Source organism: Parapedobacter composti, assembly GCF_900112315.1.
GTDB classification, from domain to species: Bacteria; Bacteroidota; Bacteroidia; order Sphingobacteriales; family Sphingobacteriaceae; genus Parapedobacter; species Parapedobacter composti.
Genome location: NZ_FOLL01000001.1, coordinates 173,014 through 634,386 on the forward strand (window position 1 = coordinate 173,014; position 461,373 = coordinate 634,386).

At 50.1% G+C, this 461,373-nt stretch carries 333 protein-coding genes (1 of these 333 only partly in view); 212 read left to right on the forward strand and 121 right to left on the reverse strand.

Annotated elements, in window-relative coordinates; all coding sequences use genetic code 11:
• The 5 genes from BM030_RS00670 to BM030_RS00690 all read left to right on the forward strand — a co-directional run.
• Positions 1–45: the final stretch of a DUF5007 domain-containing protein gene (locus BM030_RS00670; protein WP_090970065.1), read on the forward strand. It extends 927 nt beyond the left edge of the window; the window shows 45 of its 972 coding nt (coding positions 928–972); its start codon lies beyond the left edge, outside the window; its stop codon occupies positions 43–45.
• Positions 42–1,898: a DUF4859 domain-containing protein gene (locus tag BM030_RS00675; protein WP_090970067.1), complete on the forward strand. Its 1,857-nt coding sequence runs from the start codon at positions 42–44 to the stop codon at positions 1,896–1,898. The genes BM030_RS00670 and BM030_RS00675 overlap by 4 nt, the downstream gene beginning before the upstream one ends.
• Before the next feature lie 493 nt (positions 1,899–2,391).
• On the forward strand, positions 2,392–5,457 hold the full coding sequence (locus BM030_RS00680; RefSeq protein WP_244518579.1) for a beta-L-arabinofuranosidase domain-containing protein: 3,066 nt from the start codon (positions 2,392–2,394) through the stop codon (positions 5,455–5,457).
• 87 nt (positions 5,458–5,544) lie between these two features.
• Positions 5,545–5,757 carry a DUF2683 family protein gene (locus BM030_RS00685; protein WP_090970071.1) on the forward strand — a complete coding sequence of 71 codons (213 nt, stop codon included), beginning with the start codon at positions 5,545–5,547 and terminating at the stop codon, positions 5,755–5,757.
• A gap of 7 nt (positions 5,758–5,764) precedes the next feature.
• The gene (locus tag BM030_RS00690) at positions 5,765–6,052 is read left to right on the forward strand and encodes a hypothetical protein (RefSeq protein WP_090970073.1); all 288 of its coding nucleotides are present in this window, start codon (positions 5,765–5,767) and stop codon (positions 6,050–6,052) included.
• Between the two features lie 168 nt (positions 6,053–6,220).
• Here the strand turns inward: BM030_RS00690 and BM030_RS00695 are convergent, their stop codons facing one another.
• Entirely contained in the window at positions 6,221–8,953 is a 2,733-nt protein-coding gene (locus BM030_RS00695) for a DUF5695 domain-containing protein (protein ID WP_090970075.1), read from the reverse strand.
• Between the two features lie 107 nt (positions 8,954–9,060).
• Here BM030_RS00695 and BM030_RS00700 point away from each other — a divergent pair, with 107 nt between their 5' ends.
• The gene (locus BM030_RS00700) at positions 9,061–11,418 is read left to right on the forward strand and encodes a TonB-dependent receptor (RefSeq protein WP_090970078.1); all 2,358 of its coding nucleotides are present in this window, start codon (positions 9,061–9,063) and stop codon (positions 11,416–11,418) included.
• On the opposite strand, the gene BM030_RS00705 is transcribed toward BM030_RS00700, so the two are convergent.
• Positions 11,413–12,300: an AraC family transcriptional regulator gene (locus BM030_RS00705; RefSeq protein ID WP_090970080.1), complete on the reverse strand. Its 888-nt coding sequence runs from the start codon at positions 12,298–12,300 to the stop codon at positions 11,413–11,415. The two genes, BM030_RS00700 and BM030_RS00705, sit on opposite strands and share 6 nt — an antisense overlap.
• Before the next feature lie 233 nt (positions 12,301–12,533).
• Between BM030_RS00705 and BM030_RS00710 the strand changes: the two genes are divergently transcribed.
• From BM030_RS00710 to BM030_RS00730, 5 genes are all read left to right on the forward strand, one after another.
• Entirely contained in the window at positions 12,534–14,078 is a 1,545-nt protein-coding gene (locus BM030_RS00710) for an MFS transporter (protein ID WP_170845587.1), read from the forward strand.
• 19 nt (positions 14,079–14,097) lie between these two features.
• Complete coding sequence (locus BM030_RS00715; protein ID WP_090970082.1) at positions 14,098–14,958, forward strand: sugar phosphate isomerase/epimerase family protein; 861 nt, start codon at positions 14,098–14,100, stop codon at positions 14,956–14,958.
• A gap of 45 nt (positions 14,959–15,003) precedes the next feature.
• Positions 15,004–16,134 carry a Gfo/Idh/MocA family oxidoreductase gene (locus BM030_RS00720; protein WP_090970084.1) on the forward strand — a complete coding sequence of 377 codons (1,131 nt, stop codon included), beginning with the start codon at positions 15,004–15,006 and terminating at the stop codon, positions 16,132–16,134.
• 80 nt (positions 16,135–16,214) lie between these two features.
• Entirely contained in the window at positions 16,215–19,730 is a 3,516-nt protein-coding gene (locus BM030_RS00725; RefSeq protein WP_090970086.1) for a PVC-type heme-binding CxxCH protein, read from the forward strand.
• A 145-nt stretch (positions 19,731–19,875) separates the two neighbouring features.
• Complete coding sequence (locus BM030_RS00730) at positions 19,876–21,024, forward strand: aldose epimerase family protein (RefSeq protein WP_090970089.1); 1,149 nt, start codon at positions 19,876–19,878, stop codon at positions 21,022–21,024.
• A gap of 77 nt (positions 21,025–21,101) precedes the next feature.
• Here BM030_RS00730 and BM030_RS00735 read toward each other — a convergent pair whose 3' ends face one another.
• From BM030_RS00735 to BM030_RS00760, 6 genes are all read right to left on the reverse strand, one after another.
• Positions 21,102–22,082: a sugar phosphate isomerase/epimerase family protein gene (locus BM030_RS00735; RefSeq protein WP_090970091.1), complete on the reverse strand. Its 981-nt coding sequence runs from the start codon at positions 22,080–22,082 to the stop codon at positions 21,102–21,104.
• A 38-nt stretch (positions 22,083–22,120) separates the two neighbouring features.
• Positions 22,121–23,875, reverse strand: a complete 1,755-nt coding sequence (locus tag BM030_RS00740) for a sodium:solute symporter (RefSeq protein WP_090970093.1) — start codon at positions 23,873–23,875, stop codon at positions 22,121–22,123.
• A 24-nt stretch (positions 23,876–23,899) separates the two neighbouring features.
• Positions 23,900–25,399 (reverse strand): L-arabinose isomerase, encoded by a 1,500-nt coding sequence (gene araA / locus BM030_RS00745; protein ID WP_090970095.1) that lies wholly within the window; start codon positions 25,397–25,399, stop codon positions 23,900–23,902.
• A gap of 35 nt (positions 25,400–25,434) precedes the next feature.
• The gene (locus BM030_RS00750) at positions 25,435–26,142 is read right to left on the reverse strand and encodes an L-ribulose-5-phosphate 4-epimerase (protein WP_090970097.1); all 708 of its coding nucleotides are present in this window, start codon (positions 26,140–26,142) and stop codon (positions 25,435–25,437) included.
• A complete protein-coding gene (locus BM030_RS00755) occupies positions 26,135–27,805 on the reverse strand; it encodes a ribulokinase (RefSeq protein WP_090970099.1) in 1,671 nt (556 codons plus the stop codon). The genes BM030_RS00750 and BM030_RS00755 overlap by 8 nt, the downstream gene beginning before the upstream one ends.
• Positions 27,806–27,909: 104 nt before the next feature.
• Positions 27,910–28,608 (reverse strand): NUDIX hydrolase, encoded by a 699-nt coding sequence (locus tag BM030_RS00760; RefSeq protein ID WP_090970101.1) that lies wholly within the window; start codon positions 28,606–28,608, stop codon positions 27,910–27,912.
• A 281-nt stretch (positions 28,609–28,889) separates the two neighbouring features.
• Between BM030_RS00760 and BM030_RS00765 the strand changes: the two genes are divergently transcribed.
• The 17 genes from BM030_RS00765 to BM030_RS20120 all read left to right on the forward strand — a co-directional run bounded on the left by BM030_RS00765 (position 28,890) and on the right by BM030_RS20120 (position 61,042).
• Positions 28,890–30,836, forward strand: a complete 1,947-nt coding sequence (locus BM030_RS00765) for a glycoside hydrolase family 97 protein (RefSeq protein WP_211657481.1) — start codon at positions 28,890–28,892, stop codon at positions 30,834–30,836.
• 9 nt (positions 30,837–30,845) lie between these two features.
• Entirely contained in the window at positions 30,846–32,423 is a 1,578-nt protein-coding gene (locus BM030_RS00770; RefSeq protein ID WP_244518580.1) for an alpha-N-arabinofuranosidase, read from the forward strand.
• A gap of 25 nt (positions 32,424–32,448) precedes the next feature.
• Positions 32,449–34,428: an alpha-L-arabinofuranosidase C-terminal domain-containing protein gene (locus BM030_RS00775; RefSeq protein WP_244518581.1), complete on the forward strand. Its 1,980-nt coding sequence runs from the start codon at positions 32,449–32,451 to the stop codon at positions 34,426–34,428.
• Positions 34,429–34,432: 4 nt separating this feature from the next.
• Positions 34,433–35,248, forward strand: coding sequence for a family 43 glycosylhydrolase (locus BM030_RS00780; protein ID WP_211657482.1), 816 nt, complete (start codon positions 34,433–34,435; stop codon positions 35,246–35,248).
• A gap of 29 nt (positions 35,249–35,277) precedes the next feature.
• Positions 35,278–35,400, forward strand: a complete 123-nt coding sequence (locus BM030_RS20310) for a hypothetical protein (RefSeq protein WP_262987336.1) — start codon at positions 35,278–35,280, stop codon at positions 35,398–35,400.
• Positions 35,401–35,529: 129 nt separating this feature from the next.
• Positions 35,530–39,627 (forward strand): hybrid sensor histidine kinase/response regulator, encoded by a 4,098-nt coding sequence (locus BM030_RS00785; RefSeq protein WP_170845588.1) that lies wholly within the window; start codon positions 35,530–35,532, stop codon positions 39,625–39,627.
• Positions 39,628–39,858: 231 nt separating this feature from the next.
• Positions 39,859–43,062, forward strand: coding sequence for a SusC/RagA family TonB-linked outer membrane protein (locus tag BM030_RS00790; RefSeq protein ID WP_090970105.1), 3,204 nt, complete (start codon positions 39,859–39,861; stop codon positions 43,060–43,062).
• A 39-nt stretch (positions 43,063–43,101) separates the two neighbouring features.
• The gene (locus tag BM030_RS00795; RefSeq protein WP_090970109.1) at positions 43,102–45,021 is read left to right on the forward strand and encodes a RagB/SusD family nutrient uptake outer membrane protein; all 1,920 of its coding nucleotides are present in this window, start codon (positions 43,102–43,104) and stop codon (positions 45,019–45,021) included.
• 27 nt (positions 45,022–45,048) lie between these two features.
• The gene (locus BM030_RS00800) at positions 45,049–46,260 is read left to right on the forward strand and encodes a DUF5000 domain-containing lipoprotein (protein ID WP_090970111.1); all 1,212 of its coding nucleotides are present in this window, start codon (positions 45,049–45,051) and stop codon (positions 46,258–46,260) included.
• A 25-nt stretch (positions 46,261–46,285) separates the two neighbouring features.
• The gene (locus BM030_RS00805) at positions 46,286–47,488 is read left to right on the forward strand and encodes a DUF4998 domain-containing protein (protein ID WP_090970113.1); all 1,203 of its coding nucleotides are present in this window, start codon (positions 46,286–46,288) and stop codon (positions 47,486–47,488) included.
• Between the two features lie 17 nt (positions 47,489–47,505).
• On the forward strand, positions 47,506–48,762 hold the full coding sequence (locus BM030_RS00810) for a fibronectin type III domain-containing protein (protein WP_139215773.1): 1,257 nt from the start codon (positions 47,506–47,508) through the stop codon (positions 48,760–48,762).
• 36 nt (positions 48,763–48,798) lie between these two features.
• Positions 48,799–49,644, forward strand: a complete 846-nt coding sequence (locus tag BM030_RS00815; RefSeq protein WP_090970117.1) for a glycoside hydrolase family 16 protein — start codon at positions 48,799–48,801, stop codon at positions 49,642–49,644.
• 2 nt (positions 49,645–49,646) lie between these two features.
• Entirely contained in the window at positions 49,647–52,124 is a 2,478-nt protein-coding gene (locus BM030_RS00820) for a glycoside hydrolase family 2 TIM barrel-domain containing protein (protein WP_090970119.1), read from the forward strand.
• Between the two features lie 23 nt (positions 52,125–52,147).
• Complete coding sequence (locus tag BM030_RS20020; protein WP_211657483.1) at positions 52,148–56,365, forward strand: beta-L-arabinofuranosidase domain-containing protein; 4,218 nt, start codon at positions 52,148–52,150, stop codon at positions 56,363–56,365.
• Positions 56,366–56,440: 75 nt separating this feature from the next.
• Positions 56,441–57,712 (forward strand): Gfo/Idh/MocA family protein, encoded by a 1,272-nt coding sequence (locus BM030_RS00835; protein WP_244518582.1) that lies wholly within the window; start codon positions 56,441–56,443, stop codon positions 57,710–57,712.
• Positions 57,713–57,794: 82 nt separating this feature from the next.
• Positions 57,795–59,024, forward strand: a complete 1,230-nt coding sequence (locus BM030_RS00840; RefSeq protein WP_090970123.1) for a DUF2264 domain-containing protein — start codon at positions 57,795–57,797, stop codon at positions 59,022–59,024.
• A gap of 65 nt (positions 59,025–59,089) precedes the next feature.
• On the forward strand, positions 59,090–61,042 hold the full coding sequence (locus BM030_RS20120; protein WP_244518583.1) for a glycoside hydrolase family 88 protein: 1,953 nt from the start codon (positions 59,090–59,092) through the stop codon (positions 61,040–61,042).
• 5 nt (positions 61,043–61,047) lie between these two features.
• On the opposite strand, the gene purE is transcribed toward BM030_RS20120, so the two are convergent.
• The 9 genes from purE to bshA form a co-directional block, all read right to left on the reverse strand.
• Positions 61,048–61,560: a 5-(carboxyamino)imidazole ribonucleotide mutase gene (gene purE, locus BM030_RS00850; RefSeq protein WP_090970127.1), complete on the reverse strand. Its 513-nt coding sequence runs from the start codon at positions 61,558–61,560 to the stop codon at positions 61,048–61,050.
• A 125-nt stretch (positions 61,561–61,685) separates the two neighbouring features.
• Positions 61,686–62,828, reverse strand: a complete 1,143-nt coding sequence (locus BM030_RS00855) for a 5-(carboxyamino)imidazole ribonucleotide synthase (RefSeq protein WP_090970129.1) — start codon at positions 62,826–62,828, stop codon at positions 61,686–61,688.
• 25 nt (positions 62,829–62,853) lie between these two features.
• The gene (locus BM030_RS00860; RefSeq protein WP_090970131.1) at positions 62,854–63,357 is read right to left on the reverse strand and encodes an NADH-quinone oxidoreductase subunit B; all 504 of its coding nucleotides are present in this window, start codon (positions 63,355–63,357) and stop codon (positions 62,854–62,856) included.
• Complete coding sequence (locus BM030_RS00865) at positions 63,354–63,953, reverse strand: NADH-quinone oxidoreductase subunit A (RefSeq protein ID WP_090970133.1); 600 nt, start codon at positions 63,951–63,953, stop codon at positions 63,354–63,356. Before BM030_RS00865 ends, BM030_RS00860 begins: the two co-directional genes overlap by 4 nt.
• Before the next feature lie 104 nt (positions 63,954–64,057).
• Positions 64,058–65,398, reverse strand: coding sequence for a signal recognition particle protein (gene ffh, locus BM030_RS00870; protein WP_090970135.1), 1,341 nt, complete (start codon positions 65,396–65,398; stop codon positions 64,058–64,060).
• A gap of 116 nt (positions 65,399–65,514) precedes the next feature.
• Positions 65,515–66,204, reverse strand: a complete 690-nt coding sequence (locus BM030_RS00875; RefSeq protein WP_090970138.1) for a zinc metallopeptidase — start codon at positions 66,202–66,204, stop codon at positions 65,515–65,517.
• Positions 66,205–66,412: 208 nt separating this feature from the next.
• On the reverse strand, positions 66,413–66,976 hold the full coding sequence (gene frr, locus BM030_RS00880; protein ID WP_090970140.1) for a ribosome recycling factor: 564 nt from the start codon (positions 66,974–66,976) through the stop codon (positions 66,413–66,415).
• A 31-nt stretch (positions 66,977–67,007) separates the two neighbouring features.
• Positions 67,008–67,715 carry a UMP kinase gene (gene pyrH, locus BM030_RS00885; protein WP_090970142.1) on the reverse strand — a complete coding sequence of 236 codons (708 nt, stop codon included), beginning with the start codon at positions 67,713–67,715 and terminating at the stop codon, positions 67,008–67,010.
• Positions 67,716–67,781: 66 nt separating this feature from the next.
• Positions 67,782–68,915, reverse strand: coding sequence for an N-acetyl-alpha-D-glucosaminyl L-malate synthase BshA (gene bshA, locus BM030_RS00890; RefSeq protein ID WP_090970143.1), 1,134 nt, complete (start codon positions 68,913–68,915; stop codon positions 67,782–67,784).
• Between the two features lie 147 nt (positions 68,916–69,062).
• On the opposite strand from bshA, the gene BM030_RS00895 reads away from it, so the two are divergent.
• Positions 69,063–70,310 carry a DUF819 family protein gene (locus tag BM030_RS00895; RefSeq protein ID WP_090970145.1) on the forward strand — a complete coding sequence of 416 codons (1,248 nt, stop codon included), beginning with the start codon at positions 69,063–69,065 and terminating at the stop codon, positions 70,308–70,310.
• Between the two features lie 9 nt (positions 70,311–70,319).
• On the opposite strand, the gene BM030_RS00900 is transcribed toward BM030_RS00895, so the two are convergent.
• Positions 70,320–71,600 (reverse strand): replication-associated recombination protein A, encoded by a 1,281-nt coding sequence (locus BM030_RS00900; protein WP_090970147.1) that lies wholly within the window; start codon positions 71,598–71,600, stop codon positions 70,320–70,322.
• A 160-nt stretch (positions 71,601–71,760) separates the two neighbouring features.
• On the opposite strand from BM030_RS00900, the gene BM030_RS00905 reads away from it, so the two are divergent.
• Together BM030_RS00905 and BM030_RS00910 are read left to right on the forward strand one after the other, a co-directional pair.
• Positions 71,761–72,897, forward strand: a complete 1,137-nt coding sequence (locus BM030_RS00905) for a tetratricopeptide repeat protein (RefSeq protein WP_139215774.1) — start codon at positions 71,761–71,763, stop codon at positions 72,895–72,897.
• 122 nt (positions 72,898–73,019) lie between these two features.
• Positions 73,020–75,155, forward strand: a complete 2,136-nt coding sequence (locus BM030_RS00910; RefSeq protein ID WP_317615084.1) for a carboxy terminal-processing peptidase — start codon at positions 73,020–73,022, stop codon at positions 75,153–75,155.
• Positions 75,156–75,189: 34 nt separating this feature from the next.
• Here the strand turns inward: BM030_RS00910 and purL are convergent, their stop codons facing one another.
• Positions 75,190–78,849 (reverse strand): phosphoribosylformylglycinamidine synthase, encoded by a 3,660-nt coding sequence (purL, locus tag BM030_RS00915; RefSeq protein WP_090970922.1) that lies wholly within the window; start codon positions 78,847–78,849, stop codon positions 75,190–75,192.
• A 146-nt stretch (positions 78,850–78,995) separates the two neighbouring features.
• On the opposite strand from purL, the gene tpx reads away from it, so the two are divergent.
• Positions 78,996–79,493 carry a thiol peroxidase gene (gene tpx / locus BM030_RS00920; protein ID WP_090970151.1) on the forward strand — a complete coding sequence of 166 codons (498 nt, stop codon included), beginning with the start codon at positions 78,996–78,998 and terminating at the stop codon, positions 79,491–79,493.
• Positions 79,494–79,544: 51 nt separating this feature from the next.
• Here the strand turns inward: tpx and pgi are convergent, their stop codons facing one another.
• Complete coding sequence (gene pgi, locus BM030_RS00925) at positions 79,545–81,191, reverse strand: glucose-6-phosphate isomerase (protein WP_090970153.1); 1,647 nt, start codon at positions 81,189–81,191, stop codon at positions 79,545–79,547.
• Positions 81,192–81,271: 80 nt separating this feature from the next.
• On the opposite strand from pgi, the gene prfB reads away from it, so the two are divergent.
• Positions 81,272–82,361 (forward strand): peptide chain release factor 2 gene (gene prfB / locus BM030_RS00930; RefSeq protein ID WP_139215775.1). Its coding sequence is split into 2 segments (ribosomal slippage): positions 81,272–81,331 and positions 81,333–82,361, totalling 1,089 coding nucleotides; the frame shifts between segments, so codons are not numbered across the junction.
• A gap of 6 nt (positions 82,362–82,367) precedes the next feature.
• On the opposite strand, the gene dcd is transcribed toward prfB, so the two are convergent.
• On the reverse strand, positions 82,368–82,904 hold the full coding sequence (gene dcd, locus BM030_RS00935) for a dCTP deaminase (protein WP_090970155.1): 537 nt from the start codon (positions 82,902–82,904) through the stop codon (positions 82,368–82,370).
• Positions 82,905–83,007: 103 nt separating this feature from the next.
• Here dcd and BM030_RS00940 point away from each other — a divergent pair, with 103 nt between their 5' ends.
• Positions 83,008–83,652, forward strand: coding sequence for a 4'-phosphopantetheinyl transferase family protein (locus BM030_RS00940; protein ID WP_090970157.1), 645 nt, complete (start codon positions 83,008–83,010; stop codon positions 83,650–83,652).
• Here the strand turns inward: BM030_RS00940 and bcp are convergent.
• From bcp to BM030_RS00955, 3 genes are read right to left on the reverse strand one after another with little or no spacing between them, the layout of a single operon-like run.
• Positions 83,647–84,105 carry a thioredoxin-dependent thiol peroxidase gene (gene bcp / locus BM030_RS00945; protein WP_090970159.1) on the reverse strand — a complete coding sequence of 153 codons (459 nt, stop codon included), beginning with the start codon at positions 84,103–84,105 and terminating at the stop codon, positions 83,647–83,649. The genes BM030_RS00940 and bcp overlap by 6 nt on opposite strands.
• Positions 84,106–84,109: 4 nt before the next feature.
• Positions 84,110–85,810 (reverse strand): M23 family metallopeptidase, encoded by a 1,701-nt coding sequence (locus BM030_RS00950; RefSeq protein WP_090970162.1) that lies wholly within the window; start codon positions 85,808–85,810, stop codon positions 84,110–84,112.
• Between the two features lie 8 nt (positions 85,811–85,818).
• Positions 85,819–86,430, reverse strand: coding sequence for a fumarylacetoacetate hydrolase family protein (locus tag BM030_RS00955; RefSeq protein ID WP_090970164.1), 612 nt, complete (start codon positions 86,428–86,430; stop codon positions 85,819–85,821).
• A gap of 147 nt (positions 86,431–86,577) precedes the next feature.
• Here BM030_RS00955 and BM030_RS00960 point away from each other — a divergent pair, with 147 nt between their 5' ends.
• From BM030_RS00960 to BM030_RS00975, 4 genes are all read left to right on the forward strand, one after another.
• A complete protein-coding gene (locus BM030_RS00960; protein WP_090970167.1) occupies positions 86,578–87,297 on the forward strand; it encodes a hypothetical protein in 720 nt (239 codons plus the stop codon).
• A 344-nt stretch (positions 87,298–87,641) separates the two neighbouring features.
• Positions 87,642–90,713, forward strand: a complete 3,072-nt coding sequence (locus tag BM030_RS00965; RefSeq protein WP_090970924.1) for a SusC/RagA family TonB-linked outer membrane protein — start codon at positions 87,642–87,644, stop codon at positions 90,711–90,713.
• A gap of 48 nt (positions 90,714–90,761) precedes the next feature.
• Positions 90,762–92,354, forward strand: coding sequence for a RagB/SusD family nutrient uptake outer membrane protein (locus BM030_RS00970; RefSeq protein ID WP_244518584.1), 1,593 nt, complete (start codon positions 90,762–90,764; stop codon positions 92,352–92,354).
• A gap of 134 nt (positions 92,355–92,488) precedes the next feature.
• Entirely contained in the window at positions 92,489–93,934 is a 1,446-nt protein-coding gene (locus BM030_RS00975; protein ID WP_090970172.1) for a Gfo/Idh/MocA family protein, read from the forward strand.
• Positions 93,935–94,111: 177 nt separating this feature from the next.
• Here the strand turns inward: BM030_RS00975 and nrdF are convergent, their stop codons facing one another.
• The 19 genes from nrdF to BM030_RS01070 all read right to left on the reverse strand — a co-directional run bounded on the left by nrdF (position 94,112) and on the right by BM030_RS01070 (position 115,396).
• Positions 94,112–95,095, reverse strand: coding sequence for a class 1b ribonucleoside-diphosphate reductase subunit beta (gene nrdF / locus BM030_RS00980; protein WP_090970174.1), 984 nt, complete (start codon positions 95,093–95,095; stop codon positions 94,112–94,114).
• A gap of 39 nt (positions 95,096–95,134) precedes the next feature.
• Positions 95,135–97,240, reverse strand: a complete 2,106-nt coding sequence (gene nrdE, locus BM030_RS00985; protein WP_090970176.1) for a class 1b ribonucleoside-diphosphate reductase subunit alpha — start codon at positions 97,238–97,240, stop codon at positions 95,135–95,137.
• Entirely contained in the window at positions 97,197–97,610 is a 414-nt protein-coding gene (nrdI, locus tag BM030_RS00990; RefSeq protein ID WP_090970178.1) for a class Ib ribonucleoside-diphosphate reductase assembly flavoprotein NrdI, read from the reverse strand. Before nrdI ends, nrdE begins: the two co-directional genes overlap by 44 nt.
• Before the next feature lie 117 nt (positions 97,611–97,727).
• On the reverse strand, positions 97,728–97,964 hold the full coding sequence (locus BM030_RS00995; RefSeq protein ID WP_090970179.1) for a thioredoxin family protein: 237 nt from the start codon (positions 97,962–97,964) through the stop codon (positions 97,728–97,730).
• 324 nt (positions 97,965–98,288) lie between these two features.
• Entirely contained in the window at positions 98,289–99,521 is a 1,233-nt protein-coding gene (ilvA, locus tag BM030_RS01000) for a threonine ammonia-lyase IlvA (protein ID WP_090970181.1), read from the reverse strand.
• Positions 99,518–100,609: a 3-isopropylmalate dehydrogenase gene (gene leuB, locus BM030_RS01005; protein ID WP_090970183.1), complete on the reverse strand. Its 1,092-nt coding sequence runs from the start codon at positions 100,607–100,609 to the stop codon at positions 99,518–99,520. Before leuB ends, ilvA begins: the two co-directional genes overlap by 4 nt.
• 47 nt (positions 100,610–100,656) lie before the next feature.
• On the reverse strand, positions 100,657–102,207 hold the full coding sequence (locus BM030_RS01010) for an alpha-isopropylmalate synthase regulatory domain-containing protein (RefSeq protein WP_090970185.1): 1,551 nt from the start codon (positions 102,205–102,207) through the stop codon (positions 100,657–100,659).
• A gap of 3 nt (positions 102,208–102,210) precedes the next feature.
• Positions 102,211–102,807 (reverse strand): 3-isopropylmalate dehydratase small subunit, encoded by a 597-nt coding sequence (gene leuD, locus BM030_RS01015; protein WP_090970187.1) that lies wholly within the window; start codon positions 102,805–102,807, stop codon positions 102,211–102,213.
• A 3-nt stretch (positions 102,808–102,810) separates the two neighbouring features.
• Positions 102,811–104,211 (reverse strand): 3-isopropylmalate dehydratase large subunit, encoded by a 1,401-nt coding sequence (gene leuC / locus BM030_RS01020; RefSeq protein ID WP_090970189.1) that lies wholly within the window; start codon positions 104,209–104,211, stop codon positions 102,811–102,813.
• A gap of 69 nt (positions 104,212–104,280) precedes the next feature.
• Positions 104,281–105,789 (reverse strand): 2-isopropylmalate synthase, encoded by a 1,509-nt coding sequence (locus tag BM030_RS01025; protein WP_090970191.1) that lies wholly within the window; start codon positions 105,787–105,789, stop codon positions 104,281–104,283.
• A 73-nt stretch (positions 105,790–105,862) separates the two neighbouring features.
• On the reverse strand, positions 105,863–106,921 hold the full coding sequence (ilvC, locus tag BM030_RS01030; protein WP_090970193.1) for a ketol-acid reductoisomerase: 1,059 nt from the start codon (positions 106,919–106,921) through the stop codon (positions 105,863–105,865).
• A gap of 84 nt (positions 106,922–107,005) precedes the next feature.
• Positions 107,006–107,485 carry a DinB family protein gene (locus tag BM030_RS01035; RefSeq protein WP_244518585.1) on the reverse strand — a complete coding sequence of 160 codons (480 nt, stop codon included), beginning with the start codon at positions 107,483–107,485 and terminating at the stop codon, positions 107,006–107,008.
• 19 nt (positions 107,486–107,504) lie between these two features.
• Positions 107,505–108,095 carry an acetolactate synthase small subunit gene (ilvN, locus tag BM030_RS01040; protein ID WP_090970929.1) on the reverse strand — a complete coding sequence of 197 codons (591 nt, stop codon included), beginning with the start codon at positions 108,093–108,095 and terminating at the stop codon, positions 107,505–107,507.
• A gap of 18 nt (positions 108,096–108,113) precedes the next feature.
• A complete protein-coding gene (ilvB, locus tag BM030_RS01045; protein WP_090970931.1) occupies positions 108,114–109,856 on the reverse strand; it encodes a biosynthetic-type acetolactate synthase large subunit in 1,743 nt (580 codons plus the stop codon).
• Positions 109,857–109,912: 56 nt separating this feature from the next.
• Entirely contained in the window at positions 109,913–111,610 is a 1,698-nt protein-coding gene (ilvD, locus tag BM030_RS01050) for a dihydroxy-acid dehydratase (RefSeq protein WP_090970195.1), read from the reverse strand.
• Positions 111,611–111,612: 2 nt separating this feature from the next.
• Positions 111,613–112,503 (reverse strand): branched-chain-amino-acid transaminase, encoded by an 891-nt coding sequence (gene ilvE, locus BM030_RS01055; protein ID WP_090970198.1) that lies wholly within the window; start codon positions 112,501–112,503, stop codon positions 111,613–111,615.
• Positions 112,504–112,894: 391 nt separating this feature from the next.
• Positions 112,895–113,143 carry an ATP synthase F1 subunit epsilon gene (gene atpC / locus BM030_RS01060; protein ID WP_090970200.1) on the reverse strand — a complete coding sequence of 83 codons (249 nt, stop codon included), beginning with the start codon at positions 113,141–113,143 and terminating at the stop codon, positions 112,895–112,897.
• Positions 113,144–113,156: 13 nt separating this feature from the next.
• Entirely contained in the window at positions 113,157–114,659 is a 1,503-nt protein-coding gene (gene atpD, locus BM030_RS01065) for a F0F1 ATP synthase subunit beta (protein WP_090970202.1), read from the reverse strand.
• 125 nt (positions 114,660–114,784) lie between these two features.
• On the reverse strand, positions 114,785–115,396 hold the full coding sequence (locus BM030_RS01070; RefSeq protein WP_090970204.1) for a hypothetical protein: 612 nt from the start codon (positions 115,394–115,396) through the stop codon (positions 114,785–114,787).
• Between the two features lie 183 nt (positions 115,397–115,579).
• On the opposite strand from BM030_RS01070, the gene rhaT reads away from it, so the two are divergent.
• The 9 genes from rhaT (at position 115,580) to BM030_RS01115 (ending at position 128,476) form a co-directional block, all read left to right on the forward strand.
• A complete protein-coding gene (gene rhaT, locus BM030_RS01075) occupies positions 115,580–116,656 on the forward strand; it encodes an L-rhamnose/proton symporter RhaT (RefSeq protein ID WP_090970206.1) in 1,077 nt (358 codons plus the stop codon).
• A gap of 44 nt (positions 116,657–116,700) precedes the next feature.
• Positions 116,701–118,827 carry a bifunctional aldolase/short-chain dehydrogenase gene (locus BM030_RS01080; protein ID WP_090970208.1) on the forward strand — a complete coding sequence of 709 codons (2,127 nt, stop codon included), beginning with the start codon at positions 116,701–116,703 and terminating at the stop codon, positions 118,825–118,827.
• An 89-nt stretch (positions 118,828–118,916) separates the two neighbouring features.
• Positions 118,917–120,191: a sugar isomerase gene (locus BM030_RS01085; protein WP_090970210.1), complete on the forward strand. Its 1,275-nt coding sequence runs from the start codon at positions 118,917–118,919 to the stop codon at positions 120,189–120,191.
• Positions 120,191–121,582: an FGGY-family carbohydrate kinase gene (locus BM030_RS01090; RefSeq protein WP_170845611.1), complete on the forward strand. Its 1,392-nt coding sequence runs from the start codon at positions 120,191–120,193 to the stop codon at positions 121,580–121,582. The genes BM030_RS01085 and BM030_RS01090 overlap by 1 nt, the downstream gene beginning before the upstream one ends.
• On the forward strand, positions 121,572–122,738 hold the full coding sequence (locus tag BM030_RS01095) for an alpha-hydroxy acid oxidase (RefSeq protein WP_170845589.1): 1,167 nt from the start codon (positions 121,572–121,574) through the stop codon (positions 122,736–122,738). The genes BM030_RS01090 and BM030_RS01095 overlap by 11 nt, the downstream gene beginning before the upstream one ends.
• A 46-nt stretch (positions 122,739–122,784) precedes the next feature.
• Positions 122,785–124,077: a Gfo/Idh/MocA family protein gene (locus tag BM030_RS01100; protein ID WP_244518586.1), complete on the forward strand. Its 1,293-nt coding sequence runs from the start codon at positions 122,785–122,787 to the stop codon at positions 124,075–124,077.
• A 70-nt stretch (positions 124,078–124,147) separates the two neighbouring features.
• Positions 124,148–126,772 carry a glycoside hydrolase family 78 protein gene (locus BM030_RS01105; protein ID WP_090970214.1) on the forward strand — a complete coding sequence of 875 codons (2,625 nt, stop codon included), beginning with the start codon at positions 124,148–124,150 and terminating at the stop codon, positions 126,770–126,772.
• Positions 126,760–127,239, forward strand: a complete 480-nt coding sequence (locus BM030_RS19775) for a hypothetical protein (protein WP_170845590.1) — start codon at positions 126,760–126,762, stop codon at positions 127,237–127,239. Before BM030_RS01105 ends, BM030_RS19775 begins: the two co-directional genes overlap by 13 nt.
• A 130-nt stretch (positions 127,240–127,369) precedes the next feature.
• Positions 127,370–128,476, forward strand: a complete 1,107-nt coding sequence (locus BM030_RS01115; RefSeq protein WP_244518589.1) for an SGNH/GDSL hydrolase family protein — start codon at positions 127,370–127,372, stop codon at positions 128,474–128,476.
• Positions 128,477–128,486: 10 nt separating this feature from the next.
• Here BM030_RS01115 and BM030_RS01120 read toward each other — a convergent pair whose 3' ends face one another.
• Positions 128,487–128,867, reverse strand: a complete 381-nt coding sequence (locus BM030_RS01120; protein ID WP_211657484.1) for a co-chaperone GroES — start codon at positions 128,865–128,867, stop codon at positions 128,487–128,489.
• Positions 128,868–129,180: 313 nt separating this feature from the next.
• Between BM030_RS01120 and BM030_RS01130 the strand changes: the two genes are divergently transcribed.
• The 7 genes from BM030_RS01130 to BM030_RS01160 all read left to right on the forward strand — a co-directional run bounded on the left by BM030_RS01130 (position 129,181) and on the right by BM030_RS01160 (position 143,738).
• A complete protein-coding gene (locus BM030_RS01130) occupies positions 129,181–131,976 on the forward strand; it encodes a family 78 glycoside hydrolase catalytic domain (RefSeq protein WP_090970218.1) in 2,796 nt (931 codons plus the stop codon).
• An 80-nt stretch (positions 131,977–132,056) separates the two neighbouring features.
• Positions 132,057–134,312, forward strand: a complete 2,256-nt coding sequence (locus tag BM030_RS01135) for an alpha-L-rhamnosidase-related protein (protein ID WP_090970220.1) — start codon at positions 132,057–132,059, stop codon at positions 134,310–134,312.
• Positions 134,313–134,418: 106 nt separating this feature from the next.
• Positions 134,419–136,140: an alpha-L-rhamnosidase-related protein gene (locus BM030_RS01140; protein WP_244518592.1), complete on the forward strand. Its 1,722-nt coding sequence runs from the start codon at positions 134,419–134,421 to the stop codon at positions 136,138–136,140.
• 148 nt (positions 136,141–136,288) lie between these two features.
• The gene (locus BM030_RS01145) at positions 136,289–136,897 is read left to right on the forward strand and encodes an RNA polymerase sigma-70 factor (RefSeq protein WP_090970224.1); all 609 of its coding nucleotides are present in this window, start codon (positions 136,289–136,291) and stop codon (positions 136,895–136,897) included.
• Positions 136,898–136,997: 100 nt separating this feature from the next.
• On the forward strand, positions 136,998–138,191 hold the full coding sequence (locus BM030_RS01150) for a FecR family protein (protein ID WP_211657485.1): 1,194 nt from the start codon (positions 136,998–137,000) through the stop codon (positions 138,189–138,191).
• 235 nt (positions 138,192–138,426) lie between these two features.
• Positions 138,427–141,738, forward strand: coding sequence for a TonB-dependent receptor (locus tag BM030_RS01155; protein WP_211657486.1), 3,312 nt, complete (start codon positions 138,427–138,429; stop codon positions 141,736–141,738).
• A gap of 32 nt (positions 141,739–141,770) precedes the next feature.
• On the forward strand, positions 141,771–143,738 hold the full coding sequence (locus tag BM030_RS01160) for a RagB/SusD family nutrient uptake outer membrane protein (protein ID WP_090970230.1): 1,968 nt from the start codon (positions 141,771–141,773) through the stop codon (positions 143,736–143,738).
• A 143-nt stretch (positions 143,739–143,881) separates the two neighbouring features.
• On the opposite strand, the gene BM030_RS01165 is transcribed toward BM030_RS01160, so the two are convergent.
• A complete protein-coding gene (locus tag BM030_RS01165) occupies positions 143,882–144,580 on the reverse strand; it encodes a DUF6250 domain-containing protein (protein WP_090970232.1) in 699 nt (232 codons plus the stop codon).
• A 21-nt stretch (positions 144,581–144,601) separates the two neighbouring features.
• On the opposite strand from BM030_RS01165, the gene BM030_RS01170 reads away from it, so the two are divergent.
• The 3 genes from BM030_RS01170 to BM030_RS01180 are packed head-to-tail and all read left to right on the forward strand — an operon-like array spanning position 144,602 to position 151,675.
• Positions 144,602–147,328 (forward strand): exo-rhamnogalacturonan lyase family protein, encoded by a 2,727-nt coding sequence (locus BM030_RS01170; RefSeq protein ID WP_090970234.1) that lies wholly within the window; start codon positions 144,602–144,604, stop codon positions 147,326–147,328.
• Between the two features lie 45 nt (positions 147,329–147,373).
• Positions 147,374–148,756, forward strand: a complete 1,383-nt coding sequence (locus tag BM030_RS01175; protein ID WP_211657487.1) for a glycoside hydrolase family 88/105 protein — start codon at positions 147,374–147,376, stop codon at positions 148,754–148,756.
• 3 nt (positions 148,757–148,759) lie between these two features.
• On the forward strand, positions 148,760–151,675 hold the full coding sequence (locus BM030_RS01180) for a glycoside hydrolase family 2 protein (protein ID WP_244518593.1): 2,916 nt from the start codon (positions 148,760–148,762) through the stop codon (positions 151,673–151,675).
• On the opposite strand, the gene BM030_RS01185 is transcribed toward BM030_RS01180, so the two are convergent.
• On the reverse strand, positions 151,672–155,400 hold the full coding sequence (locus BM030_RS01185; RefSeq protein WP_090970236.1) for a hybrid sensor histidine kinase/response regulator transcription factor: 3,729 nt from the start codon (positions 155,398–155,400) through the stop codon (positions 151,672–151,674). The genes BM030_RS01180 and BM030_RS01185 overlap by 4 nt on opposite strands.
• Before the next feature lie 580 nt (positions 155,401–155,980).
• Between BM030_RS01185 and BM030_RS01190 the strand changes: the two genes are divergently transcribed.
• The 18 genes from BM030_RS01190 to BM030_RS01280 all read left to right on the forward strand — a co-directional run bounded on the left by BM030_RS01190 (position 155,981) and on the right by BM030_RS01280 (position 192,783).
• Entirely contained in the window at positions 155,981–158,185 is a 2,205-nt protein-coding gene (locus BM030_RS01190; protein WP_090970238.1) for a fasciclin domain-containing protein, read from the forward strand.
• Between the two features lie 12 nt (positions 158,186–158,197).
• Entirely contained in the window at positions 158,198–161,461 is a 3,264-nt protein-coding gene (locus BM030_RS01195) for a SusC/RagA family TonB-linked outer membrane protein (RefSeq protein ID WP_090970240.1), read from the forward strand.
• Positions 161,462–161,478: 17 nt separating this feature from the next.
• On the forward strand, positions 161,479–162,972 hold the full coding sequence (locus BM030_RS01200; protein WP_211657488.1) for a RagB/SusD family nutrient uptake outer membrane protein: 1,494 nt from the start codon (positions 161,479–161,481) through the stop codon (positions 162,970–162,972).
• Between the two features lie 29 nt (positions 162,973–163,001).
• Positions 163,002–164,693, forward strand: coding sequence for a fasciclin domain-containing protein (locus tag BM030_RS01205; protein ID WP_090970244.1), 1,692 nt, complete (start codon positions 163,002–163,004; stop codon positions 164,691–164,693).
• Positions 164,694–164,719: 26 nt separating this feature from the next.
• Positions 164,720–166,216, forward strand: a complete 1,497-nt coding sequence (locus BM030_RS01210) for a fasciclin domain-containing protein (protein ID WP_090970246.1) — start codon at positions 164,720–164,722, stop codon at positions 166,214–166,216.
• 20 nt (positions 166,217–166,236) lie between these two features.
• Positions 166,237–169,440, forward strand: coding sequence for a SusC/RagA family TonB-linked outer membrane protein (locus BM030_RS01215; protein WP_090970248.1), 3,204 nt, complete (start codon positions 166,237–166,239; stop codon positions 169,438–169,440).
• Between the two features lie 26 nt (positions 169,441–169,466).
• Positions 169,467–171,224, forward strand: coding sequence for a RagB/SusD family protein (locus tag BM030_RS01220; protein WP_139215776.1), 1,758 nt, complete (start codon positions 169,467–169,469; stop codon positions 171,222–171,224).
• 62 nt (positions 171,225–171,286) lie between these two features.
• Entirely contained in the window at positions 171,287–176,497 is a 5,211-nt protein-coding gene (locus BM030_RS20390) for a rhamnogalacturonan lyase family protein (protein WP_170845591.1), read from the forward strand.
• 14 nt (positions 176,498–176,511) lie between these two features.
• Entirely contained in the window at positions 176,512–177,426 is a 915-nt protein-coding gene (locus BM030_RS01230) for a PorP/SprF family type IX secretion system membrane protein (RefSeq protein WP_170845592.1), read from the forward strand.
• Between the two features lie 19 nt (positions 177,427–177,445).
• Positions 177,446–178,189, forward strand: a complete 744-nt coding sequence (locus tag BM030_RS01235; protein ID WP_090970253.1) for an alpha/beta fold hydrolase — start codon at positions 177,446–177,448, stop codon at positions 178,187–178,189.
• A gap of 528 nt (positions 178,190–178,717) precedes the next feature.
• Positions 178,718–181,669 (forward strand): DUF4982 domain-containing protein, encoded by a 2,952-nt coding sequence (locus BM030_RS01245; RefSeq protein WP_244518594.1) that lies wholly within the window; start codon positions 178,718–178,720, stop codon positions 181,667–181,669.
• Complete coding sequence (locus tag BM030_RS01250; protein ID WP_170845593.1) at positions 181,656–183,479, forward strand: rhamnogalacturonan lyase; 1,824 nt, start codon at positions 181,656–181,658, stop codon at positions 183,477–183,479. Before BM030_RS01245 ends, BM030_RS01250 begins: the two co-directional genes overlap by 14 nt.
• A gap of 22 nt (positions 183,480–183,501) precedes the next feature.
• Positions 183,502–184,662 carry a glycoside hydrolase family 88/105 protein gene (locus tag BM030_RS01255; protein ID WP_170845594.1) on the forward strand — a complete coding sequence of 387 codons (1,161 nt, stop codon included), beginning with the start codon at positions 183,502–183,504 and terminating at the stop codon, positions 184,660–184,662.
• A 282-nt stretch (positions 184,663–184,944) separates the two neighbouring features.
• On the forward strand, positions 184,945–186,165 hold the full coding sequence (locus BM030_RS01260; protein ID WP_211657489.1) for a glycoside hydrolase family 88/105 protein: 1,221 nt from the start codon (positions 184,945–184,947) through the stop codon (positions 186,163–186,165).
• On the forward strand, positions 186,162–188,591 hold the full coding sequence (locus BM030_RS01265) for a glycoside hydrolase family 31 protein (protein WP_244518595.1): 2,430 nt from the start codon (positions 186,162–186,164) through the stop codon (positions 188,589–188,591). The genes BM030_RS01260 and BM030_RS01265 overlap by 4 nt, the downstream gene beginning before the upstream one ends.
• Before the next feature lie 19 nt (positions 188,592–188,610).
• A complete protein-coding gene (rhaM, locus tag BM030_RS01270; protein WP_090970261.1) occupies positions 188,611–188,928 on the forward strand; it encodes an L-rhamnose mutarotase in 318 nt (105 codons plus the stop codon).
• 21 nt (positions 188,929–188,949) lie between these two features.
• Positions 188,950–191,688 carry a glycosyl hydrolase gene (locus BM030_RS01275; RefSeq protein ID WP_244518597.1) on the forward strand — a complete coding sequence of 913 codons (2,739 nt, stop codon included), beginning with the start codon at positions 188,950–188,952 and terminating at the stop codon, positions 191,686–191,688.
• A 63-nt stretch (positions 191,689–191,751) separates the two neighbouring features.
• The gene (locus tag BM030_RS01280; RefSeq protein ID WP_090970263.1) at positions 191,752–192,783 is read left to right on the forward strand and encodes a GntR family transcriptional regulator; all 1,032 of its coding nucleotides are present in this window, start codon (positions 191,752–191,754) and stop codon (positions 192,781–192,783) included.
• A gap of 16 nt (positions 192,784–192,799) precedes the next feature.
• On the opposite strand, the gene BM030_RS01285 is transcribed toward BM030_RS01280, so the two are convergent.
• From BM030_RS01285 to BM030_RS01295, 3 genes are all read right to left on the reverse strand, one after another.
• Complete coding sequence (locus BM030_RS01285; protein WP_090970266.1) at positions 192,800–193,381, reverse strand: DUF4136 domain-containing protein; 582 nt, start codon at positions 193,379–193,381, stop codon at positions 192,800–192,802.
• Between the two features lie 74 nt (positions 193,382–193,455).
• Positions 193,456–195,099: an NAD+ synthase gene (locus BM030_RS01290; RefSeq protein WP_090970268.1), complete on the reverse strand. Its 1,644-nt coding sequence runs from the start codon at positions 195,097–195,099 to the stop codon at positions 193,456–193,458.
• A 27-nt stretch (positions 195,100–195,126) separates the two neighbouring features.
• A complete protein-coding gene (locus BM030_RS01295; RefSeq protein WP_090970270.1) occupies positions 195,127–195,798 on the reverse strand; it encodes an outer membrane beta-barrel protein in 672 nt (223 codons plus the stop codon).
• A 74-nt stretch (positions 195,799–195,872) separates the two neighbouring features.
• Between BM030_RS01295 and gldB the strand changes: the two genes are divergently transcribed.
• A complete protein-coding gene (gldB, locus tag BM030_RS01300; protein WP_090970957.1) occupies positions 195,873–196,907 on the forward strand; it encodes a gliding motility lipoprotein GldB in 1,035 nt (344 codons plus the stop codon).
• Positions 196,908–196,922: 15 nt separating this feature from the next.
• Here gldB and BM030_RS01305 read toward each other — a convergent pair whose 3' ends face one another.
• Positions 196,923–197,840: an FKBP-type peptidyl-prolyl cis-trans isomerase gene (locus tag BM030_RS01305; RefSeq protein ID WP_090970272.1), complete on the reverse strand. Its 918-nt coding sequence runs from the start codon at positions 197,838–197,840 to the stop codon at positions 196,923–196,925.
• Between the two features lie 24 nt (positions 197,841–197,864).
• The gene (locus BM030_RS01310) at positions 197,865–198,488 is read right to left on the reverse strand and encodes an FKBP-type peptidyl-prolyl cis-trans isomerase (protein WP_090970274.1); all 624 of its coding nucleotides are present in this window, start codon (positions 198,486–198,488) and stop codon (positions 197,865–197,867) included.
• 421 nt (positions 198,489–198,909) lie between these two features.
• Here BM030_RS01310 and BM030_RS01315 point away from each other — a divergent pair, with 421 nt between their 5' ends.
• Positions 198,910–199,188 (forward strand): Rdx family protein, encoded by a 279-nt coding sequence (locus tag BM030_RS01315; protein WP_090970277.1) that lies wholly within the window; start codon positions 198,910–198,912, stop codon positions 199,186–199,188.
• A 294-nt stretch (positions 199,189–199,482) separates the two neighbouring features.
• Here BM030_RS01315 and BM030_RS01320 read toward each other — a convergent pair whose 3' ends face one another.
• The 3 genes from BM030_RS01320 to panC form a co-directional block, all read right to left on the reverse strand.
• A complete protein-coding gene (locus BM030_RS01320; protein ID WP_090970278.1) occupies positions 199,483–201,789 on the reverse strand; it encodes a TonB-dependent receptor in 2,307 nt (768 codons plus the stop codon).
• A gap of 691 nt (positions 201,790–202,480) precedes the next feature.
• On the reverse strand, positions 202,481–202,831 hold the full coding sequence (panD, locus tag BM030_RS01330; RefSeq protein ID WP_090970282.1) for an aspartate 1-decarboxylase: 351 nt from the start codon (positions 202,829–202,831) through the stop codon (positions 202,481–202,483).
• A gap of 129 nt (positions 202,832–202,960) precedes the next feature.
• Positions 202,961–203,824, reverse strand: a complete 864-nt coding sequence (gene panC, locus BM030_RS01335; protein WP_244518598.1) for a pantoate--beta-alanine ligase — start codon at positions 203,822–203,824, stop codon at positions 202,961–202,963.
• Positions 203,825–203,948: 124 nt separating this feature from the next.
• Here panC and BM030_RS01340 point away from each other — a divergent pair, with 124 nt between their 5' ends.
• On the forward strand, positions 203,949–204,782 hold the full coding sequence (locus tag BM030_RS01340) for a glycogen/starch synthase (RefSeq protein ID WP_090970959.1): 834 nt from the start codon (positions 203,949–203,951) through the stop codon (positions 204,780–204,782).
• A gap of 23 nt (positions 204,783–204,805) precedes the next feature.
• Complete coding sequence (locus BM030_RS01345) at positions 204,806–206,284, forward strand: DUF4270 family protein (protein ID WP_170845595.1); 1,479 nt, start codon at positions 204,806–204,808, stop codon at positions 206,282–206,284.
• A gap of 100 nt (positions 206,285–206,384) precedes the next feature.
• Here the strand turns inward: BM030_RS01345 and BM030_RS01350 are convergent, their stop codons facing one another.
• On the reverse strand, positions 206,385–207,953 hold the full coding sequence (locus BM030_RS01350; RefSeq protein ID WP_090970288.1) for an SUMF1/EgtB/PvdO family nonheme iron enzyme: 1,569 nt from the start codon (positions 207,951–207,953) through the stop codon (positions 206,385–206,387).
• Positions 207,954–208,123: 170 nt separating this feature from the next.
• Here BM030_RS01350 and ispF point away from each other — a divergent pair, with 170 nt between their 5' ends.
• Complete coding sequence (gene ispF / locus BM030_RS01355; RefSeq protein ID WP_090970290.1) at positions 208,124–208,603, forward strand: 2-C-methyl-D-erythritol 2,4-cyclodiphosphate synthase; 480 nt, start codon at positions 208,124–208,126, stop codon at positions 208,601–208,603.
• A 97-nt stretch (positions 208,604–208,700) separates the two neighbouring features.
• Complete coding sequence (locus BM030_RS01360; RefSeq protein ID WP_090970292.1) at positions 208,701–211,124, forward strand: S9 family peptidase; 2,424 nt, start codon at positions 208,701–208,703, stop codon at positions 211,122–211,124.
• A 6-nt stretch (positions 211,125–211,130) separates the two neighbouring features.
• Here the strand turns inward: BM030_RS01360 and BM030_RS01365 are convergent, their stop codons facing one another.
• Positions 211,131–212,267 carry a porin family protein gene (locus tag BM030_RS01365; RefSeq protein ID WP_090970294.1) on the reverse strand — a complete coding sequence of 379 codons (1,137 nt, stop codon included), beginning with the start codon at positions 212,265–212,267 and terminating at the stop codon, positions 211,131–211,133.
• A 6-nt stretch (positions 212,268–212,273) separates the two neighbouring features.
• A complete protein-coding gene (locus BM030_RS01370) occupies positions 212,274–212,864 on the reverse strand; it encodes an RNA polymerase sigma factor (protein WP_211657490.1) in 591 nt (196 codons plus the stop codon).
• A 176-nt stretch (positions 212,865–213,040) separates the two neighbouring features.
• Here BM030_RS01370 and BM030_RS01375 point away from each other — a divergent pair, with 176 nt between their 5' ends.
• From BM030_RS01375 to BM030_RS01390, 4 genes are read left to right on the forward strand one after another with little or no spacing between them, the layout of a single operon-like run.
• Positions 213,041–213,418: a hypothetical protein gene (locus BM030_RS01375; protein WP_139215777.1), complete on the forward strand. Its 378-nt coding sequence runs from the start codon at positions 213,041–213,043 to the stop codon at positions 213,416–213,418.
• A complete protein-coding gene (locus BM030_RS01380; protein ID WP_211657491.1) occupies positions 213,388–213,966 on the forward strand; it encodes a YceI family protein in 579 nt (192 codons plus the stop codon). The genes BM030_RS01375 and BM030_RS01380 overlap by 31 nt, the downstream gene beginning before the upstream one ends.
• Before the next feature lie 10 nt (positions 213,967–213,976).
• Entirely contained in the window at positions 213,977–214,945 is a 969-nt protein-coding gene (locus BM030_RS01385; RefSeq protein WP_211657492.1) for a DUF5777 family beta-barrel protein, read from the forward strand.
• Positions 214,946–214,987: 42 nt separating this feature from the next.
• Complete coding sequence (locus BM030_RS01390; protein WP_090970969.1) at positions 214,988–215,365, forward strand: DUF2784 domain-containing protein; 378 nt, start codon at positions 214,988–214,990, stop codon at positions 215,363–215,365.
• 22 nt (positions 215,366–215,387) lie between these two features.
• Here BM030_RS01390 and BM030_RS01395 read toward each other — a convergent pair whose 3' ends face one another.
• From BM030_RS01395 to BM030_RS01405, 3 genes are read right to left on the reverse strand one after another with little or no spacing between them, the layout of a single operon-like run.
• On the reverse strand, positions 215,388–215,612 hold the full coding sequence (locus BM030_RS01395; RefSeq protein WP_090970297.1) for an AtpZ/AtpI family protein: 225 nt from the start codon (positions 215,610–215,612) through the stop codon (positions 215,388–215,390).
• Positions 215,584–216,009 carry a bactofilin family protein gene (locus BM030_RS01400; protein WP_090970299.1) on the reverse strand — a complete coding sequence of 142 codons (426 nt, stop codon included), beginning with the start codon at positions 216,007–216,009 and terminating at the stop codon, positions 215,584–215,586. The genes BM030_RS01395 and BM030_RS01400 overlap by 29 nt, the downstream gene beginning before the upstream one ends.
• Before the next feature lie 35 nt (positions 216,010–216,044).
• Positions 216,045–216,923, reverse strand: coding sequence for a M23 family metallopeptidase (locus BM030_RS01405; protein ID WP_090970302.1), 879 nt, complete (start codon positions 216,921–216,923; stop codon positions 216,045–216,047).
• 66 nt (positions 216,924–216,989) lie between these two features.
• On the opposite strand from BM030_RS01405, the gene porW reads away from it, so the two are divergent.
• From porW to BM030_RS01425, 4 genes are all read left to right on the forward strand, one after another.
• On the forward strand, positions 216,990–219,833 hold the full coding sequence (gene porW / locus BM030_RS01410) for a type IX secretion system periplasmic lipoprotein PorW/SprE (protein ID WP_090970304.1): 2,844 nt from the start codon (positions 216,990–216,992) through the stop codon (positions 219,831–219,833).
• A 75-nt stretch (positions 219,834–219,908) separates the two neighbouring features.
• A complete protein-coding gene (locus BM030_RS01415) occupies positions 219,909–222,152 on the forward strand; it encodes a penicillin-binding protein 1A (RefSeq protein WP_090970306.1) in 2,244 nt (747 codons plus the stop codon).
• 24 nt (positions 222,153–222,176) lie between these two features.
• Positions 222,177–223,976 (forward strand): excinuclease ABC subunit UvrC, encoded by a 1,800-nt coding sequence (uvrC, locus tag BM030_RS01420; protein ID WP_090970308.1) that lies wholly within the window; start codon positions 222,177–222,179, stop codon positions 223,974–223,976.
• Between the two features lie 121 nt (positions 223,977–224,097).
• Positions 224,098–224,292 carry a hypothetical protein gene (locus BM030_RS01425; RefSeq protein ID WP_090970309.1) on the forward strand — a complete coding sequence of 65 codons (195 nt, stop codon included), beginning with the start codon at positions 224,098–224,100 and terminating at the stop codon, positions 224,290–224,292.
• A gap of 89 nt (positions 224,293–224,381) precedes the next feature.
• Here the strand turns inward: BM030_RS01425 and BM030_RS01430 are convergent, their stop codons facing one another.
• Both BM030_RS01430 and BM030_RS01435 read right to left on the reverse strand, forming a co-directional pair.
• Positions 224,382–224,639, reverse strand: coding sequence for a DUF4260 family protein (locus tag BM030_RS01430; protein WP_244518599.1), 258 nt, complete (start codon positions 224,637–224,639; stop codon positions 224,382–224,384).
• Between the two features lie 96 nt (positions 224,640–224,735).
• Positions 224,736–226,226 (reverse strand): NAD(P)H-hydrate dehydratase, encoded by a 1,491-nt coding sequence (locus BM030_RS01435; protein WP_090970311.1) that lies wholly within the window; start codon positions 226,224–226,226, stop codon positions 224,736–224,738.
• A gap of 94 nt (positions 226,227–226,320) precedes the next feature.
• Between BM030_RS01435 and BM030_RS01440 the strand changes: the two genes are divergently transcribed.
• The gene (locus BM030_RS01440) at positions 226,321–226,641 is read left to right on the forward strand and encodes a metal-sulfur cluster assembly factor (RefSeq protein ID WP_090970314.1); all 321 of its coding nucleotides are present in this window, start codon (positions 226,321–226,323) and stop codon (positions 226,639–226,641) included.
• 11 nt (positions 226,642–226,652) lie between these two features.
• Here BM030_RS01440 and BM030_RS01445 read toward each other — a convergent pair whose 3' ends face one another.
• The 3 genes from BM030_RS01445 to BM030_RS01455 are packed head-to-tail and all read right to left on the reverse strand — an operon-like array spanning position 226,653 to position 229,001.
• Positions 226,653–227,264, reverse strand: coding sequence for a hypothetical protein (locus BM030_RS01445; protein WP_090970317.1), 612 nt, complete (start codon positions 227,262–227,264; stop codon positions 226,653–226,655).
• 4 nt (positions 227,265–227,268) lie between these two features.
• The gene (locus BM030_RS01450) at positions 227,269–228,513 is read right to left on the reverse strand and encodes a cation:proton antiporter (RefSeq protein WP_090970318.1); all 1,245 of its coding nucleotides are present in this window, start codon (positions 228,511–228,513) and stop codon (positions 227,269–227,271) included.
• Positions 228,514–228,524: 11 nt separating this feature from the next.
• A complete protein-coding gene (locus tag BM030_RS01455; protein WP_090970320.1) occupies positions 228,525–229,001 on the reverse strand; it encodes a cation:proton antiporter regulatory subunit in 477 nt (158 codons plus the stop codon).
• A 197-nt stretch (positions 229,002–229,198) separates the two neighbouring features.
• On the opposite strand from BM030_RS01455, the gene BM030_RS01460 reads away from it, so the two are divergent.
• The 3 genes from BM030_RS01460 to BM030_RS01470 all read left to right on the forward strand — a co-directional run bounded on the left by BM030_RS01460 (position 229,199) and on the right by BM030_RS01470 (position 234,340).
• Positions 229,199–229,801 carry a YceI family protein gene (locus BM030_RS01460; protein ID WP_090970322.1) on the forward strand — a complete coding sequence of 201 codons (603 nt, stop codon included), beginning with the start codon at positions 229,199–229,201 and terminating at the stop codon, positions 229,799–229,801.
• A gap of 108 nt (positions 229,802–229,909) precedes the next feature.
• A complete protein-coding gene (locus BM030_RS01465; RefSeq protein ID WP_244518600.1) occupies positions 229,910–231,322 on the forward strand; it encodes a sugar MFS transporter in 1,413 nt (470 codons plus the stop codon).
• A gap of 66 nt (positions 231,323–231,388) precedes the next feature.
• Complete coding sequence (locus BM030_RS01470; protein ID WP_244518601.1) at positions 231,389–234,340, forward strand: FAD-binding and (Fe-S)-binding domain-containing protein; 2,952 nt, start codon at positions 231,389–231,391, stop codon at positions 234,338–234,340.
• A 35-nt stretch (positions 234,341–234,375) separates the two neighbouring features.
• Here the strand turns inward: BM030_RS01470 and BM030_RS01475 are convergent, their stop codons facing one another.
• From BM030_RS01475 to BM030_RS01510, 8 genes are all read right to left on the reverse strand, one after another.
• Complete coding sequence (locus tag BM030_RS01475; RefSeq protein ID WP_170845596.1) at positions 234,376–235,812, reverse strand: Glu/Leu/Phe/Val family dehydrogenase; 1,437 nt, start codon at positions 235,810–235,812, stop codon at positions 234,376–234,378.
• 76 nt (positions 235,813–235,888) lie between these two features.
• The gene (locus BM030_RS01480) at positions 235,889–236,107 is read right to left on the reverse strand and encodes a CcmD family protein (protein ID WP_090970326.1); all 219 of its coding nucleotides are present in this window, start codon (positions 236,105–236,107) and stop codon (positions 235,889–235,891) included.
• Between the two features lie 68 nt (positions 236,108–236,175).
• A complete protein-coding gene (ccsA, locus tag BM030_RS01485; protein ID WP_090970328.1) occupies positions 236,176–236,844 on the reverse strand; it encodes a cytochrome c biogenesis protein in 669 nt (222 codons plus the stop codon).
• Between the two features lie 13 nt (positions 236,845–236,857).
• Positions 236,858–237,517, reverse strand: a complete 660-nt coding sequence (locus BM030_RS01490) for a heme exporter protein CcmB (RefSeq protein WP_090970330.1) — start codon at positions 237,515–237,517, stop codon at positions 236,858–236,860.
• 36 nt (positions 237,518–237,553) lie between these two features.
• Positions 237,554–237,898, reverse strand: coding sequence for a hypothetical protein (locus BM030_RS01495; protein ID WP_090970331.1), 345 nt, complete (start codon positions 237,896–237,898; stop codon positions 237,554–237,556).
• 77 nt (positions 237,899–237,975) lie between these two features.
• Positions 237,976–239,802, reverse strand: a complete 1,827-nt coding sequence (locus tag BM030_RS01500; RefSeq protein WP_090970334.1) for an ABC transporter ATP-binding protein — start codon at positions 239,800–239,802, stop codon at positions 237,976–237,978.
• 55 nt (positions 239,803–239,857) lie between these two features.
• Positions 239,858–240,436, reverse strand: coding sequence for a hypothetical protein (locus BM030_RS01505; RefSeq protein WP_090970336.1), 579 nt, complete (start codon positions 240,434–240,436; stop codon positions 239,858–239,860).
• 5 nt (positions 240,437–240,441) lie between these two features.
• Positions 240,442–241,221, reverse strand: a complete 780-nt coding sequence (locus tag BM030_RS01510; RefSeq protein ID WP_090970338.1) for an SAM hydrolase/SAM-dependent halogenase family protein — start codon at positions 241,219–241,221, stop codon at positions 240,442–240,444.
• A gap of 195 nt (positions 241,222–241,416) precedes the next feature.
• Here BM030_RS01510 and BM030_RS01515 point away from each other — a divergent pair, with 195 nt between their 5' ends.
• From BM030_RS01515 to BM030_RS01565, 11 genes are all read left to right on the forward strand, one after another.
• The gene (locus BM030_RS01515; RefSeq protein ID WP_090970340.1) at positions 241,417–242,379 is read left to right on the forward strand and encodes a PhoH family protein; all 963 of its coding nucleotides are present in this window, start codon (positions 241,417–241,419) and stop codon (positions 242,377–242,379) included.
• Between the two features lie 49 nt (positions 242,380–242,428).
• On the forward strand, positions 242,429–243,379 hold the full coding sequence (locus tag BM030_RS01520) for a phosphoribosylaminoimidazolesuccinocarboxamide synthase (protein WP_090970977.1): 951 nt from the start codon (positions 242,429–242,431) through the stop codon (positions 243,377–243,379).
• 32 nt (positions 243,380–243,411) lie between these two features.
• Positions 243,412–243,795 (forward strand): STAS domain-containing protein, encoded by a 384-nt coding sequence (locus BM030_RS01525; protein WP_090970342.1) that lies wholly within the window; start codon positions 243,412–243,414, stop codon positions 243,793–243,795.
• Positions 243,792–244,703, forward strand: coding sequence for a ribonuclease Z (locus BM030_RS01530; protein WP_090970344.1), 912 nt, complete (start codon positions 243,792–243,794; stop codon positions 244,701–244,703). The genes BM030_RS01525 and BM030_RS01530 overlap by 4 nt, the downstream gene beginning before the upstream one ends.
• A gap of 14 nt (positions 244,704–244,717) precedes the next feature.
• Entirely contained in the window at positions 244,718–245,782 is a 1,065-nt protein-coding gene (gene hisC, locus BM030_RS01535; protein ID WP_090970346.1) for a histidinol-phosphate transaminase, read from the forward strand.
• Between the two features lie 77 nt (positions 245,783–245,859).
• A complete protein-coding gene (gene hisB / locus BM030_RS01540; protein WP_090970348.1) occupies positions 245,860–246,999 on the forward strand; it encodes a bifunctional histidinol-phosphatase/imidazoleglycerol-phosphate dehydratase HisB in 1,140 nt (379 codons plus the stop codon).
• Positions 246,996–247,589 (forward strand): imidazole glycerol phosphate synthase subunit HisH, encoded by a 594-nt coding sequence (hisH, locus tag BM030_RS01545; RefSeq protein ID WP_090970350.1) that lies wholly within the window; start codon positions 246,996–246,998, stop codon positions 247,587–247,589. Before hisB ends, hisH begins: the two co-directional genes overlap by 4 nt.
• A gap of 22 nt (positions 247,590–247,611) precedes the next feature.
• A complete protein-coding gene (locus tag BM030_RS01550; RefSeq protein ID WP_090970353.1) occupies positions 247,612–248,361 on the forward strand; it encodes a 1-(5-phosphoribosyl)-5-[(5-phosphoribosylamino)methylideneamino]imidazole-4-carboxamide isomerase in 750 nt (249 codons plus the stop codon).
• A 2-nt stretch (positions 248,362–248,363) separates the two neighbouring features.
• Positions 248,364–249,116 (forward strand): imidazole glycerol phosphate synthase subunit HisF, encoded by a 753-nt coding sequence (gene hisF / locus BM030_RS01555; RefSeq protein ID WP_090970355.1) that lies wholly within the window; start codon positions 248,364–248,366, stop codon positions 249,114–249,116.
• Positions 249,117–249,121: 5 nt separating this feature from the next.
• On the forward strand, positions 249,122–249,706 hold the full coding sequence (gene hisIE / locus BM030_RS01560; protein ID WP_090970356.1) for a bifunctional phosphoribosyl-AMP cyclohydrolase/phosphoribosyl-ATP diphosphatase HisIE: 585 nt from the start codon (positions 249,122–249,124) through the stop codon (positions 249,704–249,706).
• Positions 249,707–249,711: 5 nt separating this feature from the next.
• Positions 249,712–250,632 carry a WD40 repeat domain-containing protein gene (locus BM030_RS01565; RefSeq protein WP_090970359.1) on the forward strand — a complete coding sequence of 307 codons (921 nt, stop codon included), beginning with the start codon at positions 249,712–249,714 and terminating at the stop codon, positions 250,630–250,632.
• Here the strand turns inward: BM030_RS01565 and BM030_RS01570 are convergent.
• Complete coding sequence (locus BM030_RS01570) at positions 250,619–251,095, reverse strand: GAF domain-containing protein (RefSeq protein WP_090970361.1); 477 nt, start codon at positions 251,093–251,095, stop codon at positions 250,619–250,621. The genes BM030_RS01565 and BM030_RS01570 overlap by 14 nt on opposite strands.
• A gap of 2 nt (positions 251,096–251,097) precedes the next feature.
• Complete coding sequence (locus BM030_RS01575) at positions 251,098–252,981, reverse strand: beta-N-acetylhexosaminidase (RefSeq protein WP_139215778.1); 1,884 nt, start codon at positions 252,979–252,981, stop codon at positions 251,098–251,100.
• A 246-nt stretch (positions 252,982–253,227) separates the two neighbouring features.
• On the opposite strand from BM030_RS01575, the gene BM030_RS01580 reads away from it, so the two are divergent.
• The 26 genes from BM030_RS01580 (at position 253,228) to BM030_RS01705 (ending at position 294,790) form a co-directional block, all read left to right on the forward strand.
• Positions 253,228–254,292, forward strand: coding sequence for a LacI family DNA-binding transcriptional regulator (locus BM030_RS01580; protein WP_090970365.1), 1,065 nt, complete (start codon positions 253,228–253,230; stop codon positions 254,290–254,292).
• Positions 254,293–254,651: 359 nt separating this feature from the next.
• Positions 254,652–257,738: a SusC/RagA family TonB-linked outer membrane protein gene (locus BM030_RS01585; RefSeq protein ID WP_170845597.1), complete on the forward strand. Its 3,087-nt coding sequence runs from the start codon at positions 254,652–254,654 to the stop codon at positions 257,736–257,738.
• Positions 257,739–257,742: 4 nt separating this feature from the next.
• On the forward strand, positions 257,743–259,239 hold the full coding sequence (locus BM030_RS01590; RefSeq protein WP_090970369.1) for a RagB/SusD family nutrient uptake outer membrane protein: 1,497 nt from the start codon (positions 257,743–257,745) through the stop codon (positions 259,237–259,239).
• Between the two features lie 55 nt (positions 259,240–259,294).
• Entirely contained in the window at positions 259,295–260,017 is a 723-nt protein-coding gene (locus tag BM030_RS01595; protein WP_090970371.1) for a fasciclin domain-containing protein, read from the forward strand.
• 4 nt (positions 260,018–260,021) lie between these two features.
• Positions 260,022–262,673 (forward strand): sulfatase-like hydrolase/transferase, encoded by a 2,652-nt coding sequence (locus tag BM030_RS01600; protein ID WP_170845598.1) that lies wholly within the window; start codon positions 260,022–260,024, stop codon positions 262,671–262,673.
• Positions 262,670–265,051 carry a hypothetical protein gene (locus BM030_RS01605; protein WP_090970375.1) on the forward strand — a complete coding sequence of 794 codons (2,382 nt, stop codon included), beginning with the start codon at positions 262,670–262,672 and terminating at the stop codon, positions 265,049–265,051. The genes BM030_RS01600 and BM030_RS01605 overlap by 4 nt, the downstream gene beginning before the upstream one ends.
• A gap of 6 nt (positions 265,052–265,057) precedes the next feature.
• On the forward strand, positions 265,058–266,275 hold the full coding sequence (locus BM030_RS01610; RefSeq protein WP_090970377.1) for an Nramp family divalent metal transporter: 1,218 nt from the start codon (positions 265,058–265,060) through the stop codon (positions 266,273–266,275).
• The gene (locus tag BM030_RS01615; RefSeq protein WP_244518602.1) at positions 266,256–267,293 is read left to right on the forward strand and encodes an NAD-dependent epimerase/dehydratase family protein; all 1,038 of its coding nucleotides are present in this window, start codon (positions 266,256–266,258) and stop codon (positions 267,291–267,293) included. The genes BM030_RS01610 and BM030_RS01615 overlap by 20 nt, the downstream gene beginning before the upstream one ends.
• 6 nt (positions 267,294–267,299) lie before the next feature.
• Positions 267,300–268,361 carry a dihydrodipicolinate synthase family protein gene (locus BM030_RS01620; RefSeq protein ID WP_090970380.1) on the forward strand — a complete coding sequence of 354 codons (1,062 nt, stop codon included), beginning with the start codon at positions 267,300–267,302 and terminating at the stop codon, positions 268,359–268,361.
• 197 nt (positions 268,362–268,558) lie between these two features.
• Entirely contained in the window at positions 268,559–269,569 is a 1,011-nt protein-coding gene (locus BM030_RS01625; protein WP_170845599.1) for a Gfo/Idh/MocA family protein, read from the forward strand.
• 10 nt (positions 269,570–269,579) lie between these two features.
• Positions 269,580–270,764, forward strand: a complete 1,185-nt coding sequence (locus BM030_RS01630) for a Gfo/Idh/MocA family protein (protein ID WP_090970382.1) — start codon at positions 269,580–269,582, stop codon at positions 270,762–270,764.
• A gap of 125 nt (positions 270,765–270,889) precedes the next feature.
• Positions 270,890–271,954 carry a prolyl oligopeptidase family serine peptidase gene (locus BM030_RS01635; RefSeq protein WP_244518603.1) on the forward strand — a complete coding sequence of 355 codons (1,065 nt, stop codon included), beginning with the start codon at positions 270,890–270,892 and terminating at the stop codon, positions 271,952–271,954.
• A 107-nt stretch (positions 271,955–272,061) separates the two neighbouring features.
• Positions 272,062–275,256 (forward strand): SusC/RagA family TonB-linked outer membrane protein, encoded by a 3,195-nt coding sequence (locus BM030_RS01640; protein ID WP_244518604.1) that lies wholly within the window; start codon positions 272,062–272,064, stop codon positions 275,254–275,256.
• Between the two features lie 10 nt (positions 275,257–275,266).
• Positions 275,267–277,165, forward strand: coding sequence for a RagB/SusD family nutrient uptake outer membrane protein (locus tag BM030_RS01645; protein WP_090970386.1), 1,899 nt, complete (start codon positions 275,267–275,269; stop codon positions 277,163–277,165).
• A gap of 11 nt (positions 277,166–277,176) precedes the next feature.
• Complete coding sequence (locus BM030_RS01650; protein WP_090970388.1) at positions 277,177–278,364, forward strand: DUF5000 domain-containing lipoprotein; 1,188 nt, start codon at positions 277,177–277,179, stop codon at positions 278,362–278,364.
• Positions 278,365–278,398: 34 nt separating this feature from the next.
• Positions 278,399–279,577, forward strand: coding sequence for a DUF4998 domain-containing protein (locus BM030_RS01655; RefSeq protein ID WP_170845600.1), 1,179 nt, complete (start codon positions 278,399–278,401; stop codon positions 279,575–279,577).
• Between the two features lie 45 nt (positions 279,578–279,622).
• On the forward strand, positions 279,623–282,529 hold the full coding sequence (locus BM030_RS01660) for an alpha/beta hydrolase (RefSeq protein ID WP_090970392.1): 2,907 nt from the start codon (positions 279,623–279,625) through the stop codon (positions 282,527–282,529).
• Between the two features lie 130 nt (positions 282,530–282,659).
• On the forward strand, positions 282,660–285,038 hold the full coding sequence (locus BM030_RS01665; protein WP_090970394.1) for an alpha/beta fold hydrolase: 2,379 nt from the start codon (positions 282,660–282,662) through the stop codon (positions 285,036–285,038).
• 11 nt (positions 285,039–285,049) lie between these two features.
• A complete protein-coding gene (locus BM030_RS01670) occupies positions 285,050–286,525 on the forward strand; it encodes a sialate O-acetylesterase (RefSeq protein ID WP_170845601.1) in 1,476 nt (491 codons plus the stop codon).
• Positions 286,526–286,739: 214 nt separating this feature from the next.
• Complete coding sequence (locus tag BM030_RS01675; protein ID WP_090970398.1) at positions 286,740–288,092, forward strand: Gfo/Idh/MocA family oxidoreductase; 1,353 nt, start codon at positions 286,740–286,742, stop codon at positions 288,090–288,092.
• A gap of 18 nt (positions 288,093–288,110) precedes the next feature.
• Positions 288,111–289,427: a sugar MFS transporter gene (locus BM030_RS01680; RefSeq protein ID WP_090970400.1), complete on the forward strand. Its 1,317-nt coding sequence runs from the start codon at positions 288,111–288,113 to the stop codon at positions 289,425–289,427.
• Between the two features lie 26 nt (positions 289,428–289,453).
• Positions 289,454–290,662: an N-acetylglucosamine-6-phosphate deacetylase gene (gene nagA / locus BM030_RS01685; protein WP_090970402.1), complete on the forward strand. Its 1,209-nt coding sequence runs from the start codon at positions 289,454–289,456 to the stop codon at positions 290,660–290,662.
• A complete protein-coding gene (locus BM030_RS01690) occupies positions 290,659–291,423 on the forward strand; it encodes a glucosamine-6-phosphate deaminase (protein ID WP_211657494.1) in 765 nt (254 codons plus the stop codon). Before nagA ends, BM030_RS01690 begins: the two co-directional genes overlap by 4 nt.
• Before the next feature lie 83 nt (positions 291,424–291,506).
• A complete protein-coding gene (locus BM030_RS01695) occupies positions 291,507–293,006 on the forward strand; it encodes an MFS transporter (protein ID WP_244518605.1) in 1,500 nt (499 codons plus the stop codon).
• 24 nt (positions 293,007–293,030) lie between these two features.
• On the forward strand, positions 293,031–293,255 hold the full coding sequence (locus BM030_RS01700) for a DUF6814 family protein (RefSeq protein WP_090970404.1): 225 nt from the start codon (positions 293,031–293,033) through the stop codon (positions 293,253–293,255).
• Between the two features lie 23 nt (positions 293,256–293,278).
• A complete protein-coding gene (locus BM030_RS01705) occupies positions 293,279–294,790 on the forward strand; it encodes a carbon-nitrogen hydrolase family protein (RefSeq protein ID WP_090970406.1) in 1,512 nt (503 codons plus the stop codon).
• Between the two features lie 16 nt (positions 294,791–294,806).
• On the opposite strand, the gene sov is transcribed toward BM030_RS01705, so the two are convergent.
• The 4 genes from sov to dacB all read right to left on the reverse strand — a co-directional run bounded on the left by sov (position 294,807) and on the right by dacB (position 306,285).
• Complete coding sequence (gene sov, locus BM030_RS01710) at positions 294,807–301,850, reverse strand: T9SS outer membrane translocon Sov/SprA (protein WP_090970408.1); 7,044 nt, start codon at positions 301,848–301,850, stop codon at positions 294,807–294,809.
• A 65-nt stretch (positions 301,851–301,915) separates the two neighbouring features.
• Positions 301,916–302,497, reverse strand: a complete 582-nt coding sequence (gene ruvA / locus BM030_RS01715) for a Holliday junction branch migration protein RuvA (protein WP_090970988.1) — start codon at positions 302,495–302,497, stop codon at positions 301,916–301,918.
• A 10-nt stretch (positions 302,498–302,507) separates the two neighbouring features.
• A complete protein-coding gene (locus BM030_RS01720; protein ID WP_090970410.1) occupies positions 302,508–304,799 on the reverse strand; it encodes an NADP-dependent malic enzyme in 2,292 nt (763 codons plus the stop codon).
• 73 nt (positions 304,800–304,872) lie between these two features.
• A complete protein-coding gene (gene dacB, locus BM030_RS01725; RefSeq protein ID WP_170845602.1) occupies positions 304,873–306,285 on the reverse strand; it encodes a D-alanyl-D-alanine carboxypeptidase/D-alanyl-D-alanine endopeptidase in 1,413 nt (470 codons plus the stop codon).
• A gap of 103 nt (positions 306,286–306,388) precedes the next feature.
• Between dacB and BM030_RS01730 the strand changes: the two genes are divergently transcribed.
• Positions 306,389–307,909, forward strand: coding sequence for a GH3 family acyl-acid amido synthetase (locus tag BM030_RS01730; protein WP_090970990.1), 1,521 nt, complete (start codon positions 306,389–306,391; stop codon positions 307,907–307,909).
• A gap of 2 nt (positions 307,910–307,911) precedes the next feature.
• Here the strand turns inward: BM030_RS01730 and BM030_RS01735 are convergent, their stop codons facing one another.
• Entirely contained in the window at positions 307,912–308,637 is a 726-nt protein-coding gene (locus BM030_RS01735) for a hypothetical protein (RefSeq protein ID WP_211657495.1), read from the reverse strand.
• 107 nt (positions 308,638–308,744) lie between these two features.
• Here BM030_RS01735 and BM030_RS01740 point away from each other — a divergent pair, with 107 nt between their 5' ends.
• Positions 308,745–310,523: an aminopeptidase P family protein gene (locus BM030_RS01740; protein WP_090970414.1), complete on the forward strand. Its 1,779-nt coding sequence runs from the start codon at positions 308,745–308,747 to the stop codon at positions 310,521–310,523.
• Positions 310,524–311,074: 551 nt separating this feature from the next.
• On the forward strand, positions 311,075–311,290 hold the full coding sequence (locus BM030_RS01745; RefSeq protein WP_139215779.1) for a hypothetical protein: 216 nt from the start codon (positions 311,075–311,077) through the stop codon (positions 311,288–311,290).
• Positions 311,291–311,756: 466 nt separating this feature from the next.
• Here the strand turns inward: BM030_RS01745 and BM030_RS01750 are convergent, their stop codons facing one another.
• The 10 genes from BM030_RS01750 to BM030_RS01795 all read right to left on the reverse strand — a co-directional run bounded on the left by BM030_RS01750 (position 311,757) and on the right by BM030_RS01795 (position 326,977).
• Positions 311,757–312,833 (reverse strand): glycoside hydrolase family 18 protein, encoded by a 1,077-nt coding sequence (locus BM030_RS01750; RefSeq protein WP_090970992.1) that lies wholly within the window; start codon positions 312,831–312,833, stop codon positions 311,757–311,759.
• A gap of 17 nt (positions 312,834–312,850) precedes the next feature.
• Positions 312,851–314,188, reverse strand: a complete 1,338-nt coding sequence (locus BM030_RS01755; RefSeq protein WP_090970419.1) for an alpha-L-fucosidase — start codon at positions 314,186–314,188, stop codon at positions 312,851–312,853.
• A complete protein-coding gene (locus BM030_RS01760; RefSeq protein WP_139215780.1) occupies positions 314,185–316,710 on the reverse strand; it encodes a prolyl oligopeptidase family serine peptidase in 2,526 nt (841 codons plus the stop codon). The genes BM030_RS01755 and BM030_RS01760 overlap by 4 nt, the downstream gene beginning before the upstream one ends.
• A 20-nt stretch (positions 316,711–316,730) precedes the next feature.
• Positions 316,731–318,179 carry an alpha-L-fucosidase gene (locus BM030_RS01765; protein WP_090970421.1) on the reverse strand — a complete coding sequence of 483 codons (1,449 nt, stop codon included), beginning with the start codon at positions 318,177–318,179 and terminating at the stop codon, positions 316,731–316,733.
• A gap of 91 nt (positions 318,180–318,270) precedes the next feature.
• Positions 318,271–318,672 carry a hypothetical protein gene (locus tag BM030_RS01770; RefSeq protein ID WP_090970423.1) on the reverse strand — a complete coding sequence of 134 codons (402 nt, stop codon included), beginning with the start codon at positions 318,670–318,672 and terminating at the stop codon, positions 318,271–318,273.
• Positions 318,669–320,054 (reverse strand): monooxygenase, encoded by a 1,386-nt coding sequence (locus tag BM030_RS01775; protein WP_211657496.1) that lies wholly within the window; start codon positions 320,052–320,054, stop codon positions 318,669–318,671. The genes BM030_RS01770 and BM030_RS01775 overlap by 4 nt, the downstream gene beginning before the upstream one ends.
• On the reverse strand, positions 320,044–320,718 hold the full coding sequence (locus BM030_RS01780; protein ID WP_090970425.1) for a thioredoxin fold domain-containing protein: 675 nt from the start codon (positions 320,716–320,718) through the stop codon (positions 320,044–320,046). Before BM030_RS01780 ends, BM030_RS01775 begins: the two co-directional genes overlap by 11 nt.
• Positions 320,663–322,297, reverse strand: a complete 1,635-nt coding sequence (locus BM030_RS01785; protein WP_090970428.1) for a SusD/RagB family nutrient-binding outer membrane lipoprotein — start codon at positions 322,295–322,297, stop codon at positions 320,663–320,665. The genes BM030_RS01780 and BM030_RS01785 overlap by 56 nt, the downstream gene beginning before the upstream one ends.
• Before the next feature lie 20 nt (positions 322,298–322,317).
• Positions 322,318–325,692, reverse strand: a complete 3,375-nt coding sequence (locus BM030_RS01790; RefSeq protein WP_211657497.1) for a SusC/RagA family TonB-linked outer membrane protein — start codon at positions 325,690–325,692, stop codon at positions 322,318–322,320.
• Between the two features lie 28 nt (positions 325,693–325,720).
• On the reverse strand, positions 325,721–326,977 hold the full coding sequence (locus tag BM030_RS01795) for an ROK family protein (RefSeq protein ID WP_244518606.1): 1,257 nt from the start codon (positions 326,975–326,977) through the stop codon (positions 325,721–325,723).
• Between the two features lie 215 nt (positions 326,978–327,192).
• On the opposite strand from BM030_RS01795, the gene BM030_RS01800 reads away from it, so the two are divergent.
• The 4 genes from BM030_RS01800 (at position 327,193) to pnp (ending at position 331,854) form a co-directional block, all read left to right on the forward strand.
• Entirely contained in the window at positions 327,193–327,951 is a 759-nt protein-coding gene (locus BM030_RS01800) for a class I SAM-dependent methyltransferase (RefSeq protein WP_090970434.1), read from the forward strand.
• Positions 327,948–329,159 carry an acyltransferase family protein gene (locus BM030_RS01805; RefSeq protein WP_090970436.1) on the forward strand — a complete coding sequence of 404 codons (1,212 nt, stop codon included), beginning with the start codon at positions 327,948–327,950 and terminating at the stop codon, positions 329,157–329,159. The genes BM030_RS01800 and BM030_RS01805 overlap by 4 nt, the downstream gene beginning before the upstream one ends.
• Positions 329,160–329,306: 147 nt before the next feature.
• Complete coding sequence (gene rpsO / locus BM030_RS01810; RefSeq protein WP_090970438.1) at positions 329,307–329,585, forward strand: 30S ribosomal protein S15; 279 nt, start codon at positions 329,307–329,309, stop codon at positions 329,583–329,585.
• A gap of 133 nt (positions 329,586–329,718) precedes the next feature.
• On the forward strand, positions 329,719–331,854 hold the full coding sequence (gene pnp / locus BM030_RS01815; RefSeq protein ID WP_090970998.1) for a polyribonucleotide nucleotidyltransferase: 2,136 nt from the start codon (positions 329,719–329,721) through the stop codon (positions 331,852–331,854).
• 69 nt (positions 331,855–331,923) lie between these two features.
• Here the strand turns inward: pnp and BM030_RS01820 are convergent, their stop codons facing one another.
• A complete protein-coding gene (locus BM030_RS01820) occupies positions 331,924–334,167 on the reverse strand; it encodes a GH92 family glycosyl hydrolase (RefSeq protein WP_211657508.1) in 2,244 nt (747 codons plus the stop codon).
• A 124-nt stretch (positions 334,168–334,291) separates the two neighbouring features.
• Here BM030_RS01820 and BM030_RS01825 point away from each other — a divergent pair, with 124 nt between their 5' ends.
• A complete protein-coding gene (locus tag BM030_RS01825) occupies positions 334,292–335,311 on the forward strand; it encodes a LacI family DNA-binding transcriptional regulator (RefSeq protein ID WP_090970443.1) in 1,020 nt (339 codons plus the stop codon).
• Here the strand turns inward: BM030_RS01825 and BM030_RS01830 are convergent.
• Positions 335,268–335,768: a methionine-R-sulfoxide reductase gene (locus BM030_RS01830; RefSeq protein WP_090971000.1), complete on the reverse strand. Its 501-nt coding sequence runs from the start codon at positions 335,766–335,768 to the stop codon at positions 335,268–335,270. The two genes, BM030_RS01825 and BM030_RS01830, sit on opposite strands and share 44 nt — an antisense overlap.
• 382 nt (positions 335,769–336,150) lie before the next feature.
• Here BM030_RS01830 and BM030_RS01835 point away from each other — a divergent pair, with 382 nt between their 5' ends.
• The 16 genes from BM030_RS01835 to BM030_RS01910 all read left to right on the forward strand — a co-directional run bounded on the left by BM030_RS01835 (position 336,151) and on the right by BM030_RS01910 (position 353,342).
• Positions 336,151–337,437, forward strand: coding sequence for a c-type cytochrome (locus BM030_RS01835; RefSeq protein WP_090970445.1), 1,287 nt, complete (start codon positions 336,151–336,153; stop codon positions 337,435–337,437).
• A gap of 47 nt (positions 337,438–337,484) precedes the next feature.
• Entirely contained in the window at positions 337,485–340,499 is a 3,015-nt protein-coding gene (locus BM030_RS01840) for a TAT-variant-translocated molybdopterin oxidoreductase (protein WP_090970447.1), read from the forward strand.
• 28 nt (positions 340,500–340,527) lie between these two features.
• Positions 340,528–342,009 (forward strand): NrfD/PsrC family molybdoenzyme membrane anchor subunit, encoded by a 1,482-nt coding sequence (nrfD, locus tag BM030_RS01845; protein WP_090970449.1) that lies wholly within the window; start codon positions 340,528–340,530, stop codon positions 342,007–342,009.
• A 2-nt stretch (positions 342,010–342,011) separates the two neighbouring features.
• The gene (locus tag BM030_RS01850; protein ID WP_090970451.1) at positions 342,012–342,548 is read left to right on the forward strand and encodes a DUF3341 domain-containing protein; all 537 of its coding nucleotides are present in this window, start codon (positions 342,012–342,014) and stop codon (positions 342,546–342,548) included.
• The gene (locus BM030_RS01855) at positions 342,532–343,170 is read left to right on the forward strand and encodes a c-type cytochrome (RefSeq protein ID WP_090970453.1); all 639 of its coding nucleotides are present in this window, start codon (positions 342,532–342,534) and stop codon (positions 343,168–343,170) included. Before BM030_RS01850 ends, BM030_RS01855 begins: the two co-directional genes overlap by 17 nt.
• 20 nt (positions 343,171–343,190) lie before the next feature.
• On the forward strand, positions 343,191–344,426 hold the full coding sequence (locus BM030_RS01860) for a quinol:cytochrome C oxidoreductase (protein WP_090970456.1): 1,236 nt from the start codon (positions 343,191–343,193) through the stop codon (positions 344,424–344,426).
• A 75-nt stretch (positions 344,427–344,501) separates the two neighbouring features.
• A complete protein-coding gene (locus BM030_RS01865; RefSeq protein WP_090970458.1) occupies positions 344,502–345,854 on the forward strand; it encodes a cytochrome c oxidase subunit II in 1,353 nt (450 codons plus the stop codon).
• 31 nt (positions 345,855–345,885) lie between these two features.
• Entirely contained in the window at positions 345,886–347,775 is a 1,890-nt protein-coding gene (locus BM030_RS01870) for a cytochrome c oxidase subunit I (protein ID WP_090970459.1), read from the forward strand.
• Positions 347,776–347,781: 6 nt separating this feature from the next.
• Entirely contained in the window at positions 347,782–348,840 is a 1,059-nt protein-coding gene (locus BM030_RS01875; RefSeq protein WP_090970461.1) for a COX15/CtaA family protein, read from the forward strand.
• 96 nt (positions 348,841–348,936) lie between these two features.
• Positions 348,937–349,839 (forward strand): heme o synthase, encoded by a 903-nt coding sequence (cyoE, locus tag BM030_RS01880; RefSeq protein WP_397235052.1) that lies wholly within the window; start codon positions 348,937–348,939, stop codon positions 349,837–349,839.
• A gap of 5 nt (positions 349,840–349,844) precedes the next feature.
• A complete protein-coding gene (locus BM030_RS01885) occupies positions 349,845–350,426 on the forward strand; it encodes a cytochrome c oxidase subunit 3 (RefSeq protein WP_090971004.1) in 582 nt (193 codons plus the stop codon).
• A 9-nt stretch (positions 350,427–350,435) separates the two neighbouring features.
• A complete protein-coding gene (locus tag BM030_RS01890; RefSeq protein WP_090970463.1) occupies positions 350,436–351,164 on the forward strand; it encodes a cytochrome c oxidase subunit 3 in 729 nt (242 codons plus the stop codon).
• 24 nt (positions 351,165–351,188) lie between these two features.
• A complete protein-coding gene (locus BM030_RS01895) occupies positions 351,189–351,566 on the forward strand; it encodes a cytochrome C oxidase subunit IV family protein (protein ID WP_090970465.1) in 378 nt (125 codons plus the stop codon).
• Positions 351,567–351,575: 9 nt separating this feature from the next.
• Positions 351,576–352,280: an SCO family protein gene (locus BM030_RS01900; RefSeq protein WP_170845605.1), complete on the forward strand. Its 705-nt coding sequence runs from the start codon at positions 351,576–351,578 to the stop codon at positions 352,278–352,280.
• Positions 352,281–352,299: 19 nt separating this feature from the next.
• Entirely contained in the window at positions 352,300–352,839 is a 540-nt protein-coding gene (locus BM030_RS01905; RefSeq protein WP_090970469.1) for a DUF420 domain-containing protein, read from the forward strand.
• Positions 352,840–352,877: 38 nt separating this feature from the next.
• A complete protein-coding gene (locus tag BM030_RS01910; RefSeq protein ID WP_090970471.1) occupies positions 352,878–353,342 on the forward strand; it encodes an ABC transporter ATPase in 465 nt (154 codons plus the stop codon).
• A 41-nt stretch (positions 353,343–353,383) separates the two neighbouring features.
• On the opposite strand, the gene mtgA is transcribed toward BM030_RS01910, so the two are convergent.
• Positions 353,384–354,118, reverse strand: coding sequence for a monofunctional biosynthetic peptidoglycan transglycosylase (gene mtgA / locus BM030_RS01915; RefSeq protein WP_090970472.1), 735 nt, complete (start codon positions 354,116–354,118; stop codon positions 353,384–353,386).
• Between the two features lie 91 nt (positions 354,119–354,209).
• Here mtgA and mutS point away from each other — a divergent pair, with 91 nt between their 5' ends.
• The 20 genes from mutS to BM030_RS02015 all read left to right on the forward strand — a co-directional run bounded on the left by mutS (position 354,210) and on the right by BM030_RS02015 (position 381,615).
• Positions 354,210–356,819, forward strand: coding sequence for a DNA mismatch repair protein MutS (mutS, locus tag BM030_RS01920; protein WP_090970474.1), 2,610 nt, complete (start codon positions 354,210–354,212; stop codon positions 356,817–356,819).
• A gap of 284 nt (positions 356,820–357,103) precedes the next feature.
• Complete coding sequence (locus BM030_RS01925) at positions 357,104–357,679, forward strand: RNA polymerase sigma factor (RefSeq protein ID WP_244518608.1); 576 nt, start codon at positions 357,104–357,106, stop codon at positions 357,677–357,679.
• 89 nt (positions 357,680–357,768) lie between these two features.
• Complete coding sequence (locus tag BM030_RS01930; RefSeq protein WP_090970479.1) at positions 357,769–358,935, forward strand: FecR family protein; 1,167 nt, start codon at positions 357,769–357,771, stop codon at positions 358,933–358,935.
• Between the two features lie 247 nt (positions 358,936–359,182).
• The gene (locus BM030_RS01935; RefSeq protein WP_090970481.1) at positions 359,183–362,596 is read left to right on the forward strand and encodes a TonB-dependent receptor; all 3,414 of its coding nucleotides are present in this window, start codon (positions 359,183–359,185) and stop codon (positions 362,594–362,596) included.
• A gap of 1 nt (position 362,597) precedes the next feature.
• The gene (locus tag BM030_RS01940) at positions 362,598–364,022 is read left to right on the forward strand and encodes a RagB/SusD family nutrient uptake outer membrane protein (RefSeq protein WP_090970483.1); all 1,425 of its coding nucleotides are present in this window, start codon (positions 362,598–362,600) and stop codon (positions 364,020–364,022) included.
• 12 nt (positions 364,023–364,034) lie between these two features.
• Positions 364,035–365,093, forward strand: a complete 1,059-nt coding sequence (locus BM030_RS01945) for a DUF4843 domain-containing protein (protein ID WP_090970485.1) — start codon at positions 364,035–364,037, stop codon at positions 365,091–365,093.
• Positions 365,094–365,129: 36 nt separating this feature from the next.
• On the forward strand, positions 365,130–366,911 hold the full coding sequence (locus BM030_RS01950; RefSeq protein ID WP_139215781.1) for a hypothetical protein: 1,782 nt from the start codon (positions 365,130–365,132) through the stop codon (positions 366,909–366,911).
• A gap of 40 nt (positions 366,912–366,951) precedes the next feature.
• Positions 366,952–367,557 (forward strand): hypothetical protein, encoded by a 606-nt coding sequence (locus BM030_RS01955; RefSeq protein ID WP_090970488.1) that lies wholly within the window; start codon positions 366,952–366,954, stop codon positions 367,555–367,557.
• Positions 367,558–367,571: 14 nt separating this feature from the next.
• Positions 367,572–368,645 (forward strand): serine hydrolase domain-containing protein, encoded by a 1,074-nt coding sequence (locus tag BM030_RS01960; RefSeq protein ID WP_211657498.1) that lies wholly within the window; start codon positions 367,572–367,574, stop codon positions 368,643–368,645.
• A gap of 29 nt (positions 368,646–368,674) precedes the next feature.
• The gene (locus tag BM030_RS01965) at positions 368,675–370,252 is read left to right on the forward strand and encodes an N-acyl-D-amino-acid deacylase family protein (protein ID WP_211657499.1); all 1,578 of its coding nucleotides are present in this window, start codon (positions 368,675–368,677) and stop codon (positions 370,250–370,252) included.
• Positions 370,249–371,319 (forward strand): serine hydrolase domain-containing protein, encoded by a 1,071-nt coding sequence (locus BM030_RS01970; protein ID WP_090970493.1) that lies wholly within the window; start codon positions 370,249–370,251, stop codon positions 371,317–371,319. The genes BM030_RS01965 and BM030_RS01970 overlap by 4 nt, the downstream gene beginning before the upstream one ends.
• 15 nt (positions 371,320–371,334) lie before the next feature.
• Positions 371,335–372,279: an N-formylglutamate amidohydrolase gene (locus BM030_RS01975; RefSeq protein WP_139215782.1), complete on the forward strand. Its 945-nt coding sequence runs from the start codon at positions 371,335–371,337 to the stop codon at positions 372,277–372,279.
• Between the two features lie 50 nt (positions 372,280–372,329).
• Complete coding sequence (locus tag BM030_RS01980; protein ID WP_090970497.1) at positions 372,330–373,292, forward strand: N-formylglutamate amidohydrolase; 963 nt, start codon at positions 372,330–372,332, stop codon at positions 373,290–373,292.
• A 47-nt stretch (positions 373,293–373,339) separates the two neighbouring features.
• Positions 373,340–375,040: a gamma-glutamyltransferase gene (ggt, locus tag BM030_RS01985; RefSeq protein WP_090970499.1), complete on the forward strand. Its 1,701-nt coding sequence runs from the start codon at positions 373,340–373,342 to the stop codon at positions 375,038–375,040.
• A 72-nt stretch (positions 375,041–375,112) separates the two neighbouring features.
• Positions 375,113–375,862 (forward strand): aspartate/glutamate racemase family protein, encoded by a 750-nt coding sequence (locus BM030_RS01990; protein WP_090970501.1) that lies wholly within the window; start codon positions 375,113–375,115, stop codon positions 375,860–375,862.
• Position 375,863: 1 nt separating this feature from the next.
• Positions 375,864–377,033, forward strand: a complete 1,170-nt coding sequence (locus BM030_RS01995; protein WP_090970503.1) for a DmpA family aminopeptidase — start codon at positions 375,864–375,866, stop codon at positions 377,031–377,033.
• A gap of 120 nt (positions 377,034–377,153) precedes the next feature.
• Positions 377,154–377,615, forward strand: a complete 462-nt coding sequence (locus tag BM030_RS02000; RefSeq protein WP_090970505.1) for a hypothetical protein — start codon at positions 377,154–377,156, stop codon at positions 377,613–377,615.
• 152 nt (positions 377,616–377,767) lie between these two features.
• On the forward strand, positions 377,768–379,102 hold the full coding sequence (locus BM030_RS02005) for a dihydroorotase (protein WP_090970507.1): 1,335 nt from the start codon (positions 377,768–377,770) through the stop codon (positions 379,100–379,102).
• A gap of 18 nt (positions 379,103–379,120) precedes the next feature.
• Positions 379,121–380,137, forward strand: a complete 1,017-nt coding sequence (locus tag BM030_RS02010) for a S66 peptidase family protein (RefSeq protein ID WP_090970509.1) — start codon at positions 379,121–379,123, stop codon at positions 380,135–380,137.
• A 2-nt stretch (positions 380,138–380,139) separates the two neighbouring features.
• Positions 380,140–381,615: a M14 family zinc carboxypeptidase gene (locus tag BM030_RS02015; RefSeq protein ID WP_090970511.1), complete on the forward strand. Its 1,476-nt coding sequence runs from the start codon at positions 380,140–380,142 to the stop codon at positions 381,613–381,615.
• Here BM030_RS02015 and BM030_RS02020 read toward each other — a convergent pair.
• Positions 381,596–383,104 carry a serine hydrolase domain-containing protein gene (locus tag BM030_RS02020; RefSeq protein WP_211657500.1) on the reverse strand — a complete coding sequence of 503 codons (1,509 nt, stop codon included), beginning with the start codon at positions 383,102–383,104 and terminating at the stop codon, positions 381,596–381,598. The two genes, BM030_RS02015 and BM030_RS02020, sit on opposite strands and share 20 nt — an antisense overlap.
• Positions 383,105–383,340: 236 nt before the next feature.
• Between BM030_RS02020 and BM030_RS02025 the strand changes: the two genes are divergently transcribed.
• Genes BM030_RS02025 through BM030_RS02040 form a run of 4 tightly spaced genes read left to right on the forward strand, consistent with a single transcriptional unit; the run spans position 383,341 to position 388,036 of the window.
• On the forward strand, positions 383,341–384,312 hold the full coding sequence (locus tag BM030_RS02025; protein ID WP_090970513.1) for a DUF6807 domain-containing protein: 972 nt from the start codon (positions 383,341–383,343) through the stop codon (positions 384,310–384,312).
• Positions 384,309–385,163 (forward strand): ThuA domain-containing protein, encoded by an 855-nt coding sequence (locus BM030_RS02030; protein WP_090970516.1) that lies wholly within the window; start codon positions 384,309–384,311, stop codon positions 385,161–385,163. Before BM030_RS02025 ends, BM030_RS02030 begins: the two co-directional genes overlap by 4 nt.
• Positions 385,164–385,190: 27 nt before the next feature.
• On the forward strand, positions 385,191–386,606 hold the full coding sequence (locus BM030_RS02035; protein WP_090970518.1) for a Gfo/Idh/MocA family protein: 1,416 nt from the start codon (positions 385,191–385,193) through the stop codon (positions 386,604–386,606).
• 38 nt (positions 386,607–386,644) lie between these two features.
• Positions 386,645–388,036: a putative oxidoreductase C-terminal domain-containing protein gene (locus BM030_RS02040; protein ID WP_090970520.1), complete on the forward strand. Its 1,392-nt coding sequence runs from the start codon at positions 386,645–386,647 to the stop codon at positions 388,034–388,036.
• 87 nt (positions 388,037–388,123) lie between these two features.
• Here BM030_RS02040 and BM030_RS02045 read toward each other — a convergent pair whose 3' ends face one another.
• Positions 388,124–389,161, reverse strand: coding sequence for a dipeptide epimerase (locus BM030_RS02045; RefSeq protein ID WP_090970523.1), 1,038 nt, complete (start codon positions 389,159–389,161; stop codon positions 388,124–388,126).
• A gap of 14 nt (positions 389,162–389,175) precedes the next feature.
• Positions 389,176–390,306: a C40 family peptidase gene (locus BM030_RS02050; protein ID WP_244518609.1), complete on the reverse strand. Its 1,131-nt coding sequence runs from the start codon at positions 390,304–390,306 to the stop codon at positions 389,176–389,178.
• Positions 390,307–390,502: 196 nt separating this feature from the next.
• Between BM030_RS02050 and BM030_RS02055 the strand changes: the two genes are divergently transcribed.
• The gene (locus tag BM030_RS02055) at positions 390,503–391,531 is read left to right on the forward strand and encodes a glycosylasparaginase (protein ID WP_090970527.1); all 1,029 of its coding nucleotides are present in this window, start codon (positions 390,503–390,505) and stop codon (positions 391,529–391,531) included.
• A 61-nt stretch (positions 391,532–391,592) separates the two neighbouring features.
• Positions 391,593–392,102 carry a peptide-methionine (S)-S-oxide reductase MsrA gene (gene msrA / locus BM030_RS02060; protein WP_090970529.1) on the forward strand — a complete coding sequence of 170 codons (510 nt, stop codon included), beginning with the start codon at positions 391,593–391,595 and terminating at the stop codon, positions 392,100–392,102.
• A 12-nt stretch (positions 392,103–392,114) separates the two neighbouring features.
• Here the strand turns inward: msrA and BM030_RS02065 are convergent, their stop codons facing one another.
• The 8 genes from BM030_RS02065 to BM030_RS02100 form a co-directional block, all read right to left on the reverse strand.
• A complete protein-coding gene (locus BM030_RS02065) occupies positions 392,115–392,666 on the reverse strand; it encodes a hypothetical protein (RefSeq protein WP_090970531.1) in 552 nt (183 codons plus the stop codon).
• A 62-nt stretch (positions 392,667–392,728) separates the two neighbouring features.
• Entirely contained in the window at positions 392,729–395,488 is a 2,760-nt protein-coding gene (locus BM030_RS02070) for a DNA gyrase/topoisomerase IV subunit A (RefSeq protein ID WP_090970533.1), read from the reverse strand.
• Between the two features lie 73 nt (positions 395,489–395,561).
• Positions 395,562–396,611 (reverse strand): mechanosensitive ion channel family protein, encoded by a 1,050-nt coding sequence (locus BM030_RS02075; RefSeq protein WP_244518610.1) that lies wholly within the window; start codon positions 396,609–396,611, stop codon positions 395,562–395,564.
• A gap of 67 nt (positions 396,612–396,678) precedes the next feature.
• On the reverse strand, positions 396,679–396,894 hold the full coding sequence (locus BM030_RS02080; RefSeq protein ID WP_090970539.1) for a hypothetical protein: 216 nt from the start codon (positions 396,892–396,894) through the stop codon (positions 396,679–396,681).
• A 4-nt stretch (positions 396,895–396,898) separates the two neighbouring features.
• Entirely contained in the window at positions 396,899–398,170 is a 1,272-nt protein-coding gene (locus BM030_RS02085) for a sialidase family protein (protein WP_090970543.1), read from the reverse strand.
• Between the two features lie 5 nt (positions 398,171–398,175).
• Complete coding sequence (locus BM030_RS02090) at positions 398,176–400,485, reverse strand: TonB-dependent receptor domain-containing protein (RefSeq protein WP_090970546.1); 2,310 nt, start codon at positions 400,483–400,485, stop codon at positions 398,176–398,178.
• Between the two features lie 73 nt (positions 400,486–400,558).
• Positions 400,559–400,927, reverse strand: coding sequence for a hypothetical protein (locus tag BM030_RS02095; protein ID WP_139215783.1), 369 nt, complete (start codon positions 400,925–400,927; stop codon positions 400,559–400,561).
• A 252-nt stretch (positions 400,928–401,179) separates the two neighbouring features.
• Positions 401,180–401,704, reverse strand: coding sequence for a hypothetical protein (locus tag BM030_RS02100; protein ID WP_090970550.1), 525 nt, complete (start codon positions 401,702–401,704; stop codon positions 401,180–401,182).
• A 103-nt stretch (positions 401,705–401,807) separates the two neighbouring features.
• On the opposite strand from BM030_RS02100, the gene ku reads away from it, so the two are divergent.
• Positions 401,808–402,563, forward strand: a complete 756-nt coding sequence (gene ku, locus BM030_RS02105; RefSeq protein WP_090971008.1) for a non-homologous end joining protein Ku — start codon at positions 401,808–401,810, stop codon at positions 402,561–402,563.
• Positions 402,564–402,582: 19 nt separating this feature from the next.
• Here the strand turns inward: ku and BM030_RS02110 are convergent, their stop codons facing one another.
• The 3 genes from BM030_RS02110 to BM030_RS02120 all read right to left on the reverse strand — a co-directional run bounded on the left by BM030_RS02110 (position 402,583) and on the right by BM030_RS02120 (position 405,173).
• The gene (locus BM030_RS02110) at positions 402,583–403,560 is read right to left on the reverse strand and encodes an NAD-dependent epimerase/dehydratase family protein (protein ID WP_090970552.1); all 978 of its coding nucleotides are present in this window, start codon (positions 403,558–403,560) and stop codon (positions 402,583–402,585) included.
• Complete coding sequence (locus BM030_RS02115) at positions 403,557–404,348, reverse strand: SDR family NAD(P)-dependent oxidoreductase (RefSeq protein WP_090970554.1); 792 nt, start codon at positions 404,346–404,348, stop codon at positions 403,557–403,559. Before BM030_RS02115 ends, BM030_RS02110 begins: the two co-directional genes overlap by 4 nt.
• Positions 404,349–404,414: 66 nt before the next feature.
• A complete protein-coding gene (locus BM030_RS02120; RefSeq protein ID WP_090970556.1) occupies positions 404,415–405,173 on the reverse strand; it encodes a TrmH family RNA methyltransferase in 759 nt (252 codons plus the stop codon).
• Positions 405,174–405,178: 5 nt separating this feature from the next.
• Between BM030_RS02120 and tamL the strand changes: the two genes are divergently transcribed.
• The gene (tamL, locus tag BM030_RS02125) at positions 405,179–407,527 is read left to right on the forward strand and encodes a translocation and assembly module lipoprotein TamL (protein ID WP_090970558.1); all 2,349 of its coding nucleotides are present in this window, start codon (positions 405,179–405,181) and stop codon (positions 407,525–407,527) included.
• Here the strand turns inward: tamL and BM030_RS02130 are convergent.
• Positions 407,524–408,063, reverse strand: coding sequence for a hypothetical protein (locus tag BM030_RS02130; protein WP_090970560.1), 540 nt, complete (start codon positions 408,061–408,063; stop codon positions 407,524–407,526). The two genes, tamL and BM030_RS02130, sit on opposite strands and share 4 nt — an antisense overlap.
• Positions 408,064–408,179: 116 nt before the next feature.
• Between BM030_RS02130 and BM030_RS02135 the strand changes: the two genes are divergently transcribed.
• The 4 genes from BM030_RS02135 (at position 408,180) to BM030_RS02150 (ending at position 412,068) form a co-directional block, all read left to right on the forward strand.
• A complete protein-coding gene (locus BM030_RS02135) occupies positions 408,180–409,673 on the forward strand; it encodes a gluconokinase (protein ID WP_090970562.1) in 1,494 nt (497 codons plus the stop codon).
• Between the two features lie 15 nt (positions 409,674–409,688).
• Entirely contained in the window at positions 409,689–411,008 is a 1,320-nt protein-coding gene (locus BM030_RS02140) for a gluconate:H+ symporter (RefSeq protein WP_244518611.1), read from the forward strand.
• A gap of 79 nt (positions 411,009–411,087) precedes the next feature.
• The gene (locus BM030_RS02145) at positions 411,088–411,306 is read left to right on the forward strand and encodes a hypothetical protein (RefSeq protein WP_090971013.1); all 219 of its coding nucleotides are present in this window, start codon (positions 411,088–411,090) and stop codon (positions 411,304–411,306) included.
• A 90-nt stretch (positions 411,307–411,396) separates the two neighbouring features.
• Positions 411,397–412,068 carry a GDSL-type esterase/lipase family protein gene (locus BM030_RS02150; protein ID WP_090970564.1) on the forward strand — a complete coding sequence of 224 codons (672 nt, stop codon included), beginning with the start codon at positions 411,397–411,399 and terminating at the stop codon, positions 412,066–412,068.
• On the opposite strand, the gene BM030_RS02155 is transcribed toward BM030_RS02150, so the two are convergent.
• From BM030_RS02155 to BM030_RS02165, 3 genes are all read right to left on the reverse strand, one after another.
• Entirely contained in the window at positions 412,065–412,493 is a 429-nt protein-coding gene (locus BM030_RS02155) for a CBS domain-containing protein (RefSeq protein WP_090970566.1), read from the reverse strand. The genes BM030_RS02150 and BM030_RS02155 overlap by 4 nt on opposite strands.
• 85 nt (positions 412,494–412,578) lie before the next feature.
• A complete protein-coding gene (locus BM030_RS02160; RefSeq protein ID WP_170845606.1) occupies positions 412,579–413,004 on the reverse strand; it encodes a hypothetical protein in 426 nt (141 codons plus the stop codon).
• Positions 413,005–413,097: 93 nt separating this feature from the next.
• Complete coding sequence (locus BM030_RS02165) at positions 413,098–413,724, reverse strand: SprT family zinc-dependent metalloprotease (RefSeq protein ID WP_090970568.1); 627 nt, start codon at positions 413,722–413,724, stop codon at positions 413,098–413,100.
• A 103-nt stretch (positions 413,725–413,827) separates the two neighbouring features.
• Here BM030_RS02165 and porD point away from each other — a divergent pair, with 103 nt between their 5' ends.
• The 3 genes from porD to BM030_RS02180 are packed head-to-tail and all read left to right on the forward strand — an operon-like array spanning position 413,828 to position 417,253.
• Complete coding sequence (porD, locus tag BM030_RS02170) at positions 413,828–414,706, forward strand: type IX secretion system protein PorD (RefSeq protein ID WP_090971017.1); 879 nt, start codon at positions 413,828–413,830, stop codon at positions 414,704–414,706.
• Positions 414,707–414,715: 9 nt separating this feature from the next.
• Entirely contained in the window at positions 414,716–416,380 is a 1,665-nt protein-coding gene (gene recN, locus BM030_RS02175; protein ID WP_090970571.1) for a DNA repair protein RecN, read from the forward strand.
• 54 nt (positions 416,381–416,434) lie between these two features.
• A complete protein-coding gene (locus BM030_RS02180; protein WP_090970573.1) occupies positions 416,435–417,253 on the forward strand; it encodes an enoyl-ACP reductase FabI in 819 nt (272 codons plus the stop codon).
• A gap of 64 nt (positions 417,254–417,317) precedes the next feature.
• Here the strand turns inward: BM030_RS02180 and BM030_RS02185 are convergent, their stop codons facing one another.
• Positions 417,318–417,737: a hypothetical protein gene (locus BM030_RS02185; protein WP_090970575.1), complete on the reverse strand. Its 420-nt coding sequence runs from the start codon at positions 417,735–417,737 to the stop codon at positions 417,318–417,320.
• Positions 417,738–418,286: 549 nt separating this feature from the next.
• Positions 418,287–420,836, reverse strand: a complete 2,550-nt coding sequence (locus tag BM030_RS02195) for an ATP-dependent Clp protease ATP-binding subunit (RefSeq protein ID WP_090970581.1) — start codon at positions 420,834–420,836, stop codon at positions 418,287–418,289.
• A gap of 269 nt (positions 420,837–421,105) precedes the next feature.
• Between BM030_RS02195 and ettA the strand changes: the two genes are divergently transcribed.
• The 7 genes from ettA (at position 421,106) to ccoS (ending at position 429,507) form a co-directional block, all read left to right on the forward strand.
• Positions 421,106–422,791, forward strand: a complete 1,686-nt coding sequence (gene ettA / locus BM030_RS02200) for an energy-dependent translational throttle protein EttA (protein WP_090970583.1) — start codon at positions 421,106–421,108, stop codon at positions 422,789–422,791.
• Positions 422,791–423,984: a PAS domain-containing sensor histidine kinase gene (locus BM030_RS02205; RefSeq protein ID WP_090970585.1), complete on the forward strand. Its 1,194-nt coding sequence runs from the start codon at positions 422,791–422,793 to the stop codon at positions 423,982–423,984. The genes ettA and BM030_RS02205 overlap by 1 nt, the downstream gene beginning before the upstream one ends.
• A 2-nt stretch (positions 423,985–423,986) precedes the next feature.
• On the forward strand, positions 423,987–425,051 hold the full coding sequence (locus tag BM030_RS02210; protein WP_090970587.1) for a response regulator: 1,065 nt from the start codon (positions 423,987–423,989) through the stop codon (positions 425,049–425,051).
• Positions 425,052–425,178: 127 nt separating this feature from the next.
• Complete coding sequence (locus BM030_RS02215; RefSeq protein WP_090971019.1) at positions 425,179–425,586, forward strand: Rossmann-fold NAD(P)-binding domain-containing protein; 408 nt, start codon at positions 425,179–425,181, stop codon at positions 425,584–425,586.
• Positions 425,583–426,947, forward strand: coding sequence for an oxygen-independent coproporphyrinogen III oxidase (gene hemN, locus BM030_RS02220; RefSeq protein ID WP_090970589.1), 1,365 nt, complete (start codon positions 425,583–425,585; stop codon positions 426,945–426,947). Before BM030_RS02215 ends, hemN begins: the two co-directional genes overlap by 4 nt.
• Positions 426,944–429,343 (forward strand): heavy metal translocating P-type ATPase, encoded by a 2,400-nt coding sequence (locus BM030_RS02225; RefSeq protein ID WP_090970591.1) that lies wholly within the window; start codon positions 426,944–426,946, stop codon positions 429,341–429,343. Before hemN ends, BM030_RS02225 begins: the two co-directional genes overlap by 4 nt.
• Positions 429,340–429,507, forward strand: a complete 168-nt coding sequence (gene ccoS / locus BM030_RS02230; protein WP_090970594.1) for a cbb3-type cytochrome oxidase assembly protein CcoS — start codon at positions 429,340–429,342, stop codon at positions 429,505–429,507. Before BM030_RS02225 ends, ccoS begins: the two co-directional genes overlap by 4 nt.
• Here ccoS and BM030_RS02235 read toward each other — a convergent pair.
• Positions 429,496–429,783, reverse strand: a complete 288-nt coding sequence (locus BM030_RS02235) for a hypothetical protein (RefSeq protein WP_090971021.1) — start codon at positions 429,781–429,783, stop codon at positions 429,496–429,498. The two genes, ccoS and BM030_RS02235, sit on opposite strands and share 12 nt — an antisense overlap.
• A gap of 237 nt (positions 429,784–430,020) precedes the next feature.
• Between BM030_RS02235 and ccoN the strand changes: the two genes are divergently transcribed.
• The 6 genes from ccoN to BM030_RS02265 are packed head-to-tail and all read left to right on the forward strand — an operon-like array spanning position 430,021 to position 435,508.
• Positions 430,021–432,153 (forward strand): cytochrome-c oxidase, cbb3-type subunit I, encoded by a 2,133-nt coding sequence (ccoN, locus tag BM030_RS02240; RefSeq protein WP_090970596.1) that lies wholly within the window; start codon positions 430,021–430,023, stop codon positions 432,151–432,153.
• 19 nt (positions 432,154–432,172) lie between these two features.
• The gene (locus tag BM030_RS02245) at positions 432,173–432,373 is read left to right on the forward strand and encodes a hypothetical protein (RefSeq protein WP_090970598.1); all 201 of its coding nucleotides are present in this window, start codon (positions 432,173–432,175) and stop codon (positions 432,371–432,373) included.
• Positions 432,370–433,200 carry a cbb3-type cytochrome c oxidase N-terminal domain-containing protein gene (locus BM030_RS02250; protein WP_090970600.1) on the forward strand — a complete coding sequence of 277 codons (831 nt, stop codon included), beginning with the start codon at positions 432,370–432,372 and terminating at the stop codon, positions 433,198–433,200. Before BM030_RS02245 ends, BM030_RS02250 begins: the two co-directional genes overlap by 4 nt.
• Positions 433,133–434,602 (forward strand): cytochrome c oxidase accessory protein CcoG, encoded by a 1,470-nt coding sequence (gene ccoG, locus BM030_RS02255; RefSeq protein ID WP_244518612.1) that lies wholly within the window; start codon positions 433,133–433,135, stop codon positions 434,600–434,602. The genes BM030_RS02250 and ccoG overlap by 68 nt, the downstream gene beginning before the upstream one ends.
• A 16-nt stretch (positions 434,603–434,618) precedes the next feature.
• Entirely contained in the window at positions 434,619–434,819 is a 201-nt protein-coding gene (locus BM030_RS02260) for a FixH family protein (RefSeq protein WP_090970604.1), read from the forward strand.
• Positions 434,816–435,508 (forward strand): sulfite exporter TauE/SafE family protein, encoded by a 693-nt coding sequence (locus BM030_RS02265; RefSeq protein WP_090970606.1) that lies wholly within the window; start codon positions 434,816–434,818, stop codon positions 435,506–435,508. Before BM030_RS02260 ends, BM030_RS02265 begins: the two co-directional genes overlap by 4 nt.
• 242 nt (positions 435,509–435,750) lie before the next feature.
• On the opposite strand, the gene BM030_RS02270 is transcribed toward BM030_RS02265, so the two are convergent.
• The 3 genes from BM030_RS02270 to BM030_RS02280 all read right to left on the reverse strand — a co-directional run bounded on the left by BM030_RS02270 (position 435,751) and on the right by BM030_RS02280 (position 441,654).
• Positions 435,751–437,181: an efflux transporter outer membrane subunit gene (locus tag BM030_RS02270; protein WP_244518613.1), complete on the reverse strand. Its 1,431-nt coding sequence runs from the start codon at positions 437,179–437,181 to the stop codon at positions 435,751–435,753.
• Between the two features lie 35 nt (positions 437,182–437,216).
• Positions 437,217–440,387 (reverse strand): efflux RND transporter permease subunit, encoded by a 3,171-nt coding sequence (locus BM030_RS02275; protein WP_090971023.1) that lies wholly within the window; start codon positions 440,385–440,387, stop codon positions 437,217–437,219.
• Positions 440,388–440,475: 88 nt separating this feature from the next.
• Positions 440,476–441,654, reverse strand: coding sequence for an efflux RND transporter periplasmic adaptor subunit (locus tag BM030_RS02280; RefSeq protein ID WP_090970611.1), 1,179 nt, complete (start codon positions 441,652–441,654; stop codon positions 440,476–440,478).
• Between the two features lie 150 nt (positions 441,655–441,804).
• Between BM030_RS02280 and BM030_RS02285 the strand changes: the two genes are divergently transcribed.
• The 4 genes from BM030_RS02285 to BM030_RS02300 all read left to right on the forward strand — a co-directional run bounded on the left by BM030_RS02285 (position 441,805) and on the right by BM030_RS02300 (position 448,344).
• Complete coding sequence (locus BM030_RS02285; protein WP_090970613.1) at positions 441,805–442,599, forward strand: N-formylglutamate amidohydrolase; 795 nt, start codon at positions 441,805–441,807, stop codon at positions 442,597–442,599.
• A complete protein-coding gene (locus BM030_RS02290) occupies positions 442,596–444,446 on the forward strand; it encodes a flavohemoglobin expression-modulating QEGLA motif protein (protein ID WP_090970615.1) in 1,851 nt (616 codons plus the stop codon). Before BM030_RS02285 ends, BM030_RS02290 begins: the two co-directional genes overlap by 4 nt.
• Before the next feature lie 10 nt (positions 444,447–444,456).
• Complete coding sequence (locus tag BM030_RS02295; protein WP_090970617.1) at positions 444,457–445,455, forward strand: ATP-grasp domain-containing protein; 999 nt, start codon at positions 444,457–444,459, stop codon at positions 445,453–445,455.
• Between the two features lie 279 nt (positions 445,456–445,734).
• Positions 445,735–448,344, forward strand: a complete 2,610-nt coding sequence (locus BM030_RS02300) for a carboxypeptidase-like regulatory domain-containing protein (RefSeq protein ID WP_139215784.1) — start codon at positions 445,735–445,737, stop codon at positions 448,342–448,344.
• 14 nt (positions 448,345–448,358) lie between these two features.
• Here the strand turns inward: BM030_RS02300 and BM030_RS02305 are convergent, their stop codons facing one another.
• Positions 448,359–449,306, reverse strand: a complete 948-nt coding sequence (locus BM030_RS02305; protein WP_090970621.1) for a YihY/virulence factor BrkB family protein — start codon at positions 449,304–449,306, stop codon at positions 448,359–448,361.
• Positions 449,307–449,326: 20 nt separating this feature from the next.
• The gene (locus BM030_RS02310; RefSeq protein WP_090970623.1) at positions 449,327–451,087 is read right to left on the reverse strand and encodes an AMP-dependent synthetase/ligase; all 1,761 of its coding nucleotides are present in this window, start codon (positions 451,085–451,087) and stop codon (positions 449,327–449,329) included.
• A 204-nt stretch (positions 451,088–451,291) separates the two neighbouring features.
• Between BM030_RS02310 and BM030_RS02315 the strand changes: the two genes are divergently transcribed.
• Complete coding sequence (locus tag BM030_RS02315) at positions 451,292–451,786, forward strand: hypothetical protein (RefSeq protein ID WP_244518614.1); 495 nt, start codon at positions 451,292–451,294, stop codon at positions 451,784–451,786.
• Here BM030_RS02315 and BM030_RS02320 read toward each other — a convergent pair.
• Positions 451,783–453,579 (reverse strand): M61 family metallopeptidase, encoded by a 1,797-nt coding sequence (locus BM030_RS02320; protein WP_090970625.1) that lies wholly within the window; start codon positions 453,577–453,579, stop codon positions 451,783–451,785. The genes BM030_RS02315 and BM030_RS02320 overlap by 4 nt on opposite strands.
• A gap of 234 nt (positions 453,580–453,813) precedes the next feature.
• Here BM030_RS02320 and BM030_RS02325 point away from each other — a divergent pair, with 234 nt between their 5' ends.
• The 5 genes from BM030_RS02325 to BM030_RS02345 all read left to right on the forward strand — a co-directional run bounded on the left by BM030_RS02325 (position 453,814) and on the right by BM030_RS02345 (position 460,769).
• On the forward strand, positions 453,814–454,878 hold the full coding sequence (locus BM030_RS02325; protein WP_090970626.1) for an efflux RND transporter periplasmic adaptor subunit: 1,065 nt from the start codon (positions 453,814–453,816) through the stop codon (positions 454,876–454,878).
• Between the two features lie 11 nt (positions 454,879–454,889).
• Positions 454,890–457,997, forward strand: coding sequence for an efflux RND transporter permease subunit (locus BM030_RS02330; protein WP_090970628.1), 3,108 nt, complete (start codon positions 454,890–454,892; stop codon positions 457,995–457,997).
• A gap of 3 nt (positions 457,998–458,000) precedes the next feature.
• Positions 458,001–459,302, forward strand: a complete 1,302-nt coding sequence (locus tag BM030_RS02335; RefSeq protein WP_090970630.1) for a TolC family protein — start codon at positions 458,001–458,003, stop codon at positions 459,300–459,302.
• Between the two features lie 65 nt (positions 459,303–459,367).
• Positions 459,368–460,234 carry an N-acetylglucosamine kinase gene (locus tag BM030_RS02340; RefSeq protein ID WP_090970632.1) on the forward strand — a complete coding sequence of 289 codons (867 nt, stop codon included), beginning with the start codon at positions 459,368–459,370 and terminating at the stop codon, positions 460,232–460,234.
• Positions 460,235–460,253: 19 nt separating this feature from the next.
• Positions 460,254–460,769, forward strand: coding sequence for a glutathione peroxidase (locus BM030_RS02345; protein ID WP_090970634.1), 516 nt, complete (start codon positions 460,254–460,256; stop codon positions 460,767–460,769).
• Between the two features lies 1 nt (position 460,770).
• On the opposite strand, the gene BM030_RS02350 is transcribed toward BM030_RS02345, so the two are convergent.
• Entirely contained in the window at positions 460,771–461,355 is a 585-nt protein-coding gene (locus tag BM030_RS02350) for a thymidine kinase (RefSeq protein WP_090970636.1), read from the reverse strand.
• Positions 461,356–461,373 lie beyond the last annotated feature (18 nt).

A 461,373-nucleotide genomic window follows, 5' to 3' on the forward strand; every position in this document is an offset into this window, starting at 1 on the left:
ACGGTAATTTATCATTTGAAAAACGTAGTCCGAACAGTCCGATGAATATCAGTTTGAGTTTGCTTAGGTGGATTTACCTTGTCATAGCCGTGCTGTTGCTGGCAGGCGCCTGCAAAAAGAAAGGCATCGCGCCGGAAATATTGCCCGAGGAGGAAGAGGGGCCGCAGGCCGGTACGCTGGGTGTCTATATCCCCAAGGAGTTTGCGCAGATGGATCTGAACAGCAGCTTAAGCACATGGTCTTACGCCAGAAGCCGGCAGTCTGAACATTTTATCGTCTTCTGGGGGTTTGGCTATGGAAGTCATGATCCTAACTCGCCTGACGTTCCGCAGGCTTATCGTGTAGACATCGATGACCTGCTGGATAAGGCCGAAGAATTTTATGAGCTGAATATCAATACGCTGAAATTCGCCGAACGGGGCATCGGCCAATCCAATCTGGATCGGTATAAAATGATGATTTTCCTTCACTATACTACCGAATGGATGGCCTACGGTGGTGGGTATGACGATGTCATCGGTGCCTTATGGATCAGTCCAAGCACAGCGCAACCCGTGGGGGCGACCATTGCACATGAAATCGGACACAGCTTCCAATACCAGGTGCGTTGTGATTTGGGGGCCGCCCACGGCTTTCGGTACGGCTTCGGCGGCAATGGTGGAAACGGCTTCTGGGAACAGACCGCTCAATGGCAGGCTCACCAGAGTTATCCTGGCGAGAATTTTGGATCACATCATTTTTCGGTATACGCCGAAAACTATCATCGACATCAAATTCACGAATGGTACCGTTATGCCAACTATTTTATTCACCACTATTGGGCGGATAAGCATGGGTTGGATATCATCGGCAGGATTTGGCGGGAAGCGATCCAGCCTGAAGACCCCATTCAAGCGTACAAACGTATAACGGGCATCACTGACGCACAATTGAATGACGAGATCTACGATATGGCTACCAAGTTTGCCACTTGGGATATTGGGGCACTACGCGATTTGGGTGCAAATCATATTGGGGCGTTGACCTATAAGTTTACCATGCTTGCAGACGGAACCCTGCGTGTTGCGTACGATCGTACCCCCGGCACGACAGGATATAACGTCATCCCCCTGGAAGTACCGGATGCCGGCACCGAGGTTTCCATTGCCTTTACTGGCTTAATTAATAAGGCGGGGTACAACCCCATTGCTGTTCCTTCCCGTGCCGGCTGGCGGTATGGCTATGTTGCACTGCTTGGAAATGGCAACCGCGTATATGGGGATATGCAAAGTGGTACAAGCGGTACAGCCACCTTTACGGTTCCGCCCGGAACAGAGCGGCTGTTTTTCGTTGTTACCGGCGCCCCTGCCTCATATGCGCCACATGCCTGGGATGACGATGAGTCCAACGACGAACAGTGGCCCTACGAGATAAAGGTTACGAATACCAATGTCATCGGATACCTGACGTTCGATGACGACGATGAACCGGAAGATATCACCTTTACCTATAATATCAGTTTTCCTTATGACGCCCAAAATTATTCGGGAACAACTGTGAGCGTTGACCAAGGGCAGCTTGGCTCTGCATTTGTCTTCCAGCCCAGTGACATTGCTGCCCGGCTGTCCAGCGGAACGGTCTCGTTCTATGCGGTTGAACCGACGGGCACCTTAAATGGAACTACCACGGCAAATGGTTATGGACATTGGTTTGGCGCCAGTGGAAATGTGGTTCCATGGGGTGCTGACGCCCGTATTTTCTCGGAGTTTAACGCGTCGAATTTGGTGTTTACGATCGGACAGTATCCCGGGCAGACGACGGCAGGTGCCACGTATACCATCAGACAGGCCCTGGTATATGAGTACGAGCCGGGGCGAACCGTTCAGGCGACTTTTGTCTTTAACGTGAACATCCAATAGGCAGTCAGGGCCGCATCATTTGTGGTGCGGCTTTTTTTTGCTCCGGCCTGTTGCCGCATTTTTGCAATATCGGTCTAATTTTTGTCTGCCCGACCTCTTTCTACCCATCCCTTTTCCCTATACGATCCCGATAGGTATCCGATGAAATACGGTCAAATGGCCTTTTTACCGAAGTATTATTGGATATCTATAGGATATCACACGGGAGAAGCACGGGAGAAGCACAGGTGAGGGTGCTACCGGGCACCGACCGGCGCTGAACTTGATTACGGGTTACAGTTTTTGGATACCTGTTAATATCAGGTTATGATTAACTAAAATAGAATTATCGCTTAACACGGATTCTTTATAGTTTTAGACAGAATTATCCATCGTGTATCGCTTGTTTAATGTATTAAATTAACAGGGTTTATTGAAAATCCTGCATAGGCTGTCTTTAAAAAGAAATAGAATAGTAGCGTAACGCAAGCTGCAATCTTTAAACAATATTCGAATGAACATGTATAACGTATTCTTGTATGCCGTCTTTTTCGTTGCTGTTTTTGTTCAGGGTGTTAACACCGCTCACGCACAAAACGGGGACCAGATACTGGATGGGATTGGTGAAACCGGAATGATTGCCCGTTATGTGTTTGATGGCGACACCAAAGACTGGTCCCGGAATAATTTGCACGCCCAAATTCAAGGCGCTGGGGTCAAATTTGTCAATGACAACCGGTTTGGGAAGGTCTTGTCGCTCACTGGCGATAGCAGCGCGTTTGTTGCGATACCCGAAGAGGCATTGGCCGACCTGGAGTCGCTTAGTATATCCGGATGGATATACCTGCGTTCGGCCCAGCCCGGCCAGCGTTTTTTTGATTTTGGAAAGGATACCGCCAAGCATTTCTTTGCAGCCCCGGTAGGGACAAAAGCCCAGGCGGGCTTCCAGGCGCTGATAACGGCGGAAGGAAACAATGCCAAGGGGGCGGTTTCTCCGGCTATAGAAACGGATAAGTGGATTCATCTTGCCGTCGTAATTGATGTTCCCTCCAAATCTGTCATGACTTACGTTGATGGCATGCCGGTGGGCGAAGCCAAGGAGGTTCCACTGGAGTTGACAGCAGTATTCGATCCGCAATCTGGCGGGAAGAATCAGCTTTATATCGGAAAATCGCTGCTGCCTGAGGATCCTTATCTTGATGCCATGATACATGATTTTCGTATTTACCGTATTCCCTTAAGTGGAAGTCAGGTTAATAGAATCTATAACAATTCACAGCGGGGAGCCAATCGGCGTGCGGTAAACGAGGGTAAGCCGGAGGAAGATCTGCCGACTTTCCTGTTGTCCCAGTCACAGCTTTATCATGCGTATCTGGTGGATGTCTCCGATGTAGAAGTGGAGACGGAAGTAGGGCATTTGCCCCGATTGCCGAGTTATGTACAGGGAACTTACAAGGACGGGATGAACGGCCCGAAAGTACGCGTGCTGTGGCCTGCTCCGACAGACAACAGCGACGTGATGAGTGCCGGCCGCTATACCGTTACGGGGCGCGTACCCGGAACGGATTTTCAGCCCAGGGCTTTCGTTACCATCAGCGGGGATAAAAAATCAACTGCACCGGATCTAAAGCTGGAAGCGTTTGATTTGGATCGGGTTTCGTTGGAAACCGATACGTATGAGCACGAAACTAAATTTATTGAAAATCGTGATAAGTTTATCACCACGTTGGCCAAGACTGATCCGAACTCCTTTCTTTATATGTTCCGCCATGCGTTCGGCCAACCGCAGCCCGAAGGAGCAAAACCCCTGGGGGTCTGGGACAGCCAGGATACCAAATTAAGGGGGCATGCCACGGGACATTACCTCACGGCCATTGCGCAGGCCTACGCCAGTACGGGATATGACAAAGCACTTCAGGCCAATTTCGCCGAAAAAATGGCATATATGGTCAATACCCTATATGACTTATCCCAATTATCCGGAAGACCGAAAGAAGCAGGGGGTACCGCTGTGTCCGACCCCACGGCGGTACCGCCAGGCCCGGGAAAGTCAGACTATGATTCCGATCTTAGCGAGACGGGCATCCGTACGGATTATTGGAACTGGGGAGAAGGTTTCATCAGTGCTTATCCCCCGGATCAATTTATCATGCTGGAAAACGGAGCGACGTACGGAGGCCAGAAAAATCAGGTTTGGGCGCCTTATTACACGTTGCATAAAATTCTGGCCGGCTTAATGGATGTGTATGAGGTGAGTGGCAATGAAAAAGCGCTGGAAATAGCGAAGGGCATGAGCGATTGGGTATATGCTCGTTTGAGCAAGCTGCCGACGGAGACACTTATAAAAATGTGGAATACATACATTGCCGGTGAATTTGGGGGCATGAATGAGGCAATGGCGCGCCTGTACCGGATCACAGGGGAGGCGAATTACCTGAAGACCGCACAGTTGTTTGACAATATCGACATGTTTTTTGGCGATGCCAAACGCTCGCATGGGCTCGCTAAAAATGTCGATACCTTCCGCGGATTGCATGCCAACCAGCATATTCCGCAAATCGTGGGAAGTATCGAAATGTACCGGGTTTCCAATAATCCGGAATATTACAAAGTGGCTGATAACTTCTGGTATAAGGCGGTTAATGATTATATGTATAGCATTGGTGGCGTTGCCGGTGCACGTAACCCGGCCAATGCGGAGTGTTTTATTGCCCAGCCGGCAACATTGTACGAAAACGGCTTTGCTGCGGGAGGGCAAAATGAAACCTGCGCCACCTACAATATGCTAAAGCTGACAGGCAATTTGTTCCTCTTCGATCAGCGGGCGGAGTTGATGGACTATTATGAGCGTGGGCTGTACAACCACATCCTGGCTTCGGTAGCCGAGGATAGCCCGGCCAACACCTATCATGTGCCGCTTCGGCCAGGGGCTATCAAGCGATTCGGTAATCCGAATATGACAGGCTTTACGTGCTGCAACGGCACCGCAATAGAGAGCAGTACCAAGCTGCAGAATTCCATCTACTTTAAAAGCAAGGATGATCAGGCGCTTTATGTCAACCTATACATCCCCTCAACATTAAATTGGACTGAGCGCGGAATAACGGTGGAACAGGCAACAAATTTTCCCAGGGAAGACCATACCCGGCTGACAATTAAGGGTAGTGGGAAGTTTGCTATGCACGTACGTGTACCCGGGTGGGCAACCAAAGGGTTCTTTGTGACGATCAATGGTAAAGCACAAAAGGTGGAGGCGAAGCCGGGCAGCTATCTGCCATTACGCCGCAACTGGAAAGATGGCGATGTCATCGAATTGAAAATGCCTTTTCAATTTCGCCTGGATCCGGTCATGGATCAGCAGAACATCGCCAGCCTGTTTTACGGACCGATATTGCTGGCTGCCCAGGAACCTGAAGCAAGAAATGAGTGGCGTAAGGTAACCCTGGATGCGAACGATATCAGCAGATCAATCAAAGGGAACCCGCAGCAGTTGCAATTTGAGATTGACGGGGTGGTTTTTAAACCGTTCTATGAAACATACGGACGTCATTCTGTGTACTTGGATGTGACGTTGAAATAGGTCTTGAGATCAACATTTAGGTAAGAATATAAGATTTAATAGCCGTGAAAATTGAAATGAAAAAAGAAATACGCTATATTTGTTTTCATGGAAGCGTACGTAGTATATCCTGAAAATAAAGAACAACTCTCCGCATTGAAGGCTGTGTTGAAGGCGCTTAAGATCAACTTTGAGCCGCAGGTGTCCGCTCCCCTGCCCCACCATGCCATCAAAGGAATGAAACACGGAATCGAGGACTTGGACAATGGGCGGAAAATCCCATTTAGCGAGTTTGAAGAATTACTGACCCGCAACCCCTAATTCCGTAATGGCGGACTATAACCTGTACTTCTCCCAAGAAGCGAAAGACAGTTTTGAAGCCTTGTTGGAGCAAGTGAAGAAACGTCAGGGCGTTAAAACTGCCAAACAGTTTCAGAAAGATACCCGGCGGGTACTGGGTGTCGTTGCCAAATACCCATTTGCTTTTCAGACTATAAGAGGATGTGCATGTAAGGCGCGCTATCGTGCATCGCACCATTTCGTTTTGTTCCGTGTCGTGGGTGATGAGGTTCAGCTTATCGTTTTCTTTGATAATCGGCAGGAACCGATTCTATAGGTGGCAGCTTAATTGGATTGTGGAAGATGCCGCAGCTCAGGATTTGGTGACCAGGCAGGAACGGTTTTCGCGGGCGGATACCCTTCGCGGAAGCAACACCCCTGAACGGCCTTGGTGGGATGTGCAGCGGTACGATTAACCATCGTGTTGCAAATAGTAAGAAGAAACCTATTTGCTTCGTACACGGATGGCACGGGCACCGGATCCGTTCGGTACCACGTATTGGCCCTGCCCGTTCTTTTCAAACCCGGCAAGCGCAACGTCGCCACCGTCCTTGGTGCCTTGCCGTTCAAGACGCAGCAGTGTATTCGGCGTATGCTCATCTGCTCCGGCCAGCGTGAGTGTGACCTCGCCGGTCTTGATGTTATAGGACACTTCGTCAATTTTGCCCGCATCGGCAATTATCCAAAGGCCAATGGGAGCCAGATAGACCCGCGACCGTGCAGCCGAGGTAATTTTTGTGTTGACCAAATCGCCTTTTTCGGAGAGGCTTCCACTGAATGCCAGCCAGCCGAATTCGGGGTGATTTACGATGTATGTGCCCGAGTTGATTGCATAGCCATAAAACCCACATCCATAATCGCCGGCATAGCCATCAATAGCGAGCGTGGAGGGATAGGAGTGAAAGGCAGCCGGTCCAAAACCGTCTTCGGTAATATTGGCTAACGCCCCCATGGCACCGGCGTGACCTACGCGAAGCAGGTAAAAGTCGTCCGGGTTATCGCGGTAATGGGTAAGCACGGGGATGGCGTTCAGTCCAGATCCATAGTGGTGCAGCTGACGCTCAATGCGGGAAAGCTTCCCGCCATATACGAAATCCCAATACCGGCGGGCACTGCCGTTATAGCCCCAATGCGGCACAGTGGGCATATAGGCCAGGATGGCATTAAGCGTGACCATCGCTTTTTCATCCATGCCGAAGTAGCGCGACCATAGGTATACTTCTTCCTGGCCGGTGGAGTCCCATGGCATCTCGCTGCCGAAAGGGTACGCCTGCTGCTTCCAATGATCGGCCCGCTTGCGCATGGCTGCTTCCATTTCACTGGCCATTTCGGTAAGCCCTTCGGCCTTCAGGTCGTTGAGTACCAGTAAAAAGACCGAGCCTTCCATGAGACCAAACCGCGTGTAATAGGGCGCATGCTTCATCATCGCCATAGTGGTGTGGAACGCGTATTCAAGCGATTGCTTCCAGGGGATATCATCGGCGTAGCCCACATGGTATCTGCCCAGGCGATACATCGTCCAGTAAGCCGCAACCACGTGCGGATAGTTATACGAGCGGCCCGGATCGTCGGCTTCCTTTTTCTTCCAGGCCGACCACCCACGGAAGGGGATGCTGTCTACGTAGGTGCCTTTCGGCATGGAGTCGGGCTCATAATAGAACATGCTTTTCTTTACCGCATATTTTAGTGGCCCATCCTTGTACTGGATGCCGCCCCAAAGCGTCTCATTAACAAAGCGCTTCAGTTTTTCGACTTCCGCCTTGTTCGGCCGCAACACTTGCTTCATCATCGCAGCCAGCCAGCTGCCTGCACCGGCCTCGTCGCTCAGTCCGACAAACCAGGCGCGATTTTCCTGCGTAAGCTTCCGTTTGACGTCATAGTCGTAGTTGATGATCGAAGGGGCGCGTCCAAAGGGGTCGCGTTGGTCGTCAAACCATTGCTCAGTGGTAAGGAAATGTCCGAGCTTATCTACCGTTTCCTTTTCGGGGCTAATGACCTTGTAGTTGATGGTTTGCGTCAACCCATCGGCATACGTGACCGTGAGCCGGGAACGGCCCCAGGTATTGCCCGCAATCTCATAGGTTTCCCATCCATGTTTGGTTTTCTTGCCGCGTTTGATGGTTAGGGAGCCGGCAGGATAGGCTGCAACCGATTTTACCCTGCTGCCGTAATTCAGGAATAGCTTGGCCGTTATATCTTTCGGGACGACATAGCCAGGCACGCCGACAGCGACGGGGCGCTTTTGACTAATCAGCTCGTCTTCGATTTGGCGGATACTTGGCGCCGTGGCGAATTTCAGTGCGAATGATTTGCTTTGTCCCGCCTTGAGCAGCGTAGAAGTCGGCTCGTTCCACTGCGCTACGCCTTTCCATTCGTCGTCTGCATACGCTTTACTGTGGATCATCCATTCGTGGAAGCCCTCGAAAACGATGCCGCGCGGTGTTGGATCGTCATTCAGCGGGTGGTACGCTTCAAATGGTGCATTTTCATGGGGAAGAACAAGCAATACAGGTCCTTTGCCATGAAGCCTGTTTACTTGTAGATAGCCCGCATCCATACCGATGTAAGGATCAAAAAACACATTGTCTGCATGCGCTTCATCGAGGTGCTTTCCTTCCAGGATATTATTAAAAATCAAGGGTATACCCAATGCGCCGATTTCAATGTCATGTGTCGTCTTGTTGGTCAGTTCGAAACGCAATATCAAATGGCCATCATCGTTTTGCCAAAAACGTTTTACGGTTAAGGGCACATCGTTTGGGAGTGTAGGAGCCAGATCGGCGGCAGCCAGCGTGCTGCCACGTACAGGCAGGGGGATGACGGGCGCTCGTTTAGCAGCGCTCGAAAATGATCGCCAATCGCCACTGGCACCGGTGCGGATGCGGAAATTGATGTCGCCTAAGTGATAGAGTCCATCTTTGGCGCGGGCTTCGAGCCGTTCATCCGGCGTATAGTCAAACACGGTATCGGCAAGAAGGGTTAAGCGTGCCACCGTTTGGGATGCATTAACCAATTTTAGTTTGAAAGGCGCAACAGTGAATTCCGTGATTCCATGTTCCAATCCAAGCGTAGCCGGACGGGCCGTTATCCGATCCCACGGCGATTGCGCACGCGTGGGGACATATCCGGCGTAAATCATGGAGAGCAGCAGGGGTATAAGGTAACGTATATTCATCATTCAGTTCATCAGGAACAAATGTAAGGATACAGGGTATAACGTCTTTATCAATATTTGCTGGATATTGCCCGTATCTTAGCGAAAAATAGCTAATTTAACCGCCGTTTATGAAATCTCTACTGACCATTTTATTGGCCGTTGGGTCAACCGCGGCGTTGGCGCAATCGGTGGTGCGCGGTAACATACAAACTGAAAACGCTACCGCAGTTCAAAGTGCTACGATACAGGTGTTAAACTCCAATCGGGTAGCGAATACCGATGAGGGAGGCTATTTTATCATTCAAGGAATTCCCAATGGTATCCACACCATCCGGATAAGCGCCCTGGGATATGCCACGGAAAACCGCAAATTGTCTGTGCAGGGCGATACTACAATAACCGTTTCGCTGGCCCCCGTCAGTACCCGGCTGGATGAGGCGGTCGTGACGGCTCGGAAAATGGAAAACGATCCGCATGATGTGCCGGCCAGCTTGTCGGTGGTTACCGCCAGAGCGGTGGAACAGCAATATATCTGGAATGTGATGGACATCACTGCGGTGGTGCCTAACCTGAATATGGCCAATCCGGGCGATAACCGTAACGTCACGTCTATCCGTGGCATTACCACCACATCCTATAACCAGGCTGTGGCTACATACGTAGACGGGGTTAACCAGTTCGGGCTGGATACATATATCCCTTATTTGCTGGATGTGGAGCGTATAGAAGTGCTCCGCGGGCCGCAGGGCACCCTTTACGGTCGCAATGCTATGGCCGGCGTGATTAACGTGGTGACTAAACAACCCACCAATAACGTTAGCGGATTAGTGGAAGCCAATTGGGGAAGCCACAGGCAGCAACGTTACTTGCTGGGGCTCCGCGCACCGATTGTAAAGGACAGATTGTTTTTCGGGGTGTCGGGTATGTTCAATGGACTGGAGGGCTTTTATACCAACGACTTCGATGGCTCACCTTACGACAGGCAGCACACGGTATTCGGTAATTATTTCCTGAAATACCTGCCCGGTGCGCAGTGGGCGGTAACACTGAATGCGAAGCATGTATCAAACCGTAACAATGGCGCGTTTGCACTGATTATGGGACTCGACGACGCATTCGCTAATCCGTTTCACCTGAACCAGAATGCGAAAACGACGATGGTGGATGAGTCGCGCAATGCATCGCTATCGGTCAATCATTTCGGCAACGCCATCCATTTCAGTTCGCAGACCGCGTTTCAATCCAACTACCGGTATTACCGTGATCCTATTGATGCGGATTTTATGCCGCTGGACGGTATGTCGATTGTCAACAACTACGGCAACGACTGGAATCATGTGAAAGTATTCACCCAAGAGCTTAAGTTTTCGTCCGCCCCCGCTAAAGATGCACCGGTGCATTGGACGGCCGGCGCGTTTTTATTCCATCAGGATGCGCCGACCAAGCAAGGTACGCACTTCGGCGCGGATGCTGCGATGTTGGGCGACGGGTATCCGGCCAACGCTACGGGTATACTGACCAATGCCGCTGTTAACCAGGGGGCAGCTGCCTTTGGCCAACTGGGGCTGCGGTTTGGCAATGGATGGGAAGTCCAGGCAGGGCTGCGGTATGATTATGAGCAGGCCCGGCTGAATGCCCGCGGGGAATTCAAGCCGGATGGGGGCGACGTCATGGTTACCCAGCCCGACACTTCGGCTTCGGCTGATTTCCACGCATTCACGCCAAGCTTGACTGCGAAATATGCATTTAACGAGGGGTACCACATGTACGGAAGCTATACCCGGGGATTCCGTGCGGGCGGCATCTCCCAGCTATCGCTGGGCGACGGGGAAGCCCCGCTGCGGCCGTTCAAGCCGGAATACAGTGACAATATCGAGCTCGGCAGTAAACTGATGTCTTGGAATCAGCGTTTACTGCTCAATGTAGCGGCATTCTATTCGCGCGTGCATGACGCACAGGTGCCGGTTTTGCTGCTTCCCGATGCCATTACCGTAACGCAGAATACCGGTCGGATGGAAAGCATGGGCGTGGAGCTGGAAACTGAAGCTCGTGTAGCGCCTAACCTGAGTCTCCGGGGAAGCGCTGCCTTTACCCATGCCCGTTATCTAAATCTGCATACAGCGGGGCAGGACGGCAATGTGCAGCTCCGAGGCAACCGTCCGGTGTTTACGCCGGAGTGGACGGGTTTCCTGGGCGCGCAGTATGCTATTCCGCTGTGGGGAGACCAGCAGTTGCAACTGGGCGTATATGGGAAGTTCATCGGGCATCAATATTTTGTGGTGGAAAATACCATCGGTCAGGAGGCCTACAGTTTACTGAATGCCAATATCGGTTATACCGTACAGGGATATGAATTGATGCTGTGGGGGCAGAACTTGGCGGATACGCGTTATGTCGATTACGCCTATGATTTCGGTTTCGCCGCAGCGCATCTTGGAAGGCCCCTCACTTTCGGTTTAACCGTCCGGAAACGGTTCGAGCTATAGTGTCAGCAAAAACTTCTGCCGGTATTCTGTCGGGGTCATCCCGATGAACGTCTTGAATTGCTTGTTGAAATTCGATAAGGTGTTGAATCCCGATTCGTAGCAGATTTGGGCTATATTTTTGGCCTCATCGGTAGACAGAAGCTTGCATGCGTTGCGGATACGGAGCTCGGTGAGGAAATAGGAAAATGATTTGCTGGTTTTCATAGTGAAGTACCGACTGAACGATGTAGGGGTCATATTGAGCAAAGTTGATACCTCTTCCAACGTGATTTTATGCCTAAATCGTTGCGCAGCATAATTATATACCGTATTTATCCGATTGGTTTCCATGTCTTTAGGCTGATAAAACACCACGTCGTCATGCAATAAATGATATTCTTTGCTTTTAGCCAACAGGTCAAATATCCGCAGCAAGTGAATGACACGTTCCATGCCGTGCAGGTACAGCAATTCATGCATTAACAACGCGGTTTCCTTTGCACTTTTGCCGTAAATTTCCATCCCATGGCGCACTTTTTCCAGCAACGTCCTAAGCTGTGTAAACTCTTCTTTTTCCATCAGCTGGCCAAGGGCTGCACCATTGAAATAGATAACCAGTCCCCGGCTGGTTTTCGCTGATTGCTGTTCAAAATAGCTTTCGTCGCTCCGCCAAAGGTGGGGAATGTTGGGGCCGAGGAACGTCAGGTCGCCTTTGTCGAAGGGTTTAACGGTATTGCCGATGAATTTGGTTCCGGTGCCTTCCATCACCAGAAAAAGCTGATATTCCAGATGCGCGTGCCATGTCGTATCAAAGTGCTTGTCTTGTAGTTCGCGGATTGCAAAAATGTTGCCTTCCGGAATCCGGGTTTTTTGAATGGCCTTTTTCTTTAAGCTGACTTGCATGGTTGTTTATGACTGGTTTCCGGACAATAACCGTTATCCACATGTAAATAAACGGTATGCAGCGCTGTTTATTGTAATGAAAATGTTATCCGATTATCCATTTATGATAGATGTTTGATAGTAAGTGGATAAAATACAGTCAGCATTTGTTAATTAAAAGGTGTGTACAAAAGGATAAAGCAATTATCTTAGCTGCTATAACAACCAAATTATTAAACTATTATAACGGAATTATGACAGAAGAAACGAAAACAACCGGAGATGTGCCCGTCGGCAAGCCGGATATGCTATTGTTTTATGCATGCGTTATCTCCCTGGTGGCTACTTCTTTCGGTTTTGTCTTGCGGGCTTTTGTGCTCAATGACTGGGGTGCGGAATTTCAGTTGACCCAAACTCAACTGGGTGAAATATCCGGGGTTGGGCTTTGGCCGTTTGCCATTAGCATCGTGTTGTTCAGCCTGATTGTCGACAAAGTGGGGTATAAAACGTCCATGGTGTTTGCCTTCCTTTTTCACGTTGCCTCAGCGGTGGTCACGATCTTCGCCACGGGCTATTGGATGCTGTATGTGGGTACATTTATGATGGCATTAGGTAACGGAATCGTAGAAGCAGTGGTAAATCCTGTGGTAGCCACCATGTTTCCCAAGCAAAAGACCAAATGGTTGGCCATTCTGCATGCAGGTTGGCCGGGAGGCCTGGTGCTTGGCGGCCTATTGGCACTTGCCTGGGGACCGGAAACCTCCTGGAAACTAAAGATTGCGCTGATACTGATCCCTACGCTACTGTATGGCATAATGATGGCCACCCGTAGGTTTGCCGCCAATGAGCGAGTGCAGGCGGGCGTATCTTATCTGGAGATGTTGAAGGAACTGGGAGGCGTGGGTGCATTGCTGATTACTGCGTTGATCGTATTCCAGTTGGGACAGGTATTCGGCTGGGGCACTTGGGTGAGCGTAGCGGTCACGCTGGTGATTGCGCTCGGTTTCGGACTATATGTAAAAAGTTGGGGGCGACCCTTGTTTATCGTGCTGCTATTAGTGATGGTACCCTTGGCTATCACAGAATTGGGTACGGATAGCTGGATCAGTAGCCTGATGGAGACCGAAATGGAAAAGCTCGGTCTTCAGGGAGGCTGGGTATTGGTTTATACATCGGCCATAATGCTGGTGCTGAGGTTGTTTGCCGGGTCCATCATTCATCGGATGTCGCCGCTGGGGTTACTGGCGGTCAGCTCGTTTATAGCTGCCATCGGCCTGTACTATTTATCCTATTCCGTTGGTGTTACCATCCTGATAGCGGCGACCATCTATGCGTTCGGCAAGTCGTACCTATGGCCGCTGATGCTGGGGGTGGTATCCGAGCAATTCCCGAAAGGCGGCGCACTGACACTGAATGTGATTGCCGGGCTCGGCATGATCAGTGCGGGCGTCATCGGAGCGGGAGTGCTGGGGTTCCTGCAGGATAAACGTGCTGACGGCAATATTGCGAAATACGACGCGGAAAATAATACTTCACTCTATAACACGTACCTCACGGAAGAAAAGACCAGTTTGTTCGGCGAATACCAGGCACTTGACTTTGAAAAGTTCCAGCGTGCGCCGCAGGAAGACAAGGAGACAATTTCGGCCCTGCAGGAGGACGCGAAGAAAGTTGCCCTGCGCGACATCGTGGTGTTTCCGGTTATCATGCTGGTATCTTACCTGCTGCTGATGTTGTATTTCAGACGGAGGGGCGGATATAAAGTGAAGGTGCTGGACACTGGGGCATCAACGGCATAAGCAATTAAAAGATTTCCATATGGCACTGAACGTTAAACTGGGGGTGAGCACCTGGCTATGGGTATCTCCGTTCCGTACGGAAGAAGCGGAGGCATTATTTAAACGGGTTTCGTCGCTCGGCTATGATACGGTGGAGATTGCCGTGGAAGATCCGGCGCTGATTGATGTCGCCCGGATTGGCGATGCACTGGCCGGCAATAACCTGGGGGTTGTGGTATGCGGGGCATTTGGTAGTACGAGAGACCTGACCAGTGATGATGAACGCCTTCAGGCCAATGCGCTGGAATACATTGAGCAGTGTCTGGCGATTGCCAAGGCGCTGGGAGCCGGGTTTTTTGCAGGACCGATGTACTCGGCCGTCGGCAAAGCGCGGATGGTACCACCCGAACAGCGGGCTGTAGAATGGGAGCGGGCCGTAGCGAACCTTCGTAAGGTCTGCGCGATGGCGGCATCCCTGGGGCTGGATATCGCGCTGGAGCCGTTGAACCGGTTTGAGTCGGATCTGATTAACAATGTAGACGATGTACTCCGGTTGATAGCTGCTATCGACCATCCCGCCGCGAAAGTATGCCTGGATATGTTCCATATGAATATTGAGGAACCAGATCCCGAAGAGGCTATCTACAAGGCAGGCGATAAGCTCATCCACATGCAGGTGTCCGAAAACTACCGTGGCACGCCAGGTACGGGAAATGCCAATTGGGATGCCTATCGCCGCGGGCTTGCTGCAATCGGGTACAGCGGCGTAGTGTCAATAGAAAGCTTCACACCGGAAAACAAGGAACTGGCAGGCGCGGTATGCATCTGGCGCAACTTGGCGGAAAGCCAGGATGCTTTCGCCCGTGAGGGGCATCGATTTTTGCGTGAGTGGATTGGATGAACAAATAGCGATATACACGATAACTAACAACAGAAGTAATATACCATGAACAAGAAACCAATCAATGTGGCAATTATCGGGCTGGGGTTCGGGGCAGAGTTTATTCCCATATACCAAAGGCATCCCCATGCCCATATGTATGCTATCTGCCAGCGCAATGAGGAGAACCTGAATAAAATAGGCGATACGTTCGGTATTGAAAAGCGGTATCGGGATTATGATGAGCTGCTGAAAGATGAGGAGGTGGATGCTGTACACATTAATACGCCGATACCTAACCATGCAGAGCAGTCGCTGAAAGCGCTCCGGGCGGGCAAGCATGTGGCCTGTACCGTGCCGATGGCTACTACGGTGGAGGAATGCCGGCAGTTAGTGGAAGCAGCAGAGGAAACCGGGCTCACTTATATGATGATGGAAACGGTGGTGTATGCCCGGGAATTTCTGTTTATGAAAGAATTGTATGAAAAGGGAGAACTGGGAAAAATCCAGTTCCTGAAGGCCAGTCACCAACAGGATATGGACGGATGGCCCGATTACTGGCCCGGATTGCCGCCCATGCATTACGCCACCCATTGTGTCGGACCGGTGCTGGGGCTTACCCGCAGCGAGGCGGAATACGTGTCGTGTTTCGGGTCGGGTACCATCCGGGAATCGCTGCACCGCCATTACCACTCGCCGTTTGCCGTAGAGAGTGCCCATATTAAATTCCGGGATTCGGATTTGAGCGCCCACGTTTACCGGTCGCTCTTCGATACGGCGCGGCAGTACCGGGAGAGTTTTGAAGTGTACGGATCAAAGAAGGCTGTGGAATGGCCATTGATTGAGGGCCGACCGTTGGTGCTGCATACCGCTAAGCGGCCGGAGCCCGAAATTGCGGAAGAGGTGGAGTGTCCGGACTATGCCCACCTGCTGCCTGCATCCATACAACGCTTTACCACCGGCGGTGTATATGACGAGGACGAAAATCAGCACCTATCGTTCACCCAGGGTGCCGGCCATGGCGGCTCACATCCGCACCTGGTGCATGAGTTTATCAGCGCGTTGGTTGAAGGCCGCCAGCCGTTCCCGAATGTCAGGCAATCGGCCAACATCACCGCCGTGGGTATTCTTGCACACGAGTCGGCCATGAAGGGGGGCGAAATCATCCGGCTTCCGGAATTTACATGGTCATCCTGAATGATGCAATAGTGCGATGATGGTATACGCTCCCATACATCACGTTATAGAAGTCGAATAAATGTCAATTAAACAATAAAATGAATACATTATTCAGAATAATTCCGCTGCTATTGGGCACGCTGTTCTTTTTAGGTTGCAACACACAGCGCGGCGAAGACAACGGGCCAAGGCGGCTGGAACTGTTTTTCCTCGGTCATGCGAGCAAGCATCACGACTCGGAATTGTTAGCCGATATACTGGCGCAGGAGTATTTTCCGGAAGGAATAAATATCACGTATTCCACTGACCCGGAAGACCTGACGCGTGACGATCTTCACCGGTACGATGGGCTGATTGTGTATGCCAACCATGACTCTATCACGCCCGCGCAGGAGCAGGCCTTGCTGGCTTACGTAGCCTCTGGCAAGGGGTTTATCCCGCTTCATTCGGCGTCTTTCTGTTTCCGTAACTCGCCCGAGGTGGTGGCACTCATCGGGGGGCAATTCAAAAGCCATGGCGGCGGCGCTTTTTCAGCAGAAATTGTCAAGCCCGACCACCCGGCTATGGCCGGGGTGGAACCGTTTGAAACGGAATGGGATGAAACCTATGTGCATGATAAAATAGCCGATGATATCGTGGTCTTGATGGAGCGCGTAGACAGTACTCACCGTGAACCCTATACCTGGGTAAAAGAGTACGGTAAGGGAAGGGTGTTCTATACCGCGTTCGGACATGACGAGCGGACTTTCCGCAATCCCGGTTTTCTACAACTGGTCAAAAGTGGTATCCTATGGGCCGTGGGCGGCGATGCGGTGAACCGGATGAGGGCGTTCAGCATCGCTCAGCCCCAATATGAAACGGGCCGTATGCCCAACTATGAACGGCGTAACCCTCCACCACGTTACCAACTTCCCCTCAGTCCTGAAGAATCGCAGACGCTGATCCAGGTGCCCGTCGGTTTCCGGCTGGAACTGTTTGCCAGCGAACCGGACATCAAAAAGCCTATTGCCATGGACTGGGATGAAAAGGGGAGGCTATGGATCGTAGAGACCGTGGATTATCCCAACACCGTGCGCGACGATAAAAGCGAGGGCGACGACCGGATCATTATCTGTGAGGACACCGACGGCGATGGCAAAGCGGACAAGTTTACCGTTTTTGCTGAAGGGTTGAATATCCCGACGGCATTTACGTTTGCCAACGGCGGCATTATCGTGGCTCAGGCACCACATTTCCTCTTTCTCAAGGATACCGATGGCGACGATAGAGCGGATGTCCGTGAAGTGCTTATCGACGGTTGGGGCACCTATGACACGCATGCAGGACCGTCAAACCTCCGGTATGGCATGGACAATAAAATCTGGGGCACGGTGGGATATTCGGGCTTTGAAGGTACCATTGCGGGTAAACCGTTCAAGTTCGGCCAAGGAATCTATCGGTTTGATGCCGGGGCGAAGGACTTTGAGGTGCTGGGTAATACATCCAACAATACCTGGGGGCTCGGTTTTTCGGAGGAGTTCGACGTGTTCATTTCTACGGCAAACAATGAGCATAGCGATTTCTTTGCCATCCCCTCACGTTACTACGAAAGTGCCGATCTGCGGGAGCGGGGCATTGAAAAAATTGATGGGCATTATCACATGCACGTGCTCACGAAAGAGCTGCGCCAGGTGGATGTGCATGGCGGCTTTACCGCAGCGGCCGGCCATAGCTTGTATACGGCAAGGGCATTTCCGAAGGAATATTGGAACAGGGTCGCATTCATTGCCGAGCCAACGGGACGGCTGGTGCACCGGCATATCCTGCAACAGCAGGGATCTGGGTTCGTGGAGAAAGGTGATGGCTGGAACATGGTGGCCAGTTCGGACAACTGGTTCGGTCCGGTGGAAGCTAAGGTCGGCCCCGACGGGGCTTTATGGGTATTGGATTGGTATAACTTCGTTATCCAGCACAATCCTACACCTGAGGGATTTGAAAACGGGAAAGGTAACGCGTATATCGACCCTCTCCGTGATAACACCCGCGGCCGCATTTACCGGTTGGTGCATGAAGATGCGAAGCCCTCAAAATACTACCGGCTGAATCCCAGGCGTCCGGGTAGTTTGATAGCTGCATTGGAAAGTGACAATATGTTCTGGAGGCTTACTGCCCAGCGTCTGCTGGTAGAACGGGGAAACCCGGATGTAGCAGATGATTTACACAAACTGATAAAGGATACCTCGCTGGATGAGGCGAACGTAAATGGCCCGGCTATGCATGCTATCTGGACGTTGCATGGGTTGCGATTGCTGGACGGTAAAAACGAAAAGAGCCTGTCTGCAGTAATCGGGGCACTCAAGCATCCGGCCCCTGGCGTGCGACGTGCGGCAACCCAAGCGTTGCCTGTGCATGACCCAACGGTGGTGCAGCAGTTACTTGCTTCAGGTGTGCTGCAAGATCCCGATCTGCGCGTGCGGCTTGCTGCCTTTCTGGCGCTCGCGGATGCGTCTCCGTCTGATGCTGTGGGGCAAGCCATTTTTGATGCGGTGCAGCAGGCCGATAATGTCGCGGATAAGTGGGTGTCGCATGCCTTGTTAATAGCAGGCACTGTACATAGACAGCCGTTTTTGGCGCAATATCATCAACGGATAGGGCATCCCGATCTGTCTGATACCGATGGCTCGCTGGCTGAGCGCATCGTTGCGGGTAAACGGATGACCGTACTTCCGTTAAGTACCGAAAGAGGCGGCACGGTTGGCGGAAGGCAGGTGCCGGATTTTTCCGGACGCGAGGTTAGCTTCGTCGCCGATGTGCGGCCACCTGAGATGCGCCGCCTGTTGCTTGAAGGCGTGTTAATCTCGCACGGCGATAACCGCGACGGCTATGCGGTATACCTGAAAGATGGCAACGTGTATTTCCAGGTGAACCAAAAAGGGCGCCGGGCGACGATCAACTCGACAGCCGAATTGCCACAGGCATTTCAAGTGAAAGCATCCTTGCTCACCGACGGAAAAATGACATTGGCTGTAGACGGGCAACAGGTGGCGGCAGGAAAGGCTTCCGGCTTGTTTACCGAGGTACCTGATGGTATCATCCGCATTGGGCACAACCGGCAGCGCCGTTGGGGAGATGATAGCCCCCGTATACCCAATGTAGGCGATTATCCGGATGATTTTCATTTTACAGGGCGGCTGGAAAATGCCCGCTTGGTGGTGGTTGATACCCGTGGAGCGGAAGCGGAGACCACGGCGGTGGCAGATGAATCCATTACCATAAAAGCCATCGTCGGCGAGATGAAGTACGACATAACCAATTTTACGGCCAAGGCGGGGCAGACACTGAAAATCGTGTTTGAAAACCCGGACCATATGCAGCACAATCTGCTTATACTGAAACCCGGCACGTTGGACAAAGTTGGGCAGGCCGCAGACGAATTGGCCAAACAGCCCAACGGCGTGGAGATGCAATACATTCCCAATACGCCGGATGTGCTGTTCAGCACGCCGCTGGTTGATCCGGAAGGGCGTTATGAGCTCAGCATCAAGGTGCCAGCCACACCGGGTGATTATCCGTATGTGTGCACATTCCCGGGGCATTGGCGTATTATGCACGGTGTGATGCGGGTAGCGAGGTAGCGGATAGACCAGTTGCCCCGATTTTGCTTGGATTTTGTGTCACCTGCATGACGATTTGTGGATTTAACTATTATCTTTGCCAAAATAGCATGTATGCGAACATACGGCATCCGTTGTTGCCAATTGATGGACCTATTTTAGAACAATGAAGAACAAAATAAGCAAATCACTCACCTTTGTGCTGGCCGTAACCTGCGCGGCAGCCTGTAACCCTTCAGAACAGTCATCCCGCGGCAACGACGCCATTGCCGTGTTAACCGTATCGCCTGCTGATTTCGAGGCCGAAATAAACGGAGACTCCGTTAAGCTATATACGCTTACTAACGGAACGGCAGTGGCTGCTATCACCAATTACGGGGCTCGCGTGGTAAGCCTTCATGTACCGGATAAAGCTGGTGAACTGGTGGATGTGGTTTTGGGTTACAATGATTTGGCGTCATATCGGAAGCCGGGAGAGGGGTTTTATGGTGCCGTAGTGGGCCGCTTCGGCAACCGTATTGCGAACGGTCAGTTTGAGCTTAATGGACAGCAATATCAGCTGGAACTGAACGATGGGCCGAATACCCTGCACGGCGGAACCAACGGGTTTTTCGCCAAAGTTTGGGAAGTGAAACATGTGACGGACAGCAGCCTGGAGCTGCAATACATATCGCCGGATGGCGATGCTGGCTATCCGGGCAAGCTGGAGGCTACCGTGGTATACACGCTTACCGCAGACCATGCACTGGATATTACTTACCGTGCCGCCACGGATAAAGCTACTGTGGTGAATTTGACAAACCACGCTTATTTTAACCTTAGCGGAGAGGGCGATAGCACCATCCTCGATCACCTGCTGACTATCCGTGCCGACGGCTATACGCCTGTGGATGAAACGCTTATTCCCACCGGGGAAATCACTCCGGTGGACAATACACCGTTTGATTTCCGTCAGCCTACAGCTATCGGTGCACGTATCGATACAGTGGATGCCCAACTGGTACTGGGAAAGGGATACGATCATAATTTTGTGTTGAAGAAAGAAGAAGGCCTGCAACTGGTAGCGACAGTAGAAAGCCCTAAAACCGGTATTGTGATGGATATCTTAACCGAAGAACCCGGACTGCAGTTCTATAGCGGCAATTTCATGGATAATGTGCAGAATGCTAAGGGTGGGAAAACCTACGGATATCGTTCGGCGTTCTGTCTGGAGACCCAGCATTTCCCCGATTCGCCGAACAAACCGGATTTCCCTTCTACCGTATTGGAACCGGGAGCCGAGTACCGTACGCGAACGGTGTACCGGTTCAGGTAATGCTTCACTCTCCCTAATGCAGTTATTTTTTCGGTAACAAGGAAGGTATCGGACAATGGTCGATTTCACCAAGCCTGTTAAGGTAGCAATTCCTGTTTTACATACCCGTAACTTTTGGCCACGCTGTCAAACGGATCGATGGTGATGACGTCCTGTTCAACGAATGCGTAGCGCAGTCCGGCAGTACCGGACTCCGCCATCAGTTTTTTGAAGTCTATGCTTCCGGTGCCTACTTCGGCATAACTGATGGACGTAACGATGTCCATCACCGGTTTGTCGTCATAACCCGGGCCGGTAACGGGTTCGGTATTATCCGTGTCCATATCCTTGATATGCCAGAGCGGGAAGCGACCAGGATACCGTCCGAAATAAGCGGTACTGTCCGAACCTGATTTTTCGCTCCAGAACAGGTCCAGCTCGAATACCACCAGATCCTTATCCGTGTGTTCAATGAGTATATCCAGCCCTTTGCGACCGTCTTCCAGCATGCGGAACTCCCAGAAATGATTGTGGTAACCGATTTTAACGCCCGATTTGGCGGCCAGCTCGCCGCCCCTGTTCAGTTGTTCGGCTATAAACAAGTAATCATCGGCCGTGAGTTGGTCTACCAGTTGCATGGGGGGTACGGGAGCAATCAGGTACTGTTGCCCCAGCTGTGCGGCCACGTCGATGGCGTTCTTGAGCACGGATTCGTCGCCGTTACCCGGTGCAAGGAATTCCGTGAGATCATAATGACCGCTATGGGTATTCAGCCCACTTTTGTCCAACAACGCTGTTAAGTCGGCCACATTCATCCCCCAAAAAGAAGCCTTGCCCTTGGCATCAAATTCGGGGCCGAAGGTTTCCACGTGGTTATAGCCAATCTCAGCGACGCGCGTGATGGTTTGCTGTACGTGCGCTGCCAGTTGGTCACGCAAGGTATAAAGCTGCAAGCCGATTCCTGTGCCTGCCTGCGAAGAGGTTCGCCGCGGAGCACAGGAAAACAGCGAGGGCGCAAGGTAAGCGGCCGCCATTCCTACGCCCGTTTGTTTCAAAAAAGCTCGTCTATTTGTGTTCATACCACTACTACTTAACCGAAGATAGCACCATCCTTGCGCTAACCGCTGAAATAAACATACGCAGCTACAATGAGCACGATAATCCCTGCCGAGGTAATGACATCCCACTTATTCCAGCTTGTCCGGCTTGCTTTTTTATGTTCATCGGTAACCGTGCCAAAGGTAAGCCCCTCTATTTTGTCGTAAGACGGTGCCGCTGTGGCATAACTGACAATGAACATGACAGCCAAGCTGATCAAGAAGATGACCAGGCTGTAGTACTGGAAAAACATATTGTTCAAGATCCAGAGAAAAGATCCCTCCGGATAAGCGAACCCCTCGGTTAATTTAACAGGGGTATCCACAGCGAGGCGCAGCAGGCCCAAAAAGAACCCGGTATAAAGGGCTGCCAGGCATCCTTGGGCGTTCAGCCGTTTATGGAATATCCCGGCAAAAAACACCACCGCAATGGGCGGGGCGAGATAGGCCTGAACACCTTGCAGGTAATCATACAACCCCCTGCCGCCACGGATGACGGGAATCCACAGCAGGCCGATGACGATCATCGTTACGGTAGCAATCCTGCCCACCCAAACCAGTGTCTGCTGGCTTACATTCGGCCGGATTTTCGAATAGAAGTCCATGGTAAATAACGTCGAAGACGCGTTGAACGCACCGGCCAGGGAGCTCATCAGTGCCGCCAACAGTCCGGAAACGACCAATCCGCGGATGCCCACCGGAAGGATGTTGGCCACCATCAAGGGGAAGGCCTGTTGGGCATTGTTTCGGATGATTTCGCCATCGGGTCCAATGAGCTGCTCCGTCAGTGCGGGTATCTTTCCGCTGCTGGCCAGGGCGTAGCAGATGATTCCCGGGATGATGAAGATGAATACCGGAAACAGTTTGAAGAAGGCTGCCGCAATGGCACCGCGCCGGGCTTCCGTCTCGTTGGGCGCCCCAAGTACACGCTGTACGATGTATTGGTCGGTTGTCCAATACCAGAGCCCGATGATGGGAGCACAGAAGAGCATACCCACCCACGGATAGTTGTCGTTGAAATACCACGCCATCCTCCCCGGCTCTTTAACGGGGCTCCACGTGCCTTCTACTCCTTCAGGAACCAAGGGTTTCCAGAGGTTAAACATATCGTCGCCGACCGTTGCACGCAATTCAGACCAGCCACCAATTGCTTGGAGGCCTAAAATCGTCACCAATGCCGATCCAATCACCAGTACGACGGTTTGGAACGCTTCCGTATACGCCACCGCTTTCATGCCTCCCAATGCGGTATAAATGCCCGTCAGCACGATGGTTAGGACAGAGCCCACCCAAAAGGAGTCGAGGCCCATAACACTGATTTCGGGGATTAATGCCGAAAAGACCATCCCACCGGCGTAGACGCCTACCGCAAGTTTGGTGAGTACATAAGCCACCAGCGATATGGCGGAAAGCAGCGTTCGGGCACGGGGCGAAAAGCGTTTTTCCAGAAATTCAGGCATGGTGAACACTTTAGATCGCATGTAAAATGGCACCAGTATCCAAGCCAGCACGAGCAGGCACCATGCGTGAAGTTCGTAATGAGCCATCGCTACGCCATCAGTTGCTCCCGACCCTGCCAGGCCCACCAGGTGCTCTGATCCAATATTGGAGGCAAAAATGGAAGCGCCGATGACAAACCATCCCAAACTTTTACCGGCTAAAAAGTAATCCTGGGCAGAACCGCTTTTTTTGCGCATAGTCCACGCAGCAATCCCCGCGATTATCATAAAGTAGACGGCAATAACCAGCCAGTCAAAGGTTTCTAAAAGTTGCATAACAGGGTTTACAATTGGGTAAAGTTAATATTTATTTCGATAATATCCTTCGTTCCACAGGATTTCCTTCCGGAAATCTTCGAGCCGGGTATCCTGGCCGATATGGAGCAATTCGATGCCGGCTATGGTGGCGAAATCCCTGAAGTGTTCGATGGTCAGGTTCTGGCTGTAGACAGTATGGTGTGCGCCGCCAGCATAAATCCACGCTGAACATGCGGTTTTCATGTCGGGCAGCGGTTTCCACAGTACCCGTGCCACGGGCAGTCGGGGCAATTGATGTTGGGGCTCCTGAGCTTCCACATCGTTGACCACCAGCCGGAACCGGTCGCCCATATCCACGAGGCTCGCATTGAGGCTCCGGCCACCAGCTACATCGAATACCAGCCGGGCGGGATCGTCTTTACCGCCGATGCCCAGGGGATGCACCTCCAACGCCGGTTTAGCCATCGCCAGGGAAGGATCTACCTCCAGCATGTGCGCACCGAGTACCATCGGGTTGGCAGCAGACAAATGGTAAGTGTAGTCCTCCATGAACGCATTGCCTCCGGGCAAACCTGCAGCCATCACCTTGGCCGCGCGGACCAACGCCGCGGTTTTCCAGTCGCCCTCGCCCGCATAACCGAAGCCCTGTTGCATAAGCCGTTGGGTAGCGACGCCTGGCAATTGCTTTAGGCCGTGTAAGTCTTCAAATGTGTTTGAAAAGCCCTTGAACTTTCCATCAACCAGAAATTGGCGGAGGCCGATTTCTATTTGGGCAGCATCGCGCAGGTTTTGCCTGCGGTCGCCATCAGGCTGTACGCCGGGATCCAGCGTGTAGGCCTGTTCATACTCCGCCACCAGCGCATCGATCTGCGATGCAGTCACGGCATTGACCACGGTAACCAGGTCGCCCACGGCAAACGTGTTCACCGAAAAGCCGAAGCAGGCTTCGGCAGCCACCTTGTCTCCATCGGTAACCGCAACATAGCGCATGTTATCGCCAAATCGTGCAAACCGGGCGCCCTGCCAATCGTGCCACGCCGCGGCTGCCCGGATCCAGGTGCCAACCTCGCGGGCGACCTCTTCATCCCGCCAATAGCCGGTGACCACCTTACGGTTGATTCGCAATTTGGAGACGATATGGCCAAATTCTCTATCGCCATGCGCACTTTGGTTGAGGTTCATGAAGTCCATGTCTATGGTGTCCCAAGGGATGTCCCGGTTGTACTGCGTGTGGAGGTGCAATAGCGGTTTGTTGAGGATATTAAGCCCACGTATCCACATTTTGGCGGGAGAGAACGTATGCATCCACGTGATGATGCCGATGCAGTTGGAAGCATGGTTGGCATCTGCAATGGTCGTATAGATCTCTTCCGGCGTGGTGACAATTGGCTTGAATATAACCTGCGTGGGGATGTGATCCGACTGAGTTAAGAAGCGCGCAATTTCCGTCGCGTGGACGGTTACCTGTTTCAGTGTTTCTTCGCCATAAAGGTGCTGGCTCCCCGTAAGAAACCATATTTCTAAATCCTTGATATCAATCATGTTGTGTTTGTTGCGTTTTTTGTTCTGGTTATCGGTTACCGCGCTGCCTGCCCGTAGTATGAGCCTGGTCCGTGCTTCCGTTCGAAATGCTTTTTAATGAGTGAATCTTTCAGTCGTGGCGCTTCCGGGTTAATTTGCTCGGTCAGCGTCGCCATCTTAGCCACATATTCCAGTACCGCACTATTATACACCGCTTTGTCAACTGTTTTTCCCCAGGTAAAAGGAGCATGGTTTCCAATCAGTATCATCTCTACCTCTTCGTAATCCAAGTTATGTTGTTTAAAATAGTCGAGTATCTGGAGTCCGGTCTCGTATTCGTAGTTACCGGCAATCCGTTCGTCGGCCATCGGTGGCGCACAGGGAATATCAATAGTCAGGTGATCGGCGTGTGTAGTGCCATATATCGGGATGTCACGTTGGCTTTGCGCCCAAGCGGTGGCATAAGTAGCGTGGGTATGCACGATGCCGCCGATTCCAGGCCAATGTTTATATAACACAGCATGGGTTTTCGTATCAGAAGAAGGTCGCAGGTTACCGTCCACCACATTTCCGTCAAAATCAACGACAACCATCATCTCCGGAGTAAGTTCAGGATAAGCTACGCCGCTCGGTTTGATGGCGAATACGCCAGACGCATGATCTGCGGCGCTGGCGTTTCCGAAGGTAAAGAGCACTAAGCCCAGATCGGGCAACTGCATATTAGCACGGTAGGCAGCCTCTTTGATAGCTTTGAATTTATTCATGGTGTTTGATAGGTGTTTCTATAAAATTTCCCAGTTGTCGGTACCGTTCAAATCGTTTAGCATAACGGGCGGTATTCGTGGGATTAGGCAGGTATTCCATATCAAAACCCTGTCCCATCTGTTGCATGGCGTCTTCCACCTTGCTGAACACTCCGGCCGCAGTGGCAGCAAACATGGCGGCACCGATTGCGCAGGTCTGTTCGGATCGATGAACTTTGATAGGCATGCCGATAATGTCGGCCATGAGTTGCATGACGAAGGGCGATTTGCGGGGTATGCCCCCCAACGCTATCAGTCCTTTCACCGGAATACCTTGATCGATAAATCGGTCAACAATGCTTTTGGCACCGAATACCGTAGCTTCAGCAAGCGCGCGGAAAAGCCGGGGGGCGTCAGAGGCCAGGTTGAGCCCCACGATTGCCCCCGTAAGCAACTGATTGGCGTCGGGTGTACGTCGGCCGTTAAGCCAATCAACGGCCAGCTCGCTGTTTTCCGTTGGCGGCAGCAGGGCGGCCTGTTTACTTAATTCGGCAAGTAACTGCGATTCCAGCAGTTGAATTTGGTAGCGGGCCGTTTCATCGGTCGTGCCGGCCGATAGCATTTGTAGCGGCCATGCCAGCAGGGCTTTGAACCAGGCATACACATCGCCAAAAGCCGACTGGCCGGCTTCGAGGCCAACCATGCCCGGAATGACGGAGCCATCCACCTGTCCGCATATCCCTTTGACCAATTTCCCGTCCATTTCCTGTTTAGGGGCCACCAAGATATCGCACGTGGATGTGCCGATGATTTTGCTCAGGTGATAAGGCTCAATCTGACCGCCCACAGCGCCCATGTGGCAATCGAAAGCACCGATACCCACTACCACGCGGGTAGACAGTCCCAATCGCTCTGCCCATAACGGGCTCAGGGTGCCCGCCGCTTGGTCGGCCGTATACGTTTCCTGGGGCAGTCTAGCAGTAAATCCGTCCAGCAGCGGGTCAAGCGTAGCGAAGAAGTCATTTGGCGGGAACCCACCAAAGGCTTCGGCCCAGAGGGATTTATGGCCGGCAGCGCATACCCCGCGCTTAATGCCGGACGCGTGTTCTCCGCCACACAACAGAAACGGTATCCAGTCGCAGTGCTCTACCCAGGAATACGTAGCCCGGCGCACGCCATCATCGGTGCGGAAAATGTGCAATAGTTTTGCCCAGAACCATTCAGCAGAATAGACTCCACCGACATATTGGAGGTAATCGGTGTCAAATCGGCGGGCGTGGGCATTGATTTCCGCGGCTTCATTTACCGCGGTATGGTCTTTCCACAGCACGAACATGGCATTGGGATTGTCGGCAAAATCGGGAAGCAACGCCAGCGGCGTGCCATGCTGATTGACAGCCACCGGTGTAGAACCGGTGGTATCCACAGCAATGCCTACCACCTGCTTTGCAACGGTGCCACCCGCCTGTTCCACACACGAACGCACCGTGTGCTCCAGCCCTTCTATATAATCCAGCGGATGCTGCCTGAACTGGCTGGATGCAGGGTGGCAGTACAAGCCTGCTTTCCATCGCGGATATTCGAAAACGGATGTAGCCAGTTCTTCGCCGGTGGCGGTGCTCACCAACACCGAGCGAACTGAGTCTGTTCCGAAATCTACACCTATAACATATCTGTTGTCCATCAAATAACGCTATAATTGATTAGTCGTGTCAAAATAACATTTAATTTATCAAAATTGCAAAGCAAAGTCTGAACAATTTTTTATTTGCGGATTATGCTATCCGTTTAAAAAGCCGGGTTAGATACAAAATTCAGGAACTTGGTAAATTTCTCCTTATAGGTAGCCTTGTCTAACTTATAATAGAAGGCGCCCTTTTTGGAATTTTCTTTGTCTTTATCCAGTTGTTTGATGAGCAGGCCGGTTGAGCGCAATTTACGCGTGAAATTACGTTTGTCCAGTTCTTCCTCATATACCTGTTCGTAAAGCGAAATAATTTGCGGGATGGTGAATTTTTCGGGCAACAGTTCAAACAGGATGGGGTGCAGGGCAGCCTTGTAGCGCAGTTTTTTCCTGGCATGATCCACCATCTGGTCGTGGTCGAAAATTAGTTTAGGCACGCGGTCCAAAGCAAACCATTCCGCATGATAATCATCGCTAATTTGCTTTTCGTATTTCTTGATATCAATAAGCGCAAAATAGGTGATACTGATAGTTCGCTCGATGGGATCGCGGTTGGGCGCTCCGAACACCAATAACTGCTCCATATAAACATTTTCCAGCCCGGTAAGCTGCCTAAGAACACGCGATGCCGCGTCTTCTGGCTTTTCGTCCGACTGGACAAATCCGCCCATTAGGCTCCACTTGTTTTTTTCAGGCTCGAACCCGCGCTTTATCAGCAGCAATTTCAGTTCATAGCCATCAAATCCAAAAATGATACAGTCTACGGCTACCAGGATACGGTTTTGTTTGGCATATCTCGTCATACAATACAATGATAGTGGATAAATGCAAATTTTACAATTTTAACCCTTATATATTCACCACGGTTTGATCGTTATGTTCACACGCGAACAAGTTAATGGTCTGTTTATTTATCGTTTTTTTGACATTTAATAATAATTAGCTTTACTTTGTACTAACCAGTTAATTAAATCGTACACTGTCATGTCGAAAAATATAATGCCGGCGACGAACGCAAGCTCATGAGATAACTGCGGCCATGCAGATCGTACCTTAATGCTTCACTGATACAAAAAGTTACACAATGAACAGGGGTTATCATTATCGGTTATTCCATATGCTGGTGGCTTTAGGCGCTGCAACGATGGCTAACGCGCATGACGCAACGATATCCAGTCCTGACGGCCATATCACCGTTCAGGTATGGGTGGATGACAACGGAAGTGCCCTATATTCGGTATTGGTTGACGGTAACCAACTGATTGATAGTGCATCATTGGGCGTTGAGATGCAGGATGTCAATTTCAAGTCAGGGCTTTATTTTGCAGGGGAGGCGGCCAAAACAACTATAAACGATCGTTATGAGCTAAAGACCGGCAAGCGAAAGTGGAATCATTACCTTGCTCATCAATGCCAATTTAAGTTCCGGGACAGACAAGGCAAAGGATTTGATGTGGTTTTCCGGGTTTCGGATGATGGAGTGGCGTTCCGTTATTACTTTCCATATGCCGGGCCGGATACGGTCCGGATTGTTGAGGAACATACCTCTTTCCGTTTTCCCGGCCACGCAAAGGGATGGCTGCAGCCCATGGCGGTAGCCAAGTCGGGCTGGGAACAGACCAATCCGTCATACGAAGAGCATTATCAGCAGGGTCTGCCGGTGGGAACACCGGAATCCACGGGGACGGGTTGGGTGTATCCCGCGTTATTTCAGGTTGATAGCCTTTGGGTATTGATTACCGAAGCCGGCTTAGATGGTCGTTACTGTGCTACCCGCCTCGGACCCGAATCGCCGCAGGGCGAATATCGTATCGGTTTCCCCGATCCGCGTGAGGTAATGCCAGGTGGCGAACTGCTGCCGGCGTCAGACCAGCCCTTCTACTCGCCTTGGCGTGTAATGACCATTGGGTCGTTGGCGACCCTCGTGGAATCCAATTTAGGTATCAATGTTGCCGATCCGGCGATCCCGCTGTGGGAAGGGACGATAAGGCCCGGTAAATCGTCATGGAGCTGGATTAACTCGAAAGACGATTTCATCACGTATGAGGAGCAGAAAAAGTATATCGACTTTGCGGCCGACATGCAATGGCAATATTGTCTGGTGGATGTCAATTGGGACCGGAAAATCGGTTATGAGCGAATTGCTGAACTGGCATCATATGCCGCAGCGAAAGGCGTTGGCCTGTTGCTGTGGTATAACTCGGCAGGAAGCTGGAATACCGTGGAATATACGCCCAAGGATAAGCTGCTCACCCCCGAAAGCAGGGAAAGCGAATTTGCACGGCTCAATGCCATGGGTATCAAAGGGATTAAAATCGATTTCTTCGGCGGAGACGGGCAATCTGTTGTCCGTTATTATATTGATATCCTAAAAGATGCCGCCAGACATGGATTGCTGGTTAATTTCCACGGGGCAACATTACCACGTGGATGGTCGCGGACATACCCGAACCTGATGACCGTGGAGGCGGTGCGCGGATTTGAAATGGTTACATTTTCCCAGGAAGACGCCGATAAGCAAGCTACGCATTGCACGATTTTGCCATTTACGCGCAATGCGTTTGACCCAATGGATTATACACCGATGAACCTGCATAAGGTGCAAACTCCGGTGCAGCGGCGCACTACGGCGGCGTTTGAGCTGGCTACCAGTATACTGTTCGTCTCGGGTATCCAGCACTATGCGGAATCGCCTGAAGGCATGGCAACAGTACCCGGGCTGGTGCGGGATTTCCTGCGGGAGCTGCCCGATTCGTGGGATGACGTGAAGTTCATCGGCGGTTTTCCCGGCAAGGATGTGGTAATCGCCCGCCGTGCAGGACACCGATGGTATGTCGCAGGTATTAACGGTGAGCAGCAAGAGAAGGACATCCATTTGGATTTGACGTTGTTTGGCGAGGTGGAAAACGTCAGTTTAATCACCGATGGAGTAAGCCCGGGGGGCCTTCTGCACCAGGAGTTAGGTCCAGCAAATAATTATAGGGTAACCATGAAATCCAATGGCGGCTTTGTGATGGTATTGAACCAATAATACAACTATATGATAATGTATTTATTTCGGAAACACGCACGGAAACGGACCGGATGTATCGCAGCCATGCTCTTGGCGGCCGGTTTTTCAGCAAATGCTCAAGAGGCTAATACGGTACGGCTTTCGCCGGAACGGTCGGCAACACGCATCAGCCGGCATATTTACGGGCATTTTGCTGAACACCTGGGCCGGTGTATTTACGATGGTTTTTATGTAGGCGAAGGGAATACCACGGTATCCCATACCAACGGCGTGCGCAATGATGTGGTGGATGCACTGAGACGGCTTAACATTCCCAACCTGCGATGGCCGGGCGGCTGTTTCGCGGATACTTACCATTGGAAAGACGGTATCGGACCAAAAGAAAGCCGGCCCACCATCGTGAATACCTGGTGGGGGGGCGTAACGGAAGATAACAGCTTCGGTACCCATGATTTTCTTAACATGTGCGAGCTGCTGGGCACGGAACCTTACCTTGCAGGTAATGTAGCCAGCGGCGAGGTGCAGGAGCTGGCCGACTGGGTACAGTATGTTAATCACGACGGTAAGAGCCCGATGGCCGACCTGCGCCGGAAAAACGGTCGTGAAAAGCCTTGGGGGGTCAAGTATTGGGGCGTGGGTAATGAGGCCTGGGGATGCGGCGGCAACATGAGGCCGGAATACTATGCCGATGTCTATCGCCGTTATGCCACATTCATGAGCGACTGGAACAACTCCGGCGGGGTATTCCGTATCGCTTCGGGTGCCAACAGTGCGGATTACCACTGGACGGAAACACTGATGAAGAACATTCCGCACCACCTGCTGGAAGGGGTAGCGCTGCACCATTACGCCGTCATCGACTGGAGCAACAAAGGGCCGTCTACCGCCTATTCGGATAAGCAATATTTCCAGACCATGCAATCGGCTTGGAAAATGGAGGAACTGGTGAGCAAACATGCAGCCATCATGGATAAATACGACCCGAAGAAAAGGGTTGCCCTGGTGGTGGACGAATGGGGAGGCTGGTATGAGGTGGAGCCGGGTACCAATCCGGGATTTCTGTACCAGCAGAATACCATGCGTGATGCCATGATTGCCGGCGTAACGCTCAATATTTTCAATAACCATGCTGAACGGGTGCGTATGGCCAATCTGGCTCAAACCATTAACGTACTGCAGGCCGTTATCCTGACGGAAGGCGATAGGATGATTCTGACGCCCACTTATCATGTTATGGAGATGTATAAGATACATCAGGAGGCCACACTGATTCCGGTTACAGTGGAATCGGTGACATTGACGATGGACGGGGAGGAACTGCCGGCGATTTCGGCGTCTGCCTCGGCAGATAGCCTCGGCAACACGCACCTGTCGCTGGTAAATGTCCACCCCAGGGAAACACAGCGGGTTACCGTTAGCCTGGACCGGATATACAACAAGGTGGAGGGGCGTATGCTGACGAGCCGCGATTTGCGTGATCATAATACGTTTGACAATCCGGATGTTATCGCGCCGACGGTGTTTGACGGCGCCCGTGTGAATGGCGATAAGCTGACGGTAACCTTGCCTCCTTTTTCGGTGGTCGTATTGCGCTTGGCAGAGTAATGGTTGGATATTAATTTATTTACTGATGATGAATATACGGAAGACGGCGGTCTTGGCGAGTTTGATCGTGTTATGCGTGGCCATGGCTGCAGGACAACCCACCGTGCTCAGGGTAGACATCAACCAGATCAAGGGGAAGGTAAACCCGGCGATGTGGGGGCTTTTTTTTGAAGACATCAACATGGGAGCCGATGGCGGGCTTTATGCCGAACTTATAAAGAACCGTTCGTTTGAATTTTTCCGGCCACTCATGGGCTGGAATGTACTGGGCAAGGCTCAAGAAGGCGCGTTATTGGTACTCAACCGGCAAGAACAGCAGGCGGCAAATCCACGCTTCCTCAGGGTGAATACAGAAAGATCCGGTGCAGAGGGCATGGGACTAAGTAATGAAGGCTTCCGTGGAATGGGTATCAAGGAGGGACTGCGGTATGATTTTTCCGTGATGTACCGGCAGCGGAAACCGGGCATCACCCTGAAACTGGAGTTGGTCGATAGTGCGGGCCGTGTCATCGGCCAAGGGAGATGGCAGCCCCGAGGCGATGGCCAAGGGTGGCAGAAGCAATCAGCCAGTTTTCAGGCAACCGCAACCCATCCGCGTGCACGGCTGAACATCTGGTTTGAAGGAGCAGGCGAAATTGATCTGGATATGATTTCGCTCTTTCCTGCAGATACGTGGAAAGGCCGCCCTGGTGGTTTGCGGGCGGATATGGTACAGTTGCTGGCTGACATGCAGCCGGGATTTCTCCGGTTTCCGGGTGGCTGCATTGTTGAGGGCTTCGACCTTTCCCAGCGTTTCCAATGGAAAAAAACCGTAGGGCCCATTGAAGATAGGCAGCAGCTTATCAACCGCTGGAATTTTGAATTCCGCCACCGGCCCACGCCGGACTATTTCCAGACGTTCGGGCTCGGTTTCTTCGAGTATTTCCAACTGGCCGAAGATATCGGTGCTGAACCACTTCCCATTCTCAACTGCGGCATGGCCTGCCAGTTTAATTCGGCCGAAGTGGTGCCTATGGATCGGCTGGATGAATATGTGCAGGACGCGCTGGATCTTATCGCGTTTGCCAATGGTGACATCAGCTCCCCATGGGGTAAGCTAAGGGCGGAGATGGGCCACCCCGAGCCGTTCAACCTGAAAATGCTTGGCGTGGGCAATGAAAACTGGGGACCGCAGTACATCGAACGGCTGGCGGTATTCCAAAAAGCCATCAACGAACAGTATCCGGAGATTGCTATTGTGGCCAGTTCGGGTACCGATCCCAGTGGCGAGCGTTTCGATTATCTGAATAGCGAACTGCGAAAAATGCAGGTAGACATCATTGATGAACATTATTACCGCCATCCCGACTGGTTCTTTGAAAACGCATCGCGGTATGATGATTATGACCGCAACGGCCCGAAGATATTCGCGGGGGAATATGCCGCGCAGAGCGTTCGGATAGCCAGCCCCGATAACAAAAACAACTGGTTGACGGCACTTGCCGAAGCGGCCTTCCTTACCGGCGTTGAACGGAATGCCGACGTGGTGACGCTGGCATCTTATGCGCCCCTGTTCGGTCATATAGACGGGTGGCAATGGACCCCTGACCTGATCTGGGTGGATAACTTGCAGGCGTACGGCACACCGAATTATTACGTCCAAAAGTTGTATGCTACAAATAAGGGAACCCACATCGTGCCCGTTACTGCCGGCGGGAAGCCACTTACGGGCCATCAGGGGCTGTACGCTTCGGCCGTGGTGGACGGAAATGCCGGCGAAGTGATCGTCAAAGTTGTTAACCGCAACGGAGATTCGGAGACGGTCGTGTTGGATGTGCCAGGGATACGGCGCATGCCCGCTACAGCAACGTGCATTGTGCTGCAAAGTGACAACCTTGACCGGATGAATACCATTGACCAGCCTCTGGCGGTAAGCCCGAAAACGGAGACCGTGGAGATCAACGGGAAACGTCCGCAGTTTGAGTTGAAGCCTTATTCGTTTACGGTGATAAAAATCAAGCGGTAATATCATGAAGCGGCTGATTTTCGTGCTGTTCGTCGGATGGTGTAGCCACTTAAATGCCCAAGGGCGGGATACCAGTATACGGGTACATGACCCCGTTATGGCGCACCATAACGGGATTTACTATCTATTTGCGACAGGCAGGGGCATAGCCGTATGGTCGTCAGCCGATATGCGGTATTGGAAAAGGGAACAGCCGGTATTTGCTGTTCCGCCCGCGTGGACCGCGGCGGCTGTGCCGAGCTTTAAGGGGCATTTCTGGGCACCGGATATCAGTTACCATAATGGCCGGTATTACCTCTACTATTCCGTATCTGCATTTGGAAAAAACACCTCCTGTATCGGTTTGGCCACCAATGAGACCCTCGATCCGGAAGATCCTCGCTTCGCATGGGTAGATCACGGCAAGATCATCCAGTCTTATCCGGGTGTCACCAACTGGAATGCCATTGATCCGAATATTGTGGAAGACGCCGATGGGCAGGCGTACATGGCGTTTGGTTCGTTTTGGGAAGGTCTTAAGCTGGCCAGACTCTCAACAGACCGGGAATCAGTGATTGGCGATACATTGCACCTGCCCACGATTGCCAGCCGGATGACCCATCCGAATGCCGTGGAGGCACCGTTCATTTTCAGAAAAGACCGTTATTACTACCTGTTCGCTTCCATCGATTACTGCTGCAAAGGCGTGGCGAGCACTTATAAGATGATAGTGGGACGATCGTTGCAGTTGACGGGGCCATATGTCGATGATCAGGGCAATGTCTTGCCCAGGGGGGCGGTAAGCTACTGCTTGCCGGCGACGACCGTTGGCACGGCGTAGGGCATAATGCCGTATATACTGTGGACGATGTGGATTACCTGATTTTCCACGGATACGATGGACATGACGGCGGCGTTGCAAAGCTGCGAGTAGAGAAGTTGGCGTGGGATGAACAGCATTGGCCTTACGTGTTGGGAGCAGGCGATAATTAACCGGCCAATGTTCCTGGCCTCGGCCACTCATGACTTGTTCCGGATGCTTATAGAAAGTGACATAAGCCGTCGTGTATACGGGATAATGATTATCTTTGTTATAATTATAAAACTAAATACCTAATGCCAATGAACGCGAAGCTACTGATATTCTGGCTGATAGTTTTTTTGAGCTTCAAAATAAATGTCGTTTCAACACCTAAAGAAAAAGTGAAGTATCTGGGTATTGAGCAGGGGCTCTCCAATAATTATGTGACGGCTATTTTCCAGGATAATCAGGGTTTTATGTGGTTTGGCACACAAAACGGATTAAACCGTTATGACGGTTATCAATTCAAGGTATACAATCACCAGCCGGGGAACCGCTTCTCGCTGGCTGATAACCGGATTACCGAGATTATTTCCGACAGCGCAGGCCGCATCTGGGTGGCCCTTAAAAAGGGCGTGTCGATATTGGACGGGAGGGGCAACGTATGCGGACATTTAGCCTACAGCCGTCAGCGGGGAGACGCTTCCAAGGTGATTGACTTTGCCGTCTATGGATTGGCTGTGGACGCCAAAGGGACCATTTTCGCGGCGAGCGAGCGGGCGGGTTTACTCCGTGTGGATGCTCCAGCCCATCCATTTACGGAGGCGCTGCAGGTGCCACTCCAGGTTGATGGCGAAGTGCGCTTCGAGTACTATGTACATACCCTTGATTTGGACAGGAATGGGAATGTATGGCTGGTTGTTCATGGTATCGGGCTGTGCCGCTATATGCCGGAGACACAGCAGGTGCACCCCGTTTCGAATACCGTTCATACGGCCACCTGTATGGTGGCCACCGACGACGGCGATATTTGGATGGGAACGGACAATGGCCTGTTCAGGTATCGGATTGCAACCCGCGAAACACGTTTCTATGGTTTGAAAGACGGATTGTCCAGCGTAAATATCGCTACACTCTACCACGACGGTGCAAGAGAGCTGTGGGTAGGTACCGATGGCGGGGGGATAACCATCATCGATACGCCGACCGACAAGTGCACTTATCTCACGGCAGGCAATCATGGCGGGCAGTTAACCAGCGGCGCTGTTTTTTCCGTGTTTCGCGATGCGGCGTCGCGCTATTGGATTGGTACCTTGCGCGGCGGCATCAATGTGTTGGATCCAAAAGGCAGTCATTTTCAGGTTGTGCGGCATAGTCAGGCGGAATACAGTTCTTCTGCCCGGGATTTTATTCTTTCCTTTGCCGAGGACCGATCCGGCAATGTATGGATAGGCACTGACGGTGCGGGCTTGACCTATTGGAACAGGCGGCAGCACACTTTTACCCACTACCAGCATGTCGGCGGTGCACCCGCATCGTTAAGCAATGATTTTATCACCAACCTATTGGTTGATCGCCAGGGATGGCTGTGGGTGGCCACCTACGGCGGGGGCATAAATAAATTTGATGAGCGTTCGGGTACATTCGCGCGGTATCCTTGTTACAACACCCAGCAGCATTACGAAAATGGAAGGGTATGGCGGTTGTATGAAGATCGGGAAGGCATTATTTGGGCAGGCACATTGGCCGGAGGAGGGTTATATCAGTTCAACCGCGTCGCCAATCGGTTTGACTTGTATGATCCGGCTATTCAAAATGTGTTGACCATCTGGGAAGACAGCAACAGTGACCTGTGGTTCGGTACATTCACTGATCTCATCCGGCTTGACCGTAAAACCCAGCATGTAGCCCGCTTTAACATCGGGCATTCCATCCGGTTTATCCGGCAAGGTGGGCAGGACAGCCTATGGATTGGCACGGAAGGGGGAGGGCTGCTGCATTTCGCCAAGGAAACCGGCGTGTATACCAGTTATACCGTGGGGAACGGGCTGCCCGACAATGTGATGTTGAATGTTCTTGAAGACGACAGCGGCAATTTTTGGATAGCTACATTCAACGGTATCGCCAAATTTAACCCGCAAACCAAAGCCGTGCGCAATTTTTATCAGTCTGACGGCCTGCAAAGCAATCAATTCAATTACAATGCCGCACTGCGTTTACAAACCGGAGAATTTCTCTTTGGCGGGATCCACGGCTTCAACCGCTTCTTTCCAGATAGCATTAACGCAGCGAGTGCCATGCCCCGCCTGGTGCTTACGGACCTTCGCATCAATAACCAACCGTATAACCTTTCATCGCGCATAGCCGATACGATAAGTCTGCGCAACCTGGAAAGGCTGGTGCTCCCGTACGATGAAGCCGTTATTTCCATCGGTTTTTCGGCCTTGGAATACTCATCGCCTGATAAAATTAGGTATGCATATTTCCTGGAAGGATGGGATAAGAGCTGGAACGAGGTGGGCACCCAACGCACAGCGCATTATTCCCGGCTCGAGCCCGGCGGTTATACCCTGCATATCCGATCGACCAATGCCGATGGCGAATGGAATACCGAGGGGCGGATGGTAGCCATCGAGGTGTTGCCTCCGTGGTGGCGTACTACCTGGGCTTACGGATTGTATTTATTGATTGTGCTGGGGATGGGCTACACCTATCTCTATTACGTCCGCCGGCAGACTGCCTTGCGTTACGACATAAAAATTGCGCGGTTAGAAATCGAAAAGGAAAAGGAACTCAATGAGAAAAAGCTGGCCTTCTTTACCCATATTTCACACGAGCTCAGGGCGCCGCTCACGCTCATCATCAATCCCGTCAAGGAGATGTTGTACAATAAAGACAATGTCGTGGATAGCCGGGAGCTGGTTACAGTTTACAACAATTCCCGACGGTTATTGAGCTTGGTAGACCAATTACTGCTTTTCCGTCAGGCGGATAAGGAAACCGGCAGCCTTAAACTGGCTAGGCTGGACATGGTGGCGCTTTGCCGGGAAGTTTTCCTCTGCTTCCGCCAATATGCCGCTTCTAAAGGCATTGATTACAGCTTCTCATGCGGCGTTGAGCAGATTGAGATTTATGCTGACCGGGAGAAAATTGAAATCGTGCTCTTTAATTTGATCAGCAACGCCCTTAAATTCACGCCGAAGGGAGGACGGGTTACCATCGAAGCACGCGATGAGACAGGCTGCGTTGCTATTCAGGTGGCTGACACCGGTGCGGGTATTCCGGATCACGTAGGCGATGCGGTATTCAACCGGTTTTATCGGGACTTCTCTAACCCCGGCAACACCATATCTGGATTTGGTATCGGGCTGTTCCTGGTCAAAAAAATTGTTGAATCGCACCACGGTTCGGTTTCTTATACCAGTAAAGAGGGCTCGGGTACTTGCTTTACCGTCAAACTGCTGAAAGGCAAACAGCATTTGGGCAACAGCTATATTTTTGAAGATATCGGCGAGCATTCTGTTTTTCTGGAAGAACTTTTGGGCACCGAAGCGGAATATATACCTTCAGTGCCTGAACCAACCCAAGCGCTTGAAAAGGTAACGCAGGTGATGTCGCAACGGCCACTGTTGCTCGTTATAGACGACAACGAGCAGATCCGTCATTATGTACGGCAACTTTTTGAATCCGACTGCGAAGTGCAAGAAGCCGCCTCCGGCGAGGCCGGACTACAGTTGATAAAAACAATGCAGCCCGATATCGTCATCAGCGACGTGATCATGTCCGGATGCAGTGGCATCGAGCTTTGTAGCGCTGTTAAGCAAGACCCCAGCATCAGCCATATCCCCATTATCCTGCTTACGGCAAGTTCAACGGCAGAAATCAAGCTGAAAGGCATAGAAAGCGGTGCCGACGACTATATTACCAAACCGTTTGACAAAGGTATTTTGCAGGCCAGGGTACATAACATACTCAAAAGCAGGAACCAGCTTCAGCAATATTTTTATAACGAGGTGACGTTGCGGTCCAGCGATTTCAAAGTAGCAACGGAATACCGGGATTTCCTGGATCGTTGCATAACCGTGGTAGAACAGCACCTTGATAATCCCGAATTCAACGTGGGAACATTAGCCGATGAAATGGGGATGAGCCAATCCAATCTATATAAGCGTGTGAAATCCATATCTGGCCGATCTACCAACGAGTTTATCCGTTTCATCCGGTTACGTAAGGTAGCCCAATTGCTCATCAGTACTGACTATAACGTCAGTGAAGCCGCATTTACTGCCGGATTCAACGATATGAAGTATTTCAGGGAGCAGTTTCATAAGCTGTTTGGGATTAAACCGTCAGCCTATAAAAAGAAGTTCCAAGCTACGATGGCACCCAAAAATTACCGATTTCCCCCTACTATTTGAAAGAAACCACCCTGTTTCGATACGTCTGTTTATGCATTTTTGTGTAGACTAAAATACGCTACAACGGCCCGTCGGCCACGGTGGCGGAGTGATGCATAACCAAATTGATAACCGAATAATGATAGACTATGATTTGACATGTACGAATTGACCGATGAAGGCCACTCAGGCGAGTAGGCTGATTAAGCTTAAACTCCTTAACCAAGATTAACTAAAATCAACATTAGTAAAATGAGAAGTAATGTTTTGTTCAGCGCAGCAGCGACTGCGTGTATGCTGCTTCTATTGATGGTCTCCGCGGCGCATGCCCAGGATATACAGGTGCAGGGTGTGGTGAAAGATCAAAGCGGACCGGTATCTGGCGTTACTGTGTCTGTTAAAGGTGGCGGCTCCCAATTGCTGACGGATGAGAATGGCCGTTATCGGGTAAATGTTTCTCCCAACGCCATACTGGTATTTTCTTCTATTGGCTATAAGCCGCAAGAAGTGCCATTGTTAGGTAGGAAACCCAATACGGCAGGTATATATGTGATTGATATTGACCTGACACAAGATGAGAGCGTATTGGATGAAGCGGTGGTTGTGGGTTTCGGTACACAGAAGAAAGCCAGTTTGGTAAGTTCCATCACCACGGTAAATCCCGGGGAATTGAGAGGACCAACGAATAACTTAACGCAGATGATTGCCGGACGTATTGCGGGGGTCATCGCTTACCAGCAAAGCGGCGAACCTGGCGCCGATAATGCCGAATTTTTTATCCGAGGGTTAGGATCGTTCGGTGCGGGCAAGGTAGACCCCCTGATTTTGATTGACGGAGCGGAGTCTTCACCTACCGATCTCGCCCGGCTTCAACCCGATGATATTGCTGCGTTTTCGGTACTGAAAGATGCGACGGCTGCAGCGGTATACGGCGCCCGCGGCGCCAACGGGGTTATTTTGGTAAATACCAAGTCGGGTGCGATAGGCAAGACTGTATTCAGGTTCCGTGCTGAAAACAGGATGTCTTCCAATACGCGTAATTTTCAATTTGCAGATAATATTACCTATATGAAATTGGCCAATGAGGCTGCTCTTACGCGTAATCCGCATGCTTTGCTGCCTTATACGCAGACGAAAATCGACCGCACCGCGGCGGGCGAAAATCCCTTACTTTATCCGAACAATAACTGGATAGATCAATTGATTAAAGACTATACGTTCAATCAGGGATACAACATCAGTGCCAGCGGTGGCGGAGAACGGGCACGCTATTATGTGGCGGGTACTTATAACGTAGACAATGGTGTGCTGAAAGTAGACGGATTAAATAATTTCAACAACAATATAAAGCTCCTCAACTATTCGCTAAGGACCAAGTTTGACATTAAACTTACGCCCAGTACGGACGTCACCGTAAACGTATATGGCCAGTTTGACGACTACAACGGCCCGGTGGGTGGCGTAGATGGCGATGGCAACCGCCTGCACGGCGGGCAGTTTATTTTCCAGCGGGCTATCTGGTCCAATCCGGTGAAGTTCCCTGCTGTTTATCCGGCTTCTTTTTCGCCCTATACGGAGCATCCGTTGTTCGGTGGCGCGGAAACCGGTTTCGGAAGTACTACGCTACTCTCCAATCCCTATGCCGAGATGGTGCGGGGCTATGAGGTTTATAAAACATCCACGATACAGCCTCAGCTTGAAATCAAGCAAGATTTGGGATCGCTACTTGAAGGGCTTTCGGCGCGGGCAATGGCTTATCTGCGACGGTACTCGCATTTCAATGTAGCGCGGCAATACAACCCCTTCTACTACTCCTCATATCTCAATCCGGTGACCGGAGAGATTGAGCTAAGGGTGCTGAATGACGGGGGGCCAACCTCTATTGGTACACCCGGATCGGAATACCTGAACTATGGCGAGGGTGATAAGACACTTGATTCGCGTATGTATATGGAGGCGGCGGTCAACTATTCCCAGCGGTTTGGCGACAAACACGATGTGTCCGGAATGCTCATCACGATCCTCTCGTCCTACCAGACGGGCAACGCAGGAAGCGTTCAATCGTCGTTGGAACAACGTAACCAAGGGTTGTCAGGGCGTTTTACCTATGGGTATGACGACCGCTATCTGGCGGAGTTCAACTTCGGCTACAATGGTTCAGAGCGTTTCGCCAGTGGCTACCGGTTCGGCTTCTTCCCTTCGTTCGGTTTGGCATATCGCATTGTCAACGAGAAATACTTTGAACCCCTGCGCAGCGTGGTAGATGATTTCAAGCTGAGGGCCACGTTCGGTTGGGTGGGCAATGATCAAATCGGCCGCAGAGAGGACCGCTTTTTCTACCTTTCTAATGTGAATCTCAACAATGGGTCTTATGGTGCTGCATTCGGCGAGAATGGGCTATATTATCGCCCCGGCATTTCCATTTCCCGTTATGCCAATGAACGAATCACGTGGGAAAAGTCGCGGCAGATCAACTTAGGGTTGGATTTGACGCTGTTTAACCGTTCTACGGAAATCGTGTTGGATGCGTTCCATCAGCGTCGCTACAACATCCTTGAAACGCGCTCTTATCTCAGTGCCACCATGGGGCTTATGGGCGAATATCCCCAAGCCAATACCGGAGAGGCCGAGAGCCGCGGGTTTGATGCGTTGATCAATTACAATAAGAGTTTTTCTCCGAACTGGTGGGCGAGTTTACGTGGCAATTTTACCTATGCCACCAGCAATGTGGTGAAACGTGATGAATTGGACTATCCAGAGCACATGAGCTACCTCTACCGCGTGGGACATCCTATTAATCAAACATGGGGATACATCGCCGAGCGCTTGTTTGTGGACGATACCGAAGTGGCCAACGCCCCGCGGCAGTTCGGGACATATATGGGCGGCGATATCAAATATCGCGATATGAATGGGGACGGCCAAATCACATCGACCGATATGGTGCCTATTGGGCATCCCACTGTACCCGAAATCATCTATGGATTCGGGGGTACGGTAGGCTGGAAAAACTTTGATTTAAGCCTGATGTTTCAGGGGTCTGCCCGTTCGTCATTTTTTATTAATGCTGAAAATCTTTCGCCTTTTGTCATCAATGGCAGCGCCCAGAACGGACTACTTAAGGTCATTGCTGACAGCCATTGGTCTGAGGAAAATCGCGATCTATATGCGTTTTGGCCACGGTTAAGCGAGCAATTTGTGCCCAATAATAACGTCACTTCTACTTGGTGGATGCGTGATGGTACATTCCTGCGGCTTAAGAACGCTGAGTTTGGCTATAATGTGCCCCAGGAAACACTCTCGCGGTGGCGGCTGGGTGTACTCCGTGTGTACTTGAGCGGTACCAACCTGTGGGTGTGGAGCAAATTCAAGATGTGGGATCCGGAGATGGGGGGCAAAGGGCTGGGGTATCCCATACAGCAGGTGTATAATATTGGATTACGTGTTGATTTTTGATGCATGGCTATCCTAATTAAAATATAAGGAGAATACAAGATGAGACCAACGAGATATATCAGACTAAAATTCATGGCTCTTGCAATGGCCGCTACCCTCGTACTGGGGCAATCCTGCGATAGTTTCCTTGACGTTGTGCCTGACAATGTATCGACTATTGATCATGCCTTCAAACTGCGTAACGAGGCGGAAAAATACCTGTTCACGCTGTATAGCTACCTTCCCAGTGACGGCAGCGTAGAAGGGTGGACCAGCAATGTGGCAATGCTGGCAGGCGATGAGATCTGGATACCTTATCAGACCAGCCTGATGAGCGACGCTTTTGAAATCGCGAGAGGTAACCAACAGGTCTCCGGACCTTATGTGTCTATGTGGGCGAGGCTGTATGAGGCGATCCGGCATTGTAATATCTTTTTAGAAAATGTAAGCGATCTGACTAAGGTGCGCGACATCCGCGATGCTGAACGGCAACGTTGGTTGGGCGAAGCGGAGTTTCTGAAAGCCTATTACCATTACCTGTTGCTGCGGATGTATGGTCCTGTGCCGATTATCCGGCAGAACCTGGATATTGATGCCAGTAAAGAACAAGTGGCCGTGCCCCGTAATCCGGTGGATGAGTGCGTAGACTATATCGTTGAGCTGTTGGATGCGTCAGTAGAAAAACTGCCCAATATCATTACAGATCGTACCCTGGAATTGGGTCGCCTCACAAGCCCGATAGCTCTGGCGGTAAAAGCAAAGGTATTACTCATGGCGGCCAGCCCCTTGTTCAACGGCAATCCTGATTATAGCAATTATCGCAATCACGATGGTACCCAACTGTTCAATCCGGCGGTAGACGGCAGCAAATGGGAGCGTGCGGCAGTAGCTGCCAAGGAAGCCATTGATGCGGCCGAACAGGCAGGCCATTTACTATTTAAAATGCCTCCTACTTCGTTCAGCTTGTCTGATACCACCATGCTGCAACTTGACCTCCGGCAAGCCGTAAGCGAACGGTGGAGTGTTGAACATGTATGGGCTAATCCCAACTCGCAGACAGCTAATCTGCAGATGCAGGCTATGCCGCCATTGAATGTGAATCATAACCACAACAATGCGCGCAAAATTCTATCGCCACCACTGAAGATAGCCAGGCAGTTTTATACCCACAATGGTGTGCCTATCAATGAAGATAAAACATTGAGCTTCCTTGATGATACGGAATTACGAACGGCAACGCACGAAGAGCGTTTCTATATTGCCGAAGGTTTTCAGACGTCGCGTCTGCACTTCGACCGCGAACCCCGGTTTTATGCTAGTCTGGCTTTTGACGGTGCAGTGTGGTATAAATACGACAGTCCCAGCAATTCGGATGAAAATACGTTTGTGGTACGGAGTAAACGTACGGACTATGCAGGAAGTACGCATGCATTTCATTTTAACATGACTGGCTATTTCATTAAGAAGTTAGTTGACTGGAACCAAACGATGAGTAGTTCAGGCGCATCCTACCGGGGTTATCCCTGGCCGCAGATCCGCCTGGCTGATCTGTATCTGATGTATGCCGAGGCGCTCAATGAAGCCTATGGGCCAGACCATACGGATGTGTTTGTATACTTAGATAAGGTGCGCGAACGGGCAGGCTTAAAAGGTGTGAAAGAATCGTGGACTGATTACTCCAATAATCCCTCGAAATTTACCACGCGCGACGGGTTGCGCGAAATCATTCATCAGGAAAGACTTATCGAGTTAGCTTTTGAAGGGCACCGTTTCTGGGATTTGCGGCGCTGGAAAAAGGCTGCGGCCTACTTAAATGCGCCCATTACGGGATGGAACATGCAGGGCGAGAACGCCAATTCGTATTATCAAGTTAACACGGTATGGCAGCAGCGTTTCATCGCGCCACGCGACTATTTTTGGCCACTTTCTGAAACCGCGGTTATCCAAAATGCAAAGTTGGTACAATCGCCGGGATGGTAATCAAGGTAAACTATAAATGTTAACGCAATGAAAAAGCTATATATCCTATTTCTCTGCAGTACTTTGGCGGCTGGTATGATAAGCTGCGGCGAAGATGGCCTACGCACGCCGCTGGAAAAGAACAGCCAAGCGCCGGATCCGGTCACAAACGTGCATGTGGAAAATTTACCAGGCAAGGCTCGCATATCGTATACCGTGCCTGTACAGCAAGACCTGTTGTATGTTAAGGCCGTGTATAAGCTGGCAACGGGCAGGGCTATGGAGGTTAAGGCATCTTATTATGAAAATTCCCTGCTGGTGGAGGGGTTTGCTGATGAGGGGGAACACGAAGTGACCCTTTATGCTGTAAACCGGAGCGAAAAAGCATCAGCTCCAGTGCCGGTCACTATCCGGCCCTTGGAAGCACCTATTTGGGAGGTGTACCGCAGCATGGAGGTTGGTCCGGCTTTCGGCGGAATACGTGTCACGGCAGACAATCCCGAGCGGAGTGACTTGGCTATTTTAGTGATGCAGAAAAATGAGTACGGGGAATGGGATATCCACCCCAACAGTATTTACACGGCGACCGATTCCATTGCCCATACATTGCGGGATGCAGCGCTCGATACCGTGGATCAGGCCTTCGCCTTCACCATCCGCGATAGGTGGCTCAACTATACGGATACGTTGTATGCGACCATAAAGCCGCTTTATGAGGTGGCGATCCCCAAATCGGGATATGCTGGGATGAACTTGCCCGGAGATGCGCCGCACCATCCATCTACTTCCATGCAAGGCATGTGGGATGGTAATATCATCGACTGGCCGAGCATATACATGACGCAGAACGCGCACCCCGGTATCCATGTCATTACCTTTGATATCGGGCGTTTGGCTAAACTGAGCCGGATCGTCATTTGGGATTATCCGGAGTATTTCAGTAGTGGCGGCTTCGGGCGGACGTACTACTATCTTGGAAACCTTAAAGAATTTGAGATCTGGGGTTCGGATAGTCCACCGTCAGACGGCAGTTTTGACAATTGGCACTTGCTGGGTCGTTACAATGCAGTAAAGCCGTCTGGATTACCTTTCGGGCAACAGAACAACGAAGATTACCAGACGGCAAATGCCGGGTTCAGTTGGGATTTTGATGTAGCGGCCCCCAAAGTGCGGTATTTACGAATCCGCAGTACACGGAATTGGGGCGGAACCTCCTACATGGCGATTGCCGAGATACAGGTCTACGGTGATCCAAGATAAGTTTTACAGTTAGCATGGCAAAATCATGAAGAACATAACGATGATTGACCGCATAAAACAACTAACAGTTTTGTTGCTGGTGGCTGCAGGTACCTTGGCCTGCTCCAAGATGGACGAATATAAAAAATACGTAGCGGATGGAGAGATCTCCTATACGGGCAAACTGGATTCCCTGAAAATCTATTCGGGTAGAAACCGTGTATTGGTGCAGGGCGTGCTACGCTCAGACCCCAAAGTAAAGGAATGTCGTATCTATTGGAACGGGCGCAATGATTCGGTATCTGTACCGATAACCCGGACGCAAAGCGTCGACACCTTGCGTGTGCTTATTGAAAACATGGAGGAAAACGTGCATAATTTTGAGGTGGTTACTTTTGATGATGTGGGTAATAAGTCAATTACCGTATTTGGAACGGGTATTGTATACGGAGCGCGTTTCCAAAACTCCCTGCTCAATAGACCCATCAATTTCTACGAGCTGTTTGCAGGAGATCTTTCCTTAACGCTTAATTACGGTAGGATGGATTTAACCAGTGGCGCCTTTGCCACAGAGATCCAGTATGAGGATCAGCAGGGCTTAAGTCACGAATACATGCTTTCAATTGATGAAAACGATTTGATATTGGAAAACTATCAGGTGGGCAGCAGTTTCCGCTACCGAACTAAGTTTTTGCCGGATACGTTATGTCTGGATACCTTTTATACGGCATTTACTGAAATAGCACCGAATGTGGTGTATTTTAAAAACATGACTTTTCCCTATCAGCGCGGCGCATGGGATGGCAGCCGCTGGGGGGTTCCGGCCGATTGGGTAACCAACGCACAGGTTCGGAATGCCGGAAATAACACCTATGGTGGGTATGAATTGCGGAACGGCAATGGTGTACTCTCCTTGGAAGGTGGCTGGGGGCTTCGTGCGGTAGTTGACGGAAAGATTATGCAGACATCCAATCTGCCCCCGGGTGATTATCGCATTACCATATACGGTATTGAACGCGGTGCTGCCGGAAGTGTCCATTTTGCTGTGGCAGAAGGTACCGAACTGCCCAATGAGCAAAACTTAGCCACCCAAGCTATTACCTATGTTAACTGTGCCGCCAGTGGAACGTACAGTGTGGATTTTTCACTTACGGAAATCACTCAGGTCACCGTTGGCTTCATAGGCAACATGCCTGATACCGGTTCTTGGTTTAAGGTAGCGGGCAATGTGGTTTTTGAAGTACTATAAAATACCGTAGTTAGAAAATGATAAGAGTTTGTTCTTTCTATCTGGTTAATCGTTGTGCGTTACTGCTACTGTCGTTGGGAACGTATATCGTCGGCTGCACCAATAAAGTATCCCAAAGCCCGACGGATGATGGGGAAGCGCCAGGTACAGTGGTAGCTGTACCGACATTGGCGAATCTTGGTTTCACGAATATTACAACAACATCTGCCCGAGTTACATCAAACGTAACAGCGTCTGGAGGGAGTGGGGTTACAGCAAGGGGCGTTTGCTGGGCCTCCCATCCTGATCCGACCACGGATGACGCCAAGGCCGAAGCTGTTACGGTTTCGGGGTCAGGCGCATTCACGGTGCATCTGGAAGGGCTTACGCAGGCAACAACCTATTACGTCAGGGCTTACGCCGTAAATTCCGCTGGTGTGGGGTACAGCGAAGAAGCTACGTTTACTACGGAAGCGGTGCAATCAGTTTCCTTCAAGAATAACCCGATGTTCATTATTGGCTCGTCACGTGCTGCTTATGATGCCGAAATCATCAGCAACGGCGGGGGAACGATCACTGAGCGGGGCATTTGTTGGGCGGCAAATCCAGATCCAACGGTAGATGGCCATAAGGTAGTTCACAGCAGTACGGGCGAAGGCCGGTACCGATGTGTCATTACCGGCCTAACTGAGCGCACCGACTATTACCTCCGTGCCTACGCGGTCAATGAAGACGGGGTAAGTTATGGGGAGAATATCCCGTTCCGGACCATTGCCAGGGGTAACATTACTTACACGTTCAATAAAGCTGCCAACCCGACGGCAGAGCAGGTGGCAGCTTATGAGCGGTTGCAGGTAGCCATAGACAGTGCAGTATGGTATGCAAACAACTACACATCGGCCACGAAGCATGTTTGGGTTAACTACGATCCCAATGTGCCAACGGCTGACGCTAATAACGAAGGATGGATGCGCTTCGGCGCCAACGCGGGTTTCCAGAACCTGCGGACTATGCTGCATGAGATGAACCATACTTTTGGAACGGGTACTACCAACTGGTGGCGAAATACGGCTATTTCGGGAGGGAAGTACCAACTCCCACACGCCAATGCCGTGCTGAAACTTATTACGGGCAACGAAGATGCCCAGCTTAATGCAGACAACCAGCATTGGTGGCCTTACGGGCTGAACCAAAATTCAGAGGTCACCTCCAGTTGGGACTATGTGTACAATTGTTTGATTATAGAAGCTATGCGTAAAGACGGGTTGACCCATAGCGGTACATATCTGCCTTGATGAAGTTCTCAAGTATTTACTTTGCAGATTATAAAAATGAATAATGTTATATACACTGTAGTGGCAGGCTTATTCTTGGCGGCCAGCTACGGAGCTGGGGCCTTGACCAAGCAACACAACGATGGCTATCAACTTGTCTGGTCAGATGAGTTTGATGGCGATGGTCCGGTAGATACTTCCCATTGGCGCTTTGAGAAAGGTTTTGTCAGGAACCAGGAAGATCAATGGTATCAGGAAGAAAACGCATATCGTAAAGATGGCCTGCTCATTATCGAAGCACGCAAGGAAAGCAAGCCTAATCCCACATACAAAGCCGGCAGTACGCACTGGGGCCAGGCGCGCAAGACGATTGCGTATACCGGGGCTTCCATCAATACGCGCGGCAAACATAGCTGGCAATACGGCCGGTTCGAAATGCGGGCTCGCATTCCCATTGGCGGTGGGCTATGGCCTGCATTCTGGACGCTCGGTGTTAAAGGTGAATGGCCTTCCAACGGCGAAATTGATATCATGGAATACTACCGGGGGATGATCCTGGCCAATATCGCCTGCGGCACGAGGGAGCGGTGGAAGGCAGAATGGTACAGCAAAACAATGCCGGTGGACTCGCTCGGTGGCGAGGCCTGGGCGGATGAGTTCCATGTTTGGCGGATGGATTGGGATGAAACGGAAATTGCCTTGTACGTGGATGATATGCTGATGAATCGTGTGCCCCTGGACCAATTGGTCAACAAGGATGGTACAGGATTCAACCCGTTCAAACAACCACATTATATCCTGTTGAATTTTGCGCTGGGCGGTATGAACGGAGGTAAGATAGACGACAGCCTCCTGCCCGCGAAATACGAAATCGATTACGTAAGGGTTTACCAGAGAAAATAATCATGCGTGTAGTTTGTTTATTGTGCTTCGTATGGACATGTTGTGAAGTATCTTTCGCCCAGCCAGGGTTTGGCCAAGCCGGACGTATCAACGGCGATTGGCTGTTTACCTTGGGTGATGTCGCCAACGGTCCGGCAGCCGATTTGGACGATCGGTCATGGCAACGGATACAACTGCCCCACGACTGGAGCGTCAAAGGGCACCTGAGCCCAACGTTGGCCAGCGCAACAGGCTATCTGCCGGGCGGGATTGGCTGGTACCGGAAAAAGGTTATTGTTCCGTTGGAAAAACAGGGCGATCGGGTATACCTGTACTTTGAAGGGGTGTACAACCGCAGCGAAGTGTTTATTAACGGTCATTCGTTGGGTTACCGGCCCAACGGCTATATCTCCTTTATGTATGACGCTACGCCTTATATCCGGTATGGAACGGAAAACACGATAGCTGTGCGGGTAGACCATAGCCAGCACGCCGATTCGCGCTGGTATACTGGGTCGGGCATTTACCGAGACGTGTGGCTGGTAACGGCTCCTCAAGTGCACTTAGCGCAGTGGGGCGTGTATGCCTATCCTGAGCTGTCGAAAGACCGCGGTGTCTTGCATGTGGAAGTAAACCTGGAAAACCATACGGATAATGCTGCAGCGGTTTCGGTCATCAACGAGCTGGTAGGGCCGGATGGCCAGGTAGTGGCTAAAAAAACCAACCATGCCCGTATACGTGCGGGTGGTGGAGACAAATTACAATTGGCACTGCATGTAAAGAACCCGCAGTTGTGGGGCCTTGACCATCCGGTGCTCTATCAGCTTCGGACTACTGTCCTGCAGGATGGCAGGGAGATTGACCGCAACCTCATCCGGACGGGCTTCCGGACCTTCACCTTTGATCCGGATAAAGGGTTCGCCCTTAACGGGGAATGGATGAAGGTAAAGGGAGTGTGCCTTCACCATGACTCCGGGGTGCTGGGAGCGGAGGTCTATCCGGAAGTCTGGCGGCGCCGGCTGCTGACGTTAAAGGAACTGGGATGTAATGCCATCCGCACGAGCCATAACCCTCAGGCTCCCGGGCTTTACGCGCTCTGTGACGAACTGGGCCTGTTGGTGCTCAACGAGGCCTTTGATGAGTGGGAGTTCCCGAAGCGCAAATGGCTGGAAGGCTGGAATGTCGGTACGCCGGGGTTTCAGGGAAGCTTTGACTTTTTTGAGGAATGGGGAGAGCGGGATCTGGCCGATATGGTCAGGCGTGACCGCAATCACCTCTCCATATTTGCGTGGAGCATCGGCAATGAGGTTGATTACCCCAACGACCCGTATTCGCACCCGGTACTGGACGGAAGCCGTGAAGGCGGCTTTACCCAGCCGATCTTCGGCGGCTATAAACCGGATGCGCCGGATGCCATGCGCTTGGGAGGCATCGCCAAGCGGCTGGCCGCGGTCGTGAAGCAGTATGACAAAAGCCGTCCCGTTACCGCCGGACTGGCCGGCGTGGCTATGTCTAACGAGACGGAGTATCCCGCTGCGCTGGACATCACAGGATATAATTATACCGAAAGCCGCTACCAGCAAGATCATGAACGGTACCCGGACCGGGTCATTTACGGCAGCGAAAACCGGCATGACCTGGCCGCGTGGAAGGCGGTCCGTGATAATGAGCATATCTTCGGGCAGTTTCTTTGGACCGGCATCGACTATCTCGGCGAATCGGGCAGATGGCCATCCCGTGGTTTTTACTCCGGCCTGCTGGATTTCGGTGGCTTTGTCAAGCCACGGGGCCGTTTTCGTCAGGCCCTATGGTCTGACAGACCTGTGGCTTATCTGGGCACCTATCCCACGCCCGGCAAAGGAAGTGCAGCGGGCAATCAGGACGTCTGGTCCGCCCTTGAGGCTGAACAGCGCGGCCGCCGCGAGGAGCGCGTGCCTTCAATGGATGCCTGGCCGGTCTGGAACTATCAGGAAGAGCAGTCCATCCGCGTGGTCTGTTATACCAATGTGGCCCAGGCCCGGCTGGAGCTGAACGGAAATCCGGTCGGGGAGGTCAAGTCCTATAACGATGAACACGGCATTATCCACTGGGACATCCCTTATCGTCCCGGAAAACTTGAAGTCATCGGCATGGACACCGACGGCAGGGAAACGTGCCGCTACAGTATCCAGACATCCAGGCGTCCGCATGCGCTGCGCATTGTCTCAGCGGAAAGGAGTGAGGATAGTACGGGCGTCGCGCAGGTTACCGTGCAAGTGGTCGATGAAGAGGGGGTTCCGGTAATGCTGGCAGACGATGAGGTAACCTGTGAAGTGGCCGGCCCCGCACGGTTGCTGGGGCTGGAAGCGGGCAACAATACTGATATGTCCGATTACACGGACAACAGGCACCGTGTATATCGTGGGAAGCTGATCGCTTATATTCAGATGACCGGGACGGATGAACCTGTGCGTGTGCGTTTCAAATCACCCTGGCTTGAGTCCTGTTCATTATCTTTGTAAGACGATCTGCGAAATGACCGGCTATGAAACTACTTATTAAGATATTCTTTTTATGTCTTCTGTTCCTGTCGTTGGTTTTTACGCGTGGTGTGACGCAGACTGGGCAACCACACTATTCCGCTTACCTTTTTGCTTACTTTACCGGCAATAGCGGAGATGAAGAAGCCGTGCGCTTTGCGATCAGCCGCGATGGTTTCAATTACCGTGCGCTGAATGCGAACCAGCCGGTGCTGGACCCCAAGGCCATCAGCAGTACCGGAGGCGTGCGCGATCCCCATATTCTCCGGGGTGAGGATGGCAAGACGTTTTACATGGTGTTGACTGATATGGTGTCTGCCAGAGGGTGGAGTTCCAACCGTGCGCTGGTATTGCTGAAGTCCGGTAACCTGATTGATTGGGAATCTACCGTAGTGAACATCCAGGAAACCTATCCGGGGCAGGAAGACCTGCTGCGGGTCTGGGCGCCCCAGACGATTTTTGAAGCGGAGGCGGGAAAGTACATGGTATATTGGTCGATGAAACATGGGGACGGGCCGGATATCATCTATTATGCGTATGCAAATGCGGATTTTACAGGCTTTGAGGACACTCCCAAGCCATTATTCCTGCCGGAGAATCGGCGCTCGTGCATTGACGGGGATATTGTGATCAAGGATGGCGTGTACCACCTGTTCTATAAGACAGAGGGCCATGGAAATGGCATCAAGGTGGCCACGACCACCTCCTTGACGTCCGGTAACTGGACGGAGCAACCGGATTACAAGCAACAGACCACCGAGGCGGTTGAAGGATCCTGCACGTTCAGGCTGATTGACAGTGATACTTATATTCTAATGTACGATGTGTACATGAAAGGCCGGTATCAGTTTACAAAGAGCACGGACCTGCAACACTTTGAGGTTATTGACCAGCAGGTATCCATGGATTTCAAGCCGCGTCACGGTACGGTGATTCCCATTACTGAGGAAGAGCTTCAGCGGCTCATGGAGCGATGGGGAACACCAACGACCCGGCGCAATCCCGTGCTCAAGGGCAGCTACGCCGACCCTGAAATCCTCTATTCCCGCAAAACGGAAAAGTTCTATATCTATCCCACCAGTGACGGTTTTGATCATTGGGGCGGTTACTACTTCAAGGCATTTTCATCAACCGACCTGGTCAACTGGAAGGACGAGGGAGTCATCCTCGATCTGAAAAAGGATGTGCCATGGGCGGGACGGAATGCGTGGGCGCCATGCATTGAAGAAAAGGAGATTGACGGCGTTTACCGCTATTTCTATTACTTCACGGGTGCCCAGAAAATCGGCGTGGCTGTGGCGGATAGTCCTACCGGCCCCTTCCGGGACACGGGCAAGCCGTTGATCGATTTCAAACCCGCAGGGGTAGAGGGCGGCCAGGAAATTGACCCGGATGTATTTACGGATCCTGTAAGTGGAAAAAGCTTCCTTTATTGGGGTAATGGGTACCTGGCGGTGGCGGAGCTCAATGAAGATATGGTTTCCATCAAGCGGGAAACCATCCGGGTGATTACCCCTGACCGCACATACCGCGAAGGCGCGTATGTAATTTTCCGGAACGGGACTTATTATTTCCTTTGGTCGGAAGATGATACCCGCAGTCCTGATTACCGGGTACGGTATGGGACTTCCGATTCACCGCTTGGGCCGATCCAGGTACCTGCGGACAACCTCATATTGGCCAAGGATACCGCGCGCGGCATCTACGGCACTGGACACAACTCGGTGCTCCAGCTCCCGGGAATCGATGAGTGGTATATCGTGTATCACCGATTCCGTTATCCTGACGGCATTCACATGGGGGATGCTGCGGGTTACAATCGCGAGGTATGCATGGACAGATTGGCTTTTGACGCGGAAGGGCGTATTCTGCCGGTCAACCCCTCGCATGAAGGCGTACAGCTGCCACACAATATGGACGGAAATGCAGCCCGTCTTTTCCCGCTGAGGGATGTGCGTTTGCTGGACGGACCGTTCAAGCAGGCGCAGGACCGCAACCGGGAATACCTGATGGCGTTGGATATGGATCGCCTGCTGGCACCCTTCCTGCGGGAAGCGGGGCTTCAACCAAAGGCGGCAAGCTACGGGAACTGGGAAAACAGTGGCCTCGATGGGCATATCGGGGGCCATTACCTCACAGCGCTGTCATTGATGTATGCTGCAAGCGGGGACAGCACGGTCAAACGGAGGCTGGACTATATGATTGCCGAACTGAAGCGCTGCCAGGATCACGCGGGAACGGGCTACATAGGCGGCGTGCCGGGAGGCGCGGCCCTTTGGGAGGAGATCCGCGGCGGGAAGATCGAGGCCGGCGCGTTTGACCTGAATAAAAAGTGGGTTCCCTTATACAACATCCATAAGACCTTTGCCGGACTCCGGGACGCCTACCTCATCGGTGGCTGTGCCGAGGCCAGGAGCATGCTGGTCGGGCTGAGCGACTGGATGCTGGAGCTGACCGGGGGGCTTTCAGACGCCCAGGTGCAGGATATGCTCCGCAGTGAGCACGGCGGGTTGAATGAGGTGTTTGCTGACGTTGCGGCCATTACCGGCGATGACCGTTACCTGCAATTGGCGAAGCGTTTCTCGCATAGGACTATCCTGGATCCTTTGCTGAAAGGACAGGACCGGTTGACGGGCTTGCATGCAAACACGCAAATCCCGAAGGTGATCGGCTATAATCGGATAGCCGATATAGAGGGGAATCCCGGCTGGCACGATGCGGCCAGGTTTTTCTGGGAAACCGTGGTGGGAAACCGTTCCGTAGTGATCGGCGGCAACAGCGCACACGAACACTTCCATCCGGCCAACGACTTCTCGCGGATGATCCGGAGTGTGGAAGGGCCGGAAACCTGCAACACTTACAATATGCTGAAACTGACCGAACAACTCTTCCAGTCCGCGCCGGATGTCCGGTATGCCGATTACTATGAGCGCGCACTGTATAACCATATCCTTTCTACGCAGCATCCTGAAACCGGCGGATTGGTTTATTTCACGCCCATGCGCCCCGGTCATTACCGCGTCTATTCCCAGCCCCATACCAGCTTCTGGTGCTGCGTGGGATCGGGCATGGAAAACCATGGTAAGTATGGGCAGTTCATTTACGCCCATAAGGACGAGAACCTGTACGTGAACCTGTTTATTGCCTCCCGCCTGGACTGGAAGGAAAAAAGAGTGGAGCTGGTGCAGCAGACACGCTTCCCGGACCAGGCCGGAACGGTGATAACCGTCACTCCGGAGCAATCGACCACATTTACGCTGCAGCTGCGTTACCCCGGCTGGGTGCCGGAAGGTGAGTTGGAAATTTCGGTCAACGGCAAGCCTTATCCGGTATCACAGCGCCCCGGCACGTTTGTGCCCATCCGGCGGGAATGGCAGACCGGAGACCGGGTTGAGGTGTCCTTCGCGATGCATACAGCCGTGGAGCAGCTGCCGGATTCGTCCAATTACTATGCGTTCCGGTATGGACCGATCGTACTGGCGGCCAGGACAGATACAACTTCGATGGACGGCTTGTTTGCTGATGATAGCCGCGGAGGCCATATCGCCCACGGCCCCCAGGTGCCGCTGCGGGACATTCCGGTGGTTGTTGGGCGACCGGAGACGCTGACCGCTTCCCTGCGTCCGGTTAAGGGGAAACCGTTACATTTTACGATGAACCGCGTATACGCACCCTCGTTCCGCGGTAAAATGGAGTTGATGCCGTTCTTCCGGTTGCATGATTCGCGATATATCCTGTATTGGCCGCAAGCCACGCGGGAGGAGGTGACCGCGCTGCAGCGGCGCATGGAAGCGGAAGAAAGGGAAAGCCGTGTACTGGAGGAAAGGACCGTGGATCATGTATACGCCGGGCAGCAACAAACGGAGTCGGACCATGCAGTCGCTTTTGAAGCATCCGTCACCGGCCAGTATGAGGGTATGCAGTGGCGGGAGGCAAAGGGTTGGTTCAGTTACCGGTTCATCAACCCGGAAGGGACGGCCAGGGCGCTTTTTATCCGTTACCTGAACATGGATCGTCCCAGCGCCTTTGATGTGCTGGTCAACGGACAGGTGCTGACAACAATCCGCCTGGACGGGCGGGACGGCGGCAACGATCCGCTCTGCGCGACATATCCCTTGCCAGATGAGCTTACCGATAATGGCCAGCTGACGGTTGAGTTCCGCGCCCATGATGGCTCGTATACCGCACGGCTCACAGAGGTGCGGATACTACGTGAATTTTAGTATCTTGGGCGGGAAATACCGATTATCGAAAACTGTAGTACAATGAAAACCACCAGAAGAAAATTTCTAGGCACAATGACAACGTTGGCAGCGAGTGTGAGCGCCGCCTCAGCATTCCCAGGAGCCTTTACCATTGGCAGTCGCAAACAGGACGCTGTACGGGTTGGGGTGATCGGCGTGAACGGCATGGGGTGGGCCAACCTCAATTCCATGCTGAAAGTACCGGGCGTGCGGTGCACGGCGCTGTGCGACGTGGATGCCAATGTGCTGAATAACCGGGCGGAGGAGCTGCGGAGGCGTGGTATTACCCCAAAGTTGTACAGCCGGCATGAAGATTTGCTGGCCGATGCGGAGGTAGACGCGGTTATCGTTGCTACGCCCGATCATTGGCATTGCCTGCACATGATCGATGCCTGTGCGGCGGGGAAAGATGTGTATGTGGAAAAGCCACTTGGCAATTCCATTGCCGAATGCAACGCCATGGTGACGGCAGCTGCCCGATACGGCAGAGCGGTGCAGGTAGGGCAGTGGCAGCGCAGCCAGCAGCATTTCCGCGACGCGATGGATTTCGTGCACTCCGGAAAACTGGGTAAGATAAGGCTGGTCAAGGCATGGGCCTATCAGGGATGGATGAAGAGCATCCCAGTGAAACCGGACGGACCGGCCCCTGATGGCGTAGATTATATGCGTTGGCTTGGCCCTGCGCGCACGCGTCCCTTCAATCCCAACCGGTTCCATTTTGAGTTCCGCTGGTTCTGGGATTATGCCGGCGGCTTGATGACCGACTGGGGCGTGCACATGCTCGACTTTGCACTGATGGGTATGAAGGCCACTACGCCGAAATCGGTGATGGCCATCGGGGGCAAATTTGCTTATCCGGACGACGCGGCTGAGACGCCGGATACCTTGACCACGGTCTATGAATTTGACGATTTTACCGTGCAGTGGGAACATGCCAACGGCATAGATGGAGGCCCGTATGGACGCAACCACGGCGTAGCTTTTATCGGCAACTACGGTACTTTGGTATTGGACAGGCGTGGCTGGGAGGTGATTCCTGAAGGTGACCGGATGCAGGCCGTACCGTTCCGCAAAAGCGAGGATAACGGACTGGACAAACATACCGCCAACTTTATCGATGTTGTGCGTTCACGGAAGCTGGAAGCATTGCATGCACCGGTAACGGCCGGAGCACATATTGCTGTGTTCGCGCAGATGGGAAACATCGCGTACCGCACGGGGGAAAAAATCTTCTGGAATGAACAGCGAGGACGGTTTACCAGCAGGGCGGCCAACAGGCTGCTGGCAGCCGAATACCATAACGGCTATAAAATTCCGCCCCTTTAATGTACCGATTTGCCCCCGTATGGGCGGTGATGGTTGTATTAATTTTGCCGGTGAACGGTAGCATCTTAAAGAATAATTGACCATGATCAGATGGACGTATAGTAGTGTATACCTCATAATAGTGGCGCTGGGGGCGGTTTGTTTCCCGGCTCAGGGGCAGTTGCCCGACCGTGTGCAATGGCTGGCTCACTTGGATAGGCTGGCTCGGCCGGTCATCCAGCATTTGGCTGAAGACCGGCTGAAGGAGCGCATGACGGTGGATTTGGCCCCCCGTATTGATAATTCTTCACACCGTACCAACGTGGCCTACCTCGAAGCGTTTGGACGTACGCTCTGCGGCATTGCGCCCTGGCTTCAACTGGAAGGCGGTACCGACGCTGAGGTTGAACTGCGCAGGCAGTACCGCACATGGGTGCTTCGGGCGGTGCGCAATGCGGTGAATCCGCAAGCAGCGGACTATCTGCTGTGGAAAGGGGGGCAGCCGCTGGTAGATGCTTCGTTCTTTGCACTGGGCCTCATCCGCGCACCATGGGTTTGGGAACACCTTCCGGAAAGCGACCGGCAGCGCGTGGTAGAGGTGCTGCTGCAAACCCGTGACGTGGTGCCGGTATACAGCAACTGGATACTGTTTTCGGCGATGATAGAGGCTTTCTTCTGCCGCTTCGACCTGCCGTACGATCCGGTTCGGATTGAATATGCGCTGCGCACATTTTCCCAGCATTGGTACACAGGGGACGGCATGTATGCAGATGGTATGGACTTCCGCATGGATTACTACAATAGTTACGTAATCCAGCCATATATCCACGCCATATTGGCCGTGATGGAGGGGAAAGGTAAAAGATATGACTATGCATCGCGGAGCTTTGACCGCATCAGTAGACGCTATGCGGAGCTGCAGGAACGTATGATAAACGCGGATGGCACATTCCCAGTGGTCGGCCGTTCTGTGGTATACCGCGGCGGGGCTTTCCAGCACCTGGCTGATATGGCGTTGCGGGGCAAGCTGCCGGAGTCGCTGCATCCCGCGCAAGTGCGGGGAGCGCTTACGGCTGTGTTGAATAAGACACTCGAATCGCCGCAGACGTTTAATGAGGGTGGCTGGCTTACCATCGGCCTGTATGGGCGCCAGCCGGCCATGAGCGATTTTTACATTACCACGGGCAGCCTTTATTTGTGTACGACCATCCTCTTGCCGCTCGGCTTGCCCGAAACGGATGTGTTCTGGCGCGGGGAAAGCAGGCCCTGGACGGCGGTGATGGTATGGAGGGGTGATAATGTGGAGGCTGACCATGCGCTGGATATCCGTTAACCAATACTGAACATGATATGATACGTTTTGTTAGTCGTCTGACAAGTGTGGCTTTGCTTAGCTTAATGGCAGGGCTTGCTGTAGCCCATGCAGTGCCGCCAAGAGATAGTATCCTGCAAATAATCCATCGGGTTAATGAACACTGGCAAGCGGGTCATCCGCCGCAGCAATGGGCATTCTGGGATGTGGCTGCCTACCATACGGGCAATATGGCGGCTTATTCGGTAACGCGCCGGGAGGACTACCGCCGCTATTCCGAGGCGTGGGCTGAGCACAACCAATGGAAAGGGGCAAAGTCTGACGACCGCTCCCGATGGAAATACCATTATGGCGAAACGGATGAACACGTGCTTTTTGGCGACTGGCAGATTTGCTTCCAGACGTATATTGACCTGTTTGCGCTGGAACCCGACAGTGTGAAGATACGACGGGCCGTCGAGGTGATGGAATATCAGATGAGCACACCCAATAATGACTATTGGTGGTGGGCCGATGGTTTGTACATGGTGATGCCGGTGATGACCAAGCTGTATCAGGTAACGGGCAATCCGCAGTACCTCGAAAAATTGTATGCATATTTCAGTTACGCAAAGGATTTGATGTATGATGAGCAGGAACACCTGTTTTATCGCGACGCGAAATATGTGTATCCTAAGCATAAAAGTGTCAATGGCAAGAAAGATTTCTGGGCGCGGGGCGATGGATGGGTGTTTGCGGGGCTGGCCAAGGTGCTGGGCGACCTGCCGGAGGATGCGTCCCAACGGGAAGCGTTTGAGCGCGTTTACCGGGATATGGCCGGAGCCATCGTCCGCTGCCAGCAACCGGAGGGCTATTGGACGCGTAGCCTGCTGGATCCGGCACATGCACCGGGGCCGGAGACTAGCGGAACGGCGTTCTTTACCTATGGCCTCCTGTGGGGCATCAATCAAGGATATTTTGTAGAGCCGGAATACGTCGAAGCCGCATTGAAGGGATGGCAATACCTTTCGCAATCCGCCCTGCAGCCCGATGGAAGGGTAGGGTACGTACAGCCTATCGGTGAACGGGCCATTCCCGGCCAGACGGTGGATGCACAATCGACTTCCAATTTCGGGGTGGGGGCGTTCCTGTTGGCGGCAACGGAGCTGGTACGGTATGCGGATCGGCAGCAGGATAGTGTATATGCATTTTCTTATTTCAAAGGGAACGGCGAAGATGGTTTACATCTGGCTTATAGCTACGACGGTTTTACGTGGACGGCCCTGAAGGGTGATAGTTCGTTTTTGATGCCTGAACTCAGTAAGGACAGGCTGATGCGCGATCCGTGTATCATCCGCGGGGGCGACGGCCGCTTCCACATGGTGTGGACAGTCAGCTGGACCGACCAGGGCATTGGCTATGCGTCATCGGACGACTTGATTCACTGGTCAGCGCAACAGTATATTCCTGTGATGGCACATGAGCCGGAAGCCCGCAATTGCTGGGCACCTGAAATCACTTACGACGCGGCACATCGGGTATACCTCATTTATTGGGCAACCACCATCCGTGGCCGTTTCCCCGAGACACAGATCGATGCAGACGATGGTTATAACCACCGGATGTATTATGTGACGACCAAAGACTTCAAGACGTTCAGTGATACCAGGTTGCTGTATGAACCCGGATTCAATGTGATTGATGCAACGATTGTGAAGGATAACGGCCGATGGGTGATGTTCCTGAAAGATGAAACGCGCGAACCGGCGCAGAAGAACATAAAGGTGGCCTATGCCGACCACATGGAAGGGCCTTACAGCGCGGCTAGCGAGCCCATCACCGGAGCGTACTGGGCGGAAGGCCCCACGGCCATGCAAATCAACGGGGAATGGGTCGTGTATTTCGACAAATATATTGAGCACAAGTATGGAGCGGTTGTTTCCAAAGACTTGAGAACCTGGCGGGAAGTATCGCATCATTTGCGGATGCCCAACGGTATCCGGCACGGTACCGTTTTCAAAATCAGCAAGGAAGAACTAGAAAGGCTGCTGGAACACTGAATTAGTTATCCCAGCCCTTCTTCCATTTCTTTGGCGCTTTCCTCCACCTTTCTGGCCAGTTCAGCCTTGTAATTAAGCAGGTTTGCCGCAATCTGCTCATCAGAAACTGCCAGAATCTGAGCCGCAAGGATACCGGCATTCTTAGCGGCATTGAGTGCCACGGTGGCCACCGGGATGCCGTTGGGCATCTGCAGGATGGAAAGCACGGAGTCCCACCCGTCAATGGAGTTGGACGACTTTACAGGAACACCGATAACCGGAAGGTGCGTAATGGACGCTACCATGCCCGGCAGGTGAGCTGCGCCACCGGCGCCGGCGACGATAACCTTAAGACCCCGGGAAGCGGCATTTTTGGCATAGTCGAACATGCGTTCCGGCGTACGGTGTGCCGATACGATGGTTACTTCAACCCGGGCCCCTAATGATTTCAGTATTTCAACGGCATCCTGCATTACGGGCAGGTCAGACTTACTGCCCATGATGACGCCTACTTCCGGTATAGCTGGTTTTGCTGTCATTTATCTATTATCGTTATTATTATTATCACCGATCACCCATTACCGACCACCGACCACCCATTACCGACCACCGACCACCGACCACCCATCACCGACCACCGACCACCGACCACCCACTACCCCCATCACGTAATCACCCGAAGGGTCTGCTGCACTTTCCTTGCTGTACTGATAGCCTGCTCACGGTCTTCATTAATGATACACACATGGCCCATCTTTCGGAACGGCTTGGTGAACTTCTTTCCGTACAGGTGCAAATATACGCCTTCCAGCGCCAATATTTCTTCGATACCCTCGTAACGGGCCAACCCATCATAACCCGCTTCGCCCAGTAAGTTTACCATCACGGCATTGGTGCGGGCGGCGGTGTTGCCCGGAGGCAGATTGAAAATGGCCCGCAGGTGCTGGGCAAACTGTGAGGTGAAATTGCCTTCGATACTCTGGTGCCCACTATTGTGTGGACGTGGAGCCAGCTCATTGACCAACAATTGGCCATCTTTGGTGAGGAAGAGCTCAACAGCCAGCAGCCCCACAATCTGCAGGTCTTCTGCGATTTTTTTGGCTAACTGTTCTGCACGTTGCTGAATCTCAAGCGGCAGGTTGGAGGGTGATATGAGAAACTCCACGAGATTCGCTTCGGGGTTAAACTCCATCTCCACGCAAGGGAACGTGGCCACATCGCCGTCGTCGTTGCGGGAAACGATTACAGCCAGCTCTTTGTCAAAATCTATCCACTGCTCGATGAGGCTGGGCGCCTCGAAAGCGTCATCGATATCGGTTTCGCTAATGATTTTCTTTACACCCCGGCCGTCGTACCCGTCTTTACGCAACTTCTGGATATAGGGTAGGCTGATGGTAGCCTGCCGGAGGTTTTCTTTTGATGATATGAGCTGAAACGGGGCCGTGGGAATATCATTTTGCTTGAAGAACTGCTTCTGGAGGCCTTTATCCTGTATCAAGCGGATGATGCGCGATTGCGGATAGACCACTACACCTTCTTCTTCCAGCTTTTCAAGCGCGTCTACATTGACTTTTTCGATTTCAATGGTGATCATGTCGAGCCCTTTGCCGAAGGTATATACGGTATCGAAATCATTCAGGGGTCCGCATACAAAACTATTACACAAGTTGCGACACGGGGCGTTTTTGTCGGGGTCAAGAACGTGGACATTTACGTTGAGATTGATGGCTTCCTGGATAAGCATGCGGCCCAGTTGTCCGCCCCCCAGGATACCCAATTGCAATTCGCCATAAAAATCTTTTGCCATATACAAAGGTTGGTTAACGTTTGAGTTATACGCGTGCCGATTGCAGCTTATCGGCTGCGATATGTTCAGTTTCTATTTTTTTCTGCAATTCAAGGAACGCCCCTATCAGGGCCTCCGGCCGCGGGGGGCAGCCCTGCACATAGATGTCTACCGGAATGATGCGGTCCACGCCTTTGACCACATGGTAGCCATGCTGCCAGTAGGGCCCGCCGCAATTGGCGCATGAGCCCATGGAGATCACATATTTCGGCGCTGGCATTTGCTCATACAGCCGCCGGATGCGATCAGCCATCTTAAAAGTGACCGTGCCGGCAATGATCATCACGTCCGATTGCCGTGGTGAGGGGCGGGGGAACACGCCGAAGCGATCGAGATCATACGTGGCAGCCATGGCTCCCATCATCTCTATTGCGCAACAGGCAATGCCGAAGCTCATAGGCCACATGGATGACAGCCGGGCCCAGTTCAGTAGGTCGTCAAGTTTGGCGATCACCACACCATTGCTTTCCATCGCTTTATCCATGCTCATGACGTTGTCTTTCCGGGTTTTCTGAATACGGGTTTAAATGCTGGTTTCTTATTGCCACTAACGGCACCGGACACTTTCGGATCCGCCTCCGGCTGGGGCTGTGGATCGAATTTCCGAACAGCATATTGTTCGCGGTTCAGCCGATCATAGGCAGACGGCGGGATGTTTATGGACACGTGCGGAAGCACCGCCCGCGGCTTGACCCAGTCAAGATCGCCCTTTTTCCATACATATACCAGTCCGACGATGAGTATACCCACGAATAAAGCCATCTCTGCCAACGTAAACCACCCCCAGCGTGCATCGGCCGCCATTAAGGCCGTATTGCCGAACACTGTTGCCCAAGGAAAGATGAACACCAACTCGACATCAAACAATAAAAATACCAGCGCGATGACATAAAAGCGGGAATTGAACGAAACCCAAGAACTTCCCATGGGCTCTTCGCCGCATTCGTAGGTAGTAAGTTTTTCGGCGGTTGGTTTTTTGGGTGATAAAAGCTTGCCCAGCATTAAGGTGAGCAACACCAGTACCACGCCCGACACCCCGATGAGGAGTATTTTGCCGAATTCGGTAAGTTGCGCCGGGTCGTCCATACCCTACAAAGATAAAGAAATTATTTTACTTGGTTTATCGGATGTTTTTTCATGGCTCTTTGTCAAAACAGCGCAGAAGTTAAGTAATCTACGTCGCGGTAAGACTACCGGCCCATGGGCATCTTAGGCATACCACGCATCATCTTGGCCATGGCAGCAGGATTAGACATTTGCTTCATCACTTTACGCATGTCGTTGAATTGCTTCATCAGCTTATTGACCTCCACCAGGTCGGTGCCGGACCCCTTGGCAATGCGTGCACGCCGCTTTTGGTCAATTATATCCGGGTTTTCCCGTTCATAGGGCGTCATGGAATTGATGATAGCCTCGATGGGTTTGAACGCATCGTCATCGATATCTACGTCTTTAAGGGCTTTGCCTACCCCTGGAATCATACCCATGAGGTCTTTCATGTTGCCCATCTTCTTGATTTGCTGGATCTGGCTGCGGAAATCGTTGAAATCAAATTTGTTCTTGCGGATTTTGCGGTGCAATTCGGCCGCTTGTTTCTCATCGAACTGTTGCTGCGCCCGCTCGACAAGTGACACCACGTCGCCCATGCCGAGGATACGCGAAGCCATCCGGTCGGGATGGAACACGTCAAGGGCATCCATCTTTTCACCGGTACCGATAAATTTGATGGGCTTGTTGACCACCGACTTGATGGAAAGGGCCGCACCGCCACGGGTATCGCCATCCAGCTTGGTGAGTACAACACCCGTAAAATCGAGCCGATCGTTAAAGGCTTTGGCGGTATTCACCGCGTCCTGACCAGTCATGGCATCCACCACGAACAGAATCTCATGCGGCTGGGTGGCGTCCTTTACGGCAGCGATTTCGTTCATCAGCGCCTCGTCGATGGCCAGGCGGCCGGCGGTATCCACGATAACCACGTTGTGACCATTCCGCTTGGCTTCGGCAACGCCGGCCTGGGCAATACCGATGGGATCGTTGGATTCCCGGTTGGCATACACAGGTACATCCACCTGTTGCCCCAACACCTCAAGCTGATCGATAGCCGCGGGGCGGTATACGTCACCCGCTACGAGCAGGGGCTTGCGTCCTTTTTTTTCCTTGAGGTATTTGGCCAGTTTACCGGTGAACGTTGTTTTGCCGGCACCGTTGAGTCCGGCGATGAGGATAACCGTCGGGCTTTTTGTAAGATCAAGTTCTGAGGCTGTTCCACCCATGAGGGCAGTGAGCTCATCGTTCATGATTTTGGTGAGCAACTGCCCCGGAGAAATGCTCGTAAGTACGTTCTGGCCCAGCGCTTTTTGCTTCACTTCATCAGTGAACGCTTTGGCCGTTTTGTAATTCACGTCGGCATCGAGCAACGCTTTGCGGATTTCCTTCATGGTCTCCGCTACGTTGATTTCGGTAATATTTCCCTGGCCTTTTAATACCTTGAAGGCTCTGTCTAATTTATCTTGTAGGTTCTGAAACATCGTCAGTTGCTATAATAAATGAACGAATTGCAAAGGTACAAAATCTCTGCATTAAAAAAGCCCGCCCCGATTTCTCGGGGCGGGGACCCACCTAAACTTAAACTATGAAAAGATCGTCATTCCCTTCTGCCGAGCAACATGCTGGCATAATAAAGCAGCATGGCTAAGGACGATAACGCTGCAACCACATAGGTCATTGCGGCCCACCAGAGTGCATCTTTGGCGCCTTCATGCTCCACCGTGCTGTGGGTGATACCCTTGTTGTCTAGCCAAGCCAATGCACGTTTCGAGGCGTCGAATTCCACGGGTAATGTCACGAAAGCAAACAGTGTGGTAATAGCCAAAGCGGCAACGCCGATTGCAAGTATATACGGGTTGCCGGAGAAGGCGAATAGCAGCACACCGATCATCAGCACCCATTGCACTAAGTTGGATGCTATGCTGACGATGGGCACCATAGCCGAGCGGAATTGCAGCCAAGAGTAAGCTTTGGCATGTTGCACCGCGTGGCCGCACTCGTGCGCAGCAACAGCGGCGGCAGCGACACTGCGCCCGCTGTAAACCTCAGGACTGAGATTTACTGTGCGGTTGGCGGGGTTATAATGGTCGCTCAATTGGCCCTGGGATGAAACAATCTGTACATCGTAGATGCCGTTGTCATGCAACATCTTTTCAGCCACGTCGCGCCCGGTCATTCCGGTGCTGAGTGGCATTTCCGAATATTTTTTGAATTTACTCTTGAAGCGCCACTGCACGATGAGGCTCGCAATCATTATACCGCCGAAAAGAATCCAATAGATCATCATATATCAATTTAATTTTTATGTTTTTCTTACTTCCAAAAAGTAATCAGCAAAGAACATACCGCGCAAATCTTTGCTGACGATATGGCTTGCAGCTGCTCACGAAGATACGAAAAATTAGGCATATAATGACAAAGTAACATATCCAGACAAACAAAAAAGCCACCTGTTCAGACAAGTGGCTTTACCTTTAACTCGTTGTTAAGAACGGTTAGACCGTCATGATGTCTTTTTCCTTGGCTTCAGCCAGCTTGTCTACTTCGGCAATATATTTGTCGGTCAGCTTTTGTACCTCACCCTCACCCACTTTAATTTCGTCTTCTGATACGCCTTCGTTTTTCAATTTTTTGATGCCGTCGTTGGCGTCTTTACGGATGTTCCGGATAGCCACACGGCCTCGTTCAGCTTCCTCTTTTACCTTCTTTACCAAATCGCGGCGGCGTTCTTCGGTAAGCGGGGGAATGTTAAGCCGGATAACGCTTCCGTCGTTTTGGGGGGTAAGGCCGATGTTGGCATCAAGAATGGCCTTTTCGATGGTAGTTAACATGTTCTTCTCCCAGGGCTGTATCACCAACGTCCGGGCATCGGGAGTATTGATGTTGCTGACTTGTGAAAGCGGTGTTGAGGATCCATAATAATCAACATGGATGCCGTCAAGCATGGAAGGCATGGCCTTGCCTGCGCGGATTTTGGTGAGTTCAGATGCGGTATGTGCTACGGCTTTTTGCATCTGTTCAGCGCTATCGTCCAATTGTAAGGTTATAAGTTCGTCCATGGCTATGCATTTATGGTTTGGTCAAAAATAATCATTCTCGTACTAAAGTTCCAATGCGTTCCCCATTTGCGAGCCGGGTAAGATTTCCGGGTTTATTCATGTCGAACACAATGATGGGCAATTTGTTTTCTTGGCATAACGTGAAGGCGGTCATGTCCATTACGCTGAGGCCACGGTTATATACATCCTGAAAGGTAATTTCGTCAAACCGCGTAGCGGTGGGATCCTTGAGCGGGTCTGCCGTGTAGATGCCGTCTACACGTGTACCCTTAAGCACAACATCTGCGTTTATTTCAATAGCCCGCAATGAAGCGGCGGTATCGGTGGTGAAATAAGGGTTCCCCGTTCCGGCGCCGAAGATTACCACACGGCCTTTTTCCAGGTGGCGCACGGCACGACGGCGGATAAACGGCTCACAGATCTGTTCCATCTTGATGGCGGTGAGCAACCGTGTTTTGATACCCAGCTTTTCCAGTGCATCCTGTAACGCCATGCTGTTGATAACGGTTGCCAACATGCCCATGTAATCGGCCTGCACACGATCCATGCCGGCTTTTTCTGCACTCAGGCCACGGTAGATATTACCACCGCCGATGACGAGGGCTACTTGCATGCCTTTGTCATGGATTTCCTTAATGTCTTTTGCGTATTGTACTACGCGGTTGATATCGATGCCGTATTGCTGATCGCCCATAAGGGCTTCTCCGCTGAGCTTGAGTAGGATGCGTTTATATTTCATAAAATCATTGTCCTGGACTGGGGACTTCCAGCCGCCAAAGATAAAAGTTTTTTTTAAGAACTACCGTCAGGCATTTACATGTGCGGCAACTTCCCGGTAGTACTGCTCATACAGAGGCATGATGTTGGCCAATTGAAAATCCTTGGCCCGTGCCAGAGCAGCTTCTTTGAACTGTGCCAACCGCTCGCCGTCTTCGAGGATATGGATAGCGTTGGCGGCCATCGCATCGACGTCGCCGACGTCGCTGAGAAACCCCGTCACCCCGTTTACATTCAGTTCGGGCAGTCCGCCCGTATTGGAGGATATGACGGGTACCTTGCAGGCCATCGCTTCCAGTGCTGCCAGACCGAAACTTTCTGATCCGGAAGGGATGAGGAATAGGTCTGACACCGAAAGGATTTCTTCAATGGCATCCTGCTTGCCGAGAAAGCGGATGTCGTTGGCTACCCCCAACTCGCGCGACAGCTGCTCGGCAGCGGTCCGTTCAGGTCCGTCGCCCACCATAAGCAGTTTGCTGGGTACTTTTTCTTGTACTTTTTTAAAAATGCGGATAACGTCTGTGGTGCGTTTTACCTTGCGGAAGTTTGATGTGTGCACCAAGATGCGTTCGTCTCCCGGAGCAATTGCCTGTTTGAAATGTTGCCGGGGTTTAAGGCTGAAGCGGCTTAAATCGATAAAATTGGGAATGACACGGATTTCTTGTTTGACGTCGAAATAGTTCAACGTTTCTTCTTTCAGGTTGTTCGAGACGGCCGTTACCCCGTCTGATTGGTTAATGGAAAACGTAACCACGGGACTATAGCTGGCATCCTTGCCAACCAGCGTGATGTCTGTGCCGTGCAAGGTGGTTACTATCGGAATGCGGATATCATAGGTGGCCAGGATCTGCTTGGCCATAAATGCTGCGGATGCATGAGGAATGGCGTAATGTACGTGTAAGATATCCAACTTTTCGAAGCGGACGACATCCACCAACTTGCTGGCCAAAGCCAATTCGTAAGGGGGGAAGTCGAACAATGGATATTTGGAGATCGTAACCTCATGGTAATACAGGTTTTCCGAAAAAAAGTCCAGACGGGCCGGCTGGCTATAGGTAATAAAATGGATTTGGTGGCCATTCGCCGCAAGGGCCTTACCCAGTTCGGTCGCCACCACGCCACTTCCACCGAAGGTGGGATAACAAACGATGCCTATTTTCATGCGCTCCCTTCAATTTATGTTGCTTGCAAAGTACGGATAAATTTCTTTTCGGCTGATTCATCTGAACGTAAAAAAATTGGTAAGGTAGTCTTCCTTTTATTACCTTTGGCGGAGCCGCCAATAATGGTAGCTTTCTAACCGCCAACTATGGATAAAACTGCGCAAACGGAGGCTTGGGTTACAAACGATGCCGTGGTATTCGGATTGTTGATGGTCATCCTGGCCGTGGTTTTTTACACGTCGAACATCAAGCATCGTTTCTTCCGGAAATTTTATGCGGTATTACCCCCGTTGTTGCTTTGTTATTTCGTACCGGGGTTATTCAATTCATTCGGAGTTATATCGGGCGAAAATTCTGGGCTATACAAGATGAGTTCTAATTATTTGCTTCCCGCCTGCTTGGTGTTGTTTATCCTGAACGTCAACTTCAGGGAAGTATGGGGGCTGCGCAAGAAAGCGGGTTTGCTTTTCTTTACGGGTATGGCCGGTATTGTGTTGGGTGGCCCGCTGGCGGTATGGCTGTTTTCGCTGGTTGCACCGGATGTAGTGGGGGGTGAAGTATGGAAAGGGCTGGCTACATTGGCGGGATCATGGATTGGTGGAGGGGCTAACCAAGCGGCTCTTTACCGGATTTTCGAACCTTCGCCGCAGATATTTGCGGCGACTGTCGCTGTTGACGTATTTGTGGCATACGGCTGGATGGCCCTGTTGTTATACGGAGCGGGCAAGCAGGAGCGGCTCGATCGTTTCTTCAAAGCTGACACAACGGAGGTAAAAGCACTGATGCAACGGATGGAAGCCTACCACGGCGAAGGGACCAAGGCGGCTGAAGCCAAGGATTATTTCGTGATGCTGGGCATTGCCTTTGGTGTTACGGGAGTGGCCCATCTGCTCTCCGGCGCCATTGCGGATTATATCGGTACTCATGCGCCGCAACTGGATAAATTCAGCCTGACTTCCGGTTTTTTCTGGCTAATTGTATTGGCGACCTTCATGGGCATCGGATTGTCATTCACTAAGGCCAAGCGGTTGGAGGCATTGGGCGCTTCACGGTTGGCAACGGTGTTCCTGTATGTTTTGGTTGCAACCATCGGAATGCAGATGGATATTTTTGCTATTCTTGATAACCCTGCTTTATTTTTGGTCGGGTTCATCTGGCTGTTGTTCCATGCATTATTGCTTTTTGCGGTGGCAAAGCTCATTAAAGCACCGTTTTTCTACTTGGCCATCGGTAGCATGAGTAACATCGGGGGGGTGGCTTCAGCATCGGTTACCGCCGGGACGTTCCATCCGTCATTGGTACCGGTAGGGGTATTCCTGTCGGTGTTCAGTTATGCCATAGGTACTTACGCGGGTTATCTCTGTGGGATACTGATGCAATGGTTGGCACCCTAATCGCGCCATTCAATAGCCATATTTGTCTTTCCAGTTTTGCCGCAGTTTCTCGCGCATTTTCTCTTCGGCTGGATTCTTTCCCGGATCATACAGTTTGGTGCCAACCAAGGCGTCGGGCATGAACTCCTGCTCCACAAAGTTACCTTCATAAGCGTGTGCGTACCGATAATCCTGACCGTAATTCAGTTGCTTCATCAGCTTGGTGGGCGCGTTTCGGATGTGTAAGGGTACGGATAGATCACCGGTTTGGCGGACCAGTGCTTGCGCCTTGTTGATGGCATCGTAGGACGCATTGCTTTTGGCGGATGACGCAAGGTAAGTAACCGTTTGGGACAGGATAATGCGGGCTTCCGGCCAACCGATGACATTGACGGCCTGAAAGCAGCTGTTGGCCAGCAACAGGGCGTTAGGATTGGCATTGCCAATGTCTTCCGAGGCGAGAATGAGCAGCCGCCGAGCAATGAAGAGTGGATCTTCCCCGCCTTCGATCATCCGGGCGAGCCAGTACACCGCTGCGTTGGGATCGCTGCCCCGGATGGATTTTATGAATGCGGATATGATGTCGTAATGCTGGTCACCCGTTTTATCGTAGCGTGCCATGTTTTGCTGTACCTGGTGGAGGACGAAATCATTGGTGATGTCCAGCGGCTTCCCTCCGGCTGCATTTACCACCAGTTCCAGAACATTAAGCAGCTTCCGGGCGTCGCCGCCCGAAAGTCGCAGCAATGCGTCGTACTCCTTTACCGTGACCTGTTGAGCGCGGAGGTAGTCATCCTCGCTGAGTGCTTTGTCAACGAGGCCGATCAGTTCCTCTTCAGAAAGGGGCTCCAGTACGTATACTTGACAACGCGACAGCAACGCTGATATTACCTCAAAAGAGGGGTTTTCTGTGGTTGCCCCGATTAGCGTAACCAAACCCCGCTCAACGGCCCCGAGCAATGAGTCTTGCTGTGATTTGGAAAACCGGTGGATTTCATCGATAAAAAGGATGGGCTGCTCTTGCTGGAAGTTCCGCAGTTTTTCTGCTTTATCAATAACTTCCCGTACGTCTTTTACGCCTGAATTGATAGCACTGAGGCTGAAAAAAGGCCGGTTAAGCTGTTTGGAAATGATAAATGCCAGCGTGGTTTTGCCCACACCGGGCGGTCCCCACAGGATCATTGAGGGGATGCTTTCCTGTTGGATAGCATTGCGTAAAACCGCGCCTTTGCCGATGATATGCTGCTGGCCGACATAGCCGTCTATGGATGCGGGCCGCATCCGTTCTGCCAATGGAATACGTGTTGCCATGTTTTTTAGCAAAAATACATGGAATAACGGATAACCCGAAATCCATGGTTCATTTTGTATAATTATTCAGGCGCACCGCTTGATGCATGGTGGCGCTGCACCGGTATTCGTTGCGGTTCCTAAACATTTTTCGTACCTTAGTGGCAGATTGGATAATTGTATGAAGGTGAAACAAGGGCTGCATAGTTATGCAGTATGGCTTTGCTTCTTTTTTTGCGGTAGTTCGTTAGGTCTTGTAGCGCAACCGAATGCGGATTTCTCCGGCCAAATCACCAAATTTGATAGTACCTTTGCGGGAATAGGCCCTCCGGTGTATTTCTTGCCACCGCCGAAATCGGAGGAGGAGTTGCTGGACGACCGGTATGCCGCAAAGGAAGTGGATTCAGCCGTGGTGGAGGAATATGTAGACCGTATGAAGTACTACCATCGCCTTAAGATAACGGGCGACCGAGCTGTCATGGCGAAATACCTTCCGGTAACGGTGTCACAAGCATCGAGCGTGGAAGGCAGGCTGCTCACAGAAATAGGACAGATGGAACGGCGGGGTGGAACGGACGCACTTGCGGACCTGCAGAACCGCCTAGCTATGGAGTACGTGGCCGTGGGAGCATGTGACTTTGCCATGGAATTTTTCAATAAGGCTATGGCGACCAAGGCACAGGTAAATCGCGTGGCCGACCGTGATGCAATAGCGCATAATCTTGCTGTTATATATGAATATACGGGGGAGCTGGCCAAAGCCCGTAACCTGCGGCAGGAAATGTATGATCGGGCAATGAGGTCAGGCAATAATGCTCAGCAGGCTTATGCCCTGATGGAGCTGGCCTTAGTGAAGGCCAAGGAAGGGTTTTCATTAGAAGCAGAGCGCGACATTATCCGCAAGGTGGTTCCCCTGTTTCGCCGGGCACGGGATGAGGTAGGGCGTGCCACGGCATACCGGACGTTGGCGGATATTTATACGCTGCAGCGCAGGTATCCTGAGGCACAGTGGTTTTTGGTACAAGCCAAGTCTATCGTCGATAAGGAAGGATTAAGCGAACTTCTGCCCGAGATTATTTTTAATCTTGCGGAAACTAAAAAACATTCCGGTAATCCGCGCGTGGCTATTGAAGAATATAAAGTAGCCGATGATCTGGCGCGGAAAGATAACATGATAGGCATGCAATTGGCTATTCAGGATGCACTGGGGAATCTGTACCACCAGGCTGGCGATTACGAGGGGGCGGCTTTGGCCCTGAACCGATATGATACGCTGAAGAATATCCTGTTCAGGGGGACAGGTGCTGTAGCCAATTAATACCAAACAAACGGCATTTCATTTGTGTATAAAAAATAGCGGTTTTTTGATTAAATTTATCGGCTTAAACGGAAGGATTGTGGGCTGATCACAATCGAACTAAGAAGAGGAATAACAGTAGTATGGAGAATATGTTGAAGAAAGTGTTTTTTGGGTTGTTTGTGGTAGCCATCGCGGCCTGCGGTTCGACACCCCGGGTGAATCTGGACGCTGAAGCAGGGGCATTGCAACCAACACCGCATCATGCGGTAATTGCCAAGGATGTGGTTGGGTTGTTTGAATCGGTAAGCTATAAAAAGGTGCCGCTGAACGATTCCATTTCATCGATTATCTTTGATAACCTGATAGCATCGATAGACAAAGGGAAGAATTACCTGATGCAAGCCGACATTGACGGGTTTGAACAATACCGGAATACCTTGGCAGGGGATTTCCGCAACGGGGATCTCAGTGCAGCGTATCATATCTTTAATGTGTATATGAAGCGCTATCTGGATAGGTTGGATTATGCCTTGGATCAGGTTGATGCGCCGCATGATTTCACGATAGACGAGGTCTATGTGTACAACCGTGAAAAAGCAGGTTGGTTTGTGTCTGAAGCGGAGGCCAACGAACAGTGGCGCAAGCGTGTGAAATATGATCTGCTGAACCTAAAACTCAGTGGAGATGGCAGCGACTCTGCTGCGGTAAAGCAGCGGGAAACATTACGGAACCGCTATAAAAATTTGATTTCGATGGCCAAAAAAACCGACAGTAATGAGGCGTTTCAGGTTATCATGGCTGCATTGACTGACGCCATCGATCCGCATACGAGCTATTTTAACCCTTACTTTGCCCAACGGTTTAATGAGGAGATGGCCAATACATTTGAAGGTATCGGGGCGAGGCTCACCATGGAGAATGAGGTGGTGAAGGTAGCCGATATCATTGTGGGCGGACCCGTATACCGGGAAAAGGCGCTTAATATCGACGATCGCATCATTGGCGTGGCCCAAGGTGAAGACGGTGAGTTCGAAGATATTATTGGTTGGAAGCTTGACCACGCTGTTGCCAAGATAAAGGGGCCAAAGGGCACGGTGGTCAGGCTGAAAGTGATTCCGGTAGGACAGGAACTGACCGCTGAGCCGAAAATCGTGTCGCTGACGCGTGACAAAGTGGTCATTGAAGAAGAATCGGCTAAGCGTGAAGTCAAAGAGGTTATCGGTGATGACGGTAAGACCTACCGGGTGGGTATTATCAGCCTTCCGAAGTTTTATATCGATTTTGAGGCGTACCGCCGGAATGACCCCAATTACAAGAGTACGACAAGGGATGTACGCCTGCTGCTCGACAGTTTGAAGCAAGAGGAGGTGGACGCTGTGGTGATGGATCTCCGTTTCAATGGCGGGGGCTCATTGCAGGAATCAATTGAGCTTACCGGTTTGTTTATCGATAAAGGGCCGGTTGTGCAGGTGCGGGATACGCGCAACCGCGTTGAAGTGAATAGTGATGAAGACGGAGGCGTAGCTTGGGACGGCCCCCTTGGCGTTATTATCAACCGGTTCAGCGCTTCTGCGTCGGAGATTTTCGCAGGGGCTATACAGGATTACGGACGGGGTGTTGTTTTGGGATCCCAGTCTTACGGTAAAGGCACGGTGCAATCCGCTATTGACATGAGCCGTGTTATCAGCCCTACCGATCGCCTGTTGCTGAAGGCACAGTCGGCCAATAAAGATGGTGCTGTTCCTGTAGGTGCTCCTCAATTTGGCCAAATTAACATTACGTTAGCGAAGTTTTACAGGGTGACGGGTAGTAGTACCCAACACCGAGGGGTAGAGCCCGATATTGTATTCCCTTCAATGTATTCCGCAGAGAAGTATGGCGAAAGTTCCGAGCCGTCTGCTCTTCCCTGGGATCAGATAAGCGCCACGGATTATGCACCCGTTGCTGACCTGAAGCCATTGATCGCAGAGCTGGCAAAGAAGCATGAGGTGCGGATGGAAAAATCGCCGGCCTATAAATTCTTGCTGGAAGACATCGAGTTGGTGGCTAAACAAGAATCGGAAACGTCAGTTACACTCCATGAAGATAAGCTGAAGAAAGAACGGGAAGCCAATCGTTTGAAAAGCAAGACCCGTACCGACGCACTGGAGCAGATGCGTATTAATCTTCCCGGAGGTGGCGGTGCTGCTACAAACGTGGAAGAAGGGCTCGATTTTATTCAGGAAGAGAGCTTAGCCGTGATGGCCGATTATGTTGCGTTATTGAACAAGAAATAGAACAGCGGTGAAAAAAGCAGGGAAGCGCTGCCGATCAGCGCTTCCCAGTTAACCACTTCCGTGCATTTACAAAGGCTTCCATCCACGGCGAAACTTCGTCCCGCCGTCCTGCGGGATAATACGCCCATTGCCATTGGAAAACCGAACGTTCGATATGTGGCATCGTCACTACATGTCGCCCCGTTATATCGCTTAACACCGCCGTGTTGAAGCCTGATCCGTTTGGATTGGCGGGGTAATGTTCATAGCCATATTTGGCCACGATATGATAAGCGCTTTCTTCGTAAGGCAGGTAGAACTTCCCTTCGCCATGTGATATCCAGACGCCTATGGTGCTGCCTGCAAGTGAACCGAACATGACTGTATTATTTTCCTGTACCCGCATCGACGTGAAGCCGCTTTCATGCTTATGGCTGTCGTTGTGCAACATTTTGGGCTGTTGTTCGTGTTGGGGATACATTAAGCCCAGTTCGACGAACAGCTGGCAGCCGTTGCATATACCTATCGAGAGTGTGTCTTCCCGTTTAAAAAAATTGTCGATGGCTGTTTTTGCTTTTTCGTTGTATCTGAACGCGCCGGCCCAGCCTTTTGCCGATCCCAGAACGTCAGAGTTGGAAAAACCGCCGACGGCTCCAAGGAACTGGATATCTTCAAGGTTTTCCCGCCCGGAGACCAAATCGGTCATATGGATGTCTTTAACTTCAAACCCGGCCAGGTATAGTGCCTGTGCCAGTTCCCGTTCTGAGTTGCTTCCTTTTTCGCGCAGGATAGCCGCTTTTGGTCGCGGAGCCGCGGAATCGATGTTTGGCTTTTTACCGTCGAACTGTTTGGGAAAATCAAAAACCAAGGGCTGATTTTTGTAATTTTCAAAACGCTCTTTAGCTTTTTGGCGGCCGCTTTGGTGCTGATCCAGCAGATAGGATGTCCTGTACCAGGTGTCGCGCAATGCATCTACGTCGAACGCGAAAGAATCGCTGCCGTTTTTGATAGTGACCAGGGGTTTGTTGCTTACGCTACCGATTTTGGTGAATGCCACGTCTGCATCGGCCAATATTGTAGCGGCACTGTCGTCTGCTTGGAAAACCAAGGCGGCATTTTCAGCAAACAGCAACTTAACCGGATCTGCCTCGCCCAACGCGGTTAAATCCAGATCGGCCCCAAGGTTGCGGTCGGCAAAACACAATTCGAGCAGTGTGGTAATGAGTCCGCCGCTGCCAACATCATGGCCTGCCTGTATTTTCCCAGCTTTGATTAATGTCTGTAGGGTGTCGAATGCCTTACGGAACGCCGTGGCGTCCGTGACGTCCGGCGCTTCGCTGCCCAGCCCGTTAATGACCTGGGCTAATGATGAGCCGCCCAGCTTATAGCTGTCGTTCGAAAGATTGATGTAGTAGATAGCGCCGCCGTCTTTTTGCAGCAGCGGCTCCACTACGCCTGTGATATCATCGCACAGCGCGCCGGCCGAGATAATGACCGTGCCGGGAGCGATAACTTCGCCGTCCGGGTATTTCTGTTTCATGGAAAGGGAATCTTTACCCGTGGGAATGTTGATGCCCAGATCGATGGCAAAATCAGAACAGGCTTTAACAGCATTGTACAATCGGGCATCTTCACCCTCGTTTTTGCACGCCCACATCCAGTTGGCTGAAAGGGAGACGCTTTTCAGGTTGTCGGCAAGGGGCGCCCATACGATGTTAGACAACGCTTCGGCGATGGCGTGGCGGCTACCGGCCCGTTCGTCGATGAGTGCGATCCCTGGGGCATGGCCTATGGAAGTGGCCACCCCGTATTTTCCTTTATAATCGAGGGCCATCACGCCTACATTGTTCAACGGCAGCTGCAGGGGGCCCACGCACTGCTGTTTGGCTACGCGGCCGCCTACACACCGGTCTACCTTGTTGGTTAACCAGTCTTTGCAGGCCACAGCTTCCAGTTGCAGCACATCGTTGAGGTACTCATGCACCTTGTTGGTATCATAACTCAGCGGCGTATATTCATAGGCCACGGTTTTGTCTTCCATCACCGTCTTGGGTGAACTGCCGAACATGTCGGATAACGCCAAGTCCATGGGAGCCTGGCCCGTGGTTTCGGAAACAATGGTGAAGCGATAATCGCCCGTTACTTCACCTACCACAAACATGGGAGCACGTTCACGTTCTGCGATTTCGCGGAGGGTGTCGAGGTGTTCATCGGCAACAACCAATCCCATGCGTTCCTGGGACTCGTTCCCGATGATTTCCTTGGCCGATAATGTTGGATCACCCACAGGAAGTTTATCGAGATCGATTTTCCCGCCGGTGCTTTCCACCAGTTCGGAAAGGCAATTCAAGTGGCCTCCGGCGCCGTGGTCGTGAATAGATGTAATGAAGTTGTCGTCACTTTCCACTACGCTACGGATGGCGTTGGCCACGCGCTTCTGCATTTCGGGATTGGAACGCTGTACAGCATTGAGCTCAATGCCCGAGCCGAACTCACCCGTGTCCGCGGAAGAGACCGCTGCGCCGCCCATCCCGATGCGGTAATTGTCGCCCCCCATGACCACGATTTTGTCTCCGGGCTGCGGGGTAAGTTTCTTGGATTGGTCGCGCTTGCCGTAACCAACCCCCCCTGCCAGCATAATTACCTTGTCATAAGCCAGCTTCCGGCGTTGCTCTTCATGTTCAAAGGTAAGTACTGAGCCGGCAATAAGCGGTTGGCCAAATTTATTGCCAAAATCGGAAGCTCCGTTGGACGCTTTGATGAGAATGTCTTTCGGGGTCTGGTAAAGCCAATTGCGCTCGGGCATACCGTTTTCCCAAGTTCTTGTAGGTTCCAGACGGGAGTAGGCGGTCATGTAGACGGCTGTGCCCGCCAAGGGCAATGAGCCCTGTCCGCCGGCGAGGCGGTCCCGGATTTCGCCGCCGGATCCGGTCGCGGCACCGTTAAAAGGTTCTACGGTGGTTGGGAAATTGTGGGTTTCGGCCTTGAGGGAAATGACCGATTCAAATTCTTTTTCTTCGTAATAAGAAGGTTTGGCGGCCATCCGTGGGGCAAACTGGGTCAGTTTTGGCCCTTCCAGGAATGCCACGTTGTCTTTGTATGCTGATACAATGTGATTGGGATGCTCGCTGGACGTTTTTTTAATCAGTTTAAAAAGCGACTCAGGCTTTTCCTCGCCATCAATAACAAATGTGCCATTAAATATCTTGTGACGGCAATGTTCGGAATTAACCTGTGAAAAACCGAACACTTCTGAGTCGGTCAGTTTACGGCCAAGCCGCTGTGACAGCTCATTGAGGTATGCGACTTCCTCGTCGCTCAGGGCGAGTCCTTCTTTCGCGTTGTATGCAGCGATATCATCAACCTCCAATACCGGTTCCGGTGAGACATCAACGGTAAACAGGTCCTGGCCGAGTTTGCTGAAGCGTTGGAACAGCATTGGGTCAAAGGCATTGCCCGCAGCGGCTACCTCTTGGAACTCCTCGATGCGCGTAATGCCATCGACGCCCATGTTCTGCGTCATTTCAACCGCATTGGTGCTCCATGGCGTAATCATGGCGGCCCTAGGGCCGATAAATGCCTGTTGGATGGTCTGTTCTGCTATCAAAGCTGCCCCGCCAAATAGCCAACTCAATTTGTCAATATCGTTGTCTGGAAGATGTTTGGTGGCCTGTACAGCGAAAACCGATTGGTTTTTCCCGAAAAAATAAATCATGACTTCAATCAAAGTGCGAAGGTACGAATTTAACGGTAATTAGTAAAGCAAGAAATTGTCCGCCCGTTTATTTAAGCAATACCTGTGGCATGCACTTTTCCATATGTTGTGTTAATTTGTTATTATTACCTCCAAAATAAGAAACTATGGCAACAATCACTTTCAAAGGAACAGAAGTACATACAGCGGGAGATCTTCCTGCCGTGGGGAGCCCGGCTCCCGATTTCAAGCTGACAGCTGGCAACCTTGCCGACAAAACACTGGCTGATTATGCCGGGAAAAGAATCATTCTCAATATTTTTCCGAGCATAGATACCGGCACATGTGCAGCATCGGTAAGGGCTTTCAACGAAAAAGCTGCAGGCTTGAATGACACCGTAGTTCTTTGCGTCTCACGGGATTTGCCGTTTGCGCAGGGGCGGTTTTGTGCGGCAGAGGGCATCAGCAACGTGGAAACCCTATCGGAATATAAAGACAGCAATTTCTCGGATGCCTATCGGTTGCGGATTGTCGATGGCCCATTGGCAGGCCTGCTCAGCCGTGCAGTGGTCGTGATCGGTGAAGACGGCACTGTTAAATATACTGAACAGGTTACAGAGATAGCCAATGAGCCTGACTATGATCAAGCATTGGCTGCTCTGTAGGCTGCTGCCCCCGTACAGTTATTATGCGCTGGCGTCGACAGGATTTTTCCGTCAACGCCAGCGTTTGAATTGGTTGATCAAGCCGTTTGTGGATGCGTCGTGCGACTGAACTTCGTCATCGTGTCTTAGTTCTGGCAATATTTTTCCGGCAAGTTGTTTACCCAGTTCTACACCCCATTGATCGAAGCTGAAGATGTTCCAGATAATGCCCTGCACAAATATCTTATGCTCGTATAACGCAATCAGCGATCCTAACGTATAAGGGGTTACTTTCTTAAGTAGAAACGAATTACTGGGGCGATTACCTTCAAACACCTTAAATGGCGCCAGGTGTTTGATTTTTTCTGCCGGCACGTTTGCCGCTTCCAATTCTGCTGTCACTTCATCCTCGTCCTTTCCGTTCATCAGGGCTTCCGTTTGTGCAAAAAAGTTGGATAACAACAGGGTGTGGTGCTCGCCGACTGCATTATGGGTTTGTGCGGGCGCAATGAAATCGCATGGTATCAACTTGGTGCCCTGGTGAATAAGCTGGTAGAAGGCATGCTGACCATTGGTTCCGGGTTCACCCCAGATGATGGGACCGGTTTGGTAATCTACGGGCATCCCGTTGCGGTCGACATACTTGCCGTTACTTTCCATGTCGCCTTGCTGGAAATATGCGGCAAACCGGTGCAGGTACTGGTCATACGGAAGAATGGCGTGGGTTTCGGCTTCGAAGAAATTGTTGTACCAGATACCCATCAGTGCCATGATGACGGGTATGTTTTCTTCGAATGGGGTGTTCCGGAAATGGTCATCCGCGGCGTGTGCACCCTTGAGCAGTTGTTCAAAATGGTCAAAACCGATACTTAATACAATGGATAGGCCAATAGCACTCCACAGGGAGTAACGGCCACCCACCCAATCCCAAAACTCAAACATATTCTGGGTGTCGATACCGAATTCGGCTACAGCTTTGCCGTTGGTGGAGAGGGCCACGAAGTGCTTGGCAATATCGGCGGGTGAAGCGCCGCTATCCAGCAGCCATTGCCGGGCCGTATGCGCGTTAGCCATGGTTTCCTGCGTGGTAAACGTTTTTGACGCCACCAGGAACAATGTGGTTTCAGGATTCACCCGTTTTAGCGTTTCGGTGATATGAGTGCCGTCTACATTGGATACAAAGTGTACATTGAGGTGGTTCTTGTAGGGCCTGAGGGCCTCGGTAACCATCACCGGGCCAAGGTCTGACCCTCCGATACCGATATTCACCACGTCGCTGATGGCTTTTCCGGTGTAACCTTTCCATTCACCGCCGATGACCTTTCGGGAAAATGCCTGCATCTTGGCCAAGACGGCTTTGACTTCAGTCATTACATCTTTCCCTCCCACAGTGATGGGCTCGCCGCCTTGATTGCGCAGGGCAGTATGCAGTACAGCGCGGCCTTCGGTTTCATTGATGGCCTCACCCGTAAACATTGCCTTGATAGCATCATTCAACTGACACTCCCGTGCTAGCTGTACCAATAAGGCTTTGGTGGTATCATTGATGCGGTTTTTGCTGTAATCAAACAGGATATCGCCGAACGTAATTGAAAATTTCGAGAACCGATCGGGGTCGTCCCGGAACATCTCTTTAAGATGACGGGGAGCGACGTCGATATAGTGATTGCTGAGGTATTTGTACGCTTGCGTTTCAGTGAAATTGATACGGGGTAGCATGTCTCTATTTTGTTTGTGCGAATTTAAGGTTTTCGGCGTTTAAGCGAAAATAAAACGACGAAAACCGTACCTTTGTCCGCATGACCAAAGAACAAATACAGGACTTGAGGGATAGAACAGCTTCCCTGAGGAGGCATCTTTGACATCGATGCGAGGAAAGAAGAGATAACCAAAGAACAGGAAATTACGCTGCAGCCGGGTTTTTGGGATCATCCTAAGGAGGCTGAAAAGACGCTGCAATCCATCAAGAGCAAGAAGATATGGACCGACCACTTCGATGAAGTGGCCGCTGCCGTGGATGATGCCCTGGTTATGTTTGATTTTTTCCAAGCTGGTGATGCTACAGAATCGGATTTGAAGGAGCAGTACGACACGGCCCTGGCCAAGGTGGAAGAACTGGAGTTCAAAAACATGCTGAGCGCCGAGGAAGACCAACTGGATGCAGTGCTGCAAATCACTGCCGGTGCAGGAGGTACGGAAAGCTGCGACTGGGCAAGCATGTTGATGCGGATGTATATCATGTGGGGGGAGAGTAACGGTTATAAGGTGACCGAGCAGGATTACCAGGAAGGTGATGTGGCAGGCATTAAAACCGTAACCCTGCAGTTCTCTGGCGATTTTGCTTACGGCTATCTAAAGGGAGAGAATGGTGTGCACCGATTGGTGCGTATTTCGCCTTTTGATTCAAATGCTAAGCGGCATACCTCATTTGCTTCTGTGTATGTTTATCCGTTGGTCGACGATAATATTGAGATTGCGGTTAAAGAGTCGGATATTGAGTGGGATACTTTCCGTTCGGGAGGGGCAGGCGGACAGAACGTCAACAAGGTGGAAACTGCCGTACGTTTGCACCACAAACCGACAGGCATCATCATTAAGAACCAGGAATCGCGTTCGCAACTGCAAAACAAGGAGAATGCGCTGCGCCTTTTGAAATCGCAGCTTTATGAAATCGAAATGCGTAAGCGGCAGGAAGCCGCGGCGGCTATCGAAGGAAGCAAGAAGAAAATAGAGTGGGGTTCGCAGATTCGGAATTATGTGCTACACCCCTATAAACTAGTCAAAGACTTGCGTACCAACGTGGAGACTTCAAACACCCAAGCCGTGCTCGATGGGGAAATAGACGAATTTTTAAAAGCTTACCTGATGGAGTTCGGCGGCGGAAATTAATCAATCCTAAAATTCGTTTTTCCACATCATGCTTTCAACCGGGCGGGTGGTTTTGTTATTGTATTTGGCGTTCGATTTGCTGTTATAAAACGTTTCGATATCCCCTTCAACGGCAAAGTAGATAAGCTGGCCTATGGGCATGCCCACATAAACGCGGACGGGCTGTGCAACGGATATCTCCAGCGTCCATGTGTTACAGAAGCCCACGTCGCCTTTGCCGGCCGTAGCGTGAATATCGATGCCGAGGCGCCCGGTACTTGACTTCCCTTCGAGGAATGGTACATGGTTGTGAGTTTCGGTATATTCCAAGGTAACGCCGAGGTACAGCGTATTGGGCTCCAGTACATAACCTGTTTTCGGGATCTCGAAATGTACAATCTCATTATGTTTCTTGGCATCCAATACCCGGTCTTTGTAGGTAGCCAGGTACTTGCCCAGATGCACATCATATGAGTTGGTACCTAAGCATTCACGGCGGAACGGTTCGATTATAATGGATCCTCGCTCAATTTCTTCCAATATGCGTTTGTCGGATAAGATCATCTTTCTTCTTTAAAAACCGCCCAATCATTGGCCAGTGGGCAAAAATACATTAATGAATCAGATTTTAAGGACTAATTCGCAATAAATAGCTAATTTTGAGTGCATGGCGTTGGTATATTTACGGGAGTTAGACAGTAACGTACGGTTTGCCATCTGGCGCATTGAGGAAACCGCCGACGAACTGATTGGCAGGCTGCAATTGAATGTCCGTGAACGGACTACTTTAAGCCGTTTGAATAAAGGCAAGCGTACGTTGCACTGGTTGGCAACGCGGGTTTTGCTGCGCGAAATGCTGGACACCACAGGTTATATCGATTGCCCCTCTGATGAAAACGGCAAGCCGTATCTGGCTAACTTTCCGCAGCGCATCTCGTTAACCCATTCTTTTGACTACGCTGCGGTGATGATGAGCAATAATGGGGAAGTGGGTATCGACCTCGAATTGGTGAAACCGAAGATTCTCCGCATAGCGGATAAATTCATGAAACCAGGCGAATTGGACGCTATCGGTAACGATCATGTCGAAAAGCTATACGCTTGCTGGTGTGCCAAGGAAGCCGTATATAAATTGCAAGGCAACAAAGGTGTGTCGTTCAAAGATAACATGACTGTGTTGCCGTTTGATTATCAAGAACAGGGAGTGCTACACTTGGACCTGAAAGCCCCCAACCGGAGTGAGCAGTTCAAGGTCTATTATGAACGGTTTCAGGACTACATGCTGGGATATGTAGTGGAAAACGCGCTATAATAATGCCCTGACCTGTTGAGCGGCATTCTCATTGTCTACCCTGTCGATAACGTGCATAATTTTTCCATGCTCGTCGATTACGAAAGTGGTGCGCAGGGTACCCATATATTTGCGGCCGAACAGCGTTTTCTCTCCCCATACACCGTATGTTGAAGCAATGTGATGATCGGCGTCGACCAGCAGGTGAAACGGGAGGGCAAATTTTTGAGCAAAATTGCGGTGCGAACGTTCGGTATTGATACTCACGCCGATAACCTCAAATCCATCGGCTTGCAAGGATTGGTAATGATCGCGGAAACTGCAGGCTTCCGCCGTGCATCCCGGAGTGTTGTCTTTGGGATAGAAGTAAAGAATCACCTTTTTTCCCCTGAAATCATGCAGGGATATGGTTTCTCCATGTTGGTTTTTGGCCGTAAAGGCCGGGGCCTGATCACCTACTTTTAATGCTGACATATAATTATCGGATAAAATTAGCTTCAAAAACCTGTTTGTTGTCTTTCCAGTCAATAACCTCCAGCCGGAATTGATGGCGGCCTTTTGGCAGGTCATGTTCAAAGTTGTGCCATAGCGACCGCGTTTTGGGGTCATATTCCATGAGTACCCAGTTACCGTTGATATAGCCGTTGAACGACTGTATGCCCGATCGATCGTCGGAAATCCTGAAATTGATCCGGCTGGTACTGCCTAAATCTCTGCCCTCACTGATGTTTTGAGGCTGGATGGTTGGAGGCAGGGTATCCACAGCGATGAAAAAACTGCCGAATTCGCGGGTTTTGGTGCGTACCCAGCCATTATCGAAATTACCGCCGTGGGATCGCCCTTCCATATCAACGATAATGGCTTTTGGTTTTAGGGCTTCTGTCAGCGTTTCGTCGGGTTTAATTTTCAATTCATAGCTTTGAAATAGCGGTGTGAACCGGTTGTGTACGTGCTGAACCAGAGAAAAGCCGCCTTTTGGCCGCGTACCTTGGTGATAGTTGAAATGCAGCCGGTCATAGAGGGCATCCGGCGGCATGATAATCTCGATATTTTCTGCGGTAAAACGGTTTTCCGTGCCGTAATGGAACATAGCCGTACCCGTGGTGCGCGGCCAAGGCGGTGTATAGGAAGGGTCGTTACGTACCTTGAAAGAATGCGTGCTGGTGTTGCCATGCACATCGCGTACCCGGTAAGTAAGTGTGTGTTCCCTGTTGTCTGTTAAGGTAATGCTTCCATCACCTTCCAGAAAATGATAGATATTGATGGGATTGTTGGGATCCTTAAAGCTTTTCTGTATCCGGTTTTTTTTTAATATATAATAGGGATAATCGATGTAAGCGTGGATGCTGCGCGACGTGGCAAAAGAGAGTTCTTCAAACAGGACGGTACTGATGGGTTTGCCATCGAGCAGCAATTCGATGGAATAGACACCATTGTTGAAGGATGTGCCGTTGTGGCGGTCTACGGTATTAATACCCACGCCAAAGCGGCCATTAACGGGAAGCACCTGGCTGCCTTGCAGGGACAGGTGCCTTCTTGGGGTGTGCTCACTGAATGGTTCGTCTGCCAAATCATAGAGCGTGATACCCCGGATAAGCGGCGGCAAATTATCGGGAAATTTCAACCCGAACAGCTGTGGATTCAATGGTGCTTCGGTTTTGGTGTCGCGGATTTCGAAATGTAAATGTGGCCCCTGTGAGCTGCCCGTATTGCCCGAAAGCCCTATCTGATCGCCTTTATTCACGGGGACGGCTTTTTCATCAAGCGGAAGATCGATATCAAAACGTTGTAGCTCGTATTGCTTGGCCTTGACAATAGCCGCCAGCGCCGGACTGAATTCGTGCATATGCAGGTATACACTGGTGAATCCATTGGGGTGGTTGATGTAAACTGAGTTTCCTCCGCCGCCAATCTGAACACGTACGCGAGACACATACCCTTCGGCCACCGCAAAAAGTGGCAGCCCGATCCGTTGTTGCGTGCGGTAGTCATCGCCGGCATGGAAATGGGTAGCACGCAGTTCGCCGAATGTGCCCGAGGCTTGCGGAGGAATGGCTAATGGGTTTCTGAAATACCCCTGCGGATAATCCCTTGTTTTAATGATTGGACTTTGCGCCTTTACGTAAAACTGCGTGAAAAAAACAAAAAAAGTGAGAAAAACAATATGGTTAATCTTCATGTATGGTACTACTTCACGTGAAAATGAAACATCCGTTGGTCGCCGATAAACCCTTCCAGGTAATCGCCTATGGCCACGGGGCCCACGCCTGCAGGCGTTCCGGTAAAAATAAGGTCGCCTTTGCGCAGCGTGATGTATTGGGAAACAAATACAAGGATGTCTTCAAATGAAAATATTAAATCCCCCGTGTTGCCGCGCTGCACGGTTTCCCCATTTTTATCTAACCGGAAGTCCAACGCATACAAATCGTTATAGGCCGTTTTCGGCAAAAGGTCGCTTACCGATGCTGAACCGTCAAATGCCTTTGCCAGTTCCCAGGGTAACCCTTTCTCTTTGTGGTGCTGCTGGATATCCCGCGCCGTAAAATCAATGCCTAAGCCAATGGCATCGTAATAGTTATGTGCAAATTTCGCGCCGATATGTTTCCCTTCCTTACACACCCGTAACACGATTTCCACTTCATAGTGGATGTTTTTCGAAAAATCAGGGTAATAGAAATCACGGTTGTCCTTCAGCAGGGCCGTGTCTGGCTTGAGGAATATCACCGGCTTTTCTGGTATGGGGTTGTTTAGCTCCTTGGCATGTTCGATATAATTGCGGCCGATGGCGATAATTTTCATAGAGACAAGGTATTTAACGCGAAGCGAAAATACAAAGATTAAGGGGATTGCTTGATTTTTTCGTATTGTTTAAGCTTTTTTTTACAAACATATTGGCTTAATTGGTGATTGTTTTTGTATATTCACCGATAGAGAAGGAGGTAAACTATGCAAACGTTAAATGCCAACTGGTTTATCGAAGTGCCCATTGATTTCGAACATAAGCAATATCAGTTACTGGCGTACTTGCAGCAGATTAACGCGCACTTTAACAAGACACAGCTTTATCCGAACCTGAACGACCTGATTTTCCATTACAATAACCTGAAAAAATTCAAGAAAGACAAGACCACGTTGGAGGCAGGTTTCCCTGTACGGCTGAGCAGCATCGATGTGGCGGCCGTGAAGATGACGTATGAAAAGATAGTCAACGACGATGCGATGATGCAAGAGATTGAACAGATCATCGCATATGCGGCCAATAAAATTAAACCGGCCATAAAAGAAGGGCAGGAGATACACGACTTTGTGGAGAGCCACCTCGCCATTTCTGAAGTAGGGGTTCGGCCATTGTATCCATTCCATGGTTACCTGTTATTGCGTAACGGCGATGAGAAAGGTATAGGGGTATATGAATACCAGGTGACCCTCTTTGAAAACCAACATGAAAAGTACAGGGGAATCCATACTACTTACATTACCCGATACGAGCGGCATTTCATATACAACACACCGGAGTTCATCCGAAAAGACTTGATTCACACGCGCCGGGAGTTGCCCAATCCGGCTGTGTATCACGTAGAAAGTGACATTACGTTTCCGGTGGAGAATACGCTGCTGCCCCTGGCGAAGAAAGCGCTGGTTAGAACGATTTCAGTATTGAGCTGATTGAATAACGCGTTTCCTTTTAGACGGGCTTTTCTATGCACAATAGGCCATTATCACTGATAGTGGCTTTTTTGTGCAAACCAGGGTATGTGGTAAAACATTTCTGCACAAGCGTTGTTTACCTCATACTACTAAAACACACAGCTAATTAATTATTCATAAATGAAGCGTTACAAGCGTCCTCCGCCATTGCTTGAACGTTAAAACGTTTTAGTAATAGCTATTTGGCTTTTGATTGCCATTGTTATACCGATAGGCTGGTCTTTAAATGGACCGGAATTGCTGGTTATTGCCGTGGCTTCGAAGAACAGATCACAATAGAAATATTAAAAACACACATTACCATGAACTACCTATTTTATATCCCATTGGGGCGCTTTGCGCCGACCTTACTGGCTGCAATTTCCGCGGCAGTTTTCATTCTTGGGGCCGTTGCGACTACAAAAGCGGAGGGCTTGTCATATAGTGGCCTTACTGTATCTGCTATCCAAAGAACCATTACAGGAAAAGTTGTCGGTGCGACAGACAGTTTACCGCTCACGGGGGTGAGCGTAGCGGTGAAGGAGACATCGAGGGGGACAACCACCGACGAAAACGGCCACTTCTCAATTGAAGCCTCGGAAGGTGAAGTACTCGTTTTCTCCTATTTAGGCTATAAGCGCCAAGAAATTAATGTTGGTAACCAACCCGTACTTGATGTAGTCCTCGCGTCTGATGACGCTGAAACGTTGGATGAAGTAGTGGTGGTTGGGTATGGCACGCAGCGGCGAAAGGAGGTGACCTCTGCCGTTGCCACCGTACGTGCTGAGGATTTCAATGCCGGCGGTGCACGGTCGCCGCTTGATCTTATTCAAGGAAAAGTAGCCGGATTAAGCATCACCCGCACACAAGGGAATAATCCCAATTCCAGTGCGGCTATCCAACTTCGAGGGATCACATCGATTACTGGTTCCCGCGCGCCGCTCATCGTCATTGATGGCATCCCGGGAGGAAGCCTGGATCTTTTACAGCAAGACGACATCGAATCATTTGACGTCCTGAAAGATGGATCTGCAGCGGCCATTTATGGAACGCGGGCAAATGCTGGCGTTATTCTTATCACGACCAAGAAAGGGAGAGAGGGACCTCCTCGTTTCGATTACTCGACATACATGCAACGGGAAGTGGTAGACCGCAAGCCCGATTTCCTGACTGCCGCTGATTTCCGGGACCTCATTGCACAGGGGTTGATCAATAGTGATCAAGACTTTGGTGCTTCTACTGATCTATACGAAGAATTGATCGACAGGCAAAATATGAGCCACTATCATAACTTTGCTGCTTCAGGCGGGTCGGCTAACACAAATTATCGGGCGTCTATCTTCTTCAATGACGCAAAAGGCATTGCAAAGCAGAGTAATCGGGAGCAATGGGGAGGGCGGATAAACATCAACCAACGCGGGCTGCAGGATCGGTTGAGTCTGCAGGTAAACCTCGCAGCAAACCTTAGTAAATCCAACTTGTTGGGTGGCGGGTTCAATAATTCAGATGACCCCAATGCGCGCATCACCAGCACGGGTGCTGACTTCGAACAGGCGGTGCAGCGGAATCCGACGGCTCCCATCTATAATGAGGACGGCACATTCCTAGAAACGCAAGGGTATAACAACTATAATCCGGTATCGCGGTTGGCAAACCGGATCGCTGAACGTAACCAGCAAGTTTTTTCAGGTGACGCAAGGTTGACACTCGATATCGTCGAGGGATTATCTGCCACGGCCTTTGGCTCTTACGTGCGCAATAATTTCAATGATCGCTTCTATCGATCGACAAACGACTGGGAACAACGCGAAGCGTCTGAATGGCAGGGCATGGCCTATGCTGCCAAGTGGAATGACCTTTCCTGGATCCAAACATTCGAGTCGACCATCGATTACAATACCACATTCGCCAGCGATCATTCATTTACCGCTTTGCTTGGCTACAGTTATCAATATGGAACCACTGAACGGTTTAACGTGAATAACAATGGCTTTACTACCGACGGTTTTCTGGATTGGAACTTGGGCGCGGGCAGCGCAATACAAAACACGGCCTTACCGAGGCCCGGAATGGGAAGTTTTAAAGACGATAATACATTGGTTGCTTTTTTTGGCCGTGTAAACTATGCCTATCAGGGAAAATATATGGTACAGGCCATTCTTAGGCGGGAAGGGTCTTCCCGTTTCGGTGCTAACCATAAGTGGGGGAATTTTCCATCGGTTTCGGCAGGTTGGACGTTAAGCGAAGAACCCTTCCTGCAGGATGTTCCGCAAATCAACGAACTCAAATTACGGGTAGGTTATGGTGTTACGGGTAATCAGGGAATACCCAATTACCAATCGCTTCTAACGCTGGGCACCGGAGGTGTTTATCCACAGGAAGGCGTTTATTACCAAACTTACGGTCCATCGCGTAACCCTAACCCCAATTTGCGGTGGGAACAAAAGGCTGAATGGAATTTCGGGTTGGACTTTGCATTGTTCAATAACCGGATTAGCGGTGCGCTGGATGTCTATGATCGGGAAACGAAGGATCTCTTATACAACTATAACGCTCAGCAACCTGCGTTTGTAAGGGATCTCATTTATACCAACGTGGGCTCTATCCGTAATTATGGCGTGGAGTTGCAGCTGTCGGCAGTAGCAATTCAACGAGACGATTTCAGGTGGAATATAGATTTTGCAGGAAACACGAATGCCAATAAACTAACCAAGTTGTCCAGCGAGCTTTTCCAAGCTAATTGGTTGGAGTTTGGAGGATTGCCTTCGCCGGGAAACTTAGGTAACGCTATCCGGTTGGAGGAAGGCGGCGCCATTGGGAACTTTTACGGCAAACGGTTTGCGGGATTCACCGATGATGGAGAATGGCTGTTTTTCAAGGCTGATGGGAGCACCGGGTCCGCGAGTGATATGAACGAAAACGACCTCACCGTTATCGGCAACGGTGTGCCTAAGTACAATGCTTCGCTGAGCAATACGTTTGTATACAAAAACTTTGATCTAACAATATTCTTCAGGGGAAAATTTGGGTTTGACATCCTCAATACGCAGGATCTGTATTTCGGAAATAAGCGGTGGTTGCCGAATAATCTGCTGCGTAGTGCCATTACCACGCATAACCAACTGAATGACGACCCACAGTACTCGGACTATTATATAGAACGGGGCGATTTTGTGAAGTTGGATAACCTCACGTTGGGCTATACATTCCCATTTAACTCTTCTTACGTCAGGAATATGCGGATTTACATTACCGGAAGAAATATCGCTACGATTACCGGATACAGTGGTATTGACCCGGAGTTACAGGATACCGGTTTCGAAACAGGGATAGATACCAGGGGTTTTTATCCCCGTACGCAGTCGTGGGCACTTGGGCTAATTGTTGGATTTTAAAAGGATACGGAAATGAAAAGTTATTTTAAAAACACGCGATACACAATCATGGCAGGCCTGATAGCAGTAACGAATGCCTGTACGAATTTAGATGAGACCTTATATAGTGAACTGAATAAGGAGAGCTTTTATAGTTCACGGCTTGAGGTCATGCAAGCGGCCCTTAGGCCGTTTACCCATATGCAAGCTTGGTTGGCGCCAACGGGGGGGAACGGGTACTATTACCACGCCGAATTATCGGCCGATCAGTTAGCATGGCCCCAGAAAGGGCGTCACGGGTATGACGGTGGTGACCATTTCAGGCAGCATTACCATACTTGGACATCCAATGAAGGGCGCATGCGGACGGCTTGGGTATTAATGTGGACCGGCGTGGGTTATGTTAATTCAGCGTTGGCAGATCTTAATGATGTGGATTATGCGGCCTTGGGTATCAGTGATGAGGAGATGGCGGCTATTTTAGCGGAACTGCACGTGTTGCGCGCCTTCCATTATATGAAAATCATGGAGCTTTGGGGCAATGTACCGATCGCTACAGAGGTGGCCGATGAACCTCACAATTTACCGACACGACCCCGGGAAGAAGTGTTTGAGTTTATTCAAACGGAATTGGAAACGTATGTGCCCCAGCTTTTGCCGTATTCAACGGAATTAACCGGTCGCGTATCGGCTGCGGCAGGTTATGCCATGTTGGCTGAGCTGTATCTTAATGCCGAGTACTTTGTGGGTAGGCCAATGTGGGATGAGTGTATAGCGGCTTGCGATAAAATCATCAACGGAGAAGCCGGCGGGCTGGGCGGGACGCCACGGTTAGCCGATAACCTGACGGAAACGTTCAGCAATACGAATCAGCAAGCGTCCGAATCGCTTTTTCAGTTTGCCTACAGCCGCCAAGGTGGGTTTGTGTTCGATTGGGGGGGCTTTTTCATGGGCTATGACTATATGCGCGAGGTACTGGACGTGGGATATGGCGGGTGGAACGCCTTTGTAGTTATCCCGACGGCGTTTGACGCTTATGCCGACAATGACCTGCGGAAGGCGGAATGGTTTCTGTTCGGACCGCAGTATAAGTACGGGACAAACGAACCGGTGCTGGGAACCGAAGAATGGGCGGATCAACCAATTGTATTTGTCAATTCCATACGGCGTGAGAGCGAGGGCGATTTAACCAGCGACGGCAGTATGGCCGAAGGCGAAGAGAATAGCGGTGCGCGATTTCATAAATATAAAAGCGGACGGCTGAGTGATCCCAATTACCGAGAGAACCACTACATTATCTATCGTCTCACGGAAATCTATTTCAATAAGGCAGAAGCCATCATGCGTAGGAATGGTGGTACGGCAACGCAGGAAGCGGTTGATTTGGTCAATGCTTGCCGGGAGCGAGCATTTGTCCCTGAAGACTGGCCTGAGGCCCAATATACGACGGCTACGCTGACCATGGACGAATTGCTGGCGGAGCGCGGAAGGGAGTTTATCTTTGAAGGCAAGCGTCGTACGGATATTATCCGTTTCGGCCGGTTTACAGATGGCTCGTGGTGGGATCATGAACCAACAAATGATCCGAATAAAGAAATCTACCCGATTCCGCATACCCAGATTGCTATGAACCCTAATCTTGAGCAGAACCCGGGTTATTAGATTTCTGATGATTTTAGCCGGTAAGTGTTAACCACTTACCGGCATTTTTATTATATTAGCACCGTACAGCGGAGTACGGTAATTTTGCTGGCCAACTAGAATAAACATAACATACGCTAAAACAATTTATTTAAATGAAAAAGAACAGCGAATCAAAAGCAGGCACATCCCGCAGGGACTTCATTAAGGCGGGCACTGCGGCTGCGGCGGGTTTCATGGTTGTACCACGGCATGTGTTGGGAGGCGCAGGTTTTGTGGCCCCCAGTGACAAATTGGTGATAGCAGGCATCGGCGTAGGTGGCAAAGGCGAATCGGATCTGAAAAGTTTTCATGATAGCGGAAAGGCTGAGATTGCATACCTATGCGATGTGGATGACCGCCGGGCGGCAGGTTCGGTACAGCGTTTTCCGAAAGCTAAGTACTATAAGGATTTCCGGGAAATGCTGGATAAAGAACACAAGCACATTGACGCGGTTTCAGTGTCGGGCCCTGACCACAACCATGCTATTCACGCACTGCCCGCCATGCAGTTGGGCAAGCATGTATATGTGCAAAAACCATTAACCCATGATGTTTACGAAGCGCGTGTGCTGACAGAGGCAGCGAAGAAATATAAGGTGGTTACCCAAATGGGGAACCAAGGGGCATCCGGCGATGGTGTACGGATTATGCGTGAGTGGTTTGATGCCGGGCTGATTGGTGATGTGCACACCATTTATACTTGGACAGACAGGCCGGTATGGCCGCAAGGTATACAGTGGCCTGCCCAAAAGGCAGAAGTTCCCAAAGAACTGGATTGGGACCTTTGGTTGGGTACGGCACCCTATAAAGATTACGTAGATAAACTTGTGCCGTTCAATTGGCGCGGATGGTGGGATTACGGCACGGGTGCATTGGGTGATATGGGCTGCCATATCATGGAAGCCCCTTTTAGTATATTGGGGCTTCAGTATGTGAAAGATGTGCAGGCCAGCGTTGGCACGGTATACGTTGATGAATTTAAAAGGGGCTACTTCCCTGAAAGCTGCCCGCCTTCGAGCTATGCGGTGTTGACTTTTCCCAAAACGGACAAAACTCCGGGCGACGTGAAAATCCATTGGATGGATGGAGGTATCCAACCGGAGCGGCCGGAGGAACTAGGGCCGAATGAGGTGTTCGGTGATGGGGGCAACGGTATTCTGTTTGTCGGCACCAAAGGAAAAATGATGGCTGGATGCTATGCGGAAAACCCTAGGTTGCTACCCACTTCGCTAACTGAACAGCATAAATTGCCTGTGAAATACGAAAGGGTACCGGGCGGTGCTTCCGGGCATTATGCACAATGGGTGGAAGCCTGTATCGCGGGGCATGGCAAGAAGGAGGTTAGCTCACCGTTCTCCATTGCAGGACCGTTGACCGAGGCGCTATTGATGGCAAACTTGGCTATCCGCGGATCTGATTTGCGTATAGACAACCGCTATCCCGGCAGGAACCTCAAGCTCATCTGGGATAACCAAAATATGAAAGTGGTTAACTTTGATGAAGTAAACCAATTCGTTAAACGAGAATATCGCCAAGGCTGGGAGTTGCCGACGGTATAACTTTTTTCTTGGCCGGGCTTTACCGGGAAGGTTAATAAGCAGGATTCTCTATGGGAATCCTGCTTATTTTTTGCATCAGTAGTCTCCTGCTTTTTAGCAAAAAGCCCATACAGGCGCGAGATATGTCGCTGACTGTATGGGCAGTCCCCTCAGGGGCAATAGTCTTCTTTTGGCTGTTTAGATAGCGATAGAAGTATCCAACGCGAAATCCTCGTCACGCAGGTGCACGATTTCCATGGCCTTTTCGTAGTTGGTGGACTTTTTGGAAAAGAAATCATGTTGGGTGGTTTCTACGTTGAGACCGTTCAACACGATAGGGTTTACCCGCTTGACTTCAAAAACTGGTTCGAAGCCTAAGTTCATCAGCGCCTTATTGGCATTGTAACGGACATATTCCTTTACTTCCGCTGTAAGGCCCACATCCGTATAAATTTCTTCGGTATATTTCAGTTCATTCTCATAGAGGTCGTTGAGCAAAGCCAGAAGCTTTTCCTTGGATTTCTGTGGGTCGGGTAATTTTTTATAGACGTCTTGTGCCAGCAGCCCCACAAATACGCCATGAATGGACTCATCAGCAACGATTTTCTTAATGATATCAGCGCTTGCCACCATATGGCCCTGTCCGCATAACCATAAGGGGATAAAGAAACCGCTGTAGAATAAAAATGATTCCAGCAGTACAGAGGCGCACAGCCCCATAAATAAGTCTTCTTTGCTGATATCCGTTTCGGCCAGTTTGCGGTAATACTTGTCGATGGTAGCTGCCTTGAATTGGAGATATTTGTTGTTCTGTACCCAATTGAAGATGTCCTCGATATCTTGAGAAGTGGCTACTGTTGTAAAAATGGTAGAATACGATTTGGCGTGAATCGCTTCCATCATACCCATGTAAGCCAGTACGGCCTTGTTCTGTAATGACTCTACGTGATCGATGATTTTGGGCATGCCGGTATGGCTTTGAAGCGTGTCAAGCAGGGTGAGACCACCCAGGGCCTTTTTGTAACATTCACGCATTTCAGGTGATAATGCCTTCCAACTGTCGATATCTTTGGAGGGGATATATTCCGTGTCTATCCAGAATTGCTTGATGTTCTGCTCCCAAAACATCAGTGCATAATCATTTTCAGGCGCGTTCCAATTGACGGCTTTATATTGTTTCATATTCCGTTTTGGTTAAGTGGTATATGTTTGATTCCGTTCCTATGCTGAACACGACACGCATTCGTCAATGGTCGATTTGCGTGTACGGGTATAGTACAGTGATTTCAATCCAATTTTGTGGGCATAAATGTAGTACCTTGCCAAGTCGCGTGTCGTATCTTTTGAATTGGTATGTAAAATAGTAGAGATGCCTTGGTCGACATGCCGCTGGATCACCGATATGAGTCGCAGCACTTTCATCTGATCCATATCGTACGCCGATTTATAATAGAAGTAGTTTTCATTTGTTAGGTACGGCATGGGGTAATACGTGGTGCTGTCGCCATATTCGCGTACTTCGATAGTATCTACGATAGGCATTACCGATGCGGTGGCATTCATAATGTACGAGGTCGACTGGTTGGGTGCAATGGCGATGCGGTAGGCGTGGTAGACGCCGTGTTCCATGACCTGTTGTTTCAATACCTTCCAGTCTTCTTTGGTAGGAATGTCAATGCCGGCGAAGAGCTCGCTTACTTTGATGGTGGTAGGGAAGTAATCTTGTTTAGCATACTTATCGAAGTAGGAGCCGTCCGCGTAAGCTGTCTTTTCAAAGCCTTTGAATGTGGTTTTGCGTTCGCGGGCTATTTCCATGGAAGCTTGAAGCGAATAGTAGTTGACCATCATGAAAAAGACGTTGGCAAAGTCCATGGCTTCTTCGCTCTCGTACATGATGAAGTTCTTCGCAAGGTATCCGTGCAGGTTCATCGCGCCCAAGCCCACGCTGTGCAATTCGCGGTTGGCCTTTTGGATAGACGGCACCATGGCAATGTCTGTTACGTCAGATACCATGGTGAGTGCGCGCATGGCGGTTTTGACTGCCTGTTCAATGCGCTTGTTGTCCATTACTGTTGCAATGTTGAGCGATCCTAAGTTACACGAGATGCCATAACGGATGGTGTCTTCCTGTCCATATATGTTAATATCTGACACCTCTGAAACTTGCATGATTTCTGTGCATAGGTTGGAAAATTTCACTTTTCCGATGCCATTCAGTGCATGCTGGCGGTTGGCGTTTTCCTTAAAAAAGATATAAGGATAGCCGCTTTCCTTTTGGATCTGAGCGATTTTAACCAGTAAGTGCCGGGCATTTACCTTCCGTTTCTTGATTTTCGGGTTGGTGATAAGTTCGTCATACATTTTATCCATATCCAGTTCATCAAGATACTGGCCATATTCCTGCATTACCGTGTGCGGGGAGATGAGGTAACATGGTTCGTCTTTGGCGGCCAGTTCCATGAACTTATCTGGCACGATAACACCGATGGAAAGCGACTTGATGCGGACTTTTTCATCCACATTGATTTTTTTGCAATCCAGGAATTCCTCGATATCAGAGTGGAAGATGTTGAGGTATACAGCCCCCGCACCCGGGCGTTGGCCAAGCTGGTTGGCGTAAGAAAAAGTGTCTTCCAGGATCTTCATGATGGGCAGTACCCCGCCGGCACGCCCTTCAACCCCTTTGATGGCTTCGCCCCGGGCCCTGATTTTGGAAATGTTAAACGATACCCCGCCTCCAATGGACGACAGTTTCATCGCAGAATCCACAGCATAACCGATGCCATTGAGGTTGTCTCCAATTTCGTCAAGGAAACATGAGACCAATTCGCCGGAACGCTTTTTTCCCGCATTGAGAAAGGTAGGTGTAGCGGGCTGGTATTCTTGGTTGATGAGCAGTTCGGCATATTGCAAGGCACGGTCTACGCCTTCGTGGCGTGCGAGGAAGAGGGAAACGGCCGCCACGCGATCCTCGTAGCGCTCCAAAAACTTCTCGCCGGAGTCGTCACGCAAGGCATAGCTCTGGAAGAACTTGAATGCACTCATGAACGAAGGAAACCGGAACTTCTTGGCGTTTATGAAGTTGTACACCCGCTCCATCTCTTCGAAGGTAAACCACTCATAGAAATTGATGTAGTAATTATGTTCGATGAGGTAATCTATCTTTTCCTTTAGCGTATAAAAGAATACCGTATTTTTATTGACGTATTCCAGAAAGTAAGCGCGTACGGCTTCCTTGTCCTTATGCAGGCTGAACTCGTCATCATGCTTGACCATGATTTCGTTATTGAGCAAAATCCAGCTCTTGGCTACCTCGTTTGTTACCATAATGTTTCCTTGCTTTAATAATACCGATAAATTCGTTAACGTCTTCGTTGGTTCCCGATAGCTCGAATTTAAACGCCAGCGGTATACCGTATTCGTTTGCAATCTTGTCCCCCGCCAGTGCAAAGTTGCTTCCCCAGTTCCGGTTTCCGCTTGAGGATACGGAGCGTAGATACGGGCTTGCATACTGCAGGAACGCTTTGGTAGTTTCCGGCACTTCCCCGAACCGTGTGGTGAACGTTACCAAATGCCCTTCATGCGTTACTTCTATATCCGGATGGATTTTTTGGATCATCCAGCCCGTCAATTCAGCCACTTTTTGCATGAACCGCTCCACGTTGCCCGTTTTGCTATCGTAATATATCCACTCCATGTTGCAAACCTTTTAGATGGTAAACCCCCACGTGTCGAGGGGGCTTTTGTTGCTGTAAAACAGCCTATTGCTGACAACGGCCTGCATAGCAGGCCGCAACTACTGGGATTGGGCTGTTTACTGCATCATGATAGCAGATAGTTCCTCCGGCTTGAACCCGATGATTCGCTGGGTTTCTTGACCTTGGTCCAGCACAATAACCGTAGGTACGGTGCGTACCTTGTATTGAATGGCCAATTCCGGTTTGTCAAACGGATTTACTTTTTCGTAAGTGATACCCTTGCGGTCAAGAAATTCGGACACTTGATTGCAAGGTGCACAGTCGTTTTTTTCAAATTTAATAATCCGTGTCATAGCGATAAGTTTTATATTCAACACCAAACCGGTTTCCGAGAGTCTTTCGGACAGCCGGTAATTTTACCCGTAGTGGTTGGTAAGTTGAAGCCTTGAACAAATATCAGCTATTTAAATCGGGCGCGGTAGCAATTGTTATCAACAGATGTTGAATTATTCACATTGTGGATAATTTTTGTGAGGTTGATTTTCGTTAAGTTTTTGGTAATGAGTCGTTTGTTTTGATGCTTTGATTTCTTTTGTCGCGTGACGTGGATAACTGTCCGGCTATTTCGGTATATTTATTGCATCAATTACAGGTTATGCTAAGGAGTCGATTTTGGCTTAAATAAGATATTCAAATAACGTTGGATCTTTGTTCACTTCCTTGAAATCAAAACGGTGTTCACGCATCCGTTCAACTAATTGAGGATAGTCTTCAGCCTTTTGCAGTTCAACACCCACTAAAGCCGGTCCGCGCTCACGCTGGGTTTTCTTGATGAACTCGAATCGGGTGATGTCGTCATGTGGTCCGAGCACTTCATTAACAAACAGCTTGAGCGCACCAGGACGCTGTGGAAAGCGGACAATAAAATAATGCTTTAACCCTTCATAGAGCAGCGAAAGTTCCTTGATTTCGCCCATCCTATCAATGTCGTTGTTGCCGCCGCTCAAGATACATACCACTGTTTTGCCCCTGATTTCATCTTGGTAGCCATCCAACGCAGCGATGGCGAGTGCACCTGCTGGTTCGGCTACGATGGCGTCTTTATTATATAGTTCGAGAATAGTTGTGCATATTTTCCCTTCCGGGACGAGATGGACACCATCTAACAATTGACTGCAGTATTGATAAGTGAGGTTACCGATACGTTTTACTGCGGCGCCATCAACGAAACGGTTGATTTCATCGAGTGTTATCGGGCCGCCGTGTGCCAACGCGGCCTTTAACGATGGGGCGCCCTCGGGTTCCACTCCGAACAATCGGATGCGGGACTTTGCATTGCGCAGATAGGTGCCGGTTCCGGAGGCCAGTCCGCCACCCCCAATAGGGATAATTACGATGTCGGTATCCGGTTGGTCACGCAGGATTTCTACCCCTACCGTGCCCTGTCCTTCAATGATGTCCAGGTCATCAAACGGGTGGATGAAAGTCAGTTCATGTTTGGCGCAATATGCCAAGGCTGTTTGCTGGCAGTCGTCAAACGTATCGCCTGTAAGTACAATTTCAATATAGCCATTGCCAAACATTTCGGTTTGATTGATTTTCTGCTTTGGGGTAGGGCTCGGCATAAAGATAACGCCTTTGATACCCAGTTTTTTGCATGAGAAAGCCACGCCTTGGGCGTGATTTCCAGCGCTGGCGCAAACTACTCCCTTGGAACGTTCGGCATCGGTCAGTTTACTGATTTTGTTGTAAGCACCCCGCAGTTTATATGAACGTACGAGTTGGAGATCCTCTCGCTTGATGTATACCGATGCACTATACTTTTCCGATAGCCGCTGGCTGAATTGCAAAGGGGTAGGATTAATTACCCCTTTTAAGCGGTCAGCTGCCGATTCGATGGCTTGGTTCATTGCACGGATGCTGCAATTCCTGTAGCGAGGCTTACTTGTGCAGCCAGCCAATCACCGACTTCGCTGGTTTTATAGGCTTTATTATTGCCAGCCAGATCCTCGGTAACTAGTCCTTCAGCCAGTGATTGGTTGACCACGTCGCGGATGAGTGCGGCCTCTTTTTTAAGCCCGAACGCATCTTCAAACATCATGGCTGCAGAAAGCACGGTGGCCAGCGGATTGGCAATGTCTTTACCAGCGGCTTGCGGGTAAGAGCCATGGATGGGTTCAAATAGGGAAGTATGGATGCCGATAGAGGCCGAAGGCATTAAACCCATGGAACCAGAAATTACCGACGCTTCATCTGTGAGAATATCGCCGAACAGGTTTTCGGTAATCAACACATCATACGATGACGGCCATTGTACAAGACGCATAGCCACCGCATCGACAAATTCGTAGCTGACCGTTACTTCGGGGAATTCTCTTTCCATATCCTGCACTGTTTCCCGCCATAGGCGTGAACTCTCCAGCACGTTTGCTTTATCTACACAGCATAGCTTTTTGCGCCTGTTCATTGCCATTTCAAAGCCCAGTTTGGCCAATCGCCGTACCTCATCGCGCGTATAAGTACACGTGTCGAAGGCGGTTTCGCCGCCATCTTTACGGCCGCGTTCACCGAAGTAAATACCGCCGGTCAGTTCACGGAGGATAATCAAATCTGTTCCTTCGATACGCTCGCGTTTCAAAGGCGAATTATCGATTAGGGAAGGGAACGTGAAGGTAGGTCGTACGTTGGCAAACAAGCCAAGTTTTTTGCGCATTTTCAGCAGTCCCTGCTCGGGGCGCACGGGAGCTTTAGGGTCGTTGTCGTAACGGGGATGGCCGATTGCACCAAACAATACCGCATCCGCAGCCATACATATTTCGTGTGTCGATTCGGGGTACGGATCACCAACTTCATCTATGGCCGCAGCTCCTGTTAATCCGAAGGTCCAGTTTACTTGGTGGCCGAACTTGACGGCCACTGCATCCACTACTTTTACCGCCTGTTCAACCACTTCCGGTCCGATTCCATCGCCAGGCAACAGCGCTATATTCAATTTCATTGTGTAAAGTTAAAAGTCAATGTAAAAAAAAACAAAAGTATCTTTGTTTATGCATGCGTAGCTTCCAGTTGCTCTACGTGCAGGATGATGTTAAGCATTTTCTGGGTGGCCTTTATGGCCGACACAGTTTGATCGGAATCCAATCCCCGTGTTGAAAATGTCCGGTCGCCCGCCTCCCAGGTGATAGTCGTTTCGCAGAGCGCGTCCGAGCTACTTCCGGGGGCAATGCGTACGTTATAATCCACCAAGCTGGGCAGCCGGATGTTGTTTTTTGAATATGCCATCGTCAGCGCGTTCATGAAGGCGTCGAACTGTCCGTCGCCTTGGGCATGTTCTTCAAAAAGCTGGTCATTGATGCGCACGGCAATGGTTGCTGAAGGGCGGAGGCCTTTGGCGTGAGTCAACACATAGGACTCTATCAGAATTTTTTCTTCATGCGCCTTTGTAGCCAATACGTCGGAAATAATATAAGGCAAATCTTCCGTAGTGACCGTTTCCTTTTTGTCACCGAGTTCGATGACCCGTTGCGTTACTTTCTTCAGATCGTCTTCATTCAGCTTAAGGCCGAGTTCCTGCAAGTTTTTTTCTATGTTGGCCTTTCCGGAAGTCTTCCCCAGCGCATATTTGCGTTTGCGGCCAAATCGCTCGGGCAATAGGTCATTGAAGTACAGGTTCTTTTTATTGTCGCCATCGGCATGGATACCCGCCGTTTGGGTAAATACGTTATCGCCAACGATGGGCTTGTTTGCAGGTATCCTTACACCGGAAAAGTTTTCCACCAATTTGCTAACGGTATAGATGGCCGATTCATTCACGCCGATGACAGTGCTGGCGAGAAAATCATTGATAACAGCTACTGTGCTGGCTAAAGGAGCGTTGCCGGCCCGTTCGCCCATGCCGTTGACGGTAAGGTGCAGGCCGTTGACACCGGCTTTGACTGCTTCAAGCACATTCGCAGTACCGAGATCGTAGTCGTTGTGCGCATGGAAATCGAAGTGCACCTGCGGATAGCGAGCCCGTAAGTCTGTAATATACTCGAACGTTTGGGCAGGGGTAAGTACGCCAAGCGTGTCGGGTAGCATAATGCGTTTAACGGGTTGTGTTACAAGGAAATCCAGGTACTGTAATACATAATCTGGAGAATGACGCATCCCGTTGCTCCAATCCTCCAGGTATACGTTGGTGGCCATTCCGTGTTTCACCGCCTGCTCGATGACGTCTGCTACCTCCTCGAAATGTTGCTGAGGCGTTTTCCGTAGCTGGTACTTTAGGTGGTTCAGCGATCCTTTGGTCAGCAGATTCTGTACCTTTACTCCTGTTTGTTGCATCCACTCGATGGATATTCCACCATCCACAAAGGAAAGGACCTCGATGCGATCCAAACAGCCGTTTCGGGCCGCCCATTGGGCGATGAGCTTTACGGCCTCAAATTCCCCCTGTGACACGCGGGCGGAGGCCACCTCTACGCGGTCGACCCGGAGTTCTTCCAGCAGTAACTGGGCTATTGTGAGTTTTTCAGAAACCGAGAACGACACGCCCGAGGTTTGTTCACCGTCGCGCAGTGTCGTATCCATGATTTCGATTTTCCTGCTTTCCATGTGTTATAAGGGAAGGGTTTCCGCAAAGCGCTGTATATCGGATTTGATGTTAAGCAAGTAGTCGATATCATCGAATCCATTCATCATGTTACCCTTTTTGTAGCTGTTGATATCAAACGATTCTTTTTCACCGGTAGCCAACAGGGTAACGGTCTGTTCGGGCAGGTTTACCTCCAATTCGGTATCCGGATTGGCATAAATTGCCGCGAATATCCTTTCAAGGAATTCAGGGCTTATCTGCACAGGCAGCACACCGATGTTGAGGCAGTTGCCACGGAAAATGTCGGCGAAAAAGCTGGATATCACGCACCGGAAGCCATAGTCATAAATAGCCCATGCAGCGTGTTCACGGGAGGAACCCGAGCCGAAATTTTTTCCGCCGACAAGGATTTTTCCCTTGAATGTGGGATCATTCAATACAAAATCCTGCTTAGGGGTATTGTCGGGATTATACCTCCAATCGCGGAAGAGGTTGTCGCCAAAGCCTTTGCGTTCGGTGGCTTTCAGGAAACGTGCTGGGATGATTTGGTCAGTATCTACGTTCTCTATAGGAAGCGGTACCGCCGTGCTTTTCAATATGGTGAAACTATCGTATGCCATTTTCTATTGTTGTAAAAGGGTTCTCGGATCGGTTACTTTTCCAGTTACGGCTGCCGCAGCGGCTACCAGCGGGCTGGCCAGCAATGTGCGTGCTCCCGGCCCTTGGCGGCCTTCAAAGTTGCGGTTTGAGGTGCTTACAGCGTATTTCCCGGCGGGAATTTTATCTTCGTTCATTGCCAGGCAGGCCGAACATCCGGGTTGGCGTAGCGTAAAACCCGCCTCGGTCAGAACCTCAAGGATACCCTCTTTCTTAATTTGTTCTTCCACCACGTGTGAACCCGGCACAAGCCATACGGTGACATCATCAGCCTTGCGCTTGCCCTTTACGAGTGAAGCGAATGCACGGAAATCTTCTATGCGGCCATTGGTGCAGCTTCCCACGAACACGTAATCTACTTTCTTGCCCATCATCGGTTCACCTTCATGAAAGCCCATGTAGCCCAACGACTTTTCAAAGGTCGCTTTTGCTTCTGTTACTTGTTCAGCTTTTGGAATTTCCCGTGTAATACCAATGCCCATACCCGGATTAGTGCCGTAGGTGATCATGGGCTCGATTTCTGATGCGTCAAAGGTGAATTCTTTATCAAATGTGGCGTCGTTGTCCGTTTTCAGGGTTTTCCAATATTCCATGGCTTTGTCCCAGTCGGCACCTTTCGGGCTGAACTCCCTGTCTTTGATGTAATTGAACGTGGTCTCATCCGGAGCAATCATTCCACCACGGGCGCCCATCTCGATGCTTAGGTTGCAGACTGTCATCCGGCCCTCCATGCTCATCTGTTCAAATACGTCGCCCGCATATTCCACGAAATGCCCGGTAGCCCCCGAGGTGGTCAGTTTAGCGATGATAAACAGCGCTACATCTTTAGGCAATACTCCTTTGCCTAGCGTTCCGTTGATGGTGATACGCATTTTCTTGGGTTTAGGCTGCATGATGCATTGAGTTGCAAGCACCATTTCCACTTCCGATGTGCCGATACCAAAGGCTATGGCGCCGAAAGCACCGTGCGTAGACGTATGGGAATCGCCGCACACAATGGTGGCTCCCGGTTGGGTAATGCCATTTTCCGGCCCTATCACGTGTACAATGCCATTTTTATAGTGGCCTAATCCCCAATGCCTGATTCCGTGTTCGCGCGTGTTTTCTTCGAGCGCTTTCAGTTGATTAGCAGATAAGGGGTCCTGCACTGGCAGGTGTTGATTGAGCGTTGGTGTATTGTGGTCGGCTGTGGCGAAGGTACGTTCGGGGTACAGCACCTTAATGCCGCGTTTTTTTAGTCCAAGGAACGCCACGGGGCTGGTCACTTCATGAATCAAGTGACGGTCAATGAACAATACATCTGGCCCCCCTTCGATCTTGCGCACCACATGTGCATCCCATACCTTATCAAATAATGTCTTACTCATTTTGTATAGTTGTTGTTTTCGTTTTTTTAGCTTTATATACGTTTAAGCGTTATGCTATAATGCCCGCAGCTAAATAAATTTATTCAGTGCATCCAGGTAGGCATTGGCAGATGCACGCACGATATCGGTGCTAAAACCATATCCCATATAAGATTTATCATCGTATATCACCCGCATGTCCACCTTGCTTACATCATCGCTGCCACCGTGGATGGAGTGTATGTTAAACTCTTTGATTTCAATGTGTTTTCCGATAATATCTTCAATGGCTTTGATAGTTGCGCTCACGGGGCCATTACCCGAGGCTGTAGCTTCATGTTCAACGCCTTTGTAGCTGAGCCTGATGGTTGCTTCCGGAACCTCCTGATCGCCTGTTTTTACCTGGAGTGCATTAATGGCCAGTCCGTTTTTGAAGCTTTCCTCGGTTTTGTCTCCCATCAGTTGCAGGAGGTCGTCATCCTTCAGTTCCTTTTTTTCATCGGCCATTTCGAGGAAACGTTGGTATACCTGGTCAAGATCGATGCGGTCTATGGTATAGCCTAACCGCTCCAAGTGGTGTTTCAACGCATGACGGCCGCTACGGGCAGTCAATATGATTTCCGATTGGTCAATCCCTACATCTTCGGGATTGATGATTTCATAATTCTCGCGGTGTTTAAGTACGCCGTCCTGATGAATGCCAGAGCTGTGTGCGAAGGCGTTTCTGCCAACGATAGCTTTGTTGGGTTGCACAGGCATACGCATCATGCGGCTTACCATCCCGCTAAGCGGATACAATTGCTTGGTATTGATGTCGGTATGGAGGTTGAGCGATTGGTGTGTCTTGAGGATCATGACCACCTCCTCCAGTGAGGTGTTGCCGGCACGCTCACCAATGCCGTTAATGGTGCATTCTACCTGTCTCGCACCGTTCTGCAATCCAGCAATACTGTTTGCAGTAGCCAAACCAAGGTCATTGTGACAATGTACAGAGATGATGGCTTTATCGATGTTTTTAACGTTTTCTTTCAGGAACCTAATTTTAGCACCATACTGCTCAGGCAAACAGTAACCGTTGGTGTCTGGAATGTTTACTACCGTTGCTCCGGCTGCAATAACAGCTTCAATCATCTTAGCTAAGTACTCATTGTCAGCCCTTCCGGCATCCTCCGCATAGAATTCGATGTCTTCTACAAAAGACTTGGCATATTTCACTGCTTCAACGGCCCGTTCGAGGATAGCCTCGCGTGTGCTATTGAATTTATACTGTATATGGGTGTCGGATGCACCGATACCGGTATGTATACGGGGCCTTTTGGCGTATTTCAGCGCTTCAGCCGCACGGTCTATGTCGCCTTTATTGGCCCGGGTAAGTGCACACACGGTAGGGTGTTTGACGAGTTTGGATATCTCTACGACACTGTTGAAGTCGCCCGGGCTGGATATCGGGAAGCCTGCTTCGATGATGTCTACGCCCAGCGCTTCCAACGCTTCGGCGATAATGAGTTTCTCCGGCGTGGTCAGCTGTGAGCCGGGCACCTGTTCGCCATCGCGAAGCGTCGTGTCAAATACATAAATGCGGTTTGGATCGTGTAACATGTTTTCCAATGTTTTTTAATGAGCGGTGCCGTCCGAACGGAAGGCACCGCCATTGAATGATATGAGAACGTGATTAAACCTCTGTCGGCTGATTTTCTGGGCGCAGGCTTCTTACAGCTGCACCAGCCTGCCACATTTCACTTTCACGCAGTTCTTTCAGTTCCTCCTCCAGTTTCACCCGGTAGTCAGGTTGGCTATTGCTGTCAATGGAGCGCTGCGATTCCTTGCCGGTAGCCACGCTTTCGTACAGTTCTTTGAATACGGGAGCAGTTGCATCCCGGAATTTCTTCCACCAGTCCAGTGCACCGCGCTGTGCAGTGGTTGAGCAGTTGGCATACATCCAGTCCATGCCATTTTCGGCAACCAACGGCATGAGTGATTGGGTGAGTTCTTCTACCGTTTCATTGAAGGCTTCGGAAGGCGAATGGCCATTGTCGCGCAACACTTGGTATTGGGCAGCAAAGATCCCCTGAATGGCTCCCATCAATGTGCCCCGCTCGCCAGTCAGGTCGGAATAAACTTCTTTCTTAAAATCCGTTTCAAACAGGTAACCACTGCCCACCGCGATGCCCAGTGCAATTACGCGGTCGCGCGCCTTGCCGGTTGCATTCTGGTAAATAGCAAAGCTGGAGTTAAGTCCGCGTCCTTCCAGAAACATCCGGCGCAGTGATGTGCCTGATCCTTTCGGTGCCACAAGGAATACGTCAACGTCTTCCGGAGGGATAATGCCGGTTTGTTCGTTGAATGTAATGCCGAAGCCATGCGAGAAATATAATGCCTTACCTGGAGTAAGGTGTTTCTTCACGGTAGGCCACAACGCTATCTGCGCCGCATCGCTGAGCAAATAGCAGATAATCGTACCCCGCTCAAGCGCTTCCTCGATTTCAAACAACGTTTCGCCGGGTACCCAGCCATCTGCGATAGCTTTATCCCAGGTTTTTGAATCCTTGCGTTGGCCCACGATAACGTTGATGCCGTTGTCTTTTTGGTTTAATGCTTGTCCGGGACCCTGAACGCCATATCCGATCACAGCGACTGTTTCATGCTTCAGTACTTCCTGAGCTTTTTCCAAAGGAAACTCTTCGCGGGTCACTACGTCTTCCTCGACTCCCCCAAAATTGATTTTTGCCATTTTCTGCTTTTGTTTTTTAAACGTGTAAAATTAACTTATTGGTTTGTAGTTAGCGGTTAATGCAGCTAAAAAGCTACCGCTAAGTTACGATTTTAATTTGTTTCCTTCCAATGCTTTTCGGATGCCTTGGGCATACCCGAAATGGAGATTATCGTGCGCCAGCGATGCAGTAAGAACTTCTTCAATGGTATTCATCGTCAGACTGTAAGTCGACGTAGCAAACGGGCTGATGTTTGCGAACAGCCCATTCCGGTAATCCTGTATCAGTTGGTCGATGCTCGCCGTAGCCTGTGTCTTCAGGATGTCGATTTCCTCCCGGTTAATCCATTTCTCAGGTATTGTGCCTTTGGTATAACCGTCTAAAAAGGGGATTTCCCTATTGGGCTGCACGCCCGTACGCCGGTAACATAATCCCTGCGTACTGACCACGATATGCCCAAAATTCCAACCGATGTTATTCCGGAAACCGGATGGCACGGTATTAATGGCCTCAATATCCAGTCTATCGACCAATTCTGCAAATACCTCGCGCGTACGTTTAATGTATGTAAAGATTAAATCCACGATGTCCGTTACCTCATCATTACATGGTAAACACTTTGTCTTGTTTATCAAGATACCGGTTTTCCACTACTTCAGCGGCAGGCTCGGCTTCTTCAAACTCTTTTAGCTTTTTGTGGAATCCCTCACTATGTTTGATGATCGCTATCCGGGCACTGCGCACAAACTCAATCAGGTTATATTCGGCGAGCGCCTCCGTAAGTGCATCGATTTCTTCGCGGTGACCGGCCGTTTCAAATACCGTATAGTCATTGCGGATTACCACGGCACTGGCACCGTATTGCCGGAGCAGGCGTTCTACCGGAGCTTTTTCGGTAACGACACTGGTCGGCACCTTATATAGAGCCTGCTCTTGCCAGATGACCTCATCATTGGTGTTATAATAAGCCTTCAGCACTTCTACCTGTTTCTCGATTTGCCGGCAGAGTTTGCGCACCACATCTTCCGTTTCCTGAATGACAATGGTAAACCTGTGAATGCCTTCGGCCTCTGACGGCGACGTGTTGAGACTTTCGATATTGATTTTGCGTCGCGAGAAAATTGTAGAGATGCGTCCGATCATTCCGATGGAATTCTCCGTATAAAGGGTGATGGTATATTCTTGCTTTTCCATGCTATAATCCTCCATATTTTATTTCAGCCGGATTTCCGCTACACTGCTTCCTTGAGGAACCATGGGAAATACGTTGTTTTCCTTGCCTACCATCACTTCCAGAAGGTAAGCGCCGTCGTGGGCGAGCATATCGCTGAGCGCTTGTTTGAGGTCTTTGCGCTCACGGATACTTCTGCCCGGTATGCCATATCCTTGGGCAACGGTGACAAAATCGGGACTGGTAATATTAACAAATGAATACCGCTTGTCGTGGAAGAGCTGCTGCCATTGGCGCACCATACCGAGGAACTCATTGTTAAGAATCAAAATCTTCACCTTGGCACCAAATTGCATAATGGTTCCCAGTTCTTGGATGGTCATCTGGATGCCACCATCGCCGATGATGGCGACCACGGTCCTGTCCGGAGCACCGTACCATGCCCCTATGGCTGCGGGCAAGCCGAAACCCATGGTGCCCAACCCACCGGAAGTCACGTTGCTTTTGGACCGGTTGAATTTCGCATAGCGGCAGGCAACCATCTGGTGCTGGCCTACATCTGTTACAACAACAGCCTCTCCACCGGTGAGGTCGTTAAGGATCTTGACCACTTCGCCCATGGTCATGATGTCTGTCGTAGGATTAAGCTCTTCTTGGATGACTTCTTTGATTTCTTCCTGCTCCAGCTTACGGAAATGTGCTAACCATTCTGTATGTTCCCGGGATTCGACCAATTCGGTAAGCAGGGGCAGCGTTTCTTTGCAGTCGCCCCATACCGGTACGGCGGTTTTCACGTTTTTATCTATTTCAGCTGGGTCGATGTCGAGGTGAACAATCTGCGCTTGTTTAGCGTATTTATCCAGGCGGCCCGTTACACGGTCATCGAAGCGCATGCCAATGGCGATAAGCACATCGCATTCGTTGGTCAGCACGTTAGGTGCATAATTGCCGTGCATGCCCAGCATACCAACATGAAGGTGGTGGTCTGTTTCGAGGGCGCTTAAGCCCATCACGGTCGCCGCGGCGGGGATGCCGGCTTTTTCTATAAACGCCTTAAACTCGGCTTCTGCCTTGCCCAAAATAACACCTTGACCAAACAATACAAAGGGGCGTTTCGCCTGGTTGATTAGTGCTGATGCCTGTTCGATGTATTCCTTGCGCACAATGGGTTTGGGGCGATAGCTGCGGATATGATGGCAAGGTTTATAACCTTCATATGCAAACAACTGCAACTGCGCATTTTTTGTGATGTCTATCAGTACCGGGCCCGGTCTGCCGGTCCGCGCAATATGGAAAGCCTTGGCCAGGGCCATGGGTATTTCGCAGGCATCGGTTACCTGATAGTTCCACTTTGTTACAGGAGAGGTAATGTTAATCACGTCAGTCTCCTGAAATGCATCGGTGCCGAGCAGGTGCGCGAACACCTGGCCGGTTACGCAGACAATCGGATTGCTATCAATCATGGCGTCGGCCAAACCGGTGACCAAATTGGTCGCTCCGGGTCCGCTGGTGGCAAAAACCACGCCCACGCGCCCGGACGTACGGGCATAGCCCTGTGCGGCGTGGATTCCTCCCTGCTCATGGCGGACGAGGATATGCCTCAGCTTGTCGTTATAATCATACAGCGCATCGTATATAGGCATAATAGCGCCGCCCGGATAACCAAATACCGTATCCACACCTTCGCCCAACAGGGCTTCAAGCACTGCTTGGGAGCCACTGATTTGTGTTGTCGGCCTGTTTCCTTGCTGTGTGGTGTCTTTTGCGATTTCCAGCGTATTCATCATGTTCGCTTTTTTGTTTTTCAATTTTCTTGATGTTTCCTATCCAGAATCCCGGTTCAGCATTCATCCGTAACGCAGCCGGCCGATGCATCGGCTACGGTTTTTGCGTATTTGTAAAGTACTCCTTTCGTAACCTTCAACTCCGGTTTTTTCCATTTGGCTCGGCGTTCGGCAATGACGTCATCCGGCACTTGGAGCGTAATTGTGTTATTGACTGCGTCGATAACAATCGTGTCGTTATCTTCCACGAGGCCAATGAGTCCACCTTCATAAGCTTCTGGGGTGATGTGTCCGACCACAAAACCATGGGTGCCGCCGCTGAAGCGGCCATCGGTGATTAACGCTACTCGTTTGCCAAGTCCGGCCCCGATGATAGCAGAAGTAGGCTTCAGCATTTCGGGCATGCCGGGAGCGCCTTTGGGTCCTTCGTTTTTAATGACCACTACATCACCCGGTTTCACCCGGCCGGATGCGATGCCGGCAATCAGTTCTTTTTCGCCATCGAATACCCGTGCAGGCCCTTCAAAACGTTCACCCTCTTTGCCGGAGATCTTGGCCACACTACCTTTTTCGGCAAGGTTACCGTAAAGAATCTGCAGGTGCCCGGTTGGCTTTATCGGGTTTTCTAAAGGTTGAACGATGGGTTGTTCGATTTCGTTGATAGGGGTTACGTTGGCCAAGTTTTCTGCTAATGTTTTTCCCGTCACGGTGAGGCAATTGCCATGCAGCAGTCCCTCGTTAAGCAGGTATTTCATCACTGCGGGCACACCGCCGTATTGATGCAGGTCTTGCATGAGGTACTTACCACTCGGTTTGAAGTCGGCCAGAACGGGAGTAGTATCGCTCATCTGTTGGAAGTCGTCCTGTGTAATATCAATACCCACACTTTTACCGATGGCAATGAAATGGAGCACGGCGTTTGTGCTTCCGCCCAGGACGATGATGACACGCAATGCGTTTTCGAATGCTTCGCGGGTCATGATATCCGACGGTTTGATATCGCGTTCCAGCAATATGCGGATGTATTTTCCTGCGTCACGGCATTCCTGCCTTTTTTCTTCGCTCATGGCGGGGTTTGAAGAAGAGTAGGGAAGGCTCATACCTAACGCCTCTATGGCAGCCGCCATGGTATTGGCCGTATACATGCCGCCACATGCTCCGGCTCCCGGGCAGCTGTGCTTCACAATCCCTATAAAATCCTCTTCTGATAGGTTTCCCGCAATTTTTTGCCCCAATGCTTCGAACGATGAAATGATGTTGAGATCTTGGCCTTTGTAATGGCCGGGAGCAATGGTACCACCATACACCATGATGGACGGCCGGTTAAGACGGCCCATGGCCATTACTGATCCGGGCATGTTCTTATCGCATCCCGGAATGGCGATAAGGCCGTCGTAGTACTGTCCGCCACAAATTGCTTCAATACTATCAGCGATGATATCCCGGCTGACCAGCGAGTACCGCATGCCATCGGTACCGTTACTCATGCCGTCACTCACGCCGATGGTATTGAAGATAAGTCCTACCAAATCATTGCCCCATACGCCCTCCTTGACAACCTTGGCCAAGTCATTCAGGTGCATATTGCAGGTGTTTCCATCATATCCCATGCTGGCGATGCCCACTTGGGCCTTTTGCATATCATCGTCGGTTAAGCCAATGCCGTATAGCATGGCCTGAGCTGCGGGCTGAGTTTTGTCTTGGGTAAGTACCCGGCTGTATTTGTTCAGTACTGTCGTTTGTTTAGTTAGCATGGTTATATAATCACTTCGTAATTTTCTTTTTCCAATGTAAGGTTTTTGTACGCCCGCTGTATGGTGGCTCCCACCGTATCGGCCCATTCTTCGGGGAAGTGTGTTCCGTCTATCGCGGCTATCCCCACAATACCTGTTGCTGTACCGGTAAGGAATGCGCTATCCGCATTTTTCAGCTCTTCAGGCGAAATCTGTTTTTCAATCACGTCGACGTTAAGCGCTTTGGCGATTTCAAGTACCGTTTGCCGTGTTATGCCCGGAAAAACATGTCCCAAGGCGGGAGTATAGAGTCTGCCGTCTTTTTCAATGAATAGGTTGTTGCTTGACGCTTGAGCCACGTGTCCTTCGCTGTCCATGAGGATAGCCTCGTCGTACCCGCGTTTGGTTGCTTCGGTCGTAGCCAGAATAGAGGCCACGTACTGCCCAGCGATTTTGGCATCGGGCGGAATAGCATGCGGATTGGGTCTTTGGTAAGGCGAACAGGTTACATGGATTAAATCGGTGCCTAAAAATGGCCCCCACTCCCACGCCAGAATCACGATGCTGGAATCCTCAGATGGCGTTAAATACATGTTATGTCCGGTAAGCACCATTGGGCGAACGTAGGCGCTCCTTAGATTATTTTTTTCGAGCAGTTGATAAGTCTTTTCTATCAGTAGGTCTGTTTCCCAGGGGAACGGAATGCCGACGCGATCACAGGAGAGGCGGAGCCGTTCATAGTGTTGTTCTCCTTTGAACAGCCGGATGCCGTTGTGCGTATTGTAGGCACGGATGCCTTCGATGGCAGCATACCCATAATGAAGCGACTGGCCGAATACGTCAATGCGCGTGTTATCTGCCTTGACAAATTCCCCGTCTAAATAGACCCATGTATTCTTACCAAAATACTTCATAATTGCTTACCTAAAATGAGCCCGATTGGGTATGCCGAGGATTATACATAACCCTCTTTTTTCCACCATAGACACGTGTCATTTTTTTGACTTCATTAAGGTAGGGTGTTTATCGATAACAAGCAATACCCATCCGTTAATTTTTTCAATCAGCATATTATTTTGTATTTTAAATTATTATAGATTATCGTGTCTTAAATAAATAAAATTGCAAAATTTAATTTTCAAACGTATATACCAAAACCAATTCTGGTATTCGGTATGCTTTTCGCTGCGCGATGGCGACTGGTACAGAATTCTGCGTAAAATGCCGGTGATCACCAAAAAAATTGTCAAAAAGAAAGCCCCCCGGATGTACTTACCGGGGGGCTTTCTTTGGCGTTATTTTTCCTTATTTTTCGTCAATCCCTTCGGCAAGTACGGTTACGGTGTTGTGAATGACTTCCACAACACCGCCAATAATGTTAATAATATCTTCGTCCTTGCCGGTGCGGATAATCACTTTGCCGTCTTCCAGCGTCGAAACAATGGGAGCGTGGTTTTCCAGTACCTCAAAAGAGCCTGCGGTACCCGGCACGGTCACCGAAGTTACTTCACCGTCGAAAATGGGCTTATCTGGTGTGATAATCGTCAGCTTCATCTTTAAATCGTTGTTATACCGCCTCAGCCAATAGTTTTTTGCCTTTCTCGATGGCATCTTCAATGGTGCCTACCAAGTTAAAAGCAGCTTCGGGGTACTCGTCCACTTCACCGTCAATGATCATATTGAACCCTTTGATGGTGTCTTTAATATCTACCAGCACACCTTTAAGGCCTGTAAACTGTTCGGCAACGTGGAATGGCTGCGACAGGAAACGTTGTACGCGCCGTGCGCGGGCTACTACCAGTTTATCTTCTTCGGAAAGTTCATCCATGCCCAAAATGGCGATGATATCCTGGAGCTCTTTATACCGTTGGAGGATTTCCTTCACCCGTTGGGCAGTATTGTAGTGCTCTTCACCCAAAACAACGGGGCTCAAGATACGGGAAGTAGAATCCAGCGGATCCACCGCTGGATAAATACCCAGTTCCGCGATTTTACGTGATAATACCGTAGTAGCATCCAAGTGGGCAAACGTTGTTGCCGGAGCCGGGTCCGTCAAGTCGTCAGCCGGCACGTATACAGCCTGTACGGAAGTGATGGATCCGCGTTTCGTGGAAGTAATCCGTTCTTGCATAAGTCCCATCTCCGTGGCCAATGTAGGCTGGTAGCCCACGGCTGAAGGCATCCGTCCCAACAACGCTGATACCTCTGAGCCCGCTTGGGTAAAGCGGAAGATGTTGTCAATGAAGAACAGGATATCCCGGCCTGCGCCTTCGCCGTCACCGTCGCGGAAGTACTCAGCGATGGTTAACCCTGACAGGGCTACGCGTGCACGCGCACCGGGGGGCTCATTCATCTGCCCGAATACAAACGTGGCTTTGGAATCTTTTAACTCCTCGGTATCTACTTTGTCCAAAGGCCATTCGCCTTTTTCCATACCTTCCATGAATTCTTCACCGTATTTAATAATGCCTGATTCCAGCATCTCGCGGAGCAGGTCATTACCTTCACGGGTACGTTCGCCTACACCTGCAAAGACCGAAAGCCCAGAATAGGCCTTGGCGATATTGTTGATGAGTTCCTGGATCAATACGGTTTTACCGACCCCTGCACCACCGAAAAGGCCGATTTTTCCACCTTTGGCATAAGGCTCCAATAAGTCGATTACCTTGATGCCGGTATAAAGTACTTCGGTTTCGGTAGAAAGGTCTTCAAATTTCGGGGGAGTGTTGTGGATGCTGCGTCCGCTAGACTTATCAAGGTCCTTAATACCATCAATCGCATCGCCGACAACGTTGAATACCCGTCCCTTGATTCCATCACCCACCGGCATCTTAATCGGCGCTCCCGTGTCAACCACTTTCATGCCTCGCGTTAAACCTTCCGTTCCGTCCATGGCAATGGTGCGGACACGCTCTTCGCCCAAGTGCTGCTGAACCTCTAAAACAATCCGCTGACCATTTTCTTTTTCGATTTCCAATGCGTCATAAATCTTAGGAAGTTTGGCATTCTCAGCGAAGCTTACATCGACTACAGGGCCGATGATTTGGGCTATTTTTCCAATATTGGACATACTATCAGGAACTAAAATTTTATAAACCAATGTAATAAAGGCAAAATACAGGCCTTAATTTCGGACTGCAAAAATACGCTTTAAAGAATTAAAAGCAAATTTAAATGCAAAGAATCAGATTTATGCTAACCCATACGTCTGTTGAGCTCATCCTGCAATTGCCGTTTAAGCTTCTGCTCTTTTTCCATGGCCTTTTTTCGGTGCTGATCGAACTCCTCTTGGAGTTCCGATATGGCTTTTTGGGTATTGCGGGTTACGATGTGGCTCTGATTATACCGATAGATGTAGAAGGCCAAAGCCAGGGCCAGCAGCAACACCAATCCCCACATGATTAAATGGTACAGGTTTTTTTGTAACGGAATGCCCAAAAAAGAAAAGCTGTCTTTTTCTTGTTTAGCAGTTTGAAGTTCCTGTTTCAGTCGGTTGACTGAGTCGGTCATCGCGTCCACCGCCGCTTGCTGGTCTCCGTCTTTCGCTTTGAGGTTGGCAATTTCCGCGGTCAATGCGCGGATGCTATCGGCTACGTTTTTCCGGATGCGCTCGAGGTTTGCTTGACGAACATGCTCAATGCCATCCTGGGTCTTCGAAATTGCATAGAGGTAGATGAATTGGCTGTCAATCGTACCGCTGGTGAGCGACCCTTTGGGGGGCTCACGGCGACTGGAGGTTTGGCCAAAGACGTTTGCAAAAAAAGCGATTGAAGCAACCAGTAAAATCAAGCACGTAGTGTTTTTCATGTTTCGTCAACGTTTCAGTTAAGTTTTTAAATATAACAACACGATATTACAGGATTTATTGTTTAAATCGGAATTAGTGATACAAAATTAGAAATACTAGGCAAACATGACAGCTCATAACAGTTCATTTTTTCGGCTTGACTATCTTGCGTCGATTTTTATGACCAGTTTAACCATATTGTTATGCAAGTATTAGCAGGTGTTATTTTCCACTTCATCGGTGGATTTGCTTCAGGTAGTTTTTATGTGCCTTATAAACGTGTGAAAGGATGGGCTTGGGAAACGTTCTGGATAATCGGAGGACTTTTTTCTTGGCTCATTGTGCCACCGTTGGCCGCTTACCTGACCATTCCGGGGTTTGATGAAATTATCAGGAATGCCGATCGCAGCACGTTAGGGTATTCCTATCTATTTGGATTGTTGTGGGGTATCGGAGGGTTAACCTATGGACTGGGGGTTCGGTATCTTGGCGTATCATTGGGAAGCAGCATCATTTTGGGGCTAACGATGGTATTTGGCTCTTTGGTACCGTCCATATTCTATTATTTCAATGGTAGCGAAGGTAAAGAAACCATTGACTTGTTCTTCACAACCGCATCGGGGCTGACCATGTTACTCGGGCTGGTGGTGTGTATATCGGGAATCTGGCTTTGTGGTAAGGCAGGTGTGCTGAAGGAGCGGGAACTTGCAGGGGCGACCGCTGATGCCAGTGGCAATAAGGACTACCGGTTTGGTTTGGGCTTATTGGTAGGTATAATATCCGGTGTTCTTAGCGCATGTTTCAATTTCGGACTGGAAGCGGGTAAGCCGATGGCCAACGTCGCCAATGCACTTTGGAAGGCTGAAAACCCGGGACAAGGTGAGTTTTTGTTCCAGAATAATGTTACCTATGTGGTGGTGCTCTGGGGAGGACTTACTACCAATTTCTTATGGTGTATGTTTTTAAATGCCCGTAACCGAACCTTCGGTGACTACGTGAATACGAAAGTTCCTATTACGCGTAATATCCTGTTCTGCGCACTTGCCGGAACGACCTGGTACATGCAATTTTTCTTTTACGGAATGGGTGAAAGCCGGCTCGGAAATGGCGCAAGTTCATGGATTCTGCATATGGCATTCATTATTTTAATCGCAAACGCTTGGGGGGTGATATTGAAAGAATGGAAGGGCGTAAGCAAAAAGACATATGCCACTATCATCAGCGGTATCGCTGTCATCATCTTATCCATCATCTTGGTGGGTTTGGCTAGGGCGCTTTGATGAGGATATGGGTTTAATCATAACATATAAAAATCAAAATAAAAATGGCTGAGATTATTGGAAAAGCATCTTTTAAGCATGTGAGTTATCTGTGGGATGAAGCTAAAGCTGCCGAACTGGAAGGCGATGAGGTTGCATTGTTGCTCTATCGTTCCAATTTATTGGGTGCAGATTTGCGCCTTACCAACTACGGGGGGGGGAACACGTCGTGCAAAGCCATCGCAAAAGATCCGCTAACAGGGCAAAATACCGAAGTAATGTGGATTAAAGGTTCCGGCGGCGACATCGGTACGTTGACCCGGAGCGGTCTGGCAGCATTGTATGTTGACCGTTTACGGAGCCTTGAACACATATATAAAGGCATCGAACATGAAGATGAGATGGTGGAGCTATTTAACCACTGCATCTATGATCTGAATTCCAAAGCGCCTTCCATTGATACGCCCTTGCACGGCTTTTTGCCGTTTAAGCACATCGATCACCTACACCCGGATGCGGCGATAGCTATCGCCGCGGCAAAGGATGGCAAACGCATCACTCAAGAGCTGTTCGGAGGTGAAATCGGCTGGGTCGAGTGGCAGCGACCAGGATTTGACCTTGGTCTTAAATTACGGAAGTGCCTGGATGAAAATCCAGGCATCCGGGGTATTATGCTGGGATCGCACGGATTGTTTACGTGGGGCGACACAGCCTATGAGAGCTATGTTAATACGCTCACCGTTATCGAGCGTTGTGCAGAATACCTCGAAGCGAATTATGGTAAGCGGCGCCCCGTATTCGGTGGGCAGAGAATGACCGCCCTTCCGGCTGAAGACCGAAGAAAACAGGCCGCTGCTTTGGCACCGGTGCTACGCGGTTTCTGCTCGTCGCAACGCCACATGGTAGGGCATTTTTCTGATGATGAGCGGGTGTTGGAGTTTATCAATTCAAACGATTTGGATCGCTTGGCGCCGATGGGAACAAGTTGTCCCGACCATTTTCTGCGAACCAAAATCAGTCCGCTGGTCCTTGACATCGCGCCGGATGCCGATTTAACGGATTTGGAGACACTGAAAGCTTCGTTGACTCCGGCTTTTGAGGCTTACCGGGCAATGTATAAGGACTATTATAACGCCTGCAAACATCCCAATAGTCCGGCCATGCGCGATCCGAACCCGGTGATTATCCTTTATCCCGGTGTAGGACTATTCTCCTTTTCCAAGGATAAGCAAACAGCGCGGGTGGCTGCCGAATTCTACATCAATGCCATTAATGTGATGAAGGGTGCCGAGGCCATATCGGAATACACATCGTTACCACGGCAAGAAGCGTTTGATATTGAATATTGGCTGTTGGAAGAAGCGAAGTTGCAGCGTATGCCCAAGCCCAAACCACTTTCAGGAAAAATTGCCCTGGTTACCGGCAGTGCTGGAGGGATCGGAAAGGCCATTGCCAAGAAGTTGGTTCAGGAAGGGGCGGTGGTTCTCCTCAACGACCTGAATGGTGACCGGTTGGAAGGGGCGGCCGGTGACTTCCATCAAGCATTTGGAAAGGATGCTTATGCGACCGCTCGGCTGGATGTTACCGATGCCCGCCAAATCCAACAGGCATTTGATACGGCCGCACTGGCATTCGGAGGTGTAGATATTGTGGTGAACAATGCGGGACTTTCCATTTCCAAGTCAATTGAAGACCACACGGAAAAGGATTGGAACTTGCTGTATGACGTATTGGTAAAGGGACAGTTTTTTGTAACCCAAGCTGCCGTTACCGTGCTGAAAAAACAAGCCATTGGAGGCGATATTGTAAACATTGTAAGTAAAAATGCGTTGGTAAGCGGCCCCAACAATGCTGGCTATGGCTCGGCCAAGGCTGCGCAGTTGCACCTGAGCCGGTTAAACGCCGCGGAGTTAGGAGCTGATAAAATCCGGGTTAATGTGGTAAACCCCGATGCCGTCATCAGCGACAGCAATATTTGGTCTGGGGGCTGGGCTGAAGGGCGGGCCAAGGCTTATGGCATCACGGTAGAAGAGCTACCGGCCTATTACGCCAAACGTACTTTGCTCAATGAGGTCATCCTTCCGGAAGACATTGCTAATGCCTGTTTCGCACTCGTGGGAGGTTTGATGAACAAGTCTACTGGCAACGTCCTGAATGTAGACGGCGGGGTAGCCATGGCATTCGTACGTTAAATTATGTTTTATTAGCAGAATTGTCAATTTAATATCCCTAACGGTTATTGATTGGCAATTCTCTGTTAGTTTTGATTAATAGACCTATTATGAACATTGATAAAAATCAGATAGCTGAGCATAATCAGCAGTTAATGGCAGCGCATCAGCGCAGGCTTTCGCAGGTGATAGACTACCTGCCGAACGCGGTAAACATTGTACAGAAGTTGGTCGATTTCCAAGTTGCGATTCCCAGTTGGGCGTTGGGCACTGGCGGTACGCGCTTCGGACGTTTTTCAGGCGGGGGCGAACCCCGTAACCTGGAGGAAAAGATTGCCGATATTGGTATTTTGCATGCGCTTAACCGATCCAGCGGAGCGATATCATTGCATATCCCTTGGGACATTCCGAAAGACTATGCTGCAATACGAGCGTTGGCTGAAGAGCATGGTTTGGCGTTCGATGCCATGAATTCAAACACCTTCCAGGATCAGCCCGATCAGGCGCTCAGCTATAAGTTCGGATCCATGCAGCATGTGGATAAGGCGGTACGCAGGCAGGCTGTTGAGCATAATATTGAGGTGATTAAACATGGTGTTGAACTGGGGTCTAAATCGCTGACGGTTTGGCTGGCAGACGGATCGAGCTTTCCCGGTCAACTCAATTTCCGGAAGGCATTCCAAAACACATTAGAAAGTTTACAGGAAGTGTATGAGGCATTGCCGGACGACTGGAAAATGTTTGTGGAATATAAGGCGTTTGAACCAAATTTTTATTCAACTACTGTGGGCGATTGGGGTCAATCATTGCTGTATGCAAGCAAGTTGGGCGAAAAAGCGTATACCCTGGTGGACCTTGGGCACCACTTACCCAACGCCAATATTGAGCAGATCGTCGCGCTTCTGTTAATGGAAGGCAAGCTTGGAGGCTTCCATTTCAATGATTCAAAGTACGGAGATGACGACCTGACCACCGGAAGCATCAAACCTTATCAATTGTTCTTGATATTCAGCGAACTTGTGGAAGGCATGGACGCCCGGGGAATGGAACATGCCAAGGATTTAGGGTGGATGATTGATGCGTCCCATAACCTGAAAGATCCCTTGGAAGACTTGTTGCAATCTGTTGAAGCGATTCTCATTGCCTATGCCCAAGCTCTGTTGGTAGACCGCGCAGCGCTTCAGCAAGCTCAGGCGGCCAATGATGTGGTGCGTGCCCAAGAAGTGCTTCAGGAAGCCTTCCGTACGGACGTGCGGCCATTGGTTGCCGAAGCCCGGCTACGTGCAGGGGCAGCATTGAATCCTATTCAACTGTTTAGGCAGCAAGATATCAGGGGAAAGTTGATTCGTGAACGTGGAACCAAAACGGTGGCAACAGGGTTGTGATGAGGACACCAGTTATAGCAATATTTGATGTAGGCAAGACCAATAAGAAACTGTTTCTTTTCAATGAACAGTACCAAATAGTCTTTGAGCGTTCGGCTCGGTTTACCGAAACCATAGATGAAGACGGTGATCCATGTGAAAATCTGGAAAGCCTCCGGCTTTCAGTATTCGATTCGCTGCACGAGGTGTTCCGGAAGCCGGAGTTTGAGGTAAGGGCCATCAATTTTGCAGCATATGGGGCAAGTTTGGTATACGTGGATGCGGATGGTAAACCACTGGCTCCATTGTACAACTACTTAAAGCCCTATCCGGTGAATTTGCAACGCAAGTTTTATGAGTCTTACGGGGGCGAAGAGCAGTTGGCTTACACGACAGCTTCCCCCGTATTGGGTAGTCTCAATTCGGGGTTACAGCTATACCGGATAAAGTACGAAAAGCCTGCGCTTTTCGAGCGCATCCATTATGCCCTGCATCTGCCGCAATACCTCAGCTTTCTCATATCGGGCGGCATGTATTCCGATATGACCAGCATCGGCTGCCATACACACCTATGGGACTTTTCGAGAAACGATTATCACGAATGGGTGCGACAAGAAGGAATTATCGAAAAACTGGCGCCGTTGGCACCTGGAGATGAGGTGTTCCCGGCTTCTTTCCCTGGGAATGGATACGGTGTGGGCGTGGGACTACACGACAGCTCTGCCGCGTTGATCCCGTACTTGGTGAGTTTCCACGAACCTTTCGTGCTTATCTCAACAGGCACCTGGTGCATTACATTAAATCCCTTTAACCATACGCCACTTACCAAGGCCGAACTGGACGCCGATTGCCTCTGCTATATGCACTACAAAGGTGCTCCTGTGAAAGCATCGCGTCTCTTTGCCGGATATGAGCATGAGCAACAAGTCAAGCGCATTGCAGCACATTTCGGGCAACCGACCAGCCGCTACAGAAATATGGCTTATAATGCAGGAATAGTGCATAAATTGCGGCAGCAGACTGAAGGCCCTCAGTCCATTGGAGGCAAAGTGTCGGCCTTTAATCAACGTAATCTTTCAGATTACCAGTCATTTGAAGAAGCGTACCATAGACTGATGATGGACCTGGTGGATCTGCAGCAACAATCTACCCGACTCGTCATTAAAGGCTCACAGGTAGGACGTATATTTGTTGATGGCGGTTTTAGCAAAAATGCCATTTACATGAACCTGTTGGCCGATGCGTTCCCCGAGATGGAGGTATTCGCAGCCTCCATGGCGCAGGCCACAGCGGTAGGTGCCGCATTGGCTATCCACCATGTCTGGAATAAACGGACGCTGCCCAACGACTTGATAGCGCTGCGTTTTTATGCTCACGCACATCAGCAAGAAGGAACAAATAATGAATTCTGAATTACTAAAATACAACCCGCAATACCCCTCCGTGGGAGATTTAAAAAAGAAGGCTAAGCGGCGCATCCCCAAGTTTGCTTTTGACTACCTTGAAGGCGGATGCAATGAAGAAATAAACCTGTTGCGCAATGAGGCTGATTTCCGGGATGTCCAATTGATGCCACGGTACCTCAAAAAGCATAATGGGGTGGATATGCGCACGGAACTGTTCGGCCATGTCTATGATGCGCCATTTGGTATATCGCCTATCGGGCTGCAGGGGCTGATGTGGCCCAATGCACCGGAGATATTGGCAAAAGCGGCATTGAAACACAATATACCGTATACCTTGAGTACGGTGTCTACCAGCAGTATTGAACGCATTGCGGAACTTACCGAGTCGCGGTTTTGGTTTCAGTTGTACCATCCTACTGAAAATAAGCTGCGCGACGATATTCTACATAGGCTCGAAGCTGTGCAGTGCCCTGTATTGGTTGTGTTGGTAGACGTGCCTTCCTTCGGGTTGAGGTATCGTGAAATTAAAGCAGGCCTATCCATGCCGCCCAAGATGAATATCCGTAACTTCCTCCAAGCGGCCATGCGTCCGGCTTGGGCGTTCGAAACGCTAAGGGTAGGTATACCCGAATTTGCCACATTGAAGCCTTATATGGGCGCCGACATGAATTTGAGCCAATTGGGTAAATTTATGAACGCCACGTTTACAGGGCGAGTGGATTCCGATAAAGTGAAAGCGATACGCGACCTATGGAAAGGCAAGCTGGTTATCAAAGGTGTTGTATGTGCCGAAGACATGGAAGAAAGCATCCGTTTAGGTGCAGATGGCATTATCGTCTCTAACCATGGTGGTCGGCAGATCGATGCCGGAGAGTCGACCATCAAGCCCCTGAAAGGACTGGCGGACAGCTATGGCGATAAAATTAAAGTGATGATTGATAGTGGTCTGCGATCGGGGCCAGACATCGGACGGGCACTGGCCTGCGGGGCACATTTCACCTTTATGGGGCGCCCGTTTATGTATGGCGTAGCCGCGTTGGGCCAGCATGGAGGTGATCATACCGTGGCAATGTTTAAAGCACAGTTGAAGCAGGTAATGGAACAAGTGTGTTGCGAGCGGGTAGGAGACTTTCCCGGCACGTTGATCACGCCAGCCAAATAACCATTTCTTTATCAACTTTAGGTACCATTGGTTATATTTGGCCCCCATGAGCGATATGCCAAAATGGACCGTTAATCGACGACAGTTTCTTAAAACTTCAGGTATTGGTGCGGCAGCTATGGCCGCGCCGGCATTTCTTTTTTCCAAACAACCGGTTTCAAACAGCATCAAGGTGGGCCTGGTTGGCTGCGGGGGGCGCGGCACGGGCGCGGCTGTCCAAGCGTTGCGCGCAGATCCAAATGTAGAGATCACTGCATTGGCCGATATCTTTGAAGATCGGCTTTCAGGCGCTTTGCATGCCCTGCAACAAGTGGATGCAAAACGGGTAAAGGTAGACAGCCAGCACCGGTTCGTTGGCTTTGACAGCTATCAGCAACTTATTGATTCCGGTGTGGATGTTGTATTATTGGCCAGTCCCCCATATTTTCGCCCCATGCATTTAGCTGCGGCCGTAGAGGCAGGGAAGCACGTGTTTTTTGAAAAGCCCGTAGCGGTAGATATACCGGGAATCAGGCGGGTGCTTGAGGCGGTAAAGGTTTCCAAGGAAAAAAACATCGCCCTTGTTTCCGGCTTTTGTTTCCGGTATGATTACCGGAAGCGGGCCCTGTTTGAAAAAATCAAACAACGTGCCGTTGGTGAAGTGCTATCGTTGTCATCATTCCGGTTTGGCGGGGAACTGCCGTTCCAGTCCCGACAGCCCAGCTGGAGCGACTTGGTCTATCGGTTACGTAATTGGCATTACTACAATTGGCTTTCGGGGGATATCATTGTTGAGCAATCCATCCACAGCCTGGATATGATGCTTTGGGCTATGGGCGGGCGGCTGCCTTATAAAGCGATAGGTACCGGTGGACGGCAGGTCCGTGTGGACGAAAAATACGGTAATATATATGACCATTTTGCGGTAGAGTTTGAGTTTCAAAACGGTGTCAAGGGATATCATTTTACCCGTCAGCAACCGGGCTGTACCAACCGAAACAGCGTGGATATCATTGGCTCGGAAGGAACCGCGTCCATAGAAGTAGGCCGTAAGTATGTAATAACTGGGGCGAAGCCATGGTCGTATGATGGCCCAACAAACAACATGTACCAGACGCAACATAATGAACTTTTTGCATCCATCAAGGCCGGAAAGCCGATTAACGATGGCCTGTGGGCGGCAAACAGTACCATACTGGCCATCTTAAGCACTATGGCGGGATATAGTGGAAAAGAAATTACCTGGGAACAGGCAATGGCTTCAGACGTGACATTCGGCCCCCCATTGGATGCTTTCGATTGGGATACGCAATGGCCGACTCCGGCGGTCGCTACGCCCGGACTTACCAAAGTGCTGTAATCACAGGACAGTGCAGTATGACCGTTCAGCAATAGTAACGTATATTTGAGTTATTTAAACCGTTGAAATTATGCGCAGCACGTTTTTCTTGGCTTGTTTCCTGACCTTTTGCTGTACTGCTGCATCTGCTGCCGATAGGCTTTTATACGATCTTCGTTGTGAGTATCTTACCAATCCGCTCGGAATTGATACAAATACACCGCGTTTTACTTGGAGAATGGCCGATGATCGGCAAGGTATCGCCCAACACACATATCGTATAGTGGTAGGCACCGATTCTTCTGCTGTTGCAGAAAGCAGAGGTGAATGCTGGGATACTGGCGAAGTGATGGCCGACGTAAATCTCGTGGTTTATGAAGGAATTCGGCTAAAACCGTTTACTCGGTATTACTGGAAAATCGAAGCTAAAAGCACACTGGGCGAGCTATATAGACCAGCGGACATAGCTTTTTTCGAGACAGGAATGATGGATGCCGGGCAATGGCAGGGCGCATGGATTTCGGATAGACATGATATCCATTATCGGCCGGCACCCTATTTCCGGAAAACATTCGATGCTCCGAAAAGGATAACGAGTGCGAGAGCCTATATTGCCGTGGCAGGACTCTATGAGTTATATTTGAATGGCCAACGCGTGGGCGATCAACGCCTTGATCCGATGTATACCCGGTATGATAGGCGTACACTGTATGTGGCTCACGACGTTACCAACCTGGTCAATCAAGGCGCGAATGCAATCGGCGTTATATTGGGCAACGGCTGGTATAACCACCAGGCCCGCGCTGTATGGGATTTTGACAGGGCACCATGGCGGAACCGGCCGGCATTTTGTTTGGATCTCCGGATTACTTATGAAGATGGAACGGTGGAAACCATCATTTCTGACCGTGATTGGAAAACCAGCGGAGGGGCAATTACGTCCAATAATATCTACACTGCAGAACACTACGACGGAAGGTTGGAACAGGCGGGCTGGAATACGATCGATTTTGACGATAGTGACTGGCAAGGCGTAATTTATCGGTCTGCCCCTTCGAAACATGTTGTTGCTCAGGTGCTTCATCCCATTCGTAATGTCGAAGAAATTCGGCCCAAAGAAGTAATCCGCTTCAATGACTCTACCTATTTGTTTGATTTAGGACGCAATATAGCGGGTGTTAGCAAGCTAACGATATCAGGCCCGGCCGGTACGGAGTTACGGCTCAAACATGGTGAGCGTCTTGGTAAAAACGGACGGGTTGATCTGTCGAATATCGATGTGTATTATAGGCCGACGGATAATACCGATCCGTTTCAGACAGATATCGTTACGTTAAAAGGCAGAGGGCTGGAGACATTTATGCCCCGTTTCAATTATAAAGGATTCCGGTATGTAGAGGTTACAAGCAGCCAACCGGTCCAACTAGATTCTACCCACCTGGTGGGATATTTCATGCATAGTGACGTCCCTGCTATCGGACAGATCCGTTCATCCAATCCACTAGTAGACCGCATCGCATGGGCGGCCAACAATTCTTACTTATCCAATTTATTTGGTTATCCAACGGACTGTCCGCAACGGGAGAAAAATGGGTGGACGGGTGATGGCCACTTTGCTATTGAAACAGCACTTTATAATTTTGACGGCATCACTATATATGAGAAGTGGCTGGCCGACCACCGCGATGAGCAACAGCCCAATGGCGTGTTGCCGGATATCATTCCAACAGGTGGATGGGGGTACGGAACAGCCAATGGAACAGACTGGACGAGTACCATCGCCATCATACCGTGGAACCTGTACTTGTTTTACGGTGATACTAAACCACTTTCGGATAACTATGAATCCATCAAACGTTATGTTGACTACGTTACCCGGATCAGTCCTAACGGATTAACAACATGGGGCAGGGGGGATTGGGTTCCTGTTAAGTCCAGATCGTCTTTGGAGTTAACGTCATCTATTTACTACTATGTTGATGCCGTTATCTTGGCAAAGGCTGCGAAAATACTTGGTAAAACAGCAGATTATGATCGTTATGCCGAGTTAGCCACTTTCATCAAGAAGGCAATAAACGACAAGTATTTAAACCCCGAAACAGGCATCTATGCCTCAGGTACACAAACTGAACTGAGCATGCCATTGATGTGGGATGTAGTGCCGGATACGCTGGTCAGCAAGGTCGCCGCCCGGCTTGCCAATCGTGTACGCGCAGATGGTAACCACATTGACGTCGGCGTCTTGGGAGCCAAAGCACTGCTGAACGCGTTGAGCGAAAATGGATATGCCGATCTGGCCTATCAATTGGCCGCCAACGACACCTATCCCTCTTGGGGCTGGTGGATTGTAAACGGAGCTACCACGCTGCTGGAGAATTGGGATCTTGAGGCCGAACGAGACATTTCGGACAATCATATGATGTTCGGAGAAATCGGGGCTTGGTTTTTTAAGGGACTGGGTGGTATCAAGCCAGACGAAAGCCGGCCGGGCTTTAAACATGTATTGATTGAACCACATTTTGTGGAGGGATTAGATGCTTTTGACGCATCGTTTAATGGACCGTATGGTACAATCAAAAGCAGTTGGAAAAAAGAGGGTAAAAAAGTGGCCATTGAAGTCATTATCCCGGCCAATAGTACAGCTACGTTGTTATTGCCAGACGGAGAGCCGCGTACACTGATGGCCGGCAGCCATCGCCTCGAGTGGAAACGGTAAGCGTCGGTTACCAAAGTGAGCACGTCGTCAATGTGGTGGTCTGTGCGCACCGACCACTATATTGCTTTGATGCATTAGCATACCTTGATGGTTTCCATGCTGAGCAGTTTTCCCAATTTTTCAATTTTGCTGCTGAGGTGGCCTATACCCACCGCACAATGGTGGGCGGGGCCGTGGCTGTTCCATCCTTTCACGAATGCGCGTGCGCCAATAGGAAAGCGGTAGCGGCTGTTAGTATTGCCGATTTTGAGGATGGGGCCGGGCACGGATTCGCCTTCGGCAACAAGGAACGCGACGGTCAAACTTGGAGGTCTTTAGGGCCTTATACGTTTGAAAATAGTGCTGTCAAACAATATTTCGATTTAATAGCCCCAGCTTCGTTCAGGCATTTCCGAATTGAAGTAAAATCCGACTATAAAAATGGAACGTTTACCGCCATCGCTGAGATAGGTACTTATAGAAGATAATATTAAGCGCTGTACACCTCATCATTTAAAACGGAGTGAGTATGGCATAAACCAAAGGGGGTTCTGGAATTCCAAAAAAATCCCGGAACCCCCTTTGAAAATTTTATACCTTTAAGCTTTTATTACTTTCGTGAAAAAAAGTACAATGCGGATAAGTTATTGGATATCGATAGTTGTTTGTAAGTTTACGTTAACGAGCGAAGTGCTTGCGCAAGAATCAACATTCTGGAAATATACCGATGCCCGTGAACTTACCTTAGTTGGAAAAGCTCATTTTGGTGACCATTATTTCCACCGTATAGACACCGCAGCGTTTCCAGCTATTCCGCAAACAGTGAAGCGTCTGCTTACACATTCGGCAGGATTGGCCCTTAGCTTCAGCACCAACAGTACACGGCTATCGGTAAAGTGGTGTACGAGTGATCGAAAGGCCGGCAATAATATGACCGCTATTGCACACGAAGGTCTGGATTTGTATATCAAGCGTGATGGCCGGTGGCAATACGCGGGCGTGGCACGACCAGCAACCAATGAATGTAATGAGTTTACTTTGGTTCAGAACATGGCTTCCGGCGATAAAGAGTGTTTGTTGTATCTCCCGCTCTATGATGAAACCATATCACTGCACATCGGCGTAACCGAGGGGGCTACTTTGGCAGCCAGACCCGATCCGTTCCGGAATCGTATCCTGATATACGGGTCAAGTATTGTGCACGGAGCTTCGGCTAGTCGGCCCGGCCTTGCATACCCTGCACGGTTATCGCGTGAGACGGGCCACCACTTTATCAATCTGGGAGTAAGTGGTAATGCAAAAATGGAAGCTACTGTTGCGGAAATGATCACGGCTTTACCGATGGATGCCTTGATATTGGATTGTGTGCCTAATTCATCGCCACAGCAGATTACAGAACGGACTGCCAATCTGGTGAAGACCATTCGCAGTAAACATCCTAAAATGCCGATCATCGCCGTTCAGAGTATTGTGCGCGAAAGCGGCAACTTTGATCGCGCAATAGCAGAACGGGTAGCTGCCCAGAATGCTAATTTCGATAAGGAAATCAGGTTGTTGCAGCATTCGGATCCACATCTTTATCTTATTACCGCTGATGGGCTGTTGGGTGACGATAATGAAGGTACAACAGATGGTACGCATCCAAATGACTTAGGTTTTGATCGGATGCTGCAAAAACTTAAACCGGCATTACAAACGATTTTGCGGAAATACGCGATAGAGTAGTTTTTCAATTTTATAACTCTTCTTCCCGTTCGAGCATCAGGATGGCACTTTGCGGTACGATGAAGTATTTCTCTCCCTGATATTGTATTTCCGTGGAAGCTCCTACGTGAAAGATAGCTAAATCACCCTCTTTGGCCTGCAATGGGATATATTTTATCTTTTCGTCCTGCGGCTTCCAGGCATCGTCGTCCTCCGCGGGTACCGGCAATACATACCCTGGTCCTGTTTTCATTACGTAACCCCATTGCACTTTCTCTTTTTCCTGCACACCCGGCGGCAGGTAGAGTCCACTGGCTGTACGTTCATTGGGTACAGTGGGTTTGATTAATACCCGATCGCCAACAACGATCAATTTTTTTAGCTTGTTGTCTTCAGTCAATTGAATTGTCATAAGAAAAATAGCTTATTGCCGTTCCACTATGCTGTGCCGCCTGTTTGCTATGGCAGCGTTGAAATTTATATTAGCAAAAGCTATGCAGAATATGGTGCTGTGCCAATATGACATATTGTTTGCGTCAATCTTTGCCAAACGGCCCATCCCATGATCCGCCAAAGTGATATGGGACAGTGCGGGATGGTTGTTTAATTGGAGCGCATTACTTTTGTTATTGACCAATTAGTTTAAAAACGGTTCGTGCGGCGCTTGTCATCGCCCATAAAGATAATACGCAAAGCAAAAGGGCCTAAGGAAGAACCATCCACAAATGAATAAATTGATCCTGTTATTGATTTTTGTAAATATAGTCGGACAATCACCTGCCAATGCTAAAAAAAGAAGTTCGGTGTACCCCAAGCATCTGCGTTGCGAGTACCTCATAAATCCTCGCGGGCTGGATATAATGAAACCGCGGTTCAGCTGGAAACTGGAAGCCACAAACAACCGTGGTTTCGGCCAACGGCAGACCGCATACCGGGTATTGGTAGCGTCTGTCGACAAGCTGCTCGCACAGGAGCAGGGCGACATGTGGGATAGCGGTTGGGTAGCATCAGATAATATGCAGCATATTGAATACAGTGGCCGAGATCTGCAATCCGATCGGACGTATTATTGGCAGGTGCAAGTAAAAGATGAGAGTAGTACGGAATCGGCGTGGAGTGAAACAGCAACTTGGTCCACCGGCTTATTCATGCCCAGCGAATGGCAGGCCAAATGGATAGGCAGCCACGAAGTTTACAATCCTTCCGTCAGCGACAATAATATCAGTGACCCATGGTTTAGAAAACTGATAGAACTTCCTGAAAAACCCGGAAAAGCCACATTGTTTGTAGCCTCTGTAGGGTACCATGAATTGTATGTCAACGGTAAGCGGATAGGAGACCAAGTATTGACGCCGGCTGTGACGGATCATACAAAACGCGCACGATATGTGGCGTATGATATCGCTCCTGAGCTTCGTAAGGGCACTAACGTAATAGCGTTATGGCTGGGGACTTCATGGTCTATTTTTCCTGCCTATATTTTACAGGATGGTCGACCGCTCACACCACTTGTGACGGCCCAGGTTGCTGTCTACAAGGAGCAGTCGCCGAAAAATGGAGCTGTACCGATGGCAACCATATGTACCGATGCTTCGTGGAAGACCCATCCCAGCCCCAATCGGTTGCTTGGCAAATGGGATTTCGGCAAGATGGGTGGCGAAATCTGGGATGACCGCAACACCGTGCCTGATTGGAATGACTTGACCTGTGATGAAACCTCATGGAAAGCAGCCACCGTATATGCGATAAAATTACAGCTTTCGGCCCAACCGGTAGAGGCTAACCGGCTGTTCGGTGAAATACGTCCCGTCAGCATCGAAGCAAGACCCGATGGTTCGTATCGTGTGGACATGGGAGTAAACTTCGCCGGTTGGATGGAGATGGCGGTTAACGGCAATGAAGGGGATACCATCCGTTTCCAATATTCAGAACGGGAGCACGACGATATGACATTTAATCTGTATAGCGCTTATGTTATTGGGCCGGGTAGGAAAGGGGTATTCCGGAACCGATTTAACTATAGTTCGGGCCGATGGATCACTATACAGGGGTTAAAGGAAAAGCCCAGAGTGGACGATATAAGAGGCTGGTTGGTGCGGACGGACTACAGTGATGCTAGCCGGTTCGAATGTTCCGATACGTTGCAGAACTGGATATATGACCGTGTCTTATGGACATTCGAAAACCTTTCTTTGGGTGGGTACATTGTCGACTGCCCTCAGCGTGAGCGTATGGGATATGGGGGTGACGCCCATGCAACAAGCGAGACGGGGATGTTCAATTATCAGTTGGGAGCTTTCTATACCAAGTGGATGCAAGACTGGCGTGATGTTCAGGGCACAGAGTCGATGGTGGGCAATATGTTAGATACGAGCTATGCCCGAAAGGCAGTCGGCAGCGGTAGGTTACTCCAGAATGGCGTGTTGCCCCATACGGCACCGACATATTGGGGTGGGGGAGGTCCAGCCTGGGGCGGTATTGTAGTTACCTTGCCATGGTTCATGTATGAACATTATGGTGACAGGCGGGTGTTGGCCGATAATTTTGAGCTTATCAGCGGTTGGCTGGATTTTTTAAATTCACATACGCAAGGAGATTTATTGCAGCGGTTCGGCGGACAGTGGGATTTTTTGGGCGACTGGCTATGGCCGGATGCTACTGCGGAAGGGATGAATAATGATAAGCCCGAGACCTTGTGCCTCAATAATGCATACTATGTATTTAACATGCGCACAGCGGCTAAAATAGCCCGGCTGTTGGGAAAGAAAAATGAAGCTAACCGATGGGAAAAGCAGGCAGAGGCTTCAGCCGCAGCAATACATACCCACTTTTTCAATGCAGCGGATAATTCTTATGCCGACGGTTCTATGGCCAATCTGGCAGCGGCGCTGCTCGCAGAAATACCACCTGCGCCAATTCGTGATGGGGTAATGCAGCGGTTGGAAAGAGAAATCCGCGAGGTCCGGAGTGGTCATATTCACGCAGGTATCACCGGCGGTGCATTGCTCTTTAAACTTCTCCGCAACGAAGGTAGGGATGATCTCATATATGCGATGATGTCTAAAGAGACGTATCCCAGCTGGGGTTATATGAAAGCAAATGGAGCCACGACGATATGGGAGATGTGGGAGAAAGATCTGCCGGGGCATTCATTACTGCACAGTTCTTATCTTTATCCCGGTGCCTGGTATATTGATGGTCTAGCCGGTATCCGGCGCCATCCCGATTATCCCGGGTTTCGCCGATTTATTATCCGACCCCCAGCGCAAAACGCAACAGATGTAGTATGGACAACGGCGAACTTCGATTCTCCTTCGGGGCTGATTAAATTGCGCTGGTCCAGAATGTCCGGGCGGTTGCAGCTGGATATCACAGTGCCGCCGAATACTGTGGCTATACTGCAATTACAACCAGAGGATGCTATCGATATATCGAAGTACGGTACCATTAGTGCACTGGGAGAGAAAGACGGTAGGCACTGTTATGAATTGAAACCAGGTCGGTATCTGTTAGGTGATTAAGCTTTAGAATTCATGTATGTGAATTGTATAGTCAATAGCTAAAGTTGAACGTTTGTGTTTGTATTTTTATTAACAATTTCATGTACTCAAAACCTGTGAACCTCTCGGGCCTGTTGTTATTAATAACGGCATCCATTTTAAACGGCCAATCCCTTCAAGTGCAGCATTTGCACGTAGAACACTTGCACCATACGGATCTTTTGGTATACAATGGCTACCCTATTGCCGGATATGAAAAAAAAATGGGCCAACGACCTTGGATAACCACAAAGCAACCGGTTCTGGGCTGGCAATTGTCGGATACCCGTTTAGGTACTGCCCAATCAGCATACCGTATTTTAATATCGCAAAGCAGCGACAGTTTAGCTAAGGATGTGGGGGAGGTATGGGATTCCGGCAAGGTGAAGTCGGATGAATCGACCAATATCCGGTATGCGGGCCGGTCGTTAGCGCCGAATACAGCGTATCATTGGAAAGTTATGGTATGGGACGGTGCAGGTACACCTTCAGCTTGGTCTTCCGTTAGCCGTTTTTGGACGGCAGATACACTGAAAGACTACCAAACCGCCTTTTACCCCTTATTGCGTACGGATGAGTTACCCGTAAAAATGGTGAAAGTGCACGATACGGTACGGATAGATTTCGGTAAGGCCGCATTCGGGCAGTTGCGGTTGACCATAACATCGCTTGCAGGCAACGACACGGTCATTGTACGGCTCGGGGAGGCAATTAATTCGGATGGAAGTATCAACCGTAAACCCGGTGGCACCATCCGTTATGCCGAATACCGGGTGCCGCTGATACGTGGACATCATACCTACCAATTGCAGTTCCGGCCTGATAAGCGGAATACGGGGCCACAGGCCATAAAAATGCCAGATTATATCGGCGAGGTACTGCCGTTTCGGTATGTCGAGATTGGGGGCAGCCATGGCCTGGACGAAGTAGCTGTCGTCCGCTCAACGATTCATTATCCATTTGACGACTTTGCGGCAGATTTCGAAAGCTCGGATTCGGTACTTAATGCGGTATGGGAATTGTGTAAATACAGCATCAAGGCCACATCATTTGCGGGCATCTATGTTGATGGCGATCGTGAACGGATCCCTTACGAGGCTGATGCTTATATCAACCAGCTTTGCCATTACAGTGTGGATAAGGAATACAGCATGGCACGTCGTTCGCATGAATACCTGCTCCATAACGCGACATGGCCCACAGAATGGATTCTCCAATCGGTGCTGATGGCATACAACGATTACCTATACACAGGCGATATCCGTTCGGTTCGTTACCACTATGACGACCTGAAAGCCAAGCTGCTGCTGCCGCTCCGGGAACGTAATGGACTCATCAGTACAAGGATGGGTAAACAGACCCCGGAACTGATGGAAGCAATCCACTACCGTGGCGACTCTCTTCGTGACATTGTGGATTGGCCGCATACGGGCGGTTTTGGCATGGTGGGTAATGGAGAAACAGACGGTTTTGTTTTCACAGACTACAATGCTGTGATTAACGCTTTTCACTATAAAGCGCTGCAGGATATGTCAAAAATGGCACAAGATGCTGGAATGCATGATGATGCTGCATTTTTTTTGAAAAAGGCAGACGAAACGTATGTTGCCTTCCAGTCATTGCTGTGGGACAGGAAAGCGGGCGCATACCGCGATGGAATTGACACCGATCACGCATCCCTGCATACCAATATGATGGCTATGGCTTTCGGTTTGGTGCCGGAAAAGCATGTCAGCGAAGTAATGGATTTCATTCGCTCGCGAGGGATGGCATGCAGCGTGTATGGTAGCCAATTCCTGATGGATGCAGTTTATGAGGGAGGAGATGGAAACTACGGCCTATCGTTACTTGCTTCCCAGAGTGATCGCAGTTGGTACAACATGATTCGGGCAGGTAGTACCATTACCATGGAGGCCTGGGATAATAAGTACAAGCCTAACCAGGACTGGAACCATGCTTGGGGTGCGGTGCCGGCTAATGCTATTCCGCGGAAGTTGATGGGAGTTGAACCGGTTGAACCGGGTTGGAAAAGATTTCGGGTGAGACCGCAACTGGGATCCCTCGAATGGGCACGGATTAACATACCGACCATAAAAGGAACGATAGCCTTATCCTGTCGGCAGGAAGCATCGGCCAGCGTGGTGCAACTGACGGTACCTGTCAATACTGTGGCTAGGGTGGAGTTGCCTGTAGCCGGCAAGGCGAAACCTAATGTCCAAATTAACGGCAGAACGGTCAGAACCGAAAGAAAAGGAAATTGGATAGCAATGCCAGAGTTGGCGTCCGGCAGCTATCAGATTGCGATTATCTATCGTTGATTGTGTGCTGTGCGTATCCCTTTTTTCGCTAACAACGGGAGCACAGGTAAGCAAAGTATACATTTATAAACCGAATTAAATGGCGTATTGTAAAGGAATCCGACTAATGATGCTTTGTTGGATGGCGGGAAGCCACTGTATTGCATTCTCCTACTCGCAAATAGCAAAAGACTCTGCCCTGCGTGACGAACGTGTACGCGAATATCTTCACCCAGTACGCATTCTATGGCAGCAAGGAACAGTAAAGAATAAAGAGCAACTGCTTAAACCCGGGATCGGACAGGCCGATCTAACCAATGCCAGCATTTGCGTGTTAAAAAACGAGGGTTCGGCAAAAAGCAGTTTATTGATTGACTTTGGTACGGAATTACACGGCGGACTGGAAATAGTGACGGGTATGTGGTCGCCCGGCAATACACCAAGAAATATTCGAGTCCGTTTCGGCGAATCGGCTAGTGAAGCCATGGCGGAATTACATGAAAAAGGCGCTACTAATGACCATGCTATACGTGATTTCCGTATACAGGTGCCTTGGCTTGGGAAGATACAGGTAGGAGAGAGCGGTTTCCGTTTTGTCCGCATTGATTTGCTGGACAGCGCAGCAGAACTGCACCTAAAAGAAGTACGTGCAATCTTTACCTATCGGGATATTCCTTATTTGGGGTCATTTAAAAGTAATGACGAGCGCCTTAATGGGATTTGGCAAACCGGGGCTTATACCGTCCATCTCAATATGCAGGATTATCTATGGGATGGCATAAAACGTGATCGCCTAGTCTGGGTAGGGGATCTGCATCCTGAGGTGGCTACCGTAAATAGTGTATTCGGTTATAATAACGTGGTTCCAAAGAGCTTGGATTTGGCCCGCGACGTAACGCCATTGCCCGGCTGGATGTCGGGTATCAGTACATACTCCATGTGGTGGATCATCCTCCATTATGACTGGTATATGCATCATGGAGATTTGGCATACCTGAAACAGCAGCAACCTTATTTGGCCGAACTGGTTAAGCAGATAGTGAATAAGGTTGGACCTGATGGAAAAGAACGGATGGATGGCAACCGTTTCTTGGATTGGCCTTCCAGTAAAGATACCGCAGCAGTTCATGCCGGGCTGCAGGCTATGACCTTATGGTCATTGACCACAGCCGCCAAGCTGGGTGAAGTCATCGGCGATACCGAAACGCAAAGTATTGCCGAAGAAGCGGTGGGTAGACTGAGGCAATACGTGCCAGAAATGAAACAATCTAAACAGGCTGCAGCACTGCTGGCCTTGGTAGATATGGTGCCAGCGGCTGTTGCCAATGATCAGGTGCTGTCTGTAGGTGGGGCCAAGAATTTTTCCACGTTCTATGGATACTATATGCTGCAGGCAATGGCCAAGGCGGGTAACTATACAGGAGCATTGGACGTGATTCGAGACTATTGGGGAGCCATGCTCGATTTAGGGGCAACTACTTTTTGGGAAGACTTTAACTTGGAATGGTTGCCCAACGCCGGACGTATCGATGAATTGGTTCCCGAGGGAAAAAAGGACATTCACGGTGATTATGGGGATTATTGCTATGTAGGATTCAGGCATAGCTTGTGCCACGGCTGGGCTTCGGGGCCCACCGCTTGGCTTACCGAGCATGTACTGGGTATTAAGGTGACTGCTCCGGGTTGTAGAGAGATTGTCATCGCTCCTAACCTGGGCGATTTGGACTATGTGGAAGGAACATTTCCTACCCCTCGCGGGGTACTTTATGTAAAACATACAAGACAACCGGACGGAAAAGTGAAAACGGTAGTCAGAAGTCCAAAAGGCATTAAAGTTAAGCGCATGTAAGTTTGTTTTTCCCTGAGGGCAGGATGCCACAGGATGGATGGCTGTTTAAAAATGCATATTTTAGCTTTTGTAAGTGTCTTTTAGACATGAAACCATTTATAAACGCTTCCTGTGCAAGCACTATATTGCGAATAATTGAAGCATACTCATGGGCAATCAAACACCGCACGTCGCATCGCATAAGCAGGCCATTGATCCGGCATCGATTATCAGGCTGCGCCAAGGAGACGAACAAGCATTTAAGTCGATCTTCCTTGCCTTGCATGAACGGGTATACCGATTCGCGTTGACCTATACAAAGAATGAAGAGCTAAGTAAGGAAGTTACACAGGAAGCGTTCATCCAACTATGGCTGCATAGGGAAAAGCTATCTGAGAACCTGCCGCTTTACCCCTATCTTTTTACCCATGTGCGGCGGCTTACCATCGATGCCTTCCGGAAAAACGCCATCGTGCAGCGGTTTAATCAGGAATGGCTTACATATCCGGAACAGTTGTCAAACCAAACTGAGGAAACGATTCATTCAAATGAAATTACGCGGATTACCGATGATTTGGTCAATAAATTGCCCCGTCAGCAGCGAGTCGTTTTTCGGATGAGCCGGTTTTATGGACTCACCTACGACGAAATCGCAGAAAGGCTCAATATATCCAAATATACTGTCAAATACCATTTAGTCACTGCACTGAAGACCCTAAAGCAGTATTTAATAAAGCATGATATTTTGTATTTCGCTTTATCGGTTCTGGCAATTTAATTTTTTCCTTTCTTAACCTACCCGATCGTTCCTCTTATTCGTTTATAAAGAAAGACCAATAATAAACGTCTGAATGACTGTTTAGGTAACCTTTATGACGATGACCAAAAAAAGGCTTAGGCGCCTCCTTACGTCCTATTGGAATGGAAATATCTCTTCGCAGGAGTACGAAGAGCTGATGAATTTTTTATCAGAACATCCGGATAATACCGAGATGGAGGCCGTCATGGATGAGATTGCCGAATGGACCGGACGTGGTCAACCGATCAATATCCCCACATGGGAGATGTATGCAGATATCATTGGGGACAATAGGTATAAAAAAAGTCTTGCCAGACAACAAGATAGGAGAAGGATGTGGCAAAAATGGCCGTTTGCGGCTGCGATAGCCGCTGGCATCATGCTTAGCCTGTTATTTTATTTTTGGCAGCGCACTGAACATGAATTGGTTGCACGAAGCGCGGGAGACGTTGGGATACCTGCTTCCGTATCGACTGTACTCCCAGGGCACAAGCAGGCAACGCTTACATTGGCAGATGGTAGCACTATTCCGTTGGATAGTCTTGAAGGTCGTGTAGTACAGACGATGGATGGCGTCCGGTTGAGCATAAAAGCGGGGCGGCTGATATATGATATGGATAAAGTCGTGGCAAAGCCAATCATGAATACGATCAGCACACCACTCGGCGGCGAGTACGGTGTCACATTACCCGATGGCACGCAAGTATGGCTTAATGCGGCGTCATCGATAACCTACCCCATCATGTTTACTGAGAATGAACGGACAGTGACGATTAGCGGGGAGGTGTACTTCGAAGTAAAGCGTTTTAAGGACATGGCGTTTGTAGTTACCGCGGGAGATACCCGCATCAAGGTGCTGGGTACTCACTTCAATGTGAGCGCTTATGAAGATGAGCCGTCCGTGCGGACCACATTACTGGAAGGCAGTGTGCAGGTGCAAAAAGGCAGGGAATCACGCTTGCTCAATCCTGGCCAGCAGGCCGAGACTTGGCCTAACCAAGATAAAATCACCATCCGGAAGGTCGATGTGGAGGAGGCCACCGCATGGAAAAACGGCTATTTCCTTTTCAATAATGAACCGGTGGCCGATGCCATGAAAAAGATTGGCCGGTGGTATAATGTGGATATCCACTACGAGGGTAATATTCCGCAGAAAGGGTTGGATGGGACCATTTCGAAAATGGAAGATATTCGCCAACTGCTTAAAGCACTGGAAATTACCGGTACAGCGCGTTTTGAACTAAAAGAAAGGAGGATTATCGTGACAGAATAGACTGACGATTAATTCATACAAAGAAGTCTCAATAGGTAAAAACCGGGAGTGGTGGGACACCCCCGGAGAAAGAACCCATTAGGACTCCGAATTCAACTTTATCAATGATACGTTTAACCAATTAATAAAGCTGTTTCAAATGTATAAAAAAATAACCAAAAAGATCCCGATAGCATCCAGCATCGGTGGATCCAGATTATTCCTGATTATGAAATTGACTTTGTTTTTAATTATCATGAACATGCATCTGGCTGTAGCGGTAGGATACGGCCAGCGCATCAACATTGTCAAGAAGCAACTTCCATTGCATCAGGCGTTCAAGGAAATACGGGAGCAAAGTGGGTATAATATACTTATCAATTCTGAATTGCTCAAAACCGCCCGGCCCGTGAACCTTAATCTTCGCGACGCGACCTTGCAAGACGCCTTGCGCGAATGCCTGAAGGAACAATCGCTTGCTTATGAGATTATCAATAAGAATGTGATTATCAAGCTTGCTCCGAAAAACACATCCCCCGTCCAGCAGGAGCGCCAAGTCAAAGGGAAAGTGAGGGACGCCAATGGGCAGCCGATTGTTGGAGCATCGGTCGGTTTGAAGGGAAATCCCCAACGCGTAACGAAGACTAATGACCATGGTGAGTTTTTGCTGACTGTGCAGGATGGCGCAGTCATTGTAGTCAGTTACCTTGGTTTTACAACTCAGGAATTAGCACTGGGAGACCGCTCGGAGGTGTCCATCACTTTGGAAGAAGAGGAGGCCGCGTTGGATGAGGTGGTCGTCGTTGGTTATAATACTGTAAGGAAAACCGATCTGACAGGTGCGGTTTCGAGCATTAGCGCTGAACAGGTGCGCCGGATGCCCGTAACCAACGCCTTGCAAGCTATGCAGGGCATGGTGGCCGGCGTAGATATTACGTCGAACGAAAGACCTGGTGAGATGGGGAACGTGACAGTGCGAGGTATACGCTCATTGAGTGCAAGTAATTCGCCTCTTTATGTAGTGGATGGCATTCCACTTGCAGCAGGGGGAATTGAGGCCATAAACCCGTCAGACATAGAATCCATAGATGTATTGAAAGATGCTTCCGCTACTGCTATCTTCGGTTCGCGGGGTGCAAACGGGGTCATCATAGTCAACACCAAACGCGGGAAAGAGGGAAGATTGTCGCTCAACTACTTGGCTGTAACCACTATAGAGCGTATGTCGGATCTAACCGAGATGATGGACGCTGCCGAATACATTGAATTCAGGCGAGATGCCTTCCGGAGACTTCCGGCAGGAAACCCTAACCGATATCCCGAGGTACCGTCAGAAGATGCAGATGCCCGTATTTTCGCGAACGACAGCCATGCATGGGCCAATATCGCCCGAGGGTGGCAGGGGGGAACCTGGAATCCCGGTTTGGTGGCAACAACTAACTGGACAGATATGGTGCTGAGGACCGGGGTCACGCACGATCATTCGCTTAATGCGAGCGGAGGGACGGATAAGATGCAGGCCTATGGTTCATTCGGTTACCTCAATCAAGGGGGAACACAACTGGGGCAGGATTATCAACGCTATACCGGTAAATTTACGGTAGATCTAACACCCGTGCCATGGTTTAAGATGGGGGGGAGCTTAACAGCAACCTTTGGCGATCAGAATTATGGTTATCAAGGGAGTGGATCGCAAGGTGCGCCCAACCTGTATTTTGCGGCCCGGAGTATGTTACCCTATGCGGTCCCGTTCGATGATGAGGGGAACCGTATTAACTTGCCTGGTGGCGACGTTAATATCCGTAATCCGATAGGCGAACATGAATATACTATTAATGAACGTAAGGTGCTCCGTACGCTTGGCAACATTTATGCCGAAGTTAACTTTCTCGAAGGGTTGAAATACCGGGTTAATTTTGGCCCCGATTTTTACAATTTCCGCAATGGACGTTGGATGGACGCCATGGCGACTGAAAGGGGGGCGGGTGAACCGGGCTCAACGAACTTCGCGGAGCTTGGCCAAACCATGCGCTTTTCCTGGACGCTTGACAACTTACTCTATTACAACCGGACGTTTCAGGATAAACATGATCTTGGTGTCACGTTATTACAAAGTGCTTCAGCGAACCGTACTGAAACGTCACTAATGACTGCAACAGACTTACCTTGGGACAGCCAGCGCTGGTATCAGCTCAATTCGGTCAGTGAACTGGACAGATTCGGCACTGGACTTTCCGAATCTCAGTTGTTGTCATATATGGCACGGGTTAATTACGGATTTAACGACCGTTATCTCTTTACCGGATCGGTGCGTTGGGATGGCGCATCGCAATTGGCAGACGGGAACAAATGGGACTTTTTTCCTTCTGCTGCAGTAGCATGGCGGATGGATCAGGAGTCGTTTATGCAAAATGTTAGCTGGGTGGACCAATTGAAGCTGCGTTTGGGCTTCGGAACTACGGGAAATGCAGCTATCGAACCCTATATGACCAAAGGTGGCGTTGAGACCTTATATTACACATGGGGCGGTATCGTTGAACCAGGTTATGTGTCTTCAGACGCGTCTTTGGCCAATCCCGCTCCCATGGCTAATTTGGAGCTGGGATGGGAACGCACAACGCAATGGAATCTTGGAATCGATTTCAATCTTTTGAACGGACGCCTAAACGGAGCACTGGATCTGTATACCTCCAAGACAACCGACCTATTGATGGAGGCGGCTATTCCTTCGGTTACCGGTTACACACGAACTTGGGCGAACATCGGCTCGACCGCTAATAAGGGGGTAGATCTATCGCTGAATACGGTGAACGTCAGTAGCGGCAACTTTTATTGGGAATCGGGACTGAATTTTACCATGACTACTGATCGGATCGTAGAATTATCCAATGGAAAAGTGGACGATCCGAATAACCTGTGGTTTATCGGTCGGCGTCTTGCGGTATTTTATGATTATGAAAAAGTGGGCATCTGGCAGGACACGCCGGAAGACCATGCGGAAATGGCCAAATTCTTGGAAGCCGGAGGGCACGAGTACCGTCCTGGTGATATTCGGGTGGCCGATTTGAACGGAGATTATATCATCGATGCCAATAATGATCGCAAGATCGTAGGGCATTCCATGCCTAAGTGGACCGCAGGATTGAACAATACAGTACGGTATAAAAACTGGGATCTTACGTTCTTCTTATATGGACGTTTTGGCTTTACCATAGAAGCGGGCGGTGAATACATGCAAGGTCGGTTTGCCCAGCGTAGGGTGGACTACTGGCGCCCTGACAATCCGACCAACGAATACCCTGCACCTAATTATGGCAATGCTGGCGGCGATCAATATCGCACGTCTATGAATTATCAAGATGGATCATTCATTAAATTGCGCAACGTGTCACTGGGTTATACGCTTCCTCAGTCTTATGCGCAGCGACTAGGATTGGGCAATATGAAAATTTTTGCCCAAGCAATGAACCCCGGATTGATTTATTCCAAGGTGGATTGGCTTGATCCGGACTTAGGTGGATCAACATTTAACCGAGGTTTTGTTATAGGATTGAATGTTGGATTTTAACCCCTTTCATTACTAATTTGGACTTTACGGTTATGAAAAATGTATATCAGTTTTTTAGAAATGCTTCGTTGATTGCTGCAATCCTTACAGGGGCATCATGCAAAAATTTTTTAGACGAGCAATTGATTACGGCACGTAATACCCAGGATTTTGAAACAGAAATTGGCTTGGAAGGTTTAGTGACGGGTATGTATCAGAGCCTTCGGTTTCACTTCAACTATGAGTGGGCTTATACCACAACGAACTATGGCGTGGATGAGTTCTCCGTAGGCGGAGACCGAGGCAGGCAGATTTGGAACTCGTATGACGCGGGGTTGAACTCAATGACAGACGATGTAGCTATTGTATGGGATAACATGTATGGAAACATCAATACCGCTAACATTGTGATTCAAAATGTGCCACAGTACTATGGTGACGGCCCTAATAAGGACGTGCGTTTAGGCGAAGGTTATTTTATGCGGGCTTTTGACTATTTTAAATTGGTCAAACAATATGGAGGCGTGCCGTTAAAACTGGAGCCTTCTACAACAGTTGAACGTGAGTTTTCCCGCAATACCGCTCAGGAAGTGTACGAACAGATTATTGCAGATTTTACACGGGCTTACGAATTACTGCCTCCCACACCTGCGCAGCAGGGGAGGATAACCAAATGGGCTGCCGCCCATTTTCTGGCAAAAGTGTATCTTTTCCGGGCAAGCGAACGCTATGCCGACTGGAATGCGGAAACCCGGGAAAGCGACTTGAACAATGCGGTTAATTACGCGAGGACTGTTATAGAAGACAGTCCGCATACCTTGGCGGCTGATTTCCGGGAGCTGTGGCATTATACCGAAGTTAACGGGCCGAACGAAAGCCTTCCGGAAATCATTTTGTCCGCTCAATTTTCGGATAATGAGGCCACACAGGGCCGCTATGGAAATCAAGTCCACCTTTATTACCTTTCAGTCTATCAGAATTTGCCGGGGATGCAACGGGATATACCGGGCGGGCGAGAATTCCAGCGCTTACGATCGACTGACTACGCGCTCGATGTATATGATCGAGTGAATGATTCGCGTTTCTGGAAAAGCTTTAAAACCTCTTATCTATGTAACAACCCCAATAGTGCGCCTGTTTGGACGGCGCAGTATGCCCCAAGCCCGGATTTGGTTAACCAACGGAAATTCACGGGAGGACAAGAAGCCGTGCGTTACATCGTGAACGATGCCGGTGATCCGCGCTTTACCGAAGAAAACATACAACGTAGGGCACCCCACATGTTCGTGAGGTACTTTGCAGGTGAAAGCGAAAACATGAAGGGGGGACACGGGAATTTCGAGGCAAGTCGGTTTGTTGCACTTTCTAAGTTCACCGACGGTTCTAGAATCAACGTCGCTTCGCAGTTCGGGCGCCGGGACGGAATTCTGGCTCGGTTGGCTGAAACGTATTTGATAGCCGCTGAAGCGCTGGGCCGACTGGGGCGTTATGATGAAGCGCTGCCTTATATTAACGAGCTGCGTGTACGTGCAGCGTATAAGGAAGGAGAGGATCGATCTTATCATTCAGATGGCGGCTTAGCTTATCGGAATAACACCGCAGCCAATACGGCAGCCTTCGTGTCTTATTCCGATCGGAATACTTATTTTGAATCGAACGATATGTCCGAAACTAATGGATCCACGTTAAATGAACTACGTTTTAACAGTGTTGCTGACATATTTAATTCGACCAATGATTTTTTTGATAAGTTGGGGGTAAGCTCGGACGCCGATAAATTTCTGCACTTTATTTTGAATGAGCGTTCGCGCGAGCTGATGGGTGAACTGATGCGCTGGGAAGATCTAGCGAGAACCAACACGCTCGTATTACGGGCCACTTTGTTCAACGATGAGGCTAGACCATCTGCGAATAAGCATTACTTGCGACCGATACCGCAAAGCTTTTTGGACGCTATACAGCGAAATGGAAGACCATTAACGCCGGAAGAGAAGGCAGCGATGCAAAATCCGGGATGGTGAGTGCCTAGACAGATAAGCGGTTATACCGACCGGAGGTATTACTTCCGGTCGGTTTAGTAACCGCAATATTTTTACCCGGAATTTGAATGATTTTTACCGGCAAATTAAACAGCCTCACCGTAGGTTTGCAATGAGTGAACTGGTTATTCTTCGAGTTGGTAAACTCTAACGTTGTCTATACATTGGCGTGACCATGTGGAACGAAAGCCGAAATAACCACGGGTCAATGGCGAAGGGTCATGGTGGCTGAAAATTACCTGGCCGTCTACAGAAAATGTGGTCACACTGTCTTTGACAACAGTGCGGATATGGTAAGTGCGGTTGGCTTCCAGTAGGTGGTCATTCCGTTCGTAAAGTAAGGGTTTGCTTCCATCGCCCTCGTATTTACGGAAACGGGTCGTGGTATTGGTATTACCACCCATACCAACATAGTAAAGTGATAATGAATCATAGCTTTCAAAAATACCGGATCGGGAAAACAGTTCATGGCCAGACGGATCAGTGGCCATCCAGAACTGATTCAGGTCAGACAGCCGATCATTTGCGCCACTGTCCACAACGACGGTACGCTCATATTCAATGGCGATGTTGCCTTCCAGTGGCTTGTTCAGCCATACCGTCACGCCGCCGTAGGTGTCCAGCCACAGTTTGCCGTCCTGCACGTACACAGAAGAGTTGGGTTCAGGCGCAATTTCAGAAATCCAAAGCGATGTATCCAATCCTCGGCCAAAGTCATCTTCAAGAATCAGTCGCTGTCCGTTTTTTGTGCCGGATTCCGGCGGCTGGCAGCAATACAAGGTAAAAAAGGAAAGCAGTAGACCAATGGAAGAATAAGGTTTCATGTCGCTAAAATAGGGAATCAGATGTTTATTCGAAATACTATATCACGAAGAAAATTTGTTAAAAGTACACTCGCCCTTACCGCAACATTACCTATAGCCGCGCCCCTGCCTTCGCTTCGGCCATCAAGGCCCGCACACACTGGCGAGGGCGTGTCCCTGCATTGGCTGCGTGGCGAGGCACCGACCGTTCCGCGCGGCATTACCTGGGGCGTGCCTTGGCCCAAGGGCGAACTGGACAACGTGGATAAACTAACGTTTGCCACGGCCGAAAATAAACCGGTACCGGCACAGCATTGGGTGACGGCCCGGTGGTCCGACGGATCGGTAAAATGGTCAGCACATGCGGCCAGTGTATCGGCATCTGAAGCGTCCAGGTATGTCTTGCTCCGTGCTAGTGGTACATCTTCGGCGCAGGCAGACGGCCAAATTGTGGTTACGCAGCACGATGAGGAGATTTCCGTGGATACAGGCGGCTTGCAGTATGTTTTTCCCAAGGCTGGCAACGTGTTGGTAAAGTCGATAAGCAATGGTAAACGGGTATTGGCCGCGGATGGACATTTGGTGCTACAATGGCAGAATACGCCGGAACCGATTAATGGTGAACCGCTCGAAAGCGATTCACTGGAAAGTGAAATCCACGAAATGCTGGTAGAGCACGTAGGCCCGATGCGTGCAGTCATCAAGGCAACGGGTATCCATCGCTCTCAGGCGACAGGGCGGGAGCTGCTGCCTTTCACGTTACGTTTTTATTGTTACCTTCATACACCTTCCCTCCGATTGGTCCATACCCTGGTGTATGATGCGGATGAGTACAAAGACTTTATCAGCGGAATAGGGCTTCGGTTTGCTGTGCCGATGGTGGATGAGCTGCATAATCGGCACGTTCGGTTTTGCTCGGCCGATGGTGGGGTCTTTGCTGAAGCCGTTCGGGGGCTTACCGGCTTGCGGCGTGATCCCGGTAGGGCGGTAAGGAAAGCGCAGGTTGCTGGGCAAGCCACGCCGCCGGTTGCTGAGTTCAATCCGGTTGTAGCCAATGGATTGCAATACATTCCGGCATTCGGCGATTATACGCTTTGTCAGAATACGCCAGACGGGTTTGAAATCCGTAAGCGGACCGGCGCTGGCCATGGATGGATAGCCTCCGCATATGGAGATCGCTCGGTGGGGGTGGGGTACATTGGCGGCGCTTCGGGAGGGTTGGCATTTGGTATCCGTAATTTCTGGCAGAGCTTTCCGGCACAGGTGGATATCCGGCATGCGCACACGGAAGCGGCCGCATTGACGCTTTGGTTATGGTCGCCCTCCGCTCCGGCGATGGATCTTCGGTTTTACCACGACGGGATGGGGCAGGATACGTATGCTGAACAACTCGGCGGCTTGGACATTACCTACGAAGACTATGAGCCGGAATTCGGCACACCCCAAGGTATCGCCCGCACGAGTGAAGTTGAACTGTGGGCGATGGAACAGACGCCGCGCAACAACGAGCTCGCGGATATCGCCGAGCAGATACAGGATCCGTCGATCTTGGTTTGCGAACCGGCCTATTACGAGCGGTGCGGCGTGTTCGGTAAGGCATTTTCCGCAGCACCGGCAACCAACGAGAGGGAAAAGATGATTGAAAAACAGCTGGATTTTTATGTCGACTATTATAAACGGCAGATAGCACAACATCGTTGGTACGGATTCTGGAATTATGGCGATGTAATGCATACCTACGATGGCGACCGCCATATGTGGCGGTACGACGTCGGCGGCTATGCATGGGATAACTCGGAATTATCAACCGATCTTTGGTTATGGTACTACTTCCTTCGGTCGGGAAGGCACGATGTGTTCCGCATGGCGGAAGCCATGACGCGACATACCGGTGAGGTTGACGTGCACCATATCGGCCGTTTCGCTCCGCTGGGTTCCAGGCATAACGTTCTGCATTGGGGTTGCAGCGCCAAGCAACTACGTATCAGTACGGTAATCAATAGGCGCTTCTTTTATTACCTTACAGCAGATGAACGCGTGGGAGATTTGATGCGCGAACAGATCGACGGGGCCGAGGCCCTTAAACGGGTCGTTCCGGGCCGTAAAGTAGGACAGGTAGCGGCCACCGATGAAAACAAGGTAAGTGTATCTTTTGGTACTGATTGGGGATCGCTGGCGGCTGCCTGGTTCACGGAATGGGAACGGACGGCCGACGAGCGGATGAAGAACCGACTGATTGGTAGCATGGAAAGTATCGGCAGGCAGCCCCGTGGATTTTTCACGGGAACGGCAGATATGCAGTTGGAGAGCGGCGTATTTGATCGGGTTAAGCACAACGCCATTTCGGTGTCACACCTGAGTGCTGCATTCGGGCTCGCCGAAATCTGTGCTGAGCTGATCGATGCGTTCGATGTCCCCGAGTTTACCGAGGCCTGGTTACAGTATTGCATAGCTTATAATGCAGGCAGCGAATGGCAAGAACAGCATCTCGGTCGCGCATTAGGTAAGCTGAATCTGGAACAGGGGCATAGCCGGCTGACCGCCTATGCCGGATGGTTCCTGAAAAACCGCACGTTACAGCAACGGGCTTGGGATGAGTTTTACGCCGGAGGCAGTGGGTTAAAGATGGGCGTCCCGGAAATGGCGACCATTGCACCTCCCGAAGTACTCAGTAAGCGGGATGAGGCACCTGCGGTTTCTACCAATGCGGTGGCTCAATGGAGTTTGGCGGCTATGCAATGTATGGCCTATGCAGGGGAGGCCCGTTAACCGTAAGGGACATCAATAACCGAATTTTAAGTGGAAAAACTAAATATGATGATTAAATCTTGCTTTCTGAATGTATCTGTAGTTGTGTTGTCCATAGCGGGTTGTCTATCTTCCTGTGGCGGTGGAGGAACGGGTCAAAAAAACGAAGTGACCAACGATGTGAATACGCCGCTGCACTTGCTGAAGCCGGACTATCCGGTGTTTTATGGCGAAACAACGCCTGACGATGTGAAAGCGGTACTCGACCGCATACATGGCTACCTTGATGATGCCACGCCGGTAGCCGTGATTAACAAAGGTAGTAAACGCCCGGTAGACGATCTTTCGTCGATTGATACGAATACCATATTTCAACAGGGTGATTTCCGGTTGATCAGCTATGAATGGGGAGTGACGTATGGCGCTATGCTTACTGCTGCCGAATCGACTGGAGACGAACGCTATCGGCAATACACGCAGCGGCGTATTGATTTCATCGCCGATGTTGTTGCGGCGTTCGAGGCGCTGCCTGAGACAGCGGGTGCTGCTTACCGTTCGCCCGTTCATTCCGTGACCCATCCGGGTGCATTGGATGATGCCGGGTCCATGTGTGCGGCCATCATTAAGGCGCATCAGGCGGGGGCGACAACGAAGGAAGTCCGGCCAATTGTCAATCGTTATATCGATTATATCTTAAACAAAGAATTCCGGCTGGAAGATGGTACATTGGCGCGTAACAGACCGCTGCCGAATACCTTGTGGTTGGATGATCTGTACATGAGCCTTCCCGCCCTGGCACAGATGGCAAAGCTAACCGGTGAGACAACGTACTTCGATGAAGCCATCAGGCAGTTTTGGTTGTTTGCTGACCGGATGTTCGTTGCCGAAAAAGGACTTTACATGCATGGCTGGGTACAGGATATGGAACCGCATCCGCATTTCCATTGGGCGCGTGCCAACGGCTGGGCATTGCTTACCAACGTTGAGCTGCTCAGCGCTTTACCGGATAACCATCCCGCACGCGCGAGATTGCTTGATCAATTCCGCGCGCACGTGCGGGGACTTGCCGCACTCCAGGATGGTACCGGCTTTTGGCATCAGCTGTTGGATCGCAACGATACGTACCTCGAAACCTCCGCCACGGCAATTTATGCCTATTGTATCGCACATGGTATCAACCAGGGTTGGCTCGACGCCAAAGCTTATGGCCCAATGGTGCTGCAGGCATGGAATGCAGTGAGTACCCAGGTCAACGCGCAGGGGCAGGTAGAAGGAACCTGTGTCGGCACGGGTATGGGGTTTGATCCGGCCTTCTATTACCACAGGCCGGTGAATAAATATGCTGCGCATGGCTATGGCCCGGCCATCCTTGCCGGTGCCGAGGTTTACCGCTTACTCCGGAATAAACCTTTTGAAATCAATGACAGTGCGGTTATGTTTGCGGATTAATCGATGATGTCACTAACGAACGGAAAACCGGTATTACGTGCCGCCCGGAAACTATTTCCGGTACTGGTTCTCGTATTGTGGATGATGGGGGGTATTCCATACCAGGCGTTTTGCCAGCATCCCGCCACGGAGGTGCATTTTCTTTCCGGTACGGATAATGAACATACCGTAACATGGGACTTTTGGTGTTCCGGAGGGAGGAACAGCGGCACATGGGGTAAAATAGAGGTGCCATCCCACTGGGAGCAGCAGGGATATGGAAACTACAATTATGGACGCGATTACGTTACATACGGCAGAAATTTCCGGTTCCATGATGAAAAAGGGGTATATCGGCACGCGTTCGGCCTGCCCAGGGGATGGCCCGGGAAACGGGTATTCATCGTGTTTGAAGGGGTGATGACCGATGCTGAAGTTAAAATCAATGGACAGCTGGCAGGTCCCATACATCAAGGAGCTTTTTATCGGTTCAAGTATGATATCACGGATAAACTTCACGCCCATGGCTCGAACCAACTGGAGGTAGTCGTCAGTAAAATGTCGGCCGACCGTTCGGTAAACAATGCGGAGCGATTGGCGGATTATTGGATTTTCGGTGGCATTTACAGGCCAGTATACCTAGAGGCTGTTCCGCACACATTCATCGATTGGACTGCAATCGATGCGAAGGCCGACGGCACGTTTGCCATGCGGGTTCACATCGGGGGCGCCACCGCCGATCTTTCGGTGCAATGCGAAATCTTTGATTCCAATGGCTTGACGGTAGGTAGCGCGAATGCCGCAGTCAAGCTGGGTGATTCTGTCGCCTTGCTGAAGACAGCAGTGACAGCCCCGGCCTTATGGACGGCCGAAACGCCGACACGGTATAACGTGCGGATTCAGTTGTTAAAAGAAGGGCAGGTTATTCACTCCAGCCAGGAAAAATTCGGATTCCGGACCGTCGAAATACGGAAACAGGATGGCATATACATCAATGGCACTAAAGTGAAGATGAAAGGGGTGAACAGGCACGTATGGTGGCCTGAAACCGGGCGATCGGTCAACCCAACGATCGATCTGAATGATGTCAAGCTGATAAAACGCATGAACATGAATGCCGTGCGTTGTGCGCATTATCCGCCCGACAGGTCCTTCCTGAACGCCTGCGACTCACTGGGCTTGTATGTGCTGGATGAACTGGCAGGCTGGCAGCAGGCATACTCCACCGAAGTCGGCGCTAAGTTGGTGAAGGAAATGGTTATCCGTGACGTAAACCATCCTTCCGTGATTTTCTGGAGCAACGGCAACGAAGGAGGGCATAACTTCCGACTGGATACCGTTTTCGGCTACTACGACTTGTCTAACCGTCCGGTCATCCATGCTCATCACCGCCCGGGAAATGCATTCAACGGGATAGACTGCAACCATTATGAGGATTATTACAGTACCGAAAAGATTCTGGCAGATACCAATATTTACATGACCACGGAGTTCCTGCATGCGCAGGACGATGGGGGCGGGGCGGCTGGCTTGGCAGATATCTGGGAGTTGCATTGGCGCTCCAAGTTGGGTGCGGGTGGCTTTTTATGGGCGCTGGTTGATGAAGGGATTGTGCGCACCGATGAGGGAGAAACCATCGATGTCAACGGCGTAAATGCGCCGGACGGACTGGTGGGGCCTTACCGCGAAGAAGAGGGAAGTGTCAATGCCATACGGGAAATTTTTTCGCCCATCAACATATCACTACCGCGCTTGCCAGCTGATTTCTCAGGACGGATACCTGTGGAAAATCGCTATCATTTTACTGTTTTGGACGCGTGTACGGCAGCTTGGGAACTGATCGACTTTGATTTGCCTTTGTCCGGGGGCAGCGGCTATACGGTTAAACACCGGGGGAATGCGGCATTTCCCGCCATCGCACCGGCAGACAGCGGGCAGTTGCTACTGGATCTGCCGCGCAACTGGCGCGATTATGATGCACTTTCCCTGCGAGCCATTGATCCGCATGGGGATGAGGTTTATCGCTGGACGTGGAAGATACAGCCATCGGAAAAATTGGCTGTAAACCGTTTTGCTGAACCCGCAGACAGTGTGGTGCGGGTTAGCGATATGGATAGTGTTTTCTTGCTGCAGGCCAATGGTATCAGTGTGGCTATTCATAAGAAAACCGGCTTGCTGGCCGGGCTGAGTAACGTGAACAGCAAAAGCTTGTCTTTTCGTAATGGACCTGTCCTTGTGCAGGGCGAAGCCCTTCCTGAACGGGTGGAGTATACCATGGAAGATGGTGCAGCTGTAGTGACGGCCGCTTATAGCGGAAACCTGAAGTACATCACGTGGCGTATGGAGAAGACCGGGTGGCTGGAACTCCGTTACGGTTACCAGTTGGAAGAAGGCGAATACCCCTTCGCCGGGGTCAGCTTCAATTATCCCGAAAATTACGTACTCGGCGTTAAATGGCTCGGAAAGGGGCCTTACCGAGTCTGGAAAAACCGGTTGCAGGGGACCACTTATAGCGTTTGGAAAAATCGGAACAATAATACACAGACCGGTAGTTATCCTTGGGTTTATCCGGAGTTCAAGGGCTACTATGCTGACGTTTCGTGGATGGAATTCAACACGGTGGAGGGCAAATTTTATGTTAGCTTTCCCACAGAAGGCATGTATGTAAGGTTGTTTGACTTTTACGGCATCACCGGTCCTGAATCATATCCGGTATTGCCCTGTGGAGACGTTTCGTTTTTGGATTATATCCCTCCTGTTGGCGGTAAACTGGCACTTAACATCACCAGTGATCCCCGTGGGTTCGGGCCGAGCAGCGAACCGAACCGGCTGAACAACCGACTGATTGAGCGACGGGTATATTTTTACTTCGGTTTACCGAAGGTGGATGACGGGAACAAGCAGTTCGAGATGCCCAAAGTCAACGTATTGACCGATTAGGTATGTCGTTCATGCTTGGCCAGCATATGCTTACTGTATTCAGATGGTGAATAACCGAAATGAGATTTGAAGCATTTCCGGAAATAATCCGGGTCATTGAAACCTACAAGGAAAGAAATTTCATTAACGTTGAACTTCCGGTCTGTAAGCAGTTGCTTCGCACGCTTCAACCGGATTTCCTTGACGATATCAACGATGCTCAAACCCGTCAGCGCCTTCATTTTCCGGTATAGCTGAGCTCGGCTCAGGCCTATGTGTTCACAGATGTCATCAACATTCAGGTCCGAGTCGGAAAGCCGTTCATCAATGAAACTCAATACCTTTTTAAGCAGCTTTTCATCCGGCGATTCAAGATTGAAGCCGGAGGGCTCCAGTGTAATCTTGGTTTTGAATTTCTCCTGCAACCGGGTTTTATTCAGCAGCATGTTTTTTATTTTTAGCAACAACAGGGTCAAATTGAAGGGTTTTACGATATAATCATCCGCACCTGTTTCCAAGCCTTCAATTTCGTACTGGATAGGTGTTCTGGCAGTAAGCAATATAAACGGAACGTGGCTGATGAGCATATGCTCCTTCACCCGTCTGCATAATTCAAATCCATCCATTTCGGGCATCATGTAATCGCTGACAATCAGGTCCGGCGCATGGGCAAGCGCTAGGTCAAGTCCCTCAGCCCCATTGGCTGCTTCCAGCACGTTGTATTCATGGCTCAGGGTGTCGCTGAGATAACGACGCATGGCGTCATTGTCCTCCACCACAAGCAATGTATACGGTTTGCTGGGGTCTACTACTCGGGTATGCTGGCCTTGGTGCGCCAAAGGGAGATCTGGCTTTCCACGTAGCTGCGGGGTTTCTCCCGAATCATTTAAGCGGAACTGCTCGGTGGTGTTATCTTCGGTAACCGGAATACGCACAAAAAAAGTGGTCCGGTTCGGTTTTCCTTTGCCGCGGTTGCTGGATACCGAAATGGTCCCCCCATGCAGCTCAACCAATGATTTGCTGTATGCCAGTCCGATTCCCGTGCCATCGCTTTTATTTACCGACCCCCGTTGGAACGGCTGGAAAATCCGTTCCATCTCGTCTTCCCGAATACCAATGCCATTGTCGCTTACCGTTATGACGGCCACTTCCGGTGATGACGACCTATCCAATGTCAACGAAACCCGTATTTCCCCGCCTTCCGGTGTAAATTTAAACGCGTTAGACAAGAGGTTGTTAATAACCTTTTCCAGTTTGTCGGCGTCAAAGTCATTGACAAGCACCGCCAAGGGCGTGACGGTTTCCAGCTGAATGTGCTTCTGTTCGGCCATCGGCCGGAACGCCTCCACCGTATCCTCCACGAAGCTGACCATATCACGTTTTTCGGCCAGCAGATGCTCATTTCCGGTTTCAAATCGGCGCATGTCCAACAGCTGGTTAATTAGCTTAAGAAGCCGGTCACCGTTTTCCTTCATTGTCTGCAACTGCTTCTGGATGGCTAAATTATCTTTGCAAAAGGTTGTCAGTTGTTCAATCGGGGTTAAAATCAACGTCAATGGCGTCTTGATTTCATGCGATATGTTGGTGAAGAACTGCACCTTGCTTTCGTGCAGCTCCCGTTCTTTTTCATGGAGAATAGCTTCATAAGCCAATCTGTTTTTCAATTTGGCGTACCGTACCACATAATAATAATAGGCATACAGTAACGATACGATAAAGAGTACATACACCACATAAGCCCACTTGCTCAGCCAGAATGCCGGCGCAACGGAAATCTTCAGCGTTTTCGGCACGGGGTTCCATATGCCGTCGCTGTTAGACGCCTTAACTTTGAAAACATAATTGCCGGCGGCAAGATTGGAATAGGTGGCTACCCGATGCGAAGCGTCGGTGTAAATCCAGTCTTCATCGAAACCCTCAAGCATATACGCGTACCGGTTTCCCACTGGATTCGTATAATGCAGCGCAGCAAATTCTATGGCAATGCTTTTGTCACGGTGGGTGAGCGCGAGCTCCTCAGTGAGGTAGAGGGGTTTTTCCAGGAGGACTCGCCCGTTGATTTCGCGGTTTACGCCAATCTGCTTGTTGAGAATCTGAAGTTCCGTAAACACGATTTGTGGCGGGCGTTGGTCGCACGTAATGCTGTCGGGGTTAAATACATTGTATCCTTTGGCTCCTCCGAAATAGAGGTTGTTGGTAAACCGGCTTTTCAACGCTGCTCCTTCCAGAAATTCATTGCTTTGCAAGCCATCCTGTTGCGAGTAGTTTCGGATGGAAAGTGATTTCTTGTCTATCCGCGAAATGCCGGCCTTGTGACTTACCCAAAGAAACCCATTGTTATCCTCAAGGATTCCGGCTATCATCCCATTGGGAAGTCCGTTTGGCGAAATGGAAAAACGCCGGAACGTATTTTGTCGGGGATCATAGCAGTCCAGTCCGTTCCCCGTACCAATCCAGATATACCCCTCGCTGTCTTCGTATAAGACATAAATGCGGTTGTCGCTGATGCTGTTTGCCGAGTCGCGCTTGTGGATATAATGTTCCACAAGTGTAACCTCTCCCGGGGTGTCTTTATTCAGGACGCTGATCCCGCCGCCCTCCGTCCCTACCCAAAGCTTGCCGTGGCTGTCTTCCATAATGGTCCAGGTATGTTCGGTAAATAAGGTTTCCGATGGATTAAAATGGATCACGCTGTCTGTGGCCGGTGAGTATTGGTAGATACCGCTCCAGGTTGCAAACCAGAGACACTGCTGCCGATCTTCAATAATGCCGAATACAGCGGTATGACCGGGCGTAAGCTGGTCATAATGGCGGATTTCTCCGGTTTTGGGCAGGTAGCAGTCCAGACCCGATTTGGTGCCGATCCAGAGCCAGCCCCTTGAATCGCAGTAAATCCTGCGTATCTGGTCGCTTCGTAACGAATGCGGGTCAGCCGGATCGTGCCGGAGATGCCGATAGGTGCCGTTTTTCCCGATAATGGTGATGCCTTTATCCCGCGTACCCACCCACAGGTTACCCTCGTTGTCCTCACAGAGTGTCCGCACATTGTCATCGATGATAGAGCGGTTGCTTGTGGGGTCAAAATGATGGTAATGGAACGGATTGGCATTCAGGTTGGCCTTGTTAATGCCGTTGCTGTAAGTGCCTACCCATAGGATATCCTGATCATCGAGATAAACATCGCTTACGTAAGAATCATTCAGTGACCCACGGATACCGGGATTCGCCGAATAACGTTTGATTTCCCTGCTGGGGAGATAAGTTTCTACCAACGTATTACTGCGGCGTTCAAGTCGCCATTCGTAATCTTTGAACTTGAAAGTGGTATGTTGGTGATGGTTTTTCCGGAAGATCGACTTTTGTATGTCATCAGGCACGCGCTCCAGCGGAACACGCTCAAAATCGTCGGTCTCGTAATTGTATTTGCAAAGTATCTGTTCATCGAACGTCATCACCCAGATATCTTGGTTGTTATCTTTCAAGATGTTGTGGATACGGTTGTTATTGACGCTTTTGGGGTTTTCAGGGTCATACCGGTATATCTTGAACCGGTATCCGTCGTACCGGCATAAACCGGACCACGTTCCGAACCACATAAACCCGTATTTATCTTTCGCAATACCATGGATGGTATTTTGCGGCAGGCCGTCCTCTGACGTGATATGCCCGAATCTCAGGTTAAGCGACTGGCCTATGGACCACGGCGCATAAAGTAGTAAAAACAGGGTTAAGTAGCGATAACGCATGAGCCTATAATTAGATCCGATATGGACTGGTTAGCGATAATTGGTTATCACAAATATAACATATCCAGTTGAAACATGCATCCCGTACTATCATGCATTATTGTGTTATAGACACTTTTTCGATGGAGATACAATTTTACCGGAAATTTGAATGATTATTACTTATCCCTTGCCGCTGTTCTGCGTACGTTTGCATAAGTCACTGATTCTTGGTGGTTGTCCAACGGAGAGGGAACAAAAAGTGCAACAAATTAAACCAATTGCTATGTTATGATAATGTACTTCAAAACTTCACGAAAAGGAAATCTTTCATGCTACTTGGGTAGGCCGGATTTTTAGCGGCCGGAACTCAATCGGGAGTGTCCGGTATGATGCCGCGGCAGGAAGGCCGAGGGCGTTGCCCGCAGTTTGCCTGCATAGCCTGGGCATACCCTGAGAAGGTGTTTCTGGGTGGCCTCTTCATGAGCCTATTTTGAGCGACCTAAAACGCATGTGATTGCCGTAAAGATGACAGGGAATGCCGGCCCTGTACTTGCCAACTAAACTGAAAAGTACTAACGTCTTTTTAAAGACCTGAAGAATGACAAGAAGATACACAGCTCTAGGGTTCGCGGTGTTATGGTGCACCGCGGTACTGTTTAATGCCTGCAAAGACAAAGCATGGGACGAAATGTACGGTCGCCCTGATTGGTTGGCCGATCCCATTTATCAACAATTGGAATCCCGGGGTAATTTCACGTCTTTCCTCAAAGTAGTGGAAAAAGCAGGCTATACAAATACGTTGGGGAAGGCCGGCTATTGGACGCTTTTTGCACCCAACGATGAAGCTTTTCGGCTATTTTTAGCTGAGAATCAACTGGCCAGCGTAGACGATATCGACGATGTTACCGCAACGGCAATCGTCAAGTATGCATTGGCGTACAACGCCTACCGGAGCGACCAGTTGCACCAGTACCAACAGCCGGGAGGGGCAATCGATAGGCTGGCCTATAAACGCAAGACCGCATATTACGATTTTGTAAAGCCCGGCCCCTCGCTTCGATACCCGCGGATCATCAATAATAATACCAACCTCGGATTTTACAATGTGGGCGACAACAACTATAAACATATTCCTTTTTTTCTGAAGAGTTTTATGGATGCCCAGCAATTGACAGCCGAAGACTATAATGCCTTTTATCCCGATAGGCCTTACACCGGCTTTAACGTAGCGGGCGCCGGGGTGGTCACGCCGGATATTTTGGCAGAAAACGGCGTTATCCATGAAGTGGATCGTGTGATACTGCCATTACCGAGTATTGAAGATTATCTGGCTGCGAATCCGAAGTACTCCTATTTCAAGCAACTGCTGGATGAATTGTTGGTCAGGTATGAAGGTAATGCTGACATTACGCATCGCTTCCGCGTCCTGACAGGTCAGCCCGACTCGGTATACACCAAGATTTACAGCCCTGATTTGGCCTTTTCGCTGAACAATGAAAACCATATCAATAACACGACAGCGGGGCAGATGGAAGGATACGCACTTGTGGCGCCGGAAAACGAAGCATTGCATGCGTACGTTCATGGCCCGGAAGGTATTTTGATGCATTACGGCTCGTTTGATCGGGCGCCCACATCTATTTTGGTCGATTTAATTAATGCACACATGTGGGGGCAAAACCTATGGCCCAGCAAATTCCATACGGTATACAACGCGCATCAGGAGCTGGCCTCTTTTGACCGCTCGCATCTTGTCGAACGGAAACTTGCCAGCAATGGCTTTTTCTACGGAACCAATAAAGTGCAGGAAGCCAATGTGTTCCGTACCGTGTATTCTAAGATCTACCTGGATCCTAAATATTTGTTGATGAACAGAGCGGTGGGAACCGCTGGTATCAGATTTTCCATGACCAACCCGTTGCTCAACTATTCGGTATTCATGATGTCTGATACGCAGATACGGGGTGCTGGTTACGACTTCAATACGAACACCGATGCCTGGACATATACGGTTAATGACGTAGTTCAGTCAGGTATCGTTCCCCAAAACAGGATACTCCGCATCTTGCAGACGGCGGTGGTGCAGCAGAACATCACGGACCTCAGCGGGGAAGGGGTGCTGCAAACTTTCAACGAAGAATACATCAAATACCGGAATAACCAAGTATTCGCAGCGGGGAATGAAGACCACGGTACGGTGGTCACTATTGACAGCGTCAAGACAACCGTTAATGGAACCGTATATTATACCAAAGGAATATTACAATTTACAGAAAATGAGATTGGTTTTCATATCGAAAAGCTGGCGGCGCAATATCCCCAGACATACGGCCATTTTTTCAACTTTTTATTGAATTCGCCTTCCCGGTACAACGCCACTACCAAGCAACTGAACGGTACGAGTGCCGGTGTCATGTATACCGTGTTGGCGCCTTCCAACGCTGCGATAGAAGATGCAGTGAGACGGGGCGATTTACCGGGCGATCCGGCCACCGGTGTCCCCAACTTTACCCCGCCGGTTGGTCCGAATGCGGATAAGGTGTCCCGTTTCCTCCAGTATCATATACTGGATGGACGTACCGTGGCATTGGATAACCGGAGTGATGACCCGATGGCGGTCGCCACATTGTACAAAACTGATCTCGGCGACCCCACTTACATTACGGTGACCAAAAGCGTGGGGCAACTTTCGTTCCGCGACGAACAAGGCAATGTGACGCAGGCCGATGCGGCTTTCAGCAATAATTTGTCGAACCGGACATTAATCCATTCCATTAACCATGTATTGAATTACCGAAATTAAACGCTTTTTTCCATGAACAAACGAGTAAAATCGATACAATATCCGCTCTTACTGGTATTCCTGCTGCTTGCGGCAATGACGGCGGGCCAGCCGTCGGAGAAGATTTCCGTTAGGGGCCGGGTAGAGGATACTGATGGGAATGTGATTGCCGGAGCATCCGTCGTTGAACTGGACAAAGACGGGCGCACGGTTTCCGGCACTACCTCCGATATGACCGGTAACTTCGTGCTCCGAGTAGCACCGGGTCACCGCATCAGCGCCTCCATTATCGGGTATCAGACAGCGGTGCAGAATATCAACAACCGGACGTTCATCGTTTTCCGGTTAAACCCTGCGCAAACCGCCCTGGAAGAGGTGTCTATTGTAGCCGAAACCAGACCGAAGATCGACTACGGCACAGGGCTGCAGATTGCAGAACGGGATCTCACTGGAGCCGTATCGCGGGTTAGTGCCAAGGATTTGGAGGAACTATCCGCGGCCTCTATCGACCAGGCGTTACAGGGACGGCTCCCCGGAGTGGATTTCGGTGCCACTTCCGGCGACCCCGGCGCGGGCATGTCCATCCGGATACGGGGTACAGCATCCATTAACGGCTCGGCCGACCCGCTTATCGTGCTGGACGGGATGCCGTATGAAGTATCTATACCGGAAGACTTCAATTTCGGCTCGGCCGATGAGCAGGGATACGCGCAATTGCTGAATATCACACCGGCGGATATCCAGGATATCACGGTACTGAAAGACGCTGCCTCCACGGCCGTGTGGGGTGCGCGTGCTGCCAACGGTGTATTGATTATCAATACGAAAAGGGGACAGCTGGGTAAGCCCGTGGTTACCTATAACCTGCGGGGCATCGTACATCAGCAACCTCAGGCTATTCCGTTGCTCACGGGCGACCAGTATTCGATGCTGGTGCCAGAGATGGTGATGAATGCTAATGGGCTGCCGTTAAACCTGCAAAACAATAAGGAATTCCTTTACGATCCCAACGATCCCTACTGGTATCACAACTACAGCCGCAACACGGATTGGATTCAGGAAATCACCCAAATCGGGTATACGCATGACCATAACTTGTCTATGACCGGAGGTGGACAGAAGGCCAGGTACTACGCTTCTGTAGGCTACCTGAACACCGTGGGAACCACCAAAGGGACAAACTTGGACCGGATTACCACAAAAATCAACTTGGACTACACGGTGTCGTCACGCCTCCGGTTCCGGACGGACGTAACCTATGCGTACATTAACAACCGGCTGAATTATACAGGCGGAATACGAGGCGTCGCTTACATCAAAATGCCCAACATGGCGGTCTATGAATATGACGAACACGGACTACAGACGCCCGTTTATTTCTCGCCTGCACAAAATATCCAAGGGCAATATTCACGAACTTACAATCCCTTAGCCATGGCCGAACAGGGATACGGTCGCCAGATTGGCCAGCGGATTACCCCGCGGTTTAACCTCCAATATGACATCATACCCCGAACGTTGTTTACCACGTTTGACCTCCAGTTCGACATCAACAATACAAAATACAACAGCTTCCTGCCGCAGGATGCCACGGGCCGGCCGTTTACCGAAACGGTGGTAAACCTGGCTACCGACGAAGAAAATGACTTCATCGCCGTGGCGTCTAAGCTGAACCTGTTGTATACCCCGCAACTGAAAGGGGAGCATACGCTGCAGTCCTTGCTCTCCATCCAGACACAGGACGATCGCAACCTGTTCCGCTCCGCACGGAGTTCCAATACAGCGTCGTCCGTCCTGCGTGATCCGGCTATCCCGGGCAGGCAGATTACCGGGGCGCTGAATGCCTTTGGCGACCAATACCGCAATATCGGCGTGCTGCTGAACGCCCAGTATGGGTTCAAAGATCGGTACATCATCAACGGAAGCATCCGCATGGACGGGAATTCCCGCTTTGGCCCCGAAAACCGCTATGGTTATTTCCCTGCCGTTTCGGCCCGCTACCGGATTTCCGGCGAACCGTTTATGGAAAAATATGCGCACTGGCTGGATGACCTCAGCCTGCGTGGCAGCTATGGCCAAGCTGGTAAAGCACCACAGCACAACTACATGTTCTATAATAGGTATGCCAACTACGCATGGAGTTACCTCGATGAAGCGGCCGTGTTCCCGGCCAACATCGAGCTCAGCAACCTCCGGTGGGAGACGCTCGTGGGCAGCAACATCGGCTTCAATCTCTGGATGTTCAAGGGACGTGTCCGGTTGGATGGCGAACTCTATCGAAACCGTACAAAAGATTTGATTTTCAACAACCTTCGACTGCCCACATACAGCGGCTACAACACAGCCACGTTCAACGTGGGAACCATGGATAACCAAGGGTGGGAGCTCATGCTGAACACACAACCTTTCCGTTCGGAAAACTGGAGTATCGGCGTCGACTTCAATATTGCCCGTAACTACAACGTGGTGCGCGAAGTGTCGGAGTTTTTCCCGCGCGAAAACGATGCGCGCATTGGTGAGAACGGGGTATATAAAACCTATCTGCAAATCGGGAATCCGTTCGGGTCGATCTATGGCTTCCGGTACAAAGGCGTGTACAGAGACGAAGAAGCCACCGTCGCCAGAGATGCAAACGGAAACCCCATCACCGGACTGGACGGGCAGCCGGTATATATGCGGTTCAATTACCCGTTTACCGATTATGTGTTCCAGCCCGGCGATGCCATGTATGAAGACATCAACCACGACGGTAATATCGATGAAAACGATATGGTGTATATCGGCAATACCGTACCCAAGTATACCGGCGGTTTTGGCTTTAATGTCACCTACAAAGGAAACCTCCGGCTCATGACATTTTTCAGCTACCGGCTGAAGTACGATATGATCAACGGCGGGATGATGAATACCACGAACATGTTCGATTTTGATAACCAAAGCACCGCCGTATTGAAACGGTGGCGCAATCCGGGCGACGAGACGGATGTACCCCGCGCGCTGTACCGGAGCGGTTATAACTGGCTGGGCTCCGATCGCTATGTAGAAGACGCCTCGTTTGTGCGCTTACGGTCCGTCACCCTGAGGTACAATCTGACCAACAGGCTACTGAACAGGCTGGGACTGCGGAGTGCGGGCTTATATGCCACGGTTGAAAATCTGTTTACCTGGACCCGGTATACCGGGCAGGATCCGGATATAAGCATCCGGGGCAATGTAGACCCTTTTAGGTATGCGCAGGATAATAATTTAACACCCCCCACGAAAAACTTTTTGTTCGGGATTTCGGCGGGCTTTTAATCGATGACAAAATGGCAATGATAAAGAATATATTCTACGTCGGCATAGCACTTGTTGTATTGCTGACCGCCTCATGCGACAAGTGGCTGGAATTGAAGCCGGAAGACGGTCTGATCCGGGAAGATTTCTGGAAAACCAAGGAGCAGGTCGCTGTGGCTGTAAACGGCATCTATGCCTCCTTGCTGGAAGACCGGCTGGTAACCAACCTCTTCGCGTGGGGCGAACTGAGAGCCGATATGGTTGCCTATACCGGCTTTGCTACAATAGAAGAACTGAATCTCATGCGGGGAAATATGCTTCCGTCCAATGCGCTCAGCCATTGGGGGCAACTGTATTTTTCCATAAACCTTTGCAATACAGTCATCGCGTTCGCACCCCTGGTGCTCGAAAACGACCCCACTTTTACCCAGGAGCAGCTGGCAGCTTACCAAGCCGAGGCCTATGCGGTTCGGGCATTATTGTATTTTTACCTTTATCGCACCTTCGGCGAAGTGCCACTTCAGTTGACACCAACCTACAACGATGCAGCCATTGAACGGAAAGGCAAGAATACGAAAGAAGAAGTGTATGCGCAGATTGTGAGCGATTTGCAGTGGGCGGAACAGCATGCGCCGTTGTCGCATGGGTCGATAGCGAAAGATAAGGGACGGATAACCAGATATGCGGTACACACCTTGATGGCCGATGTTTTCCTGTGGGAAGACCGGTTTGAAGAGGCGCTCGCTGCGTGCGATAAGGTTATCGACTCCCGGCGTTTCGGACTCATCAACGCCGAAAACCAATCCATGTGGTTCAATACCGTGTTTTACGAGGGTAATTCAAACGAGAGTATCTTCGAATTTCAGTTCCACCGGGGCAAGCTCAATCCGTTTTTTAACGCCTTGATCAATGCCAACCGTCGGTTTACGGCGAGCGAGCTGGTGATGGAGGAAATCTATACGTACGACCTTATCAATATCGAGAATTATGATCGCCGGGGTAACGGCGCGGCGGTACGGAGTTCCGATATGATCATCTGGAAATTCGCCGGTGCTTCCGGTGGGCAGCAGGATATGCGAATCCGGACCGCCGATGAGTCGTTCGCCCATTGGTTTGTGTACCGCTACCCGGATGTTCTGCTCATGAAAGCCGAGGCTCTGGCTTGGCTGAACCGCGGCGCGGAAGCGCTTGAACTCGTCTATCAAATCCGGGAGCGTGCATATGCATTGGAAACGACTGATTTAAATCCCTCGCCCAATTCGGCAGAAGACATCGCTTATTTTATCCTGCAGGAACGGGCAAGGGAGTTTGCTTTTGAAGGAAAGCGCTGGTTTGACTTACTCCGCTATGCAAAGCGAAACAACTATGCCGGGATCAATACCCTGTTGGAAGCGGTACTGGTGAATGTGGAGGCCAACAGCTTCAACTCAGTACGTAACAAATTCAGGGACCCGAACGCGCATTACCTACCGGTCTTTGTCGATGAGCTTGAGCGCGACCCCTATATGGAACAGAATCCATTTTACAGATAGTAAGCATGTAAACATAAAATTAGTTCGATATGGAAACGCATAAAAAAATATCCAGCAACGTATTGGCGTTGGTATTCGCATGCTTGGGGATGATCCTGGGTTGCGTGAAGGAGAATATCGTGGTCGAAACCACTGAGCAGGTCAGCATAACGGGCTATTTCGAAGCCAATCCGGATAAATTCTCGGAGTTTGCGGCCATTCTTGACGCTGCAAATGTCTCCAGTGTACTGAACGCCTATGGGCTATATACCATTTTTGCCCCAACCAATGAGGGCGTGAGGGCATATTATCAGCGGAAAGGAAAGCAATCGGCATCCGATTTCACCGCCGCTGAATTACGCGATCTGGTACTGTTCCACCTGTTGCCCGATACCATCGGTACCACAGCCTTCACGGATGGGAAGCTGAACCGGTTGACGTATTATGGGCAACACTTGGTAACCGGTGTAGCCAATGTGGGTGGAGTGAGTAATACCGTTATTAACCGGCAGGCAAACCTGGTAGAAGGGAATATCGCCGTCAACAATGGAATAATCCATGCGATAGACCAGGTGTTGGAACCCGCCACGCAGACCGTCGCGCAACTCATTGAGTCGAACCCCGACCTGCAGATTTTCGCACGGGCGTTGCATGAAACCGGATGGTACAACAGGCTGAATGTGCTCCCTGCTGAAAACCCCGATCCCGACAGCGTAAGACGTTGGTTCACCGTGTTGGTGGAGCCGGATGCTGTTTTGGCCGAAGCCGGCTTCCCCACTTATGAAGCCTTGCGCGAACGGTTCAGCCATACCGGTAATCCGGCCGACCCGACCGACAGCCTGTATCTCTATGTCGCTTATCATGTGTTGCCTGATGCACGCTACCTGGCCGATATTGTAAGCCGGACATCCCACCCCACATGGGCACCATTGGAGGTCATCACATCGAAATATATGGGCCAGGAGGTGTTGATTAACGATGATATCTTCAACGGGATGCACGAACCCGGCATCGGTATTGACCCGGCTGCCAGCGACCGGTCGGCCACCAATGGCGTGCTGCATATCGCACAGGGACATTTCAATATCAAGTTACGCAGCCCTATACCGGTGTATTGGGACTTGGCCGACCAGCCGGAATTTAGGCGGTTGCCCGGCTTCAGGAATGGAAGCCTGGTGCATACGGTTAACCTGGCACAGGGTGGAAGCCATCTCGAAGCCATCCGATGGGAGCGGGACCATATTCAGTACCAGGCCAATGCCGGTGAAGGCCACTTCTGGGGCGACCGGATAATGATTCCCATGTCCGGAACGACCAATATCCGTAACCATTGGGTGGAATTTACCACACCGCTGCTTGTCCGGGGGAGGTATAAAGTATGGGTGTGTTACCGTACAAATCCACGTGCGCCCATTATGCAAGGGTATTTTAACGGTGTACCCTTGCCCAGAACGCTGAATATGGCTGAGTATAATATAGGGAATACGCCGGAAGGGGAGATGGAAGCACTCGGCTTCAAACGCCATACCAACAGCTCCAGCAATAACTTTGTAGGGCGTCTTCTGGGAACCATAGACGTGGAAACCACGGACAGACACATCCTGCGCTTCGAAGGCATCGCCGGCGGCGGAGATGCTAATGGAACCTGGTGGGATATGATCCATTTTATACCGGTTGATATGGATCAACTGTATCCCAAGTTTCAACCCAACGGCGAAATCGTACAACGGCCAGCCAATTAATATATGCCGCTGATAAAAATTGATTCATGAAGAGTATACAACACTTACTATGGGGTTTATTCGCGCTGACAGTTTTGGTACAATCCTGCGAAGACCCTTGGAGCAAGCATATAGCCGTTAACGACGAGGCCCTGGCGGGCAACCTGCTGGACAACCTGAAGAAGAATCCGCAATTGAGCCGGTTCGCCCAGTTACTTCAGCAGACGGGGTACGACAAGGTTATCGCATCGTCCAAAAGCTATACCGTATGGGCACCGGTCAACGCAGCCATTGATGCCCTTGATCCGGACCTCCTGGCCGATGAAGCGTATGTGAAAAAGCTTGTGGAGTTCCACTTGGCAGACCAGGCTTATTTTGCCAATAAAATTCCACAGGATTCCACCGTTCGTTTACCGACATTGGGAGGTAAAGCACTCAATATGACCGCAAACCATGTGGACGGCGTAATTCCGGTAGACAAGGATATTTACGGTGCCAATGGCGTATTGCATGTGCTCCCCGTATGTTTGACGCCCAAACCCAACGCATGGGAACAGCTCCAGGCGGTAGATGGACACGGCAGTCAGTTGAAAACATTTCTGGAGTCGCTCTATGCTTTGCAGTTTGATGTCGAGCAGTCCACGCAGATCGGCGTCAATCCGGACGGGTTACCGGTATACGACAGTGTGTTTACCTTACAGAATGTATTTTTAAACCAGGTCGCCAATCTGGAGGATGAGATGGGCGAGTACACGTTTTTCGTGGTCAGTGATGAGGTTTTCCAGCGAGAACAGCAGCGGCTATCCCGTTTTTTTGTGGATAGCACGGCAGAACTTTCGGTTTACCATGCAAGATGGAATGCGGTGAAAGATTTGGTGATTGCAGGCAATGTGCCCGTTGGTGCGCTCAATGCACCGCAATATTCCCTAGTGGACAGTGTACTTATCCAGGTTAAGCCGGCAAACGTCATAGCATCCTATGCCGTGAGCAACGGAACCGTCCACCTCGTCAACGACTACCCGTATGCATTTGAAACCAAGATCAAGCCCATTATCGTGGAAGGCGAGGCACCGGAGGAGGTCCGCGACGGACGGGGCTTCAGTGTGCGTACGCGGTTGAATCCAGACGGTCAGGTGTTCTATGATTTACTGATTCAGAACCACGGAGTTAACGGTATGTGGGTGCGGTATTTTCCACGGCTGTATTCAGGGCGTTACCGGGTATATTGGCGAGTTATCCGTGATGCGGATCTGGGATTGGTCCCTGCGGCGGATGCGGAAGATCTGGTGCACTTTCCGATGAAGGTGACCTGGGGAGAAGATCCGCTGACCGCACCGGGCACCGATGGATTCGGCTACCGGCCGGCACCCGTCATCAACAACGGCAACGGCACATTTTCTCCGGACTACAGCGAACATTTACTGGGCGAACTGACGGTGGACAGGTACGGGCTTTTTAGCTTATACCTTGTGGGTAATACGACCACGGCGAACGGCACGAATACGTTATTACTTGATTACCTGAGGTTGGAACCCATCTATTAATACAATAAGCGGAATAGGTTATGCAAAAACTTCTAAATAGGCGCGATGGTATCTGGTTTGCCACCATGGTTTGGTTGTTGGGATGCCAGCTTTCATACGCACAGCCAGTGGATTCATTGAACCGGACGCCGGAGAAAACCGGTATCGGCCAACTGACGATTAAGGGGAAAGTGGTATCTGCTTCCACGGGTGAGCCGATAGCGGGCGTGCATGTTGAGGTGGCGGGCTATTCTTCCGAGTTTACGGATGATGCCGGCGGATTCGTGATCGGTGTACCCCATACCGATGCCGTGCTGCAGGCATCGGCAGTGGGCTTTCTTCCCAAACGGGTAGCGGTATCCGGAAAGCCGGCCATTGAGTTGTCGCTAATTGAGGAGGGTTATCCAACGTTTTTTGCGGACGTTCAGACCCCCACGGTAGGGAAACAGCCGTTAAGTACCCAGCCATGGGCAATTCATAACGTAAGCATGGCCGATAAATGGCCAGCTAACAGTGAAACACCGGATAGCTACCTCCAAGGCCGTGTGGCCGGTCTTCACGCAATCCGCCGCGCTGGAACCCCCGGTTCGGGAGCAAACTTGTTCCTGCGGGGTTTTTCGTCAATCTATGCGAACAACCAACCCCTCATCGTGGTAGACGGGATGATTTATGACAATAAGATATACGCCCCATCCATCATTCCGGGGCATGCCAGCAACCCGTTCGGTATGCTAGACTTGCGCGATATCGATGACATCACTGTGGTCAAAGACGGCGCATCGCAGTACGGCACGCGATCGGCAAACGGTGTCATCCTGATTACTACGGCGCGCGCAAAAGAAGAAGCTACACACATTGACTTCGCTGCCTACGGTGGTCTCAATGCAACGGTAGCCGCACTCCCCGTGATGGGTAGTTCGGATTACCGCGTATTTCTTTCCGACCTGTACCAGAGCCGGGGGATGACTCCCCAAGAGATAGGCAGGATCCCCTTCATGCGGGACGACCCTAACCCCGATTATTACCGCTACCATAACCATACCGATTGGCAACGCGAAGTGATGAGCAACGGGTATAACCAGAATTATTATCTGAAGGTAACAGGTGGAGACAATATTGCGACTTATGGCCTTTCAGTGGGGTATAACCATCAGGAAGGCTTGTTTACCAATACCGGCTTAGACCGTTACCATACCCGCTTCAACGGTGCGCTGAACCTGAGTCAGAAGTTAGACGCTACGGTCAGCCTTGCGTTCACCTCAACGCAGCAGGACCTTCGCAGTCAGGGCGAAGATTTCCGTACTAACCCCTTGTTGTTGTCGCAGATCAAAGCGCCTTTCCTTGCCACACATGTCGTATCAGACGAGGGGCAGGTGTCTCCAAACCTGGCAGAACTGGATATCTTCAACGTGAGTAACCCGATGAGTGTTATCGAAAACATGATCGGGAGTAGCAGTAATTACCGGTTTTTTGGCTCAACAAGTTTCAACTATCGGTTTAATGAACAGTTCAGCGCCCATACGTTATTCGGGGTCACCTTTGACAAGGTGCGTGAAACCGTGTTTATCCCTGAACGTGGTATTGCGCCAGATACGATGCGGCGAGCGGTTATCCGCAACCAGTCGGGTGTAAATCTGTCGCGGTATTACGCCTTGTATAACGACACCCGGTTGTCTTTCCGCCGGTCATTTAATCATGTAAGCCGACTGACAGCCAGCTTGGGCATACGCTATAACCACAGTCAAAGCGAAAATGACAGTGGATTCGGGTTTAATTCGGCGACGGATGATTTGGTCACCGTGGGCCATGGGGTGGGTGAACTCCGGCAGTTGGCAGGCAGTTTGGGCCGCTGGAACTGGCTCAATACTTATTTGACGGCCGATTATCAATACCGCAACCGCTATTTGCTGTCAATGAATGTTGCCGCGGATGCCTCTTCCAGGTTCGGTACCGAAGTAAACAGTCTGCGGATAGGCGGTGTGCCGTTTGCGGTATTACCCTCCTTGGCGGCTGGCTGGCTGCTGTCTTCTGAACCGTTCATGGCGGCAGCCAATGGTATAGACCTGTTGAAGCTCCGTGTGAGTTACGGTTTAACCGGCAATGACGACATCGGGAATTATACGGCGCGCAAGTATTATACTTCCCAGAATCTGCTTGGCATGCAAGGGTTGGTACGGGGAAACATCGGTAATCCCGGTTTGAGGTGGGAAACCGTAGAAAAGGTGAACGTAGGGATAGATATGGCGTTTTTCAACGAAAGATTGCAGTTGACCGCTGACGTGTACCGCAGCCATACGCGCGATTTACTGATTTGGCAACAAGTGCCGGCAGAAACAGGTATGCAGCATATGCTTACCAATCAGGGTGCCATGCGTACACATGGAGTCGATGTGTATGCCTTCGGCCGTCTGGCCCGCGCGGCGCTGAAATGGGATATGGGTATCCTGTTCAGCATGTACCGGAACCGCGTTGTAGACCTGCCGCTGGGGAGCATCGTCACCACATTCGGAGGTGCAAGTTACGTGACGGCCGAAGGGCAGGCCGCCAACCAGTTCTACGGTTATAAAACCGATGGATTATTCCTTACGCAGCAGGAAGCCGCAGACGCCAGGCAGTACAACCGCCAGAACGGGGTGTTGGTTGAGGTGGCCGGCGGGGATGTCCGTTTCGTCAATATACACGATGCACCCGAAGATCAGGCAGCCGGTATCACCGTGATTGACGAAAACGACCGGCAGGTGATTGGCGACCCCAACCCGGATTTCACGGGTATGTGGAGCAACCACTTAAAATGGCATCGCTGGGCGCTTGACGTTCATGTGGCCTTCAGCTATGGAAATGACATCTATAATGCGCAACGGGCAGCGCTTGAAACCCAGGCCAGCACCGCTAACCAATCGCTGGCCGTCAGGAACCGCTGGCGAACCGATGGCCAGGTCACCGATATGCCGCGTTTGGCATGGGGTGATCCGCTCGGCAATGCTCGTTTTTCCGACCGCTGGATCGAAGACGGCTCGTTTGTCCGGTTACGTACCGTGGCACTCAGTTATACCATCCCGGGCGGGCTGAAATTCATCAATAACCTGTCGGTTTACCTGACAGCCAATAACTTGTTTACATTGACCCGGTACAAAGGATACGATCCCGAGATGAGTGCCGCGCCAACGATTTTCGGCCAAGGTGTGGACATGTGGGGCGAACCGATATTCCGGAGTACGCAACTCGGAATACGGATTGGGTTTTAAGCATTTTAATGGTGGAAAGCATGAACATGAAAAAGACAACGATAAAAACGAAGCCTGCACTGTTGCCCTTGATTGCGGTGCTGATCAGTATGGTCAGCCAATCGTGCACGAAATTTTTCGAGTTGCTGCCGGAAGACGCCGTAGACGAGTCTCAGATGTACCGGCATGTGTATGACGCTGATGCGGCGGTCATCGGCATCTACGGCAAATTACCGGAACTGGCCAGGCAGTATCTCGTATGGAATGAGCTGCGCGGCGACTTGATGGACGTGACCATGAACAGCGATCACCACCTGGTCCAAATCAACAATCATCAGGTGCAGCCGGATAATCCCTACGCCAATCCGCGGGATTTCTATGAAGTGATCCTGAACTGCAACGACGCGCTTGCCAATTTTGCGGCCATGCGAAAGGACGGGCGACTCATGGAAAGCGAATTCGTAACCCGTTATTCAGATATCGGTATGCTGCGTACCTGGCTATACCTGCAGTTAGGTATCCATTTCGGAACCGTTCCGTATGTGACCCAGCCCGTGGATCGGCCAACGCACGTGACCGACCCTTCGTTATTTCCGAAGCTTCCATTCGAGCGGTTGCTGGACAGCTTAATTACTTTTGCCGAGTCGCTCCCTTTTCAGGAAGAATATCCTGCCGGAACCACGCTGCTGACGACCGTAGACGGCTATAATACCCGTAAGATATTCGTCATGAAAAGCCTGGTACTGGCCGACCTCCACCTTTGGAAAGGCAATTACCGGACGGCCGCCACGCACTACCGCAAAGTTATGGAAAAGGGGGGCGAGTATACTAATTTAGACGATTTTTACGGCACATACCGTCTCACTTACGTCGCTTTCTTAACCGGAGAAAATTGGATAAACATTTTTAGTGCTCCCTTCGGTGAGCGTGTTTCCAATTACGAGAACATCTGGATGATGCCGTATGACCGCAATTTTGAGCCGGAAAATCCGTTTATCCCCTTATTCGCCAATCAGGGTGCGGGGCGTTACCTGTTGCGCCCGTCGGAATTTATCATGCAGTATTGGGACGAACAGATGCGGGGGCTGACACCATTTGACCTGCGCGGCCGGACGCGCTCTTACGTCATGAACGGTGGACAGCCGGTGGTTAATAAGCACATCGCTACGTATCATGCGGCCGATCCCTTCCAGACCACCGGCAAATGGATCCTCTACCGCGCTGGCGCGGTTCACCTTCGGTTCGCTGAAGCGGCTAACCGCGATGGCTACCAAAAACTGGCTTATGCGCTACTCAATGGCGGGATCATGTTTACCTACGACCCCACACCCGGGATAAATGGCCGGGATGTTACCGACATCATGAACACCTTGCATTACCCCGCGCCTTATGATTTCGACGCCCGGATGGGCGACTTTCCCCGCTTCCGCAGCGACTGGCACCGGAATACGGGTATCCGCGGACGTGCTGGGTTATCGCATTCATTGATCGCGCCGGCCGATTCAGCGCGGTTTTTCGATATGACCAACCCTGATCCCTACCTGCGCGAAGTGGTGGAGGGTCATGGTTTAACGCTGTATATGGAAGAAAAGCTGCTGGCTGAAGGCGCACTGGAACTGGCCTTCGAAGGGTATCGCTGGCCCGACCTCCTGCGCATTGCATTGCGGAGGGAGAAAGAAGCACCCGGTACGGGAGGGCAATTGCTGAAACAGTGGATGGATGCAAAATTCGAACGGTCGGGACAAACGCTTGCGGTGGATTTATCGAATCCGCAGCATTGGTATCTGCCGTTTAACTGGCACTGATGCTAACGGCAACAAAAGGGAATATACCGAATGATTGACCTAACTTTAAAAAACGGAATGCAATGAACAGGAATTACGCGTGCTTCGCCGTTGTGCTGCTTATTTTGATGCAATTGGGAAACAGGCATTTGTTTGCCCAAAGCACCCCCACGAATCAATGGCAATTGCTGGGGAGGGGAGAGGAAATTGCCAGTGGTGCCTCGGCCTTTACTAGTATGGCCGCTGTCACGAATTACGAAGGTAACCGAGAAGCGACACCTTATATCGCCTTTGTCGAAAATAACATTGCCAAGGTGAAGCGGCTGGCGGGCGGGCTGTGGCAGCAGGTGGGTGGCGATGTTTCTCCGGGCAATGCCTCGCACACGAACATTTTTGCCGACGGGGGTAACCGGCTATACGTGGCCTACGCGGATCTGGCCAACGGCAATCGTTTGGCGGTTAAGCGGTTCAACGCGGCCACGCAGGCATGGGAGCCGCTTGGCGGCGACCCGTACGTTTCGGAGGGTTCCATACTGAACGGCACGAGCCAGCTGCGTGTCTCCCGGAATAACTGGATGGCCTTCGACCGGAACAACGTTCCCTACGTGGTGTACGCGGAGATGGGTTCGGGCGGCCGCCCCCACGTGAAGCGTTTCGTGAACGGTTCATGGGAGCTGGTCGGTTCGGGCGGATTTGCTGCAGAGCGGGCATCGGGAGTTTGCATAGCGTTCGATGAGGGGGATACGCCTTACGTGACGTATGCCGGGGGCGACGGCAGCACGGGCGACCTCCGTGCGTTCCGGTTTTCGGGAGGGGCCTGGGCGGCGCTTCCGGCTTCGGGCATCGGCGGAGTGCGTCATGCATCGTCGGTGGTGCTTGACGGTCGGCTGTACGTCCTGTACATGGACGCCAGCACGAACAGCTTCGGCACGGTGTCGTTTCTGGATCTTTCCACGGGGGCATGGACAGCGGTGTTCGGTGGCCGTCTTTCGGGGCGCAACACGGAAGTGCTGACACTGGCCAAAGACGGGCTGGGCAACCTGTACGCATCGTTTCAGGACGTCATCACGAACAACTCGGGCCGCAGCGTGGTGCGGGTGCGCCGGTTGGCGGCAGGTGCCGACACTTGGGATGAATTGACTGCAGGAGGAGCATCTGAATCGGGAGTGGACGAGCCGGGATTTGAGTCGTTTCTGTATGTAGATAAACAAGGGAACCCCTATATCAGTTATGTAAAGGCAAATGCGGGGGGAGTAAACACCCCTATCGTACGTAAATTTGACCTCATACAAGTGCCGCCAGCGGCAGAAAGGGGGCCTTACAATGCATGGGAACTGTTGGGAGAAGGGCAACAGGTGGCGTCAGGTGCTTCAACGTATACTTCGGTGGCCACCATCCGGGAATATGGTACTACAGCAACTTATGTGGCGTTTGTAGAAAATGGCGTGGCCAGGGCAAGGCGGCAATTGTACGGGATGTGGGAATGGGTCGGCGGGGATATTTCTCCGGGCAATGCTTCGCACACAAACATTTTTGCCGACGGGGGTAACCGGCTATACGTGGCCTATGCGGACCTGGCCAACGGCAATCGCTTGGCGGTTAAGCGGTTCAACGCGGCCACGCAGGCATGGGAGCCGCTTGGCGGCGACCCGTACGTTTCGGAGGGTTCCATACTGAACGGCACGAGCCAGCTGCGTGTCTCCCGGAATAACTGGATGGCCTTCGACCGGAACAACGTTCCCTACGTGGTGTACGCGGAGATGGGTTCGGGCGGCCGCCCCCACGTGAAGCGTTTCGTGAACGGTTCATGGGAGCTGGTCGGTTCGGGCGGATTTTCTGCAGAGCGGGCATCGGGAGTTTGCATAGCGTTCGATGAGGGAGATACGCCTTACGTGACGTATGCCGGGGGCGACGGCAGCACGGGCGACCTCCGTGCGTTCCGGTTTTCGGGAGGGGCCTGGGCGGCGCTTCCGGCTTCGGGCATCGGCGGAGTGCGTCATGCATCGTCGGTGGTGCTTGACGGTCGGCTGTACGTCCTGTACATGGACGCCAGCACGAACAGCTTCGGCACGGTGTCGTTTCTGGATCTTTCCACGGAGGCATGGACAGCGGTGTTCGGTGGCCGTCTTTCGGGGCGCAACACGGAAGTGCTGACACTGGCCAAAGACGGGCTGGGCAACCTATACGCGTCGTTTCAGGACGTCATCACGAACAACTCGGGCCGCAGCGTGGTGCGGGTGCGCCGGCTGGCGGCAGGTGCCGACACCTGGGGTGAACTGGACGCCGGCGGGAGTTCCGAAATCGGTATTGACGAACCCGGTTACGATCTTTTCCTGCATGTAGACCGCTACAATCAACCCTATGTGGCATATGTAAAAGCTAATGCCAGCGGTGTGAATACACCGGTTGTACGGCGTTTCAACCTGAATTTATCGCCCGATACGGAAGAACCCGACGAAGTGGTAACCACCCCAAAACAGCTGGAAACACTGGACAGGGGGCTGGTGGCCGTGCGCACGGCGCCCGATAAGGTGTACATCGGATGGCGGCTGTTTGGTACCGACCCCACGGATATCGCATTCAACGTATACCGTGGTGATGAGCGGATTAATGACGAACCGATTGCCAACTCAACCAATTTTGTAGACGAGACCGAAGACTTGACCGCCACGTATGCCATACGTCCTGTAGTAGGCGGCGAAGAACAGGCCGCAACCTATCCGGTGCGCGTATGGGACAGTAACTTTCTTTCGATACCATTGGATATCCCGCAGGGTGGCACGACACCCGATGGAGTAAATTATACCTATACACCCGGTGACGCGAGCGTGGGCGATCTGGATGGCGACGGACGGTACGAGATTATCCTGAAGTGGGACCCTACCAATCAGAAGGACAATGCTCATGACGGCTATACGGGCAATGTATACATTGACGCATACCGGCTGGATGGAACGAAGTTGTGGCGGATTGATTTGGGTAAAAACATCCGGGCGGGAGCACACTATACCCAGTTCATCGTGTATGACCTTGATGGCGATGGGAAGGCCGAAATCGCCATGAAGACAGCCGACGGCACGGTGGACGGTACCGGTATGGTCATTGGCGATGCGGAGATCGATCACCGCAACGAAGCGGGCCGCATATTGGCGGGCCCCGAATTTTTGACCATTTTCAATGGGCTAACCGGGGCAGCTATGGCTACAACGGACTATTTGCCGGCCCGCGGAAACGTCAGCAGTTGGGGCGACGATTGGGGCAACCGTTCGGAGCGTTACGTTGCTGCGGTAGCTTACTTGGACGGAGCGCGGCCAAGCTTGGTCATGGGCAGGGGATACTACACCCGGCTGGTGCGTGTAGCCTGGGATTGGCGCGATGGTGAACTTACCCACCGATGGACATTCGATAGCAATGATCCCGGCAATGAAGCCCATGCCGGGCAGGGCAACCACCAGATGACCGTGGGCGATATTGATGACGACGGCAAAGACGAAATCATCAACGGCGCCAGCATCATCAATGACAACGGACGTCCGTATGCCGCCAACGGCCGGGGCCATGGCGATGCCTTACACATGACCCGTATGTTCCCCGACCGTCCAAACCAGCAGATTTGGCAGTCATATGAAGATCCGGCAACGTTTGGAGAATATGGGGCGGAGCTACGCGATGCCAAGACTGGAGAAACCCTCTTCGGTGTGCCGGCCAGCAATGATGTAGGCCGTGCGATGGCAGCGGACATCGACCCCAACTATCCCGGTTATGAATTATGGAGCACAGCCAATGGTAATGTGTACAACGGAACGGGAGAGGTTATCAGCACCAACCGGCCGAGCATCAACTTCGGTATCTGGTGGGATGGCGACTTGCAGCGCGAATTGCTGGATGGAACCGTTATCGATAAATGGAACCCGGTAACAAAGAACGCTCAGCGATTGGTTTCGTTTTTCCAGTCGGCCAACGCCGAAAGCATCAACGGTACCAAGGCTACCCCCAACCTTCAAGCTGATATCTTGGGCGACTGGCGGGAAGAAGTTATATACCGGACGTCAGACAACTCCCGGTTGCTTATTTTTACAACCACCATACCAACGGAATACCGTATCCATACGCTGATGCATAATCCACAGTACCGCACAGCCATTGCCTGGCAGAACAGCGGATACAACCAGCCCCCGTATCCAAGCTTTTATCTTGGCGAGGGCATGGAAATGCCCGAACCACCGAATATTGAGCTTACGGAGGTTGAAAAGCAACCGCAAGACATCGACTTCCCTGATGTGGGGTATAAGTCGGTTAAAGATGAACCTTTTGACCCGGGTGCAGTGGCAACATCGGCATTACCTGTCACCTATATGAGCGCCGATCCGTCCATAGCCGACGTAGTCAATGGACGTATTGTTCCCAAGGGTGTCGGCACGGTCACTATCACTGCAGTGCAGCAGGGAAATGCGCTTTGGTTGCCGGCAGAAACCACCCGAGACATTACGTTCCTCGAACTGATGCCCCAATCCATTGCTTTTGATCCGCTGGATAAACTGATTACCGAATATGACGACCTGGATCCCGGCGCGACCGCAAGCTCTGGTCTCCCTGTTGCTTACATCAGCAGTGACGAGTCAATAGCCATCATTGTGGATGGGAAAATCCGGGGAATAGCCGGAGGAACGGTAATCATCACCGCTGTGCAGGAGGGTGACGACTATTGGGAAGCCGCATCTCCCGTATCACATGAACTGCTGGTAATCCCACGGGCCGCCCAAACCATCGCCTTCCATCCCATACCGGAACTGAAGGTGGATCACGGCGACTACGACCCGCAAGCGACAGCGACATCGGGGCTGCCCGTTATTTATACGAGCAGCAATACCGATGTAGCCCGGGTCATCGACGGCAAAATCCGGATATTCCGCGAGGGGACGGCTACCATCGTAGCCAGCCAGCCGGGCGACTCGCTATGGTATGCGGCACCGGATGTTGCGCACACGCTCGTGGTAGTTGGTCCCGATGAACCGGAGGTAAGTAGCGCGGTATCGCCCAATGGCGATGGTGAAAACGACATTCTCTTCATCGAGGGTATCCAGAATTACCCCCAGAACTGGTTGGTCATCATGGACCGCAATGGCGTGGAGGTGTTCCGTATAGCGGGATACAACAACCGAGATAAGGTGTTTGATGGAAGAAGCAGTACCAACAGATTGCTGCCCCAAGGTACATATTTCTACATATTGGAAACCACGTACAAGGGAGAGACTAAACGCAGGAAGGGGTGGTTCATGCTTAAATATCAATGATAAAAGTTAGAATTATGCTACGAATGATTGTAAAAAACGCCCGGTACCTGCTGACGGCCATCGGACTTATCAGTACAGCGGCCGCTCAGCAGCCTATCATGTATACGCAATATACGCATGATTTGACCTACATCAATCCCGCTTATTCGCTGATACAGGGTCAGGGGGCTATCAATACCATCCTGCGCCGGCAGTGGGTGGGTATGGATGATGCTCCCACTACATTTTTTCTGAACGGCTATATACCTATCCACCAATTCGGTGCTTCAGCAGGAATCAACGTCATGCACGACCGTCTCGGTCCGGAACGCTTTATGGATGCCGGTGTGTTCGTCGCCAAGTCGGTGCGCCTGTCCGAAAAAACCTACATGGGCACAGCATTGGGCGTAAGCATCAAACGCTACGAATTGAATGCGTCGCAGTATGCTCCGCGCGACGCGGTGTTCCGCAATGATGAAAGGGAGACCACGGGCAACCTGGCAATCGGGCTTACCCTGTATGAGCCGGACAAGTTCTATGTAAGCGTGTCGGTACCCCGCATCAATTTCCGGTTTTTGGAAGATGCACGGGAAGGGGCCGAGCAATATTTCAGGAACAATTATTATGGAGCTGCGGCCTACTTGGTTAACCTGGGGGGAGGGATCAAGCTGAAGCCAGCGATGTTGGTAGCCATCACGCCCGAGCAGCCCGTGCTGGCCGATTTCGCCGCTACCGCGTATCTGAAAGACTTGGTTGGCTTCGGTGTGAGCTACCGTACCACAGATAACCTCGGCTTCCTGGGGTATGTGTTTATTGATCGCTTCCGTATCGGATATACCTATCAATTCGGGCTCCATAGCCACTTGGCTTCCGGACGGTTCAGCAGCGCTACCCATGAGGTAGGGCTGGGTTATCGCTTCGGCAGTGCAAAAAGGGGGGGACTATTATAAAACGGTTAACCATTCAGCGATGAAGAATTTATATTACGTGCTGTTTATCAGCGGGATGCTATCGGCGGTAGGTGCGGTGGCCCAGCCACAGACATATGTGCTTGTGCACGGTGCCTGGGGCGGCGGCTGGTCATTCAAAAAGACAGACTCCCTATTGCGCACGATGGGCAATGAAGTCTACCGCCCCACGCTCACCGGTCTGGGCGAACGCGTGCACCTCGCTTCCGAAGCCGTTGATTTAGAAACACACATCAAGGATGTGATAAATGTCATTTTGTTTGAAAACCTGCACAACGTCGTGCTTGTCGGGCACAGCTATGGCGGCATGGTCGTAACCGGGGTAGCCGACAGCCTGCCGGAACGTATCGGTAAATTGATCTACCTGGATGCGTTTGTGCCGGACGACGGCCAGAGTGCTTTCTCGGCACGGGGCTCGGATAATCAAGGCAGGGGGATGCGCACCGAAAACGGCCTGATTCCGCCGTTTGGAAAAAAGGAGGGACTTCCGCGGGATGTACCGCATCCGGCCAAGACATTTTCCCAGCCAATCCGGCTGAAAAACCCCGTACGGCTAAAGCTGCCAACCACCTACATCCTCACTTATGAAGGCGATAATCCGGAAAAAGATACGTTTGCTCCGTTTGCCGCGAAAGCGAAGCAGATGGGATGGAAGACCATCAATATGCAGGCCGACCATAATCCGCAGATGACCATGCCGCAGGTACTTGCGGAACTGCTGGAAGAAGAGGGGCGAGCTCATTGATTTAATGTAAAGATTTCAGAAGAAGTTTTATTTTTTCGTATTAGGAAAAATATGGTTGAGGTGATAAACCCTCCAAAGTCAATTCATCTTCGCTCCGAGGCGCGTTTCAAAAATGAACGGGGTGAAAATTGTTTTCACGCCCGGTGAATCTTCCGATTCAGCCCGTTGTTGCCGGCTTCCGATGCCGACGGTTTGGGGAGCATTGCATTTTTGGGCTGAATTATGCGCTCTGGCGGCTTTAAATTTTGGATGGGCTAATGTTCCGCCAAGAAAAAGAAAGCCGCATAGGCGATACGTTTATTTTTTTCATAACAAGAAATTTGTGTTTGGTCGAAAAATCGCCAGTTCCTTTTCCGGCTATCGGATTTCGATCTAAGAATGAGGACAGAATGGGGAAAAACGAAACATTTTTACCGGAGTTTTGCACGATTTTTACCGGATGCGCAAGGGGTATAGCTGTAGATTTGCAGGAACCCGATTTCTTCACTTCGTGATAGACCTATGATGATATTAAACAATATACGTTTTTTGAAAATTTGCTTGTCGCTGGTTGCCTACCTTGTCTTGGTTTATACCGCGACAGCACAAAACCGCGCCAAGTATAATTTCAATCCCGGATGGAAGCTGCTCGAGACGGATGCCGCCGACGCCCGGCAGAAAGACTTCGATGAGTCGGGCATGAAGGCAGTGACCTTGCCCCATGCGTGGAACGAGGATGATGCTTTCCGGCTGGCCATTGACAAACACCGCACGGGGGTGGTCTGGTACCGGAAGCATTTCCGGCTACCGCCGGCCGACCGCGGGAAAAAGGTGTTTATCGAATTTGAAGGTGTGCGCCAGGCGGCAACTGTATACATTAACGGCAGGTATGTCGGGCTACATGAAAACGGCGTGATGGCCTTTGGCTTTGACATTACCGAATTCCTGGACCCCGCAGGGGACAACGTGATAGCTGTGCGTGTGGACAACGATTGGGGTTACCGGGAACAGGCCACCGACACCAAATTTCAGTGGGCCGACCGGAATTTCAACGCCAATTACGGCGGGATACCTAAAAATGTGTGGCTGCACGTCACTGAAAAACTGTACCAGACGTTGCCTTTATACTCCTTCTTGCAAACCACCGGCACCTATATCTATGCCACGGCGCTGGATATCCCGGCTAAGTCTGCTGTGGTGGTGGCCGAGAGCGAAGTAAAAAATGAATGGGATACGCCCCGGACGTTTACCTTTGAAGTGGCGGTCCTTGACGCCGACGGTAAACCGGTAAAGACATTCGGGAACGACGCGTTTACTGTTCATCCGGGTGGGACGCACCGTGTATCTGCGCAGGCTAAACTGGAGGGGCTCAATTTTTGGAGTTGGGGATATGGGTACCTGTATACAGTGATTACCCGCCTGCGGGTGGACGGGGAGATCGTTGATGAATTGTATACGAAGACGGGTTTCCGGAAGACGGACTTCCGTGAGGGCATGGTTTACCTGAACGACCGCGTGCTGATGATGAAAGGATATGCGCAGCGCACCAGCAACGAGTGGCCTGCTGTCGGCATGTCTGTGCCGCCTTGGCTGAGTGACTTTAGCAACCGCCTGATGGTGGAAAGCAACGCCAACCTGGTCCGCTGGATGCATGTAACCCCATGGAAGCAGGACGTAGAATCGTGCGACCGCGTGGGGCTGCTGCAGGCCATGCCCGCTGGCGATGCCGAACATGATGTGGAAGGTCCGCGCTGGGAACAGCGGAAGCAGTTGATGCGCGATGCTATCATCTATAACCGCAATAGCCCCAGCATCGTATTCTATGAGAGCGGCAACAAAGGTATCAGTGAACAGCATATGCGCGAAATGAAAGCGATTCGCGACACATATGACCCCCATGGCGGCCGTGCCATCGGTTCGCGGGAAATGCTGGACAGCGAGGTGGCGGAATATGGCGGGGAAATGCTTTATATCAACAAGAGTGCACGCATTCCCCTCTGGGCGATGGAATATTCGCGCGATGAAGGGCTGCGGAAATACTGGGATGAGTTTTCGCCGCCCTACCATAAAGACGGCGATGGCCCGCCATACCGTGGCGAGTCGGCCGCGGCCTATAATCGCAACCAGGACAGTCATGCGATAGAGAACGTCATCCGCTGGAATGAATTCTGGCGTCAGCGTCCGGGCCGGGGCCGGCGGGTAAGTTCGGGCGGCGTTAACATCATCTTCTCAGATTCCAATACCCACTTCCGCGGAGCGGAAAACTACCGGCGCAGCGGTGAGGTGGACCCGATGCGGATACCGAAGGATGGCTTTTTTGCCCACCAGGTGATGTGGAACGGCTGGGTGGACGTTGACGAGCACGGCGCACACATCATCGGGCATTGGAATTATGAGCCGGGCGTCACCAAGCCGGTGCATGTGGTGGCTACGGGTGAGCGTACCGAGTTGCTGCTCAACGGGAAAAGTCTGGGATTCGGCGAACGGAGCGAAAATTTCTTGTTTACGTTTAAGGATGTCAACTGGGAACCGGGGGTGATCAAGGCGGTTACTTATGATGCCGAAGGTCGGACCCTGGCAACCGCCGAAATCAGAACGGCGGGTGAGCCCGCGGCGGTAAGACTGACGGCCCGGCACCACCCGGAAGGCTTCAGGGCGGACGGGGCCGACCTGGCATTAATTACTGTGGAAGTGGTGGACGCCCATGGCAATCGTTGCCCCACCGCATTGAATACGATTGAGTTTGAGCTGGACGGTCCGGCGGAATGGCGTGGCGGAATTGCCCAAGGGCCGGATAACTACATTCTTTCCAAGCAGTTGCCTGTAGAATGCGGCGTCAACCGGGTATTGGTGCGCAGCAGCCCTGTTGCCGGCACCATTACCGTGAAGGCACGGTCCGAAGGGCTGGCGCCTCATGAAATCACGCTGAATACCACATCCGTGGAGGTTAGCCATGGCCTGTCGCTGTACAAGCCGGCCGATGGCCTGCGGCCCGTATTCACGCGGGGGCCTGCACCGATGGGTGAATCGTTTACTCCGACAAGAAAATCGGCGGTGATCGTCGGTGCCACGGCCGGCGCCAACGCGGTGGAAGTGCAATCGAGTTATGATGATAATGAACGGACGGGATGGAGCAATGATGGTAATCTGCAGACGGCGTGGATTACCTACGAACTGGCTGAGGAAACTTCCATCAGCGTGGTGGAACTGAAACTGAACAACTTCCGCACACGGAGCTATCCGATCCAAATACTGGTGGATGGTGAAGAGGTATTCCGAGGTAATACACCGCCCAACTTAGGCTATGTCACCCTGCCTTTCAACGAAAAGCGGGGGAGAAGTGTAACGATTAGGTTGCTGCCCGAGCGTGTCCGGCTTCGGGAGACATCCGTAGGCACGGAGGTGTCGGGAAAGAAACTGGGTGACGGTTTAGCGCATGCCGATATCAAGGGAAAATATGTGTTGAGTATTATTGAAGCTGAGATTTATGAAATTCTTTAAGAAGAAAGCCGTGCAGTTAGCAGCAAGTATGCTGCTGGCTGCCACACAGCAGACCGTCGCCCAGCGCCAGATGGAGCGCTTGGACAGGGGGGTGGTGGCACTCGCCGCCAAAGAAGGTGAAGTGTTCGTCTCCTGGCGGTTACTGGCAGATGATCCCCCGGAGGTGGCATTTAATATTTACCGGACCGACGGGCAAGGGAATTCGGAAAAGCTGAACGGAACACCGCTGGCCGGCCCCACGTATTATGTGGATACAAAGCTTCCCACGCAATCAAGCGCAATTGGTTATTTCGTGAAGCCGGTGGTAGGCCAACAGGAAGGCGAGGCATCACCGGTATGCCGGGTGGACTTGAATGACTTTGCCAATTACCTAACCATTGATCTGGAGCCGCTGCCGGGGTATACCGCGGGCGATGCATCGGTGGGCGACCTGGACGGGGACGGTGCATATGAAATCGTGCTGCACCGTACGGGCAGGGCACGGGACAATTCGCACGACGGATTTACGGATCCCCCGGTGCTGGAGGCATACAAGCTGGACGGAACTTTTCTCTGGCGCATCTATCTTGGCCGGAATATCCGGGAAGGGGCGCATTACACCCAGTTCATGGTGTATGATCTGGACGGCGATGGGAAGGCAGAGGTGGCCTGTAAAACGGCAGACGGAACCATCGATGGCATGGGTGTCACTATTGGCGATAGTACGAAGGACTGGCGCAACGAGCAAGGGCGGATACTGGAGGGGCCGGAGTTTCTCACCGTATTCGAAGGTGCCTCGGGTAGAGCATTGGCTACCGTTGATTACATACCGGGAAGAGACCCTATTGATGGGTGGGGAACGCCGCGCCACACGGATAACCGGGGCAACCGATCCGACCGCTTTCTGGCAGCTGTGGCTTACCTGGACGGCCGCCTCCCCAGCCTCGTGATGTGCCGTGGTTATTATGCGCGCTCGGTGATTGCAGCATGGGATTTCCGGCATGGAAAATTGACGCAGCGGTGGGTGTTTGATTCCAAAAATGGAACGGATCCCTATTCCGGGCAAGGATTTCATAACCTGAGCGTTGCGGATATTGACGGCGACGGGAATGATGAGATTATCTACGGGGCCATGGTGGTAGACCATGACGGGCAACCGCTTTATACAACCGGATGGGGGCACGGGGATGCCCAGCATCTGGGCGACCTGATACCTTCGCGGCCGGGGTTGGAAATCTTCACTGTGCATGAAAAACCGCCGGTACATCGTCCGGGCGCCGCGTTGCGTGATGCGCGCACGGGTGAAGCGCTATGGCTGGGAGCCTTCGGGCAGGATGTCGGCCGGGGCGTTGCGGCAAATATCGATGCGGATAATCCAGGGGCTGAATTCTGGTTTTCGGGATCTGGCGGGCTGCTGAATGCGGATGGAAAACGGATAGGACCGCAGCCCAGTTCAACCAATTTCCTTATCTGGTGGGATGGCGACTTAACCCGTGAACTACTGGATGGCATCACCATTGATAAATACAGGCATGGACCGATTTTCAGGGCCGAAGGGTGCGTGGCTATCAATGGTACGAAAGCGACGCCCGTGCTGAGTGCCGATATCCTTGGCGACTGGCGCGAGGAGGTGATTTTCCCCACGGCCGATCACCGTTCGCTGCGCATCTATTCAACCACCATACCAACACCGCACCGGCTGGTTACGTTGATGCGCGACCCGCAATACCGGTTGAGTGTGGCCTGGCAGAACGTAGCATATAACCAACCCCCGCATACCAGCTTTTACATGGGGGAAGATAGACCACCCAAGAAACCGTCGCAACAATAGACTAACCGCAAACAGATAGTTTATGATTAAATACCACTGGTTATTGGTTACATGGCTAAGCTTGTTCGCATCCGTATCTGCACAGGCTGATTACGGCAGCAAGCTGCCCGAGCAGGCAGCGGTGCTGCAACAGCTTCGGCGAGCCAATAATTATTTCATGGAAAAATGGCCCGACGCGGGCAAAACCATTGTTACCAACCGTGAACGTCCGGCCAATATCTGGACAAGGGCCGTATATTATGAAGGATTGATGGCTCTTTACACGATCGATGCCGACAAACGGTATTTTGACTATGCCATTCAATGGGGAGAAAAGCACCACTGGCAGCCTGCATGGGCACCTATTACGCGGGATGCCGATAACCAATGTTGCGGGCAGACCTACATCGACCTCTATCGCATAGCCAGGAATCCGCTATATATCCGCTCCATCAAAGATAACATGGACCGTATGCTGGAAAGCGATCGGGTGGACGACTGGGACTGGATTGACGCATTGCAGATGGCTATGCCTGTTTTTGCCAAATTGGGGGTGACTCTCCGCGATACGCGTTATTTCGACCGGATGTACGCGATGTACGCGCATGCAAAGTACCGTGAAGGCGGAAACGGTCTGTATAATCCCGAAGACAAGCTATGGTGGCGCGACAAGGATTTTATACCGCCTTACACAGAACCCAACGGTGAAGACTGCTATTGGTCGCGAGGAAATGGGTGGGTGGTGGCTGCCTTGGTACGTGTATTGGATGAATTGCCGGATACCGACCCTCACTACGATGAATACCTGCAGGATTTGAAAGATATGCTCTCGGCGTTGGTGCCCTTGCAGCGGGCGGATGGGTTTTGGAACGTGAGTCTGCACGATCCCAGCCATTACGGCGGGAAAGAGGCGACGGGGACAGCGCTTTTTACTTACGGAATGGCCTGGGCATTAAACAAGGAGCTGGTAGAACGTGAGGTGTACCTGCCGATTGTTGCCAAAGCATGGAATGCGCTGGTAAATGAGTCTCTTCATGAAAACGGCTTTCTGGGTTATGTACAAGGGACCGGTAAGGAACCCAAAGACGGTCAACCGGTGACGTATACAAGCATGCCCGATTTCGAAGATTATGGGCTTGGGTGTTTCCTGTTGGCGGGTACGGAAGTATATCAATTAAGTTGCAGCCCCGATGCAGCCGATTGAGACCTGTGTTAGACCCGGAATCGTTTGCGTAGATTTAGTTTCTGATTTCAGTTTATTGTATATGGTTGTTAATCAGATTTTTGTCTTAATGGTGCGTACAGATGCAACAGGATGCAACAGGATGCTGGATTCTTTTAAACAAATATTATTGTATCCGCTAACCGCTGAACTGATGAGCGGATTTAACTATATAAAATACTTATTGAAGATTATAAACTTTAGATTAAGTCACAGATGTTATTTTGTCGTTTAGTAAAACGGGATGTTTTAAAGAAATTTAGCGTGCTATTGATTTTGTTGGGCAGCGGTTGGAAATGCATTGCGCAGGATGAAGACCTGGTTGTCGTACGGCGTGTTGCCGACTACTTACTTAGCCAGGCGGCCTTCGGGTTTGTCGATGAGGGCGGCCGCGTATATGCAAAAGCCAGCGATATCCCCGAGGGAATTGAGGCGGCATTTCAGACGAGTTACGGCGCCTGGCACTATACCAACGGGGTAATTAACATGGCCATGTTGCAACTGGCCGATTTTACCGGTGATCAAAAGTATGCGCAGTATGCTCTGGATCACGTCGCTTTTGGATTTGATAATTATAGACATTTTCAACGCATTTTTAAAAACGACCGCCCACATCACCGGTTTCCATTCGGGCAATTGTGGACGATGCAGGAATTGGACGATTTCGGGGCAATGAGCGCCAGTATTCTGGAAGTCTATAAGCATGCCCCGCGTGAGGAGTATAAGACATATCTTGAAAACGGCATCAAACGGTTAACTTATGGGCAGGACCGGTTGGCTGATGGCACACTGGTGCGTACCTTTCCCGTGGATAAGACGTTATGGGCGGATGACCTGTACATGAGCGTGCCTTTTTTGGCGCGTATGGCAGCGTTTACGGGCAATGAGCGGTACTGGGATGATGCCGTCAACCAAGTGCTGAATTTTGATAAGTATCTATGGCACGATGGCAAGGAACTGTACTACCATTGCTACTATTCGCCGTATAAACGGAATGGCGTAGCCCACTGGGGTCGTAGCAACGGTTGGATCGTGCTCGCCCAGCTGCACCTGCTGGACAGGCTGCCTGCCCAGCATCCACACCGCGATGACATCATCGAGAATTTGCAGAAGCAATTGGTGGGGCTTTCCCGTTATCAGGATGCCGAAGGCTTATGGCACCAATTGCTGGATAAGCCCGATTCATATGCCGAAGCCTCTGCGTCGGCCATGTTTATCCAAGGGTTTGCCAAGGCTGTCAATGAAGGGTGGTTGGACGAAAATTATGCCTCCGTAGCCTTGGTGGGATGGGAAGGATTTAAAAAGCACTTCATCACCGAGGACGGACAGGTAAAGGATATCTGTATAGGTACTGGCATAGCAGACGATCTGCGGTTTTATTATACCCGTCCCGCCCGTGCCAATGAAAAACACGGCGTAGGGTCGGTCATTGATGCGGGGATTGAAATCGTCAAGCTCAAACAGAAACTGAAAAAAGACCAATGATTGCAGGAAAGATGATGCGAAGTGGGCTGGTGTTGGTCGCATTGCTCGTCAGCGCTGCAGCGCTGGCCCAAACGACGGGCGATTACCGTGCCGGATTTACCCAAACGGGAAATGCGTTTTCGTTCCAGACGACAACAGCTGCCGTGAGGCTGGAATTCTGCGATGCCGGCATGTTCCGCGTCCGTACTTCCTGGGACGGCACCTTTGAGCCGGAAGAACACCTCATGGTGGTCAAATACCAATGGGAGCCCGTAAATGTACAGGTCAGTGAGGAGGCGAACCGCTTCCTGCTCACAACAGACTCGTTACGTGTTCTACTGGCCAAGACGCCGTTCAGCCTGCGAGTTTATGATCGGGCGGGCAAATTGCTGTTGGCGGATACTTTGAATGGAGCCCGTCGCAGCGGCGACTCGGTCAGCGTGACCAAGCGCTTGCAGGCCGACGAGCATTTCTTCGGCTTTGGCGAGCGCATGGATTTCATAGATCAGCGCAATAAGCAATTACGGCTCAATGTAGGGCGCGGAAAGGGCCGCCCGCATGAAATCGGAGCATATAACATCTTGGAAGCCAACTATTCGCCCATACCGTTTTTCATGAGTACGCGGGGATACGGGGTTTTCCTGCATAACTCGTATGAGACGTTTTGGGATATGGGGCTGGGGCAGGGCGATGCGTATACCTTCGGCGCCGTCAACGGCGAGCTGGATTATTACGTGATCCAGGGACCCAAGTTCAAAGACATCATGGCGCGCTACATCGCGCTCACCGGCCGCTCGCCCTTGCTCCCCCGTTTCGCACTGGGGCTCCATGCGGGAACCTACAGCGGCGGCACGTGGGGACATGAGCACCTCACGTCAGACCAGTATGTGATTGCGCTGGCACGCAAATTCCGCGAACTGGGTATTCCTGTTGATTTGCTTTGGCTGGACTCCACCTGGCGTATCTTTGGTACCCAGGGGGGTAAAGGAGCTACCTCGTTTGAATGGCGCGAAACATTCAGCAACCCGCAAGCGATGTTTGACAGCCTCTATGCGATGAACTACAGCATGGTAGGGCTGCACCTCCGACCAAGATTTGACAACGGCAAGACGATGAACCTGCTCGACCGGGCACGTGCTGAAGGATACGTTTACCCCGAGCCGGATGAGTATGGCGAAGAAAAGGGCGAGTTTGTCAATTTCTTTGATGATGCGTCGGTAAACTGGTGGTGGGAAAACGGTGTGAAGAAGCTGGCGGATACCGGGGCCATGTTTCTCAAAACCGATGAGGGCAGTGCCTTCGGCGGAAAAGCCAATGAAAGCGACAAAACTGGTCCGACGGACAAAAAGGCGCAGCAACTGCACAACGTGTTTCCGATAGCTTATGCGAAAGCGCCTTATGAGAAGTTTCAACAGCACAACGGCATCCGCGGACTGAACCATACGCGTGAGGGATATGCGGGCATACAGCGTTATCCATTTATTTTTGCGGGCGACTGGCCCAGCGAATGGCAGTATTTCCTGCCCGTCATCAAAGCCGGCATCAATATTGGCCTGTCGGGCGTGGGCTATTGGACGCATTGTATGGGCGGTTTTGAGCATCCGGCCGATCCGGAGCTGTACATACGCTGGGTGCAGTTTGGTATGTTCAGTCCCATCGCGATGGTGTTCGGCATGGATCACCCGGGTTATAAGGAGCCCTGGAATTACGGTGATGATGCGCTCCGGAATTTTGTCAAGTACGATAGTTTGCGGTATCGTCTTATCCCCTACCTGTACAGCCATGCGTATGAATTATACCGCACCGGCACGCCGCTGATGCGTGCGCTGGCGTGGGACTACCAGGACGACCCGAATGGGTATGACATCGGCGACCAATACCTGTTCGGGGAAAACTTAATGGTGTGCCCGGTGGTGACCAAGGATGCAAAGACGCGGACGGTATACCTGCCCCAAGGCGTGTGGTATGACTACTGGACGGGAAAGCGTTATGACGGCAGGCAATACATCCACGTAACCACCCCGTTGGATACCCTACCTATTTTCGCAAAAGCGGGAGCCATCATCCCCATGCAGACACCCCGGCAATTTATGGAGGAAAAACCGGTAGATACCATAACGCTCGATATTTTCTTAGGTAACGGTAAGTTTATGCTTTATGACGACGATGGCCGTTCGCTCGATTATCAGAAGGGCGGATATGCACTTACCCCTATTGCCACCCAATGGGATGGAAGCCGCTTAACGCTGACGGTTGGGGAACCAGAAGGAAACTACCGGGTTGGCGCACGGCAGTATGTGGCAAATGTAAGAACAAAGGAACGGCCGAAAGCGGTACGGGTGGAGGGCCGGGAAGCTGATTGGCATTATGATGATACAGCAGGGGCGGTGCAGGTACGGATAGCCGATACCGATCGGCAAATACGGACCATGGATATGGTTTTTTAGACGAAACTCATTGATCGGGATGACAAAGATAGCGTTCAAAATGAAATTGATGCGAGGCTGCAAGGAAGAATACCAGAAGCGGCATGACGCGATTTGGCCGGAATTGGCTGCCTTATTGCGGGAAAGCGGAATCAGTGATTACACCATCTTTCTGGACGAAGAGACCAATACGCTGTTTGCCGTCCAACGGCAGGGCGATGGAGCACAGTCGTCTCAGGAACTGGGAAATCATCCCATTGTGCAGCGCTGGTGGGCTTACATGGCAGATATTATGGAAACAAATGCCGATAATTCGCCGGTGAGCAAACCGTTGATACCGGTATTTCACCTGGATTGATAAACCGAAATATTACCTGTTATGAAGAAGTGGTTGATGGTTGTTGGCATGTGGGGGATATTGGGTGCCCAAGCCGGTTGGGGGCAGACGGATCCCTGGCCTTCGGTGGGCAATGAAGCTAAACCGTGGGCACGCTGGTGGTGGATGGGGAATGCGATCAATGAGCAGACCATTACGCAGCTGATGGGGGAATACGCGGATGTGGGTTTCGGTGGATTGGAAATTGCGCCGATATACGGTGCAAAGGGCTATGAACAGCAATACCTGCCTTACCTTTCGCCTGATTGGATGGCCATGTTGCGCCATGCGGTGAAGCGGGGAGACAGCCTCGGATTGGGCATCGACCTGACTGTAGGTACGGGGTGGCCTTTTGGCGGCCCCCAAGTGCGGCTGGAAGATGCGGCAACACGCGTGGTGTACCGGACATTCGAGGTGCAGGCCGGCATGCCCTTTACGAAGAAGATTGTGCCCGAAGACCCCAAGCAACTGTCGGCCCCCTTACTGTCGCTCACCGCTTATGACGAACGAGGCCATGCAAAGGTGATTACCAATCGGGTAGCCGCTGACGGCACCTTGAAGTGGCAGCCCACCAACGGGCGGTGGACGCTATATGCCGTATTCGAAGGCAAAACCTTCCAGCGTGTGAAACGCGCCGCTCCGGGGGGCGAGGGATATACGCTTAACCATTTTTCGCGAGATGCACTGAACCGTTACCTGTCTCGCTTTGACAGTGCCTTTCATCGGAAACCCCAAGGTATCCGGGCCTTTTACAACGATAGTTATGAAGTGTATGGTGCCGATTGGTCAGCAGATTTCTTTACGGAGTTTAAAAAAAGGCGGGGGTATGACCTTCGGTTGCAGGTGCGGGAACTGTTTTCGGGCGATACCACGGCCAACACCAGCCGCGTGAAGTCCGATTACCGGGAAACCATGGCGGAGCTGCTGCTTGAGCAATTTACGGTGCCTTGGACACAATGGGCGCACCGTTATGGGAGCGCAACAAAAAACCAGGCACATGGATCTCCGGGAAACCTGCTGGACCTGTATGCGGCAGTAGACATTCCGGAAGCGGAAACATTCGGGTCAAGCTTTTTCCCAATCCCCGGCCTGCGCCGAGATAGCGCCGATGTACGCAATGTAGATCCCGATCCGGTGATGATGAAATTTGCCTCTTCGGCGGCAAATGTTACCGGCAAGCGGCTCGCTTCATCCGAAACGTTCACGTGGCTGACCGAGCATTTTAAGACTTCTCTGGCGCAATGCAAGCCCGAAGTGGAACAGTGCTTTCTCGCAGGGATAAACCATGTTTTTTACCACGGAGTCACCTACTCGCCGGAGGAGGCAGGATGGCCCGGTTGGCTGTTTTACGCATCAGTCAATTTTGTGCCGAATAACAGTTGGTGGCCCCATCTGGATGGCCTTAACGGCTACATTACTCGTGTACAATCCGTTTTGCAGTCGGGCAAATCCGATAATGAATTGCTGATGTACTGGCCGGTTTATGACAATTGGGATGATGCCGATGGCCGGATGATGACATTCACCGTGCACCATATTGACCGCTGGCTCCAACCAACGCCGTTTTACGAAAATCTGCAGCTGTTGCACAGGCACGGCTATGCTGTTGATTTCATTTCCGATAACCTGCTGGCCGCGGCCACGGTGAGCAACGGGCGTATTCGTACATCACCAGACGGCACGCCGTATAAAGCCCTGGTGGTACCGGTGACGCGACGGATGCCGGAAGAAACGTTGCGTAAACTCATCAACCTTGCCCGGCAGGGAGCAACCATTGTGCTGCAAGCCGTGCCGGAAGACATTCCGGGGCTTGGAAATTATACCAAGCGTCACACAACGTTCAAAAAGACGGTGGCGGCCCTGCCCGGCAGCGGTGCCGTGATATCGCCGGATGTGGTAAGCGCGTTACAAACCCAGGACATCCACGGGGAACCACTGGCCGCTCATGGGCTTGGCTTCATCCGCCGCAACGCAGCGGACGGCACGTATTACTATGTGGTCAATCACCAATCCAATGCCGTGGATGCGTATATCCCGTTGTTGGCCGCCGGCAACGGCATGGCCTTAATGCTGGACCCGCAGAGCGGTGCTTTCGGTAAGACTCCCTGTGTGGCGATGAACGGGCATTATGGTGTCCGTATACAACTGCGGCCCGGCGAAGCCGTCATTGTGAAAGTTGGTGCGGAAACCGGAGGAGCGGTGCCTGATTGGGATTATCTCGGGCAGAAGCTTGACGAGATTCCGTTAGCCAACCCCTGGCAGCTCGAATTTGAAAATGGCGGTCCAGAATTACCTAAGTCATTGCGGATGGATACCTTACAACTGTGGACCCGCAATCCGGATGAAGTGTACCAGACGTTCAGTGGAATGGCATCTTACAGCACCACCGTCACCGTAGATAAAACGGCGGATCCTGCGCTATACGTGCTTGAGTTGGAGAAAGTGCATGAGAGCGCGCGCGTCTATATCAATGAACAGGAAGCCGGTCTGGTCTGGAGTCTGCCATATCGCCTCCGGATAGGACACCTGCTGAAACCGGGGGAAAATTCCGTCCGCATTGAAGTGGCTAATCTCATGGCCAACCGCATCCGGGATATGGACAGGAAGGGGATGGAGTGGCGGCGTTACCACGAGATAAATTTCGTAAACATTGACTATAAACCGTTTGACGCGGCGGACTGGCTTATTCAGCCTTCGGGTTTGGCAGGGCCCGCCAGGATAATTCGCTATAAAAGCGAATAAATTGACGTAAATATCAGTTAAACCCCTTATCTTAATCCGCTAAAATGCAAAAGGGGATGACGTATGAAACCTGTATCCATGTTTGAGTACATCCATATCAATGAGTATTCCGCTACACCGAAATACCTGCAATTGGCAAATGCGGTAATTGGCGCCATTGAAGCGGGAAAAATACAGAAAGGGGATATGATGCCGTCTATCAACGAGCTTAGCTATGTGCTGGAGATATCGCGTGATACGGCCGAAAAGGGGTATAAGCACCTCAAGCAATTAGGGGTGTTAGGTTCTGTGCCGGGTAAAGGGTACTACATTACCAATGCCGATTTCAAACAGAAATTGCAGATAGTATTGTTTTTCAATAAATTGAGTGCCCATAAGAAGATTGTGTATGATTCGTTCGTGGAAGCGATCGGGAGCGATGTAGCCGTTGATTTTTATATATATAATAATGATTTGTCATTGTTCAAGAAGCTATTCCAGAACCTCAAGCAGGAATATACACATTATGTCATCATTCCTCACTTTATTGAAGGCCAGGATAAAGCTGCTGAGCTGATTAATACTATTCCAAAAGATAAGTTGGTGCTGCTTGATAAACTGGTGCCGGGTATTGATGGCGAATATGCAGCTGTTTATGAAGATTTTGAACGGGACATCTATGAGGCGTTGGAAGGCGCCAGGGAGCAGTTAAGCAAATACCACACGTTGAAGCTTGTTTTTCCTGACAAGAGTTATTTCCCCAAGGGTATCATCAAAGGGTTTTACCGTTTTTGCCAACAGTATGCGTTCAACCATTTACTGGTTGGTGACGTTATGGAGGAACCGATAGCTGAAGGAGAAGCCTATATCAATCTGATGGAAGACGATCTGGTAAAACTGCTGGACAGGGTGATCTCACTCAAATTGAGCATAGGGAGCCAAGTAGGAATTATTTCCTATAATGAAACTCCCCTGAAAAAATTTATTCTGAATGGTATCACCACAATATCGACAGATTTTCAGCGCATGGGTGCATTAGCGGCCCAGCTTATTCTCGATAATGCTAAGCGGCATGAAAAACTGCCTTTTTACCTGACGCTCCGGCCTTCGGTTTAGTAAGAGCAGCCGGTGGTCAGCGCTTGGCTGCCGGAGCCAACGGGAACTGATCCATAATGCCCGACACCACTTCAGGCAGTTTGTTGATGGCCCGTTCCGGATCTCTTGCTTCCCCTGAGCCGCGCGCTTGCCAGATGACCTTGTTGGAGCGGCGGTCTTTCGCTTCGATGATAATGTGGCTGGCGCGATAGCGTTCTTCTCCTACCGGACGGTTCCATCCCCATCCCCAACCCCATCCCCAACCAGGACCCCACATCCAGGGATGATAACCCCACATACCCCAAGGGCCCATTCCGCCGTATATGGGTCGCTTCTTGTTGTTCACAATAGCGATGTACCGGAAGAGCAAATCCGGCTGGTTCTTGGTATAAGTTAATCCACGGGCTTCCAATTCGCGGTTTGCTGTTTCGAGGATATTGGCCTCCGCAATATCGTTATCGAAATACGATTTAGACAATGAGTCTACGGGCGGCAGCCACCCATAGGTGCGGTATTGAGAGAAATCCGCACTTTGTATCTTAGTGGTATGGTACCGGTATGCCGAACAAGACGCCAGTGCTACCGCAAGCGGAATAACATATAATAATAACCTTCTCATGGTTCGATGCCCTCCTATAGTCAGTTTATCCATTAGACGGACCCGAACGGCCAAGGTTTAATCCGTTCATGGAGCTAATACGGATACCGTGCCACCAGCGGCATGCTTCTACCCGTTCCGAAGGCTTTGCTGCTCACACGCAGTATCGGCGGGGCCTGGAAGCGCTTGAATTCCGCTTTATTGACCATATCCAAAACCCGCTTTACCAGGGATTCGTCGAATCCGAGCGACACGATTTGTGCGGCGCTTTTTTCATTTTCGATATACTGGAAAAGCACGGCATCCAACAGTTCATATTCCGGTAGGGAGTCGCTGTCTTGCTGTCCGGGCCGCAGCTCTGCTGACGGTGGTTTGATGATGGTATGTTGAGGGATAACAGGTTTGTCGCGATTAAGGTATCCGGCCAGTTTATAGACCTGTGTTTTATAGATATCACCGATGACGCCCAGTGCGCCAGCCATGTCGCCATATAAGGTGCCATAACCTACCGCTGCTTCGCTTTTGTTAGAGGTATTGAGCAAGATGTAACCCCGTTTGTTGGCGAACGCCATAAGCAGCGTTCCCCGGACGCGGGCTTGGATATTCTCTTCCGTAACATCGGGCGGCAGCCCTTGGAAGGCTGGTGCAAGGCTGATGTTGAAGGCATCGGCGATGGATTGGATGGGGACGATTTCATGGCGGCATCCGGTATTCCGGACCAGTTCCAGCGCGTCTGTGATGGAGTGGTCGCTGGAATAAGCCGATGGCATGAGCACAGCCATTACATTCTCCGCGCCCAATGCCTCACAGGCGAGCGCTGCCACCACCGCGGAGTCTATGCCTCCGGATAATCCTACAACGGCTTTTTTGAAGCCCGATTTGCTGAAGTAATCGCGGATGCCCAGCAGCAATGCCTGATGGATGAGCGGTGTGTCCAGTGGAGGCTGCACCGTGTATGTCTCATGTAGCGGCGTGACAGTGCCACCCCCCAGTTCGTAATATTTTAAGTCTTCCGCAAAGGAGGCCATCATGTCTACGCATCCGCCGGACGCGTCGAGCACGATGGAGCGTCCATCGAATATGATATCGGTATGCGCGCCTACGTGGTTGAGGTACAGGAGCGGGGTTTGGGTTTGCCGGGCATGCGTAACCAGCACTTCCATGCGTTCACGCAAGTGGTTATACGAAAATGGAGACGCGGCGATGTTGATAATGACATCCGGATTTTCTTCGCGTAATGCATCCATCGGGTTCCTGCGGTACAGTTTCGGAGAAGCGATGTTCCAAAGGTCCTCACAAATGGTGAGCGCTACGGTATGCCCCCGGTAACGGACGCATCCGAAAGTGTCGGCCGGCTGGAAGTACCGGTATTCATCGAACACGTCATAATCCGGCAGCAAACCCTTGTGCACTATCCGCTGCACGGTACCCTCCGCGATGAACAATGCCGCATTGAACAGCGGTTTCCCTTGGCCGGTGGTATTGCGGACGGGTGCCCCGATGATACAGGCGATGCCGTGGCAATGGGCTGCGATTTCGGCGATGGATGTCTCGCATTGATTTAGGAAGGCATCGGATCGCAACAGATCTTTTGCCGGATAGCCGCCGATAGCCAATTCCGCGAAAACCACCATGTCGGCGCCACGATCTTTAGCTTGCTGTATGGCTCCGGTGATGGCTGAAGTGTTGTATTCAAAATTACCGATATGGTAGTTGAGCTGTGCTAAGGCAATGATCATGTAGCGTGTTTATCGTAGAACCAAAGGTCAGAAAAAGATTCCGAAGTTGAAAGCCACATACGAGTTGCGGGGCTCGCCTTGTCTAAGCGTCCGCGTAAAACCATTGTTGAATGTCAGTCCGGTCATCATGACCAGGTTATGGTCGAGCTGCCATTCCACACCTCCTCCGATTTGCAGGGCCAGACGGAAAAGGTCGGCATTGCTGCCCATTGAGCTGCGCGAAGCTGCCGCAGGCAATTTTTCCTTGGCGTTAAGCTTAAGGCCGCCCGAAAAACCGAACTGCCCATAATAGCTCCGGAAATACCGCATCGTACTTTTCAGCTTGAGCGTTACGGGAATCTCAGCATATTGAATGCGGTAATCCGCGTTGATATACGTGTTCGTCGCACTGGATAGCGGATCGGGGTACTTAGCCGCACTGTTCAGGGTATTGATTATTAATCCCGTTGAAAAATAGTAATTTTCCGTAAATGCAAAATCGGCCAGCAAGCCGTAGGCGTAACCGAACTTGGGGGTGCTTTCATACCCTTCGCTATCGCCATACCGCATCCACCCCATGTTAGGGGCAAGCGTGATGCCCAGTGATATGGGTTTGTATTGATAGACGGAACTGTAGTAGTCCTGCGCAGCAACCCGTAACGTGGGCAAGGTTAGGAGCAGCAGGGTAAAAAAGGGGAGAAAAGTCGCTCGTTTTTGCATATATGTATACCTGTCGATGTAAATTCTACCAAACCGTCAAAATCCGTAACTTCGTTGCGGCTAATGAATCAACAATGAAACTCAAAACCCGTAGTTCGCAAAGTTATCTCTTTTTTTTTATAGTCACCTTGATTTCCTGCAGGAGTGAACAACGTGTGGATGTAAGCCATATCGGTTTGGAGGTCAGTATCGAGCGTTTCGATAAGGCGCTGGATAGCCTGCAACCGGATAACATCATTCAAAAGAACCGGGAATGGCTCCGTCATTACGGTTTTTTCTATGTGGATTACATGAAACATATGCTGGAGGCTGGGAGTCCTGGCGACAGCGTACAGCTTGCTGCGGTATTGAAGGAAGTTATTGCTACCGACGACTATAAGGCATTGAAGTCAAGTGTTTACGCGACTTTCCCGGACTTGGCGGTACAGGAAGCTGGTCTTACGGATGCGTTCAGGCACCTGAAATATTATTTTCCCGATATTGATGTTCCCCGGTTTATCGCGTTTTTCTCGGGTTTCGCTGTTCAGACCCCGATTGGGCAGGATTATATAGGCATCGGCTTGGACATGTTTTTGGGCGCGGATGCTGGATTTTATCCGGCATTGCGGGAGAGCATTCCCCATTACATCTCCCGCAGATTCACGCCGGAAAATATTGTGCCCAGGGTAGTGGAGGGATTTATCCGGGAAGAACTGTATCCGCAGGACGAGCTGGATGTGAGCCTGCTGCAGCACATGATATACCACGGGAAAGTACTGCATATAATGGATAGGGTGATGCCCGACATGGCAGACAGCCTGAAAATCGGTTACACCAGTCAACAGTGGGAGTGGGCCAATCGCTTCGAGCGCGACATATGGGCATGGTTTCTTCAGGAAAAGCTATTGTATGAGGCAGACTACAATCGAATACAGAAATACCTGGGCGAAGCCCCTTTCACGCCGGAACTGGGTGAGCGGAATGAATCCGCACCTAAACTCGGCGTTTTTATTGGATGGAATATCGTCAACAAATACATGGATCGGCATCCGGAAACCACATTACAGCAGTTGTTGACGATTGCCGATGCCCAGACCGTGCTGGACGGCTCGCGCTACCGGGGGAAATAAAACGGACAACGCGTTTTACTCGTCTTTCACTTCCACTTCGAAATCAAGAGACGTGAACGGAGGCATTGACGATGAGCCGGATAATCCGTATGCATGCGTGCTCGGGGTAAAAAATCTGATTTTCCCGCCTTTGTTTACCAAGGGGACAATTTTCGGCCAGGCGGAAATGACGCCGCCCGCGAGGCTAAATCTGGAATCGGTACCCGAATCAATGACGTTTCCGACAGGGTTTTTAAGCGTGTAGTTAACTGTAACCGTGGAGTCGGCAGTAATGGCATCGCCTTCCCCCTGTTCGATGATACGGTAATAGATATTGTCTTCCTGTTTGGTGAAGTCTTCAATATTCAAACCGGCATCCGTAATCATTCGCTGGATAACACCGTCTTCATAATCTTCAAAGTTGTCATATACAGTCACTACGTAATCCAGTGATGCGTTGGGTGGGATGCCCTGCGAAGGAACGCCGTTACGCCCATACATAAGCCGGGAAGGTACAATGATACGAATCTTGCCATTGGTATGTTGCAATACTTCGCGGATTACTTCCTTGAAATCGCCCGTGCGTTCCACCGTAGGCGTGCCGGCATAAGATGAACCAAATGGGAAATAGCCAAAAAAATCAGCGTAACGGTTGCTGCTGGTCAGTGTATCGGCAGCGTTGTACGAGCCGTCCAGGCTTTTAACGGTATATACTACCGGATACCGCTTCCTATAGTCTATGGGATTACCGGTACCCGCGTCCAATACCTGATAAAACAAATCAGTTTCCTTGTATTGGTGCACCTGTCCGGTTAGGTTGTTTTTCTCGATATATTCGCGGATATTTTTGTTGTCCAGCTCCTCAAAGGAGTAATATTCCTTATCGCTGCAACCGATGATGAATGCGGTTGCAGCGATAGCGGTAGTTAAGATACCAGATGTTGTTTTGGTCATTTGTTGAGTAACGTAAAAAACTGATTAATCAGCATCGGGAGCTTCGATAGCGACCACTTCGATTTCATAGTACATGGGCGAATTGGCCGGAACACTTCCAACACTTTGGTTTCCGTAAATATAAAAAGAAGGAGAAACAATCCGGATGACAGAACCAGCTGTTAATCCCTCCTCCGTCAGGCCTCCGGAATTTGCAAATTTAATAGGTTCATCCAACAACTCGCCGTCTTCGTCATAAAGTATCTCTTCGGGGAGGAAGGCAAATTGCCAGGCCGCTGGCACATTACCCAGCGATTTTTTATCGCCCCCGTCATCATCGTTTGATTCGACTACAACGTCGGTTTCAACGAGTGTTCCCGTATAGATTACGGTAATATCAGGGGCTTCTATCACTCTGTTGCTAGGGTTGTTTGGGTTCGATACCAATTTATACTGATAAGCTCCGTCACCGGGGGCTACCACTTCATACCATATTCCCGTTTCCTCATGGAATCGCGGATTACCCAAATTCGCTTCAGCATAGGCTCTAACGATAGGCCGCTCCAGTTCAAACTGCGCCGCTGGGTCAAACTGATCGCCATCTTTAATACAAGAAGACAACCCCATCGCTACGGCGAATCCCAAAACCAGTGTGTTTAATTTTTTCATCTCTTTAGTTGTTTCAACCCGCAAAATGCAAAGTTATTTAAATAAATCAATTAATTAGCTCCTTAACACTATTTAACAAGCAGCTATTTAACAAGCAGTGTGCGAACAATGTTTGTTTTTGCTGTTAATACTGTGTAATAAAGATAAACGTTTTTTCGAGCGTATTGCTACACGTAGGTATAAATTCCTTCACGATTTAAGCTTTTTCGGTGTGGGGAGCTGGTGGCAGAAGCTGCGTGGCGCTAACCGTGAACCGTTCAGACGACTGCGATCGGAGTTGGGCGCGAAACGCCTTTTTGCCCTGTATACACGGCGAGGACAGAGACATTCGGTGAAACCGTTATGGAAAGACGGTTTGTCAATACGTAGAAAAAATATGTATTTTCGGGAATTGTATTGTCAGCAAAGGAGAACTTAAACAATGAAAAAGCCGGTTATTACCATAGAATATTGCCCCAAATGCGGTTGGCTGCTACGTGCAAGCTATATGGCGTCAGAGTTGCTTTCTACATTTACGGAAGAACTGGAAGGCGTGATATTGCGGCCATCGGAGACCGGAGGTAAATTCTGTATTTATATCGATGGGGAGCTGGCGGTAGACAGGAAAGTTGATGGTTTCCCTGAAATATCGGCATTGAAACGGTTGGTTCGCGATCGGATCGCTCCCGGTAAAGATTTGGGGCATACGGATAAGCGGTAAGGAATGATAGCATCGGATGAGGCCAAAGCGATAATCCAGCCGCGAGTGTTTCCCTTGGATCCGGTTCAAGTCAACCTTGAACAGGCTGACGCCTGCGGCCATCGGTTTTTTGGCGAGCATCGGTATCGCAGAGGTGCGGGTGGTTCCCCGGCCGAAGATTGCGGTTGCCGGAAATTACCGGTATGGTGCTTTACGGCACGTTATGTGGGCAACTTACTGCACTACTGGAAGGACCGCCACCCGTTTAATAACAGACGGCGGTCCATCACTACTATCAGCGGTCCATCACTACTATCAAAAGCGGTACCCCACGGCGAGGTTGAAATTCCGCCCCGGATTGGGTATGGAAAATGCCCGAAGGATGGACAGGTGGTCTACGTACCGCACGTCAAGGGCGTTGTTGATATGAACGGATGTCGTAAGCGTTCCGCGCGTCAAGGGAAATTCCTGCTGAACCCCCGCATTGAGCAACGTGTAGCCCGGTGTCCGCAGCTCATTAAAGCCGATCCGTTCCTGGGCAGCAGTATGCTGGAGCGATACGAAGGCTCGCCCACCGGGCATATAGCGCGGTTCATGGGCGAGTTGCAGCGTATAATTGTCAGCTGGAATAAAAGTCAGATCTTCCGCCGTTGAAGTAAGCTTGCCCCGTACCAGCGCACCTTTCGCCGTCAACTCCAGTTGTTTGTCGCGTAGCGGCCGGTACGACGCCTCCCACTCTGTACCGTAAAGCACGGCATTATCTTGCCGGAACGCCCAGATTTCCAGTCCATCTTCGGGGCGGACGGTGCCCGTTGCCACGAAATAAATGTAATTTGAAACGGTATTGTGATACACTGAAGCACCGATATTGAACACGGGTGTGCCAAAAGAATAACTGAGGTCGGCCTGTACACTTTGCTCCCGCTTGAAGTCGACATTCCCGGTTTCAAACCGGTTGGTCCCCGGATGGGGGCCATTGGAAAACAGCTCGGCGAGGTCAGGTGCCCGGAATCCGGTAGAAATATTAACCTTGAATTGGTGTTGCGATGCCAAGGTATAGCTGGCTCCCAATGAACCTGAGAACCCCGAAAAATCGACGTTCAGCCTCCGGCTTTGGGGGTCTCCCGGTAAGGTAAAACCATAGTCTACGAGGTGTGGGGCGCTGGCGTCTGCGTTGACCTTGCGGTAGTCGAACCGGGCTCCCCCTTGAAAATAGAAGCCCTTCCAGTCTAAACTGCTCAGGTAATAGATGCCGAAGTCAGTCGTACGGGCGTCAGGAATAAGGATCTCCTCGGCGACCGGCTTGTTCGCCGTGGCAATGAAGCCGCCTTGCAGGCCGAACGTATGGGAAAAATCCTGGTTCGGATGCAATGTTATCCTTCCGGAATAGAACGTGTTGTGCTGTTTAAGTCCGAGGTCGATTTCGTCGAATGACTCCTCCACCTCATTACGGTCATTGTAATGGTGCGACACGTGCAAGTAAGTTTCGAATTTGTCATGCGTGGTTTCCTGGTTGTAAGAGACAACATAATCCCTTATCTGCTGGTAGGGCAGCTGGATGCTTCGGTCGTTGCGTGTGGTGACCAATGAGTGTCCGTCTTCCAGTTCGTCATCAGAAATAATGCCGAGGTCTTGGTTGTGATAGGTAAGCGAAAGTTTGTTCTTGAAACGTTCACGATCTAATCCTGTATGGACACGCACCGTGTGGTTATTGAACCGGCTGTTGCCGATAAGCAGCCCTTCGCCGGCCTTGTAGTCGGCGTGGTTCTCATAAGCGGCATCCACGTTGATGAACACCCCGCTTTGGAAACGGTTACCGAGGGATCCGAATGTGCGGATGCCGTTTGAGTTGCTATTGAAAGCGGTTCCCAGTGAGCCGGTCACCGTTTCTGCATTGAGGTAGCGTTCATCGTCTTTCACCAACAATACGCCGCCGAGCGCACCCGAGCCGTAGAGGATAGAGGCCGGGCCTTTGATGACATCGACATTACTCACGCCCAGATTGTTCAGACCCAATCCATGATCTTGGCCCCACTGATGGTTTTCCAGCTTATTGCCCTGGTAAATGGTAACCACGCGGGAGAACCCCAATCCCCGGATAAAAGGTTTGACAATGCCGGGCCCCATTCCCGCACCGCTTACACCCGGTATTTCACGCAGTGCACCGGCGATACCTCCCGGATTGCCGCTTTTCGAGAGGCTTTGCATTTCGACCCCCGATATCGCGTAAGGCGTACGCTTGGTTAAACCGGTCTGGCGGTCGAGGACAACTTCGTCCAATGATACCACGGTCTGTTCAAGGATAACAGAAAGCCGTATAGATTCATTAGCAGACACATTAACAATTTGGCTATATGGAGCATACCCCAAGGCATATACGTGGACGGTAATGCGTCCTGAAGGTATGTTGAGTTTAAAATTCCCGCTTTGGTCTGATTTGGTCGCCAGGTTGGTATTGGCAATCGAAACGGTGGCTGCGGGAACCGTTTCGCCGCCGGAAGTTACCGATCCATGAAGAACCGCCGATACCTCTTGGGCGGCGAGCGGATAAGCGGAAATCAGGTTAACGAAAGTTAAGCAAATGCATGTAAACACATAAAGATGTGTTGTATATTGTTTCATCTGTGTATTTCTTTTAAAATTTTTCAATGTTCAGGCGGAACCTTTGCTGATTAACGTAATCATCGGCCCCCGGAAAGGGGGAGGCCAATCGTAACCACGCCGGTGTCCACAACGACGATGTTGCACCTAACGGTTGTTGGGTATAGCGCTGCTGCGCCACGGAGTGCCGTGTCAGGGGCTGTACAATAGCGGACTGATACCTCGGAGTTCCGGTATCAGCTCAGTTGGGTGGGAGGGCCGCGGAGGAAAAGGTGGTGGCCACAGTTAACCATTAAAAACGGCACCTGTCTTATCGTAAAGGGAATTTCAAAGCTTAAAATAAGCGAGAAATCAACCTGAAATAAGGCAGGCTGCAGATATGACCCTTGGAAGATGACGTCTAACAGGTGGATCTGGCTCTGCGACTGGTGATGTTGATTGCTATTTTGGTTTTTTTTGAGGTTATAAGGGTGAGTGTGGATGACAATGCGTCCGTCAGCGGTCTTGTGCTTATGCATGAAGACGGTACCACTGCCTATAATCAAGCAGAATAGAGCTGCTTGAAATAGGGCAAGTGCAGAACGGATATGCCTGTGCTTTCTCACGACAGGCAAAGATAGCATAGAAGTTTGATTAGTCTAACACTTTTAAAAAAGAATTTATTCCGATAGGAATATTTTAGAAGCCCAGCCTGATGGTGGTACCTCCTCTTTTATGAAATCAATCGGTTGTTTTCATCAGGAAATACCAGAATGGGTTCATATGTTCTGGCCTTTTCGAAATCCATCAAGGCATATGAGATGATGATGATGATATCTCCCACTTGAACAAGCCGCGCAGCCGCCCCGTTGAGGCAGATCATTCCGGAACCGCGTTCGCCTTTAATCACATAGGTCTCGAACCGTGCGCCATTGTTGTTATTCACGATCTGCACTTTCTCATTGGCAATAATATTTGCCGCGTCCATCAAATCCTCATCAATCGTGATGCTGCCCACATAGTTCAATTCGGCTTGTGTAACGCGCGCCCGATGGATCTTGGATTTCATTACCTCGATAACCATACGGCAAAGATACGGAAATAATATGTATCTCCGTATTTTGCTATGTTTCCTTACATCAGCACGATGAATTCCTGAAAATCACATGACATTCCATTGTTGATTGAGCAAAAGTGGCTGGACATGCAATCGTTACAAAAATATGTTGTCTATCAGTCTTACGCCGTCCACCCATGCAGCCGCCAGCGCAATTGATGGTCGTCCGGCAGTTTCGCCGGTCGCCTCAGTGAAGGTTTCCCGGTCATAGATCGCAAAATATTCCAGTCGCAGACCGGCGCTGTCTTTTAGTTTCGCTATGGCTTCGTCTCTAAGCGAATGAAGGTTCTTTTTTCCGAAATCAGCTTTCGTTTGGAGCAGGGTTCGGTAAATGGCGAGTGCGTGTCCGCGCCCTTGGGGAGTCAGCCGCACGTTTCGGGAACTCATGGCTAACCCATCGGGTTCGCGGACGGTTGGGCACAACTCCAGCGTAACAGGGAGCTTCAACCGCTCGACCATATATGCTATGACTTTATATTGCTGGAAGTCTTTCTGGCCAAAACACGCAATATCGGGCTGTACGGCGTCAAATAATTTCTTTACAACCTGGGTAACGCCCTGGAAATGCCCCGGGCGGTGCATCCCTTCGAGCACCTGATCCAAATGCCCTAAATCCAAATGCCATTGTTCATTAGGTCCATACATTTCGTCCACTTCAGGCTGGAAAAGCACATCACAAGCCGCTGCCTGTAATTTGGCAATATCGTGTTCGATGGGCCGGGGATATTTCGCTAAGTCTTTGGGGTCGTTGAATTGTGTGGGGTTAACGAAAATACTGCATACAACCACGTCGGCCAATTGCCGGGCATATGCAATCAATGCAATATGGCCGTCATGCAGGGCGCCCATAGTAGGCACGAATGCTATTTTTACACGCCTTTGGCGGTATTGCTGTATGCTTTTACGCAGCGATTCTTTGGTCTTGACGATTTCCAATGTACAGGAATTTTTTGTTTGCAAAAATGGTGAATTTTTGGTTTACCTAATAGGCTGTTGAGATAACTGATTGGTATATTGATAAAAAATGATTATCTTTGCAAATCGATTTTACTTTTCTAATACAAAAAACAAAAATAATTTGGAGATGGCAAAAACGAAGATTTTGTTTGTTACCCACGAGATGTCGCCTTTCCTCGAACTAAGTAAAATTTCCGAAATCACCCGCCAACTGCCTCAAGCCATGCAAGAAAAAGGATATGAAATCCGTATTCTTATGCCGCGGTTTGGTAATATCAACGAGCGCCGTAATCGACTGCATGAGGTAATCCGGCTTTCGGGGATGAATATCGTCGTGGACAACAACGACAACCCGCTGATCATTAAGGTCGCCTCTATTCCGGCTGCCCGTATGCAGGTGTACTTTCTGGACAATGAGGAATATTTCCAACGGAAGCATGTGTTCTGTGATGAGTGTGGTAAATTTTTCGAAGACAACAACGAGCGCACGGTGTTTTTCTGTAAAGGAGCACTGGAAACGGTGAAAAAGCTGGGTTGGGCGCCCGATGTAGTGCATTGCCATGGATGGATGAGTGCATTGATACCGGCTTACGTGAAAACCGCGTACAAGGACGACCCGACATTTAAAGATGCCAAAGTTGTTTATTCTTTATATAAAGAGGATGGCAATGATTTTTCCCTTGGTGAGAATTTTGCGGAAATAGCGCTTACAGGCAATATGACACCCGAAGATGTGGCGCTGTACGGCTCAGGTGATTACGCCGGCCTATATCAAGGGGCATTGGCGTATTCAGATGCTGTGGTACTGACCGGTGACGACGTGGGGGAAGAACTGTTAAATATTGTTAAAAAGAGCGATATTCCTGCTTTTGAGGTAGAGAACCACGAAGAATTCGAAAATTATTGCAACCTTTACGAACAATTTTCGAGCATAGAGCTTGAGTCGGCAGTGGAAGCATGATTTTGAAGTTAATTTCTTTAATAATGAAGCGTTATCCCAAAGACTTATTGACGTTGTTGATAAGTCTTTTTGTTTTAGGAGCTTGCCAAAATCCGTCTGGCATTGGGTTGGAGGTTAACCCAGCGGATAAGATAGAGGGTATATTGACGGATACACTCACCGTACATGCGGTTACGTTGCGGGACGACAGTGCCCGGTCATCATCTTTTGCAGAAACGGTTTTTGGCTGGATCAATGACCCGGTCATCGGAACAACAAAGGCGGATATCGCGTTGGCCATAGGCAGACCGAGCACGGTGCCCCGCATCCGATCCGATGCGACGATCGATTCGGTGATACTTGTCTTACCTTATGGAACGGAATACTTCGGTGATACCCTCAGTCCCACCTTTGCGTTACAGGTACGGCAGTTAGACGAAGCCTATACAGACGGAAACTTCGCTACTAAAGAATGGGCTGTTAAAGACGAAATAATCGGATCAAAGACGGTCGGCCGATTTGCATATAAGTTGACCGACAGTGTAAGCATTATGAGGCATATCGACGGCAAGGATTCGTTGGTGAAAGCGGTTCCGCAATTGCGCTTGTCGCTGTCTCCGGCGTTTTTCAAGGAGCTGTTGAGTGAATCCGTCGATTCCGCCCTGCTTTCAACAGAAGCTGGTTTCAATGATCATGTAAAAGGACTCTATCTTAGCGTCGATGAAAGTGCCATGACCGGCGTTGGCGGTTTGGTCACCCTGAGGGGAGCACAGGATGTGGCGGGTATTGAACTGACGTATAGGCAACCAAACGGAGAGGAAGGGGAAGATGCTGACATTGATACCGTCCGAACATTCTTGCCGACAACCGTGGCGGACGGCTATTCGGGAACAATATTCAGGCGCATCACATCCAGCATTGCGCGTACGTACACCGCGAATGTGCTGGAACAGTTGGGAAATCCTGCGGGTAATTACGCTCAGGTTTATGCCCAGGCGCCAGGAGGATTGCGCACCCGGTTGCGCATTCCCTATATTGATTCCCTCAAAGGACGTAATATCGCCGTTAACAAAGCAGAGCTGGTGCTTTACGTGGATGACGAGGCTTCAGCCGGTGTTTTTGACCATCAGGCCCCGCGTCTGACATTATACCGGGAAGATATTGCGGGACAGCGGCAACCCATACCGGATGGCGATTCCCGTACCAGTGGTGGAGGATTCGGCGGCGACGGACGAAGCCTTTGGTACCGGTATGGCAATTGGCGGGCCTTCGGCGGAAACCTACAAGGGTTAAACGATGGACGAAGGCGTTACATTTTCCATCTAACTTCCTATATTCAGGATCTGCTTCTTGGGAAGATTAACAGTGCAGAATTTTTCATCGCCCCGGCAGCCGTTTCAGATAGTCAAGTGCCCTATTATCCAGTATTGAATGTGGGGAGCCGAGCGGTTATCAATAATCCGGGTGGTACCGGTGAATTGAGAATGAAACTGAACATCTATTATACCCAACAGCCTAACTGATTTTTATTAAGGCTTTAACATAAAAGAGCGGTGGATTTCCACCGCTCTTTTATGTTAAAGCCCAATCAGCAGTTCGGAGCAGCTCAGTGCCGCTTAGCGCTTAGAAAATACCCAGAAACTTACTGCGTTGCTGCCCCTGTGTACGGTTTACGGGAAAACTTGGTTTGGCTTTGGTATTGACCACCGGTGAACCTACCAATGTCATGGCGCACCGGAAACCGGTCATGGCGTTGGATTGGTCCTGCTGCATAAACCGCCTTGTGGCTGGGTTAAGCCAATAGGCTCGGTCGTTCCATGAACCGCCTTTATATACTCTGGATTTATCGTTAACCAATGTGGTGACCCCATAAAGTTCGGCATTCACCTCGTCGGCATATCCTCTTGCATCATGGTCAAACGTGTTTGCGGCCGAGTCTGAAGGCGTATTAGTCATCGCCTGCAACTCTTCCCAAGTTTGTTTCCTTGGGGCTTTTGCCGGCACTTTGATGGGTCGTCCGTATTTGTCTTTGGCAAGTATTCCCTTCTCCGGATCCTCATATTGTTTGTCGACGTAAACATTCCCCCGGAAGGGATTGAAATCGTCAAAATCTTCAAAGGACAGTTGGCGGTAAACATCGGCTACCCATTCATTGACATTGCCTGCCATGTTGTACAGGCCATAATCGTTGGGGAGAAACGCCGTGACAGGTACAGTGATGTCCCCGCCATCATTAAGGTATCCGGCCACCCCCATGTTGTCTCCGCCTGTAGGCTTGAAGTTTGCCAGGATTAACCCTTGGGTACGCCTTTTGGCTGAACGTACACCCAACCCGTTCCACGGGTAAACTTTATATGTTTCGATGTTGCCATATTCGGCGTTGCCCACCAATCCCAAAGCCGCGTATTCCCATTCCGCTTCGGTGGGTAACCGGTATGGTTGCTTGAGCACACCATCTTCCATCCTTACCGTCCGTCTCGCGCCATCTTCGGCACCCGGCCGGTTATCTTTAGGCATTTTTTCACCATCGATGCCTTCCCCTTGATATTGGCCATTGAGGTAAATGTCAGTATTGAAGGGTTCGTTTGGGCGTGTTTGGGCAGCAGATAAATCCTTGTAACTAACCAAGGCTCCTTTTTGACGGAGAATGTGCTCGTTTACCCGATCGGTGCGCCATATGCAGTAATCATTGGCTTGTTCCCAGGTAACCCCTACAACAGGGTAATCCTGATAAGCCGGGTGACGAAGATATAGATCTACATAGGGCTCATTGTAGGATAAGGGTTGACGCCATACCAACGTATCAGGAAGTGCTCTATAATAGAATTCATCGTCATCAGGGAAGTTCTGGCGTATCCAGTGAAGGTATTCCAGCCAGTCGGCATTGGATACTTCCGTTTCATCCATGTAGAAGGAGGCTACCGTGACCCGCCGTTTGAGATTATCATGTGCATACGTGATATCTTCATTGAGGCTGCCGCCCATTACAAAGGTACCGCCCTCGATGACAACCAAGCCCGGCCCCGGACCTTCTTTAACCTTACGGTTGATTTGAAGCCCGCCGTTATGGGGGTCATTGTATGCCACACCGGTTTTGGACGAAACACCGCTCTGGTTTTTGCAGGAACCGAGTAGTGTACTGCAGATGGCCAATAAGAGGAAATGGACTAAATAGGGATTTGTTGTTTTCATTCGGCGTATATCAGAAACACATTTCTTTCCAAAAATCAAAATTAAATAAATTATCGAAGTTAATCGCAACTAAATTTACATTTCACTATGTTTGGCGGTGGTTGGTGGTTGGTGATCACTGATCCCGGTCACCGATCCCCGGTCACCGATCCCCGAAAAAAAAAGAAAAAATGAATATAAAAGTTGGATTTGGATTTGATGTACATCAGCTCAAGGAGGGTCATCCCTTTGTGTTGGGTGGTGTGCAAGTGGCGCATCATGCTGGTGCCTTTGGGCATTCTGATGCGGACGTGCTGACCCATGCGATATGCGATGCGTTGCTGGGGGCTGCTAACCTGGAAGATATCGGCTACCATTTTCCGAACACGGATGAACGGTGGAGGGGGGTAAGCAGTTTGGTTTTGCTTGAACATTGCGCCGGCCTGTTGGATGAGCAGGGGTGGGCCGTCGGAAATATTGATGCCATGTTGTGCTTGGAAGCCCCCAAGATTAAACCGTATATCCCCCGAATGAAACAACATATTGCCTCCGCGGCGGGTATTACCGAGCAGGACGTTTCCATTAAAGCAACCACGAATGAAACCATGGGATTTATAGGGCGGCAAGAAGGCGTAGTTGCTTACGCTGTATGCCTTATCGCCCGGAAATAAAAAGCACAGGTTAACGTAACTTGATGGTTACCGGTGTGTTTTTTTTAAAAAAAGAACCCATATTTGGTTCATCATAAACTTGACCAGAAAACTCGCTATGAAAAGACAACTTACCGCATGCTCCAGTACATTTTTGTTGCTTTGGCTGCCGTTTTTGTCGACGGTGACGGCACAAAATTCACTCACCTACCAAACACCTCCGGAAAGCATACGTGCATTGGTGGATGCACCTAACACGCCATCGGTATTCTTTACAAAAGAAAGAGATAAGATGCTATTGCTCGAGCGTCCGGATTTTCCCACCATAGCCGACATTTCACAACCGGCGCTGGGCCTGGCGGGGTTGCGTATCAATCCGGCGAACAACGCGGCGGTAGGCAGTGGCTTTACCACCATCACGGTAAAAGATGTGAAGACCGGCGAGGAATATCCAATTACCGGATTACCCACCGAAGCCAGCATCGGGAATATTACATTCAGTCCTGATGAAAAATGGGTGGCGTTCAGCAATAGCACAAAAACTGCCGTAGAGCTATGGGTGGCTGATCTCCAGCAGTTTGTTGCCAGAAGGATAACGGATGTACCCTTGAACGATGCGTTCGGCTTTACGTTCACCTGGGCGCCAGGGAGTACCCATATATTGGCGAAATTCATCCCGGAAGGGCGCGGAAGTGCACCGCAAGCGAGCGAGGTGCCAACCGGACCGGTGGTGCAGGAAAATCTCGGAAAAACGGCTCCGTCAAGAACCTATCAAAATTTGCTGGAAGATCCGCACGATGAGCGGTTGTTTGATTACTATCTGACTGGTCAGCTTGCCTTGGTGGATCTGGGAGGAAACCTCACTGAAGTTGGCGTTCCGGGAATTTACCGTTCCGTAAATTACTCGCCTGATGGGAATTATCTGCTGGTGCAGCGCGTGGAGCGACCTTATTCTTATCTCGTACCGGTATACGCATTCCCTTACCATACCTTGATATGGGATAAGAATGGCAATGAAGTTAAACGGTTATATGAAGCACCGTTGGCCGATAACGTACCTATAGGGTTCGATAATGTTGTAACCGGTCAACGGGCGCACGGCTGGCGGCCGGACAAGCCTGCAACGTTGTATTGGGTGGAGGCGCTGGATGGAGGTATTGCGCGGAATAAAGCTGAGCATCGGGATGCAGTATACCAATTGGAAGCGCCCTTTACCGGCCAACCGGCTAATCTTATCCAAACCGCGCTGCGCTATAGCGGTATTACATGGGCCGACAAGGATTTTGCCATCTTAACGGAGCGGTGGCGACAGACGCGGAAGGAAAAAATGACCTTGTTTGATTCCAATAGCGGAAAGGCCATCCAAGTCATAGCTGATCGGTCATCAGAAGATACATACACTGACCCCGGCCGGTTTGTGTATACCCCTAACGGATTTAATCGTTCGGTACTATTGCTGGATAAAGGTCGGCAACCAACAGTCTTTACGATTTCCGGCGGCGCATCGCCGGAGGGTGATCGCCCTTTCTTGATGCGCTGGAACCTGATATCCGGCAAAACCGATACTTTGTTCCAGTCGCAGGCACCTTATTACGAGTCGCCGGTGTTTTTTGACAACAAAGGCTCGCTGATTATTTCGCGTGAGTCTGCGGAAGAGCCACCCAATTATTACACGGTTAATCTGAAAAGCCGGTCGATGACCGCCATAACCGCTTTCGCGCACCCATATACCTCACTGGAGGGAGTGCAGAAGCAACAGCTCTCCTATAAGCGCAACGACGGGCTGACCCTAACCGCCACTCTTTACCTGCCCGCTGGCTATAGCAAGGAAGACGGGCCGCTACCCATGCTGATGTGGGCCTACCCGCGTGAATTTAAGACGGCCGCAGCGGCCAGCCAGGTGAAAGGATCGCCTTATCGTTTTACGCGGATTTCCTGGGGATCGCCCATTTACTGGGTAACCCGCGGGTACGCTGTGCTTGACAATGCTGATATGCCCATTGTGGGTGAGGGTGATGAAGAACCCAACGATACGTTTGTGCCTCAGGTACAAGCCAATGCGAAGGCAGCAATTGATTACGTGACCTCCCTGGGCGTAGCCGACCGGAAGCGTATTGGTGTGGGAGGCCACTCATACGGCGCATTTATGACGGCCAACCTCCTGGCCCATACGGATCTTTTTGCCGCAGGTATTGCCCGTAGTGGTGCCTATAACCGTACCTTGACACCCTTTGGATTCCAGGCGGAGCCGCGTACTTACTGGCAGGCCCCGGAGGTCTATTACCAAATGTCGCCATTCAGCTTTGCCGATAAGATTAAGACGCCACTTTTGCTTATACATGGTATGGACGATGAGAATTCGGGGACATTCCCTATCAACAGCGAACGCCTGTATGCAGCCATCAAAGGGCATGGGGGAACGGTTCGGTTGGTGTTCCTGCCCAAAGAATTGCATGGTTACCGGGCGAAAGAGTCTATTTACCACACACTTTGGGAGATGGATCGTTGGTTGGAACAGTATGTGAAGAACAACGGCCGATAATTTGATTTACGGCCTGCGGCGTGTCAGATCGATATCCACCGATAGCGCCACACCGGTAGAGTAAAGTTTGATATTGCCCTGACCGATTTGGCTTAACGGCACTTTTACGAACGGCTGTACAGTCATACCCATCGCATTGTTGAATTTGCGGTGATAGCCGATACCCATGTGCAATATTCCAAAGAAATGCTGGTTTTCGTTACGGAACCGGTATTGCCGCGGATAGAAAGACTCGCTACGATAAGAATGGAAATCGTAGGTTTCACGAAGCATGATGTAACTTGATAGTCCGCCAGCAGCAAACCATGAAGATTGACCGTCCTGCCAGAGTTTGTAATGGATAGTTAAAGGAATGTCCAGTACCCGGCAATCGGCATCAATACGGTCGGCTCCGTTACGATAGGATGGCCAGCCCCCTTCTGGCTGGTAAACACCAAAATCGGCTTGATACAGTTTTTTTGCATACAGTAAGCCTCCGGCGATATTCAATCTATCGTTGAGACGATAACTCATGACAATTCCGAAATTCCGGCTTAATTTACCGGCGAAAGGTCGGATACCGGAAAGATCCGGGGCTGCGGTAATACTGAATGTCCATCCACCTTGCGGCTCGCTGGGCTGCATTTGTGCGTTGGTAATTTCGGCTACGCGTCCGGTGGGTGTTTTTTCGTTCGTCCGTAATTCGGTAATAGGCGAGGTTGTCAGGGGCGACGTTGACAGCACGTTTACGTTTACTTGTTCTACCGCCAGCAGCTGTCCGTTGCTATGCGGAACCTCGTCGGTTGATTCGGCGACGGCTGTTATAGGCAGTTGCTTGGTTGATTTTCTGGCGATGACTGAATCACTGCCCGTTGTTGGAACCACGGTGTGTTCCTGCGGGATTGCCGAATTGGCTGTTGGCAATTCGCGTGCTGTTGGGAGGGCTGGCCCGTTGCTGGAGCCAGTACGGTCGCCAGACAACCATACGATGGCAATGACCAAGGCAGCGGCGCAGCCGCTGCCCAACCAGATGAGCAACGGCGATTTGCGCTTTTTCCGTGGCAATTTTTTGGCAACAGCGTTCCAAACCGTTTCATCAAACGGGATTTCCGGCCCGTTCAGCCCTTCCCGGAATAGTTTATCGATGGGGTGTTTGTCTTCCATGTGCTCTTATCTGATCAGTTGTCCATCATTGTCAGCTTGCGTGCCCATCCGTTCATTGGCGGTTTTGTCCAGCAGTTCCTGAAGTTTTTTCCGGGCTTTGTGTAAGTTTGATTTTGAGGTGTTGATATTGATACCCAGCATCTTCGCGATTTCATCGTGGCTATACCCGTCAATGGCGTAAAGGTTAAAGACGGTTCTGTATGCAGGGCTGAGTGATCGAATCAACGCCAATAAATCGTCGTATGCCAGCTTGCTATAAATGCTGGCCTCATTGCTCATACTCACATGTTCATCCACATCTTCCTGCTGCGCAAATTTCAAACTCGCCCGGTAATAGTCGATAGCCGTATTGGTAATGATCCGCCCGATCCACGACTTGAATGGTTTCGATGCATCGTATTGGTCGATATGGTTGAATATTTTTAAAAAACTCTCGCTCAGAATGTCTGATGCTTCATCTGACCGGCGGGCATACCGCTTGCATATTCCCATTGCATAGCTGTGGAAATACTTGAATAAAGCATATTGGCTTTCCCTATCGTGCTGCAGGCAACCGGCAATATACTGTTGCACTATTTCTTCATTAGTCGTCGGCAAGCTTCTTTCTTATGCGTTGTAGTAAAAATACGGGCAATTGAACCAAAAGGTTGCCCTGTTGAACCAAAATTTTTCTTGGCTGTTAAAAGCAACCTTTTGGATGTCCGGGCCGTATCCCCTTATGAATGCCGAAGTGGATGCCGACTATACGACAAATTAATATAAAAACGATGAAAATGAAACAATCCGTTTTCCAGCTGTTATGGTGCCTTGCTGTGGTGGTGATTTCAGCCTGTGGAAAAGGCAATGAAACGCCCGAGCCGCCAGGCCCGCCTCCCGGAAATGGGGGCGAAGAAGAAGTAACCGTTGACAATGTAAGCTATTCCAATTTCGTGGGCGGACTGCTACAGTCGCGTTGCAGCGGGTGCCACACGGGATCCGGTGCAGGTACATCGCGGTGGGTTTTTTCCGGTTATACCTCGGTAAGGGATAACCTGACGCGGATTAACGATGTGGTAGTCGTGCGCAGGGTAATGCCGCAAAACGGTAGCTTATCGACGCGCGAGTTGGATTTGTTAAAGGCATGGATCAACAAGGGTGCGCCGGAGAACTGATGGGTATGAACAAGTGGTATGTCTGGTTTTTTGTGATGTTCCTGTGCTTCCGTGCGGAAGCGCAGGACATCCTGTTGGACAAGAGCAGTCGTATCTCGTTCTTCTCCGAGGCGCCGCTGGAAAATATATCAGCGGCTACTGCGAAGGCCGTGGCTGCTCTTAATGTCAAAACTAATGAGATTGCTTTTAAGGTACCCGTTAAGTCGTTCGAATTCAATAAGCGGCTGATGCAGCAGCATTTCAATGAAAATTATATGGAAACGGATAGGTTTCCATATGCGACATTCGGGGGTAGGGTTGTGGAAGATGTAGACTGGACAGCGGACGGCCGCCATCAAGTGACGGCAGAGGGAAATCTGGATATCCATGGTGTAAAAAAATTTTACTCCACCAAGGCGACCATCGTGATAAAAGGTGGCGTAATTCAGACTCACGCCAAATTCGATGTTAAATTGGCCGACCACGCCATCAGAATACCAAGAGTAGTCATGAAGAATATCGCAGAAGTAGTTTCTGTTGACGTATCAGCAACCTATCGGATACCCTAATTCTTTACCTATGCAACCTTCTTTTCTTATACGCCATACATTGCGATTCCTTATCGTCCTGAATCTTTTTGCCGGATACAGGCCATCAGCGGCACAGACGGATATGGAACGGCTATTGAGCGCCGATAGCGTGCAGCATCACGACGGGGAGCCGGTAGAGGCTACGTTTAAGACTACCCGTATCATCAATAGCCAATCCGTTGAGACCATTCACCGGCATGAGCTCGACTTTAAGGTGGATCACCGTTTTGGTGATATCGGCGGGGCCAACGGCGGGGCCAAGAATTTTTTTGGATTGGACAACTCCACCGATATCCGCATCGGGTTTGAGTACGGGATTACGGATGACCTCAATGTGGGGATTGCCCGGACTAAAGGTGCTACACGGGTATCCCAGCTATATGAGACAAACCTGAAGTTGCGGCTATTGCACCAGACCACTGATGAGAAAATACCGTTATCGGCTACGTTTTATACGAGCCTCGTAATTCCCGGTGTAGCGGCGGATGAACAGAACGATGGCGAAGCGATATCTTACAGGCAGTTTGCTGATCGGTTTAATGCAGTGGTGCAGCTTATCGTTGCACGCAAGTTCGGTGAACGGCTGTCTTTGGCCATGCATCCAACCTACATCCGCCGGAATACAACCGCTGATTATGACAACCAAGATAACCTGCTTGCCCTGGGTATCGGGGGACGACTGAAGGTAAGCAGGCGTATGGCGCTGGTGATGGACTATGTTGTGCCGTTCCGACCGACGGCAAGCAGAGAACGGTATGAAGAGGCCATCACCGCGTTATACCACCCACTGGGCGTGGGATTAGAAATTGAGACGGGCGGGCATGTGTTTAACCTGAACTTTACCAACGCTACGGCCATCCAGGAAATGCAGTTCATTCCGGAAACCACCTCATCATGGGCCAAAGGACAGTTCAGGTGGGGCTTCACCATATCAAGGCGGTTTATGTTGGGGAACTGAATGATGTCAGCGTTATACGGCAAATACGTATATTTGAGGAATATGACAGGGCTCAAGCTGCTGGATGTATTTTATACGCTGCTTCACTTGCTGATTATCGGCTTCAATTTGACGGGCTGGGTCTGGCAAGCTACGCGCCGATTGCACCTATACAGCGTATTGGCGACAGCGGGGTCGTGGCTTCTGCTTGGGATATGGTATGGAATCGGCTATTGCCCGATTACCGATTGGCAATGGCAAGTAAAGGCCAAACTCGGTGAGCGGGATTTACCCAATTCGTTTATCAAATACCAGGTTGATAAACTCACTGGTGCCGATGTCGATGCTGCGGTAATCGATACAACCACGGCCGTAAGCTTCGCAGCGGTTGCCCTGATTTCCTTTTACCTGAACATTGTCCGATGGAGGAAACGGAGATAGCCAACGGATGCCGCGTGCTTCCTTAGCGTCTTTTCGTGACTGCGCGGATTACGGTATATATACTGATGCATACTCCCGCGAGCGCAAACAGCGCGGTCCAAAGCGGTGTTTGCGCGGCTCGGGATTTATCGATACGATGACCAATATAAGTGAAAATACCGATGATGGCTAACATCTGGAATCCCACGCCGGTGAAATAGGCATACTTGCCCAGTGCATTATTCGGTAAGCGCTTGTGGTTTTTCATAAGTGATCAGTTTCACTTCTGGCAGCTGTCCGGGCAGGCTTTTACTGGTGGTGCACCTTCCGTTAATGGACGCGCCGTCTTCGACGATGAAACGCATGGCTTCGATGTCACCCTGTATGGAGGCGGAGTGATTGAGCTGGAGTACTTCCTTCGTTATAATCTGCCCCTGTACGCTGCCCGAAATTTCACCGGATTGGCAATGGATATTGCCTTTGATTTCCCCGCTTTCTCCGATGACCAACTTCGCGGTACAGGTGACGTTGCCGATGATTTGCCCATCGATGCGCAGGTCGCCTGTAGTACGAATGTCGCCGGTGATTTCCGTGCCGTTAGCAATCAAGTTAAAACTACTTCCCCGTTGTTCCTGTAGCCTTTCATTCTTTTTGTTTACAAACATGTTGGGTCTTGCTTAGGTGTTCACTATGGTATCTGTTAAAAAGCAATGTAGTCATTAGGGTTTACCGGACTGCCGTTATACCACAACTCAAAGTGGAGATGCGGGCCTGTACTCAGTTCTCCCGTGTCGCCGGCAAACGCAATAACTTCTCCGCCACGCACAAAGCTACCAACTTTTTTGATAATTGAAGCGCAATGTTTATAAAGCGACACCAGATTGTTACCATGTTGAATAATAGCAACATAGCCGGTTTCGGGAGTGTAAGAGGCGAACAGTACATGGCCGCTTAGCGTTGCACGGACCGGCTCATTCATTTTTACAGCAATGTCTATGGCGTAATGCTGGTCTTTTGCGCTGAAATCAGCACTGATAATTCCTTTAATCGGACTGTAGAAGGTGTAAGAAGAGATGCCTGTCCGGGCGTTTTGCTGGTTTTCGGGCAATTCATAGGGCGCTCCCGATTCTACCAGCTCCCGCAGAGCTAATTCGTCGTCGGAAACACTGATGTCGGGTTCGTTAGCGGGAATGTTGTTTTTAGGTTGGGCTTGTTGGCGGCTGGCGTCTTCGAGCGTTTCGCCGGCCTGACCGCTGATTACCTGACGAAGGTTGGTTAGGTAAATGTCATTCGCCTGGGCAACCTGTTCCATGGAATCAAGGCGTGCATAGGCTTCGGTCAGCATTTCCCGCTCCTCACTGCTTAATGATGTACCGATGACGTATTCCCGTAAAGCGGTGGAGCGTATGAGGATAACAGTAAGAACCACGAGCACTGCTGCGGCCGTGACCGCGCCGGTAAGCCAGGACCATAACCTGCCCGTAAATGCGGCCTTCTCTTCAAAGGTTTCCTCATGGAGAACAACCAGTTTGTAGCGTGCGTTTAGTAACTTTGGTAACGACTTTTTTTGTTTGGCCATGCGCCCCCCTAATCAAAATAAAATGATATTTTTGCATGTTTATTCCCGGCAAAGATATTCATTTATATGGCACATCTCCCTGTTTCCGTTATCCGATTTATTGCCGTGGCGTGTGTAGCGACTGTTGTTGCCGCCTGTGCTGCGGATCAGCGGAAGCGGGGAGAACCGGAGTATGATATGATGGAAAACCTTACGGCAAGGTATAACATCGTTTACCATGGCCGTAAGATCATCATGGATGTCGAGCGGGAGCTATTCGCTTCGCATACCGATAACTATCAACAATTGCTCCCGGTGTTGATTGAACCGACGGAAACCACAGCGGCTTCCAACGCGACATTAATGGATTCTGTTATCGGCAAAGCGTTGAACATCATCAATAAAAAAACCAAGAGTAAGTACATCAATGAGGCCTACATGCTTACGGGCCGGGCCAATTACCTGAAGGGAAACTATTTCAATGCCGTGGAATTCTTTACTTATGTTGCTAACACGTTTGGCGATATGCCCGAATACCGGCAAGCGGCGTTAGTATGGAAAGCCCGTTCACTGATGCAATTGGGTAATTTAACGGCTGCGGGATTGGTATTGGATACGGTTTTCATGGGGTTGGAGTCGGAACGGAAATCAAGGGGAATGGCGTTTGCCACACAGGCCAAGCATTACCTGCTCACGCACGACGAAGCATCGGCCGTCACGATGTTGCAGCAGGCCCTTGAGTACACACAGCATAAGCCCACGAAGCTGCGCTGGCATTACCTGCTTGGCCAGTTATTGGAACAGCAGGGGCGAAATGAAGAAGCTTATGCGCATTTTACCCGCGTGGTACGCAGCAATGCGCCATATGAAATGTCATTTCAGGCAGGGCTGCACAGGATACAGTTGCTTACAAAGGACCATTCCACAGGTGAGGAACGTGTCAGGCTGCTCAAACGTATGCTCCGGGATAGTAAAAACAAAGATTTCAGGGATCAGATTTATTATCAAATCGCAGCGGTCTATTATGCGGACAGTAACGTGTCGGAGGCCTTAACGAATTACCAGCTTGCGCTGCAGCAGCAAAATGCCAACCGGTACCAGACGACGCTGACCTACCTAAAACTGGCCGACCATTATTTCAATGAGGCAACATACCATACAGCCAAACAGTATTACGACAGCGTGGGCATGTCGCTGCCACCGGATTTTCCGGACGCTGGGGCAATACAACGTAAAATTGCTAATCTCGACGAGCTTATTTTACAACTGCAAGTGGTTGCACGTCAAGATAGTCTGCAATACCTCGCAGGGCTTGATGAGCACGGGCGCAACGCCGGAATTGACAGTATCGTGGCGCAGGCGTATGCCCAGGTGCAGGCCAGTAAACAAGGCGTCAAGGGGAAAACCAATCGCCGACCGCAACGGCTCACTTTTGACGATGTCATGGTATCCACGGAAGTTTATACGGACAACCGGTTTTATTTCAACAATCCGGATGCGATGGGCATGGGACAGGTTGAGTTCAGAAGGCGGTGGGGCAATCGGCAACTTGGTGACAATTGGCGGTTCAGCGACATGGGGCAGGCGGTTCCCGGCGCTGCTGGCCGTCTGGTAGAGGAAGCGCCCGCTGCGGTGCCTGAGGAGGCTGTGGAGGTGGACAGCGCGGCATGGGCATCGGCGCTTCGCTTAACTTACCTTGAAGCATTGCCGGATACGAAAGAAAAGTTGGCGGCCTCACACCGGCAGATACATGACGCCCTGCTTAGCGTTGGCAACATTTACCGCGATGAGTTGCGCGATTATGAGGAAGCTGCCAAAGCCTATGAGGAATTATTGAGACGTTACCCGGATACCAAAGAAGCTGCATTAATTTATTTCAATCTCTACCGCATATATACCGATATAAATGTAACGAAGGCGGATTTTTACCGAGATAGACTGCTCGGGGAGTTTCCTGATTCGTTGTATGCACATATTGTGCGCGATCCGATGTACTTGGAGAAGCAAGAGCAGCAGCAGCGTATTCTTGATGAAGTTTATGGAAACATCTATACCCGGTATACCCAACGGGAATACCAACAGGTGATAGCGGAGGTTACGCATATACTTGACCAAGGGCAGGGCCGGCAACAGACATTAAGTCAATTGGCCTATTTGCGAGCGCTGGCATTGGGCAGGACAGCACCGCTTGATACTTTTGAGCACGTATTACAAACGATAGCGGCCGATTTTCCTGATGATAGCTTAATCGCACCGCTGGTTCATCAGCACTTGGCGTTTATTGAAGCCAATAGGGACACATTGGCTTCCCGGCAGTATGCACTGGAGGATATGGATGAAAGCCGGGAGCGTTTCGTGGATGAACCGACAATGACGCTTTGGCCTCAGCTGGTGATTCGACGGGGGGCCGATCGGCCCCGGCCGCGTAAGGAACTAACAGTAGCGGCAGCGGGGCAAACCGGACTTCCACCGAACCGGGGCCTCGGCAGCACACCCCGCATCGCGGGGCGGCAGTTAGCTAAAACCGCTGATGTGGGAGAAATCGCTCCGAATACCTATCGGGATATGGTGTTGTTGCCTGATTCAGCAACCTATTATTTTGTTATTAACGTGATGAATGCGCGGGTGAACCTGGCCCCTTCCCGGTTCGGTATCGGACAGTTTAACCGTACGCGTTATACCGGCGTTGGGATCAGCCATCAGCTTAAAGTAGTGAACAATGAAACTCAATTAGTCTATATCGGACCATTTGACGGATATGAACAGGCAAAGCTGTATGAGACGCGCATACGGCCGCTGCTGCCCGATATCATGAAAATTCCTTCGGCTATTTACAATACTTTTTTGATTACGGAAGAGAACTTTGGCACGTTATCTGATTTCTCCAAAATAGACGATTACCATGCCATTTATCAGGAACAGGAGCCATGAGCCGTAAGCCCTAATAAGTAAGTTCTATAATTAATCGTAAATTTGTAAAAATAATTAAGTACCCGGTACTGCATAATGAAGCAAAAGAAAAAGAACAAACATGCGCTAACGCAGGAAGATGTCAACCGTTACACCCGCAATTTCTGGAAAATAATTATAGGAGCTATTTTATTAGGTTTTTTATTTATTTTCAGTGTGGGGATAGGGGTTTTTGGGAAATTGCCGACATTCCGGGATTTAGAAAACCCAAAGAGCAACCTGGCATCGGAAATCATCTCCGATGATGGCGTGGTATTGGGTACCTACTATGTTCAAAACCGTTCAAATGTGCGGTATGACCAATTGTCGCCCCACTTGGTTCAGGCACTGATAGCCACAGAAGACAAGCGTTTTTATAAACATTCAGGCATTGATTACAAGCGTACTTTCACCATTATTTTCTACAACCTGATAGGAAAGCGCCAAGGGGCAAGCACCATCACCCAACAGCTGGCACTCAACCTCTTTTCCGAAGGTAGGGCCAGGAATACGGGAAAGCGCATCATCCAGAAGTTCCAGGAGTGGATAACCGCGGTACGTCTGGAACGCAACTATACCAAGGAAGAAATCATTACCATGTATTTCAATACGGTAGACTTCGGTGCGTATAACACGTTCGGCATCAAATCGGCAGCGCGGACCTATTTCAATACCACTCCCGATAAGTTGAATGTGCCGCAAGCTGCGTTGTTGGTGGGCATGCTCAAAGGACCGGGTATTTACTCTCCTGTACGTTATCCGCAGAACGCCATCCGGCGCCGCAACGTGGTTATTGACAATATGCGTAAACAAGGCTTCCTCACACGTGAAGAGGCAGACAAATACAAGAAGGAGCCATTGATAACCGATTTGCGGATATCGGAATACGGGGAGGGACTGGCACCCTATTTCCGTGCGGTAATGAAACGAGACATTCAGCGTGCGTTTAATGAATTGTCGATTACCAAGGCAGACGGCACCCCATATGACCTTGACCGTGACGGATTGAAAATCTATACCACTATCCATTCGAAAATGCAGCAATATGCAGAAGACGCCCAACGGGAATGGATGAAAACTATTCAGGCGTCTTTCGACAAGCAGTGGAAGAATCGCGACCCGTTCCGGGGTGATAAAGCCAAGCTCCTGGAAACAGGAATGAAGCGATCTGACCGCTATCGGATGCTCAAACAAGCGGGTAAATCAGACGCGGAGATAAAAAAAGATTTTGAAACCCCCGTTCCGATGACTATCTTCACTTGGGAAGGGGACAGGGATACCACCATGACTCCGATGGATTCCATCCGTTATAATAAATTGATTCTTCGGAATGCGTTCATGTCCATGGAGCCGCATACGGGCTATGTGCGTGCTTGGGTGGGTGGGATTAATTTCGAACATTATAAATATGATCAGGTGAAGATGGGTACACGGCAGGTGGGGTCAACAGCCAAGCCGTTTACTTATGCTGTAGCCATTGACAACGGTTACTCACCCTGCTTTCAGGTGCCCAACGTGCCGTTGACTATCGGCAGTGGACCTTATGCGTGGAGTCCACGGGGCGAATCGGTTGGTAGTCCGATTACGCTGCGCAGGGCATTGGCCCATTCGCAGAATTATGCCACTGCGTATATGATTAATGAAGTGGGTGCCACCGCCGTAGCGAAGCTCACCAAAAGCATGGGTATTACGTCTGATGTGCAGGAATATCCGTCCATTGCATTGGGCTCATATGAAGCGTCGTTATATGATATGGTAGGCGCTTATTCGGCGTTTGTAAATCATGGTGTTTGGATAGAGCCTATCTATATCCTGCGTGTTGAAGACAAGAACGGTACGCCGATTTACGAAAAGGCGCCAAAGGTAAGTAAGGTGTTGAATAGCGAAACCGCCTATATTATGGTGGATATGCTTAAAAGCGTAGTGGACGGGGGTTCTGGCAATCGCTTGCGCTGGCGTTATAACCTGAAGCCACCGATGGGTGGTAAAACCGGTACAACGAATGACAACGCCGATGCCTGGTTTATCGGCATCACGCCGGAATTGGTGAGCGGGGTGTGGACGGGGGCCGAGGACCGCGGCATCAGTTTCTTCTCCATGGCCGAAGGGCAGGGGGCACAGGCGGCATTGCCGGTATTCGGCCTGTATATGCAAAAGGTATATGCCGATACATCGCTCAGCTATTCCCAGGGTGATTTTCCGTTGCCGGAAGGCGGGCTTACGCGCGAACTTGACTGTAGCCAATACCAACAGTTTTACGGGGAAGAGGAAGAAAAATTGGATGAGCGGCTTGGGTTTTGATCACCACGCTACCGACGATTGGATATGATGGAATTCGATTACCGTAAGGCGCTTGAGGAGATTCCCCATCGGCCGGGGGTGTACCAATACTGGGACGCAAACGGCGAGTTGATTTATATCGGCAAAGCCAAAGACCTGAAAAATCGTGTAAGCTCTTATTTCGTCAAAGCCGGTCTGCTCAACGGCAAAACGCGTGTACTGGTGCGTAAAATCAAACGCATCACATTCACTATCGTGGATACGGAAATAGATGCCTGGCTGTTAGAAAACAGCCTGATCAAAAAGCACCAGCCCCGCTACAATGTCATGCTTAAGGATGACAAAACTTATCCTTGGATAGTGATTAAGAACGAGCGTTTCCCACGGGTTTTTCCTACGAGGAAATACATTAAGGACGGCTCAAAGTATTTCGGGCCTTATGCGTCGGTGGGCATGATGAACGCAGTTATGGAAACCATCCGCGAGCTTTATCCGCTCCGCACATGCAATCTGGCGCTCTCTCCCGAAAACATCAGTAAAGGTAAATTCAAAGTGTGTCTGGAATACCAGATCGGCAACTGTAAGGGGCCTTGCGAAGGTTATCAAAGTGAAGAAAATTATGAGCAAAACCTGAATGACATCAGGGATATCCTCAACGGTAAAATAGGTGTTGTTATTAAGCGGCTGAAAGATCAACTTGATGAGGCGGTAGCGAAATTGAATTTTGAATATGCCCACTATTTGAAAAGTAAACTGGATCTTTTAGGCCGCTACCAAAGCAAGTCGACAGTGGTGAGTTCATCCATCACCAACGTGGATGTGTTCAGTATTGCATCTGACCGGAGCTATGCTTTTGTCAATTACTTGAAGGTAGTAAACGGAGTGATCATCCAGACCCAGACTGTTGAACTAAAGAAACGGTTGGATGAAAGCGATGAGGAACTGCTGAGCCTGGCTATTCCGGAGATACGGAGTCGTTTTAATAGTACTTCCAAGGAGCTTATCGTTCCATTTACTATTGATATCGAAGCCGACAACCTGAAGTTTACCGTGCCGAAACAAGGTGAAAAGAAAAGCCTATTGGATCTATCGCTCAAAAATGTATTGTATTTCAAAAAAGAGCGGCTCAATCAGTATGAGAAGCTCAATCCGGAATTTAAAACGGAACGTGTTCTCAAACAGATGCAGCAAGACCTGCGGATGAATGTCTTGCCCCGGCATATTGAATGTTTCGATAATTCTAATTTCCAGGGCAAATATCCGGTATCAGCTGTCGTAGTATTCAAAGATGCCAAACCCTCCAAGAAAGACTACCGGCATTTTAATGTGAAAACGGTTGAGGGGCCGAACGACTTCGCCACCATGGAGGAAGCTGTGCATCGGCGATACCGGAGGTTGCTGGATGAGGGACAGTCGCTGCCCCAACTGATTGTCATCGATGGAGGTAAGGGACAGCTTTCTGCCGCATTAAAAAGCCTTAAGCTGTTGGGTATCGACAAACAGGTTACCATCATCGGCATCGCCAAGCGGTTAGAGGAAATATATTATCCCGGGGATCAGTATCCGATGTATCTCGATAAGAAATCAGAAACGCTGAAGATTATCCAACACTTGCGCGACGAAGCACATCGTTTCGGTATTACATTCCATCGCAAACAACGGAGTCTGAAAACCTTTCGTACCGAACTTGAAAACATCCCCGGTATAGGTAGAACTTCTGCCGAAAAACTTCTGAAGACCTTTAAATCAGTCAAAAGGATCCGTGAGGCTACCGACGACGAGCTGCAGACTGTGCTTTCCGGCAGGCAGGTACAGGCGGTACGCTCTTACTTCCATGGAGCATAATACCATGCTGATAGCTCTGCCTGTACAGTAAAGCAGACAATCAGTCTTTTTGTAAGCCGTTGTAAGTTAGTGTATTATTTATGGGTAAGCTTTTTGCGGAATTCTCGGAAAACTTACTGAAATGATGAAAAAAGTTGGGGCGGTCCTGTTTGCCGTAATGGTGTTTATATCGCTATCCTGTGTAGGATACCGCACGGCTGGCAAGAGCGGCAAAGTGCCGCCTGGACAAGCTAAGAAAATCACCGGCAAGAAGTCGGCACGGGATCACGCTCCCGGACAGCGGAAGAAAGACGTACATTATTTTAACTACTATTAAACGGCGAATCGGATGATAATGCGATTGGCATGACTTTTACTGACCTGCTGCGGATGCCGCTGCGACATCAGCGTACACAGCGGAATGATTCAACGGTTCGGTTTCCCGATGCGACCCAAATGAGTGTCGTGGAAACCGGAACTGTACTTGAGGCTATAGCCTAACGCCCTGTCCATTGCACTGTGCCCCAGTAGAATAATGCCGACCAGCAGCAGTGTTGGTAGCGAAAAGTGCCAGCCAGTTATAATAACCAACAGGGCGGCGCCTTGATGGTGAAACAAATTATAGCACCATGCACCCCAACGGTTACCGAACAGGTAGCCCACCATGCTGATATCTGGAGTCAATAAAAGAATTAAGAACAACCACCATGTATAGCCGAGGTGTAGCTGCGTAACAGGTAATAAGGTATGCCAGTTGTTCGGTTTTGAGTAGAAGCTTCATCAACAATTAGACTGCACTATTGCATCCCATGTTACAGGGATTGCAGCAATCAGTTCAGTAGCCGGTATGACCGCCATGCCCTCGGCCGCTAGTCGGTCACCAGCAGATCCATGCATGTAGCAGGCCAATATGGTGGCTTCTTGGGGAGGGTAACCCTGGGCCAGAAAAGCCGTAAGCATGCCGGTAAGCACATCACCCATTCCACCGCTGGCCATGGCAGGGTTTCCGGTGGGGTTGATATAAACTTGACCGTCCGGCATAATCATGAACGTATATTGGTTTTTCAGGACAATGACAGTTTGGTGCTGCACTGCCCGTCTTCTTGCCGTGTTAACCCGATCCCACCAATTGCTGTGCTCGCCGAACAGTCGGTCAAATTCCTTCATATGGGGAGTAAGAACACTGTTGGGCGGCAGCTTCTTCATTAATGACTTGTTTCGGGCGAGTAAGGTAAGCGCATCTGCATCCAGCACCAGTGGTTTTGCCGGGTATTCCAGCATGTGCTGAAGGTCAACGGTCAAACCCAGGCCCGGGCCGACCGCCACAGCATCGGCGTCTTCCCAATTTTCAGCCAACGTTTCCCGGGGAGTATACATCACTTCGGGATATCGGGCGTTTAACGCTAACAAGCCTTCCGCGGGAATGCACGCGGTGGTGAGCCCGGCACCGCTGTAGACACTGGCTCCCGCACACAGCAATGCCGCGCCCATCGTGTGGGTATTGCCGGCAATAATCAGCGCATGGCCGTAAGTACCTTTATGGCTGAAACGCTTCCGGCCGCGGAGAATACCGCGGATGTCGCTTGCTTCAACCAATTTGAAATCTGCGGGTAAATTTTCGATGAAGACCTCATCGAGGCCGATATCCACAACATGGAACTTATCCATGGCTTTCGCAGATTCGGGAAAAAAAAAGCTCAGCTTCGGCCGTTGAAAAGTGATGGCTTCTCGTGCATAGAGCATCTGGGCGGTTGATGGGACGATGCCGTCCGCCGGAAGTCCGGTAGGGATATCCACTGCTATTGATGGTATCCGGGCTGCATTAAGGTGTTGTACCAGACGCAGCCAATCGCCATCCAACAGCTTGTTTAGCCCAGAACCGAGTAAGGCATCAATCAATATGGATTGGGTTACAGCTGGAAATTCATCCGACGGAAAAAACTCGGAAACAGGGATGGGGCAGTAATGCAGTTTAGCGAGGTTGGTCGCGAAATCCGTACTCTGGCGGCTGGCAAAGCGGGCAATCCATACGGTAACGTTATCGTAGCCGTGTTGTTGCAGCAGCCGAGCAACAGCCAATCCATCGCCCCCGTTGTTCCCTGTGCCGCAACAGATGAGAATGCTGACATTTTTATCGCGATGAAGCTGCATGAATGCTTTTACAAAAGCCAGTGCCGCCCGTTCCATCAGGTCAACGGATGCAATGGGTTCTGTGGCAATGGTGTGGCGATCAGCCTCCCGCATCTGTTCCGAAGTGAGGATGTTCTTCATCGTTTTTACCGTCAGATAACACTAGTTTAAAGATACAGCTTTATGACCAGATCCAAAAATACCGTATCTTTGTGAAACTACTATTGGAGGAATCATGATTGTGAATGACCCATTGAATCTTGCTCCCGTTATCAGGGAAAAGCTGGAAACGGTTTTTGATCCGGAAATTCCGGTTAATATCGTTGAGTTGGGACTGGTGTATGAACTGATTACCAGACCAGACGGTACGGCAAAGGTGGTCATGACACTTACTGCGCCCGGATGCCCCGTGGCCGGGGACATCATCAATGATGTGCAGCAGAAAGTGGAAAGCGTGGAAGGGGTGAAGCAGGCATTGGTCGAATTGACCTTTGACCCACCATGGGACAAAAGCATGATGAGTGAGGTCGCCCGGCTTGAACTCGGATTTATGTAGGGAAGGAGGCGTTAATCGCCCAAGGCATGCACGATTGTCGATCGGTATTGCGGATCTTTTTCCTGAAATTCGATGCCCCTTTTATAGGTGTCGACCATAAAGAATATTTCCCCCGGAGCTGGCGCATCTTCGGCGAAAAACAACTTAAAGCTATAGGTGGCACGGTTGTTCAGGTTAACGGGTATCCTGTTTGAGGAAAATACCAAAGGTTGCACGGGGGCTGCCTTCATGGCATCCACCTCATTGACCTTCCACAGTTCGGCCAGTGCAGTGATAAAGCGGTCGCTCATCGCTCCTTCCTTCCTGAACGTTATTGCCCCTTTTTTAAATCCAGAAGCTTCATTCACCGAACCATCGGCATTAATACCTACGGGGATGTCCTTATTAACGTTGATGATGAAACCAACCGTATCATCTTGATACAAGCCTTTTGCTACATAGGTAATCGATGTTTCATCTTCCTCAGCGTCCACCAGCCTAAGAAAAATATGGGAGGGATGTTCGGGGTTATTTACGATTGGCAGTAATGCCAAGCTATCGCTTCCGTCTTTGTTTTGCTGAGTGGTATTGTTGCAGGCAAACAACAGGATAGTTAGCCAAGAAAGTTGCATCAATTGTTTCATCGCTTTATTTATTTTTTATTTCTCGTTCTAAATCGCTCAACGTTTTCAGCGGTCTCTTCTCTACGTTGTCCTTTCCGAAGAGGGCATTCCAAATACTGCGTGACTCTTTTGTGAGCAACGGCGCTATGATCGATAATATTAATACATATACGACCACAAACGACTGGACGACCGGAAGCAAGTTCCCTGCTTTCCCGATGTTGGCCATGATAATGGAAAACTCGCCGCGGGCAGCCAAGGTGAAACCGATATCCACGGAATTACGCTTCTTCAATCCGGAAAAATGAGCGGCAAAATAACCTGACCCCACATTGCACAGTACCGTAACCAAAGCGGCAATGGAAGCCCATAGCACCGCGCCGCCGAGCGACAGGGGGTCTATAGACAGGCCAAAACTGAAGAAAAACATAGCGCCAAAGAAGTCTTTGAAGGGAAGTATAAGCTGCTCAATCCGTTTTATATATTGCGAATCGGCTAGGACGAGTCCGGCCATAAGCGCTCCGATGGCTTCAGCGACATGGATGGTTTCGGAAAAACCGGCCACGATGAAGAGCAACGCAAAAATTACCAGTACGAACAGCTCCGAGGACTTGTCTTGGAGAACTTTATCAATAGACGGGACGAGTTTCCTGCCTAATACAAGAAAAGTTAGGATAAACGCCAATGCAAGTAACGAGGTTCCGGCGACGGTCCAGAATGAGCTGCTGCCAGTCAGAATGAGACCCGAAAGGAAGGATATATGCATGGCAATGAAGAGGTCGTCAAACATGATCATACCCATGATGACTTCCGTTTCAGGGTTTGCCGTGCGTTTCAGGTCAGTAAGTACCTTGGCTACGATGGCGGTTGATGAACTGGTCATGATACCGCATAACACCATCATTTCTTTGAAAGGCAATCCCATCATCCAACCCATGAAAAGGCCTGAACAGAAATTGAGAATAACGTAAAACGTTCCTCCGGTAAGAATGGATTTGCCCGATTTGATCAGCCTTCCGACAGAAAATTCCAATCCAAGATAAAATAGCAGGAATAATACGCCGAGGCGCCCCATGAAGTCGATAAACGGTTTGCTCTCCGTAAACGTAAGATCAATATCTCCGATTTTCGGAGCATGTTGTCCCAGCACCATTCCGATTAATATGAAAAATGGAATCACCGAAAAGCGGAGCCTGTTGGAAATCAGTCCAACAAGTGCTACCAAGCTCACGGCAACGCCTATTTCCAGTATCAGGGTGTGGGAGGGCATAAGCTATACTGCTATAGTATTTCTCTTAATAGTTTGATATGGCTCCGTTTACCGGCTACTACGAGCGTGGTATCCGCGGCGACAATATAATCGGGGCCGGGATTGATGATGCTTTCTCCCTCTTTGATGGCGGCGATGATGGAAGCTCCCGTGCGTTTGCGCACTTCCAGTTCACCGATGGACTTGCCGATACTTGGCGCGTTACCGTCTACTTTGTACCATTCGATGATGAGGTCGTCTAAGGCGATTTCAATGGTCTCCAAAGCCTTGGGCTTGTATGACAGCCCGCCGATGATACCGGCTACTTGCCTGGATTCTTCATCGGACAGGGTCATCACGCATCTTGACTCACTTTCTTCTTGGTCATAGCGATAGAGTTCCCGCCGCCCATCATCGTGAATTACCACTACCATATGGTCGCCGGCTTCGGTTTCAATTTGGTACTTTTTACCGATGCCAATCAGGTCTGATTCTCTTACAATTGACATAATAGTCTCCCCTTAAGATTTAAGTTCTTCAAAGGTACGATTTTGTAATGAAACCTACAAGGTTGCCTTTTCGTGACCCGACAGGAATAATGTGGGCCGCTTCCCGCCCTTAAAAAGCAAATGTTCCGATGAATATTACGGAGAGGTGAGACAACTAATCGCATAGCCGCGTATATTTGACACAAAATAGAAACGCGATGACGATTAAGACAACCCTATCGGCCCTGTTTGCCATGATATTGTTAGCGGTTTTGCCCGCTTCCGCCCGCCCAACCACCGATGAATTTAACGTGGATACCAGTAAATCTACGGTTGCCTGGACTGGGCAGAACATTGCTGGCGGTAAGCATACGGGCACCGTCGGGATCAGCAAAGGGACCTTGGTCTTTGAAGGGGAAAAACTCGTTGGTGGCACCTTTACCGTTGATGTTAACACTATTGAGGTGACCGATTTGGCTGGCGACCGTGCAACCCGGCTTGCCAACCACTTGAAGAATGAAGATTTTTTTGACGCGCCTAAGTTTCCGGACGCTGTTTTCCGGATTACCAAGGTAGAAGGGGCGGGTGACGGGTTTTCCATTCGCGGCGATCTGACTATCAAAGGCATTACCAAGTCCATCGCATTTCCGGCGGTGGTGCACCATAGCGGCAATACCGTACATGCCACAGCAAAAGGCGTTAAAATAGACCGCACACAGTTTGACATCAAATACCGTTCTGGAAATTTCTTCAGCGGTTTGGGTGACCGGGCGATTTCAGACGAGTTCCAGTTGGATATCGAAATCTTTGCGGCGAGGTAGCCGGCGGGATCCGCGATAAACGGCCAACCGTAAAATTTTAAAAAGGAACAGCCGAATGTAAACCATTTTAACTAAGTTTGGGCCGTTTATAAACCGGAAGGGAATATTATGGCAACATCACAGGGAGCTAAATCGAATTACAACGTTTCTTTAGCCACTTTAACCACCTTGTTCTTCATGTGGGGCTTTATCACTTGTATGAACGACATCCTTATTCCGCATCTGAAAGAACTTTTCCAGCTGAGCTATTTTCAGGCAATGCTTGTGCAGTTTGCCTTTTTCGGCGCATATTTTATCGGATCGGTCATCTATTTTGCGGTATCATATATTTACGGCGATCCCATCAATAAAATTGGATATAAGGGTGGGATTATTATCGGTCTGCTGATTTCGGCGGTTGGCTGTTTGCTGTTTTATCCGGCAGAAATATTAGCGATATACAATATGTTTTTGTTGGCATTGTTTACGCTGGGCCTTGGTTTTACGTTGTTACAGATATCGGCGAATCCCTATGTCGCCATTCTGGGCCCGCCGGAAGGAGCTTCGAGTCGGCTCAACCTGGCACAAGCTTTCAATTCCCTTGGTACGACCATTGCACCTGTGTTAGGCGGTTACCTGATTTTTGAATTTTTTGCTCAGGGGGGCGAGATTACGCCCGAGGCCACCAAAGTTCCATATCTGATATTCGGCCTGCTATTCGTGCTGCTGGCCGTATTGGTAAGCCTCATCAGGCTTCCCAGGTTCCAGGCAGAAGAGCTGGGAGGCGGCAAGTTGGGGGCACTGGCCTTTCCACAGCTTCGCGGCGGGGTTTTGGGCATATTTTTCTACGTGGGCGCGGAGGTAGCTATCGGCAGCCTCATTATCAGCTTCATCGGGCAGCCAGAAATTATGGGTGTAGGCGAACAGATAGGTAAAAATTATCTGTCATTATATTGGGGCGGGGCAATGATCGGTCGCTTTCTTGGGGCCATTTCATTGAACGATCGGTTGGCTGGAGCCAAGAAAGCGATCTATATGGTATTAGCCGCGGCTGCGGTATTTTCTGTGATTTATGCCATTGTGGATTTGAGTTTTACTCAGATTTCGGTATTTCTACTTTTTATCCTGCTCAATTTTGCGGCTTTTGCCATTGGGCGTTCGGTGGCTGCGCGTACGTTGATGGTGTTTGCGCTGGTAAATATTGTTTTGATTCTGGCTACTGTATTGGGGACGGGTAGCTGGGCAATGTGGACATTGCTGGCCGTGGGACTATTCAATTCTATCATGTGGTCCAATATTTTTACCTTAGCCATCAATGGTCTTGGCGTTCATACCAGCCAAGGAGCTTCCCTGTTGGTAATGGGAATTCTGGGTGGCGCTTTGATTCCACTTTTCCAAGGATGGCTGGCCGATACGATTGGGTTAAAACCATCATTTATTATTCCCGCGATATGTTATGCCTATATCGCTGGCTATGGCTTATTCTGCAGTAGAAAGCTAGGCAACGTTATCCAGGCAGATGCTGCCCCCGGCGGGCATTAGTTATGCCGATGACTATATACAGCCTTTTTGTGGTAAAAAAATAGTCGGGATACGTATCTTTAGCACGTGAAAACGATCGAAGGCGATATCTTGGCAGGACTCTCTGGCTTGGAGAAAATCCTGAAGGGAGCATTTTATTACGACTCCAGCCCTGAACACCAAACCATACTCCGTGCATATTCCACCGATGCTTCGGTATATCAGGAGCGGCCGCTTGCCGTGGCAATACCCCGGGATGCGGACGATTTGGTGACACTCATCGATTTTGCGGCCGCCCAGGGCACGACACTTATCCCGCGTACGGCTGGCACTTCGCTGGCTGGACAGGTAGTGGGTAACGGCATCGTGGTGGATGTGTCCAAGTATTTTAACCGGGTGTTGGAAGTCAACGTGGAAGAACGTTGGGTGCGCGTTCAGCCTGGGGTGATCCGGGACGACCTCAACGCTTACTTGCGTCCGTATGGACTGATGTTCGGCCCGGAAACTTCCACCGCAAACCGGGCAATGATTGGCGGGATGATAGGCAATAATTCCAGCGGGTTGCATTCCATCGTATGGGGTGATACACGGAGCCACCTACGGTCGGCGACCGTCTTACTGGATGATGGGTCAACGGCGGTATTCGAAGCGCTGGATGAACCTGCTTTTTTCAGTAAGCTGACGTTAACCAATCGGGAAGGCGATATTTACCGCCGTATGAATGCGCTGCTCACCGACCCCGAAAACCGCGAGGCCATAAAAAGGGGATATCCTAAACCCTCGCTTACCCGGCGGAATACAGGATATGCACTGGACATGCTTAGTGATACTTCCGAGCCGTTTAACTTGTGTAAGTTGCTGGCGGGATCTGAAGGTACGTTGGGTATTCTGACGGAAGCAACGCTCAATCTGCAGCCATTACCGCCCAAGGAAATCGGTTTGCTTTGTATTCATTGCCATACGCTCATAGATTCGCTGCATGCGAATGTGGTAGCGCTGCAGCATAGCCCTGAGGCGTCTGAACTGGTGGATAAGTACATCCTGGATTTTACCAAAGGTCATCCGACCTACCAGTATAACCGATTTTTCATTGAAGGCGACCCTGCGGCGCTGTTGATGGTGGAGTTCAGGGGCGACAGCCTGCAGGAAGTGCAAGGCAAGGCCGCCGCCCTGAAAACCGCGTTGGTGGCTAAGGGGCTTGGCTATGCATATCCCTTGGTAACCGGTCCGCAGACCAACTTGGTCTGGGACGTCCGCAAAGCGGGTTTGGGGTTGATACGTAATCTACCTGGTGATATCCAGCCCGTAAACCTTATTGAGGATTGCGCCGTGTCACCTGAAGATTTGCCGGCATACATCATTGAATTGCAGGATATATTGAATCGGCACAGCCTGCAGGCTTCCTACTACGCCCATGCCGGCGCCGGCGAACTACATGTGGAGCCGCTGATAAACCTCAAGACCGACAAAGGGAAAATGGCGTTCCGTTCCGTGCTGGCTGAGACCGCACAGTTGGTGAAGAAGTATAATGGTTCGTTAAGCGGTGAACACGGTGACGGACGGCTCCGTGGCGAATTTATCGGTGCGGTGCTGGGTGAACAGGTATACGGGTTACTACGGCAGGTCAAAGAGATTTTTGATCCAAGGGGGGTATTTAATGCCCATAAAATCGTGGATACTCCGCCGATGGATAAATTTCTGCGTTATGAACGCGACACTTCATCGGTTAAAGTAGATACGCTATTCGACTTCAGCCGACAGGAAAGTATCTTAAGGCTATCGGAAAAATGCTCGGGATCCGGTGATTGTCGTAAGACGCATATTACAGGCGGAACAATGTGCCCCTCATACATGGCCACACGGGAAGAAAAAGATACCACACGAGCGCGTGCCAATATGTTGAGACAATTTCTTACCAGCTCACCAAAAGCCAACAGGTTCGATCATCCTGAAATTAAAGAGGTGATGGATCTTTGCCTAAGTTGTAAGGGCTGCAAGACGGAATGCCCCTCAGGGGTAGACATCGCCAAGATGAAGGCAGAGTTCCTCCAACACTATCATGATGCCAACGGTACACCTTTTCGGACGTGGGTAATCGCCAACTTTACTAAATCGCAGCAATTGGCGGCTTATTTTCCGAGCCTTTATAATGCCATAATCAAATACAGACCCCTGTCGCTTCTGGTGAAACAGGTTCTGGGGTTTGCAAGGGATAGATCGTTGCCGGAAGTCGGTAGGATAACGCTGCGGCGGTGGATAGCAAAGCATCGTGAGGAACAGCGCATAGCGGGGCCGCGGAAAGTCTATCTTTTCTGCGACGAATTTACCAATTACAACGACGTTGGCATCGGTCAAACAACCTACCGGCTGTTAACCGCACTGGGCTATGACGTGGCGTTGGCTAATCATTCAGAAAGCGGGCGTACTTACCTGTCAAAGGGGTTAGTGCGTAAAGCGAAAGCGATTGCCAACCGTAATGTCCGACATCTGAAGGATATAATCACGGCCGACACGCCGTTGATTGGTATTGAACCGTCAGCTATCCTGACATTCCGCGATGAATATCCGGAGCTGGTGGATAAGGAATTGATAGCAGACGCTTATGCCCTGGCCAAGCACGCGTTGCTCATCGACGAGTTCTTGCTCAATGAGCTGCAGGCGGGGCGCATTGATTCCACTCGGTTTACTGAAGAAAGCCGTAAAATCAAATTACACGGACACTGTTATCAAAAGGCCTTTCATTTGGTTGAAACGACGGCGAAAATGCTGGCTATCCCTAAGGGATATGAAGTGGAAACCATTCCGTCCGGTTGTTGTGGCATGGCAGGTTCGTTCGGGTATGAGAAAGAGCATTACGAGGTTTCCATGAAAGTAGGAGAATTGGTGTTACTGCCGACCGTTCGGAGTACTCCGGCCGACACTTGGATAGCAGCTCCCGGAACCAGCTGCCGCCATCAAATCAAAGACGGTACCGGACGCCGGGCGTATCACCCAGTTGAACTGTTGTGGCAAGCATTGAAAAAGCCCGAAGATGACTAGTCTTTGGGCTTTTTTAACCGTGCCAAGCCGTGATTTCACGGCCAGATACCCAGATTCTGATAAGAAACTGCAATTTTATTGATGGCGCCTACGAAAGCTGCTGTCCGCAAGGTATCAATGCCGGCATTGGTATTTTTGGTTTCCCGGATTTCATGGTAGGCCCTAATCATGGTATCTTCCAGTCCGGAATTGACCAATTCCAATTCATCCGCACCTTTTACAATTGTCATACGCTGCGCAGGGGTAAGCGTTTTCCCTGTAATTGCTTCCACGGTGTTGACCAAGTTGAGGTTTGCCATTTCCTCATAGCGCTTATCCATACGGCCGAAGGCGACGTGCGACAGGTTTTTCAACCACTCGAAATAGGATACCGTCACACCACCGGCGTTGCAGTACATATCTGGAATGATGATACCGCCTTTCTCCACAAACATGGCTTCGGCACCCGGCGTTGTGGGGCCGTTAGCTCCTTCGGCGATGATTTTTGCTTTGATGCGACCAATGTTTTCTTCGGTGAGTTGATTCTCCAATGCGGCAGGTACCAAGATGTCACATTCCTGTTCCAGCCCTTCCGCCGGTGTCCGGAATTCTTTAGTTGCTTTTTTATATCCAAGAATGGAGCCTGTATTTTTGCGGTGTTCCAATACCGCATCGGGATCTAATCCATCGGGATTGTACAACGCACCGTCGTATTCGCATACGCCCACAACGACGGCCCCAAACTCAAGTAACACTTTTACGGTATTATAGCCTACGTTGCCCAAACCTTGTACGATGACTCGTTTGCCAGCAATACCGGGGGTTAGTCCGATCCGTTTCATGTCTTCAGCAACGTCAACGCACTCGCGGATGGCGATAGCTACGCCCCGTCCGGTTGCTGCCCTGCGGCCATTAATACCATGCAAAGACAATGGTTTGCCGGTTACGCAGCCGAAGGAATCGAGCTGGCCGGGATTCATAGTCGTATAAGTGTCTGCTATCCAGCTCATCTCCCGTTCGCCCGTTCCGTAGTCGGGAGCAGGTACGTCAATCGCTGGGCCAATAAAGTTCTTTTTGATCAACTCCACGGTATACCGGCGGGTAATGGTCTCTAATTCGTTTACCGAGTAGTTTTTCGGGTTAATACAAATACCTCCTTTGGCACCGCCAAAGGGTACATTTACAATGGCACATTTATAAGTCATCAATGCGGCAAGTGCCATTACTTCGTCTTCGTTGACCATTTCGCTATACCGGATACCACCTTTGGTGGGCGACATGTGTTGCGAGTGCTCCACGCGCCATGCATTGATTACCTCAATCTGATCGCCACGTCGGAATGGAAAGCTGAAGCGATATATGCTGTTACAGGTCTTTATCTGATCCAGCAGGCCTTTGGGATGTTTGGTGAATTGTGCCGCATGATCAAAAAATTGGGATACGTCATCAAAAAAATGGGGTTCTTGCGCTGTGTTTGCTATAGACTTAGCCATATCAATTGATTTATTAAACTAATTGGTAATCGATTCATGTAAGTGGCAGTTCAGGCAGATTGGCGGTGGTAATGTTTCATTTCTTATTTTGATTTTCCAGTCGTTTTATTTTGCTGTCTATGGTAAACAAATAAATAGCCAATCCTAAAAACAGCACGACCAAAACAAGTACCACCACATATATTTTGCCCGAACTGCGTAACCCCGTGGCCATCTCGACCCCGTTGTTCGACTGCGCAAAACTACACATTAACCCACTGATAACTAATAATAAAGAAAGAATTGCCTTTTTCATATCGTTTTGCAAAAAATGTTGTCAAATTTTATTGTTGAATCGTTTTAGGGTTGTCATTATGCCAATATTTAGGATGCAGCGGTGTCGTTTTGGTATTCCAATTTCCGGATGCGAAACCGCAAGGTCATGATCCAAATACCGACCAATATCCAGCCCAGTGACGCTGGGTACAATACCACCTTCATCATCCCGTCAAGATCAAACTCCCCGAAGCCTGAATTTCCACCCGCTCCGGGATGTAATGAGTCCGTGGTTTTGGGCAGGATGTACATCAATACGATCATGATAGGGAACGCGAAAATGTTATATATAGCAGATATCCTGGCGCGTTTCTGCTCTTCCTCCAGCGCATTGCGGAGTACGAGGTAGGCGAGATACATCAATGTGGCAATGGCCGATCCGTTAAGCTGGGGATCATTAGGCCACGGATCACCCCAGGTGAAATTAGCCCATAACATTCCACTAATGAGCCCAAAGGCACAGAAAATAATGCCAACATTAACACTTTCCACCGCTATAATGTCGTCCTTCGGGTTGCCAGACGACAGGTATTTAACACTGCATACCACGGAAATAACGTATAACGTAAACATGGTAAACCACATCGGTACGTGGAAATAAACATTCCGTATGGTTTCATGCACGATAGGCAATGCGGGTACCGGGCCCAACAGTCCCATGATAATGCTGTAGAGTAGCAGAAGCAGGCCGAGGATTTTCCACCAGTAGGATTTCATTTTTGTGTACGGATTAATCCCTCCAAAGGTACGGAAATAACAGTAAAGAAATGGCTATAGTAACGATATTGATGGCCAAAAGCACAATGAGCTCGTCATAGCTGGCGCTACGTGCAAGGCCGTCCAGCGCATTTTTAGATAATTTGATGAGCACTAACAGCAGTGGGATAACGATAGGGAAACTGAGTACGGCCATTAATGTGCTGCTGTTTCCTGCTTTAGCACTGATACCTGCCACCATCGTGAATACCGAGGCGAAACCCATGCTGCCCAGTACAACGGCACACAGGTAAAGTAATGGATCAGCGAGGGGATTATGGAAGATGATGCTGTACACCAGAAATGCTATTGCAGCAAGCAACAACATGACCAGCATGTTGTAGACAATCTTAGATAAAATAACAGCCTTTGGGCTGGCCAGCGTATAATAGTATAGTTGTCGGTGATGGCTTTCCTGTACAAAGCTTTTGTTAATCGCATTAACCGAAGCAAATAGCAGGATTATCCAGAACAACGCATTCCATGTTGTAGGATCTACGGATTTGAATGCCTGATAGCACACAAATACCGTAGATACTACATAAAGTAATATGCTGTTGATGGCATATTTTGAACGCCATTCAAGAATAAGGTCTTTACGGATGAGGGATCTGACCTCTTTCAATACATTCATTCGCCGCAAAGATACAACTCATCGCGCGAATGGGAGTTAAATTTCTTCTCCGGCCTTTTGCGCCGCGGCTTTAATGCGGTCGTTAGCGCTATCAAGACCGTCTTTTGCCATGCGGTCAGCTTTTCGGATAGCTTCCTGGCCTTTATTTTTAGCCTGTGCCTGTAAATCGCCCATTTCCCGGGAAGCTTTGTCTGCCAGTTTTGAGGCTTTGTTGATTCCCTCCTTAGCCGTTTTCCGAATTGTGCTGGTTAATTCGCGTATCCCATCATTGGCCCGATCCAACTGTTTCCGGCCTTCTTTCGTACCTAACAAGAACCAAGCTAACGTACCTGCTGCAGCCCCTATCAGGGCAAACGTCATCATGCTGTTTTTCGTGTTCATCTTTTCGTTCCTCTTTAGTTGTGCAATATCTTCACTGCTTTGATAAAGAAACAATGACGAACAGAAAATGTTTGCACTTACCTGTGTGCTAATTGAAGATGGTATAAATGGTGATACAGCCCTTCACCTTTGTTCATGAGCTGCTCGTGGGTGCCGGAGGCGACAACTTTCCCGAATTCAACCACAATAATCTGGTCGGCTTCGCGGATGGTGGAAAGGCGATGAGCAATGATGATAGACGTGCGGTTTTTCATCAATTCTTCAAGGGCTTGCTGCACCTGCCGTTCTGATTCCGAATCTAATGAGGAGGTCGCTTCGTCGAGGATGAGGATGGCCGGATCTTTCAGCAGGGCGCGAGCGATGGCGATGCGTTGACGTTGGCCGCCAGACAGTTTAACCCCACGTTCGCCCACCACCGTGTCATATCCTTCAGGAAAATCCATGATAAAGTCGTGTGCGTTAGCGCGTTTCGCCGCGGTAATGATTTCTTCGGCATCGGCGGTAAGGCGCCCGTAAGCAATATTTTCGCGAATGGTTCCCCCGAATAGCAATACGTCTTGCGGAACGATGGCTACCTGATTACGGATATCGGTGAGCGGGTATTGTGACGCTTCCCGTCCATCAAATAAAATACGCCCTCTGTTTGGCATATAGAATTGCAGTATGAGCGCCGCGATGGTTGATTTCCCCGTACCGCTTGGCCCCACGATGGCCACCTTTTCGCCTGCTCGGGCATTAAACGACACCCTGTTCAAGACGGTGATCTCCCTGCGCGAAGGATAAGAAAACGTAACATTGTCAAAGGCGATGTTCCCTTCGATGACATACCGGATGGCTTTTTCCTCGTGTAAAAGGCCCACGTCTTCCTGTTGCTCGTCAAGAATTTCGATAACGCGCTCGCTGGCACCGATGGCTTTCTGGATGTTGGCATATAATTCGGGGAAACTACCCATCGAACCGGCAACGAACAGGGAATAAAGAATGTAGGTCGTTAGATCGCCCACCGAAATCTCTCCTAGGGCCACCAAGGACGAGCCGTACCAAATTACTGCAACCACAGCGCCGAAGAGACAAAAAATGATAAACGAGGCAAAGATGCCCCGGTACGTAGCTCCTTTAACGGCGATATTAACCACCCCTTGTAATGATTTGGTATACCGGGTTGCCTCGTATGCTTCGTTTACGAAGGCCTTAACATTGCTGATGCCTTGAAGGGTTTCCTGTATAATCGTGTTCGATTCAGCCAACCGATCTTGTGCCTGCCGCGACAACCTGCGGATAAACCGCCCGAAGAGAACGGCCACTACAACCAAAATAGGCAAAATACTCAGGTTAAGCAGGGTGAGCTTCATGGATACGGCAAACAACCAGCCAATGCCACCGATAAGCAGGATGATTTGCCGGATGATTTCGGCGAGTGTGGTTGTCATGGTGTCCTGTATCTGTGCCAGGTCTGCAGACAATCTGCTGTTTAGCTCGCCCACTCGCCGGTTGGAAAAGAAATCCAGCGGCAGGGTAATCAGTTTATAATAAGAATCGCGCCGTATACCTGCCAACGACTTTTCTGCAACTTCAACGAATAAACGTATGCGGAAAAAAGACAGAAGAGACTGCACAAACAGGATAGCGAAGGCGATTCCTCCGATGGTTTGGATATCCATGGGTATCCAAGGATAGGTCTGTTTATCCTGAGCAGCATCGATCATCGCCCCCAGGAGTGTGGGAAACGTGAGGATGGTCAGGCTAGAAAACAGCAGGCAAACCATTCCCACGGTAAACTTTACCCGGTAAGGCTTGAGGTAAGCCAGCAGTTTAGCGGCTTTCCGCATTGTAGTTTTTGTGAGTTTGGGTTTGGGTAGATCGTCCGGTGGCGCATCCCCGCTATTTAACCGTGCTCTTGCCATGGCCTATCATTAAAATTTATAGCGGCAAAAGTATGGACAATAACCCTGGTGCATATCACGCTTTCGTCAATTTTTGGTGTTTTATCCATCGAACTGCGACTACAGTACCGCCTCCCGCTACAATGAGCCCGAAAAGCACGGTTAACCCTTGATATAATTGGTTGCTTTTTTCCAAAGCGTCAATATGTTGTTCTAAAGTGTTTTGTTCACGCTGTAATTTGCTAATGGTTTTAATGTATCCGTTTATGCGGCCGTCAAATTCTGTCGCTTGCTGTGCAATCTTTGATTTTTCAAAGTCTTTGTAGTCGAGGAGCGCTTTGGTTTCGCGGAAAATGTCATTATCGGTCAGCACGATTTGCTTTAAGATATCGATAGAGGCCTGCATGTCTTTCTTGGTTTTCAATCCGAAAATGCCGGTCCGCTTTTTTAGGCTTTCGTCAAACTGACCGAATCTGGCACTGCGTTGAGCCAGTAATTCGTTGACTTTCCGTCGCTGTTGCTCATAACCGGACGTATCGGACGATGACTGCTGTGCAAAAAGCATAAAGGGCCCGAATATGAGGCAGAGCGCCAGAGCCACATGTGCGTATCGGCGCGTCATATCCCGCCATTGCTGTATCAGGTTTCTGTTCATGTAGGTTATTTTTTAAATTCTACACGGATGATATCGCCTTTGTTCAATCCAAGCAATCCACTGGCATTACCCTTATTAATAGCGATTTCAAGGTAATTGCTAATGCCGAACAGGCAGAGCTTCTCACCTTCAGGCACTTCGTTGTAATGCCAGCTCATTTGGTCAATGGTTTCATTACGCCTGAAGTAAAGCACAAATTTTCTCCCCCGCTGTACCTTGTTGAAAAGTTCCTTACTGATGTTACTAATCACATTGCCGAACGAATCGACGAAGACCACGCTGCCCCTGAGACTATCCTTTTCCACCACGGGTTGCACCAGTGTGCGCTCAACCATGGAATCCACCGGATCGCCGATTTCCGTAAGTTCTCCTCCTCGAGCTAGATGGCAAGCCGCTTTAGCAAAAATGTCTGTGAGGGGGAAATGAAGATATTTCAGATCTTGGATGATATTAAGTTCTACGGCTTCTGTGGGCGGACCATCTAATATCAACGAAAAGACACCATTATCTGCCCCTACAAAGAAATGGTTGTTGTACTGCACAGCGAGGTAGCGGGTGTCCTCGTTGAATACGGAATCGATGCCGATGAGGTGTACAGTTTTTTCCGGGAAGTAGGTATACGCGTTTTTGAGTACGTATGCGGCATATTGGATATCAAACGGGGGAATTTCGTGCGAGATATCGACCAAACGCACTGCTGGGAATTGGCTGATAATGCTGCCTTTTAGTGCCGCCTGATAAAAATCCTTATGCCCTAAATCCGTCGTTAAGGTAACAATACCCATACCCGCGTTGCTTGGAGTTCGTGCAAAAATAGGAGAATTAACGCATGTTTGGAAATGCCAATTTATCGCTATCTTTGAAGGCGGTTGATGATTTCAAGCGGTAGCGTTAGACTATAGACGGCAAGCGTTGAGCGAGGGCCGCATGGATCCTATGGCACAAGCGTGTGAAGCATCACGCAAGTTAAGAGTAAGAATTTGAACGAATTAACCATCACATTAGAGTATGTGAATCCCGCAATATTGTGGGGAACACAAAATGAACACTTCGAGGTGTTCAAAAAGCAGTTTCCGAAACTAAAAATCGTTGCGAGGGGTAACGAGGTGAAGGTATTGGGCGATGAGCGGGAAATCACGCTGTTCAAGCGTTATTTTGATCAGGTTGTGGCACATGTCGAACAGTACAACAGTCTGACAGCAAATGACGTGGAAACCATATTGGGCACCGGCGCAAAGGCTGTTGCACCTAAAAATGGAGAAAAAGCTGGGGCGGACGGCATCGGTAAGGAACCCATTGTTTTCGGACCGAACGGCATTGTCGTAAAGGCGCGCACGGCCAATCAGCGGCGGATGGTGGAGAGTATCCTGAAAAATGATATCCTGTTTGCCATTGGCCCCGCGGGTACCGGAAAAACATACACGGCTGTAGCGCTGGCTGTACGGGCATTGCGTAATAAAGAGGTGAAACGTATCATCTTGACCAGGCCGGCGGTAGAAGCAGGGGAAAACCTCGGTTTCCTACCCGGCGATTTAAAGGAAAAAGTGGATCCGTATCTACGGCCGTTGTACGACGCACTGGATGACATGATCCCGGCCGAAAAACTGAAGGCTTTTTTAGAAAATCGTACCATTGAAGTGGCGCCATTGGCATTTATGCGAGGACGTACACTTGACAATTGTTTCGTGATTTTAGACGAAGCGCAGAACGCCACGGATATGCAGATGAAAATGTTCCTTACACGGATGGGCCCTACGGCCAAGTTTATCGTGACAGGTGATATTACACAGATAGATCTGCCCAAGAAGCAGCAATCGGGATTGCAAACCGCGTTGAAATTACTGGAGGGTATAGCGGGCATCGATATTATTCACCTAAGTGGTGGAGACGTGGTGCGGCATAAGCTGGTCAAACGGATACTGGAAGCCTATGGGGATATTTGACCCGGCAAAGTCGTCGAAACTGGGAAATGAACAAGGAACAATAAATGAGATGAATACCATAAAGGAGACAAATTTCCGGTTTGAGGGGCAAACCCATTTCTATAGAGGAAAAGTACGTGATGTTTATACCATCCAGGATAAGTACCTTGCTATGGTAGCGACAGATCGTATTTCTGCGTTTGATGTGGTCCTCCCGAGGGCTATCCCCTATAAAGGGCAAATATTGAATCAAATTGCAGCTAAATTTCTGGAAGCTACCGCAGACATTGTGCCTAATTGGGTGGTAGAAGTGCCTGATCCCTGTGTTACTATCGGCCGCTTGTGCCAGCCGTTTAAGGTAGAGATGGTTATACGCGGTTATCTATCGGGGCATGCCTGGCGCGAATACCGGGCAGGAAAGCGCGAAATCTGCGGAGAACCGCTGCCGGACGGTCTCCGGGAAAATGACCGTTTGCCTACACCCATCATCACCCCTACCACCAAAGCGGCTGTAGGACATGATGAAGATATCTCGCGGGCGGAAATCCTGCGGCAGGAAATCGTCTCTGAGCGGGATTACGAACAGTTAGAGGCGTATACCCGTGCGCTGTTTGGGCGCGGGACAGAATTGGCTGCTGAACGGGGACTGATTTTGGTGGATACCAAATATGAATTTGGCAAGCGCGATGGTGAAATTTATTTGATCGATGAAATACACACGCCCGATTCTTCGCGTTATTTCTATGCAGACAGTTATGAACAATTGCAACGTGAAGGTAAACCGCAACGCCAGCTGTCTAAAGAGTTTGTGCGTAAATGGTTAATTGATAATGGGTTTCAGGGAAAAGAGGGGCAGCGCATTCCGGAAATGACAGATGAAATCGTGATGTCGATATCCGAACGGTATATCGAACTCTTTGAGCATATTACCGGAGAACGGTTTACATGCCCGGATGACACTGACTTGCTGCAACGGGTACAAGACAACACCCGTGCTGCACTGAACCGTTTAGGTAGTTAAAGTGAATACAAACCAACAAAAATATTGCCGTCATGAGATTTACCATTGACAAACACGAAAAGTATGTGACCATCCAACCTCATGCAGAGGTGCTTGATGGCGAGACAGCGCCCAAAATCAAGGCGGAGTTCCTACTGTGGAACACCGGGGGGCAGCGTAACATCGTATTGGATCTGACGAATGTGCGGGAAGCCGATTCCTCCGGTTTGCGTACAGGTCTATTGGCACACCGGTTGTGTAAAGCGGCGGGTGGTGTATTCATACTGGCTTGTGCGAACGAGCAGATAAAGGCGCTGATTTCCATGTGCAAGTTAGACGGTGTACTTACGCTTGTGGCCAATACCGCTGAGGCAGAAGATTTGATATTTTCAAAAGAACTTGAAAAGGACCTCCGGGGTGCTGTGGAAGAAGGATGAGGTTTGAGGTACTGATATTAGGAAGCAGTTCCGCGACACCTATATATGGGCGCCATCCCACGGCACAACTTATCAATGCCAACGAGCAACTGTACTTGGTCGACTGCGGAGAAGGTACGCAGTTGCAGCTGGCCAAATACGGGATCAAGGGTAACCGCATAAAGCATATATTCATCAGCCATTTGCATGGCGACCACTACCTGGGCCTGATAGGACTGATCTCGTCGATGCATCTGGTGGGGCGGAAAGACGAATTATTCCTATACGGACCGCCGGCGTTGAAGGAGATTATCGATCTCCATTTTGTCCACTCCCAAACGGTATTGCGATACCCGTTGCGTTTTCGGGCTACGCAGGATCAGGAGGAGGAGGTTATTTTGGAAACGGATATGTTGCGGGTGAGTAGCTTCCCGCTTGATCATCGTATTCCATGCACCGGCTTCCGGTTCGATGAAAAACAAAGGCTGCCTTCCATAGATAAGGAAAAAGCGGCTGCCCTCGGCATACCAGGTGCCTACCTTCCATTGATTAAACGCGGGCATGACTATTCCGCTCCGGACGGCACCGTATATCGCTGGCAGGATTTGACCATCGGGCCACCGGCACCACGCAGTTACGCATACTGTTCTGATACGGTAAGGACGGATAGGTACCTGCCCCATATCCAACATGTTGATTTACTTTACCACGAAGCCACTTTCTTGCATGATATGGTTGAGCGTGCGCTTGATACGTACCACACCACGGCGCTGCAAGCGGGTCAGGTAGCGGAACTTGTAGGCGCAAAGAAGCTGCTTATCGGACATTATTCGGCCAGGTACAAAGATTTGAAGCCGTTATTGGATGAGAGCCGGACGGTTTTTGATGCGACGCAACTGGCGTTGGAGGGGAATTGGTATAACATATAATTGTTTACTTATACATGGTTAATACATTCGACTTAACAAGTTTATTGAGGGAGAATATCCGAGAACTAACGCCATATTCATCGGCACGCGATGAGTTCAGCGGTGTTGCCTCGGTGTTGCTCGATGCCAATGAGAACGCCTACGGTTCTCCGCTGGAACGGCATTATAATCGGTATCCTGATCCATTGCAGCAGCAGTTGAAGGAAAAGCTGAGTACCGTAAAGGGCGTGCCGCCAAGGAACATTTTCTTGGGAAATGGCAGTGATGAAGCCATCGATATTTTATTCAGGGCATTTTGCCGCCCAGGTATCGACAATGTTATTCTCGTACCCCCTACATACGGTATGTATGAGGTGTCTGCCAATATCAACGATGTGGCCATAAAGCGGGTAAACCTTACCACAGATTTTCAGCTCGACTTGGATGCCATAGCTGAGACGGTTGATGCTAACACCAAGCTGATATTTCTGTGTTCGCCGAACAACCCTACCGGCAATTCGCTGCACCGGGAAGATGTAGAAACCGTGCTGGCTAATTTTAACGGCCTGGTGGTTATTGATGAAGCTTACATCAATTATTCGAGGCAAAAGACGTTTATTCAGGAATTGACCGAGTATGCAAATTTGGTCGTCTTGCAAACTTTATCTAAAGCGTGGGGACTGGCCGGTCTTCGTTTGGGCATGGCGTTTGCCAGTGAAGAAATCATCGAAGTGCTCAACAGGATCAAGCCACCATACAACATCAATCAGGCGACACAGGAACTGGTATTGGAGGCTTTGGATCGAGTAGAAGAAGTGAACGCATGGATAAGGGAAACCGTTGCCGAACGCGAACAGCTATCGGAAAAAATGCGGGAATTACCATTTGTGCAGCATGTATATCCATCTGATGCCAATTTTATTTTAGTGAAAACCGAGGAGCCCAGGCATATCTATGAATACTTGGTTAAACAAAGCATCATCGTGCGCGACCGGTCTAAAGTAGCGTTATGTGCCGGATGCTTGCGTATAACGGTAGGCACACCCCGTGAAAACAGCATATTACTGGAAGCACTGGTTAACTACCGTACGGTAAATTAATATTTTTGCTGCCGATTTTGGCTTTTTTGCCTAAGTTTGGCACTCCAACCATATAAGAGGCAATAACAGTAATAGCGATGCCTGATACGATTAAAAGATTACTATTTATCGATCGCGACGGTACCTTAATCGTCGAGCCGGAAGATGAGCAGGTCGACTCATTCGCCAAATTAAAGTTTTATCCGGGCGCATTGCAATACTTGCCGCGTATAGCTCAAGAGCTTGACTTTGAATTGGTGTTGGTGACGAACCAGGATGGGTTGGGCACCACTTCTCATCCGGAGGAGAATTTCTGGCCGATACACCGCTTTGTTATGGATACCTTTGCCGGAGAAGGCGCTGTATTCACCGCAGAGCATATCGATCGCACATTTCCGCGCGAAAACGCGCCGACACGTAAGCCCGGAACGGCGTTGTTAACCCATTATTTCGATGCGGATAAGTACGATCTAAAACGGTCTTTCGTTATCGGCGATCGTATCAATGATGTAAAACTGGCCCAAAATTTGGGCGCCCGGGCCATATGGTTGCGTAATAACGACACGCTCGGAGCGTCGGAGGCCCATGTGATAGACGAATCCGTGGTGGCATTAGAGACTTCGGATTGGCGCGCCATTTACGAATTCCTGAAGCTGGGCACGCGGCAGGCAACGCATCGCCGGAAAACCAACGAAACGGATATCTACATTGAGCTCAACCTGGACGGCAAGGGCAAAGCTGACATTGACACCGGACTGCCGTTCTTTGATCATATGCTCGACCAAATTGCCCGTCACGGGGGCATGGATATGACTGTGCATGCAAAAGGCGATTTGCATATCGATGAACATCATACCATAGAAGATACAGGTATCGCATTAGGCGAAATTTTTGCCAAAACGTTGGGTGACAAGCGAGGTATTGAACGTTACGGGTTTACGCTGCCAATGGACGATTGTTTGGCGCAGGTGTCCATCGATTTCGGTGGGAGGAGCTGGATTATCTGGGATGCAACGTTCCGAAGAGAAAAGATAGGCGATATGCCCACGGAAATGTTCTTTCACTTTTTTAAATCTTTTTCAGATGCAGCGAAATGTAACCTTAACGTCAAGGCCGAAGGGGATAACGAGCATCATAAGATAGAAGCGATATTCAAGGCATTTGCCAAAGCGGTTAAAAAAGCGGTAAGACGCGATGCCGAACATATGGAGTTGCCAAGTACAAAAGGAGTGTTATGACAGGAATTGTCAACTATGGGGCAGGCAATATTTTTTCGCTGACAGCAGCGCTCACGCGACTGGGTATTGCTTACGGAATGGTCAATAACGCAGCGGAGCTTGGGGCGTACGACCGGATTATCATTCCAGGGGTGGGGCATGCCGGTGCAGCCATGCGGAAGTTGCGAGAATCTGGCTTGGCCGATTCTATTGCGTCCATCACCAAGCCCGTATTGGGCATCTGCGTAGGCATGCAACTGCTTACCAGCTATTCGGAAGAGGGCGACAGCGAATTGTTGGGCATTGTCCCCCTGCAGACGTTACACTTTGAGCGAAGGGTTACCCTAAAGGTGCCGCACATGGGTTGGAATAAGGTATATCATCAAAATAACAGTCCGATATTCGATAATATAGAAAAAGATACCTATTTTTACTTTGTACATTCGTATTTCATTGAGTATAATGATACTTTCACTTCCGCTTACACGGGGTATGGACTGAAGTTTTCAGCAGCAATGCAGGATAGGAATTTTTACGGAGTACAGTTCCATCCCGAGAAATCAGGCGAAGCGGGTGAAAAGTTGTTGCTTAATTTTTCAAAACTATATTAAAAATCAACCTTTAGAAAAGACTATGTATATCATTCCGGCTATAGACGTGTTGGACAAGAAAGTGGTCCGGCTGCGCGAGGGTAACTATGACGATAAGACGGTTTATGAAGTTAGCCTTGAAGAGATGATCGAGAAATATCAATCCAATGGTACCGAATTCGTACATATTGTGGATCTCAATGGTGCCAAAGGTGACTTTTCCAATCAAGCGTATCTTTTTGATATTATCCGTACCACAGACATGAAGGTACAGTACGGCGGAGGTATCCGAAGCATAGAAAAGGTACAGGAGTTGCTTGATGCGGGAATACACCGTGTGGTGGTAGGTACACAGGCCATTACCAACCCTTCGTTTTTGGATGAGCTCAGCAAACTGAACCGGGGCAAACATAAGTATGCCGATCAGGTGGTGGTTGCCATTGACGTACTGGACGAAGTCATCAAATATTCCGGTTGGATGGAAAGCTCGCCAGTAAAACTGCTTGACTATATAGACCGCTGTCTTTCGCTCGGTTTTTTCCGTTTTCTCTGCACAGATATCAACAAAGACGGCAAGCTGGGTGGTGCCGGCGTGGAATTGTACAAGAAGCTATTGGATCACTCGCCCATCATTAAACTCATTGCTTCGGGCGGTATCAGTTCGATGGATGACATTTATGCGCTGGATGCCATCAAGGTGGAGGCCTGCGTAGTGGGCAAAGCGATATATGAAAATCGCATTACCATCGAGCAGATAAAGGAGTGGAACCTGAAATCGCTTATCCGTTTTTAGGTATGTTGGCCAAGCGCATCATCCCTTGCCTTGACGTTAAGGACGGGCGTACCGTGAAAGGTGTCAATTTCGTGGACTTGCGTGACGCCGGAGACCCTGTGGAATTGGCTTGGCAATATTCACGGCAAGGTGCGGATGAATTGGTGTTCTTGGACATTACTGCTACGCATGAACGGCGCAAAACCACCGTGGAGTTGGTCAAAGCTGTGGCCCGGCAAATCAATATACCGTTTACAATCGGCGGCGGTATCAATGAACTTGAGGACGCGGATGTACTGCTGCATGCGGGTGCAGATAAAATCTCCATTAACTCAGCTGCCGTGCGGAACCCGGCACTTATTGACCAGATGGCACAGGCCTTCGGTATACAGTTTGTGGTGGTAGCTGTGGATACACGACATGTCGATGGCCGGAACTATGTACACCTCAACGGGGGACGCCTGAAAACAGACATGGAGACCGAAGACTGGATAAGGGAAGCAGAAAGCCGCGGAGCGGGAGAAATCTTGTTGACTTCTATGGACCATGACGGAACCAAGAACGGTTTTGACTGTGATTTTCTGCAGCAGATAAATGCCACGTTGTCCATCCCGTTGATAGCATCTGGCGGGGCAGGCAATAAGCAGCATTTTGTCGATGTATTCCAGCGCAGCAATGTGGATGCCGCGCTCGCTGCCTCGGTGTTCCACTATGGCGAAATACGGATTCCGGAGCTGAAAGAGGAACTGCGGCAGCAGGGGATTGAAGTTAGGTAGTTATTATGTTAGATTTTAAAAAAAGCAACGGACTGATTCCGGTTATCATACAGGATGCCCGGACCTTGGAAGTGCTGATGTTGGGTTATATGGATGAAGAAGCGTGGGAAAAGACCCAAAGTGAGGGTCGGGTTACGTTTTTTTCCAGAAGTAAGAAAAGGCTGTGGACTAAAGGCGAAGAAAGCGGCCACTTCCTCCATGTTGTTAGCACACACATCGATTGCGACCACGATACCCTCCTGATTAAAGTAAGGCCGCAAGGGCCCACCTGCCATACGGGGAGCCGTAGCTGTTTTAATACCGACTACAATCGGAATTTTATCTTTGAACTGGCCGATGTGATCGATAACCGTTTCGCATTCCCGGTAGCCGGTTCCTATGTGAACCGCCTGCATGAGCGGGGATTGACCAAGGTAGCCCAGAAGGTCGGTGAAGAAGCTGTGGAGACGGTGATCGCGGCACTTGCAGAAGAAGAGGCTGATTTCGTTAACGAGGCTTCCGACCTGGTGTTTCATCTGCTGGTGCTGTTGCGAGAAAAAAATATTTCGTTGGATACCATTGCCAAGAATCTCGAGGGCAGGCATAAATAAGCGCCGTGGGAAAACTGGAAGTCCATAAAGCGGGCACGTTGTCGGGCCATCAGAATCCTATTTTTGCCATTGAAAATGGGGTAATGGCTCATATTGTCTTTACAGGTGGAAACGATAAGGGCGTAGTGCAGTGGAACCTTGAAACGCTTACTTTTGAACGTATCTTGTATCCTGTGCAATTTTCGGTATATGCCCTACACCGGATATCCCAAACCCCGCTATTGGCTATCGGCACGCGGGACGGTAAGGTAGCAGTGGTGCACACCGACACACAGACCTTGGCGGCGAAGCTGACGCACCATCAGCGCCCTGTTTTTGATATTAAGTCGTTCCGCACCAAGCCTGAGGTGGTACTGGCTTCTGAAGACGGTACGGTATCCATTTGGGATACGGCGACGTTCAGCCTGCTGTATCATTTCAAAGTAGCCGAACAGACCGTGCGCACCATTGCCATCAGTCCCGACGAACGATGGATTGTGTTTGGTACCAAAGAAGGGAAAATCAAGTTGTATAACGCTTCGGACTATTCGTTCGGGGGCGAACTTCCGGGGCATACCATGCCGGTCACGTCGCTCAGTTTCTCGCCGGATGGCAGGTATCTTCTTACCGGAGGACGGGATGCACAGTTAAATATTCTGGATGCTCAAAGCTTTTCTTCGGTCAGTACATTCACGCCTCATTTATTTACGGTGTATGCCATTAAGTATCACCCCACATTGCCAATCTTTGCAACAGGGAGCCGTGACAAAAGCATTAAAATCTGGTCGGCCGAAGATTTCCGGTTACTGCGCGTTGTCAGTTTTGAGCGCGGTTTCGACAGTCACCTGCTCTCAGTAAATAGCCTAGTGTGGAATCCGTATAAGCAACAATTGATTTCCGTGAGTGATGATAAACAAGCAATGGTTTGGGACGTTATGTTGATCTGATCAAACGAGCGATTTCCGTCAAATAGCGGGCATCAACCTTATCAAAGTGATTCAGGTACTCGCTGTCTACATCCAATACTGCAATTACCTTTCCACCGCTTATCAGGGGAACTACAATTTCAGATTTAGCCAAGGAGCTGCAGGCGATGTGCCCCGGGAAGGCGTTGACGTCTGGAACGATGATGGTTTCCGCACGCTCCCAGGCCGTGCCGCATACCCCTTTTCCCTTGGCGATACGGGTACATGCCAAAGGGCCCTGGAACGGCCCCAGCACCAGTTCAGTCGCTTTGACGATATAAAAGCCAACCCAAAAGAAGTCGAATTGGGCCTTTAACACGGCCGATACATTGGCCATGTTGGCGATTAAGTCAGGCTCCTCATGAACCAATGCCTTGATTTGGGGGATTAGCGCCTGATATTGTTCTTCCTTGGTGCCGGAAGTGATATAGAGTTCTTCTGCCATTTTTATCTTTCTGTCACTTCGGGTAATTTACTGTTCACGATGACGGCCCGCACGTAATTGCTGCGGCGTCCCGACGGTGCAATTACAGTCGCTTTGAAAATCCGCTCTTTCCCTTCCGGTACAATCACTTTAACCGATCCTTGGTATTCCAAATCGGTATCCGTGGGATCGTAGTTATCTATGGTGTAGTAAATTTTGCCGCCGGCCACCGAAGGCTTCAGTCCACGGAAGGTGTATTCACTCGCATAGATGACCGTGTCTTTTAAACCGATGACCTCCGGCACGCGGTATACCGTTTCGGTCTGGTCAAGTGCAGCTAAATGTGCAGGTACCCGGATTTCGGAGAAATCTTTCCAGTCTTTTCGGACCGGTGCTGTCCAAGCGATTTCGGCCAGCGCATAAAGGCGGGGTAACAACATAAACTCTACCTTTTTGCCCGTTTCCATATACTCGGTCCACATGTTAGCTTGTACGCCAAGGATATGCTTTTGTTCAATTTCCGAGAGTGACTTAGGGGTCGGGTCTGCAGCATATACTTTTTCCAGTGTGGAATAGCCTCCAATGTTCAGTGGCTCCCGGTTGGGGTCGGGGCCTTGTTTATGGTCGAAGTAAAGTCCATAACTGTTGGCCGTCATGATGACATCATGCCCCTGTTTGGCTGCAGCTATACCCCCATCTTCGCCGCGCCAGCTCATCACCGTGGCGTTGGGAGCCAATCCGCCCTCCAGGATCTCATCCCACCCGATAATCCGGCGGCCCTTGGCATTGATGTACTTTTCCATCCGCTGGATGAAGTAGCTTTGTAGCTCGTGTTCATCGTCCAGTCCTTCATCTTTAATTCTTTTCTGGCAGTGCGGACACTCCTTCCATCGGGTTTTGGGGCATTCGTCCCCTCCGATGTGGATGTATTCGCTAGGGAATAGCTCCAGCACTTCATCTATGACATCCTCCAGGAAGGCGAAGGTTTCCTCTTTACCTGCGCAGAAGACGTCGTCAAAAACGCCCCAGGTTTCAGCAGTTTTGTATGGCCCCGGATTATCACCGCATCCCAACTGCGGATAAGATGCCAACGCAGCCAGCGCATGCCCCGGCATTTCAATTTCTGGCACAACGTTTACATAGCGTTCAGCCGCATAAGCCACCACTTCACGGATTTCATCTTGCGTGTAGAATCCGCCGTAAGGAATACCGTCATAATCGCCGGGCTGCTTATAATTCCCGATAAGTGTTTGCGCTCGGAAAGCACCGGTTTCGGTCAACTTGGGATATTTTTTTATTTCAATGCGCCAGCCTTGGTCTTCCGTAAGGTGCCAATGGAAATTATTGAGTTTATAAGCGGCGATGAAGTCGATATATTTTTTGATGAACGCTACAGGAAACATATGACGGCACACATCAAGGTGCAGACCACGGTATTTATAGCGGGGAGCATCTTTGATCGTTACCGCTTGAATAGCCGGCGGCCCCTCGCCCTGTGTTTTGGGTAGCAGTTGTGTGAGGGTCTGCATGGCATAGAACAATCCGGCATCTTTACCTTGCAAGGAGATGCGATCGCCCGTTACCGTCAGTATATAGGCTTCCGGATTTTCCCAACTTTCGGTTCCATTAGAAGAAAAATAAATGGATGAAGGGCCATTGATGCCGGCCTTCACCGGAATAGTTAATTGGAGTGATTCCTTTATGTAATCCCGGAAGAATTCAGCTATGTTCCTATCAGCTTCACTATCGTAACCGATTGTAGTGAAAGCATTAAGAGGAAAGCTGCCCGATTGCATTCGAATCTCCGCAGGAGCCGGAATAATGGTGAGGTTCGGCGAAGGAGGTTGGGCAAAAGTCATACAATAAAAGAGCATGGCTGCCCAAATTAAAAAGTTTCTCTTTCTCATCTGATTAATTCGCTTTTTTTAAAATGATCAGCTCTAAGGCATGACAACGTTCGCAGCGATTCGGGGCCACCCACGTGTGTCAATATGCGCAAATTTGCGAGCAAAAGTACATAAAAATGTACATTTTTGCTGGATGATCGGAGGAGCAAAAAATAGCCGTATACAAAATATATCAACGTTTTTCATCGTAATGCGTAAAAAAATCAGTTATTTCGTTGTTATTTCAGAAGTTATTTCGTAATCTTTATGGGCAGACAAAAGAAGACCGAACTATCGGGCGTAAAAGAAATCGCGAGACGGGCCAATGTGTCTATCGCTACGGTAGATCGGGTTATCCACAACCGAAAAGGTGTATCAGAAGCGACCAGGCAAAAAATTAGTGAGATTATTGCCGAGATGGGATTTCAGCCGAATATTTTGGCTAGTCGGCTGGCTTCAAAAAAAGTAAATCATTTTGCAGTGTTGATCCCTAAATCGAGCGAGACAGATTATTGGGAATCACCGGTAAAAGGTATCGAACGTGCACACCAGGAAATCAAGCAATACGGAATCGTTCTGGACAAGTATTTTTATGACCTGAACGATAAAAAGTCGTTCACAAAAGCTGCAAACCTATTATTGCAGAAACAATGTGACGGGGTATTGGTTGCGCCATCCTTTATTAGGGAAGCAACTGATTTTACAAGCTATTGTCAAGCGAAAAACATTCCGTATGTATTCATTAACTCAGATATTCCCGGCAGAGACAGCCTGTGTTATATTGGCCCGCATCTCTATAAAAGCGGTTACCAAGCAGGCCAATTGATCAGTTTTGGGTTGAAAGCCGGAAACGTATTGATAGTCAATATTTCAAGGGAAATAGATAGTTACCATCACCTGTTGCGGAAAGAAGATGGATTCAGGGCTTATTTCAATGATAACAAGGGCGGGCAGATCGAATTGGCTAAAATAGATATCCGCGACACCGACCAACAATCGATTGAAGAAACATTAGACGCTATAATAGCGGAACTTCAAGGGGTGGATGCACTTTTCGTGACCAATTCGCGTGTGCGATCCGTTGCTAGCTATTTGGTAAAGCGAAAGCTGGAACATAAAATCCTTATTGGTTATGACTTTCTTCAAGAAAATGTAAAATATTTAAAACAGGGGGTGATTGACTTCCTGATCGGACAGAAGCCCGAAGAACAGGGATATCTTGGCCTTATGACATTATTTCAACACATCGTAATGGGGGGAGAGATGGCCCAAGTAAATTATATGCCTATTGATATTATCACCAAAGAAAATTACGAATTTTATAAAAATTAAGGAAGAGACATGCGATACACAAAAAAAGCAAAATTAAATTTGGAAGTAAAAATTTAATTAGCGTACTTTATGGGTACGTAACCGCTAACCAGTTATGAGAACACTAAGGGAATTGAGGTCAATAAGCAGGCGTCATAAAGACGCAAGTCGGGTAAAAATGAAACGATGGTAAATTGCCCTGCTTTTGTATTTTAACGTGTACGTTACCGTTATGAAATAATGCAAAACTAGAAGTTTTGAAACATTTAATCGTCAAGTAGAATTCATATACAGAGTCCATACGATTTATTAACGGTAACGTTAACGTAAGTATGCGGCAGTGATTACGATATAGAATATATAACCCTAAAAATATGCGTATGAAACCTTCAATTGTAGTCAAAAGTAGCTGTTGGCTCGTTTTGCTGTACCTGTTCAGCGGGACGGCTTGGGCGCAAACCACCGCTATTTCAGGTCTTGTAACGAATGAACAGAGGCAGCCGCTCGAGGGAGTTACCGTTACGGTAAAGGGAAGCGCCACATCAACCCAGACCGATGCTAAGGGCCGGTTTAGCCTCCCGTTTGTTGGTAATTCCATGGTGTTGGTTTTCAGTATCGTCGGATTTGAAACGCAAGAAGTTGTCGTTAAGCCGAATGCGGATCTCCAGGTTACGTTGGTCGAAACCACAAGCCATTTGGACGAAGTGATTGTAGTAGGATACGGTACACAGAAAAAAAGAAATGTTACAGGCGCTATCGTTTCTGTAAGCAGCGAAGATATTGCGGAACGGCAGGCACTTAATGTGTTTGACGCCCTGCAAGGCATGGCGTCCGGTGTCCAAATTGATCAGGAATCAGGCAGACCTGGAGCCGGCAGTTCTGTACGGGTGCGCGGTACCGCCACCATGGAAGGAGGCGCCGATCCGCTATACATCGTTGACGGTGCGCAGGGCGTAGACATCAATACTATCAATCCAGACGATATTGAATCGGTTGAGATATTGAAAGATGGTGCATCGGCGGCCATCTATGGATCCCGTTCGGCCAATGGAGTAATCATCATTACCACTAAGAGAGGAAAGGAAGGAAAGCCGCAGATTAAGGGAAGTTACTTGAACAGCTACAATACATTGTCGCACAAAATTCCTCAGGCGAACGCGGATCAACGTAGATTGTATGAGATGAAGCGCGGTGGTGCCGGTGCGCGTACCATCGACTCGTTGAATCCAGCGTATAATGCCGATAACGATATGCAAGAGTTGATTACCCGTACAGCCCAACGTCATCAGTTGGATGCGAGTTTGGCCGGTAGTACAGGTAAATTAAATTACTATGGGAGCTTGGGCTACTTGGGTGATGAAGGAATTATTTTAAATAGCTGGTACCGGCGTGTGACAAGTCGATTGAATATGGATTACTCCCCTAGCAATGTATTTACCTACGGTAACAGGCTGTCGTTTTCTTACCGGACTGAAAACCGTATACATGAAGGCAATGTGTTGAACCAAGCCATCCCCAGGCCGCCTACCAATGCTGTTTATTTTCCTGACGGTTCACTAGCCCCAACCATATCTGGCCGTATGAACCCGTTGGCCCAAGCCCTGCTGCGAAAAAATGAATTCGACATTTACGATGCCAGTATATACAATTATTTCAGGTTCAATGTCATGGACGGGCTTCGGTTTACCACCGATGCGATCGTCCGGTTCAACTACAGCCATAATGAGGTTTTCGTGCCGAAATTGCTGAATACAAACACTGGGGCTACCGTAGAACCGGTGAGCAACGGTAGCGAGCAAGATAATATGTTAAATTACTGGATGGTGCAAGGGTTTTTCAATTACGACAAGAGCTTTGCCGACCGGCACCATTTTACGGGTGTATTAGGCGTGAGTGCCGAACGCGAGTATACCCGCCGCATCAATATCGCAGGCAACAATTGGGTGTCTGAAGAGATACCTACCATGAATGCCGCACAGGAGTTAATCCTGAATAATATTTATACCAACGGTTTGAGAAGTACACAGGCTTCGCTTTTCGGGCGATTAGGATATAATTTCAATGACCGGTACATCTTCGAGTCGAATTTCCGGTTGGATGGTTCGTCCCGCTTCGGGCGTGATAACCGATGGGGCTTTTTTCCTTCGGTATCCGGCGCATGGCGGTTTTCAGACGAGTCCTTTATGCAGGCCACCCGAAACTATCTGACCGATGGCAAGGTGCGTGTCAGCTATGGTGTAACGGGGAATGACCGGATAGGACAATATGACGCTATCCAACGCTACGTGTTCGGTAGTAATTTTTATAATGGTGTCTCTGGCGTCGTACCCAACACACTCTTCGGAAACAACACATTGGGTTGGGAAACAACGCGGCAATTCAATACGGGCTTGGATCTTACTTTCTTCGATGGTCGTTTGACGGTCACGGCAGACTATTATAATAAAACTACCAGAGACTTGCTCTATAACGCACCGATAGCGTATGAGACGGGATTCGACGACGTACGGGTGAACCTTGGTTCTATCCAAAATAGGGGAGTCGAGATCACGATAGGCGGTTCGCCTTTCAGGAAAGAGCGCTTTCGTTGGCATACCGAAGTCAACTTCACCCGCAACCGGGGCCGGGTTTTAGAACTAGCTGAAGGTACAGAAATGATTGTTGCCGGGATATGGTTGGTTGAAGAAGGACAGCCATTGGGAAATTTCTATGGTTGGAATAATCTTGGGGTTTATGCCTATGACGAGTCGAATGCGTGGACGGATGACGGACGACAGCTTATGCCAGTGTTCGGCAGTGACGGGGCGTTTGATCATTATATACTCGATGGACAGCGTTATATGGGTAATGTCAATCAGTTGCAGACAACGGGTGGCATATCCAAGGGGGGCGATGTCATTTGGCAAGACGTGAACGGCGATTGGGTGATTGATGATACCGATCGCATTATCTTGGGCAATGCCCAACCCAAATGGATGACCGGTTGGAACAATGCTCTATCATACAAGGACTGGACATTGTCATTTAATTTTTATTTAAGTTACGGAGGAAAGATTTACAATCAGGCCCGCCGGGTGATGGCGAGTTACACGACCAGCTTGGCCACTCCTGATCCCTATATTATAAATAATGCCTGGTGGCGGCCGGGTGACATTACCGATGTGCCCATTCCTGTTAATAACGGTATGGAGAACGTGAGGGAATTGAATAGCTTTTTCCTCGAAGATGCCTCTTTTATTCGTTTGCGGAATGCCAGGCTTACTTACCAGATGCCCGCGCAATGGATGTCAGCTGTCAAATTTGCCGGAGCAAGTATTTACGTGTATGGCAACAATTTATTCACTTGGACGAACTATTCGTGGTTTGACCCGGAAATAGCTTTTTCCAACCCACTTCAGATGGGGCGAGATACGGGTCGATATCCCCGGAGAAGGGAACTTGGTTTAGGGTTAAATATTAATTTTTAACACAATGAACGTACAAAAGAACACCATTCATATATCCGGACGCGCACCAGGCATCAAACGTATCGTTTTATTGCTGTATGTGGGGTGTGCCTGTTTGGTTACGTCTTGCGAAAGCTTTTTGGACCAACAACCGATATCCGACCTGTCCAGCGACAAATTCTGGTTGACGGCGGATGACGCAAAGCTCGGTATGGCGGGAATTTACAGTAGCATCCAATCTGTGTTTAGCTCCAATTATATCTTGTGGGGCGATGCACGGTCAGATAATTTTACGTTTAGCGGCACAGGTGAAGCACAGATTAATTACTCCATCAATGCGGTGACCTCTACCATGGCGGGCACGAGTTGGGCTGAAATTTATAAGACAATCCAACGTGCAAATCTGGCCATCAAGTACTTACCAACAATCAATTTGCCAGTGGCCCAACGCGATCATTATTTGGCCCAAGCCTATGCCATCCGGGCATACATGTATTTTTTTATTATAAGATTGTGGGGTGATGCGCCGATCTGGTTGGAACCTTATGAAAACATCAACGCCGAGGCCAACCGCCCACGTAGTCCAGCCGATCAAATCGTGCAGGATGTAATATTACCCGACCTCCGTCATGCCTTAGAGATTGTTGATCCGGGTGTAAATACAGTGGTCGAGGTGAATATAGGGGGAATATTGGCCATGCTCACCGATGTATACATGTGGCTGCATGATTACGAGGGGGCGTTAGAAGCGTCCGAAAGGCTTATCGGGCTTGACCGTTATCAACTCGCCAACGGAGACGAATGGAAAGATATGTTTTTGTCTCCTGCTAATAGCCGGGGAAATATCTGGAGCTTAAGTTGGAATTTCCTGCAAGATGGACCTGATGGTACTTCCAGGCAAATTGGCGCAGGGAATTTGGATCCGCTGTATGTAATGGACCCGGCCGTCATCGAGCGGTTCCATAATGATCCAAAAGACATTCGTACAAAGCTCACCTTTGATTCACTGCTCTTTGCTAATGCTGCCACTCCCAATGCCCGGAGTAAACGGCTTGGCAAGTTTGCTGTCAGGAATGCCAACGGCACCTTCCAGTATCCGCAAACCACCCAAAGTGAATATAAACTTACCATGTACCGTTATGCTGATGTCTTGCTGTTGCGGGCTGAGGCGCTGAACCGGTCGAACGATAAACCCGGCGCTTTTGCCTTGCTTAACGAGGTGAGGGCAGCGGTAGGGCTTGATCCGCTGGATGGATCGGAATATTCCAGTGAAGATGAAGTGGAAAAGGCTATACTGGATGAACGACAGTTGGAGCTTTTTGCCGAAGGTCGGCGTTGGTTTGATCTTGTCAGGACGGGTAGAGCAATGAATGTGATGGATCCAATTATCCGGGAGCGGCAAGAGGCATTGGAAATGACCGTAACGGGCTTTACCGATGGACGGCGTACTTTACTTCCGATTCACCGGAACGTGCTTATCAATAATCCTGTATTGACACAGAACGAGCCGTACTCTTTCTAATCACTGCACCAAAGAAAAAAAAACAGTATTGTAGAACGAATTAAAGAGAATAATAATGGATATTCTGAAGAAAAATATCGCTACGTTATGGAACTTAGCGGCTTTAGCCGTGCTGCTTAGCGTTTGCAGCTGTACATTGCTGGGACTTGAACTACAGCAGGATCACAAGCATGAGGTCAATATTTTATCCCCCGAGATCCACATGGATGCATGGCAATTCATTAACACACCGCTGGAAGATACCTTGCGTAGTTTCGACCGGTTCGTTGACGCCGTGGTATATGCAGGACTGGAAGACGAATACACGAAGCCAGGGCGTACTTTCTTGGTGTTTAACAATTATGCAATTTTACGGTATAACAGCAGTGGTACGGTTAATTCAGGCTGTTATTTTGGTAGAAACACGGTGCCAGTGCTCGATGAAGACGGGAATCCGGTTTTAGACGAAGATGGCGAGCCGATGATGCGTCCCGGGCGAAGATGGGAAGATTATCCCGTAGAGCAAGTGCGGGAGTTGTTGCTTTACCATATTTTGGAAGGAGAATATTCATACCATAACCTAGGGCCTGACAACACGGTGGTGCAATCGTTGTCGCCAAACAACGAGGCTAACCTCGTTTATTTGCAGATCCAGAATACCCAAACATCTAAACTCGCCGTGAATGCTTTCCAGGGGTCTATCCAAACCACACTTGCTAGGACCGCTAATTTAAAAGCGACTAATGGGTATATCCATGTTTTTGATGCCTACCTCCGTTATGGGGTTGAAATGCAATAATCACATGCAAGGCAAAAAAAAATGGAAACACTGGATGCGAGGCTGTATGGCGATAACTGCCATGTTGGCAATAATGCCTATGGCTATGGAGGTGCAGGCACAGCATACCGCAAAACCCAACATCGTTATTATCTATGTAGACGATTTGGGGTATGGCGATTTGGGCTGCTATGGCGGAGACATTCCAACGCCGAATATTGACCGAATAGCCAAACAGGGCATCCGCTTTACCGATTTCTATGTGTCGGCACCAGCCTGTACTCCTTCCAGGTATAGCATGCTTACCGGACGCTATCCCCAACGATCAATGCATGGGCTCACCCGTGCATTGATGCCGGTCGATACGCAGTACCTTGACACTGCAGAAAAGACGCTGGCTTACTACTTACAAGCGCAGGGATACCATACCGCGTTGTTCGGTAAATGGCACCTCGGTGTCAACGATTCAACACAAACACTTAAAGCTCATGGGTTTGAAGAGTTTGTAGGCTTTTTGGGCGGTTGTGTGGATTATTTCACTCACGGGTACGGCCCGATGGGGCATGATTGGTCCGTTAATGGTGAGCAAAGGCGAGAGGAAGGGTATGCTACAGATCTGATTACTGACTACGCTGTCAGGTTTATAGCCAATAGGGGCCGTGGAGAATCCCAGCCGTTTATGGCGCTGCTTGCGTATAATGCTCCACATTACGGCAAAACCGATCCGAGCCACATCGTCCCCCATACGATCGCGCTTAGCCACGGCAAGTATCAGGGCTACAATGTGATTAACTCGCTGCAGGCACCGCAATCGTATGTCCAAAAGGCAGCAGCGATCGAAGATCCGTACAGACGGGCTTATGCAGCTATGGTCATGAACCTCGATGATAATATCGGGCGCGTGCTTGAAGGGCTGGAGAAACAGGGGGTGTTGCAAAACACCATGGTATGGTTTATATCGGATAACGGAGGGTATTCAGAAAGCTTCTTCGGACATGCAGACAACGGCGGACTCCGTGGGGAGAAAGGCACGATATGGGAAGGCGGGATACGGGTGCCCGCGATGGTCATGTGGAACGATGGGATTAGCGGTGATAAGGTGGTAGATGTCCCTGTATGCAATATTGATTTGCTTCCTACATTGGCAAATTTAACCGGTTTCCAAGAACATATAGAATTTAACCGTATAGACGGGATAGCTATTAGCGATGTGCTGTTCGGAAGCCTTGAAATGCCAGAGAGACCATTGTATTGGAGGTATCGGAAACAAACGGCCTTGCGGCAAGGTGATTGGAAGCTAGTTAATGGCAAGGAATTATATAACCTAAGGTCAGATCGGGCAGAAGCGTCTGATTTAGCGACAGTTTACCCCGAAAAGGTCTCGGAACTGCGGGCACGTTTCAAGCAAATTGAAGGCCGATTTACGCAGGGCAGTACGGAGTGTGACCGACGTAGTGCGGAAGACTATGAGGTTGTGGCAGGTGATGCGGCTTGGTGTTGGTTTTCTGATCCCCGGGCCATATATCACAAAGGCAGCCGCGAGCAGATTTTCTATGGTTACGTCAATAGTAAGGGCGATGTGGTCATCGGTGCAAGAGACCTATCTACCAAGACAGTGGAAACCTTTGTATTGCACGAGCGATTACAGGTAGACGACCATAACGTTCCTGCTATCCTGGCACTTTCTGATGGGCATCTATTGGCGTTTTATACTGAGCACAACGGCCGTTTTTTCATGCGCAAAAGCAAAAGGCCAGGGGATATCAGCGCGTGGCATGAAGAGCGGGTCATTCCATTCGGTGGCTCCCGTATTACTTACGCCCATCCAGTGATGCTGTCTGGTGAAGGAAACCGTATCTATGTGTTTTGGAGGGGTAGCGATTGGCAGCAGACCTTTGCCTTCAGTGACGACGATGGGGATACGTGGAGCAGACCGCAAGTATTGCTGGCCAGCGAAGGTACACGGAATCGGCCCTATCTAAAGGTCAGTTCCGACGGACATAATAGGATCGATTTCATCTTTACGGATGGTCATCCGGGCGTAGAACCGACCAATTCTGTTTATCACATGTATTATGAACAGGGAGCTTTTTATCAGACAGACGGTAGCCGGATCAGTGACGTGGCGCAGTTGCCGCTTTCACGCAAAGCTATTGGCAAAGTATACGACGGTCGGGCAAGTGGTGTCAGAAGCTGGATAGCCGACGTAGCGTTGAATAGTCAGGGGAATCCGGTGGTATGTTACATGCGGTATCCTAAAGACACCGATCACCGGTACCATTATGCTTGGTGGGATGGTAAGCAATGGGTAGACGAAGAAATATGCAGGGCTGGAGGATGGATGCCGCGGGTAGCACCCAATGAACGAGTAAAGGAGCCCCATTATTCCGGTGGAATCGTTTTAGATCACAGTGATGCCAATCATGTTTACTTGTCACGCGAAGTAGGTGGGTGCTTTGAAATAGCGCATTACACGCGACAGGATACGGAGTGGCACAGCTGCCTTTTGACAGAGGGGTCGCTCACAGACAGTGTGCGTCCGTATGCGGTTAAAATGCCAACAGGCCAGCCTCCGGTTGTTCTATGGATGACGGGCCATTACAGCCATTACACCGAGTTCGACACAGAGCTGCGAATCAACGCGGTTAAGGTAAACAAGAAAAGGGAGCAAGAATGACGAAGAACAACGGCCAAGGGCGTGATAAATGGAGCAGAAGGCATGTACTGACGACATTAGGGCTTACAGGGCTGGCCATGGCGCCTGGTATGCCAAAGGCAATTGAGAAATCGGACAACGCCACTGTTATCACATGTGCAACGTTGGGGGAGCTAGCCAATTTGGAACTAAAACGGGGAATGGTTGTCCAAACTCTTGGGTATTTTCAGGCTGGTGATGGCGGTGCCGCGTGGTATCGCATTGAGGCGCAGGAAGGGAAGGGCGAAATGCAGGCGGGTATCGTACCGCTAACCAATGGGCTGATCGCTTTGCTGCTCCACAACCAAGCAGTCAACTACAAGATGTTTGGGGCCGTAGGCGATGGTGTACACGATGATGGTCTTGAAATCAAACGTACACACGAGTATGCCAACAAGCATAATATCCCAGTCATCAACCTGCGTGGTGAGTATTGGATCAAGGAAACAAACGGTATCGCAATTCGGACCAATGTGACATGGGGACATACCATTTTTCACATCGATGAGCAATTCAACGTCAAGGGAATCGGCAAGTTTGTGGTGCAAAGTACCAAAAAAAAGCAGGAGATAAGCTTTAACAATGAGCAAAAGGAGAAATTTCTGGAAGCGCTAAAGCCAGGGGTACGTCTTTTACCTCAATTAGCACCTTATAGCAATGCTTTGGTCAATATCCGGGACAATAATGACCGCATCGGTTTCCGGGCCGGAGCCAAGTTTAAGGGGCAGTCGTGGGCCCGGGAGGAACTGTTTTATGTGGAGGAACACGGCTGCGTGGTAGGAGATATTGCTTGGGAGTTTAAAGACTTTACCAGTTTGACGGTTTATCCATGTGACGATAATTACTTGGTTATCGATGGGGGCACGTTTTATCTTTCGGGCGATAGCCCGGGGACGGTGTACAACGGGTACAAGAGTAATGGCATTGTCGTAAACCGCAGCCGTACTATCATACGTAATCAGTGGGTCGGTCTGGAAGAAGGAAGACATGACGTAGCCATAACTCCTCGGACTGGTTTCTACACGTTTTCCATGGTATATGACGTAACGTTAGAAAATGTTCGACTAATCCCCTGGGAACAGAACCGCGAGGGAACTGACCGGGATGTGCCGGCTGGAACGTACGGCATCAGTGCTGGCCGGATGTTGAATGGTACATTCAGGAACGTGACTGCAGAGGGCGGCCCGGTACATTGGGGCGTTTTCGGCACAAACTTGAATAAAAACTTCCGGATTGAACGGTGCAAGCTTAACCGGGTTGACGTACATTTTCATTGCTGGAACCTCTGTATCACCGACTCTAATATCGGATACCGTGGTATATCCGTTACCGGAGGGGGCGAACTCCTAATCAAGCATACGGTCTGCCATAACCAATCGTTCGTCAATTTCCGTCGAGATTTCGGGTCGAAATGGGATGGGTGTATCCGGATAAGTAATTGCCGTTTCGTGCCACCCCCACTTGTAAGTAGCACCGTACTCAACTTCCATCCGCTCGATGCCGAATACCGTTATCCTATAAGTCTGGGACGGTCTATACGGGTGGAGGATCTAGTCATCGATTTGGGCCCGGATTCCTCATCACAGCGTCCCTGCTGGCTAGTCAATACGCCCGAGATGTCAAGGATGTCAAATGGCGATCACCTCATTTTCCCCAGGGAGCTTGTTTTTCGTAATGTATCCGTGGTAGGCAGCAAACATGGGGTAAGGTTGATGAAGTTGTACAAGCCTCAACATTACCGTGTCGATTTACCGGGGGGATACAATGAGGTGCAGCTCCATACAAATGCGCAAATCAGATTTGAAAATATTCAATTGGAAATATTGAAGGGAACAGCTTGTAACACCGATGCTCATCTTACCGTGGTCCCTGATTACGAGCAGCCGTATGTACATGAATACGCGTTATATCCCAGTATCCATATTGTGGATTGTAAGGGGTTTCTGGGAGTATTGAAAGGAAGTGTTGCTGAAATCTTATTTAGTCGGTCATCTATTATTAGTTTGGAATGTGGCGACACGGAGGCTATGCAGGGAAGTTTGTTTTTTCAAAATTGTGTTTTTCAGCCGGTGGCCGATACCGATACCGCTAAATTTTATACTCTCGAAGCATCTTTGGGTACCAGTTTTACGAATTGTGTGGTGCACGCCCCCGTTATAAGTGGCAGACGCAGGTATGATCTGTCAGATTGTTATGGGTTTCTAGCTATTAATGACTATGTGCTATACAACCACGTAAACACCCGACTTGGTCGGGATATCGTTAACCACTTGTTCGCGACTGGCGGCACCGTCCACCCTGATTTTGTCGCAAAGCTCAAAAGTCACCACGAGCTCGAACCGTTCGGCGCTAAAAAATAGGTAAACATGGAACGTATCGATGCTAAGATGCTTAAGGACGGATTTGTGGCGTTAGGGCCCGGTATTGTCACAGCGGCCATTGTCTTTGGTCCCAGCAAAATTACCATTACGTCCAAGATGGGTGCAGTTTATGGTTACAACCTGTTGTGGGTGATTGGGGTGGCGATTTTCTTTATGATGGTTTTTTCAGCAATGGCTTCGCGAATCGGTTTTGCCGTAAACCAATCGCTGTTGACCACCATTCGTTTGCGGTTCGGCCGCTGGGCAGGAGCGTGTATCGGCATAGGAATTTTCCTGGTTTGTGTATCCTTCCAGGCTGGTAACGCAACTGGATTAGGCATCGCATTGGGAGAAAGTACCGATAGCGCTACTACACTTTGGATTATATTGTTCAATGTCGTGGGCATAGCTTTGCTGTTTTTCCAAGACTTTTATAAGGTACTCGAGCGGTTGATGATTGTTATCGTTGTGCTGATGCTATTCTCTTTCTTAACTACTATGTTCCTCGCCAAACCGGCTATTAGGAATATTTTGCTTGGGCTTATTCCGGGCATGCCAAAGGGGTCATTGGGATTATCTATTGCATTTTTCGCTTCATGCTTTTCGGTAGTTGGTGCTTTCTATCAATCTTATCTTACCCAAGAACGGAAACGGAAAATGCAGGGCTTAATGCTTAATGAAAGCAAGGGTACGTTGGGCATAGGCATATTAGGAGTCATGAGTGCGGTGGTGTTGATCTGTGCAGCTGCAGTATTGGAGCCGAGGGGGGGAGGAGTAAGTAATGCATCAGACATGGCTATAGCCTTGGAGCCGCTTTTTGGTCGCTATGCAGCCCAATTATTTTTGGTCGGGTTGTTCGGCGCATCTTTTTCATCGTTGATTGGCAATGCTACCGTAGGGGGGGCAATGCTTGCGGATGGCCTCGGACTGGGAAGTGCGCTCAGTTCCGGCTGGGTAAAGTGCTTTATCGCATTGGTAATGGTAGTGGGAAGCGGAGTCGCGCTGGCGTTCAGGAAGCCACCGCTTGAAGTAATCGTTTTCGCCCAAAGTATCACCATTTTTTTGGTGCCTTTCATCGGTTCGGTGATGTGGATTATTTCAAACGACAAAGAGGAAATGGGGATTTATGTGAGTCCGCCGATTACTAAATATGCTGGGCTAATAGGCTTGATCTTATTGGTTATACTAGCGGGATATAATGTGAATGAATTACTTATTAAATAATCACATGCAGTTGAAACTATTGGAAAATAAATTGCTGGAACCTTCAGATGCGCTAATTTCCGATATGGCAAGCATCACCGGTGACATCATGCTATTGGGCGCGGGGGGGAAGATGGGGCCATCCATGGCCAAACTCGCAAAACGTTCGATAGAACAAGCTGGGGTTCGGAAGCGTGTTATAGCGGTATCTCGGTTTAGTGAGGATAGCGCCCGCCGGGACTTACAGCTATCGGGGATCGAAACCATCGCGGCCGATTTATTGGACGAGGCGGCATTGAATGCGTTGCCTGACACAGATAACGTTGTTTATCTGGCGGGGCAGAAATTTGGTACTACTGGCAGGGAGCCATTTACATGGGCGATGAATACCTACCTTTCAGGCAGGGTGGCCGAGCGGTTCCGTGACTCACGGATCGTTGTTTTTTCAACCGGCAATGTCTATCCCTTCGCCCGTTTATTGGAGGGGGGGCTAGCAGAAAACCACCCCGCCGAACCGATAGGAGAGTACGGGCAGTCATGCCTCGGCCGTGAACGCATTTTCCAGCATTTTTCGCAGCAGAATGGTACTCCGATACTAATTTACCGACTCAATTATGCGATAGACTTGCGTTATGGTGTATTGCTGGAGTTGGCTAAATCCGTGCTGCACAGTATTCCCATCGATTTGTCTGTGGGTCATGTGAACGTGATTTGGCAAGGCGATGCCAATGAAATGGCTATACGGTCATTGCTTCATTGCACGTCGCCTGCCACCATATTGAACGTGACCGGCCCCGAAACGATTTCCGTAAGGTGGTTGGCGCACCAGTTTGGAAAGCTATTTCAAAAGGAGCCCCTGTTTGTCAACGAAGAGCAACCCTCTGCTTTACTAAGCAATGCAGCAGAGGCGCACAAACGATTCGGATATCCGCGCGTGACATTGATGGAAATGATAGAAATGACTGCATCGTGGCTAACATTGGGTGGTGAACAAATCGATAAACCCACTCATTTTCAAGAAAGGAAAGGAAGGTTTTAAAAACGCATGGACATATTCGCATTAACTCCGCGCAAGTACGAAATATTGCAACAGGGGGTGGTCATCCCGGCCCATCCCTTAGCGCTGAATGCCAAATATAGGCTGGACGAGCAAAGGCAACGGCTGCTTACCCGCTACTATATGGCTGCTGGGGCGGGAGGTATTGCTGTAGGTGTACATAGTACGCAGTTTGCTATCCGGGAACCGCAGGTAAACCTATTTGAACGTGTTTTACGGTTAGCTGCCGAGGAGGTAGACCGTACGCCACAGGCTGATCGATTTCTCAAAATTGCCGGAATTTGCGGAGAAACGGTACAAGCTATTGACGAGGCGGAACTTGCCCGAAACCTTGGGTATGATATGGGACTGCTTAGCATGGGTGGATTGACGGGTTGGAGCGAAACGCAACTACTGGAGCGTACGGCTGAGGTGGCACAGCGGATTCCAGTATTCGGCTTTTATCTTCAGCCCAGTGTGGGCGGCAGGATTTTATCATACGATTTTTGGTCACGGTTTGTGGAAATCCCTAACGTTATAGCGATAAAGGTGGCGGCGTTCAACCGGTATCAGACCTTGGATGTGATAAGGGCAGTATGCTCGGCAAGTAGGGGGCGAAATATAGCACTTTATACAGGAAACGACGATAATATAGTAGCAGATTTACTGACTGACTTTACCTTTGAGGTGCACGGCGGCCGCACGGTCACCCGGCACTTCGTGGGAGGATTACTGGGGCATTGGGCGGTTTGGACACGCAGTGCTGTACGTCTATTGGAGGAAATCAAAGCTTGTCGAGCAGCCGGGTTTCAGGGAGCCAGGCAATTATTAAAGAAGGGGGTTCATTTAACCGATATGAATGCCGCGATTTTCGACCCAGCCAATGGCTTCCATGGATGTATCCCGGGCATCCATGAAGTGCTAAAAAGGCAGGGATTGCTGGAAGGCATATGGTGCCTTGATCCAAATGAAACGTTATCGCCAGGTCAAAGTGACGAGATCACCCGTGTATGTAAAAATTATCCGGAACTTATAGACGATGAGTTCGTTAATGATTTCTTGCGTGGATGACCTTTAGAAACTATTATCGAAGTTTTTTAAATTAAGTCTTGCATATTTTAAATTAATTCCCTTAATTAGCGGGTACGTTACCGCGATCCAATTATAGGCAAAATAAAATTGAGTTTTTAGCAGAGGAATCGTTATTTCATTGTTTTGATTTACTTAACGTGTACGTACACGTATTCGGTAGTTGATAATTGTTGGCTATGGATATATTAAACACAAGAAGAGAATTTTTGAAAGATTTCGCCGCATTAGGCGTTGGTTTATCGTTTTCTGCACTGCCGATGATAGGCAGAGCCCAAGCTGTGCCTGTGGGCAAACGGGTTGGAATAATCGGATTGGATACTTCCCATAGTATAGCGTTTAGCAAAGCGCTCAATGCCACCAATGCTGATCCGGGGTTAAAAGGCTATAAGGTGATAGCGGCCTATCCTTATGGAAGCCGGACGATAGCGAGCAGCGTAAAGCGTATTCCAGGGTATATAGACGAAATGAAAGGCTTGGGCGTGCGCATTGTAGATTCCATTGCGGAATTGTTGGAACAGGTTGATGTTGTGTTATTGGAAACCAATGATGGTCGGCTGCATCTAGAACAGGCATTGCCGGTGTTTAAAGCCGGTAAACGTTTGTTCATAGACAAGCCGATTGCCGCCTCATTGGCCGATGCGAAGGCTATTTTTGAGGCATCGGAAACGTATGGCGTTCCGACGTTCTCATCATCATCCTTACGCTACGTAGAGAACATTCCCGATCTTAAATCAGGCAAGCTTATCGGAAACATTACCGGTGTCGATGCATTTGCTCCAGCCACATTGGAACCGTCACATCCCGACCTGTTTTGGTACGGCATACATGGCATTGAGATTTTATATGCGGTATTGGGAACCGGTTGCCAAGAGGTCCGGCGGATATATGGCGCCGAAACAGATATCGTGGTAGGCACCTGGGCGGACGGTCGTGTAGGCGTTTTCCGGGGGCTAAGGAGCGGGAAAAACGGGTATGGAGGGATGGCCTACGGAGAAAAAGGACAGGCCGTTATCGGGAAATATTCCGGGTATCTTCCTTTGCTTTACCATATTGTTGAGTATTTTGATACAGGCGTAGTGCCTATAAGTCCTGCCGAAACATTAGAATTGGTGGCTTTTATGGAGGCCGCCGATTTGAGCAAGCGTAAGGGGGGTGGACCCATCAATGTACAAAAACTATTAAGTTAAGTCGGTTGGCATGGATAGGAGATTTTTTTTAAAAAGCAGCGCATATGGATTGGCGGGGCTTACGATGGTCGATCGACCGGTCGGGCATATATTGGCTAACCAAAGACGTCCATTGGCTGTCGGCATCGTCGGATTTGGTAGTCGGGGTTCCGGTATTGCCAGTATTATCCGAACCGTGCCAGGTATAGCGCTCCATGCATATAGCGATATTCTGGAGAACCAATTGCAGTTAGCCGGCAGGCAATTCACTGAAGCTAAAGCGTATCCTGATTACCGGAAATTGCTGGAAAATCCCGCTATTGAAGCGGTTATAATTGCGTTACCCGAGCATCTGCATTATCCGGCAGCTGTGGCAGCGTTACAGGCAGGAAAGCATGTCTATCTCGAAAAAACGATGGTACACACCATGGAGGAGGCCGAACAGCTCGTGCAGACAGCTGCACGTTATCCCAAGCAGGTATTACAGATAGGCCATCAATACCGTTATTACCAATTATACCATAGGGTGTTAGAAGTAATCCGTGAAGGTTTCATCGGCGACGTAACGCAATATGAATGTCAGTATCACCGTAATTCAGATTGGCGACGGCCGGTATCAGACCCGAAACTGGAAAGACAGATAAATTGGCGGATGTACAAAGAATACTCCGGTGGATTGATGACGGAGCTTTGCGCACATCAAGTCGACATCCTCAACTGGTTTAATGGAAGCCCGCCAGCGTCTGTGGTCGCTATTGGGGGCATTGATTACTGGAAGGATGGCCGTGAGACTTACGATAATATACGCGCCATATATGCCTATCCAAACGGGGTAAAGGCCAGTGTAAGTTCCATCCTTAGCAACGCATACAATGGCTATTCTATACGGATACTGGGCAGTAAGGGGACGATAGTGGTCCAGCGCACCAAAGCACTGGCTTATCCTGAACAGGTAAAAGCCCACTTAACCACTGTTGACGGCGTAACCGGCGCGACAGCGGAATCCTGGGGGCAAGGGAAACCCATGGAGTTAAAGTTTAGCAACCAAGACGGTCAAAACCGCGATCCCACGGCCTATGCACTGATGGATTTTGTCTCTTGCATAGGCGAGGGCAGAAAACCATTTTCCAATGTAGAAACCGGAAAAGATACGGCACGGGCAGTACTACTAGCTAATAAAGCTGCGGAGCAAGGGACCATGCAGTATTTGATTTGATTTGCCGGGTACCAATTATGAAAATTACGCGATTTCCTAAGCTACTACTATTTTTATGTTGCCTATGCATTAGCAATGCTGTAACCAAGAAAGCATGGCCTAAAGGAAATGGACCGGATAGCTGTTTGAGTATAGACATTATGCCGTTTTTCAAACCGCCTGATTCATTGGCAGAGCGGTTCGGCGACTTTCGGTCTCCATTGCAGTTTTATAGCGGTGCATGGGTGAAAGATGCTGCGGACTGGAAACGGCGAAGGACGGAAATTCTTCATCGTTGGTCTAGCTTGATGGGACAGTGGCCGCCTTTGTTAGAGGGTCAGCATTTAAGAATCGATTCATCAGTACAACGAACTGGCTATGTACAACATCAAATACGGTTCAAGTGGATGCCTAACGAGTGGACAGACGGTTATTTACTTGTTCCTGATGACCAAACAGCGCAGAAGCGTCCGGCCGTTCTCGTCGTATATTATGAGCCGGAGACCGCGATTGGCATGAGCGATAAACCCCAACGCGATTTCGCACGGCAATTGGTTAAGTCAGGTTTTGTTACGCTATCCATCGGTACAAGAGCCGCGTCACAGCGCCGCGAGTTTTCATTGTATTACCCTTCGATAGCGCATGCAGAAGTGCAGCCGTTGTCCATGTTGGCCTATGCCGCTGCTAATGCTTGGCACGTATTGGCTAATGTTTCGCAAGTCGATTCTACAAGGGTTGGAATCATGGGACACTCATTTGGTGGTAAATGGGCTATGTTTGCTTCCTGCCTGTTTGACAAGTTTGCCTGTGCGGTATGGTCGGATCCCGGAGTGGTTTTCGATGAGACTAAAGGGTCAGCAGTAAATTATTGGGAACCGTGGTATTTGGGATATTACCCGCCACCATGGCGAAATGTTTGGCGTAGGCACGGCAACGTTGAAAACGCCCAGGGACTTTATCCCGGTCTTATTGCAAAAGGCTTTAACTTGCATGAACTGCACGCACTTATGGCACCCCGGCCATTTTTGGTGTCGGGTGGCGAAGCCGATCCGGTAGAGCGATGGATTCCGCTCAACCATACCCGGAAAGTTAACCAGCTACTTGGTTATGAAGACCGTGTGGCAATGACCAACAGGGCTACGCATACTCCTGATGAAAAATCCAATCGCCAAGCCATCGCTTTTTTTAATCGATTTTTAGGCCAAAAATAGAAATGTTATGATTAAACACCGTACAAACCATCTGTCTTTTAACGGTAGCGTTACCGATACCAACTAAACCAATTACATGCTCATTTAACCAAGGAAATATGATAATTATGTTTTACCAAAAAAGTATCCGCGGCCGGATGCATAGGATTCGTCCGGCTGTGGGTAAACACCACGTGGCCATGGTGTTTGTGGCTGCTCTACTGTTGGCCCTGAGCGACCGTATAACTGCGCGGGAGAACGACGGTCGGAGAATAGCTCCTGCCCAAATTGAAGTACATGGGCAGGTGGTCGATTCCACTAATACGCCCTTGTCGGGCGCTACCGTTATGCTGAAAGGGACGAATGTAGGTACGCAGACCAACAATGAAGGACGGTTTTATTTCCCAAGCTTGGAAAGTAATGCTGTGCTTGTCGTCACCTATACCGGATTCTTGACCCAGGAGATATCAGTGCAGGGGCGAAACGAGTTGACCGTCGTACTGAAACAAGATCCGGCGAGTTTAGAGGAAGTGGTAGTTGTCGCTTTCGGCACGCAAAAGCGGACGGATATGGTGGGTTCGATAACCACAGTGAAGCCTAGTAACCTACGGGTGCCATCAAGCAACCTTACTACTGCGTTGGCTGGGCAGGCAGCGGGTATAATTGCTTATCAGCGAAGTGGAGAACCCGGGATGGATAATGCAGATTTCTTTATCCGTGGCGTAACGTCATTTGGTACAGGAAAAGTTGATCCACTGATCCTCATCGATGGAGTAGAGCTCAGTGTTACCGAATTGGCTCGGTTACGACCGGATGATATTGAAAGTTTTTCCATCATGAAGGATGCAACGTCTACGGCATTATATGGTGCTAGGGGCGCAAACGGCGTCATCTTTGTGACAACTAAGCAAGGAAAAGAAGGGAGAGCTTCTATATCGTTCCGGGCGGAAAGCTCGCTGTCAATGCCTACTAGCAATGTAGAACTCGCCGATCCGGTGACTTTCATGAAACTGTATAACGAGGCATTGGTCGCGCGCAATCCGTTTGAGGAACCATTATATACGCAGGAAAAGATAGATGCAACGAGCGAAGGCACGCACCCGATTATTTTCCCGGCGACTGATTGGCGAAAAGCGTTATTCAAGGACTATACACTTAACCATCGCTACAACCTCAACGTCAGCGGCGGTGGCAAGGTTGCTCGTTATTATGTAGCCGGTTCGTTGGCACAAGACAACGGAGTGCTGAAGGTAGACCCCGTAAATAACTTCAATAATAACATCGATTTGAAGAGTTATACGTTAAGGGCAAATGTCAACATCGACTTGACCAATTCAACAGAGTTGATTGTGCGGCTGAATGGCAATTTTGATGACTATACTGGGCCGATTGAAGGGGGAGCAGACCTTTATAATAAGGTTATCCGTACCAACCCAGTCGACTTTGTGCCTTACTATCCCATAGATGACGAACATAGTCATGTCAAGCATATTATGTTCGGAGGTGTTTCTGATCGGTCTTTTTTAAATCCCTACGCCGATATGGTAAGAGGTTATAAAGACTATACACGCTCGCTGATGATGGCCCAGATGGAACTGAAACAAGACCTTTCGTTTTTGACCAAAGGATTGAGCTTTCGTTCTATGTTTAACACCAACCGTGTATCACGATTTGATATAGAACGATCGTACAACCCATTTTTTTATGAGTTGAATTTTTTCGATCGGCGGTCTGGAGCATATTCGATTTATTCGTTTAACGAATCGAGTGGGACGGAGTTTCTAAGTTTTAACCTCGACAACGAATTGCGGCAGCAAACCTCAACCTTTTATATGGAGTCCGCATTAAATTATAACCGAGAGTTAGGAGACAAGCACACGTTAAGCGGACTATTGGTTTACCTCATGCGGTCGAATATGAGTGCACAGGCCAATAGCCTACAATTGTCGTTGCCGTCGCGTAATGTGGGACTTTCCGGTCGGGCTACATACGCCTATGACAACCGGTATTTCTTGGAATTCAATTTCGGCTACAATGGCTCCGAGCGTTTCCATACTAGCAAACGCTGGGGGTTCTTCCCCTCAGCAGGGGTTGCTTGGAGTGTCTCCAATGAAAAATTTTGGGAGCCGCTTAAAGAACAAATCAATAATTTCCGCTTGCGGGCCACTTACGGCCTTGTAGGCAATGACGCTATAGGATCGACTTCAGATCGGTTCTTCTATCTCTCCGAAGTGAGCATGAATTCAAGCGCTCGTGGTTTTACATTTGGACGGGAAAGCAATTATTCTACCAACGGTGTAAATATCAGCCGGTATGCAAATCCGGATATTACTTGGGAAACTTCTCACAAAACCAATTTGGCTGTTGAACTCGGGTTGTTCAATAAGGTGAACATTATGGCGGATTTCTTCTCGGAAATCCGCACCAATATCCTCATGGATCGGGCCGATATCCCATCGACCATGGGATTAACGGCAGATGTAAGGGCCAACGTAGGCGAAGCGTCGGGAAAAGGGATGGACATATCCGTGGATTACTCACATAGCTTTTCCAATCAAATGTGGTTACAAGCACGAGGCAATTTCACTTACGCGACAAGTAGGTTCCGTGTCTATGAGGAACCGCTATATGACCGTGAATGGTGGAAATCGAAAATAGGACATCCCATTAGTCAACAATGGGGATATATCGCGGAACGCCTATTTGTTGACGATAATGAGGTTGCAAATTCTCCGGCGCAAAACTTCGGTACACCCAATATCGCTGGCGATATAAAATATAAAGATATAAATGGAGATGGCATGATTACAGAACTTGATCAGGTACCTATCGGTTTTCCGACCACGCCGGAAATCATTTACGGCATCGGTTTTTCAGTTGGGTGGAAGTCATTGGATCTTTCCGCGTTTTTTCAAGGGTCAGCATATTCCTCGTTCTGGGTGTCGCCAAGTAGTGTGCAACCTTTTGTAGGAGGTAAGCAGATATTGAAGGCTTTTGCAGACGATCATTATTCGTTGGAAAACCCAGATATCTATGCGCTTTGGCCAAGGCTAAGTGTTAATAACCATGCGAACAATACACAGCGGAGTACATGGTGGTTGCATGATGGGGCATTTCTTCGCCTGAAACAGACGGAACTAGGGTATTCCTTGCCTCAATCGTTATCTAAACGGTTGCGTATGAGTACCTTTCGTTTTTACTTGAGCGGAACAAATTTGTTGACGCTGAGCAGTTTCAAACTATGGGATGTTGAAATGGGCGGTAATGGATTAGGTTATCCCGTTCAGAAAGTATTTAACCTTGGCCTAAATGTTACTTTTTAATTAGCGAATCATGAAATTTAATAAGTTGAAAGGCATCGCACTGATTGGGGTATTAGTAATGACCAGTTGTAATCGATTTATCGACGTGGTGCCAGATAATGTGCCCACACTGGAATATGCGTTCCGCATGAGGAGTACAGCGATTGGATATCTTGCCACATGCTATTCTTTTTTGCCCAGCCTCGGAAACTATCAAACTAATCCCGGCCTATTGGGGGGAGATGAAATGTGGGCCACAGATAATAGGGAATGGCCGAATTTTATGATAGCAAGAGGCGAACAGAATATTAATAATCCGTACTTAGATTCCTGGAATGGGGCAAACTCTGCCACGGCTATGTGGATGGGTATTAGCCAATGCAATATTTTCTTGGAGCATATTTCAAGCGTTCCAGACATGGAAAAATCCGAGATAGATCAGTGGATAGCAGAAGTCAAGACGCTCAAGGCATACTACCATTTCTATTTGTTAAGGACGTATGGCCCTATCCCGATTATGAGAGAAAATTTGCCGATTTCGGCTTCCGGGGATGAGGTTCGTGTGGTTCGGCGTCCCGTTGACGAGGTGTTTGCGTATATCGTTGAATTGCTGGATGAGGCTATCGTGCATTTACCCGACAACGTATTGGACGAAAATTCAGAGATGGGCCGGATTACCTTACCCATAGCAATGGGTTTGAAAGCAAAGGTGTTGGTCTATGCCGCAAGCCCGTTATTCAATGGCAACACGGACTATTCCAATTTTACAAATAAGGACCAAACCCCATTGTTTGATCAAACATATCGTCCTGAAAAATGGGAGCGCGCAGTCATTGCGTTGAAAGAAGCTATCGAATATGCGCACATATTAGGGTATGAATTACATGAGTTCCAGCCTAATTTTCAGGCTCGAAACATTTCAGATACCACCAAGCTTCAAATGAATTACCGTGGTACGGTAACCGAGCGGTGGAATCCTGAAATCCTTTGGGCCAACACAAACAGCACGACTCGAAATCTACAACTAGCAATGACCCCGAGGGCATTGAATTCCAGTATGGTAGATTATCAGTTGCCCTATGGCACTGTTGGCGTCACACTTAAAGTAGCTAGCCTTTTCTATACAAGTAACGGAGTGCCTATCGAAGAAGATCTTACATGGAATTATAATGATCGATTCCAATTGAAAACGGCAACGGAAAACGAAAAATACAAAATAAAAGAAGGTTACGTTACAGCACGGTTCAACTTCGATCGAGAGTCGCGATTTTATGGCGGGTTGGGTTTTGACGGCGGGATTTGGTACGGACACGGTAGGTTTGATGATAACGATACGTATTGGTATGAAGGAAAGGTGGGCCAGTATGGAGGTAAAGTAGGGATTGGCTTCCACTCGGTGACGGGTTATTATGCCAAGAAATTATCAAATTACGCCAACACACCCGTTAACCGTAATAGTTATACGACCACCAATTACCCTTGGGTGATGCTGAGGTTGGGCGACCTGTATCTGTTATATGCGGAAGCGTACAACGAGTTGTATGGTCCCGAAGAGGAAGCCTATCATTATTTGAATCTGATCCGAGCCAAGGCCGGCCTTCCAACAGTGCAGGAAGCTTGGACAAATTTTTCCATTAATCCCAATAAATATACTACGAAAGAAGGGCTTCGCGAGATTATTCATCAGGAACGTGCAATCGAACTAGCGATGGAAGGAGAGCGGTTTTGGGATTTGCGACGCTGGAAAACAGCCCCCGTCGAGTTGAATGGTCCGATTTCTGGCTGGGATGTAGACCAAGAGACTGCAGGCGGATACTATCGCGAACGGATTATCTTTCATCAATCTTTTGCATTAAAAGATTATTTCTGGCCCTTGAGAGAAAGAGATTTAATTGTCAACAAAAATCTGGTTCAAAACCCAGGTTGGTAATATATTAAGCTATGCGAAAAATTAGTTTATTTGCGATTGCCTTATTGTTTTTGGCTGGATGCCAGGAGCGCGAATTAGCACCACTTGTAACGTCTGATGCCAAACCGGGCACGGTAAGCAATGTGGGCGTTGAAAATCTTCCCGGGGGAGCTAAAATCACCTATTCGCTTCCCGGCGATCCAGATCTTTTGTATGTGGTCGCTGAATATGCAATACGGGGTGGTGAAGGACGGCGTATTGCAAAGTCGTCTGTTTATAAGAACCATATTGTATTGGAGGGGTTTGTTAGCACAGAACCTCAAGAGGTAATCTTATATGCGGTAAACCGATCCGAGAATCGCTCAGAACCGACATCTGTTACTATCCAACCATTGAAGGCTCCCATACACACTGTTTTTGAATCATTGCAAGTCGCACAGGATTTCGGTGGAGTGAATTTACATTTTGTCAATGAACAACGGCGCGAATATGTGCTGTACACATTAATCAAAGACGAAGATAACGAATGGAAAACGTACGACCGTTTATATACCAGTGCGGCCGAATGGCGACACAATGTCCGCGGATTACCTCCCGAAGAAACGGAGTTTGCGTTTTTGTTCAGTGATAAATGGCTGAATCGATCGGATACACTTTTCCAAACACTCACTCCCATGTTTGAAATAGAATTGGATAAGGGAATTTGGCAGCATTATCCGTTGAACAATGATTATTTTACGCCACTATATCCCGCTCATCCCGTTCAGAACTTGTGGTCCGGTAGAACTTCCAATTATTTCTTCTTACAACCCTACGACGGAATTGAGCTTCCACTATGGGTTACCATAGACTTGGGGCAAAAGGCTATATTTAGTCGGTTCAGGCTCAATCAGCCCACACACAATAATATGGAGAATTGGATGTATACCAATGGTTCTCCTAGGAAGTATGAAATATGGGGAAGCAATGATCCCAGCCAAGATGGTTCGTGGGATAGCTGGGTGAAGCTTGCCGAATTCGAGTCAATAAAACCTTCCGGATTGCCTTTAGGGCAGTTATCTAACGAAGACAGGGCGCAGTCTCGGGCAGGCGAAGACTCTAATTTTCCGCAATTATCAGAAGCTTACCGATATATACGCTTCACAGTAACGGAAACGTGGGGATATACGCCAATTATTCGCGTGTCTGAATTGACACTTTGGGGTCAACCCACGGATTGATCAGACAGGTTCACAAATTTTTATGATTATACGAATGAAAAGTTCTATAAAATTATTATCGGTTCTCACATTAATGGTAATTACCTGTGCACTCGGCTGCAAGAAAATGGAGGATAAGATCAGTGAATTTATCAAAGATGGGGAGACGATTTATATTGCAAAGGCAGATTCGATCAAGGCAAGAGGAGGTAATGAACGGATAGAGCTGTCGTGGTTATTGCTTTCTGACCCTAAAGTTACTAACTATAAAATTTACTGGAATAGCCGTCAGGATTCGGTAGGAGGCGCGGTCACAAAGTCCCAAGACGTCGACACCGTCCGCGTCACGCTAAACGGCATGGTTGAGGGCACGTATTATTTTGAGATTTTTATGTTTGACAAAGATGGAAACGCTTCTATTCCTGCAACGGCAATCGGAAGAGTTTATGGCGAACAATACCAAGCTTCCCTTCTTGGGAGAACCTATAGGGGAATGACCAGGGTCGGAGAAGGGGTTGAGATTGATTGGATGCCGGCACAGCCTTCACTTGTAGGCGTGGAGGTGAAATATAGGGATAGTGAGGGAGGTATCGTTGAGCATATTGTGCCCCAAGGTGCTGAGCTGGATACCTTACAAAAGTTTCCGCCAAATGGCGACTTCCAATACCGTTCAATGTTTAAGCCCGACTCTAATGCCTTAGATGTTTTTTATACCGAATATGAATCCGGTCAAATTACGAATGATCTATTAGATGTATCGGCAGTTTCGTTTAGTTCATCGGTACAATATGGTGCACAGGAAGACCAATTAACCGTATTGCTCTCTTCGGACTTTAATGGCAAGTATGATGCTGATAATGTACAGGCCGCGACGTGGATTGATATCACCGATGCCTATCCATTGGCCGCTGGAACTAGCAGGACACCGTGGGGACCGAAAGACTTTTCGGAGTTCAAGGTAGAAAATAAGCCAATGTATATTGCGTTTATGTATGTTTTTGATCCAGAAAAAAGCGGATCACAGCGGAACTGGCTCATCAGAGATTTCGAGCTTACATCTGTGAATGGAGAGGTGATCGCCAATTTGCCTGAATCGGGATTTACGTTGGTTCATGAGGGGGCCGTTGAACCCGGGCGCTCTACATTATCCAGTACGACGATTACCCTGCGGGGTAATGCATCCAATACGGAAACGAAAACGGTAACTTGGGCTATCTCGAAAGCTCTCTTTTAATATTTAACACGGTATTAACCCTGACTGGAGAAAGGTTCGTGGTATATGATTGATAATTTTTTGGTAAGCATATTAAGTTTGATAGGCTTATTGGTCGGTATAGAGCAGGACGTTGGGAAGAAAAATACTGCCAATAGCGATCACGATGTGATAGCGGTAGTTGGAGACCGACCCATTATGCAAGCAGAAATGATACGGGAAATGCGCAACCTGAGGTGGCGTGTCATGGGGCCGGTCAGAGATGGAGAAACCGCACAGGAATATTGGTTGGCAGAACGCGGTGATTCAGCGCGTATGGCTCGGCTTTATAACAGGGCTATGCATGTGTTACACGTTAGAAAGGTGTTAGAACAGATACTAGTCGAATACAACCTTTGGCAATATGCTGATTTTGAACATTTTAAGCTGCATCTTGTTGAGGCTAATCGAGCGCGAATTGTCAAGAAAAAAAAGGGGCAACTTATCTACGGGCCAGAGCAGTATAGCGAGCAGACATTCCTTGAATACCAAACCGCGATCGCGCTGATTAAACTTAAGGAGTTGCTGGTTGCAGACGGTACGCTGCCCATTACAGAACAAGCCCTCGCAGAGCAATATGCGGAAATGAAGCGCGGACCTTACCAACGCGACAAGTTCACGTTCTCCGCGTATAGGCGACAAATCACTGCTGCCTACATTGAAAAGGCGTTTGATCATTGGCTTAGTGCGCAGGTCACGACTATTGCGGTTGAACGGCTGAATGAGCCGGATTTTCAAACGTTATACCACTGGTTACACGAGGTCAATCCTTCGGGAACGTTCGAATCGCCTGCCAAACCGGTCGGTGGTACCATATATTACGTTGATAACTTCAATGGTAATGATTGCCACAGTGGCACCACACCCGATCAAGCATGGAAATCTCTTGAAAAAGTTAACGCTACTCGTTTCCATCCGGGTGATTGTATCTACTTCCGCAGAGGTGGTATTTGGTTTGGTAAACTCCATCCACAGGGAGATGGTGCAACTGATGCACCCATCGTTATCAGTGCGTATGGAACCGGCCCGAATCCACTGTTGCATGGCAACGGACTGCAAGGTTCAGGCGTTGTGAGTTTTTATAATCAGTCTTATTGGGAAGTAGGTAACCTGGAAATCGTCAATCCGGCCGATAGTGCAGGCGATAGGCGCGGCGTGGAAATTAAGGCTGAAAATGCCGGCGTGATACGCGGTATCCATTTACACCATTTGCATATCCATGACATCCACGGAATCCGCGGACACGATTACGCCAGTAAAAAGACAGCAGGTATTTATTTTGGTGTCGTCGATGATCGACAACGCCCAACCCGGTTTGATGATATCCGTGTATCCGATTGCCTACTGCATCATATATCCAATCAGGGAATTGTAACAAATAATGAACGTAATCATAAAGATTACCCCGGTACTGAGCGGTGGCACCAGCAAAAATTTACGGGTCTGGTCATTCATCAGAACGTATTGCATCATATTGCAAAAAACGCCATGATTGTGCGACTTACCGAAGGAGGACTCGTAGAACACAACCTTTGTTATGAGACGGCCTTAGGGATGTCGGGTAATACGATGTTCACTATTAGTGCGAGAGGTACGACTTTTCAGTACAATGAAGGTTTTCTTAATCGTTCTACCGATGCTGATGGTAGCCTTTACGATCCCGACCTGCGCAGCCCAGGTACGATCTGGCAATATAGTTATAGCCACAATAATTCCCACGGGCTGGTTTGGTTCTGCACTGCATTGGCGGATACGGGGATTGTAGTGCGAAATAATATCAGTAGTAACGACCACGGTTTTCTTGTTTATGCCAATTATGCATTTTCCGGCGCTAAAATCTACAATAACGTCTTCCATATAGGTAAAAATCGCTCGCCTGTAATCATTCAGGAGAACGCTGGCAACACGCATGTCTACGAATATCGTATGAACCGCATCTACAACTACAGTAACCTTACCAGTTACGGATTTGCTGGGCCGGAAAATAGAAAGCAACACCGAATGATTAGGGAGAACTATTACTATGGATTGCAACCCTCCGTCGAAGAACAGTCTCCTCGTACGATCGATGACGGGTTGAAAAAAGCTGATCCTCCCAGCAGGTATTACGATGTAGCATCATGGTTTGGAGTTGAATCGCCTGGTTTGGTGGGCGAAGATAATTCTTCTATGGTAAACGTATACCGCAATATCCGGTATGCGGAAAAACCTGAAACTGTTTATGATTCAGACACATCCAGCGATCGCCTGTTGGATCTTTACTTGCCAGTTGATAAACAAGGCGTAAAGAAGCCCGTTATCCTATTTATCCACGGCGGCGGTTTCTCAGGAGGGGATAAATCCGCCCTTGAAGGATTTTGGCGGAATCTCGCTACCAAGGGATTTGCCGTGATCTCAGCAAACTATCGGCTATACCTTAAACACCATAAAGCTTCGGGGGGCAGCGCCAGTGAAAATATGGCACAAGGCCTTAGGCCAGACGGAAAATTTCACCCTGCATTGCAGAAAGCGGTAACCATTGCGGCTAGCGATGCAGCTAAAGTGCTCGAATGGATAACGGAAAACGGAGAAGCCTTTGATTTGGATGCGCAGCGGGTTGCGGTTTCCGGTGGTTCCGCGGGAGCCATGACTGTGCTCCACTTGGCGTATGCTTCCGCTCAAACGGCGTTACCGGTAGGTGCGGTGATCAATATGTGGGGAGGCCTACAAGATACGTCGGTTATCAATGCCGGTGCGCCTCCAATGCTGACCTTTCATGGTGACAAGGACAAATTGATTCATGTGGACTATGCTTATGCGATTGATGAGCGGATGAAGGCAGTCGGCGTGTTATCTGAACTGTATATCCTTGAAGGGAAAGGTCATGCTATTTATAACGTTATCAATAGAGATTATACAGACATTATTGTGAAATTTCTTAGAAATGTATTGTAGCAGCGTTTGTCATATAATATCCATCAAGTATCGTGGTGATTTACCACTTTTCCAGGTAATAAACCAGTCTGCCGATCAATGAAAAACTGTGGAAAATAGGATTCCTAATATGTCGACTAAGATTTAAGTCATGACCAATAAACTTATGCTAGTAGGTGTGGTTTTCTGTATCATCATGCCACAAGTTTTGTATTCGCAAGGGCAGATTGAACGCCGAAAAAAATACCTCGAAGAAAGTTTGCAAATAAATATCAAGCAACGGTTTCGGGCAAACACCAGGCGAATCAGCGTACAGGACAGCACTTGGGATGACTGGCTGCGGCGGACAGGAGAACTACCGCCAGATTTTTCGGCTATGCCGTCTACGCCTATGCTGCCCGACCCCTTGTTGTACAACCGAGAAGGTAGAACATTTCGGATTACGACTCAAGCCCAATGGGACGAACAGCGGGAGTGGATTAAAGCACAGTATCAGGAATGGATAGCTGGGCATGCGCCCCCCGCTCCTGGAAACGTAGAACCGGAAATTTTGAAAGACACAGTAGAAGCGGGAGGAGCGCGTGTGCAGCTCATTAAATTGAAATTCGGCCCCAAACAGCAGGCAACGATGACCTTGGAACTCATTGTACCGGAAGGGAGTGGCCCTTTTCCGGTATTCATGACGCAATGGAACCATCGCGGGTGGGCACAGTTGGCCGTAAAACGGGGCTATATCGGTTGCGTTTATGCGGCTGCGGACGTTAAAGATGATACGGATTACTACCAGGCACGCTATCCCGACTATGATTTCAGCGGGCTGATGAGAAGGGCTTGGGGAGCATCTAGAGTTGTGGATTATCTGTTTACCCGCCCGGAAGTTAATAACGAGCAAATCGCCATCACAGGCCATTCAAGAAACGGGAAGCAATCGCTATGGGCAGCCGCTTTTGATGAACGGATTGCAGCGGTAATATCAAGTAGCTCAAGCACCGGTGGAGATATGCCGTGGCGATATTGTGATCCCCAATATGCAAGCGAAACGTTGGACTATGTAGCGGCGTGGAACGGGCACTGGTTTCATCCGCGTCTCCGGTTCTTTGCTGGGCGGGAAGATAAACTGCCAGTTGACCAGAATTCTTTGGCTGCGTTGGTAGCACCGAGACCTTTACTATTTCATTATTCTATAGTGGAACAGGGACTTAATTCATGGTCGAACGAGCAGAACTATTATTCGGTCAAGAAAGTATATGAGTTCCTTGGGGTGCCTGACCGGATAGGTGTGCATACGCGTATGGGTGAGCACGCGGTCGCTGCCAGGGATGTAGAGGCAACCATTGACTTTTTGGATATCCAGTTTAAGCGCATCGACTTGGAATGGACGAACCGATTGTATTACACGTACAACTACGAGCGATGGGAAGCACAACATGAGGAGGAGCGTGCCGAAGCAGCGCGCATTAATAAGGTGTCGCTCAACGGCCATTATACTGATTTAAATGACTTTAAAAAAGAGAGGGCGCAAATCGTTGCCAACCTGCATTGGCTATTAGGTGAAGAGCCGTCTGGCGTAAGGGCGGCCGATGTCGTGGTACAACCGAAACCAAGGTATGATTGGGTTGAAAGTGTCGTGCCGCGTCCTGTGGTACCCGGGGCCAAAGCCCTTTATTTGGGACCTTACACGGCTATTGGCGATCATATTTCCGGTGTGTTGTATTGCCCCGTGAATCAATCGGGCAGTATAAAACTGCCACCCAGCGGTAAATTGCCAGTTATCATTTACGCACATCAGTATGCTTATTCTACAGGTTTTTCAAAAGGGTACGACAAGGACGGCAGACGGGGCACAACGCGGTTATTCGAAGCGCTCGTGAAGCAGGGGTTTGCTGTTTTGGCCATCGATATGTACGGCTTCGGCACACGTATTGAAGAGGCTACGCATTTTTATCAACGGTACCCGAAATGGTCAAAAATGGGAAAAATGGTACGCGATATCCGTAGTTGTATAGACGCGGTGGAAGATTTGGATTTTGTCGACGAGAAACACGTCTATCTGCTGGGTAATACAATCGGGGGTAGCGTATCGTTGTTCGCCGCTGTATTGGATAAACGTGTTGCCGGGGTGGCGACCGTGGCTGCTTTTTCACCGTGGAGGACGTCCAATAGCCAATATGAGTCGTTGAGGACATACTCGCACTTGCACGGATTTATCCCGAAGCTTGGCTTTTTTGCCGATAGTCCATCCGATGTACCGGTTGATTTTGGTGAACTGCTCGCCGCAGTAGCCCCCACACCGATATTAATTATTGCGCCCGATATAGATCGGCACACAGATATCGAAGCGCTAAAGCGGGCAATGGTTCCCGTAAGTCAAGTATATGACTTATACGGGAAACAGGAGCACCTTATCGTCGATTATCCCCATGAAATTAACCGATTGACTACGGAGATGTTCCCTGAAATCGGAGTGTTCTTCCGGTCATTATATAACGGTAATTTGCCAGATGTGGTCAAACACCGGTCAATCAAATGAAATTACACGATATGAATAAGACGTTGATTGTTGGCCTACAGTTATTTTTTAGCTGTTTCACGATAACTACATTTGCACAACCTCAAAAGGACGTACACATCTACATCTTAATGGGGCAGTCTAACATGGCGGGACGGGGTAAAATAACCGACGATTATGCGCAGCACGGCCACCCTCGTGTCATGACGTTCAACCAATCTGGCGAATGGGAGCCTGCCAAACATCCACTCCATTTTGACAAGCCGAAAATGGCCGGTGTCGGACCGGGCCTTACCTTCGGCATGGCCATGGCTGAAGCATATCCAAATGCAATTATTGGCTTGGTGCCATGTGCAGTAGGCGGAACCTCCATAGCCAAGTGGATCCCGGGGGCTTATGATGATAAAACAAATACCCATCCCTATGATGATGCGGTGGCCAGAATACGTCAAGCGATGAAAACCGGCATAGTGAAAGGTGTTATTTGGCACCAAGGTGAGGGTGACAGCAATGAAGCATCGTCTAAAGTATATTTGGAAAGGCTCACAGTACTTATCGGAAGGATACGTGCCGTGGTTGGCAATTCAAACCTCCCGTTTATCGTCGGTCAATTGGCGAGATATCGAAATAACTATCAACTTATCAATAGCGAATTGCGTAAACTTCCGGCGTCGGTTGAGCATACCACGGTGGTGTCATCGGAAGGGTTATGGCATTTGGGGGATGGAACGCATTTCGATAGTTTTTCGGCCGCGGAATTCGGCAGGCGCTTTGCTGCAGGTATGCTCAGAATGCAACCGCATCTGGCTGCCGTGCAAGAAAATGCTGTCTTCGGGAAGGCGGACTCGTACTCATCGACAGACGCCCAGGGGTGGGAAGTCTTGTTTGACGGCAATGACCCAAACATACGTTGGAGAAGCATTAATGGCGATCAGTTTCCGGAAAAGGGTTGGGCGGTTGAAGACGATATGTTGGTGATTTTGCCGGGGAGGAAAGGAAAGGATATTATCACGCGGGAGCAGTTTTCGGATTTTGAACTCGAGCTGGAAGTCAAATTAACCGACTCGGCCAATACAGGTGTTAAATATATCGTGGCTCCCTTGCGGAACGCCAAAGGCAAGACGGTATTCAATGGCCCAGAATACCAATTGATCGACGACTTTAAGCATGAATCTGTAAAAGGAAATAGAAGTCCAGAAACCAGTTCTGGATCGGCTTACTTGTTATATGCGCCCAATGACAATAAGACATGGAAACACGCAGGAGAGTGGAATCATATTAGGATTATTGTGAAGGGAAAGCATATAGAACATTGGTTGAACGGCAAAAAAATCCTTGCGTATGAAAGGGGGACAGATGGGTTCAGGAAACGGGTGGCTGAAACCAAATTCAAGGAGTATCAAACTAGTGCGACGGCTTATGGGGAGGCGACATTCGGGCACATCCTTTTGCAGGACCATGGAGATAGTGCCTATTTCAGGAATATCAAAATAAGAAGGCTTCACTGAATGCCAATGTCCGCAAAAATGGCATCGCTTGTATTTACAGAGGCGCTATGTATTGGCTGAAGGAGAAATCCGTCAAATAATGAGAAAAAATTATGTACTATAAAATAAAGTGTTTATCTTCGTGTACGTACACGAAGCGTTTTTTCTTCATTTTCGAATAATTCCGAACGGAGACTTAGCGGGTATAGCCAATAATAAAACAACATAATTTAACATGAAAAATCCATTGGACTCAAGAAGAGACTTTATCAAAAAAGCAGCAATAGGTACAGCTGCCTTTTCGTTAGGCGGGGTGCTTCCTGCTTTCAGTGCCAAAAGCTACCGGAATATTGTTGGTGCAAATGAACGCGTCCGCGTGGCCATGATGGGGGTCAATGCGCGGGGACTGGCGCTCGCCACAAATTTTTCAGCGCAATCCAATTGCGAGGTGGTTTATGTTTGCGATGTGGATGGACGTGCCGCCGCAAAATGTGTGGAGCGGGTAGAGCGCAACCAGAACCGCAAGCCGAACACGGAGCCTGACATCCGAAAACTGCTTGAGCGTAGCGATTTCGACGCCCTGGTGGTAGCTGCACCGGACCACTGGCACGCTCCTGCGGCGATTCTGGCATCAAAGGCTGGTAAGCATGTGTACCTCGAAAAGCCAGCCAGCCATAATCCGCACGAGGGGGAACTGGTCGTGGCAGCTCAGAAAAAGTATGGCAATGTTATTCAGATGGGCAACCAACGGCGGTCGTGGCCGAACGTGGTACAGGCCATCAACGAACTGCACGGAGGAATTATCGGTAAGCCTTATTTCGCAAAAACTTGGTATACGAATAACCGGGCGTCCATTGGTGTGGGCAAGCAAACGGCTGTACCGGAATGGCTGGATTACGAATTGTGGCAGGGACCTGCACCGCGCCGGCCGTTTCAAGATAATGTTATCCACTATAACTGGCATTGGTTCTGGCATTGGGGTACCGGGGAAGCGTTGAATAACGGTACGCACATGGTGGATATTGCCCGCTGGGGTCTGCAAGTGGATTATCCAACCAAGGTTACTTCGGCGGGTGGCCGCTATCGGTATCAGGACGACTGGGAGACGCCCGATACGCAGGTGATTAGCCTTGAGTTCGGCGACGCCGGTACCATCACCTGGGAGGGGCGGAGCTGTGCTCCCAATCCAATCGAAGGTTCATCCGTGGGGGTGATGTTCTATGGCGAAAAGGGTGCCTTACAAATTGATGGCGGTAACTCCTATAAGGTCTTCGATCTAAAAAACAAATTGCTCAAAGAAGTAAAGAATGACGTAACCATAGACGCCCGTAACCTTACTAACCCGTCCCAGGCATTAGACGCCATCCACATCCAGAACTTTTTTGATGGCATTAAAAGTGGCAGCAAGTTGAATGCTGACATCCTGAGTGGCCATATCAGCACGCTGCTGGTACAGTTGGGAAACATTGCCCAGCGCACGGGCGGAATGCTGGACATCGATCCGTCCAACGGCCATATTCTGAACAATCGCGAAGCGCGTAAGCTCTGGAGCCGTGAATACGAAAAGGGCTGGAAACCCACCATATAACTAAATCCGTATAAAACCATGGCAACTTCAGATACAGCGGTAAGCGTGGCATCGCTATCGCGCCGGGATACTACAGTTTCTATCGTTATCATCGCCGGAATGTTTTTTATTTTCGGCTTTCTATCGTGGATAAACGCAATTCTCATCCCTTACTTCAAGATAGCATGTGAGCTCACCCACTTTCAATCGTATTTGGTGGCATTTGCATTTTACATCGCGTATTTCGTAATGTCCATGCCGGCTTCGTACTTGCTTAAAGCGGTAGGGTTCAAGCGGGGGATGATGATCGGTTTTTTTGCGTTGAGCTTGGGGGCGTTTATCTTCGTGCCTGCGGCAATGACGCGTACTTATGCGGTTTTTCTGATCGGTCTGTTTACCATCGGCGTAGGACTTGCAATCTTACAAACCGCAGCTAATCCTTATATCACCATTCTTGGGCCTAAGGAGCGTGCAGCACAACGGATTAGTATCATGGGCATCTGCAACAAATTCGCGGGTATCTTGGCTCCGTTGCTTTTCGCCGCTGCTGTGCTGCGACCTACCGATCAGGCAATGTTCGATAGCTTGGCCACAATGTCTGACGATATGCGGGCATCGGCGCTGGACGAGTTGATCCGGCGCGTTATCGCGCCTTACACGGTAGTTGGAGCGGTACTGTTCCTGATCGGGATTGGTGTGCGTTATTCGCCGTTGCCTGAAATCAACACCGAGGAAGAATCAGCCGAAGTACATGCTGCCAACCACGGGAAAACCCATATTTTCCAGTTCCCCCACCTGGTATTGGGTGCTGTTGCGATTTTTATCCACGTTGGGGCCCAGGTCATTTCCATTGATACCATTATCAACTATGCCGGTTCGATGGGTGTTTCGCTTATTGATGCCAAAGTATTTCCTTCGTATACGTTGGCAATGGCAATTGTGGGGTATTTTATGGGAATTGCTGTTGTTCCTCGTTGGATTAGCCAGACCAACATGCTGCGGCTTGTCACCATTATGGGGGCGGTGTTTTCCTTGTTGATTGTGTTCACACGGGGCGAAGTGGTGCTGTTTGGGCACCGTACCGACATTTCCATCTGGTTTGTGGTGTTGCTGGGGATTCCAAATTCGCTTACATGGGCGGGTATCTGGCCCTTGGCTATTGACGGGCTGGGCAGGTTTACCAAGGTAGGCGCATCGTTACTGATTATGGGGCTGTGTGGCAATGCCATCTTGCCGATGGTATACGGGTATTTTGCGGATGTGGCAGGGCTCCGAGAAGCTTATTGGGTGCTGCTGCCCTGTTATCTATACTTGATTTATTATGCGATGTGGGGCCATAAGTTACGGAAGTGGTGATAGTATTATTGTAATAAAGGATTTAAATGTCAAAAGTATATAAGAAGATTGTTAACGGCCGGATAATAACGCCATACCGCATCATCAACGGTGGGCAACTGCTATTTGCCGATGGAAAAATAGAAGAATTAAGCGAAGGCAATATCGACGCGCCGGATGCGGAGATTATCGATGCTGAAGGCCACTATGTATCTCCGGGATTTATCGATATCCATGTGCATGGCGGCGGAAATGCTGATTTCATGGACAACAGCGCCGAGGCATTCTGTCATGTGGCGGATACACATGTTAAATATGGCACCACGGCCATGCTGCCTACGGTGCTGACCAGCACAAAGGAGGCTATCATCCGTTCGCTCCAGGTTTATGAACAGGCACAGGGCGCGGGAAAAAAGGGTGCCCGTTTTTTGGGTATACACATTGAGGGACCCTACCTGTCTATGGAACAGCGCGGGGCGCAAGATCCCCGCTATATCCGAGACCCGAATCCGGCTGAATATTTTGAAATTCTCAATAGCTCCCCGGCCATCAAACGATGGAGTGTGGCTCCCGAAAAAAACGGTGCGCTCGCATTTGGAAGGGTTTTGCGTGAACGGGGTATATTACCATCTATAGCCCATACCGACGCCATTTATGACGATGTCATCAAGGCGTTTGAGCATGGATATTCCCTAGCTACCCATTTTTACTCGGCGATGTCCGGCGTCACTCGCCGGAATGCCTACCGGTATGGTGGGGTGGTGGAGAGTGCTTTCCTGATTGACGAGATGGATGTGGAGATCATTGCCGACGGCAAACATTTGCCGGCGGAGCTGCTAAAGCTAATCTACAAGCACAAAGGGCCCGAGCACACCGCCTTGGTTACCGATGCCATGCGGGCAGCGGCCATGCCTGAAGGGAACAGTATGCTGGGCAGCTTGGATGACGGTATTGCGGTCATCGTAGAAGACGGTGTGGCCAAACTCCCGGATCGCACGGCCTTCGCGGGCAGCACAGCCACTGCAGATCGTTTGGTCAGGACGATGATCAGCCAGGCAGATGTGCCGTTGGTTGATGCAATACGCATGATATCGGCTACACCCGCACGCATTATCGGTGTGAATGACCTGTTGGGCTCATTGGTCAGCGGGAAACAGGCCGACGTGGTTATTTTTGATAAAGACATTAGGGTCAGAAAAACGATTATCAAAGGTGATGTTGTTTATGACCATGAATATCAGCCGTTACCCGTATGAAAACAGGAAAAGTAGACTTATTAACGATACAGCAGTACGATAGCCGAGCGGCAATGGGGAGTGCGGCGGCTTCGGCGGTTGTCCGGGAGTTGCAGTCGTTACAGCAAAAACAGGAGACGGTCAATATCGTATTTGCCGCAGCTCCCTCGCAGAATGAATTTTTGGAAGCCCTGGTGCATACACCGGGAATCGATTGGACGCGAATCAACGCTTTCCACATGGATGAGTACATTGGCTTGCCCGACGATGCTCCGCAGCGTTTCGGCAACTTTCTGAAGGAGCGGATTTTTGGAAAACTGCCGTTCCGGTCGGTTAATTACCTAAATGGCAATGCTGCTGATGTGCGGCAGGAGTGCGAGCGCTATACGCAGTTGCTGCGGCAGCATCCGGTAGATATCGTTTGTATGGGCATTGGTGAGAATTGCCATATTGCATTTAATGATCCACATGTGGCGGATTTTAACGATCCTGCATGGGTAAAAGTGGTCGATTTGGATGAGGCTTGCAGGCAACAGCAGGTTAACGATGGATGTTTCCCTATGATTAGGAGCGTACCGACCCATGCACTTACGTTGACCATTCCGGCATTGATGGCGGCTACTTTCATTTTTTGTGTCGTGCCAGGCGCAAATAAGGCCACCGCTGTCCGCCACACGTTGACGGCGGCGGTCCATGCAATGTATCCGTCCACAGTGTTGCGTACGCATGGAAATGCTGTCTTGTTCGTCGATGGCGACAGCGCCTCGGAAGTGCAGTTATAGATTTTTTAAAATTCTGGCGAAACATTCCGTTTTAGTAGTTACTTTAGCGTCCTTGTTAACCAATTTGATAGCGAAACCGAGTTATGCAAAACACTGCTGCGGAGATGCCCGGGTCCAGTAAGAAAACACTGTGGAAAGTTATCGGCGCATCCTCTTTGGGTACATTGATTGAGTGGTACGACTTTTACATCTTTGGCAGCCTGGCCATTGTTATTTCCACCAAATTCTTTCCGCCGGATAACCCTACGGCTGCCTTTCTTTCTACATTAGCCACCTTTGCTGCAGGCTTCGTGGTTCGTCCTTTCGGGGCGTTGTTTTTCGGTCGGCTGGGCGATATCATCGGCCGTAAGTACACATTTATGGTTACCTTGCTGCTCATGGGCTTGGCCACATGCGCCATTGGCCTGGTGCCGGGTTATGAAACCATCGGTTTCGCCGCGCCGGTCATTGTGCTGATACTGCGTTTATTGCAGGGCTTGGCCCTGGGAGGCGAATACGGCGGCGCTGCTACGTACGTAGCCGAACATTCCGAACCGCATAAGCGGGGATTCCGTACATCATGGATTCAAACTACCGCTACCTTCGGCCTGTTTATTTCCCTAGCGGTAATTATGCTGACGAAAAGCAGTATGTCGGCCGAGGCGTTTGATGATTGGGGATGGCGCGTACCGTTTTTGATCTCATCGGTCATGGTCGTAGTATCTTACTTTATCCGCCGGAATATGGATGAGTCGCCCCTGTTCAAAAAGGCGAAAAGTGAAGGAAACACGTCCAGTAACCCGCTCCGGGAATCCTTTGGCAAGAAATACAACTTCAAGTTTGTGCTGCTGGCACTTTTCGGCGCTACGATGGGGCAGGGGGTCATCTGGTATACGGGCCAGTTCTACGCGTTATCTTTCCTCCAAAGCGTATGTAAGGTCGATTTCGATCAAACCAATTTTATCATCGGATGTGCGTTGTTGGCAGGAACTGGCTTTTTTGTGTTTTTCGGCTGGCTATCTGATAAAATCGGTCGCAAACCCATCATGCTGGCGGGTATGCTGCTGGCTGTGTTGACCTACCGGCCGATTTATGACCAGATGTATCGGTTAACGGATGTAACAGCAAAACAGGAGCTGGTAGAACAACGGCACACGGCGGGGCAGACCGTGATGAAGGTATATGATGATGGCAGTACCGCCACGGTAGTCGGCCAGGGAGATGCCGTCATTCAAACCGTAAAGGTAGGGCAGGGGGCATTTGTTTCCCTAGTGCTGTTGGTATTCATCCAGGTCTTGTATGTGACCATGGTTTATGGGCCCATTGCGGCTTTCTTGGTAGAAATGTTTCCGGTGCGCATCCGTTATACCTCTATGTCATTGCCCTATCATATCGGGAATGGAATTTTTGGGGGCCTTTTGCCGGCGGTTGCCACATATTTGGTTACCAAGGCACAGGCTGCAAATATGGTACAGCAGACATCCGGCGCTTTACCCTATGATAAGCCATACTTGGAAGGGCTGTGGTATCCCATTATCATCGCAAGTGTCAGCTTCGTCATCGGGTTGCTGTATATCAAAAACAAAAACCAGGATGTGCAGTAATAAGTAGTAATAGCGTAAATTAACATGAATACGATAAAGCGAATATTGGGTGTTGTCTGGATTGTATTGGGGTTGGCAGCGGGCTATTACCTGATTGTTAGCCAAGCTATCCCTCAATTTAGCAGCGGTAAGGGTGAAGATTTGGTGCCTGCCATTATCTATACCTTTATCCTGATGCCTATCATTACGGGAGGATTATGTATCTTTGGATGGTATGCACTTACCGGTGAATATCGCGATGGAGATTGATCCGGTGGTGAGCAGGTTTACAGATGAATATCCAAGTCAGAAAGTTATCACTGAAGGATTATAACCACCTTATCGAGTCCATGACACAGGCTTATGGCGGAGTGGGCGGAGTATGGACGCGTAACCATATCAAGGATCTCATTACGTTATTTCCTGATGGTCAGCTATGCGTGGCTGTAGATGGCCGTGTTGTGGCCTGTGCGTTGGCCATTATTATCGATAGCCATAAAACCGATATTACAGATCCCTACCGGGAGATTATCGCTGGGGGTACCTTTTCTACCCACGATCCCGAAGGCGATGTGCTCTATGGCATTGAGATATTCGTCCATCCCGAGTTCAGGGATTTGCGGCTCGGCAGGCGGCTGTATGATGCCCGAAAAGAACTTTGCGAACATTGGAACCTCAAGGGAATCCTGGTGGGCGGCCGGTTGCCGAAGTACCATGAATACGCCGGAGAGTTAACACCAAGGCAATACATCGAAAAGGTGAAGCTGAAGGAGATCTATGATCCGGCGTTGACGTTCCAATTGGCCAATGATTTCCACGTCAAAAAGATTCTGAAAAACTACCTGCCCGGCGATACGGAATCGCTGGAATATGCTACCTTGCTGGAATGGAACAATATTTATTACGAGCCTAAAACAAGGTCTGCTTCGCCCACGAAACAAACCATCCGTCTGGGACTGGTGCAGTGGCAGATGCGGACGTTCCAGCATGTCGAAGCGTTTTACGAGCAGGTAGAGTTTTTTGTGGATGCGGTAAGCGGCTACGGCGCGGATTTTGTGTTATTCCCCGAGTTCTTTAATACGCCGTTGATGGAACCTTACAACCACCTACCTACTACCGAGGCGATGCGCGAGCTGGCGAAACTTACGGAAGACACCAAACAGCAGATCCAGCGTCTGGCCGTTTCGTATAATGTAAATATTATAGCCGGCTCCATGCCGTTCCTGGGCGAGGGTAACAGGTTGTACAATGTTTCATACCTTTGCCAGCGCAACGGCCGGACAGACGAATACCGGAAGGTGCACATTACGCCTAACGAAACCAGATACTATGGCATGTATGGAGGCGACCAGGTGCGTGTGTTTGATACCGACTGCGGAAAGGTAGGCATACTGATCTGCTATGATGTGGAGTTTCCGGAGCTGGGCCGCATTTTGGCCGACCAGGGGTTGCAGATACTTTTTGTGCCGTTTCTCACTGACACGCAAAACGGTTACACCCGGGTACGCAATTGCGCCCAGGCGCGCGCTATTGAGAACGAGTGCTATGTGGCCATTGCGGGATCGGTAGGGAACCTACCCAAGGTAAATAACATGGATATCCAATATGCCCAATCGGCCGTCTTTACCCCTTCGGATTTCGCTTTTCCCACCAACGCCGTGAAAGCGGAGGCAACACCGAATGCTGAAATGGTATTGGTGGTAGATGTGGATCTCAACTTGCTTAAAGAACTGAATCGGTACGGTACGGTCCAGAACCTCACGGATCGCCGCCGGGATTTATACCGGGTTTCATTAATAAAATAGTCACCGCTTACCCCTTTTATTGTAGCATCAGCCTTAAGTTGAAGCCGAAATTGGTATATGAGGTGGCGAAGGTCTGCGAAGTATAGGGCCGCACGGCATTGCTATCAAAGAAGAGCCGGATGTTGAACCGTTGATTGATAATATAATCGACGGAAGGCCGGTAGGAAACGCTTTTATTGCCAGCAGATACTTCAGACCGGTTAATATCTGAACGGTAAACCATTGTCTTCAGGTCATTGAAGGCTACATCGAGCCGGAAATTGATGTCGTTGTTCATTTTCATGTCGCTGAACCAGCCAAACGGCATACGGAAGCCTGCAGCGCGGTAGCCCGCACCCAATACGAAAGACTGGTCGCTCAACATAGCCAGCTGGCTGTTTTGCAAACTGAGGTTCAGCGTACGCGCCCGGCGGTATTCGGCGTTGGCAGTCAGGTTGTTCCGGAAACGGGCATCAAATCCCAGCAGCGGCGCGAACTGTTCAAATATAGACACTTGCTGGAATTGGTATTCCGGCAGGAAGTTCCAGTTGGCATCGCGTTCCGATGGCCAACCATCCCGTTCGGCATACCGGATCAAGGAGTTGTAGCCATTGATGGAATAACGGGTATTATAACCGTGCCGTAAGGTGAGCGACGTCAGAAATTCGCTGAACAGGGGCAATTTGCTCAGCCCGTTATAAGTAAGCATCCAGTTAGGGATTGGAATTTCAGGAAAGCCGCCCAGCCTTATGCGCGACGCGTCTTTGCCCCCGTATGCGGCCAGGAATGCGTTGATTACAACGTCTTGGGCTGTCTGGTCATACCCATCGGCAAACCCACCATTTTGTCCCGAAGAGTTGGGATTCAGTTGGCCGAGCCGTTGCGAAATGGTTTGTCGGTTTTGCAGAAATTTACGGAACAGCAAATCGTGGTTTTTGAAGGCGGTGCCGATGGCTACATAGGTGATGCTGTAATTGCCGGTGGTAACAGGCGTCAGGCTCTCGAAGTCTTGTGTCTGGCTTGAGTACTGAAACGAAGTAGTGTAGTTCCGGTTGTTCAGCTTTACGGCGGTAAGCTCGATGTTCAAATCCCGCAATGGTTCGGCAATGGCCCGCACGGAAAGGTCCTCGGTAAACGATGTCATGTACAGCTGCGTCTGGAGCGTATCGGTCGTGATCCATCCGTTGGCAGCAGCACGCTCACGGATATCGCGCTGACTGCCGAAAAGGAAGCCCCAGCCGGGTGCGTTTTGGTCGATGTCGTATCCCAGGACGTTCGTTTTGGGCAGGTATCCCGGCAGCAGCGTATTCTCTACCCGGGTGTAAGCCGCATTGATATTTTTGATACTGGTAAGTAAGCCGGTGAAGAAAGCCGTGGCTCCGCGGGCATCCAGTCCGGTGTTCTCCCGAATAAAACCGAATTTATTGTACAACCCCGTCATGTTGAACGTCGGGTTCAGCTGAACCGTTCGTGAGTTCTGGATGCTGTTACCCATGTTGATGTCTGCACTGCGCATAGAAAGCAGCGGTTCTGTTTGCCAGTTGAATTGCGCCCCATACCGGGCGTCCATGTTTATCCAGTCCAGGCCCGGCAATTTGTAAATCGGCAATGAATAGGTAATGTTCATCATGTGATTGTAGTCGGTTGTCCGTCCGAGGCGCCAGAAGTTTTCCCAGAGGGTATCCCTCTTCAGGCCGTTCATCCGTCCATCCGGCTCATCCACAATAGCATAGTTGGTCGCATTGAAGTCCAATTTCAGTGACCGAGACAAGTTCCAACTGATGCCATAGATCCGGTTCATCGTGAAGTTTTTGTTGTACAGCGTTCCCATAGCCGGCAGGAAGTTGTCCGCCGAATTATTAACACGCAGTGTGTTTTCATTATATATCCGATTTACATCAATGCGGAAGTTGAGGAGCGACGGCATCAGGTTGAAATTGAAGTCGCTGAGCAGGCTGAGGTGTTTGTTTTTAACGAATTTCTTAAAGGGTTCAATAAGCAGCTCGTCATTGCTGGCGAAGGTATAATCCAGCATGGCGCGGTAGTTTTTCTGCAATGCGGTTTCCGTCAGATAGTCGCGGTGATAATGCTGGGCGTAAGCATACGTGGCGCTGAAATTTTCGATGTCCCATGGCCGGATGGGCTTATCGATGTCCGTGCGTATCTTACGCACGTTGGTCAGGCTGAAGCTCCGCCGGGTAGTAAAGTCTTGCGTTACGCGGAGCAGTGAATCCCGTTGGTTACGGTTCATGTTGGCCAATGCGCTATTCAGTTCGATGTCTGGTACAAGCGGATTATATTCTGGCGTGCCTACCTGCCGTGTGTAACTGAAAAACATCGGAATACGCAACCCGTAGTCTACCGGGAAGAACTTACCCAGTTCCGCGTTGGTAACCAAATCCAAGTACACGTCGTCGCTGCGGCTACGGGCACCGATGCGCTGGTCAATAGACCCGAAGCCGATGGTGCTTTTACTGCCTGATAAGGTGACATTGGCGAAGTCTGCCAATTGGGCGTTCATCCGCGCGGTTGCCGCCCATCCACCTCTGTCGTCAAAGTCAGTAAGCCGCAGTTCATTGAACCAAAACAGCCCGGATTTGTCCAGTCCGTCATCACCCGGTGTACTCACCTCGCTTCCGCGCAACGGGTTCATTACGCCGAGCATGTAGAAGCGCACTTTGCTGATGTCCGGCTGGCCTACAATGGTTACCCGGTTCGGGCCGTCTAAGAACGTAAAAGGTACATCTACAGGCCAGGGCTGTCCGTTGAGCCTGGCCCGGTTACGGGCTTCCTTGGCTTCTTGGAAAATGCTGATGCGGACGTTCAACCGGTTTTCCTGCGGCCAGATGAGTTCGGGGTCGCGTGTACCTGGCGGCGTGATTTTCAGGGGCATGTCATACTGGTAGTAATTGTATTGATCATCCGTACCTACCCTTATAAAAGCCCTGAAATCCCCGTCTTGCAGGTATTGACCTTCGGCGTGGATGAACATCTCCAAGCGTCCATAAGCACGGAAATCATTGATAGCCGTGCGGAAGGCCGCGCGGCCGTAGCCATCCCGTAGGTTTTTCACATCCAGCGAGAGCGATTGCTCATTGAGCTCCACATATGCATTGAGGTTTCCCCAGTCGAGCTGGCGTTCGATACCGGGAGGTACCACGTAAGGGATGGGTTGGCGGTTACCGTTTTGTTCGATGTTGACGGCGGCCACCTCTACGGTTGAGTTGTCCAGCGGCACATTGCCCATGCTGGGGTCGGCAATGACCTTCGCATTGCTGTTTTCCGAATTATAACGCCGCCATTCGCCCCGCACAAGCTGGAGCTGCCCGAGACGTATAACCGCCGTGTCGGCGAAGTCGGTCATGAACATACGGATAAACCGGATAGATTTGAAATCGCGTATATCGCCAATACGTTCGTGATACTGCGCAAGCGGGATACGGAATTGGTACCATTTAACCTGTTCGGTACGGCCGTTGGGAAGTTTCACCTCAGCCGTGTGCATATCGGAAATGAAGTTCTGGCCCACCTGCATATCCTGCGGCCGTAGGGATAGCCGGTATTGGTAATATTCTTCCGCTTCGTTCATGTTGTTGTCGCGGTTAATGTCTTCGCCATCCGGAAGGAGGGTAGAAGCCGATGTTTCCACGCCTACCGACTGTTCAGGGGTTCTGGAATTGCCTTCCGGTCCATTGAACCGCTCATAACGTTTGAGGATGCCGGCATTCTGGGCGTCCAGTTCAGGCCCCCGGAAGTACTGGAAGTTATCGCCCGACGGGTCATCGGCTAATGCCTGGGCTGCCGCCGGGGTAAGCATTGCCTGCATTTGCGCCATGAAGTCGCTATGGAAGGCGCGTTCATCTGCATCGTTCAGTCCGTCCAGCCCGATATCTTGCCGGGCCCGTGCAACCGGATCATTATCGAATGCTTGGATAACGGGCTGGTGGCGCGGTACGCGGCCCCAGTTGGTCTCATCAATCTGGGAAAGATCGCCCGTTGGCGACATGCCATTTTCCATGGCCTTCCGCCCGTCTTTCAAGATATCCTCTGAGATATTGCCCAGGTTGAAGTACAGGTCTCCGCCTTGTGACCCCGGATTGGTGAGGAATGGATCCATCATCCATAACTCGATAAATTCAATATTCTGTGCTTCAAAATCAGGGGCGTCTATCTTCCGGAACATGCCTCCCCAACGGCCCCGGGGATTGGTGAGCGTACCATCCGGGTTAACTCCCGTGGTGGTAAAGTTATACGGGCCGCGTATGTTCGGGTAAAAGGCCAGATCCAAGGTGGCCAGAAACATCGGCAGGCCGGTAGTGGACTGCCGGTAGGGGAATACCTCCTGCTCCAGCACTTCGCGCACCCGGTGCTGGGATAGTTCAGCAGCGTTGATATTAGACGGCGTGAGGTTAATGTTCCGGTAAAAAATAGGGTCGATATTGTAAAACGCCAGCCTGGCCCGGTTAAAGCCGTATTGCAAATCGTTCATCAGCTGCGATTCCGGAAACAACTGCGGCGTACCGGACAGCTGCCAGTTGTAAGCTCCCTTGATGTCGATGAATGAACGGCTGTTTTCAAAGTCGTCAATATAGGTGATCCCGCTTCGTGTACCCGCAAAATTCAATGCGCGCGGATGGCCCGGGAGTAACTGGGCAAATTCGCCATAGAACGAGATGGACGATGGTTCTTTGGTGTTTAAGAACGGTATCTTATCAACCATACGGGTAAGCCAGCGCGACGGCGAATTGTAGGCCATGTCAAGCCCCCACATCGTGTTAGAGATAGGCTCTTCACCGATATTTACCTTCTGTGTAAGGGGCCGTTCGGTCAGGTTCATGATGGTGCCGCCCAATTGCAGCTTATCGTTCACGAAGTAATCCAGCCTACCACCCAGCATGGTACGCTGCTGTAGTCCAAACAATTCGTTATTTTCCATCTTGATGCGGATGGGCTGGCCAGATTGGAGTAGCGCTTGGTTGAGGATTCGAACGCGGCCGATATCGTAATCCACCATAAAGTCCACCCCTTCTTGGAGCGGCGCAGGTCCGGCGAACACCTGTACCGAGCCCCGCGGTACATTGATGGCTCCCAATTGGAATTCGGTGCCTACTTCTGACTCGTATGAACCTTTGATAAGGTATCGGTTTTGGTTGGGGAACAATTGCTGGGCAAGTACTTTGGTCGAATCATACAGTGCCTGGAACGTGTATTTATCAATTAAGGCTTGTTCGGCACCCGGCACAAACTGGCTGGCCAGATCGCTGCCGAAAGGTTCCACCACCGGAAACATGATGCGCCCCCGTTCCGGATCGATGGTGATGCCCGGCAAGAAATCAAAGAAGCCATCCGGTTGCTGCGCATTCTGGGGGTTGAGCCGGTCAAGCCCTGTGAGCTGTATCCACAGTTTGTTTTGCGTGTTCTGGCCTTCATACATCGCTGGGCGTTCCACGCCGCTTTCGTCCTCAATGCGGAAGATGTTAAAGCGGAAATTATGTTGCCCCACGCCATAGGCGCCGATGGAATAGATGTTTTTCATCATCAGGTCCCATATCGGCAAGTTGGTTTTCAGGATTTCATTTTTCAACAACTTAGCCACCAGCATGGTCGGATCTGACGGTGTTACGGGCACATCGGTGGAAAATTCGCCCACTTGGTATTCGCGACCTCCAGCGGTATACCGGTAGGCCACGGCCAATACCTGGTCATTGTTGAGCGGCATGTTGAGCGAGATAAAGCCCAAGCGCCGGTTTACGGTATATTCCGTGCCTTCGCGGAGCTTGCGGGCGTAGGTGAGCTTCGCATAGTTGTCGTTGCGGCCGGTTGCGGCAAAAAAACGTTGCATGGCGTCAGACTGTGTTTGCCTGAATGCCCTGTCAAAAGCGGTCAGTTCCGGTATCAGGTTGTTCGATATTTGCGGGTTGGATTCGCCCGGAACACCCGTTGAGGGGTAGCGTGTATTGCCCGGGGTAATCAAGGCGGTATTATAAGGCATGTACTCTCCCAAGTCCATCAACGCGAGCACGTCGCGGGAGTCGTCCACTGCATTGCTACGGTTGCTTATCCAGACTTCAATCTGGGTGATGTTGACGTCCGTGGTCAGGATAGGGGCGAGGGCCAAGGCCCGGTTGAAGTTCTCCCGGAAATACTGGGCAAGGAAATAGTGCTGATTGTCTTCATATTCGTCCGCCTTTAGGGCAAACTCACTTTCCTGAGCGCCATTTTTGATGGTGATTTCCCGTTGCTGTGAACGCTGTTGGGAGAAAATTCCCGTTACGTTCAATCGCCCGAATTGCAATTGCGTTTTCAGGCCGAACAATGCCTGCGTGCCGGAAATGAGCGTAGTGTTGAGGGGCATGCTCACATTGCCCAACTCGATCCGTTTGATGATGTCATCATCTTTGCCGGTATAGTCCAGCCGGATTTGGTTTTCGAAATCAAACTGTGCTTCGGTATTATAGTTTGTTGTAATTTTAAGCCTATCGCCGATTTGCCCCGTTAGGTTCATCTGTATACGTTGGTCGAAGTCGAACCCCCATTGCCGCCGTTGCCGCTCGTTAAACATCGGGTTGGCGTTCCGGTTGTGCTGGGCCATGATGGTGATGTCGGCACTTCCCCGCGGGATGATATCAATGGTGTTGCTGCCAAAGATTCGCTCGAAAGCCTCACTCTGTACGTAGATGGTAGGAATCAGACGGTCTTGCCGGTAATCCGTAAGCTGCTGGTCGGCCAATTCCCGCCAGTAATTGCGTTTCAGCAGGTCGCTTTCGTATTGCTGGAACTCATCAATCGTGAGGTATTGCGGTGGGCGGTATAGGCGGCTGCCGAGCTTTTCACGCAGGATATACTGGCGGGTCACAGGGTCGAAAATGACTTCGCGGGTAATGTTGGAAGGCATGCCCAAATCCAAGGGGCCTCTTTTTTGATAGAGGTTCAGGAACGGAAGATCCTTGAATGGGTAAGGCAACTTGATGCTGTCCCGCCTGAGCGAATCAGCGGGGGTCTGCGCACCAGTATAACCTGTAGCGAGAAACACAAGAAACAACGCCAGTATGCAGCGGTATAGCGGAAGCGTCTTATCCAATTGGCAATTAGTTAAAAACGATAGTTTTCTGCCCCCCAATTTAGCAAAAATCCGAAAGAAACAAGTCAAAGCTTTTTTAATGCTTCTTTAATAAGTGACTCCACGCTCAGATTGGGGCTGCCTTGTATGATGTTGCTTAATACTTTTTCCGCCTGTGCACGCACAAAACCGAGCATCACCAAAGCACTTAGTGCTTCTTCGGGCACGGTTTGCTGCCGATGAACGGCCGTGAGCGCATCAGGCCCCTGTTTTTTGAGCTTGTCCTGCAGTTCCAACACCATCCGCTGGGCCGTTTTGGGCCCTATGCCCTTTATCCGTTGAATCAGCGGTACATTGCCGTTGATGATGGCCGATTGGATTTCGTCGGGAGTAATGGACGACAGTATCATCCGTCCCGTGTTCGGACCAATGCCCGATACCGATATCAGGTGCTCAAACAGGCTGCGTTCGCCCGCTTCGGCAAAGCCGTAAAGGGTATGTGCATCTTCCCGCACCTGGAAACTGATATACAATTTACCTTGGTCCGTATCCTTGATTTGGGCATACGTATGCAACGAAATATGCACATGGTAACCGATGCCGCCGACATCGATTACCACATGCGTGGGGCTTTTATCCACCAGCTTACCGCTCAAGTATTCATACATGGCCGCGCTTTTATTTCCGTTTTTTGATGGTTGCCGTTTCCCGCGACTGTACATCTACCACGGCGATGATGACCATGTTTACGATTTCGCGCACGGAGCTGTCCAGTTGCAGTACATGCACCGGCTTGTTCATCCCTAGAAGGATAGGACCCACGGCCTCTGCATTGCCAATCTCCTGCAAGAGCTTGTAGGCAATGTTGCCCGATTCAAGGTTCGGGAATACCAAAGTGTTGGCCGGGCTCCCCTTCAGCACGCTGAAGGGGAAATTTGCCGCGAGCAGCTCGCTGTTCGTCGCAAAATTGGCCTGCATTTCTCCGTCTACCAGGATGTCAGGGTGGCGTTCATGGAGCAGGCGTACCGCCTCCCGCACTTTAGCAGGTACGGCGCCATCATTTGATCCAAAGTTGGAATAAGAGAGGAGTGCGATGCGCGGTGTGATATTCATTTTCTTCACCGCTTCGTGGAGCAGGAGGGTGATATCCACCAGCTCTTCCGAATCGGGATTGGCGTTTACCGTCGTGTCGCCAAAAAATACCGGTCCCTTTGCGGTAAGCATCATATACATGCCCGCCAGTTTGCTGCCCGGTTGCGTACCGATAACGTGCAGGGCCGGACGTATCGTGGTTGCGTAGTTCTTGGTTAGGCCCGAGATTAAGGTATCAGCCTCACCGAATTGAACCAGGCTAGCACCGAAGTAATTCCGGTCGAGCATCAATTTTTGCGCGTCAAGGTAAGAGATGCCCCGCCGTTGGCGTTTTGCATAGAGGTAGTCTACAAATTGCTGGAAACGTTCCGTTCCTTTTTCTTCCAGTGGGTCGATAATCATGACGTCGTCCAGCTCCAGGAGATGGTCGTCGATCAGTTGGTTGATTTTTTTCCGGTTTCCGAGGAGGATGGGAACGGCGATGCCCTCTTCCTTTACGATCTGTGCGGCGCGGAGGGTTTTGTAATTATCGGCCTCAGCAAAGACCACACGTTTAGGGTTGAGCTTGGCCGCTTCGCTGAGGTTGCGCATGATACGGTCGTCTTGGCCCAAGCGCTGGCGCAGTTCTTCCGCATACTTGTTCCAGTCGGTAATATCCATCCGGGCCACTCCCGAGTCCATCGCCGCACGTGCCACGGCAGGGGCCACCTCGGTAATGAGGCGGGGGTCTGTGGGTTTCGGGATGATGTATTCCGGTCCGAATTTCAGGTTTTGGGTATTATAAGCTTGGTTTACCGCTTCGGGTACCGGTTTTTTTGCCAGTTCGGCTATCGCCTTTACGGCAGCTATTTTCATTTCCTCATTGATGGTGGTTGCCCGCACATCCAGCGCGCCGCGGAAAATATAGGGGAAGCCCAGTACATTGTTCACCTGATTGGGGTAGTCGGAGCGGCCAGTGGCCATAATGACGTCCTTACGGGTTTTTACGGCTAGCGGATAAGCAATTTCGGGATCCGGGTTGGCCATTGCAAATACGATGGGGTTTTTGGCCATGCTTTTCAGCATCTCGGGTGTCATCACATCCGCAATGGACAGGCCGATGAAGACATCCGCACCTTTGAGGGCCTCTTCCAGGGTGTCCACAGCTTGGGTTGTAGCAAATTCAGCCTTGGTCGCATCCAGGTTCGGCCGATCATGCCGTATACAGCCCTTACTGTCCAGCATGATGATGTTTTCCTTGCGGGCACCAAGCGCCACATACATGCGGGTGCATGAGATTGCTGCGGCACCGGCGCCGTTCACCACGATTTTGACTTTTTCCAATTTCTTTTTTTGCAGCGCGCATGCATTGATGAGTGCCGCGCCGGAAATGATGGCCGTGCCGTGCTGATCATCGTGCATTACCGGGATGCTCATTTCCTCCTTGAGCCGGCGCTCAATCTCGAAACATTCGGGAGCTTTGATGTCTTCCAGATTAATGCCTCCGAATGTCGGTTCCAAACACTTGACGATGCGTACAAACTCATCGACGTCTTTGGTATCCAGTTCGATGTCAAACACATCAATGTCGGCAAATATCTTAAACAACAGTCCTTTGCCTTCCATTACGGGTTTACCAGCCTCGGGGCCAATGTCACCCAAACCCAGCACGGCGGTGCCGTTGCTGATAACAGCCACCAGGTTACCCTTCGCCGTATATTTATAGGCGTTTTCCTTGTTCTCAGCGATGCGCAGGCAGGGTTCCGCCACACCGGGCGAGTAGGCTAATGATAGGTCGCGCTGCGATTGGGTTGGCTTTGTCGGTATCACAGCAATTTTGCCGGGCCTTCCATTGGCATGGTAGTCCAGGGCATCTTGCTTACGATTCGTTTTACTCATGATGAAAATTGGTCTTTTGCTCTGCAATAAGGCGCAAAGGTAGTACTTAAAGATAGTACTTTATAATGATTTGTCACTTCAATACATCCAACAGCCTGAACATCCGCTGCCGCATGGGAGTGGCGTTCCCCTGATAGTTGTTCACGATCAGGGCAAACACCAGCGGGGTGCCCGCTTTGGAGGTGTGGTAGCCTGCGTATCCTAACACGCCGCTGATGGTGCCACTTTTCATTTTCATGCCGTTGTTAACGGGCAGGCTTTCATAAAAACTACCGAACCAGGGTTCTTTTTTCGCCGCGGCCAGTATGCGGGCCATTGCATGGGTGGTTATCCGGTTTTCCGGTGAAAGGCCGCTGCCGTCCAGGATTCTGAGTTCGCCGGGCATTATTTCCAGTTTTTTTACCCAGAAGTCCATCAGCGTTGCTGCGGCGTCGCGTGTATCGGTCTTTCCGTCAAGCCGGTCGGCTATCGCTTTCAGGAGTGCCTCCCCATAAAGGTTAACGCTCTTTTGGTTAAACCAGTAAACCAGTTCGCCGAGCGTCGGTGAGCGGTGGTGGTGCAATGGGGTGCCCGCTCCCGGCAGCTTGCTTCCTGCGAGGGCCAGCAAGTGGGCGGTGGTGGGTTGGCTTGTTTGTTTGATGCCTGCATTATCCAGCACACGGTGCAGTTGATAGGCCGCATCGTATGCGCCATCCGGCAGCGAGAGGTAAATGGTCTTTTTGAGGTCAATGCCGTACGTGCCGCGCAAGTACACGCGCGAGGCATATGGTGCCGCATAGGCGTATACCCGGTCGCCCGTGCCCCGGTTGCCGGTGGTGGCTTCATTGATCAGTTGGAGGTAGCTGATGTCGGCAGTCGTATTGGCGACACGTGTAGGCATGCCGGGCGCACTTCCGGGAATAAAGTTGACGCCCACGGCATTTTCCCGCCAGTTCAGGGCAGATACGCCCGCCCCGTAATAGTTGCCCATGTCTCGCCATGTCCATCCTCCTGGCGCGGTTTGCCCGTTATACAACCGGTCATCTGCAATAATTGCCCCTTCAATGCTGCGGATGCCCGTTGTCTGTATCGCCCGCAACCATGTTCCCAGCAACAAGGTATCCACTGTCTGCGGGAAGCGGTCGCTGCCCAAGGAAGGATCGCCCGTTCCGCGGATGACGATGTTGCCCCTCAATGTGCCATCGGCTTCAATTGTGCCGGTATAAAACAAAGTGGTTTCAAAGGTATGTTGCGGGCCAAGCACATGATATGCCGTAGCGGCGGTGACCGCTTTGAGGGTAGAAGCCGGAGCCAGGCCCAGTTTTTCATGTTTAGCGAAGATAACTTCGCCGGTGTTGGCATTGATAACGACCAGCGAGGCAATTCCGTTGGCCATGCTTTCGTGGCTTTCAAAAACCCGGTAAGCCGAGGCGATTTTCTGTGCTAAGGGCTGGCCAACCGCCTGTTGGAAGGAGATGGCAAATAAAATAAACAAGAGTCTTAGCATAGTCGTATCTGTTGTTGTTTCGAATGCTAAATTAACCAAAAGCGGCAGATGTGCCCAACAAAAATACACTTGCGCTGTTTTCTTCACAACAACGCGACCAACAATGGCAATTATCGGCGAACTTATAAAACGAGCAATAGATGTAACCGAGTACATTCATGACCACCCTTCCCCGATGGAAGCCCAATTGAAGGTGTTGCATCATTTGTTAGATAAAGCGAAATATACTGCATTTGGTAAGAAGTACGGGTTTGAAGAAATTTTGGCCAGCGCAGATCCGACCCAAGCCTTCCAGCAAGCCGTACCGATATTTGACTATGATAAGCTGTATGCAGAATGGTGGCATTACCTCCGAGAAGGATACCAGAATGTTACTTGGCCAGGTGGGCAGCGTTATTTCGCATTAAGTAGCGGCACTACCACGAACAGCAAGGCAATACCTGTTACTGATGATATGCTGGATGCCATCAAGCGGTCGGGCATCCAGCAGATACTGAGCCTCAAAAATTTTGATCTTCCCGGCGATTTTTTCGAAAAACAGATTATGATGTTGGGAAGCAGTACAGCGCTGACACCCAATGGAGAATTTCTGGAGGGCGAAATCAGCGGCATCAGCGCCGCTAATATTCCGATGTGGTTCAGGCGATTTTATAAGCCCGGTGCACGGATTGCAGCCATCCAGGGCTGGGATGAGCGTGTGCGTAAAATTGCCAGCCATGCTTCCAAATGGGATATCGGAAGCATGACGGGTATCCCGTCGTGGTCGGAGTTGCTGCTCAAAGAAATTATCCGCTATAATAAAGTCGGCACCATACACGATATTTGGCCCAACCTGCAGGTGTACACCTCTGGCGGTGTAGCATTCGAACCCTACCGGAAAAGTTTTGAAGCGCTGATTGGCAAACCGCTCATCTATATTGATACCTATTTGGCGTCAGAGGGTTATCTTGCCACACAAAAACGGCCAGATACCAACGCGATGGCCTTGATCGTGAACAACGGCGTGTTCTTCGAGTTTGTTCCCTTTACAGAAGAAAATATGGACGAACATGGATGCGTCAGGCAAGATGCCCAGGTGCTGACATTGGCTGATGTGCAGCCCAATGTTCAATATGTGCTGCTTATCTCTACCGTAGCCGGTGCATGGCGGTATATGATCGGCGATACGGTGATGATCACCGATATGGAGCGAGCAGAAATCATCATTACCGGTCGTACAAAACACTTCCTCAATGTGGTAGGTGAGCAGCTTTCGGTGCATCAGATGAACGCCGCGATGAAAAAACTGGGTGAACGCTTCGATACGGAGGTGCTGGAATTTACCGTGGCAGCGATCCGGAAAGGAGAAGATTACATCAATAGGTGGTACCTCGGTACCAATAAGACGCTGGATCCCGCCACAGTTATCGAATTTCTGGATAGCGAACTGGCAGACACCAATAAAAACTACAAAGTTGCCCGTAGTAAAGCACTGAAAGGCGTGGAGGCAGTGATTGTTCCGGCCGACTATTTTTACCAGTGGAGCCGTGAAACCAAAAAAATGGGAGGGCAGACGAAGATACCGCGTGTGATGGCCGAAGAAGACTTCAGAAACTTCGAAGCGTTCATCGGCAAGCTGGCTTAAGCTTAGCTGCGGTCTTTTTTTCGCTCCGATTTTTTAAGCTCTTCATCAACTTCGCGCATTACCTCTTCTTCGTCGGCAACCCGTTTGTCCTGTTTCCTCTGGTCTTCGCGTTCCAGGTCTGAAATCAGTTCCACGATGTCGTCCGGAGAAAGGTATAATGCGGCAATTTTATCCTTATAGGCTTGGGGCAGGTCCGAATGGTCAAGAATGAACGCTTTGGTAGCCACCAGGTAGTCGCCCATTCCCCGATTAACAGCAAACGAATCGGCAACGCGTTCAGCTTTGCGCACAAACTTTTTAGACAACCCGTAGGAAATCCCGAATCCCATCAGGCTCCAGGTGCTTTTGCGTTCGTAATCCATAATGTGGCCCAGCTCATGGCCCAACCAACCAATCATCACGCTGTCGGGGATCTGGCGCATCGGTTCAATGGCGTGTTCCAGCTTAAATACCGGATTGATCAGGATTTGGTAAGTACGCTTGTCCCGCTTTTTAAATAACGAACCTATCGCAGGACGCGCTGCCATAACGGAGCCCTTCAATCCCGGCCGGAAAACAAAATGGATACTGGTTTCCTTTAACTCAGGAAAATAAGACAGTGCGATAAGCGCTTGCCTTTCAATGACGCTTGGGATAACTTTATTGGTTCCGAAGGCTAACAGATCTTTGTCGATGGTATCTTGCTTGATAATGTGAGATGACAACAATACAGCGAATAACAATTGCATATAAAAAATACAGCGTTCCTGAAAAATGGTTTGCCAGCAAATGTAACAAGTATGCGGGCAGCAGACAATAAAGTTTCGTAACTTGCGCTCCTGCAAAACAAGAAACAATGACACACATCGAAAAGTTGGCCGCCCTCCGTGGGTTGATGGCCGAGCATCATATCGATGCCTATATCATCCCATCTTCCGATCCGCACATCAGTGAGTATCTTCCTGATCATTATAAATGTATTGCATGGGCATCAGGATTTACCGGGTCTGCCGGTACCCTGGCGGTAACCCAAGACTTCGCTGGCCTGTGGACGGATTCCAGGTATTTCGTGCAGGCAAACGAACAATTGACCGGAAGCGGGTATGAACTGGTAAAACTAAAGGTACAGACGGCTCCGGAATATGCAGAATGGCTCGCCGAGTGCCTGCCTGAGGGCGCTGTGGTGGCCTTCGATGGCAGGCTGGCCTCCGTGGCGCTTGCAAAGGCGGTGCAAGAGAAGCTCTTTCCGGCCGGAATACGCCTGAACAGCAGCGTGGATTTGCTCAGCCCGTTGTGGCAAGACCGCCCGGCTTTGCCTGCAGCCGCGGCATACCTGTTGGGTGAGGCCACTACCGGAGCGTCAACGGAAAACAAGTTACAGCGGCTGCGTGAAGATATGAAACGCAAGCGGGTAAACGCGCATTTGATTTCGTCGCTTGACGATCTGGCTTGGCTATTTAATATCCGCGGCAGTGACGTAGCCTGTAATCCGGTGGTGCTCGGGTTTGCGCTGATCACCGCCGATACCGCCACGTTGTTTATCAACCGGCGGAAACTGCCGGATGCAGCGTTAACAACATTGACGGCTGCTGGCGTTGAGGTAGCCGATTACGAACAGGTGGAGGAAGCCTTGGATGCCCTTGACCCTGGAACCACGCTGCTCATAGACCCCAAGCGCACTTGCTTTGCCATGTATACCCGGGCCCTACAATCGGCAACCATTATTGAGCAGACGAATCCAACCACGCATTTCAAGGCGGTAAAGAATCCGGTGGAAATTGCACACACGCGTGAAACCATGGAGAAAGATGGCGTAGCCCTTACTCGTTTTTTCAAGTGGCTGGAGGAGACCGTCGGTAAAGAAACCATCACGGAAATTTCCCTTGCTGGCACGCTGCGGCAATTCCGGGCAGCTCAGGAAGGGTTTGTCGGCGAGAGTTTTGATACCATCGCCGGATACCGGGCGCATGGGGCGCTCCCGCATTATAAGGCCACACCCCAAAGCGATAGTCCGTTGCAACCCGAAGGGTTACTGTTGGTGGATTCAGGCGGGCAATACGTAACAGGCACGACAGACATTACCCGCGTCGTATCGTTGGGCAATATTACCGATGCCGAGCGGACGGATTATACATTGGTATTAAAAGCGATGATTGAAGGGAGCACGGCGGTGTTTCCAAAAGGCACGCGCGGCTATCAACTGGACGCCATTACCCGTAAACCCTTGTGGGACCATCAGCGTAACTACGGGCATGGTACAGGTCATGGTGTCGGCTTTTTCCTTAATGTGCATGAGGGTCCGCATACCTTCAATGCGGCAGCGGTTGATGTGGCGGTTGAACCGGGCATGATTACATCCATTGAACCGGGGTTATACCGGGAGGGGGCTTACGGTATCCGCATCGAAAATCTAGTGCTCAGTATCGACCATCAAGAGACATTATTCGGTACATTCTTGGCGTTTGAAACACTGACGCTTTGTTACATCGATACCGCATTGATTGATAAATCGCTGCTGGATACCCGGCATATCGATTGGTTGAATAGTTATCATGCACGGGTGTATGAAGCATTATCTCCACGGCTGGACGATGACGAACGGCGTTGGCTTTCCGAAAAAACGGCAGCGATATAGCCAAAAAATAGAAGAGCCGGTAACCAGGGCGGTTACCGGCATCTTCTTACCTATTAAAACAAACCAAAATCTTAAGGCGGTTAAGCCTGCTTTTTTCTTTTTCTTTTCCGAATTCAATGGGATATTGACAAACATTGATGCCAGATTATCAGGGATAATCGCCCCTTTATCGGTAAGTGGTATCGCAAATATAAGACTAAAGCACTACTCGTTTTTAGTTAAAAAATGTTAAATATCATCCGGCCCGGCCTTGATGCTATTATCAGCAAACAAGATATAGCCGTCAGATACCACACAATTATATTGCATGTCAAAGTGAATTTACGTATGTTTGTGTCAACATATAAGAAATTTTAAAGCTGTTTTTGCTTTAAGTCTGGGCATTGGAAACTGGTAATTTTTAAGACTCCAAGACGATAAGTAAGAACGCTCACGCCCATGGCGTGGGCGCTCGCTTATTCGGAGTCAGGTATACCAGTGCCTCAATGTCGATAAGTGTGGTGTCCCACGTCTTTTTTTGGTGGCACCGGTGCTAAAAAAAATACATGCGTATGGGTACAAACAATACTTATCCCGGTTTCGGCCACCCGGCCTCCGAGTTATCGGCCTTTACCAACACATTGGATGTGTTTATTATCTCGCTCAAGGATGGAGCCATTGTGCAATTTACACCCGAGGATACCCACGGATTTCTTAGCTGGTTGCAGAAAAACAGCGTGCGGAACATCAATACTGATGAGCCTTATAAACAGCCGCCTCGGCGATAGGCCGCAGCCCCTTTTTCGGAACCGGTTCGTTTTCCTTGACGTTAACTTCTTCCACTTACTTATAACCCGCTTCGGACCTCGACCGGAACTTGGTGCGACCTTGGTGGTGTCTCGTGCGTAGCTTGTCCGGGCCGAACTCGGACAAGCTACGGCGGAGTTCCCAACGAGTTCCGGTCGAGTTCCGGTTGAGCTCCGAAGCAAGGTAGAAGAAAGCGCATACCCGGGTGCTGGTCTTTTCCGCATACAATGAATGTTGTACGTATTGCGGTATATAGACGCCGGTACGGACGGCTATTCGCAGAAAGACGGGGATGGAAGAGGATTTCCGGGAGGCAATGAATACGGTTTGTAAGATTACCTGCTCGAACGGCGGTCGGGTAATGTGGAGCCGTGGGAAAATCCATTAGCCCATCAGGCCAACCGGCGTACGGAGGTCACCGTGCTGGAATATTAATGTAGTTGATGCCTATTGGATGCGGTCAATCGCCGTGGCGATCGCATCCAGTAGGCCTCCACGTTCCTTATCCAACGTCAATTCCCAGAACATGATGCCGCCGAGGCCTTTTTCACGAGCATAGCGCGTTTTGGCCGTTACCGAACGGATATTGTCTCCCGTGGCGTATTTTCTTTCCTTGGTGTTATACCAGTAGGGGGCTTCGGCCTCTTCATCGTAGTGATACCGCCAGCCTTTTTCGGCAGTCAGTTCCTGTTCGTATCGCTTAAAGTGAAAACCGTTGGTATGCTCACCGGGTTGGTACCGGCCGTTGTTTTCCGGCGCCACGTCTTTCCAGACACGGGCGTAAAATGCGGCGCCGATAACCAGTTTTTCCGGAGGGATGCCGAGCTTGGTCAGGTATTGCACCGCACGGTCGGTCGACTCCTCATCCGGCCCGACACTGTACAGCGGCGTGTGGTGGCCGGTGACCGTGGAGTAACCATGTACCAGATCGTAGCTCATGATATTGACCCGGTCAACCAGCGGCATCACTTTGTGCCATTCGACCGATTCATCCAGGAATTTCTGGAACCCGCCGGCGGCAAAGCTGAGCTCGTTGCTATCGCCCAGTACCTCCCGGAGCGCAATAACCAGCGCGGTAAAGTTTTCGCGGTCTTCCGGTTTATATGGATGTCCCGGATGCCCCGGGATGGCAGGATATTCCCAATCCAGGTCAATGCCATCCGTGCCGAAGTAGTCGTTTACTTCCTTGACCGATCGGGCAAAGCGCTGGCGGCCATCTGCCGTGGAAAAGGCGTCCGAACACGGTTCGCAGCCACCCCAGCCGCCCAACGAAAGCATGATCTTCAGTTTTGGGTGTTGCTGCTTCAATGACACCAGATGCCGGATGGCCGCGGTATCCCGGGCGTTGTCGATACGGAAAAGCCCATCTTTCAGATGCCCGAAACTGAAGATGATGTGAGTCAACTTGTCGACTTCATAGCGGTCGATGGCTTTGTCATCACCGGTGTAATAGGCGATTACTGAAAAGTCCTGTGCCCGTACAGGTTGTATACAAAGCAAAACCAATGCACCTACAAGAGGCATCCATTTAAATTGCTTTTTCATTCTGTGCCCAGCCCTCCGTGGCCTCGGTATAACTTGAGCGGACCGCCGAGCTTGATTTCCAGTACATTCATGTAGGCATCCTGTGCTTCCTGCGGGATGTCGATATAAACCAGTCCCGGTACAGGGCTCCAGGATATCTTGCCCACTATCTTATGCGGAGCCGGAGTTCCGGTAGCCACGTCGGAGACATGGACAATATCACTGGACAGCCCCTTGACAACGACTGGCCCTTGCGCTTTTCCCGGTATGAACAGGTACAGCGACGTCGAGTCTTTCGACAAGGTGGAGGGTCCGTAGAAATGACCTTGTGGCAATCCGGCAACCGTGCCAAAGATGGCCTTTTCGTGTTTTTCCGTCCAGTTGCCCAGTGCCTCCAGGATATCTACCTGCTGCGGGGGGATGGTGCCATCGGCTTTTGGGCCAATGTCAAGCAAGAGGTTGCCACCATTTCCAATCACATCGGCAAAAATGGTAATGATCTCGTAAGGTGTTTTCCAAGCGGTATCACTCGGCCGGTACCCCCAGTTGTTGTTGATGGTCATGCACAGCTCCCACCAATCAAACCGGGGGCGCGTAACGGGAAAGTTCTGTTCGGGTGTATCGTAGTCGCCATAGCCCTGTAGCCGGCCATTGATGATCGTCGCCGGGTTTGCGGCGAGCAGCCGTTGGCGGATATCTGCAGCATCCCATGCGTCGGCGCTGTGTTCCCAATCGCCGTCGAACCACCACAGGTCAGGGTTGAATTGTTTGGTGAGTTCATCCATTTGCGCCCGGTTGAACGCAAGGAACCGTTGCCAGCGTTCGGGATCATCTGCTATGGCGTAGCGGCTGCTATCTTTCAGGAAGCCCGGATAGTCGGGGTGGCTCCAATCCAGCAAAGAGAAATAAGCGCCACGTTTGATACCATGCCGGTCAAGAGCGCGATAAAACGGGGTAAGCAGGTCTTTCCCCGCGGGAGTATGCCTTGCCGTGCTGTAGTGGTCTTGCTGGGTATCCCAAAGCGCCACGCCGTCGTGATGCTTGGTCGTGATAACCGCATACCGGGCGCCGCTCTTTTTAATCAGCGCCGCCCACGCCTCGGGGTCGTAGTGGGTGGCGGTAAAGCCCTTGAGCTGGTTCATGTAGGTGTCATACGGCACATCGCCGTTGTGGAAACTCCAGCTTTCGCTCACCCCGTCTACGGCGTAGATGCCCCAATGGATGAAGATGCCGAGCTTCGCATCAGCGAACCATTGCATTTTTCCGCGTATAGAATCGGGGGGTACCAGCTGTTGTGCCGGGCAGGCCGTTCCGATAAATGTAGCTAAACAGGCTGTTATGAAATGTCGTTTCATTGATTAATCTCCCATTGATTGGTATAGTATCCGGCATCGACCACATGATTAGATCCATGCTTCAGCATATCGAACGCAAAGAAGAGGTAGTCCGGGAATCCGCTGGCACCGGCAAAATATTGGTTGGCCGCCGCAGCCCGCATGCCCTTGATGCCCGTGCCGGTGATCACACCAACGGAAAGGTGATCACTTCCCGGCTTCTTCCAACTGAAATATCCGCCAAGATCGTCACCCTGGTGGTACCGGCTTCCTATCCGAACTCCCGAGCGTTCCACCCTGATCGGGCAGTCGGACAATAAGCTGTGCCATGCGCCGTTTGTGGAAGCGTTGCCAACCAGAATGACGTTGCAGTTGGCATACACCGCGGGGTCAAATTCGGTATCTGCCACGATGTCAAATGCACCGTTGCCCCGGTAATACCACGATTCAGCGTCGTAGCGGGCTTTTTCCAGGGCCCAGCGGTTTTCCTCGTCAGTACCGCGGGTGGCGTACACATAAACCATCCGGTGGTTGAAAGCTTCCTTGAAGCTGCCGTTGCGGTGCGGACCTTTCTCGGCGCGTGCCGGCGGTTCGGTTATCCGCCAGCTGTTGGCCTCACGCCGCAGATAAAGCAGGCTGGCTTCGGGACGTTGATAGCTGATTTCATTCAGGCTATCCAGGCGTATGCGGACAGGTTGTCCCGGGGCGAATGCGCCGATGTCAAGGCGCAGCAGGCCGACATTTTCGGTTTTTCCGCTTATCGTTCCCATCTTTACGTCGCGGTCGAGTACGATACGCGAATAGTTCAGCGGTTCCTGTTGCTGGTGGATGGATGCCCAATAGTAAGCAGCCGATATACCGGGATTGGCCGTCGTGAAGTCGATATGGTGCACGGCGGTATCCACGTTGCGCCTGTGCCATTGAAAGTAGTCAAACAGCGGTTTCCAGTCCACGCTTTCATTGCTGTACCAATGCGATCCGCCCAGATATTCGTAGTAAGCGAAATTAGGGTGGAAGTCGCCGAGCACCTTCCGCATCTGCCGGGCATATTCAACAGGCACCGTACGGTCGGCATCGCCATGCAGGATGTAAATGCCCAGGGGCTTATAATTTGAGGCATAGGCGATCACATCGCTCTGGTTACTGGCGCGCAGCAGCATGTCTTCCAGCGCATTCCGGCCTTTATCCGGTATCAGTCCGTCAGCTGATCCGTAACCCTTTAGCGTAGGATATCCAGCGCAGGGCGCGATAGCCGCCCACTTATCCGGATAAGTGGCGCCGAGGAACCACGTACCGTGGCCGCCCATGGAGTGGCCGGTCAGGTAAATGCGCTGCGTATCCGGGCGGAGCGACTGCCGGGCCAGGTTGAGCACTTCAAGTGCATCGAGGCGCCCCCAATCTTCCCAATTGAAGCCCCGCGGGCGGCGGTTGGTGGGAGCCACCAGCGTGCCCCAATCCTTGGCGGTATATGCCTGTGCCTGCCCAAGTGCTTCCACACCCGCGCCGTGTACGGAAAAAAACAGTGCATCGCCCGGCTTTTCCCCCGTGCTTGCCGGATTAACGGCATAATACTGCACACTGCCGTCTATGTCGCTGATAAATGTGACGCGATAGGGCGTAGCGGCGGAAACACTCCGCAGCGTGATCGGCTGTTCATGGACTGCCCTGCCCGGCCCTTTCAGGGTGATCAGGCACGGCACGTCGCCCGTTTGCGTTATGCCCGACCCGTCAATGGGCACAGCCACCTTGCGGCTGCTGTACGGAAGGATGGCAGGTACGGCGGCCGAAACGGTTTTCCCCTGCACGGTACTGCTTACGGACAGATTGACCAGCGGTTTCGATGTGGTGTTTACCACCACGAGGCCGGCCATCAGTTGGCTGTTGTCTTTCCCTTCAACGATATCGGGCAGGGTGGCATCCGTCGGATCTACGTATACCTCACTTTCGGGAAAGTGGAGTTCGGCCGCCACGAACAATCCGCGGATGTAAAATTCATTCAGCCCCTTTTTCAGGTGTACGGGAATGGCCATCCAACCCAACCGGTAGGGATCGCCCGCATGCAATTCCCCGTTGACCAGCACGGCACTGTTGCCACGGATATTGAGTACGGCGCTTTGCGCTTTTGGCGACCGGTATGTTGTATAAATGTAGCTGGGACCCGGACGCCAGCGTTGGGGAGTGCGCGGTGTTTGGCTGCTTTGGCGGTCGATTCGCCCCGGCCCGGCGGGATTATTCGGGCTATTCAGGTTGCCGCCTGCGCCCGGTTGCGGGCGGAAGAAGCCGGAGGTGTCGGCGGTAACCGGCGACCACACGGCAGCGCCTTCTCCAGCGGTGCGGCCTTCCAATGCCTGTCCCGGCGCAGGCGCGGCCAGCGAACCCCTGTGGTAATGCCACAGTAATTCATCTGTATAAACCGCCTCGCGACCATAGTTATACGGAACCTCGATGTAGAGGGCTTCGGTGAAGCGGTGCAATGACTGCGCTTGCGCATCGGGCAATGCCAGGACCGCCAACACTGCGATGGTTACCGATGCAAGTTTCATCGTGCTATGCTTAGTGATCATTAATGCGTTAATTTAAACACGGTGGCATACCGTAAGTCTACCGGTTGGCGTCTGTTTTTCGGTATGGTGATTTCCAATGCGTCGTCCGTTTCTTTGAACCGGAGTTTGCCGATGCCCAGCAATTCCACCCGCTTGACGGCACCGCCCCCCGGCAAGGGTAATCGGACACTTGTTGGCAATTCAACGGTGTCTTCCGTTGATAGCATGAATGCATAAGTAGCACTGCCATCATTTTTCCGGGTGTAATAAACATCTCCTTCATTGTAAGGAGCTACAGGCCGTGTGGCGTAAATCCCTTCGCTGTTGATCGCCATCCAGCCACCCACAGCTTGCAGGCGATCATAAGCGTCTGGATCCCAGTCGCCATGCGGGCCGGGGCCGATGTTGAGAAGGTAATTGCCCCCGCGGGAAACGATTTTGATAAGCGTGTGCACAATGTCGCGCGCTGGTTTGTATGTATCGTCCGGTACATAACTCCACGAGCTTCCCATTGTCATGCAGCTTTCCCATGGGATATCCAGCGATTTGTCGGGCACCTGCTGTTCGGGTGTGACGTAGTTTTCAAACTCGCCCGGCACGGTACGGTCTACCACCAATAGGCCGGGCTGGTGCCGGCGTGCCATGGCGGCAATGCGGGGCATATCGATATCCTGTTCCACTTTGATGGTACGCTGCCAGTCAACCGTCGTATCCACTGATGCCAGCGGCCGTACCCATCCCCCGTCCAACCACAGGATATCCACCCTGCCGTAATTCGTCATCAGCTCTTCTATCTGATTATAGGTAAACTGCTTGAATTTATTCCACCGTTCAGGATATTTAGCGGGATCGTAATTCACATTGCGGTCCTTCGGCGGGAAATAGGGCCACCAATAATGTTCGGTATGCCAGTCGGGTTTTGAAAAATACGCCCCGATTTTAAAGCCCTTATCGCGGAATGTGTGGAAGATTTCCTTGGTCACGTCGGCACGTGGACTGCTGGAAAAAGGAGTCTTCGCGTCGGTGATCTTGTAGTCGCTCTGCTTGGTATCAAACATCGCGAATCCGTCGTGGTGCTTGGTGGTGAAGACCACGTATTTCATGCCCGCCTGCTGTGCTGCTTGCGCCCATTTTTCGGGGTTGAATGCTGTGGGGTTAAACGTTGTTTGCAAGTTTTCGTAAGCCTTCTTGTATTCAAAGTAGTTATCCGAATGGGGGCCGCGCCTCACCGTCCATCCCTCATCTTCAGGGCAGAGGCTCCAGCTCTCTACGATACCCCATTGGCTGTAGGTGCCCCAATGCATAAAAAGGCCAAATTTTAGGTCCTGCCATTCTTCGAGGTTCTGCTGCACCAAGTGGTCGGATGGTGGGATATATCCGGCGGATATGTTGTGGTGCTGGGCGTAGGAAACAGCCGTGAAGGCAATAAAAAAAAGAAATAGTGTATTGTGTTTATTCTTAGAAATCATAAGTCTAACAATTGATGTTGATCCATACAAACTCGGTCGCTCTGGCAGTATTAGTAAGTAGCATTGACTTTGATCCTGTAAGTTGTTTAGTTCACTTCGTTTGTACTTCAAGCACGTAAACGCTTGTGTACCACGGTATATTAGCCGTGCAAAATGGATGTTCATTTCCGATAGGCTGGCGAATCTTTATCACAAGAGATTGCCCAGCGTTATAAGTGTTATCCAGATTGGTGGCTGATATGGGGCCATAGTGGGCGTGCTCCTCTGGATGGCCTTCTGGAAGAAAATGCTTTAGACGTTCGGCATCTTTTTCCCTAAACTGTATCAAAGGCCCGCTGGGGCAGCCGTCCGAAGGGCGTAAATAAGTCACCCTGAAAACATCTTCATCAAACTGCTGGTCTTTTTTCTCGCAGGATGCCAATGCAAATAGCAACAGCCAAGCGAAAGCAAACGCCGTTGTTTTTATTTTCTTAATTTTCGGTTTTGTTTTCACTCCCGTAAAGATTTTTGCGAAGTAGACACAAATTCGTCACCTTCTTTATAAGGGAGAAAAACCAGTAACATAGTCATCATTTCTTGCGTTGTTTTCATATCACTGTATGAAAATATGTTTTCAGGAGGACTAAACGGATTGAACGGGTTGTCAGCGGTATTGTCGTAACTGCACTCAAGATGAATAACCGATCCTTTGGGAATTTTCACTAAGTTCTTAAAACGGTAAAGTTCTTGCCATCTGAAATCCCATTCGGGAATATGAACCAGAGGTATCGTGTCATTTTGCGGAGTGACAACATAAGCTTTGAATTCTTTCCCGATATAGTGCATATGCGGCCAGACGTATAATGCTGAAAAATCCTCGCTGGGATTAGACACTTTGAGCGAGTACGAACTTATTTTGTTGGCTGGAATCATGAAGAAACTTGGACGTATTTCATTTTCACCGATTCCGCCAGAACCGAAACTGACTACTTTTACAGTCCTTTCAATAGGCTGGTTCGTGAAAAAAAGATTTATCCCGGAAATCGATTTTCTTTCTATCGCAGACGGTCCGAAGTGGACGGTTAACAGGATGATACCGCGTTTGGGTAACACCCACCCTATACCAGACGGGTAGGTCTCTGCCGACGCTCCTGGAATCCAACCACCATAATATGTCATAACTTTTTTTAATGGCAGGTAGGCGTCGTATAATGACCTTGCCTCATCAGATAAATTAATCAGTCTTGGAGCTGCTCTAATGTCGATTGTTGGGTCGGCAACTTCATGTACGGCATAGTTGGCATGATGAATGACTCTTTTGTCATTGCTCACGAATTCAACAGCCTCTATATTAGCTGGAGCGTCTAACTCAAACGGTATTTTGAAGACCACAAAACGTTCATTGTTATCTCCTTGCAACACGAAGGTGTCTTGCGCCATCAAGGTGAGGTCGGGAGTGCGGGTTAGGCCGCTTACCTCGTATGGCGTTTGGACTTTGGATTTCTTAGCCTTTCCTCGTTCTTTTTTTCCATCTATCCAAGAAATAATCAACTGTTTTTCAGATGGCTCTAATGATCTAACGTTCGCAAAGTGTACATATTCGTTGTTCGCTTTCCATGGTGGCATGTATCCCTCCTGTATAACCTTCTTGATGAATGAAGTCCGTTTAGCAACGTCATCATAACTAATGAGTGAAAATGGAGCGGATTCGCCCGGGCGATGGCATGGGGTGCATTTAGCGTGTATAATTGGTGCTATATCTTTGTAAAAGGTTTGTGTATAAGAAGTTCTTGTTTGTAATGCTGTACATGCTGCGAATAAAAAAACTTTTAAATGGAAATTAAAGTTCCTGAGGGGAAGAATATTGTTCATCTTAGCTTTAATTTCAATAGTCATTCAATGCACATCCTATCGCTTGCACGTAGGTAACGGAAATAGGCTGATTAGCCAGGCTTTCCGTCAAAGCATTCTTTAAATAGGGAACGGTAGCAGAATTTCTTTTTTGTCCTAACGAAACAACCCAATTATCGATTGCACCAGTATAAACCTTGTTGCCGTTCTTGTTTAACAGGACAACTTCTGGGGTAACGCTAATACTAAAATATTGGCTTAGCACAAATGTTTTATCAATGAATAAGTCGAATAACAATCCGTATTCTTCTTTGAATGCCATAATGTCTTCATCTGCATATGAAGTGCCCGGAACAATGCCATAAATAGTCAAACTTCCATCGAACGCAATTTTAAGTTCGTTAATGGTTTTTGAATAGTTTTGACAAAGCGGGCATTCTGGCGATAGAAATACGAATAGTGAATGGCTATGTTTTGATTGGTTTAGGACTATTTGTCGTTTTTCTTGGATATCCCAAACGCTGAATGAGCCATGGGATTGGCATATCGCAGTGGTAATATTTCCACAGAACAGTAAACAAAATGCGATTAGTTTAACCATTAGCTTAAAATAAGCACAGCAACTTTGAGTTGCTGTGCTAAATGTAAGAAATTTAATTTGATCTATCCCACCAAACACGGCCAAATGGATCGCCAGGGCCTGAACCATATTCCGGGTCTTGCATCATCTGCTCTAAGGCGGCCCGCTGGTTTTGGTAATTCAAGTTTGACGTAGGCAAAAAGGATTGTGAGGCGCGCCTTGGCAAGGGCAAGCGAGCTCCTTGTGCTACGAGGTCAGACCATTCAAAGATGGTTGACGACGTTGATGGATAACCGGTACGCTTCCACCAATTCCAAGCCTCAAATGGATTTCGGTAGAAATCAAAATAGGCTTGGACAGCAATTTGCTCTAAGGCATTTGAAGGGTCAAATTTTACGCCCGTAGCATTGTAATAATTATCCTTCTCCGTCATGGTAACGCTAACGTAGCCCTCGATGCCGGTACCGACACCGAGTCCGCCAATAGGTGAACTGGCCTGTGCTCTTCGGTCGTAGTAATCAATTGAAGCATAGACGCCTTTCTTGTACCATTCTTCTGCATTGTCACTTGTAAGTCCGCGAGCTGCGAAATCGGCTCTCAAAAAGCAATACTCTGCATAAGTGATGATTGGAAAAAATGCTGAACCGTTGCCTGCACCGTTTCCCTCGTCATAATTCGGGGTAAATAGCCGGTGCTGCAATTGCGAAAAATTAGCAATTCCACCACTGTACAGCGGTGCGTTTTCGGGTTTAATTGGGTCATCCGGGCTTGGAAAACCACCGACGTACTCTCCGTTGCTGTTTGGACGGTAGTAAATTCGAAGCCTTGGATCTGCTTTTTCTTTCATGTAATCCAATATTGGCTTTCCTGCAATGAAGTTGGCTGGATTCCAATTAGTGTTGGCATCTGCATAGGTTGGACCCGCTCTCATTTCCCAAGAGTCGTCAACGTGAGCCATTTGGTCACTGTTAGCCAATACATCGCTAATGATAGCTTGGGCTTTTGCTTGATCCGCTTTGATAAAGCGAGAGGCGATTCTTAATCTCAGCGCATTTCCGGCTTTTATCCACTGATTTACATTTCCGTTAAAAAAAGGATCGTTTGAACCTAAATTAACCTGCCCGTCTGTCGTAGTGTTTTTAAGTATGTCGACTGCTGCACTGATTTGGTCATTTGCGAGTGAGAATATAGTTTCTTGCGTGTCATATATCGGTGTGAGTGTTCCTCCATACCTTGCCAAAAACGCTTCTGAATATGGTATACTTCCATTGGAATCACTGGTGTAGCATGCATAGTAAGCCAACAAAATTCTCGCGATATTCTCAAGATGTATGTAGCCATTTCGTTCTTCTTGTGGTAAAGAATTGATAATTTGGATGGCGTCCATCAATTTTGGCCCGACATTGTTATAGAAGTTATTATATCTATAATTGAAGTTCCCGCCCGGCGCATTAAAATTAAAGCCGTTACCACTTGCAGGAGTACTGTATTGTAGCCAGTAATTTAATCGGCGGTACACATCGTAATAGTATTCATAGTCGTTGTTTATTTGGATTGAGGCGGCCAAAAACTGGTTTTCGGGTGTAACTTCGTACAGTGTAGCCGGATTTAAGTTGGCTTCGACAAATGATTCCTTCTTGCAGGACATCGTCGATAGGCTTGTTGCAATAATCGCAACTCCTATATATTTATGTGTTTTGAGTTTCATGATTTCGTTACTCCTTATCGTTAAAATGAACCGTTTAGTGTGAAACCGATGCTCCTGGTGAAGGGGAATGCACCAGATTCTAAAAAGGATCCAGATCTGTTGCTGAAGATTCCCTCCGGATTTACGCCATCTTTTGCGGTCATCCATAGATATCCCAAATTACGACCAGTAAGGGTGAGTCTCAGGTTTTTCATTTTTAAGTTGCTTGCCAATTGAGAGGGCAGGTTGTATCCCACGGATACTTCGCGTACCGCCACCCATGAGTTTTCAAAAACGGATACCTCGCGGATACCGGTGCCCCATTTGGTAAGGTTATCATAATAGGCGTATGCAGGGATAGCGGGTAAATAGCCCAATTCGTATGCTTCCGAATAGGTCATTCCTCCTAAATCGATGGTCTGACCGTCACGTACCACTGTAATTCCATCTGCCAGCACACCTTCTGGAATAATGCCGTCGTCTCTGGTAACGCCATTACTTATATAAGTGACTCCGCCCAAATCTGCTGTTCTTCCGAATAACGAGTTGGTAACGGAGCCGTTAGCAGAGCCATATTGATGGGTTGTCGAAGCCATTAGCCCCCCAACCTTGGCGTCTAACTGAAAGGAGAGGTTGAAATTTTTATAGCTAAAGTCCTGCACAGTGCTTACCAAAAACCTTTCCATGATATTGCCGAGGTCTTTTGTCGAGCCAGGTTCATAGTCAGCGGTTCTTAGATATGTTAAATAGTTGCCCGTTGCGACCTGTGGGGGAGCGCCGATTACCCGTTGTCCGTTGCTTGGATGGTCAATTGGATTGCCGTTTGCATCTCTTTTCTGGTAAGTGGCGAACGCATATCCGGTACGTACCAAACCATAGGTCGAACCCGGTAGGGCAACCGCTTCGACATCATCGCCAAAGGCAGTTTCCAATTGGTAGGACGATACTCCTGGTGCGAGTTCAATTACTTTGTTCCTGTTTAGCGTAAAATTGATCGTAGAATTCCAGTTAAAATTGTTGTTTGTGATAGGCGTACCGGTCACTAAAAGTTCGATGCCCGAATTCTGGATGTTTCCTGCATTGGTTAGTAGATCTGTTACACCGCTTTCCCTCGGCATTGGGATACGGATGATTTGGTTATAGGTATTCTTCTTGTACCATGCGGCATCCAAAGCCAATCTCCCGTTCCAAAAGCGAAGATCTAACCCCAACTCCAATTCTTTTGTTAATTGGTTTTTTAAGTTGCTTCCTCTAAGAACGTTATCTGCAAAAGTGAATATTTGTTGGTTCGTATTGTTGGCATTGTTAAACGTACCGTCCTGTATCCTGTAGTAGCCTTCCGTGTTGAGCATCTGAGGATCCATTTCTAAGCCGGTCTGCGCATATGATGCCCGTAATTTGCCAAAGGACAATATCGAATTAGTGCTTTTAAACGCTGGTAACTCCGTGAAACTCCAAGACAGGCCAACACCGGGATAAAAATAAGAATATTGTCCTGCACCACTTCTATCGAGGAGTGTAGAAGACCAATCGTTACGCAGTGTGAAATTCATTGTCAACATATCTCGCCATGTTAGATCACCGAATGCATACAATCCGTCAGTACGCTTGCCTGCGGTGGGGTATGCCTGTGTAACAGCTGGATTAACGGAATTCGTGATGGTGAATAAGCCCGGAACCCGTAAGCCGCCGTCTGTATAGGAATCGTTGTATAACCCCGGAACATTTCTATACGTTTCGCCTCCCAAGGATAATGTGCCATACCAATCGGTTGAAAATTGCTTGCTGGCGTTTAACAATCCTTGTACCCGGTAAGAACTTCTGTTTTCTTGCCTTAATTGATAATTTCCACCTTGGAAGTTAACGCCAGTTCCTAAAAACTTACGCTCATAACGTGATGTATAATAATTAGTGTTTGCCCGCACCAGTGCATTTAACCAAGGTGCAATGTCTACCTTAACGTCAGCATTCGCTAAAAGATTATTTTCCTTCAACGACTGATTGTCTTCGTACAATGAAAAGAATACGCTGCCTAAACGATAAGGATCATATAAGTCGGCATCCTGCGATGAACGTTGGCCGCCATAAACAGGATTTATGTAGTTGGCCTGGTAGTACAGTAAATCGACATGCCTTGGCATCAGGTAACTAAACGCATAGGCAAGATTGTTTCTACTGCCCGTCCTTCCGGGGTTTCTCGTGTCGGTCATGCTGTAATTTGCACTCAAGTCAATCGATACTCTTTTAGAAATGTTTTGAGTGGCCCGTAACGCGAAATTATTGCGTTCGATACCGTTGTTTGGCAAGACGCTTTTATTATCTAAGCGGGAATACGAAAAACGTAATGTCGAGTTCTCCCCCCCGCCTTCCAGTGACACGTTGGTATTGCGGAATACACCAGTTTCATAAACGTCTAGCGGATTGTTTGGTTTCCATTCAATCATCCGACCTTCACCAAGGTCTTTGACTAATCGTCCGTCAAACCGAGGTCCGAAAGAATAGCCTCCGCTATTAGGGAAAGCCGGGTTAGACACGATATCTACGCCATTGGCATCTTGCTCAAATGTTGTGTATATACCTCCACCAAATTCATTTTGAAGGGATATTGGGTAGCGATATGCGAAATCATAGGACTCGGTATGGCTGAAATTGACGCCTAATCCCTTATCGGCTTTCCCTTTTTTCGTTGTAATCAATAACACACCATTTTGTGCTTTGGAGCCATATAAGGCCGAAGCCGCGGATCCTTTTAGTACCGTAATGCTTTCGTAATCATCGGGGTTCAGATTTTTCATAATGTTACCAAAGTCAGCAGCGTCCCCCCAGACACTTCCGCCAGTTGTGCCCGGTTCGACAAGTACGTTATCAATTACCAGGAGTGGTTGGGTGTTCATGCTTAAGGAACTGTTTCCACGTATACGGATGCGTGAACTCGACTGAGGCCCACTAGCACCTTGATTAATCATTACCCCAGCCACTTTACCTTGTAGCGCATTGACGATGTTGGCATTATTTGCACGTACCAGTTCTTCTCCTTTGACCTCTGTGACAGCATATGATAACCGTTTTGTGCTCTGTCGCGTTCCAAAGCCGGTGACTACCACTTCGCTTAATTGGTTGTCATCTTGTTCTAGTACAACATTGATGGTTGTTTGGTCGGCGACTACAACTTCCCTTGTCTTATAGCCAATTATAGAAAAGACCAGTGCATCCCCCTTTTCAACAGTCAATGTATAGCTTCCATTTGCGTTTGTTTGCAACGCGGTGTTTGTGCCTTTTATTGTTACCGTCACGCCCGAAAGCGGGCCGCTGGCATCTGTCACAACCCCGGTGACAGTATGCTGTGCATGGGCTATCATCGTGGAGCCAAGAATCGCCATAATGGCCATGCAAAACTTCATGTACAAAATTCTCATGTTGTTGTTACTTTGGTTATATAAATTGTTAAATCACGTTATTACTTGCCTGATTGTTTTCTGTTAGTACGTCCGGTTTACCATTTAATTCCTGCTTGCCATGCCGATCGGGTTGGATAGTTTCTACTACCAAACTGGCAGCTCCCAACAGTTCAGCCTGATAGCTTAGCGTGGAAACCACCACGTCAGTTTGCTCCGCCAATTTCGGAATGCAGAACTCATTGATGGCTCCTTGCACGGGCGGTAAAAGCAGTTTGCCTGCCGCCGCTCCCCGTCCGCTGATAACCACTCGCCGCGGGTTCATGATGTGGATGAGCGTAGCTATGCCTTTGCCCATCATGAATGCGGCATCGGAAAGCGAGGTCACGGCCAATTGGTCGCCATTACACGCGGCTTCAATGAGGTGGTCGCCTTCAGCTTTGCTACGGTCGGCAAATAGCTTTTCCAGGCTGGAGTTGGTGCCGTTTGCCATGGCCTGCTTTGCATTTTCCACGGCGACCAACAGGGAGGCATCTACTTCCAAGCATCCTCGTTTACCGCAGGAACATAGTTTATTGGTGTGCGACAGCGGTATATGGCTGAACTCGCCGGCATACCCATTGTGCCCCCGGAAGAGGCGGCCGTTGACAATCATGCCCAAGCCAATACCCCAGCCCATATTGACGACCATAGCATCCTGTATGTCCATGGCGGCGCCGAAATGCAGTTCGGCAATGGCAATGGCGCTGGAGTCGTTTTCTATATAGGTTGGAATACCCATCCGTTGGGCTAGCCAATCGCGCAATCCCATGTCACCCGTGTTGGTAAGGAAACTGGCGTTTACGCCTTTCGCAATGTCTATGAACCCTGGCATGGCAATGCCGATGCCTATGATATGGGTCCGGCGTACGGAGGCGGAACTCAGGTATTTGTCAATGGCTGCACATAATTGGTGGAGCGCCTCTGGATTGTCCTGCAATGGCAGGGTAAATGTGGCCTCCGGGTGGACGGCTTCATTCACCAGGTTGTACAGGACAATCCGGGTAATAAACTGGTCCATTGCAATAGCCAGGATGTACCGCTTCATTTTCTTGTTAATGCGGTATTTGACTGGACGCCTGCCACCGGTGGATGGCGCCAGCCCGTGTTCGGCAACATAACCGTCTGTTATCAGTTCGTTCATCAGGCTGGTGATGTTGGGTATGCTTTTATTCGTGTGCATGCTCAACTCGGCCAGTGATAGGGCTCCCCTATAGTAAAGAAGCTTAAATACGGCTTGCTTCAAAGTTTGGCGCTGGATTTTCACAATCTTTCGTATAACTGGCTGAAATGTTAAACCTAACGCAAACTTAATAAATATATAATCGTAAAATAAAAAACTTTTTAAAAAAAATATTTAATTGATTATATATTGTTGAAAATTAGCGTTTTTGGATTTAAACCATTCGGAATGACTGGTTGAGATTTTAGGATTGACAAAAACCCGTTACTTTTACATTTCCTGTTAATTATAGGATCGACATGTCAAGCGATAGTATCAACCGGTTTTCCGATCGAGCTGAAAACTATGACAGGTTTCGGCCTGGATATCCCCCGGGATTGGTGGATTTCATCCGAGAGCGGATTCCGTCGCGGGAAGATGTCGTTATTGCGGAAATCGCCGCCGGCACGGGGATATTCACCGAGCTACTTGCGCGATGGGGCAATCCGGTTTATGTGGTTGAACCTAATGCAGACATGCGGCAGCTGGCATTGCGCAGGCTGGCAGCGTTTAAGAACTGTACGTTCATCGAAGGTACGGCAGAGTCAACGGGATTGCCGGATGGGTCGGTGGACCTTATCGTTTCGGCTCAGGCGTTCCATTGGTTTGATGCAGCAAAAGCGAAGGCGGAATTCAAGCGCATCGGCCACGGAAATCCGCTGGTGGCGATCGTCTGGAACCTGCGGAATACCGACAGCGCCTTCGAGTCTGGTTACGAGTCATTGATACGGAGGTACTCGGTGGACTATCTGAAGGTCAGCCAGCGGAAAATGAAGACGGCTGATGTTTCGGCTTTTTATGCGCCGATGAAGCCGGAATACAGGGTTTTCAAGTACGTAGATTTTTTGACGTTCGAGCAACTACGGGGGCGTACGTTGTCATATTCTTACATGCCCGATCAGTCGTCGCCGCTCACGCAAGAGGTGCTGGCGTCGCTTAGGGTGTTGTTTGAAGCGCACCAACGGGATGGAAAAGTGCGGCTTTCCTATAAATCAAGGCTGTTTATTGGTAATATATGAACAAGAGATACTATTCGCTCGATGTGTTCCGCGGGGCCACAGTGGCGCTGATGATTCTGGTGAATAATCCGGGCAGTTGGGCGCATTTGTTTTCGCCGTTGAAACATGCCGACTGGCATGGTTGCACGCCCACGGATTTGGTGTTTCCGTTTTTCCTTTTTGCGGTGGGCAACGCCATGGCGTTTGTGATGCCGCGTTTGCGCGAATCTGGCGATGCCGTGTTCTGGAAGAAGGTGCTGAAACGGACGCTGTTGATTTTCGGTATCGGGCTGCTGCTGAACTGGTGGCCCTTCGTGCAATGGCGCGGTGAGACACTGGTGTTTAAGCTCTGGGTGGATCCGGACAATCCCGACCGGGGCATCCGGATTATGGGGGTGTTGCAGCGGATTGCGTTGGCTTACTGCTTTGCTTCCATCTTGGTTTACTATTTTAAGGAGCGCTGGGTAATCATTGTATCGGCCCTCCTGTTATTGGGATATTGGGCGCTTTGTGTGGTGTTCGGTGCAGCGGACCCTTATAGTTTAGCGGGGTGGTTCGGTACAGCCGTAGACAAGCATGTGTTGGGCGTGGCCCACCTGTACAAAGGGGAGGGGGTTCCTTTTGATCCGGAGGGCCTGGTAAGCACGCTGCCGGCTATCGTACAGGTAGTGTTGGGCTATCTCACCGGCCGGTACATCCGAGAGCAGGGTCGGGTGGAGTGGCTCTGGCCCAGGCACTGGTCGTCCGGCGAGCCCATATACCCCATGCTGGGCGGATTATTTGTGGTAGCAGTGTTGATGACATTGCTGGGCTTATTCTGGGGGTTGGCATTTCCGATCAACAAAAAGATATGGACGGGTTCCTATGTCCTTTATACCACCGGATTGGCGATGCTGGCTATCGGCACGATGATTTGGTTTATCGAAGTGTTGAAGGTGCGGAACGGATTGACGCGATTTTTCGATGTGTTCGGAAAAAATCCCTTGTTTATCTTCGTGCTTAGTGGAGCGCTGCCGCGGTTGCTGGGGTTGGTGCGGATTCCGGCAGGTGTGGACGCGGCAGGCGAAAACCGTTACACGACGCCGCTTCGTTGGTTTTATACGGAGATATGCGCCAAAGTTCCGGGACCACCTGAAGTGGGTTCGTTTTGTTACGCACTGGCTTTCCTCGGTTTATGCTGGGCGATATGCTATATGCTGGATAAAAAAGGAATTTACATCAAGGTTTAATAACCACCGACCACCGACCACCCATCACTAATCACCAACCACCGACCACCCATCACCAATCACCAAAAAACTTTGGAACCTAACAAAAATTGGCGTACCTTTGCAGCCAATTAATTTATTTTTCAACGCTTTAATATTATTCTTGTAATGTATTTAAGTAAAGAGTACAAGGCGGACATCTTCGCCGAATTTGCCGGAAGTGCAACCAATACAGGTTCTACCGAAGGCCAGGTGGCTTTATTCACCAAACGGATTGCTCACTTGACAGAGCATTTGAAATCGAACAGGAAAGACTTTGCTACGCAGCGTTCCTTGCAGAAGCTGGTAGGTAAACGCAGGGCCTTGTTGAAATACCTTTACAACAAGGACATTGAGCGCTACCGGGCCATTATCAAGGCGCTTGGTTTGCGTGACATCATTAAATAGCTTTTCGCGTAAAAATTTCATTGAAGCCATCCCAAATATGGAGATGGCTTTTTACATTTGTGCCAAGTTCTAAAGGTCTAATATAGAAAGGTGTGCCGCGTGAAGATGAACGGCATACCGAATGAAAACAACAATGAGTTACAACGAAATCAAGACAACAATCGATATGGGCGAAGGGCGCCTAATCGAGATTTCCACCGGAAAGTTGGCTAAACAGGCTGATGGTTCGGTGGTGGTCAAGCAGGGGAAAACCATGCTGCTGGCCACGGTGGTTTCCGCACAGGAAGCCAAACCCGGAACGGACTTCTTGCCGCTTTCGGTGGATTATCAGGAAAAATATGCGGCCACCGGGCGTATACCAGGTGGATTTTTGCGACGTGAGGCCCGCCTGTCGGATTATGAAATCCTTATATCGCGTTTGGTCGACCGCGCATTGCGGCCCTTGTTCCCTGAAGATTATCATGCGGATACACAGGTTATGATCTCCTTGATCTCGGCCGATAAGGATATCATGCCGGATGCATTGGCAGGGTTGGCTGCTTCTGCGGCCATCGCGGTGTCGGATATTCCGTTCAACGGCCCGATATCGGAAGTGCGCGTCGCCAAGATAGACGGTAAGTTGATTATCAATCCGTTGCTAAGTGAATTGGAACGGGCTACGCTGGAGTTTATCGTTGCAGGTTCTGCAAATGATATCGTGATGGTGGAAGGTGAAGCCAAGGAGATTACGGAAAGTGAAATGGTGGAAGCCATAGCATTTGCCCATCAGGCCATCAAGAAACAGGTGCAGGCACAGGTTGAGTTGGCCCAGCTTGTCGGAAAAACCACTAAGCGGCAGTATAGCCACGAACCCAGCAACCCGGAATTGCGCGACCGGATTTTTGCGGCGACTTACGACAAGGTGTATGCCGTGGCCAAATCGGCATCGGCTAAGCATGATCGTTCCGAAGCGTTCAAGCAGATCGGGGAGGAGTTTGTGGAAAGTCTGGGCGAGGAGGAAATTGACGAGGATACTGCTTTCTTAATCAAAAAGTATCTCCATGACGTACAGTATGAAGCTGTACGTAACCTGATCCTGGACGAGGGTATCAGGCTCGACGGCCGTGACGTGCGTACCGTACGCCCAATTTGGAGTGAGGTGGATTACCTCCCGGCAGCACATGGTTCGGCGTTGTTTACCCGCGGAGAAACGCAGTCGTTGACGTCGGTAACCTTGGGAGCGAAGGATGATGAGCAGTTGATTGATGGCGCTTTCATTCACGGTTACAACAAGTTTATTCTCCATTATAACTTTCCTGGATTTTCCACGGGCGAGGTTCGCCCGAACCGGGGACCGGGCCGCCGCGAGGTAGGGCACGGCAACTTGGCCATGCGGTCGTTGAAACAAGTGCTTCCCACGGGCGATGAAAACCCGTATACTATCCGTGTGGTTTCGGATATCCTGGAGTCCAACGGTTCGTCATCCATGGCTACTGTATGCGCGGGTACCTTGGCGTTAATGGACGCCGGCGTGAAAATCAAAGCTCCCGTATCGGGCATCGCTATGGGGCTGATAACCGATGAGAAAACCGGTAAATATGCTATTTTAAGTGATATCCTTGGTGATGAAGATCACTTAGGGGATATGGACTTCAAGGTGACCGGTACGGAAAGGGGAATTGTGGCCTGCCAGATGGACCTTAAGATCCACGGTTTGAAATGGGAGGTGCTTACCCAAGCGCTGGAACAGGCACGGGAAGCCCGCTTGCACATTCTCAATGAGATGAAAAAGACACTCAGTGAGCCGCGTGAGGATTACAAACCGCATGCACCGCGTATTGTGAGCTTTACCATCGATAAGGAATTTATCGGTGCCGTAATCGGGCCAGGTGGAAAGATCATTCAGGAGATGCAACGGGAAACAGGGGCGACCATTGCTATTGATGAGGTTGACAATAAGGGCGTGGTACAGGTGTTTGCCGAAGACAAAGCATCTATTGACGACGCTGTGCGCCGGATTAAGGCCATCGCCGCCAAACCCGAGGTGGGTGAGATATACGAAGGTAAAGTGAAATCCATCATGCCCTTCGGTGCATTCATCGAGGTGCTTCCCGGCAAAGATGGGTTGCTTCATATTTCAGAAATAGACTGGAAACGGTTCGAGACGATGGATGGTATCTTCAACGTGGGTGATATGGTGACTGTGAAGTTGCTGGATATTGATAAGCAAGGCAAGTTGAAGCTTTCACGGAAAGTATTGCTGCCCCGCCCTGAGAAAAAAGAGGCGTAATGCAAAAATAACTTGATTGAGAAAGCCGGACATCGAAGTTGATAGTCCGGCTTTTTTTATCACTGCCAATCACCAATTACCTTCCCCGCCGGGCCACGTCTCCGGGTTGCGTCCGAAGCGTTTATTGGGTTTGGGGCCCATTTTGAACACCAGCTCACCGCCCTCAAGTATATCTTGGTGCCGGATGTACAGGTTTTCATAAGGTTTTCCGTTCAGGGTGGCCGACTGGATATAGATGTTTCTGTCGCTATTATTCTGTGCGCTGATGGTGAATTGTCTGCCATTTGGCAAAGAAAAGGTGGTTTTATCGGCCGAAGGGCTTCCGAATACGTATTCACCGGCGGCGGGGTTCACTGGATATAGTCCTCCAATGCTCCAGACGGCCCAGGCGCTCATCTGTCCGGCGTCTTCATTGCCGGCGTAGCCGTCCGGTTTGTCGTGGTACATGGAATCGACAATCTGTCTCACCCGTTCCTGGGTTTTCCATGGTTCGCCGATATAATTATACATATAAGCAATATGGTGGCTGGGCTCATTGCCGTGGGCATATTGGCCGATAAAGCCGCTGGCATCGGGAGAAATATTCTCGCCATGCATTACCGATGGTGCGGTAAAGAGTTCGTCCAGTTTTTTTCCCAATGCTTTATTGCTGCCATACAGAGCGGCCAGTCCGGCTACATCATGCGGAACGAAGAACGAATGCTGCCAGGCGTTGCCTTCGATGTATTGAGCTTTGTCAAAATCATGCTCTGACCAGAAGGGGTCAAACGGTTCTACAAATTGACCATCGCTGTTTTTGGCACGCATGAAGCCGGTGCCTGGGTCAAAAAGCTGGGCGTACGATTTCGCACGGTTCATGAACGTTGCATGGTCTGCCGTTTTACCCAACTTCTTGGCGACTTGGGCTATGCACCAGTCGTCATAGGCATATTCCAGCGTAACAGTAACGCTTCCGCCGGCCTTGTCCTGTGGCAGGTATCCGTATTGAATGTAATCGGGCACACCGCGGATGTCTTGGTGTGCGCTTTTGATCATCGCTTCGTAAGCCCGCTCGGCATCCAGCCCGGGCCACTCTTTTAGAATGGCGTCCGCAAGCACAGGGATGGCATGGTAGCCGGTCATGGTATTGGTTTCCCAGGTGCTGAGATCCCAAACGGGGAGTAATCCGTTTTCGTCGTAGAAGGCCAACATGCTGTTGAGCATGTCGGTATAGCGCTCCGGTTGGGTAAGGGTAAACAACGGTTTTAATGCCCGGAATGTGTCCCACAGGGAGAACAGCGTATAGCGGCTGGTTCCCCCCGGCATGGTATGCACATCACCGTGCGCGTTCTGGTATTCGCCATCGGCATCGGAATACAGGGTAGGGGCAATGGCCGTATGGTAAAGTGCTGTATAAAAGACGCGCTTCAAGGCGTCGTTGTTTGTACTGATGGTAACTTTCCGTAATTCGTTTTCCCATTGGTCGGCAGCAGACTTCCTTGTTCTGGCGAAATCCCAGCTGGGGATTTCATTGAGTGCCTGTAACGCCTTATCGTAGCTCGTGCTGGATAAAGCCACTTTAAGTTCGATGATGTGCCCGTGGTGTTCGTTAAAGATGAGCTGGGCAGACACGCCCTTTCCTTTGTCATAGGTCTCTGCCATGTCTGACATGTCCGAAGCGGAATGTCCGTCGTTGAGGATGGTTTTTGTAAAAGCGGACGACGTTCTCGCCGCAAAATACACCCGTTGTACATGGGCCCAGCCCGTGGAGTAACGATAGCCGACGAGCGTACTGTCGTTAAGGATGGTGACATGCGTTTCAGTAGGTGTATCCCAATTCAGGTGGAAGGCCAGATCAAGCCGGATCGTTGGCGTAGCACCTTGGGGGTACGTATAACGATGATACCCGCAGCGTGCTGTCGCGGTCAGCTCAGCCCGGATACCGTTGTCCATCGTTACCCGGTAATAACCCGGGGAGGCATACTCGTTGTCGTGGCTGAAGCGTATTTTGATGCCCTGCGTGGTATCCGCAAGCGGTGCCGTCAGCGGCATCACGGAAATGTCCAGCCAATCGCCTATGCCAGTGCCGCTGAGGTGGGTATGGCTGAAGCCGGCGATGAGGCTATCGCTGTAGTGGTATCCGCTGCACCAGTCCCAGCCGGACCGGCCATTGTCGGGGCTCAACTGCACCATGCCGAAGGGGACGGCTGCCCCCGGGAAGGTGTGCCCGTGCCCGCCAGTGCCGATGAAAGGGTCTACGTATCTGATAAGGGAGTCTTGACCCCGTGACAGCAGACAGAGGGAGGAAAACAAGACTAATGAGCTCAAACGCATTAGCATATTCATGTGATAAAAAATTAATGTCCAATTTCCTGTAAAACTAAATCTTATTCTTTCAATCCCAAAAAAAAATACATACGTTTGCCAAATGTGCTAAACATAAAGCAGGTTTTGCTAAATGAAGAAGAAAATACTTATAAGCGACATCGCTAGAGATTTAGGGGTGTCTGTCACCACCGTATCGTTTATTCTCAACGGCAAAGCCAAAGAGAAGCGTATCAGCGAAGGATTAACCAAGCGGGTGCTGGATTATGTCCAGAAGGTGGGGTACAAGCCCAACGAGCTGGCTAAAAGCCTCCGCACGGGAAAAACTAAAATCATCGGTTTGATTATTGAGGATATTTCCAATCCGTTTTTCGCTAATATTGCCCGGCTTATCGAAGCCAAGGCCTATAGCAAAGGGTACCGGATTATCTATTGCAGTACGGACAACCAGCCCGAGAAAACCATTGAGCTTATCCAGCTTTTCCGTGACCGCCATGTAGATGGATACATCATTACGCCTTCGGAGGGGGTTAAAGATACCATCCAATCCTTAGTAAGCAGCCAGCTGCCCGTGGTGTTGTTCGACCGGTATATTCCTGGTTTGAACACCAGCTATGTCGTTTCAGATAACATAAAAGGTGCATATGATGCCACCGCCCACTTAGCGCAGCAGGGATACAAGCGTATTGCTCTGGTCACTTTATATTCGTCGCAGACGCAAATGCGTGATCGCATGGACGGCTACATGCGCGCGATTGACACCTATAAGCTGCAACCATATGTGAAAAAGGTGAACATGGGCGACGATGAAGAGACAACTATCAGCAGCTTCAGCGCCTTCTTAGCCGATCAGGAACCTGACGCTGTTTTTTTTGCAACCAATTACCTGGCCATTATCGGCCTCAAAGCGCTTAAACAACACCGAGTTTCGATGCCTGCGGTAGCATCTTATGATGATCATACGCTCTTCAAGTTGTTTACCCCGACGATAACCGCTGTGTCACAGCCTATCGAAGGCATAGCCGATGAGCTGATCAATACGTTGCTTAACCAATTGGACGGCAACGCCAAGGAAAACCGGCAGGTGGTGCTCCCTTCCACGTTGATCATCAGGGAGTCGTCGCGGGCACGAACTTCATCGACAGGGAATTGACGCAATGGCGGGTATTTTTCGGGGTGAATCGCTCGCCAAGAAATACGTGCCCCAGGTGTCCCCCGCAGCTTGAACATAGGATTTCGGTGCGCCGCCCGTCGGCATCAGGTACCCGCTTTACGGCCCCCGGTATTTCATCGTCGAAACTCGGCCAGCCGCAATGCGATTCGAACTTGTCTTCTGAACGGTAAAGCGGCGCATCGCAGCGCTTGCACACGTAAGTGCCCTGGGCTTTATTATTCAATAGTGCCCCCGTGAACGGCCGTTCCGTGCCTTTGTGAATAATGACGTACTCTTCCTCGGGTGTAAGTTTATTGTATTTCGCCGTGTCCATCTGATATTGAATTGAACCATGCTTGTTGTGGTCGGCTTGATGAGGGACATCCCGTTGGGATACCGCCCGCCCTGCTATGGCAACACAAAGCACTCCCAGAGCGAACCAGCTAACGTACTGCATGGGTGCGTTTTTAAATTGATGGATTTTATCATAACCCTTCATGCGAATATACATAAAGTATGGAAAAAAGTTTTAAGATGTGATAAAAAGGATTATCAACCCCCTGCATTTAATCTTAAAAATTAATTATCAAAAAACAAAATCTGGCTTGCCTGCTACGGGAATGACCGGAACCGATGCGATCTTATAAATTATGCAATACACGCTGGAATCGCATTTTTTCATCAATTTAGAACGATTATAAATTATTAAATTCAGTCATCAGATTGTCACCGATACGGCAATAAGTTATACTTTTGTGCCATTGTTAAGAGGGTGTAGTTCCATTGATTCAAATAGCCCAAATTTTTACATTTATCATAAACTGTATAAAGTGCTCAATATGAGAAATATCTCATTAGTTTTTGGAAGGATTGCCAAGCCGATATCCGTTGCTTTAGTGCTGTTGTTTGTGGCCTCTTCATTACAAGCGCAGGATGCGAAGGAAGGGGAATCGATTTTTAGATCCAATTGTTCTTCATGCCACCGGGTGTTCGGCAAATTCCTGGGGCCGGAACTGGCAGGGATAAACGAACGGCGGGAAGAGGCTTGGTTGTTGAAATGGATTCACAATGCACCCGCAATGATTGCTGCCGGGGATCCCATAGCCAAAGAGCTGGATGCGCAATACCCCAATGCGACTATGTCGGCTTTTCCGCAACTTTCTGAAGATCAGATCAAGAGCGTTTTGGCCTATATCAAGTCTGAAGAGGAGAAAAGTGCGGCGGGGGCAGCTGATGGCGGCACCGGAGCAGACGGAGGCGCTGGCGGGGCGAGCGGCGACGCAAGCAGCTTCATGATTGTCGGCCTGATTGCCGTGATTGCCCTGGCTTTGGTGGTAATCCTGGTGCTTAATAAGGTTATCCGCACATTGGAACGGGTAATTACCAATAATAAAGACCTGATTCCTGAGCCGGTGCTTGACCAAACTCCCGGTAAAGACTACGCGGCTAAGTTCCGGAAGCTGGCTAAAAATAAAAAGTTGGTATTTTTTGCGGTATTGATGCTGGTTGTCTTCCTGGCTTCGGCCGGATGGAAGACGCTATGGAACGTTGGTGTGCATGAGGGCTACCAACCGGTGCAACCCATCAAGTTTTCGCACCAGTTGCATGCGGGCGTAAACCAGATTGATTGCCAATATTGCCATGGTGGCGCATACAAATCGAAGAATGCATCCATCCCGTCGGCCAATGTATGTATGAACTGCCACAAGGCCGTTACGGGGAGCGACAAGTATGACGGGCAACTGTCGCCGGAAATCGCTAAAATTTACCGCGCATTGGATTATAATCCGGAGACCATGGAGTATGGTACCAACCAGCGCCCCATTGAATGGGTGCGTATCCACAATCTGCCTGATTTCGCTTATTTCAACCACTCGCAGCACGTTGCGGTCGCAGGGGTGGAATGCCAGACCTGCCACGGACCGATTGAAACGATGGAAGAAGTATACCAATATTCGCCGTTGACCATGAAATGGTGCGTGGACTGTCACCAGGAGACAGAAGTGAACCATAAAGGCAACGCTTACTATGACGAACTGATTGCCGCGCACGAGAAGCTGAAAAAGGGTGAGAAGATTACGGCGGCCATGCTCGGCGGATTGGAATGTGGAAAATGCCACTATTAATAATAAGAACACGCAAATAAGATATATATCTCTTTATATTAGCTTAAATGGATAGCAACAAGAAATATTGGAAAGGTTTGGAAGAATTGCAGCAAACACCGGCTTTTGTAAAGCAAAGCAAAGGTGAATTTGCCGAACCGGTTCCCGTAGAAGATGTATTGAATGAGGCCGGCCTGAGCACCAAGACACCTCGTCGTGACTTTCTGAAAGCACTGGGATTCGGGTTGGGAGCTGTTACGCTGGCGGCGTGTAACCGCACGCCCGTGCATAAAGCTGTTCCTTACCTCATTAAACCCGAGGAAGTGACCCCGGGTATTCCCAACTTCTATGCTTCAAGCTTCAAAGGGCAGAGCGTTTTGGTGCGGACCCGCGAGGGACGCCCCATCCTGTTAGAGGCTAACCCTTCTGCTGTAGGGCTGAATTGCGGAACGGATGCATCCACGCAGGCTGCGGTACTGGATCTATACGACATGTCCAAGCTGAAGGGACCCAAATTTAACGGTGCTGATATTTCTTGGGACGAATTGGACACGCACGTAGTGACGGCGTTGAACGCGGCTGCGGCTGCCGGAAAGCAGATCCGGATTGTCTCTTCCACCATCAACAGTCCATCAGCTATCGCTGCGATAGCCCGCTTTACCGAAAAATATCCGACTGCCCGTTTAGTTGAGGTAGATGCCGTTTCTTACAGCGGCATTATCAAAGCCAACCAGAACAGCTTCGGCAAAGCCGTGGTGCCTCATTATCGCTTTGACAATGCGGACGTGATTGTCAGCGTGGCTGCTGATTTCCTGGGCACTTGGCTTGATGGTGAGGAGCATACACAACAGTATATATCTAACCGCGACTATAAAAGCCTTAAGAATGGCAAAATGTCACGCCATATCCAGTTTGAAGGCGGAATGAGCCTCACCGGCACCAATGCGGATGTCAGGGTGGCCATTAAACCTTCAGAAGAGGGTCCGTTGTTAATCGCGTTGTACAACGCCATTACCGGTAGCAGCCTGTCCGGTGCGTTGAGCACCAATCAGAAGGCACAGACGGCATTGAAGCTGGTAGCCCAGGAGTTGCAGCAGGCACGCGGCCGTGCCGTTGTGGTTGCGGGTTCTAACGATACGGCTATCCAGACCTTGACCAATGCCATTAACGTGGCGCTGCAAAGCTATGGCAGTACCATTGATTTGGACAATCCGTCTTACCGGTATAAAGGGAACGACGAAGCCTTTGCAGCGTTCTTGGCGGAGGCAAACCGGGGTGATGTAGATGTGGTGTTCTTCCTGGATAGTAACCCGCTGTACGACTATCCGGATGCAGGGGCTGTCAAAGAAGCGTTAGGAAAGATCAAGTTCAAGCTTTCGTTCGCTGACCGCGAAGACGAGACCGCATCCGAACTGGATGCTATCGCGCCGAATCATAATTTCCTCGAATCTTGGGGCGATGCCAATCCGCGCGGGGGCTATTACACCATTGTACAGCCTACGATTAATCCGGTCTTCAATACGCGGCAGGCAGAACACAGCTTGTTGCTTTGGGCCGGTGAGAAAACAGATTACTATACGTTTGTTAAACAGAACTGGGAACAGCATATTCTTGCGGGTAGCAGCAAAACCTGGAAGGATGTATTGCAGACAGGGTTTGAATACAAGGGTGACCAGCCTGCTTCTGCGTATAGCTTTGATTTCGGCACCCTCGAAGCGGTAGCGGGCGCCATCGCAGCCGGCAGCAAGACCCTTGCCAAGGACGTGGAAGTGCAGCTTTACCAAAGCGTGGCCTTAAAAGATGGCAAGCAGGGCAATAACGCGTATCTCCATGAACTGCCCGATCCGGTGTCAAAGGTTACATGGGATAACTATGCGGCGCTTAATCCGAAGTTTGCGGAATCACTGGGCTTGGGAGAGAACAGCCTCGTGGAGGTTGAAGCGGAAAACGGCTATAAAATTACATTGCCGGTGTTGATGCAGCCGGGGCAGGCAATGGGGACAGTATCCATTGCGGTGGGCTATGGCCGTACCAAGGTGGGTAAAGCGGGCAATAACGTTGGACAAAACGCTTATCCGCTGGCAAAATTGGTCAACGGAACGTTGCAATTCAATACCACGGCGAAACTGACTAAGGCCTCCGGCCGCTATGAACTGGCGCAGACGCAAACGCACCATACGATTGAAGGACGTAACGTTATCCGTGAGACGACTTTCGCTAAATACAAAGAAAATCCGGGGCATAATGCCGGAAGATGGACGGATAAGCATAAGACATACGACCTGTGGAATAAGTATGAGCAGCCTGGGCATAAGTGGGTGATGGCGATAGACCTCAACGCTTGTACGGGGTGCGGCTCTTGTATCGTGGCTTGCAATATCGAGAATAATATTCCGGTTGTAGGCCGTGATGAAGTGCGTCGCCGTCGCGAAATGCACTGGTTGCGGATAGATCGATACTATGCTATCGAGCAAGGTGGAGCGTCATATACCAAAGAAGACGATATTGCCAAGCTGGAGGATTTCGAGAATGTATCGGTAGTGCACCAACCGATGACCTGCCAGCACTGTGAACACGCACCTTGCGAAACGGTTTGCCCCGTGTTGGCCACAGTGCACTCGTCAGAAGGGTTAAATCACATGGCGTACAACCGGTGCTTCGGTACACGGTACTGCGCCAACAACTGCCCGTATAAAGTTCGGCGCTTCAACTGGTTCAACTACTGGAACGACTCACGCTTTGATAATTACCTGAATAACGAGTTCACCCAGCTGGTGCTTAATCCGGACGTGGTGTCCCGTTCACGCGGGGTAATGGAGAAATGTACCATGTGTATCCAGCGTATCCAGGCAGGTAAGCTGAAAGCCAAAATGGAGAAGCGTCCGCTGAAAGATGGCGATATAAAATTGGCTTGTAGCTCAGCATGTTCGGCCAACGCAATCATATTCGGAGATGCCAATGACCCTAATTCGGAAGTATCCAAGGCATTGAAGAACGAGCGTGTATATTACGTGTTGGAGGAAATTAACGTGCAACCGGGCATCGGTTACATGACGAAGGTGAGAAATACTTATGAGGCTTAATCAATTCTTCTTTTCGAAATAATATATTATGTCATCGCATAACGAATCAATATTAAGGGAACCATTAGTAACAGGCAAGGACATCACGTATGCCAAGGTGACGGACGATATCCTGTTACCGGTGGAAAACAAGCCCAACAAGGCTTGGTGGATAGGGTTTATCCTGGCGGCTTTGGGGGCTTTGCTTTGGGTGGTGAGCGTTGGTTATACGTTTTGGACCGGTATCGGAGCCTGGGGCTTGAACAAAACGGTAGGTTGGGCTTGGGATATCACCGACTTCGTATGGTGGGTGGGTATCGGTCACGCCGGTACGTTGATCTCGGCGGTACTGTTGTTGTTCCGGCAGAACTGGCGGAACTCCATTAACCGTTCGGCAGAGGCGATGACGATTTTTGCGGTAATCTGTGCGGCTACCTATGTAGTGGCACACATGGGGCGCCCTTGGTTGGCCTACTGGATCTTCCCCTTGCCGAATCAATTCGGTTCCTTATGGGTAAACTTCAACTCTCCGCTGGTATGGGACGCATTTGCGATTTCGACATACTTTACCGTTTCGCTGGTGTTTTGGTATTGCGGGTTGCTGCCCGACATCGCGTCTGTGCGCGACCGCGCTGCTGGCCTCAAGCGGAGGATTTATTCAATCCTGTCTTTCGGATGGAACGGGTCGGTGAAAACCTGGCAGCGTTTCGAGATAGTTTCGCTTATCTTGGCAGGTATCTCCACGCCGTTGGTACTTTCGGTTCACACCATCGTATCGTTTGACTTTGCAACGTCGGTTATCCCCGGCTGGCATACCACGATTTTTCCGCCTTACTTCGTTGCGGGCGCCATCTTCTCGGGCTTTGCCATGGTGCAGACACTGCTGCTCGTGATGCGTAAGGTGCTCAACTTCGAGAACTATATCACGATGTTCCACATCGAATCCATGAACAAGATTATCATGGTAACTGGTTCTATTGTGGGTATCGCTTATTTGACGGAACTTTTCATCGCTTGGTATTCAGGTTCTGAATATGAAATGTATGCTTTTGCGAACCGGATTGCGGGGCCGTACTGGTGGGCTTATTGGACGATGATGACGTGTAACGTGATTTCGCCTCAGCTGTTCTGGTTTAAGAAGATACGTACCAGTATTCCCATATCGTGGGTGCTTTCCATTGTGGTTAATATCGGGATGTGGTTTGAGCGTTTCGTAATCATCGTTACGTCGCTGCATCGCGATTATATCCCGTCAAGCTGGGCAATGTTTTATCCGACATGGGTGGATGTCGGTATATTTGTGGGATCCATCGGCTTGTTCTTTACCTTGTTCTTGCTGTTCCTGCGGTTCTTGCCGGGTATAGCGGTGGCCGAGGTGAAACTGTTGCTGAAGAGCGCCAGTTTACAGCAGAAGACCAAGCTGGTACAAGAAGGGCATCAGGATCCGGAACAGGTGGAATTCTTTAGAAATTCGCTTACCAAATATGATTCGGTAACGGAACAGGACATTAAGGCATTAGAAACCAAGTAGCAATGAGCAAGATTAAATATATTCTCGGAAGTTTTGCAGACCCGGACGAGCTGATGGACGGGATTGACAAGCTGCAGGCTAATAACATCAGCATTTATGATTGCTTCACGCCGATGCCCATCCATGGAATAGAGGCGAAGCTGGGTGTGAGACCTTCGCGCTTGCCCATTGCCGCCTTCTGTTTTGGATTGCTGGGAGGCACCCTGGGATTCTGTTTACTGTACTATACCATGACGTATGATTGGCCAATGAACATCGGCGGTAAGCCGGCCCTGCCATTGCCGAACTTCGTACCCGTGACATTTGAGTGTACGATTTTAATTACGGCGTTGGGCATGGTGGCTACGTTTTTTTACCGGAATCATTTGTTTCCGGGGCGGGCACCGCGTGTAATGGATTTGCGTGCCACAGATGATCGGTTTATCATTGCCATTGATGCCAACGATAATGCAGACCATGAACGGATTGAAAGCTTGTTGAAAGAAGCCGGCGCCGTAGAAGTGAAGTACAACGAACGAAAATATGTTAGCTATGAATAAGATGAGGTTTCTTGGCGCTGTAGGTGCGGCTGTTGCCATTGCGGCTGTAGTGACGGCTTGCGGGGATAAAACGACGCGTAGCACGGGCTGGGAATTTTCGCGAAATATGTATGACCCAATCGGGTATAATCCTGACCAGCCGAATGCCAACTTCAAGGATGGCAAGACAGCACAGGTACCGCCTCCTGGAACAGTACCTGTAGGTTTTGAGCGGTTTGAATATGCTGGTACCAACGAAGATTATGAACGGGCTGGTGCCGAGGTGGTGAACCCGTTGGCCCGTACGGAGGCTAACCTGGCTCAAGGCAAGGCCCTGTATTTAGTATACTGCGCGGTATGCCATGGTCCTGAAGGGGCAGGTGACGGCCCAATCACAAAAGATAGAAGACTGGAATCTAAGACGGAATCCAGGGCGCTGGAAAATTATCCGCCGCCACCATCGTACAGGCGCTCGGATGGTGCCAATTCATCCCGCGGCGGACTGATGGCCGACCTTACCGACGGTAAGATTTATCATACGATTACCTACGGGTTGAACATGATGGGTTCGCATGCTTCGCAGTTGTCGCCCGAAGAACGTTGGAAAGTGGTTATGTATGTTAGAGAATTACAACAGAAATAATATTATATCAGCTATATTAAATGGGAACTCATAGTCATCATCACGATTATAACTTTAGTGAGCAATATACATTCACGGGAAAGGCAAAAGTATTCAGCTTGGTGGCCGTTGCCGTGGGTGTCGTGGCGATAGCCATTGGCTTGCTTTCCAGTGACCACATCACCGTGGAGCGTACATACGCCAATTTGTTGCTGATGGGGTATTATTTCACCTGTGTGTGCGCTGCGGGCGGATTTTTTGTGGCTTTGCAGTACGTTACCCAAGCCGGCTGGTCGGCGGGGATGGTACGGATTCCTCAGGCTATGGCCAGTGTATTGCCCATCGCTTCGCTGATTCTGCTTGTCATTACGGCGACAGGATTGTTTACGCACAACCTCTACCACCATTGGTATGCTGAAGGACTTACTGACCCTGATAGCCCCAATTATGATGCATTGGTTGCCGGTAAGGCTGCCTTTCTGAATGCGCCGGGTTTTTTGATACGGCAGGTGATATTCATGGGATCCTATAGCATCTGTTCATGGTTGTTGGCCAAGTATTCCTACAATGAAGATTTGCAGGGTGGGCTTAATTCTTATAAGAAGAGTTTTAAATTGTCAGCGTTGTTTTTGGTGATTTTCGGATTCACCACGCCGATATGGTCGTTCGATACTGTAATGTCACTGGAGGCGCATTGGTTTTCCACCATGTTCGGCTGGTATAATTTTGCGGCCATGTGGGTAAGTGGTCTTTGCGCTATTACCATAATTATCATCCTGCTAAAGAAGGCGGGCTACCTGGCGTGGGTAAATGCGAATCACCTGCACGATTTAGGGAAATTGATTTTCGGGTTTTCCATCTTTTGGACTTACGTTTGGTTTGCGCAGTTCATGCTGATTTGGTATGCAAACATTCCTGAAGAGACGGTTTACTTCTATAAACGCTGGGAGCCTGAATATAAGCCATGGTTCTGGATAAACGTGTTGATTAATTTTGTGATTCCGATTCTGGCACTGATGGACCGTGATGCCAAGCGGAAAATGAATATCATGCTGATCGTAAGTATTGTGCTGTTAATGGGGCACTGGCTGGATTATTACATCATGATCATGCCGGGCACAGTGGAAACCCACCGCGGTTTTGGTTGGATTGAGGTCGGCACGGCGCTTGGATTCGTTGGGCTTTTTACGTTCCTTGTATTCAATAAATTGAGTAAGCATGCGCTGGCTCCGGTTAAACACCCTTTCTTGGAGGAGAGCTTGCATCACCAGATCTGATACGGCAAGATGCGTTGTGGGAATCAGGGTGATGACGTTAAAATATCGAAGTACGGACAATCGTTATAAATTGAAATGGGCTTTATAAAAAATAGTAATATCAGGACAGTTTTTTTGCTGGCATTTTCCATGTGCGTGTTGCTGTCAATCCCGGCGTTTGCACAGTCAACAGCGGACACCTCCGTTCAGGCTACTGCGGGTACGGATACTGCCGGTACGGTGGGCAATGCGGACACGGCGTCGACCGTTGCGGTAACCGGCGATACCCCGGCACCCGATACGGCAGCGGGCGGTACTACAGTTGACGAGGCGATAGGCGTGACGTCGGTGGCTACGGCTGAAGGTGACCAACCCCTGGATCTCGATCCGCAGGTTTACCAGAACGCTTTTTATTATGTGTTGCTTGTCTTGCTGATTTGTATACTTATTGTGGTGGTCGGCCGGATTTGGCAGATATATGAACTGACCCGTCGGATGGCCGGAAAAGATACCACCTATTATATGCATAATATCCACGCGACACTGTTTTTGGTGTGCTTGATAGTGGGTTTGTATGGTGTATACTGGTCTTATGTACATCATGGTGCGCAATCTATGCGCGATGCGGCAACCGAGCACGGAGAACGCATCGACCTGATGTTTATGATTACCACGGTGATTACTACGATAGTGTTGGTGCTTACCCATATCGGCTTGTTCGGCTTTGCTTTCAAATACAGGGCTACGCCTCAACGGAAGGCATACTTTTATCCGCATAACAATACCATAGAGAAGGTGTGGACCATTGTTCCGGCTATTGTACTTACCGTGTTGGTATTGTTTGGGTTCTTTACTTGGCGGAGCATCACCAATGTGCCCGAGGAAGACCAGAAAAATGCATTGCATATTGAGGTGATCGGTGAGCAGTTTACCTGGACTGTCCGTTACCCCGGAAGGGATGGGGTAATTGGCGAGCGGAATTACCGCCTGACGACACCGCTGAATAACTTAGGTATCGATTTCAATGACAAGAATAGTTGGGATGATCAATTGGGTTCGGAGATCGTGCTTCCCGTAAATAAGCCCGTCCGTGTCCAGATCAGCTCCAAAGATATATTGCATAGCTTCTATATACCGGATTTCCGTGTGCAGATGAACGCAGTACCGGGAATGAAGACGTATTTCCAGTTTACGCCCACTATCACGACCGAGGAAATGCGCGACAGGTTGGGTGATTATAATTACGACTACGTGATGCTTTGTGCTAAGATATGCGGTGGCGGGCACTATAACATGCAGAAAAAGGTGCGGGTCGTTACAGAGGAGGAATACCGCGAATGGCTCAACGAGCAACCTTATTTCTTTACCGAAGACTTACGTAAGGAGTTCCAGGTTTCTGAGGCAACGGCAAACGAGGGAAGTGAAAAGTTGTTGGCTAACGCCAATTAAGGTTTTAACATTAACGTATTAATACATCAATATGTCAACTATAGGAAACGCCAGCATTCATAGTGTGGATCATCACGGTGGCCATGGGCATCACCATGAGTCGTTTTGGACTAAATATGTGTTTAGTCAGGATCACAAGATGATTGCTAAGCAATTTTTGGTTACCGGTATTGTGATGGCGGTAATTGCCATGCTGCTGTCTATCCTGTTCAGGATTCAGCTGGCTTGGCCGGACAAGGAATTCCCCATTCTTGAGTTGTTTTTGGGGAAATGGGCAGAGGGTGGACGCATTCACCCCGAGTTTTTTCTTGCATTGGTGACCATACACGGTACCATCATGGTATTTTTCGTGTTGACGGCGGGCCTTAGCGGTACGTTTGCCAATTTGTTGATTCCCTATCAATTGGGAGCCCGGGATATGGCATCACCGTTCATGAACATGCTTTCTTACTGGTTCTTCTTTGCCGCATGTGTGGTCATGATTGCTTCGTTCTTTGTGGAAAGCGGTCCAGCAAGTGCAGGATGGACAATCTATCCGCCGCTGTCGGCAGTTCCCAAGGCCATCAGTGGTTCTGCCGCAGGGATGACGCTTTGGTTGATCAGTATGACTTTGTTCATTGTGTCTCAGGTTTTGGGCGGAACAAATTATATCAGTACAGTGCTGAACATGCGGACCAAAGGCATGGATCTTTGGAAGATGCCATTAACCATCTGGGCACTCTTCCTCACCGCTATCGTCGGCTTGCTTTCATTCCCTGTGTTGGTGTCGGCAGTGGTGCTGTTGGTTTTCGACCGAAGCTTCGGTACTAGTTTTTACTTGTCAGATTTAGTGGTGCAGGGGCAGATTCTGCCGAATGAGGGCGGAAGCCCGATTTTGTTCCAGCACTTGTTCTGGTTTTTGGGGCACCCTGAGGTGTATATCGTATTGATGCCTGCATTAGGGCTTACATCAGAGGTGATTTCCACCAACTCCCGCAAGCCTATTTTCGGTTATCACGCGATGGTTTATTCTTTGATTGGGATTACCGTATTGTCGTTTATCGTATGGGGCCACCACATGTTCGTAACAGGTATGAACCCGTTCCTCGGTGGCGTGTTTATGATTACGACGCTGATTATTGCAGTGCCTTCGGCGGTTAAGGTGTTTAACTACCTGGCTACGCTTTGGCGGGGGAATATCCGGTTTACCCCGGCCATGCTGTTTGCGATCGGAATGGTGTCATTCTTTATTTCAGGTGGGTTAACCGGGATATTCCTCGGAAACTCGGCACTTGACATTAACCTGCACGACACGTATTTTGTTGTTGCTCACTTCCATCTGGTGATGGGGTCGGCATCAATCTTCGGCATGCTGTGCGGTGTTTACCATTGGTTCCCCAAGATGTTCGGTAGAATGATGAATGAGAAATTGGGCTACTTGCACTTCTGGGTGACGTTTATTGGTGCTTATTTGGTATTCTTCCCCATGCACTTCATGGGTATAGATGGTGTTCCGCGCCGGTATTACTCATTCACTGAGTTTCCTTTCATGGACAAATGGATTTCCGTGAACGAGTTTGTCACTTGGGCTGCTATCATCGCGGCATTAGGGCAGTTGGCATTCATCTGGAATTTCTTTTCGTCGATTTGGTTTGGCAAACGTGCCACCCAGAATCCTTGGAGCTCCAATACATTGGAGTGGACAACTCCGGTAGAGCACTTCCATGGCAACTGGCCGGGCGAGATTCCTACGGTTTACCGTTGGCCGTACGATTACAGTAAGCCTGGGCACCATGAGGACTTTATTCCGCAAACGGTGCCGTTCTCTGAGACCATGAGTTCTAACTTACCGCATGATTTCGAGGGGAACCAAGAGGCAGAACGTATACAGCGGGAATGGGAATTGGCGAATAAGCCACAGCCCGAGAAGGAGGCGGAGTAGACGCCTATGCTTCCGCCTGCAGAGAAAAGGTTTTTATGGGTCAACAAGATTACGATTGTTTCGCTATTCGTGTTGATTCTCGCAGGCGGGGTGGTACGCAGTACGGGGTCGGGAATGGGTTGCCCCGATTGGCCGAAATGCTTTGACAGGTTGGTGCCGCCAACAAGTGAGGCGCAGCTGCCTGAAGGATATGAGGCGAAATATATAGCGGAAAGGCAAGCCAAGAACAATCGGTTTGCCGGTCTGCTGGAGCGGCTCGGGAAGACGGAGTTGGCCGACCGCATCCGCCATGATGAGAGCATTCTCAGGCATGAGGAGTTTAACGCTGCGAAAACATGGACGGAGTATATCAATCGATTGGTGGGGGCGGTGACGGGATTTTTGTTGTTACTTTGTGCCGTCTTTTCCTTTACGTTCTTTAAAACACGGAAATCCATTTTTATATGGAGTGTCATTAACGTGGTAGCGGTTGGTTTCCAGGCTTGGTTGGGCTCTATCGTGGTGTCGACAAACCTGATGCCCTGGATTATCACCGTGCATATGCTGCTGGCCTTAGTGATTGTAGGGATAAGCATCTATACGTATTTCAAGGCAAGATCATTGCGCGATAAGGATTTGCTGATTAACCACAAGACAGGAGGCATTAAGGTGTTAGCTGCGTGCTCGTTGTTTTTGGTTGTCGTACAGGTGGGCGTCGGTACGGGGGTGCGGGAAGAAATTGACCATATCGCAAGCAACGTGGCCGAGCGGGGGGAGTGGCTGGAGCAGGTAGGTAATGTATTTGACGTACACCGCACACTTGCCGTAATATCAGCCATCGTGATGGTGCTGCTGTTTTTCGCGGTACGCTCCCGGTTCGCCGCGAGCACGCATCAAAGCCGGTTTACCAACATGCTGATGGTGCTGCTGGTATTACAAACTGTTACGGCCATATTGTTGGCCTATTTTGATATGCCTCCTTACGCGCAGACGGCCCATTTGGTGTTGGCCAGTTTGTTGTTCGGTACCCAGTATTATTTGATGCTCTTGCTGGGCAAGGCACGCGTGGGGAGGGCTAACGATTAAGATTGATAAATGAAAATTGATAAGGATATGCACGCCAAGAAGGTAGAAGGGGATGTAGCGATCCGAAAACCGGCCAAGAGCGACGTGTTTTCGGAAGTGATGGCGTTTGTGGGCGATTTTAAGCAATTGGTGAAAATGCGGCTGACGATGACCGTGGTGTTTTCAGCCTCCATTGCTTTTTTAATCGGTAGTAAACAACAAGGCGATATCCAATGGCTGAACTGGGTAATCCTGACCCTCGGTGGTTTTTTGGTTACCGGATCGGCCAATGGATTCAATGAGATTATTGAACGTGATCTGGATAAGCTGATGAAGCGCACGGCAGATCGGCCCATACCTGCCGGGCGGATGACGACCGGCCAGGCGTTGGTGTTGAGTCTGTTGATGGGAATTGCCGGAACCTATACGTTGGTTTCTCTCAACTTCATTGCGGGACTGCTTTCGGTGTTCTCGATTTTGTTATATGCGTTCATCTACACACCGCTTAAACAAAAGTCGCCCATTGCGGTGTTTGTTGGGGCGTTTCCGGGGGCATTGCCTCCATTAATCGGTTATTACGCTGCTTTCAGCCAGAACGATTTGGCGGCCTTCAGCCAGCATAACGCTGCCGCTATTGTTATTATCCCGCTGGTGCTGTTTGCCATTCAATTTGTTTGGCAGTTTCCGCATTTCTGGGCGATAGCTTGGGTGCTTGATGACGACTATAAACGGGCAGGGTTCCGATTGCTTCCTACCGGGAAAAAGGATGCTGTGTCGGCGTTCATGGTATTTTTCTCCACCTTGCTGATGATACCGGTAAGCTTGCTGCCTTATTATTTCGGATTCGGCGGCATTACAGTGGCCGCGGTATCGGTGACCGGTGGATTGCTGTTTTGCTGGTACGGGCTTCTGCTGTTGATGAAGCGTGATTTAGCTTCGGCCCGTAAAGTGATGTTTACATCGTTCTTCATCCTGCCGGTGCTTCAACTGATATTACTTTTTGACTTTAACGCCTTATGATAGCTATGGCGCGGTATACGCAAGATAAAGAGGAACTGACCCAGCAAAAGGCAAAGAAATTCAATCTTTGGCTGGGCATGATTGGCATGTTTATGATGTTCGCGGCCTTGTCGAGCGGTTTTATCGTGTATACCGCCGGCGGCGCGGATAGGGGGATCAAAACCTTATTGCCCGATGCTTTCATCTACAGCACCGTCTTGATTGTAGTCAGCAGTGTGACCATGCAAATGGCGTATGCTGCCGCCAAGCGCACGGCATTCGGCCGGCAGAAGTTGCTGCTCTTGGTCACGATAGCGCTGGGTATTGGCTTTTTTGCCATGCAGGTGCATGCTTGGGGGGTATTGAGCGATCGGGGTGTGGTGTTTGTGAATAGCAATGCATCGCAGTCTTTCATTTATGTATTTACCGGAATGCATTTGGCGCATATCATAGCCGGACTTGCCGTATTGGCCAGGGCGTTGGTAGGACGTATCCGGAATATACCGCAGGTGAATAATGTATTCCGGATGGACCTTGCTGCCTTGTTTTGGCATTTCTTGGGTATTTTGTGGATTTATATTTATGTTTTTTTACTTTTGAATCAATAACACTGAACAATGAGTACAACTGTATCGCAATTGGATGAGGTGAAGACCGGTCGGTGGAGCGGGGGGAAGTCGCCTTTTAACGTAGAGTACGGTAAGATCATGATGTGGTTTTTCCTCACATCGGATGCCTTTACGTTTTCCGCATTCCTGATTTATTATGGTACACAACGGTTTGCGCACCTGACCTGGCCTGATCCGGACAAGGTTTTCCAATCCATTCCTTTTGTGGCTGACCACGGGTACCCGCTGGTGTTTGTAGGGATTATGACCTTTATCCTTATCATGAGTTCGGTAACCATGGTGCTTGCCGTGGAAGCGGGGCATCGCCGTTCGAAAAAAGAAGTGGTGTGGTGGATGGTTGCTACCATTATCGGTGGCTTGATGTTCATTGGTTGCCAGGCGCTGGAGTGGACACACCTGCACCATCAAGGATTTTGGTGGGGACATATTCCCACACAAGAGGGGGTATCCCCGGAAGTTGCATTAGCTCCTTATTTTACAAAGGAGATTTCCGAGGTTTCTGCCCTGCAGTTTGCTAATCTGTTTTTTACCATCACCGGGTTCCACGGATTCCACGTGTCCGTCGGGATTCTGTTGAATATTATCGTGTTGGGAATGGTACTGGCTAACACCTTTGAGCGCCGCGGAAGCTACCTCATGGTGGAGAAAGTAGGCCTTTATTGGCACTTCGTTGACCTGGTATGGGTATTTGTGTTTACATTCTTTTATTTGGTTTAATCTTGATAACGATATAAAACAGCTATGGTTTCTCAACATAACGATACAGTAGAACACGAAGGGGCAGAACACCACGACGGTATGACCAAAGGTAAAATCTGGCGGGTGTTTTTTTATCTGCTCGCGCTTACCGCATTGGAATTCTTCATCGCCTTGGCGCTGGTGCATGGTGGGGTTATCGAAAAGGGGCTTGGGGTAAACATCGTCTATATAATACTGACCTTGTTGAAGGCTTACTATATTGTGGCCTATTTCATGCACCTGAAGTATGAGACGTTTGGATTTATCATGTCGATAACCATCGTTTTTCTGTTCATCATTTATTTCATTGTTTTGATGCTGACAGAGGGAACCTACCTGAAGTCGCACTACAATCCGTTCCCGTTCTGGCCAAATCCATAAATGGGACAAGTGGGGAAAACGAGCGGTGCGAAGAAAATTGCAATCCTGGCTGCCATTTTGGTGTTGCCAGGATTTTTATATTACTTGCTGGAGCAAAAGGGTGAAAACCGCTATAAAAACCTTCCTATATACGGGGAGAAAACCCTCACAGGGACGTTCACTAAGCGGATGGGAAAGCAGGTGCCTGATACGTTGTTCCATCAAATAGAGCCGTTTTCCTTGGTCAACCAAGAAGGCCGTGAAGTGACGGCACTGGCCGATGATACAACAATTGCCGTGGTTAATTTTTTCTACACCCGATGCAATACTTTCTGTACGCAACTGAACAACGAAATGAACCGTGTAGCGGAACGCTTCGCGGAGAACAATATGGTGCGGTTCTATTCGCTGACGGTGGACACGGCATACGATAAGCCACAGGTGTTGAAGGATTATGCAAGTACTTATCGGCCGGACACTAAGAAATGGCACTTCCTTACGGGGGGAAAAGACGATATTCACCGCATCGCAAGAGAAGGTTTTTTGGTCGATGCGGCGCAGGATACCACGCAGGAGGCTCGCTTCATTCACAGTTCGTCGTTGATTCTGGTCGACTCGCAGCGGCGCATCCGGGGCTATTATGACGTGAGTCACAAAAAAGAGGTGGATCGTTTGATTGACGAAATCAAATTGCTGCTTGTACAGGAAATACGCGAGAAAAGTCCTTATAAGTAACGTTAATTGATCGTATAACATGGAACAGGCAGTTGAAAAGAAATATAATAAATGGATTGTAATCCTATCGGTGGCTATCCCTGTGGTGGTGGCCATCCTTTTCAGGGTGAATTTACGGGATTTGGGGTATGATGTGAAGCCGTTGACATTCCTTCCCCCCATTTATGCCACCATCAACGGTATCACTGCCGTGTTGCTGGTATGGGCCGTGGCAGCCATCAGAAGGGGGAACCAACGGCTGCACGAAATGTTGGTGCGCATTTGCATTGGCTGCTCGGTGGCCTTCCTGACCATGTATGTGGCTTATCACATGACATCCGAATCAACGTCGTATGGCGGCGAGGGATGGCTGCGTTACGTTTATTTTTTCATCCTGATCACCCATATCCTGCTTTCCATTGTAATTATCCCGTTTGTGCTGATTACCTATGTGCGGGGATTGGCTGGAAACTTTGTCAAGCACCGCAAGATAGCTAAAATTACCTTTCCGCTCTGGCTTTATGTTGCCGTAACAGGGGTTATTGTCTACCTGATGATATCGCCTTATTACGGAACTTGACGTAAGCTTTGGTTGAAAATCCGTATCTTTATACCGCAATGCAACGTATCTGGATTTATCAGGCCAGCAGGGAGCTCACCGATGGCGAAGCTACCCGTATACTGGCCGAGTTGGAAAAATTTACATCACAGTGGCGCGCCCATGGTACGCCGCTCGCTGCCAAAGCGGAGGTTCGCCACCGGCGTTTTGTCATTCTCATGGTAGACGATACGGTAGCCCCCCCGAGCGGCTGTTCCATAGATAAGTCGGTGCACCTGCTTAAGGAAATTGAACAGGAACTGGGGATTAGCCTCTTTGACCGTTTGCAGGTAGCTTACCGGGACGCAGGAGTCATTAAGGCGGTACCGCAGCAGGAATTCGAGCAGTTAATCCGCGTCGGGAAGGTGACGGGCGATACTGTCGTGTTCAATAACCTGGTGGCTTCATATCCGGAGTTGGCCACCCATTGGGAGGTGCCGCTGCGCGAAAGCTGGCATGCGAGGGTATTTTTGGCTGAACGGTGATTGATAGACGGTAATGGGGGACGGTGGTGGATGAGCGATGGTCAGGGGATTTGGCTATACCGCATATACCGCACAATCCTGTTCGCTTTTCTGTTGATGAATGGCGTGGGTTTGGCAGGTGACCAACGGCGTGGATTAGGGAGTACGGCTACAATAAGTGCGGCTTGCCGCTGGGTGAGGTTGCGTGCCGGCTTGCCGAAATAATGCTGCGCAGCGGCTTCGGCGCCATACAGCCCGTCGCCCGTTTCAATCACGTTTAGATAGACCTCAAGAATACGTTTTTTCCCCCAGAACAGTTCAATAAGTAACGTGAAATACGTTTCAAATCCTTTCCGTATCCACGAGCGGCGGGGCCATAAAAAGACATTCTTGGCGGTTTGTTGGCTGATGGTACTGCCCCCGCGCAGCCGGTCACCCTCCTTGTTGCGCTCGTAAGCGTCCAGAATGGCTTCGCGGTCGAATCCGCCGTGTTCCATGAACCGCGCGTCTTCACCGGCAACGGCGGCACGCTTCAGGTGGTCAGGAAGTTCGTCGTACCGTACCCATCGCTTGGTAATCCGCCATGCCTTGCCTTCACTTTTCTGCTCAAAGCCCCGCTGTACCATCAGCCAGGTAACAGGCGGGTTAATGAAACGCAGAAGAATGACCCACGCTACCGTGATCATGAAGAAATACACCGTCACGCGCACAAACCACCTAAGATACACATTAGAGATGGTTGGGAGCCACCGGTTTTTCCGGCTAATTTTTCTCTTGCGTTTGCGTTTCCTTGCCATTGAAGTTTAGGGCGAATATAACGATTGAACTTGTCAAATCGTTCCGATTGTTCTATTTTTACAGCCACGCAAAAATAAACAAACGTCCATCTTGGCAAAATCAGCAAAGAAAGAAACCCCATTGATGCAGCAATATAATAGCATCAAGGCGAAATATCCCGGTGCGCTGCTGCTTTTCCGTGTGGGGGATTTCTATGAGACATTCGGTGAGGATGCCGTAAAAGCCGCCGGAATTCTGGGAATCGTGTTGACGAAGCGCGGCAACGGGAGCGAATCGGAAACGGCTTTGGCCGGGTTTCCCCATCATTCCCTGGAAACTTATTTGCCGAAGCTGGTGCGTGCAGGCCAGCGCGTTGCCATCTGCGATCAGCTTGAGGATCCTAAGGCTGCCAAGACCATCGTGAAACGCGGTGTTACCGAATTGGTGACCCCGGGGGTTTCTTATAACGATAATATCGTTCAGCAGAAATCCAACAACTACCTGGCGTCGGTCTTCTTCGATAGACAGGGGGTGGGCATAGCGTTTTTGGATATTTCTACAGGAGAGTTCTTGGTGGCCCAGGGCAACGTTGCTTATATTGATAAGTTGCTGCAGGGCTTCAGGCCCACGGAAGTCATTATGGGCAAGCGGCAGTATAAAGCGTTTATCGAACAGTTCGGCAATGGTTTTTATACGTACACACTTGACGAATGGCCCTATACGGGCGATTACGCCGTGGACCTGCTGCATAAGCATTTCGAGGTGAAATCGTTAAAGGGCTTCGGTATAGACCGCATGCCATCCGGAATTACCGCTGCAGGCGTGGCACTGCATTACCTGAACGAGACGGAACACCATAACCTCCAGCATATTTCCAATATCGCGCGCATAGAGGAAGATAGGTACATGTGGCTCGACCGTTTTACCATCCGCAATCTGGAATTGGTAGGCTCTGCCAATGAAAACGCCGTAACACTGGCCGATGTGCTGGATCATACGGCATCGCCCATGGGCGCACGGTTGCTGAAACGCTGGATGGTGATGCCTCTGAAGGATAAGAAAAGTATCAATGAACGGCTTCAGGTGGTCGATTACCTTTACCGGCATAAAGACCTGAGGGAAACAGTGGTCGAGCATATCAAACAAATCGGCGACTTGGAGCGCCTTATCAGCAAAATCGGGTTGGCGAAGGCCAATCCGAGGGAGATTGCCCAGCTAAAACGGGCATTGCAGGCCATTGGAAAATTGAAGGAACTCATTATCGGTGCGGATACGAAAGCCTTGAAAGCTATTGCCGGGCAACTGGATCCCTGTGAAGCTATCCGCGAACGTATCGAAAGAGAACTTCACCCCGAGCCGCCGGTGCTGGTGAGCAAGGGAAATGTCATTGCGGTGGGGGTCAGCGAAGAGCTCGACAAGCTTCGCAAAGTTGCCTACGGTGGTAAGGATTACCTGTTGGAAATCCAGAAGCGGGAAGCGGAAGCCACGGGGATCCCCTCTCTGAAAATCGCGTTCAACAACGTGTTTGGTTATTACCTTGAGGTGACCAACGCGCATAAGGATAAGGTGCCTGCCGAATGGATACGTAAACAGACACTGGTTAACGCCGAACGGTATATCACCGAAGAACTCAAGGAATACGAAGAACAGATACTGGGAGCCGAAGAAAAAATCCAGGTGCTGGAAACGCGACTGTATGCCGGATTGCTGGCCGCTGCCGCGGATTACATCAAACCTATCCAGCTTAATGCACAGCTGATCGCGCGGCTCGACGTGTTGCTCAACTTTGCCATCGTTGCAGAAAAGAACCACTACGTAAAGCCCGATATCAACGAAGGCACGGTCATCGATATCAAGGGCGGGCGGCATCCGGTCATCGAACAGCACCTGCCAATAGGGGAAGACTATATCACGAACGATGTGTTCCTCGATAGTGTAACCCAGCAAATCATCATTATCACGGGGCCGAACATGGCCGGTAAGTCGGCCCTGCTGCGCCAAACCGGGTTAATTGTATTGATGGCACAGATGGGCAGCTTCGTGCCGGCCAAAGAAGCACAGATTGGGCTGGTGGATAAGATTTTCACCCGGGTGGGGGCGTCAGACAACCTATCCTCCGGTGAATCTACCTTCATGGTGGAAATGAATGAGACGGCAAGCATCATGAACAACCTCTCAGCAAGAAGCTTGATTTTGCTCGACGAAATCGGGCGCGGCACAAGCACCTATGACGGTATATCCATTGCCTGGGCCATTGCCGAATTTCTCCACAATCATCCGACCGCACGGGCTAAAACCTTATTCGCCACCCATTACCACGAGCTTAATGAGCTGGCCACCTCATTCTCCCGGATAAAGAACTACAACGTCTCGGTAAAGGAGGTGAACAATAAGGTGATTTTTCTACGTAAGCTGGTACCGGGAGGCAGCGAGCATAGTTTCGGAATCCATGTGGCAAAGCTGGCAGGTATGCCGCCTAAGCTGGTGCAACGCGCCAGCGAAATCCTTAAACGCCTCGAACAGGAACGTACCGGGGGCGAACGCATCAAAGACAGCATAAAAAAGATGCAGAAGCAGGCATATCAATTGCAGATGTTCTCTATAGATGACCCCATTCTGGTAAAAATCCGTGATATGCTCAATAATCTGGATGTAAATACGCTGACGCCAGTGGAAGCGCTGATGAAATTAGATGAAATTCAGCGGCTGCTGAAAAATTGAGGCGAATACCCCCATGGTGGCCATCTTAAGTAGCGCAGGTAAAGTGGGGATACGTTCCGCACATATTTCGTAGAAAAAATCTGGGCAGAATTGGCCCGTGTGCTATTAAGACGTGCGTTTCTGTATAAAAAACAACTGCGGCTGTGAATCGGGTAAAAAAATAATTTTGCAATATGACCTGATTTTCCGATTTTAGCGACCACTCGATAGCTTGAGACCTTTTGTTGTGAAAAGTTCACCCCACCCAGCTTCATGGGTTAAGTCAATAGTGGGTTGTAAGGATAATGATGTCTCCATATTCCGAATTGTCTGATCATGAGTTGTTTGCGTCCCTTAAGGAAGGTGTAGCGGCTGCTTATGCAGAAATTTACCAGCGCTATAAGGGCGTTTTATACGCCCACGCGTTCCGGATGCTGGAAAACCGGGAAGAGGCCAAAGATACTGTGCAAGAAGTCTTCGCCGCATTGTGGACCAAACGGGATAAACTGGAAGTGAAAACCAGTCTTTCCGCTTACCTTTATATGACTATCCGTAATAAGGTGCTTGACCACATCGCCCGCCGCCGCATTCAGGATAGGTATTATGATTCCTATCAAAGTTTTGCCGACTTGCACGAAAATTGCCTCACCGATCACGCTTTGCGGGAAAAAGAACTGGCTAATTTGATCGAACGTGAAATTAATGCGTTGCCCGTAAAGATGAAAGCTGTGTTTGTTAAAAGCAGACAAGAGCATTTTTCACATAAAGAAATCGCTGAACAGCTTAATATATCGGAGAAAACGGTAAAAAAGCAGATTAACAATGCCCTGCGGGTCCTCCGACTTAAACTCAATGAGTTTCATGTGCTCATTTTTTTCTGAAATTCGCTTTTTTTTCGTTTTTCTTCTACACCCTGATGTTTCCCCAATCGTCTTTATGGTAAGTCCGCCGATTTAGCGGAAGATTTACTATGCAAAAAAGGCAACTGAAGAAGTTATTAAACAAATATCGCCGGGGCATTTATTCGGAAGCGGATCGGACTGAATTGGAAAATTGGTACCTATACCACGCCAGGAACCAACAAGGTCCATTGCCGGATGAGCAAACCATAGAAGAAGACCTCGATGAAGTGTGGCAACGGTTGCCTGTGCATGGAAGACGTGCGGTTGTGCGGGGGTGGACAACCATACGACGCATGGCCGCGGCAGCGGTGGTCGTGTTGGCGGCCAGTATATCCTTGCTGGTACTGTGGATGGTTGTTCGCAGTCCGCAGGGGAATGATGCGGTAAGCCGCTATACGGCTGCAGCACATGAGGTGTACATCCTTTTAGACGATAGCATTAAGGTTAACCTTGACAGCGTTAATGTTGGCGAATCGGTTGAATACGGCGCTGTACGCATACGTAAGACAACCGATCAGACATTAATTTACGAGGTAGTGCCGCCTCCTGCCGAGGCCGCCGCCGCTACGCCTGCTGTTATGAATGTAGTCAACGTTCCTAAGGCCAAACAGTACGATGTGCTGCTTCCCGATGGATCTAAGGTGAAGCTCAATTCATTTTCTACTATCCGGTTTCCAAGCGTGTTTGGGGTAGACAAGCGTGAGGTTGTGCTTAAGGGCGAAGCGTATTTTGAAGTTGTCCGGGATGCGGCTAAACCGTTCCACGTAAGTGCCGGCGACGTTGACATCAAAGTGCTGGGCACCCGGTTTAACGTCAGCGCCTATGACGATGAGCATCACATAAAAACCACACTGCTATCGGGCTCCGTCCAGGTCACAGCACCGCAGCATACGGCCGGCGCAAGTGCTAGCGTCAGTAAAATCCTAAAACCCGGCCAACAAGCCACGGTGTCGCGGCAACCCGGCACGTTTGATGTTTCGCCGGTTAACGCCGACGAGGCCATTGCTTGGGTGGATGGCTTCATCTCATTTAACAACACCGATTTAGAAGCTATCATGCGAAAGGTCGCGCGTTGGTATGACATAGAGGTCGTCTATGACGGCTCCATACCGAAGAGGCGCTTCACTGGTGGAATATCCAAGAAAGCACCGTTGAATGAACTGCTGCAAGTTCTTGGTATATATAACATTGATTACGATATGCTGGGCGATAAACTGATTATTAAACAAGACTGACCTTATCTGAAATATTTACTACAACTAACCCTAAAAACAAAATGAAAGCAGTTATGAAAAGCCCTGGATAGCGATAAAGTACTACTTCCCTTCGTCACACCGCGTCGTATGCAACGCCATGCGGCTTAAATTACCTGTCCGGGCATTCCGGAATTGTCGAAAAACTGACAGAACTAACAATTATCAACGGATGAGATTTATTTACAGATTCAAGTTTTTCTTGCGGCCTTTGTTTTGCCACAATACCATGACGGCCGTAAGACGAGTATTCATTTTTGCTAAGGTCACAGCATGGGTGATTGCTGTTTCTGCCATGCAAGGCTTAGCGGTCGACGCTTATGCACAGCGGCTCAACTTGGTGCTCAAAAACGCTTCGCTGGAAGAAGCGTTGGCCGAAATACGGAAACAGAGCAAATACATTGTTTGGTACGAAGAGCACGTATTGGACGAAAGCAAACGGATTACAATTGACGCAAAGAACGTTACACTGGAGGATGCCCTGAAGCTGGTTTTCGAGCGTCAGTCCCTGACGTATCAGATCATTGGGAAAACGATTGTTATTAAACATTCCGAAGGGGAAACCGGCGCTCCCAACCCGGTGCAGCAGGAACTCATTGAAGTTTCCGGGAAAGTCCGCCTGATGGTTAATGGCATGCCCCGTACCTCTGCCGGAATCAATATCCATGAGAAGGGACAGCGCCGGATGATAAGCACTAATTCTGCGGGTCTGTTCACCGTTAAGGTTCCCAAGGGCACGGTACTGGTATTTTCCATGGTGGGTTACAAAAGCCGCGAAATGCGGATTGATTCGGCGCAGCCCCTTGACATTGTCTTGGAAGAAGATATGAAGGATCTGGATGAGGTTGTCGTTACCGGTTATCAGACGCAGGAGCGCCGTACCATCACCGGCGCGATGGCCCAGGTAAAGGGCGCCGAGTTTGAAAATATGCCAATACAGTCGTTCGACCAGGCTATGCAGGGCCGTATGGCTGGCGTATTGGTGCAGGGAGGCTCAGGTGTACCCGGCGGACCGGTAAAAGTTGAGATTAGAGGGCAGGGCTCCATCAGCGCCGGCACACAGCCACTCTATATCGTGGATGGTGCAGAGATCAATGCCGAAGACGCCGCAGATAACATCACCGCGTCAAATCCGCTCGCTTTCCTCAATCCGGAAGATATTGAATCTATTGAAGTGCTGAAGGATGCAGCGGCGGCTTCTATCTATGGGGCACAGGCCGCGAATGGCGTGGTGTTGATCACCACCAAACAAGGAAAGGCAGGAAAGACCAGCTTTACGGCCAACTACTACAAGGGCATCACGGAGCCTATGCCGCTCATGGAGATGATGAACACCCAGCAGTACCTGAATGTACGCATGGAGGCAGTAGGCAATCTGAATCCAGACTGGTCTTACGAGCGTGTGCGCACGGAGGTGTTATCCCAAAGTCAGTTGGACGTTACGCTCACTGACGAACAGATTGCGGCCTTGCCTACTTACGATTGGCAGGGAGCAGCATTCCGTACCGGCAATACGGATAACCTTCAGCTGGTCGCCTCGGGTGGAACGGAACGGACAACATTCCGGATCTCCACATCGCTGAACAGGACGGAAGGCAATGTTGTCGCCAACGATTTCACGCGGGGAACGGTCTACCTGCGGCTTAACCACGACGTAAATAGGCGGTTAAAACTGATGATGAGTACCAACTTGAGCTCCACCGTACAGAACGGCAGCTACCGATCTTGGGGATCCTATTCGTATTTCTCTTCACCGCAATACACCGCACCGCTGATGCTCCCTTTCTTGCCGATTTACCTGGAAGACGGTTCATTTAATGCACCGATTGAACGTTTCCCGGGTAACCTGCCCTATAACGCCATTCATGTGGCAGACGTGAACACGCAGGTGGCCAGAACGCAGAACCTGTTGGGTAATTTCAGTCTGACATACGACATTACCAAAGACCTGACCTTCCAGTCAAGATTCGGGTTGAATTACCGGATTTACGATACCGAGTTTTATATAGACCCACGCACACAAGAGGCTTATGCCCGGCAGGGGTATAAATCGTTCCGGTATCAGCCGTCCACCACGTTCACTACATCCCATACCCTAGTCTACAATAAAACCCTACCCGGTGGCCATAATTTCAATGCCCTGTTGGGTGCTGAGTACCGTGACTACCATATGCAGCGCGGCGGGGGATCAGCCGAAGGTTTCCCATCCCATCAGTTCAGGTACTTGTCTTCTGCGGCAACCATTTTAAGTTTATACGAAAACAATACAGCAAACAAACGGGGTGGATTGTTCAGCCAGCTTAACTACAACTATATGAAGAAGTACATGCTTAGCGCCGTGCTCCGGTATGATGGCTCTTCACGGTTTGGAGCTAATAACCGTTTCGGCTGGTTCCCTGCGTTTTCAGCTGGATGGGATGTTTCGCAAGAAATGTTCGCACGCGATATAGAATGGATGCAGCAATTGAAATTGCGTGCCAGTTACGGTGAAACCGGAAACAGCGCCATCGGCAATTTTGCGGCCCGGGCGCTTTGGGATGGCAGCGGTTCACACGCCGGCAGACCCGGCACCGTAATGGTGCAGATGGGTAACGATGACCTGCGTTGGGAACGTAATGTCACAACCAACTTAGGATTGGATTTCTCGTTGTTCAACCGGAAGCTCTACGGTGCGGTGGATGTGTTCCACCGGCGGAGTGCCGACTTGTTAATCAGCACTCCCTTGCCATGGACCAGCGGATTTGCCGAAGTGTACCGGAATGTTGGAGAAGTGGTCAATAAAGGGCTGGAAGTGGAGCTTAACAGCAACCTTGTGCGAACCAAGGATTTCAAGTGGACGTCAAGCTTCAACATCTCATTCCTAAGGAATAAGGTCACCAAACTTTACAAAGGGATCGTTGAAGACGGTGAGGATATCGATGCACCGATAGTGGAACAGGATGTTGAAAGCCTACCCGGCAATCCAGGCATCCGATTAGGATGGCCGTTGCATACCAACTTCCGGCAGCAGTATGCCGGCGTTAACGCAGCCACGGGAAAACCCATGTGGTGGTCCGGCCACGACCGACTGAGCTATTCGCCCGGCACACAGGGTTCGGGGAGCTATACCCCTTACGGCCGTGGGAATCGCCTGTCTGACTATTTCGGTGGCTTTATTAATACGTTTACCTACAAAAACCTGGAGTTCGGTATATTCTTTCAGTATGATATGGGGCGTGAGTTATATAATAACTCTAATGGACCTTTTTACCGGAATGGCGAAACGCAGTCCAATTCAACTGCCCGGGCTTACAACCTGCGCTGGCAGGAACCCGGCCAGATCACGGCCTTCCCGCGACCAATTGACGGTGGGCGTGAGGTGCTGGCCGAGAGCATGAGCTTGGCGTCAAGCCGGTACCTGGAAGATGCTTCCTACATCCGGCTTAAGCAGTTGTCACTCAACTATAAAGTGCCGGGTAAATACACCGATCGGCTAAAGCTCAGCAATGTTGAGGTTTATGCACAAGCAACCAACGTGTTGACCTGGACCAAATGGACCGGGTATGATCCCGAGTTTTACATTGATGACAGTAACTTCTCATCCAATACGGGACAGATTCCACAGACAAGAGCGTATACTATGGGAATTAAAATGAACTTTTAAGATGAAGAATATGAAAATCTACTGCTTCAGTGCAATGATCGCAATGCTGGCCATGACGGCTTGCAATAAGCTACTGGATGTGCAACCGACCCATGCCATCGATGCCACTGAAGCCCTGAATTCTGTTGAAGCTTTTGAAACGGCTACCACCGGCGTTTATTCCATCCTGAGAAATACAGCTCAGTATGGGAGGCAGTTGATTGTTTATCCGGAATTGCTGGGTAACACGGCTGCGCATTCCGGACGGGGTACCAATTTACTGGACCTCTCAATAAACGCCAGGGGTAGCCACATGTCGCCTTGGCGCTCTGGCTATGAAGCTATTGCACAGATAAATATTATACTTGATGCGCTGGTTGATTTTGAGGGCGATGCACAATGGAAGAACGGTATTGCAGGCCAGCTCCATTTCTTGCGGGCATTGTTTTTTCATAATATGGCCAAGGTCTATGGCTACGACCCGACTGCCCGGGTCGCCTCGGCCGATAGGGGTACCGTACCGCTCAACCTGAAGCCCGTGCTCAGTATCGATCAAATCCAGAATCTGGAGCGGGCTTCCACTGAAGACCTATACCGACAACTTTACAGCGATTTGGAACTGGCTTATGATTACTTGGCGGAAACGCCGAATAGTCGGGCACCCCACGCGGTGACACAGGGGGCTGTTGCGGCATTTTTCTCCCGGGTTGCACTTTATAATGGGGATTATGAGAAAGTCATCGAAGAGGCTGAGAAGGCATTGACGTCTGGTGTGGGTACCTTTTCTTCCCGACAGTCATATTTCGCAGATTGGCGTGCCACAATACATCCCGAATCGATGTTTGAGGTAGAGTTTAAGGTGGATCAGAACGTAGGCGTTAACAATGCCATCCGGGCTGATTTTACCAACCGCGTCGATGAGGCCGCCACGGCACCTAACGGACGGGGGGTAGCGCGGGTATCGGACGACTTGTTTGCCCTGTATGAGGAGCAAGATGTACGGAAAACTTTGATATGGAAGGGACTTGGTGCTGCCAGTGACGACAACCAGATGACTAAGTTTTTCAGTCGTGGCGGAACACCTAACTTGGATAATGTTCCCGTTATCCGTATTTCAGAGGTCTACCTTAACCGTGCAGAAGCCTATGCGCGCACGGCCGGCATGGAACAGCAGGCGATGGCTGATATCAATATGATCCGTACAAGGGCGGGACTCAACCCGGTTTCTGGCCTGACCGAAGATGCACTCATCAATGAAGTACTCAAACAGCGCAGGCTGGAGCTGGCTTTTGAAGGGCATAGTTTTTTTGACTATAAGCGGTTGGGGATGGATATCGTTAAACCGAACGGACAGGTATTCGCTTTCAGCGACTACCGTGTGCTGGCACGGATACCTTGGCGCGAGTTCAATGCTAACAAAAACCTGAGACAAAACCGTGGTTATTAATTTTCGAGACACATGAGAAATATACCATACTTTTCAATAATTGCCATAGCTGTTTTTTCCTTAACTTCATGTTTTAAGGACTATGAAGAACGGTACCTTTTCACCGAAAATCGCATCGAGTTTCACGACGCCGTGATCAACTCAAACGCTTCCGGCCGCAATTATCCTTTATTGCCGGGGGTGTCACATGAAGCGGGGGTTATTGAATTTCGCGTAAACATGACCGGCCTTCAAAAGGATTACGACCGCACGATAAACTTCCGTGTGGTGCCCGAGGAGTCGACAGCCCGGGAGGGAGTCGATTACCGGTTACCTACTAACGGTACCTTCGTCATCCCCGCAAACAGCAGCTTTGGATGGGTTCAGGTCGAAATTCTGACTACTGGCAGCGGCAGTCCGCGGTTGGTGCTTGAACTGCTTACAACAGACGATGTACGGGCTATGGACGGTTACCACCGTATAGGTTTCCAGATTTTATACCCTTCTACACCGCCCAACCCGGATGAGGTTGAGGTTATAAATGACATGACTTTTTTCAAGAACCTGACATTCGGGGCTCAATCCAATCCGTCGGTGGGTAACTACATCGATATGCACACGGGCTATGCCTATATCGTTAGTGGCGCAGATGCAAACCCTGAAAAAATCGACTTTATTGTGCTTCGTTCGTCGGCGGGCACGGAACACAACATCCTGACGCCCTCCAGCGGGTCGGTAACCGCATGGGGCGGATCGAGCCATATTCCCGAGCAGTGGAATGTACGCAACGGGGGTACGTTGATGCGCTTGCCGAACCCATCAAACGAAGAACTAGCACTGTTTGAAGAAGCGGAATCCAAAGCTGATCTCATCGTGGCGTATGAACAAATTCTCGCCAACATCCAGTCGCGTCCCGGGTATAACAGCACCAATGATGGGCCATCGACCCGGATCCGGGCCGTAGGTGTTGGTGATATTCTATTATTCCGTTCGAATGACCGCGATGTGGTGAGCATGATCAAGGTGGAGGAGATGGTTCCGGGTACGGCTGGGTATCTGAAAGTACAAGCCAAAAAAGGTGGTGAAGGATAGAGCCCCTAATGAATTCAGCTATAAAAATATACAGTTATGAGGTGTACAATCATCCTATTAAATACTATAAAAGCCACGCTGTTGGCGGTATGCTGCCTCGTTGTGGCGAGCTGCCAAAAGTCAATTATCCCTAACGATCCTGCGGGTTTTGATGCAGGATCGGACCTAGCGCGGGTGGGGCTGGTGCTCCAAGGACCCGGTGTGGCCTCCGGACTGCGGCTTCTTGACCTGGGAACGGGCCAACGCTATACGTTGGCCGAAGGTACTGAGGTGCCCGAAAAAATCGATTTGGTCATGCTTTGGGGGTCGGCCTCCGGCATGAATCTGATAGCCCCCAGTAATATTGCGCGTCTCAATGAGTGGAGTGCAGGTCAAACCATCAATAATACATGGTTAGTTAAGAATACCACGACGTTTGTCAGAATCAAATCTTCTGCGACTACGCAAGCGACCTATGACGGGATTATGCGGACGGATGATTTGGCAGAGGCATATCAAAATGCGCTAAACACCGTCGAGCAGCAAGAGGGCTACCTCGAGTCTGAATACGGACCGGGGCCAGCAGTGCGGAACCTGACTGTGGGCGATCTGGTCTTTATGGAAACGGAAAAGCAAGTGCGTGCAGTGGCGCTGGTCACTAATCTGGCTACAGGTACATCGGGTTCCCTCGGATTGTCTATGAAGATTGACGTAAGTAAGCGGACGGAAATTCCTCCGGTTCCGGCAAGTGAACGTATTGAAATTTACGAGACTGAACTGGATCGGCCGGGCTACGACGAAGGTAAGCGATTCCTGGATTTTTCTACCGGAACGACCTATGATCTTTCTGCCATGACACCGCAGGAAAGGCATGCGTTCCATCACCAAGAAAAGATTGATGTGGTTTTCCTCAACAGTGCGGACAAAGGGGGCTTCAATTTCATGAGTCCTGATGACGAAGAATGGCTGGCATCGTGGTCTATCGGAAGTGACCTCAATGCCAACTGGCTGGTCAAAAATGAAGGCGTCTTCGTGAAAATGGATGCTTCCGCAAAGGCAGATTCCATCTTTTTACATTCCTACCGGAAAAGCCACCTTAGGAATGCTTTTTCCCACGCACTTGCCGAAGTAGATGGGCAGGAGGGATATGCGATAGACACGCATGGCCCTGGTAAGCATATCGGCAGCCTGAAGGTAGGCGATCTGATTTTCTTCAAGTCTGAAAGCAAACAGATTTATGTGATGGCCAAGGTGACAGCACAGGCCTCAGGAGGCGCTGGCACAATAGCGCTCGCTGTTAAAGTGGACCGTTCTGAAGAAATTGCGGTACCGCCGCCACCCGTCAGGAACCTGCGGCTCACCGGCGTAGGAGCCAGTACGGCCGACTTCATTGATTTCTCCAGTGTCGTGGTGCATAAGGAAGGCACTGCAGAATTGAATACCGCTGCAATTGACGTAGCACACCTAAGGGGCAGCAGCACGAGCCATAACTTTATTGCCATTACGAATGGGCCCGGATTCGGTGCGTGGACCGCAGCGCTACGTGCGAACATTGAGGCTTGGCCGGTCCGTAACCATGCCGAATTGATCAATCTGGGGAGCGCGGCTGAACACGTGGCGCTGTATGAGTCGTTGGATGAGAGAGATCGGGAGGCGATGGCAGCAGCATTCGAACATGCCAAGACACTGCACACGCCTACGGGCAGACTGTCGAACGTCGGTACCGGCGATATCATTTTTATCAATTCGGTAGATCGCGGAATTATCGTGGCCATTAAAGTAGTGGAGTCTAACCCGCAGGGAGGACTCGAAATCGCATTTAAAATATCTCAAAACTAAAGCTATCATGTGTAGACAATCTATATTTATCTGGCTTTTGATGTCGATATCTACGTTCTGCGGCGGAGTGACTGCCAGGGCACAGACAGACGCGAAAGTAAACCGGATCATGATCCGCTTTGGCGGACAGCACGCTGATGCCGTAGAAGGTGGATTTGCTAACTTGAAAACAGGCGAAGTATACCATTTAAATGAGGCTACTAAAAAACAAGGCGACGTCGATTTGGTGTATGCCTATGGTGAAACGACAGCCATTAATCTGATGACGCCGTCCAGTTCGAGTGTGGGATTATTTGGTTCACGCTATCGAACCCAGGTTGTTGAACGGTGGGAGGTGAAGAATAGCGGGACGCTCGTTGCGGCTGGAAATACAAAAGCATTGCGTAAATCTTTCAAAACGATCAAAACCAATAAACAACTGATTCAAAAGTACAACGCGATCGTAAAGAGCTTACCAGAACAAGACTACTACAATCAAAAGAACCATGGTCCATCGGCCCGTATACGGGAACTGGCTATTGGCGACTATGTGCTGTTCCGCTCCAGGAGCAAAGAACGTGGGATGTATGCGGTAGGAAGGGTGGTCGGTTTAGAGAAGGGGACGAGGGGTGAAGTAATGATTGATTTTAAAATCACCAAAGAGTGAATGGGGATATGACTATGACGGTTTTAAGAGTAGTTTTTTTGGCACTGGTAATAGTGCCTTGTGGCGGGGTAATCGGCCAGCCATCAAAAGGAAAGCACGTACATTATCCCGGCAAGACCTGGGAAGTTGTTGCTTCGCCGGAAGAGCTCGGCTTGTCAAAAAGCAAATTGGAGGAGGCAAAGGCATTCTCCGAAACGCTTCATACGGCTGCGGTAATGGTGGTGGTTGATGGAAAAGTTGCATACCAATGGGGTGAGGTTGACAAGAAGTTCAATACCCATTCTATCCGAAAAAGTGTAATGAGTGCGCTTTATGGGAAATATGTGCTGAACGGTACCATCGATTTGGAAGCGACCATGGCTGATTTAGGCATTAATGACGTAGAAGGGCTAACTAAAGAGGAGTTACGTGCCACCGTGCGGGACTGTCTTAAATCCCGCTCTGGCGTTTATCATCCGGCATTATATGAGACCGAGGGCATGAAAAGAAGAAAGCCCGAACGGCATACGCACCGTGCGGGAACGTTTTGGTATTATAACAATTGGGATTTCAATGTGCTCGGGACAATTTTTGAGCAACTGACGCAGCAATCGCTCTTTGAGGCCCTCCAGCGGGATATCGCCGGCCCCATCGGAATGGAGGATTATCAGCCAGCTGATGGAAAATACATAAGCGGCAAGGCTTCTATGCATAAAGCTTACCCGTTTCATGTGTCGGCCCGAGACCTTGCGCGGTTTGGTTGGTTGATGCTTAACAATGGGAAATGGAACGATCTGCAGGTGATTGATAGTACCTGGGTGCATGAAACGACTCGCTATTATTCAGACGCTACGCTCTATGGGCGTTCGGGTTATGGCTACCTCTGGTGGGTGGCGCGAAATCATACCAGGCATCCGCATTTGTCGCATGCGGAAGTCCCGGAAGATTCTTATTCGGCTAAAGGCGCCCGTGGCCAGCATCTCTTGGTGATACCTGAATATAATATGGTCATCGTTCACCGTGTCAATACCGACGTGAAAGGCAATTCCGTGTCGGGAGGTGATATAGGCCGGTTATTCAAAATAATCTTGGATGCCAGAATAATATAATGTTATTTAGATACTTTAATAAACAAATTATGATAAAGCGATTGTTAGTCCTGGCGTGCGGCGTAATGTTGCATGCTGCGCTCTTGGTAGCGAAAGATAATCCAACATTGGATATTCTGATAAGAAATGCTTGGGTCTTCGACGGTACAGGCAGTGATTCCGTACAGGTTGATGTAGGTATTAGCGGTGAACGTATTGTGTTTATCGGTCGGGCTGAAGCAGCGATGCAGGCCGAGCGCGAAATCGATGGAACGGGATTGTACCTTTCTCCCGGATTCATTGATCCTCATACACACCAAAATGGCCGATTATCAAGCGAAAATGCCCAAACCCGAGCACTGCTTCGTTGCTTAAGGCAGGGAGTAACCACTATCTTTGCTGGTAATGACGGTTCCGGACCGTTGCCCATCGGGGAAACATTGCGTCAATGGGAAATGGAAGGTATAGGCGTCAATGCCGCTCTTTTCGTGCCGCACGGCTCGGTTCGCGCGGCGGTGATGGGGTATCGTAACATTGGTGCTTCGCCTGACCAGATAGAGCGTATGAAGGGGTTGGTAGAAGCTTCAATGAAAGAAGGTGCATTTGGCTTGTCAACGGGATTGTTTTATACACCGGGCTTTTTCTCTACAACTGATGAGGTGATTGAGTTGTCTAAGGTAGCGGCAGCCTATGGCGGTGTGTATGACACTCATCAAAGGGATGAGGGGTCACAGAATATCGGCGTTATCAACTCCGTGAAAGAAGTGCTTGAAATCGCAGAAAAAGCTGCTATTCCGGTTCATTTTTCGCATATCAAAGTTTCCGGGAAACCTTCCTGGGGCAAAAGTGAGGAGATTATCCGCATGGTGGAAGAGGCCCATCGGAAAGGCCTGAAGGTAACAGCAAATCAGTATCCTTATTTGGCGTCACGTACAGGGCTGGGATCTGCCTTGGTGCCTGCCTGGGTGCGCGATGGTGGTACATCGGCCATGCGGCAACGGTTCAAAGACGAAACGCTACGCGACAGCATCTTACGTGGCATCGCTGAGAGCATCGAGGTGCGAACGGGTACAGCAGACCTGTTGTTTTTGTCTATCCCGTCAGACACTTTTCTCAACGGTAAATCCGTTGGAGAAATTGCGGGTATCTGGGGTGTCAAGCCAGAAGAAGCCGTTCTTCGTATCCTTGCAGAAAAGTCACCTTCTGTCCATTCGTTCAGTATGTCAGAAGACGATCTGCTTAACTTTATGCGGCAGCCCTGGGTGATGGTTGGATCCGACGGTGGTGGAGGGCACCCACGTGCTTTTGGCACCTTCCCGCGGGTATTGCGGCGCTATGTGTTAGATAAAGGTGTGCTGTCGCTGGCTCAAGCGATTCATAAATCTTCCGGACTTACTGCCGAGACGTTCAACGTTAAACAGCGGGGCTTTATCAAACAGGGTTATTACGCAGATATTATCCTTTTTGATCCGAAGACCATACAAGATAACGCCACCTTCGACGACGCAGAACAAATGGCCTCAGGCGTCTCTTACGTGATAGTCAATGGTAAACTTACGATTGACAATGGAAAATACACGCAGGTGCTTGCCGGAAAGGCGCTGAGATTAAATGAAGGTGCTGAATGATAGCGGTAAAGCACAATTGGTGGCTGCTCATATTTTTATTGCTCGGCATCCAGCGATCGTACGGTCAGCCTGATATAGAAAGCAGACTGTTACGGATACTGGATGAAACCCAAATCCCCGGTATACAAATCGCGCATCTCAAGGATGGTCAAATACATCACTACAACATCGGGGAAGCGGTATATGGCGCTCGCAAAGCGGTCTCCCGGAATAGTGTTTTTCAGACGGCTTCGTTAAGCAAAGTGGTGTTTGCCTATACCGTATTGCGGCTGTATGATAAAGGCCTGTTGGATTTGGATAGGCCTTTGCTGGAATACATGCCGTACGAACGGCTGCGTAACGAACAAAGGGGCAATCGGATGACCGCACGAATGGTGCTTAACCATACGACCGGTTTACCTAATTGGCAGGTCAGCACATCCAATCCGAACTGGAAAACCAGCGAACTGAAGGCCGCTTTCGAACCGGGGGCGCATTACCGTTATTCCGGCGAAGGGTTTTATTGGTTACAGCTCGTTGTGGAACACCTTACGCAAAAGAACTTGCAGCAGGTAGTGGAAGAAGAGGTGTTTGAACCGTTGAGATTGAAGCATAGCAGTTACGTTTGGGTTAACCGTATGGAACGGAACGCTGTGGTAGGGCACAAAGGGCTTGAACCTTATGGGCTTCGGAAAACGAGACATGCGAACGCAGCCTTTTCGCTCCGGGCAACGGCCAGCGATTACCTTCGTTTTGTCACGGAGGCGTTGATTAAGGGAAAGGGCCTGAAGCCGGAGACGCATAAAATGATGTTGGCCAAGTCAAGTTCGGGGCAACCAGCCGATAAAGTCGGTGAAGCGTATGAACATCTTAGTTTCGGCTTGGGCGTTTTGTTGCAGGAAAACGAACGGGGCAAAGCGGTTATTCATACGGGGTCCAATCCTGGTTTCCGTAATTTTTTTATTGCCTATCCGGATACCGGAGAAGCGTTAGTTTGCTTTACCAATAGTACAAACGGTGAAAAGATCAGAGAAGAAGTCGCCCGTATCCTATTAGGTAATCAGACGTTTTGGTTTACTCAACGTTAAAAAATGATCACGGTTATGAAGCGTAAGCTATTCGTTTATCAATCAATTATATTTTCGTTTATTGTCGTTTGTAGCCAAACCTTGGCGCAGACCGCAACCTCGGCTGGCTTGGCGCCCCAGCATTGGAAAGCCGGAGATATCTATGCAGATGAGCATCGCTGGAACACTTGCCATGTAGGAGATATGCCGCTGGTAATCAGTGTCCCCCACGGAGGTCGGCTCAAACCCAGTACGTTACCGGATCGTCAGTGCCTCGGAGTGAAAGGTATCGACCGAAATACCATGGAGCTGGCCGAAGAAATTGAGCAGGCATTTATCCGGCAATATAATAAACGCCCTTATATTGTCTTTACACATCTGCATCGTAGTAAAATCGATCAAAACCGCGATTTTGATGAGGCTACCTGTGGCAATGAAGCGCTGCGAAAGGTGTGGGAAACTTTTCACCGGTATATAGACACGTGTTTAGCTGATGCTGTCCAAAAACATGGATATGCCCTGTATATCGACTTACATGGCCACGCACATCCCAATCAACGACTGGAGTTGGGATATTTGATTGGATCTAAATCGATGGAAACGCTGTATAAATCGGAAGACGGTGCGCAAGCAGCGTTGGGCCACAAGACGTCCATGCGTAGCGTTGCTATCAACAATGGTATGGATGTGCGTGAATTACTGTTTGGTGACAATGCTTTTGGTACGTTGCTGCAAAATGCCGGAATTGCTGCTACGCCCAGCAAGCAAGACCCTTATCCGGTGGAAGGCGAGAAATTTTTTTCCGGCGGTTACAACACACGGAGGTACACATCCGGCAGTCATCCGAATGTATTTGGCTTTCAGATAGAATGCCACTTCAAGGGGGTGCGAAGCGAGGAAGACATCCCGGGGTTTGCTAAGAAATTCGCCGAGGTGACTGTAGCTTATTTGAATCGGCTGAGGCTTCCGAAAACTCCGTGAAGTTTTAGTGCACATGGAGCAAAGCTGGTGACATAATTTAATTGGAGTATATGAAGGAAGATGCCATCAAAAAGATTCAGATAAACTACATGTTTCAAATCGCATTGTTGCCGCTGTTTTTCTTGCTGGTGCAGTGCAAAAAAGATGACGGTGACGACGGTGCTCCGCAACCGCCGGTAGCCCATCATTGGCAAGCCGGCCAAGTATTTTTCGATGAGCCGCGGTGGACGGAATGCGTTGTAGGTGATATGCCTTTGATCATTAGCGCGCCGCACGGTGGTGCCGTGCGTCCGGCACACGTGCCGGACCGGACGTGCCCCAACGCTACGGTTGGAACGGATTTATACACAATGGAACTGGCCCGTGATATCGCCGAGGAGCTATACCAGACCTATGGTGTTCGGCCGTACTTAATTATCAATCACCTGCACAGGATTAAAATCGACCAAAACCGTGAAATCAATGAGGCTACCTGCGGAAACGAAGAAATGAAGGTGATCTGGCACAACTTCCATCATTATATTGATACGGCTTTGGCAACGGCGGTAAATAAGTTCGGACGCGCACTGTATATTGATTTGCATGGTCATGCGCATGAAAAGCATCGGCTGGAGTTGGGATACCGGCTCAATGCAAGCGATTTAGGTCATGTATACACCAATACGAATATAACCGCGTTGACGGCCAAATCTACACTGGTCAATCTTGTTGGCATGGCCCCTTCGTTTAATCTACGTGATTTGATTATCGGCGATCATGCGTTTGGCACCTTGATGGCCAACGAAGGAGTGCCTTCAGTACCGAGTAAACAAGACCCGTACCCCATGTCCGGGGAACCTTTTTTTAACGGAGGATATAACTCAGACCGATATACATCGGTCCACTATCCCGGTGTATATGGTTTCCAGATTGAGTGCCACCGCCCAGGTGTGCGGAACCCGGAAGATCGGCCCGAATTTGCGAAGAAATTTGCCAAAGTGGTAGTGGATTTCTTGGAAAAGACCAAACCTTAATAAATAGCTTAACAGACTAAACAAATATAATCGAAAAGGAACCGACGATGAATAAACTTGCTTCACTGCTGTCAATCTTTTTTTTGGCTTTTGGATGCGGCCAGAACAATCGTATACAGATAGATGCATATGATTATGACATTACTAAGAAAGTCACTGTCCCTCATGCCGCCGTGGTCAGCGCCCATCCGCTGGCCAGTGAGGTGGGGCTTGCAATCTTGAGAAAAGGAGGTAACGCGGTGGATGCGGCTATCGCTACGCAATTTGCTTTGGCCGTTGTGTACCCCAACGCGGGTAATCTGGGTGGAGGAGGATTCCTGGTATTGCATCGGCAAAATGGAGAAAACATTACGTTCGATTTCCGCGAACGCGCTCCTGGAAATGCATCGCGCGATATGTACCTCGACGAACAGGGCGAGGCTGTCAGCACCTTGAGCCGCGATGGACACCTCGCAGCCGGGGTACCCGGAACGGTGGCGGGTGCGTTCGCATCGCACGACGCATACGGGCGGCTGCCAATGGCTGAACTGATCCAGCCTGCGATTGAGCTGGCGGCGAAAGGTTTTGCCATCACCGAGCGCGAAGCAAGGGGTTTGAACCGGACAAAAGGGGATTTCGAAAAATACAACACCAAACGTCCCGCCTTTGTCAAGGATGGCGATTGGAAGGAAGGGGACACGTTGATACAGACCGATCTGGCCCGGACACTGGAGCGGATACGGGATCTTGGGCAAGCCGGATTTTACGAAGGGGAGACCGCCGATCTCATAGTTGCTGAAATGACGCGCGGCGGCGGTATCATCAGCCATCAGGATTTGAAAGATTACCGCGCCGTACAACGGGACCCCATTACATTTGATTACCGGGATTACCGCATCGTCACCATGCCACTGCCGTCCAGCGGCGGCGTTATGATGCAACAGATGCTGGGCATGCTGGAAGCGCATCCGATAGGACAGTACGGGTACGGTACATCAGAAGCTGTGCAATTGATGATTGAGATAGAACGCCGTGCCTATGCCGATCGTACCGAGTATATGGGCGATCCTGATTTCGTGGAGGTACCGGTACACAGACTGGTAGACAAGCAGTACCTGGCGGAGCGGATGAGCGATTATAGTCCGCTGAAAGCTACGCCGAGCGTAGCGGTGCAGGCCGGAGTATGGCAGGAAAGCGAGGAAACCACCCACCTCTCTGTAGTGGACGAAGAAGGTAACGCGGTAGCTGTAACAACAACCTTGAACGGTGCGTATGGCAGCCGTGTGGTGGTTGGCGGGGCTGGTTTCATTTTGAATAACGAAATGGACGACTTCAGCGCCAAACCGGGGGTGCCCAATAAGTTCGGGCTGCTGGGTACTGACGCTAATGCGATAGCACCGGGCAAGCGGATGCTCAGCTCCATGACACCCACTATCGTGCTGAAAGATAATGCACCTTATCTTGTGCTGGGCACCCCGGGCGGCTCAACCATCATTACTTCCGTTTTCCAGACACTGGTGAACATCCTGGATTTCGGCCTGAGCGTGGAAGAGGCGGTGAACAATCCCAAATTTCATCACCAGTGGCAACCGGATGTAGTTTATGTGGAAAGGGACTTTTCTGCGGAAACCCGCGCTAAGCTGATGACGATGGGATACCAGTTTACCGAGCGTGCGCCAATAGGCCGCACCGAGGTGATACGGATAACTGAATCAGGGGTGGAGGCCGTAGCCGATAAACGGGGCGACGATAGTGCCGCCGGGTATTAATGGTGCATATTATTATCTTTGACCCTGAGCAGCGTCAAGACTATGCAGGCTATTAAGTGATATTGCAATAACATGATAGGAATAGTAGGGGGAGCCGGCCCGTTGGCTGGCGTCGATCTGTTGAAGAAAATCATTGAGGAAACCAACGCGCGTACCGACCAGGATCACCTCCCGGTAACGTTGCTGTCTGTACCCGAAGATACGCCGGATAGGACGGCGTACCTCCTGGGTCGGGAAAAGAACAACCCGGCGTATCCCATCAGCCAATTGTTTCTCCGTTTGGAAGCGATGGGCGCCGTTGTGGCCGCTATTCCCTGCAATACGGCGCACGCAGCTCCCATTTTCGGTACCATAAAGCAGGAGCTGGGGAAAGCGAACAGTAAACTGCGGCTCCTAAGTTTGATCGAAGAAACCGTTACCGCGATAAAAAATGGTATCGCAGCAGGCGGCAAAGTGGGGGTGCTTTCTACCACCGGTACCTATAAGGCCGGGGTATACCGCGAAGCACTCCAGGACAAACAGTTGGAGGTGATCGAGCTGAATGAGGTGTGGCGCGAACGTGTGCACAATGCAATCTATAATACGGCATACGGTATCAAGGCGTTTTCTTCTCCGGTGAATAAGCTGGCGGTCAATGAGCTTACCAAGGCAATGAACGAACTCATCAGGAAAGGGGCAGATGCCGTTATCTTAGGCTGCACGGAAATTCCGCTTGCCATAACGAACCCCTATTACAAGGGGATTCCATTGATTGATCCCAGCCGTATCCTCGCGCGATCGCTTATCCGGGCACTGGATCCTTCAAAACTAAAAACCACTTGATATGAAACATAAAATGAGCGTCTTTGCTGCGCTATGGCTGTTTTCAGCCCTGCTGGCCACGGCCCAGGAGCGGGGCAGGGCAAGGGACTTTGGGCTGATTACGGGCATCCTTCCCACGGGAAAATGGAATGCCATTACGGATGTACCGGGCGTATCGGTGGGACATAAAACGCTGTTAAGCGGTGATTCCGTGCGGACCGGCGTAACGGTAATTTTGCCCCACCAAGACAATATCTTCCAGCAAAAGGTACCTGCCGCCGTATACGTAGGGAATGGCTTCGGGAAGTCAATGGGGCTATCGCAAATTGAAGAGTTGGGTAATCTGGAAACACCTATTGCTCTTACCAATACGCTCAGTGCGCCCACCGTGGCCAATGGCTTACTCGATTATATGCTGGGGCTACCCGGCAACGAGAACGTACGATCGGTTAATAGCGTAGTAGGAGAAACCAATGACGGATACTTGAATGATATCCGGGGCAGGCATGTTGCCCCGAACGATGTATCAGATGCCCTGCGCACAGCATCGAGCGGCCCGGTAGCTGAAGGCAATGTGGGGGCCGGTACGGGTACGCGTGCCTTGGGCTTCAAAGGCGGAATCGGTACAGCGTCGCGGATACTTCCCCCATCAAAAGGGGGCTATACCGTAGGTGTGTTGGTGCAAAGCAATTTCGGTGGCGTCTTGCAGATTAACGGCGCACCGGTAGGACGGGAATTGCATAATTTTTATATGATGGAAGAAGGGCCTTATGTCGCCGATGGCTCTTGCATGATTATCATCGCCACGGACGCTCCCTTGTCTGCCCGTAACCTGAAACGCCTTGCACGGCGGTCGTACCTGGCTTTCGGGGCGGTAGGCTCGTTTTCATCCAATGGTAGCGGCGACTATTCCATCGCCTTTTCGGTTCATCCGGATACATTTATTCCCCACACATCGAAAGAGCCTGTCCACATGACGCCCGATTTACGAAACGATGAGCTGTCTCCGCTGTTCCTGGCGGTGCTGGAAGCTACGGAAGAGGCAATCTATAACTCTTTGTTTATGGCCGCAGACATGGAGGGGCACCGTGGCCATGTGGTAAAGGCATTACCCATAGACCGTACGCTTGAAATACTTAAGAAATACCGGGCACTGCATCAGGATACGTTGCCGAAGGCATCTCCGAAGTAGGAGAACGCCTGTTTGTCAACAAAGCTGTTACGATTTATTCATTAAACCTTGACGCTATTGCTGCCGTCTTACTGGCAAAGGGAGTTTGAAAGCGGTATGTTTCAACTAAAAGGTAGGACTATGAAAAAGCTAATCATCTATGTCGTTGCCATCCTGTTTGGCGCGGTGGCGACGACCGAAGTAAACGCCCAGGGCAGGGGCAACGATCGCCGTGTCAAAAGTAAGAAGGAGTATGTCAAATACCATGAAAAACGCCAGAAAGCGGCGTATAAACGTGACAAGGAGATTGCTAAGTCATATCAGGCTTATTACAAAACGCGTGAAAAGGCCTACCGGGATTATGTTAAACGCCAGCATAAGCGTTACCGCGACCACGACAAATGGTACTATGACAAGCGATTCCACCGCCGTACAGAATACGTTTATTTCCCGGCATACCGCACGTATTACGACCCGTACCGCCGGGGATATGTTTACCGGCATAGGAATGCGTGGGTATTCGCCCCAACGATGCCGTCTTTTTTGGTGGGCGTTAACCTGGGTAATGTGAATGTACAATTTATGGCAAATCTGCCGATATAATGGATGCATGGAGCACTGGATTTGATGTAGTGATGCGATAGGAAGCGGGGTATGCCACAGGCTGTCCCGCTTTTTTTGGTAATAGACGGTGTTTGTAAAAACAGTGCAATTTAACTAAGTTTGGCCGTAATATACGGCAATACGCATTTACGATGTCTACAATCCTCATTAAAGCAGCCACCGTGGTCAACGAAGGCCAGATGTCCACGCAGGACGTACTGATTGCGGATGGCTTCATTCAAAAGATAGGGCCGGCGCTCAATGCGCCCGCAGCCACTGAAATCAATGCAGAGGGATTGGTATTGCTGCCGGGCCTGATTGATGATCAGGTGCATTTCCGTGAGCCGGGGCTTACATACAAGGCGGATATATGGCATGAGAGCCGTGCCGCGGTAGCCGGAGGCACCACGTCATATATGGAAATGCCCAACACCGTGCCCAATACGCTGACGCAACAATTGCTACAGGATAAATACGCTATTGCAGCCCAGCAATCGTTGGCCAACTATTCTTTTTATATGGGAGCGGCAAACGATAACTTGGACGAAGTACTGCGCACCAACCCAAGGGAGGTGTGCGGCGTCAAAGTGTTCATGGGATCATCCACGGGTAATATGCTGGTTGACGACGAGTATACCCTGGAAAGCCTGTTTACCCGTTCGCCCATGCTGATTGCTACACACTGTGAAGATGAAGTGACGATTAAGCAGAATCTTGCCTTGTATAAGGCCCTGCATGGCGATGATTTAACCGCTGATATGCATCCCCTTATCCGGTCGGCCGAGGCCTGCTACATCTCCTCGTCCCGGGCAGTCGCGCTGGCGAAAAAGCACGGTACAAGACTGCACATCCTGCACATTTCCACAGCTAAGGAAACGGAGTTGTTCGACAGCGGAATCCCCCTGGAACAGAAACGGATCACGGCTGAAGCGTGTGTGCATCACCTCTGGTTCAGCGATGCGGACTATGCGGAGAAAGGAAACCTGATTAAATGGAATCCCGCCGTGAAAACCGCTGCCGACCGGGAGGGCGTACGACGTGCCGTATTGGATGGCCGTATTGATGTCATCGCTACTGATCATGCGCCGCATACCATAACGGAGAAATCTCAACCTTATGCCCACGCTCCCTCCGGAGGCCCATTGGTGCAGCATGCCTTGCAAGCGCTGTTAGACATGTACCACAGCGGCACGTTTACGCTGGAAGAACTGGTGCAGAAGACGGCGCATAATACGGCCGTATGCTTCCAGATCGATAGGCGGGGTTTTATCCGCGAAGGGTATTGGGCAGATTTGGTACTCGTGGATCTGAATAAACCTTATACGGTAAGCAAACACAATATTCTTTCCAAATGCGGATGGTCCCCCTTTGAAGGGCATACATTCAAGTCTTCCGTCCTGTATACCATCGTTTCGGGCAACTTGGTATATGCTTCCGGGCAACTGCTGGAAAAAGGGAGTGGTCAGCGGCTGTTGTTCAACCGATAGCTGAGTCATCAACGTTATATGGATAAACGGACGTTCATCAAAACGCTGGGGTTGGGGATTGCGTCCCTGCCCGTGGCAAAGGCGGCGCAGAGCTTGGAGACAGTCCGCCGGCCTGCTATACTGCCACCTACCATCCGCAGAGGCGATACCGTAGGTATTATCACGCCTTCATCACCGCTGGTGGATAAGAAGGGATATGCTATCGCCGACAGGAACTTCATGGTGTTGGGGCTCCGCGTGAAGTGGGGCCGGCATGTAGGCAATCGTTATGGCTATTTGGCCGGTACAGACGAGGAGCGGTTGGCCGACCTCCATGGCATGTTTGCCGACGCGGATGTGAAAGCCATCGTTTGCCTGCGGGGCGGTTCGGGCGCGGCACGGTTACTTGATAAGCTGGATTATGACCTTATTGCACGTAACCCGAAGATTTTTATGGGGTATAGCGATATTACGGCGTATCATCAGGCCATTACTACCCAAACAGGACTTCTTACGTTCCATGGTGCCGTGGCGAACAGTCTATGGACACCGATGGTCATCAACCAATTCGAGCAACTGTTTTTCGAAGGGAACCTGCCGGAATATCGGGATGAGCTGGAAAATATCCGCACGATTACGCCCGGAACGGCCGAAGGGCGCCTGTTGGGCGGCAACCTCACGGTATTGACCGGCATAGCGGGATCCCGGTATTACCCGGATTTTGAAGACGGCATCCTTTTTGTCGAGGATATCGGGGAAGAGCCATACCGGATCGACCGGATGTTCAGCCAGTTGGCATTGTCTGGAGCCCTACAGAAAATAAAGGGCTTTATTTTCGGCCAGTGTACAGATTGTGAAGCAGAACACCCGGACAGATCGCTGACCTTGGAACAGGTGCTGGACGATTATATCAAGCCCTTAGGTATCCCTGCCTATCAGGGCGCACGTATCGGGCATATCGATGAACAGTTCATCATGCCTATTGGAGCCCGTGTGCGCATGAATGCGAGCGCGGGAAGTATCGCGGTGTTAGGAGAGATCTTTGCAAAGGAATAACTATGAAATATTGGGCTTATTTGTTCGGGTTGGTACTTGCTTCGGCTGCATGCCGGGGTATTGGGCAAAATACGTACAATGATGTGCCGGATACGGCCATGTTGGCCAAGGCGTTTGAAACCTATCGGGAGCCTGCCATTGTGCATCGGCGTTTTAAGCACGCGGATATCGAGCCGCTGATACTTAAGCGCCGGGACGGCGGTGCGTTTGAAGTGACGCAATTAGGTGTGTCAGTGCTGAAAAAGGCTATCTACCAGGTGAAGTACGGTCAGGGCCCCAAGAAGGTGATGCTGTGGTCGCAGATGCACGGCAATGAGCCTACCGCCACCATGGCGCTGATGGACATTTTCAATTTCCTGGAAGGTGCAGGCGATGGGATGGATAACCTGCGCAACCTGCTCAAGGAACAAACAAGCATTTATTTTATTCCGATGCTGAACCCGGACGGAGCTGATATATATAACCGGCGCAATGCGATGGACGTGGATCTGAACCGTGACGCGCGGGCCGGAGCCACGGTTGAAGGGCGTATCCTGCTGGAAGCAGCTAAGCGTATACAACCCAGCTATGGGTTCAATCTGCATGACATGAACATCTATTACAATGTGCCCGGTACGCCCAACCCCGTGACCATCGCATTGCTCGCCCCGGCATATAACGCTGAGCGCGACATTAATGAAGTGCGTGGTAATGCCATGAAGATCGCCGTGGGGATGAATCGGATCTTGCAGGGCTACGTGCCTGACGGGGTTGCTAAATACGACGATACCCACTCGCCGAGGGCCTTCGGGGACAATTTCCAAAAGTGGGGCGCCAGTACAGTACTGATTGAAGCGGGTGGCTATAAAGGTGATCCCGAAAAGCAATTTATCCGTAAGCTTAACTTCATTATCATCCTGAATGCCCTGATTGAAATTGCACAGGGCAGTTATGCCCAATACGATATCGCGGAATATGAGGCGCTCCCTTTCAGTGATTCGAAACTGTCCGATTTGCTTTTGCGTAACGTCGGTGCATCGCGCGATTCCATTGATTACAAGGTAGACCTCTCCATCAATCGTGACGAACACACGGTTGAAAGCGACTATTACGTGCGTTCACGGATTACCGATATAGGCGATTTGAAGGAGAACTATGGTTATGTGGACTTTGACGCGGATGGCTACCATTTTATGCCGGGCAATGTTTACCCCAAGGTAGTGAAAGGAGTCGGTGATATATCCCCTGAGCAGGCCATGGAATGGCTGCGCCAAGGCTACTATGCCATCCAGGTTGCCAATGCGCCGGAAAATAGACATCACAGCCTGCCGCTCATGATTTTTAGCGGACGCGCCCCCACACCGGCAAGTCCGAACCTGGGAAGAGACGCCAACTTTTTCCTGGCTAAAGATGGCAAGCCGGCTTATGCAGTCATTAACGGTTACCTCATCGATCTTTCTTCACCGCCCAATGAGACGTTCAAGAACTATGTTTGGTGATAGTGACCTGTTGGATACGGGGAATCTCTTCAGGGCTTAGCGTAAAATGAACGGCAATGTCATGGTGTTCGCCCACGATGATAAAGGTGCCTCGTAAGTTGTTTTCCGCAACGATTTCCTGCAGGCCGGTGATCTTGCCGGCCGTAGCGAACATCGCTTGGCTTTCTTTGCGAAGCATATGGATATCGTTATCCAGGAAGAAATTAGTGGCAAAAATTTCACTGGTTTCGGCCCCTTCCCAGTGCGGTAAGAACCGCACCAGTTCATTTTGCCGCTGTTTAAGCACCGTACTTACAGGAATTTGCCGAGCGGTGATACCCGATAGGCGGATAATCGCTCCGGCTACTTGGTTATTAATGGTAGTAGCTGGTGCGTAGGTGACATTGCTGAAAGACACGATACCCAGCCCGTGATCGGGCAAAATTAACCAGTTGCAGCCAAAGCCGGGCAGGCCGCCGCTATGGCCTACGGTCGTTATCCCGTTGCAGTCATGCGTCCAGCGTAACCCGTACCCGTATGCCGAAGTTACAGGGCAGCCGTTAACGTCCGTCAACCGGTTGAAGGTCCATGGCTGCTGCATTTCCCGCAACGACGAACGTTTCAGCGGTCCATCGTCGGTATCGTCCCGTGCCGGCCAGGCATCGAGGAAGAACGCTACGTAACGAGCAAAATCTTCAAGTGAACACGATAATCCGCCCATCGCGCCGTACGCGCCGTCATCCAGCATGGGTTGCTTAATCCATTGACCGTCCGTCCAGCGATAACCATGAGCCAGTAAGCCATCGGGCACATCCGTATATGCCCAATAGCTGTTATGCATCCCCAATGGCGTAAACAGGTTGGCTTTGATATAGGCATCATACCGCTGCCCTGTTATCCGTTTGATGACTTCTCCTAACAAGGCATAGCCAGTATTACTGTATTCGTAGGTAACACCCGGGGCATTTGAAAACGAAAATCCGTTTCGGATAAGTTCGGCAAATTCTTCATCACTGATGTCCAATTGCCGGTCGCCCCAAGGGTTATCCTCCGGAAATCCACCCATATGGGTAAGCAAATGCCTGATGGTGATCTTCGGTGCATCGGCCGTCAGCATGCGTTGCGCGCCAAATTCGGGGATATAGCGTTCCAGTGCATGATCTAAATCCAGTTTTCCCGCATCGCGCAGTTGCAGAATCGCGGCCGCAACAAAACTTTTCGTCATAGAGGCTGCCCGGAATACGGTGTGCGGAGAAACGGGAATCTGCCGTTCAATATCTGAATAGCCCCACGTGCCCTGATGGACAACCTCGCCGTTATAGACAATGGCATAAGCTACGCCCGGCGAATGGTACTTAACTGCGAATGCTTGGTAAATACTGTCGATGGCGGGGATGCTTCGCTTAAGTGCCGCCATGGACGCGTCTGCCTGTTGTGAAAAAACAAACCCGGGAAAAGCAAAAAGCATGAAAAAAAAACAGCGGATGGTATGATTGCGCTTAGTAGCCATAGTAACCGATTGAATAGGATCAAAGGTAGTTATTATCCGGCTAACTTGTATTAAACCGGAGATTCCTGTGCTGGCGGCCAAATCATATCAGCGGGATGATGAATTTTAGTATAACGGTTGAATTCATTAACTATCGCCAAATTGGCATGATGAAGGCTTCTATCAAGCGGCGACAATTCCTTTATCGGGTTAGATTTTGATAACTTTAGCCCATTACTTTTATAAATCTATCGGCTATGTTGAAAGTTATTGGTACGATTTGTTCGGTAGTTGTCTGCGCGCATACATTGGCGCAGGAGGCTGGCCAAGATAAGACTTATCGGGCAGATAAGGGGCCGGACGAACTGGTGTTAAAGAACCCGCAGGGCAGGGCGTTGCTGACATACCGGTATACCGTTAAAGCGCCTCCTCAGGGAGTAGATCCGGCATATGGCCGCGCGGGGTATATCCACCCGCTGCAGACCCCGTCTGGCAAAGTGCTTACCACCATCCAGCCCGCCGACCACTATCATCACTACGGGTTATGGAATCCCTGGACACGTGTGGAATACCGGGGAAAGTTATATGACCTTTGGAATATAGGCGACAAAAAGGGTACCGTGCGCTTCGTCAAATTTGAAGATATCTTCCACGATAAAGGGAAGGCCGGCTTTGAGGCGGTGCATGACCATGTCATTTTTGATGGCAGCGAAGAAACCGTGATAATGAAGGAAAACTGGCGAATCACGGTTTCTCAATTGGATTCCGGTCGTTATCAGTGCGATATACGGTCCGTCTTGCGGCCGGCTACAACAGCCGACGTTGTACTTAAAGAATATCGTTACGCCGGTTTAGGTTTCAGGGCCACGCCCGAATGGACCAATACCAATAGCGAAGTGCTCACTTCAAGTGGCAAATCCCGTAAGGACGCTGATGGATCGCTTGAGCGCTGGGCTATGGTGTCGGGTAAACTGGGAGATGGCCGAGGTGGAATACTCTTTCTTTCCCATCCCGATAATTATAATGCACCTGAACCAATACGGGTGTGGCCTGAAGACGCTAACGGCGGACGGGGCGACCAGTTCTTCAACTTTTCGCCCACCAAGAATAAAGACTGGACCTTAGAAGCTGGAAGATCTTATACATTACACTATCGCTTAATTATTTTTGATGGCAGCCTGTCGGCCGAAGAAGCCGAACAGCTGTGGCAAACTTTTGTAACCAGATGAACAGAACATTATTGCTTTTACAACGACTAACACGCGCAGGACTATTAGCGCTTGCGGTGCTGCTTTCCCTTTCGCCCATGCTGTATGCTCAATCTGTCAATTGGAAGCGGGTAAAGATACTGGTGTACACCAAGAATGGACCGGGATATGTGCATGACAATATCGAGAATTCGGTAATCGCTTTAAAGGAATTGGGTGAGCAGCATGGGTTTGCAGTAGATGCAACGGATGATCCAGCCGTGTTTACGGATCAGAATCTTAAGCAATACGATGCCTTGGTGTTTTCAAACACCAACAATGATGTCTTTGACACTGATGCACAGCGGGTAGCCTTGATGAGGTATATCCAAGCCGGTGGAGGGTTCGTGGGTATCCACTCCGCTTCGGGCACCGAGCGCAAATGGAAGTGGTTTAAGCAATTGCTTGGCGCCACGTTTTATTGGCATGACAAATTCCAGCCTTTTACCGTGAATGTCGTTGATGCCAAGCATCCATCGGTAAAGCACCTGCCCAGAAAATGGGTGCGGGTGAAGGGCGATGAATTTTACTACCTGAAACAATTGAATGTCAACCTTCATGTGGTTGCCGTGAATGATGCGACGACATTGAAGGGCGAAGATTCCCGCCGCTTGGATACGTTCGGCGATGTGTTCCCTTCGGTGTGGTGCCACGGGTTTGACGGTGGCTGGTCGTGGTACACTTCACTCGGGCATGACAAGGCGGATTATATGGATGAGGAGTTCAGGCAGCATATCCTGGGCGGCATTGAATGGGTGGTGTCAAAGGGCGGTAAGCGCGACTACCGTAAAGCATATGCAACCCATCCTACGGATGAAGTTATTGAACGTTGACCAAATATTTCTCTAAATAGTGTTATCATGGATAAGAAGCAGTTGAATAGACGGACATTTATCAAGCAAGCAGCAGGCGGAACGGCTTTGCTGGCCGCAGCGGCGGCATTCCCCACCATCGTACCCGCGTCGGTATTCGGAAAAAACGCTCCGAGTAACCGTATCCATATCGGGCAAATCGGCTTTGGCCGGATAGCCAAGAGCCATGATCTTCCGGAAGTGCTGAAGCACGACTATGTGCGAGTGGTGGCTGTATCGGATGTGGATAGTAGGCGGCTGGCCATGGGCAAGGAGTGGATAGAAGGAAGGTATGCTGAAAAAAACGGGGGGCGATCGCCTGTAGATGTGGTGGTTTATGATGATTATCGCGACCTGATTGCCGATAAGCAGGTGGATGCAGTGATTATCAGCACACCGGACCATTGGCATGCGCAACCAGCTATGGAGGCCGCAATTGCGGGTAAGCATATTTACCTTCAAAAGCCTACATCACTGACCATCGAAGAAGGCCGTATGATGGCTGACGTGGTGGCAAAAACAGGCGTGGTATTCCAATTGGGCAGCCAGCAGCGGTCGGTGCACCCGTGGCCGCAGTTTAAGCGCACCTGCGAGCTGGTGCGTAACGGACGTATTGGTACGGTCAAGCGTGTCGTTATCGGCCTGCCTGGAGACCCCGCGGGAGGCAATCCAACCGAGATGCCGGTTCCCTCCAACTTGAACTACGAACGTTGGCTGGGCTCCACACCGCTGGTGCCCTACACGCTAGACCGTGTACATTCGCAAACCAATATAGACGATAGGCCGGGTTGGTTGCGTTGCGAACAATTTGGGGCCGGGATGATCACGGGCTGGGGTTCGCACCATATAGACATCGCGCACTGGGGGCTGGATACGGAATTGTCGGGGCCGCTGGAAGCTGAAGGCCGTGCAACGTTCCCGACATCAGGGTTGTGGGACGTACATGGCGATTTCGAGGTGGAAATGCTTTACCCGGGAGGTGTAATCATGCAAATCAGCGGGGCCAACCCCAATGGCGTGCGGTTCGAAGGTACCGAAGGCTGGATTTTCGTGTCGCGGGGTAATGTGGGGGTAACCGCTACCGACCCCGGAGCAGCGGGGGGTAAGCAGAATGAGGCTTTCAAAGCCAGCGACAGCAAGATCTTACAATCCGTTATCGGAGAGCACGAAACGCGCTTATATGAAAGTCCGGAACAACACACCAACTGGTTGGAATGCATACGGAACGGCAAACAAACCATCAGCCACGTTGAGGTGGCGCACCGTTCCGGATCGGCCTGCCTCGTCGCGCATGCTGCGATGAAATTGGGCAGGAAACTGCGGTGGGATTCCACTAAAGAGCAATTTATCAATGATAAAGAAGCGAATGGCCTTTTAGCACGCCCGCAGCGCTACCCTTACGGTACGGAGTATGTAAAGGCATGACCTTTCGGATACGATATTAACACAGGTAAACACAACAAATGGACAGACAACAGAAGCTCATTACATTGCTGGCCTTCGCATGCCTTGGCGCATGCCAGGGAGGCGCTGACAACATGCAACAAAAAGACATCCGATTAATTACCGTGGCGCCGGGTCACTTCCACGCTGCCTTGGTGCAGAAGTCTATGTATCCGGAGGTGGATAGTGTAGTGCACGTATATGCGCCTGAAGGGCCGGAATTAAAGGCTCATTTAGCGTTAATAGACCAGTACAACACACGGGCGGACAATCCGACCCGTTGGAATGAAGTGGTGTACCAAGGGGAAGACTATTTGGAGAAAATGCTGGAGGAACGGAAGGGCAACGTGGTTGTGCTGGCCGGCAACAACCAACGGAAAATCGACTACATCAGCCGTTCCGTTGATGCGGGATTGAATGTGCTTGCCGATAAGCCTATGGCCATCAATAAAGAAGGGTTTTCGAAATTGCAGCAGGCATTTGCTACGGCTAAGGAAAAAGACGTGTTGTTGTACGATATCATGACCGAACGGTACGAAATCAACACCATGCTGCAACGGTCGCTGTCGCAGGTTCCCGAGTTTTTCGGCGGACTGGTGGAAGGAAGTCCGGATCAGCCGGCAATCACCAAAGAAAGCGTTCATCATTTTTTCAAGGAGGTATCCGGCAAGCCGTTGGTGCGTCCGGCCTGGTTCTACGACACCAAGCAGCAAGGCGAGGGGTTGGTGGATGTTACGACTCACTTGATCGATCTGGTGCAGTGGGAGAGTTTCCCCGAGGAGATTATCGATTATAAGCAGGATATCGAGCTGCTGTCGGCCAGGCGCTGGTCTACCTCCCTGACACCTGCGCAATTTGAGCGGTCGACCGGACAAGCCGAATTTCCGTCGTTTCTTTCCTCGTCGTTAGGCGATGATGGTAACTTGGCCGTATACGCCAACGGCGAGATTAACTACAGGCTGAAAGGTATCCACGCAAAGGTGTCGGTTATCTGGAATTTCGAGGCACCGCAAGGTACGGGCGATACCCACTATTCCATCATGCGCGGCAAGTATGCCAACCTGATTATCCGGCAGGGTGCCGAAGAGCAGTACAAGCCCAGGCTGTATGTCGAGTCCACAGGAGAACGGGACGACGACGCTTTTGAAAATGCGTTGAAGAAAGCGGTTGATCAGTTAGACGGTACATATAAGGGGCTTGCCTATGAAAAGGTGGACGATGGCCGCTATTTGATTAATATAGACCCCTCGCTGGTGACCACGCATGAGGAGCATTTTGCTGAGGTAACCGAAAAGTACCTTGGTTTTCTGCAATCCGGAACCATGCCGGAATGGGAAGTGCCCAATATGATTGCTAAATACTACCTAACCACCAAGGCACTGGAAGAAGCCGAAACGGTTTCAGCTCCATGATATCAGGATACCCGTTGTAAGGAATGCGGAAAAAGGGGCTTTGACATGACGTCAAGCCCTTTTTTTAGCGGTTATCCCACACCGTAATCATCTTGGGGTTATGCCAATGCCTGTGGCGGCGGCTAATGTCACTTTGCCATTTACCACTTCCATGCCGCGGAAAATGTCATTGCTGGTTAATAGCGCCCCGTCCAGGTCTGCCCAGTCGACCGTTGGCGACAATTGCGCTGCGGCGGATATGGCGCATGAGGTTTCCGTCATGCATCCGAGCATGACTTTCATGTCCAGCGCGCGGGCGAGTTCTACCATTTTATGGGCCTCGCGCATACCCGTGCATTTCATTAATTTGATATTGATTCCATGATATACGCCAAATGCCTTTCGTACGTCTTGCAGCCGCTGCACGGCTTCATCGGCCACGGTTGGTATCGGGCTGTGTTCGGTAAGCCACGCGTTGTCGTCTATCTGCCCTTTCGGCATAGGTTGCTCCAGGAAGATAACGCCCCGTTCGGCCAGCCAATGCGCCATCTCCAACGCTTCCTCACGTTGTTTCCAACCTTGGTTTACGTCAACGCACAGCGGTTTATCGGTCACTTCCCGGATGGTTTCTATCATCATTTTGTCGGTATTGAGCCCTAATTTTACCTTCAAGAGCTTATAAGGCTCCGCTTCCCGTACCTTTTGCCTTACCACTTCCGCGGTGTCAATGCCGATGGTAAAAGAGGTATGGGGTGTTTGGGTGGCGTCATACCCCCATATCCGATGCCAAGGCTGTCCCATGATTTTGCCCAGCAGATCGTGCAACGCGATGTCAATTGCAGCTTTCGCGGCGGTGTTTCCCGGTGCAATATCATCAACATACGATAAAATATCTTCCGCTAAGAACGGATCGTCAAATCGCGAAAGGTCCACCTTGTCCAGAAAGGCGAGTACCGTTTCATGCGATTCGCCCAGATAGGGTGGCATTGAAGCCTCCCCATAACCCGTTACGCCATCAAATTCAAGCTCGGTGAGCACCACCGGCGTCGTGCTGCGTGAAGCACTCGCCACGGTGAATACGTGTTTTAATGTTAATGTATAAGGGCGGTATCGTAGGGTGAATTTACCCAAGTTTTTTACAGTCATACGGTTGTTAACGTTTAATCTGCTGTCTGCGAAATATAGGCGCTGTGTTGCGAGATGGGTTGGAGCGCAGGATCGGCTTGGTCGATATACCGGCGGGCCGCTACGAGTGTGCGGGTCTCGAAGTCGCTGTAATTAGGCGCATCGCTGAGCATGCTGTTGATGCGCACCGTACCCGCGGAATGGATAAATTCGCCGTTGCCTAAGTACAAAGCCACATGTGTAATTCGCGCATCGGGCGTGCGGCCCTTGCCCGATGCAAAAAATAATAAGTCTGCTGGGCGAAGGTTGCTCAGTGCTTTCGTAACATCGAGGGTGTCCGCGGTGAGGATATCAATGGGTTGGCCCGCGAGTACCTGCTGAGACGCATCACGGGGTATGATAATCCCGTTCATGTAATAGGCCGTTTTTGTAAATCCGCTGCAATCGACACCCTTTACCGAAGTGCCGCCCCATAGATAGGGAAGTCCCATCATCGATTTGGCGGTATGCAGTACATTTTCAGCGGTAGGATGGCGGCTGCCTAACCATTCGTCAAACGGACGAACCAAGCCGCTGCGGATATAGGCTTGCCGTCCGTCCGGATATTGTACCTTCACGAAATCACCTGCGATGCCGTCCCAAGTGAGTATGTTGCCCATGGCCAAGTCGGATACCCGCAGGGACTGTTCATCCGGAGCCGAATAGGAATGGCCGAAATCTGCCGTGAAAATAACCTTTTTTGAGCGTTGCCATTGTTGTAGGGCCGATGCGGATACGGGTGTAACCGATGACGCGCTGGTCCATGCGATGTACCCTTCTGGAGTACGCACACGGTAGTAGCCGTCCTTTTTTTGTAATAAATCCACTTTGGTGCCCAGCAGTACCTGCGTAGCCAGCTCCGCCTGATTGCGCGGTGCAGTACGCAGGTTAGCTACCGAAAGGTTAACAATTCCTGTAACATAACTTGCCACGCTGCTGTCGGGCAAAAGATTTATCGTTACCTTTGCGTTGGAAATATGGTTGTCCGCTATCTGCTGCAAGAAGTAAGCTTTTGCTTCCGTTTCCGTGGTTTGAATGTGATAGCTCCCGTCGGCCGGTTGCCATTCGAAAATCGCGGTACGTTTATCCGGAACAAAACGGTTAGCCGTCTGTTCGGCAATATGCATGATTTTTTTTAGGACAGCAGAATCAGGCATGGTTGACTGGGCGTTACCACGACCGTGAAATAGAAAAAAAAGTGTGAAAAAAGACAGAGAATAGAGGGATTTCATGCTTAGAACTTTCTTACGAAGTTAAGTTATAATTCAATAATGTACAATTTTTTGTTATTAAATTATAAGATTAGGCAAAAAGCTGCAACGAATGATTAACCGGAAACAATTTATTAAGGCGGGTGCCGCAACTTTTTCGCTGTTTTCATTAAGTAAGGCTCTCCCATCTTGCAAAGGTGCGGCAAGAAGTGCCCATGCAGCAATGAACAGGCCTATCGTGGTATCCACTTGGGACTTCGGTGTCGCTGCCAACCAAGCGGCATGGGCAGTGTTGGAGGCGGGTGGCCGGGCGTTGGATGCGGTAGAGGCGGGGGTGCGGGTACCGGAGGCCGATCTGACCAACTTGACGGTTGGTAAAGGTGGCTACCCGGATCGCGACGGCCATGTCACGCTTGATGCCTGCATTATGGACGAACACGGAAACTGCGGTTCGGTGGCGGCATTAGCACATATCGCCCACCCCATTTCGGTGGCCCGCATGGTGATGGAGAAAACGCCCCATGTGATGCTGGTGGGGGAGGGGGCTTTGCAGTTTGCCCTTGAAAATGGATTTGAGAAAGAAAACCTGCTTACGCCCGAGGCGGAAAGTGCCTGGAAAGAATGGCTTAAGGAAAAACAGTACAAGCCGGTCATCAATATCGAAAACAAGTCGTTTAACGTGGAGCGGTTGCCGGGCAACCGGTATAATCATGATACTATCGGTATGTTGGCACTGGATGCCGCTGGCAACTTGTCCGGAGCCTGTACAACCAGCGGCATGGCGTTTAAGATGCATGGTCGCGTGGGCGATAGTCCCATCATCGGCGCAGGGCTTTATGTCGACAACGAAGTGGGGGGTGCCACCGCCACAGGGGTGGGCGAAGAGGTTATCCGCACGGTGGGCAGTTTTCTTGTCGTGGAACTGATGCGGCAGGGGCTAACCCCCGCTGAAGCATGCCATGAAGCGGTGCGGCGCATTATCCGTAAAAAGCCGGAAACGGCTAAGGAAATACAGGTGGGTTTCCTCGCGTTAAATAACCGGGGCGAATATGGAGCTTTTTCCCTGCAAAAGGGATTTTCCTATGCCGTGTGCGATGCGCGCCAGCAAGACCTATTATTAGACGGTGAAAGTGTTTATTGAAAGCAGCTGTACATCAAACCTCATGTGCCTTTTTCAATACAGTGACATAATATAGAACAATATGAAAGCAACATTTGGAGGCGGGTGTTTTTGGTGCACCGAAGTGATTTTCCAGCAATTAGCAGGAGTAAACAGCGTAAAGCCGGGTTATATGGGAGGCCGGCGTGAAAACCCCACGTACGAGCAAGTTTGCACAGGCGCGACGGGCCATGCTGAGGTGGTGCACATTGACTATGACGAAACCGTATTGCCATACCGCAGGTTATTGGAAGTTTTCTTTAAAACCCATGATCCCACCACATTGAATAGGCAAGGCAACGATATAGGCACCCAATACCGATCGGTTATTTTCTATCATGACGCACAGCAGCGGACCGAAGCTGAAGCATTTATCAGGGAATTAGTGGAACATAAGGTGTATGCGGCCCCCATCGTCACGGAGGTTTCACCCGCCCAGCCTTTTTACGAGGCAGAGGATTATCACCATAATTATTTCAACAACAATCCGCAGAATCCCTATTGTGCGGCGGTGATAGCGCCTAAACTTCGTAAGTTTCTGGATAGCCGATAACCGCCACGCGCATTAGAACCGGTAGGCGACCCCAGCTTCCAATAACTGCAAGCCTTGTTTATCCCGATGAAAAGCCAGCACGCCCTGATAGCCCAGTGAAAACGCAAGCCCCGATAAGGTGGAGTAGCCGACAGCCGGATTGAGACCTGCACCAAAGGTTCTGCCTCTGCTCACGAATGATAGTCCGGCATTTCCTTCCACGAAAAAGGCGCTGCCGGCGGCAACCGGGTTACGTGGACCGGAACGGAAATAATACCGATATCCGCCCATCAAGTGTGCGGCCGCTATATTGTCATATTTGCCCCTGTCCAGTGTGCTGAAAAAATTACCGTTTGACGGAGCGGTATGTGTCAGCTTACCGGTGATGAGGAACTGGCCGTTGGTCGGCGACGGAAAAAGCCATTTGGCATGGCCACTGAGACCGAATCGGTTAACATCTGTATTGTAGTTGGCCGCTAAACCAAGCTCCAGCCGATCGCTGAATACACTCCCCGATTGTGCTGTGGCGTTTTTGTTGGCGAATAAACAGCTGCTTAACAGCAAAAGGCAAAATACTTTTTTCATAATTGAAAGATTAAATTTTCCGAAAACGTGTGAGGTCGTTAGCATGCTCATATCCGGCTTTATTAAAACAGTCCCATTTGGCCATTGTCATCCATATGGATATCATCTGGATTGGTTATTTCGAAATCTACCGCTGGTTTAGTTGCCGGTGCGGACGTTACCCCCGCTGTGGGCGGCGCTTTGTCCACCGGCGCTTCGGTTTCACGCTCGGCCCCGCTACTCTCGGACGTACCGCTTTGGGGTGGCCCGGCGCTGATTGCGGCCCCGCTGTCTGTACCTTCATCAGCTGCTGTGTCTTCGCTACTGATCAAGGTTACGTGGTTGACCTCATGCGGCGTCAGCCGGTTACCTTGCGCCTTCATGCCTTTTACATCAACAATGTCAGTCAAGGATTGTTCTATGGTATCCGGCGTACGGGTCTTGCCTTTTAGCACGTCGATAGAAACCACAGGTGCCGCGGCATTCGTAAGCAGTACCAGTTTAGAGCCGGGCTCGTCATTGATGATAGCAGTACGCTTACCGATGGGCGTATCTTCAAACATGAACCGTTTAACATAGTGAATGCCTGATTTACCATCGCGGTGCACCGCACTGTACACCTGCTGCGGGTTATATTTTTCAATCCGGATTAGCTTATCGTCAAAATGATTACTCAAGTCAAAGCTTGTAAGCTCATAAGTGCCGTCGGCCATGACGGTCAGGACTTTATCGTCTCCGTCAAACTCGCCTAGGTACTGGCCCCTTCCGTCGGCATTGAGCCTTTTCAGTACATCGTCAAACCATATTTTTCTGCCGGACAACGTAGATACGCCCTTGCTTTTCAGTGTAATCCGTTTGATAGGGTACTTGGTCACGATGTTGCCCTGAGAACCGCGTCCTTTGATGGCTACTTCGGCAAAATCAATATCAAACTGCAATTTGCGGAGCTTGGAATGGGGTTTCAGCTGTACGCTTACCACTTCAGCTTCCCCATTTGGATTGGCTGTGAAATACAGGACCTTGGAGCCCTTTTCACCTTTGGTGAGGTCGTATTCCTTATCTCGGGTTACACCCAGTACGGAGAAGCGCTTAATGTAGGAAACGCCCGATTTCCCGTCGCGGTAAATCATGTTGTATACTGTACGGTCATCGCCCTTCTTGAATACGGCCACATGGATGATGTCTTTACCCACAAATACCTTATCCTGTACTTTCGTGACCACACATTTGCCGTCTGTACGGAATACGATGATATCATCAAGATCCGAACAGTCGCAGACGTATTCGTCTTTGCGCATGCCGGTTCCTACGAAACCGTCCGCACGGTTTACATAGAGCTTTACGTTAGCTAACGCCACCTGGGCAGCTTCCACCCGGTCAAACACACGAAGTTCTGTTTTCCGCTCCCGACCTTTGCCGTATTTTTCTTTGAGCCGTTCAAACCAAGCGATGGCATAGTCGGTCAGATGGCGCAGGTGGTGGCGCACCTTCTTAATTTCTTCTTCCAGCGCAGCCAGTTGTTCGTCAGCCTTCTTCACATCGAACCGCGTAATGCTGCTCATTGGCTTTTCGATGAGCCGTTTGTAGTCTTCTGGCACAATTTCGCGGTAAAACCGATCAAAGAAGGGCGTAAACAGGTGGGTAAGTACCTCCACGACCGTTTCGAAATCGCCCGCGTTTTCATAGTCGGGATGCTTGTACATCCCTTCCTGAATGAATAACTTGAGCAGGCTGCTGAAGAATATCTTTTCCTGCAATTCATGCAGGCGGATTTCAAGTTCCTGCTTTAGCAGGCTTTTCGTTTGCTTGGTGTTTTCGATAAGGATATCGTTCACACTCATGAACTGGGGTTTGTCATTCCATATCACGCATGTGTTGGGAGATATGGATGTCTCACAGGCGGTAAAGGCATATAAGGCATCGATTGTCACGTCAGGAGAGATGCCCGGGGCAAGGTGTATAATGATCTCGACGTACTGCGCCGTATTGTCTTCGATCTTCTTGATTTTTATTTTACCCTTTTCATTGGCCGACACAATACTGTCAATGAGGCTGCCGGTAGTAGTGCCATAAGGGATTTCAGTAATGGCCAAGGTTTTCTTGTCGCGTTCCTCAATTCTGGCCCGTATCCTGACTTTGCCGCCGCGCTGTCCCTCATTATAGGCGGAACAATCTGCCAGGCCGCCGGTAGGAAAGTCGGGCAAAAGGTTCGGGCGTCCGCCCCGCAATACTGTTATGGAGCCATCGATGAGTTCAATGAAATTGTGCGGCATCACCTTCGTGGCCAGTCCCACAGCGATACCTTCGGCGCCCTGAGCCAGAAGCAGGGGAAACTTGACGGGTAAGGTTACCGGCTCCTTGTTACGTCCGTCATAGCTGAGTTGCCACTCGGTGGTATCGGGATTGAACACCACATCATTGGCAAATTTGGAAAGGCGTCCTTCGATATATCGGGCGGCAGCGGCCGAGTCGCCCGTCACAGGGTCGCCCCAGTTTCCCTGGCAATCGATTAACAAGTCTTTTTGCCCCAGTTGGACCATGGCGTCTCCGATGGAGGCGTCCCCGTGGGGGTGGTACTTCATGGTGTTGCCAATGACATTCGCGGCTTTGTTGAACCGGCCGTCATCCATCTCTTTCAAGGAGTGTAGAATACGGCGTTGTACGGGTTTCAACCCATCATTGATGTGTGGGACAGCTCGGTCAAGGATAACATAGGAAGCATAATCCAAGAACCAATTTTCGTACAGGCCAGATAGTAGGATAGTTTGGCTCCCGCCTGACTGCGGCTCGCTGTTGGCGTGCTGTTGGTTTTCTTCAGGAATCGGATTTGTTTCGTCACTCATGTCAGCCTGTTGATTTTTCTGTGCGGTAAAAATACAAATTCTCCCAGATATGAGCGATCACCATCGGGTTTGATTATTCGTTACGCGCTGGTGGAGTAACATTGACCCGGAACGCGGGAGGTTGGTAATCAGGAGGCAGGTAATCGGGCGGCATGGCTACGGGATTACCATCGCGGCCCGCCCGGTAATGCGGGGAGAGAATTTCAACCCCTGCTTCGTTGAACTTGTCTTGAATGTTCTGGTGGAGTTCAGAGTAAATGGCGGCAATGCGATGGCTGTCTGCCGTATAGGCATTGAGTTGATAGGCCACATAGAAGTCGTCTAAACTGGTTTGAAGCACAAACGGCTTGCGTTCGTCATTGAGGATATCTTTGGTTGCCAAGGCAGCATCGATAAGCAATTGATGAACCTGTTTCCAAGGTACATCGTACCCAATGGTTACGCTTGTATGTAAGATAAGCCCCAGCTCCCGTGCCGAAGCGGTATAGTTGACCGTGTGGCTGGTAAGAATAGTGGCATTGGGAATGGTAATTTCCTCGTTCTTGATGGTGCGGACGCGGGTTACCAATACCGATTTTTCAATCACATCACCGGTGATTTCGCCTATCTTGATGCGGTCGCCCACTTTAAACGGTCGCATATAGGTAATGACGAATCCAGCTACGGCATTGGAGATGGCCGAAGATGAGCCTAATGAGAATAGGATGCCGAGGAATACCGATACTCCCTGGAATATCTTGGAATCGGAGCCGGGCAGATACGGAAAAATCACGATAAAGCTGAAGGCATACAGCAGTATTTTAATTAGATTGAAGGTCGGCCTGGCCCAGTCTGCATAAAACCCGGGAATAACCAGCGCGCCGCTTTCCACCTCGGATGTCAGGAAGCGGATGAACCGGATAACGTAGTGTGTAATGGCCACGATGACCAGAATCGTAAAAATATTGGGAAGGTAATCCAGTATTCCGGATAACACCGCTTTCAACGGTTTAATAATCCAGCCCAGCAACGTCTCTGCGATGCCGCGTGTCCAGGGAAAGACGCTGAAAAGCAGGGGCAGGGTAATGTAAAGTGCCAAGGCAATCATCAATAACCGCAAGACATTAGCAAGAAACAACACCACGCGCAGTTCACGGTCGCTATCAAGAAATTGGTATTCTCGGAAGCGGATGCCGGGGAACAGCCGACTTTTAACGCTGATCAGCTTCCGTTACGGTTTTCATGCTGTCCATCTGCAACAGCAAACCGGTAGTCTTTTGCAACGTGATGGAGTCAACCTGCGTACCCAGCGTGTCTTTGGCCAGGGTGTCTTGCCCGTGTAATGGCTGGAAAGTCATGGCCAATAAGCTCCATAATACGATAACAAGGGATGGGGTGTTTCTGTTCAGAATAAAAGCCGGTTTCACAAACTTAATGAAACTGGGGTTTATCTGCAAATGAGTAGATCGTATAGCTTATCGCCGATCCGTTAGCTGTTTCTCTCATCCATGCCACCAGTATCCCTTTATCCATCCGGGTAGCGACAGGATATGTGCCCCCCTCGTGGTCGGCAATTACCACCTGTTGTAAGGGCTGGCCGCGCACGATGGGGTGCAACACCACGCGTGGTGTTACAGCGGTAGGCATTTTATCAGATTCATGGTGATGGTGTGCCCCGGTATGGGGTGAATGCGCATCTTCATATACCGCTACCACGGTGTCTATACTCCAAAGGGCGAGCTGAGGATGGCTTCCGGTCTGGCTAATGAGCGTCCGTTGCTTAAAGCCCTGCTTATCAGTATGGGTGTGGTAAAGTGCGGAGCCGCCTCCTGCGGTGAACCAAAGGGCGTGGATGTGTTCTCCTTCGGCAGCCAATGCCGGACCGGAATGCGGGCAGGCACGGATAGCCCAATTATCGGGACTGATAGTCAGCTCGTTGCTGAACGTTTGTCCGTTGTCCTCAGAACGTACATAGGCCATATCGCGCACCTGTTCGCCAAATCGTGCGGTAGGATACATGATGCTGCGATAGGCAACGTGAATGGTACCACCGTCATCGACCAGCAAATCCGTCCGACAGCATTCGCAGGTGCCGCGATGCACCACTGTTTCTCCGTTGAACCCGGTTCCGGATCCCGTAGCCGCGAAATATAGCGTGGAGCCCTGTACAGTCGTATCCCGTCCGTCGAGCCAAACGGCTCCTACTTCGCCATTCCCCAGCCGTGCTATGTCAAAGAAGTTGCGCCCGTAATGATGGGCCGTATCCGTGTGGAGGAATTTTGGGGGCGACCAAGTCGCTCCCATATCGTTAGACATACTGTAATAAATCCCTCCGGCAAAAGGGTTTTTTTCTTGTTTAAATGGTTTGGCGAAGACCGCTACTACCGTACCATCGCTTTTAAAGGCAATTTTGCCCATACTTTCCGGTGAGGTGCTTATTCCCTCAGACCCCCCAACCGCAATTGCTGGTCCGAAGCGTCGTGATGTGGCGTCATATAGCGCAAAAGACAGGCGATAGACACCAGCATCGTTTTTTTCTGTCCAGCAGATTACCGGACGACCTTGATGGTCGTGCGTCAGGTAAGGGCCCCTCGCTGAGGCACTCGTGCTTAAGGTAGCTATGCCCGTTCCATTACCTTTGGGCGAACAGACTGCCGCCATGCTGGCCAGTGCTATAATGTAGATATATTTTAAATTTCTCATAAGGGTTAGAACAAGTAACTGAAGTTAATGCCGCCATAGCCGTTCCGGCTGGGCGACGGGTTATAGTACGGTGGTTGCCCCCCGCTGTAGGAAACGGCGTTTAATGCCACAAATGCACTGTATTGCTGGTTCAGCAAGTTATCCACGCCGCCGTAAATGCTGGTCTTGATCCGTTTCGAGAAAACGTGAGAATACCCCACTTTTGCATTCAGCACATGGTAGCTGGGGTGGTAAGCCGTATTGGCATCGTTTAACGCCAGGCGATCGCTGTAAAGATAATCGCAATGCGCATAAAACCCTGCCTTAGTATGGCAGTCTATACCGGCACTCACCACCCAGGGAGCGATTCCGGTAAGACGGTTGCCATCGTACACGGCAGTGACGGTATTGCTTGCGTCCAGCGTTTTGTAATCGGCAAACGTGAAATCGGAGTAAGTTACTGCAGCATAGGGGCGTAGCCGCTGTAGCCACCGGCTATTCCGGTCGTCCAGCAATAGCCACGAAAATGCCGCTTCTATCCCCCGGTGTGTGGTTTTACCTGCGTTGTTATAGATCGTGATGCCTTGTTGAACCGACTGCGCAATCAATTCGTCGCTCATGTTCATCCAAAAGAGGGAGAGGTCATAACTGAGCCGTCGCGAATGCGTGAGCACGCCTTTGGCGTTGACCTCATAATTAACAGCACGTTCTGCCCGCAACCGGGCATTGATGGAGCCGTCCGCCAGCTTGATTTCAGCGGTAGTCGGCGGGGTGAATCCGGTGCCGATGCTTGCATGTAATGTCAATGCATCATGAATCGTGTGGCTCAAGGCCGCGCGCGGCATGGCTACAGGGGTGAACCGCTTGGCGCCGCTTTGGTGAGGTGCCAAATAATCACTAACCCGGTATTGCAGGCTGTTTACCCCCAGGCCGAGCGTGAACAGCGTTTTGCGGGAAAGTCGGGTTTCGGATTGGAAGAAGAGGGCATAAGCTGTGTTTTGGTAGTCAATATTCGCCGTGATAGGGCCTTCTTTACCTTGCTCATTCCGGTATTGGCTACCTTTGGTTAAACCTTGGTTAAATTCCGCACCGAGGGTGAATACCGTCGGGAGCAAGGGAAGGTCAAGATCGTAAGAGAACCGTGTTCGACCCCCATAGCTCTGATAATAATTGCGGATATAGGCAAATGCCAGGGGATGGTCCAGGTCGTAAAAATAGCTGAATACGCTGGTGCTGTTTGTGAACCTGCTATTGAATCGGTACTGCTGCCCGATGCCGACGCGTGTCCAGTGCTGGTTTCTTCCCGCCGCTTTTTCTACATTGGAGGCATTCGCCTGGGTGGGGTTGTCGTCGAGCTCGTCTTGTGTAAGGGCTCCCGGTATTTGCGAAAATTGGGAGGTTCGGTTCAGCAAGACTGTGATAATCTGTTTGTCGTTGGGAAAAAGCTGGAAGTTTCCGGTGACGAACCGCCGCATATCACTGCTGTGCGTACGGTACCCGTCATATTCCTGCCAACCATATGCCACATAGCTATTTACCCGGTCGCCACCGGAACGGTATGCAGAAGTCACCCGGTTCAGGCCAAACCGGCCTGTGAGTGCCGACAGTGCTACGTTACGTTCGCCGTAAGGTGCCCTTTGCAGTTGGAAGTTGAGGACCCCCGCCGTTCCGGCGCCGTAAATGCTTGATGCGGGACCTTTGATGATTTCTGCCCGTCCGATGGTATTCACGTCAATGGCTTCGATGCGGGTGGTCCCGTCGGCTTCGGTAATCGGGATATCGTTCAGGTAAACCTTCACCGCCCGGATGCCCCAGGGGGAGCGGACGCCGTTACCGCGGATAGATATGCGCGAATCGGCCAGTGTGCTTTGATCCATGCGTACACCGGGAACGGTATTCAGCGCTTGCTGGAGCGATACGCCGCTGCCGCGTTGGATATCGTCCGCGGTCAACAACGCCACTGAACCGGGTGTCTCCCTGTTTGCACGGCCGTGAAGGCCCACGCGCACTTCGTCAAGCCTTACCGGGTCGGCATCCAACTGGATATTGACGTTCGTGCGGCCATCGGATAAATCGACCAGTTTCGGACGGTAGCCCATGGCTGTGACCTGGATAACGGATAACGGATGTATAGATAGCACGCTGAAACGGCCGTCTGTGTCGGTTTGGCCGATAGTGCGTCCTGCTTGATCGCTAATGGAAACGCCCGCTACCGGCTGGTTCGTCTGGCTGTCATAGATATGACCAGCCAGTTTATGTTCTTGTGCCTCGGCTTGGAAAACCCATGCAACGATACACCAGGACACAATGGTCCTTAATAAAGTGGATATATTCATGGAAATAACTTCTTTAAAAATCAGATAGTCTCTACCCCTGACGATTGGGGGGATGGTACACCGATAAAAGAAGTTAAATACGCGGCGGATGGAAAATGTCTGCCGCTTGGGTAGGTAAAGCAAAAGGCAATTCCCGGGTTTGGTGCGTTACGGCAGGCAATGAAGGAAAAAACAGGACGTGTTTTTCCGTGAACACGGCTGGTTGGTAGCTGGTTTTCTGCGACTCTTTTTCGGATTTCTTCTCTTTTTCCTCTACTTCTTGCAGTTTTTTGGCTAAAAAACACTGTCCATCGCAGTGAAGCAAGGGTTTATCTCTGTTGACGCAAAAGTATGCCGTAATGTAGTCCCTGTTCAGTTCAAAGGCGGTGGTCACCAGCAAACGGGAGACGTTTTCCGCGCATAGCGACCCGATAAGCAATATGGCAATAAGCCGTTGGACCATGATGCCGCAAACATACGATTTTTTTTGTCGCTTTTTAAGCGGCGATTGCATGTCAAGCACTCGTAAGCAAGATCACGTTATACTTGCTCCTTGTCCAAACTTGCTCCGTCATCACTTCATTATTAGTATAGGTTTAACAAAGGATATAAGTATTAATATAGTTTATTGCTATATTAAACCTTCGTCAACCCTATGTTAACCCTGTATGAGTCTCGTGTCAATGATGGAGCAGACAGGAAGAAGGTGCGGAATTTAATCGAACATGATGTTGAATGTAGTGCCGAGACCCACGTGCTGGATATGCCTGCCGTTGGCGTTGTTGCGGAATACACCGTTATAGAACCCGAAGATATTCCAAAGTCGGTTGTGATATCCTATCTGCGGCCGTACATACATGCCACCGTTCCTGTTGGCCCCGCTCCCTGTTTGGAAACTGTATCCAAGATCTGCACCGACGAAGAAGCCCCGGCTCGCCGGATAGTAGCGGGCAAAGGCACCGACGGGAACGGAACCAAAATTTTCGTTGCTGGATTTCGGGAAATAGTGCGTGTATCCGGAGGTAAGGCCCAGTCCCCAGTTGGGAGTAGACATAAGCTGGCCTTTCACTTCCGCACCGAGCGCTACGCTGGTCTGGTCGGCCAACGTGCCTACCGGCACCCCGATGTTGATGCCGGTTTTGATCCAGGAGTTTTGTGGAGTGATTTCCGTAGGTCTTTGCTGGGCATATAAGCCGATGGCCATTATGCAAGCTATGGTAGCAGAAATTATCGTTTTCATCTTTTTATCTTTTAGTGCCATACTTCTCGCTTGCAAAGGTTATACCAATCGAGGCAACAAAAAGGGCTTTTGGTTGTTGTCTATGCAAACAGCTACAGGTATTATGCGAGCCATTTGGACAGGTGCCATAGGATTCGGATTGGTGAATATCCCCGTGAAGCTTTATAGCGCAACCACGGATAGCAGACCCGATTTAGATATGCTGGATCGTAAGGATCACGCACGGATACGCTATAAACGGGTCAACGAACGCACGGGCAAAGAGGTGGACTGGGACAGTATCGTAAGAGGGTATCTGCTGAAAGATAACTATATCGTACTGGATGAGGCGGACTTCGAGGAAGCAAGCCCCGAAAAAAGCAAAATGATTAACCTGCAGTCATTCGTCAAAGCGGCCGATATTGAGAGCGTCTATTTTGAAACCCCTTATTACCTTCAGCCACAAAAAGGGGGAGAAAAAGCATATATGCTGTTATTGAAAGCTTTGGAAAAGACCAAGATGGCAGGGTTGTCTACCTTCGTTTTACGCAATACGGAAAACCTGGCTATCATCAGGCCGTATGAAAAGGTGCTGCTTCTCAATAAATTGCGCTTTGCTGAGGAAATCCGGTCGCCAGATGACCTAAATGTACCTGCGGATTTGAAAATTGCCAAGCAGGAAATGGATATGGCTGTTCAGTTGATCAAACGGCATGCAGGCGAATTTAACGTCAACGATTATAAAGACGAGTATAGCAAGGAACTAATGAAAATTATTCGCGCCAAAGCCAAGGGAAAACGGCCTACAGTACGGAAGATCAAGGTGAAGACTACCCCTTCAGCGGACCTGTTGGAACAGTTGCGGGCAAGCCTGGCCTGAAGAACGGCGGTACGAAGCGCTACGATAACATCTGGTGTTTCCTGAACCAATTGACGGCACTATCGATGCCTTGGCTGATCGGATGAAAGGTAATGGCCAGTTCGCTCCGGGCTTTGTCGTTGGAGTAATAATTTTTAACACACAGTATTTTCATATTGACCGACGACAAAGCGGTGCGTACACCCACAGCCCGGAGCAGATCGCCCACGTAACCGGCGGCCAGCAAAACGGCCTTCGGCACAGTGATAAGGACAGGGCGCCCCCCTGTCTGGCGGCCCAGCAGACGGAAAAAATCGCGGTAGCTCAGGTTGTCGCCCGCGAGCAGATAGGCTTCGCCATTTCTGCCTTGCTCCAATGCATTTACGACACCGATTGCTGCATCGGATACGTTAACGAAATTTTTGCCGCCCGGTGGATGGAAAACCACCCGTTTTCCGTATCCCATTTGTATAATGGCGCCCGAGCTTGGCTTGCCATCATAGGCGCCAATCATGAAGGTAGGGTTGACTACGGTTACTTCCAGCCGGTCTTGTGCAGCCAGCACCTTTTTTTCGCCTTCCCATTTGCTTTTGGCATACCAAGCGTTGCTGAATGGCGGTCTCATGGGGGTGGTTTCGTTGCCTGGCTGTTGCAATGTGCCGTAACCGAAAGTGTTCGCTGTACTGACATAAACGATCTTTTTGATGCCATTTTTCAGTGCAGCTTGGATGATATTTTCGGTGCCGACTACATTGATGCGGTGATAATCGGCATACTTGAGCAGGTTTTGGTCGGTTGTGGCCGCGCAATGGATAATGTACTCGCAACCTGTTGTGGCGCGGTCCAGCGATGCCATATCGGTAATATCGCCAGGTACCAGTTCCAGATTGTCGTGCGGCGGCAGCAGGAATTTCTTGGCATTGCGTATAAGTCCCTTTACTCCATAGCCCCGGGCCAATAGATTGACGATGGTATTGGTGGCCAAAAGCCCATTTGCGCCGGTAACTAAGACGTTCATGCGGTACGCTTAAGTTCCTTTTTCATGGCTTTGGTAAGCAGTGGCAACCGGATATAGACGGGCAAGAACTTTAGTAACACCCAGGTTAGCCTGTTTACCCAGTTGAGCATGATAAGCGTGTCGCGTTTGAAGAGCTGCCGGACGGCTATGGCTGCCACCTGTTCCGGCGTCAACAGTCCCATCTTGGCAAGAAATCCCTGCTGCTGGAGGCGTGCCGAAGAGTCCATATTGGTCATCATCGGACCCGGATTGACCACGCTGAAAAACACATTGGTGCCCGCGAACTCTTGGTATAACCCGCGTGTGAAACTGTGGATAAATGCTTTCGAGGCCGGATACACCGTTTTATAGCCTATGGGGCTGTAAGCCGCTACGCTGCCTACGTTCAGCACGTAGGCTTGACTGCGTTCCAGCAGGTTGGGCAGCAGTTGGTGGATAAGGAGCGAGGTGGCCTTTACGTTCAGTTGGATGATGCGGTCGAGGTAGTCTACGCTAACATCCTGGAAGCTCTGGGTACCGCCACACCCCGCGTTGTTGATGAGGATAGATAAGGGGAATCGCTCATTTACCCATGCCGCCAAGGCGACGATGTTTTCCTTTTGGGTTAAGTCGGTTTCATAGCAATGGGCTTCCAGCCCCAGGGCTTTAACTTGGGCCGCCACAAACTCCAAACCTTCGCCGGGTAGGCTGACCAATATGGTATGGATATTTCTTTTGGCCAATTCCAGAACGAAGGCTTTTCCCAAGCCTTGGCTTGCTCCGGTTATCAATGCATACGTGTTACTCATTGAATACAAAAATACAATATTCCTGTAGCTTTGTTGTTAAGCGATATAAAAATCGTTTGCATCATTTTAAATTGCTCCCATTTTCCCGTTTCTCGCCAGCTCGGCGCAGACGATTGCGGTGGAGACTGCCACGTTGAGGGATTCGGCACGACCTATCCGCGGTATGGTGACGGGGTGGCGGATGTGTTTCAGTACTGCTGCACTGATACCATTGCCTTCATTGCCCATCACAATCAGCCCTTCGTGGCCGAACGCCGTTTCATACAGCGGGGTGCCGTTCAGCACGGTGCCAAAAACGGGTACGGGAGCATCGCGGACCAGTGCCGTAATATCGGTATAGTGTACCTCTATCCGGGCCAATGAACCCATGGTCGCCTGCACCACTTTGGGATTATAAACATCCACGCAATTCGGGGAGCAGATGACCCGGCGAAAGCCGAACCATTCTGCTGTGCGGATGATGGTGCCTAAGTTACCGGGATCCTGGATGTCGTCCAGGATCAGATGGAACGTGTTCCGCAGGGCATCCGCGGTAAGCGGCGGATACGAAGGGATACGTACGAGGGCCAGGACCCCTTGCGGTGTTTTCAGGGCGCTGATACGTTCCAACGTTTCGCCACTAACCTCATCCGATTTTATATTTTGCGGGATTTTAATCAATTTTGCAGCCGCTTGAGGGGTGTAAAAAATGTGTTGCACGATATAATCGGACTGGAGAAATTCCGTTACGGACTTAATACCTTCGACGATAAATAAGCCATGTTCCCGCCGGAATTTTTTGTGTTGGAGCGAGGTGACGGTACGGATTTGCGGTTTTGAAAGCATTATTAATGGATAAACGGAACAATCTTTTTGCTTATGCAAGTATAATGCTTTTGTTGATATTATCTGCATCTTGCCGTTCCACCCGTTTGCTGAGCGAAGACCAGGCGCTGATCACAAAAACCGAAATTACCGGGATTGACCCGCAATTCCAGGAACAAGCAGAGGGGTATATACCGCCTGATATGCGGCCCAATTCCCGTATCAATCTATTTGTTTATAATCTTGCCAATGCTAAAAAGGGGCGTTACCGTACTCAAAATATCCGTAACGTGGGCGAAGCTCCTCATCTGCTGGACAGTGCGGTAGTAGATTATGCCGCACAGCAGATCCACCGCTACCTGATGTCAAAAGGCTATTTCAATGCAAAAGTAGACAGCAGAATCATCCGGAAAGGGAAACGGGCCCATGTTTTTTTTAATGCTGAACCGGGGGCGCCGTTTTTACTGCGTAACGTGGCTGTTGATATTGCCGATCCGCAATTGGCCGGCTGGTATGCAGAACGGCAACGCAGCGATCCGGCCATCCGGCCGGGGGTGCGCTATGACGCGGATTCCCTGGTGGCTGAACGCGAGCTGATTTACCACCTGATGCGTCAACGGGGCTATTATGATTACCTTCGGCAATATATGCGGGTGGATGTAGATACAGGTCTGAATAATAACCAGGCCGACATCCGGCTTATCGTGGATAACCCCGAAGGGCAGGAGGCACACACGAGACATACCATCGATAGCAGTTTTGTGGTGGTGCGGCATGATCGGCAAGCATTGAACCTGCCAACGCCTGAAAAAAAACTACTGCCGGGGGGAATTCACTTTGAAGATGCCACCGGCCGTTTCAAACCAGATCCCATTGCACGCTACCTTTTCCATAAACAAGGTGACATCTATAACGTAACGATGGAAAACCTTACTTATGACCGGCTGTATGAGTTAAACGGATTCCGAAGCGTTAAAGTCACCTATACCAAGCCGGATTCTGCCCGCCTGAATATGCATTACGAGCTGATCCCGCGCCCCTATATGGGTAATCAGATTGAGGGTGAATATATGTTCAACGCGGGAATGAGCGGGTTCAATATCGGAAACACCTTTACACACCGCAATCTGTTTGGAGGGCTGGAACAGCTGGAGGTAAAGCTTCGTTACGGCGTGTTGTTTGACTCGCGGTTGTCTGGCAATCTGTTTAGCCGGGTGTTTAATAACGATTTCCAGGTGGGGGTCAATATCACGGTGCCGCGGCTGATTACGCCCTTTGCGGTATCGCCCACGGGCCGGAATGGTTTGTCGCGGACGGTTTTTTCTTCAAACCTGCAATCATTTGATCAGCACCGTACGTATTCCAACAGGTATTTCAGCAATACCATTTCGTATCATTGGTACGACACCCGCTTTAAACAGCATAGCCTGACACCCCTGGTACTGGAATACCGCTATGGTCAGCTGAACGCCGATTTTGCCCAGCGGCTTATCGATCAGGGGTTCCTGCTTTACGTGAGAAGCAATAACCGGGCTTATTTCGGACTGGGGTCGCAGTATGCGTATACAGTGAATGCTCCACGGTTAACCCAATTGGCGGATTTCATGTATTTCCGCGGCGCATTGGATTTGAGCGGGAACTTGCTTGGTCTTGCCAGCCAGGTGATTAACTTCAAGCAGAACGAGGACGGCGAGAAGGAGTTTTTGGGCGTTCCTTACCTGCAATACGCCAAATTAGAAACGGATATCCGCCTGTATAGGTATTTCGGCGGCAACAGGCAGCTTGTTATCCGCCTCAACCCGGGAATTGCCGTCCCTTATGGAAATAACTCCAGCCTCCTTATTTTTGAAAAAAGTTTTTATGGTGGCGGGATGAACGGCATCAGGGCTTGGCAGGCCCGTACATTGGGGCCGGGCAATTATAACCGGGAGGTGGTGGATCCCGGTCTGCGCCTTAACTTACGGAATCTTGACCAATTGGGTGAAATAAAACTCGAAGGGAATATCGAATACCGGTTCAAACTCCTAAACGATGTTTTTGGTGCGAAACTGAAGGCGGCGTCATTTGCTGATTTCGGTAATATCTGGCGCATCCGGGAAAACGAGCTGAATCCTGGCGGCGAGTTCAGGTTCGATAAATTTCTCGGACAAATAGCCATAGGGGCGGGGGCAGGGTTGCGGTTCGACCTGGATTATTTCGTCGTACGCCTGGATGCTGGCATTAAGGTGCGCGATCCGCAGTTTAACGGGGCCAAGCAGTGGGTCATCTCCGAATTGTTCAACAGCCGTGAATTCAAGGAACAGTACCGGGTAACCAACGCTCCGGATCGCTATAATTTTATCCAGTACAATTTCGGTATCGGTATGCCGTTTTAACGGTTGGCCAGCGACTTGATACCGTGAACAATGGTCTCAAAGATACTCTCCAAATCCAGTCCTTTGCTATAATTGAAAATAAACAGCCCTACTAAAACCAAGATGGCCAGCACCATCAGCCGTTTGAAAAGGTAAGCCACCAATAAAATAACGGCAGGTATCAGTATCAGATAATACCAACTGATGGCAATGGGGTTAAGCCCATCGGCCGTCTTCCATATGAAATACAACCGGCCGTGGGAACCCTGCTGGTTTCTGTGTTTGATGAATACGAATGCCGAAGTTTCGATGGGGTTGGGCGTTACGGCAACTCCTTCATTGAACTTCAGCTCCTGCTGAAAGCCGTTAATGGTAAACTGGTAGGTGCCCGAAACCGATTCCATGGGGTTTTCCTCGGCATCGGTGGCGATGATGGCTAATTTGCCGTTTTTGATGAGGTTTTCCTTAACGATAAAGTGATTGATAATATGGTCGGGCTGTGCCAGTAGCAGCGCAGGCGATAGGAGACTAACCAGCAGGTAAAGGACTTTTTGCATACCTAAGGAGGTTGTTTGGACGTGCAATGTTAAAGAAAAAACGCAAAAGTTCTGCATTTTTCTATATTTGTGGGTAGTGCACATGCTAACGCACTTTTCCAATTAGAGCTATTCCAATGGATTACATCATAGGCGTGGATATTGGTACTTCTGGCACAAAGGCTGTAGCGTTTGACGGCGGGGGCGATATTATCGGTAGCCACTATGTCGGCTATCCCCTGCTTAACCCGCAATCGGGGTACTTCGAACAGGAGCCGGAGGTGTTGTATGCCGCGGTCATGGAATCTGTGTCCGTTGTGGCAAGGTCCGTAATAGCTGCCATTTCGGGGAGTCGGCTGTTGGCGGTGAGCTTCAGTAGTGCCATGCATGGCCTTATTGCGGTTGATGGGAGGCATCAACCGTTGACCAACTGTATCACGTGGGCAGATACGCGGAGCGAATCCTTTGCGGACGGCCTGAAGGCAACAGATGAAGGTCTTGACATTTACCGGAAAACGGGGACACCCATACACCCCATGTCACCTTTATGTAAGCTGTTGTGGATGCGTGAAAGTCTTCCCGGGGTATTTGAGGCTGCTCATAAATTCATATCCGTCAAAGAGTATGTGTTTTTCAGGTTGTTCGGGCGTTACGTGATTGACGAATCGCTTGCATCGGCCACGGGGCTGTTCAATATCCATACGTTTGACTGGCACGTGCCGGCGTTGGAACTGGCCGGGATTTCCTGCGAGCAGCTTTCGGAACCGGTGCCCATTACCTATACACTTTCGGGGCTGGATACGGAGCAAGCGGCGCAGTTGCACATCCCGGCAGACACGCCTTTTGTTGTGGGCGGAAGCGATGGCTGCCTGGCCAATTTGGGCGCGCAAGCGGTTCGTGCGGGTGACGCGGTGGTGACTATCGGAACGAGCGGGGCCATTCGGATGTCCACAACCTCGCCAAAAACCGATAAAATGGCCCGTACATTTTGCTATGTGCTTACCAGAACGCGTTTTGTTTCGGGGGGTGCCATTAACAGCGGTGGGGTGGTTTTGCGGTGGTACAAGGACAATTTCGGCCTTGCCCATGCTTCGGAAGAAGAGGCATACCGGTTATTGGCCGAAGAAGCCGCTGGTGTGGCCGCCGGGGCCGGAGGATTGGTATTTCTGCCGTATCTCGCGGGTGAACGTGCGCCCCATTGGAACGCAGCCGCAAAGGGGATGTTTTTCGGCGTGCAGATGCATCATCGCAAAGCCCACTTTACGCGGGCGGTTTTTGAGGGGATTGTGTACAGCCTTTATAGCGTAGGCCGCGTGCTGGAAGAAACCGGAGGTCCTATTAATGCTATCCACGCCAATGGCGGGTTCGCTCGATCCGTGTGGTGGGTGCAACTGCTGGCAGATGTGTTCAATAAAGAAGTATATGTGCAACAGACGGTGGAAGGCGCCGCCAAGGGCGCTTGGTTGGTAGCCTGCAAGGCGCTTGGAAACATGACCGATTTCGATGATTATCTTCGTGTTTCTCCCGTGGGTGCAGTTTTCCGTCCAGATGCTGCCGCGCATGAGGCTTATATGGCCAATTTCGGTACATTCCAACGATTGTACGACAGCGTTAAAGCCATGTTTTATTAAATTAAAATAGAAGAGATGATGCCCATTCTTATCGTTGCCGGTGGCGTACTGCTGCTGTTACTGCTGATTATGGTATTAAAGGTCAATCCCTTCTTTTCGCTGCTTATTTCATCGTTGGCAATAGGTATGGCGCAGGGCATGGCGTTTACGGATGTAATAGGTTCCATTGAAAAGGGAATGGGCGGAACATTGGGCCCGCTATCCATGATTCTGGGTTTCGGGGCCGTATTGGGCAAACTCATAGCCGACGGTGGTGGTGTACACCGGATATCCACCGGGTTAATCCAGACTTTCGGTGTAAAAAATGTTCAATGGGCTACTGTAGCTGTGGGATTTGCTGTGGGTATTCCTATTTTTTACAACGTGGGCTTCGTTATTCTGGTGCCGTTCGTTTTTGCCATAGCTGTGCAGACCCGTTTACCGCTTATTTATGTGGGCCTGCCGATGTTAGCCGCGCTGTCAGTAACGCATGGCTATTTGCCGCCGCACCCCGGGCCCTCGGCTATTGGTACACTTTATCAAGCCGATATGGGATTGACGCTTATTTATGGGGTTATTGTTGCGATACCGGCCATCATTCTGGGTGGAGTGTTTTTTTCGCGTACATTGACGCATATCCGGCCTAATCCGCCAGCACAGTTCATGGAAATAGAGATTTTGCCGCCCGATAGCATGCCCAGCTTTTGGGTTAGCTTATTCACGGGATTGCTGCCCGTCCTGCTCATTGCCTTAGCGTCATTCTTGTCCGGATTGCTGCCGCCGGATGCTATCTGGCTGTCCATCGTGTCACTCGTGGGCCACCCGGTTGTGGCATTGCTGGTTGCCGTGTTTGTAGCGGTGTATACGATGGGCATTGCGCGGGGAAAGTCAATGAAGGCTATCATGGCCAGTGCGGAAGAGGCCATCCGTGGTATCGCGATGATCTTATTTATCATAGGTGCTGCCGGTGCGTTTAAGGAGGTGCTGGTGGATAGCGGGGTAGGCAACGCCATCGCCGCGTGGGCCGGCGAATTGCCACTTTCGCCGCTGGTGTTGGTCTGGGCTATTGCGGCGGCCATCCGGGTAGTACTCGGATCTGCCACAGTAGCCGGATTGATGGCCGCGGGAATTGCCCTTCCCTTAATAAATGCCACCCATACGAGCGCTGAACTGATGGTGTTGGCTACCGGAGCCGGCTCGCTCATGTTTTCGCATGTCAATGATACCGGATTCTGGATGTTTAAGGAATATTTTGGCCTGAGCGTACGGGATACTATCTTGTCGTGGTCGCTCATGGAAACCATCGTATCGGTGGTGGGGCTGCTTGGTGTGCTGGTATTAGCCGCCTGCATATAGCGGTAGGAAGGGATTTTGTGCGATTTGTTTGCATAAGCCTTTATTATTTTTGTATTTTTGGCTCCAAAATGAAACGTATATGGCTACTACTTTAGAAAAAACACCTGCGAGGAAAACAGATAACAATGCCAACAAAACGCATTATTACGTTACGCTGGCCGTTGCAGTTGCCATCGGAATGGCCGGAACGTTTGTCCGTTTCATCGATGATTCCGTGCTGCTTTCTGCCATATCCAATATTTTGCTTGCGGTGGGCTGGTTTATTGTATTCCGCGTAGTGTTCCGCATCATGAAATAGTGCTGCTGTAGCAGCTTTTCAATATAGGCAACACCCGGTTTCAATGCCGGGCTTTTTTTATCTTTACCGCTGCTAACAGCGTGAATAACCATGCATAACTTTAAAACCCTAATAGTACTGCTGCTGCTGGGCTGCCAGCTACCGCCGCTTGCCGCACAACAACAGGAACGTTATCCTTTTGAAAACCAAGTAATTGTTTTTCGTGATATTGATCGCAAGGCGCCCCCCGAACCGGGCGGAACGCTGTTTATCGGCAGTTCTTCTATCCGGAGATGGGTGGATTTAGAACGGCGGTTTGCCGGAGCAAACATAATCAGAAGGGGGTTAGGTGGGTGCCAGCTGGCCGATGTCGTGGAATTTTATATGGATTCGGTCGTATACCCTTACAAGGCAAATAAAGTTTTCGTGTATGCCGGTGAAAATGATATAGCCAACGGTAAGTCACCTGAAGAAGTGGCTGCAACATTTGAGCAGTTATACAAGCTTCTGCTTCGCGCCAATCCTGATGTACGGGTGTACTTCCTTTCCATCAAGCCTAGTAACCGGCGGTTAAAATTGACCGATTCGTTCGTCAAAGCAAACCAGCTCATCGAGCGTTTTCTGGGCGATCAGGAGAATGGCGAATATATCGATATGGGTACCGTACTGATGGGAAAAGACGGCAAGCCCGATAACGGTTTTTTTGCCGAAGATCGGTTGCATCTCAATGCGGCGGGTTATGACCTCTGGGAGGCTATTATCAGGCCTTATGTGATACCCTAACTGTTGATGTAGCTTTCCAGTTGACTGATCGTCTGTTGTTGATCTTCAATGATATGCTTCACGAGATCACCAATGGAAACCATTCCTACAACGCGGGAGCCGTCAACTACGGGCAAATGCCGGAAGTGATTCTCGGTCATTAATTGCATACAGCGATCCATAGATTCCTGTAACGTAATGGTTTGCGGATGCGTTGTCATCACTTCATGCATTGGAGTATCCCTGGATGATTTGCCCTGAAGGATTATCTTACGTGCATAATCCCGCTCGGTGAAAATGCCCTGCAACAGGTCGTCTTCAATAATCAGGAGCGCACTGATGTTCCTTTCCATCATGATGTTCAAGCCGTCAAATACGGAAGTGTTTGGTGTAACCGAATGGACGGCGGCGGGTTTGTTGTCGAGGATGTGTTTTACCGACTTCATAAGCCCTGGGATTTTAAGTGAATAATTTGGCTACTTTACACAGTAGGATAAAGTTAGCCAAATTATTATTAAATCCAATGTTTTTTTACCACCTCGGCCACACATGCCATGGGATACGCGATAGGACCAGTATCAGTCCGATGGCATAGAATACCAATACGCTGGCATTCTGCTTAGCGGGTGTGTCCAAACGTTTGGCTCTGGAATACCCGACAGTAATGAGCACAACAGCTATCAGCATAATTAACGGATGTTCAAGGAAATACAGGCGGGCGATGCTGTCTTTCATGGCCTCTCCCGAAATATTTCCGTACCCATAGGGCGAAACAAAATAGGTGATGATACCTACCAGAAACTGCAGGTGCGCACATATCAGTCCCAACAACGCCATCTTGCGGTTATACGGCCGTTTTTGCAGATATGCGAACAGCACGTAAAGGATAGAAATGATCAATCCGGCCAATAATACATAAGCCAGTGTGGAGTGCAGGTGTTTGATTCCCGTGTACATAGTTGTTGTAGTTAAGCTGTCAAGTTGTTAATATAGTATAGGTAATTTGTCTCTTCGCATCTGCATAAAATATGGGCTAAAATACGGAAAATATTAAGATAATGCCTGCTCTTTTAGCACGATTACTTCGGCTATGGGGCTGAACAGGTACAGCCGCTGGGTCTTGACCTCGATGCAGCGGTACCGTTTTCTAATTTTCTCCATTTTCTGGAAAACCCTGCCGTTTTTCAGGGCAAAATAGGTGTTAGGGGGGAGCTGCTCCACCGTATGTGTCTTTTCCGGGCCGGTGTCGTATTGCCTTAGCACCCGGAACAGGTGCAGATCAGTACAGCTGGAGGCCGCTGGATTATCCATGTATTTTACAATAGCGACTTGGACGTCATCCGGAAACACGCCTGACCGGATAAACGGTTGCATAAGCTGCCTGAAATTGGCCTTCCATTCTTCACCATGAGGTTTTACACGGTTTTTGTAGGCGTTCCAGGTCTTCAGGTGCGCAAACTCATGTACCGAAGTGATCAGAAAAGCAAAGGGATTCAGGTTGTGGTTTACGGAAATACGGTGGCCATGCCCGTTCTGGGGCGGCCGGTAATCCCCGAATTTCGAAGATCGGCCCCTGCTTATGCGGAACACGCATCGGCTGTCATTGATCCAGCGGGAGATAATAGGCGCGGCTGCGGCTGGCATGTATTTACGCAATTGTGCACTGTAATCCTGCATGGTGCAAACTTAAAACAATGGCGTAAGTATTCATAGAAATATGCCTATCTTTGGCCATAAAATAATCTTGGTATATATGCTGGTTAAGCGATTTTTGCTTATCATGTTTGTGATGACTGCCACATGCTGTGTAATGGGCCAGGACCTGAATGCACGGGTGGAAATCCTTTCACCGCAGGTGCAGAATACCAACAAACGGGCGCTGGATGTACTGCGGAAAGCCATATCCGACTTTCTCAACAATCGTTCGTGGAGTGCCAATCAGGTGCGGCCGGAGGAGCGTATTGATTGCAGCTTCGTAATTACCATCAATGCATGGGACGGGTCGTCCAACTTCACGGCGCAGGCGCAGATTGTCTCCACCAGGCCTGTTTTCAACACAACCTACAACAGCCCGGTATTGAGTATTTCGGACCAGCATTTTAACTTCAGCTACACCGAAGGGCAACTGATGGATTATTCAGACCAGCAATATATGAATAACCTGACTTCCCTGTTGGCTTTTTATGCATATATCATTGTGGGATTGGATGCCGATACTTTTGAGCACAATGGCGGCACCCCGTTTTATACCGCGGCGCAGAATATTGTGAATTATGCCCAGAACACGGGATTCAGCGGTTGGCGATCCATGGAGGAGCTGAATAACCGGTTTTGGCTGGTAAACAACTTGCTTGATCGCCGTTATCAGCCAATACGTGATTTTTTATATAGTTTTTCCATGAAAGGGCTGGATACCATGGCAGAGAATGCCCAGCAGGCCCGTAAAATGATGCTGGATTTACTGCCCCTGTTGCAGAAGGTGGATAGACTGGCGCAGGGAGCCGTATTCAACCAGGTTTTCTTTACGGCGAAATCCGATGAGCTCGTTGGCGTATTCAGCGGTATGGGACCGCAGGAACGCGTCCAGGCTTATAATATACTTGCTGAAGTAGATCCGGCCAATGCAGGTAAATACGAGCGTTTACGTAATAGCAGATAGTAATTACTTATGTTGACCCGCCTGTCCATCCGAAATTATGCATTGATCGATTCCCTGGATATCCATTTCGATAATGGCTTGAATATTCTTACCGGAGAAACCGGTGCCGGTAAATCCATCATCATGGGGGGGCTATCACTCATTCTCGGCCAGCGGGTGGAAAACCGCTATTTCTTCAATCAGGACAAGAAGTGCGTTATCGAAGGTTACTTCGACGTGTCAAACTATGAACTGGACGGGTTTTTCCGGCAGTATGATTTGGATTACGAACGGGAGACCATCATGCGTCGTGAAATCAGCGTGGATGGCAAGTCACGGGCATTTGTCAATGACACACCGGTAACCCTCCAAGTGCTGAAAGCGTTGGCCGAGAAACTGATCGATATCCATTCCCAACATGCCACGCTTCAGCTGAATACGGAGGCGTTCCAGTTATTGACGTTGGATAGCGTGGCCCGGAACCGGCAGGTGCGGGAACGCTACGCGGAAAAATACCATGCGTATAACAGGCTGGTGACCCGTCTGTCGGCCATGAAAGCTGAAGCCCAACAAGCCAATACGGAAGCCGATTACCAACAGTATCTATATGATGAACTGGCTAAAGCTAATCTTGAAGCGGACGAGCAGGCCCGGCTGGAAGCTGAGCAGCAACAGCTTGAACATGCCGAAGAGATTAAGCGCAGCCTGTATGGGGCGGTTTATGCGCTGCGAGATCAGGAAATCAATGCCACGGCACTGCTCAAGGAGGCCCTGCATCACATACAGCACGCTGAACGTTTTATGCCGGCCATGGAACCGCAGGCCCAACGGCTGGAAAGCTGTTTTATTGAATTGAAGGATTTGGCCGAAGAAGTAAGCCGTATCGAGCAGTCGGTGGTATTAGATGAAGTCCGCCTGCAGGAAATCAGTGAGCGGCTAAGCCTGCTTTATGCGCTTCAACAGAAACATCGGGTGGATGGCGTGGAAGCGCTGATTGACCTGCGGGAGCTGTTGAAAGCGAAGCTGGAGGCGCAATCATCCAACGAAGCGGAAATCCAACGGCTGGAGGCCGAGGCGGAACGGTTGAAAACCGAGACATTGGAACTGGCTGCCCAGCTCAGTGATAGCAGGCACGCTGTAGTACAGCAGGTGGAAGATCAGGTGGCTGGAACATTACGCGAAGTGGGGATGCCCCACAGCACGCTTCGTATACAGATAAGCAGGCTTGGCGATTCGGCCCTGCGCGAAAGCGGACAGGATAAAGTGGAATTTTTGTTTTCCGCCAACAAGGGCATGGAGCCGCAGCCCGTAGGAAAGGTGGCCTCTGGTGGGGAACTTTCACGGCTGATGATGGCTATCAAGTCATTGATAGCCAAGACATCGGCGCTGCCAACAATTATCTTTGATGAGATCGATACCGGAATTTCCGGAGAGGTAGCTCTGAAGGTGGCCGAAATCATGGAGCGACTGGCGCAGCACATGCAGGTGATCGCCATTACGCACCTTCCGCAGATTGCTTCAAAAGGGAATGCTCATTTTAAGGTATATAAAATAGAATCAGCCGATAAGACGGTAACCAATATTGCTCAACTGACGAATGAAGAGCGGGTAGTTGAATTGGCACAGATGCTCAGCGGGGCCAATCCTGGCGAAACCGCTTTGCAGCATGCCGCGGAATTATTAGGCGGACGCTGATGTCAGGAAAAAAACGTTATTTTTACCCAATTTTTATTGACAAACTGATAAACTATGTCGCATAACCTACTGAAAGGAAAAAAGGGAATCATCTTCGGCGCACTGGATAACAAATCCATAGCTTGGAAAACCGCGCAACGCTGTGTAGCAGAAGGGGCAGAAATCGTGCTTACCAACGCGCCCGTGGCGCTACGTATGGGGACCATCCGGCAGCTGGCCGAGGAATGTAACAATGCACCGGTGATTCCGGCGGATGTGACCAGCAACGAGGATATTGAAAAACTATTTGACCAGACGTTGGAGCATTTCGGTGGAGGAATTGATTTTATCCTGCACTCCGTGGGAATGAGTCTAAATGTGCGCAAAGGCATCCACTACACGGAAAATAACTATGATTTTATGCACAAAGCGTTTGATATCTCTGCCATCAGCCTGCACCGTGTGCTGGCGACGGCGATGAAGAAAGACGCCATCAATGAATGGGGCTCTGTTGTTGCGCTCACTTACATTGCCGCACAACGTGTATTTCCCGACTATAACGACATGGCCGATGCCAAAGCGTTGCTGGAGAGCATTGCCCGCAACTTCGGCTACCAATACGGTGTGAAGAAGAAGGTGAGGGTAAACACCATCAGCCAGTCGCCCACGCAGACCACGGCCGGTTCCGGCGTAAAAGGTTTCGGTGATTTCATTTCATATGCCGAAAAGATGTCGCCGCTGGGTAATGCCACGGCCGATCAGTGCGCGGATTATACCGTGACGTTGTTTTCGGATCTGACGAAGATGGTTACCATGCAGAATCTCTTCCATGACGGAGGATTTTCCTTTACGGGCGTTAGCGAAGCTGTTATTACTGGGATGGGGGAAAGGTAGCGCGGAAAAAAGCTATTCCATAAAAAAGCGGCATTAGGCCGCTTTTTTATGGTGTAGTTCGTAACTATTCGATATAATCAGTTTCCATCAATACAATCTTGATGAATACATAATCGGGTGGCGTAATCGATACACCTGGGTCGGCCAGTGGGTCCTGCCCGTAAATGGTGATCCTGCCTACCCTATAGTTTACGGAATAAGCAATTTGGTCAAAGGTGGCGGGCAAGATGTCGTACGTGCTTTCGTCGTCCTGACTCATGGAAATCTGCACACCGCCCTGGTTCATGAAGTAGCTGTCAAGTTCCGGTAGATTCAATTCCAGCCAAATCTGTGATCCATCGGTATTCCACTCATTTGCTGCCCTTTCGTAAACAAACGATTTGTTGGGGTTGGGATAATAATTCTCGATAACTTCGGTTTTTCTACAGGAAGACACGCCGAGGATTACTATGAATCCAACGACCGGGGTAAGGTACTTTTTCATACGCGGTTGCTTTAGTAAATAATTCAGTTGCCTATTCCTTTTATGGTATGACAACGCATAGCACAGAATGGTTTAGTACAATAATTGCACCAAGAAAATGTTACAATAAAAAATCCCCCCGTATCAGTATCCCGCGGCTTCCAGGTTACCTTTTTTGTACTATTTCTATACCATTTCTATATCATTTCCTTACCTCTTCCATACCACAGGCTTACCTCTTGTATACCATTTCCTTACCATTTCCTTACCATTTCCTTACCGTTTCCTTACCGTTTCCTTACCAAATCCTTACCATTCGTCTACCTTCGGGGTAAACAACAGGTAGGCCTGCGGTATGTTTACGGTAAGCAACGGTTAAGTTTGCTATGGGGAAGCATCGGGGCACCCGTAGGTGCGGCAGCCGCTCCCGGCCGGTTTCAAGTGGATCCGGCACGCCCGGTGAAAACGGGGTGGCTGACAGCCATTAAAACAAAAGAAGGCGTCCTTTTTCAGGACACCTCCTATCTATGTACGTTACTGAACATTTGGTTGCCGCCGTAGGCGATGCCGTTATTCGTCTTTCTTTTCTTCGGCCAAATCAGAAGGCCGTGACGAACCACCGTCCCCGTCCTGCACGTTGACCACGATTTCACCCTTGGCTTTGTCGTAGTCAACTTCCAGCGTATTACCTTCAGTGACCACTCCCTTGAGGATCTCCTCAGCGATGGGGTCTTCCAGGTACTTCTGGATGGCCCGCTTCAACGGACGGGCACCGAAATTGCTATCAAAGCCTTTCTCTGCTATGAACTCTTTCGCGGCCTCCGTCAGCTTAATGCCGTATCCCAATGCATCTATGCGGGTGAATAGCGATTTCAGCTCGATGTCGATAATCTTGAAGATATGTTCTTTGTCCAGTGAATTGAACACTATCACATCGTCGATGCGGTTGAGGAATTCGGGGGCGAACGCGCGTTTCAGCGCATTTTCGATAACGCTGCGCGAGTGCGACTCGGCTTGCTCAAGCTTGGCCGATGTGGCGAAGCCCACACCTTGGCCGAAATCCTTCAGTTGGCGTGCACCGATGTTGGAGGTCATGATCAGGATGGTATTCCGGAAGTCTACCCGCCGACCGAGGCTGTCCGTAAGCTGGCCTTCGTCGAGAACCTGTAACAGGAGATTGAATACATCCGGATGCGCCTTCTCAATCTCATCAAGCAACACCACGGAATACGGCTTACGCCGGACTTTCTCCGTCAGTTGTCCGCCTTCTTCGTAGCCCACGTATCCCGGAGGCGCGCCTACGAGCCGTGAAATGGCGAATTTCTCCATGTATTCACTCATGTCAATCTGAATGAGCGAATCCTCGCTGTCAAACATGAAGCGGGCCAGCTCCTTGGCCAGTTCGGTCTTACCGACACCGGTGGGCCCCAAGAAGATAAAGGACCCAATGGGCTTCTTGGGATCTTTCAACCCTGCCCGGGTGCGTTGTATGGCCTTAACCAGTTTTTTAACAGCCTCATCCTGTCCGATAATGCGCCCTTTCATCGATTCACCCATCGTCAGTAGCTTTTGGCTGTCAGATTGTCCAACACGCTGTACAGGAATGCCCGTCATCATAGACACTACCTCGGCCACATTGTCTTCGGTTACCGTATACCGCTTGGTTTTGGTTTCGGCTTCCCAAGCTGTTTTTTCGTGTTCCAGTTCTTCCAGCAGGCGTTTCTCCGTGTCGCGTAATTTGGCGGCTTCTTCATACTTCTGGCTGCGCACCACCTTGTTTTTCTCGATTTTGATTTCTTCTATCTTCTGCTCAATATCGATGATACTTTGCGGTACGTGGATGTTGGTGAGATGTACGCGCGATCCAGCTTCATCCAGGGCATCGATGGCCTTATCCGGCAGGAAACGGTCGGTAATGTAACGTGTGGTCAATGTGACGCACGCCTCAATGGCTTCCGGCGTATAGTTCACGTTATGGTGTTCCTCGTACTTCTCCTTGATGCGGTTAAGGATTTCTATTGTTTCATCGTGCGAAGCCGGTTCAATCATCACTTTCTGGAACCGGCGATCGAGTGCGCCGTCTTTTTCGATATACTGACGATATTCGTCAAGCGTGGTGGCACCAATGCATTGGATTTCTCCACGTGCCAGGGCCGGTTTAAACATGTTGGACGCATCAAGTGAACCCGATGCACCGCCGGCACCCACGATGGTGTGGATTTCATCGATGAACAGGATCACGTCCGGCGATTTCTCCAGCTCGTTCATGACGGCTTTCATCCGTTCCTCAAATTGGCCCCGGTATTTCGTGCCAGCAACGAGCGATGCCAAATCAAGCGTTACCACACGTTTGTTGAACAGCACACGGGAAACTTTACGTTGTACGATGCGCAGCGCTAAGCCTTCGGCTATGGCCGATTTTCCTACGCCCGGTTCACCGATAAGTATCGGGTTGTTTTTCTTCCGGCGCGAAAGGATTTGCGATACCCGCTCGATTTCCTTTTCCCGGCCTACAATGGGGTCCAACCGCCCTTCTTCGGCAGCCTTGGTCAGATCCCGGCCGAAATTGTCCAATACCGGGGTTTTGGATTTGATGTCCGAAACTTTCTTCGGTTGGCTGAAATGATCGTCCTCTTTGAAATCATCGTCACCCGCGGTCGAGCCTGAGGCTTGATCCGTAATACCGGCCTTGTGCTGCTCCACGTCGGCCTTGAATACATCGTAATTAATGTCGTATTGCTGCAATATCTGCGATGCAATGTTGTCTTCATCGCGTAAGATGGACAACAGCAGGTGTTCGGTACCAATAACATCACTCTTGAAGATTTTGGCTTCAAGATAAGTGATTTTCAGTACCTTTTCAGCTTGTTTGGTTAATGGCATGTTGCCTATCGGCGCGCGGGACATCGATGATCCCTTAACGGCATCTTCTATGGACTTACGGAGTTCCGTAGTGTCAATTCCTGCTTGCTTCAATATCTTGATGGCCATGCCGTCTCCTTCACGGATAAGGCCCAGCAACAAGTGTTCTGTGCCGATATAGTCGTGCTTCAACCTGATGGCTTCTTCTCTGCTGTATGAAATCACATCCTTTACGCGAGGCGAAAATTTTGCTTCCATGAATTCTACCTTTCTTTCTTCTTGTTATCTGCTAGGATGCGATAAATGTATAAAAAATTATCGCTTATGCCCTTACTATTTGTGTAACTTTTATCAACAATTGAGCCACACACACAAATATAACATTTTGTCAGTTCTCATGAAAGGTTTGTTGCATGATTGTGACTGTACCCCAATTAATTTCAAGAGCGGCCAAGCGCTTGCTAAAGTTGGTATGTTGGTTTAATATCGTTATTTTTGCCCGGCTCGCACGCTCTAAAAAACTAAGCATGGCTGACGAAAAAATCATATTCTCCATGGCGGGGGTTAGCAAAATCTACCCGCCCCAGAAACAGGTCCTCAAAAACATCTATCTTTCGTTTTTCTATGGCGCCAAAATCGGTGTCATCGGCTTGAACGGCTCCGGTAAATCATCGCTGCTGAAGATTATCGCGGGTTTAGACAAATCTTACCAAGGGGAGGTGGTTTTTTCGCCAGGCTACAGCGTGGGCTACCTGGCGCAGGAACCCGAGTTGGATGCCGGAAAAACGGTGCGTGAAGTGGTGGAAGAAGGGGTAGCGGAAATCGCCGCGCTCCTGAAGGAATACGAGGAAATCAACGAAAAATTCGGCTTACCGGAAGTATATGAAAACCCCGATGAGATGGATAAGCTACTGGCCCGTCAAGGGGAACTGCAGGATAAGATTGACGCGTCAGGGGCATGGGAAATAGATACCAAACTCGAACGGGCCATGGATGCATTGCGCTGCCCTGAGCCGGACCGCAAAGTAGCCACTTTGTCAGGAGGGGAGCGCCGGAGGGTGGCATTGTGTCGGTTATTGCTGAAAGAGCCGGATGTGCTCTTGCTGGACGAACCCACCAACCACCTGGATGCAGAATCAATCGATTGGTTGGAGCAGCACCTTCAGCAGTACAAGGGTACGGTAATCGCGGTGACGCACGACCGGTATTTCCTTGATAATGTTGCCGGATGGATTCTGGAGCTCGATCGCGGAGAAGGGATTCCATGGAAGGGCAATTATTCTTCGTGGCTCGATCAGAAGGCCAAGCGGTTAGCACAGGAAGAAAAATCCGAAAGCAAGCGGCAAAAGACGCTTGAACGAGAACTGGAATGGGTGCGCATGGCGCCCAAAGCCCGTCATGCTAAGTCCAAAGCCCGTTTGCATAACTACGAGAAGCTGGCTTCAGAGGAGACCAAGGAGCGGGAAGAGAAGCTGGAACTGTTTATCCCGCCGGGGCCGCGCTTAGGCAACGTGGTCATAGAAGCGCACGACGTGACCAAAGCATACGGTGATAAGATCCTGTTTGAAAACCTGAGCTTCTCCTTGCCGCCGGCAGGTATCGTGGGAATTATCGGCCCGAACGGTGCCGGCAAAACCACGCTCTTCAGGCTCATTACGGGGCAGGAGCAACCCGACAACGGCACATTCCGCGTGGGTGAAACCGTTGCGCTGGGATATGTAGACCAAATGCATGACGATTTGGATGCGGAAAAGACCGTATGGGAAAACATCACCGGTGGGAACGAGAATATCCAATTGGGCAATAGGTTACTCAATTCCCGTGCCTACGTATCCAAATTCAACTTCAACGGGGCCGATCAGCAAAAAAAGGTAGGTGTGCTGTCCGGCGGTGAGCGAAACCGCGTCCATCTGGCTATCACGCTGAAAAAAGGTGCCAACGTGCTGCTGCTCGACGAGCCGACGAACGACATTGACGTGAATACGCTGAGGGCGCTGGAAGAAGGATTGGAAAACTTCGGAGGATGTGCAGTAATCATCTCGCACGACCGGTGGTTCCTCGACCGCATCTGTACACATATCCTGGCATTTGAAGGGGATTCACAGGTGTATTTTTTTGAAGGCAACTATACCGAATACGAAGAAAACCGGAAGAAACGCCTGGGCGATGTGACACCGAAGCGAATCAAATATAAAAAATTGGTTAAAGGGTAGTGGATACCGCCAAATTACTGAAAGCCATTATCGACAATGCGATCGATGGTATTATTACCATTGACCGTAATGGCATTGTCGAATCCATAAACCCGGCGGCTTTGCAGCTTTTCGGGTATACGGCTGATGAGGTTATCGGTGAGAATATCTCCATCTTGATGCCCGAGCCGGATCGCAGCAATCACGATTCATATATCGAAAATTACCTCAGGACGGGCAGAAAAAAAATAATCGGTATTGGCCGTGAGGTGAGGGGGCGAAGGAAAGACGGCAGTACGTTCCCTTTCCGGTTGGCGGTAAGTGAAGTGTTTTATGATGATAAATTGGCGTTCACAGGCTTTGTGCATGATCTGACCAAGGAAAAGGAAGCGGAGGAAAAGCTGCTCCGCCATATGGAAGAGCTGGAAGTTACGGTAAGCAACCGGACGAAGGATTTGATTAAGCTGGTGTCTGAACTGGAAAAGGCCAAGTCTGAGGTGAGCCTGTCGTTGGAAAAAGAGAAAGAGCTTAGCCAATTGAAGTCGCGCTTCGTTTCCATGGCGTCGCACGAGTTCCGCACGCCGCTCAGCGCGGTGCAACTTTCCGCGTCGCTTATTGAAAAATATATCGAGAAGCCCGATCGGGATAATGTGCTTAAACACACCGGTCGGATCAAGAATTCAGTGCAGTTGCTCACCAGTATCCTGAACGATTTTCTGTCGCTTGAGCGGCTGGAGGCCGGTAAGGTGTCGGTGCGTAAAGAGCCCATCAACCTGGTGGAACTCGCAGAGGAAATTGCCGAAGAAATGCAGCTGGTTTGCAAGGCAAACCAGCATATTGTATACCAGCACACGGGATCGACCGGCACGTTTATCCTGGATGGTAACTTGCTGAAAAATTGCATCATCAATCTGATCTCCAACGCTATAAAGTATTCCGGTGAAAACACCTTCATTGAATTCAATACGGAAATCAATGGGGATACGTGCACGGTTGTGGTAAAGGACGATGGTATCGGGATACCGGCCGGCGATCAAAAGCAGTTGTTCGAACCGTTTTTCCGGGCCCACAATACGGGGAATATTCCCGGTACAGGCTTGGGACTCAACATTGTAAAACGGTATGTTACTTTGATGGGGGGAACGGTGAGCTGCCAGAGTGAACAGGATAAGGGAACAATCTTTACATTGGTATTCCGTGATAACGAAACGTAAACATGACCACCCAGCAGACCGCCGTATTGATTATCGAAGACAATGACGATATCCGGGAAGGAACCAGGGAGATTCTCGAACTGACCGGATACCGCGTGTATACCGCATCCGAGGGGAAGACTGGTGTAGATATGGCGATAAAGCATCGTCCTGACGTCATATTGTGCGATATTATGATGCCGGAATTGGATGGTTACGGGGTGTTGTATATGCTTTCGAGGCATCGGGATACGGCGGCTATCCCGTTTATTTTCCTTACTGCCAAAGCCGAACGTGCTGATATGCGGAAGGCGATGGAAATGGGAGCGGATGATTACCTGACCAAGCCGTTTGATGAGGTGGAACTGCTTAACGCCATCGATACCCGCTTAAAGAAACGGAAACAGCTTGATGGCGTCGAGCGTGGGCGGCGAAGCGCCCACCTGAGCGATGAAGAACAGGAGGTGCTGCTGAAGGAGTTGGTACAACACGCAAGGGTGAAATCATACCGAAAAAAGCAAACGGTTTACGAAGAGGGCGACAATCCACTATATGTTTATTACATCAGAAAGGGAAAGGTACGGCGATTCCTGAATTACCCGGATGGACGCGAATTGTCTACGGACATCCATGTGCCCGACTCGTTTTTCGGCTACGGTGCAGTATTGCTACAACAACCATATACCGACAACGCCGAAGCCCTGGAAGACACTGAATTGGCGCTGGTTGAAAAGGAGAATTTTTTTGAATTGCTGTACCGCAAACCTGGCATAGCCAATAAGTTTATCGCATGGCTCTCGGGCAATATCCGCGGAAAGCAAACCCAGTTGCTGGCTTTTGCCTATGATTCCGTTCGCAAGCGGGTAGCGAATGCGCTTGTCCATGTGGCCGAAAAAACATTAGATTCGGCTGTGAGCGATGAATGCGTCATCCGGATATCACGCGATGATTTGGCTTCGCTGGCGGGTACCGCCAATGAAACCATCAGCCGCATGTTGTCCGACTTCAAAGACGAACGGCTGATTGCCAAGGAAGGGAATGCCATCCGGATTTTATCCATCCACCGGCTCCGGAATATCAAACAGTAATCCGAAGCCTTATATCTCAGGAAGTTATTTCAGACACCGGAAGTGACCACTGTCACCTTTTGCATTGATCCTGCGCATCGCCAAGGTAACGTCGCGACTGTACCTTTGGACGGAAATGAACGTATGGATGAGAGCAATTGCTTACAGTATAAAAGACCAAGAAAAGGAGTGCCTGGTGCTGGCCAATGGCAAAAAACATGACCTGACGCTGATTTCAAACGAACTGAACAGGCATACGGTGTCGTACGCACGAGGCAAAGAAGTAGTCATCGTATCGGTTTACGATATCCTGGACACCGAACTGTTGTGGGAGCTCAAAAATGCAGGCGTCCGGAAAATCATCACCCGGTCCAAGACCACCACGCATATCGACCTCGCGCAGGCTACGCGGCTAGGCCTGAAGGTTGCCAATGCGCCTGGTGAAGACCAATCCACCTGCAGCATCGCCCGGCAGACCATCCGTAATCTCAATGCATGGGAAGCGGGTAAGTGTGTGGGCAAGGCCTGTTGCTGCCAGAACGTATGTGCGCCATGAAGAAAAACAAGCTTGACGAATGGATAAAGCGTTATGGTATAGCCGCACCGCGCTATACCAGCTATCCCACGGTGCCTCATTGGGATACGCAGACGTGGGATGCCAGCCAATGGCGTGCGCATGTACGGGAAAGGTTCGGGCATACCATGGGCCAAGGCATCAGCCTTTATGTACACCTGCCGTTCTGCGAAACGCTATGCACGTATTGCGGCTGCAATACATCCATCACGAAAAACCATGGCGTGGAAGCGCCTTATGTCGATACCGTGCTGGCCGAATGGAAGCTGTATCGCCGGCTCTTTCCGGCAGCGTCCGTGCCCGTCAGCGAACTCCATCTGGGGGGAGGCACGCCCACGTTCTTTGCCCCGGAACAGCTGGGCCGATTGGTCGCCGGATTGATGGATGGTGCACATCAAGTGGCGGGGGGTGCGTTTTCGTTCGAGGCTCATCCGGCAAATACCACAGCCGGGCACTTGCAGGTGCTTTTTGACGCTGGCTTCCGCCGGTTGAGCCTTGGTATACAGGACTTTAATCCCGAAGTACAGCGGCTTATTAACCGCAGGCAGACGGAAGCTGATGTTTTGCGTGTAATGGCCGATGCCCGCCGTATTGGCTACACCTCGGTGAATTTTGATCTGATTTACGGGCTTCCGTCGCAGACACCGGCACGCCTGCTTTCAACGGTAGAAAAGGCGTTGGTGATGAAACCGGACCGCATCTCCTTCTATAGCTACGCGCATGTGCCGTGGATGAAACCGGGGCAGCGCCGGTATACGGAGGCCGATTTGCCTAAAGGCAGGGACAAACTCCTCCTATATCAATTGGGCAAGGCACGTATTACACAGGCGGGTTACCAGGAGGTGGGCATGGATCATTTTGCGCTTCCCCACGATGCTTTGTGCGAAGCGGCTAAAGGCGGTTGGTTACACCGTAACTTTATGGGGTATACCGATCGGTATACGCCCCTGCTGATAGGCCTCGGCGTATCGTCCATCAGCGATTCATGGACGGCATTTGCGCAGAATGCCAAATCGCTTGAAGCCTACCGGGCAATGGTGGATGCCGGTCAGCTTCCCGTATGCAAGGGACACGTGCTTTCCGGAGCTGATCTGGCCGTGCGCCAATATATACTGGATATGATGTGCCGGGGCGGCACTGTATTGAAAGTGCCCGGTGAACAGTCGTCGGCCATCCTGCACCGGCTGGCACCGTTGCTGGATGACGGGCTGGTAACGTGGGATGGCGCGCGGGTAAGGGTAACAAGTCAGGGAAAGGCCTTTTTGCGCACAGTATGCATGGCATTTGATGAGCGCCTGCATGAGAAGCAGCATGCTCAACCGACATTCAGCAACGCGTTATGATTGTTTCCACGGCTCAAACATGTTTCCACTGCGGCGATGCGGTGTCTGGCACGGCCTATGAAACCGATGGACATGTTTTCTGCTGCCTGGGCTGCCAGAGCGTATACCGCTTGCTCAGCAGCAACCAGATGCAGCAGTACTATCGGTATGACAACCATCCCGGCCGGAAGCGGATGGGTGTGGCGGAGCGTTACGAGTACCTCGACGAACCGGCTATTGCGGGGCAGCTTATCGATTTTAAGGATGATGCACTTACCGTTTTTACCTGTTATATTCCGGCAATCCATTGCAGTGCGTGTATCTGGTTACTGGAACATTTGTACAAGCTGCATCCTGCCGTGGTATCCTCGCGGTGCGACTTCATGAAGAAGCAGGCCGTTATCACATTCAGACACGGAGGGCTGTCGTTGCGGGCACTGGTGGAATTGCTGGCCGAAGTGGGTTATGAGCCCAGCATTACGTTACAGGATGTCATCAAAGCAGGGCGCAGGTTTTCCCAGCGTGGACTGGTGGCCAAGATTGCCGTGGCGGGATTCTGCTTCGGCAATTCCATGATGCTCAGCTTCCCGGAGTACTTCGGTATGGCGGCATTTGAAGCGCATTATTCGGCGTTTTTCCGATGGATGAATTTAGGTTTCGCATTGCCGGTATTGCTGTACAGTGGTAGAGGTTATTTCCGTTCAGCTTGGCAAAGCCTCAGGCAGCAACGGCTGAATCTCGATGTGCCGCTGGCGTTGGGTATTCTGGTACTGTTCATGCGGACGGCCTGGGAGGTCGCCTCCGCTACGGGGCCGGGATTTGCCGACACGCTTTGCGGACTGGTTTTTTTTCTGCTAGTTGGCCGGTGGGTCCAGCAGCGTACCTACCACCACCTGTCGTTTGAACGTGATTACCGGTCGTACTTCCCCGTAGCCGTGATGCGTCTTGGAGCCGACGGGGCACACCCCGTGCCCATTGCCGACATCGGGATAGGCGACCGACTGCTTATCCGCAGCAATGAGATTGTACCTGCAGACGCCATACTGCTGAACGGGGACGCCACGATTGATTTTAGCTTCGTGACCGGCGAATCCGAGCCCGTAAAAAAGGCGGCTGGGGAAATCATCTATGCGGGAGGGCGGCAACTGGAGGGAGCTGTGGAGGTAGAAGTGGTTAAGGCTGTCTCGCAAAGTCACCTCACCCGGTTGTGGAACAATGAGGCGTCAAAGCCGTACGAGCGGCGTTTTCGGACGTTCAGCAATACCGTGAGCCGCTATTTCACGGTGGTGCTGCTCTCCATCGCGTTCCTGGCAATGGGTTATTGGTTGGTCTATGGCGATGCTGCCAAAGCCTGGGGAGCATTTACGGCGGTGCTAATTATTGCTTGTCCGTGTGCGCTGGCTTTGAGCAGCCCCTTCACTTTGTCCACCGCTTTAAGCGTGTTTGACAAAAATCGCTTTTACATCAAGAATACCGCCGCCATCGAGCAACTTGCAGCGGTAGATTGCCTCGTATTTGACAAGACCGGTACCATCTCATCACCTGCGGCATCCCAGATGCGGTTTAATGGGGAACTGGACGCCGGGGAGCCTGCCATGGTGGCTGCGGTGTGCAGGAACTCGACCCATCCGCTAAGCCGCGCGATTGTCCGCTGGGTGGACAGCCGTGAGCTGCCGCATGTCAGCCGCTTCCGCGAAGTCAGCGGTAAAGGCGTCGAAGCGCTGGTAGACGGCCGTCAGGTATGCGTGGGAAGTGCCGTATTCATCGGGGCGGCGGCCTCCGCCGGCGGCGACCGCGGAAGCACCGCATATGTTTCGATAGACGGCGCTGTCAAAGGTTGCTTTTCCGTAGAACAGCCGTGGCGGGAAGGATTGGCAGCTACGCTTCATGCACTGGCCGGCCGTTATCAGCTACACTTGGTTTCCGGTGACAATGACAGGGATCAAGCGATACTGCGTTCTATTTTTCCGGAATGGGCAAGCCTGCAGTTCGGTAAACTACCGGTGGAGAAACTGGAATATGTTCATGCTTTGCAGCAGCAAGGGCATGCCGTGTGCATGATAGGTGACGGTCTGAACGATGCCGGCGCGTTAAAACAGGCTGATTTGGGCATCGCCGTAAGCGATGATATCAATAGTTTTTCGCCGGGTTGCGACGCCATACTCGATGGGCAGTCGTTTACCAAAGTGCCCCGCTTTTTGCGCTTTGCCAAAGATACGGTGCGGGTTATCCACATGAGTTTCGGTATATCGCTGGCCTATAACCTGGTGGGACTGGGGTTTGCGGTAACGGGCATGATGTCGCCTCTGTTTGCTGCCGTGCTGATGCCGATGAGTACGGTAACCATTATCGGTTTTACCACATTAGCTACCCGCGTCTATGCCGCGAAAAACCAATTGACGACCACACAATCATGAGCGTAATCTTCTTCTTGATAGGCTGTAGTGTGTTCATCGCCCTGATTTTTCTGGGAGCGTTTTTTTGGGCCAACAAGACAGGTCAGCACGAGGATACATATACGCCATCTGTCCGCATCCTGTTTGAAGACGAAGCAGCGGAAGCAGATTCTTCAGAAAAATAGGATTCGCGCGAGATCTTCCCATTCTTCTTCCAACGTCAGCGCCGGTCGGCTACGGCCGGCTCGGCGATACCAGTAATCGGCATTCCACAGGTCTCCTTCTTTGCGGTGCAGGTAGGCATGTATGTGGGCCGATTGCTTATCATCTAGGTCGTTAATGAGGTCATGTGCCTTCTCCCATTCTCCTTTGGCATCATACCACAACGCTTCTTGCTGTACGGTGAGGCCGATAGGAGGTGCAGGCTGTTGGAGTGATGATTTGAAAGCCGAAATATCCATGCCCCAAAAATACATATTTTGATTAAACCCACCCCGACCCCCGGCCCCCGGCCCCGATCACTCATCCCCGACCACCGACCCCCAACCACCGACCCCCGATCACCGACCCCCGATCACCGACCACCCACCCCTCCCACCAAAAATGACCACGATTACTTTTATTCCCAATCACGGTCACTCGCCTGACATTGCGATGACGGTAACTTTACTGCCGGAAAAATAAATCAACTATAGTAAATGCAGCTAACTAAATTCAATTACGACAACAAAATTGTCAGGGATTTCGGTATCGCTACCGTGGTATGGGGCATCATCGGGATGTCCGTGGGATTACTGGTCGCTGTCCAGCTGATATGGCCGTTCATGAATTTCGACCTGCAATACACCACCTTTGGCAGGGTACGGCCGTTGCACACTAATGCAGTCATCTTTGCGTTCGTAGGCAACGCGATTTTCATGGGGGTATACTACTCCTTGCAGCGCCTGCTGAAAGCGCGGATGTACAGTGACCTGCTGAGCCGGATACATTTCTGGGGCTGGCAGCTCATTATCCTTGCCGCGGCTATCACATTGCCGTTGGGGCTGACAACTTCGCATGAGTATGCCGAGCTGGAATGGCCCATAGACATCGGAATCACCGTCATCTGGGTGGTTTTCGGCATTAACATGTTCGGAACCATCATCAATCGGCGCGAGCGGCACATGTATGTGGCCATCTGGTTTTACATCGCCACCTTCGTGACCGTGGCGGTATTGCACATTGTCAATTCCGTGCAGTTGCCCGTGTCGATGTGGAAAAGCTACTACCTTTATGCGGGTGTGCAGGATGCTTTGGTGCAGTGGTGGTATGGGCACAACGCCGTGGCATTTTTCCTGACTACGCCTTACCTGGGTATGATGTACTATTTCCTGCCCAAGATGGCTAACCGGCCGATTTATTCTTACAAGTTGAGCATTCTGCACTTTTGGTCGCTGATCTTCATTTATATCTGGGCCGGACCGCACCACCTGTTGTACACTTCACTGCCGGAATGGGTGCAGTCGCTCGGCGTGGTGTTTTCGGTAATGCTTATCGCTCCCAGCTGGGGAGGCATGATCAATGGGCTGCTCACGCTGCGCGGGGCTTGGGACAAGGTGCGTACGGAGCCGACGTTGAAGTTCATGGTGGTGGCGCTGACCGCGTATGGCATGGCTACATTTGAAGGGCCCATGCTTTCGCTTAAACAGGTGAATGCGATTGCTCACTTCACAGACTGGATTGTGGCGCACGTACATGTAGGAGCCCTGGGCTGGAATGGTTTTATGACATTCAGTATTTTGTACTGGCTTGTGCCACGTATTTATAAAACCGAGTTGTATTCAAAGAAACTCGCCTCGGTACATTTTTGGATCGGAACATTGGGGATTTTGTTTTACGCCGTCCCGATGTACTGGGCGGCGGTGGTACAGGGGCTGATGTGGAAGGAATTCACTCCAGAAGGTGTGCTGAAATATCCTAACTTTCTGGCAACAACGTTGCAGATTATCCCCATGCACGTGCTTAGGGCCGTAGGAGGTGCCTTGTACCTCGCCGGCGCCTTTTTGATGACCTACAACTTGGTGAAAACCATGCGTAAGGGGCGGCTGTTGGCTAATGAACCCGCGGAAGCACCGGAACTTATGCCGGTGGTGATGAACGAACGTTCGCGACACAGGCGCCTGGAGCGCAAGCCTGTCCTGTTCATGGTAGTCGCACTGATTACCATCCTGATAGGAGGGATGGTGCAGATGATGCCTACGTTTATGATATCGTCAAACGTGCCTACCATCTCCAGCGTGAAGCCCTATACGGCACTGGAACTCCAAGGGCGAGACCTCTATATCCGTGAAGGATGTGTTAACTGCCATTCGCAAACTGTACGGCCGTTCCGGTCGGAGACGGCACGTTACGGGGAATACAGCAAGGCGGGCGAGTTCGTTTACGACCATCCTTTTCTTTGGGGGTCAAAACGGACAGGGCCCGATCTGCACCGCATCGGCAAGAAGTATCCCAATAAATGGCATTTCGACCATATGCTCGACCCGACCATCACCTCGCCGGGCAGTATCATGCCCCCATACCCGTGGCTCGCCGAGCAGCCGCTGGATACAACCACCACCAAGGCCAAATTGAACGCTATGCGCCTGTTGGGAGTGCCCTATTCTGACGAAGACGTAAACGACGCGAATGAAAACCTTTGGCGGCAGGCTGAGGCGATTGCGGCAGACCTTGGCAGCCAGGGGGTAACCGTGCGGCCAGATAAGGAAATCATCGCACTCATTGCGTATCTACAGCGGCTGGGCACAGACATCAAGACACAGGAAGCACCTGCGGTGACAATAACAAATTAACGTTCTAACGGAACAAATCATGTTTAAGCAAATAACGGATTTAAGCGGCGATGAATGGTACCTCATCGTGTCGCTTTGGATTTTCCTGATTTTCTTCATTACTATGGCCATTACGTTGCTACGGATGCGGAAGGATGATGTAAACTATATGAAAAACAGGCCGCTGGATGACAATGATGTTGCCGGCTCTGAAGCAAAATACCAAATTGAACAACCATGAAATCACTATTCCTTCAACTAAGTGTCGACGATACGCTCATTATCGTCCTGATGTTGGTTATGGCCGTGGTGCTTGCCGCAGCAGCGGTGGTACTGCGCGCCGTGCGGATGATGATACGCCTCACGATGCCACACGTACTTGATGTTGAACAAACTGCAAGAATGCAGGCGAAGAGCCGCCGGGCATTGGCGATTCGTGCCTGGTGGAATAAGTTAATGGGACTTCGGCCTATAGCTGAAGAGAAGGATTTGGTTATCGACCATGCCTATGATGGCATCACCGAACTGGACAACCCCGTGCCCGCCTGGTTCAACGGGCTTTTTTATGCTTCGGTCGTTTTCGCAGCCGTGTACCTGTGCATCTATCACGTATTCGGATGGGGCCCCAACCAACAGGAGGAATATGCGCGTGAAATGGCTAAAGCCGAAAAAGCGCGGCAGGAGTGGCTGGCCCAGGCAGCCAATAACGTGGATGAGAACTCGGTTGGGGTTGACCTACGCCCGGAAATTATCGCCGCCGGGCAGGCTGTATTTTCCCAGAATTGCTCCGCATGTCACGGCGTGGCGGGTGAAGGCGGAATCGGCCCGAACCTGACCGACCGGTATTGGCTGCACGGCGGTGAGATAAGCGATATTTTCAAGGTAGTTAAGTATGGGGTACTTGATAAAGGCATGGTTCCCTGGGAGCAGAGTCTGACCCCCGCGCAGATCGCGGAGGTCAGCAATTATATAGTAAGCCTGCGAGATACCCATCCGCCGAATGCGAAAGCACCCCAGGGAGAAGAAGTGCAGTACGAAGCGGCTGAAGCGACCATACAGCAGCTTTAGCTATACAATAGCTACTGATGGAGGGAATCAAAGGCACCTGATGGAAGGGATGACGACGAAACGCCAATGGATATATGCTAAAAAGCCGGGCGGCAGACTGTACCATTACCGCCAATGGGTAGGCTACACACTGCTCCTTTTCTTATTCGCCGGCCCGCTGGTGCGTGTGCATGGAGAGCCGCTCCTGCTTTTTAATGTAGTGGATAGGAAGTTTGTGCTATTCGGTAGCGTATTCTGGCCGCAGGATCTGCACATTTTCGTGTTCGGTATGCTCGTTGCCATGGTCTGCGTGGTGCTGTTTACTGTGGTATACGGGCGTATCTGGTGCGGATGGGCTTGCCCGCAGACAATTTTTATGGAGCTTGTTTTCAGGCGGATAGAATATTGGGTTGAAGGAGATTGGAAGCGGCAAAAGCGGCTGAACGCGGCGGTTCGCGACACCGGTTGGTACCTGAAGAAGGTAGCAAAACACGCGATTTTCTTTGTGATTTCATTCCTTATTTCCAATGTGTTCCTGGCATATATCATCGGTACGGAACGGTTGTGGCAAATTGTTACCGAGCCAGTAGGCCTGCACCTCGGAGGGCTGATAGCCATTATCGTTTTTACGTTGGTGTTCTATACGGTGTTTGCTTTCGTGCGCGAAATCGTCTGCACGACGGTATGTCCTTATGGGCGTCTTCAGGGCGTACTGCTCGATGATAAAAGCATCACCGTGGCTTACCACCATCGGAGGGGCGAACCTCGCGGGCACCGCAAACAGGGTTCCCGGCAGACAGGGGGTGACTGCATTGATTGCGGTTTATGCGTGCACGTGTGTCCAACGGGTATCGATATCCGCGATGGCATTCAATTGGAATGCGTAAACTGCACGGCTTGCATCGATGCCTGCGACGCCGTGATGAAAAAAATCGGTCGACCGGAACGCCTCATTGGATTCTATACCACGGCTGAGATAACCGGGGAAAAAAGGAGCAAACCCGGCAATGCACGTGCCATCGCGTACAGCATGGTGCTGGCCGCGCTGCTCGCCGTATTCGGGTGGCTGCTGTTCAGCCGCAGCGAAGTGGAGGGAGCTCTGCTACGGGCCAGCGGAAGTACCTACCAGCTGCGTGATGATGGTACGGTAAGTAATTTATATAGTCTCGAACTCATCAATAAAACACATCGTGAAATGTCCTTTGAGCTGACGGCTGGCAATCGGCACTTTTCCATTCAGCGGGTGAACCCGGTTAATGTGATCCCGGCGGGCGGAACGGTACAGCTGAGTTTCTTTTTGGTAGCTGAGCAGCGGGATATTACCTCATACAAGACTAAGGTTAACGTATGTGTATTGGTGGACGGTCAGGCGTTAGAAACCATGAAGACCACTTTTGTAGCTCCCACCGGGGGGAGGGATTAAATAAAATAGAACGGATATGGACTGGGGAACAAAGATAGTGATGGCGCTGGCTCTTTTCATGATAATGATAATGTCGTTCGGCGTTTATATGTTAAGGCATGATACGGATTCGCTGGTCGCGCCGGATTACTATGAGCGAGGATTAAAGTACGACAGCCTGCAAAGGGTAAGCCAGCCCTTAACGGCGGCGGATACATTAATGCGGTTAAAACGATGAACTTCCTGGCGCTGGCTTTTTTCATGGGATTGTTGGGCAGCCTTCACTGTGCAGCCATGTGCGGGCCGCTGGTGCTGGCGTTGCCGATGGCAGGTAGGTCAAAGGCTATGGCACTTGCTAACAAAATGGTCTATCAAATTGGCCGGATCACGGTATACGGTGCGCTGGGGCTGGCGGTCGGGTTGGCAGGTAACCTGGTTGCGTTAAAAGGATGGCAGCAATACATCAGCCTGCTGATTGGGCTGGTACTTTTGGCGCTGGCATTGCTCCAATTGGCGGGCGCGCGTTATTTCGGCATAGCCAAGCGGCAAATGGCGCTGGTTGCGCCGCTAATCCGGAAGATGGGCTATTGGTTACACCAACCGGGGGGAAATTTCATCGCAGGGGTTTGTAATGGGTTTCTGCCGTGCGGCATGGTATACATGGCTTTAATGGCTGCATTCAATGCAGATTCTGTTCTGAACGCCACGCTTTTTATGCTGCTTTTTGGCCTGGGAACACTTCCGATGATGACAGCCGTGGCCATAACCGGCTCCCGTGTGAAACGGCTGGTTTGTGTTAACATTGCTAAATGGATGCCCGTTATCTTACTCATCATGGGCGTGTGGTTCCTCCTGCGTGGCGCTAACTGGGATATCCCTTATTTAAGCCCGTTATTGTATCCGGAAGGCGTGGCCAATTGCCGGTAAACGAAAGGTAATTATAGCTTAAAAATGGAGAAGGAATTAATTTTTATGGTTATGGTTATGGAAGGCTACGAGGGCGGGCTGGTGGCAATAGAGGGCAATAGTAGCTTTCGGAGACGATATGGAAATATTAGCGCAGGATATCAGCGCTAAAGTACTGGGGTACTTTAAACAGCCGTATACGGGTACCATCGTGATCCGTGAGTTTAAAGATACGGTAATCCAGGTGCAGCGATAAATGCGGATTACTTCCATCCACCGCCGAGTGCCCTGTAGAGCGAAACTTTGGCTACCAACTGCTGTTGTTTGATGCGCACCAAGTCCAATTCACTGGTTAATGCGTTGCTTTGGGCCGTGATAACTTCCAGGTAGGTGGCTTCTCCGCTTTTAAAGAGCAAGTTGGCATTTTTAACACCCAACTGGGCGGTTGCGACGCGCTGCTCGGCTATGGTATATTGTTCATTGAGCTTGTTTATCATGACCAGAGCATTACTCACTTCATGCGCGGCTTCCATAACGGTCTGCTGGAATGCAATCTCGGCTTTGTCGCGCTCAAGCTTTGCTATCTCGTGCTGCGTTTTGAGTCGCCTGCGATTAAAGATGGGCTGCGTGGCACTACTGATGAGGCCGCCAAACAGCGCACCAGGAATGTTGAACCAGTTGTGCGGGAGCATGGCGTTGAGCCCCCCGGTTGCATCAATGGTAAGCGAGGGGTAACGGTACGCCTGTGCAACGCCGACTTCAGCATTGGCGGCCCGCAAAGCCTGTTCGGCTTGCCGTACATCGGGCCTGTTGGTCAGCAGCTGCAGTGGCACGCCGGTGTCATAGCTGTCCTGCATGCGCCAATCCATCAGTGCGGATGAACGGTAAACGCTGTCGGGCATTGCTCCGGTTAAGGCCATCAGTGCATTTTCCTGAATAGCGATTTCCTGTTCTAACTCAGGGATAAGCGACGCGGCTACCAGTTTTTGTGATTCTGTTTGCTGCAAGGCCAATGAGCTTACTTCCCCGGCATCGCGTTGTAGCTTTACAATCTGAAGCGTACTGTCGTTGAGCCTCAAATTCCGTTGGGCCACCTCTAACTGTGCATCCAGCATCAATAGGTTGTAATAACCCTCAGCTATGGCCGCTACCAACTGGGTTTGGATGGCTTTCCGCGCTTCGAAGCTCTGCAGGTACTCGGCCAACGCTCGTTCGTTCTGCCTGCGCATCCGTCCCCAGATATCCATTTCCCAGCTTAAGCTGATGGACGATAGGTATTGCGATTGATACATATATAGCTGTTCCGGCGGTTCCCCGTGCCCTCCTCGCTCATACCAGCCGGACGAGGGGGAAGCAAAGAAGTCGCGCGACCGCCATTGGTGATTGGTACCGCCTAACTGTGTGTTGATCTCCGGGAAGAAAGCGGCCTTGGATTGCTTAAGCGTTTGATGGGCAATCTCGATGTTCTTCAAAGCAGCCTGCATGTCATAGTTATTAGCGATGGCACTGTCGATGAGCGTCATCAGCATCCGATCCGTAAAAAAATCGGACCAGGGGATGACTGCGATATTCGCGGTGTCTATTGTTGAATCCGGTCGTTTCGATGTGCCGCGGAACGTATCGGCGAGTGCTGTGGCAGGCCGGGTATAGTCGCGCCCCACTTTGCAGGATGATATTGTTAGGCATACTGCCATGCAGGAAAATAGAAATTGCCTGAAATAGTTCATGCTCAGTCTTCTTCTTTGGTAGACAATCTGTTTTTTAGCGTTTCGTCCAATTTTTTGAAAATCAAGTATAGTATCGGAATTGCAAACAGGCCGAATATTACACCGGCAAGCATGCCTCCTGCAGCCCCGAAACTGATGGAATGATTACCTTGGGCAGACGGGCCTGCCGTCCACATCAACGGAACCAGACCGGCAACGAACGCAAGGGACGTCATCAGAATAGGCCGCAGGCGCATGCGTGCGCCTGCCAATGCCGACTCATGGATGCTCATCCCTGCACGGCGCCGTTGCGCGGCGAATTCCACGATGAGTATGGCATTTTTGGCTAATAGGCCGATTAACATGATGAGACCAACCTGTACATAGATGTTGTTTTCCAGTCCCACCACGTTAATCACCGAGTATACGCCAATCAGGCCAACCGGTACGGACAGCATGACAGCAAGCGGCAGGATATAACTTTCGTATTGGGCCGCGAGCAAAAAATAAACAAAGATGATACTTAGCGCAAAAATTAACGCGGTTTCATTACCGGATTGCCGTTCTTCCAGACTCATCCCCGTCCATTCATAGCTGTAATTACCGGGAAGGTGCTCGGCCGCCACAGCCTCCATGGCTTCCATGGCTTCCCCCGTACTGTAGCCTTCGGCGGGTGTAGCATTGATGGCAATGGCGTTATAAAGATTGTAACGGTTTACAATTTCGGGACCCATCACCTTTTTAAGTTTGACGATGGTATTGACCGGTACCATTTCGCCACGATTGTTACGTACAAAAATGGAATTAAAAGATTCAGGTTCTGCCCTGTATTTAAAATCGGCCTGCATAAAAAGACGGTATTGGCGCCCGAACCGGTTGAAATCGCTGACCATCACCCGTCCGTAATACCCTTGTATGGTGCGCATCATATCTTGGATACTCACACCCAGAGCTTTGGCTTTTATCGGGTCGATTTCCAAGAGGTATTGGGGGAAATTGGCATTGAAAGTCGTGTTTGCCGAGGCTATCTCCGGTCTTTTTTCCAGTTCGCGCATAAACGTATCGGCCACCATGCCGAAGTCCCACATAGAGCCGCCCATGCGGTCCTGCAGCACAAATTCGAGTCCGGAGAAATCGCCAAATCCTTGTATGGTAGGTCGAGGGAATACGCTGAACGAGGCTTCGGTGATTTGGGAGAGATCCTGCCTGATAGTGTCCATAATTGCGTTGATATTCCGGATTTTCCCCCTTTCCGCGATTGGCTTCAGATTAATGTAGCCCACAGCGAATGCAGAACTTGCGCTCGCATCTATGGCATTATAGCCAGACACGGTGGTCATCCCGGCGATAGCTTCACGGTTCTTCAGTATGCTGTCGGCTTTGGCCAGGGCTGCATTCGTGCGTGAAAGTGATGCCCCTGGGGGCATTGCAAGGGAATAGGTGATGAAGCTATCATCTTCTGTTGGAATGAAGCTCGACGGTGTGCGGTTCATTAACCATACGCCTGCCACAACGACCAAGGCGACACTGGCAATGGCAAGACCTTTACGACCCGCCAAAAGGCGCAAAGCGGCGACGTACCTATCTGTGAAAACAGCAAATGCAGTGTTGAATGCCGTAAAAAGGCGACGTTGCAACGGTACGCGTTCTTTGGGTCCGGAAGGGACAGGCGCCTCAGCCGCCGGTTCATGGCGGGGTTTCTTAAGCAACAATGCACAAAGTGCGGGTGTGAGCGTCAGTGCGTTCAGGGCTGAAATGAGAATGGCTGTTGCCAGCGTGTAGGCAAATTGCTGAAAGAATACCCCGGCAGGCCCTCCCATAAAACCGACCGGAAAGAACACGGCCGCCATCACCAGCGTGATGGAGATGATGGCGCCGGTAATTTCTCCCATGGCCGCATGTGTGGCCTTGCGCGGCCCCAGATTTGTGGCATGCATTTTTTGGTGGACAGCTTCCACCACCACTATCGCATCATCCACCACAATACCGATAGCCAATACCAAAGCGAACATGGTAAGCACATTAATGGAAAAACCGAACAGCTGAAGGAAGAAAAATGTGCCTACTAGCGAAACCGGAATGGCAATAGCAGGAATCAATGTGGAGCGGAAGTCCTGTAAAAAGATAAAGACAATAATAAACACCAACAGAAAGGCCTCGAAAATGGTGTGTTGTACCTGTTGGATGGATTCATCGATTTGGTTACGGACACTATACGATATTTCGTATTGCACGCCGTCGGGAAAATCCTGCGCGAGGCGTTCGAGCACGTCGCGTATCTGGAGATCAATCTCGCGTGCGTTTGAACCGCTGGTCTGGAGGATATTGAGGGTGAGCCCTGGATAACCGTTCACCTTGTTGTCGCTTCCAAGGTTGGTGGCGCCCAGTTCCGTACGGGCAATGTCCCGGAGATAAAGCACGGAACCATCGTCATTGGTTTTAATGACAATCTGTTCGAACTCCTCGGGCAGCGTAAAACGGCCTTTGTGGCGGAGGATGGTTTCAAATGCTTCGTCAGAGGTTTCTCCGAATTTTCCCGGCGCAATCTCAAAGTTCTGATCTCGGATAGCATCCCGCACATCTTGCGGAACCAAGCCATATACGGCCATTTTTTCGGGGTTCAGCCAGGTACGTATGGAGTAGTCCCGTGCGCCTACACGCCGCACCTCGCCCACGCCGTCTACGCGTGCAAGTTCACGCATCAGGTTAATTTGTGCATAAGCTTGCAAAAATGTCTCATCATACAGCGTGTCTGGGTGGGTACTGAAGATGTTGATGGTCATAATGATTCCGCTCTGCCGTGGCTCTACGGTGATGCCCGATTCAATGACTTCGGGCGGAATACGGGACGTTGCCTTGGAAACGCGGGTTTGCACATTTACAGAAGCCTGATTGGGGTCGGTTCCGGTTTTGAAGAACACGGTAATGTTACCCGATCCCGAGTTGGTGGCGGATGAACGGATATAGGTCATGTCAGGAACCCCATTGATGGCTTCCTCAATGGGCAAGAGCACGGCGCCTGCCACCGTCTCGGCGTTGGCGCCGGGGTAGGAAGTGGAGACGGTTACACTGGGGGGCGCGATATCTGGAAATCGCGTGATCGGTAGTTGCCACATGGACACCAGTCCTAAGATCACCAGCAAAGTGGAAATCACAGTGGCCAATACCGGCCTATTGATGAATGTTTGGAGCATAGTATGTTTATTCTTTAAGCGCATAATAGCGGTAGCAGGGCGAACCGCCATATTGCACAGTGCTGATCACGAAAAGAAAGTGAAATGCTTATTCCGCTAACGCGATCCGGGATGTATTCAACGGTTTAACTTCCATGCCATCGGCCAGTCTGTCAAGGCCCGAGAGTACAATCCGGTCGCCGGGGCCGACACCGTTTTGTACAATATATTGGTCGCCGGCTTTTCCGGTGACCTGTATAGCTTGCCGTTTTACCTTGTTGTCTGGCGTAAGTTTAAAAACAAAGATTTTATCCTGTAATTCCGTGGTGGCAATCTGCGGGACGGTTAAGACTCCCTGTTGCCGTTCTTCCATCTTGATGGTTCCGGTGTTGCCCGAACGGAGAACGTTGTCGCTGTTGGGGAAAGTAGCCCGCAGACTGATGGCGCCTGTGGTGCGGTTTACCTGCCCGTTGATCGCGTCGATGACGCCTTTTTCTGGATATTCGGCGCCATCAGCCATGATAAGTGTGACGTTTGGAATCATGGGGGGTGTCCGGGACGAATCGGTTACCGCGGTGTCCTGCCGTCCGTATTTTTTTCTGAAGTACAAGAAATCGGATTCGCTCATGGCAAAGTATACATAGACTTCACTGATGTCGGAAAGTTCAGTCAGTGGGTCACTTTTACTTACTAAATTACCTATCCGTTTTGGGATACGGCCGATAAAGCCGCTTACCGGGGCTTTGATGGTGGTGAATTCCAGGTTGATCCGGGCGCTGGCCACTGCGGCGGAAGCTTGGGCCAGAGACGCTTTTGCCACATCATAATCCGACATGGCTGTACGGAGCCGAACATCTGAGATAACGTCATGCTCAACCAATGGCTTCAGCCGGTCGACTTCGAGCTTAGCGTTTTCCAACTTGGCTTTTTCTACATTTTCATTCGCCAATGCATTGTTAAGCTGTTCTTGATAAGGCTGTGGATTTATCCGGAAGAGCTTCTGCCCGGCATTCACAAAGGCGCCTTCATCTACATAGATTTCTTCCAGAATGCCCTCAACTTGTGGACGAATCTCTACATTGACCTTGCCTTCAATGGTACCCAAATAATCTTTTACGGTAGTGGCCGTGGTAGTATCTATACGCTGAACGGGTAGGGCAACAGCGTTATTCTTGTTGTCATTTGTTTGGGATGAACCACTCGAACAGCTAAAAAATGTGATCAATAAAAATGATAATAAAGCGATGATTATGAGGGTTTTGGTATTCATTCTTATGGACGTGTTCATAGCTTTTCATTTAACGTTACGCGCATGTACGCTTGTTTGTTTCGTAATAATGTATCTCTTGGTTTTGATTGTACACACGTGATTAAAGAAGGTCAGAATGTGTGCCAATGCCAAAAAACTTTATTGGCGGTGTGATGTTATTGATTCGAAATGGAGTTGATTTACCACATATACCGCGAGCAAAGTCCGATTATAGCTGTAGCGCTGCATGATGGCCATACTCTTGCATCGCCGCTGTTTGATTATATGCATTTGCAAGAGCATGAACGTTTCCGGGAAGAGGATCCCTATACGGCATACATGGCTGATTTGCCGGTCAGTAAAATCATCGTCGAGACGTCGAGGTTTCAGACCGATTTGAACCGCAGGCGTGAGCATGCGGTTTATCGGAAGCCCGAAGACGCTTGGGGACTAAAGGTATGGCAACCTGCATTGCCGGAAATCATGGTGAACCAGTTGTTGGAGGGCTATGATCAATTTTATAGCGAAGTTTCTAAATTGTTTCAATGGACAATTCTGGCATTCGGGAAATTTGTGGTGCTGGATATCCATAGCTACAACCATCGCCGATACGATCCGTCGGAATGTGATCCGATTGGTGAGTGCCCGGAGATCAATATCGGAACGGTACATAACCATGGTGCCTGGAAGGCTTTTGGCCACCGCATGGTCCGCTATTTATCGCACCATACGATTTCAGGGAGTTTCCCTGATGTGCGGGAAAATATTAAATTCGGAGGCGGCGCGTTTTCAGAATGGGTTAACCGGAATTTTGGCAAATACGGGTGCGTACTGTCCCTGGAATTCAAAAAAACATTCATGGATGAATGGGCGGGCCGCGTGGACATTAATCACCTTCAGGATATCCAGTATGCGCTTAAGGGATCAATTCCTTTTTTGTTGGATATGCTCGACATGCAAAGTAAAGCCGTTTCTTATTCATGATAACCGCCGATATCAAAAAATATACCGCCCGTATAGTGGATAAACTGGTGAAAAACCATCCGCTGCACCTGGTCCTGCCCAGCGGTGGCGAGCTCCATATCGATAGGCCGGTTCCCTATTTGTTGGTGTATCGTATTCCGCCCCATGGGGAAGATGCCTTTACGAGCGCGCTGGGGAAAACAGAATCCGCTTATCTGGTGGCGCCCGACACGGCCGAAACCCCGGTCACCCCGGTTACAAGGGCGATAGCGAGCACCATGGCCGATAAGTTCGGCGGTTTTATGTTGCTGGAGGTCTGGTTGTCTGATCGGGTGGATGCACCGGCTTTTACCATCCATATCAGCCAGAAAAGTGCACTTGCCGTAGCGGAGAAAATGCAAGCCGAATTGCAACGTATTCAAATACACCAGGCGCAGGCTATCGAAACGAAGCTGGAGAAAGGCAAACGTATCCCTTCTCCGCCTTATTACGATGGGATTTTTGACGCCGAGGAGGCGCGCCAAAGCGAAATTATCGTCATTGGCTTGGAAATAGCGCCAATCTATATCAACCAGCAAACGGGCAAGCCATACCCATTGTTTTTAAGGGAATTGCGCGAAGGGTTTGTGAAGGCATTGCGGAAAAGCTTCTTCGAGTTTGTGCGGGTGAAGACATCCTATAGTGCGGCACATTTTGAGATGCTGGGCACAACCGAATTGCACGAACTGGTATGGGATATTGACAATAAATTAGCGGAATACAGTAACCAATTTGATTTCCTGCTGCTGGTCACCCCGATAAATGCGCAGGAAGCTTGGCAACAGTTTTCAAAAAGCAAATTCCGGAAAAATCCGGTATTCCACTATCGTCCCATGCCGATAGATCCCGAACTGATCAAGCGGAAACTATATAACTTGCCTATTGAAGATATTTCCGATCCCACCATCGCATATCTTTTCAGGGATAAGCGTAAAGAAATAGACCGCATGCTCAACATGTTGGGCGAACGGGAGAAGGCCGACTTTCTGTACAGCAGCCAGCAGCTCTTCGGCATCATTGATGAGCATCTTTTGGAGATTGCACGGGCCATATTGGTTGCCGCTCCGCCCCAACCATCACCGGCGGCTAAAGAAATGCTCGACGCTGCAACCTTTGCCGGGATGGCGAAAATGGAGCTGGAATATTTAAAAAAGCAATACGCAGCGGTATCTACCGCTGTACGGGTGCGCGACGATGTGGAGGGCGTGATGGTTTCAAGGGGCACGCTCAATATCAGTAGCCGTTATAGCATTTCCAAAGATCGGGCGTTTTCCCTGCTTCAGCATGAGGTGGGCACACATGTAGTTACTTATTATAACGGTATGGCACAGCCTTTTAAGCTTTTCTATGTGGGCGTGCCGGGCTATGAGCAGTTGCAGGAAGGACTGGCCGTACTTAGCGAATACATGACGGGCGGACTGACTAACCAGCGGATGCGTATCCTCGCTGCGCGGGTGGTCGCTGTCCACCACATGCTCGCGGGAAATTCGTTTGTGGATACGTTTGACCTCCTGACCAGCAAATATGCGTTCGGATCGGACACAGCATTCCACATTGCGATGCGTGTCTATCGGGGTGGCGGACTTACCAAAGATGCGGTATACTTAAAGGGACTATTGAACGTGATTGAATACATTAAACAAGGCAAGGATATTTCGCAGTTGTTGATTGGTAAAATCCGGCAAGACTATCTCCCCATCATTGAAGAACTGACACATAGGCGCTTATTGAAGCCCCTGACTCTTCGGCCAAAATTTCTGGAAAAGCCCTATATCGATAAAATAGCGGAAATCAAAAAGGCCGGAACCGTATTTAAGATGCTTAAATAACCGTATATATATGACCATAACTTTTGTTGTCAACCAAGTAGGTAAGGAGTCCGCTGGATATACAACCACAGCACTTGCATTGGAAGCTCATAAGCGGGGCCACACCGTTTATTATGTAGGAGTAGGAGATCTGGTATACCTGTCAGATGGCAGGTTGGGCGGGCATTGCCGTAGGGTGCCTGGGCGTGAATTCCGTTCGTTGCATACGTTTTTGGATGCGGTGCTGGAAACCGAGAAAAAGCTCGTCAGCTCCGATAAGTGGGATGTGTTGTGGTTACGGAACGATCCGGCGGCTGATATGGAAAAACGCCCGTGGGCGCAGGACGCCGGCATGCTGTTTGGCCAACTGGCCAGCCAGCAGGGGATAACGGTGCTGAATAGTCCGGAGGGGTTAATAAAGGCATCAAACAAAATGTACTTACAGTATTTTCCTGAATCGGTGAGGCCACGGACCGTAATAACGCGTAATATGGCCGATGTGGAAGCCTTCTACCGCGAGCAGAACCATCGGATTATCCTTAAACCCTTAAAGGGATCGGGTGGAAAAAACGTTTTTTTGATTGATAAAAAAGACGATAAAAACCGTAAGCAGATCGTTGAAGCGATTTGCCGGGATGGCTTTGCCATAGCACAGGAATACCTGCCCGCTGCGAAAAAGGGCGATGTTCGTTTGTTTTTGATGGATGGTGAACCGCTGATGAGGAACGGGAAGGTGGCGGCCATACAACGTGTGCAGCAAGCCGGGGAAATCCGCAGCAACATTCATCAGGGAGGGAAAGCCAAGCCCGCTGGTATGACCACCGAAATCGAAACAATTGTAGATGCCGTAGGGCCGTTGTTGCGGCAAGACGGAATGTTTTTGGTGGGATTGGATATTGTGGGAGATAAACTGATGGAAATCAATGTGTTCAGTCCTGGTGGACTAATCCATGCCAGCGAGTTCCATGGCGTGGATTTTATGGAGGAGGTGATCACGGCAATGGAGCGTAAGGTGGATAAGAACAGATAGTTTCAACAGCAGGCCGGATTAGTTAATTCACTCATGTCTTTCCGTTGGCATGGGCGGGCCGGCACCTTGCCCATACCATAGCTCCCGAAATGTTAAAATTTTGGCATAACCCGTCAAAAAAGAATATCTTAGCCCCTCATGATTCTAAACGTGATGGGAATGAACCGTATTGTAAAAAGACTTTGTTATTTGCTTTTTTGCTGTTTACAAACCATATCTTCTTTTGCTCAGCAAGACACCGTCAGCATCAATACCGTTGTTGAAAAAACGCAAAAATTATTGCAGTCGTACCCCATCGAAAAAGTACACCTGCATTTTGATAAACCGTACTATGCTGTTGGCGATACGGTTTGGTTCAAGGCTTATCTGACAAGTAATATGTATGATTACGATCTCAGTAAGATCGTTTACGTTGAGGTGATGAACGGGCGCGATTCGTTGATGCAAACGCTCAGGATTCCGCTGACAGATGCCCACGTGGGCGAGGGGCACCTCGTGCTGGATCAGGAGTGGTATTCACAGGGCAATTACCGTTTCCGGGCATATACCAAGTGGATGGCTAATTTCGATCCGGCTTATCTCTTCAATAAAATCGTGCCGGTTGGCGATGTATTGAATAACCACTTGCATTATACCATAAATTTCAATGACGTGAGCAAAGGTAAGAGCGCCCGCACACAGGCTGTGATCCAGCTCAAAAATAGGGAAGGGAAACCGCTGAATAACCGGAAGTTAACGTGGACTGCCGCAGCCGGATGGGAACCTATCGATGAAGGGAAAGGTGCGACCGATGCCGTGGGTAATGTAGTTATCACAATCAACGGTAAAGACAGGGAGCTTTTGAAAAAAGGTAACCTACACGTTTCGCTGGCAGCCGACGGGAGCACACCGGCGATGACGGGCACATTTCCATTGCGTTCTGCCCTTTGGGATGCCGACGTTCAGTTTTTCCCGGAAGGAGGCGACTTCATAGCCGGTTTAGCTAAAAAAGTAGCGTTTAAGGCCATCGGCAGCGATGGGCGTGGACTGTCCGTTAAAGGCCGGGTGGTGAACCAACAGGGCAGTGAAGTTGCCGTTGTCAATGACATCCATAAAGGAATGGGATATTTTACTTTCATTCCCGAAGCCGGGAATACCTATTCGGCCGAAGTAACTTTTGAAAACGGAGAAACGCGGAGTTATCCGCTGCCTGCCGTTGCTGAACAGGGCATTAACCTGACGGTATTGAAAGCCGACAGCACGCAATTGCAGCTGGCGATCGTGGCTAATGCGGCTTATTTTAATGCCCATAAGGGGAAGGCTTTTTACCTTATTGCGCAAAGTAACGGCATTCTCTGTTACGCGGCTCAAGCTACGTTGCGCAGCGAGTCGGTATTGGTCAATCTACCCAATGATCGGTTTCCCACCGGCATTGCCCAGCTCACGCTGTTTACTGCAGATGCCAAACCGGTGAGCGAACGGCTGGTGTTTGTGGAAAATGTCAAACCCCTTACGCTTCAGTTAACCAGTGATAAAAAGGAATATGCGGCCAAAGAACCCGTAAAATTACAGTTGGATGTCGAAAATAATGGGTCACCCGCAGCAGGTAGCTATTCTGTAGCCGTGGTAGACGAGACCAAAGTGCCTTACGATGAAAACAAAGAAACCACAATTCTGAGCAATCTGCTGCTGACATCCGATCTTAAAGGTTATATCGAAGATCCTAATTACTATTTCAACCAGCCGGATGAGTCGAAAAGGGAAGCCCTGGACGTGCTGCTGCTTACGCAGGGCTACCGCCGCTTTTCATACACAGATATTATGGCCGACCGTTATCCTCCGGTGTTGTTCTTTCCCGAGCAAGGTATTGAGATTTCCGGTGTTCTACGGTTGAATAATGGCCGGCCGGTAGCCAACGGAGGTCTGTTGCTTTCCATTCCGGACAAAAGTTTCCGTACGGATGTCTATACCGATGAAAACGGACGGTTTGTTTTTAAAGATCTGGTATTTACCGACTCGTCGCGCGTAACGATCAACGCCAGGGGAAACGATAACTACAGGAACATGGTAATTAATCTGGATCCGACGCAATACCCGGGTATCGACACCACAGCATACCGGGCAAATGATATGCTGAATATCGATGAGGCCTTAGCCCGTTACCTGGACAACAGCCGCAATGAATACCGGACATCCATTTTGCTGGAAGAAGTGGAGGTCACCGCCGCTAAAGGGCCGACCTTTTCCCATAAAGACTATCCGGCGATTTCGGGATTGGGCATGGCCGACCACCAAATAAGCGGCGACCGGCTAAAGGGATGCAACAACCTGATTATGTGCTTACAGACGGCGTTGACAGGTGTCACCTATGATGCACAATCTCAGCTTTTTTATATTACCAGGGATTATAATGCCGGCGGACGGATACCGGTGCAGTTTTTTGTGAATGGTATGGCAATGGATGTTCCCGCGCTAAACGGCATCATGCCAGCAGAAGTTTTGGGAATTGAAATTTTCCTCAGGGATGAATTGGGCACGGTAAGCCGCATGTACCAAAACAACGGTGTTGTGGCGATCTACACCAACAAAAAGCAAGAGAAGGGACCGCGGATGTCACTCAGCCAGATCGAGGCCATGCTTCCGAAAAGTAATATCATAGACCTTACACCGCTGGGGTATATCCAAGCGCGTAAGTTTTATGTGCCGAAATACGACACGCCGGAACGGCGGGCGGTAAACGACATCCGTACAACGGTGTATTGGAACCCGGAGGTCACCACCGGTGACGACGGCAAGGCGGGAATAACATTTTATAATGCCGACGGGAAGGGAACCTACCGGGTGGTGGTAGAGGGTGTGGACAGTCAGGGGAATATCGGGCGTGCAACCTACCGCTATACCGTTAAATAGGCAAATAGGAGCCGTTATTCGATGGGTTCGTCTTCAACTTCTTCCTCTACCCATACCACTTTTACTGCGTATGACGATGGCCATACGCCCTTGCCATATTTACGGGCGTATACCTTGGTGAATTCGGCGCCAAAATAGAGGATGGCGGCAGAATAATATATCCAGAGCAGCAAGATAATGATAGCCCCGGCAGCCCCATAGGCTGAAGCTGGCGCACTGTACTGCATGTAAAGGGCTATCAGGTAACGCCCCAGCATAAAGAGTGCTGCCGTGAAGACTGCTCCCCAGATAACATCCCTGAAACGCATGCGTGCATCGGGCAGAAACGTGAAGACAAATCCGAAAAGTGACGTCGTTACCACAAACGTAAGACCGATGTTGATCCATTGCATCAGGTAAATCGAAATATCCGGGAAAAAGCGGTTTATCTGGGAACTCAGCGCAACGATAATACCGTTGGCCATTAATGAAACAATCAATAGAAAACCAAGTCCTAGTACCATGGAAAAGGAAATAGCGCGGTTAAGCAGCATTTTCAGCCATCCTTTTTTGGGTTTCGGACGTACGCCCCAAATACGGTTGAGTGAGTCCTGAATCTCTATAAAAATGGTGGTAGAGCCAATGATCAGGGTTCCTATGCCGATGGCTATGCCGAGCCCGGATTTATTGGAAAGGCTGATGTTCTGGATAATTTGCTGGATTTGGGTTGCGGTTTCAGGGCCGAACATGCCGGCAAATTCTTCGAAAATCTCGGCCCGTGCGTCCTGCTCGCCGGCTAATACTTCTCCATAGATGAACCCCACCACCCAGATAATAATTAACAGGAGCGGCGCGATAGAGAAAATGGTGTAGTATGCGAGCGACGCGCTCATTTTCATGGCGCTGTCTTTTGAGAACTCGGCGAATGTATTGCCAAGCAGTTCAACAATTTCTTTATAGAACGATTTCCGGAGGAATTTCATGGATGCCGTATTCCTGTTAGCTATTCCTGATAGATGCTTTCAATCTCCTTTTCGTAACGCTGTTTAATAACTTTTCGTTTTAAACTCAATTTGGGCGTAAGTTCACCGGCGTCTATGGTCCACTCATGGGGGAGCAAGACAAACTTCTTGGCCTTTTCCCATTGGCCAAACCCCTGGTTCAAGCGATCCAGTTCACGCTGGTATTTATCAATCACTTCGGGCCGCTGAACGACTTCTGCTTTCGAACCGAATGGAATTCCCTTGAGCTTACACCAGTTTTCCAACTGATCGAATGCTGGTACGATAAGCGCAGCCGGAAATTTAAGGTTTTCGCCCACTACCATTACCTGTGCTATCAACGTAGATTCCATGTATTTGTTTTCCAAAGCTTGCGGAGCCACGTACTTTCCGCCGGCTGTCTTGAACATTTCCTTTTTACGGTCGGTAATACGCAAGAAGCCGTCATCATCAAGTTCGCCTATGTCGCCGGTATGGAAAAAGCCGTCGTTGTCAATGGCTTCCGCCGTGGCGGTATCGTTGCCGTAGTAGCCGGAGAAAATACTGGGGCCCTTGCATAAAATTTCACCGTCGGGAGCGATTTTTACCGTTACGCTTTTCAGCACTTTGCCCACCGTTCCGAATTTCACCCCGTCTTTTTCCAAGCTGTTCACGGCAATAACGGGGGATGTTTCCGTAAGGCCGTATCCTTCAAGTACAGGAATGCCGGCTGCCCAGAAGACGCGGGCAAGACGGGGCTGCAGGGCGGCGCCGCCGGAAACGATGAGTTTGATATTGCCCCCCAGCGCGGCCTGCCATTTGCTGAACACCAATTTCCGGGCAATGGACAGCCGTAAATTGAACCATCCGCTGTTTTTGCCGGGCTCCTTGTTGCTGAGCCCCAGGTTCAGTGCCCAAAAGAAGAGCTGTTTCTTGATTCCCGTGAGTTCCTTCCCCTTGGAAACAATGCGGTCATATACTTTTTCAAGCAGCCGTGGTACTGTAGTAAACCCATCGGGCTTTACGTCATTAATATCCGCGACAATGGTATCTAAACTTTCAGCATAATGGATTTCCACACCCTTTGCAAAATATAGATAAACCACCATGCGTTCAAAAATATGACAGAGTGGCAGAAAGCTAAGCGCCTTCTTGAAATAGCTGGGCAATAAATGATGACAATCGGAAACATTGGTCAGCACATTCCGGTGCGAAAGATACACACCTTTGGGGTTACCCGTCGTACCGGAGGTATATATCAGCGTCAATAGGTCGTCCGCAGATACAGCGTCCCGGTATGGGGTCAAATCAATGGCCGACTGGCTTCCTTTCGTTGTCAATTCTTGCCACGACGGTATTCCGGGTACCGGGTCGAACGCATAAATCGGAATATCGAGGTTGTTGGCATCTAAGGCAGCTTTTACTTTTTTGTATAAGTCATTGTTGCTGAGAAAAATGGTTCGAACCGCAGCGTCGTTGATGATAAACGCGAGGTCATGGTCGGATAGCGTGGGGTATAGCGGTACAACCGCCGCACCGAGTTGGTTAATCGCGAAATCACAGAAATTCCATTCCGGCCTGTTGGCCGACATCAATGCAATTTTATCGCCTTTTTTTATGCCTTCGGTCACCAATCCCTTGCTGAGGTTGTCAACAATGGATATAAAATCGGCTGTGGAATAATTTGTCCACTTACCGTCTGCTTTACCGGCTACCATCGACGGCTTTGCAAAACGGGCTTCGTACTGCGTTAGGAGGTCAAAAATTCGAGTTACGACAGTCATATAATTCGTGCTTGGTTCATAATTTTCGCGGTCGTAAAAAACCGTTGCGCATTTAAAGTTAATAATAATTCAGTTTACATCATAGTTTTTAACGAACCTGGCTTCCGAAGCGTCCGACGGCGCTGCGCATGGATCGCTTTTGAAATATTGCCTGACATTATGAAGACATATAAATGTTGGCATTTGTTTTGTGTGGACAGCGGCATGAAAAGAAAACTGATTACCGTATTCATAACCGCTGTTTTTGCCGGATTGGTTCATCAACAGGTGGCGGCACAACAGGGAAGTACATACGACCGGGCCATCGGTGGGCGCTTCGGTGTTGCCAATGGGATTACTTATAAACATTTCCTGAATAGCAGCCATGCCATAGACGGTATCGTGAATTTCCAGGGAAATAGAAATTTCACGATTTTCAAGCTGCTGGGGCTGTATGAAATTCATCAACCGGCCACTTTCGTTGACGTGGAGGGGTTGCAATGGTATTACGGTTTTGGCGGGGGCATTGGCCATTACCGCTATAAAGACACAAACGAAAACAGTTTGGCCTTCAGCGTGGATGGGGTCATCGGGTTGGACTATAAAATTCCCGAAGCTCCCATCAACCTTTCACTGGATTGGAAGCCTACGTTAGAAATATCGCCGGAGCCGGGCCTTCGGTTTGACGGTATCGGGTTGTCGATACGGTTTGTGTTTTAACGCGAGAGCCAGATTCTACCCAGGCTTTCTTGTTCAGCTGTGGCATGTTGCAGCGGTATGATGCTGAATGCCCCTTTGGTATCACGGTTCAGGGTGATGGAGAGCTCGCGGAGCTTTCCATCCCTTGCCACCAGTACATCAAGCTTATCGCCCACTGCTGCGGTCTGTAAAATCCGGTTTAATTCCCTCCCGCCGTTGTCCAGGCGTTCACCATTGATAGCAATCAGTTCATCCTTGACGTTGATGCCGCCATCCCAGGCTCCGGAACCACGGTTTACGCCGGTCACCACGATTCGGCCATCGCTAACGCTGGTGGATACGCCAAAGTCCGGAAGCTCGTGTCCCCTGTTATGGTCTACCAGCTCGTATCCTACGGCATTCAGGTACTGGTTATAGTCTAAAGGTTCCACGGTGTGGGCCGCGCGGAAAATGTCAGCCACCGATACCCCGGCAATATCTTCAATCAGCGCCTGCAGTTCATGCTCTTCAAAACCGCGTTGCTTTTTTACATAAAATTCTTCGTAAGCTGCCTTCAATACGTCATCCAGCCGTTTCTGGCCTTGTGTGGCGGCGAGGATTTTAAGATCGAGCATCATAGCCAGCAGTGCACCTTTATTGTAATAGGATACGCTCGTATTGGCTGAATTTTCGTCCGGTCGATAGTATTTAATCCAGGCGTCAAAGCTGGCCAAAGCCACAGGCTGTATGCGGTTGCCAGCGCGGTTTTCAACCGTATTTACGTCGCCGGCAAGGGCTTGGAGGTAAGCGTTTTCACTGAGGAAGCCGCAGCGCCTCAGGATCAGGTTATCATAGTAAGCCGTGAACCCTTCCATGATCCAGAGCGCTGTTGTGTAATTTTCGGCATCGTAGTCAAATGGGCCCAGTTCAATAGGCCGTAGCCGTTTGACATGCCACAGATGGAAGTACTCATGAGCCACCAGCCCCAAAAAGCCCACATAGGAACGTTCATTTTGGTAGCCGTTACGGCTTGCTCCCAGCACCGTGGAATTGAGGTGTTCCAATCCGCCACCACCCGACTGGTAATTATGCACGATAAATACATAACGTTTGTTCGGGTTTACCCCGAAAATGCGCGTTGCTTCTTCCACGATAGCAGCACAATCGCTCTTCAGGCGCTCTTTATCGTAATTACCGCCGCCTACCATGGCAATCTCATGGTGCACACCGGCCGCCTCGAAAGTGAAAATATCCTGGTTGCCGACCTCGATGGGCGAATCAAACAAAATATCGAAATCCGGTGCGTGAAAAGTATTCGGCTTGCCTGCAACGGGTTCCAGTCCGGTCGAAATCTTAGACCATGTGCGGTAAGGCACGATGGTCACCTCAGCAGGGTGGTCAAGTAAGCCATCCACATACATGAACGTCGCGGCGGGCGACAAAAACGCATGGGCGTCGTCAATGAAATTAGTGCGTACAGAAACCTCGAATCCATAAATCCGGTAGTTTACAATCACCTGGTCTTTTTTACCAGCGGTAATACGCCACGTGTTCTTGCTTATTTTTTTTACCGGCATACGCTCGCCGGCCTCATCACACGCCTCCAGACTTTCTACATGCCTTGAATACTCTCTGACCAGGTACGAGCCGGGTGTCCATACCGGCATTTTGATGTCTATGTAGTCTTTTCGGAGCCCGGAGATCTCCATTTTAATTTCGGCATAATGGGCCTGAGGCTCTTTGAACGAAACCTCAAAAAGTATACGGGGTGCGGCAAGCGCGGAAGATGTGAAGGTAGCCATCAGGATTATTAATTTTATGCGGATTCTTTTCATGACAATATCATTAGGGAAATGCAAAAGTAGGAGTATCGCACGAAGCAACAAAGGAATCCCGCATATTTATGTGCTTGGGACAGAAAGTAGTGAGTGGCATTGGGGTTGCTGTAAAAAAAGTGATACAGCGGTGAAATACTTTGGCGTTTGAAGTAGCTTTGGCGAACGGAAAGACGTATATTTATGTCTTTTTGAAACAGCGGGGTATTCCCAGTCCCCGATTCAGATACTAAAATGAGGAAGAAATATATCTATGTCGCGGTGGCGGTGATAGCTGTGGCTTTTGTAAGTTATCGGCTGACGCGGAACGATGGTGCGAAGGTGCCCGCTCCGGAACCTTCGAGGAGCGGTGCTCCGATGGAGGTGAATGGAGTTGTGGTTATGCCCCGGGAATTCTCCAATGTAATTACATTGTCGGGTTCCGTTGAACCCAATGAACAAGTGCAGATACGTAGCGAAGTGCCGGGTATTATCAGGAGCCTTACCTTCAAGGAGGGAACTATGGTGGCCAAAGGACAATCCCTGTTGCGTATTGATGATTCGGAACTGCAGGCGCAGCTTATCCAGGCGCAGAGCCGGGAAAAACTCGCTGAAGACAACGAAAACAGGGCCCGCCTGTTGCTGGAGAAGGAGGCGATCAGCCAACAGGAATATGATGTGGCCCATGCCGACTTCGAAACGGCCAAAGCTCAGACGGCTTTGATCAAGGCCCAGCTCGCCAAAACCACGGTCCGGGCCCCATTCAGTGGTAAAATAGGCCTTAGATCGGTTTCCGAAGGGGAATACCTGACTCCGACCACTGTGGTGGCTAATTTATTGAGTATCAATCCGGTAAAAATATTATTCTCCGTGCCCGAAAAATACAGCAGCCAAATTAACGTGGGGCAGGGGCTGACCTTCACCGTAAGTGGCTCTAATACCAAGTATAAGGCCGAAATTTATGCCATTGAGCCAGGTGTAGATGCCGCTACGCGCACGATACAGATTCGGGCAATCGCTGAAAACCCCGAAGAGCGATTGTTTCCGGGTGCGTTTGCCCGCGTGGAGCTGCCCCTGGACCGGATAGAAAATGCGGTGCTGGTTCCGACGGAGGCGGTAGTTCCCATACAGAACGGTAAGCAGGTCTACAAACTGGAAAACGGAATTGCTAAGGCAACTCCTGTCGAAGCAGAAAACCGAACCCGTCAGCACGTATTGATCACCAGTGGCATAGCTTTGGGAGATACGGTGTTGGTGTCTGGCATCATGTCGCTTAAAGACGGGGTGCCCGTGCGTGTACAGGTTGTTGAACATGATTAAATCCCTTGACGATGAGTCTCTCTACGATTAGTATCAAAAGGCCGGTTCTTGCTATTGTAATGAACCTGATGATCATGTTATTCGGCGTCATTGGGTATACGTTTTTAGGCGTACGCGAATTTCCGTCCATTGATCCCCCGATAGTGTCGGTCCGGACAAACTACGCCGGTGCCAATCCTGACATAATAGAATCGCAAATCACAGAGCCGTTGGAGCGGGCCATCAACCAGATCGATGGCATACGTAATATTTCCTCGTCGAGCAGTCAGGGATCCAGCCGCATTAATATTGAGTTCTTGTTAAGCAAAGACTTGGAGGAAGCCGCCAATGACGTTCGCGACAAGGTTTCCCAGGCAATGCGTAGCTTACCGCAGGATATCGATGCGCCTCCCGTGGTGTCAAAGGCTGATGCGGATTCCGAGCCGATTATAGTGATGACCGTACAAAGCGAATCTCGATCACCGCTTGATCTTGGGGATATTGCCGAAAACATTATTGCCCAGCGCTTGCAAACACTCCCCGGTGTGAGTTCTGTACAAATCTGGGGTGAAAAGCGGTACGCCATGCGGCTTTGGATCGACCCGCTGCGTTTGGCCGCCTACGGACTCACGCCGCTTGATGTACGTGACGCCCTGAACCGGCAGAATGTTGAGCTGCCCTCAGGGAAAATTGTCGGGGAAAACACCGAACTGGCGATAAAAACCATCGGTAATCTCACTACTGAGGAGGAATTCAATAACCTGATTATCCGGTCGGAAGGCGACCGGATAATCAGGTTCGGCGATATCGGAAACGCGGTGTTGGGGCCTGAAAACCTGGAAACCGAATTCAGGGAGTCAGGGGCGGTTATGGCTGCGTTGGCCATTATCCCGCAACCCGGTACCAATTACATTGATATCGCCAACGTGTTTTATGATCGGTTCGAACAGTTGAAAAACGAGGTGCCCAGCGACATTAAAATGGAAGTGGCAATGGACAATACCTTGTTTATCAAACGCTCCGTCGTCGAGGTGGCGGAAACCATCCTGATTGCGCTGGTGCTGGTGATATCGGTTATTTTTCTTTTTTTCAGGGATTGGGGTATTGCTTTCAGGCCGTTGATCGATATTCCGGTATCGTTGATAGCCACGTTTTTTATCATGTATTTGTTCGGGTTTTCCATTAATGTGCTCACATTGCTGGCTATTGTGTTGGCTACCGGATTGGTGGTTGACGACGGAATTGTGGTCACGGAAAATATATACAAAAAAGTAGAAGAAGGCATGTCGCCAATCATGGCAGCCATCAAAGGTTCGAATGAAATATTTTTTGCCGTCATTTCCATCTCGGTTACCCTGGCTGCCGTTTTTTTGCCGGTAATGTTTATGGAAGGGTTTGTTGGGCGGCTGTTCAGGGAGTTCGGCGTGGTTATCGCGGCAGCGGTATTAATATCGGCCTTCGTCTCTTTGTCGCTCACACCGATGCTGAATGCTTACCTGATGCGCAGTGGAGCCAAACAATCGTGGTTTTATCGGGTTACGGAACCTTACTTCGTAAAAATGACCACCGGTTACGCTAACTCGCTGAAGCGCTTTATGCAAATGAAGTGGATGAGCTTCCCCATATTAGTGATATGCTTTGGACTCATCGCTTGGTTTTGGGTTCACTTACGCAAAGAAACCGCACCTTATGAAGACCGGAGTCTCCTTCGTGCGAGTATAACGGCACCGGAGGGCAGCACCTTCGAATATATGGATCGGTTCATGCTTGAGCTGATTCAGTTGGTGAATGATTCTGTGCCGGAAAAAGCCGTGAATATGGTCAACACATCGCCGGGGTTCGGCGGTACCGGGGGTGCCAATAGTGGAATGATGCGTATAGGTTTGGTGCCGCCGGAAAAGCGGGAGCGTTCACAAGAGGAAATTGCCGAAGCGTTAACTCGGCAGACCCGCAAGTATACCGAAGCACGCACCTTTATTTCGCAACAGCCCACCATTTCGGTAAACCGGCGGGGTGGAATGCCGGTCCAGTATATCATACAAGCACCCAATTTCGAAAAATTGGAAGAGAAAATACCGGAGTTTATGGATAAAGCCACGGCAGACCCCACGTTTGTCAACGTCGACGTAAACCTCAAATTCAATCGGCCAGAACTCAATATCAGTATTGATCGGGAGAAAGCGCAAAGCCTCGGTGTATCGGTAAGGGATGTTGCACAGACACTCCAGCTGTCGTTAAGCGGTCAGCGGTTTGCATATTTTCTAATGAGCGGCAAACAATATCAGGTCATCGGTCAATTCGCAGATCAGGATAGAAGTTCACCCTTGGATCTCGCCACCATCTTCGTGCGAAGCAGTAACGGTGAGCTTGTTCAATTGGATAATGTGGTCAGTATGACGGAACAGAGCAGTCCTCCGCAGCTATATCATAACAATCGTTTTATGTCGGCCACCGTTTCAGCCTCTTTGGCCAAAGGCAAAACCATAGAAGATGGGATTAATGCTATGGATCGCATTGCCGGTGAAGTGCTGGATGATAGCTTTTCGACGGATCTGGGAGGGGAATCACGCGACTTCAAGGAAAGCAGTTCCAATACGCTATTTGCCTTCGGACTGGCGCTGTTGCTGGTGTACCTGATCTTAGCGGCACAGTTTGAGAGTTTCATTGATCCGTTTATCATCATTCTTACGGTACCGATGGCGGTTGCCGGGGCTATGCTGTCCCTTTGGTTAACGGGTGAATCATGGAACATCTTTAGCCAAATCGGTACCGTCATGCTCATCGGGCTGGTCACTAAAAACGGCATTCTCATCGTCGAGTTCGCCAATCAGTTAAAAGAACGTGGCAGGCCAACGAAACAAGCTATTGTAGAGGCAGCCGAAGCGCGGTTGCGTCCGATATTGATGACCAGTTTGACTGTTGCATTGGGCGCGCTTCCCATCGCACTGGCATTGGGTGCAGCGGCTACAAGCCGTATCGGCATGGGGGTTGTTATTGTCGGCGGGACATTGTTTTCGCTGATTCTTACGCTGTACATCATCCCGGCAGTTTATGCGATGTGGTCGAGAGCCTATAAGCCTAATGCGGAACTGGAGGAAGCGAAACGTATAGAGGAAGAGGTGTTAGCACGTGCCCATTAAGCTATGAAGAGATTGTTTTATTTCGCCTTGATGATGAGCCCTTTAATCGGCTTCTCGCAAACTGAACTGACACTGGAAGAGGCCATCGCCATTGCGTTGGAAAATAACTATGATATCCGGTTGGTATCAAAAGATGTGGCTATCGCCGCAAATAATGTAAACATCGGTAATGCCGGTATGCTGCCCAGTGTTTCTGGTAATGTTTCGGCTGCCGCGGGCATACAGAACACCGCACAAACGCTGCTTTCCGGTGAACAACGAGAGGTGCGGGGAAATAATACCAGTTCTACCGCGTATGGAGCTAGTCTTGACTGGACAATTTTTGACGGCTTACAGATGTTTACGCGATATGAGCAGCTCAAGGCGTTAAGAGCACTGGGCGAAGCCAATATGAAAGCAACCATTCTGACCACGGTGTATGACGTGATGAGCAGTTATTTCGATTTGGTGCAGCAGAAGCAGCTTATCAATGCAACGCAGATTGCATTGGAATTATCAGCTTTCCGGCACCAGACGGCGGAAAACCGCTATCAGATCGGACAAGCGTCCAAATTGGAAGTGCTGGCAGCCAGTGTGGATCTCAATACCGATACAACTAACCTGCTGCGGCAACGGGATCAGTACCGGAGTACGCAAATCAGGCTCAACGAGCTATTGGCGCGGGATGTAAATCAGGATTTCAGCGTTGCTGATACGTTCCTTATCGAAAGCGGCCTTGATTATGAACGGCTGTCGCAGCAAGCAAAGCAACTCAATCCGACGTTGCAATCGGCTATTGTAAATCATCGGTTGAGCCAATTGGAACTGAAACGGGTGAAGGGGGAACGCTATCCTGTGGTGAACGTTTCGTCTGCCTATACCCGTAGCCAATCGAGTACACAGTTGGGGTTCGCCACGCATTCTCGGAATAATGGTTTCAGTTATGGGATTGCGGCTTCGGTCCCGATTTTTAACGGGTTCATCCAGCGGCGCAACGAGAAGAACGCTGAGTTTGCCATGGAGGCCGCCGAAATTGAGGTAGAACGGGTAGGTCAACAGATCGAATCGCAATTGCTGGCTGCTTACCAAACTTACCTAATGAATCTGGAATTGGTCAGACTGGAGGAAAGAAACCGAGAAATAGCCCGCGATAACCTGAATATTACGCTGGAGAAGTTCAAGCTTGGAAGTATTGCACCGCTTGAATTCCGCGAGGCCCAACGTAATTTTGTAGATGCCAGTGTACGGTTCAGTGCTGCGCAGTACCAGGCCAAGTTAGCCGAAATGACGTTGAACCAGATTGCCGGAACATTGAAAATGGATTGACGGTTTTTACAGACTTTTTTGTAAATTTGATGTCCGAAAAACGCTAACGAGTAAATGTATATTGGATGATATTGGTAGCAGATAGCGGTTCCTCTCAATCAGACTGGATGTTAGCATTGCCGGAAGCCAAGCCCTTGTCTTTCATTACTAAGGGACTGAACCCATTTTTCGTGAATGAAAAAGACATTGCGAAGATTATCCAGCATGCCGAAGAGATCACGCCGTATGCAGACCGTGTGAGCGAGGTGTATTTTTTCGGATCGGGCTGTTCGAGTCCCGATCGGCGAGAAATGGTCTCTAACGCGTTGTCGCAGCTCTTCACCAATGCCTTTATTTCTGTAGAAACAGATTTGGTAGGGGCCGCTTATGCCACGTGCGGTAGCCGTAAAGGCTATATCGCAACACTGGGTACCGGCTCGGACATCAGCTTTTTCGATGGCGCTGAAGTATTGCCCACCCGCCAAGGGATGGGATATGTGCTCGGTGATGAAGGGTCAGGTGTTTGGTTTGGAAAACAATTGGTCACCAAGTTTCTTTACGGTACCATGCCAGTCGACCTCGCAGGCAAGTTCCAATCCCAATACCGCATAAATAAGGAAATTGTTATCAAGAACGTATACCAACGCGCAACGCCGAACGCTTACCTGGCATCATTCGCCCCTTTTATGGGTGAATACAGTAAACATCCCTTTGTGGATGACCTGCTCAGAGCCGGCTTCAGAGAGTTCGTTATAACGAATATTAAGCCTTTTCCGGACTATCGTGACTATGTCTGCCATTTTGTGGGCTCTATTGCATTTTATTTCGAACCACAGCTACGCGAGGTGTGCGAGCAGTATGGGGTTAAGGTCGGAAAAGTGCTGAGGCGGCCGATCAAGGAGTTGTTCGACTACGTCGTCCAACGGGAAAAGAACTACGAGATTCAATTATAGGGGTTTAAACACCATTGCCATGAAATCAATACTGTTAATGCTTGCTGCCGCACTATATGGAGGCGCGGCAACCGATGTGCATGATTTTACCATCACCACCATCGATGGGAAGGAAGTCAAACTCTCCCAGTTTAAAGGGAAAAAGCTGTTGATTGTTAACACCGCCTCAGCGTGCGGTTTTACCAAGCAGTATGCCGGATTACAGGAATTATCAGAGAAATATGCTGATAAAGTAGTCGTGATCGGTTTCCCGGCCAATGATTTCGGCGGTCAGGAGCCGGGAACAAACGCTGAAATCCAAGGCTTTTGCGAAAAGAACTTTGGAGTTACTTTCCTGCTGGCAGAGAAGAGCAGTGTAAAAGGGAGCGATATATCACCATTGTTTAGTTATTTAACCACCGCACCCAACCCTGATTTTACAGGAGATATCAAGTGGAACTTCGAAAAGTTCCTGATTGATGAGCAAGGGAAATTAATTCATCGGTTCCGTTCGAAAGTTGAACCCTTAAGCCAGGAACTTACCAGCAAATTATAATCTATACCTCCCTGTGTTGGAAAAAACAGGCCCGGCATCGTGGCTCGTAATGTTCTTTCTCACCCAACAGTAATTGCTGCTCGGCTGCGGCAATGCGGTATGAATAGGTTGCCGGAGCGCCGCACCGCATACATACGGCATGCACTTTGGTAACATGCTCTGCGATGGCCATGAGGTTGGGGACGGGGCCGAATGGCCGACCTTTAAAATCCATGTCTAAGCCAGCCACAATAACGCGGATGCCCTTGTTGGCCAACGTGGTGCATACATCGGGCAAATTTTCATCGAAAAACTGGGCTTCATCTATGCCTACTACGCTTGTTTCGCTCCCTATTGCCAGCATAGCCAATGAGTTTTCCACCGGCAAAGAAGGAATGCTGTTACTGTCATGCGAAATGATGTACGTATCGTGGTAACGGGTGTCGATTTTTGGCTTAAAAAGCTCCACGGAGAGTTTGGCAAACTGCGCACGCCGCATTCTGCGGATCAGTTCTTCCGTTTTACCCGAAAACATGGAACCGCAAATCACTTCTATACTGCCATATGAAGCGTCCCGCTGCCTAAACCGATCTTCAGAAAACAACATGTGCGTTTATTGTTATGC

Coding starts and splice junctions, on each gene's coding strand:
- BM030_RS01315 (WP_090970277.1), top strand. CDS start 198,910: ATGAAAAAGCCGGTTATTACCATAGAATATTGCCCCAAATGCGGTTGG.
- BM030_RS02195 (WP_090970581.1), bottom strand. CDS start 420,836: ATGGAAGCAAAATTTTCGCCTCGCGTAAAGGATGTGATTTCATACAGC.
- BM030_RS02140 (WP_244518611.1), top strand. CDS start 409,689: ATGATGCCCATTCTTATCGTTGCCGGTGGCGTACTGCTGCTGTTACTG.
- araA (WP_090970095.1), bottom strand. CDS start 25,399: ATGATTGATATCAAGGATTTAGAAATATGGTTTCTTACGGGGAGCCAG.
- BM030_RS02135 (WP_090970562.1), top strand. CDS start 408,180: ATGGATTACATCATAGGCGTGGATATTGGTACTTCTGGCACAAAGGCT.
- BM030_RS00900 (WP_090970147.1), bottom strand. CDS start 71,600: ATGGCAACACGTATTCCATTGGCAGAACGGATGCGGCCCGCATCCATA.
- BM030_RS02295 (WP_090970617.1), top strand. CDS start 444,457: ATGACCATAACTTTTGTTGTCAACCAAGTAGGTAAGGAGTCCGCTGGA.
- BM030_RS01575 (WP_139215778.1), bottom strand. CDS start 252,981: ATGAGAAAGAGAAACTTTTTAATTTGGGCAGCCATGCTCTTTTATTGT.
- BM030_RS01520 (WP_090970977.1), top strand. CDS start 242,429: ATGAATACCATAAAGGAGACAAATTTCCGGTTTGAGGGGCAAACCCAT.
- BM030_RS01605 (WP_090970375.1), top strand. CDS start 262,670: ATGACGAAGAACAACGGCCAAGGGCGTGATAAATGGAGCAGAAGGCAT.
- hisB (WP_090970348.1), top strand. CDS start 245,860: ATGCCTGATACGATTAAAAGATTACTATTTATCGATCGCGACGGTACC.
- BM030_RS01765 (WP_090970421.1), bottom strand. CDS start 318,179: ATGATTTCTAAGAATAAACACAATACACTATTTCTTTTTTTTATTGCC.
- BM030_RS01185 (WP_090970236.1), bottom strand. CDS start 155,400: ATGCGTTATCGCTACTTAACCCTGTTTTTACTACTTTATGCGCCGTGG.
- BM030_RS01700 (WP_090970404.1), top strand. CDS start 293,031: ATGAATACGATAAAGCGAATATTGGGTGTTGTCTGGATTGTATTGGGG.
- BM030_RS00970 (WP_244518584.1), top strand. CDS start 90,762: ATGGCAGGCCTGATAGCAGTAACGAATGCCTGTACGAATTTAGATGAG.
- ettA (WP_090970583.1), top strand. CDS start 421,106: ATGGCTGACGAAAAAATCATATTCTCCATGGCGGGGGTTAGCAAAATC.
- BM030_RS01010 (WP_090970185.1), bottom strand. CDS start 102,207: ATGGAAAGCAGGAAAATCGAAATCATGGATACGACACTGCGCGACGGT.
- BM030_RS01675 (WP_090970398.1), top strand. CDS start 286,740: ATGAAAAATCCATTGGACTCAAGAAGAGACTTTATCAAAAAAGCAGCA.
- BM030_RS02130 (WP_090970560.1), bottom strand. CDS start 408,063: ATGCAAAAAGTCCTTTACCTGCTGGTTAGTCTCCTATCGCCTGCGCTG.
- BM030_RS01395 (WP_090970297.1), bottom strand. CDS start 215,612: ATGAAAAACCACAAGCGCTTACCGAATAATGCACTGGGCAAGTATGCC.
- leuC (WP_090970189.1), bottom strand. CDS start 104,211: ATGAGTAAGACATTATTTGATAAGGTATGGGATGCACATGTGGTGCGC.
- BM030_RS02330 (WP_090970628.1), top strand. CDS start 454,890: ATGAGTCTCTCTACGATTAGTATCAAAAGGCCGGTTCTTGCTATTGTA.
- BM030_RS00700 (WP_090970078.1), top strand. CDS start 9,061: ATGAAATCTCTACTGACCATTTTATTGGCCGTTGGGTCAACCGCGGCG.
- rpsO (WP_090970438.1), top strand. CDS start 329,307: ATGTATTTAAGTAAAGAGTACAAGGCGGACATCTTCGCCGAATTTGCC.
- BM030_RS02145 (WP_090971013.1), top strand. CDS start 411,088: ATGGCTACTACTTTAGAAAAAACACCTGCGAGGAAAACAGATAACAAT.
- BM030_RS01255 (WP_170845594.1), top strand. CDS start 183,502: ATGATTAAATACCACTGGTTATTGGTTACATGGCTAAGCTTGTTCGCA.
- BM030_RS01660 (WP_090970392.1), top strand. CDS start 279,623: ATGATTGATAATTTTTTGGTAAGCATATTAAGTTTGATAGGCTTATTG.
- frr (WP_090970140.1), bottom strand. CDS start 66,976: ATGGACGAACTTATAACCTTACAATTGGACGATAGCGCTGAACAGATG.
- ilvB (WP_090970931.1), bottom strand. CDS start 109,856: ATGAATACGCTGGAAATCGCAAAAGACACCACACAGCAAGGAAACAGG.
- BM030_RS02085 (WP_090970543.1), bottom strand. CDS start 398,170: ATGAGAAATTTAAAATATATCTACATTATAGCACTGGCCAGCATGGCG.
- BM030_RS02035 (WP_090970518.1), top strand. CDS start 385,191: ATGGATAAGAAGCAGTTGAATAGACGGACATTTATCAAGCAAGCAGCA.
- uvrC (WP_090970308.1), top strand. CDS start 222,177: ATGATGGAATTCGATTACCGTAAGGCGCTTGAGGAGATTCCCCATCGG.
- BM030_RS01930 (WP_090970479.1), top strand. CDS start 357,769: ATGCAAAAAAGGCAACTGAAGAAGTTATTAAACAAATATCGCCGGGGC.
- BM030_RS01600 (WP_170845598.1), top strand. CDS start 260,022: ATGCAAGGCAAAAAAAAATGGAAACACTGGATGCGAGGCTGTATGGCG.
- BM030_RS02165 (WP_090970568.1), bottom strand. CDS start 413,724: ATGCAGGATTACAGTGCACAATTGCGTAAATACATGCCAGCCGCAGCC.
- BM030_RS01855 (WP_090970453.1), top strand. CDS start 342,532: ATGTTAGCTATGAATAAGATGAGGTTTCTTGGCGCTGTAGGTGCGGCT.
- BM030_RS01615 (WP_244518602.1), top strand. CDS start 266,256: ATGAATTACTTATTAAATAATCACATGCAGTTGAAACTATTGGAAAAT.
- BM030_RS00760 (WP_090970101.1), bottom strand. CDS start 28,608: ATGACGAGATATGCCAAACAAAACCGTATCCTGGTAGCCGTAGACTGT.
- BM030_RS00835 (WP_244518582.1), top strand. CDS start 56,441: ATGACAACGTTGGCAGCGAGTGTGAGCGCCGCCTCAGCATTCCCAGGA.
- BM030_RS00690 (WP_090970073.1), top strand. CDS start 5,765: ATGGCGGACTATAACCTGTACTTCTCCCAAGAAGCGAAAGACAGTTTT.
- leuB (WP_090970183.1), bottom strand. CDS start 100,609: ATGAAATTGAATATAGCGCTGTTGCCTGGCGATGGAATCGGACCGGAA.
- BM030_RS02110 (WP_090970552.1), bottom strand. CDS start 403,560: ATGAACGTCTTAGTTACCGGCGCAAATGGGCTTTTGGCCACCAATACC.
- BM030_RS02260 (WP_090970604.1), top strand. CDS start 434,619: ATGGACTGGGGAACAAAGATAGTGATGGCGCTGGCTCTTTTCATGATA.
- BM030_RS01085 (WP_090970210.1), top strand. CDS start 118,917: ATGAACATTGATAAAAATCAGATAGCTGAGCATAATCAGCAGTTAATG.
- BM030_RS02055 (WP_090970527.1), top strand. CDS start 390,503: ATGATTAACCGGAAACAATTTATTAAGGCGGGTGCCGCAACTTTTTCG.
- BM030_RS01610 (WP_090970377.1), top strand. CDS start 265,058: ATGGAACGTATCGATGCTAAGATGCTTAAGGACGGATTTGTGGCGTTA.
- BM030_RS00865 (WP_090970133.1), bottom strand. CDS start 63,953: ATGGACGACCCGGCGCAACTTACCGAATTCGGCAAAATACTCCTCATC.
- panD (WP_090970282.1), bottom strand. CDS start 202,831: ATGGTTATCGAGGTAATGAAATCCAAGATCCATCGGGCGCGCGTTACA.
- BM030_RS01950 (WP_139215781.1), top strand. CDS start 365,130: ATGAGGTGTACAATCATCCTATTAAATACTATAAAAGCCACGCTGTTG.
- BM030_RS01645 (WP_090970386.1), top strand. CDS start 275,267: ATGAAATTTAATAAGTTGAAAGGCATCGCACTGATTGGGGTATTAGTA.
- BM030_RS02350 (WP_090970636.1), bottom strand. CDS start 461,355: ATGTTGTTTTCTGAAGATCGGTTTAGGCAGCGGGACGCTTCATATGGC.
- BM030_RS01230 (WP_170845592.1), top strand. CDS start 176,512: ATGCTACGAATGATTGTAAAAAACGCCCGGTACCTGCTGACGGCCATC.
- BM030_RS01160 (WP_090970230.1), top strand. CDS start 141,771: ATGAAAAATGTATATCAGTTTTTTAGAAATGCTTCGTTGATTGCTGCA.
- BM030_RS01975 (WP_139215782.1), top strand. CDS start 371,335: ATGAAGCGTAAGCTATTCGTTTATCAATCAATTATATTTTCGTTTATT.
- BM030_RS01585 (WP_170845597.1), top strand. CDS start 254,652: ATGAAACCTTCAATTGTAGTCAAAAGTAGCTGTTGGCTCGTTTTGCTG.
- BM030_RS01640 (WP_244518604.1), top strand. CDS start 272,062: ATGTTTTACCAAAAAAGTATCCGCGGCCGGATGCATAGGATTCGTCCG.
- BM030_RS00730 (WP_090970089.1), top strand. CDS start 19,876: ATGAAGAACAAAATAAGCAAATCACTCACCTTTGTGCTGGCCGTAACC.
- BM030_RS00995 (WP_090970179.1), bottom strand. CDS start 97,964: ATGACACGGATTATTAAATTTGAAAAAAACGACTGTGCACCTTGCAAT.
- BM030_RS01235 (WP_090970253.1), top strand. CDS start 177,446: ATGAAGAATTTATATTACGTGCTGTTTATCAGCGGGATGCTATCGGCG.
- BM030_RS01345 (WP_170845595.1), top strand. CDS start 204,806: ATGAAGCGTTATCCCAAAGACTTATTGACGTTGTTGATAAGTCTTTTT.
- BM030_RS01380 (WP_211657491.1), top strand. CDS start 213,388: ATGGATCAACAAGGGTGCGCCGGAGAACTGATGGGTATGAACAAGTGG.
- BM030_RS02095 (WP_139215783.1), bottom strand. CDS start 400,927: ATGGTCCAACGGCTTATTGCCATATTGCTTATCGGGTCGCTATGCGCG.
- BM030_RS01835 (WP_090970445.1), top strand. CDS start 336,151: ATGAGAAATATCTCATTAGTTTTTGGAAGGATTGCCAAGCCGATATCC.
- BM030_RS02235 (WP_090971021.1), bottom strand. CDS start 429,783: ATGGATATTTCGGCTTTCAAATCATCACTCCAACAGCCTGCACCTCCT.
- BM030_RS01620 (WP_090970380.1), top strand. CDS start 267,300: ATGGACATATTCGCATTAACTCCGCGCAAGTACGAAATATTGCAACAG.
- BM030_RS02285 (WP_090970613.1), top strand. CDS start 441,805: ATGGAGTTGATTTACCACATATACCGCGAGCAAAGTCCGATTATAGCT.
- BM030_RS01695 (WP_244518605.1), top strand. CDS start 291,507: ATGCAAAACACTGCTGCGGAGATGCCCGGGTCCAGTAAGAAAACACTG.
- ccoN (WP_090970596.1), top strand. CDS start 430,021: ATGCAGCTAACTAAATTCAATTACGACAACAAAATTGTCAGGGATTTC.
- BM030_RS00775 (WP_244518581.1), top strand. CDS start 32,449: ATGATGAATATACGGAAGACGGCGGTCTTGGCGAGTTTGATCGTGTTA.
- BM030_RS00680 (WP_244518579.1), top strand. CDS start 2,392: ATGAACATGTATAACGTATTCTTGTATGCCGTCTTTTTCGTTGCTGTT.
- BM030_RS00795 (WP_090970109.1), top strand. CDS start 43,102: ATGAGACCAACGAGATATATCAGACTAAAATTCATGGCTCTTGCAATG.
- ispF (WP_090970290.1), top strand. CDS start 208,124: ATGAATATAAAAGTTGGATTTGGATTTGATGTACATCAGCTCAAGGAG.
- BM030_RS01820 (WP_211657508.1), bottom strand. CDS start 334,167: ATGCGTTTGAGCTCATTAGTCTTGTTTTCCTCCCTCTGTCTGCTGTCA.
- ccsA (WP_090970328.1), bottom strand. CDS start 236,844: ATGAAATCCTACTGGTGGAAAATCCTCGGCCTGCTTCTGCTACTCTAC.
- BM030_RS01145 (WP_090970224.1), top strand. CDS start 136,289: ATGGGCAATCAAACACCGCACGTCGCATCGCATAAGCAGGCCATTGAT.
- BM030_RS01165 (WP_090970232.1), bottom strand. CDS start 144,580: ATGAAACCTTATTCTTCCATTGGTCTACTGCTTTCCTTTTTTACCTTG.
- ccoG (WP_244518612.1), top strand. CDS start 433,133: ATGCGAAAGCACCCCAGGGAGAAGAAGTGCAGTACGAAGCGGCTGAAG.
- BM030_RS00905 (WP_139215774.1), top strand. CDS start 71,761: ATGAAGGTGAAACAAGGGCTGCATAGTTATGCAGTATGGCTTTGCTTC.
- BM030_RS02340 (WP_090970632.1), top strand. CDS start 459,368: ATGATATTGGTAGCAGATAGCGGTTCCTCTCAATCAGACTGGATGTTA.
- BM030_RS01720 (WP_090970410.1), bottom strand. CDS start 304,799: ATGAGTAAAACGAATCGTAAGCAAGATGCCCTGGACTACCATGCCAAT.
- BM030_RS01465 (WP_244518600.1), top strand. CDS start 229,910: ATGGCAACATCACAGGGAGCTAAATCGAATTACAACGTTTCTTTAGCC.
- BM030_RS00820 (WP_090970119.1), top strand. CDS start 49,647: ATGCGTGTAGTTTGTTTATTGTGCTTCGTATGGACATGTTGTGAAGTA.
- BM030_RS01785 (WP_090970428.1), bottom strand. CDS start 322,297: ATGAAACTCAAAACACATAAATATATAGGAGTTGCGATTATTGCAACA.
- BM030_RS00910 (WP_317615084.1), top strand. CDS start 73,020: ATGGAGAATATGTTGAAGAAAGTGTTTTTTGGGTTGTTTGTGGTAGCC.
- BM030_RS02210 (WP_090970587.1), top strand. CDS start 423,987: ATGACCACCCAGCAGACCGCCGTATTGATTATCGAAGACAATGACGAT.
- ggt (WP_090970499.1), top strand. CDS start 373,340: ATGAATAAACTTGCTTCACTGCTGTCAATCTTTTTTTTGGCTTTTGGA.
- BM030_RS02310 (WP_090970623.1), bottom strand. CDS start 451,087: ATGACTGTCGTAACTCGAATTTTTGACCTCCTAACGCAGTACGAAGCC.
- BM030_RS00965 (WP_090970924.1), top strand. CDS start 87,642: ATGAACTACCTATTTTATATCCCATTGGGGCGCTTTGCGCCGACCTTA.
- ku (WP_090971008.1), top strand. CDS start 401,808: ATGCGAGCCATTTGGACAGGTGCCATAGGATTCGGATTGGTGAATATC.
- BM030_RS00725 (WP_090970086.1), top strand. CDS start 16,215: ATGAATACATTATTCAGAATAATTCCGCTGCTATTGGGCACGCTGTTC.
- BM030_RS02045 (WP_090970523.1), bottom strand. CDS start 389,161: ATGACTGTAAAAAACTTGGGTAAATTCACCCTACGATACCGCCCTTAT.
- BM030_RS01170 (WP_090970234.1), top strand. CDS start 144,602: ATGTTTATTCGAAATACTATATCACGAAGAAAATTTGTTAAAAGTACA.
- ruvA (WP_090970988.1), bottom strand. CDS start 302,497: ATGTATGAATACTTGAGCGGTAAGCTGGTGGATAAAAGCCCCACGCAT.
- BM030_RS01825 (WP_090970443.1), top strand. CDS start 334,292: ATGAAGAAGAAAATACTTATAAGCGACATCGCTAGAGATTTAGGGGTG.
- BM030_RS02320 (WP_090970625.1), bottom strand. CDS start 453,579: ATGAAAAGAATCCGCATAAAATTAATAATCCTGATGGCTACCTTCACA.
- BM030_RS01100 (WP_244518586.1), top strand. CDS start 122,785: ATGAGCGATATGCCAAAATGGACCGTTAATCGACGACAGTTTCTTAAA.
- dcd (WP_090970155.1), bottom strand. CDS start 82,904: ATGATCTTATCCGACAAACGCATATTGGAAGAAATTGAGCGAGGATCC.
- ilvC (WP_090970193.1), bottom strand. CDS start 106,921: ATGGCAAAAATCAATTTTGGGGGAGTCGAGGAAGACGTAGTGACCCGC.
- BM030_RS00770 (WP_244518580.1), top strand. CDS start 30,846: ATGATAATGTATTTATTTCGGAAACACGCACGGAAACGGACCGGATGT.
- BM030_RS01080 (WP_090970208.1), top strand. CDS start 116,701: ATGGCTGAGATTATTGGAAAAGCATCTTTTAAGCATGTGAGTTATCTG.
- BM030_RS02265 (WP_090970606.1), top strand. CDS start 434,816: ATGAACTTCCTGGCGCTGGCTTTTTTCATGGGATTGTTGGGCAGCCTT.
- ffh (WP_090970135.1), bottom strand. CDS start 65,398: ATGTTTCAGAACCTACAAGATAAATTAGACAGAGCCTTCAAGGTATTA.
- BM030_RS01670 (WP_170845601.1), top strand. CDS start 285,050: ATGAATAAGACGTTGATTGTTGGCCTACAGTTATTTTTTAGCTGTTTC.
- BM030_RS01275 (WP_244518597.1), top strand. CDS start 188,950: ATGAAGAAGTGGTTGATGGTTGTTGGCATGTGGGGGATATTGGGTGCC.
- BM030_RS02160 (WP_170845606.1), bottom strand. CDS start 413,004: ATGTACACGGGAATCAAACACCTGCACTCCACACTGGCTTATGTATTA.
- BM030_RS01745 (WP_139215779.1), top strand. CDS start 311,075: ATGGGTACAAACAATACTTATCCCGGTTTCGGCCACCCGGCCTCCGAG.
- BM030_RS00955 (WP_090970164.1), bottom strand. CDS start 86,430: ATGAAAATTATCGCCATCGGCCGCAATTATATCGAACATGCCAAGGAG.
- dacB (WP_170845602.1), bottom strand. CDS start 306,285: ATGCTAAGACTCTTGTTTATTTTATTTGCCATCTCCTTCCAACAGGCG.
- BM030_RS01200 (WP_211657488.1), top strand. CDS start 161,479: ATGATAAAGAATATATTCTACGTCGGCATAGCACTTGTTGTATTGCTG.
- ilvA (WP_090970181.1), bottom strand. CDS start 99,521: ATGAACCAAGCCATCGAATCGGCAGCTGACCGCTTAAAAGGGGTAATT.
- BM030_RS01305 (WP_090970272.1), bottom strand. CDS start 197,840: ATGACCAAAACAACATCTGGTATCTTAACTACCGCTATCGCTGCAACC.
- BM030_RS01375 (WP_139215777.1), top strand. CDS start 213,041: ATGAAACAATCCGTTTTCCAGCTGTTATGGTGCCTTGCTGTGGTGGTG.
- BM030_RS01870 (WP_090970459.1), top strand. CDS start 345,886: ATGTCAACTATAGGAAACGCCAGCATTCATAGTGTGGATCATCACGGT.
- BM030_RS01995 (WP_090970503.1), top strand. CDS start 375,864: ATGAAACATAAAATGAGCGTCTTTGCTGCGCTATGGCTGTTTTCAGCC.
- BM030_RS20390 (WP_170845591.1), top strand. CDS start 171,287: ATGAACAGGAATTACGCGTGCTTCGCCGTTGTGCTGCTTATTTTGATG.
- pgi (WP_090970153.1), bottom strand. CDS start 81,191: ATGCTACCCCGTATCAATTTCACTGAAACGCAAGCGTACAAATACCTC.
- BM030_RS01625 (WP_170845599.1), top strand. CDS start 268,559: ATGGATATATTAAACACAAGAAGAGAATTTTTGAAAGATTTCGCCGCA.
- BM030_RS01070 (WP_090970204.1), bottom strand. CDS start 115,396: ATGAAAAACACTACGTGCTTGATTTTACTGGTTGCTTCAATCGCTTTT.
- BM030_RS01385 (WP_211657492.1), top strand. CDS start 213,977: ATGCAACCTTCTTTTCTTATACGCCATACATTGCGATTCCTTATCGTC.
- rhaT (WP_090970206.1), top strand. CDS start 115,580: ATGCAAGTATTAGCAGGTGTTATTTTCCACTTCATCGGTGGATTTGCT.
- BM030_RS02250 (WP_090970600.1), top strand. CDS start 432,370: ATGAAATCACTATTCCTTCAACTAAGTGTCGACGATACGCTCATTATC.
- BM030_RS02315 (WP_244518614.1), top strand. CDS start 451,292: ATGAAAAGAAAACTGATTACCGTATTCATAACCGCTGTTTTTGCCGGA.
- BM030_RS02020 (WP_211657500.1), bottom strand. CDS start 383,104: ATGGCTACTAAGCGCAATCATACCATCCGCTGTTTTTTTTTCATGCTT.
- BM030_RS01550 (WP_090970353.1), top strand. CDS start 247,612: ATGTATATCATTCCGGCTATAGACGTGTTGGACAAGAAAGTGGTCCGG.
- BM030_RS01570 (WP_090970361.1), bottom strand. CDS start 251,095: ATGGCAGAAGAACTCTATATCACTTCCGGCACCAAGGAAGAACAATAT.
- BM030_RS01910 (WP_090970471.1), top strand. CDS start 352,878: ATGCAACGTATCTGGATTTATCAGGCCAGCAGGGAGCTCACCGATGGC.
- BM030_RS01925 (WP_244518608.1), top strand. CDS start 357,104: ATGATGTCTCCATATTCCGAATTGTCTGATCATGAGTTGTTTGCGTCC.
- BM030_RS02180 (WP_090970573.1), top strand. CDS start 416,435: ATGTCGCATAACCTACTGAAAGGAAAAAAGGGAATCATCTTCGGCGCA.
- BM030_RS01440 (WP_090970314.1), top strand. CDS start 226,321: ATGATTGTGAATGACCCATTGAATCTTGCTCCCGTTATCAGGGAAAAG.
- BM030_RS00860 (WP_090970131.1), bottom strand. CDS start 63,357: ATGAGCATGGATAAAGCGATGGAAAGCAATGGTGTGGTGATCGCCAAA.
- pnp (WP_090970998.1), top strand. CDS start 329,719: ATGAGTTACAACGAAATCAAGACAACAATCGATATGGGCGAAGGGCGC.
- BM030_RS02090 (WP_090970546.1), bottom strand. CDS start 400,485: ATGAATATATCCACTTTATTAAGGACCATTGTGTCCTGGTGTATCGTT.
- BM030_RS01310 (WP_090970274.1), bottom strand. CDS start 198,488: ATGAAAAAATTAAACACACTGGTTTTGGGATTCGCCGTAGCGATGGGG.
- BM030_RS01510 (WP_090970338.1), bottom strand. CDS start 241,221: ATGGGTATTGTTACCTTAACGACGGATTTAGGGCATAAGGATTTTTAT.
- BM030_RS01805 (WP_090970436.1), top strand. CDS start 327,948: ATGAACAAGAGATACTATTCGCTCGATGTGTTCCGCGGGGCCACAGTG.
- BM030_RS01095 (WP_170845589.1), top strand. CDS start 121,572: ATGAATTCTGAATTACTAAAATACAACCCGCAATACCCCTCCGTGGGA.
- BM030_RS00715 (WP_090970082.1), top strand. CDS start 14,098: ATGGCACTGAACGTTAAACTGGGGGTGAGCACCTGGCTATGGGTATCT.
- msrA (WP_090970529.1), top strand. CDS start 391,593: ATGAAAGCAACATTTGGAGGCGGGTGTTTTTGGTGCACCGAAGTGATT.
- BM030_RS00720 (WP_090970084.1), top strand. CDS start 15,004: ATGAACAAGAAACCAATCAATGTGGCAATTATCGGGCTGGGGTTCGGG.
- BM030_RS01220 (WP_139215776.1), top strand. CDS start 169,467: ATGAAAAAGACAACGATAAAAACGAAGCCTGCACTGTTGCCCTTGATT.
- hisIE (WP_090970356.1), top strand. CDS start 249,122: ATGTTAGATTTTAAAAAAAGCAACGGACTGATTCCGGTTATCATACAG.
- BM030_RS01150 (WP_211657485.1), top strand. CDS start 136,998: ATGACCAAAAAAAGGCTTAGGCGCCTCCTTACGTCCTATTGGAATGGA.
- BM030_RS01935 (WP_090970481.1), top strand. CDS start 359,183: ATGACGGCCGTAAGACGAGTATTCATTTTTGCTAAGGTCACAGCATGG.
- BM030_RS01425 (WP_090970309.1), top strand. CDS start 224,098: ATGATGAAAAAAGTTGGGGCGGTCCTGTTTGCCGTAATGGTGTTTATA.
- BM030_RS01155 (WP_211657486.1), top strand. CDS start 138,427: ATGAACATGCATCTGGCTGTAGCGGTAGGATACGGCCAGCGCATCAAC.
- nrdI (WP_090970178.1), bottom strand. CDS start 97,610: ATGGAGTGGATATATTACGATAGCAAAACGGGCAACGTGGAGCGGTTC.
- BM030_RS00780 (WP_211657482.1), top strand. CDS start 34,433: ATGAAGCGGCTGATTTTCGTGCTGTTCGTCGGATGGTGTAGCCACTTA.
- BM030_RS02065 (WP_090970531.1), bottom strand. CDS start 392,666: ATGAAAAAAGTATTTTGCCTTTTGCTGTTAAGCAGCTGTTTATTCGCC.
- BM030_RS00940 (WP_090970157.1), top strand. CDS start 83,008: ATGGCGTTGGTATATTTACGGGAGTTAGACAGTAACGTACGGTTTGCC.
- BM030_RS01475 (WP_170845596.1), bottom strand. CDS start 235,812: ATGGCTAAGTCTATAGCAAACACAGCGCAAGAACCCCATTTTTTTGAT.
- BM030_RS02290 (WP_090970615.1), top strand. CDS start 442,596: ATGATAACCGCCGATATCAAAAAATATACCGCCCGTATAGTGGATAAA.
- BM030_RS02030 (WP_090970516.1), top strand. CDS start 384,309: ATGAACAGAACATTATTGCTTTTACAACGACTAACACGCGCAGGACTA.
- BM030_RS01365 (WP_090970294.1), bottom strand. CDS start 212,267: ATGGAAGACAAACACCCCATCGATAAACTATTCCGGGAAGGGCTGAAC.
- BM030_RS00675 (WP_090970067.1), top strand. CDS start 42: ATGAATATCAGTTTGAGTTTGCTTAGGTGGATTTACCTTGTCATAGCC.
- BM030_RS01865 (WP_090970458.1), top strand. CDS start 344,502: ATGGGCTTTATAAAAAATAGTAATATCAGGACAGTTTTTTTGCTGGCA.
- BM030_RS02010 (WP_090970509.1), top strand. CDS start 379,121: ATGGATAAACGGACGTTCATCAAAACGCTGGGGTTGGGGATTGCGTCC.
- BM030_RS01495 (WP_090970331.1), bottom strand. CDS start 237,898: ATGAACACGAAAAACAGCATGATGACGTTTGCCCTGATAGGGGCTGCA.
- BM030_RS00810 (WP_139215773.1), top strand. CDS start 47,506: ATGATAAGAGTTTGTTCTTTCTATCTGGTTAATCGTTGTGCGTTACTG.
- hisH (WP_090970350.1), top strand. CDS start 246,996: ATGACAGGAATTGTCAACTATGGGGCAGGCAATATTTTTTCGCTGACA.
- BM030_RS01830 (WP_090971000.1), bottom strand. CDS start 335,768: ATGCAGTACGTTAGCTGGTTCGCTCTGGGAGTGCTTTGTGTTGCCATA.
- BM030_RS01190 (WP_090970238.1), top strand. CDS start 155,981: ATGACAAGAAGATACACAGCTCTAGGGTTCGCGGTGTTATGGTGCACC.
- BM030_RS01120 (WP_211657484.1), bottom strand. CDS start 128,867: ATGACAATTCAATTGACTGAAGACAACAAGCTAAAAAAATTGATCGTT.
- BM030_RS00755 (WP_090970099.1), bottom strand. CDS start 27,805: ATGGACAACAGATATGTTATAGGTGTAGATTTCGGAACAGACTCAGTT.
- BM030_RS01435 (WP_090970311.1), bottom strand. CDS start 226,226: ATGAAGAACATCCTCACTTCGGAACAGATGCGGGAGGCTGATCGCCAC.
- BM030_RS01940 (WP_090970483.1), top strand. CDS start 362,598: ATGAAGAATATGAAAATCTACTGCTTCAGTGCAATGATCGCAATGCTG.
- BM030_RS01360 (WP_090970292.1), top strand. CDS start 208,701: ATGAAAAGACAACTTACCGCATGCTCCAGTACATTTTTGTTGCTTTGG.
- BM030_RS01590 (WP_090970369.1), top strand. CDS start 257,743: ATGAACGTACAAAAGAACACCATTCATATATCCGGACGCGCACCAGGC.
- BM030_RS01860 (WP_090970456.1), top strand. CDS start 343,191: ATGGGAACTCATAGTCATCATCACGATTATAACTTTAGTGAGCAATAT.
- BM030_RS00705 (WP_090970080.1), bottom strand. CDS start 12,300: ATGCAAGTCAGCTTAAAGAAAAAGGCCATTCAAAAAACCCGGATTCCG.
- BM030_RS00855 (WP_090970129.1), bottom strand. CDS start 62,828: ATGGCAAAAGATTTTTATGGCGAATTGCAATTGGGTATCCTGGGGGGC.
- BM030_RS01890 (WP_090970463.1), top strand. CDS start 350,436: ATGAGTACAACTGTATCGCAATTGGATGAGGTGAAGACCGGTCGGTGG.
- BM030_RS02275 (WP_090971023.1), bottom strand. CDS start 440,387: ATGCTCCAAACATTCATCAATAGGCCGGTATTGGCCACTGTGATTTCC.
- BM030_RS01775 (WP_211657496.1), bottom strand. CDS start 320,054: ATGACTATTGAAATTAAAGCTAAGATGAACAATATTCTTCCCCTCAGG.
- BM030_RS00790 (WP_090970105.1), top strand. CDS start 39,859: ATGAGAAGTAATGTTTTGTTCAGCGCAGCAGCGACTGCGTGTATGCTG.
- BM030_RS20020 (WP_211657483.1), top strand. CDS start 52,148: ATGAAACTACTTATTAAGATATTCTTTTTATGTCTTCTGTTCCTGTCG.
- BM030_RS01280 (WP_090970263.1), top strand. CDS start 191,752: ATGAAACCTGTATCCATGTTTGAGTACATCCATATCAATGAGTATTCC.
- BM030_RS01405 (WP_090970302.1), bottom strand. CDS start 216,923: ATGGCCAAACAAAAAAAGTCGTTACCAAAGTTACTAAACGCACGCTAC.
- bshA (WP_090970143.1), bottom strand. CDS start 68,915: ATGAAAATAGGCATCGTTTGTTATCCCACCTTCGGTGGAAGTGGCGTG.
- hisC (WP_090970346.1), top strand. CDS start 244,718: ATGGTTAATACATTCGACTTAACAAGTTTATTGAGGGAGAATATCCGA.
- BM030_RS00815 (WP_090970117.1), top strand. CDS start 48,799: ATGAATAATGTTATATACACTGTAGTGGCAGGCTTATTCTTGGCGGCC.
- BM030_RS01730 (WP_090970990.1), top strand. CDS start 306,389: ATGGCAATTATCGGCGAACTTATAAAACGAGCAATAGATGTAACCGAG.
- gldB (WP_090970957.1), top strand. CDS start 195,873: ATGAAACTCAAAACCCGTAGTTCGCAAAGTTATCTCTTTTTTTTTATA.
- BM030_RS00840 (WP_090970123.1), top strand. CDS start 57,795: ATGATCAGATGGACGTATAGTAGTGTATACCTCATAATAGTGGCGCTG.
- tamL (WP_090970558.1), top strand. CDS start 405,179: ATGGATAAACGGAACAATCTTTTTGCTTATGCAAGTATAATGCTTTTG.
- ilvD (WP_090970195.1), bottom strand. CDS start 111,610: ATGCTAACTAAACAAACGACAGTACTGAACAAATACAGCCGGGTACTT.
- porD (WP_090971017.1), top strand. CDS start 413,828: ATGTTTGTGATGACTGCCACATGCTGTGTAATGGGCCAGGACCTGAAT.
- BM030_RS00895 (WP_090970145.1), top strand. CDS start 69,063: ATGGATAAAACTGCGCAAACGGAGGCTTGGGTTACAAACGATGCCGTG.
- BM030_RS02100 (WP_090970550.1), bottom strand. CDS start 401,704: ATGAAAACGATAATTTCTGCTACCATAGCTTGCATAATGGCCATCGGC.
- BM030_RS20120 (WP_244518583.1), top strand. CDS start 59,090: ATGGCAGGGCTTGCTGTAGCCCATGCAGTGCCGCCAAGAGATAGTATC.
- BM030_RS01755 (WP_090970419.1), bottom strand. CDS start 314,188: ATGAAACGACATTTCATAACAGCCTGTTTAGCTACATTTATCGGAACG.
- BM030_RS02150 (WP_090970564.1), top strand. CDS start 411,397: ATGCATAACTTTAAAACCCTAATAGTACTGCTGCTGCTGGGCTGCCAG.
- BM030_RS01215 (WP_090970248.1), top strand. CDS start 166,237: ATGCAAAAACTTCTAAATAGGCGCGATGGTATCTGGTTTGCCACCATG.
- BM030_RS01320 (WP_090970278.1), bottom strand. CDS start 201,789: ATGAAACAATATACAACACATCTTTATGTGTTTACATGCATTTGCTTA.
- BM030_RS01780 (WP_090970425.1), bottom strand. CDS start 320,718: ATGGTTCAGGCCCTGGCGATCCATTTGGCCGTGTTTGGTGGGATAGAT.
- BM030_RS01960 (WP_211657498.1), top strand. CDS start 367,572: ATGACGGTTTTAAGAGTAGTTTTTTTGGCACTGGTAATAGTGCCTTGT.
- BM030_RS00785 (WP_170845588.1), top strand. CDS start 35,530: ATGAACGCGAAGCTACTGATATTCTGGCTGATAGTTTTTTTGAGCTTC.
- BM030_RS02225 (WP_090970591.1), top strand. CDS start 426,944: ATGATTGTTTCCACGGCTCAAACATGTTTCCACTGCGGCGATGCGGTG.
- BM030_RS02005 (WP_090970507.1), top strand. CDS start 377,768: ATGTCTACAATCCTCATTAAAGCAGCCACCGTGGTCAACGAAGGCCAG.
- BM030_RS00735 (WP_090970091.1), bottom strand. CDS start 22,082: ATGAACACAAATAGACGAGCTTTTTTGAAACAAACGGGCGTAGGAATG.
- BM030_RS02015 (WP_090970511.1), top strand. CDS start 380,140: ATGAAATATTGGGCTTATTTGTTCGGGTTGGTACTTGCTTCGGCTGCA.
- BM030_RS02335 (WP_090970630.1), top strand. CDS start 458,001: ATGAAGAGATTGTTTTATTTCGCCTTGATGATGAGCCCTTTAATCGGC.
- BM030_RS02155 (WP_090970566.1), bottom strand. CDS start 412,493: ATGAAGTCGGTAAAACACATCCTCGACAACAAACCCGCCGCCGTCCAT.
- BM030_RS01265 (WP_244518595.1), top strand. CDS start 186,162: ATGATTGCAGGAAAGATGATGCGAAGTGGGCTGGTGTTGGTCGCATTG.
- BM030_RS01965 (WP_211657499.1), top strand. CDS start 368,675: ATGATAAAGCGATTGTTAGTCCTGGCGTGCGGCGTAATGTTGCATGCT.
- BM030_RS02215 (WP_090971019.1), top strand. CDS start 425,179: ATGAGAGCAATTGCTTACAGTATAAAAGACCAAGAAAAGGAGTGCCTG.
- BM030_RS00750 (WP_090970097.1), bottom strand. CDS start 26,142: ATGAATAAATTCAAAGCTATCAAAGAGGCTGCCTACCGTGCTAATATG.
- BM030_RS01415 (WP_090970306.1), top strand. CDS start 219,909: ATGAAGCAAAAGAAAAAGAACAAACATGCGCTAACGCAGGAAGATGTC.
- BM030_RS01980 (WP_090970497.1), top strand. CDS start 372,330: ATGAAGGAAGATGCCATCAAAAAGATTCAGATAAACTACATGTTTCAA.
- BM030_RS01740 (WP_090970414.1), top strand. CDS start 308,745: ATGACACACATCGAAAAGTTGGCCGCCCTCCGTGGGTTGATGGCCGAG.
- BM030_RS01665 (WP_090970394.1), top strand. CDS start 282,660: ATGACCAATAAACTTATGCTAGTAGGTGTGGTTTTCTGTATCATCATG.
- BM030_RS01210 (WP_090970246.1), top strand. CDS start 164,720: ATGAAGAGTATACAACACTTACTATGGGGTTTATTCGCGCTGACAGTT.
- BM030_RS01655 (WP_170845600.1), top strand. CDS start 278,399: ATGAAAAGTTCTATAAAATTATTATCGGTTCTCACATTAATGGTAATT.
- BM030_RS02185 (WP_090970575.1), bottom strand. CDS start 417,737: ATGAAAAAGTACCTTACCCCGGTCGTTGGATTCATAGTAATCCTCGGC.
- tpx (WP_090970151.1), top strand. CDS start 78,996: ATGGCAACAATCACTTTCAAAGGAACAGAAGTACATACAGCGGGAGAT.
- BM030_RS01175 (WP_211657487.1), top strand. CDS start 147,374: ATGATGATTAAATCTTGCTTTCTGAATGTATCTGTAGTTGTGTTGTCC.
- BM030_RS01090 (WP_170845611.1), top strand. CDS start 120,191: ATGAGGACACCAGTTATAGCAATATTTGATGTAGGCAAGACCAATAAG.
- BM030_RS01480 (WP_090970326.1), bottom strand. CDS start 236,107: ATGAAAAAGGCAATTCTTTCTTTATTATTAGTTATCAGTGGGTTAATG.
- nrfD (WP_090970449.1), top strand. CDS start 340,528: ATGTCATCGCATAACGAATCAATATTAAGGGAACCATTAGTAACAGGC.
- BM030_RS01295 (WP_090970270.1), bottom strand. CDS start 195,798: ATGCAAAAACGAGCGACTTTTCTCCCCTTTTTTACCCTGCTGCTCCTA.
- BM030_RS02000 (WP_090970505.1), top strand. CDS start 377,154: ATGAAAAAGCTAATCATCTATGTCGTTGCCATCCTGTTTGGCGCGGTG.
- BM030_RS00695 (WP_090970075.1), bottom strand. CDS start 8,953: ATGATGAATATACGTTACCTTATACCCCTGCTGCTCTCCATGATTTAC.
- BM030_RS01800 (WP_090970434.1), top strand. CDS start 327,193: ATGTCAAGCGATAGTATCAACCGGTTTTCCGATCGAGCTGAAAACTAT.
- BM030_RS01990 (WP_090970501.1), top strand. CDS start 375,113: ATGATAGGAATAGTAGGGGGAGCCGGCCCGTTGGCTGGCGTCGATCTG.
- BM030_RS02245 (WP_090970598.1), top strand. CDS start 432,173: ATGTTTAAGCAAATAACGGATTTAAGCGGCGATGAATGGTACCTCATC.
- BM030_RS01955 (WP_090970488.1), top strand. CDS start 366,952: ATGTCGATATCTACGTTCTGCGGCGGAGTGACTGCCAGGGCACAGACA.
- BM030_RS02305 (WP_090970621.1), bottom strand. CDS start 449,306: ATGAAATTCCTCCGGAAATCGTTCTATAAAGAAATTGTTGAACTGCTT.
- BM030_RS01895 (WP_090970465.1), top strand. CDS start 351,189: ATGGTTTCTCAACATAACGATACAGTAGAACACGAAGGGGCAGAACAC.
- ccoS (WP_090970594.1), top strand. CDS start 429,340: ATGAGCGTAATCTTCTTCTTGATAGGCTGTAGTGTGTTCATCGCCCTG.
- BM030_RS00740 (WP_090970093.1), bottom strand. CDS start 23,875: ATGCAACTTTTAGAAACCTTTGACTGGCTGGTTATTGCCGTCTACTTT.
- BM030_RS01970 (WP_090970493.1), top strand. CDS start 370,249: ATGATAGCGGTAAAGCACAATTGGTGGCTGCTCATATTTTTATTGCTC.
- BM030_RS01945 (WP_090970485.1), top strand. CDS start 364,035: ATGAGAAATATACCATACTTTTCAATAATTGCCATAGCTGTTTTTTCC.
- mtgA (WP_090970472.1), bottom strand. CDS start 354,118: ATGGCAAGGAAACGCAAACGCAAGAGAAAAATTAGCCGGAAAAACCGG.
- purE (WP_090970127.1), bottom strand. CDS start 61,560: ATGACAGCAAAACCAGCTATACCGGAAGTAGGCGTCATCATGGGCAGT.
- BM030_RS01205 (WP_090970244.1), top strand. CDS start 163,002: ATGGAAACGCATAAAAAAATATCCAGCAACGTATTGGCGTTGGTATTC.
- BM030_RS00805 (WP_090970113.1), top strand. CDS start 46,286: ATGAAGAACATAACGATGATTGACCGCATAAAACAACTAACAGTTTTG.
- BM030_RS01840 (WP_090970447.1), top strand. CDS start 337,485: ATGGATAGCAACAAGAAATATTGGAAAGGTTTGGAAGAATTGCAGCAA.
- BM030_RS01450 (WP_090970318.1), bottom strand. CDS start 228,513: ATGCCCTCCCACACCCTGATACTGGAAATAGGCGTTGCCGTGAGCTTG.
- BM030_RS02280 (WP_090970611.1), bottom strand. CDS start 441,654: ATGAACACGTCCATAAGAATGAATACCAAAACCCTCATAATCATCGCT.
- nrdE (WP_090970176.1), bottom strand. CDS start 97,240: ATGGTAACAAACGAGGTAGCCAAGAGCTGGATTTTGCTCAATAACGAA.
- hisF (WP_090970355.1), top strand. CDS start 248,364: ATGTTGGCCAAGCGCATCATCCCTTGCCTTGACGTTAAGGACGGGCGT.
- BM030_RS02070 (WP_090970533.1), bottom strand. CDS start 395,488: ATGAGTGACGAAACAAATCCGATTCCTGAAGAAAACCAACAGCACGCC.
- BM030_RS01525 (WP_090970342.1), top strand. CDS start 243,412: ATGAGATTTACCATTGACAAACACGAAAAGTATGTGACCATCCAACCT.
- BM030_RS02270 (WP_244518613.1), bottom strand. CDS start 437,181: ATGGCAGTATGCCTAACAATATCATCCTGCAAAGTGGGGCGCGACTAT.
- BM030_RS01390 (WP_090970969.1), top strand. CDS start 214,988: ATGACAGGGCTCAAGCTGCTGGATGTATTTTATACGCTGCTTCACTTG.
- BM030_RS01350 (WP_090970288.1), bottom strand. CDS start 207,953: ATGAAAACAACAAATCCCTATTTAGTCCATTTCCTCTTATTGGCCATC.
- BM030_RS01850 (WP_090970451.1), top strand. CDS start 342,012: ATGAGCAAGATTAAATATATTCTCGGAAGTTTTGCAGACCCGGACGAG.
- BM030_RS02040 (WP_090970520.1), top strand. CDS start 386,645: ATGGACAGACAACAGAAGCTCATTACATTGCTGGCCTTCGCATGCCTT.
- BM030_RS01680 (WP_090970400.1), top strand. CDS start 288,111: ATGGCAACTTCAGATACAGCGGTAAGCGTGGCATCGCTATCGCGCCGG.
- BM030_RS01445 (WP_090970317.1), bottom strand. CDS start 227,264: ATGAAACAATTGATGCAACTTTCTTGGCTAACTATCCTGTTGTTTGCC.
- BM030_RS01500 (WP_090970334.1), bottom strand. CDS start 239,802: ATGGCAAGAGCACGGTTAAATAGCGGGGATGCGCCACCGGACGATCTA.
- BM030_RS00800 (WP_090970111.1), top strand. CDS start 45,049: ATGAAAAAGCTATATATCCTATTTCTCTGCAGTACTTTGGCGGCTGGT.
- nagA (WP_090970402.1), top strand. CDS start 289,454: ATGTCAAAAGTATATAAGAAGATTGTTAACGGCCGGATAATAACGCCA.
- ilvN (WP_090970929.1), bottom strand. CDS start 108,095: ATGGAAAAGCAAGAATATACCATCACCCTTTATACGGAGAATTCCATC.
- BM030_RS01195 (WP_090970240.1), top strand. CDS start 158,198: ATGAACAAACGAGTAAAATCGATACAATATCCGCTCTTACTGGTATTC.
- bcp (WP_090970159.1), bottom strand. CDS start 84,105: ATGTCAGCATTAAAAGTAGGTGATCAGGCCCCGGCCTTTACGGCCAAA.
- BM030_RS00710 (WP_170845587.1), top strand. CDS start 12,534: ATGACAGAAGAAACGAAAACAACCGGAGATGTGCCCGTCGGCAAGCCG.
- BM030_RS01875 (WP_090970461.1), top strand. CDS start 347,782: ATGCTTCCGCCTGCAGAGAAAAGGTTTTTATGGGTCAACAAGATTACG.
- BM030_RS02345 (WP_090970634.1), top strand. CDS start 460,254: ATGAAATCAATACTGTTAATGCTTGCTGCCGCACTATATGGAGGCGCG.
- BM030_RS02050 (WP_244518609.1), bottom strand. CDS start 390,306: ATGCATATTGCCGAACAGACGGCTAACCGTTTTGTTCCGGATAAACGT.
- BM030_RS01905 (WP_090970469.1), top strand. CDS start 352,300: ATGGAACAGGCAGTTGAAAAGAAATATAATAAATGGATTGTAATCCTA.
- BM030_RS01400 (WP_090970299.1), bottom strand. CDS start 216,009: ATGTTTGTAAACAAAAAGAATGAAAGGCTACAGGAACAACGGGGAAGT.
- BM030_RS01705 (WP_090970406.1), top strand. CDS start 293,279: ATGAATATCCAAGTCAGAAAGTTATCACTGAAGGATTATAACCACCTT.
- BM030_RS01460 (WP_090970322.1), top strand. CDS start 229,199: ATGACGATTAAGACAACCCTATCGGCCCTGTTTGCCATGATATTGTTA.
- BM030_RS02325 (WP_090970626.1), top strand. CDS start 453,814: ATGAGGAAGAAATATATCTATGTCGCGGTGGCGGTGATAGCTGTGGCT.
- BM030_RS02025 (WP_090970513.1), top strand. CDS start 383,341: ATGTTGAAAGTTATTGGTACGATTTGTTCGGTAGTTGTCTGCGCGCAT.
- BM030_RS01735 (WP_211657495.1), bottom strand. CDS start 308,637: ATGCAATTGTTATTCGCTGTATTGTTGTCATCTCACATTATCAAGCAA.
- recN (WP_090970571.1), top strand. CDS start 414,716: ATGTTGACCCGCCTGTCCATCCGAAATTATGCATTGATCGATTCCCTG.
- BM030_RS01630 (WP_090970382.1), top strand. CDS start 269,580: ATGGATAGGAGATTTTTTTTAAAAAGCAGCGCATATGGATTGGCGGGG.
- leuD (WP_090970187.1), bottom strand. CDS start 102,807: ATGGCATACGATAGTTTCACCATATTGAAAAGCACGGCGGTACCGCTT.
- BM030_RS01285 (WP_090970266.1), bottom strand. CDS start 193,381: ATGAGAAGGTTATTATTATATGTTATTCCGCTTGCGGTAGCACTGGCG.
- BM030_RS01490 (WP_090970330.1), bottom strand. CDS start 237,517: ATGAATGTATTGAAAGAGGTCAGATCCCTCATCCGTAAAGACCTTATT.
- ilvE (WP_090970198.1), bottom strand. CDS start 112,503: ATGAAGTATTTTGGTAAGAATACATGGGTCTATTTAGACGGGGAATTT.
- BM030_RS01885 (WP_090971004.1), top strand. CDS start 349,845: ATGGCGCGGTATACGCAAGATAAAGAGGAACTGACCCAGCAAAAGGCA.
- BM030_RS01455 (WP_090970320.1), bottom strand. CDS start 229,001: ATGTCAATTGTAAGAGAATCAGACCTGATTGGCATCGGTAAAAAGTAC.
- atpC (WP_090970200.1), bottom strand. CDS start 113,143: ATGAAGCTGACGATTATCACACCAGATAAGCCCATTTTCGACGGTGAA.
- BM030_RS01135 (WP_090970220.1), top strand. CDS start 132,057: ATGTACTCAAAACCTGTGAACCTCTCGGGCCTGTTGTTATTAATAACG.
- BM030_RS01250 (WP_170845593.1), top strand. CDS start 181,656: ATGAAATTCTTTAAGAAGAAAGCCGTGCAGTTAGCAGCAAGTATGCTG.
- BM030_RS01580 (WP_090970365.1), top strand. CDS start 253,228: ATGGGCAGACAAAAGAAGACCGAACTATCGGGCGTAAAAGAAATCGCG.
- rhaM (WP_090970261.1), top strand. CDS start 188,611: ATGACAAAGATAGCGTTCAAAATGAAATTGATGCGAGGCTGCAAGGAA.
- BM030_RS01105 (WP_090970214.1), top strand. CDS start 124,148: ATGCGCAGCACGTTTTTCTTGGCTTGTTTCCTGACCTTTTGCTGTACT.
- BM030_RS01290 (WP_090970268.1), bottom strand. CDS start 195,099: ATGATCATTGCCTTAGCACAGCTCAACTACCATATCGGTAATTTTGAA.
- porW (WP_090970304.1), top strand. CDS start 216,990: ATGGCACATCTCCCTGTTTCCGTTATCCGATTTATTGCCGTGGCGTGT.
- BM030_RS01760 (WP_139215780.1), bottom strand. CDS start 316,710: ATGAAACTTGCATCGGTAACCATCGCAGTGTTGGCGGTCCTGGCATTG.
- BM030_RS01595 (WP_090970371.1), top strand. CDS start 259,295: ATGGATATTCTGAAGAAAAATATCGCTACGTTATGGAACTTAGCGGCT.
- BM030_RS00765 (WP_211657481.1), top strand. CDS start 28,890: ATGAACAGGGGTTATCATTATCGGTTATTCCATATGCTGGTGGCTTTA.
- hemN (WP_090970589.1), top strand. CDS start 425,583: ATGAAGAAAAACAAGCTTGACGAATGGATAAAGCGTTATGGTATAGCC.
- BM030_RS01025 (WP_090970191.1), bottom strand. CDS start 105,789: ATGTTACACGATCCAAACCGCATTTATGTATTTGACACGACGCTTCGC.
- pyrH (WP_090970142.1), bottom strand. CDS start 67,715: ATGAAATATAAACGCATCCTACTCAAGCTCAGCGGAGAAGCCCTTATG.
- BM030_RS00975 (WP_090970172.1), top strand. CDS start 92,489: ATGAAAAAGAACAGCGAATCAAAAGCAGGCACATCCCGCAGGGACTTC.
- BM030_RS01790 (WP_211657497.1), bottom strand. CDS start 325,692: ATGAGAATTTTGTACATGAAGTTTTGCATGGCCATTATGGCGATTCTT.
- BM030_RS01750 (WP_090970992.1), bottom strand. CDS start 312,833: ATGCCTCTTGTAGGTGCATTGGTTTTGCTTTGTATACAACCTGTACGG.
- BM030_RS01340 (WP_090970959.1), top strand. CDS start 203,949: ATGGCAAAAACGAAGATTTTGTTTGTTACCCACGAGATGTCGCCTTTC.
- BM030_RS02120 (WP_090970556.1), bottom strand. CDS start 405,173: ATGCTTTCAAAACCGCAAATCCGTACCGTCACCTCGCTCCAACACAAA.
- purL (WP_090970922.1), bottom strand. CDS start 78,849: ATGATTTATTTTTTCGGGAAAAACCAATCGGTTTTCGCTGTACAGGCC.
- BM030_RS02115 (WP_090970554.1), bottom strand. CDS start 404,348: ATGAGTAACACGTATGCATTGATAACCGGAGCAAGCCAAGGCTTGGGA.
- BM030_RS01530 (WP_090970344.1), top strand. CDS start 243,792: ATGAGGTTTGAGGTACTGATATTAGGAAGCAGTTCCGCGACACCTATA.
- BM030_RS00960 (WP_090970167.1), top strand. CDS start 86,578: ATGCAAACGTTAAATGCCAACTGGTTTATCGAAGTGCCCATTGATTTC.
- BM030_RS00950 (WP_090970162.1), bottom strand. CDS start 85,810: ATGAAGATTAACCATATTGTTTTTCTCACTTTTTTTGTTTTTTTCACG.
- BM030_RS01690 (WP_211657494.1), top strand. CDS start 290,659: ATGAAAACAGGAAAAGTAGACTTATTAACGATACAGCAGTACGATAGC.
- BM030_RS00685 (WP_090970071.1), top strand. CDS start 5,545: ATGGAAGCGTACGTAGTATATCCTGAAAATAAAGAACAACTCTCCGCA.
- atpD (WP_090970202.1), bottom strand. CDS start 114,659: ATGTCCAATATTGGAAAAATAGCCCAAATCATCGGCCCTGTAGTCGAT.
- BM030_RS01650 (WP_090970388.1), top strand. CDS start 277,177: ATGCGAAAAATTAGTTTATTTGCGATTGCCTTATTGTTTTTGGCTGGA.
- BM030_RS00875 (WP_090970138.1), bottom strand. CDS start 66,204: ATGATGATCTATTGGATTCTTTTCGGCGGTATAATGATTGCGAGCCTC.
- BM030_RS01505 (WP_090970336.1), bottom strand. CDS start 240,436: ATGAACAGAAACCTGATACAGCAATGGCGGGATATGACGCGCCGATAC.
- BM030_RS01140 (WP_244518592.1), top strand. CDS start 134,419: ATGATGCTTTGTTGGATGGCGGGAAGCCACTGTATTGCATTCTCCTAC.
- nrdF (WP_090970174.1), bottom strand. CDS start 95,095: ATGAAACAATATAAAGCCGTCAATTGGAACGCGCCTGAAAATGATTAT.
- BM030_RS01180 (WP_244518593.1), top strand. CDS start 148,760: ATGATGTCACTAACGAACGGAAAACCGGTATTACGTGCCGCCCGGAAA.
- BM030_RS01130 (WP_090970218.1), top strand. CDS start 129,181: ATGAATAAATTGATCCTGTTATTGATTTTTGTAAATATAGTCGGACAA.